Source organism: Salmonella sp. 32020114201800008SM (assembly GCF_017572025.1).
Lineage (GTDB): Bacteria > Pseudomonadota > Gammaproteobacteria > Enterobacterales > Enterobacteriaceae > Salmonella > Salmonella enterica.
The window spans coordinates 57,672-415,680 of sequence record NZ_JAGEQM010000004.1 but is presented as its reverse complement, the minus strand read 5'-3'; the positions used below and the strand labels follow the sequence as shown (position 1 = coordinate 415,680).

Sequence of the window (358,009 nt, the reverse complement as noted above, 5' to 3'; positions counted from 1 at the left end):
GTAAAAGAGTCCGTGGCAATTTATAACCATGAACGGCCACACCTGGCCCTGAAATACAAAACGCCCGATGATGTTCATCAGGCGTTTTACAGACAAAAAACTGTCAACCTATATCAGGACTAGTCATGTCCCGTTCGTCGGTAACCCGCTTCAGCTCCTTCTGGAGACGGAGGATCTCAGCCTGAGCATCTGACTGTTCTTTATTAGTGGAAGAATCCGGACCGTACTTTTTTATCCAGGCGTAAAGGCTGTGGGTGGTGATATCAAGACGTGTTGCAACGCTGGAAACAGAATAACCACGATCAACAACCTGTTTGACCGCTTCAATTTTAAACTCTTCGGGATAACGCTTACCGCTCATGGGCACCTCTCTTTAAGTCATCTTAAATGACTCTGAGGTGTCTGTTAAACCTGTGGCGATTCACACCGTACGCTTTTGATAGCATGTTGGTTATCTATGCCGGAAATGCGAGTCTGGTTTTTCTTCAGCAGACGATCGAACGGGCTGAGATCTTCAGGTATTTTGAGATTTTGGCCAGTTCATTAGCCAGAGCCTGCAACTCTTTTTCGTCCATAAAGCAACCAGCTTTTGATGTTGAATCGAACATATCAAAATCAGGTAATTACACAATTTTAATTACAGTCTCATTTTGAGTTCGGAAGCATCCGTTTCCCTCTTAATTTTGTTGAAATTTCTCTTTGTTGCGAGCATGGTCTGAACTAATTGCCTGGCAGCTTGCCTTGTTTCGTCAATATTTGGAAAATCGAACACATTTCCAACTTTTACTTTCAAGACAGAACTTGGCTTCCTACCCTCACTGACATTACGATCTGACGAGGCTACTCTTCGCTGGATTACGTAGGTTTTTTTCGTCAAACTGGCTTTTACCCCGAAACCAGCAGGAGCTTGTCTGTGGTCATCGAAAACAATGTAGAGTTTTTGAGCTGGGTTAGCTTCGAAAACGATTTTTCCAGAGCGACTGAGCGCAGGCTTAACATTGATACTTAACTTGTTGATAATGAAAGGCTGGCTGAGAGTTGTTTTCAAAGTATCACCCCTGTTGTAGTCCAGGAATGATGAGAATGTAACCTGTCACATTTTAGGCTACAGGTGAGCTACAAATTTATGAGTTTATGTGAGTTTATAAGGGTTTTACCCGGGGCCACATGAGCACTTGAAAGAATAAAAAAAGAGTAAAATCAATATGAATGAGTCATTTGATAAGGACTTCTCCAACCACACCCCCATGATGCAGCAGTATCTCAAGCTGAAAGCCCAGCATCCGGAGATCCTGCTCTTTTATCGTATGGGAGACTTTTACGAGCTGTTTTATGACGACGCAAAGCGTGCGTCGCAGTTGCTCGATATTTCGCTGACCAAACGCGGCGCATCGGCTGGCGAACCTATCCCTATGGCGGGTATCCCGCACCACGCCGTAGAAAACTACCTCGCGAAACTGGTCAATCAGGGCGAATCCGTCGCTATTTGCGAACAGATTGGCGATCCGGCCACCAGCAAAGGTCCCGTTGAACGTAAGGTCGTGCGTATCGTTACGCCTGGCACCATCAGCGATGAAGCCCTGTTACAGGAGCGTCAGGATAACCTGCTGGCGGCTATCTGGCAGGATGGTAAAGGCTACGGTTACGCCACGCTGGATATCAGCTCCGGGCGCTTTCGTCTGAGCGAACCCGCCGACCGTGAAACGATGGCCGCAGAGCTGCAGCGCACCAATCCCGCCGAACTGTTGTATGCCGAAGATTTTGCTGAAATGGCGTTAATAGAGGGACGCCGGGGTCTGCGCCGTCGCCCGTTGTGGGAGTTTGAGATTGATACCGCCCGCCAGCAGTTAAATCTGCAATTCGGTACGCGGGATCTGGTCGGTTTCGGCGTCGAAAATGCCTCGCGTGGATTATGTGCGGCAGGCTGCCTGTTACAGTACGTAAAAGATACCCAGCGCACCTCCCTGCCGCATATTCGTTCCATTACGATGGAACGCCAGCAGGACAGCATCATTATGGATGCCGCGACCCGCCGCAATCTGGAAATTACCCAGAACCTGGCCGGCGGTGTCGAAAATACCCTCGCCGCGGTGCTTGACTGTACCGTGACGCCAATGGGTAGCCGAATGCTTAAACGCTGGCTGCATATGCCGGTACGAAATACCGACATATTACGTGAACGCCAGCAGACCATCGGCGCCTTGCAGGACACCGTCAGCGAACTGCAACCGGTGCTGCGTCAGGTCGGCGATTTGGAGCGTATCCTTGCGCGTCTGGCGCTGCGCACCGCGCGTCCGCGCGATCTCGCCCGAATGCGTCACGCCTTCCAGCAACTGCCGGAATTGCACGCTCAGCTTGAAACCGTTGACAGCGCGCCGGTACAGGCGTTGCGTAAAAAAATGGGCGATTTCGCCGAGCTGCGCGACCTCCTGGAACGCGCCATTATTGACGCGCCGCCGGTACTGGTCCGCGACGGCGGCGTTATTGCGCCCGGCTACCATGAAGAGCTGGACGAATGGCGCGCGCTGGCGGACGGCGCCACCGATTATCTCGATCGTCTGGAAATTCGCGAGCGCGAGCGTACCGGGCTGGATACGCTGAAAGTCGGCTATAACGCGGTACATGGTTATTACATTCAGATTAGCCGTGGTCAAAGCCATCTGGCGCCCATCAATTATGTGCGTCGCCAGACGCTGAAAAATGCCGAACGCTACATTATTCCTGAGCTTAAAGAGTACGAAGATAAAGTTCTGACCTCGAAAGGCAAAGCGCTGGCGCTGGAAAAACAGCTATATGACGAATTGTTTGATCTGCTGTTGCCGCATCTGGCCGATTTACAGCAGAGCGCCAACGCGCTGGCGGAGCTGGATGTGCTGGTTAACCTGGCCGAACGCGCCTGGACGCTGAATTACACCTGCCCAACATTTACCGATAAACCCGGTATCCGTATTACCGAAGGTCGCCACCCGGTGGTTGAACAGGTACTGAATGAGCCGTTTATCGCTAACCCGCTCAATCTGTCGCCGCAGCGCCGGATGTTGATCATTACCGGCCCCAATATGGGCGGTAAAAGTACCTATATGCGGCAAACGGCATTGATCGCCCTACTGGCCTATATCGGCAGTTACGTTCCGGCGCAAAACGTGGAAATCGGCCCCATCGACCGTATTTTTACCCGCGTCGGCGCAGCGGACGACCTGGCTTCCGGGCGTTCGACCTTTATGGTGGAGATGACCGAAACCGCGAACATTCTGCATAATGCCACGGAAAACAGTCTGGTATTGATGGATGAAATCGGGCGCGGTACCTCCACGTATGACGGGCTGTCGTTGGCCTGGGCCTGCGCGGAGAATCTCGCGAATAAGATTAAAGCGTTAACGCTGTTCGCTACCCACTACTTCGAGCTGACCCAATTACCGGAGAAAATGGAAGGCGTGGCGAACGTCCACCTGGATGCGCTGGAACACGGCGATACTATCGCGTTTATGCACAGCGTGCAGGACGGCGCAGCAAGTAAGAGCTATGGCCTGGCGGTCGCGGCGCTTGCGGGCGTCCCTAAAGAAGTCATCAAACGCGCGCGCCAAAAACTCCGCGAGCTGGAAAGCATCTCGCCCAATGCGGCGGCAACGCAGGTGGACGGCACGCAAATGTCGTTGCTTGCCGCCCCGGAGGAGACATCGCCTGCCGTTGAAGCGCTGGAAAATCTCGATCCGGACTCCCTGACGCCACGCCAGGCGCTGGAGTGGATCTATCGGCTGAAAAGTCTGGTGTAAACGTGTCAGACCCGATAGCGCCGCGCTATCGGGTCTGCGCGCCGGAACAGGCTTTTCAGGCTGTGACTGTCGTTTCGTGTAAATGACGCCAGACTATCCGTCCTCTTTCCCTTTTTAAAATGACCGTCGACCAGCGTACCGTCTCAGCCTGGCCCGGCAGTTGCTGGCGCTCACGATAACGCAGCGCGGCGCCTTCCGGCCACTCCGCCACAAGGTCAATATGCTCAACCACGATAACCAGCCCCGGGCGACCCCCGCGCTGCGCCTGGAAAAAAGCGCCGAGCGCCGGATAATCCAGACAAACACCGCCTGGCGTTATCATCGTAAAATCAGCAGCGAAACGCGCTATCAACGCATCCATGCTACCCATCCCCTTACTAAGCCAGCTCTCAATCGCCGCATGGGCGTGAATAATTTCATCTTTATATGGATTCATGGTCTTTCCTTTTTCAGGCACAGAAGCGCCTGTCTATTGTTCAGACAGACAGCGTAAATAAGGGGCAGCAGGGTGATACCGGCGGCGGCAATAAAGGTCCAGCGATAAGCAACCTCAAGCGACATAACGCGCTGGAGCGCGTTTAACAGCAGCGTCAACAGCGTCGCGCCAAGGAAAAAGCTGAGCTGACGATTAAGATTCCATAGCGCGCTGGCCTCAGGCATGTCCCAGCGAGCAATAGTCAGGAAAGCGCCACTCTGCGCGGTACTGCTGCACAAACTGCCGCCAGCGCCCATTAAGGCGAATATCATCATCAGTACACGGTGCGATGTCGCAGGCGTAACGTTAGTTAAAAGCAGTATCCCTGCGGCCTGAAGTAGACAGCCGACGATAATCAGCGGACGCGGCCCAAGCCGATTGAAGTAACGTCCGGTAAGCATAATGGCGACAAATGAAGCGATCGACCAGGGGAGCATCAGCGACCCCGCCGCCGCAGGCGATAGCTGCGCGACGTTCTGTAGATAGAACATCCCGACCACGCTGATACCAATGAACATACCCGGCACACACAGATAGACGATCATGGCAAAACGCAGCAGCCTGTCCGTCAACAACGGCAGATGGAGCAATCTTGCTGACGCCATTGTCGTCGACGCGACATTCAGCCAACGATAAGCGAGCAATAAGGTGAGAACGGCCACCGGCAGCGTGGCAAAGAATATCCAGCGCCAGCCGCACGTTTCCACCAGCAGCCCGCCAATCGCAGGCGAACATGCCGGCGCCAGTAGCGCCACCATCATGACAACCGATGACACGCCAGCGCGTTCATGCGGTTTAAACTGTTGCCAGGTTAACGCCTGACCAACCGGGATCAATAAGCCACCGCCCGCCCCCTGCACAATACGCCAGAAAACAAGGCTGTGTAATGAATCGGCAAAACCTGCGGCAGCGGCGGCAACGCTAAACAGAATGAGCGAAAATATGATCAGCCGTCGTGCGCCGAGATAACGTGAAAGAAACGCGCTAAACGGAACGATCAGCGTTAATCCTGCGATATAACCATTACTCACCCATGCCAGCGCCGATATGGACGTATGCAGATCCACGGACATCGCAGGAAAAGCCACGCTGGCAATAAACAGATTAATCAGATCAAGAAAGAAGCCGAGCAGGTAAACCACTGCCACTTTACTGCGATATGTCATTATGCATCCTCCGTCAGAGGCGCTAATGTAGCCGTCCGGAGAAAGCCAGATAAGTCCGCGCTTCAACGATATACTGTCAAAATAATTTTGACAGTAAAGGAGCTCGCCATGCTCAATTTGCAGCGTATGTCGCTGTTTATCGCCGTGGTAGATAGCGGCAGCTTCACGGCCGCCGCCGCCGCATCGGGCCAAACAAAAGCGGTAGTGAGTTTTAATATTCGGCAGCTTGAAAAAGAGCTTGGCGTAACGTTACTGCTACGTTCCACCCGACGACTGACGCTCACAGACGCCGGCGTCCTCTTTTACCAAAAAGGCGTGAATTTACTCAATGCAGCGAAAAATTTGCAGGATGAAGTGCGTGCCAGCCATAGTGGGCTGGGCGGCGAGTTACGTATTACCACTACGTCCGAGTTTGGCGAACAGGTGGTCATTCCGGTACTGGCGCAGTTTAGTCAGCGCCATCCCGATCTCCGTATTCGGCATATGTCCTCATCACATCATGCCGATTTAATTGCCGAGCGCTTTGATGTGGCGATTCGGCTTGGCTCGCTGGCGGACTCCCGCTATCGCGCCGCGCTGATATCCCGCTTTACCATTCTGCCGGTCGCCGCGCCGCAGTGGCTCGCCCGCCACCCCGTGTCGTCGCTGGAGTCGTTGGCTCAGGCGGAATGGATTATTCATAAGCGATTACCTACGCCGCTACGGTGGACAGTAACGAATAATCATGGCCAACACTCACGCCTGGAGATAAGCAAAGCCGGCAAAATTTCTGTCGACAGCGCGCGCTCGCTGATGGCCTTCGCTCTCGCGGGAAGCGGCGTCGCATTACTGCCGCAATGGTTAGTCAACACCGCACTGGAGGATGGAACGTTAATTCACCTGTTACCCGACTATCATTTTCCCCGTCAGGGCATTTATGCCGTTTATCCGGACGCCCGCCATGTATCGACAAAAGTACGCACATTTATTGATTTTTTACGTTCGCAATGGGATTGCGGGGAGCACGCCCCATCATTGTAGCCAGTCCGGGAGCATTGCGCTCCCGGACGGATAATACCGTCTTAATCCTTAACTACCAGCTTGTCTTTGATCCCCTGCGCCTGCCAACGCACCCACAGCATAATTGCCGCCAGAACAACAATCGGCAGTAACGGATCGAGCCAACTGCCGCCGGAACCGAACAGCAGGTTAATCAGCGCCACGCCGGTGCCGCCAATCGCCCAGGCAATGGTCGTCGGTACAGACCAAACCACCATCTGCTGTTTGACATCAGAGACGCCCATCATGCGGTTAACCACCCAGAACAGGCTATCGTTGAAGTAGCCGAAAAACAGCGACCCCATCGTTGCGGCCTGAGCGGCAAGCAACATATTGATGCCGGGGATCTGCGCCAGGATCGGCGCGGAAATCGAGGCGGCAGTGATCATCGCCACCGTCCCCGATCCCTGAATCAGGCGTACCAACGTCGCCACGATAAACGGGATCAGGATCGGCGAGATCGGCAGGTTGGCAACCTGCTCCGCCAGCTGTTGCCCCGCGCCGCTGTCGCGCAGGATCGCGCCCAACGCGCCGCCAGCGCCCGTGACCAGTAAGATAATCCCGGCGCTTTGCAAGCCCTCTTCCAGACGCTCTGCGGTGGTATGTTTATCCATGCGCGGCACCAGCGTATACACCGCCAGCAGAACGCTGATGGCCAACGCGATCACTGGGCTTCCCACAAAGTTGATTGCCTGTACCACCGGATGCGTCGCCAGGCCGGACCACCCTTCTATGGTGGCAAGAGTGGAGCAGATAGCCTTCAGGAAGATCAGCACGATCGGCACCACAATAGGCAGCAGAGAGAGCGTCAGGCTCGGCAGATCCTTTTGCTCTTTCTCTTTGTTGTACTGCTCCAGCGCGGCATTGACTTCATCGGCGTTCAGCGTACGCGGCACGAAATCAGGGTAGCGTTTATCCAGCCACTGCGCATAGAACACAATGCCGATCACACAGGGCACCGCCAGCGCCATCCCGGTCAATAACATTGCGCCGATGTCGACGTTAAAAATCCCGGCTACCCCCAGCGGACCGGGCGTGGGAGGTACCGTATGGTGAGTGACCACCAGCCCGCCCGCCAGCGCGACGCCCAGCGTCAGTAGCGAACGTTTACCGCTTTTCGCCAGCGCTTTCGCCACCGGATAAAGAATGACAAAAGCGGAATCGACGAAAATGGGGATGCTGACAATATAACCCGTGATCGCCAGCGCCCACTCTTCACGGCGTTTCCCCAGCCATTTGATAAAGCTCCAGGCGATACGCTCCGCCGCGCCGGAAACCTCCAGCAAGCGCCCCATCATTACGCCGAGACCAATCACCAGGCCAATGCTGCCCAGCGTCGTACCGAATCCGCTGGTGATGACAGAGAGCGTTTTATCAATGCCCATACCCCCCAACAGACCGGCGATGCAGGCCGCCGCCAGCATCGCGATCAGCGCATGAACACGGGTGCGTAACACCAGCCATACCAGCACGAAAACGGCAACGATCAGGCCGATAATTGGGGTCGGTAAACTTGTCATGACCTCCCCTCCATATCATCTTGTCGAAAGCGTTCGATAATGTCATCGAAGCGTTTATCGGCGACAAAACCTAACGCCAGCGCACGCTGGTTATCGATACGTCCCGGCCAGGAGGCGACAATTTTCTCGACGCCTTCGTCGCGCTGATGCGTAACCCGATCGCGCGCCGCCTGGCCGCCCGCCTGACACAACGTTTCCAGCATCTCGCCCACGGTTACGCTGATCCCGGGTAAGTTGATGCTGCTCGCCTCGCCAGGCGCGGGTAACGTTGCGGCCAGCGACAGGTTATGGATCACCGTCGCCGGGCTGGAAATCCACAGCCGCAAACTTTCCGATACCGGGCAGACGGTCGTCTCGCCCTGCAACGGTTCACGAATAATCGCGCTGACAAAAGAAGAGGCGGCGCGGTTTGGTTTACCCGGGCGAACACAGATCGTCGGCAAACGCAGCGCCAGCCCATCCACATAGCCTTTGCGGGTATAGTCGTTGACCAACAGTTCACAGGCGGCCTTCTGCGCGCCATAAGACGAGCGCGGGGTGAGCGCGGTGGTATCGGTGACGCATTCCGGCAGCGTACCGCCATAAACGGCAAGCGAGCTGGAGAAGACAAAACGAATTTTCTGCGGTTGTCGACGACACGCCTCAAGTAACTGGCGTGTAAGATCCAGGTTAACTTTCCATCCCAGATCGAAATCGTCTTCCGCATGACTGCTGACAATCGCAGCGAGATGATAAACAACAGAGGTATTAGCGGTAATCACACTCTCCAACACGCCCGGCTGGGTTAAGTCAGCTTCCAGGCAGCGTAAACGAGGGGAATCTGATAACCGTGCAGGCATTTTTAAATCAACAAGAAGCAGTTCGTTAAACGCCAGCGATGAGTTTAATAAGGCGCTTGCGAGTTTCTGGCCTAAAAAGCCGCCCCCGCCGGTAATGATAATCTGCATCCGGATGTCCTCTTTATTGTTGTGTAGGGTAGTTCAGGGTTAGCGCCAGGCGTTAAACCAGCCAAGCCCGTCCTGAGTGGTATTCCGTGGTTGGTATTCGCAGCCTATCCAGCCGCGATAACCTACGTCATCGAACAGCCGGAACAGCCACGGGTAGTTGATCTCGCCATCATCCGGTTCATGTCTGTCCGGTAGCGAGGCGATTTGTACATGGGCATAGCGGCCCGCGTACTCGCGAATCAGGTGACTCAAATTGCCATCCACTTTTTGCGCGTGGAAAGTGTCGAGCTGGATGAACACATTCGGGCGGTCAACCTCTTCTGCGATGCCCAGCGCCTGATATTGGCTGGAAAAGAGGTAGCCGGGTTTAACGCCGGGACTCAGCGCTTCGATCAAAATACGTTTATCGTGGGCGGCAAACCGGTCGGCGGCATAACGCAAATTATCGATAAACGTGGCGCGATAACGTGCGCCATCAGCGCCATCCGGCACTACGCCCGCCATGATGTGAACCTGCTCGCATTCCAGCGCCAGAGCGTATTCCAGAGCCAGATCGATATCGGCGCGCGCGTCGTGTTCGCGCCCCGGTAGCGCGGCACGTCCCCATTCGCCCGCCGCGGTATCGCCCGCCGAAGTATTAAACAGCGCCAGCGTCAGATTATGACGCGATAGCTGGGCTTTAATCTCGCTGGCGGCAAAGTCATAGGGGAACAGAAACTCAACGGCCTGAAAACCGGCTTCAGCAGCGGCGGCAAAACGCTCGATAAACGGCGCTTCGGTAAACATCATCGACAAATTGGCGGCAAAACGCGGCATCGGGTTATCTCCTTAACTGCGCAATTTCTTCGGTGGTTAAATAACGAATCGGGCGTTCGCCAAGGATAAAAATCAGCTTTGCCGTCTCTTCCAGCTCCTCGGTATTATTAGCGGCTTCCTGCAAATTCTCCCCGCACACGACCGGCCCATGATTAGCCAGTAAAAAGGCCTGATGCCGGGCCGCCAGCGCAGCCAAATCGCGGGCAATTCGGTCATCTCCCGGGCGATAGTAGGGAACCAGCGGAATGTCCCCCATCCGCATCACCACATAGGGGGTAAACGGGCGAATCACATTTTGCGGGTCCAGCCCTTCGAGGCAGGAAAGCGCCGTTGACCAGGTGCTGTGCAGATGCACCACGGCCTTGCAGCAAGGGTTATTGCGATACAACGCCAGATGAAAACGCACCTCTTTAGACGGTTTATCGCCGCTGAGCCATTCGCCCTGCGGGTCCACTTTGGATAGCCGCTGCGGGTCGAGATTACCCAGACACGAACCGGTGGGCGTCGCCAGAATATTGCCGTCCGGCAGTAACAGCGAGAGGTTGCCTGCCGAGCCGGTGGCATAGCCGCGCTGGAAAAACGAGGCGGCTATCCTGACCATCTCTTCTCGCAAAGCGTGCTCTTCTTTTGCCAGTGTCGTCATACCTGAAACTCCCTTTGAGCGCGGATGAAAAAGGATTCATCGCCAAAATTGCCTGACTTTAGCGCCAGCGAGACTGGCGCATGGAGCGCGTTGACCCACGGCACGCCGGGTGAAATGCACGGTCCGATGTGAAAACCGGTAATACCGAGGCTTTGCGTCACCACGCCCGAGGTTTCGCCGCCCGCCACGATAAACCGGGTGATACCGCCTTCCGCTAAGCGAGCGGCCAGCAGGGAAAAGAGCGCCTCTACCGCATGGCTGGCTTCGGTAGCGCCATATTGCTGCTGGATGGCGGCCAGCGCCTGCGTGGAGGCGGTGGCGCTAATCATTGGCGCCAGTTCGCTGTCCTGACTGAGCACCCACTGCGCCAGCGCTTCAGCGTAGGCCTCGCGCGTCTCGGATGACAGGCAGCGCGCCACATCAACGTCGCATGTGGGAGCATGTTGTCGATAGAAAGCCACCTGCTGATTCGTCATTTGCGAACAGGAACCGGAAAGCACCACCGCGCGGCCGCTCAGCGGATAGCCTGCGGAACGGGCCTGAGAAACGCCGTGCTTCGCCCACTGACGCGCCAGCCCCATTGCCAGCCCGGAACCGCCGGTCACCAGTGGAGCATCACGCAAAACCTCGCCCTGGATTTCCAGGTGCCGCTCATTGAGCGCGTCAAGTACCGCGTAGCGATATCCTTCCTGCTGTAAACGCGATAGCGCCGCACGGGTCGCGGCAACGCCTTCATCAAGCGTCTGAGCCGGAATAACGCCGCAGCGCCCTTGCGCCTGCGCTTCCATCAGACGCGGCAGGTAGCTGTCGGTCATCGGATTGATAGGGTGGTGGCGCATACCGGACTCCGCCAGCAAGTGGTTCATGACAAACAGATAGCCCTGATAAACCGTGCGTCCGTTAACCGGCAGCGCGGGAGAAATCACGGTAAATGAGGTATCCAGCGCCACCATCAGCGCGTCGGTGACCGGGCCGATATTGCCTTCGGCGGTACTATCGAAAGTCGAGCAATATTTGAAATAGACTTGCTGGCAGCCCTGTTTTTTTAGCCATACCAGCGCCGCCAGCGATTGTTTTATCGCCTCTTGCGCCGGGCATGAGCGGGTTTTCAGGCTGATAACTACCGCGTCGCATCCTTCCGGTTGCGTCCCGGTTGGGACATCATTGATCTGCACTGTCGGCATCCCGTTTTCGACCAGAAAACTGGCGATGTCGGTCGCGCCGGTAAAATCGTCGGCAATGACGCCAATTTTTAACATGACGGCTCCTCAGGCGTGACGCCAGGCAGAGTAATCCCTGAGAAAATTTTGATCACAGCGCTGTCATCCTCTTTGCCATAACCGGCGTTACTGGCGCTGGTGAACATATTTAACGCCGTAGAGGCCAGCGGTAAGGGGAAGCGCAGCGCTTTCGCCGTGTCGGCAACCAGCCCCAAATCTTTGACAAAAATGTCGACGGCCGAACGCGGGGCATAGTCGCCGTCAACGACATGCTGCATACGGTTTTCGAACATCCAGGAGTTGCCGGCGGCATGGGTCACAACGTCATACATCACGTCCAGAGGAATACCGGCCCGCGCGGCCAGCGCCATCGCTTCGGCCGCCGCCGCAATATGCACGCCAGCCAGCAGTTGATGAATGATTTTGACGGTTGAACCTGCGCCCGGCGTATCGCTGATGCGATAAACGTTGCTGGCAACGGCGTCCAGCACAGGCTTCAGGCGGGTAAACGCCGCCTCGCTCCCGGAGGCCATCACCGTCATTTCGCCCTGCGCCGCTTTTACCGCGCCGCCGGAAACCGGCGCATCCAGCATGTTAAGATTCAATGCCGTCAACGCCGCGGCGATCTCTTGCGCGTCGGCGCTTGAGATCGTAGACGAAACCATCACCGCGCTTCCGGTTTTCATCAGATGGGCGACGCCATCCTCACCGAATAACACCTGTCTGACCTGGGCGGCATTGACGACCAGAATGACTAACGCATCCACGACGCCGGCGAACTCCCTGGCGCTGGCGGCAGCCCCACAAGCCCCTTCAGCGAGCAGATTCGCGCACGCTTGCGGGTTAAGATCGGCCCCCCATGTGGAAAGCCTGGCGCGCAGGCATGAACGCGCAGCGCCCATTCCCATTGAGCCAAGCCCCACAATGCCGACATGAAAATCAGTTCCTGTTGTCATTATCACTCCATGTTAATTTACGTGATATTATGTTTTGTTATGTGAATATAGGCGTTTTTGTAAACAATTGCGGTGAGTTGTTTCACAAAAAATAACAAAATGTGTTATTTTTTGTGAAGGCAATCCTCATAGAACTTCACACGCTGTGACGAGAAATCGCGTAAAATCGCGACAGGACTAAAGAAAGGAGCAGACGTTGATACCTACTGAGCGTCGACAAATCATTCTTGATATGGTGGCGGAGAAAGGCATCGTCAGTATCGCTGAGCTGACCGAGCGCATGCATGTATCCCACATGACTATCCGCCGTGATTTACAAAAACTGGAGCAGCAAGGCGCGGTAATCCAGGTCTCTGGCGGCGTGCAATCATCGACTCGCGTGGCGCACGAACCCTCGCATCAGATCAAAACCGAACTGGCGACGCCGCAGAAAGCGGCGATTGGCAAACTGGCCGCCAGCCTGGTACAGCCAGAAAGCTGTATCTACCTTGATGCAGGTACGACCACGCTGGCAATCGCCAGGCAGCTGGTTACGATGAATAAACTTACGGTGGTGACGAATGATTTCGTTATCGCCGATTACCTGATGGACAATAGCGATTGCACAATTATTCACACTGGCGGGGCGGTATGCCGGGAAAACCGGTCGTGCGTCGGTGAAGCCGCGGCGACGCTTTTGCGCGGGCTGATGATTGACCAGGCCTTTATTTCCGCCTCGTCCTGGAGCGTGCGCGGTATTTCAACGCCGGCAGAAGATAAAGTCACGGTGAAACGGGCCGTCGCCAGCGCCAGCCGCCAAAAAATTCTGGTGTGCGACGCGACCAAATACGGCCAGGTCGCGACGTGGCTGGCGTTACCGCTGGCGGAATTCAACCAAATCGTCACCGATGACGGCCTGCCGGAAAGCGCAATTCGGGCGCTGGCTAAAGTGGATATCTCACTGCTGATGGCCAAACAATAGCGAGGCGGCGCAAGCCGCTTACGTCATCATCTTGCGTACCAGTTGCGTAAACTGTTCGCGTTCTTCAGCGCTCAGTCGCCCCAAAAACTCATCGTCAACGCGATCCCCCAGTGGTATCGCGGCGGCGAGCAACGTTTGGCCCTGAACGGTGAGATAGACAAAACGCCGACGTTTATCCAGCGGATCGTTTTCTCGCTTTACCAGCCCACGATTTTCCATCCGGCTTAACATCTCCGCCAGCGTCGCTTTAGTGCTGACCGCCGCTTCGGTCAGATCGACCTGTTCAATACCCGGATGTTCAGCAATAACGCGCATCACCGCATATTGAGGTTTGGTGAGCTCCGGTAGTTCATGCTGCCAGCGTGCGGTATGTTGCTGAAAAAGTTGGCGTAACAGATGAAACGCGGTGTTTCGTAACTCCATGAGCGCTCCGGATAAATTAACTTTTTCTATCATAACGACTTATGCACGGTTTTTTAATGACGAATGCTTTAGCTAAACGTGCGCAGGCGTCGGGAGCGATCTTGTCGCAAAGGCCGTGTGGGCGTATTTTGATCAAAATGTTCGTATACGAACGATATTTGAGGTAAGAAATGAGATTGATTGTGGGGATGACCGGTGCGACCGGCGCGCCGCTTGGCGTCGAGCTACTCCAGGCATTGCGGGCGATACCTGATGTTGAAACGCATCTGGTAATGTCAAAGTGGGCGAAAACCACTATTGAACTGGAGACGCCCTACACGCCCGCTGAGGTAGCCGCCCTGGCAGATTATTGTCATAGCCCGGCCGATCAGGCGGCGACCATTTCCTCCGGCTCATTTCGTACCGACGGCATGATTATTATCCCCTGCAGTATGAAAACACTGGCGGGGGTTCGCGCCGGCTATGCCGAGGGGCTGGTGGGACGCGCTGCCGATGTCGTGTTGAAAGAGGGTCGCAAGCTGGTGCTTGTGCCGCGGGAAATGCCGCTCAGCACGATTCATCTGGAAAACATGCTTGCGCTTTCTCGTATGGGGGTGGCGATAGTGCCGCCCATGCCCGCGTTCTACAACCTGCCGCAAACCGTTGACGATATTATCCAGCACATCGTAGCGCGCGTTCTCGACCAGTTTGGTCTGGAGCATACGCGCGCGCGCCGCTGGCAAGGACTGCGACAGGCAGCAAATTTTTCACAGGAGAATGGATAATGGCATTTGATGATTTGCGCAGTTTTTTACATGCGCTGGATCAGCAGGGACAACTGCTGAAAATCAGCGAGGAAGTGAATGCGGAGCCGGATCTCGCCGCCGCTGCCAACGCAACGGGACGCATCGGCGATGGCGCGCCCGCGCTGTGGTTTGACAATATTCGTGGTTTTACCGACGCCCGCGTGGCGATGAATACCATCGGTTCCTGGCAGAACCATGCCATCTCACTGGGTTTGCCGCCTAACACGCCGGTTAAAAAACAGATCGATGAATTTATTCGCCGCTGGGACAATTTTCCGGTAGCGCCGGAACGACGGGCGAATCCGGGCTGGGCGGAAAATACCGTCGACGGCGACGCAATCAACCTGTTTGATATCCTGCCGCTGTTTCGTCTGAACGACGGCGACGGCGGATTCTATCTGGATAAAGCCTGTGTGGTATCACGCGATCCGCTCGATCCCGATAACTTCGGCAAGCAGAATGTCGGCATCTACCGTATGGAAGTTAAAGGCAAGCGTAAGCTGGGTCTGCAACCAGTGCCGATGCATGATATCGCATTGCACCTGCACAAAGCTGAAGAGCGCGGGGAAGATCTGCCGATTGCGATCACGTTGGGTAACGATCCGATCATTACCCTGATGGGCGCAACGCCGCTGAAATACGATCAGTCGGAGTATGAAATGGCAGGCGCGCTGCGTGAAAGCCCCTATCCTATCGCCACCGCGCCGCTGACCGGTTTTGATGTGCCGTGGGGATCTGAAGTCATTCTTGAAGGGGTCATCGAAAGCCGTAAACGTGAAATTGAAGGACCGTTCGGCGAATTTACCGGCCACTATTCCGGCGGTCGCAACATGACCGTGGTGCGTATCGATAAGGTCTCTTACCGCAGCAAACCCATTTTTGAATCGCTCTATTTGGGGATGCCGTGGACGGAAATCGACTACCTGATGGGGCCGGCGACCTGCGTGCCACTGTATCAACAGCTGAAAGCCGAATTTCCGGAAGTGCAGGCGGTAAACGCTATGTACACCCACGGCCTGCTGGCCATCATCTCGACCAAAAAACGCTACGGCGGCTTTGCCCGTGCGGTGGGCCTGCGCGCGATGACGACGCCGCACGGTCTGGGATATGTGAAGATGGTGATCATGGTTGATGAAGATGTCGATCCATTCAATCTGCCACAGGTGATGTGGGCGTTGTCGTCGAAAGTGAATCCGGCAGGCGATCTGGTACAGCTACCGAATATGTCCGTCCTGGAACTGGACCCGGGTTCAAGCCCGGCGGGGATTACCGACAAACTGATCATTGACGCTACCACGCCGGTTGCGCCAGATAACCGTGGTCACTATAGCCAGCCGGTTGTGGATTTACCGGAAACTAAAGCCTGGGCTGAAAAGCTGACCGCCATGCTGGCCAACCGTAAATAAGGAGTAACCGATGATTTGTCCACGCTGTGCCGATGCACATATTGAACTCATGGCGACTTCGCCGGTAAAAGGAGTCTGGACGGTATATGAGTGTCAGCATTGTCTGTATACCTGGCGCGATACCGAACCGTTACGCCGTACCAGCCGCGAACACTATCCACAAGCGTTTCGCATGACGCAAAAAGATATTGATGACGCGCCAATGGTGCCGAGTATCCCGCCGCTGCTGGCAGAAGACAAACGGTAAAAAAAAGGCCAGTCTGTCGACTGGCCTTTTTTTGACAAGGGTACTTACTCGCGGAACAGCGCTTCGATATTCAGCCCCTGCGTCTGCAGAATTTCGCGCAGACGGCGCAGGCCTTCAACCTGAATCTGACGAACACGTTCACGCGTAAGACCGATTTCACGGCCTACATCTTCCAGTGTCGCAGCTTCATATCCCAGCAGACCGAAACGGCGCGCCAGCACTTCACGCTGTTTGGCGTTCAGTTCGAACAACCATTTGACGATGCTCTGTTTCATATCGTCATCTTGCGTGGTGTCTTCCGGACCGTTCTCTTTTTCATCGGCCAGGATGTCCAGCAACGCTTTTTCGGAATCACCGCCCAGCGGGGTGTCTACCGAGGTAATGCGCTCGTTGAGACGAAGCATACGGCTGACGTCATCAACCGGTTTATCCAGTTGCTCTGCAATTTCTTCCGCACTCGGTTCGTGGTCCAGTTTATGCGACAACTCACGTGCGGTGCGCAGGTATACGTTCAGCTCTTTAACAATGTGAATCGGCAAGCGAATCGTACGGGTTTGGTTCATAATCGCCCGTTCGATTGTCTGGCGAATCCACCAGGTTGCGTATGTTGAGAAGCGGAACCCACGTTCCGGGTCAAACTTCTCGACTGCACGGATAAGCCCCAGGTTGCCCTCTTCAATCAGGTCCAGCAACGCCAGTCCACGATTGCCATAACGGCGGGCAATTTTTACCACCAGACGCAGGTTACTCTCAATCATGCGACGGCGAGAAGCGACATCTCCACGCAGTGCGCGACGCGCAAAATAGACTTCTTCTTCGGCTGTTAACAGTGGTGAATACCCAATCTCACCAAGGTAAAGCTGAGTCGCGTCCAACACACGCTGTGTGGCCCCTTGCGATAACAGCTCTTCTTCAGCCAGGTCGTTATCACTGGGTTCCTCTTCACTCAAGGCTTTTTCGTCAAAAGCCTCTACTCCGTTCTCATCAAATTCCGCGTCTTCATTTAAATCATGAACTTTCAGCGTATTCTGACTCATAAGGTGGCTCCTACCCGTGATCCCTTGACGGAACTAGCAAGTCAAAGCCTGGTTCCGCCGCTTTATCGCTGCGGTAAATAACGCAGCGGGTTTACGGATTTCCCCTTGTAACGAATTTCAAAATGCAAGCGTGTAGAGCTGGTGCCGGTGCTACCCATAGTAGCGATTTTTTGCCCCGCCTTAACTTCCTGTTGTTCCCGGACCAGCATCGTATCATTATGGGCGTAGGCACTCAGGTAATCATCGTTATGTTTGATGATAATAAGATTACCGTAACCACGCAGTGCGTTACCGGCATATACGACGCGCCCATCAGCGGTTGCGACGATAGTCTGTCCCTTACTGCCTGCAATGTCGATCCCTTTATTGCCCCCTTCGGAAGCGCCAAAGTTTTCGATCACTTTGCCATCCGTCGGCCAGCGCCATGCGGAAATCGGCGCGCTGGTTGACGTACTGCTTGCATTTGGTTCGGTCGTGCTTACCGTTGGTGCCGTTACAGGCGCTGTGACAACCGTCCCAGCAGGCTTGTTGTTTGGCAACATTTTGTTAGCACTTTGTTCACCTGAGCCCTCAGAATACGTAATTGTTGGTTGAGACGCAACTGCAACGGTGGAATTTTGTGCAGACCTGGTCACAACTCCTTGCTGTGCTGCATCCGCCTGGGTGATCGCATTTCCGCCAGTAATTGGCGTGCCGGATGCGTTACCAACTTGCAAAGTTTGCCCTACATTCAGGCTATACGGGGCAGAAATACTGTTTCTCTGGGCCAGATCGCGGAAATCGTTCCCGGTAATCCAGGCGATGTAAAAAAGCGTATCACCCTTTTTCACGGTGTAAGTACTGCCACCCGTATAGCTACCTTTCGGAATATTCCCATACTGGCGATTGTATACAATTCGTCCATTTTCCATTTGCACGGGTTGTTCCGCGACCGGTTGAGTTTGCATGGGCTGCGTTACAGGACGCTGAACGGGTTGAATTTGCGGCGCTTGTTGCGGCGTTTGTTGCGTCGTCGCGCCCATTTTTGGCGGCGGTGTGATCAACATCCCGGAATTGGTATTTGATGACGAACCACTGTCCACAGACGTGACCGGCGCCGGAGGGTTTGACGAACTGGTACAACCTGCCAGCCATAGTGAAACCAGTGATAGTGCCGCAATGCGACTAACGGTGAATTTTGGGCTTCCCGCGCTCATTTATCCCCCAGGAAAAAATTTGGTTAACAACCAGTGACGTAAGAACCGTGCAACGCATTAAGTGAACACGGGAAAATGTGTTCACGATACGCTTAACCCACCGGGAATAACCAGGAAAACTCCAGGTATTCGTTTCGGCTTCATCAGGCGTAAGAGTGGGTGTTTGCAGGGCAAACTAGGCCAGCTCTCCCTTGACTAACGGGACGAAGCGAACGGCCTCCACGGTATCGATAATAAATTCGCCGCCCCGGCGACGCACGCGTTTCAAAAACTGCTGCTCATCGCCCACAGGCAGAACAAGAATGCCGCCTTCATCCAACTGTGCCATGAGCGCGGTAGGAATTTCCGGCGGCGCGGCCGTCACAATGATAGCGTCAAACGGCGCACGCGCCTGCCAGCCTTGCCAGCCATCGCCATGACGGGTAGAAACATTATGTAAATCGAGCTGCTTCAGGCGGCGGCGCGCCTGCCATTGCAGCCCCTTAATCCGCTCAACGGAGCAAACGTGATGTACCAGATGCGCCAGAATCGCCGTCTGATAGCCGGAACCGGTGCCAATTTCCAACACCCTGGATTGCGGCGTCAGTTCGAGCAGTTCCGTCATTCGCGCCACCATGTAGGGCTGCGAAATCGTCTGACCCTGGCCTATCGGCAAAGCGATATTTTCCCAGGCCTTATGTTCAAACGCTTCATCAATAAATTTCTCGCGCGGCACTGCGGCAAGCGCATTAAGCACCTGCTCATCTCTGATGCCCTGCGCGCGCAATTGTTCAAGAAGAGCCTGTACACGTCCACTTACCATTGCGTGCCAACTCCCACGCTGTCTAACCAGTCTGAAACCACATCATGCGCGCTGTGCGCGGTTAAATCCACATGCAACGGCGTGACGGAGACGTAGCCTTCATCCACCGCCGCGAAATCGGTATCCGGCCCGGCATCGTATTTATCGCCTGGCGGGCCAATCCAGTACAATGTATTACCGCGCGGATCTTCCTGCGGGATTACTTTATCCGCTGGATGGCGGCTACCACAGCGAGTCACGCGGATGCCTTTAATCTGCGCTAACGGTAGATCCGGGACATTCACGTTGAGAATACGCCCGGTACGCAACGGCTCCCGGCTTAACCCTCGCAAAAGCGCGCAAGTCACGGCCGCAGCCGTATCATAATGCTGATAGCCGTTAAGGGAGACCGCTAATGCCGGAAAGCCGAGATGACGACCTTCCATCGCCGCGGCGACAGTACCGGAATAGATCACATCATCGCCCAGATTCGGACCCGCGTTAATACCGGAAACGACAATATCCGGACGCGGACGCATTAAGGCATTAACGCCCAGATAGACGCAATCGGTCGGCGTCCCCATCTGTACGGCGATATCGCCATTATCAAAGGTAAAAGTACGAAGCGAAGATTCCAGCGTGAGGGAATTAGACGCGCCGCTGCGGTTACGATCCGGGGCTACGACCTGTACATCAGCAAACTCACGCAGCGCTTTCGCCAGCGTTTGTATACCGGGCGCGTGAACCCCGTCATCGTTACTCAGCAATATGCGCATAATCACCCATTGTGTTGATCAGTTCCCTTACTACGCTGGTGGCAAAACTGCCTGCGGGCAGCCAGAAACGTAACTCGACGGTAACGTCATCCCACCAGTTCCAGCTTAATTGTTGCGGATAAAGCAGCATCGCTCTGCGCGACGCCTCTACTTTTTCGCGCAGCAACAGCGATTGCAACACCGTTTCCTGGGCAATGGCATCTTGCTCAAACGCCAGCGCCGCACGCTGTGTTCCCCACTCTCCGCTGCCCGGCAACGATGCTGTAATCATCAGCTCTTTTTCGTCTACCCGGCGCTGCAATTCAGGCAGTTCTTCAGATGTCGCGACGAACCAGCTTCCACGCCCCGCTAATTGTAGCGCATCGCCGTCAACAACTTGATTAAAGTCTGGTTTCTTCAGCCGCTGGTGAACAATTTGATTAAACAACGCGCTACGTGCCGCCGACAACCAAAAACTGCGTTTATTGCGATCGCGCACCGGCGCGTTACTTTGCGCCCAGCGCAGCGCGCCCTGCAAGTTGCTGCCGCCAATGCCGAATCGCTGTGCGCCGAAATAGTTCGGCACGCCGCCATCGCGAATCGCCTGCAATCGTGTTTCGACATCGCGGCGATCGCTTATTTCACGCAACACCAGAGTAAAGGCATTGCCTTTCAGCGCGCCTAAACGCAGCTTACGCTTGTGACGCGCGTATTCCAGTACTTTACAACCTTCCAGCTGAAAGGCGCTGAAATCGGGCATCTCTTTCCCCGGCACGCGCGCGCACAGCCACTGCTCGGTAACGGCGTGTTTATCTTTTTGCCCGGCAAAGCTCACTTCGCGAGCGTGAATTTTCAGGAATTTCGCCAGCGCGTCAGCGACAAAACGGGTATTGCAACCGTTTTTCAAAATACGCAGCAGAATGTGCTCGCCTTCACCATCCGGCGTAAAGCCTAAATCTTCAACCACCACAAAATCTTCCGGATTCGCTTTCAGCAATCCGCTACCTTGTGGTTTTCCGTGCAGCCAGGTGAGATTGTCAAACTCTGTCATTTCGCCGCCTTCATCAGCAACGCGACCGCTTCGCAGGCAATGCCTTCTCCGCGTCCGGTAAATCCGAGCTTTTCCGTCGTCGTCGCCTTCACGTTAACCTCATCCATATGGCAGCCGAGATCTTCGGCGATAAAGACACGCATTTGCGGAATATGCGGCAGCATTTTCGGCGCCTGCGCAATAATGGTGACATCCACGTTGCCGAGGGTGTACCCCTTGGCCTGAATACGACGCCAGGCTTCACGCAGTAGTTCGCGGCTATCCGCTCCCTTAAATGCCGGATCGGTATCCGGGAAGAGCTTGCCGATATCGCCAAGCGCCGCCGCGCCCAGCAGCGCATCGGTCAGCGCATGTAACGCCACATCGCCATCGGAATGCGCCAATAGCCCTTTTTCATAAGGGATACGCACGCCGCCAATAATAATCGGCCCTTCTCCGCCAAACGCGTGTACGTCAAAACCGTGTCCAATTCGCATTATGCTTTCTCCTGGTGGATGGTTCGGGTCAGATAGAATTCCGCCAGCGCCAGATCTTCCGGACGGGTGACCTTGATGTTATCCGCGCGACCTTCTACCAGCGCCGGATGAAAACCACAATACTCCAGCGCTGACGCCTCGTCGGTGATGGTCGCGCCTTCATTCAGCGCACGCGTCAGACAATCGTGCAAGAGTTCGCGGGGGAAAAACTGCGGGGTGAGCGCGTGCCATAAATCGGCGCGCTCTACGGTATGGGCAATCGCGTTTTTCCCCGGTTCGCCGCGTTTCATGGTGTCGCGCACCGGACTGGCGAGGATACCGCCGACCCGGCTGTTTTCGCTGATAGCCAGCAACCGCGCAAGGTCATCCTGATGCAAACAGGGTCTTGCCGCATCGTGCACCAGCACCCACTGCGCCTTTGCAACGGCCTGTAACCCGGCCAAAACGGAATCAGCGCGTTCGTTGCCGCCATCCACAACGGTGATTTGCGGATGATTCGCCAGCGGAAGTTGGGCAAAGCGATGATCGCCAGGGCTGATAGCAATAACAACGCGTGTCACCCGAGGATGCGCCAGCAGCGCATGAACTGAGTGCTCCAGAATGGTTTTATTACCGATTGAGAGATACTGCTTAGGACATTCTGTTTGCATTCGGCGGCCAAATCCGGCCGCCGGCACCACGGCGCAAACGTCCAATAAAGTGGCTGCCATGTTAAATCCCTGGATGGTTTATCGATGAGTTTGCCCCGCCGTTGCCGCGCGTTTTGAGGCGTCAGGCACCAGACGATAGAAGGTTTCGCCCGGTTTGGTCATGCTAAGTTCGTTGCGCGCGCGCTCCTCAATCGCTTCCTGGCCGCCATTGAGATCGTCAATTTCGGCAAAAAGCTGATCGTTACGCGCTTTAAGTTTGGCGTTTGTCGCCTGCTGCGCGACCACATCATCGTTGACGCGGCTATAGTCATGTATGCCGTTCTTACCGAACCACAGCGAGTACTGTAGCCAGACCAGTAAAGCCAGCAACAGCAGCGTTAGTTTACCCATCCTGCCCCCTGAAAAACGGCATCATCATCCCATAACGTCCTCTGTGACTCCACATTCAGGACGGGATTGCCGCGACAACGCCGGCAAATGTACCACATTTGCCGGATGTTACGTATACCCGAGTAAGGAGAACATAATCTCATTGTTGGTTACGGTTTGAATTATGACCGGAGGCGCAGTGATAACCCGTCTACCCTAATAGCCATATGAATAACGCGCCGAACAGCGCGCCTACGGCCAGTAGAGTAAACATGATGCTAAAAAGTATTTTGCCCTTTACCAACAGATGCAACGCAATGCCGATAATCACCGATACCGGCATTAACGCGAGGAAAAAGGGCCAGGTATAGAGGAAAAAAAACAGCGTGTTAGGGCCATAAAGCAGAAAAGGGATCCCCAACGCCAGCAGCCATGACACAAAGCCGACCACCGCCCCCGGAAATGCACTGGTGGCGTCATCGTCGACCATGAAGGCGTCTGACCTTGTGAAAGTAATGTTATGGCTATTACGCATATTAAATCCTGTAACCTTGACCATACCAGGCATACAAGCCCGGTGGTGTCTCAGGATCTGATAATATCGCGCCGTCTCAGCAGGTCTAATAATTGGGAAACCAAATTTGTTACTAATTGTTCACCATTAAGATGAACCTGGGGCGAGTCAGGCGCTTCGTAAATGGCGTCGATGCCGGTAAAGTTACGCAACTCGCCCGCGCGCGCTTTTTTATACAACCCTTTAGGATCGCGCTGTTCACAGATAGCCAGCGGCGTATTGACATAAATCTCGATAAAACGATCGTGGCCGACGCGCTCTTTTACCAGTTGCCGCTCGGCGCGGTGCGGAGAAATAAATGCCGTCAAAACAATCAGGCCGGCGTCCGCCATCAGACTGGCCACTTCGCCTACCCGCCGAATATTTTCCTGGCGATCGGCATCGCTAAAACCTAAATCACGGCACAAACCGTGGCGCACATTATCGCCATCCAACAGGTAGGTACTGACGCCACGCTGATGTAACGCCTCTTCCAGCGCGCCGGCCACCGTTGACTTTCCCGAACCGGAGAGTCCGGTAAACCACAGCACCACGCCACGGTGGCCGTGGAGCTGTTCACGGGCGGCGACAGTAACGGGATGAGAGTGCCAGACCACGTTCTCATCATGCAGCGCCATGTTTATCTCCCAGCAAATCTCGGGCGTCCCAGTGCGGAAAATGACGGCGTACCAGCGCATTCAGCTCCAGCTCAAACGCACTGTATTCCACGGGCGGCGTCGCTCCGCGTTCATCCAGTTCCCGCACCATGCCAGCGCCCACGGTAACGTTAGAAAGTCGGTCGATAAAAATCAGTCCGCCCGTCACCGGATTTTGCTGATAAATATCCAGCGCGAGCGGCTCATCGAATGTCATCTCCACCAGACCAATACCGTTTAACGGCAGGCTCTCGACGTCTCGTTGGGTCAGATTGTTGATATCAATCTGATAGCGAATAGCCTCGATACGCGCGCGGGTTTTCTTACCCGCAAGTTTAACATCGTAGCTTTGGCCCGGCGCCAGCGGCTGTTCCGCCATCCATACCACGTCGATCGCAGCGTGCCGCGCAGGTGCCAGCGTCTCGTTTGCCGCCAGCAGCAGATCGCCGCGGCTAATATCAATGTCGTCGTTGAGTACCAGGGTAATGGCTTCGCCCGCACAGGCTTCTTCTTTGTCGCCATCAAAAGTGACAATACGCGCCACGCTGGATTCCACGCCGGACGGCAGCACTTTAATGCGCTCTCCGACTTTGACGCTACCAGACGCCAGAGTGCCGGCATACCCCCGAAAATCAAGATTCGGGCGATTGACGTATTGTACCGGAAAGCGCATCGGCTGACGGTCTACCGCACGCTGTATGTCTACCGTTTCCAGGACTTCCAGCAGCGTCGGACCGCTGTGCCAGCGCATATTCGCGCTCTGCGCGGCGACATTATCCCCTTCCAGCGCCGAAAGCGGGACAAAGCGAATATCCAGATCGCCCGGCAACTGTTCAGCAAAGGTCAGGTAATCTTCACGAATACGGGCGAAGGTCTCTTCGCGGTAGTCAACGAGATCCATTTTGTTGATTGCCACCACCAGGTGTTTGATCCCCAACAGAGTGGAGATAAAGCTATGGCGACGCGTCTGATCCAGCACGCCTTTACGCGCGTCGATCAGTAGGATCGCCAGATCGCAGGTGGACGCTCCGGTCGCCATATTCCGGGTATATTGTTCATGGCCCGGCGTGTCGGCGATAATAAATTTTCGTTTTTCCGTGGAGAAATAGCGGTACGCGACGTCAATAGTAATGCCCTGCTCACGCTCGGCCTGTAGCCCATCTACCAGCAGCGCCAGATCGAGTTTTTCTCCCTGCGTGCCATGACGTTTACTGTCATTATGCAGAGAAGAGAGCTGATCTTCATAAATTTGCAGGGTATCGTGCAGCAAACGACCTATCAACGTACTTTTACCGTCATCAACGCTGCCACAGGTTAAAAAACGCAGCAGGCTTTTGTGTTGTTGGGCCATCATCCAGGCTTCGACGCCGCCTTCATTGGCGATTTGTTGTGCAAGTATGGTGTTCATGGCGGCTCCTTAGAAATACCCCTGACGTTTTTTAAGCTCCATCGACCCCGCCTGATCGCGGTCAATCATCCTCCCCTGGCGCTCGCTGGTGGTAGAAACCAGCATCTCTTCGATAATTTCCGGCAGCGTTTGCGCGTGGGATTCCACCGCCCCGGTGAGCGGCCAACAGCCAAGTGTACGGAAGCGCACCATCCTTTTTTTGATGACTTCGCCAGGCTGGAGATCGATACGATCGTCATCCACCATCATCAACATGCCGTCACGTTCCAGAACCGGGCGTTCAGCAGCCAAATACAGCGGCACGATGTCGATGTTTTCCAGCCAGATGTATTGCCAGATATCCTGCTCTGTCCAGTTGGAGAGCGGGAAGACGCGTATACTTTCGCCTTTATTAATCTGACCGTTATAGTTACGCCACAACTCTGGACGCTGATTTTTCGGGTCCCAGCGATGGAAACGGTCACGAAAGGAGTAAATACGTTCTTTCGCACGGGATTTTTCCTCATCGCGCCGTGCGCCGCCGAACGCGGCATCAAAACCGTACTTATTCAGCGCCTGCTTTAACCCTTCGGTTTTCATAATGTCGGTGTGTTTAGCGCTACCGTGAACGAACGGATTGATGCCCATCGCCACGCCTTCCGGATTTTTATGTACCAGCAACTCGCAGCCATATGCGTTGGCGGTACGATCGCGAAAGGCGTACATCTCACGGAATTTCCAACCGGTATCAACGTGCAATAGCGGGAACGGTAACGTACCCGGATAAAACGCCTTACGCGCCAGATGCAGCATGACGCTGGAGTCTTTACCAATGGAGTACAGCATGACCGGATTAGCGAATTCCGCTGCCACTTCACGGATAATGTGGATACTTTCCGCCTCCAGTTGCCGCAGGTGGGTGAGTCGTTTTTGATCCATAACCGTTCCTTTGCAATACCGTTTTTTGCTAAACATTTCGATTACACGACTATAGGGAGCGCAGGAGAGTGAATGAAATGACGAATTGGAATGAGTAGTTCCTCAAAGGAATAACGCGGCCCAAAAACCAATATCAAAAAATGCTTAACGTACCGGATTGCCAGCATTTAGGAGCAAATGAAATTGTATTAACACGATCGCGGTTTCATACTAGCCCCGTAAAATTTTGTTCTGTATTTAAGGACTCATTATGTTTTCCGCAACGCGCCGCTTTGCCGTCATTCTGGCGCTCGGCGTAGGCTTTATCCTTCCTGCACAAGCAGCATCACCAGAGCCTGGTGAAATAGCGAATACTCAGGCACGACATATCGCCACCTTTTTTCCCGGGAGAATGACGGGCTCCCCCGCCGAGATGTTATCTGCCGATTATTTACGCCAACAATTTACCCAGATGGGATACCAAAGCGATATTCGAACGTTTAATAGCCGATTTATTTATACCACGAAGGATAATCGCAAAAACTGGCATAACGTGACGGGCAGTACGGTCATCGCCGCCCATGAAGGGCGCGTGCCGCAGCAGATCATCATTATGGCGCATCTGGATACGTACGCTCCGCAGAGCGACGCTGATGTCGATGCCAATCTGGGCGGTTTAACGTTACAGGGAATGGATGATAATGCCGCGGGATTAGGCGTTATGCTGGAACTGGCGGCGCGCCTGAAAGATATACCGACCCATTATGGGATTCGTTTTATCGCCACCAGCGGGGAAGAAGAGGGAAAGCTAGGCGCGGAAAATTTACTCAAACGAATGAGTGACGCTGAGAAGAAAAATACGCTGCTGGTGATTAATCTCGATAACCTGATTGTTGGCGACAAGCTCTATTTTAATAGCGGGAAAAATACGCCGGAAGCGGTGCGTACACTGACCCGCGATCGGGCATTAGTGATTGCGCGCCGTTATGGTATCGCCGCCAACACCAATCCGGGACGCAATCCATCCTACCCCAAAGGAACGGGTTGCTGTAATGATGCGGAGGTTTTCGATAAAGCGGGAATATCGGTGCTTTCTGTTGAGGCGACGAACTGGAATCTGGGTAAAAAAGACGGATACCAGCAACGCGTGAAAAATGCCTCCTTCCCGAACGGCAATAGCTGGCACGACGTACGGCTTGATAATCAACAGCATATTGACAAGGCGCTGCCAGGGCGAATTGAGCGCCGTAGCCGCGATGTAGTACGGATAATGCTGCCGTTGGTAAAAGAGCTGGCGAAGGCGGAAAAAACGTCCTGATATGCTGGTGAAACGTGTTTATCCCCGCTGACGCGGGGAACATTTTTCAGCCCTTGTCGACTGCGGAACGCCCCTCGGTTTATCCCCGCTGGCGCGGGGAACACGAGCTGGCGAACCTGATGGCGGGCGACGTGGACGGTTTATCCCCGCTGACGCGGGGAACACCCTGAATACTCGCAGCGATTTGCGCGATCTGGCGGTTTATCCCCGCTGGCGCGGGGAACACCATTGCGTTGTGAGCGCATTGAGTTGATTACTCGGTTTATCCCCGCTGGCGCGGGGAACACGCCCACGCCGACAACGAGCAATACTCGATCACCGGTTTATCCCCGCTGGCGCGGGGAACACTGCGATACGGAGACATAACCGTATCACCAGTTGCGGTTTATCCCCGCTGGCGCGGGGAACACGTACAATACAGATTATAAATAGAGAGATTACACGGTTTATCCCCGCTGGCGCGGGGAACACGGCGGCGCAGTCCAGCGCGGTAGCGGCAGGTACGGTTTATCCCCGCTGGCGCGGGGAACACATCAGCGGCACTATCAGCCCAATTTATAAGACCGGTTTATCCCCGCTAGCGCGGGGAACACCCCTGTTACAAAGGAGATTTCCTGCGCCGTGGCGGTTTATCCCCGCTAGCGCGGGGAACACTGGATGCCGCCTAACACTGAAGTAGCTGCCGACGGTTTATCCCCGCTAGCGCGGGGAACACTGGTGCGGGCTGCGCTGATTTAGGGGCGGTGTCGGTTTATCCCCGCTAGCGCGGGGAACACACACTGTCCTACAACAATCGCTCCTACAAATGCGGTTTATCCCCGCTAGCGCGGGGAACACTGCGCCACCACTTCCACGGTATCAGCAGCAGACGGTTTATCCCCGCTAGCGCGGGGAACACTTTCTGCGCTTTATCTATTTCCGGAGCAAATTCGGTTTATCCCCGCTAGCGCGGGGAACACATATATCCAATATTTAAAAATGAAAACAATAACGGTTTATCCCCGCTAGCGCGGGGAACACTTACACACACTGTCCAGCATGTCGCGTGACGACGGTTTATCCCCGCTAGCGCGGGGAACACGGATTTTCACCGGGATCACCCCACTATTTAAACGGTTTATCCCCGCTAGCGCGGGGAACACGTAAATATCCAGATATATGGACGCCAATTATACGGTTTATCCCCGCTAGCGCGGGGAACACGTACACGGCGGAAAAATCCTGGTCAGGCTCCGGCGGTTTATCCCCGCTAGCGCGGGGAACACACCGCTTGCAGCGCGCCCGCAATCATCGCCTGCGGTTTATCCCCGCTAGCGCGGGGAACACGCTCGCAGCCCAGCGAGGTGAGTATGTTGAGGGGGTTTATCCCCGCTAGCGCGGGGAACACAATCCGTTGGCGTAGATTCCTGCAATTTTCGCCGGTTTATCCCCGCTAGCGCGGGGAACACTAGTTTACGGACCGTATATGCAGTGCCGCCTACGGTTTATCCCCGCTAGCGCGGGGAACACTTTCTCACCTGTATTTGAAGGTGTAAACATTTCGGTTTATCCCCGCTAGCGCGGGGAACACCTATTAAACCCCCTTTAAAAACGCACGGGAGCCGGTTTATCCCCGCTAGCGCGGGGAACACAGCGACAAAGCGGAAGATGTAACGCGCCTCCGCGGTTTATCCCCGCTAGCGCGGGGAACACTCGGCACTGGTGATCATCGATTACAGGCAGGCCGGTTTATCCCCGCTAGCGCGGGGAACACGCGTTCGTGCATTTCGCGGCACTCAACGCCCAGCGGTTTATCCCCGCTAGCGCGGGGAACACCTGTGGATAACCCTACAAATTTTAGTGACCTGCGGTTTATCCCCGCTAGCGCGGGGAACACGCCATACTGGTCTATCAACAGGCCCGCGCGGTCGGTTTATCCCCGCTAGCGCGGGGAACACCCCAATCGCCACGCCGCCATTATATGAGGTCGCGGTTTATCCCCGCTAGCGCGGGGAACACGCCACATGCGCCCATGATCGGGATAGACATAGGCGCTGTTACGCATGGCGCTGGATAACCAGTTCTCTCGCGGCGCGTCATCCCACTCCGGAGCAAGAATGCGCAGCACTGGCGTCTCTCGCTCATCCTGCCCACTCTTTTTCACCAGACCGTTACGATCGCGAATATGACGCTGTAGTCGACCGGCCCGCTGAATTAATAAATCCACCGGCGCTAAATCAGAGATCATCTCATCGCAGTCAATATCCAGACTTTGTTCGATTACCTGCGTGGCGATAATGACCTTACCGGCACGTTGCGCGCCGCTCTGTTTGCCAAAGAGATTCAGCGTCTGCGACTCAATCCGCTGACGATCGTGAAAAGCAAAGCGACTATGGAAGAGTAAAAGGTTTTCCGTGGCGACGACCTTACTCAGTTGAAGCTGGCGATAGATACGAATCGCATCATCAACGGAGTTACGTATCCAGGCGATACAGTTTCCTTTTTCCACTGCTTCACCTATACGTTCAAGACACGCCTCTTCACTATGTAGCCAGCCAATATCTACGCAACGCTCAACCTCTTTGCGTGTATCAACCCGCTGAGAAATCAGCTCTGTTTGTGTGACCTGAGTCAGCCAGGGATAATCGTCATGGCCTAGCAACGGCACCTGCACACTACGCCTCACCCCACGGGAAAATGCCGCCACCAGCTTATCTCGCTGCTGCTGCGATAGCGTCGCAGATAACAGAATAGTGGCGTTGCCATTACTGGCCTGCCGTTCGATCAAACCTTCAAGTATTCGGGACATCCAGGCATCACAGGCATGGATCTCATCAGCCAGTAAGATCTTGTTGCTAAGACCCAGTAACCGCAGGTTGTTATGTTTAAATGGCATTACCGCCATCATCGCCTGATCCAACGTGCCTACGCCAACCTCCGCCAACAACGCTTTTTTATTGCTGTCGGCAAACCAGGCGGCGCATCCCTGACTATAAGGCTGCGCTTCATCGGGTTCTTCCGTACCAGAAAGAGTGACCGACCATATTGACTGATTGAAACGATCCATTAAGCGACGCGCGCTATGCGCCAGAATCAGGCTGGGACGGGAGTCCGGCTGATACAGCGCCAGCCAGGTGTTCGCCATACGTTCAAACATCGCGTTGGCTGTCGCCATTGTCGGCAGTCCAAAATAGAGTCCCTGCGCTTTACCTGCCGCCATCAGTCGATGAGCTAATATGAGCGCCGCCTCTGTTTTTCCGGCCCCGGTGACATCTTCAAGAATAAAGAGTTGGGCGCCATCCACGTTGATATCCAGCTCAAGCGCCTTTTGTTGTAACGGTGTGGGATGCTGAATAAAAGGGAAAAGCGTTTCTATGCCCGTAAAGGCAGACACATTCGCCGCTGAGGGAAATAGCGTGATGGCAGTTTGTGCTTTAGCGAGAGCTTGCTGCCAGTAGGTATCAACAGGCATTTTTTCCGCAGTACGCGGAAAATAACGGCTGGCAGAACCAGTCCAGTCAGCCAGTACAACCGCAGCGGAAATAAACCAGGAAAGTTGCTGAAATTGGTCGATACCCTCATCTTCATCCCAGGCTTCAGGCAAAGTAATTAAAGGAAAGAGCGCTTTTATTCTCAGAAGAAAATCTCTTGCCGCGTCTTTATCCTGCTGGCGAAAATGGTCCAGCTCCTGGATTGCCTCTGGAGGGCGTCCATGATGACCTGTAGTGACTGGCATCCAAAGCGCCATAACGCGCTTACTTTTACGAACTGAAAGCGAAGAAGGAGGAAACAATTCAGGGCATTCACTTAGCCAGGAGTTCCACAACATGTATCCCAGCGTGGTATGCGCGATTTTTTCATAATGCCGTGTAGGCTCATTAAAGATATTTAAAGCCTCATGACGGTATAGTTGCTGGAAGGAATGAGCAAACTTTCCAATATCATGCCAACATAAAATCCAGGCAAAAAATTGCGCCGCCTGCTCCTTATCCTGGATGCCTAATTTTTTTAGATAGTGGTCAATAAAATAAATATTATTTATCACCATCCAGTAACCCACAGCCGCAACATCTAAAGAATGCCAGCAAAGCAAATGGTAATCATCACCGCCGTCAGTTTCTCCTCGTCGAGACTTTCCCCAATAGTGATATATCGACACGTAAACTCCAGCATGTGGATAATAAAAGCACTCTACGCCTTTTTAATGGTCTTTTTTGTTGATATACCTCACAAAAATTGCACTTCCTGAGATTATATTTAAATATGCCCGCTCAATTTTATATATTCTTCAGAAATATTTACCCCACGAATAATTATTATAAATTTTTCCGCCTTTTTCTTCTGGAAGAAGCGCTCAAAGAGGCTTCCTCCAATGCCTTCTGCATAAACCAAAATTTAAAAAAAACGACCATTTGCGGCGAATCATCTACCTTTTGTCTGAATTATCGTCACCACAAAGGATTACCAACCATAAATGTGCTGTATTAATAATGTCGTTCAAATTCTCTCCTGTAGTAAACTTTATCTGTTTAATAAAAAAGAGAGAATTGAACGATATATTTTACTCCGGATATTGAATAATATAAATTTGAAGGAAAATATTATGCCAGTCACTTTAAGCTTCGGTAATCATCAAAATTATACGCTTAATGAAAGTCGGCTTGCTCATCTGTTAAGCGCAGATAAAGAAAAAGCAATCCATATGGGGGGTTGGGATAAAGTCCAGGATCATTTTAGAGCGGAAAAAAAGGACCATGCGCTGGAAGTGTTACACTCCATCATTCACGGGCAGGGCCGTGGTGAACCTGGAGAGATGGAAGTTAACGTAGAGGATATAAATAAAATTTACGCCTTTAAACGGCTACAACATCTGGCCTGCCCGGCTCATCAAGATCTGTTTACTATCAAGATGGACGCTTCTCAGACACAATTTTTACTTATGGTCGGCGACACGGTGATCAGCCAAAGCAATATTAAGGACATCCTTAATATATCAGATGATGCAGTGATAGAATCTATGAGTAGAGAGGAGAGACAATTATTTTTACAAATATGTGAGGTGATTGGTTCGAAGATGACCTGGCACCCGGAATTACTTCAGGAGTCGATTTCAACTCTACGAAAAGAAGTGACGGGAAATGCACAAATCAAAACGGCGGTTTATGAGATGATGCGTCCCGCAGAGGCTCCAGACCACCCGCTTGTCGAATGGCAGGACTCACTTACTGCAGATGAAAAATCAATGCTGGCCTGTATTAATGCCGGTAACTTTGAGCCTACGACTCAGTTTTGCAAAATAGGTTATCAGGAGGTACAAGGTGAAGTCGCTTTTAGCATGATGCATCCGTGCATCTCCTATTTACTACATAGCTATTCACCGTTTTCAGAGTTTAAACCAACAAATTCTGGTTTTTTAAAAAAACTTAATCAGGATTATAACGACTATCATGCAAAAAAAATGTTTATTGATGTAATTCTTGAAAAACTATATCTAACCCATGAACGTTCTTTGCACATTGGTAAAGATGGGTGCAGTCGTAATATATTACTGACATAAAGATAGTCAGTAATATAACCAATTTAAAATCCGGCTGCCTGCCGGATTTTTCATAGCAGCAAGTATAATCATACCGCGTAAGGACAATTACCCTTCATGCAGCCCGCACTCGCGCTTCAGCCCGAAGAAGCGTGTCTCTTCTTCCGCCATACCCGGCTCCCATTTGCGGGTGGTGTGCGTATCGCCCACCGACAGATAGCCCTGATCCCACAGCGGATGGTATTTCAGGCCATGCTTTTGCAGGTACTGGTAAACGGTGCGATTATCCCAGTCGATAATCGGTAGCACTTTAAACACGCCGCGCTGGATAGCGAGAACGGGTAAATGCGCGCGGCTGCCGGACTGCTCGCGACGCAGACCCGCAAACCACGTCTGCGCTTTCAGCTCTTTTAGCGCCCGGTTCATCGGCTCGACTTTGTTGATGTCATTGTATTTCTCAATGCCCTCAACGCCCTGCTCCCACAGCTTGCCGTAGCGCGCTTCCTGCCAGGCCGGACTTTCGCCCGCGCGGTAAACTTTCAGGTTGAGTTTGAGTTTGTCCGTTAGCTCATCAATAAACTGGTAGGTTTCCGGGAACAAATAGCCGGTATCGGTGAGGATCACCGGAATATCCGGGCGAATCTGGTTCACCAGGTGCAGGCTCACCGCCGCCTGGATGCCAAAGCTTGAGGAGAGCACGTATTCGCCGGGCAGATTTTCCAGCGCCCAGGCCACGCGTTCTTCGGCAGTCAGCGTTTCCAGTTGAGCGTTGGTTTCCGCCAACGCCAGTACGCGATCGACTTTTGGCAGTTCATTCAATGCGTTGAGATCGAGTTGGGACATAAGTTCCTCACTGTTTGCCTTGCCTGATGGCGCTGTGCTTATCAGGCCTACACAGACGCCATCCGGCAATTCAGGTTATTCCCAGAAATCACGCGCGGGATCGAGCACCGGGCGAATGATGCCCGCACGCACCGTAAAGTCGCCGAAGCCTTCACCCGCTTCACGCTCTTTCGCCCAGCGCCCAATCAGTTCATCCAGCGAGGCCAGAATATCCGGCTCGGTGATATTTTCTTGATACATCCGTGGGATACGTGTCCCAATACGGTTTCCACCAAGATGCAGGTTATAACGACCAGGCGCTTTCCCTACTAAGCCAATTTCCGCCAGCATCGCGCGACCACAGCCGTTCGGGCAGCCGGTCACGCGCATCACGATATGCTCATCAGGAATGCCGTGTTTTTCCAGAATCGCTTCCACTTTGTCCGTGAACGACGGCAGGAAACGCTCGGCTTCCGCCATTGCCAGCGGGCAGGTCGGGAACGATACACAGGCCATTGAGTTTTCACGCTGCGCGCTCACGGCATTCATCAACCCGTGGTCGCGCGCCAGCGTCTCGATCTTCGCTTTCTGGCTTTCCGGCACGCTGGCAATAATCAGGTTCTGGTTAGCGGTGATACGGAACTCGCCCTGATGAATCTTCGCGATCTCCAGCAGGCCGGTTTTCAGCGGACGCCCCGGATAATCCAGGATACGGCCGTTCTCAATAAACAGCGTCAGGTGCCATTTATCATCAATGCCTTTCACCCAGCCAATCCTGTCGCCACGCCCGGTAAACTCATACGGGCGGATCGGCTCAAATTTGATCCCCGCGCGACGCTCGACTTCTTCTTTGAACGTGTCGACACCGACGCGCTCAAGCGTATATTTGGTTTTCGCGTTTTTACGATCGGTACGGTTGCCCCAGTCACGCTGGGTCGTCACCACCGCTTCGGCTACCGCCAGCGTATGCTCCAGCGGTAGATATCCAAACTCGCTCGCGGTACGAGCATAGGTTTTCTTATTACCGTGCTCAATGGACAGACCGCCGCCAACCAGCAGGTTAAAGCCCACCAGCTTGCCGTTCTCGGCAATCGCCACAAAGTTCATGTCGTTGGCGTGCAGATCGATATCATTTTGCGGCGGGATCACCACCGTGGTTTTAAATTTACGCGGCAGATAGGTTGCGCCGAGGATCGGTTCTTCGTCAGTGGTCGCGACCTTCTCCTGATCGAGCCAGATCTCCGCATACGCACGGGTGCGCGGCAGCAGATGTTCGGAGATCTTCTTCGCCCACTCGTAGGCTTCCGCGTGCAACTGCGATTCGTACGGGTTGGAGGTGCACAGCACGTTACGGTTCATGTCGTTAGCGGTTGCCAGCGCATCCAGCCCGACCGAATGCAGCATCTGGTGCACCGGCTTGACGTTCTTCTTCAGAATACCGTGAAACTGGAAGGTCTGGCGGTTGGTCAGACGGATACTGCCATAAATCGTGTTATCCGCCGCGAATTTATCGATCGCCTGCCATTGCGTCGTAGTAATCACCCCGCCCGGCAGACGGCAGCGCAGCAGCATGGCGTGGCGCGGCTCCAGCTTCTGCGCCGCACGCTCGGCGCGAATATCGCGGTCATCCTGCTGATACATGCCGTGAAAGCGTATTAGCAGGAAGTTGTCGCCTTTAAAACCGCCGGTGAGACCGTCGTTCAGATCTTCCGCAATGGTACCGCGCAGGTAGTTGCTTTCCAGCTTCATGCGCTCGGCATCGGACAGTTTACCTTCGACCACCAGTGGGCCTGGATGTTTTTCGCTCATTAGTAGACATCTCGCTGATAACGGCGCTCTACGCGCAGCTCACTTAAATATTCATCTGCCGATTCGAGGTCCATACCGCCGAATTCAGCGATCACTTCCAGCAATGCTTTTTCGACATCTGCGGCCATACGCCTGGCGTCGCCGCAGACATAAATGTGGGCACCGTCATTGATCCAGCGCCACAGCTCCGCGCCCTGTTCGCGCAGTTTGTCTTGTACGTAGATTTTTTCTTTTTGATCGCGGGACCAGGCCAGATCGATCCGGTTCAGCACGCCTTCTTTCACGTAACGCTGCCATTCAACCTGATAAAGGAAGTCTTCGGTGAAGTGCGGGTTACCGAAGAACAGCCAGTTCTTGCCTTCCGCACCGTCGGCGGCGCGTTGCTGCATAAAGGCGCGGAACGGCGCGATACCCGTACCTGGGCCAATCATAATCACCGGAGTCTGCGGATTCGCTGGCAGGCGGAAATTATCGTTGTGTTCAATAAAGACGCGCACTTCGCCCTCTTCTTCCACGCGGTCGGCGAGGAAGCTGGAAGCACCACCCGCGCGGGCGCGGCCTTCAATATCGTAGCGCACGACGCCGACGGTTACGTGTACTTCGCTTTCGACTTCCGCCTGCGCGGAGGCGATGGAGTACAGACGCGGCGTCAGCGGACGCAGCAGGCCGATTAATGCTTCAGCGTCGAGCTGCGCCGGAGAGAAACGCACCATATCAACAATGGGCGTGGTCGCGGCGTAGTGCTGGAGCTGCGCTTTGTCGCCCACTAATGGCAACAGCGACTCACTGCGCGTCAGGGTCGCGTAGTTCTCAACAATGTTGGCGGTATTCACCGTCAGCTCGAAGTGCCACTCCAGCGCTTCGGCGAGCGGCAGGGTTTTACCATCAACCATCACCGGCTCATCGCCTTTCAACCACAGCAACTCAACCAGCTCTTTCACCAGATCCGGATCGTTCTGATACCAGACGCCCAGCGCATCGCCCGGCTGGTAACGCAGACCGGAGTCGCCTAAATCAATCTCAATATGGCGAACGTCTTTTTCCGAGTTGCGACCGGTGATTTTCTGATTCACGGAGAGGGTCGCGGTCAGCGGCGCGTCTTTAGTATAGGGGCTGGTGTGGATGTCGTTTACCGCGCCAGTAGCGACGGATTGCGAAGGTGCCGCGACAGGTGCGCGAGACTTCAGAACATCAACCACGCGGGCGCGCCATTCGCTGGCACCTGCCTGATATTCAACGTCAGCATCGACACGGTCGAGCAGACGTTCACCGCCCAGTTCCGCCAGTTTGCTGTCGAAATCTTTTCCGGACTGGCAGAAAAATTCATAAGAGGTGTCGCCGAGGCTAAACACGGCAAAAGCGGTGTTTTCCAGTTTCGGCGCTTTTTTGGAGAACAGGAATTTATGCAGCGCGACGGCCTCTTCCGGCGGCTCGCCTTCTCCCTGGGTGGACGTCACTATCACCAACAGTTTTTCACTGGCAATCTGTTTGAATTTGTAGTCGCCGGCGTTCACCAGTGTCACATTAAGGTTGGCCGCCAGCAGATCATCACGCAGCGCTTCCGCCACACGACGCGCATTGCCGGTTTGCGAAGCGGAGATAAGCGTAACCCCCGGCATCTTCCGCTCAGGAACAGGCGTGACGGCAACAGCGCCTGAGCGCGGGTTCAGTACGCCCCAAAAATAGCCGGAGACCCAGGCAAGCTGTTCGGGAGTAAGGTCGGTTGTCGCGGCCTGAAGGCGCGCCAGTTGCTCCGGATTAAGCGGAAGCAACCCAGTCAGTGGAGCCGGTGTCGTCATGCGTCGTTATGTTCCAGTAAGCAAAGCGGATCTATACACAAAATCATTCAAGTTCGCTGTAGCCAGACTGTAAGCTGATCGCGCCCCAGGAGCGTACATAAATACGTGACTGGGGCGAGTAAACGCAGTCAACACAGATGCGGCTTGAAGGATGAAGTGTATAAGCGATAAATCCCAAACTAAGGATAAGGGTAACGGTGAGAGGAATAACAATTAAAGAAGGGTTGGAAATAACAAATAACCAAATGAACTAACCTGTTTTAGTTATCGTTATTAACGCCAAAATCGATTTTATAATTGATTGATAATTATTAAATTTTCTGGAAATTCTTAAATTAATTGCCCGTCACAAGGCGGAGAATGGTTTTAGTTAATGATAAAAAATGCGCTTTCCGGTACCCTACGGCGGTTTTTTTATTGCCTGAGAGTTCATCATGTCCACCACGTTGTATAAAGATTTCACCTTTGAAGCCGCTCACCGCCTGCCTCACGTGCCTGAAGGGCATAAGTGCGGCCGCCTGCACGGACACTCGTTTATGGTGCGTCTCGAAATTACCGGTGAAGTCGATCCGCATACCGGTTGGATTATGGATTTCGCGGATCTCAAAGCGGCGTTTAAACCGACTTACGATCGTCTTGATCACTACTATCTGAATGATATTCCAGGGCTGTCCAATCCCACCAGCGAAGTGCTGGCAAAATGGATTTGGGATCAGGTTAAGCCCGTCGTGCCGCTACTGAGCGCCGTGATGGTGAAAGAGACCTGTACAGCCGGCTGCGTCTATCGCGGCGAATAAGGTTTATTAACGCGTGGGCTGGATGCCAAATTGATTCCAGCCCATCCACACGACGTTTTATCAGTGAAAACATTGTCCAGCGCGGTGTTAAAAACGCAGCACATCACCGGTTGCAGGTGCGGTTATTTCCGGTAGCCACAACCGCCCCCAGGCCCCTGTACAGTGACAACCGCATAGTTTTTCAGGTTTGTGTTCTTGCAGAAAGCGCCTGACTCGCCACAGCGTGAACGGTGATGCGCAGCGGAGATGAAATCCGCCGACAAGCGCGTAAATCCGCTTTATACCGGTAATGTTCTGACAGTGCCGGACAATATTTGCGATCCCCCGATGCCCGCATCCCGTAATGATGACTAATCCTTTTGTCGATTGGTAAATCAGTACGCCCTCATCCAAAATAGAGTCCGGCTCCGCATCGTGGCCGCCAAAAATGCCGTAGGCTTCAGGCGCGACCACTGGTATTTCCCCTGACCAGATAAAGTTTTCGCCAATCGGCAGGGGGTCACGCGTGTACATCATTCGGTAGCGTGAATAGTCCACCTCACACGACAATTTTTTTATTTTTCGGATAATACCGAGAAAAGTCATTGCCGCATAACGTTCGCGCGCAATATCGGGATGGCAGATGATTCGACTGTTATCAGGAAGCCACGGCACGCCGCCGCAATGATCGTAATGACCATGCGAAAGCACCACAGCAGACACATCGGACAGGTCGATCCCCATCGCCAACGCGTTTTGCATAAAACTGCCATCAGGGCCGGTATCGAACAAGATAGACGTAGACTCATCCTCGACCAACAGGCTTAATCCTGGCCGGGCCTTCAACGATTTATCCGCTCCAGCTCCCTTATGATTTTCGAGCAATACCCTGATCCTTAACGCCATGGCCTTCTCCTGTAGAAAAGCCTCCCCCGGGAAAACGCGGCCTTTTTACTTTACAGGTTTGTACCAGCCATTACTGGTACACAGATTATGATTATGCAACGGCTATCCCCGCTGGCGCGGGGAACACTAACTCATCACATCCGCGTCAGACCTCGTGACCGGTTTATCCCCGCTGGCGCGGGGAACACCCTGTTGAGCCAACTCCAAAAATGTTAGTGGCCGGTTTATCCCCGCTGGCGCGGGGAACACGAGGGCGACATCATCAACATGAAAAAGGACAACGGTTTATCCCCGCTGGCGCGGGGAACACACTAAACGGATATAATTGTTTATAAACTACTTTTTATCAGCACCACATTCTACCAACATAATCGCAACAATTTAAATTATTAAAGAACAGCTAATTTGCTGATTTTGATGCAAAAAAGTTCATAGAATGATTTTTTCTTTAAATTTACCAAAATAGCGTGATCCGTGCATCGCTATGGAAAAATTTATCAGCGCTTTTATACACTCATCGAAATTCACATAGAGAAAATAAACAATGCAAGGTAATGGATGAGTCACAGACGGCATCGGCAGGCCGTCTGTAGGATTAGTAATGCATCAGGCGATATTTAAATATTTATGCGTTTGCATAGACAGCCGCCAGTTACGTGCAATACACGTTTCAATACACAGACGCGTCGCGTCTTCTTTCTGGCTAATTGGCTGCAAAGCAATCACGCGCGGTTTATCATCGCTCAACGTGGCTAACAGTTCATCCAGCGCCTCAATATCACGAACTCGCCCAACGGGATGCTTGATTTCATTGGCGCGCTCCAGCGCCTGGGAAAGCACGTCATATCCTCCGCGCATATTCACTTTTGGTGAAACCGTGACCCAGGTGTTAGGCGTACAGCGCACTTCGTGCGTCCCGCTGGTCTCAATCTGACAACTAAAACCACTCTTTTCAAGCAGATCGGTGAGCGGCATGAGGTCGTGAATACAGGGTTCGCCACCGGTGATGACAACGTGACGCGCGGTATAGCCCTGACGATTAATCACCGCCAGCAGATCTTCGCTGCTCGCAGCCCCCCATTTGTCGCTCTCTTTGGTTTTTGCAAGAATACTGTACAGGGACACTTCCCGATCGCTAAGTTTATCCCAGGTGTGTTTGGTATCGCACCAGGCACAGCCGACCGGACATCCCTGTAAACGAATAAAAATAGCGGGGACGCCGGTAAAGTAACCCTCGCCTTGTAGGGTCTGGAACATCTCGTTAATCGGGTACTGCATAGCGTTCTCTGTTAAGGGGATAATCGTTAATTATTGCAGATTTCGTCTGCCCGGTCATGCACAGCGGCTGCGCTATTGAACAGATACAAAAAAACCCGCCGAAGCGGGTTTATACGTTAAGAGGTAAAAGCAGGATTACGCCTGGCCTTTGATCTCTTTACGACCGTTGTACGGTGCTTTTTCGCCCAGAGCTTCTTCGATACGAATCAGCTGGTTGTATTTAGCAACGCGGTCAGAACGGCTCATAGAACCGGTTTTGATCTGGCCTGCAGCGGTACCAACAGCCAGGTCAGCGATGGTAGCGTCTTCAGTTTCGCCAGAACGGTGAGAGATGACAGCAGTGTAGCCAGCGTCTTTCGCCATCTTGATTGCAGCCAGAGTTTCGGTCAGAGAACCGATCTGGTTGAATTTGATCAGGATGGAGTTAGCGATGCCTTTCTCGATGCCTTCTTTCAGGATTTTGGTGTTGGTTACGAACAGGTCGTCACCAACCAGCTGGATTTTGTCGCCCAGTACTTTGGTCTGGTATGCAAAACCGTCCCAGTCAGACTCGTCCAGACCATCTTCGATGGAAACGATCGGGTACTGTTTGGTCAGTTCTTCCAGGAAGTGGGTGAATTCTTCGGAGGTGAACGCTTTGTTGCCTTCGCCAGCCAGAACGTATTTACCGTCTTTGTAGAATTCAGATGCTGCGCAGTCCATCGCCAGGGTGATGTCTTTACCCAGCTCGTAACCAGCCGCTTTAACCGCTTCAGCGATAACAGCCAGCGCTTCAGCGTTGGAACCCAGGTTCGGCGCATAGCCGCCTTCGTCACCCACAGCGGTGTTCATGCCTTTGCCTTTCAGCACTTTTGCCAGGTGATGGAAAACTTCAGAACCCATACGGATGGCTTCTTTAACCGTTTTCGCGCCAACCGGCTGGATCATGAATTCCTGGATGTCGACGTTGTTGTCAGCGTGCTCGCCGCCGTTGATGATGTTCATCATCGGAACCGGCATGGAGTATTTGCCCGGCGTGCCATTCAGTTCAGCAATGTGCTCGTACAGCGGCATACCTTTAGCGGCAGCAGCAGCTTTGGCGTTAGCCAGAGAGACAGCCAGAATGGCGTTTGCACCGAAGTTAGATTTGTTTTCAGTACCGTCCAGGTCGATCATGATTTTGTCGATGCCAGCCTGGTCTTTAGCGTCTTTGCCAAGAATAGCCTGAGCGATCGGGCCGTTAACCGCGCCAACAGCTTTGGTTACGCCTTTACCCAGGAAACGGGATTTGTCGCCATCGCGCAGTTCCAGCGCTTCGCGGGAACCAGTAGAAGCACCTGACGGAGCCGCCGCCATACCTACGAAACCACCTTCCAGGTGTACTTCAGCTTCAACAGTCGGGTTACCACGGGAGTCGATGATTTCACGACCGATGACTTTAACGATTTTGGACATTAGGTTTTCCTCAAGTCACTAGTTAAACTAAAACTTCAGACAAACGGTGCACCGCTGAGGGTGCACCGCCGTTCTAACTTTTTTACTTCGCCTGACGTTTCTGATGCTCGTTGGCGGCTTTAACAAAGCCAGCGAACAACGGATGTCCATCACGCGGCGTGGAAGTAAATTCCGGATGGAACTGACAGGCCACGAACCACGGATGATTCGGTACCTCAATGATCTCGACTAACTGATCATCACCGGAACGGCCTGCGACACGCAGACCCGCTGCTTCAATTTGTTTCAACAACATATTGTTGACTTCGTAACGATGGCGATGACGTTCAACAATCGTCGACGCGCCGTACAACTGACGTACCAGACTGTCATCGCTAAGCTGGCACTGCTGCGCGCCCAGGCGCATGGTGCCGCCCAGATCGCTTTTCTCGCTACGGACTTCAACGTTACCGTCTTCATCGCGCCACTCGGTAATTAACGCCACAACCGGGTACTTACAGTCTGGCACAAATTCCGTTGAGTTGGCGTTGTCCATGCCGGCCACGTTACGAGCGAACTCAATCAACGCAACCTGCATCCCCAGGCAAATGCCCAGATAAGGAATATTGTTTTCACGCGCATAGCGCGCAGTGGCGATTTTACCTTCAACGCCACGATAGCCGAAGCCGCCGGGGATCAGGATAGCGTCCAAATCTTTCAGAATTTCGACGCCGCGCGTTTCAACATCTTGCGAATCGATCAATTTGATGTTGACGGTAACGCGGTTTTTCAGACCACCGTGTTTCAGCGCTTCGATCACCGACTTATAGGCATCCGGCAGTTCAATATATTTGCCGACCATGCCGATAGTCACTTCGCCTGCCGGGTTCGCTTCTTCGTAAATGACCTGTTCCCATTCAGACAGGTTAGCTTCCGGACAGTTCAAGCTGAATCGTTTACAAATATAATCATCAAGCCCCTGAGATTTCAACAGGCCTGGAATTTTATAAATGGAATCGACATCTTTCATTGAAATAACGGCTTTTTCCGGCACATTACAGAACAATGCAATTTTTGCACGCTCGTTGGCAGGAACCGCGCGATCGGAACGACAAATCAGAATATCGGGCTGAATACCGATAGACAGCAGCTCTTTCACGGAGTGCTGAGTCGGTTTAGTTTTCACTTCGCCCGCAGCCGCCAGGTAAGGTACCAGCGTCAGGTGCATAAACAGCGCGTGTTCACGACCGATATCTACCGCCAATTGACGAATCGCCTCAAGAAACGGCAGCGATTCGATATCACCGACGGTACCGCCGATTTCCACCAGTACCACATCGTGGCCTTCGCCACCTTCCAGCACGCGCTCTTTAATCGCGTTAGTGATGTGAGGGATTACCTGTACGGTTGCGCCCAGATAGTCGCCACGGCGTTCTTTACGCAGAACGTCGGAGTAGATGCGGCCAGTCGTGAAGTTGTTGCGGCGAGACATCTTGGTGCGGATGAAACGCTCGTAGTGCCCCAGGTCCAGGTCGGTTTCAGCGCCGTCTTCAGTAACGAACACTTCCCCGTGTTGGATTGGGCTCATAGTACCCGGATCGACGTTGATGTACGGATCCAGTTTCATGATGGTCACGTTGAGACCACGGGCTTCCAGAATGGCTGCGAGGGAGGCTGCGGCAATGCCTTTACCCAGAGAGGATACGACCCCGCCGGTCACAAAAATATAGTTCGTTGTCATGCGGAACCTGAGAAGTTAGGTTTAAAAGACGATGGAATAACCAGGACGGGAAAGCAGTATACCCGAACATGACCTACGCCACAAACTTTCATTATTCCTCCTCTTCGTCAGGCTGACATTCACACAGGGAGGGAGAAAATAGCCCCTTTGAGGTAAATGTTTTTGACGTAAATCAAGCGCTTGTTATTTAAAAAATCACACAAATCGCTCTTGACCGCCTAAAACCTTTAGAGATCAATTTCCTGGCGTTTTACTTCCTGCCAAACTTCTTCCATTGTTTCCAGGTCTACCCCGGTCATTTCCAGGCCTCTGGCTGCGACAATACGTTCAACTTCGCGAAAACGACGTTCAAATTTATCGTTCGCTTTTTGCAAAGCGAGCTCCGCTTTCGTACCTAAATGACGCGCCATGTTGACCGTGGCAAAGAGCAAATCGCCCATTTCCTCTTCCAGTTTAGCCTGATCAACAACCGCCTGCCGCGCCTCGAACATCACCTCATCGATCTCTTCATAGACCTTATCGACGACCGGTCCCAGCGTCGTCCAGTCAAAGCCCACGTTTGAGCAACGTTTCTGGATTTTTTGCGCGCGCATCAAGGCCGGTAAGCTGCGCGGAATATCGTCCAGCGCGGAATGCTGCGCTTTTTGCGCGCGCTCTTCCGTTTTGATTTGCTCCCAGCGAACTAATGCTTCTTCGCTATTATCCGCGGAAAGCTCGCCGAAAACATGCGGATGGCGGCGCTCCAGCTTGTCGCTGATGGCAGCGCAGATATCATTAAAATCGAAGCGGCCTTCTTCCTGCGCCATCTGCGCGTAAAACACCACCTGGAACAACAGGTCGCCCAGTTCGCCGCGCAAATCGTCAAAATCCTCACGCGCAATCGCATCCAGTACTTCATAGGTTTCTTCCAGCGTATAAGGCGCGATGCTGGCGAAGGTCTGCTCTTTATCCCACGGGCAGCCGTTTTCCGGGTCGCGCAGGCGCTGCATGAGGGTGAGAAGACGGTCAATTTGATGGTTAGTTGTCATGGTTTTTAATCGGTTGTAAATACTAGCGACAATTGTAACGTATTATTCTTAACCATTCACGCACAGAGACACTACGACAACGCCTATATAATAAAATATATTGTTAACAGGTGTTGAATGCTACCTTTCCCGTATAACTTTAAAATTATTAATCGATACACAACAATATAATAATCATATAACTAATTTATTAAAAAAACAGATATTTGCACCAGACGTTATAAATAACATCAATTAAGTAAAAAAATCATGCAAACACTATAAGCACCCCACCCAAAGAGCCTTCCCTTTCAAAAAAAATAAATTATTTCACTTTTACGGAAAAACGAGTAGCATGCACGCCAGTTTAATATTCAAAAAAGACCGCTTTTTTGTTTTTTCTGGAACATACATGAAATAAATATATTGAAAGTATTACATATAATATTCTATGAGCAGATGCGATCATTCAGCTCATAAGAATATACTCATAAAAATGTAGAAATATAATATTTTTATTATGACCTATTTTTTACTCAAAGCCCGCAGCATGGCTCTATGCCGCATATCCCTTGGTATACGCGTACAAAATGCTGCCATAAAACACGTTAATTAAGGATAACACGATGAAGTCATCTCATTTTTGTAAACTGGCAGTAACTGCATCTTTAGTTATGGGAATTGTCTCCGGCGCTCAAGCCGCGGGTAGTAACACAGCGAAGGTCACTTTCCTTGGTAATATTGTTGATTCCCCCTGCTCTCTCACACTTGTTTTTTAGATAAAAAGGCTATAACCAATTTACATGCTTACCAGCATCCTGATTCTGGCTCAGAATACGTATCACGATAACTTCCGTAACTGATTGTATAAAATAGATAATATGCCTTTCAAACGGTAAGGCATAAATGTATTCACCCAGTTCAGGTCGAGGCGTGCCAATGTTATTGGCACTCATAATGCTGAATATTTCTGATAGATGATTAATATATCGATCGGCCTGTATTTCGCCAAAATGCTGCCAGCCGTAATGCCAGATATTTTCCAGATCTTCACTGGCCTTTGGCGTTAATTTTACCGTTCTCATCGGGTTTGATCATCCCTGTTTTGACCTTCCGTAAAAAGGCATCCTTTTCCCAGGCCTGCGGCTCTCCGCTGTTCAGACCTTCAGCCAGAAGTTCACGTAACGCCTGAAGTCGTGACTCGGCCTGTTTTTCCCTCAGCAGACGAAGAGACTCTCTGATCACTTCACTTTGTGTTCTGTAATCACCTGATTCTATGAGCGATTCAATAAACTCGCGCAGTTCATCGCCAAGATCAACGGTCATTGTTCTGGCCATAACAGCCTCCACTGTAAGTATAAATCTTACATAAGAGTACACCGGAAATGAAATGTACGTCAAAAACATACCCCATATCTCATGCTTATGGGGTTGCTAATGCGGCTTTGCTGAACGAGTAGCAAAGCCGCTACATTATTAGTGTCTGGGGTTTACCCCCCGTGCAGTCGCCGTGCATCAATCACATCCGGCACCTGGTTCAGCTTACCGAGCACGCGGCCCAGCACCTGCAGATTGTAGATCTCGATGGTCATATCAATGGTGGCGATCTGCTGTTTAATGTCGCTGCGGCTGGCGACGCCCAGCACGTTGACTTTTTCGTTAGCCAGAATGGTGGTGATATCACGTAGCAAGCCGCTGCGATCGTTGGCCTGGACGCGCACCACCAGCGAATATCCCGCCGAATAGCTTTCACCCCATACCGCCTCTACGATCCGCTCCGGCGCATGGGAGCGCAGTTCCGCCAGCTGTTCGCAGTCGGCCCGGTGCACGGAAATCCCCCGCCCCTGAGTAATGAAGCCGACAATTTCATCCCCCGGAATCGGCTGGCAGCAGCGGGCGATGTGGTGCATCAAATTACCCACGCCTTCTACCACCACGCGCCCGTCGTCTTTACGACGATTTTGCGGCGCGTATGTTTTTTGCTGAAGCTGTTTCAGCGCCGCTGCATCCTGCTCCTCTGCACTCGGCTTATTGAACTGCGATTGCAGGAAATTCACCATCTGATTAAGACGGATATCGCCGCCGCCTATCGCCGCCAGCAACTCTTCCAGCTCATTAAAGTTGTAGCGCGGCAGCAGATGTTTCTCGGCCTCTTTCAGGCTAATCCCCAAATGCGCCAGCTCATCGTCGAGGATCTGCCGTCCAGCCTGGATATTTTTGTCACGATCCTGCTTGCGGAACCAGGCGTGAATTTTCGAGCGTCCGCGGCTGGTCGTCACATAGCCCAGGTTTGGATTCAGCCAGTCGCGGCTGGGATTCGGCTGCTTCTGAGTGATAATTTCAACCTGATCGCCCATCTGCAACTGATAGGTGAATGGCACAATACGCCCACCAATTTTCGCGCCGATGCAGCGGTGCCCGACATCGCTGTGGATGTGGTAAGCAAAATCGAGCGGCGTAGATCCGGCAGGCAAGTCAACCACGTCGCCTTTTGGCGTAAAAACGTAGACCCGATCGTCAAACACCTGGCTGCGCACTTCATCCAGCATTTCGCCGGAGTCGGCCATCTCTTCCTGCCAGGCGATCAGCTTACGCAGCCACGCAATTCTGTCTTCATGACCGGAACGCACGCCGCCGGACGCGGCGCCTTCTTTATACTTCCAGTGTGCCGCCACGCCCAGTTCGGCGTCTTCATGCATCTGTTTGGTACGGATCTGGATCTCAACGGTTTTACCGCCCGGCCCCAGGACCACGGTGTGGATAGACTGGTAACCGTTCGGTTTCGGGTTAGCGACATAATCATCAAATTCATCCGGCAGGTGGCGATAGTGCGTATGCACTATCCCCAACGCGGCGTAGCAGTCTTGCAGACGTTCAGCGACAATACGCACGGCGCGCACGTCAAAGAGTTCATCAAACGCCAGATGCTTTTTCTGCATTTTTCGCCAGATGCTATAAATATGTTTTGGTCGTCCGTAGACTTCCGCCTGCACGCCTTCGTTTTTCATTTCGGCGCGCAGATGTCCAACAAACTCTTCGATGTAATGTTCGCGATCGAGACGGCGCTCATGCAGCAGTTTGGCGATGCGTTTGTATTCCGCCGGATGCAGGTAGCGGAAACAGTAGTCTTCCAGTTCCCACTTCAGTTGCCCGATGCCCAGACGATTAGCGAGCGGCGCATAGATGTTGGTACATTCTTTCGCCGCCAGCACGCGCTCATCTTCCGGCGCCTCTTTCACTTCGCGCAAATGAGCGATTCGCTCGGCCAGTTTGATCACCACGCAGCGGAAATCATCCACCATCGCCAATAACATTCGACGGACGTTATCAACCTGCTCCGAAGAAACAGAGTCGTTATGAGTGGCGTTTAGCTGACGGATCGCCGCCATATCGCGCACGCCATGAATCAGGGTAACGATAGATTTGCCAACGCTTTCGCGCAGTACATCTTCGCTGACTACGTTGGCATCGGCCAGAGGGAACAGTAGCGCCGCCCGCAGCGTGTCGATATCCATACTCAGCGTGGAAAGAATTTCTACCATCTCCACGCCACGCCACAGCAACAGATCCGCATCCGGATGTCCTTGTGTCTGTTGCAGGCAATACGCCCAGGTTTCGGCTAAGCGCTCACACGACTGCTGGCTGGAAATTCCCAGGCTTGCGATCCACTTCTTCGGATCAAATTCACCAGCTTTATTAATATGTGCACTTCTTACCGCGACCATCGTCCTCTCCTTAAGGGACCAGGCCTACCGAAGTCGGTAAGCCGGTAATCATTACATGCGCTCGAACAGAACCATTGATTCCAGATGTCCTGTGTGCGGGAACATGTCGAGCATCGCTAAACGCGTAACCTCATATCCCGCATTGACCAGCGCTTCACTATCGCGCGCCAGCGTCGCCGGGTTACAGGATACATAAACAATGCGAATAGGTTTTAATTTTATAATATGTCGCATCACTCCTGTAGCCCCCGCACGCGCAGGATCGAGTAAGACTTTGTCAAAGCCGTTTTTCGCCCACGGCTGCTTCGTGACATCTTCCTCCAGGTTCTCATGGAAGAATGTCACATTATGTAAACCATTGCGGATGGCGTTTTCACGGCCTTTTTCTACCAGCGCCGGAACGCCCTCAACCCCAATCACGCTTGCCGCGCGCGTTGCCAGCGGCAGCGTAAAATTCCCCATTCCGCAGAACAGATCCAGGACACGATCCTCGGCGCGCACATCAAGCCACTCCAGCGCGCGGGCGACCATTTGCTGGTTTACCGCCTCATTAACCTGAATAAAGTCTCGCGGACTGAAGGCTAAACGTAAGCCGTGCGAATCATACCAGGGCGCCTCGCCAGATACCGTTTCCAGTATCTCGCTAAACGGCGCCAGAAACAGAGACAATCCCTCAGAATGCGAAAAGCGTTCCAGTTTTTCTTTATCCGCCGCACTTAATGGCGCGGTATGGCGCAGAATCATCAGCGTACCGCTTCCCGCCTGTACCAGCTCAACATGCCCAAGATGTCGGGTGCCGTGTAAACTCGCCAGACACGCCCTGATTCGGGGCAGCAATGCTTCAAGCTGGGGCGCCAAAACGGGGCACTGTTCGACATTGACGATATCGCTGGAACCCGCTTTGCGAAATCCCATTTGCAGCGGTTTATCCGGCGGGCAATTCAGACTTAACCGCGCACGACGCCGATAACCCCAGGGCGCGCCGGCGATGATGTCATTCACCTCGTGTTTCATCAAACGCGCCAGCGCCGCGCTTTTGCTGCGTTGTTGCAGGGCGATGCTGACATGCTGTTGCTGACAACCGCCGCAGACGCCAAAATGCGGGCAGCGCGGCGTTTCTCGTTCCGGGCTATCATTCAAACGGCGCGAAACGCGTGCGCGGGCAAATTGCTTTTTATCTTCTGTAATAATGACTTCTGCGCTTTCCTCAGGCAATAAACCGGGGATAAACAGCGCCTTTCCGTTATGACGGGCTACGCCCTGACCAAATGAATCGAGGTCATTGACTTTAACGGTTATGATCTGACGCGTCGTCACGCGCCGTTTTGCAGAGTAGAATTGCGCCATCGACCAGCTTTTTCTCAATTTAACAGTGTGACCCTAATTGTCCCATAACGGAACTCCATGACCAACTACAGCCTGCGCGCACGCATGATGATTCTGATCCTGGCCCCGACCGTCCTGATAGGTTTGCTGCTCAGTATCTTTTTTGTAGTGCACCGCTATAACGACCTGCAGCGTCAACTGGAAGATGCCGGCGCCAGTATTATTGAACCGCTCGCCGTCTCCAGCGAATATGGTATGAACTTACAAAACCGGGAGTCTATCGGCCAACTTATCAGCGTCCTGCACCGCAGACACTCTGATATTGTGCGGGCGATTTCCGTTTATGACGATCATAACCGCCTGTTTGTAACGTCTAATTTCCATCTGGACCCCTCACAGATGCAGCTTCCCGCCGGAGCGCCGTTTCCACGTCGTCTGAGCGTCGATCGCCACGGCGATATTATGATTCTGCGCACCCCGATTATCTCGGAGAGCTATTCGCCGGACGAGTCAGCGATTGCCGACGCGAAAAATACCAAAAATATGCTGGGATATGTGGCGCTTGAACTGGATCTCAAGTCGGTAAGGCTACAGCAATACAAAGAGATTTTTATCTCCAGCGTAATGATGCTTTTTTGTATTGGCATTGCGCTGATCTTTGGCTGGCGGCTTATGCGCGATGTCACCGGGCCTATCCGTAATATGGTGAATACCGTTGACCGCATTCGCCGCGGACAACTGGATAGCCGGGTGGAAGGATTTATGCTGGGCGAGCTGGACATGCTGAAAAACGGCATTAATTCCATGGCGATGTCGCTCGCCGCCTATCACGAAGAGATGCAGCATAATATCGATCAGGCCACCTCGGACCTGCGTGAAACCCTTGAGCAGATGGAAATCCAAAACGTTGAGCTGGATCTGGCGAAAAAGCGCGCCCAGGAAGCGGCGCGTATTAAGTCGGAGTTCCTGGCGAACATGTCGCACGAACTGCGAACGCCGCTGAACGGCGTCATTGGCTTTACCCGCCTGACATTAAAAACGGAGCTGAATCCCACCCAGCGCGACCATCTGAACACCATTGAGCGTTCTGCGAATAATCTGCTGGCGATCATTAATGACGTGCTCGACTTCTCCAAGCTGGAAGCCGGTAAACTCATTCTGGAAAGTATCCCTTTTCCACTGCGTAATACGCTGGATGAAGTGGTTACGCTGCTGGCCCACTCGTCGCATGATAAAGGGCTGGAGTTGACGTTAAATATTAAAAACGACGTCCCGGATAATGTGATTGGCGACCCGCTGCGCCTGCAACAGGTCATTACTAATCTGGTGGGTAATGCCATTAAGTTCACCGAGAGTGGCAATATCGATATTCTGGTAGAAAAGCGGGCGCTCAGTAACACCAAAGTACAGATTGAAGTGCAGATCCGGGATACGGGGATCGGCATTCCGGAGCGCGACCAGTCGCGACTGTTTCAGGCGTTTCGCCAGGCCGATGCCAGTATTTCTCGCCGTCACGGCGGCACCGGGCTTGGGCTGGTGATTACGCAAAAGCTGGTCAACGAAATGGGCGGGGATATCTCTTTCCACAGCCAGCCTAATCGCGGCTCGACCTTCTGGTTTCATATTAATCTTGATCTTAACCCAAATGTCATTATTGACGGGCCGTCGACCGCGTGTCTGGCCGGGAAACGACTGGCTTATATCGAACCGAATGCTACCGCCGCGCAATGTACCCTGGATCTGCTGAGCGACACGCCGGTGGAAGTGGTTTACAGCCCGACCTTCTCCGCGCTGCCGTTAGCGCACTACGATATTATGATTTTGAGCGTTCCGGTGACCTTCCGCGAGCCGCTCACCATGCAGCATGAACGTCTGGCGAAAGCGGCGTCAATGACGGACTTTCTACTGCTGGCGCTACCTTGCCATGCGCAAATTAACGCCGAAAAGCTGAAACAAGGAGGCGCGGCGGCCTGTCTGTTAAAACCATTGACGTCAACGCGCCTGTTGCCAGCGCTGACAGAATATTGCCAGTTGAATCACCATCCTGAACCGCTGCTAATGGATACCAGTAAAATCACCATGACGGTTATGGCGGTTGATGATAATCCCGCTAATCTGAAGCTTATCGGCGCGTTACTGGAAGATAAAGTCCAGCACGTAGAGCTTTGTGATAGCGGACATCAGGCGGTGGATCGGGCGAAACAAATGCAGTTTGATCTGATTTTGATGGATATTCAGATGCCGGATATGGACGGCATACGCGCCTGCGAATTGATTCACCAGCTTCCTCATCAGCAGCAAACACCGGTTATTGCCGTTACGGCACATGCGATGGCCGGGCAAAAAGAGAAGTTGCTCAGCGCGGGCATGAACGACTATCTGGCTAAACCGATAGAAGAAGAGAAGTTGCATAATCTGTTGCTGCGCTATAAACCTGGCGCCAACGTAGCAGCGCGTCTGATGGCGCCGGAACCAGCTGAATTTATCTTCAATCCGAATGCAACGCTCGACTGGCAGCTTGCGCTCCGCCAGGCTGCCGGTAAGCCCGATCTGGCGCGGGATATGCTGCAAATGCTGATTGATTTTCTGCCGGAAGTGCGCAACAAAATTGAAGAACAACTGGTGGGAGAAAATCCCAACGGCCTGGTCGATCTGGTCCATAAGCTACACGGGAGCTGCGGCTATAGCGGCGTACCGCGGATGAAGAACCTTTGCCAGCTTATTGAGCAACAGCTTCGCAGCGGCGTCCACGAAGAGGAGCTGGAGCCTGAGTTTCTGGAGCTGCTGGATGAGATGGATAATGTCGCGCGTGAAGCGAAGAAGATATTAGGCTGATATTCGCCGGATGGCGGCGTGACCGCCTTATCCGGCCTACAACTCAGCGTAACTGTTGCCCCGCTTTCAGCGTTGCAGCCACGTTGCGCGCGGTCATTCGTACGTTTTCACTCGCATTCTTCAGCGCGTCCTCCAGCGTGCAGATGGTATAAATCACGCTGAAAACGGCATCAAGCCCATGTTCATGAACCACGCCAACGTCCGCCGTCAGGCTACCCGCTATACCAATTACCGGCTTGTTATACCGTTTGGCGATGTTTGCCACGCCAATAGGGACTTTACCGTGAATGGTCTGGCTGTCGATGCGTCCCTCGCCGGTGATGACTAAATCAGCATCCGCAAGACACGCTTCCAGATGAAGCGCATCGGTGACAATCTCAATACCACGCCGTAGCTGCGCGCCGCAAAACGCGTATAACGCCGCCCCCATGCCGCCTGCCGCGCCGCCGCCTGCCAGATCCAACACATCGACATGCAGATCGCGGGCAATCAAATGCGCATAGCGAGTCAATGCCGTATCCAGGCGTTCAATCATTTCCGGCGTCGCCCCTTTTTGCGGACCAAAAACCGCAGACGCGCCCTCTTTGCCGGTAAGGGGATTCGTGACATCGCAGGCGACCTCTATATGGCACGCCGACAAACGCTTATCCAGGCCGCTGATATCAATGCTGGCGAGTGTTTCCAGCCCAATGCCGCCTTGCGCAATATCATTGCCCTGCGCATCCCGTAGCCTGGCCCCCAGCGCCTGTACCATCCCCGCGCCGCCATCGTTGGTGGCGCTACCGCCGATACCAATAATGATATGCTCAACGCCCGCATCCAGCGCATGACGGATCAGCTCGCCGGTTCCCCATGATGTGGTCTTCAACGGATCGCGTTGCGCGGGCGGCACCTGCTCCAGCCCGCTGGCGGCCGCCATTTCAATGAACGCGGAACGCGCATCGCCGGAAAGCCCATAAAACGCATTGACGCGATGCCCCAACGGCCCGGTGACCTCAACATGCACGATTCGACCCGCCGTCGCTTCAACCATCGCTTCGACAGTACCTTCTCCGCCATCAGCCAGCGGCAATTTCAGGTAATCGGCGTCAGGCCAGATCTCGCGAAATCCTTGTTCAATGGCGGTCGCTACCTCAAGAGCACTCAAACTTTCCTTATACGAGTCTGGTGCGATCACTATTTTCATAAGTCGTCCTTACGCATGTTGATCCTGTTAAGCATACACCCAGAGAAGCACCGGTTCCTTACGGAACCGGTTCTGACTTAACGCACCATGCAAGGACGCTTATTATCAAACGTCCAGCCAGGAATTAAGTACTGCATTCCCATCGCGTCGTCACGCGCGCCTAAGCCATGTTTTTGATAGAGCTCATGCGCTTTCATCACCTGATCCATATCGAGCTCAACGCCCAGACCCGGTTTGGTCGGTACTTGCACCATGCCGCCTTTAATTTCAAACGGTTCTTTAGTCAGACGTTGGTTGCCTTCCTGCCAGATCCAGTGGGTATCGATCGCGGTGATCTTGCCCGGCGCCGCCGCGGCAACATGGGTAAACATCGCCAACGAAATATCAAAGTGGTTGTTAGAGTGCGAGCCCCAGGTCAGACCGAACTCATGACACATTTGCGCCACGCGTACAGAGCCTTGCATAGTCCAGAAGTGCGGGTCCGCCAGCGGGATATCGACGGATTGCAGCGACAGCGTATGCCCCATTTGACGCCAGTCGGTCGCTATCATATTGGTGGCCGTCGGTAATCCGGTCGCGCGACGGAATTCCGCCATCACTTCACGTCCGGAAAAACCCTGCTCCGCGCCGCACGGATCTTCTGCATAGGCCAGAGAACCTTTCAGGTATTTACCAATGCTGATCGCTTCGTTCAGCGACCAGGCACCGTTTGGATCGAGCGTGACGCGCGCTTGTGGGAAACGTTTCGCCAGCGCCACGATTGACTCGGCCTCTTCTTCGCCCGCCAGCACGCCGCCTTTCAGTTTGAAGTCGTTGAAGCCGTATTTTTCATAGGCGGCTTCCGCCAGACGCACTACCGTTTCCGGCGTCATCGCCTCTTCATGGCGCAGACGATACCAGTCGCATTGCTCATCCGGCTGGCTCTGATACGGCAGCGGCGTAGCCTTGCGATTACCGACAAAGAACAGATAACCCAGCATTTCGACTTCGCTGCGCTGCTGACCGTCGCCTAACAGCGAAGCGACGTTGACGCCCAGGTGTTGGCCCAAAAGGTCAAGCATTGCCGCTTCAATACCAGTCACCACATGGATAGTGGTACGGAGATCGAATGTTTGTAAACCGCGTCCGCCCGCATCGCGATCGGCAAACTGGTTGCGAACGGCGGTCAGGACATTTTTATATTCACCCAGCGTTTTTCCCACCACCAGTGGGATCGCATCTTCCAGCGTTTTGCGAATTTTTTCGCCGCCCGGAATCTCGCCGACCCCGGTATGGCCGGAGTTATCTTTAATAATGACGATGTTGCGCGTGAAGAACGGGGCGTGCGCGCCGCTCAGGTTCATCAGCATACTGTCATGACCCGCAACCGGGATAACCTGCATTTCAGTCACTACAGGCGTCGTAAATTGAGTACTCATAACTGTGTCCTTATTCAGAATTAGTGACGACCAAAAACAGGGCGTTTGCGGTCAAAAGTCCAGCCGGGGATCAGGTATTGCATCGGGCCTGCATCATTACGCGCGCCGCCTGGCAGCTTTTTATACGCGTCATGCGCTTTTCGCACCTGTTCCCAGTCAAGCTCCACGCCCAGTCCTGGCGCATCCGGAACGGCAATTTTGCCGTTTTTAATTTCCAGCGGATTTTTAGTCAGGCGGCAATCGCCCTCCTGCCAGATCCAGTGCGTATCAATAGCGGTGGGTTTGCCTGGCGCCGCCGCGCCGACATGGGTAAACATCGCCAGTGAAATATCAAAATGGTTATTCGAATGGCAGCCCCAGGTTAGCCCCCAGTCATCGCACAGTTGCGCCACGCGAACGGCGCCGGTGAGAGTCCAGAAATGCGGGTCGGCAAGAGGAATATCTACCGCGTTGAGCATCACTGCATGCCCCATTTCGCGCCAGTTGGTGGCAATCATATTGGTCGCCACCGGCAGTCCTGTCGCGCGGCGGAACTCCGCCATGACTTCACGACCAGAGAATCCTTGCTCCGCGCCGCACGGATCTTCCGCGTAGGTCAGTACATCTTTCAGCCCTTTGCACAACGCAATGGCTTCATCCAGTAGCCAGGCGCCGTTCGGATCCACGGTAATACGCGCGTCCGGGAAGCGTTTTTTTAGCGCGCGAACGGTATCAATCTCTTGTTCGCCCGGCAGCACGCCGCCCTTGAGTTTAAAATCTTTAAAGCCGTAGCGATCCTGAGACGCTTCCGCCAGCCGCACGACCGCGTCGCTGTCCAGCGCTTCCTGATGGCGCAGGCGATACCATTCATGACTGCCCGGCGTGCTTTCCAGATACGGCAGATCGGTTTTAGTGCGATCGCCAATATAGAAGAGATAGCCCAACACGGTGACGGCATCGCGCTGTTTACCGGGTCCTAACAGTTCACAGACCGGCACATTAAGCGCCTGCCCCAGTAGATCAAGCAGCGCCGCTTCCAAAGCTGCCACCGCGTTAACCCGCAGTTCAAACGTCCATGCGCCTTTACCAAAGGTGTCAAAATCAGCAGCCTGGTTGCCTTTATGCACCTGCTGCACCACTTTGTTCAGGCGGGCGACTTCCTGGCCTAATACCATCGGAATAGCATCGACCAGCGTCTGATAAATCACTTCTCCGCCCGGCGCCTCGCCGACGCCAGTATGCCCGGCGTTATCGGTGAGGACGACGATGTTACGGGTGAAGTACGCGTTATGCGCGCCGCCGATGTTGAGTAGCATACTGTCATGTCCGGCAACCGGAATGACCTTCATGTCCGTAATAACGGGACTGGATTGCGTTGTCATGATAATTGTCCTGCGACAGGTTTCAGTTCAATACGCTTAATATCGCCTACCAGCACCAGATAGCTGATGATGGCCACCAGGGCATGTACGCCGACATAGATCAACGCGCCGTTGAAGGAACCGGTGGTGCCAACGATGTAACCAATCGCGATTGGCGTCACAATACCGGAGATATTGCCGAACATATTAAACAAGCCGCCGGAAAGACCGCTGATCTCTTTCGGCGCGGTATCCGCCATTACTGCCCAGCCCAACGCGCCGATACCTTTACCGAAGAAGGCCAACGCCATAAAGCCGATGATCATCCATTCCACGTTCACATAGTTACAGAACACCATAACCATTGACAGCAACATCCCCAGCACAATCGGCGTCTTGCGCGCGATATTCAGGGAGCCAGTACGACGCATCAGCCAGTCGGAAATGATGCCGCCCAACACGCCGCCGATAAAGCCGCAGACCGCAGGAACCGAGGCGACAAAGCCCGCTTTGAGAATCGACATGCCGCGCGCCTGGACCAAATAGACCGGGAACCAGGTAATAAAGAAATAGGTCAATGCGTTAATACAGTACTGACCGATGTAAACGCCAATCATCATACGAGAGCCCAGCAGCTGTTTGATCTGGCCCCATTTGACGCTAAACGGTACTTTCGCTTTGGTGTCTTTCTGATCCATATTGATCAGCGCGCCGCCTTCTGCGATGTACTCCAACTCTTTCTTATTTACGCCCGGATGGTTATTTGGTTCATGGATAACTTTCAACCAGATAAAGCTGATGATGATCCCTAACCCGCCCATAAAGAAGAAGACATGCGACCAGCCCACTTCGTGCGTCAGCCAGCCCATAATCGGCGCGAAAATAACCGTGGCAAAGTATTGCGCGGAGTTAAAGATGGCCACCGCCGTTCCCCTCTCCTGCGCCGGGAACCAGGCCGCAACGATGCGACTGTTGCCCGGGAAAGAAGGCGATTCCGCCAGACCGACCAGGAAACGAAGCGTAAAGAGGGCGACAATAATGCCGAAACCACTAAAGATATCGACAAAACCCTGCAACAGGGTGAAGACTGACCAAATGAAAATAGACCAGAAATAGACGCGTTTGGAACCAAAGCGGTCCAGCAGCCAGCCGCCCGGGATCTGCCCGATAACATAGGCCCATGAAAAAGCAGAAAAAACATAGCCCATACCTACCGGATCAAGGCCGATATCTTTGGCCATTTCTGAGCCGGCAATGGACAATGTGGCGCGGTCGCCGTAGTTGAAGGATGTGACGATAAACAGCATCACCACTATCCAGTAGCGGGCGTTCGTGCGTTTCTCCGCACTGCTCGCCGCGTGACTTAATGAACTCATTGTTGCACTCCTGAAATTTCGCGTTAGCTACGCTCACTCTGAACTGCACAACCGGTAGGGAATCAGAGATAACGTTTCCTTGTTGCAGCTTTTATTAGGTCGTTTGCTTTGCACGCTGCATGCTTTTATTCACTGGCAGGAGAAGTATAAAAAGCGCGCCACACACACTCACCGTGCAACAACACAGTATTTTGGCGATGAATTACGCCTGTTTATGGCAAAAGCCCAGGACAGTGGAAGCCACTTCACGGAAATGAAATCAGAAGGCGTCGGCGTCGACGCAGGAGGAGTAAAAAGAGAAGAATGTGAAACAGGTCGCTTGATTACATGAAAACGCCCGTAAAAAACTGCCGCTTTTGCGGGCATATGCCCAAAGCTAACACGATTCAGTTACTTTACACTGTGTACAGGTCGTGATTTTGCTTACTGGCAACGCAAGCAAACGAAAAGGTACCCTCCCGTAGGGGGGAGGGATTTACCTCAGGAAAGTAAAGTTCCCCAGTTTTCAACCCAGGGATTGGACTGGCTCTCCGGCTCCGGATGTTCGCTGGCGTCAATGAATAACATCTCCCCCACCCGCTGCGCGCTTTGCTCTTGCAACAGGGCATCAAACTGTTTGCCGCCATTACAGAAATTGGGGTAGCTGCTATCACCTAGCGCAATCACCCCGTAACGCAGGTTTGGCTGAAAACCCAACGTATCTTTAATGCCGTGAAAGAGCGGCGCAATGCTATCCGGTAGATCGCCCTGCCCGGTCGTCGAGGTAACGACCAGCGCAACCTTATCCTGATATTGCTGCCAGTCGGACAGTTCAGGATCTTCAAACACGGTCGCGCTGTGGCCCTGTCTGGCGAGGATCGCTTCCGCTTCTTCCGCCACCAGCAGTGAGTTGCCATACATGGTCCCGACAAAAATACCAATTTCTGCCATTATGCGTATCTCCCTGAATTATGCCTGATGAGTCTCATCCTGCCGGGACGCCGCCGTAAACTCAACCCTTTCATTGTCAGGGAGAAGTCCACGCCAGCCAAACTGTGTCAGCGCCTGCATCCAGGTTTCATCCAACCCGGCCTGAATTATCAACGGCTGTCCGGTGAAGGGGTGCGTCAGTTCAAGCCGACTGGCATGAAGCATCAGGCGACGACAGGCAAAATGCTCTGCGGCGCTGCGGTTTTGTCGCAAATCGCCATGCTTGCTGTCGCCGATGATAGGATGACGCAGATGCGCCAGATGACGACGAAGCTGGTGCTTGCGTCCCGTTTTTGGTTCCAGCTCAACCAGGCCATAACGCGTGGTGGGATAACGCCCGGTCGGCACAGCCATTTCGACCGTCGCCAGCCCGCGATACTGCGTTACAGCCGGCTGGGGCGCTTTATCTTCGCGGGCGAATTTATCGGCAATTTTATCGCGCTCTTCCACCAGCGGATAATCCAGTACCGCGTCATCCATCAGCCAGCCGCGCACAATGGCATGGTAGCGTTTACGGATGTGGTGCTGCTCGAACTGCTGCGCCAGACGGCGTCCCGCTTCGCTGGACAGCCCCATTAACAGTACGCCCGACGTGGGCCTGTCGAGACGGTGGGCGGTAAAAACATGCTGGCCGATTTGGTCGCGCACCGTTTGCATGACCACGACTTTTTCGTCGCGATCCAGCCAGCTCCGGTGAACAAGCCAGCCTGCGGGTTTATTCACGGCAACCAGCCACGGGTCTTGATAGAGGATCTCCAGCATCAGGATTTATCGCGGACGAATAGCGCATCCAGATCCTGCAAAACCGCCAGGATCGCCTCCCGCTGCGGATGATCCGCCGCCAGCGCCATTTCATAATAAGGGGCGACGGCAAACGCCTCGGGCAGCGGCTGCGCATTATCAAGTAGGGTATGCATACGTGGGATCAATACCCATTGCAGCCATTCCAGCGGTTCCATGGTATCCATAAAAAATGGTTGGGTGCTGGTAAACAGGTGCGCCTGCGGCGCATCCTGCCGCCAGTGGCGATGCTCGCGCAGCAGCGTTTCAAGCGCATGTAACTGCTGACGCACACGGTCATGAGTCGTCATGTTAAAAACCTCAATGATGAAAATCTGGCGCGCAGAATAACAAAAAAAAGGGAGCACTGTATAAACAGTGCTCCCGGTTCGTTTCGCAGCATTCCAGCTACTTTTCGTGCTCCCTGCTCATCCGTGACAACTTTTCCTGTGACCTTACGGCCTGTTCATCCTGAACGTTTGCATCCTGCGCACATCGCCCGATGTGATAGCTTCTTCCTGAAGCGTCCCTGGTCATCCAGACCCGCCGAACATCCTGATCGGCTCTCGTTCTCCGTCCTGGAGGTGTCCTTTAACGCATCCTGCGCTTTCCACTTTGCTTCATCCTGAAGCCTTTCCTTGTAACACCATCCTGGCGTGTCCTGCCGAAGCGTCATCATCCTGACGTTCGCTTCGTTGTACGACTCCCTGTCGACGAAGATAGAATCGCCTGTTTCACCTTGTCTTACAAGACGCTTACAGACAATACCTTAAGTAAATTTTCATATGAAAGTGCGCAAAACATTTTAATTAGTTGTTTTATATAGACTTACATAAGAAAACGGGACTCAGTATCCGCTGATATCCTGGCGATCTCCTACAGACTTTGTAAGAGATCTCTCACACCCGTTAGGGCAAACGATTACAGAAGAGGATTAAGTTGCGTAAGGAATTCCGCAAGCGTTGCGGCAAGAACGGTACGATTGCGGGTGCCCAGCGTTTCTTTAATCACCTCGCCGGACAGATTACAGACCGAAATGACCTCAAGCTCATTTTCCTGCGTCGCAATAAAAAGCGTGGGAGGAAGCTTGAGCCGCTTTTGCGTGACCAGGTGGCCTATCAGATTTTCCTGCACGCGCCGAAAGTCATCCTGACTCCAGGTTTGCAGTAGCGTAAGCTTTTCATCCGCAAACTGCGCGGGCATGTCGCCAGCAAACTGCGTGGTGTAAAACGCGTGGAGCGCAGGTTGTACCATAATATCAAAGGCGCGTTCAACCGCGTTTACATTTTCTTCGCCTTCAAAAGGCTGCGGCTGCCAGTAAACGGCATCGCGGGTTGAAGAAATAATGCACGGAGAAGGTACGCCATACAGTTCTTCGCTCAACGGCCAGCTACCGTGTTTTTCTTGCCACGCGTCGCAGTAACGCGTCGTAAAGGCTTTCAATGCCTGCGCTGTCAGTTCGTCCACCAGTTTCTCTCTTCATAAAAGCCAGGATACACTTGGCGCATAGTGTATCTGGTTTATGACGGTGAAACATGTCTTCTTATGAAAACCATCAGGCTCTTGATGGCCTGACTCTCGGAAAATCAACGGATTACCGGGACAATTATGACGTCAGCCTGCTGCAGGGCGTACCGCGCAGTTTGAATCGTGACCCGCTCGGATTAACAGCCGATAATTTGCCGTTCCACGGCGCGGATATCTGGACGTTGTATGAACTTTCCTGGCTTAACAGCCAGGGTCTTCCGCAGGTCGCCGTCGGGCATGTCGAACTGGATTACACCAGCGTTAATTTAATCGAATCCAAAAGCTTTAAACTGTATCTGAACAGCTTTAACCAGACGCGCTTTGACACCTGGGAGACGGTTCGCCAGACGCTGGAGCGCGATCTGCGCGCCTGCGCGCAGGGCAACGTTAGCGTGAGGCTTCATCGTCTTGATGAGCTGGAAGGACAGCCTGTCGCCCATTTCCACGGCACCTGTATTGACGATCAGGATATCAGTATCGACAATTACCAGTTTACTACCGACTATCTGCAACATGCGGTCAGCGGCGAGAAGCAAGTAGAAGAAACGCTGGTCAGTCATCTGTTGAAATCCAACTGCCTGATCACCCACCAGCCGGACTGGGGCTCGATACAAATTCAGTATCGCGGACGCAAAATCGACAGGGAAAAACTGCTGCGTTATCTGGTCTCCTTCCGTCACCATAATGAATTTCACGAGCAGTGCGTAGAGCGTATTTTCAATGACATTCTGCGCTTCTGCCAGCCGGAAACGTTAAGCGTTTATGCACGCTATACCCGCCGCGGCGGGCTGGACATTAATCCCTGGCGCAGCAATACCGATTTCGTGCCCGCCACGGGCAGGCTGGCGCGACAGTAATTTTTTTGTCAATTTTGCGTGCCGGATTGCGCATGTAAGGTTGTGAAAGGTCATCAGCCAGGGCTATTGTAATCAACAGGGAATGGCGTGTTGCGTCCCATAAGGAGTTTACTTGATTACACATATTAGCCCGCTTGGCTCAATGGATATGTTGTCGCAACTGGAAGTGGACATGCTGAAACGCACGGCCAGTAGCGACCTGTATCAACTGTTTCGTAACTGTTCACTTGCCGTTCTTAACTCCGGCAGCCTGACCGACAACAGCAAAGAGCTGCTGTCCCGCTTTGAAAATTTCGATATTAACGTACTGCGCCGCGAGCGCGGCGTGAAGCTGGAATTGATTAACCCGCCTGAAGACGCTTTTGTTGACGGGCGGATTATTCGTGCGCTACAGGCTAACCTGTTCGCGGTGCTGCGCGACATTCTCTTTGTGAATGGGCAGATCCACAATGCCGGCCGTTTCCAGCATCTGGATCTTGAAAGCTCAACACATATCACCAATCTGGTGTTCTCCATTTTGCGCAACGCCCGGGCGCTGCACGTCGGCGAAGCGCCAAACATGGTGGTATGCTGGGGCGGCCACTCAATTAACGAAAACGAGTACCTGTATGCCCGTCGCGTCGGCACGCAGTTGGGATTACGCGAGCTGAACATCTGCACCGGCTGCGGCCCTGGGGCGATGGAAGCCCCCATGAAGGGCGCGGCGGTCGGTCACGCGCAACAGCGTTATAAAGACAGCCGCTTTATCGGCATGACTGAACCTTCCATTATTGCGGCTGAACCGCCTAATCCGCTGGTGAACGAACTGATCATCATGCCGGATATTGAAAAACGCCTGGAAGCGTTCGTCCGTATCGCACACGGTATCATCATCTTCCCGGGCGGCGTGGGTACGGCGGAAGAGCTGCTTTATTTGCTGGGGATTCTGATGAATCCAGCCAATAAAAATCAGGTGCTGCCGCTGATCCTGACCGGACCAAAAGAGAGCGCCGATTACTTCCGCGTGCTGGATGAGTTTATTACCCATACGCTGGGCGAAGCGGCCCGCCGTCATTACCGCATCATCATTGATGATGCGGCGGAGGTAGCGCGGCTGATGAAGAAAGCGATGCCGCAAGTGAAAGAGAATCGCCGCGATACCGGCGACGCCTATAGTTTTAACTGGTCGATGCGTATTGCACCGGATCTGCAGGTGCCGTTTGAGCCGTCGCATGAGAATATGGCCAACCTGAAACTGTACCCGGATCAGCCGGTTGAGATTCTGGCGGCGGATCTGCGACGCGCCTTCTCCGGTATTGTCGCGGGGAACGTGAAGGAGGTCGGGATACGCGCCATTGAAGCTAATGGTCCGTATAAAATCCACGGCGATCGAGAGATGATGCGTCGCATGGACGATCTGCTGCAGGGATTCGTCGCGCAGCATCGTATGAAATTGCCAGGTTCCGCCTACATCCCCTGTTACGAGATCTGCGCTTAACGCTTATGCCCGGTTGCCGCCAGCAGCCGGGCGCTTCTCCCATTCCTTTCATTGCGGTACGGCAATTAACGCATGCCTTCATTTTTTATGATGATCATCAGAGGCATAGCCCGCATTGTTTTATAAACACCATTTATAATTCATCATAAATAGATTGCCAGGCAAACGTTTACTTCACTCCTCTTACCGTGATTTATCGGTTCAAACTCTTATTCTTCGCCAGAATTCACTAAAAACCTTGATTTTTATAGTCAAACCTCCGTATCTTGCGCCCCAATCTTTCCGGCCTTATATCGTTAATGGTAGCCTTCGCGCCCGGAAATTCGTTATGACGTTTTTTTAATAGATTAATGGTCCAAATTTATCCATGTAAGAAGCGGATTATTGCATTTGAGATCGGGATCACTGATAGATTCATCACTTAAATGTATCTTTCCGCCCGAAAATTATTACGGCGAAAAATTATATAAAAAGCGTCCCTAAGCAGATTTCATTTTACGATCAGGTCTTTTTTCATTGGATTAGACCAGCAACCTGATTTTTAGCATCCTCCAGGAGAAATAGATGGAAACCACTCAGACCAGCACTATTGCTTCGATTGACTCTCGAAGCGCATGGCGCAAAACGGATACCATGTGGATGCTGGGCCTTTACGGCACGGCTATCGGCGCGGGCGTTCTGTTCCTGCCGATCAACGCAGGCGTCGGCGGCATGATTCCGCTCATCATCATGGCGATTCTCGCTTTCCCGATGACCTTTTTCGCACACCGTGGTTTAACCCGCTTCGTGCTGTCCGGTAAAAATCCGGGTGAAGACATCACTGAAGTCGTTGAGGAACACTTCGGTATCGGCGCAGGTAAACTGATTACCCTGCTTTACTTCTTCGCGATTTACCCCATCCTGCTGGTTTACAGCGTGGCGATTACTAATACCGTGGAAAGCTTCCTGACCCACCAGTTAGCGATTAATCCGCCGCCGCGGGCGATTCTTTCCCTGATCCTGATTGTTGGCATGATGACCATCGTGCGCTTCGGCGAGCAAATGATCGTTAAGGCGATGAGTATCCTGGTATTCCCGTTCGTCGCTGCGCTGATGCTGCTGGCCTTGTACCTGATCCCGCAGTGGAACGGCGCGGCGCTGGAAACGCTGTCCTTTGATTCCGCCGCGTCCACCGGCAACGGCCTGTGGATGACGCTGTGGCTGGCGATTCCGGTGATGGTTTTCTCTTTCAACCACTCCCCGATCATCTCCTCCTTCGCGGTTGCGAAGCGTGAAGAGTACGGTGAAGGCGCAGAGAAGAAATGTTCTAAAATTCTGGCCTTCGCCCACATCATGATGGTGCTGACCGTGATGTTCTTCGTCTTCAGCTGCGTGCTGAGCCTGACGCCGGCAGATCTGGCAGCGGCAAAAGAGCAGAACATCTCTATTCTGTCTTACCTGGCGAACCACTTTAACGCGCCGATCATCGCCTGGATGGCGCCGATCATTGCGATGATTGCTATCACCAAATCTTTCCTCGGCCACTACCTGGGCGCGCGTGAAGGCTTTAACGGGATGGTGATTAAATCGCTGCGTGGTAAAGGTAAATCCATCGAAATCAACAAACTGAATAAAATTACCGCGCTGTTCATGCTGGTCACCACCTGGATTGTGGCGACGCTGAACCCCAGCATCCTGGGCATGATTGAAACCCTGGGCGGCCCGATCATCGCGATGATTCTGTTCCTGATGCCGATGTATGCCATCCAGAAAGTACCGGCAATGCGTAAGTACAGCGGTCATATCAGCAACGTATTCGTTGTGATTATGGGCCTGATTGCCATCTCCGCTATTTTCTACTCACTGTTCAGCTAAGTCCTTTAGCGCCGCTTACCGCGGCGCTTCTCTATGATACAACCGCAATGGATGCCCTATGATTAGCGTATTCGATATTTTTAAAATCGGCATTGGCCCTTCCAGTTCTCACACCGTCGGACCAATGAAAGCAGGCAAGCAGTTCACGGACGATCTGATTGCCCGCCATATCCTTACAGATGTCACCCGCGTCGTGGTGGATGTCTACGGCTCTCTGTCATTGACGGGCAAAGGCCACCACACTGATATCGCCATTATTATGGGCCTGGCGGGGAATCTGCCGGACACCGTCGATATCGACGCCATTCCGTCCTTTATCCAGGATGTGAACACCCATGGGCGTTTACTACTGGCCAATGGGCAGCATGAAGTCGAATTTCCGGTCGATAAGTGCATGAATTTCCACGCCGACAACCTGTCTCTGCATGAAAACGGGATGCGTATTACCGCGCTGGCGGGCGATAAGGTGCTCTACAGCCAAACCTACTACTCCATTGGCGGCGGCTTTATCGTCGATGAAGAGCACTTTGGTTTGACGAATAGCGAACCCGTTAACGTACCGTACCCTTACAAAACCGCCGCGGATTTACAGCGCCATTGCCAGGAGACGGGTCTGTCGCTCTCCGGTCTGATGATGCAAAACGAACTGGCTCTGCACAGTAAAGAAGCGCTGGAGCAGCACTTCGCCAGGGTCTGGGAGGTGATGCGCAGCGGTATTGAGCGCGGTATCACCACCGAGGGCGTATTGCCGGGCAAACTGCGCGTTCCGCGTCGCGCGGCGGCGCTGCGTCGGGTGCTGGTCAGTCAGGATAAGACCACCACCGATCCGATGGCGGTCGTCGACTGGATCAATATGTTCGCGCTGGCAGTGAACGAAGAGAATGCCGCAGGCGGACGAGTAGTCACTGCGCCGACTAACGGCGCATGTGGTATTGTGCCGGCGGTGCTGGCGTACTATGACAAGTTTATCCGCGAAGTAAATGCTAACTCACTTGCTCGCTATATGCTGGTCGCCAGCGCGATTGGCTCGCTGTATAAGATGAACGCCTCTATTTCCGGCGCCGAAGTGGGTTGTCAGGGAGAGGTCGGCGTGGCCTGTTCCATGGCGGCAGCGGGTCTGGCCGAGCTGCTGGGCGGTAGTCCGGCGCAGGTGTGTATCGCTGCAGAAATCGCCATGGAGCATAATCTGGGGTTAACTTGCGATCCGGTTGCCGGTCAGGTACAGGTTCCCTGCATTGAGCGTAACGCAATTGCTTCAGTCAAAGCGGTCAACGCCGCGCGTATGGCGCTGCGCCGTACCAGCGAACCGCGCGTATGCCTCGATAAAGTGATTGAGACCATGTACGAAACCGGTAAAGACATGAACGCTAAGTACCGCGAAACTTCGCGCGGCGGCCTGGCGATGAAGATCGTTACCTGCGATTAATTCTCAGCACATTTTAGGATCTGTAAGCCGGATAAGGCGCTCGCCGCCATCCGGCTTTTGTTGCCTGATGGCGCTTCGCTTATCAGGCCTACGGATAGCGCTATTTCGCAATGCTCGCCTCCCCCCGCCGTGAATGTTACCCTACGCGCAGGTTTGTAAGGGAGAACACCGTGGCTGCTCATCTGCTTATCGTCGACGCGCTCAATTTGATTCGCCGTATTCACGCCGTTCAGGGATCGCCCTGTGTGGAAACCTGCCAACACGCGCTCGATCAATTGATTATTCACAGCCAGCCAACCCATGCCGTAGCGGTATTTGATGACGACGCGCGCAGCAGCGGCTGGCGTCATCAGCGTTTGCCGGACTACAAAGCAGGACGTCCGCCGATGCCTAACGATTTACATAATGAAATGCCCGCCCTACGCGCCGCGTTTGAACAGCGCGGCGTACGCTGTTGGGCATCAGACGGTAACGAAGCGGACGATCTGGCGGCGACGCTGGCGCTAAAAGTTACCGAAGCCGGACACCAGGCAACCATTGTGTCAACCGATAAAGGCTATTGCCAGTTGCTCTCTCCGGGATTGCGCATTCGCGACTACTTCCAGAAACGCTGGCTGGACGCGCCGTTTATTGAAAAAGAGTTTGGCGTACTTCCCCGGCAGTTGCCGGATTACTGGGGTCTGGCAGGAATCAGTAGTTCGAAAGTCCCCGGCGTTGCCGGTATCGGCCCCAAAAGCGCGACCCAGCTGTTGATTCAGTTTCAAAATCTGGAGAGAATTTACGCCCATCTGGACGAGGTGCCGGAAAAGTGGCGCAAAAAGCTTGAGACGCATAGAGAAATGGCATTTCTCTGCCGCGATATTGCACGTCTGCAAACCGATTTACATATCGACGGAAACTTACAGCAGCTACGGCTGGCGCGGTAGTTTTGTTGCCGGATGGCGGCGTGAACGCCTTATCCTGCCTACAGGACTGCACGAAATGTAGAGCGGATAAGCGCAGCGCCATCCGGCAAAATTACCAGGCGATATGATACAGTTCGACAATGTCCGCCAGACTCGCTTCACGCGGATTGCCGCCCGTACAGACATCATCGAACGCCGCCTGCGCCAGCGCCGGGATATCCTCTTTTCGAACGCCGACATCACGCAAATGCAGCGGAATTCCCACATCGCGATTTAGCGTAAATACGGCTTCCACTGCGGCATTACGCGCCTCTTCAAGGCTCAATCCTTCTACCTTCACCCCCATCGCCCGGGCGATATCACGGAATTTCTCGTTGGTATACCCGGCATTAAAACGCATCACATGCGGAAGCAAAATAGCATTCGCGACGCCGTGCGGCGTGTTGTAAAACGCGCCCAGCGGATGCGCCATCCCATGCACCAGCCCCAGCCCCACATTGGAAAACCCCATCCCGGCAACGTATTGCCCCAGCGCCATCGCCTCACCGGCCTCTTTTTCTCCGGCTACGGCGCCGCGCAGCGCGCCAGCAATAATCTCAATGGCTTTGATATGTAATGCATCCGTCAGCGCCCATGCGGCCCGGGTAATATAGCCTTCAATAGCATGGGTTAGCGCATCCACGCCCGTTGCCGCTTTCAGCGCGGGCGGCATACCGTCCATCATATCGGCATCGATAAATGCCGCCTGCGGAATATCATGCGGATCGACACAAACGAATTTGCGCCGTTTCTCTTCATCGGTAATCACATAATTGATAGTGACTTCCGCCGCGGTTCCCGCCGTTGTCGGGATCGCCATAATCGGCACGCTGGGTTTACGGGTCGGCGATAGCCCTTCCAGACTGCGCACATCGGCAAATTCCGGATTGTTACTGATAATACCGATCGCTTTGCAGGTATCCTGCGGAGAACCGCCGCCAATGGCGATGAGATAGTCCGCGCCGCTTTGGGTAAAGACCTTAAGCCCTTCCTGGACAACGGAAATCGTAGGATTAGGGATCACGCCCGCATAGATCTCCCACGCCAGCCCTGCGGCATCCATTCTGCTTGTCACTTTATCGACCACACCGCATTGCACCAGCGTTTTATCGGTAACAATCAGCGCTTTATGATAACCGCGGCGCGTCACCTCATCGGTTAATGCGTCCACCGCTCCCCGGCCAAACCATGCCGTTTCATTCAGAATCATTCTGTTCGCCATCGCCTGTCTCCTGACATCACTCTTCAATACGTAATCCGTAAGTTTTAAATTTCTCCAGTACGATAGCGATCGCCTCGTCATCCAGTACCGGTACCGGATCGACAATGGCCAGCGTACTTAAATAGAGCTGCGCCAGCACTTCCACTTCATGCGCCAGCCACAACGCTTTGTCTAAATCTTCTTCACAAGCGATAAGCCCGTGATGCTGTAACAGCGTCGCTTTACGATTTTTAAGCGCCACGGCAACATGGTCAGAAAGTTCGCGGGTGCCAAAAGTGGCGTAGGGCGCGCAGGGAATAGAGTTTCCTCCTGCGGCGGCAATCATGTAGTGAATCGCCGGAATCGGGCGATTCAGGATCGAGACTGCCGTACAATGGACAGCGTGGTTATGTACCACGGCATTGGCGTCAGGGCGCGTCTGGTATGCCGCCATATGAAAACGCCACTCGCTGGAAGGCAGCTTGCCCTGCTCATGCTGACCGTCAGCATCAATAAAGACAATGTGCGACTCTGTCAGCTTCTCGTAGGGGATCCCCGTCGGCGTAATCAGCAATCCGCCCTGATAACGTACGCTCACGTTACCTGCCGTCCCCTGATTTAACCCTAACCGCGTCATTTCCAGACAGGTATCAATAATCTGCCGCGCCAGTCTATTTCGTTCCATTATTTACCTCTCTCTGTGATTCAAAATGAGACAACAAAACCGCCTTTCGCATCGCGCTGCTGTCCTGTTGAAATAATCGAATAGTTAGCAACTATCATCATACTGAATAAAGAGAAGGGAATTTAAATAACGATATTTTGTGATTCACATCAATTAATTCGCCACGATAAACCAGACGACTACCGTTTCTCTCGCCGATAAATGCCCGCTCTTAATAATATTTTTTAAAACGGGCAAAAATGAAGAATAAGCTACTACTGCCCGTTTTCGTGGCAATAATTTAATTCGGGCATTCAGTCTGTGGTTTTTTAAATTAAACATCTCAAACGGTCATTTTTTTATGAAAATTAAAGTGATGATAATCACAGAACGCTCTGCTCTCAGGTATAAATGTGACCGCCATCATATTAAAAGGCCTTTTTTATTTGAAAATGAATCCATGAGTTCATTCCGGACGCCAATTTATTACCGGTAAGAAAAGCGAACTCACCTAATTTTACGGTCTGGTGACCAGAACCGACCGCACGCAAAAGCTTCTGAACCGATGAGGATGCTATGGGAAACACAACAATACAAACACAGAGTTTTCGTGCTGTGGATGCAGAGCAAAGCAAAAGCAAGCGCTACATTATTCCATTCGCCTTACTTTGCTCGCTATTTTTTCTGTGGGCCGTCGCCAATAATCTGAATGACATTTTATTACCGCAGTTTCAACAAGCTTTTACGCTAACTAACTTCCAGGCCGGACTTATTCAGTCAGCCTTTTATTTCGGTTATTTCGTCATTCCAATTCCTGCTGGGATTTTGATGAAAAAACTCAGTTATAAAGCAGGGATTATCACTGGACTTTTTTTGTATGCTTTTGGCGCCGCATTATTCTGGCCTGCCGCCGAGATAATGAATTACACATTATTTTTAATTGGCCTGTTTATCATCGCCGCCGGTTTAGGCTGCCTTGAAACTGCGGCCAATCCTTTTGTGACGGTATTAGGTCCAGAAAGCGGCGGACATTTCCGGCTTAATCTGGCGCAAACTTTTAACTCCTTTGGCGCTATTATCGCCGTTGTGTTTGGGCAAAGCCTTATTTTGTCTAACGTGCCGCATCAATCACAAGAAGCGCTTGATAAAATGACGCCGGATCAGCTTAGCGCCTATAAACACAGCCTGGTGTTATCGGTACAAACGCCATACATGATTATCGTCGCCATCGTATTAGTAGTTGCGCTGCTGATTATGCTGACCAAATTTCCGGCCCTGCAAAGTGACGATCATAGCGATGCTAAACAAAGCTCTTTCTTATCTTCTCTCTCCCGACTCATCCGTATCCGCCACTGGCGCTGGGCGGTGCTGGCGCAGTTCTGCTACGTGGGGGCGCAAACCGCCTGCTGGAGCTATCTGATCCGCTACGCCATTGAGGAGATCCCTGGAATGACGCCCGGTTTCGCCGCCAACTACCTGACCGGCACGATGGTGTGCTTCTTTATCGGCCGTTTCACCGGGACCTGGCTTATCAGCCGCTTCGCGCCGCATAAAGTGCTGGCCGCCTATGCCCTGCTTGCCATGCTCCTGTGTCTGATTTCCGCCTTTAGCGGCGGACATATCGGCCTGCTGGCGCTGACGTTGTGTAGCGCATTTATGTCAATCCAGTACCCGACCATCTTCTCGTTGGGTATCAAAAATCTGGGACAGGACACTAAGTACGGCTCGTCTTTTATCGTCATGACCATCATTGGCGGCGGTATTGTCACGCCAGTAATGGGCTTCGTTAGCGACGCCGCAGGCAAAATCCCGACCGCCGAACTGGTTCCGGCATTGTGCTTTGCCGTCATCTTCATTTTTGCCCGTTTCCGTTCACAAGCGGCGACAAACTGAACATTTATCCGAATAACGTGAGGAATCTGTCATGAAAAAAATCAGCTTACCGAAAATCGGTATCCGCCCGGTGATTGATGGACGTCGTATGGGCGTACGCGAGTCGCTCGAAGAGCAAACCATGAACATGGCGAAAGCGACGGCGGCGCTCATCACCGAGAAAATCCGCCACGCCTGTGGGGCACAGGTGGAGTGCGTCATTGCGGATACCTGTATTGCCGGAATGGCGGAATCCGCCGCCTGTGAAGAAAAATTCAGTAGCCAGAACGTGGGCGTGACCATTACCGTTACGCCGTGCTGGTGCTATGGCAGCGAAACCATTGATATGGACCCGATGCGTCCAAAAGCCATCTGGGGCTTTAACGGCACAGAGCGTCCCGGGGCGGTTTACCTTGCCGCGGCGCTGGCGGCGCACAGCCAGAAAGGCATTCCAGCGTTCTCCATTTATGGCCATGACGTGCAGGATGCCGACGATACCTCCATTCCTGCCGACGTCGAAGAAAAACTGCTGCGTTTTGCGCGGGCAGGGTTAGCGGTAGCCAGCATGAAAGGCAAAAGCTACCTCTCCGTCGGCGGCGTGTCGATGGGGATCGCGGGTTCCATTGTCGATCATAACTTCTTTGAATCCTGGCTGGGCATGAAGGTGCAAGCGGTAGATATGACCGAACTGCGCCGCCGTATCGATCAAAAAATTTATGATGAGGCCGAACTGGAGATGGCGCTGGCGTGGGCGGATAAAAACTTCCGCTACGGCGAAGATCAGAACGCCTCACAGTATAAGCGCAATGAAGCCCAGAACCGCGCGGTGCTAAAAGAGAGCCTGCTGATGGCGATGTGTATTCGCGACATGATGCAGGGCAACAAGACGCTGGCGGACAAAGGGTTAGTTGAAGAATCGCTGGGCTACAACGCTATTGCCGCCGGCTTCCAGGGCCAGCGCCACTGGACCGATCAATACCCGAACGGCGATACCGCCGAAGCGCTGCTCAATAGCTCTTTTGACTGGAACGGCGTACGCGAACCGTTTGTCGTCGCCACCGAAAATGACAGTCTGAACGGAGTAGCGATGCTGTTTGGCCATCAACTCACCGGTACCGCGCAGATATTCGCCGACGTGCGAACTTACTGGTCGCCGGAAGCCGTAGAACGCGTCACCGGCCAGGCGCTCAGCGGCCTGGCGGAACACGGCATTATTCACCTGATTAACTCCGGTTCTGCCGCGCTGGACGGTGCCTGTAAACAGCGCGACAGCGAAGGCAAGCCGACCATGAAACCGCACTGGGAAATCAGCCAACAAGAGGCGGATGCGTGTCTGGCGGCCACTGAATGGTGCCCGGCAATTCACGAATACTTCCGCGGCGGCGGCTACTCATCCCGTTTTCTGACCGAAGGCGGCGTGCCATTCACCATGACCCGCGTGAATATCATCAAAGGCCTGGGACCAGTACTGCAAATCGCCGAGGGGTGGAGCGTCGAACTGCCGAAAGCGATGCACGATCAGCTTGATGCCCGCACCAACTCTACCTGGCCTACTACCTGGTTTGCGCCGCGTCTTACCGGCAAAGGCCCGTTTACCGATGTCTATTCGGTGATGGCGAACTGGGGCGCTAACCACGGCGTACTCACCATCGGCCATGTAGGGGCGGATTTTATTACTCTCGCCGCAATGCTGCGTATCCCGGTATGTATGCACAACGTGGAGGAGGCGAAGATCTACCGTCCTTCCGCCTGGGCGGCTCACGGTATGGATATCGAAGGCCAGGATTATCGCGCCTGCCAGAATTATGGCCCGCTGTATAAACGTTAATGCGGCTTAGCCCGGTGGCGCAGGCTTACCGGGCCTACGGGCGCGTGAACCGTAGGCCGGATAAGCGTAGCGCCATCGGGCGGCGTTTATGGAGTTATCTATGAAACAAGACGTTATTCTGGTTCTCGACTGCGGTGCGACTAACGTTCGGGCGATCGCCGTTGATCGCCAGGGGAAAATTGTCGCCCGCGCCTCAACCGCTAACGCCAGCGACATTGCCGCAGAAAATAGCGCCTGGCATCAGTGGTCGCTGGACGCCATCCTGCAACGTTTCGCCGACTGCTGCAGGTCACTCTCCAGCGCCCTGTCGGAGTGTGTTGTTCGCGGTATTACGGTGACTACGTTCGGCGTCGATGGCGCGCTGGTCGATGCGCAGGGTAAGCTGCTCTACCCGGTCATCAGTTGGAAATGCCCGCGAACCGCCGCCGTGATGGAAACGATTGGGCGCTTTATCTCGCCCCGGCAATTGCAGACGCTCTCCGGCGTCGGCGCGTTCAGCTTTAACACGCTGTATAAACTGGTCTGGCTTAAAGAGAATCATCCGCGCCTGCTGGAACAAGCTCACTGCTGGCTGTTTATCTCGTCGCTGATTAACCACCGTCTGACCGGCGAGTTTACGACCGATATCACTATGGCAGGCACCAGCCAGCTACTGGATATCCATCAGCGCGACTTTAGTCCGGAAATCCTGCAGGCGACGGGCCTGGCGCGCCGCCTGTTCCCGCGTATCGTGGAAGCGGGCGCCCCGATAGGCACGCTACAGACAGACGCGGCCAGGCTACTCGGTCTCCCGGCGGGTGTGCCGGTGATCTCTGCCGGACACGATACTCAGTTCGCGTTATTCGGCGCTGGCGCGCAGCAAGGTGAACCGGTGCTCTCCTCCGGAACATGGGAGATTCTGATGGTGCGCAGCGGTCAGGTGGATACCTCGCTGCTCAGTCAGTATCCGGGCTCGACCTGTGAACTGGACAGTCAGTCGGGGCTTTATAACCCCGGAATGCAGTGGCTGGCCTCCGGTGTACTCGAATGGGTACGAAAACTGCTGTGGACGCCGGAAACGCCATGGCAAACGCTGATCGACGAAGCGCGCGCTATTCCCGCTGGCGCGGAAGGCGTACGGATGCAGTGCGATCTGCTCGCCTGCCAAAATGCAGGCTGGCAGGGCGTGACGCTCAATACCACCCGCGGCCATTTCTATCGCGCCGCGCTGGAAGGCCTGACGGCGCAACTTCAGCGTAATCTGCGCACGCTGGAGAAAATCGGTCATTTTAACGCCACAGAACTGTTACTGGTTGGCGGCGGCAGTCGCAACGCTTTGTGGAATCAAATTAAAGCGAATCAGCTTGCTCTCCCTATCAAGGTGCTGGACGACGCGGAAACCACCGTGGCCGGCGCTGCCATGTTTGGCTGGTACGGCGTAGGCGAATTTAGTAGCCCGGAGCAGGCGCGTGCGCAGGTCAATTATCAGTATCGCTATTTCTGGCCGCAAACCGAACCTGAAATTATTGAGGGAGTATGAAATGCTAAAAACCATTTCACCGTTAATTTCCCCGACACTGCTCAAAGTGCTGGCCGAGATGGGCCACGGGGACGAAATCATTTTTTCCGACGCTCACTTTCCCGCGCATAGCCTGGGCCCGCAGGTGATTCGCGCCGATGGTCTTAGCGTCAGCGATCTACTGCGGGCAATTATTCCGCTCTTTGAGCTGGATAGCTACGCCCCGCCGCTGGTGATGATGGCCGCCGTGGAAGGCGACACGCTCGATCCCAGCGTTGAAGCGCGCTATCGCGATGCCTTGTCATTAGAAGCGCCGTGCCCGGATATCGTTCGTATCGACCGCTATGCGTTTTATGAGCGGGCGCAAAAAGCGTTTGCGATCGTTATCACAGGAGAGTGCGCGAAGTACGGAAATATTCTTTTAAAAAAAGGGGTAACGCCGTAATCTCTTGCCGGTGCGCCCGCATGACGCGGGCGTTCATCGAATGATGGGGTGAGAAAAATGAAAGCGGCACGCCAACAAGCGATAGTCGATCTGCTGATCAATCATAAAAGTCTGACCACCGAAGCGCTGGCCACCCGGCTTAACGTCAGTAAAGAGACCATCCGCCGCGATCTCAGTGAACTACAGACGCAGGGAAAAGTGCTGCGTAATCACGGACGAGCTAAATATATTCATCGTGAAAATCAGGACAGCGGCGATCCATTCCATATCCGCCTGAAAAGCCATTATGCGCACAAAGCCGATATTGCCCGTGAAGCGTTAGCGTGGATAGAAGAAGGAATGACGATTGCGCTGGATGCCAGTTCAACCTGCTGGTATCTGGCCCGCCAGTTGCCGGATATTCCCATTCAGGTTTTTACCAATAGCCATCCTATCTGTCAGGAGCTGGGAAAACGCGAACGCATTGCGCTGATAAGTTCCGGCGGCCAGCTTGAACGTAAATATGGCTGTTATGTTAATCCGTCGCTTATCTCACAGCTAAAATCGCTTGATATCGATCTGTTCATCTTTTCCTGTGAGGGAATCGACGGCGGCGGCGATCTGTGGGACTCCAATGCGATCAACGCCGATTTTAAATCTATCCTGCTCAGGCGCGCCTCGCAGTCTTTATTATTGATTGATAAAAGTAAATTTAATCGTTCAGGAGAGGCGCGCATCGGGCATCTGGATGATGTGACGCATATTGTTTCAGATGCGCCGCAGTCATAGGCCGGACAAGCGTGCGCCATCCGGCGCTGATGACGCGCCGGATGACGGCAGCGCGTTTTTATCGCTCGTCGCGACGCCCGCCAACAGCCGCCCACAACCGACGCACGTGTACCGTCACTTCTTCGCGATCGTGATAAAGCTGACGCGCCTGGATCTGCGCATTAACGCCATGCTCATCCAACTGCGCCTGAAGATACGCCAGGTTATGCGACACCTCTTCATAGCGTTTTTTCATCGGCAGTTTAAGGTTAAAAATCGTCTCCCGACACCAGCCGTTCACCAGCCACTGCGCCATTAACGCGGTGACTTTGGCCGGCTTCTCCACCATATCGCAGACCATCCATGAAATATTATTCCGGTTCGGACGGTACCTGAAGCCATCCTCACGCAACCAGGTCACCTGCCCGGTGTCCATCAGGCTTTGCGCCATCGGGCCGTTATCTACGGAGTAAACCCACATATTGCGCTTCACTAACTGGTACGTCCATCCGCCGGGACAGGCGCCCAAATCCACCGCATACATGCCGTTCGCCAGACGTTCATCCCACTCATCTTCCGGGATGAAAACGTGGAGCGCCTCTTCCAGTTTCAGCGTTGAGCGGCTCGGCGCATCAGACGGAAACTTCAAACGCGGGATGCCCATATAAAACGGTGAATTGTTATGCGCGAACGAATAACCGGTATAGCAGCATCCTGGCGCGATAAAAAAGACATGAACGACCGGACGCTTCGGCGTTTCATAATTCGTCAATACGCCCGCATCACGCAAAGCCGCGCGCAGCGGCACCGTAAATTTGCGGCAGAACTTCATCAGTTCTTTACTTTCATTGGTGTCGGCGACTTCAACCCGCAGCTCGCCGCCCTTTTCCACTACGCCCTGCAACATGCCGACAATCGGCGTGATTCTGTCTTCCGGCGGTAAATGTTGCAGCAGTTCACCCACCACAAACCACTGGCGGGCGAAAATCAACGAACTGAACGGCAGTTCTGAAATCAGCTTTTCGCCATCTTCCGGCTGATAGCATTCATAAATGACATAGCCTGCGTTCTCTTTTACGCGTGCAAAACCAAATATTTCCCGTTTTCCCGCTTTATCGGTAATTTCTGCAGCGCACTCTTTTTCAAACCCCGGACGGCAGAGCAAGACAACTTTATTCATGGCTCGCGCCCTTACGTTTCATACGAATGGCGCCAATCAGCAATAGCGCCCAGCCCACCAGGAAACTGACGCCGCCGACAGGCGTGATATACGCCCACAGGCGCAGATGCGAAAGCGCAAGGCAGTACAGACTGCCGCTAAACAGCACCGTGCCCAGCGCCAGAAAAACGCTGCTCCAGTAAAACCAGATGCTGATACGGCGCTGCATCGCCACCGCCAGGCCAAAGATCGCCAGCGTATGGAACGCCTGATATTGCAGGCCGGTCTGAATCCAGCCCATTTCAACCACGCCCAGGGTTTTACTCAAAACATGCGCCCCGAACGCGCCCAGAGCAACGTAAATAAAACCGCTGATAGCGGCGACAATCAGCATAAAACGGCTGGTCATGGTCATACCCTAAGTTAATTATTGTTCGTAACGAAAACGGAATTTTTCTTGCTCCGTCGCCGCCTTCGCCAAAATCCACTGACGGAAGGCGGCTATTTTACCCAGTTCTGCCTGGCTGTCATGACAAACCAGATAAAAAGCATTCTTACTCACCAGAACATCGTTAAATGGACACACCAGTCGCCCGGCTTCAATTTCCGACTGCGCCATAACATTATTCGCCAGCGCGATCCCCTGTCCGTGAATAGCGGCCTGTAGCACCATCGCGCTGTGGCTAAATATCGGCCCTTGCTGAACGTTAATATGGTTGAGCCCTAACTGACGAGTATAGGCCTGCCAGTCACGCCGGGAGGCATCGTGCAATAACGTGTGTTTCGCCAGATCTTCCGGCGTTTTTAACGGTTTTTCGCCTGTGAGTAATAAAGGAGAACAGACGGGCAGTAAATATTCTGCGTATAATTTTTCGACGCGCAAGCCCGGCCAGTTTCCCCGGCCATAAAAAATCGCGACATCGACATCGTCTGCCAGTTTATCTTCCTGACGGTCAACGGCTTGTATCCGAACGTCAATTCCCGGATAAGCTGAGTTAAAGCTGGAGAGCCTGGGCACCAGCCATTGGATGGCAAAACTGGGCGGTAAACTCACCGTCAGCGCCCCTTTGGCACTGCGCGCCTGGAGCTTACGCGTTGCTTCCGTGAGCTGGGAAAATATCTCTTTAATGTCGAGAAAATAGCTTTGGCCTTCTTCCGTCAGCAACAGCGAACGATTGCGGCGGCGGAACAGTTTTAGCCCCAAAAAATCCTCAAGTGACTTAATTTGGTGGCTTACTGCGGCCTGCGTCACAAAAAGTTCTTCCGCTGCTCGCGTAAAGCTCAAATGGCGCGCGGCAGCATCAAAAACGCGTAACGCATTTAAAGGAGGTAATCGTTTTGACATGGCCTCTGGACTTAATGTCGAATGAATTTAACAAATAGGTAACAACATGTAACCTATTAGTTTTTTTAATCTGAGACATTATAAATTGTCCGTTGAGGTTCTACCAGCAAATACCTATAGTGGCGGCACTTCCTGAGCCGGAACGAAAAGTTTTATCGGAATGCGTGTTCTGATGGGCTTTTGGCTTACGGTTGTGATGTTGTGTTGTTGTGTTTGCAATTGGTCTGCGATTCAGACCACGGTAGCGAGACTACCCTTTTTCACTTCCTGTACATTTACCCTGTCTGTCCATAGTGATTAATGTAGCACCGCCATATTGCGGTGCTTTTTTTTGTATAACAAACGGTTAGTTTTCCAGAGCCACCATCTCTTTCACGTCAGTACGATTGATCTGCTGTTTGTTGCCATTAGCGTCTTTATACGAAATCATACCGGTATCGTTATCGGTCTGGGGTTTACCGTCGGTCACAATGCTACGTCCATCATTGGTGTGCATAACGTAATTAGGACCGGAACAGGCGCTCAGGGCAAAAGTCAGCATACATGCAGAGATAATTGCGGCAGTCTTTTTCATCTTCTTCTCCTTAAAGCTGTTTGTGCTATTTAAAGCGGACTCCGTAACAGGCTTAAACATTCGCCTAACATTATTCAGCATAACCTCCTTTACATAATTCGCCAGGATATACAGACGATTCCGATGGTTAGGACAAACCTTGTATCAGCCGCGCTTTTACGCCACGATCGGTAAACTGAACCGAGGAATATCATGAACGCTTTTAATCCCACGCAGTTTCGCGCGCAGTTTCCCGCGCTAGCCGATGCGGGTGTTTATCTCGATAGCGCCGCCACGGCATTAAAGCCACAGGCAGTCATTGACGCCACGCACCAGTTTTATTGTTTGAGCGCCGGTAACGTTCATCGTAGCCAGTTTGCGCAGGCGCAGAGCCTGACGGCGCAATATGAAGCGGCCAGAGCAAAAGCAGCGCGGCTGTTAAACGCGCCCGATGAAAAAAGTATCGTCTGGACACGCGGCACCACCGAAGCGATCAACATGGTGGCGCAGTGTTACGCCCGTCCTCGTCTGCGCCCCGGCGATGAAATTATCGTTAGCGTCGCCGAGCATCACGCCAACCTTGTGCCCTGGCTGATGGTGGCGCAACAAACCGGCGCGCAGGTCATAAAACTGCCGCTTAATGACCGGCGTCTTCCTGATGTTGAGCGTCTGCCGGAACTGATCACGTCGCGCAGCCGCATTCTGGCGCTGGGGCAAATGTCGAACGTAACGGGCGGCTGCCCGGATCTCGCAAGCGCTATCAGCACCGCTCACGCAGCGGGAATGGTCGTGATGGTAGATGGCGCGCAAGGCGCGGTACACTTCCCGGCGGATGTTCAGCAGCTTGATATCGATTTTTATGCTTTTTCCGCTCACAAACTGTATGGCCCGACCGGTATCGGCGTGCTGTACGGTAAGCCGGAGCTTCTTGAGGCGATGTCGCCCTGGCTCGGCGGCGGCAAGATGATCCGTGACGTTAGCTTTGAAGGCTTCACCACTCAAAGCGCTCCCTGGAAGCTGGAAGCGGGGACGCCGAACGTCGCCGGGGTCATCGGCCTGAGCGCTGCGCTGGAATGGCTGTCCGATATCGATATTGAACAGGCCGAAAACTGGAGCCGGGGGCTGGCAACGCTGGCGGAAGACGCACTGGCGAAACGCCCGGGCTTTCGTTCGTTCCGCTGCCAGGACTCCAGCCTTCTGGCCTTTGATTTTGTCGGCGTGCACCACGGCGATATGGTGACACTGCTGGCGGAATACGGTATTGCGCTCCGGGCCGGGCAACATTGCGCCCAGCCATTGCTGGCGGAACTTGGCGTCACAGGGACTCTGCGCGCCTCTTTTGCGCCGTATAATACCCAACATGATGTGGATGCGTTGGTTAACGCCGTTGACCGCGCGCTGGAACTGCTGGTGGATTAATGACAAACCCTCTTTATACCGGACACCCGTTCGGCACAACGGTAACGGAAGAGACGTTACGCGCTATCTTTCTCCCGCTGACCCAGTGGGAGGATAAATATCGTCAGTTGATTCTGTTAGGAAAACAGCTCCCCGCTCTGCCGGATGAATGCAAAGCGCAGGCGATGGAGATAGCCGGCTGCGAGAACCGCGTCTGGCTGGGCTTTACCCGATCAGATAACGGAACGATGCACTTTTTCGGCGACAGTGAGGGGCGGATTGTCCGCGGCCTGCTGGCGGTATTGCTCACCGCGGTGGAAGGAAAAAACGCCGCCGAGTTGCAGGCTCGTTCACCGCTGGCGCTGTTTGACGAGCTGGGTTTACGCGCCCAGCTTAGCGCCTCACGTAGTCAGGGGCTGAACGCGCTGAGCGAAGCGATTGTTGCCGCAACGCATAAGGGTTGAAATAGCGTAAATATTCTGTCGCCTGACAGCGCCGCCCGCGGCGGTCAGGCGATGCAGATAAAATAATCCAGTCACTTTATTAGTTTCGGCGTCAGATTTCCCTGATAAGCATTCTTTTGATTTTTATCAGCTATCACAATGAAATTACAATGTTAGAATCCATGTTAAAACGGCGTGAAGATTTTAGAGTAAATAAAGCCACTCGATGTAGCGTAGCAGGTGAACTGGAAAATTCATACGCATCGGGTGAAGTTATAACAGGATATGGATAAGTGGAAAAATATCTGCGTAGCGGTACCATGTTTGTGGTACTGGCATTTATATTATGGGGGTTAACACCTTTATATTATCAATATTTATCAGGGGGAAATCTCGCACAAATATTGATATACCGGGTATTCTGGTCAATTCCATTATTACTGGCAGTAAGGTTCTTATTTCGGCAGCGAACGCGATTTCATGATGTCTGGAAAGATAAAAAATCCTTTTTCTTCTGCATGATCGCCGGACTTTTGATGATTGTATCATGGTCATCTTTTATTTATGCGCTAACCCATCATCTGGTGCTTGATGCCAGCCTCGGCTATTTTATCAACCCGCTATTTGTTATTGCGCTGGGATGCATTTTTCTTAAAGAAAAACTGTCGTTGTTTCAGGCCATCGCCGTTTTTTCTGGTGTCTGTGGCCTGACTTTTCAAATTATCATGTTACGGCATTTCCCGGCGCTGGCGCTAACCATGGGATTATCATTTGCGCTATATGGCCTGGCGCGAAAGTTTATACATTATGATGTGATGACATCGATAACGATTGAAACATTATGGGCATTGCCTGTCTCACTATTAATTTTTCTCTTTAGCGATACCGGACCACTTATATCCGCTAATACTCCTTTCTTTTTGTATGTCATGACGGCGCCAGTGACGATCATTCCACTGGTATTATTTGCCATCGCGTTAAATCACACCTCGTTGATTGTCACCGGACTGGCGCAATATATAGAGCCGTCTTTACAGTTCTTACTTGCCATTATGATATTTGGCGAGCACATTAATTACGCGGAATTGCTCTGCTTTTGTGCGGTATGGTTCGGGTTGTTTTTATGCATATCTGAAAATTTATATTCCCATTATCTCCGCGCCCGTCTGAAACCGGTGTTCGGCAGGGTACAGCGCTTCTTTCGCTAACGAAGGGCGCAGGGCCGGATACGCGTCTGCGTGACACTCCGCCCCGTCCTTTTATTCTTGTCGCGCCGCTTTAGCCATGATCTTCTTCAGCGCATGGGAAACGGCGACAAAACCGAACGTTGCCGTCACCATCGTCGCCGCGCCGAAGCCAGAGGCGCAATCCATCCGTTTTGGCCCTTCTGCGGTAGCTTTCATCGCGCATACGGAACCGTCCGCCTGTGGGTAAACCAGCGCTTCGGTGGAAAAAACACAGTCCACGCCCAGCTTACCTTTACTGTTCTTCACTACGCCAAAATTATGTTTCAATCTCTCACGCAGTTTTGCCGCCAGCGGATCCTGGATAGTTTTCGCCAAATCAGCGACCTGGATTTGCGTCGGATCGATCTGCCCGCCCGCGCCGCCTGTGGTCACTAAAGGAACCTTATATCGGCGACAGTACGCAATCAGCGCGGCTTTTGGACGAACGCTGTCAATGGCGTCAATGACATAGGTAAAACCCGCGTTCATATAACCCGCCACATTATCCGGCGTGATGAAATCATCGATAACCGTTACCCGGCACTCCGGGTTAATTTGCCGAATCCGTTCGGCCATCACTTCCGCTTTCGCCAACCCGACGTTATCACGCAACGCATGGATCTGACGGTTCGTATTGGTCACGCAGACATCGTCCATATCAATCAGCGTAATCGCGCCGATGCCCGTACGCGCCAGCGCCTCTGCCGCCCATGATCCCACCCCGCCGATTCCCACGACGCAGATATGCGCCTCAGCAAACCGCTGCAGCGCTTTTTCACCGTACAGACGCGCGGTGCCGCCAAAGCGTTGGCGCCAGGCATCACTTATCACCACTGACATATGACCTCAGAATAAAAAAAGGTGAGGTTATTCCTCACCCCTGCTCACTATTTTCAGGCCCGATAGCGATCGCGTTATCGGGCAATCCGGTTGTCGCAGAATACCACAATCAGCCGCTAAACACGTTACCGGCGCCCGGCGCGCTTTTTAACACCCAGACGCGACCATAGTGATTATACCATCCGGCACGATGCCCGGCATCCGGGCCGATCCCCTGGTAAATATCAAAGTGCTGGCCTTTAATCGCTCCGCCGACATCCAGCGCGACCATCAAACGTAGCTCATACTGACCGCTAAATTTACCGTTGTTATCCAGCAACGGTACTTCCGCCAACAAGGTCGTGCCAGGCGGAATGATGCTGCGGTCGGAGGCGACGGATGCTCGCCCAATCAGCGGTACGGCGCTGGCGCCTTTGACCGGCGCAAAAGATTGCGGCTTAAAGAAGACGAACGATGGGTTCTGCTCCAGTAATTCACGCACTTCCGCTTCGCTGTGCTTCTCTCCCCATTCGCGTATAGCCTGCATCGACATATCTTCTTTTTTCACTTCACCGCGATCGATAAGCACTTTACCAATACTGCGATAAGGCCAGCCGTTTTTACCGGCATAACTAAAGAAGTTCAGCGGACTACCGTCACCGAAATCAATATAACCGCTGCCCTGGACATCCATAATAAAGTTATCCATCAGCGAATTACTCCAGGCCAGGATGTACTTATCGCTCAGCGCGCCTGCGTAGATCTGAGCGCGGGACGGTAAGCGTCCGCGTTTTGGCGGCATACTATAGATAGGATACTGGAACGCGCCCTGGCGCGTATGGCGAGCCTGAACGACGGGCGTATAGTAGCCCGTGAACTGGACGTTACCGTAGTTGTCGGTGCCTTCCATCTGCCAAGCATCGATACCAAACTGACGCATAGTGCGCGTATCGCCTCCGGAACGTAACCAGTTCTGGACAGCGTTATAGACGTTGCTTTGATTGGTGTATAAACGCGGCGACGCGGAACGGATCTGGTTGACCTGCTCGGCAAAGTCTCCAGCATTAATCGGCGCGCCCACTGCGTCCGGCTGGTTTACCAGGGAGAAGGGCTGGGTAAATTTCCCGTCCTTATATTGCTGACCGCGATCGGTCGGTTTTGATGAACAGGCAGCCAGCATTGCCAGCATTACGCCTGTCGCCACATATTTTGCCCAACGTCCTTTCATGGTGTCTCGTCTTCTGCGTAATCGAAAGTGCCCGGTGAAGATAACAAACCGTCCGAAGTAATGAAATGCGATCGCGATCTCATTATGTAAATTCGTTTAAAAATCGTGCTATCTGCGGTGTATTTGCGCAATTCATGAGAAATTAGCGATTTATATGAAAAAAGGGTTGCAACAAAAGCTCAGCGGAGTATAGTGCGCATCCACGGACGCGGGGTGGAGCAGCCTGGTAGCTCGTCGGGCTCATAACCCGAAGGTCGTCGGTTCAAATCCGGCCCCCGCAACCAATTACAATGAGAATGCAAGTTTAGACGGACGCGGGGTGGAGCAGCCTGGTAGCTCGTCGGGCTCATAACCCGAAGGTCGTCGGTTCAAATCCGGCCCCCGCAACCAACTTAATGAACACCCTTACGGGTGTTTTTTTGTATCTGTCGTCTGGTCCGCAACGACAGTGCGGGCAGCATCCTACTTACCCGCGCAATAAACTCGCCGTCATCTCAGGTTAACTTCTTCTCGCCAGCGTCGCCCCATCGGCAAAATACGCTTTAATGCCCGCCAGAATCGACTCTGCGACCTGTTGCTGGAACGTCGCGGTCTTGAGCTTGCGTTCTTCTTCAATGTTACTGATAAACGCCGTCTCGACCAGAATAGACGGAATATCGGGCGCCTTTAACACCGCAAACCCCGCCTGCTCGACCTTGTTTTTATGCAGGTCATTAATTTTACCAAGCTGCTTCAACACCGCTTTACCGAATTTCAAACTATCGGCAATGGTCAGCGATTGCACCATATCGAACATCGTATGGTCGACATAACGGTCACCGCTTTTGCTCACGCCGCCAATTAAGTCCGAGGCGTTCTGCGTTTGCGCCAGATATTTCGCCGCGGTACTGGTGGCGCCTTTGGTCGATAGCGCGAATACGGATGAACCGCTAGGCTGCCGGCTGGTGAAGGCATCCGCATGAATAGAGACAAACAGGTCGGCGCGCTGTTTCTGCGCTTTCGCCACCCGGACTTTTAACGGAATGAAGATGTCTTCATTGCGCGTCATATAGACCTTCATGTTGCCTTCTTTTTCGATCAACGCGCGCAGGCGGCGGGCTATCTGGAGCACCACGTCTTTTTCACGCGTTTTGTATTTGCCTATCGCGCCGGGGTCTTCGCCGCCGTGTCCCGGATCAAGCATAATAACAATGGGGCGGTCGCGCCCCGCTTTACCGGGCTGCGGCCCGCTTTGCGAAGGCGGCACCTGCTTATCCAGATCGCCTTTATTGTAGTCTTCCAGCAGCGCCAGCAGCGGATCCTGCATATCCTGCGCATTGGCAGGATAAAGATCCATCACCAGACGTTCTTTAAAGCCTGCCACAGGCGCCAGCGCAAATAGCTGCGGCTTCACGTTTTGTTTTAGCTCAAAGACCATACGCACAGTCTTAGGATCAAACTGCCCTACCCTTGCGGATTTGATATACGGATCGTCGCTGCGAATCTGCGCGCCAATGCCTTTAAGCACCGAGTTCAGATTCACATCCTCAATATCTACTACCACGCGGTCCGGGTTACTTAAGGCAAATTGTTTATATTTCAGCAGACGATTCGACTCTACCGTGACGCGGGTATAGCTGGACGCAGGCCAGATACGCACCGCAACGACCTGGCTTACGGCAGCCAGCCCGACCTGGCTCACGCTTAATAGCCACATGGCGCCCGCGCCTTGTAGTAAACGGCGACGGCTGATTGCTGAATTGGCTCCCGACATGCTTCTCCCGAGCAAAAACTAAATAGAGATCATACAAAGTTCATCCAAATTGACCGGAAACTTTAGCGAATGACGCATAATCTGTCATCTATAAAAGGGTAAACATTCTTTTTATATTCACGGCATTACTAAGAAAAGCGATCGGACCGCATAAAATTTACGCTTGCACAGAGGGCAAAAACAGAATAAAAATACACTAATTTCGAATAATAATTCACTAGTGGGGCGCGCAATGATAAAGGAACGTAAAACCGAACTGGTAGAAGGGTTTCGCCATTCAGTTCCCTATATCAACACCCATCGCGGAAAAACCTTTGTCATTATGCTCGGCGGCGAAGCCATTGAGCATGACAATTTTTCCAGCATCGTTAGCGATATCGGGCTACTGCATAGCCTCGGTATTCGCCTTGTCGTGGTGTATGGCGCGCGACCGCAAATCGACGCCAATCTGGCCGCGCATCATCATGAACCGATTTACCACAAAAACACGCGGGTGACGGACGCCAAAGCACTGGAGCTGGTGAAACAGGCCGCCGGTTTACTCCAGCTTGATATTACCGCCCGTCTGTCGATGAGTCTGAACAATACGCCGTTGCAGGGCGCGCACATTAATGTCGTCAGCGGCAATTTCACCATTGCGCAGCCGCTGGGCGTTGATGATGGCGTGGACTACTGTCATAGCGGCCGTATCCGGCGCATTGATGAAGATGCGATCAACCGCCAGCTGGATAACGGCGCGATCGTTCTGATGGGGCCGGTCGCCGTCTCAGTGACCGGCGAAAGTTTTAATCTGACCTCAGAAGAGATTGCCACTCAACTCGCCGTTAAACTGAAAGCGGAAAAAATGATCGGTTTCTGTTCTTCTCAGGGCGTTACCAATAGCGAGGGCGGCATCATTTCTGAACTCTTCCCGAATGAAGCACAGGCGCGGGTGGAAGAGTTGGAAGCGCAGGGCGACTACAACTCCGGAACCGTACGTTTTTTGCGCGGCGCGGTAAAAGCCTGTCGTAGCGGCGTTCGTCGTTGCCATCTGATCAGCTATCAGGAAGATGGCTCGCTATTACAGGAACTGTTCTCGCGTGACGGTATCGGTACGCAGATCGTCATGGAGAGCGCCGAGCAGATCCGCCGCGCCACCATCAACGATATTGGCGGTATTCTGGAGCTTATCCGCCCACTGGAACAGCAGGGCATTCTGGTACGCCGTTCCCGTGAACAACTGGAGATGGAGATCGATAAATTTACCATTATTCAGCGCGATAATATGACTATCGCCTGCGCGGCGCTGTATCCTTTTGTGGAAGAGAAAATAGGCGAAATGGCCTGCGTAGCGGTACATCCGGATTATCGCAGCTCATCGCGTGGAGAAGTGCTTCTGGAGCGGGTTGCCGCCCAGGCGCGGCAAATGGGGCTGCGTAAATTGTTTGTGCTGACGACGCGCAGTATTCACTGGTTCCAGGAGCGCGGTTTCACGCCTGTCGATATTGAGTTACTGCCTGAGAGCAAGAAAAAAATGTATAACTATCAGCGACGTTCAAAGGTGCTGATGGCGGATTTAGGATAACGAGGGGGGCCTGATAGCGCTGCGCTTATCAGGCCTACGCTCGAAAGCGTCATTTGGAGGCCGGATAAGACGCTACGCGTCGCCATCCGGCGAGAACTCGTCTTATCCGGTACGACTGACTTCATCAAATAAGGTGGCTAACCCGCTGCGCCGTTCCGTTCGCGTCACAATCGCGCCTGCCAGGATCCGTTCATCGGCATACAGCGATAACCGCCGCCGCGCCCGCGTAACAGCGGTATACACCAGCTCCCGCGTCACGACCGGCGAACGTTGGCTGGGTAAAATCAGCGCGGCGTGATCAAATTCAGACCCCTGTGATTTATGTACCGTCATCGCCCAGGTTGTATCATGTTCCGGCAGACGGCTGGGCTGAACGGACTTGATCGTGCCGTCCGGTATCACAAACCAGACGCGTAACCCCTGCCCGCGATCGAGCGCAATACCAATATCGCCGTTAAATAGCCCCAACGCGCTATCGTTGCGCGCAATCATTACCGGACGCCCTTCATACCAGCGAGAATGCGGATGCCGCTGAATTTTTCGTTGCTGCACCATCGCCTGCTCAATGCGGTCATTCAGTCCCCTCACGCCAAATGGGCCTTCGCGCAGCGCACAAAGCAGTTGATACTCATTGAAAGCCTGAAGGATTGCCTCCGGCGTCGCTTTTTCATGCAGCAACCGCAGGTAGCGACCATAGCCCGCCAGCGCTTCATCCAGCATCCCGGCATAATCGTCGCTGCTTTGCAATGTACGCTTCTCTATATCGCTAAACCCCTGCTGAAAAACAGCCTGGATTGCCGACCTGTCGCCGCAGTTAATTGCCGCCGCCAGCTTGCCGATGCCAGAATCGCTGCCGAAACGATAGCTCTTTTGCAACAAACAGAGGCTATCGCGTAAAGATGCGGCTTGCGTTCCGGCCCCCGCCGGAATGGCGCTACCAGTGAGTCGACTTAGCTGTCGGGCGCGTTCCGCCGTAAACCCTGCGTTGACATAGGCGCAAATATCGCCCAACACAGCGCCCGCCTCAACGGATGCCAACTGATCGCGATCGCCAAGAAAAATGACCCGCCCGTGCGGCGGCAGAGCGTCAATCAAACGTGACATCATCGGCAAATCAATCATTGATGCTTCATCGACCACCAGCACGTCCAGATGTAGCGGGTTGCCCGCATGATGGCGTAATCGCTGGCTGCCGGGCTGTGCGCCTAGCAGTCGGTGCAGCGTACTGGCGTCCTCCGGTATACGCTTTTTCTGCGCATCGGTAAGTGGAAGCTGACGCAACGCCGCGCCGAGCGACTCCGTCAGGCGTGCGGCCGCTTTCCCGGTCGGCGCTGCCAGCCGGATACGGCAACGTTCGCCATCCGCCATTTGAATTAATGCCGCCAGCAGCTTCGCGACGGTGGTGGTTTTACCGGTGCCGGGACCGCCTGAAATCACGGAGATACGGCGAGTTAGCGCTACGGCGGCGGCCACCTTTTGCCAGTTCACCTCGTCTGTCGGAGGGAATAGCGCGTCCAGAATACGGGATAACTGATCTTCATCTACGGCGATGGCCTGGTTAACCTCGTTAAAAAAGCGCGCAACCGTACGCTCGTTGCACCACATGCGATTCAGGTAGAGACGATCGCCGCACAGAATTAACGGCGCGGGGCTATCGCCGCAGCTAACCGCCGCAGACGCCAGTAACCGCTTTTTCCAGTCGATTGGCGTAGCCGTTTCGCTTATCCAGGCGACCAGTAAGGGATGCGCCTCCTCCGTTAACGTTAAACGCGACAACGGCAGACACACGTGACCTTCACCTGCGTCATGACTAAGCAGCGCTGCCGCCAGCGTCACGGCGGGATCGTCGTTACCGGCGACGGTTAAAGCAAACTGGGCATCAATGGGCCGTAAGAGTTTTTGTTCAACGGCCTCCAGCAACCGCTCCTGGATTGTCATTGCGCCTCCTCACTCATTTCACCTGCAAACATATCATCCAGTTGGTTAATTAACGCCGCCGCAGGACGAGTGGTAAAAATACCCTGCTGCGGACGTTCGCTATCCACCCCGCGTAAAAAGAGATAGATGACGCCGCCGAAATGGCGTTCATAGTCGTAATTCGCCATTCGATGACGAAGGTAACGGTGCAATGCCAGCGTATAAAGCTGGTACTGCAAATCATAGCGATGCGCCTGCATCGCCGCAGCCATCGCCGTCTGGGTATAAGCGGCGCTATCCTCGCCCAGCCAGTTAGATTTATAGTCGAGCAAGTAATAGCGCCCCTCATAACGGAACACCAGGTCGATAAAGCCCTTTAACATGCCGCGAACCTGCATGAAATCCAGCGCAGGGCAACCTGCTGAAAGCGGGTCGTACCGACGAATCAACGCATCCAGCTCTCCGGCGGTAAGCGGCTGGGCAATCGGCAGATAAAACTCCATTTCGACCTGTTTTTCACGCTCGGTCAGCACGCTCAGACTAACGCCCGTCTCGTTAAGGGGAACGTGTAACACGGTGTCCAGCCAGCGGGTAAGTACGGGCTCCCATCGCGTTTCAAAACCACTCAGCTCCAGTTTTTCCTGTACCCATTGGGGGTCTATCGGTTGAGTAAAATCAAGCTCTTCAAACAGGCTGTGCAAAAATGTTCCCGGCGATGCCCCGCGAGGAAAGTGATGCGGCGTCATTGCCGGCGCTTCCGCCGCTTCGCCAACGCCTGCGGCGTCAATGTCGAGACGAGGAATAAGATCTTGCGCCACGCTATGTCCCCGCTGCTGCAAACCGGAATAACTGGTGACGCGCCAGCTATCATAAAGCAGGCGTTGCAGCGTTCTGGCGCTGAGTTCCGCATGCGATGCAGCGGCAATTTGCCAGCGGTCGTTATCCGTGTTGCCTGGCGTTCGACACACGATATCCTCGTCGCATAGCGCCTCAATACAGGCGCGAAGGCCTGCGGCATCCATCGGTTCGCCTTTTTGCAGGAGTCGCCCAAGCGCGCTTTGGTGCACATCCGTCTCGCCTTTCTTATCGCTGCGACGCCGTACCAGCGGCGCGACGCCGAGGCTGCAATGCCACACTGCACGGGTCAGCGCGACATAAAGTAGGCGCAGGTCTTCCGCCAGGCGTTCGGCTTCCGCCAGTGCTATGCTCTCTTCGGCATGACTAAGGTCCAGAACCGCCTCGTAGGAGTGCCTGTCGTGATAAAAAGCCTGGTCCTGCACGCGGAAATGGGTGATAAAAGGTAACCAGACCAGCGGGTATTCCAGACCTTTCGATTTATGAATGGTGACGATTTGCACCAGATGCTTATCGCTTTCCAGACGTAGTTGCTGGCTGGAAGCATTGCTATCGGGTTCAAGGATATGTTGCGCCAGCCAACGCACCAGCGCATGTTCGCTTTCCAGCTGCGAACCGGCTTCCTGTAACAGTTCGCTAATATGCAGAATATCCGTCAGCCGACGTTCGCCTCCCGCTGTCGCCAGCAGGTTTTCAGCAATATTGCGCGCCGACATTAGCGCGCGCAGCATAGGCATCACGCCGCGTTTATGCCAAATCTGTCGGTAGCCATCAAACTCTTCAACAACCGCATCCCACGCATTTTCATCATTGTTAAGCGTTTCGATATCCAGCGCGGTAAGGCCCATCATTGATGTCGCCAGAGCGCTACGCAGCGTATTCTCACGTTCGGGCGCCATCACCGCCTGCAACACCCACAGCATTTCCTGCGCTTCGAGCGTTTCGAATACGCTGTCGCGGTTTGAAAGATAGACGGAAGGGATCGCCAGTAAGGTCAGCGCATCCCGTATCAGCGCGGCTTCCCGCCTGCTGCGCACCAGCACGCTGATATCCGAGGCACGAACGGGCCGCGACGAATCGCCGTTCGTCAGCAGCGCGTCGCCCGTTTGCCCGGCACGCAGCCAGTCGCGAATTTGTGTGGCGCACACCTGCGCCATATAACTTTGATAATCGCCCGAACCGCAGCTTTCTCCCTCCATTAGCCACAGGGTCATCGCCGGTTGAGGCGCGTCATTCACTTTAAATTGCAGCGACTGGTTTCTGGGCGCAAACTTTACCGGACTGAAGGGAATATCGCGGAACATAAAGGCGTCGTTCATCTGACTGAACAGCTTGTTAACGCTATTCACCATCCCCGGCGCGGAGCGCCAGTTAGTGTCAAGCGTATAGTGCGCGCTCACTTCGCTGCGAGCCTTCATGTAGGTAAAGATATCCGCGCCACGAAACGCATAAATCGCCTGTTTAGGATCGCCAATCAGCAATAGCGCCGTATCGGGTTGATGTCGCCAGATACGGCGAAAAATACGGTACTGTTGTGGGTCGGTATCCTGAAATTCATCGATCATCGCCACCGGAAAACGGGTACGAATCGCCGCAGCCAGCGCCTCGCCGCTTTCACTACGCAGCGCGGTATCTAAACGGCTGAGCATATCGTCAAACCCCAGCTCGCCGCGCCGGCGTTTTTCCTGAGCCACCGTTTCACGGATCTCTGAGAGCGCTCGGGTAAGAACCAGATCTTTAATCGATAGCGGTTCGCCTAACAGGTTATCGATGGCGACAAACAATGGGTGCTGGGGCGTCACGCCGCCAGCTTTGGTGCGCTCAGCTAAAAAACGCTGTGAAAATTTTCCCAACGCCTCAGGTAATTGATAATTTTTAGTCTCTTCTTGCGCCCACGCGGTGATCTTTTCGATCCATTTCGCCTGATTGCCGCGGTTGAATTTTCTGCGATCGATGCCGGATGATTCGATTAGCGCGTCCAGCTCGCTAACCGCCTCACACCACTGCTGCTTCACCTGGTTGATACGCGCCAGGATCTGTTCATGACGCGATGCCAGCGTCTCCTCCTGCGATGGCGGCGCTTTAATGACCGGCGCTTCGCCCTGCAGATAACGATCGATATCCTTTAAGAGCGCCTTCGGTCCCTTCCACACGTCAAACACCACCTGCGCGATGTCGCGCGGCAGCGGATAGCAATGACGCCGCCAGAAATCGGCGCAGGCCTGATAACGCAACAAAGATTCGTCTTCAATAAGCTGTTGCTCAAACAACATACCGGATTCGAAAGCGTTCAGGCTGAGCATACGCTGGCAAAAACCGTGGATGGTAAAGACCGCGGCCTCGTCCATTTGTCGTTCCGCCAGTAATAACCACTGCGCGGCCTGCTTTTTATCGCTAATTTCTTCCAGCAAGCGGGCATACAGCGGATTATCCGTGCTTTCCCGCAGACAGGCGATGCGCAACTCATGGATATTACTGCGGATTCGCCCACGCAGCTCTTCAGTGGCGGCCTCCGTAAAGGTTACCACCAGCAGTTCTTCAACGGTCAACGGACGGGGAAATGCGGCACTGCCGCCTAAACCGAGCAATAACCGCAGATACAGCGCCGCGATAGTAAACGTTTTGCCTGTGCCCGCTGATGCTTCAATCAGACGCTCGCCTGTCAGGGGCAAGCGTAGAGGATCAAGAGTCTCGGCGACATCATTCATTCTTTTCGCTCATTAGAGGTAACGTTTGCTGCAATGCGCTGACGTTATCCCACACTTTCCAGCCTGTCGGATGCACGTATTCTGCTTTTCCATTCTGGCTACCAGCAATCTGTGACAATATTGCCATACCTTGTGGTTCCACCACCGCCTGGTGGAAGAAGTCGGCAAGCTTTTGTGGCGTCAGCAATTTTATCTGAGCGATGATTTTATCACGCGAGTCAAAGCGCATATTACCCCGATCGAAATCCTTGCTTAAACGGGATGCTTCTTCGCCCAACGTTTGCGGCGCCTGGCGCATTTGCGTAATGATCGCCTGCTGAATTTGGGCGAACTCTTCCGGCTTCATCGCCCTCAGCTTCGCCTCGGCGTCAGGGAAAAATGCCTGATAGCGTTGCCACAGGTAAGAGGGCTGTTTATCGTTGCTCTGTAGCAGGAATCCCATTCCCCACTGACGGCCAACGCTCATCGGAAAGGCAAAAACGGCGTATCCCAGTTGCTCTTCGGTTCGTAGCTGATTGTAAAACCACGGTTGAACAATCTGACCTAACATCGCGCTGTAGGCGGCGCTGACATACTCGTCGTAGCCGACCGGGACAAAGACCGCGGCTAACGCGGAGTCGGTGCTACTGCCCGCTTTTTCAAATATTACGGACTGCTTTTTCTCAACCACCACGTCTTTGTTACGACACCACGCCGATCCGTTCGCCGCGAGCTGTTTTTGGACATCTTGCGCCAGAGAGGTCGCCTGGGCTTCGCTCATATTCCCTATAACCAGAAATTCCGGACGAGCGCCCGTTTTTAACGCATTACGATAGGCCATCACCTCTTTTAACGTAATGGACGGCAGCAAAGCGCGACGTTCATCACGGGAAAAATAAGGCACCTGCGAAATCATCTGCACCGGCATAATCGCCTGTTCGTAGGCTTTTCCCTTCTCCGCAGAATCCATCATCTGCGTATACCAGGATTTCGCCTGCGCCAGCTGTTCCTCCGTGGCGTCGTAGCTAAAATATCCTTCCAGCAGCGCCAGGAAAAGCTGCGGCAAACGCTGGGTATAACCGTTCGCAGTGACCATCAGACCATTGTTGGCGTTAGTGGAAAAGCTAATGCCGCCCACTGCCGCCTGGTTGCTGAGCTGATCGAGCGCCATTCCCGCCAGATAATCATTAAGGGCGAACAGTACCTGATTGCGGGCGCTGTCCATCGCCTGCGGGTTACGCAATACCACGCTCACGTCAGCTTTTGGCTCGCTGGCGAAATAACGACTCGGCGCATAAACCACGCGCAAATCCGCTTTATCGACAATCAGTTCTGGCCGCACGTAGTTTTTGTCATTCTTAACAAGCGAAAAATCATCAGGAATATAGGGGTTTAACTCCGGCAGCGACAACGCAATGCCCTGTGCTTTTTGCTGCCAGTTTTTAAACGTCTGTTCGCTAATCTTATCGACCTGATAAGGCGCATCCACAAAATACGCAATCTTATTATGGGGTTCCTGGGGACTGATGTACCAGATGCGCGCATTCTGCGGCGTCATCATCGCCAGGCGATTTTTGATAGCGGCAGGATCGTAACGATCGGCGATATTCGCCGCATCCAGCGTATGCGCTACCGGGACGCGGATCATAGTGTCCGCCAGCCACTCGACATAGTCCATATCGCGGGTAATCGACGGATAGCGGAAGTCGAGATCCAGCACATGCGCCAGCTCGTCAAAGTAACGTTTATCTATCCCTTTTTCACGTAACGTATTGAGATAGCTAAAGATAGCTGCGACGACTTCATCACGATTGGCCAAACCTTTATCAGTCAGCGTTGCCGAAATGGCAAATACGCCGCTGTTACCATTAACAATCGGATCGGAATCCGCGCTAATACCTTCGACCAGTCCTTGTTTTTGCAGCCAGTCAGAGAGCGTCCCCGGGCTACGATTGCCAATCAGATAAGAGACCAGTTCATCGGTCTTGCTACGGAACTGCGCGCTATTGTTATCAATACGAAACTCCACGCGCAGCACTTTACGCGGTAGCGCCGGCACGTAATGAATAATGATGCCCTTCTGCGCCTCGGTGATGACAGGTACGGTAATTTCCGGTTTTTTAATCTGTTTATTCGGCACGCGACCATAGGTTGCGGCGGCAATACTCGCCAGTTCCGGCAAGGGTTTATTACTGTAAATCACCGCCTTCATCAGATTAGATGAATAGTATTTTTCATGAAAAGCGATCAACGCCTGTTGCACCGGATTTCCCGGCTTATCGCTTAGCGTTTCCAGATTGCCGCCAGAAAAGTGCGAGCCTGGATGCGCCGGGTTAATGGTTTCGGCGCTTACCTGCGCCATACGCATACCGTCGCGGGTGCGCGCCATCGTCAGCTCGGCATTCACCGCGTTTCGTTCGCGTTCGGCATACTTTTTATTGAGCAATGGCGCGGCAATGGCGTCGGCCAGTCGATCTACGGCACCTGGAAGCGCGTCGTTTTCAACCTCCAGGTAGAAGGCTGTTCGATAAGGCGCGGTGCTGGCGTTGTGGCTACCGCCATGTCTTTTAAGGTATTCGGCAAGGCTATCCGCCTGCGGATATTTTTTTGACCCCATCAGGCACATATGCTCAAGATAATGAGCAAGCCCCTGATGAGCCTCAGGATCTTCAAGCGATCCAACGGGCACCACTAACGCTGAAAGCGACTTTACAGCCTGCGGATCGGATACGAGCAACACCACCATGTCATTATCAAGACGTATCGCCTGATACTGCCGGGTATCTTTATCGCTTTTACGGATAGTTTCTTGCAGCGGTTGCCAACCGATATCCGCCTGAACTGCAGGCCCCCAGAGGGCGACCAATAACAATAACGCTTTGAACCAGGTGCTGCGGGGCATTCACGGACCTCATCATTAACTTTCATTCCCACTCATCTGTATGGTCACGTAAACCATCGACCTGAGCGGAACGGGATATTATTGTGCTGAACCAGGCAGCATTTTTTTATCAGTAATCAGTCCGTGACGAAGAGCGCATCATAGTCGAAGCCTTTTAATGGCGCGATTTTCATACAATCAACGAGACTGATTAAAACGAAACAGCGGTAACAGGTAATGCCGTGACTGCGCAATGATAGCCTGCAACGTTTCAGATTCCAGCTGACGCCAAAGACGTTGATACCAGATATCTTCGCCTTCGCCGCTCACCATCATGTTGCCTTCATAAGCCTGTAGAAACTTTGTTCTGGCCTTCTGTAAGGTGTCATCGTCGTCTAACATGACATCATTTTCAGCGTCATAACAGGCTTTTATCCATGCGCCGCCGCTTTCCGGCAGTACCAATAGCGGAGAAGACATGCCTTCCCGGTAGCCTTCAATCAGTTGCGCCAGGTAAGCCATTGCCTGCGTTTTATCAAGAGGCGGAAATCGCCACTCTCCCTCTTTGCGCAAAAACAGGCGACTTTCGCCACTCCCGCCGCTGGCACAATAGACAAGGTGTTCCAGCCAAAGTTGCACACCTTGCGCCACGCTGATTAAAGCGGGACGCCAGCGCAATAATCCATCCTCCTGTACCTGCGGTAGCCAGCCGGTTAGCTGAACGCCATTGCAAAGCAGATCCACTTCCAGGCTTTGGCTCGGCTTACGGCAGGCGATGACCCGGCTTGCCAGTTGCTGCATCTCCTGACATTGCGCATCCCAGAATATTTCGCCAAACGCGCCGTAAGGCAACTCTCCCGCAGCCCGGAAACGGCGGAACAAGCGTTCGGCGTCGTCCTCTTCAACCAGCGTATTGAGCAACTGTTGGTTAAGTTGATATCGCGTCAATCCCTCTAATTCAAACGGTTCCGCATCAGGAATCTCACTCTCTTCCGAGCGGAAATTAACCTGAAGCCGCATCTGAAAAAATGCGCGTACCGGATGGGCCCAAAAACGCTGCAGACTTTCCAGAGTCAATGTTTCCGGCATCGTAAAAGGAAGCGGCTGCACAAAGTCAGAATGCGCTTTTCCCGATTGACTCGCCGCGGGCAACCACTCTCTGGCATAACTTTGCTGTTCGCCGGGTTGGTAATTTTGCGCATCAAAAGGCATACGGGTATGCAGACGCGTAATATGCGCTTTGACTCGTGCTTCGCTCTCATCACAGGTCAGCGTTTCGTCGCCCGGCAAATAGTGGCTTTGTCCGATGTAATCCACCAATTCTTGCACCAGTACAGAGGGAAAGCGTTCGCTATTATCCTGGATGGAGCGACCGATGTAGCTGATATACAGCGTCTGCTGCGCCGAGATTAACGCTTCCAGAAACAGGTAGCGGTCATCGTCGCGACGGCTACGATCCCCGCGCATGGGTTTTTGGCTCATCAGGTCAAAGCCCAACGGCGCAAGCTGGCGCGGGTATACGCCGTCGTTCATTCCCAGCAGGCAAACGACTCTAAACGGAATGGAACGCATCGGCATCAGCGTACAAATATTGATGGGGCCCGCCAGGAAGCGCTGGCTAATACGTTCCTGATCCAGACGCTGCGCCAGTTCATCCCGCAGTAGCGAAATCGGTACCGCGTCGCCATATTCCGCCGCGACGCCTTCGGCGATAATGGCCTGCCACTGCTGTTCAATCAATGTCATTGCCGCTTCCGTGTCCGCATCGGGCAGGAAGAAATCATTGAGCATATCGCGACAAACGGGCAACCACTCTTCCAGCGGTCGCTCCTGCGCCAGACCGCGCCGCCAGATATTAAGCTGCATCAGCAGCGAAGCCAGATGCCCGACCAGCTCAGCAATCAGACCGCTGGATTCGTCATAAGGCAGAACCGACTGCCACTCGCCCTGAGAGCTTTCCATCGCATACCCCAGCAGCATACGCGTCAGGCCAAATTGCCATGTATGCTGCCCCGTGGCAGGAAGTTCCAGCTCGCGCACGTTGTCATCGTCAATCCCCCAGCGAATGCCTGACTCATTGACCCACAAGCGCAAATAACGCAGCCCTTCTTCGTTGATCGTAAAGCGGGCAGCCAATACCGGTACGTCTAACAACGCCAGAACATCCTCGGAGACGAAGCGGCTGTCCGGTAACGAAAGCAGACTGATAAATGCCTGTAACACCGGATGTGACTGACGCGCCCGCCGATCGGAAATGGCATAAGGCAGATAGCGCTCCGTTGGCGCGCTGCCAAATACCGCCTGGATAAACGGGCTATAGCTGTCAATATCAGCCACCATAACGATAATGTCGCGCGGCGTTAGCGTCGGATCGGCTTCCAGCATCGCCAGCAGGCGATCGTGCAGTATTTCCACCTCGCGCTGCGGGCTGTGACAAACGTGAAAAGAGAGGCTGTTATCCTCGGGATCGAGCAGACGCTTATTGTCGCTGCGCGAATACTCCTCAAGATTTACGCCCACCACCGCATGGCTTTCCAGTTCAAGGATATCCGCCTGAATCCGATGCAAAAGATTATCTGGCGTAATATCAACAAACGCATCCAGCTCCTGGCTGTTTTCCAGTTCAGATAGCAGGTAGATATAATCCCGTCCCAGTTTTCCCCATGAGGCCAGTAGCGGATTACCGATATCCTGTTCGCCGTCGCTGTTAAACAAGGCTTCCGGATTCTGGTTTTCACGGAACAACGGTAAATGACGGTCTTCAAAACTGTGACGACGCTGGCGAGCCATGAGTTTTGCCAGCCAGGCTGGGTCTTTTATATCCCCCCAGTAATACCGACACGGATTAGTAAAAAGGAGATGGATTTCAATATGTTTACCCAGCGCCTGCAATGCTCTGAGATACACTGGCGGTAACGCGGAAATGCCGCAAATAAAAACGCGGGACGGCAACCCTGGCGGGCAGGCGGTCGCGCTTTCCAGCGTTTGAATAAAGCGTTGGTAGAGATTGGCGCGATGCCAGCGCGGCTGCCCCAGCGCGGCGGTATATTCCACCAATGCTTTCCACAGCGGCGCCTGCCAGTTTTGCGCCTCTCCCAGACCTTCCACGGTTTTTCCCGCTTCCCACTGCGTAAGCCAGTCAGGCCGATAAACCAGATACTGATCGAACAGGTCGGCGGCGCGCGCGGAAAGCTGAAAGAGTTTGCGTTTATCGGTGTCGTCGGTCAGATAATGGCGCAGCAGTACAAACTCATCCTTATCCAGCAACTGCGGCAGCAAGGTCATCAGTTTCCAGCTCATGCTTTGTTTGCTGAAAGCGCTTTCTTTGGGAATATCCGGCAACACGCGGACAAACATCTCCCAGATAAAACTCGCCGGTAACGGAAAAGCGATATTCGCCGCAATACCAAACTTTTGTGAAAGGGTCATCTGCAGCCACTGCGCCATACCCGTGCTTTGTACCAGAATCATTTCTGGTTCAAAGGGATCATCCAGCCGCTCGCGTTCGACGATGAATTCCATCAACGCTTCCAGCACATCCAGACGATTGGAGTGGTAGACCCTTAACATAATTACTCCTGACGATTAACGATTTGGACAATGCAAGCGCGTCATTTGCCCCTGCCTGCCAGAGGGTGAAACCATCGTGACGCTGATGCTGACACATCCCGATTGCGTTGTCTGCATCCGGTTGGCCTTCCAGCTGTCAGCAGGCGAAAATGGATACAGCGCCGTTTGCTGCCACGCCTGCCGCCAGATCTGGAGATACTGATGTCGTAATGCAAAACTGTGCATTAATACCCGCTGATAGCCTGACAGCGCGGTGACGATCATTACCATTAGAACCATCGCCACTAAAACTTCCGGGAGGCTAAACCCGCGTTGTAAATTCAGGGGATGCGACATAACGCCACCTCTTTTAACGGACAAAAATCGCTCCAGCCGTGGGGAGAAAAGACAATGCTTCCCTGAATGACGTTGCCCAAACGCCATAACGTCATGCCGTCATCTTGCGCCGCCATCACCACCTCATCCCCCGATAATCTCCGCAAACAGACTCTCGCTCCTGAAGAGGAATAGCGCCGACATTCCATTTCGGTTACGCCTGACCATAGCTGCCCCCGTCCCCATTCCAGCGCCGACTGCACAAGCGCCTGGCGTTGTATCGCCAGGCTCTGCGTCGTCACGCGGGCGGCATAGCTGGCCTGCTGCTGATTTACGCCTTGCAGTAGCAGACTGCCCAGAATCAGTATTAAAAGCGCCAGTATTAGCGAAGAAGCGCCACGTTCCCGATTCACAGATTAAATCCCGTTACGCTGTATTGCGCGTCAATAACCGTCTGAGGCTCGGCTTTGCTGGCGCCGCGCAGATGCAGCATGAGCACTGGCGAGAATCCCGTTATATCCCGGCGCTCAACGGTAAACGCCGTGATGAGTACCGTATTGGGATCGGTCATTTTTTCCCATCCCTTACCCTGGCAAGATGTTGCTCCGCGTAATGTCTCCAGAACGTTATCCTTCACACGAAACCCGGTCTGGTCGGCCTCTTTCGCCGGTATGGTATCCCAGACACCGTTATTATTCCCGTCCCACTGAACGATGACGCATTGCCCCTGTTCGGCAAGATGTAACCCTTCGCCAATACAGTGGCCATGACAGTAACCCGCACGTTGAAGATGCTTCGCTACGGTATAGGTTCGCTGCCAGATTTCATCTTCCAGCGATAACTGTCGCGTGTTGTGCCAGATTTCACGCTGTAGCGCCGGTAAAAATCGTGCGGACCCAAGCAGTAAAATGGAACCTATCGCCATCGCCAGCACAACTTCCAGTAGCGAGAACCCCCGCGTGGTTATTGACACGTGGCGGCCTCATTACGCTCGCATAGCCTGATTCGCCCCCAGGAGGAGACGACCAGACGCCACTCTCCGGCAGCGTTTTTCAGTACGATGTGCCCTGCCCATGCCGTATTGCGCAAGCCAAAGAAGGCTAACGACGGCGTGATATCGGCAAGGACGACATCACGCCAGTCGGGCGTAAACACAAAGGGGGAAGATGGCGTACACGATGTTTGCGTAGCAACAGAGCTGACAAAGCACCATGAACCGCCTTCGCTGACCACGCGAAGAATGTGATCGCGGTTATGCCAGTGAGCGTCCTCACGAAGTTGCAGCAGGTAATCCCGCACCTGACATGCGGTTTGCCACAGGCGCTGTTGCTGCTGCCAGCGTTGCCAGCCATAAAGTCCTGTGGCGCTGAGAATGATAATGAGCGACATCGCGACCACCGTTTCAATGAGCGTATAGCCCTGTTGTTTTTTCATGTCGGCAGTATGGCGGGCGGAAGAAAAATAACGAGCGCCAAATACAGATTGTTCGGCGCGTTACGAGAAAAAGTTCATGTCTTGCAGCGCGTTGCAAAATTTCAGGAATCCGCGCCGAAGATTGAGACGAAGGGTAAAAAAAACCGACGCGCAATGACGTCGGTTATGGCAGGATCGTCAGCGCTTAGATAGCGACCGGCGCTTTAATACCGGGGTGCGGATCATAACCTTCAATTTCGAAATCATCGAACCGGTAGTCAAAAAGCGAATCGGGTTTACGCTTAATGACCAATTTCGGCAGCGCGCGCGGTTCACGGCTTAATTGCAGGTGCGTCTGCTCCATATGGTTGCTGTACAGGTGCGTGTCGCCGCCGGTCCAGACAAAATCGCCGACGTCCAGGTCGCACTGTTGCGCCATCATATGCACCAGTAACGCGTAGCTGGCAATGTTGAACGGCAGACCGAGGAACACATCGCAGGAGCGCTGATAAAGCTGACAGGAGAGTTTTCCATCTGCGACATAAAACTGGAAAAAGGCGTGACACGGCGCCAGCGCCATCTTATCCAGCTCGCCGACGTTCCACGCAGAAACGATAATACGACGAGAGTCCGGGTCGTTTTTAAGCTGGCTTAAGACCGTGGCGATCTGATCGATATGGCGGCCATCCGGTGTTGGCCATGCACGCCACTGCTTACCATAAACCGGGCCTAAATCGCCGTTCTCATCGGCCCATTCGTCCCAGATGGTGACATTATTTTCGTGCAGGTAAGCGATGTTGGTATCGCCCTGCAAAAACCATAGCAGTTCGTGAATAATTGAACGTAAATGGCAGCGTTTCGTCGTCACCAGAGGAAAGCCTTCCTGCAGGTTAAAACGCATCTGATGGCCAAAAATGGAAAGCGTGCCGGTGCCGGTACGGTCGTTTTTCTGTGTGCCTTCATCCAGCACTTTTTGCATCAGTTCTAAATACTGTTTCATGGTTCCTCAGGAAACGTGTTGCTGCGGGCGGCGGCGATATGCCCAAACCATCATGATCGCGCCAGCGATAATCATCGGGATAGAGAGAATCTGCCCCATGCTGATGTACTGTACCCACGCGCCGGTAAATTGCGCGTCCGGCTGGCGGAAGAATTCAACAATGATACGAAACGCGCCATAGCCAATCAGGAATAATCCGGAGACTGCGCCCATCGGACGCGGTTTGCGAATAAAGAGATTAAGGATGATAAACAGCACCACGCCTTCTAATGCCAGTTCATACAACTGGGAAGGGTGGCGCGGCAATACGCCGTAGGTATCAAAAATAGGCTGCCATTGCGGATGTGACGGCAGCAGCGCAATATCTTCCGCGCGTGAGCCAGGAAAGAGCATGGCAAACCGGAAGTCAGGATCGACGCGCCCCCACAATTCACCGTTGATAAAGTTGCCCAGACGCCCGGCGCCCAGGCCGAACGGAATTAACGGCGCAATAAAATCAGACACCTGAAAGAACGAGCGCTTCGTGCGCCTGGCGAAGATAATCATCACCAGTATCACGCCGATAAGCCCGCCGTGAAAGGACATGCCGCCGTCCCAGACGCGGAATAAATAGAGCGGGTTATCCAGAAACAGAGGGAAGTTATAAAACAGGACATAGCCAATACGTCCCCCCAGGAAGACCCCCAGGAAACCTGCATAGAGTAAATTTTCAACTTCGTTTTTGGTCCAACCGCTTCCCGGACGGTTAGCGCGACGCACCGCCAACCACATCGCGAAAACGAACCCCACCAGATACATCAAGCCATACCAGTGAAGCGCGACGGGCCCAATTGAGAAAATGACCGGATCAAAGTCCGGAAAATGCAGATAGCTACTGGTCATCTGTCACCACAATTTCTTGTTATTTCGCTGAAGAGATAGCGATTGATAAGCGCGCCTGCGCGTTGCAGACGCTCCAAAGGTGCGAATAATAGCACAAGGGTTAAAAGCGAGATGCCGATTACCGTTAAAAGATATGTATACGCATTGTCTTTCATCTTGCAGGCGTGTTGTCTGCGCCGTGAATCCACAGTCACTTTTTCCCGCTCCAGTCGTTACAACCCTCCGCGAATCAATCCCCCCATCCCGCGGCGCTCCATAAACGCCGCCACCTGATGACGCACTTCGGTCGCCATCTGCGCCTCAAGGCTGCGTCTGGCAAGAGTTTGCGCGTCTTCAAAATCGATATGCCGCAGCAGATATTTCACACGCGCTACCGAACGGCCATTCATTGAAAGATGGCGATATCCCAGACCGATAAGAATCGCCACGCACATCGGATCGCCCGCCATCTCGCCGCACAAGCGAAGATCGAGGCCATTTTTTTCGGCTTCCTGCGCAATCATGGACAGCGCGCGCAGCATAGCCGGATGCAGACTGTCGTAAATACTGGCCACGCGGGTATTGTTGCGATCTACCGCCAGGATATATTGCGTTAAATCGTTGGTGCCGACCGAGATAAAGTCGATCCGGTTAGCCAGATGCGGCAGCATAAATACCATTGATGGTACTTCCAGCATAATGCCGATACGCGGTTTCGGGATCGCATAGCCGATCATCTCCTCGACCTCGCGCCCGGCGCGTTCGATCAGACGTCGCGCTTCATCGACTTCATCAATACTGGTGACCATCGGCAGCAAAATGCTGAGGTTGCCAGTCGCCGCATTGGCGCGCAGCATCGCGCGGACCTGGATCAAAAAGATCTCCGGCTGATCCAGCGTAATGCGGATCCCGCGCCAGCCCAGACACGGGTTCTCCTCGCTGATCGGCATATAGGGCAGTTGCTTATCCGCTCCCACATCCAGGGTCCGCAGCGTCACCGGTTTATCGTTAAACATTTGCAGCATCCCTTGATACTGCGCCACCTGCTCTTCTTCCGAGGGAAACCCGCTTTGCAGCATGAAGGGTATTTCAGTACGGTACAGGCCGATACCGTCGATCCGACTGCCTAACTTTTCCTCATGCTCGGGACTGAGCCCGGCATTCAGCATCACTTTGACTCGCTCGCCGCTTTTCAGTTGGGCGGGAAGATTGACGTCGTCCTCCGCCAGACGACTGAGTTCTATCTCTTCACTAATGAGCCGCTGATATTCCTGAATAAGCACGGGTTCAGGATCGACCAGTAATTCACCGCGATAGCCATCCACCACCAACGTACGACGATGTAGCACCGAAGGCTGGATATCAGCGCCCATGACGGTCGGGATACCGAGCGCGCGCACCATAATCGCCGCATGCGAGTTTGCCGCGCCGTCGCGCACCACAACGCCCGCCAGCCTGTCCTGCGGCAGCTCCGCCAGGGTGGTCGCCGACAGCTCATCCGCGACCAGAATAAAACGTTCCGGCCAGGCGTTTGGCCCCTGAACTGAATCATCAAGGTGGAATAACAGCCGCTGCCCCAGCGTGCGTAAGTCTCCCGCACGTTCTTTGAGGTAGTTATCGGTTAGCGCCGCAAATTGCTCGGCAAATTTTTCGATGATTTTTTTAACGGCCCACTCCGCAACAGCGCCTTTGTCGACCTCGGCGAAGAGTTCGCGACGCAGTCTGGCGTCTGAAAGCAGGTGTGAGTACAGATCGAAAATGGCCGCCGTCTCTTTTTGCGCGCCGGCGGCAAAGCGTTTGCTGTATCGTCGGAACTCGTTCGCCGCCTCTTCCAGCGCGCCGGTCAGTCGTTCGCGTTCAAGAGAGGTATCCAGCGTAGACGCTTCGTAAACCTGTTCCATCAGCGGCATGGTCGCGTCTTGCCAGCCCGTTGCGATAGCCACGCCCGGCGCCGCAGGAAGCGCGCGGATTCGCGTCTGCCGGTATTGCCCGAACAGCGCTGTGACCTGCGACTGTGACAGGATAGCCGCCATCTGCGTAGCGAGCGTGACGAGGAAAGACTCTTCGCTTTCATCGTACTGGCGCAATTCGCGCTGCTGTACGACCAGCACGCCGAGAAGTTGGCGACGCTGAATGATCGGCACGCCGAGAAACGCGCGAAAACGCTCCTCTTTTACCGAAGGAATGTATTTAAAGCTGGGATGTTTTTGCGCATCGGCAAGGTTAATGGGTTCCGCCAGTCTGCCCACCAGACCGACGATCCCCTCATCAAACGCAAGCGCAACGGTTCGACCACGCGGTTTTTTCAACCCCCGCGTCGCCATCAGGTAATAACAGCGTCGGTCATGATCGGCCAGGTAAACCGAGCAAACCTCTGTATCCATCGCAAGACAGATATCCGTGACCAGAATATTCAGCGCCTCGTTCAGACGCGGCGCACTGGCCACTTTTTCGACTATTTCGCGCAGGCGAGTGAGCATAATTTGCGTGGCTTAACCTCTTTTACGTCGATAAGCAGGCGCGCTTTGTAGCTTAGGGGGATTATCCTGAAGCGCCATGACAACACTTGCAAACTCTTTCATTACCCTGCGGTAGACATCGCGTTTAAATGACACCACTTGTCGAACCGGATACCAGTAACTTACCCAGCGCCAGCCGTCAAACTCCGGCGTACTGCTGGTTTGCATATTGATTTCGGCGTCGGCGCTCATTAACTGCAAAAGAAACCACTTTTGTTTCTGGCCGATACATACCGGCTTTGTGTCCCAACGCACCAAACGTTTTGGTAACTTGTAACGCAACCAGTTGCGAGTAGAAGCAAGGATCCGCACATCTTTACGGCTTAACCCAACTTCTTCAAACAGTTCCCGGTACATCGCCTGTTCTGCCGACTCCCCTGGATTTATCCCGCCCTGCGGGAACTGCCAGGAGTGCTGACCAAATCGCCGGGCCCACATCACCTGCCCCTGACGATTACAAATTACGATACCTACATTTGGGCGGTAGCCATCGTCATCAATCACCGGACTACCTCAACATAAACCTTATATATGAACGATTGTTTCATACTCCAGTGAGGCGGTAAACCACTCTGTAATAGTGACACAGCCTAATAACAATTGAATAACTCACAGTAAATAGCCGAGTTATAAACAGATGATGACGCCCTTGCGCCATTTTATTCACCTTTTCTGTGGATATAGTTGTGAAGAAGTATGGAATTACCACGGGAAAACCCAGAACAGTCTGAATTCCTCATGCTGGAGACAGTAAAAATAGTGCCTTATATTCATTGCGTTATAGACAAATCTTACATGCTACCTTCATAAAGCGTGACCAGCATCACATCTAAGATCCTTATGCTGATGAAAGATCAACCAGCGTCGGTTTTATCCACAGATTGTGCCAATAACTTACGCACTATTTGTCTGAATTTTCGATTTTCGTCGCACGTCAAGGCTGTAAATGGAAACAGTAGTGGCGGTTTTACACAGTTATCCCAACTTTCTGTGGATAACATAGTGTAAGATCCTGTTTATTGTCAGTGACCAGAATTGGAAAACCCGCTTCAGCGTTGCGCAACACGAAGAAACAACACAAAAAAGGCAATAAAAATCAGTCTATTGAATATAAGACACAGAAAAAGATAAACTCTGCCCATACGGTATAAAATCACTGCTCATTTTTTGACCTAAGGTAATTGTCATGTCCGCTCTTTGTCCGCTACTGACTCCGCCTGCTTCGGAAGCATTGCTGTTAGCCCAGGCGCGGCAGCTTTCCGGCTATACGTTAGGCGAGCTGGCGGCGATGGCCGGCATTACCACGCCTAAAGATTTGAAGCGAGACAAAGGCTGGATCGGTGTCTTGCTGGAGATCTGGCTCGGCGCCAGCGCCGGGAGCAAGCCGGAGCAGGATTTCGCCGCGTTAGGCGTAGAACTGAAAACCATCCCGGTGGATAGTCTGGGTCGTCCTCTGGAAACAACCTTTGTTTGCGTGGCGCCGTTAACCGGTAACAGCGGCGTGACCTGGGAGACAAGTCACGTACGGCATAAATTGAAGCGCGTGTTATGGGTGCCGGTCGAAGGCGATCGCAGCATACCGTTAGCCGAACGCCGCGTAGGTTCGCCGCTACTCTGGAGTCCGAGTGAAGAAGAGGACAGGCAGCTACGCCTCGACTGGGAAGAGCTGATGGACATGATAGTGCTGGGCCAGGTGGAACGCATTACCGCCCGTCATGGCGAAGTCTTGCAACTGCGACCCAAAGCCGCCAATGCCAGGGCGCTCACCGAGGCTATCGGCGCGCGCGGGGAACCTATTTTGACGCTACCGCGTGGATTTTATCTGAAAAAAAATTTTACGCAGGCGCTGCTGGCTCGCCATTTTTTATTGCAGAATCCGTAACGTCCATTACACGCAAATGCGCCTCCGCTATGGCTACGCATCGGGCCGGCGCCGGATAAACGTAAACGTATTGTCGCCGCTATTTTACACCGTTCCTGGTTGCGCAAATTCAGCCTGGGCTTTCGCCCGTCACTCGACGGGCCTATAATTACCGCTTCTTTTTTTGGCAGGACTTTGTTCGATGTTATTTGCATGGATAACCGATCCTAATGCCTGGCTGGCGCTCGGTACGCTGACGCTGCTGGAGATTGTACTTGGGATCGACAACATTATTTTTCTTTCTCTGGTGGTAGCAAAACTTCCTACGGCGCAACGAAACCACGCACGGCGGCTTGGGTTGGCGGCGGCGATGGTTATGCGCCTGGCGCTGCTGGCGTCAATCGCCTGGGTCACTCGTCTGACTAATCCGCTGTTTGAGCTTTTCGGCGAAGCGATTTCCGCCCGCGATCTCATTCTGTTACTGGGCGGGTTATTTTTAATCTGGAAAGCCAGCAAGGAGATCCATGAGTCCATCGAAGGCGAAGAAGAAGGGTTAAAAACCCGGGTTTCTTCTTTCCTGGGCGCAATAGTACAGATTATGCTGCTGGATATTATTTTCAGCCTTGATTCAGTTATCACAGCGGTTGGCCTCTCCGATCATCTGTTTATTATGATGGCGGCAGTCGTTATTGCCGTGGGTGTCATGATGTTTGCGGCACGGCCCATCGGCGAGTTTGTTGATCGCCATCCGTCGGTAAAAATGCTGGCGCTCTCCTTTCTGATCCTGGTTGGCTTTACCCTGATTCTGGAAAGTTTCGACGTTCACGTTCCGAAAGGGTATATCTATTTCGCCATGTTCTTCTCTATCGCAGTAGAGAGCCTGAACCTGTTGCGTAATAAAAAGAATCCGCTGTGATCCTGTCTCGCTCCCCCACCGGGGAGCGAATACTCACTTTATTTCCTTTCTTCTCACAGATTAAGATTTTGCTGCTTCCGACATGCAGAGCTGCGCGTTATTACTAGACTATTATCAGACATATGATTAACAGACTATTATCAGATGCAGGCTACGTGAGGACAAACGGATGAAAAAGTGGGCAGTTGTAATTTCCGCAGTAGGGTTGGCTTTTGCGGTATCCGGATGCAGCAGCGATTATGTAATGGCGACGAAAGATGGTCGTATGATCCTGACCGATGGAAAACCGCAAGTTGACGATGATACCGGTCTGGTCAGCTATACCGATGCACAGGGAAACGAGATGCAAATCAACCGTGACGAAGTGTCTCAAATCATCGAACGTTAAGCGGTGGCCTGTGATCGAGGTCAGCGTTCTGCAAGCCTTCAGGCTGCGTCCCGTAACGGTGCGTGGCGACCACGCCCGGTAACAATTACGCCGCGCAGCCTGCAATTTTACTTTCCCTTTTGCCTTCCCTCTGCCATTTTTATTGTCCTTTGTCGGGAATTTCTGACTTCATAATAAAAAGGAAACGGCTATGCACTATCACCGTATACCCCACAGCTCGCTCGAAGTAAGTACGCTAGGGCTGGGCACAATGACATTTGGTGAACAAAACAGCGAAGCCGACGCTCACGCACAGCTCGACTATGCCATCGCAAATGGCATTAACCTTATCGACGCCGCCGAGATGTATCCGGTACCGCCGCGCCCGGAAACACAAGGGCTGACGGAGTCCTATATCGGTAACTGGCTCGCTAAACGCGGCAACCGTGAAAAACTGATCATCGCCAGCAAAGTCAGCGGACCGGCACGTAATAATGATCAAGGCATCCGGCCTCATCAGGCGCTGGATCGTAAAAATATTCGCGAAGCGCTACACGACAGTTTGACCCGATTGCAGACCGACTATCTGGATTTGTATCAGGTGCACTGGCCGCAGCGCCCCACTAACTGCTTCGGTAAACTCGGCTATAACTGGACGGACTCCACGCCAGTAGTAAGTCTACTGGAGACGCTAGACGCGCTAAGTGAGTTTCAGCGAGCGGGTAAGATTCGTTATATTGGCGTTTCAAATGAGACAGCGTTTGGCGTTATGCGCTATCTGCATCTGGCGGAAAAACATGACCTGCCGCGTATTGTCACGATCCAGAACCCCTATAGCCTGTTAAACCGCAGCTACGAGGTCGGGCTGGCGGAAGTCAGCCAGTATGAAGGTGTTGAATTGCTCGCCTACTCCTGTCTGGCGTTTGGCACATTAACCGGTAAATACCTGAACGGGGCCAAACCCGCAGGCGCGCGGAATACCTTGTTCAGCCGCTTCACACGTTACAGCGGCGAACAGGCGCAAAAAGCCGTTGCCGCCTACGTCGATATCGCGAAGCGTCACAATCTTGATCCGGCGCAGATGGCGCTGGCCTTTGTTCGCCGCCAGCCGTTTGTCGCCAGTACGTTACTGGGCGCAACCACGATGGCGCAGCTCAAGACGAATGTGGAAAGTCTGCATCTGACGTTAAGCGAAGAAGTTCTGGCGGAGATTGAGGCGGCGCATCAGGTTTATACCTATCCGGCGCCGTGATGGTCAGTGCCCGGTGGCGCTACGCTTCCGGGCTTACAGAGACAATGTAAGCCCGATAACACGCACTCGCCGCCCGGCATATTCACTCAGTATGATGCCTGCCGGCGCTGCCAGATCCACAGCGCCGCGATCGCCAGCGCGAACAGCACGCCAAAGCCGATACCTATCGCCACTGCCGGAACGCCAACCAGCACCGCCAGCGAGTACAGTCCCAGCATTAATAGCATGGCGCTATTCTCGCCCAGATTTTGTACGGCAATGGCATTCCCGGCGCCAACGCTCTTCTTACCGCGCTCCTGGAGCAAAGCGTTGAGCGGCACCACAAAAAAGCCGCCCAGCATACCTATCAACAGCAACAAGGCATAAGCAGGCAGCAATGCGTGCTGTAATGAGAAGATCGCAACCACAACGCCAATCAAAATCCCGGCGGGCATACAGCGCGATACGGTCTCCAGCGTCACCAGTTTTGCCGCCGCGCCCGCGCCGACCACAATGCCTACCGCCACCATGGCGTTCAGGTAAGTCGGCGTGGCGTTATCCGTAATCCCCAGCGCCACCGGCACCCACAGCACCAGCAGAAAACGCAGCGTCACGCCTGCGCCCCAGAATAGCCCGGTCCCCACCAGCGAAAAACGCGTTTCACCGTTACGCCAAAGGACAACGCAAGCGCTGAAGAAACTACGCGTCATCGCCGACAACCGCCAGGATTGTCCTGGACGCGCCGCCACAAGCTTCGGGATAAACAGGTTCGCCGCCACTGCGCCAGCGTAGGCCAACGCGCAGGCAACCAGCGCAGCGATGACATGCCAGTCGGCCAATACGCCGCCCGCGACGGAACCGAGCAAAATCGCCGCAATCGTAGAGGCTTCCATAAGGCCATTGGCTTTCACCAGCTTATCGCCCGTCGTCAGTTCGCCCAGAATACCGTATTTCGCCGGAGAATAAGCCGCCGCGCCAATCCCGACCAACGTATAACCGACAAAAGGATTTATGCCGAGGCAGATACCTGCCGCTCCCGCCAGTTTAAGACCATTGGCGACCATCATCACCCGGCCTTTGGCAAAGCTGTCCGCTATCTGGCCGACAAACGGCGCAAAAAGAATGTAAGCGCCCACAAACACCATTTGCAAAACAGGCTGGCTCCAGTCCGGGTAAAACTGAGCTTTCAGCAGTGCCAGCGTCGCGAACAGCAGCGCATTATCGCCAAAAGCCGAGAGAAACTGCGCGACAATCACCGACAGCATCCCTTTCGACCAGATGGAGGTGTTAGTACGTACTGACTCACTCATGATGTTGTTCCGGCGCATCCACCCAACTTTTCAGCGTCACAAAATCGGGTTTCCCGCTGCCAAGCAAGGGAAGCTGCTTCAGATAACGGATATCACGCGGGACGGCAAGTTCCGGAATACCGTGTTCACGAGCATAGTGCTGTAACTTTTCTCGGGTGAGTTCGCTGTCAGTCGTAAACAGTACCAGCGCTTCACCTTTGCTGGCATCGCTTTTAATGGCGGTAGCGTGCATTTTGTCCGCCGAAACGCCAAGCGCCAGTTGCTCGACCATCTCCAGCGAGACCATTTCGCCAGCAATTTTCGCAAAGCGTTTCGCGCGCCCCTGAATCTGCACAAAACCATTTTCATCGAAGCGTACAATATCGCCCGTGTCGTACCAGCCGCGCTCAGTTTCGCCTCTGGAGTTTTCCGCCGACGGCACCTCCAGCACGCCCGGTTTTTCCACGCGCAGATAGCCATTCATGATATTCGGCCCTTTCAGCTGTAGCCGACCGCCGTTTTCAATACCGGGCACCGCCAGCAGACGCGCGTCCATGCCAGGCAGAATGCGGCCAACAGTGCCAGGCTTAGCCGCCATCGGCACGTTAATCGAGACTACTGGCGCGCATTCCGTTACCCCGTAGCCCTCAAGAATGCGCAGACCGAATTTATCCTGCCACAGTTGTTTGGTACTCTCCTGAAGTTTTTCCGCACCGGCCACCACATAGCGCAGGCGATAAAAATCATACGGATTGGCAAAGCGCGCATAGTTGCCGAGGAAGGTTGACGTACCAAACAGCACGGTACAGTTACGGTCATAGACCAGTTCCGGCACAATGCGGTAGTGCAGCGGACTTGGATAAAGAAACACTTCCGCGCCGGTCAACAACGGCGTAAACAGGCCCACCGTCAAACCGAACGAGTGAAAGAGCGGCAGCGCCGACATAAAACGGTCATTGGCGGTGAAATCCGCAATCGTTTTTATCTGCTCGACGTTCGCCAGAATGCTTTTATGGCTGTGCACCACCCCTTTCGGGTGCCCTTCCGAGCCGGAGGTAAAAAGAATGATCGCCGCGTCTTCCGGCTGCTGTTTTACCTGCGCCAGTCGCGGCGCCAGGAGGTGGGCAAAAATCCACAGCTTGTCGGCGGGTGTGACGTCCGCTTTTAAATCTTCCAGGTAAACCCAGCGAACCTGCGTTAGCTGCTCCGGCAGGTGCCACAATTTACCTTTATCGAGGAACTGGCGGGAGGTAAAAATCGTTTTAATTTCCGCCGCGGTAATCGCGCTGGTCAGCCCTTTTACCCCCGCCGTGTAGTTCATCATGGCCGGAATGCGGCGACGAGAAACCGCGCCGAAAATCACCGCCGCGCTGATGGCGGCATTCGGCAGCATTAAACCGATTTTCTCGCCCTCAACGCTGTACTTTTCCAGAATCCGGCCAACAAAAAGCGTCTTGGTCAGTAACTTACGATACGTATCCGGCGTAAAGTTAATGTCCTCAATACAGTTTTTACCCGCGCCGTAACGATATTGCGCCGCCAGCAACGATTCGTATAACGTCTCGCGCGGGCGCACCGCCATACGCGCTTCCATCATGATCTGGTGCAGCATCTCACCCGCTATCTTACGTCTGTCGCGCGCGCGCGGCGCTTCCGGCATCGGTATTTGCGTCGACGGTAAAATATGAAGCTGAATGCGGGGGAATAAGCGCCGTTTAACCAGACCTTTCAGGCGACTGAAAGGGGTAAGCTCCGCGCCGTCAATGCGGAGCGGAATGACGGTTGCGCCCGATTTTGCCGCCACAAAGCCTGCGCCGTCATAAATTTTCATCAGCGAGCCGGTCACGGAAATCCGCCCTTCCGGGAAAATCACCACTGGACGCCCCTGTTCCACCAGACGCACCAGGTGTTTAATGGACATGGGTTTAGTGGGGTCGAGCGGCACAAAATCGATCAGCGGCGTTAACCAGCGCATATACCATTGCTGGCTGATGGAGGTATATACCGCAAAGACAGGCCGTACCGGCAAAAACAGCGCCAGTAACATACCATCGATAAATGAAACGTGATTGGGGGTAATTAAGACCCGGTTCCCCTGTAGCGCCCGGACATCGCCAGTGACGCGCACACGATAAAGCACGCGAAACAGGTTACGGAAAAATCCAAACAGCATTTCAACTCCCTTTGGCCGACAATTCGCTAAAACATGAATTGTGGCAGATTACACGAGTTGCGTAACAGGAGCGATAGCAAAATAGGTTCGAAAAAAAACCTGCGCATCCGCGCAGGTTGGTGCAAGAGACAGGTACGAAGAGCGTACCGAATAATCTCACCAATCAATACCTCTGGGATCTTGATTGTGGGCTTCGCGCGTCTGCATCGCCAGTCCGAAAACGCAAAGGAATAAACGGAAATGCAACGAGTTGTGTAAATTATCCGTTACTGTTACAGGTTCAGGCGAAACAAAAAAAAACCTGCGCATCTCTACGCAGGTTGGTGTAATTCGTGTGATCAACAATGACGTTGATTCCACCTATCAATACCTCTGGGATCACCACTCTATCAACCTGACTCGCTGGCCTGCCAGCAGACAATCGCAACAGCGCTTCGCAAACTGTAACGAAAGATTTGTATTGTCACTTTACAGACGCATTTCTCCCGTGCAGGTCACATTTGCCCGATACGGCGGGGCAAGAGGCTTGAACAGACGTTCATTTTCCGTAAAACTGGCGTAATGTAAGCGTTTACCCACTATAGGTATTATCATGGCGACCATAAAAGATGTAGCCCGACTGGCCGGTGTTTCAGTCGCCACCGTTTCTCGCGTTATTAACGATTCGCCAAAAGCCAGCGAAGCGTCCCGGCTGGCGGTGACCAGCGCAATGGAGTCCCTGAGCTATCACCCTAACGCCAACGCGCGCGCGCTGGCACAGCAGGCAACGGAAACCCTCGGTCTGGTGGTCGGCGACGTTTCCGATCCTTTTTTCGGCGCGATGGTGAAAGCCGTTGAACAGGTGGCGTATCACACCGGCAATTTTTTACTGATTGGCAACGGGTATCATAACGAACAAAAAGAGCGTCAGGCTATTGAACAGTTGATTCGTCATCGTTGCGCAGCGTTAGTGGTACACGCCAAAATGATTCCGGATGCGGACCTGGCCTCATTAATGAAGCAAATCCCCGGCATGGTGCTGATTAACCGCATTTTACCGGGGTTAGAACACCGCTGTGTCGCGCTGGATGACCGTTACGGGGCATGGCTGGCGACCCGGCATCTGATCCAGCAAGGTCATACGCGTATTGGGTATATCTGTTCCAATCACACTATCTCTGATGCCGAAGATCGCCTGAGGGGCTATTACGATGCGCTGGCGGAAAGCCATATCCCGGCTAACGATCGGCTGGTGACGTTCGGCGAACCGGATGAAAGCGGCGGCGAGCAGGCGATGACTGAGTTATTAGGTCGCGGCAGAAATTTTACCGCGGTGGCCTGCTATAACGACTCGATGGCGGCCGGCGCGATGGGAGTATTAAATGATAATGGCGTGGGGGTGCCGGGCGAAGTATCGCTCATCGGTTTTGATGATGTACTGGTCTCACGCTATGTGCGTCCCCGACTGACCACCATTCGGTATCCGATCGTCACCATGGCGACACAGGCGGCGGAGCTGGCCTTAGCGCTGGCAGGGAAATGCCCTACGCCGGAAGTAACTCATGTATTTAGTCCGACACTGGTACGCCGACATTCGGTGTCCACGCCGACGGATACCGGGCACCTGTCGACAACCGATTAATCAGGGTAGCATGATGGCGACAATGCTGGATGTTTCCCGCCATGCGGGCGTATCAAAGGCCACCGTCTCACGAGTGCTGAATGGGACGGGGCAGGTAAAAGAAAGCACGCGCCAGAAAGTGTTTACGGCGATGCAGGCTCTGGACTATCGCCCCAACCTGCTGGCACGCTCGCTGGCAAATCGCACCAGCAACAGCATCGGTCTGGTCGTCTCTACGTTTGACGGCTTCTATTTTGGCAGTTTGTTGCGCCGGGCGTCGCGCCAGGCGGAGTTTCATAACAAGCAGTTGATCGTCACCGATGGTCACGATACGCCGGAACGAGAGCAGAAAGCCGTACAAATGTTGGCCGACAGACAGTGCGACGCTATTATTCTTTACACTCGCTATATGGATGAGCCGGCGATTTTGTCGTTGATTGACGCCACGGAAATGCCGCTGGTGATTATTAATCGCAACGTCACTCAGGCCCGCGATCGCGCTATTTTCTTCGAGCAGGAGACGGCGGCATTCCAGGCGGTGGAATACCTGATTACGCAGGGCCATCGCGATATCGCCTGTATTACGCTGCCTGTTCATACTCCCACCGGCACATCACGCGTAGCGGGTTATCGAAAGGCGCTGGAAAAATATGGCATTCCCTGGCAACCGGCAAAAGTGAAATACGGCGATTACACGCTGACGCGCGGCTATGACGCCTGCCGGGAATTACTGGAGGAAGGCGTCACGTTTAGCGCGCTATTCGCCTGTAATGATGACACGGCGCTGGGCGCGGCAAAAGCGCTGCGCCAGGCCGGATTACGCATCCCGCAGGATGTGTCGCTGTTTGGTTTTGACGATGCGCCGGGCGCAACCTGGCTTGAACCGGGGCTTTCAACAGTCTATTTACCCATCGAGGATATGATAGCCACCGCGATCGATCAGGCCGTTCGCCTGGCGAACAGCGAGCCGGTCGCCCCGATCCCGCCCTTTACCGGCACGCTGATTCTGCGCGAGTCCGTCGCCGCGGGCCCGTTTTTTCAACGTCCGGCCTAATGAGGCGCTTCAGAGCATCTCCAGCGCTAACAGCTCTTCAATGGTCTGACGACGGCGGATCAGCCGCGCCTGTCCATTGTCAAACAGTACTTCCGGCAGGAGCGGGCGGCTGTTGTAATTCGATGACATAGACGCGCCGTACGCGCCGGTATCGTGCAATACGAGGTAATCGCCGGGGATGACCGCAGGTAAGGCGCGTGTTTCAACCATTCCCCCTTCCTGCTGCGTAAAAACATCGCCTGATTCGCATAGCGGCCCGGCTACCACCGTCTCGACCCACGGGCCATTTTCAAGCGCGCGACCATCCGCCGCCAGCGCCGAAATACGGTGATAGCTACCGTACATCGCCGGGCGCATCAGATCGTTAAAACCCGCATCTACCAGCACGAAATGGCGGCTTCCCATCTGTTTTACGCTACGTACCTGCGTTACCAGCACGCCCGATTGCGCCACCAGAAAACGTCCGGGTTCGATCTCAAGTTTGACCGCATGTCCCAGATGGCGGGCGATTTGCTCGCGCGCCGCGTTCCACAGACCATAGTAATGGCGCGTATCAACGGGCTCTTCTCCCTCATGATAAGGTATCGAGAGTCCGCCGCCTGCCGAAATCGCGTCCAAATCCTGACCACATTCCAGCACCTGGCGAACCATCGCGCCGCAAACCTGCTCCAGATGACCATAATCGACGCCGGAACCAATGTGCATATGGATACCGACAAGTTTCAGTCGGTATTTCTGCATTACCGCCAGCGCCGCCGGAAGATCGCTATGCCAGATGCCGTGTTTGCTGTTTTCGCCCCCGGTGTTGGTTTTCTGGCTGTGGCCGTGACCAAAGCCAGGATTCACGCGCAACCAGATGCGATGCCCAGGCGAAACCTGACCAAGCTGCGTCAGCATATCTACCGAACCGGCATTGACCGGAATATGCAGTTCGCTGACGCGCGCCAGCGTGGCGGCGTCAATCACATCGGCGGTAAAAACGATATCATCAGGGCACGTTTGCGGATCGTAGCCCGCCGCCAGCGCACGTTCGATCTCCCCCAATGAAACAGAATCCACCTTGACACCCTGCGCGCGCATTAAGCGCAGGATATGAATGTTCGAACAGGCTTTTTGCGCAAAACGCACAACGTCAAACTGCTGCAGGGCGGCTATCTGACGGCGAATAATGTGCGCGTCATAGACCCAGACCGGACAGCCGAATTCAGCAGGCAATCTGAGCAAATTTTCAGCGTTAAGGTCAGTTTCAGCGTGATAATGCGGCAATGACATAACAAACTCCGGAACAGGCTTTTTAACGATTACGCCATACCTTAGAAAGAATAAAAAATATCGTTTTATTGTCAGTCTATGCAAAAATGATATGGGATAAATGATTCAGGGAAACGTATGGCTGCCGTTAATTTACGTCACATTGAAATTTTTCATGCCGTAATGACCGCCGGAAATCTCACCGAAGCGGCGCGGCTGCTGCATACCTCGCAGCCTACCGTCAGTCGCGAGCTGGCGCGTTTTGAGAAAGTGCTGGGATTAACGCTGTTTGAGCGCACACGCGGGCGCTTACATCCGACGGTGCAAGGGCTACGCCTGTTCGAAGAGGTACAACGCTCCTGGTATGGGTTGGATCGCATCGTCAGCGCGGCGGAAAGTCTGCGCGAGTTCCGTCAGGGCGAACTCTCTATCGCCTGCCTGCCGGTCTTTTCACAATCCTTTTTGCCGCCGTTACTACTGCCTTTTCTGGCGCGTTATCCGGATGTCAGCCTGAATATTGTGCCGCAGGAGTCGCCGTTGCTGGAAGAGTGGCTCTCCGCCCAGCGCCACGACTTAGGGCTGACGGAGACACTTCATGCCCCGGCAGGAACAACCCGCACCGAGTTACTAACGCTAAATGAAGTGTGCGTACTGCCCTGCGACCATCCGCTTGTCGCCAAAACGGTACTGACGCCAGACGATTTTCAGGGGGAAAACTTTATCAGCCTCTCCCGCCTGGACAGCTATCGACAGTTATTGGATACGTTATTTGCCGAACATCAGGTGAAGCGCAGAATGGTGGTGGAAACGCATAGCGCGGCCTCCGTCTGCGCGATGGTGCGCGCCGGGGCGGGCGTTTCGATCGTTAACCCGCTGACCGCGCTGGACTATGCCGCCAGCGGCGTCACCGTTCGCCGCTTCAGCATTGACGTGCCCTTTACCGTCAGCCTGATTCGCCCGCTACACCGCCCCGCCTCCGCGCTGGTTGACGCCTTCAGTAAGCATTTACAAACGCATCTTTCGCGCCTGGTCGAACCGCTGGAGGTTATTCTGGGGCCGATGACGAAAGCATAAAGCTCACGGCATCTGCGGCATGAATTGCCGTGGTATCGAAAACCGGTAGCGCGCTTTGCGTCTGGGGAACAAGCAAACCTATTTCAGTGCAGCCAAAAATAACGCCCTGCGCGCCTTGCGCAGCCAGTTGTTCGATAACCTGTAAATAATAGTGGCGCGACGCGTCAGTGAATGTCCCTTGGCAGAGCTCGTCAAAAATGACCTGATTGATACGCGCCCGATCGTCCGCCTCCGGCACGATGGTCTCAATCGCAAATTGCTGTTCCAGCCGCCCGCGATAAAAATCCTGCTCCATCGTATAGCGGGTCCCTAATAGCGCCACGCGATGCAACCCCTGACGGGCGATGGCTCGCCCGGTAGCATCCGCGATGTGTAGGAAAGGCAGAGAACAACGAGATTCAATAATGTGCGCGATTTTATGCATGGTGTTGGTACACAGCACAATGCCTTCTGCGCCCGCCTGCTGTAACCCCTGCGCGGCCTGCGCCAGGATATCGCCCGCTTTATCCCATTCGCCGCGGCGTTGACATACTTCAATATCGTGGAAATCTACGCTATGCAGCAGTAAGCTCGCCGAGTGCAGGCCTCCCAGCTGCTGTTTAATGCCTTCATTGATTAAACGGTAATAAGGGATAGTCGATTCCCAGCTCATCCCCCCCAACAGTCCGATCGTTTTCACTGCGCTCTCCTTTTTGTAAAGCATTATGGCAGTGAAGCAAACTTACACATCCGTTTCCAGTCTATTTTTCATCATGCCGGATAACAGGCGTCATCCGGCATGGGAGGGGTGATTACACGCCAATATTTCTTAGCTTCTCGCCCGCCATCAGCTTGCGTTCGATGTGCTCCAGGGTGACATTTTTGGTTTCCGGAATCAGCCAGAAAGTGATGCCGATAAAAGCGATATTCAGCGCGGTGTAGAGCCAGAATGTACCTGCCGCGCCAATGCTGTCCAACAGTGTCAGGAATGTCGCGCCGATGATCATGTTCGATACCCAGTTTGTCGTGGTTGAACAGGTAATGCCAAAATCACGACATTTCAGCGGCTGGATTTCCGAACACAGTATCCACACCACCGGAGCGGCGCTCATCGCGTAACCGGCGATACACATCATCGTCATCCCAACGGAAAGCCAGGAGAGACCGCTTGATGCCGTACCGTTATCAAACTGCATCAGGCAGTAGCCCAACACCAATGTCCCTAACGCCATTACGCTGAAACCGATTTTTAACGCCGGTTTACGCCCGGCCTTATCGACCGTAAAGACGGCGATAAAAGTCGCGAACATAAAGGTCAGTCCGACCACCAGCGTAGCGATCATTTGCTGTTCCGTGGTGGTAAAGCCGGCCATTTTAAAAATGCGCGGCGCATAGTACATAATGATGTTCATGCCGGTGAACTGCTGCATTGCCTGTAGCAACATACCGAGGAACACGGCGCGGCGAACATTACGGTTAGCTTTAAATAATGCCCATCCGCCCTGCTTGAGTTTGAGGCTTTCCCGAATCTCATTCAGTTCATCACGGGCTTTTTCCGAGGTATCGCGCAGCATACGCAGCACCTCTTCCGCTTCAATATGGCGACCTTTTTGCGCCAGCCAACGCGGACTATTCGGCAGGAATACCACCAGAATAATGAGCAACACCGCAGGCAGCGCCAGCACGCCCAACATCGCGCGCCAGTTGCCGCTGTAGCTGAATGCCGTATCGGATAAAAAAGCCAGCACAATGCCTAACGTCACCATCAGTTGATACATACTGATCATTTTGCCGCGAACATTTTCGCTAGCCATTTCAGAGAGATAAAGCGGCGCGGTATAGGACGCAATCCCTACTGCTACGCCCAGTATCACGCGGGCGCCAATCAATACTTCCACGCTGGAAGCAAACGCCGACCCCAGCGAGCCGAGCACGAACAAAATCGCGCCGGCCATCAGGCTATACTTACGCCCCAGCCGGAATGAAAGCCAACCGTTAAATAATGCGCCAATTGCCGCGCCAAGCATCATACTGCTGACGACCCATTCCTGCAGCCGACTGGTCAGCACGAAATGGTCGGTAATAAAAGGCAGCGCCCCGGCGATAACGCCGATATCCAGACCAAATAACAGTCCCGCAACCGCTGCAGAAACCGAAACAAACATATTCATACGTCGTGTGTCGCGAAGCGAACGCGGCGTTAAAGCAGAGTCATGATTAATAGAGACCATATTTTCCTGCCACCACAGAGTAAGACATAGCCTGAAAGTACGGGATACTCTTCCTCAAGTGTCAGGCTGGAAACGGCATAAATATGGATTAAATGGCTACGCTATAGCGATATGTGATGGATATTACACTTTTTAAATTTAACGCCGTTGCCGGGTATTTTTTCAAACCACCAATATTTCAATAAGTTAAAGCATTGATCATAGCTATTATTTAACAATATATGGATTAAGTTAAACCCACAATATGGACTATGTTAATGAAATCATAAAAAAACCCTGTACGAGGACAGGGCTTTATCAGTTTTTTCGGCCAAAGAGTCGATTTTCCCAGAAACGCATTTGTCAGTAGCGGATTAACGCGCCAGCCAACCGCCATCTACCGCTATGGTATAGCCGTTAATATAATCAGCGGCGCTGGATGCCAGGAAGACTACCGGCCCCATTAAATCGTCCGGTAGCCCCCAACGTCCAGCCGGAATACGGTCGAGAATTTCGGCGCTACGTTGTGCATCAGCGCGCAATTGCTGGGTATTATTCGTGGACATATAGCCCGGCGCGATGGCGTTTACATTGATATTGTGTTTCGCCCACTCGTTCGCCATCAGACGCGTTATTCCCATTACGCCGCTTTTCGACGCGGTATAAGACGGAACGCGAATGCCGCCCTGGAAGGAAAGCATAGACGCGATATTAATAATTTTGCCGCCGTTGCCCTGGGCAATAAAATGTTTTGCCGCCGCCTGAGACATAAAGAACACGCTCTTGATGTTCAGGTTCATAACGTCATCCCAGTCTTTTTCCGTGAAATCAATCGCATCTTCACGACGGATTAAACCCGCGTTATTCACCAGAATATCAATATGACCGTATTCCGCCACCGCCCGTTCCAGTAATGCCGGAATGCCATCGATTTGACGCAGATCGGCTGTCAGGCTTAAAAAACGACGTCCCAGAGCGGTGACGCGCGCAATAGTTTCCGTCGGTTCAACAATGTTAATACCAACAATGTCACAGCCCGCTTCCGCCAGCCCTAACGCCATCCCCTGCCCCAATCCGGTATCGCACCCCGTCACAACCGCGACTTTACCTTCAAGAGAAAATGCATTCAAAATCATTGTTAATCCTTATTTTTGTCATGCCTGTCACGCACAGGCGTTATCACCGGTCGCGACTAGCGCAGATCTTGTACCGCAACGTGATCCATGTCATCGAAGACCTGATTTTCTCCCACCATGCCCCAAATAAACGTATAGGCTTTGGTGCCAACGCCGGAATGTATTGACCAGCTTGGGGAAATAACCGCCTGTTCATTACGCATTACAATATGACGGGTTTCCTGAGGCTGCCCCATCATATGGAAAACGCAACTGTCCTCTTCCATATTGAAATAGAGGTACACCTCCATACGGCGCTCATGGGTATGGCATGGCATGGTGTTCCATAGATTGCCGGGCGCCAGTTCGGTGAGTCCCATACTGAGCTGACAGGTTTCCAGTACATCCGGTACGAAATATTTATTGATAGTGCGACGGTTACTGGTGAGGTTATCGCCTAAGGTGACGGGCGCAACGTCGGCAGGCGACACTTTTTTCGTCGGATAAGCGGTATGCGCTGGCGCGCAGTTGTAATAAAACTTCGCCGGTCTGCTCGCCTCATTGCTGACGAAGACCAGCTCTTTCGCCCCTTTACCAATATACAGAGCATCACGATGACCAATGTCATGGCGCTGCCCGTCAACGATAATGGCGCCCGCGCCGCCAATATTAATGACGCCCAGCTCGCGGCGGTCCAGTAACCGGGAAACGCCAAGCTGTTTACCCACCTCTCCGCCGATTTCAACAGAATGGCTGACGGGCATAATGCCGCCGACAATAATACGGTCGATATGGCTGTAGACCATCGTATATTCATCAGCGACAAAAATATTTTCTATTAAAAACTCGCGTCGCAGCGCCTGGGTGTCCAGCGTTTTAGCGTGCTCGCTATGGATGCTTTGCCTTACGTCCACTTTTCCCTCCAATGATAAATCGATCGCAATGGCATAAAATCAAAACACTGTTTTGTTTTATTTAACGGCATCATAATCGCCTGGATAAAGGTTTTCAACAATAAATAAAACAACGTTTCATTTATATGGTTGGTTATTTTTAAAACTGCTGTAGCGATCACGATCGGCGCTAAAACTTACGCACTTGTCTGATTTTCAGACATGTGCGCCAGATGCTGTATGCGGTTACTCAGATAAAAATTGGAGCTTGTTTTAGAACGAGGTCTGATGTGCGAATTGAATTAAAAGCGGTATGCGTCTGCAATGCCCGACGCGGCAAGAAGTTCTGCGCTATAACGAAAAAGGGGGGGTCTGTCACTGGCTTTGCCCTCGTGATAGAGGGCTTTTTATAACGGAATACTGAAGCAGGAAAAGGGTGGCTGGCGTAGGATCAGTCGCGTTCAATGGTTAAAGCAACACCCTGGCCGCCACCGATACACAGCGTCGCCAGACCTTTTCGCGCGTCGCGTTTAACCATTTCGTGCACCAGTGAAACCAGAATTCGACAACCGGAAGCGCCAATGGGATGCCCCAGCGCAATCGCGCCGCCATTAACGTTTACCCGTCGCTCATCCCATTCCAGCATTTTTCCTACCGACAACGCCTGGGCGGCAAACGCTTCGTTGGCTTCGATAAGGTCGACCTCCGTCAGTTGCCAGCCGGCACGCTCCAGACAGCGCCGGGTAGCATATACCGGCGCAATCCCCATTAGCGCAGGATCGACGCCGACGCTGGCAAACGCGCGGATGCGCGCCAGCACCGGCAGCCCCAGCGCCTGGGCTTTCGCCTCGCTCATCATCATCACCGCGGCGGCGCCATCGTTGATTGAGGAGGCATTACCCGCCGTCACCGAACCTAAACTATCAAACGCCGGATGCAGCAGGGCTAACCCCTCCGCACTGGCGTCGGCCCGCGGTTGTTCATCCGTATCGACAATTGCGGTCTGCCCATTACGTTGCGTGACGATGGGGACAATCTCATCTTTAAAACGTCCGGTATCAATCGCGGCCCTGGCTTTTTGCTGCGAACTGAGCGCATAAGCATCCTGTAACTCGCGGCTGATGCCATATTCCCGCGCCAGGTTTTCTGCCGTCACGCCAATGTGATAATCGTTGAAGGCATCCCATAAGCCATCATGTACCAGACTATCCACCAGATTGTCGGCATCAGGCAACGCGCCGGTACGGCTGTCATTGAGGACATGCGGCGCACGGCTCATATTCTCCTGCCCGCCCGCAATAACAATGTCCGCTTCGCCGCACTGAATAGCCTGCGTCGCCAGGTGCAACGCTTTTAAACCGGAACCACAAACGTCATTAATGGTAATAGCGGAAACGGTAGTCGGCAGCCCTCCTTTGATGGCTGACTGGCGCGCCGGATTCTGCCCGGCGCCAGCCGTCAGCACCTGACCGAGGATGACCTCATCGATAGCGTTAGCGTCCACGCCGGTGCGCTCAATTAACGCTTTTACGACCATACTCCCCAGCTCGACGGCGGAATGACGGGCCAGCGTTCCCTGAAAACAGCCGATGGGTGTCCGTAAAGCCCCCACTATCACAACCTCTTTCATTACCACCTCAGCGCAAAATGACACCGCCATAGTAGAGCATTGTTAAAATTAGTTATCTTGATTGTTTAAAAAAAGTGAGTTTTATCACAAAGGAAATGACGCTGATTTGACGGTGGCGCAGCTTATTTCTGCTGCAAATGGTAGCGAAGCCAGTTCCCCGCCGTTCCGGGCGGCGTCTTCTTGTTCCACAACAAATCAATAGCAATCGCCCTCGGCCAGCCAGGAACATCCAGCTGCGCCAGCGGTTTTTCCGCCGCAAACTCTTCCACCAGCGCGCAGGGCAATACGCACCAGCCAAATCCCTGAACCGCCATGCTCAACAGTAATAAATAGTTTGGCGCTGACCAGGCCGGGCCGCGCGTAATGTTGGCATTAGATTCAAGGTAGGTATTCAGACGCAGCTCGCGCCAGGTATGCAGTTGCTCCCATTGCAGGTTCGTCTGCGACGCCAACGGATGCGTGGTCGCCACATAAACTCCCATCCAGCTTTGAACAGGCAGACGCGTCGCGCCAATGTCTGTGGGATAGTCATCACGCGCTTCAATCAGACCTATCTGGGCGCGCCCTTTTTGCAACAGGTCGATGACATCATCATTTTCTCCGATCAAGCATTCAAACTCGGTATGCGGAAATTGACGATCAAACTGCGCCATTAACTCTTCCAGACTGTCAGGGTGCAGGGTATCAGAGAGGACGAACGTGAGTCTTGCCTCCGTCTCGCCGGATAACGTCAGCGCCACCTCATCCAAACGATCGCTCGCCGATAAAATAGCCTGAACATAGCTAAGCACCCGTTTTCCTTCTTCGGTCAGAACGGGCTGGCGCGATGATCGATCAAATAATGAAAATCCCAGATCCGCCTCCAGATGCGCAATGGCGGTACTAATGGTGGACTGGCTTTTACGCAGGCGGCGCGCCGCAGCAGAAAACGAACCGCAAGAGACGGTCTCAACAAATGCCATTAACGCTTCAGGTGAGTAACGCATAACCTATCTACTTTATCGATGGATGTTATCTTTTAGGTATCACATTAAACGATAAAATAGCGGAAATTTCTTTAGTTTGATTAAGAGTAAGGTTTTTTCGTTTATGCAACATGACGCCATACAACGTCGCTCGCTGCCGGAGCGTATTTTCCATGCTGTCTGTTTTGAAGGTATTGCGACTGCGATACTGGCGCCAACGACCGCCTGGCTAATGCAGCGCTCGGTGCTGGAGATGGGCGGCCTAACGATATTGCTGGCAACGACGGCCATGATCTGGAATATCATTTATAACGCTCTGTTTGATCGACTGTGGCCTGCGCATCAGGTGAGACGAACCGCCAAAGTGCGTGCACTCCATGCGTTAGGATTTGAAAGTGGGTTTATTGTCATTGGCGTGAGTATTGTCGCCTGGGTACTGAATGTCAGCCTGCTACAAGCATTCACCCTGGAAATTGGTTTCTTCCTGTTCTTTTTGCCGTACACGATGCTGTACAACTGGGCATACGATGTTTTACGCCAACGAATAGTGACCCGCCGCCAACAGCGCGTTAGTGCATGATATTGCTCTTTTTTGCCGGGATCGCAACGCTCCCGGCCCTCCGCCTCCACGACATCCATCTGCTTAAAACGCCCCCAACTGACGCTATTTATGGTAAATTGCGCTTCTTTTTATGTGTTTTATAGTTGATAAATTCAAATAATGTCTAAAATTTGGTCAAAAGATGAGACTCTCTGGAGTTTTGCATTATACGGAACGGCTGTAGGCGCAGGCACTCTTTTCCTTCCCATCCAGTTGGGATCGGCAGGCGCAATCGTGCTATTTATTACCGCGCTGGTCGCCTGGCCTCTGACATACTGGCCGCATAAGGCGCTGTGTCAGTTTATTCTTTCCTCAAAGACTTCTGCCGGTGAGGGAATTACTGGCGCCGTTACTCATTATTACGGCAAGAAAATCGGCAGTATTATTACCACGCTTTATTTCATTGCGTTTTTTGTCGTGGTATTAATTTATGCTGTGGCGATTACCAATTCCCTGACAGAACAATTAGCGAAGCATATTCAGATAAATATTCGCATCCGGATGGCAGTTAGCTTCGGCGTAGTACTTATCCTGAATATGATTTTCTTAATGGGAAGACATGCCACTCTTCGCGTAATGGGCTTTTTAGTCTTTCCACTTATCGCTTACTTCTTGTTCCTTTCGCTCTACTTAACCGGAAGCTGGCAACCCTCGTTACTGACCGGGCAGATGTCTTTGGATAGTCACACGTTGCACCAGGTATGGATTTCTATTCCGGTGATGGTTTTTGCTTTTAGCCATACGCCCATTATTTCGACGTTTGCCATCGACAGACGGGAAAATTTTGGCGATCAGGCCATGGATAAATGCAAAAAGATCATGAAGGTCGCCTATCTGATTATCTGCCTGAGCGTGCTGTTCTTTGTCTTTAGCTGCCTGCTCTCCATTCCGCCGTCATACATTGAAGACGCGCGCAACGAAGGCGTTACCATCCTTTCCGCGCTCTCGATGATGCCCAATGCGCCGGCCTGGCTCTCTATTTCCGGTATTATCGTTGCCGTCGTGGCCATGTCGAAATCTTTCCTCGGCACCTATTTCGGCGTCATCGAGGGCGCAACCGAAATGGTAAGAACCACCCTACAGCAGGTTGGCGTGAAAAAAAGCCGGGCGTTCAATCGCGCGCTGTCTATCATGCTGGTTTCCGGGATTACGTTTATTATTTGCTGTATTAACCCGAATGCCATCTCTATGATTTATGCCATTAGCGGCCCGCTCATTGCGATGATTCTGTTTATTATGCCCACGTTGTCAACGTACCTGATACCGGCATTGAAACCCTACCGTTCAGTAGGTAATTTCATTACGTTGGTCGTCGGTTTACTTTGCGTATCGGTGATGTTTTTCGGCTAAAGTAAAAGATAGCCGGGATATAACTCCCGGCTATTTTATATAAGAATCCAGCACCTTTAATATTACGTCCAGATCTTCTTCACGTCTGGCTTCATCACTCTGATGAACGATATGCTCGGTCAGATGCCCTTTAATCACCTCGCGCATTAAGCCATTTACCGCGCCGCGAATCGCCGCGATCTGTTGTAACACGGCCGCGCATTCATGCGGTTCATCCAGCATTTTTTTTAGCGCTATCACCTGCCCCTGAATCTTGCTGGTTCTGGCTTTAAGCTTTTGTTTGTCCCGGATGGTATGTGACATTACAACACCTCACTAACATTAACGAATACAAATTATAGCATTACGATGCTACTGGGGGGTAGTATTCCATACTGGGGGGGGAGTAGAATGACGCCCACATAAAACAACTAAGAATCATTCTCATGGGTGAATTTTCGACACTTCTTCAGCAAGGAAACGGCTGGTTCTTCATTCCCAGCGCCATTTTATTAGGTATTTTGCACGGGCTTGAACCAGGGCACTCCAAAACTATGATGGCGGCTTTTATCATTGCCATTAAAGGTACGGTTAAACAGGCTGTCATGCTCGGTCTGGCAGCAACGCTTTCTCATACCGCGATCGTCTGGTTAATCGCTCTGGGTGGGATGTATCTTAGCCGGGCATTCACCGCACAATCAGTGGAACCATGGCTGCAGTTAATTTCTGCGATCATTATTCTGAGCACCGCGTGCTGGATGTTCTGGCGGACATGGCGAGGCGAGCAGCAGTGGCTGGCGGGAAACCATCATCACGACCACGACCACGACCACGACCACGACCACGACCACGACCACGACCACGACCACGACCATCATGGTCACATACATCCGGAAGGTGCAACGTCAAAAGCGTATCAGGATGCCCATGAACGCGCCCATGCTGCCGATATTCAACGCCGTTTTGATGGTCAAACAGTGACTAATGGACAGATCCTGCTATTCGGCCTGACCGGAGGGCTTATCCCCTGTCCGGCTGCGATCACCGTTTTACTGATTTGTATCCAGCTTAAAGCGTTTACACTGGGCGCCACGATGGTGCTGAGCTTTAGTCTTGGCCTGGCATTAACGCTGGTGACGGTAGGCGTTGGCGCGGCGATAAGCGTTCAACAGGCAGCAAAGCGCTGGAGTGGTTTTTCGACGCTTGCCCGGCGGGCGCCCTATTTTTCGAGCATTCTGATTGGTCTGGTCGGCGTGTATATGGGAATTCATGGCTATACCGGGATCATGCAGTAAATATGTAACGCTTCTGCTCAGGCCGTATCATTCACGTCGGGTTTCATTCCAGAAGCGTTTTTACTTATCAAACGGTATGAAAGGCCATACATTCAGCGTCCCGCCTGAATTCTGTATTTTACTCCACTACAGGCAAAACATACCCCACCGCCACCGGGTGTAGCCGGCGTGTCAGTGTTTCTGGATAGGGTCGCCGGAGGCGGGTTATTGCGGCGCGATAAACGGAGTTCGCTGCAGTGATTTACAAAACCGGGTACCAAACAGCAGTTCCCGTAATCGGTTCCGCATTCCCAGCTTCACCAGTAACCGGTATTTGTCCTGCCAGATTTGCTTCTCCTGTGTATTCAGCCTTCCACACAACGCTGACAACCTTCCTCGTCCACGGTAAACTTCCTGAAGCAAGCGTAACTGGGCCAGGCTCACTCCACATGCCAGTATCTCCCGGTGCATCAACTGATCCATATAGTTCATCAACCGCTTCGGATTGTTAAATATCGGTGGCACTTCCAGAAAGCCCGTCACCGGATCCGGAGATAACAAAAAGGCGTCCAGCCCTCCTGTCCTGCGCAGGCGTGCGCCCCCGGCCCACTGTTCATCCCGCCGCCACCGAATAAGTATCTCCGCCAGTTCCTGCTCCAGCAGCGCCGGGATGCCGCCGTATACCTTCAGTACCACCCGGTCGCTGAAAAACAGCTCATCGCTGATAATCATAACCGGGTAGTCCGGCAGTATCTGTCTCAGGGAATAGAACAAAAAGAGATGTTCACGGGGACGCAGACACAGTATCAGTATGGCCTCCGGTTTCCGACGTAATTGCTGCAACAGAACAGGCAGCCTGTATGCGGTTTCACAGTTGCAGCCCGGCAGAAATCTTCGGACCAGGTGTGCCACGGCGATCGTCACCGGCCAGCAGTCACCGTAAACGATAATCTGCCGGGCCGGCATCCGGTTATGTTCCGTCATCCTCATCCTCCTTCTTTTTCAGGATCTTTCCCGCATTTCTGTTACTGCACAGCCGGTTCCACAGTTCATTTGCCATCGACCTGTCACCATTACCGACCCGGCGTTTTGATACCAGCGGCGGTCCGGCTTTTTCACGGCGCGTGGACGGGGTGGGACTGTCAAGAACCCGGATAACATAAATCTCATAGCGTCGTGCTTTATTAGGCAGGGTCTGGTGACGGCAGATGCTGACCACCCGCGATGTTTTGCTTCGCAGATAGGCAATCAGGTAGCTGGCCCGTCTGGCCGTGATGTGAAACGCCTCTGCTATCTGGTTACGCTGAACCCAGTTCTGCTGCAACAGGCACCAGTGTGCCACAATGATATACAGGGGCTCGTCGGCATACTGGCGGACGCTTTCCGGAATAAAACAGGCATCATGGTTGGTCTGTCCGGGATAATGAATATCGTTACCTGAAAAAACTATCTTCTCTTTTGATTTATCAGAAGACATGCAGACTCTCCGTTTTTTAGTGAAAAAGACCGAGAAGAAAAAATAATCATAAAGATAAATTTATATCTATTTTTAATTAACTATCAGGAAATGGTATTTAATTCTGCTAATTGTAAGTAACAATCACTGTCATTGCGGCTGAAAAAGCACCTGTTTTAATTACCGCACCGGGTATAGCTTCGACCTTTGCTTTATACTGTTTTATAATTTTGCCACCAGCACCGTTATCAAGATGGATAGATCCCATATCTGTTTTCATATTAAATTTAACTGGTGTGTTATTATCCACATCAATTACCGACAGTCTGAATCCATTGTTTTCTTGTTTATTATTCTTAAGAATTACGGTGCTGTCAGCATCTGCCAGTGTCAGATCGTTGGTCCTGAACTCTATAGCCAGTGGGGCAACGAACGGGGTCTGCGTTCCGACATTCTGTTGTGCTGTAACGGTGAAAGGTACTTCCCTGGGCACCATGGTTTCCTTATATTCCGTATAAAAATGCCCCATTTTGATGGTAGCAGAAGGAGAAATAATAACCTTGCCTGAGTTGTCAGGAATCATCCTGATATTAAAGGCAGAAACCGACAAAGGTGTATACGGTTTAGTTGGTGACGGTACGGTTGATGGTTTATAGGGAAGAATATCAAATGTACTTGCCGGAACGTTTATGTTCAAAAAACCATATTTAAAACTTTGTTCAACATAAATACGTACAGTAAGTTTTCCACTCAGATTATATGTTTTATTCTGTTCCAACTCTTGACCAAATATCTTTGAGCTGGACCAGCCGGCAAAACCTGCCTGTATCTCCCGCCATGAAAATTTAACAGGATCTCGACTACCCTCCTGAATAAACAACTCCATACCAAGACCGCTCTTTTTCAGGGCTTCCACCATTGGTTGCACATTCTTAAGACTGATAGTGGCATTATAAGGTTCTGAATAAGTATTAATTGCAGTTATGCAGGTATAACTGAAGGGAATGTCTTTAATTGTCTGTAGTTCATCACCTGTGCCATATTGCCCTGCTTTAATATTAATATTCTGGATGTTAACACTCCCAGTGGCATTACAATATGACCATTCGATAGCTGCCTGCGCAGAATCACAGACAGCAAAGAAAAAAAATACACCTGACAGTATCAGTGATTTCATATTGAATAATCTTCCTGTCATGATGTCGCCCCTGCGTCCTTAAACGCACAGTTCAGGGCATCGCAGGTGTAGCGATTCATCTGCAGTCCCCCGTAATCATCAATATACCCCACCCACAGCGTCCGGGTTTCTGCCGGCAGAACAGCCTTTAAAGGCAGGTTCCCCAGGGGCGGCACCATCACGCCCTCGCGGAAACCGCTGAGCCTGTGGCTACGGTCTGCTCCCAGCCACGCCACAGTGATGTAGTACGGCGTCGGGTTTCTGAGGGTCAGATGTCCCGCATTCCGCTCAGCAGTCAGCTTTCTTTCCGGCTGGTCACTGCTGCTTCTGATAATGGCTTTCGGACGGTAAAACAGTTTCAGCTGGCTCTGCATGGCCAGTTGCAGAACGTTGTCGTCTTCTGGCTTCGGGGGAACGCCCCGCACGTTAAACCAGAACAGTGTTTCCCTGTCCTGAGGGAGCTTATCTGTCAGCCCGCGAACCTGGGTGATACGGACCTGGGATTTCTGTCCGGCATCAATACGCTGCAGCGGCGGCAGCGCCATCAGCGCATCGGTTCTCACCCCGTCAGCGTCCGTCACCCAGGACTGCGCCAGGAACGGCGTGGTTTTGTCATCGTTATTCAGCGTGATGGCCACCGTTTTCTGCGGCGCATCCATGATAATACGGGTCCGGTCAACATTGACGGCCGCCGGGCTGTACTGGCTCCATGCTGCCGCCAGTGCGAGTAAAATCACACGGCTTCTTCTGCTGTTTTTCACCTGTTTTCTCCTTTAGACCTGCTCTGTGACAGGGATATTTTTATCTGCAGGGCAGTAACAGCGGCCCCCGGCTGAGTGTCACCGTTTCCGGCAGGGTGAGTCTGCACTGCACCCGGCCATCCCAGGACACATTCAGGGTCCGGCGGTCTTCCCCGCTGAGACCTGTCAGGTAGGCCAGACCGCCATCTCCGACCATCCCCGCGGTTCTGCCGGTTTTCCCGGACACCACCAGGGCGCCAAACGGCGGACTTGCGCCATCAGCCAGCCGGATATGACCGAGCACCTGCTCCCCCTGGCTGGCGTCAATCTTCCGGTAGCCCACCGCGCCCTCCGTCAGTACCTGACTGATGACGGAGCTGCTGACGTCCACGTCCTCCGGCAGGGCGGCCACATCAACCGAAATATCGCTGCGGCGATAGCTGCTGCCGGCGCTCACCACGCCCACCCCGAAGCGGTTGGTCACCCCGCTGTTGCCGTTCACCGGCACACCGGCCACGTCTCCGGTATCTATCATCATGCGGGGCTCATTCCCGGCCATCGACTGGCTGAAAGCGGCACCGTGGGCGGTGGCAGTCACCGAGCCGTACCAGCTCAGGCCCAGGCTGCGGTACTGTCCGGGCTGCAGGGTGGCGTCCGCTGCCGCCTGGCCCCACGGCAGACGGCTCTGCACGCTGCCGCTGAAGCTGCTGTTGCTGCCGGTGTCATAACGGTTATGACCGGCGCTGATGTTCCATGTAGTGTCCGGGTTATGGAAATCGCTGTAATTCACGGTCTGCTGCAGGCCGCCCCGGTTATCTTTCTGTACGCTGTAACTCACCTGGCGACTGTCTCCCCACGGGATACTGATGGTGGCGTAGACCTGGTTCTGGCTACCCCCGCCGGTGTACTGGTTACGGGCAAACGACACCGAGGCCGAGAGTCCCTGAAGGTCGCCGAGACTGAACACCTTGTTGAGGCTGAGCATGTAGTTATTGTTGGACTGTGCGTTCCAGTAATTGAGCCGGCTTACCGAGAGGGCCGCGCTCATGTTGAGTACCGGAACGGACTGGCTATAAGTCACGGTGTAGCTCTGTTTTTCATGCCATGCATCGCCGCCGTCAGTGGTCCGACGCTGCAGGTACTCCGGCATGGACAGAAAATGGCGGTCCGAGAAGCGGTATCCGACGAACGCCAGGGTACTGCCGGTTTTATCAAACGTTTTGGCATAGTTGATACGGTAGCTGTAACCGGACTGCTTCTGCCCATGCGGCAACCGCGCATCTGAGCGGGTGACGTCCGCAGACAGAGCGCCCAACAGCCCCATATTCTGGCCGATCCCGAGCGCCGCGGACTGGTAGTCGCCGGTGGAGGCAATGAGGCCGCCATACAGCGACGTGTTGTTAAATGCTCCCCAGGTGGCCTCCCCGAGCAGAAAGTCAGGGCTGACCGTGCTGTTGTTATGCGTCCCGCCGTACAGCGGACGTCCGGCGGCCACCTTATAGCGAACCTGTCCCTGGCGTGCCATAAAGGGGACGCTGGCCGTGTTGACCTGCCAGGTCCGGACGCTACCGTCGCTTTCCCGGACGCTGACATCCAGGTTGCCGCTGATATTCTGGCTCAGGTCGGGAAGCTCAAAAGGCCCCGGCGACACCCGGGTCTGGTACAGAATGCGACCATTCTGGCTGACGGTGACCTGTGCATTACTGTTCGCAATGCCGCTAATTTTCGGGGCATACCCCTGAAGAGAGGGCGGCAGCATGCGCTCATCGCTGGCCAAAGTGAGCCCGGCAAAGCGGAAGGAGTCAAAAATAGCGGAGCTGAGGTACGTCTGTCCGAGCGTCAGTTTTGAGCGCAGTGCTGGCAAGGCACGGAACAGATACGTCTGCGGCAGATAAAAATCGGACTGTGATGCACCCTGCCCACTGTCAAAACGGCTGTACTGGTAATCGCTCCGCAATCGCCAGGCGCCGAGATTAAACCCGGCGGTGCCGTAGAGGCTGTAGCTGGTAGAGGTTTCCCCCTGCTGCGGCATATAGCGGTTGACCATCAGGCTGTAATCAAGCAGGCCGGCGGTGACGCCGTCGCTCCAGCGTGAAGGGGGCACCCAGTCCGGGTCCTGATAACGCATCCAGGCCTGGGGAATAATGAAGGTCAGACGCTGATTTTCAGCGCTGTACCGTACCTGACTGTCAGCGGAGCGCAGCTCAAGGCATTGCCCGTCCGGGATACCGGTAACGGGTTTCAGGCCATGAATAATCTTATCCTTAAGACCCAGCATGGCCACCATGTCTGTTGTCACACAGATGACGGCCGCGTCGAGTCCGGCAACCGGTACAACCCTGACCGGATACTGTTCCCGTACCGGCTGGTCATTGAGCCAGATATCGAGAATATAGTTACCGGGCGCCACATACCCCTCGCGGCTGAAGGCCGTGAGGTCCACGTTAGACAGGTTCCCGCTGTCCAGCAGGCTGGCATTGAACTCCGTGGCCTGCGACTTCAGGACGGAAAATGTCAGGGTAATCAGAATGGCAAGCCGGGTAATTTTCATGGCATGGCGCTTTCGTGTTGTCGTCCGTGTAACAGACAGCCCGCAGGCACAGTCAGATATAAAAGCCGTCCGATCCCCTCCGTGGACGGCTTCTCCCTGTCGTTATTTACCGCGTGAAATCACAGGTATTTCAGGGTGTAGGTGACGGATGCGTTGAAGTCACCGGGAGTGACGCCATTATCCAGTGCTATTAGTCGGGCAAAGAAGTTGAGTTCGTTGTTTCCGGCCTGCAGTTGCTGAGCGTCGCCATCCGGCATCGGGGTGTTGGGCTCGATAATTGTGGCGTTGTCACTCTTCAGTAGCTGGACACCAACATGCTGTGCGATACCGCTGGTGGTGTAAGCCTTTTTGCTGGTATTCGCTGCGCCAGAGAAAGATACGGTTACTTTGGACATTTTCCCTGCGGAGCCAGCTGTGTCCGGGGTATTCGGATCGAAAGCACAGTTCTGTAGATGAATGGTGAACGGTTTTGATTCCGTAGTTGCGTCGGCGGTATTCAGTTTACGGTAAGAAATCTGTCCAAACGGAACGGTGATCGCATCGTCACCCGGCGCGATATCACAGGGGGAGTTGGTGATGGTGCCAGTGAAGGTAATTTTACCTGAGCCGAACGGGCCTGCTGTGGGTGGATCGACTGCATATACAGAAGCGCCATACATCATACCGGCAGCCGCCATGGCAAGTATTATTTTATTACGCATAGATAATATGTCCTTTGGGTGAATGAGAATTATTTTGCAAAGGCTGAAAACAACTCTGAGGGTATTAATGAAAGCGTTCAGAAAAGATTCGTATGAATAATAAACGCCTGGTGTTAAACGAAGCACCTGAACTTTCCATCGAAAAATATTGATTTCAGCTAATGCCTAATCAGTTGTAAGAAAATTCTTATTCAAATTAAAACAATAAAAATAGATCGATACGATCGATGAATATGATCGTAATTTAAGAATAATCATCAAAGAAATACTTTTTAATGTAATTATAAGCGGGTGAATACCTAACAGACAGATATTCGCAGCGGACATGAAATATTTTGTAATATGTTATCGGGAATGTATGTTTTGCTTTTCCATTACACTGGATATTTACAAAACATAATACTAATCATATATAACAATGAAATTACTGGCAGCATAAAAAACTGGATATAACGCAAGTAAAAGGCATTTAATTCCAAAACATTAACTTAATAAATCATTATGAACCATCATAAGTGGAAGGAATAAAAAATAATAAATGAAATGATATTCTTCTGTATTTGTGATGGGCATCACAATAGATATAAATGCAGGTACCCTGACATTTCTGAACTTCGCGGATGAAATTTAAAAACAATGCCGACAGCAAAGAACAAACTGGTAATAGCTGTCAGACATAATGCTGCCTGCTGTAATGTATACAGCAGGCTGGGGGATATTAATGCGCGGCGTCGTGCTGCACGGAGTGCGTGGGTGATTCCTGAACTGACTGAGAGTCTACAACTATGCCATCCTGAGCTGATTTCAGTAACAGACCTGCCTGATAGTATTTTCCTTCGTTCATCAAGGAAAGCGCTGTGGTCACATCCTTACGGGTTTGCTGAAGAGGAATGAGTTCCTGATTTTCAATAACACTGACGCCTGCTAGTTTCAGGGCCTCTATAGTTCCTTTTTTATCTCCTTCTTTCATTTTCTGGTTTGCTTTATTAATAGCATCATTTTTCTGGCCCGCAGGGAGATAATCTTCTGCTACCGTAATCGATGAATTTATCCGAATATAGTGGTCTCCTTCAACTGGGGCTTTTTTATCTGATTTGACATACAGATTCCAGTCAGTGCTGTCATCGTTCAGGAGTTTTTCTGCTTGCGCAGCCAGTTGTTCCGCCTTTTGGGTGCGACCATTAAACAACTCGAATCGCGACATTCCGATATCACGCATGGCCTGCCAGGCCTGTCCGGATATCTTGTCATTATTCAGAGTAACGTTATCAGTCATGTTTGTTGCGGCCATAATATTTCCTGAAAACAGGATAACCATCAGCGCAACGCCTGGCATAATATGGCTTTTCATAATCCATCATCTCCACAAAGTAACATTTTTTATCGGATTATCCTATTCAGAACCGGTAACCCACGCCAAGATTAAAACCATTGCTATTAAGGCTTCCGCTGTTATGGGTAGCATCAAAATCCGCTCCCTCATAACCCAGAGTTATAGCGACACTACTGACCGGGGTATAAGCCACGCCAGCAGAATAACCATATCCGACCTTACTGTCAGACTCATTTATCCCGTGATCACGCTGATGCAATAATACGGGGCCCACTTGACTATACAGACTTAACTGGTTATTTATTTTCCATGAGGGGCCTGCAAGCAGGGAGTAATAACGGGTTGTTACACGACCATTACTGCTTTCATCGGAATAGCGCTGGCTTCCATTTAGCCATGCAAATGAGGTTGTCAGCCCCCAGTCCGGTGACATTTCATAGTTGTTTGCCAGCCGTACCCCACGCAACGTCCCGGCGTGATTAGTATGGGACTGGGCGTATCCAAGTGAAAATGTACTGGCATTATCGTCTGCCCATACCGGACTGGCTGCAGCAGACAGCAGAACAATACCGGCACTTCCGGCTAATAGCATTTTGTTCATCTTCTTCTCTCCGGTTATTTTTACCTGATGCCTTACTGGCATGTATTAAGTTAAAATCTTTCCGTGATAACAAACTATAAATAAATCTTTTAATTTATGAGCGCTGTTACGCCAGCAAATACCTTTATCTCCGGCTGTCGGGAGGCTATTCACGAAAATATATCCAGGCCAGAAACAGTATTTAATAATAAATAAACTGGAAAATAAAAACTGACAAAAATAGAAGTTCACTGATATATACCAAAAATAATTTGAGTTGCTGAAAGGCGGCAAGGGAGTGAGTCCCCGGGAGCATAGATAACGCTGTGACCGGGGAGAGCAACAAATCTGCTGGGAGCAGATTTGAACGTCGCGTGCGACGGCCCGTCAGGGCGAGGCCCATGGATGGACCGAGTAATCCGTTGCCAACACATAAGCACCTTGAAGTATGAAGGGTATATAACGGGAAAGAAGGCATATCGGCCTGGTAAATCAACGTCTGTGATTTAAGTTGCAGGAAACGGCTATGGAGAGGGGGGGGCGGCAGTTATCGGGCAGTAACGGCATTGTTCAGTGAGTATCCAGGAAACAAAAAAAGAAGGGAGCGGTACTCCCTTCGTAAACATGTCAGAATACGACATTTTGGTACTCTTTTATTTATTATCTGGCCGTAAAAGTTATGCTGTTGGCAGATATCTCCAGTCAACATAAAAAAATACCACCAGCTAAAAATGTGATGCAAACCACCATTAAGCAGGTAACCAAATTGACTGTGCCACTAAATCCGGAAAAGAGTTTGAATCCGGGGATAACATCTGATGCAGAAATTAGCACCAGTCTTCGATTCGGATACCCGGAATGCGTTCAAACTCGCGGAGATTGTTTGTGACGACGACCAGTCCGCGGCTACGGGCATGGCCAGCAATCATCTGGTCATAAGGCCCGACAGGTGTTCCCTTGCGGGCCAGTTCGGCACGGATTTGACCGGTATGTATCGCTGCCTGTGTATCGTAATCCAGAACCTCAAGGCGGGAGATAAATCCCTCCACGACGGCAAGATTACGCTCCGGCGCCAGGCTTTTTTCAGCACCGTAAATCAGCTCCATTAAGGTGATGGAGCTGATACACATTCGGGATGTATTGAGGTTGAAGCGTTCTCTGATGTGTTCGGGCTTATTTTTGATGGTGAAAATACAGGTATTGGTATCAAGCATGAATTTCAGCATCAGAATCCTTCCCGTTCCTGTACTGCGGGTTGTTCTCTGGTACTCATAAAATCAGTACTGGCGCCTTCGCCATCGAACCAGCTGTCCCAGGATTCTCCGACTGGAGTAATGATTCTGCTTCTGCCAACCGCAATGATTTCGACATGTTTCACATCATCCGGAAAGGATATCGATTTAGGCAATCTGACTGCCTGGGTCCGGTTACTAAAAAAAAGTGTTGTGTGCATAACTGCCTCCTTTCTGGATATACAACGAGTATATCCATTATGAGTAGAGGCGATGTATATGTCAAAGAGATATACAGGAAAAAATAATCCAGTCACATGACGCGCACTCCGCAGGGCATCCTTGTCCGACTCCGGCATTTCTGAATACATCCAATGAAGGAAATACCATGCAAACAATGCATAAAAAACATATGTGCCCATGGCTTCTGCCCGGTTTGCTCGGTCTGGCTCGGTGTGCGCCAGTACCGCATACTTACGCAGCCATCATTGAGGCAGGATTTTATCCGGAAGGTACAGATCTCCAGCTTGTTCTTAAGATAATTGAGACCGCGCGACAGGAAATCCGTCTGATGGACTATTCCTTCACCTCTTGGGAGGTGGTCCGGTTCGAACATTCAGTGAGTACAAAATTCTCCATGTCAAAGTGATCGTCAGCGACGACCGCCACACCGAGGTGGACGCGTCAGAATCGCTGATCGGACACGTCGCAATCTACACTCTGACTTATAAGCCAGCCTGAAGGGGCATGTTGGCTTTGACGATCAGGCAAAAAACAACGGCGAATAAAGTCGTATGATGATCTTCACATTTATCATCATCAGCGTTCATATTACTCAACCTGTAATCAACCTCTGGCGTTTTTCTGTATCCATCACAACCATTTCCGGTAAAGGTAAAAAAGGGATTTGAACCTTTCCGGAGATGATAATGAAGGTAAATGCATGGACAATTTTGCTTATGTCGGCGCATCTGACGGCCTGTGCCGTCCCTGGCACAGAAAAATATCAGACCAGCATGGACAGCGTTACGGCAGAAAAAATAAGCCGGATTATCCAGTCGGATGTCATTCCTTATAAAGGCGAAAACCATGGAGAAGTTATCAGCCGCGTATCGTCTGCTTTTCTCGGAACACCTTATCAGGCGGATACGCTCATCGGTGGGCCCGGCATCCCCGAAGTCCTTGTAGCGAATTTCAACGGCGTGGACTGCTTTACCCTGGCTGATTACGTTGAAGCCCTGGCCCGCAGCGATAATCAGAAATCGTTTCTGCATAATCTTGCCAGGACTCGCTACGCCGCGGGCAAAGTTGCTTATCTCAGCCGCCGGCACTTCTTCTCTGACTGGTTCGCCGCAGCACCGCGTAATGCACGGGATGTAACGCCGGATATCAGCCCTGATTATGTCGTTGTTGACAAGCAGCTTAACCATAAACCTGATGGCGGCGAGTACATTCCTGGTCTGGGCATCCATCCTCGTAAAATAAATTACATTCCCGGAAGAGCCATCAACCAGCAGGTCATGAACCACCTAAAAAACGGGGATTATATCGGTGTCTACTCCCCGCTTGACGGGCTGGACGTTTCACATGTGGGTATCGTAGTTCGCCATGATGAACAGGTGTGGTTCAGGAACGCCTCCTCATTGGCCGCAAACAGAAAAGTGGTGGACACACCGTTTATGGAATACATGCATTCCAGACCGGGCATCGTTGTGCTGCGGGCTGAATGATAAAGTCATTACCGGAGTCGCCAGCTGATAATAGCCGTCCGACATAGGTATTGAAACCCTGTGTACTGTGGGGCCGACACGGAAAATTGCTGTAAATTCGTGGATTTAGTAAATACTAGAAGATATTTGTCTGGAGCGGGCGAAGGGAATCGAACCCTCGTATAGAGCTTGGGAAGCTCTCGTTCTACCATTGAACTACGCCCGCTTTGAGATGCGTAAGGCATTATAAACCTTACGCTCTGGTTGGCAAGAGACTTACTGGCTGACTGGCGATTAATTCGCCGTCAGCACTTCGGTTTACTCCCCTGCGGCGGCAGATAACGCAGCGGATCGATGGCCGTCGCCCGGTAGCGAATCTGGAAGTGTAGTCTTACGGATGCGGCATCCGTGCTGCCCATCGTAGCGATTTTTTGCCCCGCTTTAACGCTTTGTCCATTATTAACCAGCATGGTGTCATTATGAGCGTAAGCCGTAATGTAATCTTCATTGTGCTTAATCATGATGAGATTGCCGTAACCGCGCAGCTGGTTCCCGACATAGACAACTTTACCCGCTCCCGCCGCATAAACAGGCGTTCCGCGCGCGCCCGCAATATCGATCCCCTTATTTCCGCCCTCCGCGGTGGAATAAGGTAAAATCACTTTACCGTTAGCAGGCCATACCCAACAACGCTGCCCCACCGGCGGCCAGGAGGATTTTGGCACCGAAGATGACGGTCTGACCGCAGCAGTTTTTGTTGCTGTTTTATTGCTGGTTTTGCGTGTTGAACTGCTACTCTTTGCGCTGCCGCGCACTTTAATTCGCTGCCCCACCTCAATAGTATAAGGCGGAGAAATGCCATTCAGTCGGGCCAGTTCTTTCACGCTGGTTCCCGTAGCGCGCGATATACGATACAACGTATCGCCGCGCTTAACGGTATAGACGGAGCCGGAATACGTTCCTGAGCCGGAATTACTGGAACACCCCGCCAGCAGCAGCCCTGTGCATAACAGCACCGCAATACCCAGGCTATTTTTGTTCAGGCGTCCTGCGCTCAAAACCATTCCTCACTCTATTGACAGACGCCTTATGATAGCAGCCAAATGCCGTATGCCCAATCCATTGACGCCGGAAAGGGTCCGCGCGGATGATGATGCCGCGAATATCCGATATGCCAGCATAATATCGACTCACGGCACAATGGTGCTCGTCTGCGTTCTGTCAGGGCCTGTTTTGGTAATGCCTTTCTTTCTGTTATGCGCTACGCTGATCGTCTGAGTATATGGCCTGGCCATGCTGCCGGGTCATTTTAATTTTCAGGAGCTTTCATGACTGAGGAACATGTCGTTTTATTGGATGAGCAGGATAAGCCTTCCGGCACACTGGAAAAGTATGCGGCTCATACGCTTAATACGCCTTTGCATCTGGCTTTCTCCTGCTGGCTATTTAACGAAGATGGTCAGTTGCTGGTAACACGACGGTCGCTGAGCAAGAAAGCCTGGCCAGGCGTGTGGACGAATTCGGTTTGCGGTCATCCGCAACAAGACGAAACCACCGAAGAGGCGATCATCCGCCGTTGTCGGTTCGAACTCGGCGTGGAAATTACCGATCTCACCCCCGTCTATCCGCACTTCAGCTATCGGGCGACAGATCCAAACGGTATTGTGGAAAATGAAGTCTGTCCGGTATTTGCCGCGCGGGCAACCAGTGTGTTACAGGTTAACAGCGAAGAGGTGATGGACTATCAGTGGAGCGAATTTAAAAGCGTATGGAAAAGCCTTCTCGCTACGCCGTGGGCATTTAGCCCGTGGATGGTCATGCAAGCGTCAGACGAACAAGCGCGTGAACGACTGCTCAATTACTGCCAGCGTTAAAAATTGCCTGATGGCGCTACGTCTGAACGAAGAGATGCCGGATGGCGGCTAATGCCCCATCCGGCAATTTACATCTTATTTCACCGGACGCATCGCCGGGAACAGAATAACGTCGCGAATCGTGTGGCTGTTAGTAAACAGCATCACCATACGGTCGATACCAATTCCCAGACCCGCTGTCGGCGGTAAACCGTGTTCCAGCGCCGTCACGTAGTCTTCGTCGTAGAACATGGCTTCGTCGTCGCCCGCCGCTTTTGCATTAACCTGATCCAGGAAACGCTGCGCCTGGTCTTCCGCATCGTTCAACTCGCTAAAGCCATTGCCGATTTCACGACCGCCGATAAAGAACTCGAAGCGGTCAGTGATTTCCGGGTTCACATCATTACGACGCGCCAGCGGAGACACTTCAGCCGGATATTCGGTGATGAAGGTCGGCTGAATCAGATGCGCTTCAGCGACTTCGTCAAAGATCTCGGTGACGATACGGCCCAGACCCCAGCTCTTCTCGACGTGAATGCCGATGCTTTCAGCAATCGCCTTCGCGGAATCGAAGTTGTCCAGATCAGCCATATCTGTTTCCGGACGATATTTCTTGATCGCTTCACGCATGGTCAGTTTTTCGAACGGCTTACCGAAGTCAAACACTTCATCACCGTACGGAACCTGGGTGGTGCCCAGAACATCCTGCGCCAGCGTACGGAACAGAGACTCCGTCAGCTCGATCAGGTCTTTGTAGTCCGCATACGCCATATAGAGTTCCATCATGGTGAACTCAGGATTATGGCGCACGGAGATGCCTTCGTTACGGAAGTTACGGTTAATTTCGAATACGCGTTCGAAGCCGCCAACCACCAGACGCTTGAGGTACAGTTCCGGCGCGATACGCAGGTACATGTCCAGATCCAGCGCGTTGTGATGGGTGATAAACGGACGGGCAGACGCGCCGCCTGGGATCACCTGCATCATCGGCGTTTCGACTTCCATAAAGCCGCGAGCAACCATAAACTGGCGAATACCGGCCAGGATCTTCGAACGGGTTTTGAAGGTGTTACGGGATTCATCGTTAGAGATGAGATCCAGATAACGCTGGCGATAGCGCGCTTCCTGGTCCTGCAGGCCGTGGAATTTATCCGGCAACGGACGCAGCGCTTTCGTCAGCAGGCGCAGTTCAGTGCAGTGGATAGACAGCTCGCCGGTTTTGGTTTTGAACAGCTTACCTTTCGCGCCGAGGATATCGCCAAGATCCCACTTCTTGAACTGCTCGTTGTAAACGCCTTCCGGCAGATCATCGCGCGCCACATACAGCTGAATGCGGCCGCCTACGTCTTGCAGGGTAACAAAAGAGGCTTTACCCATAATACGGCGAGTCATCATACGGCCCGCGACGGACACTTCAATATTCAGCGCTTCCAGTTCTTCAGCTTCTTTCGCGTCAAACTCTGCGTGCAGTTGGTCTGAGGTACGGTCACGACGGAAATCGTTCGGGAACGGGATACCCTGCTCACGCAGTGCAGCCAGCTTCTCGCGACGTGCCTTCATTTCATTGTTAAGATCGACTACCTCGTCAGCGCCCTGTGCGTTTTGTTCAGACATGTTGATTCCTCATAGCCCTGCTTTCAAACTTGCTTCGATAAATTGATCCAGACTACCGTCCAGTACCGCCTGTGTATTGCGGGTTTCCACCCCAGTACGCAGGTCTTTAATGCGGGAATCGTCCAGGACATAGGAACGAATCTGGCTTCCCCAGCCGATATCGGACTTAGTGTCTTCCATCGCCTGTTTTTCAGCGTTCTTTTTCTGCATCTCCAGTTCATAAAGCTTCGCTTTCATCTGCTTCATGGCCTGGTCTTTGTTTTTGTGCTGCGAACGGTCGTTCTGGCACTGCGTCACGATTCCGGTTGGAATATGGGTGATACGCACGGCGGATTCCGTACGGTTAACGTGCTGACCGCCTGCGCCAGACGCGCGATAGACGTCGATACGCAGATCCGCCGGGTTAATGTCGATATCGATATCGTCGTCCACTTCCGGGTACACAAACGCGGAGCTAAACGAGGTATGACGGCGACCGCCGGAGTCAAACGGGCTTTTACGCACCAGACGATGTACGCCGGTTTCAGTGCGCAGCCAGCCATAGGCATATTCGCCGGAGATTTTGATAGTCGCGGACTTAATACCGGCGACTTCCCCTTCCGATTCTTCAATGACTTCCGTCTTGAAGCCGCGCGCTTCCGCCCAACGCAGATACATACGCAGCAACATGCTGGCCCAGTCCTGCGCTTCAGTACCACCGGAACCGGCCTGAATATCGAGATAGCAATCGGCGCTATCGTACTCGCCGGAGAACATCCGGCGGAATTCCAACTGCGCCAGCTTCTCTTCCAGCGTATTCAGTTCCGCGACGGCTTCGTTAAACGTCTCTTCGTCGTCAGCTTCTACCGCCAGTTCCAGCAGCCCGGAAACGTCGTCCAGCCCCTGAGTCATTTGATCAAGCGTATCGACGATCGCTTCGAGCGATGAACGCTCTTTTCCCAGCGCCTGCGCGCGCTCAGGTTCGTTCCAGACATCCGGCTGTTCCAGCTCGGCGTTTACTTCTTCCAGACGCTCTTTCTTAGCATCGTAGTCAAAGATACCCCCTAAGAACGTTGGTGCGTTCCGTGAGGTCCTGAATGCGGTTATTCACCGGGTTAATTTCAAACATGGTCTGATTTCTTTTATTTGACTTGTCAAAATGCGGTTATAAGGGCGAAATATTAGCGGATTTCGCCCCTTAATTACAGCGAAAGTGTTGTTAAATCGCCCCGATCATAGCGGCCAAATATCATCGATAATAATCTGTAAACTACGGTTGCCGCGAAACTCGTTAATGTCCAGTTTATAAGCCAGTTCTACCTCCCGCACGCCGTTATCCGGCCAACAGGTCGTATCAATATTAAATGCGATGCCATCCAACAGCGGGCCGCCGCCGACAGGCTCCACCATCACCTTGAGGTGACGCTCGCCCACCAGACGCTGCTGTAGCAGACGGAAACGACCATCGAATAACGGTTCCGGGAACATTTGCCCCCACGGTCCGGCATCCCGCAACAGTTGCGCCACTTCCATAGACATCTCCGCCGCGCTTAATGGACCATCGGAGATCACCTCGCCTTGCAACAGGGCAGGATCGAGCCATTCCGTCACCAGCTCGCCAAACCGTTGCTGAAACTGCTCGAATTTATGCTCTTCCAGCGACAATCCCGCCGCCATCGCATGGCCGCCGAACTTGATCATCAGATCAGGGTAAAGGGTATCCAGCCGTTCCAGCGCATCGCGCATATGCAGCCCCTGAATCGATCGGCCTGAGCCTTTTAGCGTGCCGTCGCCCGCAGGCGCAAAGGCGATCACCGGGCGGTGAAAACGCTCTTTAATGCGCGACGCCAGAATTCCGACCACGCCCTGGTGCCATTCAGGATGATACATCGCCAGACCGCCCGGAAGCGTTTCACTACTGCGCTCAAGCTTTTCGCACAGGATAAGCGCTTCCGCCTGCATCCCCTGCTCTATTTCTTTGCGCGTCTGGTTAAGCGCATCCAGCTCGCTGGCCAGAACACGCGCTTCGCCGAGGTTATCGCACAACAGTAACGCCACACCAACGGACATATCATCCAGCCTGCCGGCAGCATTCAGGCGAGGCCCCAACGCGAAGCCTAAATCACTGGCGGCAAGCTGCTGCGGATCGCGATTCGATATCTCCAGCAACGCTTTAATTCCCGGACGGCATTTCCCGGCACGAATACGACTTAGCCCTTGCCAGGTCAGAATACGGTTGTTAGCGTCCAGCGGCACAACGTCTGCTACCGTTCCCAACGCCACTAAATCCAGCAGCTCCGCCAAATTCGGCGGCGCAATGTTGCGCTCGTCGAACCATCCTTTGTCGCGCAAAAATGTTCGCAACGCCAGCATCAGGTAAAACGCCACGCCGACGCCCGCCAGCGACTTAGACGGGAATTCGCAGTCGCGCAGATTGGGATTAATAATCGCTTCGGCATCCGGCAACGTGTCGCCAGGCAGGTGGTGATCGGTCACGATCACCGGAATCCCCAACGTCTTTGCATGCGCTACGCCGGCGTGGGATGAGATGCCGTTGTCTACGGTGACGATAAGCTGCGCGCCGCGCGCCTTCGCCTGATCGACCACTTCCGGGCTTAAACCGTAGCCGTCTTCAAAGCGATTAGGCACCAGATAACTGATGTTGTCACATCCCAACGCACGCATTCCCAATACGCTTAGCGCAGTACTGGTCGCGCCGTCGGCGTCAAAATCGCCAACAACAATAATGCGGGTACCTTCGCGAAAGGCGTTGTAGAGAATCTCCACCGCGTTATCTATGCCGCTAAGCTGTTGCCAGGGCAGCATTCCTTTCACGCTGCGCTCCAGTTCGCGGGCGCTACGAACGCCCCGGCTGGCATATAAACGTCGTAGTAATGGAGGAAGATCGGCGGGGAGTTCCGCCGTCTCATCAGCCTCGCGCCGACGAAGTTGTCTCTGTTGTTTCACGCGTATTATTTACCACTGGTCTGTTTTTGATGCTCATCAAGAAACGCTTGCATCTCTTTCGGTCCCTGATAGCCAGGCACCACATAGCCGTTACTCAATACAATGGCTGGCGTACCGCTAACGCCCAACTGCACGCCCAACGCATAATGATCAGCAATGTTCACGTCACAGCTTGCCGGTTTCACGCCCTTACCTGCCATGGCGTCATCAAACGCTTTGTTTTTGTCTTTGGCGCACCAGATAGATTTCATATCCTGCTCCGCCTGGCTTTCCAGCCCCTGGCGCGGAAAAGCCAGATAACGTACCGTGATCCCCAGCGCGTTATAATCTTTCATCTCTTCATGTAGCTTATGACAATAGCCGCAGGTGATATCGGTAAAAACAGTAATGACATGTTTCTCATCCGGCGCTTTATAGACGATCATCTCTTTTTCCAGCGCATTTAGCTGGCTCATCAGCAGTTTGTTCGTCACGTTTACCGGATGCGCGCCGCTCACGTCATACATCGGCCCTTGAATAATATGTTTGCCGTCATCAGTGACGTACAGTACGCCGCTGTGAGTGAGGACGGTTTTCATCCCTGCCACTGGCGAGGACTGAATTTCCGTACTCTGAACGCCCAGCTTAGCCAGCGACTGACGGATAGCCGCATCATCCGCATGGGCCACGCCTGAAAACGCCGCCGCCAGTAAAGTGAACATCATAAAACGCTTTTTCATAAACTATCCTTTCCTGTCAGCACTCATGCCCGCGGATGGTGCTGTTGATGAAGTTGACGCAAACGCTCCGTTGCGACATGCGTATAAATTTGTGTCGTCGAAAGATCGCTATGCCCAAGTAGCATTTGTACAACGCGCAAGTCGGCGCCGTGATTCAGCAAATGCGTGGCGAAAGCGTGACGTAAAACATGCGGCGATAGTTTTTCGCTATCGATTCCAGCCAGTACCGCATAATGTTTAATACGGTGCCAGAAGGTCTGTCGCGTCATCTGCTGCGCACGCTGGCTGGGGAATAATACGTCAATCGATACGCCATTGAGTAACCAGGGACGCCCATGCTCCAGATACGTTTCCAGCCAATATACCGCCTCTTCACCTAACGGCACCAACCGCTCTTTATTGCCTTTACCGATAACCCGCACCACGCCCTGCCGCAGACTGATATCGCTCATTGTCAGCCCCACCAGTTCCGACACGCGCAAACCGGTGGCATACAGCACTTCCAACATAGCTTTATCGCGCAGCTCCAAAGGTTGATCAATAAGCGGCGCCTGCAAGAGCCGCTCAACCTGCGCCTCGCTAAGGTCTTTCGGTAAACGCTGCGGAAGCTTAGGCGAGGCCAACTGCGCGCTCGGATCATCCTCACGATACTTTTCACGGTACAGATGCTGGAAGAAGCGCCGCATAGCGCTTAACAGGCGTGCGGAACTGGTCGCTTTGTATCCGCCCTCCACCCGTTCAGCCAGCAGCGTTTGTAAATCATCAGCCTGCGCCGTCGCAAGCGTTTTTCCGCGATGATGCAACCACGCAACGACCATCGATAAATCGCGACGATACGCGCTTAATGTATTTTCCGCCAGATTTCGTTCCAGCCACAGGGCATCCAGAAACTGCTCAATACGCGCTAAATCCTGTTCCATTCGCGCTCCCCACTTCACGCTGACTTTGGGTGCATTATGCCTCATTGTGCCGTGAATGCAGCGATTCTGTTACACTACCCGCAACGCTATAGCAGAATCGAGATGTAACGTAATGAACATGGGTCTTTTTTACGGTTCCAGCACGTGCTACACCGAGATGGCCGCAGAGAAAATTCGCGATATCCTCGGCCCGGAGCTGGTGACATTACATAACCTTAAGGATGACGCCCCCGCCTTAATGGAGCAGTACGACGTGCTCATTTTAGGCATCCCCACCTGGGATTTTGGCGAAATTCAGGAGGACTGGGAAGCCGTCTGGGAGCAACTGGACGATCTCAATCTGGAAGGCAAAATCGTTGCGCTTTACGGTATGGGCGACCAGCTCGGCTACGGTGAGTGGTTCCTGGATGCGCTGGGTATGTTGCATGACAAACTTGCCCTCAAAGGCGTTAAATTTGTCGGCTACTGGCCCACAGAAGGCTACGAATTTACCAGCAATAAACCGGTCATTGCGGATGGGCAACTGTTTGTCGGCCTGGCGCTGGATGAAACGAACCAGTACGATCTCAGCGATGAGCGTATACAGACCTGGTGTGAACAAATTCTCGGCGAAATGGCCGAACACTACGCCTGAAACCTTACTCGCTGTATTTCCCTCTCGACGGAACCGCGTTTACGCCGTTCCGTCAGTGTTGGCCTGATATCGGCTGCTGTAACAGTATCCGACGCAACTCACGCCATTCCGCTTCTTCCATGCTATCCGCCGCCAGCCATAAATGCTGATGACGTCCAGACTCTGCGCGTAAACGCAACACCATCCCGCTCTTCAGTAACCAGGGCGGACGCAAGAGCGTCCAGTCCTGCCCCTGCCAGCGTAAGCGCCCGTCCATGAGTAGCTTGATCTCTCCCTGGCAGGTATTAATCCTGCGCTGGCTACGTACACAGTCAAACACGACCAGCGACAGTAGTATCATCCATAACGGGGTATAACTCAGCGGCCAGGGCATCAATAAAATCACCGCGGCAACCAGCCCATGAATGAGCAATGAGATCCACTGAGCGCGCCATGAGACGCGTAAATCAGATTGCCACAGGACCACGTTCCCGATTCCGTGTCTGAATGAGTCGGACCATCTGTTCCAGTTCAGCGTCAGCCGGTTTACCGTGATTCATTAACCAATTAAATAAATCCGGGTCGTCACTCTGCAACAAACGGACAAAAATACGCTTTTCTTCATCACTTAAACTATCGTACTCATGTTCAAAAAACGGCATGATGGAAATATCAAGTTCGCGCATACCGCGACGACATGCCCAGTGAATACGTGCTTTATTGTGAATATCCATGTTCTTCCTGCCTCGCGAAAATGAAGTACCGGGCTATTGTAACGTGTTTTTGGCGTTGTTTTACGGGAATCTCAGTAATCTGGAACGCGATCGCGAAATAAAAGGCTGGGAATCAATATGTTCATCCATTTGGGATACCGCCTCGCAAAACGATCAATCCGCTCTCAATGGGCTATTTAAAGCACTTGCAATGACCGATGGCTCTTTTACCATTAACCATTATTGTTGCAGCTAACCAGGACATTATTTATGGCTTTTATCTCCTTTCCACCGCGTCATCCTTCATCGTCAGCCCGCCTGCCGCTGACGCTGATCGCGCTTGACGACTGGGCGCTGTCGACCATTACCGGCGTAGACAGTGAAAAGTATATTCAGGGCCAGGTCACCGCTGACGTAAGCCAGATGACTGAACAGCAACACCTTCTCGCCGCCCACTGCGATGCTAAAGGTAAGATGTGGAGCACTCTGCGCCTGTTCCGTGAGCGCGACGGTTTCGCCTGGATTGAACGCCGTAGCGTGCGTGAAGCACAATTAACGGAGCTGAAAAAGTACGCCGTATTTTCCAAAGTGGTCATCGCGCCAGATGACGAACGCGTATTGCTTGGCGTGGCCGGTTTTCAGGCCCGCGCGGCGCTGGCTAATGTCTTTAGCGAACTGCCCAATAGCGAAAATCAGGTGGTCAGAGACGGCGCCTCCACGCTGCTATGGTTTGAACATCCTGCGGAACGATTCCTGCTTGTCACCGATGTCGCGACGGCCAACATGTTAACGGAGAAGTTGCATGGCGAAGCCGAACTGAATAACAGCCAACAGTGGCTGGCGTTGGATATTGAAGCAGGCATTCCGGTGATTGACGCGGCGAACAGCGGTCAGTTTATCCCCCAGGCGACTAACCTACAGGCGCTGGGCGGCATCAGCTTCAAGAAAGGCTGCTACACCGGGCAGGAGATGGTCGCACGGGCAAAATTCCGCGGCGCCAATAAACGCGCGCTTTGGTTGCTGGCGGGCAAAGCCAGCCGGGTACCGGAAGCAGGAGAAGATCTGGAGCTACAGATGGGCGAGAACTGGCGTCGTACCGGCGCTATTCTGGCGGCGACGCAGTTGGACGATGGTCAGTTACTGGTTCAGGCCGTCATGAATAACGATTTAGAAGCCGAAAGCGTCTTCCGCGTTCGCGACGATGCCAACACCCTGCATATCGTCCCGCTGCCTTACTCGCTGGAAGAGTGATATCACGTTAAAAGCTGGATAGCCTGATAGCGCAACGCCATCAGGCTCGCACGTGCTGCTCTCGTAGGCCGGATAAGGTACGACAGCGCCGCCATCCGGCACGGGCATCCGGGAATTACGCCTGTCCCACATACAAATAGATAGCCAGGAAGTGGCACACGCTGCCGCCCAGCACAAAGCCATGCCAGATGGCGTGGTTATAAGGTATGCGTTTGCAAACATAGAAAATTACGCCCAGCGAGTAAACGACGCCACCTACCGCCAGCAGCGTCACGCCGCCTATCGCCAGCTTAATCGCCAACTGATAAACCACTATCAGCGACAGCCAGCCCATTGCCAGATACGTAACCAGTGAAAGCACTTTAAATCGGTGCGCAATCGTCAACTTGAAGAGGATACCGAATAGCGCCAGGCTCCAGATCACAATCATTAGTCCGCGCGCCAGCGGCGAATCCAGACCTACCAGCAGAAATGGCGTATAGGTTCCGGCAATGAGCAGATAGATAGCGCAGTGATCAAATTTCTTTAACCAGATTTTTGCCCGCTGATGAGGAATGGCATGATAAAGCGTTGAGGCAAGAAAAAGCAGGATCATGCTCCCGCCATATAAACTGTAGCTGGCGATAGCCGTCATACCCGCATTCGCCTCTACCGCCTGAACCAACAACAGCACCAGGCCGACAATACCAAATACCAATCCAATGCCGTGGCTAATACTGTTGGCGATTTCCTCAGCCAGCGAATATCCCTGCGTCATTAATGGTTTTTGCACCATAACTTACTCCGGAGAAACGTTCATAACGATGAACTGCGCCTCTAGCGTAACTGAGAATGGTTCCAGTGAACACATGTTAGCTAAAATAAATTCGCAAAATTAAATTTTCTTTCTTATTCAATAATTTAATCACAGAAACTCAACTAACACGCGTTCATATTTATCGAAGGCATTTAAAATCAATCACATAAAATTGCGTCTGGTTGGGATAGATTTCAGCAATGACCCGTTTCAGCTCATCAAGCGACATATTTTCCTGTTGCGCATGTTTTTCGTTCAGCGTATCCAGCGTCACAGTTGACGTTCCTGTCACTTCGATTGTGCAAAAATAGCCATCATCTTCGAACCGCCCCACGCGTAGCACATCGCCTGCTTTAAAGTGGGACTCGGAGACATCACGAATAGTGATGGTTTTACGCCCTGCCAGAATGTCATTCTGGAAACGTTGAAAGAAAGTAATGTCGTTTGGCTGCATGTGGTTATCCCCCTGAATATGGCCCCTTGAAGTGGATGTTACGATCTGAATGTGTTCTTGTCCCGACACGCGAGCATCCTGGAGTTTTGCGTACGCTTTACATGCCATTTGGTGCAGAATGATAACAGACTAAATAAATTGAGATTATGCAACAATGAGAAAACTCACCTTGCCAAAAGATTTTTTATGGGGCGGCGCGGTTGCTGCACACCAGGTTGAAGGCGGCTGGAATAAAGACGGTAAAGGCCCCAGCATCTGCGACGTGCTAACCGGCGGCGCACACGGCGTGCCACGCGAAATCACCCAGAATGTCGTTGCTGGCAAATACTATCCGAACCACGAGGCGGTGGATTTTTACGGACATTACAAAGAAGACATCCGTCTTTTCGCCGAAATGGGGTTCAAATGCTTCCGTACCTCTATTGCCTGGACGCGTATCTTCCCGAATGGCGACGAATCCCAGCCAAACGAGGCCGGTCTGAAATTCTACGACGACATGTTTGATGAGTTACTCAAATACAACATCGAACCGGTCATTACCCTTTCTCACTTTGAAATGCCATTACATCTGGTACAGCACTACGGCGGCTGGACCAATCGTAAGGTCGTTGATTTCTTTGTCCGTTTTGCTGAAGTCGTGTTTGAACGCTACAAACATAAGGTCAAATACTGGATGACCTTCAATGAAATCAACAATCAGCGAAACTGGCGCGCGCCGCTGTTTGGCTACTGCTGTTCCGGCGTAGTGTATACCGAGCATGAGAATCCAGAAGAAACCATGTATCAGGTCTTACATCATCAGTTTGTCGCCAGCGCGCTGGCGGTAAAAGCGGCACGTCGTATTAATCCACAGATGAAAGTTGGCTGTATGCTGGCGATGGTCGCGCTGTATCCTTTCTCCTGTAAACCAGAAGATGTGATGTTTGCTCAGGAGTCGATGCGTGAACGCTACGTCTTTACCGATGTGCAGCTGCGCGGCTATTACCCGTCCTATGTGTTGAACGAGTGGGAGCGCCGCGGATTTAACATCAAAATGGAAGATGGCGATCTTGAAGTGCTGCGCGAAGGCACCTGCGATTATCTTGGTTTCAGTTATTACATGACCAACGCGGTCAAAGCCGAAGGCGGTAGCGGCGATGCGATTTCCGGTTTTGAAGGCAGCGTACCGAACCCCTATGTTAAAGCATCTGACTGGGGCTGGCAGATTGACCCGGTGGGCCTGCGTTATTCATTGTGTGAACTGTACGAACGCTATCAAAAGCCGCTGTTTATTGTCGAAAACGGTTTTGGTGCTTACGACAAAGTAGAAGAAGATGGCAGCATCAACGACGACTACCGAATTGACTACCTGCGCGCCCATATTGAAGAGATGAAAAAAGCGGTGACTTACGATGGTGTCGACCTGATGGGCTACACGCCGTGGGGCTGCATCGACTGCGTGTCGTTCACCACCGGTCAGTACAGCAAGCGCTACGGCTTCATCTACGTGAACAAGCACGATGACGGTACGGGCGATATGTCGCGTTCGCGTAAGAAGAGCTTCAACTGGTACAAAGAGGTGATTGCCAGCAACGGCGAGAAGCTTTAACTCCTGCACGTTACCCGCCAGTCGGCGGGTAACACTTTGAACGAGTCTTACCAGGTCTTACCTATTTTAAATTCCCAGCGTACATCTTCCATTTTGGTTGGCGACTTCGCTTCCTGCATTACCGGGAAGAAGGCTCCGGCACCAAACCATAATTTCAGTGAATCGACGGCAATATTAAATGACGGACCAACAACCCATTCGGTAGTTCCAGAATGGTTATTAATTACGCTGCCATTAGACAGTTTTTTCGTTCCAGAGGCATTATTGCTGTAGGCACTTTCCAGACCAAGATCCAGCGGTAAATCGCTAAACATATACCGCACCTGGGTATTCCACTGGAATTCGTTACCTCGTTTCACGTCCTGGTTACCGCGCTCAAATGGTCCCTGATAGACAAAACCCATATCCCCTTTAATGTTAGGAGTAAATAATTTTGTTAAAGTGAGTGTTACTCTTCCTCCCCAGGCGCTATTCCCAGGCAAATGATTATCTCCATCTTGCCCGGTGGGTAGTAATACTGCCCCACCTACCGTAACCCAAAACGGATCACCTCTTCGCTGGCTCATTAAAGCATAATTGACCCCCACCGATTGGTCGCCCATTCCCTCTATGTGCTCAGGAGACAGATTGTCTCGTTTGTTATTGATATAGGAACCCACTGTTGATAATTCCAGTCTGTCGGTCAAACCGTAACGAATCTTCAATAACCATATCTGGGAGTAAACATCCGGACTTCCGTGCCCCTCGATTTGATGATCTTTATCGCGAAATGAGCTATTCACGGCGGTTAATAACTTTCCTTCCGGCAATACTGAACCACCAGAAATAGCGGTATTAACTGGTGCACCTAATAGATTACTGGGATTATTTTCTCCGTTAGCTGCCATTGCATTCATTAATAGAAAATATGTCATTAATGGCAGAAATATAAATCGTTTCATTATTCCCTCCAGGTATAAAAAACAAAGCGCTAAGTTAATAAATATTTACGTTATTTATGCTTATTTTTAATTTATAATTTAAATTAATAACTTGATGAATTTAATATACGGAAATTTTTGTAACTATATTGAGAGGTAAATAACGATTCCGGAGAGAAACTATTTGTAACTACATGTAAATATACTGTGTTGTTTTGATTAAATAACAGCAAGGTAAAAATGATGCACAATGAATCATTAGGCTCTAAAAAAGCGGTAATTTAATTCTGGCTAATACACTGATACAAACGCCAGGTTGCCTGACAGGAGCCAACGATTTACTGTAATATATTGAATTAGAAACAATTTGTAGCCTGAATAAGGCACTCACACTGCATCCGACATAAACAAAGCGCATTTTATTAACAAGCTGAAAAGGCGCCGAAGCGCCTTTAGAAAACAGTCGAATCAGTAAATTACTGGTAGTCGCTAATCGGTACGCAGGAGCAGAACAGGTTGCGGTCGCCATAAACATCATCCAGACGTTTCACCGTCGGCCAGTATTTGTCTGCCACGCCTGCCGGGAATACGGCAACTTCACGGCTGTACGGATGCGCCCACTCGGCGACCAGTTCGCTCTGAATGTGCGGCGCGTTCACCAGCGGGTTATCTTCCTGCGGCCAGACACCCGCTTTCACCTGGTCAATCTCTGCGCGAATAGCCAGCATCGCATCGATAAAGCGATCCAGCTCAGCCTTACCTTCAGATTCCGTCGGCTCTACCATCAGCGTGCCCGCCACCGGGAACGACATGGTTGGCGCATGGAAACCGTAGTCGATCAGACGCTTGGCAATATCCAGCTCGCTGATGCCGGTTTCTTCTTTCAATGGGCGAATATCAAGAATACATTCGTGCGCCACACGGCCATCGCGACCAGTATACAGTACCGGATAGGCATCTTTCAGACGGCTGGCAATGTAGTTAGCGTTAAGAATCGCGACCTGACTTGCCTGCTTCAGGCCTTCTGCGCCCATCATGCGGATGTACATCCAGCTGATTGGCAGGATAGAGGCACTACCGAACGGCGCCGCAGACACCGCGCCCTGACGGGTGAGCATCCCTTCAATTTGCACCACGCTATGGCCCGGTACGAACGGTGCCAGATGCGCTTTCACGCCGATCGGTCCCATGCCTGGGCCACCGCCGCCGTGCGGAATGCAGAAAGTTTTATGCAGGTTAAGATGCGAAACGTCCGCGCCAATAAAGCCCGGTGAGGTAATGCCGACCTGAGCGTTCATGTTCGCGCCGTCAAGGTAAACCTGACCGCCGAACTGGTGCACAACTTCACACACCTCACGGATCGTTTCTTCATACACGCCGTGGGTGGACGGATAGGTCACCATGATGCAAGAGAGGTTCGCAGCATGTTGTTCTGCTTTTGCCCGCAGATCGTCCAGGTCGATGTTGCCGTTCTTATCACACGCCACAACCACCACCTGCATTCCTGCCATATGTGCAGAAGCAGGGTTAGTGCCGTGAGCAGAGGCCGGAATCAGGCAGATATCGCGATGCCCTTCGTTGCGGCTTTCGTGATAGTGACGAATCGCCAGCAGCCCCGCGTATTCCCCCTGTGCGCCGGAGTTAGGCTGCATACAGACGGCGTCGTACCCGGTGAGTTTCACCAGCCAGTCAGAAAGCTGGCTAATCATCTGATGATATCCTTCGGCCTGTTCCGGCGGGCAGAACGGATGCAGTTCAGCGAATTCCGGCCAGGTGATAGGAATCATCTCGGCGGCGGCGTTCAGCTTCATGGTGCAGGAACCCAGCGGGATCATCGCCTGGTTCAGCGCCAGATCTTTACGCTCCAGCGAGTGCATATAGCGCATCATCTCGGTTTCGCTGTGGTAACGGTTAAATACCGGATGCGTCAGAATCGCATCGTCACGCAGCATACTTTGCTGAATAGAACGGCTATCAAGCGCCACGTCTTTATCCAGTGTTTCAATGTTCAGACCGTGGCTGTCGCCCAGCAAAACATTGAACAACTGCGCCACATTCTCACGGGTGGTGGTTTCATCGAGGGTAATACCCACCGCGTTATGAATATCGCTGCGCAGGTTGATCTCTGCCGCTTCCGCACGCGCCAGTACCGCAGCTTTATCAGCCACTTCCACACACAGGGTGTCGAAGTAGTGCGCATGACGCAGCTTTAAGCCTTTCTGTTGCAGACCTGCCGCCAGAATATCGGTCAGGCGGTGGATACGATTCGCAATGCGCTTCAGACCGACCGGACCATGATAAACGGCATACAGACTGGCGATGTTAGCCAGCAGTACCTGCGAGGTACAAATGTTGGAGTTCGCTTTCTCACGGCGGATATGCTGCTCGCGAGTCTGCATCGCCATGCGCAGTGCGGTATTGCCCGCCGCATCTTTTGAGACGCCGATAATACGGCCTGGCATGGAGCGTTTAAATTCGTCTTTGGCGGCAAAGAACGCCGCATGCGGGCCACCGTACCCCATCGGTACGCCGAAGCGTTGCGCAGAGCCGAAAACAATGTCCGCGCCCTGTTTACCCGGCGCGGTAAGCAGCACCAGCGCCATAAAATCGGCGGCGACGCTGACCACAACTTTACGGGCTTTGAGTTCGCTAATCAGCGCGCTGTAATCGTGAATTTCGCCCGTGGAGCCAACCTGCTGCAACAGCACGCCAAACACATCCTGGTGATCCAGTGCTTTCGCCGCGTCATCCACAATGACGTCAAAGCCAAAGGTTTCGGCGCGAGTACGCACGACGTCCAGAGTTTGCGGATGGACATCAGAGGCGACAAAGAACCGGTTGGCATTTTTCAGTTTGCTGACGCGCTTTGCCATCGCCATCGCTTCAGCGGCGGCGGTCGCTTCATCCAGCAGCGAGGCGGAAGCCATGTCCAGCCCCGTCAGGTCCAGCGTCACCTGTTGGAAGTTGAGCAGCGCTTCCAGACGCCCCTGAGAGACTTCCGGTTGATACGGGGTATAAGCGGTGTACCAGCCTGGATTTTCCAGCATGTTGCGCAGGATAACTGGCGGTAGCTGCACGGCGGTGTAGCCCATGCCAATGTACGACGTGAAGCGCTTGTTACGCCCGGCGATGGCTTTTAATTCCGCCAGTGCGGCATATTCGGTTGCCGCCTCGCCAACCTGCGGCGGAGTCGCGAGCTGAATGTCTTTCGGCACAATCTGACCTGTCAGCGCGTTTAACGACTCGGCGCCAACCGCATTCAGCATCTCTTGTTGCTGTACGGCGTCCGGTCCGATGTGGCGTTCAATGAAAGCGCCGCGGTTTTCAAGCTGGCTTAACGTCTGTGTCATGGGCGATGGTTCCTGAAACGTGCAGTGAATCGTGATTGTCTCTAACTCAATTGCCCGGTGGCGCTGACGCTTACCGGGCCTACGCGTGCGAAAACGAATACGCAAAATCATTCGCGTTGCAGTGAGTAGGCCGGATAAGCATTAGCGCCATCCGGCACAACATTATTCGTCTTCTAACAATGCCTCATACGCGGTGGCATCCAGCAGCGATTCAAGTTCGCTTTCATCGCTGGCTTTGATTTTAAAGATCCAGCCACCGGCATACGGTTCGCTGTTCACCAGCTCCGGGGAGTCGCTCAGCGCATCGTTTACCGCCACGATCTCACCGCTTACCGGCGCATAAATGTCGGACGCCGCTTTTACGGACTCCGCCACGGCGCAGTCGTCGCCCGCGCTTACGGTCGCGCCGACTTCCGGCAGATCAACAAAAACCATATCGCCCAACAGCTCCTGAGCGTGTTCAGTAATGCCAACGGTGTAAGTGCCATCCGCTTCTTTACGCAGCCATTCGTGTTCTTTGCTGTATTTCAGTTCTGCGGGTACGTTGCTCATCAATTAATCTCCAAAAAAGGATGAATCACGCGACGGCTTTGCCGTTACGCACAAAAACAGGTTTAGTCACTTTTACCGGCATTTCACGGTTACGAATTTGTACAATCGCCGTCTCGCCGATGCCCGCCGGAACACGCGCCAGCGCAATGCTGTAGCCCAACGTTGGGGAAAACGTCCCGCTGGTGATAATGCCTTCTTGCTGATTGCCCTGCGCATCGGTAAAACGCACCGGCAGTTCATTACGCAATACGCCTTTCTCGGTCATCACCAGACCGACAAGCTGCTCATGGCCTTTTTCACGCTGCATCTCCAGCGCCTCACGGCCAATAAAGTCGCGGTCAGCAGGTTCCCAGGCGATAGTCCATCCCATATTAGCCGCCAGCGGAGAGATACCTTCATCCATCTCCTGACCGTACAGGTTCATGCCAGCTTCCAGACGCAGCGTGTCGCGCGCGCCAAGACCGCACGGCTTCACGCCCGCCTCCACCAGCGCACGCCAGAAATCCGCCGCTTTTTCATTCGGCATGGCGATTTCATAGCCCGCTTCGCCGGTATAACCGGTGGTGGCGATAAACAAATCGCCCGCCTGAACGCCGAAGAACGGCTTCATACCTTCTACTGCATGGCGCTGTTCGTCAGTAAACAGAGTCGCCGCTTTTTCCTGCGCATTCGGCCCCTGTACCGCAATCAGCGACAGGTCGTCACGAACGGTAATGTCGATGGCATAAGGTTCAGCGTGTTGGGTAATCCAGGAGAGGTCTTTTTCGCGGGTGGCGGAGTTAACAACGAGACGGAAGAAATCTTCAGTGAAGTAGTAGACGATAAGGTCATCAATCACGCCGCCCGATGCGTTAAGCATACCGGAGTAGAGGGCTTTACCCGTCTTCGTTAGCTTCGCGACGTCGTTGGCCAGCAGATAACGTAGAAACTCTCGTGTGCGGCTGCCATGAAGATCGACAATGGTCATATGCGATACATCAAACATCCCGGCATCGGTGCGCACAGCGTGGTGTTCATCAAGCTGAGAGCCGTAATGCAGGGGCATCATCCAGCCATGAAAATCGACCATGCGGGCGCCGCATAGCGTGTGTTGTTCGTACAAAGGCGTCTGTTGGGCCATCTTTTCCTCGTTGAATTAGCGGGGGCTAACAACCATTTTCATGGGAAATCTTCGCCACGAAACCTGGCATCGACGCCCTTTTTCCTGCGCCGACGCAAACGTTCTCTTGCTCCTGAACTTACCACCGAACCAGGCGCTAAACCATAAGGCTGAATTTACCATCACATTAGCTTATGACTAAAAAACGCCAAAACCCCATCAGCACAAAAAACCACTATTACGCTAAATAACCTCCATAAAAATGAAGCTGATACGATTTATCACAACATAAATTAATATTAAATGTGGAAAAAATGTCGAAAATCTCGTTCGCAAAAAATAGTGGCATTAGAAAATATAATGCGAAATAAGCGGTGAAATTAGATTATTTCAAACGAGGAAAGCCCCCCGGCGCGATAGCCGGGAAAGCAAAGTGTGACGGGTTTCAAACTCTTGCTGGCGTGCAGTCAGACGCTTAACGAAGCCATTGCGGAAGGTCGTTTAGCCCCATTGCCTGGCGAAGCAGTTGGGGTTTGACGCCGGGGAGCGTATCCGCCAGTTTCAGTCCGATGTCGCGCAGCAATTTTTTTGCCGGATTTTCGCCGGCAAACAGGTCACGAAAACCTTGCATCCCGGCAAGCATCATCGCCGCACTATGTTTACGGCTACGCTCATAACGACGGAGATAAAGATGTTGGCCAATGTCTTTGCCCTGGCGCTGAAGCCGACGCAGATCGTCCACCAGTTCGGCCGCGTCCATAAAGCCGAGGTTGACGCCTTGCCCTGCCAGCGGATGGATGGTGTGCGCGGCATCGCCGACTAACGCCAGACGATGCGCGGCAAACTGGCGAGCATAGCGGCCCGTCAGCGGAAAAACCTGCCGTTCGCTTTCCAGGCGGCATAAGCCCAGCCGATTATCGAAGGCGATAGTCAACGCCTGGTTAAACGCCTCGTCGCCGCTCTGTTGCATACGCTCCGCATCCTGCGGAGAAAGCGACCAGACAATGGAACACAGATGCGGATCGCTTAACGGCAAAAACGCCAGAATACCTTCACCATGAAACACCTGGCGAGCAACCGCGCCGTGCGGCTCTTCGGTGCGGATAGTCGCTACCAGCGCATGGTGACGGTAGTCCCAGAAAGTTAAGGGAATATCCGCTTTGTTACGCAGCCAGGAGTTGGCGCCATCCGCGGCAATCACCAGACGCGCGGTTAACATCGCGCCGTCTTTTAAAGTCAGGAAGGCGTCGTTCTCTCCCCAGGCAACCTGCTGTAACTCCGCTGGCGCCATTAAGGTGATATCCGCCGCTTGCTGCGCTTTTTGCCACAATGCGTAGTGAATGACGCTGTTTTCAACAATATGCCCCAGATGGCTATATCCCATGCTTGCGTCATCAAACGTAATACGGCCAAAGCTGTCTTTATCCCAGACTTCCATACCGTGGTAGCAACTTGCCCGTCGCGCCACAATGTTTGACCATACGCCAAGACGGGTAAGCAGTTTTTCGCTGGCGGCATTAATCGCCGACACCCGAAGCTGAGGCGGCGCATCGTTCGCCAACGGCTGGGGGACAACGTGATCCAGTACCGCAACGCGCAAACCGCTCCCCTGCAAGCCGCAGGCGACAGCCAGTCCCACCATGCCTCCGCCAACTATTGCTACATCAACACTTTGCACTATTTACTCCTGGAAACCGGAACAATCAAAACCGTAGGCCGGATAAGGCGAAGCCGCCATCCGGTATTTTTACGAACACGATGCCGGATGGCGGCGTGAACGCCTTATCCGGCCTACAGATCGGCTTAACGCGCAACCCAACCTAAGGTCCGCTGTGCCAGCGCATCGCGCGCAGGTGGTAATAATTCCATCGCCATTAAACCGATATTGCGCCCAATAACCAGCGGCGCCCAACGATTTGCAAACAGATGGACCAGACCGTTCGTTACGCCAATCGTCGTATCCCGGTCAACCTGACGACGCTGCTGATAGCGCGATAACACGTGCCAGGCGCCAATATCCTCGCCCGCGTCCTGTGCCGCGACCAGCGTTTCCGCCAGGCTCATGACATCGCGCAGACCGAGATTAAACCCTTGTCCGGCGATAGGATGCAACGTCTGCGCCGCATTGCCGACCACGACAGTCCGGTGAGTAAACACTTTCGCCGCCGTAGTCAGGGCAAGCGGATACGCGCTGCGCTTACCGGCCTGAGTAATTCGCCCCAGCCGCCAGCCGAACGCGGCCTGCAATGCATGGCAGAACTGCGCGTCGGACCAGCTCAGCACCTCATCGCGCTGGTCGAGCGGGTGACACCAAACCAGCGAACATCGGCCATGCGACATCGGCAACATCGCCAGCGGGCCATTGGGGGTAAAACGTTCAAAGGCGCGTCCCTGGTGCGGGATAGCGGTTGCGACATTCGCTATCACCGCTAACTGTTCGTAAGGCTCCTGATGCCAGTCAACGCCGCAGGCTGACGCGAGCGCGGAGTGGGTACCGTTAGCCGCCACCAGCACGCTGCCAGCTATCACATTGCCGTTTTCCAGAGTGACGTTAACCTGCTGTTGGGTACGCGACACGCTGGCTACGCGCTCCGGGCAGTGCAGCGTAACGCCTGGCGCTTTACGCAAGAGCGCAAACAGACGCAGCCCGATATCATGCAGCTCCGCAACGTGCCCCAACGCTGCCAGACTGTAGTCCTGCGCGTCGAGAGTCACAAATCCGGCATGGCCGCGATCGCTGACGTGTACGGTGTTGATTGCCGTTGCGCAATCGGAAATCGCCTGCCAGACGCCAATTCGCGCCAGTTGCTGACAAGTGCCCGCCGCCAGCGCAATCGCTCTGGCGTCAAAGCCGGGATGACCGTCGGCTTCAGGCGCTTTCGCTTCAATCAGGTGTACCGGCAACGTCCCATGACTGAACTGAGAGATGGCCAGCGCCAGCGTCGCGCCTGCCATGCCGCCGCCAACGATAATGACGCTCATTGCTGCCGCGCCGCCGCCATTAATGCCTCAATGTCATCCGCCTTCTTCACAACGCCAGCGGTCAGGTTTTCATTACCGGTTTCGGTAATGACAATGTCATCTTCAATTCGAACGCCAATGCCGCGATACGCTTCCGGCACGTCGGCATCCGGCGCGATATAGAGGCCTGGCTCTACGGTCAGCACCATGCCCGGCTCCAGGATGCGGGAGCGATCCGGCCCATAAACGCCGACATCATGAACATCCAGCCCCAGCCAGTGGCTCAAGCCATGCATAAAGAAAGGACGATGCGCATTTTCGGCAATCAGTTGATCAACCTCCCCTTGCAAAATCCCCAGCTTCACCAGCCCGGTTATCATGATGCGCACGACTTCGCCGGTCACCTCCTGAATAGAGGTACCAGGACGGAACAGTCGCAGGCTGGTCTCCAGCGATTCCAGAACGATGTCATAAATTTCACGCTGGGCTGGCGTAAATTTCCCGTTCACCGGGAAAGTACGCGTGATGTCGCCCGCGTAACCTTTATATTCACAACCCGCGTCGATAAGCACTAAATCGCCGTCGCGCATTTCACTTTCGTTTTCAGTGTAATGCAGGATACAGCCATTTTCGCCGCTGCCGACAATGGTGTTATAGGAGGGATAGCGCGCGCCGTGGCGATTAAATTCGTGGTGAATTTCCCCCTCCAGTTGATACTCAAACATCCCCGGACGGCATTTTTCCATCGCGCGGATATGCGCCAGCGCGCTAATTTCCCCGGCGCGGCGCAGGACAGCAATCTCTTCCGGCGATTTGAACAGGCGCATCTCATGGACGATCGGTCGCCAGTCAGTCATAGTGGCCGGCGCGGTCAGATTCTGGCGGGAGCCTTTACGCAGCTTCTCCAGCGCAGCCAGAACAATCTCGTCGGCATACGCATATTCGCCCTGCGCGTGGTACACCACATCCAGACCATTAAGCAACTGAAAGAGTTGCTGGTTGATTTCGCTAAACGCCAGCGCCCGGTCAACGCCCAGTTTTTCCGGCGCGGCATCCTGTCCTAAACGGCGACCAAACCAGATTTCCGCCGTCAGGTCGCGAACGCGGTTGAACAAAACGCTGTGGTTGTGGGTGTCATCACTCTTAATCAGTACCAGCACGGCTTCCGGTTCGTTAAAACCGGTGAAATACCAGAAGTCGCTACTCTGGCGATACGGATATTCACTGTCTGCGCTGCGCGTCGCCTCCGGCGCGGCAAAGATCAGCGCGGCGCTGCCGGGCTGCATTTGCGCCAGTAATGCCTGGCGACGGCGTTGGTATTCCTGCTGAGTCATGACATGGCCTCCATTTCGTTTTTTCTTAGTGTAGCGTCGGTTTACGCACTTCCGGCGCGGTCGGCTGTTGGCGCGTGAAAGTGTCATGACATAACAGCGCCGCAACACGGACATATTCGATGATCTCTTCGAGCGACATCTCCAGCTCTTCCTGATCTTCGCTCTCATCATAACCAAGCTGCGCAATATTACGCAGGTCGTCAATCGCTTCACCCGTTTCGCCGGTGACTTTATCAAGTTTAGGCTGCGTTACGCCGAGGCCAAGCAAAAAGTGGTTAACCCACCCGGCTAAGGCATCTGCGCGATCGAATACGCTGACATCGTCGCCTTCAGGCAGATAAAGCTGAAAAAGAAAGCCGTCGTCTTCCAGCGCGTCGCTGGTCGCCGCGTGCATTTTGCGCAGCGCCTGAGCAAGCTCATGCCCGAAGGCCAGACCTTCGTTCGTCAGATCGTGCAACAGCGGCTGCCATGAGCTGTCGTTGTTGCCGCCGCAAATCATCCCGCTGATTAAACCATGCATTTCAGCCGGGGTCAGACCGGCCCCTTGTTGATTCAAAAACCGGTTCATTTCGTTGTAACCAGGCATTTCGTTCTGTATAGACATAAGCATTCGTCATCAAAGGGAGGATATTCATGATATGCTACCACTTTGGACCCTGGTGAACCAGAAAAGGGCTTGTATCTTCACACCAGGGTAGCTATAGTGTCGCCCCTTCGCGGACCCTGGGTCTGGAGACGAAGGCAGCGCAGTCAATCAGCAGGAAGGTGGCATGTCTGCACAACCCGTCGATATCCAAATATTTGGCCGTTCACTGCGAGTGAATTGCCCGCCTGACCAAAGGGATGCGTTGAATCAGGCTGCGGACGATCTGAATCAGCGGTTGCAAGATCTGAAAGTTCGCACTAGAGTCACAAATACTGAGCAGTTGGTTTTCATTGCCGCATTGAATATCAGCTATGAGTTAACTCAGGAAAAAGCGAAGACCCGCGATTACGCGGCGAGCATGGAACAACGTATTCGGATGCTACAACAGACCATCGAACAGGCGTTGCTTGATCAAGGTCGCATAACCGAAAAAACGGGCCAAAACTTTGAATAACACTTTTCGCTTTACTATGGTAAAGTGATTGTGAAAACAGAATTTCTCTGAGATGTTTGCAAGCGGGCCAGTCCCCTGAGCCGATATTTCATACCACAAGAATGTGGCGCTCCGCGGTTGGTGAGCATGCTCGGTCCGTCCGAGAAGCCTTAAAACTGTGACGACACATTCACCTTGAACCAAGGGTTCAAGGGTTACAGCCTGCGGCGGCATCTCGGAGATTCCCCTTCTGACTGGCGACAGCTATGACGCAACTTCCCGAACTCTCTTTATCACGACAAGAAATCCGCCGAATGATTCGGCAACGTCGCCGTGCGCTGACGCCAGAGCAGCAACGCCGCTTTGGTCAACAGGCCGCCGCCCGAATGCTCAGCTTTCCTCCCGTCGTGATGGCGCACACTGTCGCCGTGTTTCTCTCCTTTGATGGCGAACTCGACACCCAGCCGCTGATAGAACAGCTATGGCAAGCGGGCAAGCGCGTCTACCTTCCGGTTCTTCATCCCTTTAGCCCTGGCAACCTCCTGTTCCTGCACTATCATCCGCAGAGTGCGCTGGTGACCAACCGCTTAAAGATCCAGGAGCCACGGCTTGATGTCCGCGACGTATTGCCGCTGCCAAAGCTGGATGTGCTGGTAACGCCGTTAGTCGCGTTTGACGAAGACGGGCAGCGCCTGGGGATGGGCGGCGGATTTTATGACCGTACGTTGCAAAACTGGCAGCAGCATAAGATCCTACCCGTGGGCTACGCGCATGATTGCCAGTTAGTAGAAAAACTGCCAGTTGAAGAGTGGGATATCCCGCTGCCTGCGGTGGTGACGCCGTCCAAAATTTGGGAGTGGCAGCCGTGTTTTGTCGATTGACAGCGTCGCTTTTTTGACCTAAATTTCTCGGTGAAGGGTGAGGGAGGCGAACCTCCCTCCTGCGTACTCACTGTTAATATGCTGGGCAAGCGATGATTAACAGGATCAGCAGCATGATGACGTATCTCATCATCGTCCCTTTCCTTTTTAGAGCCCCTGCCTCGGTAGGGGCTTTCCCGTTTCAGCGCTATGCTGAGCCCTTATCGTAAATTCCTTTTATTGCTGTACAACACGCAACGCTGCCTTTAATTACCAATTGCGGCAAGGCTCGAAAACAGAATGTATGCGTTACACGAAGAGATGTTGAGGCAGGGAAACCAGAGAAAGGATGGGCAGGTCATCTCCTGCCCATTTAGCGGAAATTAGTACAGCAGACGGGCGCGAATGGTGCCCGGAATCGCCTTCATCGCCAGCAGCGCTTTCTCCGCCACATCGCCATCGGCTTCTATATCAATTACCACATACCCCATTCGGGCGGAGGTTTGCAGATACTGTGCGGCAATGTTAACGCCCTGCTCGGCAAAGATCTGGTTAAGCGCGGTCAATACGCCCGGGCGGTTTTCGTGGATGTGCATCAGGCGACGACCACCGTGCAGCGGCAGCGACACTTCCGGGAAGTTCACGGCGGACAGCGTCGAGCCGTTATCCGAGTACTTAATCAGTTTTCCTGCGACTTCCAGACCGATGTTTTCTTGCGCCTCCTGCGTCGAGCCGCCGATATGCGGCGTCAGGATCACGTTATCGAATTCGCACAGCGGAGAGGTAAACGGATCGCTATTAGTGGCCGGTTCCGTCGGGAAGACGTCGATAGCCGCCCCCGCCAGATGTTTCGTCGCCAGCGCGTCGCACAAAGCCGGGATATCCACTACCGTACCGCGCGCGGCGTTAATCAGCAGCGAACCCGGCTTCATCAGGGCAATCTCTTTTGCGCCCATCATGTTTTTGGTGGAGGCGTTTTCAGGTACGTGCAGACTGACCACATCGCTCATATTCAGCAATTCAGACAGGTGCTGCACCTGAGTTGCGTTACCAAGCGGCAGTTTATTTTCAATATCATAGAAATAGACATGCATCCCCAGCGATTCCGCCAGAATGCCCAACTGCGTTCCTATATGGCCGTAACCGATAATGCCAAGCTTTTTACCGCGCGCTTCGAACGATCCCGCCGCCAGTTTATTCCATACGCCGCGGTGCGCTTTGGCGTTCGCTTCCGGCACGCCGCGCAGCAGCAGCAATAGCTCGCCAATCACTAGCTCCGCCACGGAACGGGTATTCGAGAATGGCGCGTTAAAGACCGGAATACCGCGTTTTGCCGCCGCATTTAAATCCACCTGGTTGGTGCCGATGCAAAAACAGCCAATCGCCACCAGCTTCTCTGCGGCGTTAATCACTTCTTCTGTCAGATGAGTACGGGATCGCAGACCGATGAAGTGGGCATCGCGGATGGACGCTTTCAACTGTTCAGCGTCCAGCGCGCCCTTGTGATATTCAATGTTGGTGTAACCTGCCGCACGAAGGCTTTCCAGCGCCTTTTGATGCACCCCTTCAACCAGCAGAAATTTAATTTTATCTTTCTCCAGCGATACCTTTGCCATTTCCCCGATCCTGTCTTTTTTTGCCATCTGATGTTGTGTGTGGATTTGCATCCGTCCTTCAACATATCAAAAAAAATTATCACGGCAATATGAACGTTTGCGCCAGCGTCGTGAAGGAATCGCATACAGCGGGAAATAGCAGATGAAAATACCGGGAATAACTTTTTCTTTGGAGGGATCGGCAGGGCAAACGATTAAACGTGATACATGTCACCAAATTTGCCCTGACCGAATTTTTTACGCGGCAGGAAATACGCCTGGTGGGATCATTTTACGATGGTTTTCACCCCGTCCGGCGTGCCGATCAGTGCGACATCGGCGCCACGGTTGGCGAACAACCCTACGGTCACGACGCCCGGAATCGCGTTAATGGCGTTTTCCAGCGCGATGGGATCAAGGATTTCCATACCATAAACATCCAGAATCACGTTGCCGTTATCCGTGACCACGTTCTGACGGTACTCCGGACGCCCGCCCAGCTTCACCAGTTGACGAGCGACCGCGCTGCGCGCCATCGGAATCACTTCGACCGGCAACGGGAATTTGCCAAGAATATCCACCTGTTTAGAGGCATCCGCAATACAAATAAATTTCTCTGCCACGGAAGCAATAATTTTCTCACGGGTTAATGCCGCGCCGCCGCCTTTGATCATCTGCATATGACCGTTGATTTCGTCCGCGCCATCGACATAGATACCCAGGCTATCCACTTCGTTGAGATCAAACACATGAATACCGAGGCCTTTGAGTTTTTCAGTCGAGGCGTCCGAGCTGGAGACCGCGCCTTCAATCTGGCCTTTCATTGTGCCCAGCGCATCAATAAAGTGTGCGGCCGTTGAGCCTGTACCAACGCCCACAATGGTGCCGGGCTGTACATACTGAAGTGCCGCCCATCCTACCGCTTTTTTCAGTTCATCCTGCGTCATAGATCGTTTCGCCTGTGGTGTGAAAATACAGCCGCATTATAGAACATTGTCGGGAAAAATCTCCGTGTCCGTACACAGGCTACGGATTTCATCTGTACCGACGGCAAATTTATGTCATAGTGCGGAAAAAAATAACAGGAGCATGACACAACAATGAAACGTCCGGACTACAGAACACTACAGGCGCTGGATGCCGTTATACGTGAACGAGGATTCGAGCGCGCCGCCCAGAAGCTGTGCATCACGCAATCCGCCGTCTCACAGCGCATAAAACAGCTTGAGAATATGTTCGGACAACCTTTATTGGTGCGTACCGTTCCTCCTCGCCCTACGGAGCAAGGGCAAAAATTACTGGCTCTGCTGCGTCAGGTTGAACTGCTGGAAGAAGAGTGGCTGGGCGATGAACAAACCGGCTCTACGCCGCTGCTGCTGTCGCTGGCGGTTAACGCCGACAGTCTGGCGACCTGGCTGCTTCCGGCGCTGGCGCCGGTACTGGCGGACTCCCCTATCCGTCTCAATTTACAGGTGGAAGATGAAACGCGCACGCAAGAACGTCTGCGGCGCGGCGAGGTGGTGGGCGCGGTGAGTATACAGCATCAGGCGCTACCCAGTTGCCTGGTGGACAAACTGGGCGCACTCGACTATCTGTTTGTCGCGTCAAAGCCGTTTGCCGAGCGCTATTTCCCCAATGGCGTTACCCGGTCGTCGCTGCTAAAAGCGCCCGCCGTCGCGTTCGACCATCTGGATGATATGCATCAGGCCTTTTTGCAACAGAATTTCGATCTACCGCCCGGCAGCGTGCCGTGCCATATCGTTAATTCATCCGAAGCATTTGTACAGCTTGCGCGTCAGGGCACGACCTGCTGCATGATCCCTCACCTGCAGATTGAGAAAGAGCTGGAAAGCGGCGAGTTGATCAACTTAACGCCTGGTTTGCTGCAGCGCCGGATGCTTTACTGGCACCGCTTTGCCCCGGAAAGCCGGATGATGCGCAAAGTGACCGACGCGCTGCTGGAGTACGGGCACAAGGTGCTGCGTCAGGATTAGCCTCTCTATGAATGCCGGATGGCGGCGTGAACGTCTTATCCGGCCTGCATGACCCATTATTCCCTCGTCACTTCTTTGAAGTTCATCACAAAATCATTGCGTTCAGGCGGCAAAAAACGACGCGCCATTGGCTATTTTTTGCTGGCGACAAGGCGATTCAAAACGCTCACCGTATTAGCAAATCTTCATTTCAATGCGTAATACGGAGCAAAAAATGAGAACACCGGGAGAAAACGCGGCCTGGAAGCGCCCAGGCCGGGCGAGATTACTGCGTGCTGGCGGCCGTGGTCGACGTCTGCCCTGTTCCAGGTTCAAGCTGGAATACCACATCGACCTGATCGTCGAACTGAATGGTCGGCTGCTCGTAAGTTTCCTGCGCGGATACCGGCGCAGCATCTGCGGCTTTCATCATTCGCACCACCGGACTCGGCTGATAATTAGAGACATGGTAACGAACGCTGTAAACCGGCCCCAATTTGCTGTTAAAACCGGCTGCCAGCGCTTGCGCCTGATGAATCGCGTCATCAATGGCGGCTTTGCGGGCCTTGTCTTTATAGGCGTCCGGTTGCGCCACGCCCAGCGATACCGAACGAATCTCGTTCAGACCCGCCTTCAGCGCGCCGTCCAGCAGCGAATTGAGTTTATCTAACTGACGCAGCGTCACCTCAACGGTTCGCACCGCGCGATACCCTTTCAGAATGCTTTTACCGTTTTGGTAATCATAATCCGGCTGCGTGCGCAGATTCGCCGCGCTAATGTCTTTTTTCGCAATCTGATTTTGCTCAAGGAAGGAAAGATATTGCGCCACGCGCTCATCGGCCTGCTTCTTCGCCGTCGCCGCATCCTTCGCCGCGACGTTCACTTCAATCGCTAAGGTGGCGATATCAGGCACAGCATCGACGCTTGCCGTACCGGAAGTCACGATGTGCGGGCCTTCCGGCAGTTCGCTTGCCTGCGCCGACATTGCACTTAAACCCACTAATGCCGCCAGGGCCATCACTTTGAACTTCACAGTCTCTCCTCCATATTGCAGTCATTGCCCTGATATACAGGGCGCATGCAGGCAAGCTTAGCGGATATCGGCCTGTTGTCCATCAGACAACGCTTAGTTGAAAAGCGCGTGCATATGCGCGACGCCTTCCCGCGCCAGTTGGAAGGCGATAAGCCACATCACCACCCCAACCAGAATGTTGATAATGCGTTGAGCTTTCGCCGTACGCAGTCGAGGCGCAAGCCAGGCCGCCAGTAGCGCTAACCCAAAAAACCATAAGAACGACGCGCTAATCGTGCCGAGGGCGAACCAGCGCTTTGGCTCCATAGCCAGTTGTCCGCCGAGACTGCCCAACACGACAAACGTATCCAGATAAACGTGCGGATTCAGCCACGTTACCGCCAGCATCGTAGCAATAATTTTCCAGCGCCCCTGCTTCATAACCTCGGCGCTGGCCAGCTCCAGATTACTGCTCATTGCCGTTTTCAGCGCGCCAAAACCGTACCATAACAAGAACGCGACCCCGCCCCATGTGACCAGCGCCAGCAGCCACGGCGACTGCATCAGCAACGCGCTGCCGCCAAAAATACCGGCGCTAATCAGGACTAAATCACTTAACGCGCAAAGCAGCGCTATCATGAGGTGGTACTGGCGACGAATTCCCTGATTCATCACAAACGCATTTTGCGGGCCAAGCGGAAGGATCATGGCGGCGCCAAGGGCAAACCCTTGAAAATAATAAGATATCACGTTAACTACCCTGAGCTGTTTTTCTTAAAGGCAGACTATAGCGCGGGAATATTATTAGCGAAAATTGATAATTTTAATCACTAATAAGAAAAGCTAATGAAGAGACTGAATAACGGATGGCGGCTACGCTTATCCGCTCAATAACCAGAGAATACTGGAGGCGGATAAACGCAGCACCGGCAGGCAGCACGGGAGGAAAATTACTCCGCGGCGTTATCTTTCACGCGTTTAAAATTGACGTCCATCTGCGGGTACGGGAAGCTAATACCAGCGGCGTCGAATTCACGTTTAATACGTTCCAGCACGTCCCAGTAGACATTTTGCAGGTCGCTGCTTTTACTCCAGACACGCACCACAAAATTAATCGATGAGGCGCCCAGCTCATTCAAACGCACCGTCATTTCGCGATCTTTTAAAATACGATCGTCGGACTCGATAATCGTCGTGAGCAACTGTTTCACCTGATCGATATCCGAATCGTAGGCCACCCCAATAATGAATTCGTTACGGCGAACCGGCTCACGAGAATAGTTGATGATATTTCCCGCGATAATTTTGCCATTCGGAATCACAATAATTTTGCCGTCTACCGCGCGCATTGTCGTGGAAAAGATTTGCACGTTAAGTACCGTACCGGCAACGCCGCCCAAATCGACATACTCACCGGCGCGGAACGGACGGAACATAACCAGCAATACCCCAGCCGCAAGGTTAGAAAGCGATCCCTGTAATGCCAGGCCAACGGCTAAACCAGCGGCGCCCAGTACGGCAATAACCGAGGCGGTTTGAATCCCCACGCGACCCAGAGCCGCAATCAGCGTAAAAGCGATAACCCCATAGCGCACCAGCGCAGAAAGAAAGTCGGCCACTGTCGCATCAATATGACGCGCACGCATCAGACGATTTACCGTATTGGAAATCACGCGCGCTACAATCAAGCCGATGATGATAATAGCGATAGCCGCAACAATATTCACAGCATAGCTGAGCAATAACGCCTGGTTGCGTACCAGCCAGGTGCCCGCACCATTTATGCTGTCGACAACATTCAAATCTTCCATTCAATATTCCTTGGTCATAGCAAAACAAGCAAATGAGATCATTCTCACGAAAAGAACTTTTTAAAGGTAAACAAAAACAGAGGAATATGCCATTTTTCGGCATCATCCCAAAAAAGGCAGGTACATTGTGAGTTGGCCGGATGAAAGCGCTAACTAACGCCGCTCTCCGGAAATAACGATAAAAAAATGGCTTCCCGAGGGAAGCCATTTCAATCAGCAGACTATATTACAGAACGTCAATCGCGTTCAGTTCTTTAAATGCTTTTTCCAGACGAGCGATCATCGAAGTCTGGCCAGCACGCAGCCATACGCGCGGGTCATAGTATTTCTTGTTCGGCTGATCTTCGCCTTTCGGGTTGCCCAGCTGACCTTGCAGATACGCTTCGTTTTCTTTGTAGTAGTTCAGAACACCTTCCCAGGTTGCCCATTGGGTATCGGTATCGATGTTCATTTTCACTACGCCGTAGCTTACGGAGTCTTTGATTTCCTGAGCAGTAGAACCGGAACCACCGTGGAAAACGAAGTTCAGGCTGTTGTGCGGCAGGTTATGTTTCTTAGAAACATAGTCCTGAGAATCACGCAGAATGGTCGGGGTCAGAACCACGTTACCCGGCTTGTAAACGCCGTGTACGTTACCGAAGGAAGCGGCAATGGTGAAACGCGGGCTGATTTTGCTCAGCTCAGTGTACGCGTAATCAACGTCTTCCGGCTGGGTGTACAGGGCAGAAGCGTCCATGTGGCTGTTGTCCACGCCGTCTTCTTCGCCACCGGTGCAACCCAGTTCGATTTCCAGAGTCATGCCAATTTTGGACATGCGCGCCAGGTATTTGGAGCAGATTTCGATGTTTTCGTGCAGAGACTCTTCAGACAGGTCAATCATGTGAGAAGAGAACAGCGGTTTACCGGTAGCCGCAAAGTGTTTTTCACCCGCATCCAGCAGACCGTCGATCCACGGCAGCAGTTTCTTCGCGCAGTGGTCAGTGTGCAGGATAACCGGCACGCCGTAGTGTTCAGCCATCTGGTGAACGTGATGCGCGCCAGAGATAGCGCCCAGGATTGCCGCGCCCTGAGGTACGTCAGTTTTCACGCCTTTACCCGCGATGAAGGACGCGCCGCCGTTGGAGAACTGAACGATGACTGGTGCTTTAACTTTTGCAGCGGTTTCCAGAACAGCGTTGATGGAATCAGTGCCCACGCAGTTAACTGCCGGCAGAGCAAAATTGTTTTCTTTTGCTACCTGGAACACTTTCTGTACGTCATCACCAGTGATCACGCCTGGTTTTACGAAATCAAAAATTTTAGACATGTTTCGTTGTCCTGTATCGTCGGGCTTTGGGAAAAAACACGGGCCGCCCTGAATGTCAGATCGGCGATAAATCAACGGGCAGGAATCCCCTGCCCGTAACGATTACTTCTTAGCGCGCTCTTCGAGCATCGCTACGGCTGGCAGAACTTTACCTTCCACGAATTCGAGGAATGCGCCGCCGCCAGTAGAAATGTAGGAAATTTTGTCAGCAATGCCGAACAGGTCGATTGCCGCCAGGGTGTCGCCGCCGCCAGCGATGGAAAACGCTTCGCTATCAGCGATGGCATTCGCCACGATTTCAGTCCCTTTACGGAAGTTCGGGAACTCAAACACGCCAACCGGGCCGTTCCACAGAATGGTTTTGGCATTCTTGAGGATTTCAGCCAGCTGCTGAGCGGAAGCATCGCCGATATCCAGGATCTGCTCGTCTTCTTTCACGTCGTTAACGGATTTCAGAGTCGCCGGTGCGGTTTCGGAGAACTCGGTGGCAACGCGAACATCGGTCGGAACCGGGATATCGCAAGTGGTCAGCAGACGTTTTGCTTCGTCAACCAGGTCAGCTTCGTACAGGGATTTACCGACACTGTGGCCCTGAGCGGCAACGAAGGTGTTGGCGATACCGCCGCCGACAATCAGCTGGTCAGCGATTTTAGACAGGGAATCCAGAACGGTCAGTTTGGTAGATACTTTAGAACCACCAACGATAGCCACCATCGGACGAGCCGGTTCTTTCAGCGCTTTACCCAGCGCATCCAGTTCAGCGGCCAGCAGCGGGCCTGCGCACGCAACATCAGCAAATTTGCCGATACCGTGGGTAGAAGCCTGCGCGCGGTGCGCGGTACCAAAGGCGTCCATCACGAATACGTCACACAGGGCGGCATATTTTTTAGACAGCGCTTCGTCGTCTTTCTTTTCGCCTTTGTTAAAGCGAACGTTTTCCAGAACCACCAGCTCACCTTCGGCCACGTCAACGCCGTCCAGGTAATCTTTGACCAGGCGAACCGGGTTAGACAGTTTGTCTTTCAGGTAGTTAACAACCGGCAGCAGAGAGAATTCTTCGTTGTACTCGCCTTCGGTAGGACGACCCAGGTGGGAAGTTACCATCACTTTCGCGCCCTGTTTCAGAGCCAGTTCGATGGTCGGCAGAGAAGCGCGGATACGCGCGTCGCTGGTCACTTTCCCTTCTTTAACAGGTACGTTCAGATCCGCACGGATAAAAACGCGTTTCCCGGCCAGATCCAGATCGGTCATCTTAATTACAGACATGGTGAATCCTCTCAATGATGCTTAAAGTTTTGTCGACGCTGACGCGTCGAGCCTGAAACCAACTGCGGCCATCGCTAACGTGGTGTCGAGCATCCTGTTAGCAAAGCCCCATTCATTATCGCACCAGACCAGCGTCTTGATCAGGTGGGCGCCACTGACCCGGGTTTGCGTGCCATCAACAATGGCGCTGTGCGGGTCGTGGTTAAAATCTATCGAGACCAACGGTGATTCCGTATAGTCAACTATACCATGAAATGCACCTTGTGCTGCTTTTTGCAGCAACTGGTTGACTTCACTGGCTTTTACTGGTTTTTTCACCGTTACGCTTAAATCGATCGCCGTCACATTAATGGTTGGAACGCGCACTGCAATCGCCTCAAAACGGTCGTTAAACTGCGGGAATATACGCGTAATGCCTGCCGCCAGTTTTGTATCTACCGGGATAATCGACTGGCTGGCCGCGCGCGTGCGCCGTAGATCGGAGTGATACGCGTCGATCACCTGCTGATCGTTCATCGCGGAGTGGATCGTCGTGACGGTACCAGACTCGATGCCGTAAGCATCATCCAACAATTTAATGACGGGAATTATGCAATTCGTGGTACAGGACGCGTTTGAGACAATACGATGTTCCGCACGCAGTTGGTTCTGGTTCACGCCAAAAACGACGGTGGCGTCAAGATCGTTGCTGCCCGGATGAGAAAAGAGCACTTTCTTCGCGCCAGCGGCAATATGCGCCTCGCCATGCTCCCGGTTGCCATATACGCCCGTACAATCCAACACGACATCCACGCCCAGTTCGCGCCACGGCAGATCCGCCAGCGTTCGTTCATGCAGAATACGAATGACATCGTCGCCGACAAAAAGCTGCTCGCGCTCGTGGCGAACCTCCCATGCAAAACGCCCGTGGCTGGTATCGTATTTCAACAAATGCGCCATGCCTGCGGCATCCGCCAGCTCGTTGATGGCCACCACGGTAATTTCCGCCCGACGTCCGGATTCATACAAAGCACGAACCACGTTACGTCCGATGCGACCAAAGCCATTAATCGCTATGCGTACGGTCATAGGTCTCCTGCAAGGCTATCCCGATTCAGATGAGGCTGACAGAGTAATGCAGCTCATCGTCGAGTAAAACCTCACCTGTCGCAAACTGCGACTGATTGGTTAATTGTCGAACATTTAATTAACTGAAACGCTTCAGCTAGAATAAGCGAAACGGGGAATAAAAGGAATGTTTGTCCAGTCGAAGAAGACAGTTATCTGACCTGCATCACATTTCATGGCCGCTTACGCTGCAATTTATTCCATATTTAAGAATCACCAGTACATCCGTCAGATCTTTTCATCGTCGCGTCACAAATACTGATTTATATCAGAAAGCGCTGTCGCCAGCGTCTATATTATCAGCGCCACGTCCGAGTCTCGGAGTCCTGTAACGATGACTGTATCTCACCACAATGCCTCTACAGCGCGCTTTTACGCGCTTCGTCTGCTTCCCGGCCAGGAAGTGTTTTCCCAATTACACGCCTTTGTGCAACAGAACCAATTACATGCCGCCTGGATTGCAGGGTGTACCGGCAGTCTGACCGACGTTGCGCTGCGTTATGCCGGGCAAGAGGCGACCACATCGCTCACCGGCACGTTTGAAGTTATCTCGCTAAACGGCACGCTTGAATTGACCGGCGAGCATCTGCATCTCGCGGTATCGGATCCCTACGGGGCCATGCTCGGCGGCCATATGATGCCAGGGTGTACCGTGCGTACCACGCTGGAACTGGTTATCGGCGAGCTGCCAGCGCTGACGTTCAGCCGTCAACCGTGCGCCATTTCCGGTTATGACGAACTGCATATTTCTTCCCGTTAATTGACGACTCTTTAAGAGGTACTTTATGGCGCGTCGCCCGTTTTCCAGCCAGTCTCTGGTGCTGATTGTCATCGCCATTGCCATCAATATGATTGGCGGACAGCTTATTAGCATGTTGAAGCTGCCTATTTTTCTCGACTCGATCGGCACCTTAATTAGCGCGGTACTGTTAGGGCCGTTCATCGGCATGTTGACTGGGCTTCTGACCAACTTGCTGTGGGGGCTGCTTACCGACCCTATCGCTGCCGCGTTTGCCCCGGTAGCGATGGTTATCGGTCTGGTCGCCGGGTGGCTGGCGCGCGCAGGCTGGTTTCGTACCCTGCCCAAAGTGATCGTCAGCGGCGTCGTCATTACATTAGCGGTGACGCTGGTCGCCGTACCGCTTCGTACCGCGCTTTTTGGCGGCGTTACCGGTAGCGGCGCTGATTTATTCGTCGCCTGGATGCATTCAATGGGCCAAAACCTGGTGGAGTCGGTCGCGATTACCGTCATAGGCGCTAATCTGGTCGATAAAATTCTGACGGCGATCATCGTTTGGGTGCTGCTGCGTCAGCTACCGTTACGTACGACACGGCATTTTCCTGCGATGTCAGCCGTACGCTAAATGCATCCGTTTACCTCGTTAACCTTATGGGCGCTGGCGGCCTGCACCACGCTGCTACTCCCTGCGCAGACCGTGCTCCCGGTTTATAGCGCGGCGGCCTTCCTCTGTCTGCTGGCGCTGAAATCAACGCGGCGGCGGGCGAAGTATGTCGCCTGGCTGATGCTGTCTTTAGGGTTTGGGCTATGGCTGGTACATGGCGGTTGGCTAACGGAATGGATAAGCGGGCAGCCTCGCGATCCGCAGCGCTGGATATATGCCGTTACGCTATGGCTACGCCTGCTGGCGATCGTGTCGACGTCGCAGCTATGGATGCAGTATGTGCCGGTTCAGCGGTTTATTCGCGCCCTGTTCGCTTCACGTTTGCCGCCCGGCATCGCTTACCTGTTCGCTGGCCCGCTGCTGGTCGTCGAACAGCTCAAACGACAACTGACGATCGTTCATGAAGCCCAGCGCGCGCGTGGCGTACCGCTGGATGAAGGCTGGTATCAGCGGCTACGGGCAATGCCTGCGCTGATCGTGCCGCTTACGCAAAATGCGCTTAACGATCTGACAATACGCGGCGCGGCGTTGGATATGCGGGGGTTTCGGCTGCATCGAGCCCGAACCACGCTGTGGGCGCCGAAAGATAGCATGTTACAACGGGTTGCGCGGTATGGCATGGTACTGCTAATACTGGCGGAAGCGGGAGCGTGGATATGGTTACGTTAGAGCAGTTTCGTTATCTTCCGTCCGATGCGACACGCCCACCGGCATGTTTTGATTTCCACTATTCAACACCCGGAATAGTGGCGATAGTCGGCGATAACGGCAGCGGAAAAAATACGCTGGCGCAACTGATGGCTGGCTGGTATCCGGATTATCTTCCCGGTGATATTGACGGCACAGGCTTACTGCTTGGCGTCCCTATCGGGCAGCTCCCGCTGGTAGAACAGTCGCCCACCATCCAGTTGGTGCAGCAATCGCCTTATTTACAGCTTTCCGGCTGTACCTTTAGCGTAGAGGAAGAGGTGGCGTTTGGCCCGGAGAATCTCGGCCTCCATGAAGCGGAAATTCTACGGCGCATTGACGAGGCGCTGACCCTGACAAACTGCCAGTCGTTACGCCATCGCCATCCCGGCACGCTCTCCGGCGGCGAAACGCAGCGGGTAGTAATTGCCAGCGCGCTTGCCATGCAGCCCAGACTGTTAATTCTTGATGAAGCCTTCAGTCGGCTGACGTCAGCGGCCACCGGGATGCTGCTGGAACGGCTACAACAGTGGGCGCTGGAACGTCATTCTCTCATTGTGCTTTTTGAGCGTAACCATTTTCCTTTTCTGACGCGATGCCAGCGGGTATGGCAATTGCGCGACGGAGCGCTAACCCCATTATGTTGACGTTAAATCAGGTCGCTTATCGCTGGCCGGATGCCGCAGCCGACTGTCTGCACGCTATCTCGCTTGAACTTCGTGACGGCGAATGGCTGGCGTTGACCGGCGATAACGGCGCGGGAAAATCAACACTGTTACGGATTATGGCCGGCCTGCTTTCCCCCACTTCCGGCTCGGTAACGCTTAATGGAGGGCCGATTGCGCAGCTTAAAAATCGTCAACGCGCCGCCGCTATCGGCGTACTCTTTCAGGAAGCGGAAAACCAGATTTTCCACAGCAATGTCGCGCAAGAGGTCGCTTTTGGGCTGAAACTACAACGCTTATCGGCAGAGGAAATTTCACGGCGCACGCAGGCCGCGCTGCGGTTATGCCAGCTAACGGACGTCGCCGAGGCGCACCCGCTTGATCTGCACGCCGCACAGCGCCGGATGGTGGCGGTCGCCAGTCTGGAGGCGATGGCGCCGCCTGTGTTATTGCTGGATGAACCCAGCCGGGATTTTGACGCCCACTGGCTAACCGTATTTGAACACTGGCTGGCGACATGCCGGGCACGGGGAACCAGCGTCGTGGCGATTAGCCATGACGCTGCGTTTACCCGGCGTCATTTTTCACGGGTGGTACGGCTGCATAATGGCGCGATAACACCGCGTAACATCATTAAGGACACGCCATCCGATATTCGCCCGTAGAGGTCATTTCCAGCATGAGATCGGCTGGCAGGCTACTTTCCAGCACCCGGCGCACATTTGGGCCGTCGGTGCGTTCATAAAAGGTTTCCGCCTCCGCCTGTGATAATCCTCCCGCCAGTTTACGTCCAATCAACCGGGCGCGTAAGGTTTCCGCCGGGGCGCGAATAAATAATGAGAAATCGCAAAACTCCGCTAACGCGCGCCATCTCTCGTCATCCCGCAGGAGCCAGTTTCCTTCCACAATCACGATCGGCGCCGTGACCACAACAGCGTGTTCCACCGGGTCGTGCCGCTGTCGGTCGTACTGCGGCCAGGTCGCTTCGCCAGCCCGCACCAGACGCAGATTTTCCGCCAGCTTATCAACGTCAAAGGTTTCCGGCGCGCCTTTACAGGCACGTAAATGATGCGCCTCCAGCCAGCGGTTATAGTAATGAAAGCCATCCATGGGAAGCGTTTGAATTTCCGGCAGGCCAGCATCCTGACGAGAGAGATATTCCCAGAAGGTGGTCAGCGTGGATTTGCCTGTGCCGGGCGGCGCGCTAAGAAAAACGATGGTACGGCGCTCAGGTTTAGCGGCATGTATTTTAGCCAGTTGTTGCAGTAAGGGCTTGTGAACCTTCTCTATTTCATCATCATGATAATGTGCTTCAACGTGCAGCCCATTAACCGTTAATGCGATTTTCACGGCGTTAATTCCTTTAAAATTGTCGTTACCGCCAGCGCCATCGCCGTTTTGACCATACCGGTAAAGCGCACCTCAGACCACGCGGCGAAGTCGGCAAACTTCATCGACTCCAGCGCGCCATATAAGGGCGCATTACGGGTAATACAGTTAACGTTACTGATGAAGTCCCAGGTAATGTCGTCGGCAAAACCGGGAATCGCGTCCTGTTCATGCAGGTACTGATAAAACTGAGAAAAATGGGTGATGTCAGCGTAGAGCCATTTATCCATTTTCCCCAGCGCATAAATCAGACGTAATGCAACGTCGATATCGTCAAGCGGCCCGCTTTGGGCGAGTAACGGCTTCACTGCATATTCCACAATTTCTTCATCATTATCGACAAATAGCGACGGCAGAAAGCGCTTAATGCCCTGGAGCAAAATGTTATGTGCCGTCGTCATAAACGAAAGTAAATTATTTTGAGCATCCAGTTGCTCAAGCACATCGTCTTCTGTCAGCGTCGTCATTTGTGTCCCGATATACTCATCGTCTTTCAAGCTACAGGTGGGCGTGGACTTGCCACCGTCCTTCATCCTGAAAAGCCCAGAGTATATACCCTAAATAATTCGAGTTGCAGACAAGCGGCAAGAGAGAGAACCACCAGGAGCTTACATGAGTAAGTGACTGGTGTGAACGCGCGTCGCCAACGTACTTGCAACGTGAAGAATGACGGGGATAAGTCACCATGAATGCAGAGAGTCTATAATATTACACGTTCGATCTGCGCTACCGATCAGTAAAGTTTGCGTGCGCACACCGTTCGCAACCCGTTGGATCCCGTTAACCAGATCGCCGCCCGTAACGCCCGTCGCGCTAAAGAGAATGTCATTACCGGCAGCCAGCTCGTCAAGGGAGTAGACGCGGTTAACCGCAACGCCCATTTCTTCGCAGCGTTGACGCTCCTGTTGCGCCACCAGGCGGTTGTCAGCGTTGTCCCCTTTCGCTTCACAAAAGTCGAGCAGCTCCGCCTGCATATCACCGCCCAGCGCTTTTACCGCACAGGCGGAAATTACGCCTTCAGGCGCGCCGCCAATGGTATACATCAGATCATAAGGGTTATCCTGCAAACAGGTCAGGACACTGGCCGCCACATCACCATCGGGGAGAGCGAATACCTTAACCCCAAGTTGCGTCGCCTGTGTAATGGCCGGTTTCAGCCGCGGTTTATCTAACGTGACCATACGCAGATCCTCCAGCGGCTTATTTAGCGCCCTGGCGACATTTCGCAGGTTATCGGTTAACGATAACGCCAGATTGATCACGCCTTTCGCCTGCCGATTTACAACCAGCTTTTTCATATACATATCGGGCGCATGTAACAAGCTGCCCCGGGACGCAAACGCCATGACGGCCAGCGCATTACTTTGTCCCATGGCGACCATTCGGGTGCCTTCTATAGGATCGACGGCGATATCCACCTCCGGCCCCTCGCCGTTACCCACCTCCTCGCCAATCCACAGCATGGGCGCATGATCGATTTCCCCCTCGCCGATGACGATCCGCCCACGGATAGCGATATCATTCAATGCCTGTCGCATCGCGGTAACAGCCAGCCCATCAATTCTGTTCTTATCGCCGCATCCGGTTTGCGGCCAGGCAGCCAGTGCTGCCTGCTCCGTAATGCGAAATAGCGGCCATGCCAGAGACATCATGCCGCCTCCCCGATATCCACGCCAAATTGCGCCAGCAGGTATCTTTCCGCTTTTTCGTTCCAGATGCCGTGCGTCTCTTCAACCAGACGCGCCAGCTCCCTGAACAACGGATCCGTTTTTCCTTTTTCGGCGAAATCAGTAATCGCCGTCAGCGGCATGGTGACGCCGTTATAGATAAGCTTTTTACCGCCGGGAATATCCGGCAGGTTGAGTACGGTGTCCGGTACTGCATCCAGCCCACCAATATGCGTCACCATGAATGAAGGTTGAAGCTGTCCTGTTGCGCTTAACGTAATAGCCTCTTTCATATCATCCGTGGAGCCGCCGGATGTCCCTACGACATGGGTACTGTTGTAATGCACATTGTAAAAATTAAACGGTACCTTGAACTGGCTATCTGTCGGCCCGGCAAAGAAATTCAGGCAACCGTCTTCGGCGAGAAGATCGTCAGCCATTTCAACGACGGACGGAACGGCGGCATAAACAAAGACATCATCAAATCCTGCGCCATCGGTTAATGTCCGAAGTTGCGCAGCAGGATCAGCCATGCCCGCGGTATTCACATAGATAAGCTCAATGCCTTTCTCGGCGGCCTGTTTGACCGGCAGCAGTTTTTTCGCCTGCGCCAGGCGGGCTTCATCGATATCTACCACCACAACTCGCGCCGGCTGGATCCCGCCGTTAATGGCATAATCAATCGCGCCAATGCCCATCGGTCCGGCACAGGCCAAAAGCGCGATATTACCGCCGGGTTTGACTCCCATCCGATGTTCATAAACATAAGGTGTTGTATGGTAATTGGCGTTATAAGCGCCAATAATGCAGCACATCGGTTCCGCCAGCGATGCCGCGGCAAAATATGAGCCGTGATACGGTAAAACACAGCCCAGATTAATCGCTACTTCCGGGATTATCATGTACGTGGCGTTACCGCCAAAATATTCGTAACTGTAGCCAGCAGAATAACCGCTCGGCAGGCCCATCGCCGGTTGTAAAACAAAACGCTGTCCTTTTTTATATTTATCAGTCAGATTTTTTCCTACTTCGACGATAATTCCAGCACATTCATGACCCGTAATGACTGGATGATTTTCCAGGTCATCTGGCACTCGTTTATGTTCACTGCCTAATAAAGCGGCTTTCCAGGTAGAGAGACATACGCTGTCGGAAATTACGCTTACGAGCAGTTCATTCTCCGTAATGTCGGGTAATTCAAACTCACGGATACGGACATCCCGCTTGCCATATATAGCAGCTACTTTCGTTTTCATATTTACTCCAGAAACCTGAAATATTAATTCGATGTCAAATGGTTAAATAAATCATCAAGGCACGGATCGCCAATATAGTTTTTAATAAGTATTAAGGGTTTATCGCTGACTCGCTTAACCCGTCCTTCAAGGCTGGCGTGGGTAACGATAATATCGGCATCATCCGGTACATTTTCGATAGCATAATGTTTAACGTCGATAGTCAGGCCCGCCTTTTCCAGACGTCGGCGGAACGTTGTGGCGCCCATTGCGCTGGAGCCCATCCCCGCATCGCAGACAAAGGCGATGCGTTTCACGTCGCGATATGAAAATTTGCCTTCTTGCTTCATGGCTTTCACCGCTTTAGCGGAATCGCTAAAAGTATCTTCGCTGTCGGCTTCGCTACTTTTTTCCATTTTCAAAATGAAAGCGGTAATAATAAAGGTCACTGCCGTTCCCGCCGTTACGCCAGCAATCGTAGCAAGGAAAGAACCTTTCGGCGTCAGCGCTAGGTAAGCGAAAATTGAACCCGGACTTGGCCCTGCAACCAGGCCGCCATCCAGCAGGTTAAACACCCATGTTCCGCTCATCCCGCCGGCAATCATGGCGATGAGTGTTAATGGCTTCATCAGCACATAGGGGAAATAGAGCTCATGAATCCCGCCGAGGAAATGGATAATCATGGCGCCAGGCGCAGATTTTTTTGCCATTCCTTTGCCAAATAGCGTAAAGGCAAGCAGCAAACCTAAGCCAGGCCCCGGGTTAGAGGCCACCATAAAGAAAATGGACTTTCCGGTTTCCGACGCCTGTTGCATTCCCAACGGATAATAAACGCCCTGATCGATGGCATTGTTCAAAAAGAGGATTTTTGCCGGTTCATTGATTAAAGACAGCAGCGGCAGATAGCCCGCATGTACCAATGATTCAATACACTCCTTCACAAAGTTATTGGCAATAAGTACCGCCGGACCAATCACTTCAAAACCCAGCAGGCACAAAATCATCCCGGCGATACCCAGCGAGAAGTTATTAATCACCATCTCAAAACCGGCGGGAATCCGCTTTTCCAGCAACCGATCAATATATTTAATGACCAGACCGCCGAGAGGCCCCATAATCATTGAGCCAAGAAACATGGGGATATCAGCGCCGATGATAACGCCAATGGTGCCAATTCCCCCCATCACGGCGCCACGCTTTCCACCGACCAGATGTCCACCGGTAGAACCAATCATCACCGGCAGTAAATAAGTAATCATCGGGCCGACAATTTTGGCGAAATGCTCATTTGGCATCCACCCGGTTGGAATAAATAATGCAGTGATAAAACCCCAGGCAATAAAAGCGCCGATATTGGGAATGACCATCGCGGTCAAAAAGCCCCCAAAAGCCTGGACCTTTGCACGAGCAGACTTGTGTTCCATATTAATATCCTGTAAAGGAGAGAATAATTATGCGTGAGCTATAATATCCGCCAGCTCTTTTTCTGATTTCGCAGCTAATAACGCCGCTAAAACATCCTCTTCACATAATAGTTCGCTTAACGCCTGGATAGCGCCAATATGTGAATCTGAATCTGCTGCTGACAGGCCGATTAATAATTTTATGCCGTCATCCTCGTCGGTAAACTGCACATCCTGCCTGAGCAATGTTAATGACATCCCGGTTTTTAACGCGCCGCATTCGGGGCGAGCATGAGGCATCGCGACACCAGGTGCCAGAATATAGTAAGGACCATTACTGATTGTTGAATCTTTGATAGCCTGAATATAATTTTCATTTATATAACGATTAGCCAAAAGGGATGACATGGAAAAATCAACAGCTTCCTGCCAATTTTGTGCCAATGGTCTTATTGTAATAGATGCTTCAGGAAAATAATCTATTAACCGCATAAACTATCCTTATTTTATTTTTAGGGTACAACCTGTCGTTAAAAATAAAATACGCGGGCGGCAAAATGAAATCAATCCAGGCGAAAAAGCGAGCGCTTAAAATGACATGATTATAATTTATCTATAAAACAACCTGTTATAGTTATAAAAATAAAAAGCAAGTTTCATTTTGTGATATACATTGCAAATTCAATAAATAAAAAAATATCAAAATTGTGATAAAAATCCCAAATAAAACCTTGTTAGCTAAAAATAAATGTATCTAAAAATAAAAACGGGTCGCCGAAGCGACCCGTTTTATGCCGTATTAAGGATTACAGCAGTGCTTTCGCTTTGGCGATCACGTTGTCCACCGTGAAGCCAAACTCTTCAAACAACAGCTCTGCCGGGGCGGATTCACCGAAGGTGGTCATCCCGACAATAGCGCCGTTCAGGCCGACGTATTTGAACCAGTAGTCAGCGATACCCGCTTCAATCGCCACACGCGCAGAGACCGCTTTCGGCAGGACAGCTTCACGGTAGGCCGCATCCTGCTTGTCGAACGCGTCGGTGGACGGCATGGAAACCACGCGCGCCTTCACGCCTTCGGCAGTCAGTTTTTCGTAAGCGGCAACCGCCAGCTCAACCTCAGAACCGGTCGCAATGAAGATAATCTGCGGCTGGCCTGCACAATCTTTCAGTACGTAACCACCGCGGGCGATATTCGCCAGTTGCTCTTCAGTACGTTCCTGCTGCGCCAGGTTCTGACGGGAGAGGATCAGCGCGGTTGGGCCATCCTGACGCTCTACGCCATATTTCCACGCCACCGCGGATTCCACCTGGTCGCACGGACGCCATGTGGACATGTTCGGCGTTACGCGCAGGCTTGCCACCTGCTCGACCGGCTGGTGCGTCGGGCCATCTTCGCCCAGACCGATGGAGTCGTGGGTGTACACCATCACCTGACGTTGTTTCATCAACGCTGCCATACGCACTGCGTTACGGGCATATTCGACGAACATCAGGAAGGTGGAGGTGTACGGCAGGAAACCGCCGTGCAGGGCGATACCGTTGGCGATAGCGGTCATACCGAATTCGCGCACACCGTAGTGAATATAGTTACCCGCCGCGTCTTCGTTGATAGCCTTAGAACCGGACCATAGGGTCAGGTTAGACGGTGCCAGGTCTGCAGAGCCGCCAAGGAATTCCGGCAACAGCGGACCGAAGGCTTCGATGGCATTCTGGGACGCTTTGCGGCTGGCGATTTTCGCCGGGTTAGCCTGCAGTTTAGCGATGAATTCATTCGCTTTCGCATCGAAGTCAGCCGGCATGTCGCCTTTCATACGACGAGTGAATTCAGCAGCTTCCTGCGGGAAGGCTTTCTCATAAGCCGCGAATTTCTCATTCCATGCAGACTCTTTCGCCTGGCCGGCTTCTTTCGCATCCCACTGGGCGTAGATTTCAGACGGGATTTCGAACGGCGCGTATTTCCAGCCCAACTGTTCGCGGGTCAGCGCGATTTCCGCGTCGCCCAGCGGCGCGCCGTGGGAATCGTGGGTACCCTGTTTGTTCGGCGAACCGAAACCGATGATGGTTTTGCACATCAGCAGGGACGGTTTGTCAGTCACGGCGCGAGCTTCTTCCGTGGCGCGTTTAATGGCGTCGGCATCGTGACCGTCAATGCCACGGATAACGTGCCAGCCGTAGGCTTCAAAACGTTTCGCGGTGTCATCGGTGAACCAGCCTTCAACATGACCATCGATAGAGATACCGTTATCATCATAGAACGCGATCAGTTTGCCCAGTTTCAGAGTACCAGCCAGAGAGCACACTTCGTGAGAAATGCCTTCCATCATGCAGCCGTCGCCCATAAAGACGTAGGTGAAGTGGTCAACGATGTCGTGGCCAGGACGGTTAAACTGCGCCGCCAGAGTTTTCTCGGCAATCGCCATCCCGACGGCGTTGGCAATACCCTGACCCAGCGGGCCAGTAGTGGTTTCAACGCCAGCGGTGTAGCCCACTTCCGGGTGACCAGGGGTTTTTGAATGTAGCTGACGGAAATTCTGCAGTTCGGACATCGGCAGGTCATAACCGGTGAGGTGCAGCAGGCTGTAAATCAGCATTGAGCCGTGGCCATTGGACAGCACGAAGCGGTCGCGGTCGGCCCAGGACGGGTTGGTCGGGTTGTGGTTCAGGAAATCACGCCACAGGACTTCGGCAATGTCAGCCATACCCATCGGGGCACCCGGGTGACCGGATTTGGCTTTCTGTACTGCGTCCATGCTCAGCGCACGAATAGCATTGGCAAGCTCTTTACGTGAGGACATTTTGACTCCAGATCGGATGTTGAAAGGCCATGCCCGTAACGACTTGACGACAGCGCGTTTTGGGCTACGCCGGAAAATTTGCCAACAATTTACCCCAAGCCGCGCGTCATGTACATGGAACATCCTTTTACCGCTTCAGAAATCTCCGGATCGTGCTCGCATGTTGTGCAATTAGCTAACTTGCCTGCCACGCTTTTCTTTATACTTAACCCAGGCGCTAATTCATCTGCAACGGGCGCATTTCAAAATAATATTAATTCGTATGGAAGAGAAAAATGAAAATTCGCGCTTTACTGCTTGCTTTGGGCATGGCGACGGTGCTGACCGGTTGCCAGAATATGGACTCTAATGGACTGCTTTCTTCGGGCGCTGAAGCTTTTCAGGCCTATACGTTAAGCGATGCGCAGGTAAAAGCGTTGAGCGATCAATCCTGTCAAGAGCTCGACAGTAAAGCGAAAATCGCGCCGGCGAGCAGCGAATACACTAAACGACTGGCAAAAATTGCCGCCGCGCTGGGGGATAACATTAACGGCCAGCCGGTGAACTATAAGGTTTACGAGACGAAAGACGTCAACGCGTTTGCCATGGCGAACGGTTGTATCCGCGTCTACAGCGGACTGATGGATATGATGACCGACAACGAAGTTGAAGCCGTGATCGGCCATGAAATGGGCCATGTCGCGCTGGGTCATGTAAAGAAAGGGATGCAGGTCGCGCTGGGCACTAACGCCGTTCGTGTTGCGGCGGCATCGGCAGGAGGCGTAGTCGGCAGCCTGTCGCAATCACAGCTTGGCGATCTTGGCGAAAAACTGGTGAACTCGCAGTTCTCCCAGCGTCAGGAGTCCGAAGCGGATGATTATTCTTACGATCTGTTGCGCAAACGCGGTATCAGTCCGGCAGGACTTGCCACCAGCTTTGAGAAACTGGCAAAACTGGAAGCGGGTCGTCAAAGCTCGATGTTCGACGATCACCCGGCGTCTGCAGCACGCGCACAGCATGTGCGCGATCGTATGAGCGCGGACGGGATCAAATAATCCCCGAACAGTGCCGGATGGCGGCGTGAACGCCTTATCCGGCCTACAAGCATCAATCAGCCGTAGGCCGGATAAGCACAGCGCCATCCGGCAAAACAACTTACTCGCCCTTCTTCGCCGCCTGGATATAGAGCATTTCTAATGCCAGCGTCGCGGCCGCCAGAGCGGTGATCTCCGACTGATCGTAAGCCGGCGCGACTTCCACTACATCCATACCGACAATGTTCAGATCTTTCAGACCGCGTACCAGTTTAATGGCGCGATCGGAGGTCAAACCGCCGATCACCGGCGTACCGGTGCCAGGCGCAAACGCCGGATCCAGACAGTCGATATCAAAGGTCAGATAGACCGGCATATCGCCGACGATCTGTTTCACCTGAGCGAGAATATCATCCACGCCGCGATCGTTGACCTGGCAGGCATCCAGCACGGTAAAGCCATTGTCTTTGTCAAACTCAGTGCGAATACCGATCTGTACCGAATGATGCGGATCGATCAGGCCTTCTTTCGGCGCGGTGTAGAACATCGTGCCGTGATCGAATTCGCAGCCGTTAGCGTAGGTATCGGTATGCGCGTCAAAATGTACCAGCGCCATTTTGCCAAAATGTTTCGCGTGGGCGCGCAGCAGCGGCAGCGTGACGAAGTGGTCGCCGCCGAAAGAGAGCATACGCTTGCCTGCAGACAGCAGTTTTTCAGCGTGCGCCTGTAATTTTTCACTCATCTCACGGGCATCGCCAAACGCATACACCAAATCGCCGCAGTCCACGACGTTCAGGCGCTCGCGCATGTCAAAATTCCACGGGAAACGGTGATGTTCCCAGGCGAGGTTGGTCGACACCTGACGGATCGCCGCCGGGCCATGACGACCGCCAGCGCGACCGGACGTTGCCATATCAAACGGTACGCCAGTGATCACCCAGTCGGCATCGCTGTCATACGGCTGGAAGTTCATTGGCAGACGTAAAAAACCAAACGCATTAGAAACCAGTGAGTTATCGTACTGATGACCTAAGGTGCTCATGGCAAAAACCTCTTCTTAGTCAATATAAAAAAACCCTCCCGCGTCGTTAGGCCCGACGAGGAAGGGTTTGAATTTGTTTACGGCTCAAAGTTTACTCTGACAGACCGCATTATTGAAGTCAGTTTAGCCAGGTACAGTAGACAACGCCCGAAAAAAATATATATCCAGCGCAAATCAGTAGGCTCATACGTCCATCGCGGTCAGTTAAGAGGCCTTAGGGAGTTGCCGCTGTAAAAACTCAAGCACTAATGCGTAAAACAGCGGTGTTTTTCCTGGCGTCTGGAAAATGGCGTGACCGCTACCGGGAATGAGGGTCATCTCCGCCTGAGGCAGCAGCCGGTACAGCTGCGTTACCTCTTCAACGGTGAAAAATTCATCCCGGTCGCCGTCCAGTAATAGCACCGGAATGTGGATTTTTTTCACCTCTTCTTCCGTCAGCGATGTGGGCGTTGTCCACATTGGCCAGACACCTTCGAGAAACGTGCGCCAGTAGTCTTTTTGCTCTGGATGATGCATGTTCTGATAAAATTTAACCATCCCGGGCGCATCCGAAGCCATTTTATCCAGATCTCGATCCGTCAATTGCCCCTGAGGCATTCCTTTACCATAAAAAATTTCCATCCCCTGCATGTAATGGGTCGTAGCAAAGCGATGCGTTGCGCCGCCGACGATAGCAGCGCGCGCTAGATCCGGGTATCGGCTGGTTAACTTCAGAACGACCATGCCGCCATCGCTGTAACCCATCACCAGCGGTTTTTCCAGCTTCAGCGCTTTAACAAAAGCCGCCATATCTTCCGTCATCAGATCATAGCTAAACGTTCCTTGCGGGTTATTGGTTAATCCATGTCCACGACTGTCCGGCATGATGACGCGAAAATATCGAGATGCCTCTTTCGCTAATCCCTGCCAACTTTTCGCCGTCAGACCACCACCATGAATCAACAGCAGCGGAGGCCCCTCGCCCTCTTCAACGTAATGAATTTTGATACCATTCGCTTCCACAAATTTAACTTTGTCCATCGTTGTTGCTGAAGCATTTATTAAAAATATAATATTGACAATAAAAATAAATGCTAATTTAAAAATATGATTCATAACACCTCGCCAATCACTTTCCGTGTAAAAGACCATATTATTCAGATTGAACAAAAATAACATCAAAATCGATTTGTATCATTTTCACTTATTTACCGGGGAGACCCCGCATCCTCTTTTTACAGAACGTAAAAAGCCTTTCCGCGATTAGCCTCAACGCGAAAAGGCTCTGAAGTCAGAAAAGTGCCACCTTATTCATTCTGGCTGTAATTCAGGATGACTTGAAGGTCTCTTCCTGAATTGTATTTGGCGCTTTCTTTATTCCTTCGTCTGACAGGGCAAGCTTGACTCGCTAAATGCCGTGGCCGGAATTTTCACAATCGCTTTTTTAACCGGCGCAGGTTTACCACGCGTACAAAGCGGACGGTGGATCTGGTTGGGATAAAAAAGCGCGAAATCGCCAGGATTTAATGTAACGAACTGCTCATTAGCGACACATTCAGGAAAGATGATGTCATCAGGAAGATGCTCAAGCTCCTTTATCCTGGTATCAATTTTGTTGGAATAGCCAATCTCCTCATAACCGCTTAGTAAAATCTGAACATCGATATATTTTTTATGAAGTTCAGCTTTGCGGTTTAACGAAGAGTGTGTTTCTCCTTCGCTTATCATAAGAAATGATTCCGGGAAAGAAAGTTCATATCTACCAGCAGGCTGATCTTCAGCTATCTTCACCGCTTCGATGATAAGTTTTTTAATAATGTTGTTAACGTAAGGTAATAAAGTAAGCTGCTCTATATTTCCATATAGCATACTATAGTTATCCTAAATAATGGTCGTGATTATAATTATCAGCCAATCAGGTACTGGTAAATACCCTCAGCCACAGGAATACCTTCTTTTAAACATTTTTCTTTATAGGCGATTTGCGGATCGTTTGGCGCCAGCACTTTATCAACACCGGGCATCGGTTTTACAGCCCTTAGCTCATTGACCATTGTGCTCATTATTGAGGAAAACAGCGGATTGCCCAACATCTGCGGATCAATAACGATAACCAGACTCGCTAACTTGCGCATCTTGTCATAGTCGCCATACATCCGAACAATATGGTTGCTAAAGTTTGCCCCCATCAGGACGCCCGTGAGCGCATCAATCGCCAGGGCAATACCAGAACCTTTGTGTCCGCCAAAGGGCAGCAGATTTTCAATTTTATGCGGATCGGTAGTGATATGTCCCTCTTTATCCAGCGCCAGGCCATGACCTATTGGTTTCCCGGTTTCTTTGGCGTGCAGAATTTTACCAAACGCAATGGCGCTGGTCGCCATATCGACGATCATCGGATGGCTGTCTTTAACGGGGAAGCCGAAGGCGATTGGGTTAGTCCCCAGAAAGCGCTCCGCGCCGCCATACGGCGCAACGCAGGTATCCGTTTGCGTCATGGCGATAGCCACCATTCCCTGGCTTGTCGCCTGCTCAATAAACCACGAGAGCGCGCCGCAGTGGGACGTATTTTTGACGCTGACGAAGCCCAGCCCCGTCTCTCTTGCCAGACTAATAGCGTGGTCTGTCGCCTTTATCAGCGCGCAGTGCCCCATTCCATCATCAGAGTCCAGAATAGCGACAGAAGGCGAAATCTGTTCGATGCTGAATGTTGCTTTTGGATTGAGCCCGCCTGCGTTCAGGCGGGTACAATAGTGCTCTACGCGAATAACGCCGTGGGAGTGAACGCCGGTAATATCGGCATGAACCAAAACGTCGGCTACCTGCTGCGCCGTTTGCGCGTCAAGACCCGCCTGGGTGAGTTTATTAAACGCCAGCGCTTTCAATTCATTTTCTTTGACTAATATTGTTGACATAACTATCCCGCTATTAAAATTTGATAACGCCTTTAACCAATTTTTTGTTTTCTACCACGTTCTTCTGGTACTGGTTGCCGAACGTATAGAAATCGAATTCCTGGTTTTTCATCATTGTTTCGCTAATAGCGCCCTGAGCCATTAGCTCAATGACACATTCGAAGTCTTCCCGCGTCGCGTTACGGCTGCTCAATAGCGTGGTCTCTTTTTTATGGAAGGTCGGATCGTCAATGACGAGCTCGCCGATATACAGCCCGATGAAGACGATTTTTCCGCCGTGACGAATCAGATCGACAGCGCGGCTCATGGAGGATTTATTGCCGGTGGCATCAAGCACAGTGCCGGCTAATTCACCGGAGAAACAGGCTTTCAGCGCATCAATATAGTCGTCTGACGACGGATCGAGCGTTGCAACGCCTACCTTTTCGGCGACCAGACGACGGCGTTCGGCGTCAATATCAGCTACCGCGACGCGAGCGCCTTTGGCTTTTGCTATCGCGGCGGCGGCCAGCCCAATCGGCCCGGCGCCGACCACCACAATGTTTTGCTGCGGCTTCACGTCAGCGCGGCGTACTGCATGGGCGCTGATGGCGAAACACTCAACCAGCGCGCCCGCGCTGTCGGTGAGGTTATCCGACAGTTCAACCAGATTTTGTTCACGAACGGCCAGATATTCGCTAAAGCCGCCGTCCTGGTGAACGCCATACAGCGAGACGTTCTCACAGCAGTTGGTTTTTCCTTCCCGGCAGGCTGCGCAAGCGCCGCAAGGAATACAGGGAATAACGCTATAGCGTTGGCCGACCTTCGCCGTGCTGCACGATTTACCCAACATTTCTGCCACGCCGCAAATTTCATGACCCAGCACGCGCGGATAGGCAAAAAAGGGCTGGCGACCGGCAAACGCATGGATATCGGTGCCGCAAATACCAACCGCTTTAATTTTTAACAGTACTTCATCGTCTTTTAAATGAGGAATATCTCTTTCAATGTATTCGATATTTCCCGGATTATTACAGATAAGCGTTTTCATACTTAACCCTTTGAAGATAAACGGTGAATGGTGGCCGTGACGCCATGTAACTCAATATGGTTAAAGGCCTGCTGAATGTCGTTTAAAAAGTCTGCGTTGTCGCCGGCCAGCGTTCCAAAGATGCTATTTATCTGCAGCAAAGACAGCGCTTGTTCCCATCGCGTGTTTTTATTTTTAATAGCCGCATTGAAGGTATCATTGAGCGGGTCGGCCACACTCTGCCCCTGAGAGAGGGTATTAATGACGTAATGGAGCCAGCCCGCAATCAGCGTCGCCAACGCCCTGCCCTTAACGCCGCGCGCCTGGAGCGTCAGATAAGGATCGACGGCCCGCTGAGGCAGCTTCTGAGAACCGTCCATCGCAATCTGTCCGGTCTTATGTTTAATATTCGGGTTGCTGAATCGATCAATGAGCAACTGCGCATATTGATGTACATCTACCGCCAAATTCGGGCGCAGCGATTTTGCCTGCTCTTCCGTCATTAAATGATGTACGGCGGTTTTAAAAGCGTCGTCTTCCATGCACTGATAGATAAACTCATATCCAGCCAGGCTGCCGTTATAGGCGAGAAACGAATGGCTGCCATTCAGCATACGAAGTTTCATTTCTTCATAGGGAAGCACGTCCGAGACGAACATCGCCCCTGCTTTATCCCAGTCAGGACGACCGGCAACGAAATTATCTTCGATAACCCACTGACGGAAATCCTCGCATACGATGCCGCAGGGATCGGCAAAACCGATCTGGTCTTTAATCATGTCAAATTGCTCTGGCGTCATTGCCGGCACGATGCGATCGACCATGGTGCCAGGAAAGGTGACATGCTTCGCTATCCAGGCCGCCAGTTGCGGATCGAGATTATCGGCAAACGTAACGATCGCCGTTTTGGTCAAATGACCGTTTTCCGGAATGTTATCGCACGACAGTACACTAAACGGGGGAAGCCCTTGCTGGCGGCGTATCCGTAGCGCTTCGACGATCAGTCCGAGTGCTGACCGGGGATGTTCAGGATCGGCAAGATCGTGTTTGATGAGCGGATGGCTGAGATCGAGCGTTCTGGACCGTGGATCGGTGCAGTAACCTTTTTCCGTTATCGTCAACGAAACAATTTTTACCTGCGGCTCAGTCAGCTTCTCGATCGCCGCCTGAATACCTGACTTCGGCGTATGCAACGCGCCGGTGATGGTACGAACCAGGCGACTATTGATGGCGCTGGCTGACGTTTCCACCACTGAAAACAGCCCCTGTTGCGCATTTAGCGCATCCACCAGCTCCGCATCGCCGAACAGATTCAGTTCAAAAATCCCCCAGCGGTTGCCGGTTATCTCATTCGTGAGATCGTTATAAACAGCCTGATGACCACGGTGAAAGGCGCCAAATCCAATATGTACGATGTTGGCTTCCATTCCCTGACGTGAATAAGTCGTTTTGAATTGGTGCCTTGCGGCGTCTAACTGGCGAGCTATGGTGTCCATGAATTTTTCCCACTCCTGTTTTGTTTACCAATTCTGCTTAAACACCATACCAAAATCCGTGAATATGATCACACTCATGGCACCAGATTCTTTACCATGGTATGCTGACTAATAGCCAATGAATAAAAATAATTTATTTATCAATTAGTTACAAAAATCACTTCTCAGGATAAATTTTACGATTCACAAAAGCGTGATTTTGATTAGAAAAATCGGCCACGAATTGGCATACCACCCATACAACCCGTAATCATTAAACCCCATGAAAAACAATATCTTATTGAATAATACGCCCGCTGCAAGCGTATATGTCACGCATGATTGGTTCAATAATTACCCGAAATACAGCAAACCAAACCTGATAATTTGTCTAGTGAATTAATGAACTCAATTTATTATCAGCATCAACATTAACCTAAGAACATCAGTTACGGTTTTGATCATCCGGGTCGCTGCTAAAGCGATGAGGAGTGAGCCGCCTTTAGACGTAATTGGCAAATTAATCCATTGATTTAAAACAGGAAAAAATTGATGAAGACGCGGATTAGGCACGTTGAAACAAAGCTTTCAAAGCCCCTCTGGCCGAGGTCTTAGTTGACGCGAAACATGGCATAATAGCCATTTCGAACTGGTAACCACGACGATTACGCTGGAAGACGGTTCAACTGGCACCGGATATACCTATACCGGCGGAAAGGGAGGGTATGCAATTAAAGCGATGATCGACCACGATCTTGCCCCGGTACTGTCAGGGAAAGAGGCGCTGCGATTGACGATATCTATGACTTTATGGAATAGCATATTCACTATATGGGTTGCGGAGGCATCGCGTCGTTTGCGATGTCTGCAGTGGATATCGCCCTTTGGGATTTGAAAGGCAAACGTGAAAAACTGCCGCTGTGGAAAATGGCTGGTTGAAGGCGGCGCGTCTGTCGACGAATAGCGGTCGTTTGGTATGCTCGCTCGGTATGCAGGAATTACACGTCAGACTGGTTTCCGCATTCGAGACTGGCTGACTGGAGGTTCACAGTTTCCCGATCGATCAATATACCAAACATCCGCTGGTGGTCGACAATTATCGCGCCGTGGCACCGGACACCTACGGCATTGGCGTAGAGTTTGACTGGGATAAGCTGAGCGTTTACGAAGCCTGATTCCCTCTCTCCGGGTTTGTTTTTGGCGGCAGGCCCGGTTAATCGCTGACAAAAATGTCATCCGCCTGAAAATAGCCGTCAGGTGGCGAAGAAAAAATCATCAAAATCTTCCAGCGAATCATCCTGTTGGAAGATTTTTACCAGCTCATTTTTACTGTTTTCAAGATGGGTCCACGAGGCCTGTCTGGCCTGCTCAGCATCGCGTTTTTGCAATGCAAGGAAGATACTACGGTGATCTTCCACCCATTTCATTCTTAACTCTTTCTTATGTAAATACTTATAGTTTAACTGCTTCCAGCGCGGATTTTCGGTCCTGACAGCCCGCCACAGCTCGGCAGATTGTTTCATTAATACACGATTTTGCGTGGATTCCGCGATGATATTGTGGAACTGACGATCCAGTTCTTCAAATTTGTCGCTGTCGCCGCCAATCTGCTTTTCCTGCTGCTCAATAATACGTTTAAGCTGCTTAAGCTCATTAAATCTTATTTGCGTAGCGGCAAAACCGGTGATGTTACTTTCGATAACCTGCCGGGCCTGTAGCAATTCAAAGGGGCCAATGTCTGAGTAAGGCAAGAGCGCTTTTTGATTGATTTTTTCCAGACTATCAATAAAGTAAGTGCCTGCGCCTTGCTTAACCTCTACCACTCCCTTCAGCTCAAGCATAATAATCGCCTCACGAATCGTCGTGCGGCTGGTTTGAAAACGCTCGCTGAGTTCTCTCTCCGCCGGAAGTCGCTCGCCAGCTTTAAATACCCCTGAATAGAGTAGTTCTTCTATTTGCAGCCCTATATCAAAATAGCGCCGCTTGGTTAAAATTTGTTCCATGCACATACCTATGTAGACAGCAATTGCTCCACTTGAGGGTAGTGTAAACAAATCCTAATGTTTATGGTAAACAATTTCCCTGTCAGAGAGTGGTCGTTTCTTTCCCACAACCTACGGCTATGCGCGTCACACAGTCCTTCCCCACCAGACTCGGCAGGAAAGGCGCTGATTCCCATAACGCATATTTGACGTTTGATGCCGGGTTTATTTGCGGCAGGGCGGCGGCGCATACCCGTTATTGTCCGCCGGGAAAGCCTGCGAGGAACAAGGCGGTAGCGTATTTGTTGCTTTACCCTGCAATGCAAAGGCGGCAAAGCCGATGACGCCGATGTTGCGTACATCGCCCTGCGCGGAGTGGGCCGCATAAGCGTCAGCTACGTCGGCGAACTGGAATGCCGCCTCAGTGTGTTTATCTTTGCGAAACCCTTTAATCGCCAGTGAGTCGCCGGCGTTAACAATATAGCCATGATGATTCAGCGAGCCTGCTTTTCCGTTCAACACGTCCAGGCCATCAACCGTTGCGACGATTTCGTAATTGGTATCATGACTGTAATTACGAATATATAACTGATAGTTCATCCCTGATCTTGCAGGAATACTATATTCCCATTGTCCCATTGATTCGTTGTAGCGACGAGTAATTGGAATCGAATTAAAATTAGCGTCGCGCACAGCATATTCAAGATCGCTGATACGTATACTATAAACTTTATCGTAACCTGACGGATATTGAGTGGAGTAATTTATTATCACCATTTCGGCAGGTTCTCGATCGGCACGTTCTACCGAAACGCTTTGTACCGATGAATGCACGTCGCCGCCCCAGGCGGTGCCGACGTCGGATGAAGAGCCATTATTAGATTGCATTCCGCTGGAACAACCGCCTAACAGCAAAAACAAGCCAACAATGACGGCATTAAATTTAAATTTGCTCATACTCATACCCCTTTTTAATTATTAGGGGGATTGTAGGCCCATAAAATCACATAGAGAAGCGGCACCGCTGATAATTAAGAATTTATAAAATATAAAAGGGTCGACTTAAATAATTAAATCGACCCACAAGCGGAATACTCTTAATTACTCATCTTCAAGATAAGTATAACCGTACAGTCCCGCTTCAAATTCCTCAAGGAACTGCTGCTGCAACGCATCGTCCAGATCCGTCTGTTTTACCTGGTCGCGGAAATGCGTTAACAGCGTTTTTGGATCCAGTTGCACATATTGCAGCATATCCGCAACGGTATCGCCTTCGTCCGACAGCTCAACCTCGACGCTACCATCCGGGAAGACAAACACGTCAACCGCTTCAGTATCGCCAAACAGGTTGTGCATGTTACCGAGGATCTCCTGATAGGCGCCGACCATAAAGAAGCCGAGCATCGGCGGATTCTCTGGATCGTATTCTGGCATCGGCATCGTCGTGGCGATACCGTCGCCATCGATATAGTGGTCGATAGCGCCATCGGAATCACAGGTTATATCCAGCAGCACGGCACGACGTTCCGGTACCTGATCTAACCCTTCCAGCGGCAGTACCGGGAAGAGCTGATCGATTCCCCACGCGTCCGGCATTGACTGGAACAGCGAGAAGTTGACGTACATTTTGTCCGCCATCCGCTCTTGCAGTTCGTCGATAATCGGGCGATGCGCACGGTTTTGCGGGTCCAGTTGCTTCTGCACTTCATGGCACATGCTGAGATAAAGTTGCTCCGCCCAGGCGCGCTCCTGCAAACTAAACGCGCCGGAAGAGTAGCCGATATGAATATCGTGCAGATCCATTTGGCTATCATGCAGCCACTCACGCAACGAGCGGCGAGTGCCAGGCTTATGCATCTCCTGCCAGGTTTCCCACAGATTTTGTAGCGCGCGCGGCGCATCTTCAGCAGGGGCTGTCGGATCCGTGTATTCGTTACGCTCCACGCCGATAATGTTAGAGACCAGTACCGTATGGTGCGCAGTGACGGCGCGGCCAGACTCGGTAATCACCGTCGGATGCGGTAAACCATGCTCTTCGCAGGCATCGCCAATCGCCCAGATGATGTTATTGGCATATTCGTTCAGGCCATAGTTCACCGAACAGTCGGACTGCGAGCGGGTACCTTCATAATCCACGCCCAGACCGCCGCCCACGTCGAAGCACTGGATATTAACGCCCAGCTTATGCAGCTCAACATAGAAACGCGCGGACTCGCGCACGCCGGTCGCGATATCGCGAATGTTCGCCATCTGCGATCCCAGGTGGAAGTGCAACAGTTGCAGACTGTCCAGACGCCCGGCGTCACGCAGGGTCTCCACCAGTTGCAGCACCTGGGTCGCCGCCAGGCCGAATTTTGATTTTTCGCCGCCGGAGGATTGCCACTTACCGGACCCCTGAGAGGCCAGACGCGCACGCACGCCCAGGCGAGGAACCACATTCAGGCGCTCGGCCTCCTCCAGCACAATCGCGATTTCAGACATCTTTTCGATGACCAGATAAACCTTATGGCCCATCTTCTCGCCAATCAGCGCCAGCCGAATGTATTCACGGTCTTTATAACCATTACAGACGATCACGCTACGGGTCATGCCGGCATGCGCCAGCACCGCCATCAATTCCGCTTTTGACCCCGCTTCCAGCCCCAACGGTTCACCGGAATGGATAAGGGACTCGATCACGCGGCGATGCTGATTGACCTTAATCGGATAAACGAGGAAGTAGTCGCCGTTATAACCGTAAGATTCACGCGCACGCTTAAACGCCGCGTTAATTGAACGCAAACGGTGTTGCAGGATCTGCGGGAAGCAGAACAGCGCCGGCAGACGCTGACCTTGCGCTTCGCGCGCTTTCACCAGTTTGGCAAGATCGACACGCGCTTCCGGTACGTCGGGATCGGGGCATACGCTAATATGGCCCAGCTCGTTGACGTCGTAGTAGTTATTGCCCCACCAGGCAATATTGTAAGTGCGCAGCATCTTGCTGGCTTCCTGGGAGCTCATTGCAACCTCCTGCATGGAGCGTAGTACACCCTGTTCGCCTGCTGACGAAGGCGAACCCATAGACATGTCGTCAGACATAGCGAACCTCAATTTTTATTAGCAAGTGTAAAACAGTTGACTACTATCGCAATCCGAAGACGCGATAACAACCCATAGACAAGCGGATTTTCCAGCAGATAGCGCTGATGCTCCGCCTGCGCGACCGGTTTCTTTTTCATATCATTGTAAACACGTAACCGAACTCACAGATAACGGTTCGGCGAAACCACGAGAAAACTCTTGCGTTAACAAGAGCGCCCTTGTTCAGTCTTCAGCGCCATTGCCGGCTCTGGAATCCTGAGAAGCGCCGAGATGGGTATAACATCGGCAGGTATGCAAAGCAGAGATGCAGATTGCGGGGGACATGCGCGCACCAGAACGATGCGACAGATTCAGCAGAATACAACGGTTCATTATCTCGTATCACCTCCACGGCCGCCTCGTAAGACGAACCCACAAGCCAAAGCAACGTTTTAACCCGGCTGGAAGTGGCGACACGAAGAAAACGTCGTGTGCTTTTGTATGAGCCGCGCGTCGCGTTTTATACCCAGAACGCAGAAAAAAAGCAAAGCATAAATGCGCATAATGTCAGCATTATCAGAAACGTTTACCGCCTGATTTTGACCGACATTGCGACGGCCTTCAAAAAAAGCTGGAAATTGGGCGAAGAAGTGACCTAAAATAGCCGTCCAGATGTTAATCCATCCATACTGATTAACACTCAGACTGCCAGTGTCAGTAACCTTCAGACTCATGGTAGAATCTTCTGTCATGACTATTCCGCACAACAGTTTGAGCTAACTAAATTCTCCTTAGGTGAAATTAAATATGGCAAAACACCTTTTTACGTCTGAGTCCGTATCAGAAGGGCATCCTGACAAAATCGCAGACCAAATCTCTGATGCCGTGTTGGACGCTATCCTGCAACAGGATCCGAAAGCACGCGTCGCCTGTGAAACCTACGTTAAAACCGGCATGGTTTTAGTTGGCGGTGAGATCACCACCAGCGCCTGGGTCGATATCGAAGAGATTACCCGTAATACGGTGCGCGAAATTGGCTATGTGCATTCCGACATGGGCTTTGACGCCAACTCTTGCGCGGTACTGAGCGCAATTGGCAAACAGTCTCCGGATATCAACCAGGGCGTTGACCGCGCAGACCCGCTGGAACAAGGCGCGGGCGACCAGGGCCTGATGTTTGGCTACGCGACAAATGAAACCGACGTACTGATGCCTGCGCCAATCACCTACGCGCACCGTCTGGTACAGCGTCAGGCTGAAGTGCGTAAAAATGGCACCCTGCCATGGTTGCGTCCGGATGCAAAAAGCCAGGTCACTTTCCAGTATGACGACGGCAAAATCGTCGGTATCGACGCCGTGGTTCTCTCTACGCAGCACGCAGAAGATATCGACCAAAAATCGCTGCAAGAAGCGGTGATGGAAGAGATCATCAAACCCATTCTGCCGTCTGAATGGTTAAATACGTCCACTAAGTTTTTTATCAACCCAACCGGGCGTTTTGTTATCGGCGGCCCGATGGGCGATTGCGGTCTGACCGGTCGTAAGATCATCGTTGATACCTACGGCGGTATGGCGCGTCACGGCGGCGGCGCCTTCTCCGGTAAAGATCCGTCTAAAGTTGACCGTTCTGCAGCTTACGCTGCGCGTTATGTCGCGAAAAACATCGTGGCGGCAGGTCTGGCGGATCGCTGTGAAATCCAGGTCTCCTACGCTATCGGCGTAGCGGAGCCGACGTCCATCATGGTGGAAACGTTCGGTACTGAAAAAGTGCCTGCTGAACAGTTGATTCTGCTGGTGCGCGAATTCTTCGACCTGCGCCCGTACGGCTTGATTCAGATGCTGGATCTGCTGCACCCGATCTACAAAGAAACTGCGGCTTACGGCCACTTCGGTCGCGAAAACTTCCCATGGGAAAAAACCGACAAAGCGCAACTGCTGCGCGATGCTGCCGGTCTGAAATAATCGCCCGCGCCTGACGCTGTTTTTCAGTCAGGGAAACCATACCGTACTTATCAAGGCCAGCGCTCTGCTGGCCTTTATCATTGCTGATACACGCAACGTTATCAGATATTCCAGCGTGAATTTATACTGACCTTTTTGTGATGCGCAGCACAATCCACTCTCCCCTTTCGTTTCTTCGACTACACTTTTTATCATTCAGTTTCAGTCATCATGAAAGCGGTTACATTCATTTTCATTAAGAACTGACTACATCACTATCGGTATGCTAATTCTGCGATGAAAATATTACATAATTTTTCAACTTTGTCTGAATACCAGGCGATTGATATGGTTATAAGATTATTAAAACTATTATTTTTCAGATAATTAAATAATCACCGAGATAAATAGTAGTGTAAACGATTACACCATTGTGATTAGCCTCACATCTTTTTACGGCGTACTCACCTACTCTTAACATCGATAAAATTGCTAACCCAACCGGAGGGCATAATGCCTGACAATAAAAAACAAGGGCGTTCCAACAAGGCCATGACATTTTTTGTCTGCTTTCTTGCAGCCCTGGCAGGATTACTTTTTGGCCTGGATATCGGCGTTATCGCCGGTGCTTTACCCTTCATTACCGACGAGTTTCAGATTACCGCACACACTCAGGAATGGGTGGTCAGCTCCATGATGTTTGGCGCGGCCGTCGGCGCTGTCGGCAGCGGCTGGCTCTCCTTTAAGCTGGGTCGTAAAAAAAGCCTGATGATCGGCGCTATCCTGTTCGTCGCCGGTTCGCTGTTCTCCGCTGCGGCGCCTAACGTTGAAGTCCTGATTATTTCTCGCGTGCTGCTGGGTCTGGCCGTCGGCGTCGCTTCCTACACTGCACCGTTGTACCTGTCCGAGATCGCGCCGGAAAAAATTCGCGGCAGTATGATCTCAATGTACCAGCTCATGATCACCATCGGGATTCTGGGCGCTTATCTGTCCGATACCGCGTTCAGCTACAGCGGCGCATGGCGCTGGATGCTCGGCGTGATCATCATCCCGGCCATTCTGCTGCTGATCGGCGTCTTCTTCCTGCCGGACAGCCCGCGCTGGTTTGCGGCGAAACGCCGTTTCCATGATGCTGAACGCGTCCTGTTGCGCCTGCGTGACACCAGTGCGGAAGCAAAACGTGAGCTCGATGAAATTCGCGAAAGTTTGCAGGTTAAACAGAGCGGTTGGGCGCTGTTCAAAGAGAACAGCAACTTCCGCCGCGCCGTGTTTCTTGGCATTTTGTTGCAGGTCATGCAGCAATTTACCGGGATGAACGTCATCATGTATTACGCGCCGAAAATCTTCGAACTGGCGGGGTACACGAATACCACGGAGCAGATGTGGGGCACCGTTATTGTTGGTCTGACTAACGTGCTGGCAACCTTCATCGCTATCGGCCTGGTTGACCGCTGGGGCCGCAAGCCGACCCTGACGCTGGGCTTCCTGGTCATGGCGATTGGTATGGGGATTCTGGGTACGATGATGCACATCGGCATCCATTCGCCGTCTGCGCAATACTTCGCTATCGCTATGCTGCTGATGTTCATCATTGGATTTGCGATGAGCGCTGGTCCGCTGATTTGGGTACTGTGCTCCGAAATCCAGCCGCTGAAAGGCCGCGATTTCGGCATCACCTGCTCCACCGCGACCAACTGGATTGCCAATATGATCGTCGGCGCAACGTTCCTGACCATGCTGAACAATCTGGGTAACGCCAACACCTTCTGGGTCTACGCGGGCCTGAACGTACTGTTTATCCTGCTGACCCTGTGGCTGGTGCCGGAAACCAAACACGTTTCGCTGGAACACATTGAACGTAACCTGATGAAAGGTCGTAAACTGCGCGAAATCGGCGCCCACGACTAATCCCTCCACGCTTCCTCCTGCCACAGGAGGAAGCGTTTTTCTTGCAGTCCCTCTTCCGTCGCACTATTCTCTGCCGCTATGAAAACCCCTCGTCTCCCTATCGCTATCCAGCAGGCCGTGATGCGCCGTCTGCGGGAAAATCTCGCCCAGGCGAACCTCAAGCTCGATAGACATTATCCGGAGCCGAAACTGGTGTATACGCAACGCGGCACCTCGGCGGGCACCGCCTGGCTGGAGAGCTACGAAATCCGCCTCAACCCGGTGTTACTGCTGGAAAACATCGACACCTTTATAGCAGAGGTCGTGCCGCATGAACTGGCGCATCTGTTGGTGTGGAAGCACTTCGGACGCAAGGCTCCGCATGGCAAGGAATGGAAGTGGATGATGGAAAGCGTGCTGGGCGTTCCGGCCAGACGTACTCATCAATTTGCGCTGCAATCCGTACGGCGCAACACCTTTCCCTACCATTGCCAATGCCAGCAACATCAACTCACCGTCCGCCGTCATAACCGCGTAGTACGCGGCGAAGCGGTTTATCGTTGCGTTCACTGCGGTGAACCACTGGTCGCCGGGTAGTTCCCGAAACGTCCGGGAACTTTCCTGAGCGGACTGATTGCATACAGACACAACTTTCGTTACGTTGCGGGCTCGTTTTGCTATGGAGTGTGCAATGTACCGTAATTTTTCTTTTGCCGCTGCGTTGCTGGCCGCAGCGTTTTCAGGCCAGGCCCTGGCCGATGGCATTAACAATTTTTCTCAGGCCAAAGCGGCGAGCGTCAAAGTCAATGCTGACGCGCCCGGCAGCTTTTACTGCGGGTGCCAAATCCGCTGGCAGGGTAAAAAAGGCGTCGTAGACCTGGAGTCCTGCGGCTATAAGGTGCGTAAAAACGAGAATCGCGCCAGACGCATTGAGTGGGAGCACGTTGTCCCCGCCTGGCAATTCGGTCATCAGCGCCAGTGCTGGCAGGACGGCGGACGAAAAAGCTGCGCTAAAGACCCGGTCTACCGCAAAATGGAAAGCGATATGCATAACCTGCAACCCGCGATTGGCGAAGTGAATGGCGATCGCGGCAACTTTATGTATAGCCAGTGGAACGGCGGCGAAGGTCAGTACGGGCAGTGCGCCATGAAAGTGGATTTCAAAGCGAAGCTCGCCGAGCCGCCCGCCCGCGCCCGTGGCGCAATCGCCCGCACTTATTTTTATATGCGCGACCAATACCAACTGAAACTTTCCCGCCAACAAACGCAGCTTTTTAACGTCTGGGATAAGCAGTACCCCGTTACCGCCTGGGAGTGCGAGCGCGATGCGCGTATCGCGAAGGTCCAGGGTAATCATAATCCCTATGTGCAACGCGCTTGCCAGGCGCGAAAGAGCTAACCTACACTAGCGGGATTCTTGTTAACCCATGCCCTGGATAGCCAAACGCCGGGGCCATGACGCGGATTTTTTTATTATGCGTATTCCCCGCATTTATCACCCTGAATTGTTGACGTCCGGTACGCAGATTTCGTTATGCGAAGATGCGGCCAACCATATTGGTCGTGTACTGCGCATGGGACCGGGACAAGCGTTACAGCTGTTTGACGGCAGTAATCAGGTATTCGATGCTGAAATCATTAGCGCCAGTAAGAAAAGCGTTGAAGTGCAAGTGATGAAAGGCGAAATCGACGATCGTGAATCGCCGCTGCATATCCATCTGGGCCAGGTGATGTCGCGCGGTGAAAAAATGGAATTTACTATCCAGAAATCGATCGAACTGGGTGTAAGCCTCATTACGCCACTGTTCTCTGAGCGCTGCGGCGTTAAACTGGATAATGAACGTCTGAACAAAAAGCGCCAGCAGTGGCAGAAGATCGCCATCGCCGCCTGCGAACAATGCGGGCGTAACCGGGTGCCGGAAATTCGCCCGCCGATGGCGCTGGAAGCCTGGTGCGCCGAGCAAGATTCCGGGCTGAAGCTCAATCTTCATCCGCGCGCCCATGCCAGCATCAACACTCTGCCGCTGCCGGTTGAACGCGTCCGACTGCTGATCGGCCCGGAAGGCGGGCTGTCGGCGGACGAAATCGCGATGACCGCGCGCTATCAGTTTACTGATATTCTGTTAGGACCTCGCGTTCTGCGTACTGAGACAACCGCGCTCACCGCCATTACCGCGCTACAGGTGCGTTTTGGCGACTTAGGATGAAGCGTTAACGGAGAAAATAATGATCAAGCTCGGCATCGTGATGGACCCCATCGCACACATCAACATCAAGAAAGACACCAGTTTCGCTATGCTGCTGGAAGCCCAACGTCGTGGTTATGAACTTCATTATATGGAGATGGCCGACCTTTATCTGATTAACGGCGAAGCCCGCGCCCGCACGCGAACGTTGAGCGTGGAGCAAAATTACGATAAATGGTACGAGTTCGGCAGCGAGCAGGAGATTAAACTCGCCGATCTGGACGTCATTTTGATGCGCAAAGATCCGCCGTTTGATACCGAGTTTATTTATGCGACCTATATTCTGGAACGCGCTGAAGAAGAAGGGACGCTGATCGTCAACAAACCGCAAAGCCTGCGCGACTGTAATGAAAAACTGTATACTGCCTGGTTTGCCGACCTGACCCCGGAAACGCTGGTAACGCGCAATAAAGCGCAGCTCAAAGCGTTTTGGGAAAAACACGGCGATATCATTATGAAACCGCTGGACGGTATGGGCGGCGCGTCCATTTTCCGCGTTAAGGAAGGCGATCCTAACATAGGCGTTATTGCCGAAACGCTGACCGAGCTGGGCAACCGCTACTGCATGGCGCAGAACTATCTGCCCGCGATCAAAGATGGCGATAAGCGCGTACTGGTCGTCGACGGCGAGCCGGTGCCTTACTGCCTGGCGCGTATTCCGCAGGGCGGCGAAACCCGCGGCAACCTGGCGGCTGGTGGTCGCGGCGAACCCCGTCCGTTGAGCGAAAGCGACTGGGAAATCGCCCGCCGCGTTGGACCAACGCTTAAAGCCAAAGGGCTTATTTTCGTCGGTCTGGATATTATCGGCGACCGCTTAACGGAAATTAACGTGACCAGCCCAACCTGCGTGCGTGAAATTGAAGCGGAATACCCGATCTCTATCACCGGGATGTTGATGGACGCCATCGAAGCGCGTCTGGCGAAGTAAAGGTTTATTGCCCGGTGGCGTGCGCTTACCGGGCCTGAGCAATCACGCCGCCCCGGTCGGATAAGGCGGCGCGTCAGCATCGCCATCCGGCAGTCTATTGCCCGATAAGGCCGCCGTCCTTTGGCAAAAGACGGCTTATATGAGTGACAACCGTCCGCTTTCCCCACATACTGAACGCTGTCGTTTTTTTGAACCAGGAAACAGAACCTCTGACAATGAATTTACAGCATCACTTTCTTATTGCCATGCCTGCGCTCCAGGACCCGATTTTCCGCCGTTCCGTAGTGTATATTTGCGAGCACAACCAGGACGGCGCTATGGGGATTATTATTAATAAGCCTTTGGAAAATCTGCAAATTGAAGGGATTCTGGAAAAACTAAAAATTACGCCGGAACCGCGCGATTCGGCAATTCGTCTTGATAAAGCCGTGATGCTCGGCGGCCCGCTGGCGGAAGATCGCGGATTTATTCTCCATACTCCGCCGTCACGTTTCGCCTCCAGCATTCGTATCTCAGACAATACCGTGATTACCACCTCCCGCGATGTGCTGGAAACGTTAGGTACCCAACAACAGCCTTCCGATGTGCTGGTCGCGCTGGGCTACGCCTCCTGGGATAAAGGCCAGCTTGAACAAGAGCTGCTTGATAACGCCTGGCTTACCGCGCCCGCCGATCTCAATATTTTGTTCAAAACGCCCATTGCCGAGCGCTGGCGCGAAGCGGCAAAACTTATTGGCATTGATATTCTGACCATGCCTGGCGTTGCGGGGCACGCCTGATGAGCGGCACCTTACTGGCCTTTGACTTCGGCACAAAAAGCATCGGCGTTGCAATAGGACAACGCATTACCGGCACCGCCCGTCCGCTTCCGGCAATCAAAGCACAGGACGGCACGCCCGACTGGACGCTCATTGAACGTTTGCTGAAAGAGTGGCAGCCGGACGAAATTATTGTCGGGCTACCGCTCAATATGGATGGCACTGAACAGCCGCTGACGGCGCGCGCACGTAAATTCGCCAACCGTATTCATGGGCGTTTCGGGGTAACTGTCACGCTGCACGATGAACGACTCAGCACCGTTGAAGCACGCTCCGGTCTGTTTGAACGAGGTGGGTATCGCGCGCTGAACAAAGGCAAAGTGGACTCGGCCTCCGCCGTGATTATCCTCGAAAGCTATTTTGAACAGGGGTATTAAAGCCGTTTTTGTCAGCAGGCGGGTAACGCGGTCACGGTTGCCAGGCTTACTGGGCAATAAGCTGGTTTAGTGCCTTCAGCGCCTGTAAACGCGCAGCCGCCTCCGCCTCATCAATCCGCCACATTCCCGCAAAGGCCAGCGCTGCGGCGTGCTTGTCTAGCGGTTGCGCCATAGAAACTTCACCATCAGCGTGATGCCACAGCACGTATCCCCGCTGGCGCTGCTGCGCCACATGCGGCGCCAGATTACACCACTGCTCCGGAGTAAAACGCTGCATTAGCGCCTCATCGCTTTCTGCCGCCAGTAACGCCACTCCTGTTACCGACTGCCAGGCCGGGCACATGCGAAACCCCGCCAGCGCCTGACTTCCCTGCGAACCCGGCGTAGAGTGATAAATATAGATAATCTGGTCTTCCCATAGCACGCCTAATGCCACCACGATGTCTTTGGGCGCATGGCGTTCAAGGATAGGCAACGCATGGGAGAACAGCGCTGAACCACGAATCGCCTGCGCCGCCAAAGCATGAATGCCTGGCCCGGGTAAATAGCGTCGGTGCTCATCCTGCATCGTGAGTCCAATAGAGGCCATCGTCATTAACAGGCGATTAACGCGCGTGGTATTAATATCCATCAGCCGGGCAAGCTCGCGACATCCGATAGCACGGTCGCTGGAAACCAGATATTGCAGACAGCGAATGCCATCTATCAGGCTTTGATTCGGTTGTGATGACATCGTTAAATGGCTTCGCTGTGGTTTTAACAAAGCTGCGATTTTAACGCCGGTTCGCCAGGATACAAGCCTGCATGCCGTTCAATCCACCGCGCCAGTCAACACTTTCCTCCCCCCCTATGCCGCCATCTTCGCTACAGCCGTCCCTGCACCTGACGCCATTGCGCGCTCTGGGCGAATGTCATCATCCCCTGCTGCTGCCCGGTTTGTATCACGTGGGCCAACTGATGGAGTTTGCCTTCACGGATCAAATTCCCTGTGGCTGGCGTATTAATCAGTAATTCAAACAACGCCACGCGCCCATCCTGTCTGTCGACCTCCAGTTTTTGTGATAGTACGGCGCGCAGACTACCCGCCAGTTGGCTGCGTACCGGTTCTTTTTCCTGCGCCGGAAAACTATCCACTAATCTTTCCACCGCCTGCGCCGCACCGCGAGTATGCAGGGTTGCCAGTACCAGATGCCCCGTTTCCGCCGCCGTCAGCGCCAGGCGAATGGTCTCGCTGTCACGCAGCTCTCCCAGCAAAATGACATCGGGATCTTCACGTAACGCTGCGCGCAGCCCGGCGGCAAAAGTGGCGCAATGCTGGCCGATTTCCCGCTGCTGTATCAGGCAACGCTTGCTGGTGTAACGGTACTCAATAGGATCTTCCAGCGTCAGGATATGTTTATCGGCATGTTGATTAAGATATCCCACCATCGCCGCCAGCGTGGTGGATTTCCCGCAGCCAGTAGCGCCAGTGACCAGAATCAGTCCGTTCTCGCTGGCAAGCAGTGCGGGTACTATCGGCGGCGTCTGGATTTCCGCCAGATCAGGACAACGCTCGGGCAATAGCCGTAGCGCCAGCGACGTTCCCTGTTGATGTGTGAACGCACTGGCGCGCAGGCGCCGCGTGCCAGACAGCGAGACGGCGAAATCAAGCTGGCCGTGCGTTCGCCACTGATATTGTTGCGCATCATTAAGCCAATCAAGCAGAAGCCTGTCGACATCAGGCGCGGTAAAAGGCGCGTTCTCCATGCGTCCTTGTTTGCGCCATCGCGCAGGCCAGGCGTTACACAGGTGTAGATCCGAGACGTTATGCTTTACACTAAGCGTCACAATTTCTTCCATATTCATATAAACATCCTCGGAAAATGAACGATATCGCGCATAACCTGGCACACATCCGGGACAAAATCTCCGCTGCGGCGACGCGTTGCGGCCGCTCTTCAGAAGAAGTTACGTTGCTTGCAGTGAGTAAAACCAAACCTGCGAGCGACATCGCAGAAGCCATTGCCGCCGGACAACGGGCATTTGGTGAAAATTATGTACAAGAGGGGGTGGAAAAAATCCGCCACTTTCAGGAAGCGAAAGTGGAAGGCCTGCACTGGCACTTTATTGGCCCTTTACAGTCCAACAAAAGTCGGCTGGTGGCCGAGCATTTTGACTGGTGTCATACCATCGATCGCCTGCGTATCGCCTCGCGTCTGAGCGAACAGCGCCCGGATAATCTGCCGGCGCTAAATGTTCTGATCCAAATTAATATCAGCGATGAAAACAGCAAATCAGGCATTCCGCTGGCGGAACTGGATGAGCTGGCCGCTGCGGTGGCTACACTGCCGCGTCTGCGGCTTCGCGGACTGATGGCGATCCCGGCGCCAGAGTCAGATTATGTAAGGCAGTTTGAAGTCGCACGTCAAATGGCTGTAGCATTTGCCGGGCTGAAAGCGCGCTACCCTGACGTTGATACCTTATCTCTGGGTATGAGCGACGATATGGAAGCCGCGATTGCGGCAGGTAGCACAATGGTGCGCATCGGCACCGCTATCTTTGGTGCTCGTGATTACACAAAAAATTAAGGAAAACTGAGGAACGCCATGAATACGTTGACCTTCCTGCTCTCAACGGTAATTGAGCTGTATACCATGGTGCTATTATTGCGCGTGTGGATGCAGTGGGCCCGCTGTGACTTTTACAACCCTTTCTCCCAGTTCGTGGTGAAAATTACGCAGCCCATCATCGGACCGCTGCGTCGTATTATCCCGCCAATGGGGCCGATTGACAGCGCTTCCCTGCTGGTGGCGTTTATTCTTAGCGTTATTAAGGCGATAGTGCTGTTTAAGGTCATTACGTTTCAGGCGATTATCTGGATTGCCGCAGTGCTTATCTTGCTTAAAACAATCGGCCTGCTGATCTTCTGGGTGCTGCTGGTCATGGCTATCATGAGCTGGGTGAGCCAGGGTCGTAGCCCGATTGAATATGTATTGATTCAGCTTGCCGAGCCGCTGCTCAGCCCGATTCGCCGTATACTGCCTGCGATGGGCGGCATCGACTTCTCGCCGATGGTTCTGGTGCTGCTGCTGTATGTCGTTAATATGGGGATCGCTGAAGTCTTACAAGCGACAGGCAACATGTTGCTGCCGGGGCTGTGGATGGCGCTATGAGTGCTGTGACTCGCTGCGAAGACGGTCTGGTGTTACGGCTTTATATTCAGCCGAAAGCCAGCCGCGACAGTATTGTGGGCTTACATGGCGACGAGGTGAAAGTCGCCATTACTGCCCCGCCGGTTGACGGTCAGGCAAACAGCCATCTGACCAAGTTTCTTGGTAAACAGTTTCGCGTGGCGAAAAGTCAGATCGTCATCGAAAAAGGCGAGCTGGGCCGTCACAAACAGGTAAAAATTATTCACCCGCAACAGATCCCGCCGGAAATTGCGGCGTTAACTGAGTAGGTATTCCATGCAAAAAGTTGTTCTCGCAACCGGCAACGCCGGTAAAGTGCGCGAGCTCGCGTCGCTGTTAAGCGATTTTGGGCTTGATGTGGTAGCGCAAACGGAACTGGGCGTTGACTCCGCGGAAGAAACCGGCCTGACGTTTATTGAAAACGCGATTATCAAAGCGCGCCATGCCGCTAAAATGACCGGTCTGCCCGCCATTGCCGATGACTCCGGTCTGGCCGTTGACGTTTTAGGCGGCGCGCCGGGTATCTATTCCGCGCGCTATTCTGGTGAAAACGCGACAGATCAGCAAAATCTGGAAAAACTGCTGCATACTCTACGGGATGTTCCGGACGACAAACGCCAGGCGCGATTCCATTGTGTACTGGTTTATTTGCGTCATGCCGAAGATCCCACACCGATAGTCTGTCACGGTAGCTGGCCTGGCGTCATTACTCGCCAGGCGGCCGGAAATGGCGGATTTGGCTATGATCCTATTTTCTTCGTACCGTCTGAAGGCAAAACCGCCGCAGAACTGACCCGTGAAGAAAAAAGCGCGATTTCCCACCGTGGACAAGCGCTCAAGCTGCTGCTGGATGCGTTACGCAATGGCTAAACTACCGCCGCTCAGTCTTTATATTCATATTCCCTGGTGTGTACAAAAATGTCCATATTGCGACTTCAATTCCCATGCGTTGAAGGGCGAGGTGCCGCATGACGACTACGTCCAGCATCTGTTAAACGATCTGGATGCCGACGTCGCCTGGGCGCAAGGGCGTGAAGTAAAGACCATTTTTATTGGCGGCGGTACGCCAAGCCTGCTTTCCGGGCCGGCGATGCAAACGCTGCTGGACGGCGTGCGCACGCGCCTGAACCTGGCGGCGGATGCGGAAATTACTATGGAAGCGAACCCCGGCACGGTCGAAGCCGACCGCTTCATCGACTATCAGCGCGCCGGCGTAAACCGGATCTCCATTGGCGTGCAGAGCTTTAGTGAGCCTAAGCTGAAACGTCTTGGCCGTATTCACGGTCCACAAGAGGCGATGCGGGCAGCAAGACTGGCAAATGGGCTTGGACTACGCAGCTTTAACCTCGACTTGATGCATGGATTGCCGGATCAAACGCTGGAAGAGGCGCTGAATGATTTGCGACAGGCGATTGCGCTTAATCCGCCGCATCTCTCATGGTATCAATTGACGATTGAACCCAACACTCTGTTCGGTTCGCGTCCGCCGGTTTTACCGGACGATGACGCACTGTGGGATATCTTTGAGCAGGGCCACCAGTTATTAACCGCCGCGGGCTATCAGCAATACGAAACTTCGGCCTATGCCAAACCCGGTTATCAGTGCCAGCATAATCTGAACTACTGGCGCTTTGGCGACTATCTGGGGATTGGCTGCGGCGCCCACGGTAAAGTCACCTTCCCGGGCGGCAGGATCCTGCGCACCACCAAAACCCGTCACCCACGCGGTTATATGCAGGGACGTTACCTGGAAAGCCAGCGTGACGTGAGTGATGACGATAAACCCTTTGAGTTCTTTATGAACCGTTTTCGGTTGCTGGAGCGCGCGCCTCGCGCCGAATTTGTCGCCTATACCGGGCTTACGGAAGCGGTTATTCGTCAGCCAATCGACGAGGCTATTGCCCAGGGCTACCTGACCGAATGCGAGCAATACTGGCAGATTACCCGGCACGGTAAACTGTTTTTAAACTCTCTTCTTGAGTTATTTCTCGCGGAATAACAAGGAATAAGCCTGTCGCGCCAGCGGGTAAAATACCTGATGGCGCGACGCTTACCGACCTGTGGCGGTTAATGCGCCGCCGGCAAGCGCATTATTTAATAACCCCTTTACGACGCAAATCGTCGGTATCTTTTTTCCAGCGCTCGTAACCGTCATTAATATCCATAATTTTCACACGGATATCACTCTGTTGCATCTGAAGTTTCTGTACCGCTATATTCAGCGGATATTGTCCTTTCTCTAACGTTATCCAGTCATTCTGCGCTTTTCGACGCAGCTCTTCTGATTTCAAAAATACCTGCCGCCGTTGCTCGTGTATGTCTAAATCTCTTTTCTGCTGAATAGCCGCTTCATTGCACGGCTCACTCTGCTTACGACACGCGTCTAATGCCGGTTGATAGACCTCTTTTTCGTATTTCTCGGCATATACGCTGCTATCGTTGGCTTTTACATAATCATCGCGCTCTTTTAACGTCTTTTTAAACGCCTCGGCGCGGGTCAACGGTTTCCCATCAGCGCCTTTTCCCCAATACGCGTCCGCTTCTTTTTTAGCTACCGCTATTTTCTTATCCAGGGCAGAGAGTTGTTCTTCAAGACCGGGGATCGACGCTTTCTGCGCACGCCAGGAGGCTTCAATGTTGCCAAACCGATAGTTAAAGTCATCACTGTTGACGATCAGGTATTTATCATTCGTTTTAATGTCGTCAATAGCCCGGCCCTGATCGCTGGCTGCCATTTGTAATGAGTAATAGCTCACCGTCCAGCCAGAGGCTGGCGTCCCTTTGCTGGTTAACATGGCAGAAAATTTAACGGGACGATCTTTGGTCCAGGTTTTTTCAACAAAATAATAATCCGCCGCCATACCAACGCCGGTATACATATCTTCACGGGAAGAAATATCCCCTTCGGCAGACCAGGTGGCCTGATTGCCCGTCGAATCAAGATTTTTTAAGGTAATGGAATCCAGTTTAAGTATGCCGTGGTACTGCTTACTAAACTGTTCTTTTAAGATGTTATCGGAGGGTTGAGCAACCTCTGCCCAGCTATAGCCTGAAATCAGGGCAAACAGCGCTGCGCCAGCAATCCATTGTCGAACCACTTGTGGACCTCCCGTCCAGAGACATGACGCCCACGATTATCATAACCAGGATGATAATTAGCAAGATAATAGTGTTGGTTGTGCGAGAGGTCTTCCAAAGATGGCCCCGGCCTTCCGACCGGGGCATTATCTTTAATACTGATTGAACATCGTCTGGATCTGTTTTGGATCTTTAGTCTGGGTTAACGCCAGTTGCAGTAAGACACGCGCTTTTTGCGGGTTCAGCGTGCCGGAAGCGACAAAGCCGTATTTTGCATCGTCAACTTCCGCATCCTGCGTGGTTGCGCCAGTCGGCACACGTGAAGAACGCACCACTACCGTACCGTTGTGCGCGGCGGTCGCCAGGGTATCAAAGACCGTTTTATACAGGTTGCCGTTACCCACGCCTGCGCTCACGATCCCGTCATAACCCGCGTCTACCAGCGCTTTTGCCGGCAGATCGGACGCATTCGCATAGTTATAAACGATACCGACTTTCGGCAACGCGGTCAGCTTCGACACGTCGAACGGGGTGGAGGTGGTATGTTTACGCTCTGGCGTACGCTGGTAGTCAATTTTACCGTTGTGGATATAACCCAGCGGGCCGTAGTTAACCGCTTTAAACGTCGCCACGTCAGTCGTATTGGTCTTAGTGACGTCGCGTCCGTCCATGACGGTATCATTCATTACCACCAGCACGCCGCGGTTGGCAGACTGTTTATCAGCCGCTGTTACTACCGCATTATAGAGGTTGAACGGGCCATCTGCGCTCATTGACGTGGAAGGACGCATCGCGCCGACCAGTACCACCGGTTTATTGCATTTCACGGTCAGATCGAGGAAATAAGCGGTCTCTTCCATCGTATCAGTACCGTGGGTGATCACGAAACCGTCGGTGCTGTCGCACTCGGTATTGATTTTTTTCGCCAGCGTGAGCCAGACTTCATCGTTCATATCCTGCGAGCCAATGTTAACGACCTGCTCGCCTTTCACTACCGCAATGTCCTTCAATTGAGGAACGGCATCCACCAGATTTTCGACGCCAACTTTACCTGCCGTATAATTTGATTTTGTTGCTGAATCACCGCCACCAGCGATCGTTCCGCCGGTCGCTAAGATGGTGATATTCGGTAAAGCGAACGCTGCGCCGCTGAAACCCATTACCAGAGCAGCTAATGCCGTTTTCCTGAAAAACTCCATGTTATATCTCCAGTTATGTCAACTGGTCGCATTATCCCTATATTGCAGACGAATAATGTGATGTCATACGATTAACCAGCGATATATATCCAACAGAGAGTATTTTTTAGAGATGGATAACAAAATGCAGGAAAAAACAGAATAAAAAGGCGCAGATACGATCTACGCCATTGTTTAAAAAGGAAAGATTACTTCAGGCTGCCAACCAGCGCTTTGCGGCTATCTTCTAAGGTCACTACGCGGCTACAGACATCTTTGCCAAACTGCTGGAAATCTTTCTCCTGATTTTTCCATTCGTTCTGGATAGCGGTTTGCAAACCACCGAGGCTGCCCATCACGCCCTGTAAAGGATTGCCGCCGCCTTTAAGCACCGCTTTGGCGCCCATTTCGTTAATGCTGTCCTGCAAAATACCGCCCATCGCCTGATTCACCAACTGCTGACCGTCGGCACGCACCTGGTCGATAGCCTTATAGTGGAACGTCAGGCCGTCCGTACGATGTTCGATAATACGGTTCATTTGCGCTTTTAATTGCGCATCAAGCTTCGTCAGGCGGCTACGCATGTTGCTGCTTTCGCCCACCTCTTTAGCGATGATTTTATCCAGCGCCACGCGGCCTTTTTCGACGCGCGATCGGGCGCCCTCATCAATCCACGGCAGCGCGCTTCGCAGTTCCGCCTGGTAATCTTTCGCCTGCTCGCGCTGCGCGGCGCTAAGGGTGTACTGCTTACCGTTGTACATCACATTGCCGTCCGGCGTGATCACCAGGTTGCCGTTTTCACCTTTCACCTGCACCGTTTGTGGACTCAGGATCACATCGTCACGCGGCGTGACGCTGCATTTGTAATCTGCATGAGCGGCCATCGCCGTAAACGTTAGCACTGTCGCCAGCAGCGTTTTGCGCATCATAACTTTCCCTCAAGACAAAGCGGGCCGGCATTTGCCGACCCTGTACTTATTAGTCCCACCAAACGTCGAAAAGTTCGCTGGTTCGGACTTCTTCAAGGTTGCGCGCTTCCAGCCACTTACGCACAATCGCCTGATGTTCTTCGGTACATTTACCGATTTCCTGCATACAAATCAGCCCTTCCCAGGCCAGGTAGCCGCTGCCGTCAAACGCCAGTTTATTAGGCTCAATAACGTCATTAATAAAGTCATCGACAGTCTTATCGACCTGCTCTTCAGATGTACCTTCCGGAAAACGCCATGCCACCGAAAATCCTAATTCCTGGAATTCGTCAATGTGCATTTTTTTACGCAGACGACGACTACGGTTCTTTGCCATTATTTCACCCTCTCGAACATTAAGTCCCATACGCCATGACCAAGACGATGGCCACGTTGTTCAAATTTCGTTACCGGGCGCGATTCCGGGCGCGGTACATAATCATTGCTCTCTGACAGATTTTTGTACCCGTCGATAGAAGACATGACTTCAAGCATGTGTTCCGCATACGCTTCCCAGTCGGTCGCCATATGGAAAACGCCGCCCAATTTCAGCTTGCTCAATACCAGTTCAGCAAACGGCACCTGAACGATACGGCGTTTATTATGACGCGCTTTATGCCACGGGTCAGGGAAAAAGAGCTGAACCATCGATAAAGAATTGTCAGGAATCATTTTATGCAACACTTCTACCGCGTCGTGGCACATGACGCGCAGGTTTTCAACGCCCTCTTCATGAGCGGATGCCAGACACGCGCCGACACCGGGTGAATGCACTTCAATGCCGAGGAAATTCTGCTCCGGGCGCGCTTTCGCCATCGCCACGAGAGACGCCCCCATGCCAAAACCAATCTCCAGCGTCACCGGCGCTTCGCGACCAAACAACGTGGCGAAATCTACCGGCGCTTCGCTGAACTCGACGCCCATCACCGGCCAGTAGTTTTCCAGCGCGTGTTCTTGCCCCTTTGTCAGTCGCCCCTGGCGACGAACAAAACTACGAATACGGCGCAGCGGGCGTCCGTTTTCATCAAATTCCGGTGAAATGACGTCGTTTTTCATAAAAGTGTAGTCTGCTGTGTTTGAGTTCTGAAAACGGGCATTATCCAAAGTTAGTTGCCGGATGCAAGCATGAAGCGCACTGCGGAAAGTTCCGGTTTACACCCTGCGGCCTCTGTGCTGCAATCTTGCCCCCGGCAATAATGAATGAGTTTCCATGCAAGCGTCTCAATTTTCAGCCCAGGTTCTGGACTGGTACGACAAATACGGGCGGAAAACGCTGCCCTGGCAAATTAACAAGACGCCTTACAAAGTATGGCTCTCGGAAGTCATGTTGCAACAAACGCAGGTGACGACGGTGATTCCTTACTTTGAGCGATTTATGGCGCGCTTTCCCACAGTGACGGATTTAGCGAATGCGCCGCTGGATGAAGTACTCCATTTATGGACCGGGCTCGGCTATTACGCCCGCGCACGTAATTTGCATAAAGCGGCGCAACAGGTGGCGACGCTTCACGGTGGAGAATTCCCGCAAACTTTTGCCGAAATCGCCGCGCTACCCGGCGTCGGGCGTTCAACCGCCGGCGCAATTCTCTCCCTCGCGTTAGGTAAACATTATCCGATTCTTGATGGAAACGTTAAACGTGTGCTGGCTCGCTGTTATGCTGTTAGCGGCTGGCCTGGAAAAAAAGAGGTGGAGAATACGCTGTGGACGCTGAGCGAGCAAGTGACGCCCGCACACGGCGTGGAGCGTTTTAATCAGGCGATGATGGATCTGGGCGCGATGGTTTGTACGCGCTCAAAGCCAAAGTGCACCCTGTGTCCGCTGCAAAACGGTTGTATCGCCGCTGCGCATGAAAGCTGGTCACACTATCCGGGCAAGAAACCGAAACAGACGTTGCCGGAGCGGACGGGTTACTTTTTATTGTTACAGCATAATCAGGAGATTTTCCTGGCGCAGCGCCCTCCCAGCGGTTTATGGGGCGGACTCTACTGCTTCCCGCAGTTCGCCAGCGAAGATGAATTACGTGAATGGCTGGCGCAACGGCATGTTAACGCTGATAATTTGACCCAGCTTAACGCGTTTCGCCACACATTTAGCCATTTCCACCTGGATATTGTGCCTATGTGGCTTCCCGTGTCGTCACTGGGCGTCTGCATGGATGAAGGCAGCGCGCTCTGGTATAACTTAGCGCAACCGCCGTCAGTCGGACTGGCGGCCCCCGTGGAGCGCTTGTTACAGCAGTTACGTACCGGAGCGCCAGTTTAACGCTCCGGTCGATGAAGAGGATGACTTATGAGCAGAACGATTTTTTGTACTTACCTGCAACGCGACGCTGAAGGGCAAGATTTTCAGCTCTACCCTGGCGAACTAGGAAAACGTATCTATAACGAGATCTCTAAGGACGCGTGGGCGCAGTGGCAGCATAAGCAGACCATGTTGATTAACGAGAAAAAGCTCAACATGATGAACGCCGAGCACCGTAAACTGCTGGAACAGGAGATGGTGAGCTTCCTGTTCGAAGGCAAAGACGTTCATATCGAAGGTTATACGCCGGAAGATAAAAAATAGGCCCGTTGCTGAATGACGCTGCGCTTATTCGGCCTGTGAGTTATGCCGGATAAGCCCTTAGCGCCGCTGCCCGGCAACATGGCATAACGACAACACAACATGCACTCCCGGAATGATGAAAAAATTACTCGCGCTTGCTGTTATTGCGCCGTTGCTCATCTCCTGCTCCAGTTCGACCAAAAAAGGCGAGACGTATAATGAAGCCTGGGTCAAGGATACCAACGGCTTTGATATTTTGATGGGGCAATTTGCCAACAATATTGAAAATCTGTGGGGATATAAGGAAGTCCTGATTGCCGGGCCGAAAGACTACGTCAAATATACCGATCAGTTCCAGACCCGTAGCCACATCAACTTTGATGATGGGACCATTACCGTTGAAACCATCGCCGGGACGGAACCTACCGCACATCTGCGCCGGGCTATTATTAAAACGTTGCTCATGGGTGACGACCCAACCTCCGTCGATCTTTACTCCGATGTCGATGACATAAAAATTTCTAAAGAACCCTTCCTGTATGGTCAGGTCCTCGACAATACCGGCCAGCCTATTCGCTGGGAAGGCCGTGCCACGACATTCGCGGATTACTTGCTGAAAACGCGGCTCAAAAGCCGCAGTAACGGCCTGCGTATTATTTACAGCGTCACCATTAATCTGGTGCCGAACCACCTTGATAAACGCGCGCATAAATACATTGGCATGGTACGCCAGGCCTCCCGTAAATACGGCGTTGACGAGTCGCTGATTCTGGCGATTATGCAAACGGAGTCCTCGTTTAACCCGTATGCGGTCAGCCATGCGGATGCGCTGGGCCTGATGCAGGTGGTGCAACACAGCGCCGGGAAAGATGTTTTCCGTTCTCAGGGTAAGTCCGGCACGCCAAGCCGTAACTTCCTGTTCGACCCCGCCAGCAATATCGATACCGGCACAGCGTATCTGGCGATGTTGAATAATGTCTATCTGAGCGGTATTGAGAATCCGACGTCGCGGCGCTATGCGGTCATTACCGCCTACAATGGCGGCGCAGGCAGCGTATTACGCGTATTCTCGAACGATAAAATTCAGGCCGCGAATATGATTAACCGCATGTCACCGGGGGATGTGTACCAGATATTAACCACCCGACATCCATCTGCGGAGTCGCGCCGCTATCTGTATAAGGTGAATTCCGCCCAGCGATCGTATCGCCGCCGATAAACCATCGCATCCCGCCTCTGGCCAGCAAATGACAGAGGCGGGAAAGGCAAAAGTGTTAACTCCGTCACCCTTTTGCTTTGCAATCAGAAATTGTTTGCAAATATTTGTCACAGGTAACAAAAAAAGCCCGCCTCTCATTGATAGAATCACACCAAATCACAACGGCAAATGTGCCTTTTAAAACATTCATCCGCTCTCAGGTGTGAGGAAATTAACATGAATCTTAAGCTGCAGCTTAAAATACTCTCTTTTCTGCAGTTCTGTCTGTGGGGAAGCTGGCTCACTACCCTGGGCTCGTATATGTTCGTCACCTTAAAATTTGACGGCGCATCTATTGGCGCAGTTTATAGTTCACTGGGGATTGCTGCCGTCTTTATGCCGACTTTGCTAGGCATTGTGGCTGACAAATGGCTGAGCGCGAAATGGGTCTATGCCCTGTGTCATGTCGTCGGCGCCATCACGCTATTCATGGCCGCGGAAGTCACTACGCCTGGGGCGATGTTCTTTGTGATCCTGCTTAACTCGTTGGCTTATATGCCGACGTTGGGCTTGATCAATACTATATCGTATTACCGCCTGCAGTCTGCCGGCATGGATATTGTGACTGACTTTCCGCCTATCCGTATCTGGGGCACCATCGGCTTTATTCTGGCGATGTGGGGCGTGAGTTTCTCCGGTTTCGAGCTGAGCCATATGCAGCTTTATATCGGCGCGACGCTTTCCGTTCTGCTGGTACTGTTTACCTTTACCCTGCCGCACATTCCGGTGGCGAACCAACAGAAAAACCAGAGCTGGACATCAATGCTGGGCCTTGACGCTTTTGCGCTGTTTAAAAATAAGCGGATGGCGATTTTCTTCATCTTCTCCATGATGCTGGGCGCGGAACTGCAGATCACCAACATGTTTGGCAACACCTTCCTGCATAGCTTTGATAAAGATCCGCTATTCGCCAGTAGCTTTATCGTGCAGCACGCCTCGGTGATGATGTCGATTTCGCAGATTTCTGAAACGTTATTCATCCTGACCATTCCGTTCTTCCTGAGCCGTTATGGTATTAAGAACGTTATGCTTATCAGTATTGTGGCGTGGATGCTGCGTTTCGGCCTGTTCGCTTATGGCGACCCGACGCCGTTCGGTACCGTTCTGCTGGTACTGTCGATGATTGTGTACGGCTGCGCCTTCGACTTCTTCAACATTTCTGGCTCGGTGTTTGTCGAAAAAGAAGTACGCCCGGAAATCCGCGCCAGCGCGCAGGGGATGTTCCTGATGATGACCAATGGCTTCGGCTGTATCCTTGGCGGCATTGTGAGCGGTAAAGTGGTGGAGTATTACACTCAAAACGGCATTACCGACTGGCAGACCGTGTGGCTCATCTTCGCAGGCTACTCGCTGGTGCTGGCCTTTGCGTTCGTAGCCTTGTTCAAATACAAACACGTTCGCGTTCCGGCAAGTTCGCAACCCGTTGCACATTAATTCTTGCCCTGTTTCGCAGGCCGGATAAGGCGTAAATGCCTTATCCGGCCTGCAGGCAACGTTACTTTAAAACATATCCGTACAAGCGTTGAATTCCATCGGCATCGGTCTCGCTATATACCCCCTGCAATTCCGGCGAAAAACCAGGCAACAGATTGATGCCCTCTTCCAGCGCCAAAAAATAACGCTGCGCCGCGCCGCCCCAAATCTCCCCCGGCACCACGCACAGTACGCCCGGCGGGTATGGCAATGCCCCCTCGGCAGCAATACGCCCGCCCGCCTCGCTGATACGCACCAGCTCTACATCGCCGCGAATAAAGGCGCTGTTGGCATCCTGTGGGTTCATCGCCACATGCGGCAGGCTTTCTTTGCGAAACATCGCTTTTTGCAGATCCTTAACGTCAAAGCTAACGTACAGGTTGTGCATCTCCTGACATAGCTCACGCAGGGTGTAATCGCGGTAGCGCACCGGGTATTTCTGAAAAACCGTCGGCAATACATCCGCAAGCGGCGTATCGTCTTCAATGTGCCGTTCAAATTGCGCCAGCATCGCGACCAGTCGCGCCAGTTTCTCTTCGCTCTCGGCGGGTGTCAGCAAAAACAGAATTGAGTTGAGATCGCACTTCTCAGGCACAATACCGTTCTCACGCAGATAGTGGGCGAGAATGGTCGCCGGGATGCCGAATTCGGTGTACCGCCCACTATCGGCATCAATACCTGGCGTGGTCAGTAACAGTTTACAGGGGTCGACAAAATACTGGACATCCGCATAGCCCTCAAAGCCATGCCATTTCGCCCCGGGCTCAAAACTGAAGAAACGACGATTGCTGGCAATGGTCTCCGTCGGATATGCCTGCCACGGCTTGCCGTCAACCACCAGTGGGATAAAGGGCTGAAGCAGTTTGCAACGGGCGAGAATGGCTTTACGCGCGTCAATACCCAGCGCAACGCACTCCGCCCACAGGCGGCGACCGCTCTCCCCTTCGTGGATTTTGGCATTGATATCCAGCGCCGCAAACAGCGGGTAGAACGGGCTGGTCGAGGCGTGCAACATGAAGGCGTTGTTCAGGCGTTTGTGCGGGCAAAAACGCGCCTGGCCGCGAATATGGTTATCTTTTTTGTGGATCTGCGAGGTTTGTGAGAACCCCGCCTGTTGCTTATGTACCGATTGGGTCACAAAGATCCCAGGGTCGTTTTCATTAAGCTCCAGCCGCAACGGCGAGGTATCCGCCATCATATTGATAAACTGCTCATAGCCTACCCACGCGGAGTCAAACAGAATGTAATCGCAGAGATGTCCGATTTTATCCACCACCTGACGGGCGTTGTAAATAGTGCCGTCATAGGTACCCAGCTGAATGATCGCCAGGCGGAACGGACGCGACGCATCGGCGCTTTCCGGCATCACGTCACGAATCTGGTCGCGCAGGTACGTTTCATCAAAACAGTGCGCATCAATACCACCGATAAAACCAAACGGGTTACGCGCCGCTTCAAGATAGACCGGCGTCGCCCCGGCCTGAATCAGGGCGCCGTGGTGGTTGGATTTGTGATTATTACGATCAAACAGCACCAGATCGCCGCGCGTCAGCAGGGCATTGGCGACCACTTTATTCGCCGCCGAAGTTCCATTCAGCACAAAGTAGGTTTTATCCGCATTAAACACTTTTGCCGCAAATTTCTGCGCGTGTTTGGCAGAACCTTCATGTATTAGCAGATCGCCAAGTTTCACATCGGCGTTACACATATCCGCACGAAACAGGTTTTCACCAAAAAAGTCATAAAAATGACGGCCTGCGGGATGTTTTCTAAAAAACTCGCCATGCTGGTGCCCCGGGCAAGCAAAGGTACTATTCCCCATGTCGACATACTGGGTCAGGGTGCCATAAAAGGGCGGCAGAAGTTCCGCTTCGTAGCGACAGGCAGCGTTTTCCAGCTCCAGCCATTCCTGCGCGTTCCCGCCTATTACCGCCGTAACGCCGACAGGCGCGCTAACGGGTTCATCCGCAAGCATAAACACCGGCAGGTGAAAACCGGTGCGTTTAAGCAACGCCAGAATACCGCTACGGCTGTCGGCAGTGGTAATGACGACTGCGGCCACATCGGTAAAGTCGGTACTGTCCAGCGCCACTACGTTTCGGTGGGTGGAGAGACGGGGGATGAGTTCACTGCTGGCGGCAATATTCATTGATTTCATAAGCGCAAATACCCGTTTCGGGAGTAGAGTAACCCCAGACAAGGCCCGATGCCTTGCCCAACGAGATGCCGGGTCAAACTGGATACCAGCTCCGACCGCCAGACATCAGTAAAAACAGACTGTTTCTGATTTTACTGTTGTCCTGCAGTGAGCGTGCGCTGCCCTCACCGCATAGCGGGGATGACAAAAAAAAGGAAAGAAAGGGGCAAACCTCGCGCAGTCAGGCGACAGTGAAGACAATATAAAGGCGCTATGTTCATCCCGGCGAGCCCCATGCTGGCAGGAGAAATTTCGCGCAATCATGGCACCTTTCACCAGACGGCGCAAGGTAAAATCAGCGCTCTATACGTCACAGATAATCAAGCTATTAACAGCTTAATCGCGTGATAATAAGGCAATTTGAAAGACAAATAACAGGAGTCATTGTGGTAATTGGACCTTTTATTAACGCTGGCGCAATTTTATTCGGCGGCGTTATTGGCGCGCTGTTAAGTCAGCGTCTGCCAGAACGGATTCGCGTCTCAATGACGTCTATTTTTGGTCTGTGCTCTCTGGGAATTGGCATTCTGCTGGTGATGAAGTGCGCTAATCTTCCGGTGATGGTGCTGGCGACGCTGGTCGGCGCGCTTATCGGCGAGTTTTGTTTGCTGGAAAAAGGCATTAATGGCGCAGTCGCGAAAATCCAACAATTATTTATAGCATCGGGTAAGAAGCCGACACACGACTCATTTATTCAAAGTTACGTCGCTATCATTGTACTTTTTTGCGCCAGCGGCACCGGTATTTTCGGCGCGATGCATGAAGGGATGACCGGCGATCCAAACATTTTGATCGCTAAATCTTTTCTGGATTTTTTCACTGCCATTATTTTCGCCTGTTCGCTTGGCATCGCCGTTTCGGCGATTTGCGCGCCGATGTTGATTATCCAGTTAACGCTTGCCGCCTGCGCCACCCTTATTCTTCCGCTGACCACGCCGGCAATGATGGGCGACTTTAGCGCTGTAGGCGGACTGCTGCTGGTGGCGACCGGCTTGCGTGTATGTGGAATCAAAATGTTTCCGGTAGTGAATATGCTCCCGGCGCTGTTGCTGGCGATGCCGATCTCCGCCGCATGGGCGATGTTTTTTGCCTGACTCTGCATGCAATAACAACAAAGTGGTGATAGATTGTGCAGTCTACGTTGATTTGAAGAAATTTCGTTGACGAAGCGAGGCGATTACGGTTTAATGCGCCTCGTTGCCCGGATAGCTCAGTCGGTAGAGCAGGGGATTGAAAATCCCCGTGTCCTTGGTTCGATTCCGAGTCCGGGCACCACCTTCCCTTTTTTATGCTTTCTTATGAATTCCTCGATGTCTTCAAGTCAATAAGTTTGAACATAGACTCTTTCCAGAAATTATTGCCATATGATCTCCATTAGACCAATATAAACGGATGCGTGATCATAATAAAGGCAGTAATAGTAAGTTTTAACATTAAACATACTGCGAAATTTCAATTAAGTTTCCATCAGGGTCCCTGATGTAGATAGACATTATCTCGCCTGTGGCTCCAGTTCTCTCAACCGGGCCTTCAACAATGGGAATGCCTGCCTGTAAGATCTCAGACACAACATCATTTATCGGTGTCGATGTAATAAAACATAAATCGGCAGATCCCGGCGTTGGTCTACTCGCTTTTGGTTCGAACTCCATTTCTTGCTGATGGAGGTTAATTTTTTGCGCTCCAAATATTAACGCTTTTCTGTTTTGTTTAAATGTTACCGCAGAAAAACCAAGTACCTCTTCGTAGAATCTTATTGTGGTTGATATATCAGATACCGTTAATACAAGGTGATCAATTCTGTCAATTATCATTTGAATAGACTCATGATGTTTATATTTTAGGGATGCTACATTAAAAAATAGCATTAACCTACTTTTAAATCAGATGCATTTTTTTTGCATCTACTCTAAGTTGCTGCCGAAAATTGGGATGTGCCAATTCAATGATGCTGAGCGCACGCTCGGTTGAAGAGAGCCCCTTCAGGTTTACGGAGCCAAATTCAGTGACTATCCAGTGCGTATCCGTTCGTGGGGTTGTTACAGGCCCCTCAAGGCGGGGAACAATACGAGAAATCGTATCATTCGCGGCCGTTGAGCGGGTCGTAATAATGGAACGACCTCCTTTAGATGCATATGCGCCTCTGACAAAATCCAATTGCCCTCCTGAAGCGCTGTACTGGTGTCCAAGCAAATATTCAGAGTTACAGGCACCAGTGAGATCGATTTGTAAGGTAGCGTTAATGGAGACAACATTCTCATTTTGCGCAATGATCCCCGGATCGTTAACATAATCGACAGGCCGACTAAAAAAAGAGGGGTTGTCGTTGAGATAGTCATACATATCCTTTTGTCCCATAGCAAAAGTAAATACAGACATTCCCCGGTCGATATTTTTACGCTGATTGGTAACGACGCCTTGTTGAATCAAACTTACCAACCCCGGATTCAGCGCCTCTGTATGGACCCCCAGATCATTATGTTCCTTGAGCGCATTACAGATGAGCTCCGGTAATGCGCCGACCCCCATCTGGAGACAAGCGCCATCTGGCACAAGAGAAGCGATAATCTGACTGATAGCAATATCTTCGGCTACGGCAGTACGTATTGGTAGTTCAATTAAAGGGACATGGTTTTCAACAATGGCGTCAATTTCTGAAATATGGATTGCAGCACCTTCTCCATGAACGCGTGGCATATATTTGTTAACTTCGACAATAAGCTTTTTAGCTGTCCTCGCAATCCGGGTGGAATAATCGTTTCCAGTTCCAAAATTAAAATAGCCATACTTATCCATAGGGGACACGGTGTGAATAAAGGTATCAATACCAATATCATCAGCCAGTAATCGCGTCGCCTGATGAAAATTTGAAGGTACATAGTTAACTATTTTTCGCCCGGAACTCTCAATCCCCTGACGTATTAAAGCCCGTTCAATACCGGTAATAAACATACTGTAGAGATGAATATAGTCACTTAGCTCATAACGGAAAATAGTGTTCCCGGCAATGCTGGCTGTTTCATAACAGTAAACCCGCAGATCGTTGATTTCTCCCCTTTTCGCTCGCTTTGCCAGCGCATTCAGCAAAGCTGGAGGCTCTGCTGCAAACATTCCCATAGAGAGGTGACTGCCGGAGGTAATTAAAGTAACCGCCTCGTCAGGCGTCACGCATTTTTCGGCATACACTGCATTAACATTCATCATGACTCTAAACCTCAGGGCGATTTCTCAATAAGCGGCGTCTTCTTCAGGCGAACATCCACAGCAATAAACTAACATTGTTCGTTCGAAGCGCATGACCTCTACACCATTCTGGTTAATACCACATGTCCGAACGGTAACGATGCCTTGTCCCGGGCGACTATTTGACAGGCGTTTGCTGAGTACAGTGCTTTCAGCATAAAGTGTATCCCCTGCGAAAACCGGATGGACGGCTTGTACCTTATCCCAGCCAAGATTGGCCACGACCTTGGCGCTGACAGTACGCACGCTCATACCGGTTAAAAGCGCCAGAGTGAACGTTGAATCAACCAGTAACTTTTTCCATTCCGTTTTGCTGGCGTAAGCCGCATCGAAATGGACCGGCTGCACATTGAGAGTGAGCAGGGTAAACCACACATTATCGGCGTCCAGAACCGTCCGGCCGGGACGATGTTCAAAAACATCACCGGGATGAAAATCCTCCCAGTAAAGACCCGAAATTTCTCGGTAGCGCCCCTCGCTAATGGTTTTATAAGCGGGTAATAACGTGTTCATAATCAATTCCTCTGTTAATAAAATCAGGAAAAGATCCCTGCCCGGGCGAGTAATCTCCGGGCCTGACGGGCAACGGCTGCATCTATCATCATGCCGCTAACGATCCCGACGCCTTTGGCATTCTCTGTCAGTACTGCACGAGCATGATTAATTTCTGCCGTTGTAGGAGTAAATGCGGCGTTGATTACACTAATCTGAGCGGGGTGAATAGCCGATTTTGCAGAAAAACCAAAACTGAGCGCCTGCAGCGTTTCCTCTTTCAGACCTGAAAAATCGCCTATATCAAAGAAGGGAGCATCTATTGCAAGAAGCCCTTTCATAGCGCAGGCAGCCACTATTCTGGCCCGCGCCAGCGCAAGAGGCTCCCAGGCGGGTGTGGCGCCAATGTCAGCCGCCATATCTGCGGCGCCAAACATCAACCCGCAGAGTCTGGGGGTGGCGTCCGCAATAGATTCTACGGCATTAAGCCCAACAACTGACTCAATAATGCCAATAAGGCGAGTATCAGAACCAGCCATCATGATAAGACTATCCACGATTTGCAGGTGCGCGGCTGACTCTGTTTTTGGAAGAATAATGTAATCAGGAAAAAAACGGCATTCCAGTAACATATGCAGGTCTTCAATGCCAGCATGAGTATTCATTCCATTAATTCTTAATGCTATTTTCAGCGATGAGTTTGGTCGGGATGAAAGGAACTGCATCGCAATTTTCCGGGCCTGCGCCTTGTCATTCGGGGTGACGGAATCTTCAAGATCGATAATAGAAATGTCCGCCGCACTTTCAACTGCTTTTATGAAACGTTCTGGTCGAATTGCTGGGGTAAAAAGCCAGCTACGTGTCGGTGTATGAGAAATATCGGGCATATTGCACCTCCTGTTAACCTCACTATGCGCTCGCTGGTTTCATTCTTCCAATATATGATGGTGCCATTCTTAATTGCTTTTGGAGATGAGGATGGAACTGCGCCATATTCGCTATTTTCTCGCCGTCGCTGAAGAGCGGCATTTCACGCGGGCTGCGACAAAATTAGGCATAGGTCAGCCGCCGCTAAGCCAACAGATTAAGGATCTGGAAAGAGAGCTGGGAGCGCAGCTATTCCGGAGAGTGCCTCATGGCGCGGAATTAACCGAGGCTGGAAAAGCATTTTATGATGTTGTTAAAGGGATGCCTGCTACCGCGACAAGAGCCGTGCTGGCGGCGCAGCGTGTCGCCAGGGGGGAATCGGGCGTGTTAAGGGTGGGTTTTACTGCCTCTGCGGCATTTAACAGTGTGGTGCCCGGCGCAATCCGTACTTTCAAGCGGGCTTATCCTGACGTTCGTTTGCAGCTTGAGGAAGGAAATACAACCCAACTGGCTGATGAATTGAATGAAGGATCGCTGGATGTTGCCTTTCTGAGACCCGGTTTTACAGGCAATGAACGGTTCCAGCTCAGGTTACTGTCTGAAGAGCCAATGGTTATTGTGCTGGCAGAAACGCATCCTGCTGCGGCGTGTAAACAGATTGCACTCTCGATTCTCAAAGATGAGTTTTTTTTACTCTTCCCACGTGAAATCGGCCTGTCGCTTTATGACGCAGTGATCAAGGCCTGCGGTAAAGCGGGCTTTGAACCGAAAATTGGTCAACTCGTGCCGCAAATTTCGTCAGTCATTAACCTTGTGTCGGCAGAGATGGGCGTGTCGATGGTTCCAGATTCAATGAGACAGGTTAATGTCAAGGGAGTAGTATACCGCCCCGTTGCAGACCAGATGCCCGTCGCAAAGCTGGCTCTGGCATACCGGCGCGGCGATACATCGCCAACGCTGAGAAACTTCATCCTGAAAGTCACTGGCTGAATGCGGTTATGTGAGCGTTGAATAATCATTTGAAACGTAACCAATAATTATTGGTCCGATTTTGTGTCTAAAGGAATCGCTAACGGAGCAGGAACTGGCTGCAATGTCTGTGGATCGACAGCCAGATAACGCCCGGTTTTACTGTCGATACCCACATAATCGATAAGCTTGCCTTTGGCATAAAGCACCATTGTCTGTTTTGCAAATGCCTCATATGCACTGCTCAGTATTTTCACTTTATCCACATAATCTGCTGCGAGATTATGCGTTTCCAGGGGGTCACGTTGCAGGTTGAATAATTCCCATGGAGCATTACCCGCCTGTGGGAATACTGTGACAAGACGACGCAATTTCCATTCCCCATCTATCCAGGCCGCCTGATTATGGAGTTCAACACCATATTGTGTGCGAGGCGCGTGCAGACTTTCACCGGTCAGATAGCGTTTAAAACTCACGCCGATCATTGGCAGTGTCGGTCTTTCAGATAATGATTTACTGGCATCAATACCTGCAAATTCATAGAGCGTGGGCGCGACATCATACGCCGCCATCGTGGCGTTATCTATGGCGCCATGATGGATGATACCAGGACCGGAAATCATAAAACTGGTATTAATTCCCCCCTGACCGCTGGTCGTTTTGTGATAGCGACCATAAGGCGCATTGCTGACATCAGCCCAGTGGGGACCATAAGAGATAAATGAATTTTTACGACCAATATTTTCGTAACTATTATCGAATTGCTTCCAAAAATCTGGTTCAGATTCATAGTGAAAGCCCTCTGCCGGATTCACCCCATTATCACTTAAGAAGACCAGAATCGTGTTTTTATCGCGCCCGGTCTTTTTTAAGGTCTCAATAACGGTACCAATCTGTGCATCCATATTGGCGATCATAGCAGCGTAAACCTGCATCACCTTCGCCGTATATTTCTGCTGTTCCGGGGTCATCGCCTGCCATTCTTTATCAAGTTCCAGTCCTGGCAGAGGTATGTCATCACGCAGGAAACCCAGTTTCTTCAAACGAGCAATACGCTGACGATAGACGTCTGCATAGCCCTGTTCATACTGACTTTTAAAACGACTAATCCATTCATCCGGCGCCTGCAGAGGATCATGTGGCGCAGTAAAGGCCAACCACGCGAAGATAGGTTGTTCCCGTGGCGTCTCGCTGATCCAGCGATTAATCTGGCTGGCATAGGCTTCGCTGGAGTAAAAACTGGAGGGCAGTGAAATGCGCTGATTGTCACGGGTATAATAGGTATGAAATATCTCCACGGTTCCCAGCGGCACGGCATCATCAAAGTGACTGGCGCCTCCCCCCATCAAGGCGAAAGAATGACGAAAGCCCCGATCTTTTGGCGTCGAGCCTGGCGTAAAACCAAGATGCCATTTACCCGCCATCAGCGTATTGTAACCAGCATCTTTAAAGCGTTCAGCCATGGTCGTCACCCGATCAGTCAGGCGCAATTCATAGCCTTCCTTACCTATGGTATTTTCATACCACCACATACCGCCTATACCCGCTTGCTGACTGGTGTTCCCGGTTAATAGCATCGCACGGGCGGGAGCAGACATGGGAGACGTGTAATATTGACTCATCCGCACGCCGTTCTCAGCCATCGCCTGCAAATTAGGCGTTGGGATTTCCCCACCGAAGGGAGTGATATCAGAATATCCCATATCATCAGCGATAATCACGATAATATCAGGACGTTCGTTTTGCGTACTGTGCGCCGTACCGGAGAAGATAATGCTGAGTGTGGCAAGTGTTACTTCTTTTTTCACGGCTTATTCTCCATTTCAGACTACGGATGTTGTACAAGAGCGGCGGGCAAATGCGGCAAGAGGAACCATCAGCCCGAAAATCTACCCATAACGTCAGCACGCCAGGCTTTCAGTCCATTCAGATCCCGGGGCCAGGCGCGTAGCGGAGCCAGAATCTCCGTGAAAAAAGAGTAATAGCCGCTACAAAGTCGGTTGTAGCCGGCACTGTTGATATGTGCGGGGCAGCCTCCCTGGCAGACTATTTTCACAGAACACCGTTGACACTCCCGGCGCTGGCTTTTCTTAATACCAAAGGGAAGCCGGGTTGCGGAATCTACGGCTGGCGCTAACGTATTATTAGCAAGCTGTCCCAGGTAATGCTGGCTATTAATCAGATGATCGCAGGCATAGAGTTTGCCGTCCGGCTCCATGACCAGATTCGTTCCGCAGCGGGCGGAATGGACACAGGTGGCGCTGATATGCGTAAAATATTGTGCCCATGCCTGTTCAATGTTGATCACAAAAACCCGTCCCATATCGCCGCGTTTGCGCCATTGACGCCAGATATCAATCATGAAACGTCCCCAGTTATCCGCACTCAATTGGTAACGTTGCTGTAGGGCGTTGCCTTCGTTCATCAGTGGCTGAAATTGCAGATAACGAACGCCAAGGCTAACAACATGATCGTAGATGGCTGCCGCATGGCGAGCCATGTCATCATGCACGACAATCAGTACATTAAAATCGACTCGATAGTGTTGTAACAATGTGATTCCCCGCAACACCGCCGGATAGCTGGCCTCGCCGCGTTTGCCCGGACGATGATGATTTTGCAAGTCTTCACTGCCCTCAAGACTGATGCCAATAGTAAAATTATTGTCGCGAAACAGACGGCACCAGGCATCGTTTAACAACGTCGCATTCGTTTGCAGACTATTACTGATCGTCACGCCGTCAGGCGCATATCGTTGTTGAAGCGCTATTACCTTTTTATAAAAACCGATTCCGGCTAAAAGCGGTTCACCGCCTTGCCAGACAAAATTAATTTCACGCGCACTGGCAGGTTGCGCCGCAATATAGCGACAAATAAAAATCTCCAGCGTTGATTCATTCATTTTTTCTACGGGCGTTTCGCCCTGTGGATAATAACAATAGCGGCAGGCCAGATTACATGCAGGGCCTATGGGCTTTGCCAGAATATGAAAGGGTATCTGCGCGCGATATTCCGTCATTACGGGGATTTGTTGTTGCCGTAATGTGTTGAGATTCAACATTATTCTGTCCTGTAGTTATCATTTCTGATGCGGAGACATGACTCACATTTCGCAATAGCGTTCGTCTGGCGCTGCGGGCAGAATGCCGAGAGCAGGCTGTATCTATTGATACGCCGGTTTTCTGCATAGCGCATGACGCTATTGAAATGTTATTTAGCAAATCCTGTCTGAGCCAGAAATTAAGTCTCTGTTAACGTGCGCTATTACAGAAAATCATAGAACAGGCGTCTCAAAAGAATATCGTCCTGAAGGACGAGAACTCACGGCATTTTCAGGAGATGAGTCAACCGCGACAGAAAAAATTATATTAATAATTTTAAATTATTTTTTAGAATAACCAGACAGGATTTAAATTAAAATCATTTATTTTCAATATGTTATAAAAAATACCGCAACATACGTCACATTATTAACATGTGAATGATTGTGTTAACCGAATGTAAATTGTATGTTTCAACATACCACTATTTTACTGCGCCCCGACGCGCTCATCCGGATGGAAGGAGATAACATGTCAGCCTTATCAACTACTGGTCATAATGACGGGATCACTCTCCATTGCTTACAGAGCATTGCGCAACTCATTCCTCTGTCGTCGGCGGTTTTTTATCGTGTTAATGCTTATTTAAAGCCGGAAGCCTATGTTTTACATAATATTTCTAATAGCACACACCAACAATATCTGGAGCATTTTCAACCATTAGACCCGCTATCGCCTTCCCGATTCGGCCAACAGGTTATTACAGTAGCGACGATGACGCCCGGCATCTGTGCTCGTCATCGCCATTATTATCATGAATTTATGCTACCTAATCATGTGTGCGACATGATTGAGATCTTTATTCGTCGGGGCCATCGTATTATCGCGGGCATATCATTAATGCGCGATATACCTTTTTCCAGCGAAGAGCGTTTGCGAGCCCAGGCAGTACAACCATTACTGGGACTGGCAATTCATGATTCTCTTCAGGAAGACAACGATCTGGCGTCAATATTGACCGCCAAAGAGCGTGAAATTGTGGGAATGGTCTGCGAAGGGGCCAGCAACAAATTGATTGCCCGTCAGTTGAATATTTCTCTCTCAACAGTGAAAACGCATTTACGTAATATTTTTGCTAAAACAGAAGTGATAAATCGCACGGAACTGGTTTCCCGAACCAGAATGTCCTCGGTACAACATTCACTGAATATGTGAAAGCGTTCTTTTTAACCCGCGTCAATTGCGGGTCTTTTCCCCATATGTCATATATGCCTGAATTAATACCACCCTCTGAGCTGATGCCGCAATAAAATGTCATATTATCTGGCGTCGGTATCCTGTTGCAGCCATTGATTCATGGCCTGATTGATCATATTTATCACACTAAGCAGAAGAACACGCTGGTGCCGCTCAAGCCGCAGATAACGGCGCAGCGGCGGCATTTTACAAACCACTTCGCTAGCAGCCCATAGCTCAATGCTGCAATACCATTCCTTATGATGTAAAACCAGCGTAAACCGACGATAATCCAGTTCACTCAGTGCCTGTTGTAAATTGGGGAAACAATTAAGATAGTTAATCAGCCCGGCGGTACTTTTGCTGCCAGTAAAAATGACGGGATAACGTTTCAGCCATCCGGGCTGATGAACGCGAATTTTGCCCTGCAAAGGATAATTGATTGTGCCTTTCACCCTGAATTCACAACTGTGAATACTGGCCATGAATAACCGTTTTTGCTGAACATGGCAGATAACCTGGGTAAATGCATTCAGATGCAGCACGGCGCTATGTTCGGTCAATTTTTCACAACGCCAGCCGCTCAAATCACGTAACACCATATTAATTAATGCGTTCTTAAACCAGGGGACGGAGGACATCTGGCGTCATCTCTTCATTGTTTCGCTTTTCATAATTGCCCATAGCCCGTTCCACGACCTCTTCTACCGGAAGCGGGAGGAAAGGATTAACCCGTTGCACACATAATGTCCAGAATAAGGCATAGGCGGCAGTCAATCCAAGCATAATACCGAATGGTATAAGTACATCCCGACTGTTCATTCCTGGAGGCGCGATATTAATAATGGCGATAATAATACCCACGCTCGAAATAATCTGAGGTAAGGGAAACCAGGGGGCCCGGTAAGCGCGTGGTAAATCGGGGCGCCGAATACGTAAGATAACGACCGATAACGTTACCAGCAGATAAGCTACTCCCCAGGCGCAGACCGCAGCGAGGATCAGCGGAACAATGTGGTCGATATCACCGTTCAGATACCAGGCATGTAAACAGGGAATCGCAACACCGAATGCGATGGCGATGACCGGTGTTTTAAAGCGGGGGTGCAACCAGGTCAGAAACCGCGGCAAAGCGCCGTCCAGCGCCATGCCGTATATAATACGCGGTACTGCCGCCATTAGCGTATTAATCGTCGCACATCCCGCTAACAACAACCCCACGCCCAGCCAGTATTGCCCGACATGTCCCATGACACGATTGGCAAAGGCGGGAATAGCCATCGGCGTATCCAGTAAAAAGATATGGTTTGCCGCATCGACCACCACATTATTTACCTGCCGGTTAATCGCAGCGCCATAGAGGAACATACAACCTGCCACCGCTAAAAGGCCAAGCGCCATTGCTCTGGGAATCGTACGATGCGCTTTTTTAATTTCCGGCGCCATTGGCGTGACCAGTTCACAACCGACGAACATAAACATCGCCATGCCTATATAACCAAACAGACCAGAAAGATTACTGACATCAAGCGGTGCGCCAAACCACCCGGAATGATGAGTGACCGGGGATAACAGGATCCCGCATAAACCGAAGATGGTCAGGGTAGTCCACATACCGAATGTAAGAAACACTTCCACCTTGCCAAATACTTCAACACCAATGGCATTCAGTAACCCGAAAACCACTACCATGCCGACGCCAACCATCCAGGTATTGTGCTGCATGGCCACGTGTTCGCTAACAGACTCAAAGTTCACCAGCGCCATGACGCCAGCGAGAATCGTTTCTGCCGTGCCGGCAAAAATGTGTACGATCAGGTAAGCGCAAAGCGCACCGGTGATAGCGAAAAAACGCCCCATCCCACAGGAAATATAGTCGTAGACGGAGCCAGTCGTGGGAATAAGCGTTGCCGCTTCGGCAAAGGTGGTAATCTGCGCTTGCATCATAATAAATGCCAGTAATACCGCAAGAGCAAAGGTATCTCCCCCTGAGCCAAAACCACTGGTCACGGTCAGGATCACCGGGCTTGCCATAATCAGCCCGACGGAGCTGGCAAGCGTCGTGGGGAAACCAATAACGCCACGTTCAAGATGGCTGGCAAGTCTGTTTTTAAACATGGTCAACCTCTTCACTATTATTACAACAATAAATTACCGCTCCGGAATAACGCTTATTTATGGCAGGCACCGTATCTAACAGGTATCGTCCTGAAGAGGGATAACGGTAAATAACGTTGTGACGCCGTCCCCGCATGCGCTAATAGCAAGTGGGGAGCGCGTTATTCTCCCCAGTGATGCCAACGCTACTGACGAACAATTAAAGGATTCAACCCTGCTTATGGCTTTCAACTTTTGCCAGATAATGTTTTACAAAACGGGGCGTTAAAACTTTCCATGCCACTTCGGTTCCCTGTTCAACAAACCAACTATCGCCTGGTGAAAAACGTATCGGTTCCTGACCCGCAACAGTGAGTTCCACTTCCCCTTCCAGCACGGTTGCGTGCTCGGTAAAGGGATAAATCATAGTGAAACCGCCGCGGGTCGATGAAAACAGTCCACAGGTAAATACGTCCTCAGGTTTACCGTAAATCATCGCAACGGCGACCTGGGGATCGCCTTCTGTTGGCAACGCCCCCAACAGGCTGACACTCCCGATTGGCTGTAATTCAGGAACAGGTTGATTGAGTTTAAAAGCGTGCATTAATGTTCTCCTGGTTAATTCCGGCCTTTCCAGAAACCGGCTGTTTGATGTATCAGTTTTCCCGCACTGACCAGCAATAGACGTAGACTGTCGCGACCATAAATTGTCGCGTGGGGAATGCTACTCATCAGACGATACCGCTCGGAACCGCCATTTATTCCTTCGGCCAGGATTTTGCATACAATATGGGAAGGCGTGACGCCAAATCCGGAATAACCCTGAACATAAAAAACATTATTGTGCTCACGAAGCGTGCCAATCTGCGGAAACAGATTCGCGCTACAGGCCATCGGTCCGCCCCAGGCAAAATCGATTTTAACGTCTTTCAAATAAGGAAAGACCTCCGTCAACAGAGTGCGGTTCCAGGCAGCAAAATCGTGCGGGGTATATTCAAGAAACCTTGTGGCGCTGCCAAACAGCAGACGGTTTTCTTTTGTGAGACGGTAGTAATTTATCACCGGGCGGATATCACTAAAAGCCCCGCGCAAGGGACTGATCCGCTCAACAAGCTCGCTGGAGAGAGGTTCTGTAGAGACCTGATAAGAATAAGTAACCAGCGTTTTCTTATAAATTTCTGGTTCCAGATTATTGAGAAAACTATCACAGGCCCACAGCAATTTGGCCGCTTTTACGCTGCCCATCGCAGTACGTACCCGCACAGTTTTACCGTAACTGACCTCAACCACAGGTGAATATTCGAATATCTTCACCCCCAGCGAATTCGCAGCCTGAGCGGAGCCCAGCAATAAATTCAGCGAGTGGACATGCCCTCCCCCCATATGCTTGAGAACACCGCAGTAGACGTCGGAACCAATAACCTGCTGCACGTCTTTACCGGTATAGAGTTCAATATCATCTTCCGGCGTAGCAGCTTTGAATTCTTTTTCCCATTGTTGCAGCGTTTTTAACTGCCGCTGGTTGTAGGCCAGATAACCATATCCGGGGACAAAATCAGCATCAATATGGTATTTACGAATTCGCTCCCGAATAATACCTGCGCCGAGGTTCGAGATTTTAAACAGCGTCTCCATTCCCGCTGCGCCTACATATTTTTTAACGGCTTCGATGTCGTGACCTATACCGGCCATCACCTGACCGCCGTTTCGCCCGGTGCCGCCATACCCAAGATGGCGGGCTTCCAGAACGACAACATTAGTGATCCCCTGCTCCGCCAGTTCCAGCGCAGTATTGATGCCTGAAAAGCCACCGCCAATGATCACCACATCGGCATCAATATCGTCTTGCAGAGCAGGAAAATGCAACGGGTATTTTTTCGTCGCGCCGTAGTAATTCAACGCATCGATTTTTGTATTCATCGCGTTACCTTGTCATCACGCTTGACTAAGACCGCTATCACAGCACGGTAACGTTTTACAAAATATCGTCCGGAAGAATGACGTTCTTTGGAACGATATTCAGTTCCAGGCAAGTATGTTGAGATGGAAAAACGTACATTCCTGACCTACAGGCACTTCTGATGAGCGACGTGACATTACTTGCCGAAGTAACGACTTTTTTACGCCAACGACACGGACAATTTATTGCAGGTGAACGTCAGGCCGGAAACGGCACGAACTTCTCGGTCACTAACCCAGCCACCGGCAAAATCATCGCCGACGTTGTGTCGGCAACCCCTGCGCAGGCAGAAGAGGCCATGCAGAGCGCCAGACGGGCGTTTGATGTCTGGCGTAAAATGCCAACGTTACAACGCGGCGCATTACTGCTGAAACTGGCTGATATTCTTGCCGCTCATCGTGAAGAGTTAGCTCAACTGGAAAGCGTCTGTTCAGGTAAAACGATTACGCTGTCGCGCGGTCTTGAACTCGATCAGTCAGTGGCCTTCCTGCGTTACTTTGCCGGTTGGGCAGGAAAAATAACCGGTGAAACGCTGAATGTCTCCCTGCCATCAATGGGAGAAGAGAGATACACCGCGTTTACCCAACGCCAACCCATTGGTGTGGTCGTCGGTATTGTGCCGTGGAATTTCTCCATTATGATTGCTATCTGGAAGCTGGCCGCAGCGCTGGTATGTGGCTGCACCATCGTCATTAAACCAAGTGAATATACCCCGCTGACACTGCTGCGAGTCGCTGAACTGGCGAAAGAGGCAGGTTTCCCTGATGGCGTAATTAACGTGGTAAACGGTGCTGGCGGTGAGATAGCGCAACAGCTGATCGCGCATCCAGATTGCGCCAAAGTGAGTTTCACCGGGTCAGTCGCGACAGGTGAGAAAGTCCGGCGTTCGGCAACATCGTCAGGAAAACGCGTTACCCTCGAACTGGGAGGGAAAAATGCGGCGCTGTTTCTCAATGATCTCACGGCACAAGCCATGGTCAACGGTATTCTTGAAGCCGGTTATCTGAATCAAGGACAGATTTGTGCTGCCGCAGAGCGTTTTTATCTGCCCCAGGAAAAACTGGATACGGTCATGACGCTCCTCAGACAACGGTTATCGGAGATCGTGCCCGGGTCGCCTTTAGATGAAAAAACTGTGATGGGCCCGCTGGCGAATCAGGTTCAGCTTGAAAAAGTGCTGCGTCTGATTCAACGCGCACGGGAAGAAGGGGATACCATTGTTTACGGCGGTGAAACTTTACCCGGCGAAGGGTACTTTTTACAGCCGACGGCGGTAAAAGTGCGTAGTAAAAACAGTACGCTGATGCACGAGGAGACCTTTGGCCCTGTCTGTAGCTTTATCGGTTATCAGAATGAAAAAGAGGCGCTTTCGCATATCAACGCTTCGCCATTCGGCCTTGCTGCAAGTGTGTGGTCGGAAAATATGTCTAAGGCATTACGCTACGCTGAAGATATTGATGCTGGCATGGTGTGGGTCAATATGCATACCTTCCTCGATCCCGCGGTACCCTTTGGAGGGATGAAAGGATCGGGTAGTGGTCGTGAATTTGGCAGCGCGTTTATTGATGACTATACCGAACTTAAATCTGTCATGGTCCGTTATTAACCATCCTGAAAATGATGCAGGCAGATCAACCATACCGAAAGGTGGACTGTCTGCCTGATTATCAGGTTCGCTCGCTGCGTTTTTTTGCTTTTGGGATAATGTTAAACGCCCGGCCCGGCGTTCCTTCCTGCATTACTAGCGCCATCTACCGTTAGAGTAGGCTATCTCCAGCCTTAACGGTTCAGACTCATCCTGTAACATCGCTTCCAAAGACAACGCCAGCGTCTGATGATGGGCATCTTTTACACTGACTTTCAGCATGTTGATGCTCGGTTCATAACGTAAAATAGCAGCGCGAAGCTCACGGCAAAACCAGTTGAGAACCCGTTTGTCACCCACATTCACCTCGTGCCATTCCGGCATACCCCGAGTGAGCAGCGGCGGTAATGTCTCGCCACCTGCCACGGCGCAAGAGTTGAATAAACACATTAACTTGCGTCGTACCAATTCATGTGGGCTTATCCCCTCAACCAAGAGCCTGTCGAATAGCGCGACCGGAATGGTTGGCGTCATCATCATTTCCCTATCTGGTCCATCGCCAGATCCCATACTGACGTTCTGGACTCCTGTTGAGCGCCGTCTGATTTCTCGGCAGTGATTTGCCATTTGATTTTCGTGAAGTTCAGCGACATCGTTTCCACCGGCTTACCGCCGGCGCCGCCGCTAACACTGAGTTGTGATATCAGCACGTTTGTCAGGGTATAAACGATAAGCGACCGCATTTTGCCGTCGTCATTGCGGCACAACGTCAGCACCGCGGTTCTAATTAGCCTCCCGCTACAGCAGTACTCATTGAGCACAGGCGTGGCGAGGTCGACAAATTTGGTGAGCGACATTTCACCAACATGCGCACGCCCGGAAGTCCGCTCGGTGAGGCTAATATCGTTATTTACCTGCATTGCCACATTGTGGCTATAAGACATGATCTCTATCTGATCTTCAAAGCCTTCAACCTGGCTTTCGCCTTTGATATTGTCGAGCTTTAAAAAAATCGCATCCATGATTTATCTCCTTGTTGATCAAGTGGCAGTTCAGCAGCCAGACGAATACCAGCGGCCAACGCTTGTGACTCTTATTAAAAGCGCAACTACCAAAAAACACAGCGTGAAAAACGCCAGGTTTGCAGGGATTTTGCCGACGTTTACCCACGTCTGATGAACGTTATTCCGCTGGTTGCAAAGCAATAGAGGGTTTTGGCCCGCTGTGGCCAAATACAATTGAGGTTATACTGAACGCTCTCTGCCATATTCAATCCCTTTTATCGCAAAGTATCCCTGGTGCCGGTATCACAGCGTCGTTATTCAAAAATTGACATTTCAGAATAATAATCAGCTATATATAAAAAACACATCAAAAAGCAAATATCAACTTAATTTTTACTTATTTAATAAAAAAATCCAAATTGATTTACATCAATTAACACATACAAAAACATTAAAAATCAAAGCGTTAAATAAAAATTAATCACTATGGAAATTTTATTTTTCTTAATACTCACATTACAAATGTTATTTGATTATTATCCTGTGAACACTAAAAAATGATTTAAATCAAAAAAAAACTATTCTCGTTGATTAACGTTTTGACCGAAATAAAAAAGATTTTATACGTCCCGGGATAGTCTCCCTTTCTGATGGACAATATGCATTAACGAGCGGGCAAACAGGTAACTTCTGCCCGGGTAATCCGTTACCCGACTGATATTAACATTGTCATGAGGTGATATCATTTGCCTGGCCAGCCATAATCATCCGGAACCGGCGCTACGCCACGAACATCAGGACGGAGCATTTTTTGTCGATCCTCTTCGTCATCCACCCAGACACTGGCTATCTCTTCACAGGTTGCAAACCATACGCCATCATGCCCTTTAATATGTTCAATCAAACGTGACAACATCATCATATGATGCCCATGACCGATTATCTGCGGATGAAGGGCCATCGCATATAAACCGTTTTCCTGATGGTGATAAGCATAGGTAAAAATATCCTTCCAGCGTCGCAGAACACCGTCAGTATCGCTCATCCCCTCCTGGTTGCCGGTATACGCCAGTGCGGGAAAATCATCCAGATACCAGCTAACAGGAATTTCCAGAATCGCGCTGGCCGGGCCTGCGATATTTCCCGTCTCCCAATTCACCTGCCAACGTTGAGGATGGTAAGGCACAAGATCTCTCGCCATCAGGCTACTGTCATAGAGAAAACCGGCTTCCTCCAGAAGATCCAGCGTATTCTCGCTATAATCCCAATAGGGAGAACGGTATCCCACAGGGCGTATGCCGAAATGTCTTTTATAACAGGCGAACGCCAGATCCATAAGTCGGCGTTCTGTATCACGATTCACCAGCGTCGGATTTTCATGATAGTAGCCATGGTGAGCGATTTCATGCCCGGCATCAAAAATTGCTTTAATGATTTCCGGGAAGGTGTCTACAGTGTGTCCGGGAATAAAAAAGGTGGTTTTGATATTATTTTCTTTGAACAATTTCAGAAGCCTTGGTACGCCAACTTGAGCACCAAACTCTCCTCGTGACATAAAGGATGGCGACGGTCGATTAAATCCGCCCAGCCATAAAGACTGAGCATCTACATCAACACCAAGATTGACCGCAATCCTTTTACCCTCAGGTAATTTTAAATATCCCATAACGACCTCCAGCTAATACATAGAAGGGACACATTCTGTTATTTAATGTGTGATGGCCAGATATTATATATGCCTGCTTTTCTGCGTCTGTCCTTGAACGTTGTTGCTGCCCCCCCAAGTCTATTTTCATATAGAACATCGAGGTTAATTTCTCCTGAAATGACATCCTCTTGATTGACGTGCGCCTCTGCGATAATACCTTGTGGATTTTTCCACACGACATCACAGGGGCTTAAAATTGAACTTCGGGCCCAGCAGCCTGGCAGTGGCCCGCCCGGGTTTCCGCCCAGGCAACAGTGAACAAGATAAATTTGATTTTCAATACAACGTGCGTGGCAACAATGCCTGACTCGCCAAAATCCCTGTTCAGTAAACGTAGCGGAAGGCGTTAAAATTAACTCCGCACCCTGTTCCGCCAGCGTCGCGGCACACTCCGGTATTTCTGCTTCATAACAAATATTAAAACCCACCTTTGCAAATGGCAGTTGAAAAACAGCCATTTTATCGCCTTCCTGAGTATACCAACCCCGTTCAGCCGGGAAGATATGCGTCTTACTGTGAGCATAATGTTCGCCATCGGGTCCCCATATATGCGCAACATTCTCATAGCGATCTGCTCCAGTCTGCTCCAGATGAGAGCCAGCAATAATGAACTGTCCTCTTTCTTTCGCTTCCTGTTGAAAAAGCTGCTTATAGGCATCCGTGAACTGATCAATTAAAGTAAGGTGTGAAATGGGTCTTTCTTGCCATTTTTTCAATAATGTAAATAACTCAATGGTAAATAGCTCCGGGAAGATAACGACATCAGCACCCTGACTTTTATTAAGAAGTATCCTTACCTTTGTTATGAAATCTTCAAAAGTGTTTATTTCGGTAACAATATACTGACAGGCTGAAACAGTAAAATTACGTGACATCGTGATATCCCCGGCATGAAATTTAAACTTAAATTAACGTATAGCGCATGGAGAATATTAGGGAGCGGACATTACGACATCAGGTTATTTTTTGTGAAGCTGCGCAAAATATATGGGGAAAAGAGTAGAAGCATTGAACCTTTATTTACATAAAGGGGACTTTATCGATGATCGCAGCGAGACAGAGAGTCGATAAAAATCCAGGCGAAAAACAATAACCCTTACCACAATATTATTTTCAGCATCTGAAAATAATCAGGCAAACTAAATGATAACGCGCTGGTATAAAACCAACGCGTATTTTTACCGATAAGGGTAATGAAGACGGCCACCCGAAGGTGGCCGTTAGAACCCGGTAGCGCTTCGCTTATCAGGCCAGTGAAACCGAGACAGCTTTAGCGGTGAGACGCCAGCGGCTGTTCCGTCATTGGCGGGTGGTGCTTTTCTGGATCTTTAATCAGTACCCACAGGATGATGGCGCCGATAATATCGAACAGACTGAGTGCAATGAAGAACGGGCCGTAACCGATAATAGCGACCAATGCCCCCATAAACAGGTTGAAGCTTAACTGTCCCATCCATGCCGCAGATCCTGCCAGACCGGCAACCGTCGCGACCTCATTTTTCTTGAACAGGTCAGCGCTCATGGTAATCACGACGGTAGACAGCGTCTGGTGCGCAAAACCGCCAATACTCATCAATGCAATGGCGACATACGGGTTAGTCGTAATGCTGACAAAACCGATCGAAATCATCAAAACAGCGCCGATGGTAAAGCTACAACGACGCGCATTGATCGTGGTCATGTGCATCTTTTCCATGAAGAACTTCGCCAGGAAACCGCCTGCAACGCAGCCAAAGTCCGCCGCCAGGAATGGCAGCCAGGCAAACATGGCGATCTCTTTTAACGGCAGATGCATCACGTTAATCAGATACAGCGGCATCCAGAAACTCAGCGTTCCCCATGCCGGGTCAGCCAGAAAACGGGTAATCGCCAACGCCCAGAAGTTACGCTTTTTAACGATCTCTTTAACGGCCGGTTTTTTATTATCGTCCTGGAGATAGCTTTCCTGGCCGTCTTCGATATAACGCAGCTCTTTGTGGGTGATCCACGGGTGTTTATTTGGCGAGTTATAAATCAGGAACCAGGTGATGGCGAACAGCACGCCGATCCCACCGGTAATCACAAACGCCATTTCAGTACCGATGCCGCTATCAGCAAAGGTCAGCATCGCCCAGACCACCAGCGGCGGCGCCAGCATCGCGCCAATCGAAGTACCGATATTAAACAGTCCCCCCGCAATACCGCGTTCTTTCGTCGGGAACCATTCGGCGCTGGCTTTAATCCCGGCCGGAATCGCTGACGCTTCGGTTAGCCCCATCAGACCACGCAGAAATGCCAGACTTATCCAGCCGCCGGCCAGCGCGTGCGCCATGTTGATCAGCGACCACAACAAGGCAAAGATAAAGAAGCCGATTTTCAGTCCGATGACATCCATCAAATAGCCGGTGATCGGCTGCGCAATGGTGTAACAAAGCTGGAAGGCGCTCACCACCCAGGAATATTGTTGCTCATCAAAATGGAGTTCTTTCATCATCGCTGGCGCCGCAACGCTAAGCGAGCTACGGGACAGGTAGTTTACGATGGTCCCTACGCAGACCAGGCCGATAATCCACCATCTTAATTTTGTCATCTTCATGATAAAGCCTCGTTAAAAAACATTAGCTCCGCGCCGTCTGACCTGTAGCGGGAAAACTGAAATCACAAAAATTGGTTGACCAATCAATATTTTCTCATCCGGACCGGTCAAAATCTGGCGGCAACTCCCGCCCTTAATATTCTTGAAATAAATACATCAACTCATTTCAAGTTGAATGGTGAATGCTTTTCACCCAGCAAAAATTGACACAGATCAAATAAATAAAATTGGCAGACCGTGAATGATGATATTTGTGATTTGGTTAGCCAATTTAGACAATAAGGTTGACATGAGAAAAATTTTGGTTGAATTTAGGGGTCAGAACGGGTTTACAAAGCACGTTTCGATGTTGGCTGGCAATGGGTCAACCACGAAGACGTTATCGCAAGAAGAGGAAACGAGATATGAAACAAACCTGGCGCTGGTACGGACCTAACGACCCGGTAACGCTGTCAGATGTACGCCAGGCTGGCGCAACCGGCGTGGTAACGGCGTTACACCATATCCCGAATGGAGAAATTTGGTCGGTAGACGAGATCCAGAAACGTAAAGCTATCGTTGAAGAGGCGGGTCTGGAGTGGTCTGTGGTAGAGAGCGTACCTATCCACGAAGATATCAAAACCCACACCGGTCAGTACGATTTATGGATCAAAAACTACCAGCAAACGCTGCGTAACCTGGCGCAATGCGGTATCTATACGGTTTGCTATAACTTTATGCCGGTACTGGACTGGACACGTACGGATCTGGAATACGTATTACCGGATGGTTCCAAAGCGTTGCGTTTTGACCAGATTGAATTCGCCGCGTTCGAACTGCATATCCTGAAGCGTCCGGGAGCAGAAGCCGACTATACGGCAGAAGAGATTGCTCAGGCAGAGCGGCGTTTCGCCACCATGAGCGAGGAAGACAAAGCACGTCTGACCCGCAACATTATTGCCGGTTTACCTGGCGCGGAAGAAGGCTATACGCTGGATCAGTTCCGTCAACACCTGGCGACGTATAAAGATATCGATAAAGCAAAACTGCGTGAACATTTTGCCTATTTCCTGAAAGCCATTATTCCGGTTGCCGACGAGGTTGGCGTGCGTATGGCCGTTCACCCTGACGATCCGCCGCGCCCTATTCTCGGCCTGCCGCGCATTGTCTCTACCATTGAAGACATGCAATGGATGGTGGAAACCGTTAATAGCATGGCGAACGGCTTCACCATGTGTACCGGATCTTACGGCGTGCGCGCCGACAACGATCTGGTTGATATGATCAAACAGTTTGGTCCGCGCATCTACTTTACGCATCTGCGCTCTACGCTGCGCGAAGAGAATCCGAAGACCTTCCACGAGGCCGCCCATTTGCACGGCGATGTGGATATGTATGAAGTCGTTAAAGCGATTGTGGAAGAAGAGCACCGTCGTAAAGCCGAAGGTAGCGACGATCTGATCCCAATGCGCCCGGACCACGGTCATCAGATGCTGGACGATCTGAAGAAGAAAACGAATCCGGGTTATTCCGCCATTGGCCGCCTGAAAGGGCTTGCGGAAGTCCGCGGCGTCGAACTGGCTATCCAGCGCGCTTTCTTTAGCAAATAACCTTCTTTCGCATGGCGCGACGCGTCATGCGATTTCCCCTACTCAATGCAATAGCAACATGCCTCGCCCCGGAGATCGCGGGCGAAGACGTCGAATGACAGGAGTTTGCAATGGAACAGAATATCGCCACCGCCCAGGTTTCCGTCGCCCGCCCAAACTGGGACAAATCACGTCTGGTATCCCGTATTGTGCATCTGGGCTGCGGGGCGTTTCACCGCGCGCACCAGGCGCTCTTTACCCATCATTTACTGGAAAAGAGCGACAGCGACTGGGGCATTTGTGAAGTGAACCTGATGCCGGGTAACGACGCGCGGCTGATCGCGAACCTGAAAGCGCAAAATCTGCTGTACACCGTTGCAGAACGCGGCGCAGAAAGCACCGAACTGAAAATTATCGGTTCAATGAAAGAAGCGCTGCACCCTGAATTCGACGGCCATGCAGGGATTCTGGCGGCAATGGCGCGCCCGGAAACCGCCATCGTCTCCTTAACCGTGACCGAAAAAGGCTACTGCACCGACCCCGCCAGCGGCGAGCTTGATGTCAATAACCCGCTGATCCAAAACGATCTTGCCCATCCACAGCAGCCTAAATCCGCCATTGGCTATATTGTCGAAGCGCTAAACATGCGCCGGGAGCAAGGACTGAAAGCTTTTACCGTGTTGTCATGCGATAACGTACGCGAGAATGGTCACGTCGCGAAGGCTGCCGTCCTCGGCCTGGCAAAAGCTCGCGATGCCGCCCTCGCCGCATGGATTGCCGACAATGTGACCTTCCCCTGCACCATGGTTGACCGCATTGTTCCGGCGGCGACCGAAGAGACGCTACAACTGGTTGCCGACCAGTTAGGGGTTTATGATCCTTGCGCTATCGCCTGCGAACCCTTCCGCCAGTGGGTCATCGAAGATAACTTTGTGAATGGTCGCCCGGACTGGGACACCGTCGGCGCGCAATTCGTTGCAGATGTCGTACCGTTTGAAATGATGAAGCTGCGTATGCTTAACGGCAGTCACTCTTTCCTCGCCTATCTGGGTTATCTCGGCGGGTATGACACTATCGCCGATACCATGACCAACCCGGCTTACCGTCGCGCGGCGCTGGCGCTGATGCTTGATGAACAAGCGCCGACGTTATCAATGCCGGAAGGCACCGATCTGGAAGGGTATGCGAATTTGTTGATCGCGCGTTTCACTAACCCCTCGTTGAAACACCGCACCTGGCAGATCGCGATGGATGGCAGTCAGAAACTGCCGCAGCGTTTGTTGGACCCGGTACGTCTGCACTTGCAACAGGGCGATGACTATCGCCGCCTGACGCTGGGCGTCGCCGGATGGATGCGTTACGTCGGCGGTATCGATGAACAAGGTAAAACCATTGATGTCGTCGATCCGCTGCTAGCGCAGTATCAGGCGATTCATCAGCAATATCAGACGCCGGAAGAACGCGTTCGCGGGCTACTGGCCATCGAGTCTATCTTTGGCAGCGACCTGCCGAAGAACCACGAATTTGTGCAAGCCGTTACCGACGCTTACCAACAGCTATTGCAGAATGGCGCGAAAGCCACGGTAGAAGCGCTGGCTAAGTAAGGAGATAAATCATGGCTACGTTTATGACTGAAGATTTTCTACTTAAAAACGACATTGCCCGCACGCTGTACCATAAATACGCCGCGCCCATGCCGATTTATGACTTCCACTGCCATTTAAGTCCGCAGGAAATCGCCGACGATCGCCGTTTCGATAACCTCGGTCAGATCTGGCTGGAAGGCGACCACTATAAATGGCGAGCGCTACGAAGCGCAGGCGTGGATGAGTCGCTGATCACCGGCAAAGAGACCAGCGATTATGAAAAATATATGGCCTGGGCCAATACCGTACCAAAAACGCTGGGCAATCCGCTGTATCACTGGACGCACCTTGAACTACGCCGTCCATTTGGTATTACAGGTACGCTGTTCGGACCGGATACCGCGGAAAGTATCTGGACGCAGTGTAATGAGAAACTGGCGACGCCGGCCTTTTCCGCGCGCGGTATTATGCAGCAGATGAATGTGCGGATGGTCGGAACCACCGACGACCCGATAGATTCTCTGGAATATCACCGCCAGATAGCCGCCGACGACAGCATTGATATTGAAGTCGCGCCAAGCTGGCGCCCCGACAAAGTTTTCAAAATCGAACTGGACGGCTTTGTCGATTATCTGGGGAAACTGGAAGCGGCGGCAGATGTCAGCATTACCCGTTTCGACGATTTACGTCAGGCGCTCACTCGCCGTCTCGACCATTTCGCCGCCTGCGGCTGCCGCGCGTCCGATCATGGCATTGAAACGCTGCGATTTGCGCCGGTGCCCGACGACGCGCAGCTTGACGCCATTCTGGGCAAACGTCTGGCTGGCGAAACGCTGAGCGAACTTGAGATCGCCCAGTTTACCACGGCGGTGCTGGTCTGGCTGGGCCGTCAGTACGCCGCGCGCGGCTGGGTGATGCAGCTACATATTGGTGCGATCCGTAATAATAATACCCGGATGTTCCGCCTGCTGGGGCCGGATACCGGCTTTGACTCCATTGGCGATAATAACATTAGCTGGGCGCTCTCCCGTTTGCTCGACAGTATGGATGTGACCAATGAACTGCCCAAGACTATCCTCTATTGCCTGAACCCACGTGATAACGAAGTCCTGGCGACCATGATCGGTAACTTCCAGGGGCCGGGAATTGCCGGAAAAGTGCAGTTTGGTTCCGGCTGGTGGTTTAACGATCAGAAAGACGGGATGCTGCGCCAACTGGAGCAACTGTCGCAAATGGGACTGTTAAGTCAGTTTGTCGGGATGCTGACCGACTCCCGCAGTTTCCTTTCTTATACGCGACATGAATATTTCCGTCGTATTCTCTGTAACCTGCTGGGACAGTGGGCGCAGGACGGAGAGATTCCTGATGATGAAGCGATGCTAAGCCGTATGGTTCAGGATATCTGCTTCAATAATGCCCAGCGTTATTTCACGATTAAATAATCGCTATTAATCTGTGAACACAGGTCTCAGGTATTTCGAGGGGCAGGAAGGCGGTAAGAGAGTGAGAAATTTAGCAGTAACGCACTTTTCCAGCCAAAGTCTGGCCGCCGATAAAAAGCAAAGATGTTGCTGATTAATCCCGAATCACTTACTAAGGTAAGTGATTCGGGTAAACAAACACAGCCATCTTCTGCGTCATGCTTTTTTTCTCTGTCCGGAATAACTCCAGTGCAGAAAGTGTGATACATCAGTCCTGTTGATGATGGCTCCAGTTGGTTATACGGTAATAACTTATGACTTCACAGTGTGGTTTCTTTTAACAAATCGACAGCCAGCATTTCCAGCTGGTTAACCACCTCATTACTGGATCGCTCCATTCTGTCAAGTTCTTGCGACATCGCATTCATATCGCCTGCGGCAAAATAGTTCAGCGCAGAGTGACCAGCGGTATGCACCTCTTTATGCGGCGCTTCCAGACTACGGAAACTGTAGTAATTGCTAAACTGCTGCCCTTCAAAACCGTAGTACCATTTCCCCAGCCGACACTGATCGTGCATCGTTATTTTACTGTTTATGTCTTTATTTAAGAGTAATTTGTAGACTTCCATTTTCCAGATAACATGGTCAACTTTGACAATATTCAAAAACTGCACCGTAGAGATGTACTGCATGACCGATTTCATGCTCAGCGATTTATCGATGACGATGCCAATAGACTCCACAATTTGATTTATGTTAGTCGTAATATTATCAATAACCGGCTGTTGGTTATCCAGCACCTCACTCACTCTGGCCGTATTATCTTTGATTACAGAGGTTAACGTACTGACGCTTTTCGAACTGTGTTTAACATCTTCGGACAGGTTTTTCACTTCTTTCGAAATAACGCTAAAACCACGCCCGGCATCCCCTACGCGCGCGGCCTCGATCGCGGAGTTAATCGCTATCAAATTGGTCTGGTTAGCGATCTTCTGTATCTCTTTAATACACGCATTAATTTGCGTTAAGGAGGTATTTAAGTCGCCCATACGACAGCCAATATCCGATGAAGTCGTGCCAATTTCGGTGATAAATTCCACGAGCGATTTTAATGAACTTCTGGCTTTATCATTCTGTTCGTTAAGTTCATTAATGCGTTCTTTTTCAATGTTGAGCTGCTCACAGGACTTAATGATGGCATTACGAATGATATCGATCGTCGAGATCCCCATCAGAATTTTTTGACACAGTATCCGCTCATAAGGCTCAGGAGTATCCACCACCACGTCAGACGCATTAGCGCCAGATTCTGCTGGCGGCGGTATTTTTACAACATTATTATTCCAGTGGCGCAAGCCTAATACTTTTTTAAACATATACCATTCTCCTTATTATATGTGGACATCCTGATCTATGCCTGGATAAAGTATTATCAACTCATGCTAACATAATGAAAAATCGGCTGTCATCTGCCATAACCATACGTTCACCAGAATAAGACAAAACGTCCACTAAACTTAAATAATTACAGAGTAAACTATTCAATAATACCATTAATAGTCATAATGGAAGTCGCTTCACTTTATACGAAAATATCATTCACAAGGCTGACAATAATAGTTGAATAATAATTAACTGCATTTACTTAGGTGTATCTATATCTCAGCCCGAAGATTGCAGACAGGGTTTAAACGCAAACTTTTGCAATAGAAAAATAACCTAACGTAAACTTTTTATATGACCAATAATATCATTTGGACTCATCAATATATTATGCTGTCCGTTTACCAGCCAAACAGGCATGACCTAAATCCAAAGGAATGGGGGCAGCGTAACCAGCCGCAAAAAGTATCGATTAGTCGAAAATCAGGAAACGGATGCGCCAACGCGGCGAGCGTCACCGCCTGCGTCAGAAAAGTTAAGAATAATTTGTGATATTATTTCTCATATGTTACCAGTAAATGGCAGGCTGATAGCCGTTCGCTGGTAAACACAACAGGCGGGATATCGGCACCCACGCCGATATCCCGACGAGAATGACCCCGTTACGCTTTGATGACGATTAACGGTTCAATATCGCTCTCTTTTTTAATGACTAATGAATCATCGCCGCGCAGGCACGTACCGCCGTAGTTACCGCCCACGGTAAACGTACAGACCTGAATATACTTCCCGGCGACCTTTGGCAGGCACCACAACTGCTGATAGATATTTTTCTGCGTGGCGAACTTGCCGCTGGTTTTATCCAGGAGCTCTTCCTGATGGCTCACCAAATCAATATTACTACCGCAACGTCCGGCAATCGGTTTTACCGCATAGCCGGTCTGCACCAGCTCATCGTTAACGGTAAAATCCGTGTCGAGCAAATAGCGATGATGCGGGAAGAGCGACCACAGGATGGGCAGGATCGCTTTGTTACCCGGGATCACCGTCCACAGCGGTTCAAACACCAACACTTCCGGGCGCAGTAATACATCAATCAGCCGGACTTCATTTTCCGGGTGCCCGGTACGAATAGGCACTGCGGCATACTCCGTCTCGCTGACTTCGCGTATCTGCTCCATCGCCGTTTCCCACGCCCAGGTTTTCCAGACACAATTCACCAGCCGTCCGTCGCCATCGATCAACTGCCCGGCGTCATCCCAGCGCAACTCGCCCAGCCCGCGGAGGATTTTGCTCGCGAAGCCGGCCTGATGCAGCGCCTGCTGCATAAACTGCGCGTGATAGTCCTCCTCGATATCATCATCCTGCATGATATGGACGAAAGGACGCGCTTTACTGTGTTTCCAGGCGCCTGCCAGCTCGTTAATTAAGCCCTCTGCCGGGTTATGCCCTTTACCGGTATAGCCCTGCTCAGCCCATTTTTCGAGAATTAATCCCGCTTCGGTATGGCATGATGCGGAATCGGCATTGTATTCATAGACTTTCAGCCCGCGTTCATCCATGCAGAAATCCATACGACCAGTGATCATATGGTGACGACGGCGCTGCCAGGAGAGGCGCAGGCGCGGCCAAAGAATTTTGGGGATATCGAATAGCGCCAGCAGATTATCGTCTTTTAAAACTTTGTCCGTGGCGTGCAGGTACATCAAATGCAACTCATTGGTCGCTTTGATAAGCTCCTGTTCAGCGCTCTCGGTGATGGTAAAATACTGGTACGGGTCCTGATTGATAACGTGTCCGTTCGCCTGTACATAGGCTTTTTGTAACGGATCGCGCTCATCCAGCCACTGACCGTCAAACTGACCTTTCTCTGGCAGCCTTGCGCCGCGAATCGCCAGCGACTGATTCGCGATGTCAGGCTGTGACAAACTGTATTGCGTGTCGTCGGTCTGGATCATCCAGCCTAAAATCGTCGTGTCATCAAAGGTGTCGCGCAGGGTGTAACACCCGTTTTCTACGACCATTTCCAGTTCGCGAGTCCACTGCTGCCCTGGCGGCAATGGCGTGTGGATAACGTTTTGCTCAGCAATACGAATTTTGTTATCCAGGAGTTGGGTGATAATCGCAACGTGCCCGGTTTCGTTAAACTCGCCGCCCTTTTGCCAGATGAGCAACGCCCCGGCCTCCGGCGCGCGCGGCGAACCGTTCGGGAAGGCCTGCAAAGGCAAAATATTGTCATTCACGACCTCGCGCAGAAAACGCAGCGAGAAAATTTCCCAGGCCATGCCGACGTCAGTAAAAACAACGCCATAATTCAGAAAGAGAAAACGGCGGGCAAATTCCACGCACTGCCATTTATGCCCCATGTATTCATCGTCGATGTAGCTACGAAAAGCTGCGTCGTCGTCGTCCCACGGATCGAGGGAATTGTAATCTGAAGAGTAGATCGCTACGCCGCCGGGGGCGTAACCCAATAATGTCCCGAAGGGGGCATCCTGACTGGTGGTTCCTTTGCTCATGCACTTACCTCAAAACAAGACCGCCTGAGCAGCCTGGCGTGATTTCGCTCTGATTGTCTGCTCTGTGACACTAACCGGACAGAGGTCGACATAATCATACACCTCAATAAGGCACACTGAGGCCAGAAGGTTAAAATTTCACTCGCCGGAATGTCCCAATCGGTTAAATGTCCGGTTAGCAAGCTGCTACACTGCTTCAACACCACCACTGTGAAGGCAGGTCAATATGGCAGATAATACTTATCAACCCGCAAAAGTCTGGACGTGGGATAAATCCGGCGGCGGCGCGTTCGCTAACATTAATCGCCCGGTTTCCGGCCCGACGCACGACAAAACGCTGCCCGTCGGCAAACATCCGTTACAGCTTTATTCGCTGGGGACGCCTAACGGCCAGAAAGTGACCATTATGCTGGAAGAACTCCTGGCGCTGGGCGTGACCGGCGCCGAATATGACGCCTGGTTGATTCGCATCGGCGAAGGCGATCAGTTCTCCAGCGGCTTTGTTGACATCAATCCGAACTCAAAAATTCCGGCGCTGCGCGATAACTCACACAACCCGCCGATTCGAGTTTTTGAGTCGGGCGCAATTCTTGTTTATCTGGCGGATAAGTTTGGCCATTTCCTGCCGCAGGATCTGGCTAAGCGCACAGAAACCCTTAACTGGTTGTTCTGGCTACAGGGCGCGGCGCCGTTCCTCGGTGGCGGTTTCGGTCATTTCTATCATTATGCGCCGGTAAAAATTGAGTACGCCATTAATCGCTTCACCATGGAAGCCAAGCGTCTGCTGGACGTGCTGGATAAGCAGTTAGCTCACCACCCGTATGTCGCGGGAGAAGAGTACACTATTGCCGATATGGCCATCTGGCCGTGGTTCGGCAACGTGGTGCTGGGGAATGTCTATGATGCAGCGGAGTTTCTGGATGCCGGAAGTTATCAAAACGTACAACGCTGGGCGAAACAGGTAGCCGAACGTCCGGCGGTAAAGCGGGGGCGCATTGTCAACCGGACCAACGGCCCATTGAACGAACAGCTTCACGAACGCCATGACGCCAGCGACTTCGAAAACCATACCGAAGATAAACGTCAAAGTTAAACCATAATGCCGGATGGGGTAGTAATGTCGTCATCCGGCATGGTATTCCCTGCTGACGCTTCGCTTATCAGTTCTGCGAGTGCGTCATATTCGGCGCTTCACTAAACCCATGTTGCATGAGAATCAACCTCGCCCGTGCTGACAGTAAAAAGTCGGCAAGCGTTTTTCCCTGCTCGCTCAGGCAGGCAAAGCCATATTCAGCCACGGGATTATAAGGTTCCGGGATATCAACCACTCGCAGCGAATTAACCTGCCGTAGCCTGGGAGCATAGCTGGCATAGCCGATAAAGATATCGGTGTAATCATGATTGATGAGCCATTCCGCTGCCAGCCGGCCCGCCGGTAACGGCAAAGTCTGCCTGCCGCCAACCAGCGCTACCGCGCGTTTTCGGACCGCTTCGCCCTCCTTGCCCATCCGCGAAAAAAGCTGCTGCGTATAATCGCCGGAAGGATCGCAACCTGCTGTTGAGGTGCCGATCCGCAGATCCCGCCGGGTTAATAGCGACAGCCAGTCCTCGCCTTCACGCATCGCCTGTGCCCGCACGCTCAGACACAAACGGTTCGTCGTAAAAGGCGCAACCCGCAGCGCCCGCCCGCTTTCCAGCAGCGCCTGCGGATGCGCCAGGTTCGCCGAAGCAAAAAAGTCGCACGCTTCTCCCGCTTCGATGCGTTCACGTAACAGCCCCGCCGGACCGAAATCACATACCGCATCCGCCTGAAACGCCGCCATTAGCTGCGGCCAGACGACGCGCAAGCTCCCCGCAGCCAGTATTCGCATTACTGTACGCCCTGATAGTCAGTACGGTAAAAACGTTGATACCAGTCGTTAGCGGCCTTTTGCATGTCAATATCGTGGAATTTTTGCGGATAGAGTTTTTTCGCCATCCACAGTTCGCCGATTCCCACCGCCTCCGGCATCGGATATCCCCAGGCTTTGGCATAATCTGGCATCAGGTAAACCCGATGATGCTTCACCGCGTCAATGACCTGCCACTGGGGATTGTGCAGGATCTCATTGACGACCTTTGGATAGCGATTCTGGACAAAGATCACCTGTGGATCCCAGGCGATCACCTGCTCCATTGTCACCTGCTTAAAGCCTTTCACCGAGGATGCCGCTACATTCAGCGCCCCCGCATGGGCCATCATCAGACCGGTATATTTACCGGAACCGTAGGTGGTCAGCTCCGGATTCGCCATATAGGCGCGAACCCGCTCATTTTCAGGAACCGACTGCAAACGGTCGCTGACCATCTTGCGACCTTTATCCATCGCCTCAATCAGCGCTTTCGCCTCTTGCGGTTTATTGACGATATCGCCAATCAGCGTTATTCCTTCACGCAGCCCGCGATTATAAGCCTGCTCTTCATCGGCCAGGGTCGGGTTCATTTTAGCCTGCTCGCCAGCAATATCATGGCGCAGCGAAATCGCCACTACCGGAATGCCAAGACGGCTGATCTTGTCGATCATCTCCTGCGGAGCGTAATTCGTGACAAACACCACCTGCGGGCGCAGCGCCACCAGTTTTTCAGGATCAACGTGCGTTAGATCGCCCAGCGAGGCTTTTTGCGCCAGCTCCGGCGCCAGACGCGCATAGCCGTCGCCTAATTGCTGTTTCCAGTTCGCCATGACCCCAACGATTTTGTCAGTGGCATTCATCTGTACAAGGAGATTGAGCGTTTGATGCTGGAGCACCACCACTCTGTCGACGGTGTCGGGAACCGTGACCTGGCGGCCAAGTTGATCGGTAAAAGTACGCGCCGCCTGTGACATTAACGGCCAGCAAAAAAGCAACGCCAGCAGAGAGAGCTGGCGCAAAAATTTATTCATAGGTTTCGCCCCACAATCGATATATAAATAATTATACAACGATTATAGAGCGATATAATAGAGGTGATTAAGGGATCACGCGCTGGTGATGTCGTACTCCATGCGGCGCAGCGCATCTAACGTGGCTTTCGCTTCGTCTTCGTCAATGATGCTCATCGCAAAACCAACGTGTACCAATACCCATTGCCCTATCAGCTCGGCTGGCTTACCTTCACAAATCAGAGCAATATTGACATCACGTTTGATGCCACACACTTCCACCTGCGCAAGCTGGTGAATATCATCTCCGACGGCCAGCACCTGACCGGGGACGCCAATACACATAATTAACCACCTGAAATAAAATGCGGGTTATTCGACCTCAATACTCTTTACTTTCAACGAATCGCCGGTATCCACCCGCAGGCGATCGCCATGACAACGCGGACATTGCGCGTCATGCCTGAGAATTTCCACCACCTGACTGCAATCCCAGCACCAGGCCTGGGCCGGTCTGTAGTCGATGTGCAATTCGCACCCTTGCGCTAAAGTCCCCTGGCAGGCGATGTCAAAGCTGAAACGAACCGCGCGCTCTTCAACGCACGAAAGCGCGCCTATCTCCAGCCATACGCCGGTGACGCGCGCCACGCCGTGCTGTTCTGCCTGCTGCTGAATAATTTCAACGGCGCTTTGGCAAAGAGACAGCTCATGCATTCTCACAGCTCCGACGGCCAAACAGCAACGCACGCCGGCTTGTCTGCGGCGCATCAGGATTGCTTACCGGCAGGGATAACAGCATCCGCGCGCAGTCATCCGCCAGCCGGACGCCCTCTTCCGGCGACAGGCTACGGGAAAGCGGCGACATCAACGAGCAGGCAAGATATTGTGAAACGCCTTCCAGTTCGCCAACGGTAAAGGTCATCGTGCCATAAGGCAGTTGCAGACCGAGTTTTTCACCGATGGTACGCCCGGGCCAGATCTGGTCCGGGCCAGGGAAGATTAATGCGCTTAACATCCACGGCGTAATTACCGTGCCCGTCCATTGTCCTTCAAACAACGTAAAATCAGAGACATGCACCGGCATAGTCGGATGCAGAAACGAAAGATCGTGCATCGAACGATGGGCTATCTCTTCAAATGCCGCCTGAACCCGGGCGACGGGCGCCGTGTCGAATCCGGAAAACGTTTCAGACATGCGCCGTCTCCTTAGGAATTGCTTCGACGCCGGATTCACGCAGCGCAGCAAGAACCTGCTCAAGCGCAGGTTCAATCATCGCTTCTACGGTTGGCGTTAAGCCGATGTGCGGTTCCAGCGACTGTGGAATAACGCCGACCAGGGTCAGTTTCTTCGGAAACTCGCCGGTAAAGCGGAGGGCCGACAATACGTCGGCCAGTCCAAGCTGATGGGGGGAGATTTTGTTGGTGAACAGCGCTGGAACTTCATCGTCGCGCAGTACCATAATGGTTCCCGGCGCGTTCTTTTTCGACACGATGGCGTCGGCAATGATCAAATGATCCCGACTCGCCATATCGCCAAGAAGTTCCATTCCCGCCGTACCGCCATCCAGAATCTCAACGAAATCCGGCAGGGTGTATCGTTGCTCTAACGCTTCAACAATACGCACCCCGATGGCTTCATCGGTCAGCAAAATATTGCCGACCCCTAAGACTAATATCCGCATTACAAAACCTTCACCGAGACCACTTCATTGCCATCGGCGTCCACCACGTGTACCGCGCACGCCATGCAAGGGTCGAAGGAGTGGATGGTACGTACCACTTCCAGCGGCTTCGCCGGATCGGCGATCGGCGTACCGACCAGCGACTGTTCGTACGGCCCCACGTCATCGTTGAAGTTACGCGGACCTGAGTTCCAGGTCGATGGCACCACCGCCTGATAGTTACTGATAATACCGTCTTTAATCACCATCCAGTGAGACAGCATACCGCGCGGCGCCTCCAGGAAGCCCACGCCTTTGAACTCGCCCGTCGCCGGAATGTTCGGCTTCACAAACGTGGTGTAATCGCCTTTGCCGATATTTACAATCAGCGCGTTGTATTGATCCTGCAATATGTTTTGCAGTTCACAACAGTGAACGGTACGCCCGATGATACGACCCAGCGTAGAGTGAAGTTGCGCCATTTCCAACGTTTTGCCGGTCAGCTTCTGATAAAGCGCAATGATTTCATTGAGCTTGGTCTGCGTGGATTCACGACCTGCAGCCAGTTTACACAGCATGTTCGCCAGCGGCCCGACTTCGACGGTTTTGCCGTAGAATGTCGGCGACTTGACCCATGAGTATTTACCGTCATCCGACCAACCGTCGTAAGCCGGGATCGTAGTGCCTTCCCACGGCGCCTGCGGCGCTTCATCTTTGTACCAGGCGTGCTTCGCGCTCTCCTGAATACCTTTAATCAGGAATTCGTCGGAGTGAGAGGTGATCGGACGGTATGTCGACAGATCGGCATTGGTAATGTAACCGCCCGGGAACAGGAAACTGCCGTTTTTACCGTCGGTCGGGAATTCCGGCGCGCTCAGGTAGTTCACCGCGCCTTTGCCACGCTCCAGCCATTCCGGATAGTAGGCCGCGATGACTGCGGTATCCACTTTATACACCTGCTCGACAAAATCGCTCAGCTTATCGATAAACGATTTGATGTACATCAGGCGTTCAAGGTTCAACGTACCGATGCTGTCGAGATTGATCGGGTTCGCCACCCCACCGACCGCCAGGTTCTGGATATGCGGCGATTTACCGCCCAGCAACGCCACCACGCGGTTAGCGTCACGCTGACATTCCAGCGCCTGCAGATAGTGAGCGACCGCAATCAGGTTGACCTCCGGCGGTAACTGCATTGCCGGGTGCCCCCAGTAGCCGTTGGCGAAAATACCTAACTGACCGCTGGCGACAAGATCCTTGATCTTGTTCTGAACTTTCGTGAACTCTTGCGCGCTGTTCAGGTGCCAGCTCGACACGCCATCCAGCATCGCAGAAGCTTTTTCCGGATCGGCTTTCAGCGCAGAGGTAATGTCCACCCAGTCCAGCGCAGAGAGCTGGTAGAAATGGACAATGTGGTCATGGGTGGTATGCGCCGCCAGAATAATATTACGGATATACTGCGCGTTGACGGGAACATCAATATTCAGCGCGCTTTCCGCCGCACGAACGGAGGAGATCGCGTGAGTTGTCGTACAAACGCCGCAAATACGCTGCACAATCATCCACGCATCGCGCGGATCGCGGTTCTTCACGATCTCTTCCATACCGCGCCACATGGTGCCGGACGCCCATGCTTTGGATACGACGCCGTTCTCAATTTCGCAGTCAATGCGTAAATGACCCTCAATACGGGTTACCGGATCAATAGTAATTCTCTGGCTCATGCTTTGCTCGCCTCATGACGATTATGATCGTTTTGTTTTAAAGGAGGAAGTATCGGCAGTAGACGAATGAGTACGATGTATGCACAAATCTCAATGGCCACAAAACCAATAGAAATCAACAATTCTTCCCAGGTTGGGAAGTAGTGGTAGCCGCCACCCGGGTTGAATGCCACCAGCGAATAGGTCAGACGCCACGTCGCGCAGCCCAACAGCGCGCTCAGCGCCGACAGGTACAGCATACGAGAGTCATTACGCAGTTTCGCCACACGCAGCACCACTAACGGGAAGACCATCAGGACGACTTCAATCCAGAACATAGCGGAGTAAAAATCGCCGGCAAACGCATAGGACAGCTTGTCGCGATAAATCAGTTCGCCAAAGCGCAGGACGACGAAAATCGCCAGCAGCACGCTGATGGTATTCGTCAGCTTAACAAACAAATTTTTCTCATCCGGACCGTTTCCTTTCAGGCCTGCCTGAACCAGCGAACCCTCAAATATGACAATGGAGAAGCCCATGATAAACGCGGTCAGAACCGAGAACAGCGGCAGCATTTCATAGCTTTGCCATAGCGGATGCACTTTATAGCCCGCCGAGATCATCAATGACCCCATTGAGGACTGGTGCATCGTCGGCAGCAGCGCGCCCAGCGCGATAATAAAGAACATCACCTTATTCAGACGCTTGAGCGACACTTTCCAGCCCAGACGTTCAAACAGGGCAGGCGCAAACTCCAGCGCCATCACGCCGATGTAGATGGTCATACAGACCGCCGTCTCAAACAGTACCGAGTTCACGTTGAAGTGACCTGGAATGTAGAAGTACGGCAGGTTCCAGTAACGACCGACGTCGATAGTGATCGACAGGCCGCCCAGCGAGTAACCAAACAAGCTTGCCAGCAACGCCGGGCGCACCAACGGATGGTATTGCCCACGGTTAAAGACATACACCGCCCATGCCAACGCCCAACCGCCGCAGGCAAAGCCGGTGCCGATCAACAGGTCAAAGGCAATCCAGACGCCCCACGGGAAACCGCCGTTCAGGTCGGAAACGGAGCCCAACCCGAAGACCAGACGCTTCACGATAAGGAGCATACACAGGACGATTAACGGTCCAAAAATAATGACCGGTTTACTGATGATTTTTCCGCCCAGCGGTTTTGGATCATGACTCATGATCGTCTCCTCCATCGTGATGGTCGTTTTTGCTATTACGACGAACCAGCACGGTTAAGCCCGCCAGCGCAGCCAGGGGTAGTATCATGCCTTTATAAAGCGTGTGTTGAACATGCTCGGAGCGCGCTCCGGTTGAAAGGTCATCCAGCTTCGGCAGATCCAAATCTTCATAAGGAACGCCTGTCAGCACCAGCACCTGAGTACCACCGCCCTCTTTTTCACCGTAGAGGTGTGGGTAGTATTTAGGCACCGTATGCAGATAGGTGTCGTCCGTTTTCAACGTCTGGCGCGGATAGTGATATTCACTGCCTGGTTTGAGGGCCAGACGTTTTTTCGCTTCCGCCATCAGCTCTTCACGAGTACCAAAAATAACGGCCCCTGCCGGACAAACTTCCACACACCCAGGCAAACCGCCTTTATCCAGACGCTCAACGCCTTTCTGGTTACACAACTCACACTTGTGAAGCGCGCCAAACGGGTTGTTGTAGTCGTACTTAGGTACGTTGTACGGGCAGGCAACCATACAGTAACGGCAGCCGGTGCAGACATCTTTGTCATAGTGGACGATGCCGGTTTTCGGATCTTTTTTCAGCGCCGACACCGGGCAAACGGAAACGCAGTTAGGATCGACGCAGTGCATACACTGTTTCTTGATGTAGGCATAGCCGTTCTCTTCCTGATCTTTGTTCACGCCCGTACCGCTACGCCATACCTGAATAATGTTATTGGTATACGGCGACAGCTTGTCGTTGTTCGACCAGGTCTGCTCCCCTTCCGGGTTACGCGCCGGGAAGTTGATATCCTGACACTTTGTGACGCAGGCCTGACAGCCCACGCACAGAGTGGAGTCATACAGCATACCCAGCGAACCTGGAATCGGCGGACGGTTTTCTGCAGCCGCATGGCTGACAGACGGCGCGGCGCCCAACAGCAATGCTCCACCGGAGGCTGCTTTAATAAAGTCACGTCTGTTCACGGTTATTCTCCCCGTGAGTCAGCGTTATCTTTCTTTTGCTGACGCCCCAGTTCACGTACCGCCATCACGCTGACGCCGGCAACCAGACCGACTACGCCGCCAAGCAGACCGACAGCGCCCGCAGAGATATTGCCGCCTTCTTTCATATTGACGTCAGGTTTCTCTGAACGCGGAGTTTGGTTTTCGACATGAGCAAGCTGGTGAATGCCCTTATGGAAGCCGATACCTTCTTCGTTACAGCCATAGCAAGGATGACCGATCGCCACTGGCCAGACGCCGCCAACGTCACAGAACTGTAACGTAGAACAGTTGCCCCAGGTTTCCGGCCCTTTACAGCCAAGATGGTAGAGACACCAGCCCTGACGGTGGCCTTCGTCGCCAAATTCTTTGGCAAAACGGCCTGCGTCGAAGTGTGGACGACGTTCGCAATGCTCATGAATCAGACGGCCATAGGCAAAGGTTGGACGATTTTTCGCATCCAGCTTCGGCGGCGTGCCGTAAGTGATGATATGCGCGACGGTCGCCAGGAAGTTATGCGGGTTTGGCGGACAACCTGGAATATTGATAACCGTTTTGCCCGGTAAGACTTCCTGCAGACTGACAGCGCCGGTTGGGTTTACGCCAGCCGCAGCAACGCCGCCCCATGCCGAGCAGGAACCGATAGCGATAATCGCGGCTGCGCCATCAGCGGCTTTGCGGATGTGATCCACGATCGGCTCGCCGGCAACCATGCAGTAGATACCGTTATCTTTTAGTGGGATAGAACCATCCACCACCAGAACATATTGCCCTTTATACTTCTCCAGAGCGTTATGTTTGTTTTCTTCGACCTGGTGACCGAATGCGGCGGAAAGTACCTCGTGGTATTCCAGAGAGATAGTCTCCAGAACGAGGTTTTCAACGGTTGGGTGTGTAGCACGAAGCAGTGATTCGGTACAACCGGTACACTCCTGAGCGCCAATCCAGATAACGGGCGGACGCTGTGGATTGGATACCGATTCTGCCATTTCTGCGGCGGCTTTGCTACTGAGCCCCATAGTAGCGGCCAGTGCTGCACAAAGCTTCATGAAATCACGACGGTTAATGCCGTGAGAAGTGATGAGAGTATTATCTCCAGTCATTTTATAGTTATTCCGTTACGAAGACCTGGCTTTTATTTTGCACTGTTCGCGAAGAAGTTATTGCGATCGGTACGCCATTTACCACACTTTTTTTATGGTTATGTGCGCCATAATACTTCGACGGAACAGTAAAACGAAGGGAAGAGGCGATAGTGTAATTAATTAAAGCAAGATAATACCCCTGTTGGATCAACCTTCGAGTCGATAACCGGCCATAAAGAAGCGAACCGCCATCCCGGAATGATTCTCTTTAAAGAAATCCATCACCATTTCTTTATCCAGACCATAGCGACGCGTCAGAATTCCGGCCTCCCACGCGCTAAGTTGACGATCGCCGGTCTTTTCGAACATACGGTGTGTAAAACCCAATACAAAGCCACGTTTATACTCAGAACAGAAATTCACCGCATGATGCGCGCTATATGCATATGGCGCGTGCAACCCAGCCATTAACCCTTTCCCAAAATGATTATTCATCTGACCTCCTTAGTCGCTATATAATAAATTATATAGCGACTAATTAAATGAAGGCCAGCGCATTACGCGCTTTTTTGCTTCACATCAGAAGGAAACCCATTCATCAGTAGACTGTGCGGGAGCCGACGCCATTCTCTGAACGCCAGGCGCCGCTTTCGCCGTTACGCGTTGTTGCGGCTCACTAGCGGAAAGCCGGAACTGCTGTACGGAGCGTTGCAAATCCTCCGTCTGCCGTTCCAGCGCCGCTGCCGCCGCGGAAACCTGCTCAACCAGCGCGGCGTTTTGTTGCGTAACGCTATCCATTTGCGTGATCGCCACGCCAACCTGAGAGATACCTTTACTCTGTTCTTCGGAGGCGGACGCGATCTGTTTCATAATCGTCGTCACTTCCGTGACGCCGCGCAGGATGGCGTCCATCGTCGCGCCGGTCTCCTGGACCAACTGCGCGCCCTGCGCTACGCGACGTACCGATTCGCCAATTAAGGCTTCAATTTCTTTCGCCGCCCCCGCGCTGCGGCTGGCCAGGTTACGTACCTCACCGGCGACCACCGCGAAGCCGCGTCCCTGCTCGCCCGCTCTGGCCGCTTCTACCGCTGCGTTCAAGGCCAGAATATTGGTCTGGAAAGCAATACTATTAATCACGGTAGTAATTTCGGCGATCTGCTGCGAACTGGCGGAAATACCGTTCATTGTTTCTACCACATCGGAAACCAGTTCACCGCCTTTTCCTGCCGTTAGCGAGGCGGCATCCGCAAGCTGACTCGCCTGGCGAGCGTGTTCGGCGTTCATTTTCACCGTTGCGGTAAGCTGTTCCATGCTGGCGGCCGTCTCTTCCAGCGCAGCGGCCTGTTCTTCCGTTCGGGAAGAGAGATCGTTATTACCGGTAGAAATTTCCGTCGCGCCGCGCCAGATATTGTCGCTTCCGGCGCGGATCGTACTCACGGCTTCGCGTAAACTGTCCTGCATCGCGCGCAGTAGCGGCACCAACCGGCCTACGCAGTTACGCCCCAACGCTTCAATCGGCTGGCTAAGATCGCCTTGCGCGATGCGCTGAAATTGCTGACGGATGCGCTCCAGCGGTTTCACCATCATTGCAACCAGATAGCGATCGGTAAAAATCAGGATAGCAATGCCCAGAATCACCGCCGTAATAAGCAGGATGCGGATGGTATAGGTTTTACCATCGACCATCACACGTGTGTTATCCAGCATGGCGCCAGCTTCATGACTAAACCGTTCCGCGCTGGCGCCGAACGCGCGACTGAGTGCGGGCGTGACCGTACTGGCATGTTCGCTCCAGGCGGTTAGCGATCCTTGCTGCGCCAGTTGCATTTGAGGAACGACGCCTTTCTCCAGCAAGGCCTGCCAGTTGGACAAGACCTCCCTTGAGATATCAGGGTTCATCGGCCCTGGCGATAGCGCTTTCATCTCCTCCAGCTTCTGACGCATATTCTCGAGCGACTGCCGGGCGGGCGCAAAATCGGGCGTGCCGCCGCCGATTTTTACATCCATCGCGCGGCTAAGGCGGGTAACAAAGCGGAAATATTGATCGTTACCCTGGCTTAGCACCGTCATTTGCCGCACAAGATGCCGGTCAATATCATTTCCTTCCGAAACTTCGGATAAAGCATGGACGCTGTATAACCCCACCCCCGACCAGAGTAGACAAAAAAGTCCCAGTATCGTCAGCATGACCATACGAATAGTAAAGTTTTGCAGCAAACGCATATGAATTTCCTTGCTGAATATAAGAGATTAGTCATCAGACGATGACGCACTCTCGTTATCGGCAAGGCGCGGAGAATATATAATGCATTCTCCATTTTTTTACAGTTATCGCCGTTCACGTACCCGCAGATGTTATATATCTGTGAACGCAGAGAAAATCTTTTAGTCTTATTACTGAGTAAATGAATAGATGTAGTAAAAATATTGCGTAAGGCTGCAGGGAGACGGTTATCCGCCGTTAAAGAAGCGCTGTTTTACAGCCGGGCTCAGCGTCCTTTGCCCGACTGCCCCGCCGTTGACGGCGGCTCAATGGTTATGCCGCGTCAATCTGTCCAGATAGCCCATCACAAATGCCGACAGGACAAAGGTCAGATGGATGATGACATACCACATTAATTTGTTATCCGGGACGTTTTTCGCATCCATAAACACGCGTAACAGGTGAATGGAAGAGATAGCGACTATCGATGCCGCCACCTTATTTTTTAGCGACGTCGCATCCATTTTCCCCAGCCAGTTCAGCTTCTCCTTGCCCGCAGAGATATCCAGCTGAGAGACAAAGTTTTCATACCCGGAGAACATGACCATTACCAGCAATCCGCCAACCAGCGTCATATCAACCAGCGATAACAGCACCAGAATCAGATCGGCCTCCGCCAGGGCAAAAACGTTCGGCAGAACGTGTAGAATTTCCTGGAAAAATTTTAGCGCTAAAGCGATCAGCGCCAAAGAGAGGCCAAAATACACCGGCGCGAGCAGCCAGCGAGACGCATACATTACATTTTCAAGAAAGCGTTCCATAGGGACCTGTCAGGTAACTAAAACCAGCAACAGTATATCTCAACCATGCAACATCAGATCAACATGCAGTTAAGAGCCTATCCCACCAGGCGTTATTGGCGCAGCCAGTTTGGACACGGACAGCGCGCAAAAACCGGAGCGTACACGTAGTACGTGAGGTTTGACTCGCTACGCTCGCCCTTCGGGCCGCCGCTAGCGGCGTTCAAAACGCTAACGCGTTTTGGCGAGCACTGCCCAGGTCCAAAATGGCAAGTAAAATAGCCCTAATGGGATAGGCTCTAAATCTCATCCGGTTTAACCTGTGGGCGCTGATATTCCGGCCATACCAGCGCGACCAACGCCGGGTAGGCTTCAAGACTGAACTCACGAAAACACTGGCGTAAATTAAGGACGTCCAAATCCGAATACGGCACCTTTTCTCCGTTCAGACAACGCTTCTTAATATTGTCGTAATACTTATAAACGGCAGAGTTAAGGTCGCTGCAACGACGCTGTGCGTCAAATAATCCAGGCGTTTCATTCAACTCAGTCATTGTCATTCGTTTTATCGTTGCATGAAGGAAATCGATATATTCATGGTTAACGCGCCAGTACCATACCGGCGTTATCGAATTCATTAATACTGAGAAATGATCTTCGCCCTCTTCCTTTGTCATGGGTTCAGTTTGATTTAAATTTACGACTTTTCCACCAGGACGTTTTTTATTAACCTCCCACATCAGGAAGAGTATCGCGCCGGTCAGTAATAGCAATATAATAACAGAATAAAAAATACTGTTCATAGCAGGCTCCATTTTTTTTGATTTTAAAATTACACCATGTTATTGTCAACGAAACCTACACTATTAAAAATAGTATACCACTGATCGTAAAGGATATTTAGTCATGCTTCCTGAGCATCTGGTTTCCTCTCATTTTCGCCTGTCATCGCCGCCCCCTGAAGCCACAGAAAACAGTAAAAATTTGCCTAAGGGAAAGACAAAACTCAGCGATTTCGAGCCCGATGTTTTAATTAGCGCTAACGCTGCCGGGCAACACAGAAACGTATTATTTGAAGAACGCGACCGTCATATTAAAGAACGTCTGTATTGTGTGGCTAAAATTGAAACGTTTGCCCGCCTGATAAACGCACTACAGGCAGAAGGCGATATTGATGCCCAAACGCTAAGTAAAATACTGGCGGATAAAACCGCAATGATAAATGAAAAAGGCAATGCCATTTGGCTTAATTTAATCACTCGCGAAACCGATATGCCGCTATTTTATTCACTGGAAGATAAAGATGAAAGAAGTTGAAGACAATAACGTTTATTTGGCTTTAGACAACCATAAAAGTGATGAATTTATCTTAAAGCAAAATCTTGCAGCGCTAATCGCCAGCAAAAATGCCACCCTGGAAAAGGTAACGCAGGAGGTGGTATCCATACCGGCGGCGTTAGTACGCCTGAAGTGGCAAAACCGACGGGAGATGTATGCGTTACAGGTCAAAGAGGAGATTTATGGCGCGACCATCAATGCCATTATCGAGCAGCATCCTGAATTACGAGACAAAATTATGTCTCGTCTTGAAAGTGACTGGCAGCATCTGCTGGCTCGCGAGACGGCAACCCTACGTCTGACGCGTAAGCTTTCCGATGGCGACTACCGGACGCGCAACGTCACCACCGTCGCACGGCGAGAAAAATAACCTTCATGGCTAGTTAACTCTGTTGTGAATACGGGCGAAGCATAAGGATCGTTCTGATTCTCCCTCTTACGGTAGTAAAAGTGTCTACGCTTAAAGGGTGTTCAACCTGAAGGGAGAAGCTCAATGTCTCATCTATACGACCCTACCACGCAGTATTACACCGGCGAGTATCCTAAGCAAAAACAGCCGGCGCCCGGCGTCCAGGCGAAAATGACGCCTGTTCCTGACTGTGGTGAAAAAAGTTATGTCGGCAGTGGTCGCCTTAAAGATCGTAAGGCGCTGGTGACAGGGGGCGACTCCGGGATTGGGCGCGCTGCCGCTATCGCTTACGCGCGTGAAGGCGCAGATGTCGCGATCAACTACCTGCCAGCGGAAGAAGAGGACGCTCAGCAGGTTAAAGCGCTGATTGAGGAGTGCGGCCGTAAAGCGGTGTTATTGCCAGGCGATCTTAGCGACGAATCTTTCGCCCGTTCGCTGGTCCATAAGGCGCGTGAAGCGCTGGGCGGGCTGGACATTCTGGCGCTGGTAGCCGGTAAACAGACGGCAATCCCGGAGATAAAAGATCTGACCAGCGAGCAATTTCAGCAAACCTTCGCCGTTAACGTTTTTGCCCTGTTCTGGATAACCCAGGAAGCGATTCCGCTGCTGCCAAAAGGCGCCAGTATTATCACAACGTCGTCTATCCAGGCGTATCAGCCCAGTCCGCACCTGCTGGATTATGCGGCAACCAAGGCGGCAATCCTTAATTACAGCCGCGGCCTGGCGAAACAGGTGGCGGAAAAAGGAATTCGCGTGAATATTGTCGCGCCTGGCCCTATCTGGACAGCGCTGCAAATTTCCGGCGGCCAAACACAGGATAAAATTCCGCAGTTTGGCCAGCAGACGCCAATGAAGCGGGCCGGTCAACCGGCAGAGCTGGCGCCGGTGTATGTCTATCTGGCAAGCCAGGAATCCAGTTACGTTACCGCAGAAGTGCACGGCGTGTGCGGCGGGGAGCATTTAGGCTAACGCATGAAGTCGATTAAGGTGGCGCAATTCTGTTAAGCAAGGCGCCACTTTAGGCAATAAAAAAGCCGGGTGGCGACTTCGCCTTACCCGGCCTACAGCGTCAGCAGAATACTTATTTCGCTTTCGCGGTCTCTTCGCCGACCAGACCAATTTTGAGATAGCCCGCCTGATGCAGCATATCCATCACTTTCATCAGGGTTTCATACTCTACGGTTTTATCCGCGCGGAAGAAAATCGTAGTATCCTTTTTCCCTTCCGTCAGGGCCGTTAGCTCGGCAATCATCGTATCATCCGTCACCGGATCGTTACCGATAAACATGGTGTTATCCGCTTTCACCGACAGATAAACCGGTTTTTCCGGACGCGGCTGTGGCGTACTGGTAGAAGCGGGCAGATTCACCTTGACGTCCACCGTCGCCAGCGGCGCAGCCACCATAAAGATAATCAGCAGAACCAACATGACATCGATAAACGGCGTCACGTTGATTTCATGCATTTCGCCGTTGTCATCCAGGCTCTCGTTAAGACGCATTGCCATGACGCATTACCCTACCCGTAATTTCTGCGCGGAGCGTACCGGCTGCGCACTGGCGCTCGCATTCAGATCAAGATCGCGGCTTTGCAGCAGCAATACCTGCGCCGCCACGTCGCCCAGCGTCGCTTTGTAACTGCCTATCTGACGTGCGAAGATGTTGTAAATGACGACCGCCGGGATCGCGGCTACCAGCCCAATCGCCGTCGCCAGCAGCGCTTCCGCAATACCAGGAGCAACCACCGCCAGGTTGGTGGTCTGCGTTTGCGCAATACCGATGAAGCTATTCATAATGCCCCATACGGTGCCAAACAACCCGACGAAGGGGGAAATGGCGCCGATCGTCGCCAGATAACCGTTGCCTCGTCCCATGTAGCGGCCAACTGCCGCGACGCGACGTTCCAGACGGAAGCCGGTACGTTCTTTAATCCCTTCGTTATCTTCGCTGCCCTGAGAGAGTTCCAGTTCATTCTGCGCTTCATTGATGAGTTGTGCGCTGAGGCTTTTTGCGCTGAAACCTGCCGCAATGTCGGAAGCCTGATCTAAGGAGCGCGCATCGGCTAATTGCAATTGTTCGCGCTTTAAGCGGCGCTTTTGCGTGAAAAATTCAACGCTTTTACTGAAGAAGATAGCCCAGGTGACGACTGACGCCAGAATCAAACCAATCATCACGCACTTCACGACAATATCGGCGTGCTGATACATGCCCCAGACGGAAAGATCCGTCTGCATCAAATTATTACCCACTCTGTATCTCCAGGACGCAAATCACAAAATCTGAGCATAATAATATCAAAACAACGTCGAATTGATAGTCGTTCTCATTACTATTTACATACTGCCGCACCTTTACTGCTTTTTCTTTGCGCTTACGCATTAAAAAAGCCACCTGTTTTTATTTTGGCAAAATTTTCATCTGTATCACACGTCGCCAGGGTGCAGATGGTTATATTCATGCTAGTTTAGACATCCAGACGGTTAAAATTAGGAAACGCAACATGACGGATAAACAGTTGGATACCAAACTGGTAAACGCAGGACGCAGCAAAAAATACACGCTTGGCTCAGTGAATAGTGTGATTCAACGCGCTTCTTCACTGGTGTTTGACACCGTCGAGGCCAAAAAACACGCTACCCGCAATCTCGCCAACGGCGAATTATTTTACGGACGCCGGGGAACGCTGACCCACTTTTCGCTCCAGGAAGCCATGTGTGAACTGGAAGGCGGCGCCGGATGCGCGCTCTTCCCGTGCGGCGCGGCGGCGGTCGCCAACACCATTCTGGCATTCGTTGAGCAGGGCGACCACATCCTGATGACCAACACAGCCTATGAACCCAGCCAGGATTTCTGCAGCAAAATTCTCGGCAAACTGGGCGTGACGACAAGCTGGTTCGACCCGCTCATCGGCGCTGATATCACGCAACATATTCAACCGAACACGAAAGTCGTATTTCTGGAATCCCCCGGTTCTATTACCATGGAAGTACATGATATTCCGAGCATTGTTAGTGCGGTCAGACGCGTCGCGCCAGAAGCCGTCATCATGATTGATAATACCTGGGCGGCTGGCGTTCTGTTCAAAGCGCTGGAGTTCGATATTGATATCTCTATCCAGGCGGGCACTAAGTATCTGATTGGTCATTCTGATGCGATGGTCGGTACTGCCGTTGCAAATGCGCGCTGCTGGGAACAATTGCGGGAAAACGCCTATCTGATGGGGCAAATGCTCGACGCCGACACGGCTTATATGACCAGCCGCGGTCTGCGCACGCTCGGCGTCCGACTGCGCCAGCATCAAGAAAGCAGCCTCAAAATCGCCGCGTGGCTGGCGAACCATCCTCAGGTCGCGCGCGTTAATCATCCTGCCCTGCCGGGTAGCAAAGGTCATGCGTTCTGGAAACGAGACTTTACAGGCAGCAGCGGTCTGTTCTCCTTTGTGCTCAATAAAAAGCTGACCGAGGCAGAATTATCAGCCTATCTGGATAACTTTTCGCTGTTCAGTATGGCCTACTCCTGGGGAGGCTACGAATCGCTGATTATTGCTAATCAGCCGGAACAGATCGCCGCGATTCGTCCCGCAGGCGGCGTAGATTTTACCGGTACGCTGGTTCGGGTGCATATTGGTTTAGAGAGTGTTGATGATTTGATCGCTGATTTAGCCGCCGGCTTCGCCAGAATTGTGTAAAGTTGCCGGGGATGGACATATATGCAGACAATTTCCGTGGAAAAGTCTGCGTTTGTTGCGTCCGGGATCAAGGCATCCCGGACGATTCAGGAGTACAATAGGCGAATAAAAGCGTAAATGCTGTTCCACAGGAAAGTTCATGGCTGTCATTCAAGATATTATCGCTGCGCTCTGGCAACATGATTTTGCCGCGCTGGCGAATCCACACGTTGTTAGCGTCGTCTACTTTGTCATGTTCGCCACGCTATTTTTAGAAAACGGTCTGCTGCCAGCGTCATTCTTACCTGGCGATAGTCTGCTGCTACTGGCAGGCGCGTTGATCGCCCAGGATGTGATGCATTTTTTGCCGACGATTGGCATTCTCACCACCGCGGCCAGTCTCGGCTGCTGGCTAAGTTATATCCAGGGACGCTGGCTCGGTAATACGCGTACCGTCAAAGGCTGGCTGGCGCAGCTTCCGGCAAAATATCATCAGCGCGCCACCTGCATGTTTGACCGTCACGGTTTGTTAGCGTTGCTTGCCGGGCGCTTTCTGGCGTTTGTCCGCACGCTGCTGCCAACAATGGCGGGTATTTCCGGCCTGTCCAACCGCCGGTTTCAGTTTTTTAACTGGTTAAGCGGCCTGCTGTGGGTGACTGTCGTGACCAGCTTCGGCTACGCGCTCAGTATGATCCCGTTTGTTAAGCGCCATGAAGACCAGGTAATGACATTTTTAATGATCCTTCCCGTCGCGCTACTGGTCGCCGGGCTGTTAGGTACGCTGGTCGTGGTGATTAAAAAGAAATACTGTAACGCCTGACGTATCCATAATCGGCCAGGATGGCCCGGTTACGCTTCGTTGACCCGTGGCGGGATGCCCCACTTAGCTCCCTTGCATTGTCCGCATTCTTGCCGCATCTTCGCCCGGCGTAACGCCAAAATAACGTTTAAACTCCCGGCTAAACTGCGATGCGCTCTCATATCCGACCCGCATCGCCGCGGCGCTGGCCTTCATACCATCGTGAATCATCATCATCCGCGCTTTATGCAGTCGGTAGCTTTTTAAATACTGCAACGGCGAGGTGCTGGTGACCGCCTTAAAATTATGGTGAAACGCCGACACGCTCATGTTCGCTTCTGCCGCCAGTTGCTCAACATTCAGGTTCTCGGTGTATTTCATTTCGATCTGTTTAAGTACGCGACTGATCAGGCTAAAGTGCGTCTGGCGACTAACCAGTGCAAGCAGCGCCCCGCCGCGCGGTCCCATCAGCACATGATAAAGAATTTCGCGAATAATCTGTTTTCCCAGAATCCGCGCATCCAGCGGGCGCTCCATCACATCCAGCAATCTTTCCACCGCACATAAAATCTCGTCCGACAGCGTGGCGGAGTTAATCCCACTGGCCGCCATCGGCAACTGGAAACGCTCATCTTCGCCAATGTCCATGAGCAACTCTTGCAGTTGCAGCACATCAATGTCGAGCCGAATACCGGCCAGCGGTACCTCCGGCGTCGCCCAGGTCTCGCATTCAAAAGGGAGCGGCACGGTCAGTAAAAGATATTCATTAGCGTCATAACGAAACTTGCGCTTGTTAATATAGCCAATTTTATGGCCGGAAAAGAGAAATATGATGCCAGGCTGATACATGACCGGCGTGCGCGGCCCCGGTTCAACACCATACAACAGACGAATGCCCGCCAGCCGCTCGCTGATTATTTTATCATTATTTTTTAAATGATTAATTTTATCCGCCAACTGTAAGCAAATTGCTTCACGATTCATAACGCGCCATTTTTTCATCAAATCCACTCCGCTGGATTGTGCGCATTTTTAGCGATTTTCTCCAGCATTCTGGAGAAATAGGCAAAACATTGGCAGAAATGTGCATTGAGAGACATCCCTCACAAGACCACAATGATGACCATCAGGCAGACAGCCGCCTGCCCTCTTTTTACCCACATAAGGGAATGAGCAATGAACAATTTCAAATTACATACCCCTACCCGCATTCTGTTTGGTAAAGGCGCTATCGTCGATCTTCGCGATCAAATCCCGCAGGACGCCCGCGTGCTGATTACCTATGGCGGCGGTAGCGTGAAAAAGACCGGCGTACTGGCGCAAGTTCAGGAAGCGTTAAAAGGACTGGATGTTCGGGAGTTTGGCGGTATTGAACCGAACCCGTCCTATGAAACGCTGATGAAGGCCGTGCAGCTTGTGCGCGACGAAAATATTACCTTCCTGCTGGCCGTTGGCGGCGGTTCCGTACTGGACGGCACCAAATTTATCGCCGCAGCGGCGCAGTATACGGACGGCGTCGATCCGTGGCACATTCTGGAAACCGGCGGTACTGAGATTCGTAGCGCAATCCCGATGGGGTCTGTGCTGACCCTACCGGCAACCGGCTCAGAATCGAACGCCGGCGCAGTCATTTCCCGTAAAACCACTGGCGACAAACAGGCCTTCCACTCCTCGTTCGTGCAACCGGTGTTTGCCGTACTGGACCCGGTCTACACCTATACATTGCCGCCGCGCCAGGTTGCGAACGGCGTCGTGGATGCTTTCGTCCATACCGTTGAGCAGTACGTCACTTACCCGGTTAACGGCAAAATTCAGGATCGTTTCGCCGAAGGTATTTTACTCACACTGATCGAAGAAGGTCCCAAAGCGCTGCAAGAGCCTGAAAATTATGACGTCCGCGCCAACGTGATGTGGGCCGCTACTCAGGCGTTGAATGGCCTGATTGGCGCTGGTGTTCCGCAGGACTGGGCGACGCATATGCTGGGCCATGAGCTTACCGCGATGCACGGTCTCGATCATGCCCAGACGCTGGCTATCATTCTGCCTGCGCTATGGAACGAAAAACGAGACGTTAAACGTGCAAAACTCCTGCAATATGCTGAACGTGTATGGAATATCACCGACGGTTCCGACGACGAGCGTATTGATGCCGCCATTGCCGCCACCCGCCGTTTCTTTGAACAGATGGGCGTGCCTACCCGTCTGTCCGATTACGGTCTGGATGGCAGCACTATTCCGGCGCTACTGGCTAAACTTGAGGCGCATGGATGCACAAATTTAGGTGAAAATCAGGATATTACGCTGGATGTCAGCCGTCGGATTTATGAAGCGGCGCGCTAAGGTTTTTTCGCCTCTGACTTTCGTTTTTGGCCATTTCGTCCAGACTTAAGTCACTTAGTCTCGCCGGACCCGACTCCGGCGAGCCAATTAAAAGAGGAACACATCATGGCTAATCCAACCATTATCAGGCTACAGGATGGCAACGTAATGCCACAACTTGGGCTGGGAGTCTGGAAAGCAAGCAATGAAGAGGTGATCGCGGCGATTCATAAAGCGCTGGAGGTGGGCTATCGATCGATTGATACCGCCACAGCATATCAGAATGAAGAAGGCGTCGGCAAAGCGCTAAAAGCAGCGAGCGTAGCGCGGGAAGAGCTGTTTATCACCACCAAGTTGTGGAATGACGATCAAAAACGTCCCCGCGAAGCCCTGCAGGAGAGCCTGAAAAAACTGCAGCTTGATTATCTCGATCTCTATCTGATGCACTGGCCCGTACCGGCTATCGATCACTATGTCGACGCCTGGAAAGGCATGATCGCGCTGCAAAAAGAGGGGCTGGTAAAGAGTATCGGGGTCTGTAACTTTCAGATCCATCACCTCCAGCGTCTGATCGATGAAACCGGCGTTACCCCTGTGATCAACCAGATCGAGCTTCACCCCTTGATGCAACAGCGCCAGCTACATGCGTGGAATGCGACGCATAAAATCCAGACCGAGTCCTGGAGCCCGCTGGCGCAGGGCGGCGAAGGCGTATTCGATCAGAAAGTGATTCGCGAACTGGCGGATAAATACGGCAAAACGCCCGCCCAGATTGTTATTCGCTGGCATCTGGACTGCGGGCTGGTCGTCATTCCGAAATCCGTCACCCCTTCCCGTATCGCGGAAAACTTTGCTGTCTGGGATTTCCGTCTCGATAAAGATGAATTAGGCGAGATCGCAAAACTGGATCAAGGCAAACGCCTCGGCCCCGATCCGGATCAGTTCGGCGGTTAAGCCAGATTTATCGCACGCCATGCCCGACGATGTCGTCGGGCTTTTTTGCATTCCGAAACATTAAGAAACAATTACGCGCATTTAACAGTATATTTCCCCCACACACAAGCGCAGAATTATTCTGATTTTGTGAATATTTATTCATATTTATTATGAATTTACTTAATACATATAAAATATTTATGGATGTGTGATTGTGGCGGAAAAAAAATCTCAGGGCGTCAAATGGCTCCCATTAATTCTTATTCTGGTTATCGCCGCCGGACTGTGGCAGCTAACGCCCCCTTCCGGGTTAAGCGCGCCGGCCTGGCATTCCGCGATTATTTTTGTCGCGACGATCGCCTCTATCGTGGCGAAAGTGCTGCCTATTGGCGCGGTCGGTATTATCGGCATCACCGTCTTTGCGCTCGCCTATGCTGCCGGCGACAAAACGGCCAGCGGCGCGATTACCACGGCCTTGAGCGAGCTGAACAGTTCGCTGATCTGGCTTATCGTCGTCGCCTTTATGATTGCCCGTGGGTTTATCAAAACCGGGCTGGGTCGGCGTATCGCCCTACAAATGATCCGTCTGTTAGGTAAACGAACGCTGGGCCTGGCTTATGGCCTGGCGTTTGCCGATCTGATCCTCTCCCCCGCGATGCCCAGTAACACCGCGCGCTGCGGCGGCGTGATTTACCCGATCGCCGACTCGCTGGCGCGCAGCTTTGATTCACATCCGGAAGATGAGTCTCGCAGCAAAATCGGCACCTTTCTGATCACCTGTATTGGCAATGTTAACGACGTCACCGCCGCACTGTTTATGACCGGTTATACGGGTAACCTGCTGGCGGTAAAACTGGCGGCGAACGCCGGCGTTACGTTGAGCTGGGGAAGCTGGTTTATCGCCGCGCTCCTGCCTTGCCTGGTCTCTTTTCTTATCGTCCCGCTGCTGGTCTACTGGCTGACCCGTCCGGAAATTAAACATACGCCGGATGCGCCGGATTTGGCGCGCAAAGAGCTGGCGCAAATGGGCAGTATGACGCGCGGCGAGTGGCTCATGCTGGCGACCGTCGGCGTGTTGCTGGTGCTATGGATTTTTGGCAGCTCGCTCGGCGTGGATGCCACGACGGCCTCTTTTGTCGGTCTCTCTATTTTATTACTGAGCGGCGTGCTCACCTGGGAAGACGTTAAAAGCGAAAAAGGCGCCTGGGATACGTTGATTTGGTTTGCCGCGCTGCTGATGATGGCTAACCAGTTGAAGAAACTAGGATTCACCAGCTGGTTTGGCAACCTGATTGGCGACAGCATCGGCAGCACGATGCATGGAACCAGTTGGATAATCATCCTGCTGCTGCTTAACGCAGCCTATTTTTATACCCACTATTTTTTCGCCAGCGGCAACGCGCAAATCGCCGCGCTGTATGCGGTATTTCTGGGCGTCGGTCTGCATCTGAATATTCCGGCGGCGCCGATGGCGCTCATGCTGGCGTTTACCAGCAGCCTGTACTGCTCTCTTACGCAGTATACCCACGCACGCGGCCCCATTCTTTTTGGCGCCGGCTATGTACCGACGGGCGTCTGGTGGCGAACGGGATTTATTATCAGTCTCTTTAATCAGGCGGTCTTTTTGACAGTCGGCCTCGCATGGTGGAAAGTGCTGGGGTTGTATTAAACGCTTAACGCATCGATAAACCCCTCGGTTAACGGAGAAATGGAATGACCTGCATTTTCTGTCAAATAGTTGAAGGTAAAGCACCTTGTCATAAAGTTTGGGAAGATGAGCATCACCTGGCTTTTTTGTCGATTTTTCCGAATACCGATGGGTTTACCGTAGTGATCCCGAAAAAACATTACCCCAGCTACGCGTTCGATCTACCGCCGCAGGCGTTAGCGGACCTGATGCTGGCGACCCAAAAAGTGGCGAAGAAACTGGATAAGGCTTTCCCGGATGTCAGTCGTACGGGAATGTTCTTCGAAGGTTTCGGCGTAGACCATGTGCACAGTAAATTAAGCCCCATGCACGGTACTGGCGATTTAACCCACTGGAAACCGATTGAATCGCGGCAGAATAAATTTTTCGAACAGTATGAAGGATATCTGTCGTCACACGATCATGAACGGGCTGATGATGAAAAACTGGCCGCGCTGGCGGCCAGAATTCGTGAGGCATAAATACGGAGCACTTCTGCCGGATGGCGGTGTAAGCACCTTATCCGGCCTACAAAACTGTGCTATTCATAGACCTGATAAGCGCAGCGCCGTCAGGCATTATACCTTAGATTATATACTTCTTATCTATTTTAATATATCAACCCTGGTAGGTTAAATATTACGGCGCGTGGCTAAATATTTCGTACAAAAACCATCCAGGAATAGCGGCAATAACACCCATTAAAATTATCCCTGCAAGAGTCATTTGCCTGTCTTCACGTTTTTCCATACTACATGCTTTAATAGCCATTATGAATATAACAACAGCTATTATAGCAATTACGATAAAACAGGGAATAATAATCATACCCATGATATCCCCTCCTCTGGGGCTGTATACAAGCATCATGCCTTAATCATTAAGGTAATATATAATTAATTTATACAATCAATAATATTTAAATAAAATATAAAGCTCCCGTAATTTAGCAATTACTAAAGACCGACACAATATATTTAGATGTCTGTTACTTCCAAAAACATTAGCTTCCAGAAGCAACAGATTCAAAGGTAATTAACGCCCTGCGCCTTTCCCGCGCTTCTTATTAGCGGCAAGCCCCTGCCGCTGATGTTCCACTGGCGTATGCTTGGTCAGCGCCGGGCGGGTATTGCGATTCTGGCGACGCGCTTCGCGCATCTCTTCAATGGTCGGCGCAGGCACCAGACACTCACGGCGACCGCCAATCAAATGCTTTTTCCCCATTGCTTCCAGCGCCTGGCGAATCAGCGGCCAGTTCGCCGGATCGTGATAACGCAGCAGCGCCTTATGCAGGCGACGTTGCCTGTCTCCCTTCGGCACCACCACATCTTCACTCTTATAACCAATTTTACCCAGCGGGTTTTTGCCGGTGTAATACATGGTGGTCGAATTCGCCAACGGCGACGGGTAGAAGTTCTGCACCTGATCCAAACGGAAGCGGTGGCGCTTGAGCCACAGCGCCAGATTCACCATATCCTCGTCCCGCGTGCCCGGATGCGCGGAGATAAAATATGGGATCAGATACTGCTCTTTTCCGGCCTGTTTAGAGTAAAGGTCAAATAACTCTTTAAAGCGATCGTAGCTGCCCATACCCGGCTTCATCATTTTCGACAGCGGACCTTCTTCAGTATGCTCCGGCGCAATCTTCAGATAGCCGCCCACATGATGGCTTGCCAGCTCTTTAATATAGCGAGGATCTTCTACGGCGATGTCGTAGCGCACGCCGGAGGCAATTAAGATTTTCTTAATGCCTTTCAGCTCACGGGCACGGCGATAAAGATTGATCGTCGGCGTATGGTCAGTATCCATATGCGGACAGATATCCGGATAGACGCATGACAGGCGACGACAGGTCTGCTCCGCACGCGGCGACTTACAGCGCAGCATATACATGTTCGCGGTAGGACCGCCCAGATCGGAGATCACGCCGGTAAACCCCGGCACCGTGTCGCGGATCGCTTCGATCTCGTTGATAATAGAGTCTTCCGAGCGGCTCTGAATGATGCGCCCTTCATGTTCAGTGATCGAGCAGAAAGAGCAGCCGCCAAAGCAGCCGCGCATGATATTGATCGAAAAGCGGATCATCTCATAGGCCGGAATACGGGCATTGCCGTAAGCCGGGTGCGGCACACGCTGATACGGCAGCGCAAACACGCTATCCATCTCTTCAGTGGAGAGCGGTATGGCGGGCGGGTTGATCCAGACATAGCGGTCGCCGTGTTTTTGCATCAGCGCCCGCGCGCAGCCAGGGTTAGTTTCGTGATGCAGAATACGCGACGCATGGGCGTACAGCACCTTGTCGCCTTTCACCTTTTCAAAGGATGGCAGCAGGATATAGGTTTTTTCCCACGGCTTCGGACGCGGCGGCTGCACGGTAATCGCTTTAGCTTCCTGCTTTTTCGGCGCGACCGGCTTGTTATCCGCGCACGGCAGATCCTCACCATAGGGATGGGGAATTGGATCGATTTTACCCGGCGTGTCCAGACGAGTGGAGTCGACGCCGCTCCAGCCAGGCAGCGCTTCTTTAACCATAATCGCAGTGTTACGCACGTCACGAATCTGATCGATGGTTTCGCCCATTGCCAGACGATGCGCCACTTCCACCAGCGGACGCTCGCCGTTGCCAAACATCAGCATGTCGGCTTTGGAATCGACTAGCACTGAACGACGCACAGTATCAGACCAGTAGTCGTAATGCGCGGTACGGCGCAGACTGGCCTCAATGCCGCCGAGGATCACCGGGACATCTTTCCACGCTTCTTTGCAACGCTGGGTATAGACCAGCGTGGCGCGGTCCGGGCGTTTGCCCGCGACGTTATCTGGGGTGTAGGCGTCATCGTGGCGCAGCTTACGGTCAGCGGTGTAACGGTTGATCATCGAGTCCATGTTGCCGGCGGTGACGCCGAAGAACAGGTTCGGTTTTCCCAGACGCATAAAGTCGTCTTTGCTGTTCCAGTCCGGCTGGGCGATGATCCCCACGCGGAAGCCCTGCGCTTCCAGCATACGACCGCAAATCGCCATGCCGAAGCTCGGATGGTCGACGTAGGCGTCGCCGGTTACCAGAATAATGTCGCAGCTATCCCAGCCAAGTTGATCCATCTCGTCACGTGACATCGGCAAAAACGGCGCCGGCCCAAAGCAGGCGGCCCAGTACTGCGGCCAGGAGAAAAGGTCGCGATCCGGTTGGATCAGGGAGATAGCGCTCATAATGCTTCCAAAACGATTGGCAAAAAAATAATCAAAGGTCGGGGATTATAAGCCGTATCTATAGCGAAAATGAAGGAGATTATCGCCTTATATGCAGGACTGGCGCGAAATAGAAACAACTTTCAACGGCCTGGCCTGAGGTGTTTGAAATTGGTCTTATGAATATCTTCAAATTGGTATGCAATTAATTATACCCACGTCTAAAAACGCAGTATCGTCATAACAACAAAAAGTAAAAAAACATCACATTATCAGTAATATATAAAAAAACTTCGCTGAATTGCTCACGACACTGTTTTTACCATGACTTTCTTCTGTGAACCAGATCTCTTTCTTTGGTCTATTGATTAAATTAAATTGGCTGACAGAATTCAGGGGATAAAGAACACCATCACCACGCCTTTCCCCAACGCAACACCTTACGTATCAGCAGGTTATTAATTAATCAACGATAACCACAGGAATCCCAACCTATAAGGAAGCAGATATGAAAAACACACGTTCATTCACAACATCAGCGGTATTACTGGCCGGCTGTTTGCTACTGGCATTTCCAGCGCTCGCCAAAACCACGCTGAAACTGAGCCACAATCAGGATAAAAGCCACGCCGTTCACAAAGCGATGAGCTATCTGGCCGATAAAGCGAAAGCCTATTCGGACGGCGAATTAAATATTCGTATTTACCCCAACGCCACGCTGGGCAACGAACGTGAATCGCTGGAATTGATGAACTCCGGCGCTCTGCAAATGGTGAAAGTCAATGCGGCATCGCTGGAGTCTTTTGCGCCGGAATATAGCGTGTTTAGCCTGCCGTTTTTATTCCGCGACCGCGATCACTACTACAACGTACTGAAAAGCGACTTAGGGAAACGCATTCTCGCGTCCTCCGAAAGTAAAGGCTTCGTCGGCTTAACCTGGTACGACGGCGGCGCCCGCAGTTTTTACGCCAGTAAGCCCATCACTCAACCCGACGATTTAGCCGGTATGAAAATCAGAGTGCAGCAAAGCCCCAGCGCTATCGCGATGGTGAAAGCGCTCGGCGGCGTGCCGACGCCGATGGCGCAAGGCGAACTCTATACCGCGCTCCAGCAAGGCGTGGTCGATGGCGGCGAAAACAACCCCGTGGTTTATGCCGATATGCGTCATGCGGAGGTGGCGAAATTCTATTCCCGCGACGAGCACACGATGGTGCCGGATGTCCTGGTCATCAGTACCAAAGTACTTAACAAATTGAGCGATAAAGAGCGGAAAGCGTTATATAAAGCCGCAGATGAATCCATGCAGCAAATGAAAGATGTCATCTGGCCCGCCGCGGAAAAAGAGGCTTATGAGAGCATGAAGGCCATGAACGCGACCGTTGTTGATATTGATAAATCCGCGTTCAAACAGCGTGTTAAGCCCTTGTTTGATGAGTTCCGCGCGAAAGATGCTCAGTCAGCGAAGGATCTGGAATACATCGAGAATATGTAAATCTGCCGGGCAGGGTTCTCCTGCCCTTTACAGGATGTAATATGCGAATACTCACCAATGCACTGAACAAAATACTGGCCGGGTGCTGCTGTATTATTCTGGCGGTCATGGTTGCCTGCGTATCCTGGCAGGTGGCGGCGCGCTTTATATTCAACGCGCCAAGCAGCACGCTCGACGAATTCACCCAGATTCTTTTTATGTGGATGATTCTGTTAGGCGGCGTCTATACCGCCGGATTAAAAAAACATTTAGCTATCGATTTGTTAGCGCAAAAACTCTCCCGAACGCCCGCCCTCGTACTCGACAGTATCATTCAGGTGATTATTACCGTGTTCGCGCTGATTTTTATGGTGTACGGCGGTGATATTATTGTTGAAAAAGCGGCGCACGTCAGCCAAATGTCCCCGGTATTAAAATGGCCTATGGATAAAGTCTATTGGGTCATGCCGATTAGCGGCGTCATCCTGGTGTACTACACCATTGTGAACGTTATTGATAATTATCATCAGCGCCATCTTCGCTAACGAGGGATATATGGACTTTGAATATATTTACCCAATAATTGTTTTATTTGGCAGTTTTGCCATTATGCTGGCGGTCGGCGTTCCTATTACATTCGCTATCGGGCTGTCGTCCTTATTCTCAATCCTGATAGCCCTTCCCCCGGATGCGGCAATCTCGGTTATTTCACAAAAAATGACCGTCGGTCTCGATGGCTTTACGCTGCTGGCGATCCCCTTTTTTGTGTTAGCCGGCAATATCATGAATACCGGGGGAATCGCCCGGCGCCTGGTGAATCTGGCTCAGGCGTTAGTTGGCCGCCTTCCCGGTTCGCTGGCGCACTGCAATATTCTGGCGAACACCCTGTTTGGCGCGATATCCGGCTCGGCGGTCGCTTCTGCGGCCGCGGTGGGCGGCATCATGTCGCCATTACAGGAAAAAGAGGGCTACTCTCCGGCGTTCTCTACGGCGATCAACGTCGCTTCGGCGCCGATTGGCCTGATGATCCCGCCCAGCAATGTGCTAATTGTCTATTCGCTGGCTAGCGGCGGCACCTCTGTCGCCGCCCTGTTTTTGGCGGGCTACCTGCCCGGCATCTTAACCGCGCTGGCTTTAATGACGGTAGCGGCGCTGTATGCCCATCGCCACCATTACCCGGTTGCCGAACGCATCAACCTGCGGCAGTTTCTGTCGGTATTCCGCGATTCGTTGCCCAGCCTGTTGCTGATATTTATTATTATCGGCGGCATTATCGGCGGCGTATTTACGCCAACAGAGGCCTCTGCGATCGCGGTAATCTATAGCCTGGCGCTGGCGGCCATTTATCGAGAAATTAATGTGAGTAAGTTGCGCGATATTCTGCTGGATTCGGTAGTAACCAGCTCTATTGTTCTCTTACTGGTCGGCTGCTCAATGGGAATGTCATGGGCGATGACCAATGCTGATGTTCCTGAACTGATTAATGAAATGATTACCAGCGTGTCCGAAAATAAATGGGTCATCTTGCTGATTATCAATCTCATTTTGTTATTCGTTGGGACATTTATGGATATTACCCCGGCTATTCTAATCTTTACGCCTATTTTCCTTCCCATTGCTCAACATCTGGGAATCGACCCTGTCCATTTTGGCATTATTATGGTTTTCAATTTAACCATCGGACTGTGTACGCCCCCGGTAGGCACTATTTTGTTCGTCGGTTGCAGTATCGGCAAAATCAGTATTGATAAAGTCGTCAAACCGCTATTACCGATGTTTCTGGCACTCTTTGTGGTCATGGCGATGATTTGCTACTTCCCGCAGTTGAGTCTGCTGCTTCCCACGTTGTTTGCTCCTTCCTGAAAACCCTGACGGGTCTGCGCTATTCAGACCCGTACTCGGACGCTTTACGACGCCGGATTCACCAGCATTTGCCCAATCGAGCCGCGGTCAGCCATTTCCAGCGTCTGGCTGTTGAAATAGAACGGGAAGTGCGGCCAGGACGGCTGACCGTAATAGACCAGCAATTCGACTTGCCCATCCACCCAGACGGTATCTTTCCAGCCTCTATCTTCCGGGAACGGCATAGCGCCGTTGACGTTACGAATCAGGAAAGAGACGCCCTCAATATGGAACGACTGCGGCATATCGGCGCGTACCGTCCAGCGCTCCCAGGTGCCTTGTTGGGCGGTAATATCAATGCGATTCACATCCCACAGTTGGCCGTTAATCCCCGGATCGTCGCCAAGACTGATGTCCCGACTGCGGACAGGCGCGCCGCTCATGATCTCCGTCGGCAACAGACGCATCGGAAGATTATCGGTCACCAGCGGCAGCAATCCGGTTGGCCGTAACGTCAGCACCAGGGTCGAAACCAGAATACTGGAAGGCTCAAAGAAACCGCGAATCCGATCGACTATGCTGGCCGCTTCCCCGCAGGTGATCGAGACTTCGTCGCCGTTGGTCATATCAACCAGGATTTCACGTCGCTCGCCGGGCGCCAGTGACAACTGTTTGACGGAAACCGGCGCAGGTAAAAAGCCCTGATCGCCTGAAATCACATGCAGCGCCCGGCCATCGCTCATCTGAAGCTGATAGCGCCGCGAGTTCGAGGCGTTCAACAACCGTAATCGCACCCAGCCGCGGGACACTTCGACATAGGGGCTTTGCGCGCCGTTCACCAGCAGCGTATCGCCGACAAAACCACCGCTTCCCGGTTCGCTGTACTCCGGCGTCCCAAAGTTATCCAGCCGTTTATCCTGGATAATGACGGGAAAATCATCCACGCCGTAATGGTTCGGAATGGGCAGCGTTTTACTGATGTCGTCTTCGACCAGCCACATTCCGGCCAGGCCGTTATACACCTGCTGCGCAGTGCGGTTAGGCGTGTTAGCGTGATACCACAGCGTCGCGGCGCTCTGACGAATCGGCAACACCGGCGCCCAGTCCGCGTTCGGCGACATCATACGCGCCGGGCCACCCATCAGCGGCCCCGGCACCAGTAAACCAGCAACCGTCATGGAGACATTTTCCGCCAGGCGGTTGCTATAGATGAGTTTAACGTCATCGCCTTTCCAGACGCGGATTGTCGGCCCCAGATAACGACCGTTCACTCCCCAGACCGGCGCGCGCGTGCCTTGCGTAAAGGACCAGTGCGCTCGCTGTAGCGTCATAAACAACGGCTGCCCGCGACGGGACTCCAGCAACGGCGGAACAGGCAACGGCTGTTGCTGACCGGCAGCATTCGCCCTGAGGGGAATCGCGCCTGCACATAGTGCGATTCCCGATGCCTGAAGAAACTGACGCCGACTGAATGACATATAAGCTCCATGTAAAACAGGCTAAAGAGTTGTGCCTGAAAAAATGATTTCTACAATAACAGAGTAAGACTGCTTAAACCTTACCGGTCGCTTCACGTTCCGCAACCTCTTTATCAAGTTCCGCGATTTTTTGCTCCATTAACGCACGGCAGTGGGCCGCCAGCTCGCGAACCTGATCTTTACCATATTCGCTGACATCGACTGGCGGCAGCATTTCCACAATAACCAGTCCGTTGTTCAGGCGGTTTAGATTGACTTTGTTAGAGGTGTTGGAAACGCAGACAGGAATGATCGGCACACCAGCCGCGATAGCCGCATGAAACGCGCCGGTTTTAAACGGCAGCAGACCGCGTCCCCGGCTACGCGTACCTTCAGGGAACATCCAGATAGAAATACGGCGCTTTTTAAAATGGTTAACCACTGCCGCAATGGTGCTATGCGCTTTGGCGCGGTTATTACGGTCAATCAACAGATTACCGGTCAGCCAGTACAGTTGCCCAAAAAACGGGATCCAAAGCAGGCTTTTTTTCCCCACCGTCACCGTTGGCGGCTGCACAATATTCGCCGCCGTGACCATATCATAATTATTCTGGTGGTTAGCAATATAGATAGCATTGCCATAGTTTTCCGCGTCGGCGGGTTTGCGGCACTCCACTTTCAGGCCAAACAGCGGGGCCAGACGGCCGAACATATGTCCAAACGTCGCCACGTGTTTTGGGTTACGTGGGCTGAAAAGGCAGTAAATAGAACCGAAAACACAGACCAGAATGGAGTAAATAACGGTAACAATAAGACGAAAAATATATAGCATAACAACCTCTGAAGGCCTAAGAGCCCGGCATTCTACGTCACCTGAAATTCAGGTTAGGATTTTGGTAAGTGTGGCTCTCTGGAAAAACGTATTGTTAATCGCAATGCACGAATAAACAACGGTTTTACGGGAAATTTTAATGTTAATCCGATCTGAAACCGTAGGCCGGATAAGACGCTACTGCGTCGTCATCCGGCAACGGCAGAGCGCCGGATGGCGGCTTAGATGCCTTGTCCGGCTTACGGGTGCCCCTGTCTTACTCTTCGCTGTCGCCATGACTTACGCGATGCGGTGAATCAATCTCAATGCGATCGATACGCTGCAGGCCGCGCATTAATGTGCCACGGCGTCCGCGTTCGCCGACCACCTTCTGTAACTCTTCAGGGCGCAGTTTGATTTTGCGCTTCCCGACATGGATAGTCAGAGTGCTTTGTGGCGGCAGCACGTACAGGTGCGCCAGTCCATCATCGCCTTTCGCCGCTTCTGCAGAGGGGATATTAATGATCTTATTCCCTTTGCCTTTCGACAGCTGCGGCAGAGAGTCTACCGGGAACATCAACATCCGTCCGGCCTGGGTAATCGCCAGCAGCATATCGTGCTCGTCTTCAATCACCAGCGGCGGCATGACGTGCGCATTTTCCGGCAGTGTAATCAACGCCTTACCGGCACGGTTACGGGCAACCAGATCGTTAAACGTACAAACGAAGCCGTAGCCCGCATCCGACGCCATCAGCAGTTTCTGGTCATCGCCTTCCATCAGCATATGCTCTACGGTCGCCCCCGGCGGCAGCGTGAGTTTGCCGGTCAGCGGCTCGCCCTGCCCACGCGCCGACGGAAGCGTAATGGGATCAATAGCATAGCTGCGCCCGGTGGTATCAATAAACACCACCGGTTGATTACTCTTACCTTTCACCGCGGCTTTAAAGCTGTCGCCCGCTTTATAGTTAAGCCCCGGCGCATCAATATCATGACCTTTGGCGCTGCGCACCCAGCCCATCTGCGACAGCACGATAGTCACCGGTTCAGACGGCAACATGTCGTGTTCGCTCATCGCTTTAGCTTCTTCGCGCTCACGCAGCGGAGAACGGCGATCGTCGCCATAGGCATCGGAATCTGCCTGTAGCTCTTTTTTCAGCAAGGTATTCATTTTGCGTTCGGACGCGAGAATGCCCTGCAACTGGTCACGCTCTTTTTCCAGCTCGTCCTGCTCGCCGCGAATTTTCATCTCTTCCAGTTTGGCGAGATGACGCAGTTTCAGTTCGAGAATCGCTTCCGCCTGGGTTTCGCTGATGCCGAAACGCGACATCAGCGCGGGTTTCGGCTCATCCTCGTTACGGATAATCTCGATCACTTCATCGATGTTGAGAAACGCCACCAGCAAACCTTCGAGGATATGCAGGCGCTTAAGCACTTTCTCCAGACGATAGTTCAGACGACGGCGCACCGTGTCGCGGCGGAACGCCAGCCACTCGGTGAGGATCTCCAGCAGGTTTTTCACCGCCGGACGACCATCCAGACCGATCATGTTCAGGTTAATACGGTAGCTTTTTTCCAGATCGGTGGTGGCGAACAGATGGTTCATCACCTGCTCCATATCCACACGGTTGGAGCGCGGGACAATCACTAAACGCGTCGGGTTTTCGTGATCCGATTCATCGCGCAGGTCGTCCACCATCGGCAGTTTTTTATTGCGCATCTGCGCAGCAATCTGCTCCAGCACTTTTGCGCCAGATACCTGATGCGGCAACGCGGTGATCACCACGGCGCCGTCTTCTTTGGTCCATACCGCGCGCATACGCACGGAGCCACGCCCATTTTCGTAAATTTTACGAATTTCCGCACGAGGGGTAATGATCTCCGCTTCGGTCGGGTAATCCGGCCCCTGGACGATATCCAGCAACTGATCCAGCGTCGTTTTCGGCTGCTCAATCAGCGTAATCGCCGCTTTCGCCACTTCGCGCAGGTTATGCGGCGGAATATCTGTTGCCATGCCCACCGCAATACCGGTGGTGCCGTTCAGCAGGATGTTCGGCAGACGCGCCGGTAACATTTTCGGTTCCTGCATGGTGCCGTCGAAGTTTGGCACCCAGTCCGCCGTCCCCTGACCGAGTTCGCTTAACAGCAGCTCGGCGTATTTGGACAGGCGGGATTCGGTATAACGCATCGCCGCGAATGACTTCGGATCATCCGGCGCGCCCCAGTTCCCCTGGCCATCGACCAGCGGGTAACGGTAAGAGAACGGCTGCGCCATCAGCACCATGGCTTCATAGCAGGCGCTGTCGCCATGCGGGTGATACTTACCCAGTACGTCACCAACGGTACGGGCGGATTTTTTAAATTTAGCGGTGGCGTTCAGCCCCAGCTCTGACATCGCATAGACGATGCGGCGCTGTACCGGCTTCAGGCCGTCGCCAATAAACGGCAACGCACGATCCATGATCACGTACATGGAGTAGTTTAAGTAGGCGTTTTCCGTAAATTCATGTAGCGCAAGGCGCTCTGCCATATCGCTCATTAACAGGGGATCCTCAATCTGCATGCTGACCGTTCGGACGGCAATATTGCCGCAGATAATACCCTATCTCACGGTCTGAGTCACAAACCGTGAGACAGGTGGCGAGGAAGTTAACGAAGCGGCAGATAGATATCCGTCAGCAGCTCATGTTCCGCGACCTCATGGACGAAATTCAGGTACTGGAAGAAGACAGGAAAATCGCGCGGCGTCTCACCGCTGGCGGGTAGCCATTCGCGGAATAAATACCACACGCTCTCCGGGAGGCTGTCGAGCGATCCCTGATGGCGCACCACCGCGCAGCGCCCGCCAGGAATCTCGCTATTCACCACGCCAACGTCATTTTCGGCTATCGGCTGGCGGACGCTGCCGCAGATATCAAAGCGGAATTGAGCCGGCGGCGTCGTCTGCGGGTCGTGCCAGGCAATACCAAAAGTTTGACTGCTGGCAATCGGCGACTGGCCCGTTTCGCGTCGCCATGCAATAAATTTCGCCGCGCTGGCGTTGACCTTATCCGGATGCCCCAGATGCGTCAGCATCGCGACGCGGGTAGGTGGAAATTCAACGATTTTTACGTCCATGACATGCTGCTCCTGTAACGCAAGTTTAGGAACGCGTTGGTGCCAGGCCAGCCAGTCCGGCGATTGCCGAAACCGGCGCGGGCTTTGACCAAACGCGGTTTTGAAAGCACGTGTGAACGACTCCGGATTCTGAAACCCGGCATCCAGCGCGATATCGATAACTTTATCTTGCGGATTAAACGCCAGCCGCCATGACGCCCGGCGCAAACGCAGCCACTGGATATAGCGATAGAGCGGAAGCCCGCTCCAGGCGGTAAACTGCCGGTGAAAATGAAACGGCGAGCTGTGCGCCATCCGGCTTAACACCTCAAGCGACAGAGGCTCATCCAGATGACGCTCAATGTGGTCGCAAACGCGCCGCAGACGTTCGGAATAAGCCGCGCTGATCAGGTCATTCATCACTGCCTCCTTGTGGCCTATTCTGCCCACCGGGCGGCTGTGAATCCTGACCGATCTTGCGCAATGTGGGATTACGGATTCACTTTACGAATCTGTTTTACGTCGATTTCGACAGAGTTCCAGTCTTTATCCACTTCGCCCTGAACTTCAACGGTATCCTGCGGGGTTACGGTCAGGCCGTTCCAGCGCTTGTGGTCAATATCCACATTGATAGTACCGGTCGCATCTTTAAACACATACAGGTCGTCGGAAATGCGCTCGACGATATTCCCGCGCAGCGTTACCCACGCATCGTCACGCAGCGATTTAGCGCTCTCTACCGTCGTGCTGCTGCCGTTCGGGCCGACAAATCCGCCGCCTTGCGTTTGCGTCGCCGACGGGCCGGAGAAACCGCCCTGCTGAGCCGCCAGAACCGGGGTAGAACACAGTGCCATAACGGCAACGATTGCAGCTAATTTTTTCATGATTACTTTTCCCTTTCATGTCGTTTCAGATCCATTTAATAAGGTAATCCTTAACAACTTCTTAAGGCAAAAAAAGAATCTTTTTTTCTGTACATCGCCTGCGGCGACAAGGTTAACTGACGGCAACGCGAGTTACCGCAAGGAAGAACAGATGCGAATTTTACTGGTAGAAGATGACACACTTATTGGCGATGGCATAAAAGCGGGCCTGAGTAAAATGGGTTTCAGCGTCGACTGGTTTACCGAGGGACGTCCGGGCAAAGAGGCACTTTACAGCGCGCCTTATGATGCGGTTATTTTAGATTTGACGCTGCCAGGCATGGACGGACGGGATATTTTGCGCGAATGGCGCGAAAAGGGTAAACAGGAACCGGTGCTGATCCTGACGGCGCGCGACGCGTTAGCAGAGCGTGTCGAGGGGCTACGTCTGGGCGCCGATGACTATTTATGTAAACCTTTCGCGCTCATTGAGGTCGCCGCCCGTCTGGAGGCGCTGGTACGCCGCGCCAGCGGTCAGGCCAGTAGCGAATTGCGCCACGGCCAGGTGACGCTCAATCCAGGCAATCTCGTCGCGACGCTTGCCGGCGAACCGCTGGCCTTAAAACCAAAAGAGTTCGCGTTGCTGGAACTCTTACTGCGCAACAAAGGTCGCGTGCTGCCGCGCAAGCTTATTGAAGAGAAGCTGTATAACTGGGATGACGACGTGTCCAGCAATGCAGTGGAAGTCCATGTTCATCATTTACGCCGCAAGCTCGGCAGCGAATTTATTCGCACCGTACACGGCATCGGCTACACCCTGGGTGACGCATGAAATTGACGCAACGTCTCAGCCTGCGCGTCAGGCTGACGCTTATTTTCCTGATTCTGGTCTCCATCACCTGGGCAATTTCCAGTTTTGTGGCCTGGAGAAAGACGACGGATAATGTCGACGAGCTGTTTGACACACAGTTGATGTTGTTCGCCAGACGGCTTAGCACCCTCGATCTTAACGAGATCAACGCCCCGCAGCGCATGGCGCATACGCCAAAGAAATTAAAACATGGGCATATCGATGACGATGCGCTGGCGTTCGCCATCTTTTCCGCTGATGGCAAAATGTTGCTGCATGATGGCGACAACGGCCAGGATATTCCGTATCGCTATCGCCGGGAAGGTTTCGACAATGGCTATCTGAAGGATGACAACGACCTCTGGCGTTTTTTGTGGTTGAACTCGGCGGACGGCAAGTATCATATCGTCGTCGGTCAGGAGTGGGATTACCGCGAAGATATGGCGCTGGCGATCGTGGCGGCGCAATTAACGCCGTGGCTGATCGCCCTTCCCTTCATGCTGCTAATTTTATTACTCCTGCTTCACCGCGAGCTCAGACCATTGAAAAAACTGGCGCAGGCGCTACGCTTCCGGTCGCCGGAATCGGAAACGCCGCTCGACGCCAAAGGCGTACCGAGCGAGGTTCGCCCACTGGTCGAAGCGCTTAATCAGCTTTTTAGCCGCATCCACTCCATGATGGTGCGCGAACGGCGATTTACCTCCGACGCTGCCCATGAATTGCGCAGCCCACTGGCCGCGCTGAAAGTACAAACCGAGGTGGCGCAGCTCTCGGGCGACGATCCGCTATCGCGTGATAAAGCGCTGACCCAGCTCCATGCGGGGATCGATCGCGCCACGCGGCTGGTCGATCAGCTACTGACATTATCGCGCCTCGACTCGCTCAATAATTTGCAGGATGTAGCGGAGATTTCGCTGGAAGAGCTGCTGCAGTCCGCGGTAATGGATATTTATCATCCGGCGCAGCAGGCGAATATCGACGTGCGTTTACAGCTTAACGCCCATGACGTCATACGTACCGGTCAGCCGCTACTTTTAAGCCTGTTAGTGCGTAACCTGCTGGATAATGCGATTCGCTACAGTCCGCAGGGCAGCGTCGTCGACGTTACCTTACATGCCCGCAGCTTCACCGTCAGAGATAATGGCCCCGGCGTAGCGCCAGAGATTCTGACGCATATCGGCGAGCGTTTTTACCGCCCGCCTGGCCAAAGTGTGACCGGCAGCGGTCTGGGATTATCAATCGTCCGCCGCATCGCTACGCTGCACGGCATGACGGTGTCGTTTGGCAACGCCGCGGAAGGTGGATTTGAGGCCGTAGTAAGTTGGTAACAGAGACTTTTGCCAAAAACGCAAAAGACTTTGCACATTTTGCTAATTTCACCGCACCGCCCGTCAGCGTAGAATCAGCAGCAAACGCATTTCTTGAGGACACAAAATGAGTAACATCCTGATTATCAACGGGGCGAAAAAATTCGCGCACTCCAACGGCCAGTTGAATGACACCCTGACCGAAGTTGCCGATGGGCTGCTGCGCGATCTGGGTCATCAGGTTAAGATCGTCCGCGCCGACAGCGACTATGACATTAAAGAAGAGGTGCAGAATTTCGTCTGGGCTGACGTGGTGATTTGGCAGATGCCAGGCTGGTGGATGGGCGCGCCATGGACAGTAAAAAAATATATGGATGATGTCTTTACCGAAGGTCACGGTACGCTCTATGCCAGCGATGGCCGCACGCGTTCCGATGCCGCTAAAAAGTACGGTTCCGGCGGTCTGGTGCAGGGGAAAAAATATATGCTGTCACTGACGTGGAACGCGCCGATGGAAGCATTTACCGAAAAAGATCAGTTTTTCCACGGCGTAGGCGTAGATGGCGTCTATCTGCCATTCCATAAAGCCAACCAGTTCCTGGGCATGGACGCGCTGCCAACGTTTATTGCCAACGACGTGATTAAAATGCCGGATGTTCCGCGCTATACCGCAGAATATCGCAAGCATCTGAGCGAAATTTTTGCTTAACTGGTCATCCTGGAATTAGAAGGAGTTAACCATGCTTACCGTCATTGCCGAAATTCGCACGCGTCCGGGCCAACATCACCGTCAGGCCGTCCTCGACCAGTTTGCGAAAATTATTCCAACCGTTCTTAAAGAAGAGGGGTGCCACGGTTACGCGCCGATGGTGGATCATGCCGCGGGCGTGAGTTTTCAGACTCTGGCGCCTGACTCGATCGTGATGATTGAACAGTGGGAAAGCGTTGCGCACCTTGAGGCACATCTGCAAACCCCGCATATGAAAGCCTACAGCGACGCGGTAAAAGACGATGTGCTGGAAATGAATATTCGTATTCTGGAATCCGGCGTTTAAGTTATTACCCTCGTCTGACGTCTCCCTGATGCGATGCGCAAGTGTCGCCATCAGGCTGCGGCGTCATGTCGAATTCGCTTATCCGGCCTGCGCCACGCAGACCGGATAAAGCGTGCAACAACCGTTACACGTCGAGATCCGCGAGATCGCCTTTTTCCTGTAGCCAGTTGCGTCGATCTTCAGAACGTTTCTTCGCCAGCAGCATATCCATCATCGCGTTAGTACGCTGATCGTCTTCATCGCTAATGGTGAGCTGCACCAGGCGGCGAGTATTTGGATCAAGCGTGGTTTCGCGTAACTGCATCGGGTTCATTTCACCCAGGCCTTTGAAACGCTGTACGTTCGGCTTGCCTTTCTTACGCTTCAGTTGTTCCAGTACGCCCGCCTTCTCTTCTTCCGTCAGCGCGTAATAGACCTCTTTACCCAAATCGATACGGTATAGTGGCGGTAGCGCGACATAGACATGACCATTCTTCACCAGCGCGCGGAAATGTCTGACAAACAGCGCGCAAAGCAGAGTAGCGATATGCAAACCATCGGAGTCCGCATCCGCCAGGATACAGATCTTGCCGTAGCGCAGCTGACTCAGATCGTCGCTGTCCGGATCGATACCGATCGCCACGGAAATATCATGCACCTCTTGCGAGGCCAGCACTTCATCGGAAGAGACCTCCCAGGTGTTAAGGATCTTACCTTTGAGCGGCATGATCGCCTGATATTCGCGATCGCGCGCCTGCTTGGCGGAACCGCCCGCCGAATCCCCTTCCACAAGGAACAGCTCGGTCCGATTAAGATCCTGCGCGGTACAGTCCGCCAGTTTCCCCGGCAACGCCGGACCGCTGGTGAGCTTTTTGCGTACCACTTTTTTTGCGGCGCGCAGTCGCCGCTGCGCGCTGGCAATCGCCATCTCTGCCAGTTGTTCCGCCGCCTGCACGTTCTGGTTCAGCCACAGGCTGAAGGCATCTTTCACCACGCCGGAAACAAATGCCGCACATTGACGCGACGACAGACGCTCTTTAGTCTGCCCGGCAAATTGCGGGTCCTGCATTTTCACGGAGAGCACATAAGCGCAGCGATCCCAGATATCTTCCGCCGACAGTTTGACGCCGCGCGGCAGAATATTGCGGTATTCGCAAAATTCGCGCATCGCGTCGAGCAGGCCCTGGCGCAGACCGTTGACGTGCGTCCCCCCCTGCATGGTCGGGATCAGGTTGACGTAGCTTTCCGTCAGTAATTCGCCGCCTTCCGGCAGCCACAATAGCGCCCAGTCAACCGCTTCCGTTTCACCGTTAAAATTACCGATAAACGGCTTTTCCGGCAGCGTCGGCAGGCCGTTTACCGCTTCGCCCAGATAGTCGTTCAGACCATCCTGGTAGCACCAGCGCTGCTCGCTGTTATTCACTTCATCTTTAAAAGTGATTTCCACGCCGGGACACAGCACCGCTTTTGCTTTCAGAACGTGCATTAAGCGAGAGACAGAAAAACGCGGGCTGTCGAAGAAACTTTCGTCCGGCCAGAAATGGACGCTGGTTCCAGTATTACGTTTACCGCAGGTGCCGACAACCTGCAAATCCTGCACTTTTTCGCCGTTTTCAAACGCGATGTTATAGACCTGACCGTCGCGGCGCACGGTCACTTCCACGCGCTTTGACAGGGCATTTACTACCGAAATCCCCACCCCATGCAGACCACCAGAGAACTGATAGTTCTTATTGGAGAATTTACCGCCGGCATGAAGCCGACAGAGGATCAGTTCTACCGCCGGAACCCCCTCTTCCGGATGGATATCCACCGGCATCCCGCGTCCGTCGTCAATCACTTCCAGCGATTGATCGGCATGTAAAATGACATCCACGCGTTTGGCGTGACCTGCCAGTGCTTCATCCACACTATTATCAATTACTTCCTGACCCAAATGGTTGGGGCGGGTCGTATCGGTGTACATCCCCGGGCGGCGGCGTACCGGCTCAAGCCCAGTGAGTACCTCAATGGCATCAGCGTTATAAGTTTGCGTCATGGTTTAATTAGCAATTCGAATTGATTGTCAGCAACTGTGCAGTCCAAGAAAATCGACAATCTGGTTGAAATAATCTTCGAAGCCCGTGAATGCGTGATTACCCCCCTCGGTCACTGTCTGACGGCAGGAGGCGTAATATGCCACCGCCTGGCGGTAATCCAGCACTTCATCGCCCGTCTGTTGCAGTAGCCAGATCAGGTCCGGCGCTTCCAGCGGGTCAATCTGCATGACTTTAAGATCATAAATATGGCGAGACTCTAGCACATATTGCTGCCCGGTGTAGGGGTTCTCGTTCTGACCGAGATAGTCGGTCAGTAATTCAAAGGGCCGCACGGCGGGATTCACCACCACAGCCGGCAGCATAAAACATTGCGACAGCCAGGTGGCGTAATAACCACCCAGCGACGATCCTACCAGCCCTAATGGCGCACCGCCATGCTCAAGTACGAGAGATTCCAGCAACTCCGCCGCATCGGCAGGATACGGCGGTAGTTGAGGGACGATCATCTCAACATGCGGATGACGCTCCGCCAGCCAGTTTTTTAGCTGGCACGCTTTTGCCGAGCGAGGGGAACTGTTGAATCCGTGCAAATAGAGAAGCGTAGACATCAGTATCCTTCCGAAGCGGTATCGGGTCGGAACCGGGTATCCTGCAGGCGATGCACTTCCGTCTCCAGGACGCCGTTCGCCCGGAGCTCCAGCGTACGCCAGCCCGGCGCGATAGTATCCAGCGTAAAGTTCGCGCAGTGCGGTTTGAACTGTACACAGGTTGACGGCGACGCCAGCAGACGCCGTCCGTTCCAGTCGAGATCCAGCTCCTGGTGAATATGTCCGCATAGCAGATACTTTACACGCGGGAAATTCGCCAGCACGCTATCCAGCTCACCAGCATTACGCAAGCTGTGCTGATCCAGCCAACTGCACCCTGCCGGCAACGGATGGTGGTGCAACAGGAGCAATGTCTGTCTCTCTGGCGCATCGGCGAGCTTACGCTCAAGCCATTCCAGTTGGAACTCGCTCAGTTCGCCATGCGGGACGCCAAACACCTGGCTATCCAGCAACAAAATCTGCCATTGTTCACCGATTAACACGCGTTTAGCCGGGGAAATCCCCGCCTCTTGCAGCGCGCTGTACATTGCCGGCTGAAAATCATGATTGCCCGGTAGCCAAACGCAAGGCGCGCGAAAGCTTGCGATACCCTCAGCAAAATGCTGATAAGCCGCAGCGGATTGATCCTGCGCCAGATCGCCGGTCGCCACGATCAGATCATATTCATACTGTTGCGCCCGAATAGCCTCCAGCACGGCCTGGTAACTTTCCCAGGTATTGACGCCTAACAGCGTTTCATGCTTTTCGGCAAACAGGTGAGTATCTGTAATTTGTAAAATCCTGACTCGGGCCTCACCAGCCAGAGGTAGGGTTAACAGGCTTTCCAAATGGTGTCCTTAGGTTTCACGACGCTAATAAACCGGAATCGCCATCGCTCCATGTGCTAAACAGAATCGTAGCCAGTCGGCCAGAAACTGATTAATTTGATGCTTTTCGTCGCGTTGATGCAACTTTTTATTTGGATAATCATACCGCGCTTTGAAGCGAAAGATCTGCTGGCTTGAACACACTTCAGCCACCATCGCATCATGGTAGAGGCGCACCGTCAGCGACGGCAGGCTCCAGTAGGTGATGGCTGGCGCCGTTTGCTCGATCGTTACAAGCGTAGTGTATCGGGTCGATTCCACAATCGTTAACCGATATTGTACGTTGCCCACCTGATAGCTCACCGTTTCACCGGGGGCGTCATTGCGCGGCAGCAGGCGGCGCAATTGCGAAAAATTGGTTTCGCACAAACGCATCATTTCTGGGAAGTCAGGTGTATAACGCTTCATTTTTTCCACTCGTTTTTTAACTCTTGATGATGCAACTGAAGCCATTGCAAAGCGATGACTGCGGCTGCGTTGTCGATTTTCCCCTCTTCTACCCACTGGTATGCCTGCTCCCGGCTTACCACATGAACCCGAATATCTTCGTTTTCATCCGCCAGACCATGAATACCTGCCGCGGTCGTGGCGTCCACTTCACCCACCAGAATAGATGAGCGCTCGCTGGTTCCTCCAGGACTCGCCAGGTAACTGATGACCGGTCGGGTACGGCCCACGGTCAGCCCTGCTTCTTCCATCGCCTCCCGCCGGGCGACCGCCTCAATGGTTTCGCCTTCTTCTATCATGCCGGCGACCATCTCCAGCAGCCACGGCGTAACGCTTGTGTCATACGCGGCAATACGAATCTGTTCGACCAGCACCACCTCGTCGCGTTCAGGGTCAAAGGGTAGCAAGACGGCGGCGTGCCCGCGCTCAAAAATTTCGCGCTTTACCTCGCCACTCATTTCTCCGTTGAATAAACGATGGCGGAATCGATACACATCCAATGAAAAAAAACCGCGATAGCGCGTTTCCCGTGCAATAATTTCTACATCGCTTTTGGTGAAAGTAACTGGCAAGTTGTCTGATTTACGCATTGTGCTGCCCTGCTAGCAATAATGATTAAATGATGAATTTCAAGGGTGGTTGACTGCTGTTTTATCACCCTTGTGGTAAATTGGTGCCAATTAAGGCTCGTATGGCACGTAACGCCAACTTTTTGCAGTGGCGGATTCTGCTAGAATCAGCAATTATTTTTACAAATTGATCAGCGCTAAATACTGCTTCACAACAAGGAATGCAAATGAAGAAATTGCTCCCCATCCTTATCGGCCTGAGCCTGTCGGGGTTCAGCACACTAAGCCAGGCAGAGAACCTGATGCAAGTTTATCAGCAAGCACGCCTGAGCAACCCGGAATTGCGTAAATCCGCTGCCGATCGCGATGCTGCATTCGAAAAAATTAACGAAGCGCGTAGTCCTTTACTGCCGCAACTGGGTTTAGGTGCCGACTACACCTACAGCAACGGTTATCGCGATGCGAACGGTATCAACTCCAATGAAACCAGCGCTTCCCTGCAATTAACGCAGACGCTATTTGATATGTCGAAATGGCGTGGGCTCACCCTGCAAGAAAAAGCAGCAGGCATTCAGGATGTCACCTATCAGACCGATCAGCAGACGCTGATCCTCAATACCGCGAACGCGTATTTTAAGGTATTGAACGCTATTGATGTGCTTTCCTATACCCAGGCGCAAAAAGAGGCTATCTACCGTCAGTTAGATCAAACGACGCAACGTTTTAACGTGGGTCTGGTCGCCATTACCGACGTGCAAAACGCCCGTGCGCAATATGATACCGTACTGGCGAATGAAGTGACCGCCCGCAACAACCTAGATAACGCGGTAGAAGAGCTGCGCCAAGTGACCGGCAATTATTACCCGGAGCTGGCGTCGCTTAACGTCGAGCATTTTAAAACCGACAAACCTAAAGCTGTTAATGCGCTGCTGAAGGAAGCGGAAAACCGTAACCTGTCGCTGTTGCAGGCGCGTTTAAGTCAGGATCTGGCGCGCGAGCAAATCCGTCAGGCGCAGGATGGTCACCTGCCGACGCTGAATTTAACGGCCTCAACCGGCATTTCTGATACCTCTTATAGCGGTTCTAAAACCAACTCCGCCCAGTACGACGATAGCAACATGGGGCAGAATAAAATCGGCCTGAACTTCTCCCTGCCGCTGTATCAAGGCGGGATGGTTAACTCGCAGGTAAAACAGGCGCAGTATAACTTCGTCGGCGCAAGCGAACAGCTGGAAAGCGCGCACCGTAGCGTGGTGCAGACCGTACGTTCTTCCTTTAACAATATTAACGCCTCCATCAGCAGCATCAACGCGTATAAACAGGCGGTCGTTTCCGCACAAAGTTCTTTGGATGCAATGGAAGCTGGTTACTCGGTCGGTACACGTACCATTGTTGACGTACTGGATGCCACCACCACTCTGTATGATGCCAAGCAGCAACTGGCCAACGCGCGTTATACCTATTTGATTAATCAGTTAAATATCAAATATGCGCTCGGTACGCTGAACGAGCAGGATCTGCTCGCGCTTAACAGTACGTTGGGTAAACCTATCCCGACGTCGCCGGAAAGCGTAGCGCCGGAAACGCCAGAGCAGGATGCTGCCGCAGACGGTTATAATGCTCATAGCGCCGCGCCGGCAGTACAGCCGACCGCCGCTCGCGCCAACAGCAATAACGGCAATCCATTCCGGCATTGATAAGTTATTCGCTGGCGCTGCGTTTATCAGACCTATGCCCTTGTAGGTCTGGTAAGCGCGGCGCTACCTGTCATAAAGCCGCGCCTGAACGTAAGACAACGTAAAGATCCTGCTATTCCGCCGCATTCTCGCCTTTTCTCGCTTCAATTTCGACCAGTCATCCTCTATTCTGAACGCATGTTGTATTTACCACTGGGTCCTGGAAGACAAATATGAAACGGACAAAATCCATCCATCACGCATCATTTCGCAAAAGCTGGAGCGCGCGGCATTTAACGCCGGTCGCCCTGGCGGTTACGGCTGTTTTTATGCTGGCTGGCTGTGAAAAAAGCGATGAAACCGTATCGCTGTATCAAAACGCTGATGACTGTTCAGCGGCGAATCCGGGCAAAAGCGCGGAGTGTACAACCGCGTATAACAATGCGCTGAAAGAGGCCGAACGTACTGCGCCTAAGTACGCTACACGCGAAGATTGCGTCGCTGAGTTTGGCGAAGGCCAGTGCCAGCAAGCGCCCGCACAGGCTGGCATGGCGCCGGAAAATCAGGCGCAGGCCCAACAATCCAGCGGCAGTTTCTGGATGCCGCTTATGGCAGGTTACATGATGGGGCGTCTGATGGGCGGCGGCGCAGGCTTTGCGCAACAGCCGCTGTTTAGCTCGAAAAACCCGGCCAGCCCTGCATACGGCAAATATACCGATGCGGCAGGTAAAAACTACGGCGCGGCGCAACCGGGCCGGACAATGACCGTACCAAAAACCGCGATGGCGCCGAAACCTGCCACCACAACAACCGTTACCCGCGGCGGTTTTGGCGAATCCGTCGCCAAACAGAGCACCATGCAGCGTAGCGCTGCCGGTACTTCAACACGTTCGATGGGCGGCTGATACGCATGGAAAGAGTCAGTATTACCGAGCGCCCGGACTGGCGCGATAAAGCGACTGAATACGGGTTTAATTTTCACACTATGTATGGTGAACCGTACTGGTGTGAAGACGCTTATTACAAGTTAACGCTCGCCCAGGTGGAAAAACTGGAAGACGTTACCGCCGAGCTGCACCAGATGTGCCTCAAGGTAGTAGAACGCGTCATCGCCAGCGATGAGCTGATGACGAAGTTTCGTATTCCAAAACATACCTGGGGTTTTGTTCGCCAGTCCTGGCAAACGCAACAACCGTCGCTCTATTCCCGCCTCGATCTGGCCTGGGACGGCATCGGCGAACCTAAGCTGCTCGAAAATAATGCCGACACGCCAACATCGCTGTATGAAGCGGCGTTTTTTCAGTGGATTTGGCTGGAAGATCAGATCAACGCGGGCAATCTGCCGGAAGGCAGCGATCAGTTTAATAGCCTGCAGGAAAAGCTGATTGAACGCTTTGCTGAACTTCGCGAGCAGTACGGTTTTCAGTTGCTGCATCTCACCTGCTGTCGCGATACGGTTGAGGATCGCGGCACTATTCAGTATTTACAGGACTGCGCGGCCGAAGCGGAAATCGCCACCGAATTTCTCTATATCGACGATATTGGTCTGGGGGAAAAAGGCCAATTTACGGATCTGCAGGATCAGGTCATTGCGAACCTGTTCAAGCTCTATCCGTGGGAATTTATGCTGCGCGAGATGTTTTCCACCAAGCTGGAAGATGCCGGCGTGCGCTGGCTGGAACCGGCCTGGAAAAGCATTATCTCCAATAAAGCGTTATTGCCGCTGTTGTGGGAGATGTTCCCGGACCATCCGAATCTGTTGCCTGCGTATTTCGCCGAAGACGAACATCCGCCAATGGATAAATATGTCGTGAAACCGATCTTCTCCCGCGAAGGGGCGAACGTATCGATTATTGAAAACGGTAAAACGATCGAATCCGTGGAAGGCCCGTATGGCGAAGAGGGTATGATCGTGCAACAGTTCTATCCGCTGCCAAAATTCGGCGACAGTTACACCCTGATTGGTAGCTGGCTGATTAACGATCAGCCCGCCGGAATTGGTATCCGTGAAGATCGGGCGCTGATCACCCAGGATCTCTCCCGCTTCTATCCGCATATTTTTGTCGAAGGATAGATTCTCCTGTAAGCCCGATGGGCGTAGCGCCATCGGGCAATCATTCCGCGCCTTATCCGGCTACCCCACCTGCACCGACAACATACTTATACTGCCCATCTCAATACCGTCGACCGGGATGGTGATAGGTTCCTTGCCGTCCCAGGCGCCAAGTACATACAGCAAAGGCAAAAAGTGCTCCGGCGTCGGGTTCGATAAGGCCCCCCCTTCATGTTGCAGATAATTCACCAGCGGGTGCTGTTCTACCGGCCCCTGCCACGTCAGGTTGGCTTTCACAAAGTCATTAAATGACGCCGCCCAGGGATACGGTATATTGTCACCGTGCCAACGCACAGTCCGCAGGTTATGAACCACATTCCCGCTAGCCACCAGCATCACGCCTTCGTCACGCAGCGTCGCCAGTTTACGACCCATCTCAAAATGCCATGCCGCCGGTTTGGTACTATCAACACTAAGCTGCACCATCGGGATATCCGCATTCGGGTACATCTTGATCAATACGCCCCAGGAGCCGTGATCAAATCCCCACGCCTCTTTATCGAGCGCGACGGGAACGGGAGCCAACAGTTCAACCAGACGCTGCGCCAGCGCAGGCGATCCAGGAGCCGGATAATGCATGTCATACAGCGCCTGCGGAAAACCGCCAAAATCATGGAGAGTTTGCGGCCTTTCCATCGCTGTGACGCCAGTCCCACGGGTATACCAGTGCGCCGACACCACCACTATCGCCTGTGGTCGCGGTAGGGCTTCCCCCAATCGCCGCCAGGCGCGGGTATAATCGTTATCGTCCAGCACGTTCATCGGGCTGCCATGCCCCAAAAACAATGCTGGCATACACGTTAAAGACATGATGTTATCCTTACAAGAAAGACATTTTGTTAACATCACCATACGCTTTCTTCACAGAGGAAGAACTCAGATAACTATGATGAAGATCATCAGTTATTTTGAAGGTCAGGTTCGGACGGCAAATTGATAAGGAGTAATGGATGTCAGTACCACTTATTCTGACCTTACTGGCGGGCGCCGCCACCTTTATTGGCGCGTTTCTTGGCGTTCTCGGCCAAAAACCGTCTAACCGCGTGCTGGCTTTTTCGCTGGGCTTCGCCGCAGGGATCATGCTGCTTATCTCGCTGATGGAGATGCTGCCCGCCGCGCTTGATACCGAGGGGATGTCGCCTGTACTGGGCTACGGAATGTTTATTATCGGCCTGTTGGGCTACTTCGGGCTGGACCGCCTGCTTCCTCACGCTCATCCGCAGGATCTGGTGCAAAAAAGGCAGCAGCCGCTTCCCGGCTCGATAAAACGCACTGCGATTTTATTGACGCTCGGCATTAGCCTGCACAACTTTCCGGAAGGGATCGCCACCTTTGTCACTGCCAGCAGCAATCTTGAACTGGGTTTCGGCATCGCACTGGCGGTGGCGTTGCACAATATTCCTGAAGGTCTGGCGGTTGCCGGCCCGGTTTATGCCGCGACGGGCTCAAAACGTACCGCGATTTTTTGGGCCGGTATCTCCGGCATGGCGGAAATTCTTGGCGGCGTACTGGCGTGGCTGATTTTGGGCAGCCTGGTTTCACCGATCGTTATGGCGGCTATCATGGCGGCAGTCGCCGGCATTATGGTGGCGCTCTCCGTCGATGAACTGATGCCGCTGGCAAAAGAGATCGATCCTAACAATAACCCCAGCTATGGCGTGCTTTGCGGTATGTCCATCATGGGGCTCAGTCTCGTCATTTTGCAGACGATAGGTATCGGTTAAGAGAAACGTCGCGCCGGATGCAGGCCTTTAGCCAGGCAACATCCGGCTGCCCGTCAAGGATATGCGCTATTTCTGCTCATTCATCACGCTGTCGCCTTCGCTCGTCTGGCGAAAACGTTTCGTTCGCGCTTCAAGTAATGCATCTCTGTCTTGCCGAAACGCTCTGCAATAACGCTTCATATGGCAAATATACCCTACTACCACCAGAACGATTAATATTATCCAATACCAGGCAATAAACATCCTTTTTACCCTTAAAATTTAACATCACTAAACATTTAACGTTAAAATTTTACATACCCTTATTTTGACGTATTCATATACTGGCATATTTGTGGAACAAATAAATGATTTTGATCATATAAATCAGTGGTGAAACACAATAATGAAAGAGGTATTAAGCAGAAAACAATGTCGATAAGATCACACTTCGTACTAATTTATATTGTTCTTAAAATATCACACTCCTACTATCGACTCACTCAGGCAATTAAAAAATATTGATACAGAATATACTTTAAAATAAGTAACAGCATCATGACTTATATTTAAAGACCAATCATTTACCTCATTTATTATTCATAAAAACATAGTATATTCAGAAGTATTATATTTAGAAGTTGTATATAAGGAGATATATCCATGTTTGACCAATACCGGAAAACAATACTTGCCGGTGCCGTCGCACTGACATGCGGACTCACCGCAGCCAGTACGTTTGCCGCAGGTTTTCAACCGGCACAGCCCGCAGGAAAATTAGGCGCAGTCGTTGTCGATCCTTACGGAAATGCCCCTCTCACCGCGCTGGTGGAATTAGATAGCCATATTATTTCAGACGTTAAAGTTACTGTACATGGCAAAGGGGAAAAAGGCGTTCCTGTTACTTATACTGTTGGGAAAGAGTCTTTAGAAACCTATGACGGTATTCCTATTTTTGGCCTTTATCAGAAATTTGCCAACAACGTCACGGTAGAATATAAAGAAAACGGCAAAGCCATGAAGGATGACTATGTGGTGCAGACGTCCGCCATCGTCAACCATTATATGGATAACCGTTCTATTTCAGATCTCCAGCAAACGAAAGTTATTAAAGTTGCGCCAGGATTTGAAGATCGCCTTTATCTGGTAAATACCCATACCTTTACGCCGCAGGGCGCTGAATTTCACTGGCACGGCGAAAAAGATAAAAATGCGGGCATTCTTGATGCCGGCCCGGCGGGCGGGGCTTTGCCTTTCGATATCGCCCCTTATACGTTTGTGGTCGACACCCAGGGTGAATATCGCTGGTGGCTGGATCAAGATACCTTCTACGACGGCCACGATATGAATATCAACAAACGCGGCTACCTGATGGGTATTCGTGAAACGCCTCGCGGCACCTTTACCGCGGTGCAGGGCCAACACTGGTACGAGTTTGACATGATGGGGCAAATTCTTGCCGATCATAAACTGCCGCGCGGGTTCCTGGATGCGTCTCATGAATCCATCGAAACCGTGAACGGCACCGTACTGCTGCGCGTCGGCAAACGCGATTACCGCAAAGAAGACGGCATACATGTTCATACTATTCGTGACCAAATCATTGAGGTCGATAAGTCTGGCCGCGTAGTAGACGTTTGGGATTTAACCAAAATCCTCGACCCTATGCGTGATGCGCTGCTCGGCGCGCTGGATGCGGGCGCAGTATGCGTGAACGTCGATCTGGCCCATGCCGGACAGCAGGCGAAACTTGAACCGGATACGCCGTATGGTGATGCGCTTGGCGTTGGTGCCGGTCGTAACTGGGCGCACGTCAACTCTATCGCTTATGACGCGAAAGACGACTCCATCATCCTTTCTTCCCGCCATCAGGGTATTGTAAAAATTGGTCGCGATAAGCAGGTGAAATGGATACTGGCACCGTCTAAAGGCTGGAATAAGCAGCTAGCCAGTAAATTGCTGAAACCGGTAGACGATCATGGTAAGCCGTTGACCTGTGACGAAAACGGCAAGTGTAAGGACACCGATTTCGATTTCACCTATACCCAACATACGGCATGGCTTTCCAGCAAAGGCACGTTAACGGTCTTTGATAACGGCGATGGTCGCGGCCTGGAGCAACCGGCTCTACCGACCATGAAATATTCCCGTTTTGTCGAATATAAGATCGATGAGAAGAAAGGCACCGTACAACAAGTTTGGGAATACGGTAAAGAACGTGGATATGATTTCTATAGTCCTATTACCTCGGTTGTTGAATATCAAAAAGACCGCGACACCATGTTCGGCTTTGGCGGTTCTATTAACCTGTTCGACGTTGGTAAACCCACAGTCGGCAAACTGAATGAGATTGACTATAAAACGAAAGAAGTGAAAGTTGAAATTGATGTGCTGTCGGATAAACCCAACCAGACTCACTATCGTGCATTACTGGTTCATCCAACGCAAATGTTTAAATAAATAACGGGAAGGAATTAATATGTCATCTAAATGGATTACCTCTTTATTTAAAAGCGTAGTATTAACCGCGGCATTGGTCACTCCTTTTGCGGCATCGGCTTTTACCGAGGGCACAGATTATATGGTTCTGGAGAAACCGATTCCTAATGCGGATAAAACGCTGATTAAGGTATTTAGCTACGCCTGCCCTTTCTGCTACAAATATGACAAAGCCGTAACAGGTCCGGTTTCTGACAAAGTCGCCGATCTCGTTACGTTCACTCCGTTCCACCTGGAAACAAAAGGCGAATATGGCAAACAGGCCAGCGAAGTATTTGCAGTCCTGATCGCCAAAGATAAAGCTGCCGGGATTTCGTTATTTGATGCTAAATCACAATTCAAAAAAGCGAAGTTCGCCTGGTATGCGGCTTACCATGATAAGAAAGAGCGCTGGTCAGATGGGAAAGATCCGGCGGCATTTATTAAAACCGGGCTGGACGCCGCAGGCATGAGCCAGGCTGATTTTGAAGCAGCGCTGAAAGATCCTGCCGTTCAGGAGACTCTGGAAAAATGGAAAGCCGCCTATGACGTTGCCAAAATTCAGGGTGTTCCGGCTTACGTCGTCAACGGCAAGTACCTTATCTATACCAAAAACATCAAATCCATCGATTCTATGGCTGAACTCGTTCGGGAACTGGCCACTAAAAAATAAGCAGGGAAACGATTATGGATTTTATTAAGGGATTATGGCGAGACCTACGCGCAAGACCAGTGGATACGCTGGTGAGATGGCAGGAACAGCGCTTTCTGTGGCTGTTAATGGCCATCGCGATGGGAGGATTAATTATCCTGGCGCACTCGTTCTTCCAAATCTACCTCTACATGGCACCGTGCGAGCAGTGTGTTTACATCCGTTACGCGATGTTTGTGATGGTAATTGGCGGGGTGATTGCGGCAATAAATCCCAAAAATATCGTGCTGAAGCTGATTGGCTGCATCGCGGCGTTTTATGGCAGCATTATGGGCATTAAGTTTTCTATTAAGCTTAATGGTATCCATCATGCGGTACATAATGCGGACCCCGATTCACTTTTTGGCGTGCAAGGATGTTCGACTGACCCGACCTTTCCTTTCAACTTACCGTTGGCGGAATGGGCACCGGAGTGGTTTAAACCTACCGGAGACTGCGGTTATGACGCGCCTATCGTCCCTGATGGCGTAACGCTCAGTAGCGTACAGCAGTGGTTTGTCGATCTCTACCAGCAGTCCGAAGGCTGGTATCTGCTTCCGCCCTGGCACTTTATGAACATGGCGCAGGCATGTATGTTGGCCTTTGGGTTGTGCCTGATTCTGCTGCTGGTGATGAGCGGCGCCTGGGCATTGAAACTGGCCAGAGGAAAATAACCTGAATAGATAAACCAAAGCAGAGGTCTGCATTCAGGCCTCTGCTTTTCTCACAATAATTTTACCATTCAGCTTATTCGTCGTTCTTTGAAACTGAACGATATGGCACCGAAGGAATACAAAAAAGCCGATGACATCTCATCGGCTTTTTTCAACCATGATCCGTTCGATCAGCTGGCTTTGCGCTCATGCGCCTGGCGGTAAGCCACCAGATCTTCAATCGTGACCACCGCCATATTATGCTGGCCTGCAAACGCGATACACTCCGGCGCGCGCGCCATCGTCCCATCGTCGTTAGTCAACTCGCACAGTACACCTGCAGGTTTAAAACCGGCCAGCGTCATCAGATCGATGGTCGCCTCCGTATGACCGCCGCGCGTCAGCACGCCGCCCGCCTGAGCGCGCAGTGGGAAAACGTGCCCCGGACGGTTAAGATCGGACGGTTTTGCGCCATCCTTAATTGCCGCGCGCACCGTAGTGACACGGTCAGCGGCGGAAACGCCGGTGGTCACGCCTTCTGCGGCTTCAATGGTCACGGTAAAACCGGTACCGTAGGCGCTGGTGTTGTTTTCCACCATCATTGGCAAGTCGAGCTGCTTACGACGATCTTCAGTAATACACAGGCAAACAATACCGCTACCGTGACGAATGGTTAACGCCATCTGTTCTACGGTCATCGTCTCTGCGGGGAAAATCATATCGCCTTCGTTTTCACGATCTTCATCATCAAGCACCATCACACCGCGTCCTTCACGCAGCGCATCCAGTGCAAGTTCAACACGTTCAAAAGGCGTACCAAAAGAGGAAAGTAGCGTCTGATTCATGGTAAAAAAACCTCATTAACATTATGGTTACCAGAATCAGGGCAGTCTTAGGAGTGCCGACAAGCGGCAAAAAAATAACGTGAGCGGGTCCATGCCCGACTGGATCGTTACCCTCTCCCATCCGGACTTTAACCGTCGGCCCCGGAATTACACCGGATCTGCTGACCTTTTCGCTATGGCAAAAAGCGCTCGCGGGCTTTCAACCTGCTCTCCGCATTCCGTCACGGCGCGCCGTGATGAGAAATGCGTTAAACATCGCTGATTTACCGCCGGTGGGGAATTTCGCCCCGCCCTGAGAATAAGCGGGTTAACTATAACGCTATTGATTACCTTCATCAACGCCTTTACTCCGTATGACGTCACACAATTCTGGTTTATGGCGTCCACATATCGCACTACAATAAGAGCTAACACTTACCAGTTCAGGGAAACCACAATGATTGACCCGAAAAAAATTGAGCAAATCGCACGCCAGGTTCATGAGTCAATGCCGAAAGGTATTCGCGAGTTCGGGGAAGATATCGAGAAAAAAATCCGTCAAACGCTGCAATCTCAGCTGACGCGTCTCGATCTGGTGAGCCGCGAAGAGTTTGATGTCCAGACTCAGGTCTTGCTGCGCACCCGGGAAAAACTGGCGCTGCTGGAGCAACGCCTCAGCGAACTGGAAGCTCGCGACAAGCCTGAAGAAGTAAAACCTGCGCCCGCCATCCCGCCAGTCGATCCACAACAAGAGTAAAAACGTGAACGGGCCTGACGGCCCGCTCATATAAGATCTGAATAATGCCCTGCACCTGTAAAGGGAGCCTGCATTAGTGTTCTAATTCTAACCTTTTCGCCTGAGTCGCCTGCTGGCAGTAAAGCGCGTAACGCTTGCAAAACCAGTCGCGATGCTCCTCGTCCATATTGCCGGTTACCGCCTGGATATCAACAGGACGCCCCTCCGCCTGCATTCTGGCAAAACTGCGCGCCAGAAAATCGAAATTATTTAATGAATAGACGTTATTGTTGTTCATCAGCATACCCTCCAGTTATTGAATTCTGTTAAGGCTATATGCTTTTTCTGATTTCAGTATTTCCCTATATGTACGGCGGTTTTATACATAACGTGCGCAAATTTAATGCGCAAAATCACAATATTCACCAAAGATAACGACGGATAAATCGCTTTTCGGACTTAAGGAGATATGGGTCACATGATATTGTAACGCAATGAAATAACAAGCATGAAAATTATCACGCGAACATCCTTCTGAAGGCGGCGACAAGGATAGAAAATATGACCTTATTTGCGGAGTATAACAGCCCCTATCTGTTTGCCATCGCGTTCGTTTTCTTTATCGGCGTGCTGGAGATGATTTCGCTGATTTTTGGCCACTTTCTTTCAGGCGCGCTCGACGCCCATCTCGATCATTATGACGCCCTGTCATCCGGCCCTGCGGGCCAGGCGCTTCATTATCTGAATATTGGACGCGTTCCCGCCCTGGTCGTCCTCTGTCTATTGGCCGGTTATTTCGGCCTCTTCGGTATCCTCATCCAGCATGGCGGGATCATGCTCTGGCAAGCGCCGCTCAGCAATCTGCTGCTGGTCCCGTTGAGCATTGTCCTGTCGGTCTTTGCCGTGCATTACAGCGGAAAAATCCTCGCGCCCTGGCTACCCAGAGATGAAAGCTCCGCCCTCCGGGAAGAGGAATTTATCGGCGGCATGGCGATTATTACCGGCCACGCCGCCGTCGCCGGTACACCTTGCGAAGGAAAATTTACCGATAAGTTCGGCCAGATTCACTATTTACTGCTGGAACCCGAAAAGGGAAAAGAATTTAAAAAAGGAGACAAGGTGCTGATTGTCTGCCGACTTTCCGCAACGCGTTATTTGGCTGAGCGTACCTTCTATGTTTAATTGAGAGGAACTTACATAATGGATGATGTTTTTGGCATATTGCCATCATGGATGTTTACCGCCATCGTTGCGGTTATCGTCTTACTAATTATCGGGATCATTTTTGCTCGCCTCTATCGCCGCGCATCTGCGGAACAGGCATTTGTCCGTACCGGGCTTGGCGGGCAAAAAGTGGTGATGAGCGGCGGCGCTATTGTGATGCCAATCTTTCACGAAATTATTCCGATCAATATGAATACCCTAAAACTTGAAGTCAGCCGTGCTACCGTCGACAGCCTGATCACCAAAGATCGTATGCGCGTTGACGTGGTCGTCGCTTTCTTCGTACGTGTAAAACCCTCTGTTGAAGGTATTGCCACCGCCGCACAAACGCTTGGCCAGCGAACGCTGTCGCCGGAAGATCTGCGTATGCTGGTTGAGGATAAATTCGTTGACGCCTTACGCGCTACCGCGGCCCAGATGACGATGCATGAGCTACAGGATACGCGTGAAAACTTCGTTCAGGGCGTACAAAACACCGTTGCGGAAGATTTGTCGAAAAACGGCCTGGAACTGGAAAGCGTCTCATTAACCAACTTTAACCAAACGTCCAAAGAGCATTTCAACCCAAACAACGCCTTTGATGCCGAAGGTCTGACGAAACTGACGCAGGAAACCGAACGCCGCCGTCGTGAACGTAATGAAGTGGAACAGGATGTGGAAGTGGCGGTGCGCGAAAAGAACCGCGACGCGCTTGAACGCAAGCTGGAAATCGAGCAGCAAGAAGCCTTTATGACTCTGGAGCAGGAGCAACAGGTTAAAACCCGCACCGCCGAACAAAACGCCAAAATTGCCGCTTTTGAGGCCGAGCGCCATCGTGAAGCAGAACAGACGCGCATTCTTGCTGAGCGGCAGATCCAGGAGACGGAGATCGAACGTGAGCAAGCAGTACGGTCCAGGAAAGTTGAGGCCGAGCGTGAAGTACGTATTAAAGAGATAGAACAGCAACAGGTGACAGAAATCGCCAACCAGACGAAATCTATCGCCATTGCCGCCAAATCCGAGCAGCAATCGCAAGCGGAAGCGCGCGCCAACGACGCGCTGGCCGATGCGGTTCGCGCCCAGCAAAACGTAGAAACCACCCGCCAGACCGCCGAAGCGGATCGCGCCAAGCAGGTCGCTCTGATCGCCGCGGCGCAGGATGCGGAAACCAAAGCGGTCGAACTGACCGTTCGGGCAAAAGCAGAGAAAGAAGCGGCAGAATTGCAAGCCGCCGCCATCATCGAACTGGCGGAAGCAACGCGTAAAAAAGGTCTGGCGGAAGCCGAAGCGCAACGGGCGCTGAATGACGCTATCAACGTACTATCTGACGAACAAACCAGCCTCAAATTTAAACTAGCGCTCTTACAATCGTTGCCTGCTGTTATTGAGAAGTCTGTTGAACCGATGAAATCCATCGACGGCATTAAGATTATTCAGGTCGATGGCCTCAATCGCGGCGCGACGGCGGGCGACGTCGCCGCTGGCGGCGCTAACGGGGGAAACCTGGCGGAACAAGCGTTATCTGCCGCGCTCACCTATCGTACCCAGGCACCGCTGATCGATTCGCTGTTAAACGAGATTGGCATCGCTGGCGGCTCGCTAAAGGCGCTGACCACGCCGTTGGTTTCATCGGCAACGGATGAGATTAATCGCGAAGCAACGATAAAAGAGCAATAACCCCCCGCCATATCTCCTGTCCCTGGTCATAAGACCGGGGATTTTTTTATCTTTTTTCCACCTTGTCTGTACAAAGCGTTATGACCAGCAGGCCATTTTGCGTGGGCGATCCAGTAACGCAAAATCGGCGGGAGAAAGCCCTTGCGCCAGACAGGCCACTCACCAACAATCGCGATGTCAGCAAGGGGCTGAAACGGGAAAGCCCCTCCCGAGGAAGGGGCTTTAATAAGGAAAGGGTTATGATGCACCAGGTCATCATACTGATTGTTCTGTTACTGATAAGTTTCGCAGCTTACTAACAGACAATCAGAGGGGGGAGAGATCCCCTCTCACCCTTATTCCTTTACTTTAGGTCGAAAAAAAAGCAGCGTCAACCGCGAGATACGCGTCGAAACAAAATGTCCGACGCGCCTTCAAAATCAGCGCCCGCCGCGTCTGTAACGCCTGATGACGCGGTTTTACTTCTCGCTCTCGGTCTGGATCTTTTTGATGATATTGGTCGTGGAACAACCATCTTCGAAGTTCAGCACCATGACTTCACCGCCGTTGGCCCAGACCTCTTCGCTGCCCGCGATCTCTTCCGGCTTATAGTCGCCGCCTTTTACCAGCAGATCCGGCAGAATACCGGCAATCAGTCGTTGCGGCGTATCCTCTTCAAAAGAGACAACCCAGTCGACCGACTCCAGCGCGCCTAGCACGATCATACGCTGTTCGAGCGGATTAACCGGACGGCTTTCGCCCTTCAGGCGTTTAGTCGAGGCGTCACTATTGACCGCAACAATCAGGCGGTCGCCCAGTTTGCGCGCGTTCGCCAGATAAGAGACATGGCCCGCGTGCAGAATATCGAAAACGCCGTTGGTCATGACCACTTTCTCGCCACGCTTACGCGCGCTGGCGACGGCCTGTCTCAACTCCTCTTCGGTCATAACGCCGAAGCCGGTATCCGCGCGTCCGCGCACTGCGTTTTCCAGCTCAATAGGGGAAACCGTTGACGTCCCGAGTTTACCTACCACTACGCCCGCCGCCGCATTGGCGAAATAACACGCCTCTTCCAGGGTATTTCCCGCCGCCAGCGTCGCCGCCAGCACGCCGATCACCGTATCGCCCGCACCGGTAACATCATAAACTTCCTGCGCCTGCGTCGGCATATGTAGCGGCGCTTTATTCGGTTGCAGCAGCGTCATTCCCTGTTCGGAACGCGTGACCAACAGCGCGGAAAGGTCGTAATCAGCAATGAGTTTCATGCCGCGTTCAACCAGTTCGTCTTCGCTTTTACATTTCCCCGCGACCGCCTCAAATTCAGAAAGGTTTGGCGTCAGCAGCGTGGCGCCGCGGTAACGTTCAAAATCCGTTCCTTTCGGATCGATGAGCACCGGCACGCCCGCCTGGCGCGCCAGGGAAATCATAGTCTGCACGCTGGTCAGAGCGCCTTTGGCATAATCGGACAATACCAGCGCGCCGATCGATCCCAGCGCCTGGTTGATACGCTCATGCAACGGCTGCGGGTCCACGCCCTCAAAGCCTTCTTCAAAATCAAGACGAATGAGCTGCTGATTACGTGATAGTACGCGCAGTTTGGTAATCGTCGGATGCGTCGGCACAGAAACGAAGTCGCACTTCACATTGACCTCCGCCAGCGTTTTGCTCAGCGCGCGCGCGGCGTCATCAATACCCGTCAGGCCGACCAGACGGGCGTTCGCTCCCAGAGACGCAATGTTCATCGCCACGTTCGCCGCGCCGCCCGGGCGTTCCTCAACGGTATTTACCTTAACCACGGGCACCGGCGCTTCCGGTGAAATACGGCAAGTGGGGCCATACCAATAGCGATCCAGCATTACATCACCCACAACCATGACGCCTGCACGTTCAAACGCTGGCAGATTTACTTTCATTCCTGTCTCCTGAGAGATTCAAAATTTGCGCGCGATAATAGCATAATTCAAACGGCTACCAGCCACTTCCGCCAGCTTGCCTGCACCAGCGCGCGCTCTTTGCTAAAACACGTCTGCGCCACATGACCGGGAAGCTCCTGCAACGCCAGGTGGTGCAGTTCATCACGCAGTGTGGTGTAGGCTACCGTCAGCGCCTGCGCCTCGTGTTCATCCATAATGCCGTTTTGCGCCAGAAGCTCCAGGATGCGCACGTTATCAGACCAGCGCGTTAATTTAGGTTTTTCATGAGCGTAGCGCAGTACCAGATATTGCGCGATAAACTCAATATCCGTAATACCGCCTTCATCAGCTTTAATATCAAAACGATCACGATGCTTATTGCCGAGATGCGCCCGCATTTTCTCGCGCATTTCACGCACTTCAGTCTGCAATGTCTTGCCGTCGCGCGCCGTCGTCATGATAGTGCGGCGCACCGCATCAAACTGTGAGGTAAGCTGCGGGTCGCCATATACCACGCGAGCGCGTACCAACGCCTGATGTTCCCAGGTCCAGGCTTCATGCTGCTGATAATCGGCAAACGCGTCCGCTGAAGTCACCAGCATTCCCGCCGCGCCAGAGGGGCGTAGACGCGCATCCACCTCATACAAAATGCCGGAGGAGGTGCGCGTACTGAACAGATGCATAATGCGCTGCGCCAGGCGCAGATAAAACTGCCGCCCGTCGATTTCGCGTTCACCGTTGGTCATGACGTCCATCGGGCAGTCATGCAGGAAGATGAGATCCAGATCGGAACTGTAGCCCAGCTCCCATCCGCCCAACTTGCCATAACCGACGACCGCAAACCCCCGCCCCTGGCGTTCGTCCAGATGCGCTGGCTGACCATAACGCGCAACCATTTGCGTCCACGCCTGCTGCACCACAGCATCAATCATCGCCTCCGCCAGCCATGTGAGGTGATCGCTCACTTTCATCACCGGCAGCGTACCGGCAATATCCGCCGCCGCAATCCGCAAAAGCTGTGCCTGTTTAAACTGGCGTAATGCCTCCAGTTGTTGTTCTTCGTCTTCTTCCGGCACGCGCAGTAAATATTGACGTAATTCGTCGCGGTAAGCGTCGGTAGCCGTCGGCTGATAAAGCGTGCCGGGGTCGAGCAGTTCATCAAGCAACAACGGATAACGCGCCAATTGGCTCGCTATCATTGGCGAAGCGGCGCAGAGCATAATCAGGTGTTTCAGCGCGCCGGGAAATTCGCTCAGCAGCTCCAGATAGGTGGTGCGAGTGACAATCCCCGCCAGCAACGGCGTTATCCGCGATAGCGTAACAGCGGCGTCTTCGCGGGAACAAACGTCAGCAAGCAGGTGCGGCATCAGTTGGTCCAGCACCTGCCGCCCGCGCGGGCCGATAGGGCGTTTATCCAGTTCCTTACGGAAGTCAGCGATGAGGGTCAGAACCTGTCGCCGATCCTCATCGGCTAAATGCGCCAGCACTGGCGTCGAATCATCCTCCTGTAGCGCATCCTGCCATACTTCACGCCACGGCTCTGAACGTTCTTCCTCCTGCGGGGTATCGGCTTCATCATCGCCAATTAATTCGTTGAATACGCGGCGTACATTAGCCATATGATCCGTCAGTTCGCCAACAAGCTGCGGCCAGTTCTCCGCCTTCATTCCCCAGGCCAGCCGCGCCCGATTCAGATCGTCGGCAGGCAACGTTTGCGTCTGTTCGTCATTGATGCTTTGCAGCAGATTCTCCAGACGACGTAGAAAAAGATAGGCCACGCGCAGTTGCGCCACGTCATTCTCAGGCAGCAAATGCAGCGCAGCGATAGTATCCAGCGTTGGCAGTAACGAACGCGACTGTAGCGACGGCTCGCGTCCGCCGCGGATGAGCTGGAATACCTGCACGATAAACTCAATTTCACGAATACCGCCCGCGCCAAGTTTAATGTTGTCTTTCAAACCGCGGCGTCGCACTTCGCGGGCGATCATCCCTTTCATATTACGTAGCGACTGGATGACGCTGAAATCGATATAGCGGCGGAAAACGAAAGGCCGCAGCATGGCGCGTAATTCACGAGACCAGGCGTCGTCGTTATCGCCCATTAGCCGCGCTTTCACCATGGCGTAGCGTTCCCAGTCGCGTCCTTGCTCCTGATAGTAATCCTCCAGCGCGGCAAAACTCAGTACCAGCGGGCCGCTGTCGCCAAACGGTCGCAGGCGCATGTCCACCCGATAGACAAAACCATCCATTGTGGGCTGATCCAGCGCTTTGATCAGCCGCTGCCCGAGACGCGTAAAAAACTGGGCGTTATCGAGTTCACGACGCCCGCCCCGGGTCTCGCCATGTTCCGGCCAGGCGAAAATCAGATCGATATCAGACGAAAAATTCAGTTCGCCGCCGCCCAGCTTGCCCATGCCTAAAATCAACAGCGGCTGCGGAACGCCCTGCGGGTTACAGGGGGTTCCCCATTCGCGGCAACAGGCGGCATACAGCCAGTCGCGCGCCCCCACAATGAGCGTCTCCGCCAGATGGCTCAACTGTTGTAAAATAGTCTCATCGTCCACCAGCGACAGCGTCTGCGCCCAGGCGATGCGTACCATGATGCGACGACGAAAAAACCTCAGTTCACGCATCAGCGAGGCGTCGTCACAGACACCTGCCAACGCCTCCTGTAACCAGCCAGCATAATGTCGCCATTCATCAGCCTGCGGCGATGCGGATTCCAGTTCGGCAAGCCACTCCGGATGCGCTATCACGCTATCCAGCGCAAAATCGCTAAATGTAAGTACTGACTTCGCCTGCGCGCTAAGCGATGTCTCAGTAAATCCTTCTGGTAGGCGCTCAACAACGGTCTGCCAGTACTGCGATAAGGGTGAAGAGAGCGGCGTCATTTAGGGGATATCCTTTAAATAATGCCGGATGGCGGCGTTTCGCCTGATCCGGCCTACAAGTCCGCATACCGTAAGCCTGATAAGCGCAGCGTCATCAGGCGCTTTCTACGGTTCTGATTATCGTTTTCCGCTGTGCAACCAGAACGGCTGCTGGTTAATGGCCTCATTACGGAAATGTTCAATTTCAATACGTTGTCCGGTAAGAATGGCGTGACGCAATCCCTGCCAGTTTTCCAGCCATGCCTGCGCGACCATCGCATCATAATACCCGGCCAGCAGTAAAACGCTGTCGATATCGCGAGTCAAACGCGGCAACTGGTCGCGATACTTATCACCCAGCGGTTGTCCAAAAACTTTTTTTAATTCAGCAGCATGACGAGAAAGATGAATGTCGGCGAAACGCTTAAAAGAATCGGCCATTTTGGCCTGCGCCTTCGCGTCCAGAAATGGCTGCCAGGCTTTCGTCACCAGCCATTCCGTCAATGCCAGTTTCGCCATCGCCGTTTGCGTACTATAAACGGCTGTGACGGCGGACACCGCGGATGTCATCGTCGCTTCCGCCTGGGTAAGTAGATCACGTAAGTGAGCGCTCGCTTTACGTGGAACAATGCCACCAAAAAGCATTAAGGCATGGCGCACTAATCCCATAGCATCCAGCACGTGTTCTTTCGCCGACTCGTCGCCGCGCAGCCAGAGCTCTTCATGGTACTGCCACTGTGACAACGCCAGATCCAGCGAGGCCTCCAGCCCTTGCTCTACCGTGGCTTTCGCGGCAGTCCGCAGAATTGCCGTTGGTGTATTCTCTCGCGGCGCATTCCCCTGCGCCAGGTGATAACCTCGCGCCGCCTTACTCAGACTGCCCTGACGCAAACCGGTTTGCGACAGCAGTTGCTTCGCCAGTTTTAACACGGCGCGCGTATCGCCGCGAAGCAACTCAAGCTCCAGCTCACAAATCGGTTCGGCAAACTCGCCCGCTTTTACGTCGCCAAGATCGAGCGCAATTTCAATCCTGCTGCCGTCAACGTCCAGACACCATTTTTCCCGGTAAAAATCGGTACTGAACAGCGGCTGTACGTTTGATGCCAGGCCAGCGGGCAGGTTGCCATCAGGCCAGACCTCCGCCGGAAGTTGCGTCAGATCCAGCACGGGTTCGCTTAGCGCGACATTGTATTCGGGTCGCTGGTGCAGCCCGCCCGTTACCCGGCCGGCAATTTTCATGGTCATTTCATAGCACCCATTTTCACCACGAATACGCAGCCCCATATCATGGCGGCGTAGCCAGTTATCAGGCGTTTCGAAGTAGATATTCAGCAACTGGCTGGGCGCATGATGCTCGCCGCCGAGCGTATGAAGATGATTTCGCAGCGCATCTACGGCGTCGTGATTGACGATAAACTTTAATTCGATTTCCTGAGCCATGGCCTTGTACTTATGGGTTATGTCACATCTGGGAAGATTCTTGGCGAACTTACCCGCATTATTTTTGTCAGTAGATAGTATTTTGCGCCAAATTGCCATGCAACGAGCAATTTGACGGGCGTAAAAGTTTGACGTAGCGGCAAAGGCGACACAGATGATTCCGATTGATGTCGACTACTTTGCGTAGCGACACTGATGCCGTTACTATCGTTCCACTTTCTCTGACAATAACGACAGCCTGATGCCAAAATTACGCCTGATTGGACTAACTTTACTTGCGCTTAGCGCCACCGCCGTCTCTCATGCTGAAGAGACGCGTTACGTTTCTGATGAACTGAATACCTGGGTCCGCAGCGGTCCGGGAGATAATTATCGCCTTGTGGGTACCGTCAACGCCGGCGAGGAAGTCACGCTCTTACAGAGCGATGCCAACTATGGTCAAATTAAAGACAGTTCTGGTCGTACTGCCTGGATACCGTTAAAAGAACTGAATACCACGCCAAGCCTGCGTACCCGCGTGCCGGATCTGGAAAATCAGGTCAAAACGTTGACCGATAAACTCAACAATATTGATACCACGTGGAATCAGCGCACCGCCGATATGCAGCAGAAAGTGGCGCAAAGCGACAGCGTCATCAACGGGCTAAAAGAAGAGAACCAGAAGCTGAAAAACGAGCTGATTGTCGCGCAGAAAAAAGTTAGCGCCGCGAATCTGCAACTGGATGACAAACAGCGCACCATTATTATGCAGTGGTTTATGTATGGCGGCGGCGTATTGGGTATTGGCTTGCTGTTAGGGCTGGTGCTGCCGCATATGATCCCAAGCCGTAAACGCAAAGACCGCTGGATGAACTAAATCGCCTTCTCTGCGGCACTGTCTTATCATTAGAGGATGATCGTTTTTAAAAGGAAAGTGGCGTGAAGATTTATCTGGTCGGTGGTGCGGTTCGGGATGCGTTGTTAGGGCTACCGGTTAAAGATAAAGATTGGGTCGTTGTCGGCGCCACGCCGCAGGAGATGCTTGATGCGGGCTACCAGCAGGTAGGCCGTGATTTTCCTGTGTTTCTCCACCCGCAAACTCACGAAGAATACGCGCTGGCGCGTACTGAGCGTAAATCCGGTTCCGGCTACACGGGCTTCACCTGTTATGCCGCGCCGGACGTTACCCTGGAAGCCGATCTCCAGCGTCGCGATCTGACCATTAATGCTCTGGCGCGCGACGATGACGGCCAGATTATCGACCCTTACCACGGGCGCCGGGATCTGGAGGCGCGTCTACTGCGACATGTCTCTCCCGCGTTTGGCGAAGATCCCTTGCGCGTATTGCGCGTGGCGCGTTTTGCCGCCCGTTACGCTCATCTTAGTTTCCGTATCGCCGATGAAACACTGGCGCTAATGCGCGAAATGACCGCGGCAGGCGAGCTGGAACATCTGACGCCGGAACGGGTATGGAAAGAGACGGAAAATGCGCTTACCACCCGCAATCCGCAGGTTTACTTCCAGGTATTGCGCGACTGCGGCGCCCTGCGCGTCCTGTTTCCGGAAATCGACGCCCTGTTTGGCGTACCCGCGCCGGCAAAGTGGCATCCGGAAATTGATACCGGAGTTCATACGTTGATGACGCTGTCGATGGCCGCCATGCTCAGTCCGCAGCTTGATGTTCGTTTCGCCACGCTTTGTCATGATGTGGGCAAAGGCTTAACGCCGAAAAACCTCTGGCCGCGCCATCATGGCCACGGCCCGGCGGGCGTGAAACTGGTCGAACAGCTATGCCAGCGTTTGCGCGTCCCCAATGACCTGCGTGATTTAGCTAAACTGGTCGCCGAGTACCATGATCTGATCCACACCTTTCCGATACTCCAGCCGAAAACGATCGTTAAGCTGTTTGACGCCATTGATGCATGGCGTAAACCGCAGCGCGTCGAGCAGATTGCGCTGACCAGCGAAGCCGATGTCCGTGGACGTACCGGATTTGAAGCGTCGGATTACCCGCAGGGGCGCTGGCTGCGCGAAGCCTGGCAGGTGGCGCAGGCGGTACCGACGAAAGAGGTGGTGGAGGCCGGATTTAAGGGCATTGAGATTCGCGAGGAGCTGACGAAGCGACGAATTGCAGCGGTCGCCAACTGGAAAGAGAAGCGCTGCCCGAACCCCGCCAGCTAAACGCCATCCGGCACGATAAATTGCCTGATGGCGCTGCGCTTATCAGACCGACAAAACAGTTAGGCCGGACAAGGCGGTACGCCGCCATCCGGCACGGTCAATCATCAGAAGAAGACGACGTAAACGGCAGCCGCCACCACAAAGCGGTAAATCGCAAACGGAATAAACGAGATACGCTTAATCAGTTGCAGGAAGGTCTTGATGGCGATCAGCGCCACCACAAACGCCGTCACAAAGCCCACTGCGAACATCGGAATATCCGCTGCGGTCAGGAATGACCAACTTTTGTAGAGATCCAGAACCGTTGCGCCCATCATCATCGGCACAGCCAGTAAGAACGAGAACTCAGAGGCGGCGTAACGGCTGACGCCCATCAGCATCCCACCGGAAATGGTCGCTCCGGAACGCGAGAAGCCCGGCCACAGCGCCAGACACTGGAAACAGCCAATCATAAACGCCTGACGATACGTCATATCATCCAGCCCCGGCGCGCGCGGTTCTTTCGGCTTCAGGCACTCGGCGGCAATCAGCAACAGACCGCCTACCACCAGCGCGTACATCACGTTAATTGGGTTAAATAGCGACTTGATCGTGTCATGAAAGACTAACCCCAGCACCACCGCCGGAATCATGCCCAGCAGGATGTGAATCAACGTTAATCGACCTTTACTTTCACCTTCACGCTGTAGCGGGCGGCCAAAGTGAATACCGATGAGGCCAAACAACCGCCGCCAGAACATCACCACGACCGCCAGAATAGATCCAAGTTGAATCACCACTTCGAATGTCTTGGCCGTATCGCCTTCAAACCCCAGCAGATGACCCACAATAATCATATGGCCCGTGCTGGATACCGGCAAAAACTCCGTCAATCCTTCGACCACACCCAAAATTGCCGCTATCAGCAGCGAGTGCATATCGCTCATCAATAAACCCCTAAAATGAAAAACACTGCAAAAATGGATCTCGCGTTAAGACCCCATATATAACCGTTTGGTTTAAAAAATATAAAATTATTTATTTTTATTTCAGATTATTGCCACGCTCAATAATTACCCCTACGTTCGCCGCGCGCGCGACGGCGCCAGGCTTGCTCAGTTTGATGCGAACCCACGGAGAATTGAATCGGCTAAGCAGTAGATCCGCCACCTCTTCCGCCACACGCTCGACCAGAGCAAAACGCCCGCCTTCAACATGATTTATCACCGTGTCGGCGATATCCGCGTAACTTAGACAATCTGCGACATCATCGCTTTTCGCCGACTTGCGGTTATCCCATGCCATTTCGATATCGAACACCAGTTTTTGCTCGATAGTCTGTTCCCAGTCGTAAACACCGATAGTGGTGATTACCGAAAGTTGCTCTATAAATACAATATCCATCACGACCTGCCTGCTTTTTGGCTAACCCGGATACCACTTCCGGCGAAATGTGCGTATTATCCACAGAAATAGTAAATAAAACGACACTTTCAATACGGAACAGCTTATGAGTGCAATCGCGCCTGGAATGATCCTCTTCGCGTACCTCTGCGGCTCAATTTCCAGTGCCATTCTGGTTTGCCGCATCGCCGGGCTGCCCGATCCGCGAGAAAGCGGCTCCGGCAACCCGGGCGCGACGAACGTATTACGAATCGGTGGCAAGGGAGCGGCTGTCGCGGTACTTATTTTTGACATCCTTAAAGGCATGTTGCCCGTCTGGGGCGCGTATGCGTTAGGCGTTACCCCTTTCTGGCTTGGGCTTATCGCTATCGCCGCCTGTCTGGGGCATATCTGGCCGGTCTTTTTTGGCTTTAAAGGCGGGAAAGGCGTAGCAACCGCGTTTGGCGCCATTGCGCCCATCGGCTGGGATTTAACCGGCGTCATGGCTGGCACCTGGCTGCTGACGGTCCTGTTAAGCGGTTATTCATCGTTAGGGGCGATTGTCAGCGCCTTGATTGCGCCGTTTTACGTCTGGTGGTTTAAACCGCAGTTCACCTTCCCGGTGTCGATGCTGTCATGTCTCATTTTGCTGCGCCATCATGACAACATCCAGCGTCTGTGGCGTCGCCAGGAGACGAAAATCTGGACGAAGCTAAAAAAGAAACGCCAGAAAGATTGAGCTGGAGCTGCGTCTGGAAGAGGGCCTCAACCGTCTGGGGCTCGGCCCACAAGGATTGACCGGCAATAGCTCGGTGATAGGCGTACATATCGAATCCGCCGCGCGTCACCCTTCCACCATTGGCGTGGTTAGGCGCGATTTTCGGCCTGATCTTCCTGGTGCTGCTGATCGTCACCGGGCTGTTGTGGATGCCCATCGTTTTGCTGTAAATCCGTTGGGGCGGCATGATGTCGCCCCCTTTTTCCGCTTTTACGCCGCTGGCAGCTCGGCCAGCGGCCAGCGCGGACGTACCGTTACGCCAAGATCCGCCGTAACGCCCGCCTTAAACCGCACCATTCCGGCATAGGCGATCATCGCCCCGTTGTCAGTACAAAACTCCGGGCGCGCATAGAACACTTCGCCGCGGCGTTTTTGCATCATTTCGGCAAGCTTCGCGCGCAGCGTGCGGTTAGCGCTGACGCCGCCCGCCATGACCAGACGCTTAAAACCGGTGCTTTCCAGCGCGCGCTTGCACTTGATCATCAGCGTATCCACGACCGCATCTTCAAAAGCGCGCGCGATATCAGCGCGAGTTTGTTCGTCGCCGCCATTACTACGAATGGTGTTAGCGGCAAAGGTTTTCAGACCGGAAAAACTAAAATCCAGCCCCGGGCGATCGGTCATCGGGCGCGGAAAGACAAAACGTCCCGCCGTCCCCTGCGACGCCATTTTCGACAGCATCGGGCCGCCAGGATAATCCAGCCCCAACAATTTGGCGGTTTTATCAAACGCTTCACCGGCGGCATCGTCAATCGACTCTCCCAGCAGTTCGTACTGACCGATTCCGGTCACGCTAATGAGCTGCGTATGTCCGCCGGAGACCAGTAGCGCCACAAACGGGAACTCCGGAGGGTTATCTTCCAGCATCGGCGCCAGCAGATGACCTTCCATATGGTGTACAGGAATGGCCGGCACATTCCAGGCAAATGCCAGCGAACGCCCGACGGTTGCGCCGACCAGCAGCGCGCCGACCAGGCCCGGGCCTGCGGTATAGGCCACCGCGTCGATATCGCTCGCCGTCAGACCGGCTTCTTTTAATGCCGCCTGAATCAGCGGCACGGTTTTACGCACATGATCGCGGGAAGCCAGTTCAGGCACTACGCCGCCGTAGTCAGCATGTAATTTCACCTGACTATACAATTGGTTGGCTAACAGACCTTTTTTGTCGTCGTAAATAGCGATGCCGGTTTCATCGCAGGATGTTTCAATACCCAGTACACGCATGACTTGTTTTACCTCGCTCTAATACCGCGCAGTGTAGGTCGAATGCGGGTGGATGTATACCCTCAGTCCCGACTTCGTGTATACTCCCTCACCTTATAAAAGTCCCTTTCAAAAAAGGCCGCGGTGCTTTACAAAGCAGCAGCAATTGCAGTAAAATTCCGCACCATTTTGAAATAAGCTGGCGTTGATGCCAGCGGCAAACCGAATTAATCAAAGGTGAGAGGCACATGCCGGTAATTAAAGTACGTGAAAACGAGCCGTTCGACGTAGCTCTGCGTCGCTTCAAGCGTTCCTGCGAAAAAGCAGGTGTTCTGGCGGAAGTTCGTCGTCGTGAGTTCTATGAAAAACCGACGACCGAACGTAAGCGCGCTAAAGCTTCTGCAGTGAAACGTCACGCGAAGAAACTGGCTCGCGAAAACGCACGCCGTACTCGTCTGTACTAATCTTTTGAGAGCGGGCTGCTCTCAATTCAGATCGAGTTGTAGTTGTAAGGCCGTGCTTCCGAAAGGAATGCGCGGCTTGTTTTCGTTTATGCATTAGCATATACACAAAATCATTCATGCTGCGTCCAGGCGGCAAGAGAGCAAGTCCCCGGCGCTTACGCAAGTCAGCGACAGGGGTGAGCAAACGTAGCCAACACTACGGCAGCCTGAAGAATGACGTGTATAAAAGGGGCATATGGCTGGACGAATCCCACGCGTATTCATTAATGACCTGCTGGCGAGAACCGATATCGTCGATCTGATCGACGTGCGCGTAAAACTCAAGAAACAGGGCAAGAACTATCACGCGTGTTGTCCATTCCATAATGAGAAAACCCCTTCTTTCACCGTAAACGGTGAAAAACAGTTTTATCACTGCTTTGGATGCGGCGCGCATGGCAATGCGATCGACTTTTTGATGAATTACGACAAGCTCGAATTTGTCGAAACCGTCGAAGAATTAGCGGCCATGCATAACCTGGAAATTCCCTATGAAGCAGGCACCGGGCTTAGCCAGATAGAGCGCCATCAACGGCAAAACCTCTATCAGTTGATGAATGGTCTGAATGACTTTTATCAGCAGTCGCTTACCCATCCTGCGGCAAAACCTGCGCGTGACTATCTGCAAAAGCGCGGTCTGAGCGCTGAAATTATTCAGCGTTTCGCCATTGGCTTCGCGCCGCCAGGTTGGGATAACGCGTTAAAGCGCTTCGGTAATAACAGCGATAACAAGGCATTGTTGCTGGATGCCGGGATGCTGGTCAATAACGAGCAGGGCAGCACTTACGATCGTTTCCGTAATCGGGTCATGTTCCCTATTCGGGACAAACGCGGCAGGGTGATTGGTTTTGGCGGTCGAGTTCTGGGGAACGACACGCCGAAATACCTTAACTCTCCGGAAACGGACATTTTCCATAAAGGCCGCCAGCTATATGGTCTTTATGAGGCTCAGCAATATAGTGCTGAACCGCAACGCTTGCTTGTGGTCGAAGGTTATATGGATGTCGTCGCACTAGCGCAATACGACATTAACTATGCGGTCGCCTCGCTAGGTACCTCAACCACGGCAGACCATATGCATATGTTATTCCGGGCGACGAACAACGTGATTTGCTGTTACGACGGCGACCGGGCTGGCCGTGATGCCGCCTGGAGAGCGCTGGAAACAGCAATGCCTTATATGACCGATGGTCGGCAGGTACGCTTTATGTTTTTACCTGACGGCGAAGACCCGGATACGCTGGTGCGTAAAGAAGGCAAGGCTGCTTTCGAAGCGCGGATGGAGCAGGCGCAGCCGCTCTCTACGTTTCTGTTTAATAGCCTCCTGCCGCAGGTGGATTTAAGCTCGCCGGATGGCAGCACGCAGTTAGCCGCGCTGGCGCTGCCGCTCATTAATCAGGTGCCTGGCGACGCGCACCGTATTCAGTTGCGCCAGACGTTGGGGCTGAAGTTAGGCATTTTCGATGATAGTCAGCTTGATCGTTTAGTGCCAAAACAGGCGGAAAGCGGCGTTTCCCGCCCGGCTCCGCAGCTAAAACGCACGACCATGCGTATACTGATAGGATTACTGGTGCAAAATCCGGATTTCGCGCCGTTAGTGCCGCCCTTAGACGCGCTGGATCAGAATAAGCTGCCTGGACTTGGCTTATTTAAAGAATTGGTCAAAACTTGTTTGGCTCAGCCAGGTCTTACTACCGGACAACTTCTGGAACTCTACCGTGGCACAAATGATGCTGCGACCCTTGAAAAATTATCGATGTGGGACGATATAGCAGATAAGGCGATTGCCGAAAAGACCTTTACCGACTCACTCAACCATATGTTTGATTCGCTGCTGCAACTGCGACAAGAAGAGCTGATCGCTCGCGATCGCACTCACGGTTTAAGCAGCGAAGAACGCCGAGAGCTCTGGACGTTAAATCAGGAGCTGGCCAGAAAATGAATTTAACGGCTTAAATGCCGCATATCGATCGGGAAGCCCCCGACAGCCGCAGTGAGAGGCAGCGGCCAAAATATAAGTATGCCCTCGCTTTAAATGTCGACAGCTATACCGTCGACACCAATCAAACGAATAAGTGTGGATACCGTCTTATGGAGCAAAACCCGCAGTCACAGCTGAAACTTCTTGTCACCCGTGGTAAGGAGCAAGGCTATCTGACCTATGCTGAGGTCAATGACCATCTGCCGGAAGATATCGTCGATTCAGATCAAATTGAAGATATCATCCAAATGATCAACGACATGGGTATTCAGGTAATGGAAGAAGCGCCTGATGCCGATGATCTGCTGCTGGCTGAAAATACCACCAGCACCGATGAAGATGCGGAAGAAGCTGCTGCACAAGTTCTGTCCAGTGTTGAGTCTGAAATCGGTCGTACGACTGACCCGGTACGCATGTATATGCGTGAAATGGGCACTGTTGAACTGTTGACCCGGGAAGGCGAAATCGACATCGCTAAACGTATCGAAGACGGGATCAACCAGGTTCAATGCTCCGTTGCCGAATACCCGGAAGCCATTACCTATCTGCTGGAACAGTACGATCGCGTTGAGGCTGAAGAGGCTCGTTTGTCCGATCTTATCACCGGCTTTGTCGATCCGAACGCGGAAGAAGAGATGGCGCCGACCGCAACTCACGTCGGTTCTGAACTCTCCCAGGAAGACCTGGATGATGACGAAGACGAAGATGAAGAAGACGGCGACGATGACGCCGCCGATGACGACAACAGCATTGACCCTGAACTGGCACGCGAAAAATTCGCTGAGCTGCGCGCGCAATACGTCGTTACGCGCGACACCATCAAAGCGAAAGGCCGCAGCCATGCTGCCGCGCAGGAAGAGATTCTGAAGCTGTCTGAAGTGTTCAAACAGTTCCGTCTGGTACCGAAGCAATTCGACTATCTGGTCAACAGCATGCGCGTGATGATGGATCGCGTGCGTACCCAGGAACGCCTGATCATGAAGCTCTGCGTCGAGCAGTGCAAAATGCCGAAGAAGAACTTTATCACGCTGTTTACCGGTAACGAAACCAGCGAAACCTGGTTCAACGCCGCTATCGCGATGAACAAACCGTGGTCGGAAAAACTGCACGATGTCGCGGAAGAAGTGCAACGCTGTCTGCAAAAACTGCGGCAGATTGAAGAAGAGACCGGTCTGACCATCGAACAGGTGAAAGACATCAACCGTCGAATGTCCATCGGGGAAGCGAAAGCCCGCCGTGCGAAGAAAGAGATGGTTGAAGCGAACTTACGTCTGGTTATTTCTATCGCTAAGAAATACACCAACCGTGGCTTGCAGTTCCTTGATCTGATTCAGGAAGGCAACATCGGTCTGATGAAAGCGGTAGATAAGTTTGAATACCGTCGCGGCTACAAGTTCTCCACCTATGCAACCTGGTGGATCCGTCAGGCGATCACCCGTTCTATCGCCGATCAGGCGCGCACCATCCGTATTCCGGTGCATATGATTGAGACCATCAACAAGCTCAACCGTATTTCTCGCCAGATGCTGCAAGAGATGGGCCGCGAGCCAACGCCGGAAGAGCTGGCTGAACGGATGCTGATGCCGGAAGATAAAATTCGTAAGGTGCTGAAGATTGCCAAAGAGCCAATCTCCATGGAAACGCCGATCGGCGACGATGAAGATTCGCATCTGGGTGATTTCATCGAGGATACCACCCTCGAGCTGCCGCTGGACTCTGCCACTACCGAGAGCCTGCGTGCCGCCACTCACGACGTTTTGGCTGGCCTGACCGCTCGTGAAGCGAAAGTGCTGCGTATGCGTTTCGGTATCGATATGAACACCGACCACACGCTGGAAGAAGTGGGTAAACAGTTCGATGTTACCCGCGAACGTATCCGTCAGATCGAAGCGAAGGCGCTGCGTAAACTGCGCCACCCGAGCCGTTCTGAAGTGCTGCGCAGCTTCCTCGACGATTAATTCGCCGCACACGTATAAACGCCGCCGCAAGGCGGCGTTTTTTTATCAGGCCATGCGCAAGCGCCCTATTTGGCCTGCAGAATTTCTACACAGCGCGAGTATTCGCGCCCTCATTCCCCATTGCTATAGCCCACGCATAATGAGCGCTTGATCCAGTTCGCGATAGGCCTCGACCAGTTTTTCCGTTTTAATTCGGTTTAAGCCACTGGGATTCGGCAACACCCACACCATCGTCGCGCCAATGGCGATCTTTTGTTTACCCCAGGCGATACCGCGCTGGCTGAATCCCTGTTCAAAAGCCTGTTTACCAAGCACCGCCAGCGCCGCGGGCTGGTAGTCCTCTATCTTTTCAATCAGGTTTCGTCCGCCGCTACGTAATTCATGCAACTTCACCTCAGTCGCTTGTACCGTCGGTCGATCGACGAGTTTCGTTACCCCGCAGCGAAAATCCAGTAATTTTTCCGCCTCTTCCGGTTTCAACTGTCGATCGGTGAAACCGGCCAAATGAATAACTTTCCAAAAACGATTCGCGGGATGCGCAAACGGAAAGCCGGTATTCGCCGAGGAGAGTCCCGGATTGATGCCGCAAAAAACCACCCGTAGCCCTGGCGCCAGTATGTCCTTAACCATTATTACTCCTGAGCAATACAACGTTCTTTAAGTATAACGGGTTGAAAACACATTGTTTATAAAAACAGCACCCGCACGGTTACGGCTGGATTACAGCGTAAAGTTACATTATAATCCACCGCCGCGGCCCCTTAGCTCAGTGGTTAGAGCAGGCGACTCATAATCGCTTGGTCGCTGGTTCAAGTCCAGCAGGGGCCACCAAATTTTAGCTTTAAAATCATATAATTAAGCCACTCTAAAGAGTGGCCTTTTTGTTTCTGACAGGGCTCACCCCATACCGCTATTTACGATGCCAATAGGCTGCCGCACGTACCAGGTGTGGATCAAACCCCTTTTCAAAGCACTGACTTAAACGTTTTACCGTTTTGCCTTCGCCAGTAATCCAGATGAAATAGTCTGATTCTGGTATTGTCAGCTGCGACAGGCGCGTTTGCATTGCCTGTTCATCGCCGCCAACAACATATTCCACAGTAATATCCGTCAAATGGGCGAGATAATCGCGATATGCCGCATCCTGAATGCTCACCAGCGCGGTTACCGCAGGGCGCGCAGGCAGACGGCTAAGCGATTCCAGACGACGACGTAGCGCAGGCATACCGGACTCATCGCAGACATAAACCTGACAGGCATAATCTTCCGGCACCACCAGCGAACCGCGCGGCCCGCCGATCGTCAGTGTATCGCCTTCACGGGCTTCCATTGCCCAACGGCTGGCTACGCCGCCATCGTGGATAAAGAAATCCAGCGCCAGCTCGCGACGCGCCTCGTCATACAGCGGCGTGTAATCCCTGGAGACCGGACGAACGCCCTCCCCCCAGATAATGCCTTCCTCAGTGACTGTCGGAGGCGTAAAGCGACAGCCTGGCTCAGGGAAAAAAACTTTCGTGTGATCGTCAAAGCCCAGGGAGGTGAAACCGTCCAGCGCCTCGCCGCCAAGTACGATCCGCTGAAATCCTGCGCTAATACGTTCTACCCGCAGAACGGTCAGCTCGCGAAAACGCAGTTCATTACGAACACGCTGTGGATAGCGTGCGGATGATGTCGTCATTTTTTGCCTTCGTGAAGTAATACGATATATCTAAATTAAAGTTTTAAATGATAATGATTGTTAATCAATAAAAATGCAACTGTTTTTTGATAGTGTTCTGGCAACGCGTCGCTAACTATAACCTTAGAATAAAATGTTATAAATTAATAGATTATCGCAACAATGGCTTTTACCCTTGCTAAAACCCATTATTTAGATATAAATTAGATATATCTAAATAAGCAGGAGGCAATGATGCAAAATCAACATGAAGGGTGTTGCAAAAACCGGGATCATAAGCACGATGGTTGCTGCAAAGATCGAGAACATCAGCATGAAGGCTGCCATAGCGCGCATCAGCATGAGAACGCCAGTTGCGGCGGCGAACACCGTCACGGACACGGCTGTGGTCGTCATGGACAGGGCGGTGGTCGACGCCAGCGATTTTTTGGCCACGGGGAACTTCGGCTGGTCATTCTTGATATCCTGACCCGGGACGCCAGCCACGGCTATGAACTGATTAAAGCGATAGAAAACCTGACGGGGGGCGGCTATACGCCAAGCGCTGGCGTGATCTACCCTACGCTGGATTTTTTACAGGATCAGCAATTTATCACGATTAGCGACGAAGAAGGCGGGCGGAAAAAAATCGCGATTACCGCGAACGGCGCGCAATGGCTTGATGAAAATCGCGAACACCTGACGCATATTCAGGCGCGGCTAAAAGCCCGTTGTGTGGGCATGGAGTTACGTAAAAATCCGCAGATGAAGCGGGCGCTGGATAACTTCAAGGCCGTGCTGGATCTGCGGATAAACCACAGCGATATCAACGACGCGCAAATCAAACGCATTATCGGCGTGATTGATCGCGCGGCGCTGGAAATCGCCGAACTGGATTAAGCGGGCTGCGTGTCCTCTTCGCGGACGCGGAACACGTTAACCAGCTCTTTTAAATGTAACGCCTGTTCGTTCAGCGACGCCGCGGCGGCAACAGACTCTTCCACAAGGCAGGAGTTTTGTTGCGTGGCGGCGTCAATCAGGCCAATCGCGCTGTTAATCTGCGAAATACCGTCAGTTTGCTCGCGGCTGGCCTGCCCAATCTCACGTAATATCACATCCATCTCTTCGACGTTATCCACCATGCCATTAATCAGGGCGCTGGCTTTCTCCACCAGGTGCATCCCTTCCTGAGTCTGACTGGTTGAATCTTCAATCAAATTACGGATTTCACTGGCTGACGAGGCGCTCTTTTGCGCCAACTGGCGAACCTCTCCGGCGACAACGGCAAAACCACGCCCATGTTCGCCCGCGCGCGCCGCTTCAACCGCCGCGTTCAGCGCCAGAATATTGGTCTGAAAGGCAATGGAATCAATGATATTGATGATATCCGACATACGATTTGCCGTGTCGTTAATGACGCGCATTTTCTGCGTCACTTGATTCATCATCTCCCCATTGTTTTTCACTACGCTGGCGGCGCTGGCAGAGAGTTTGGTCGCTTCACTGGTATGGTCAGCCGTATTTTTAACCGTGGCGGTAATCTGTTCCATCGACGCCGCCGTTTCTTCAACCGAGCTGGCCTGCTCTTCCGTACGCGCCGCCAAATCCTGGTTACCGGCGACAATTTGCGCCGCCGCTGTGGAGATACTTTCCGAACCGTTTTGCACTTCCTGTACGATATCCAGCAGACGCGTTTTCATCGCCATTAACGCTTGCAGTAGTACGCCTGTTTCATCTTTATAGTCGGTGGTGATATGACGAGTCAGATCGCCATCGGCAATCGCCTCGGCAAAGCGTACTGCGTCATCAAGCGGCCGGGTAATAGAACGCACAATATACCATCCCATTACGCCTCCGGCGGCGATGCTTATCAGCGCCAAAGTGATTAACAGCGTCCGATTATTTTTAAAATCCTCTTTGACCTGCACGCTCGCTTCATGCATCTGCGCGTCCTGAACGGCGATAAGTTCCTGGACTTTGTCCTTATAGACTTTTTGCACCTGCACCGTTCTGGTCATCATCTCCTGAATGGCCGCCTGACGATTATTGCTTTGAATATCTTTCAAAATACGGAATCTGGACTCCAGGTATTGCTGGCGCGCTTCACGGATCTCATTAATGATTTTCTGTGAATCCGCATCGTGACTATTTTCCCTGGAAAGCTCATCCAGTAGCGCCGAAATGCGCTGGCTTATCTCACTGAGTTCTTTCTGCGAGCTCTGGCTCCAGCGCCCCTCTTCATCCAGTAACATGAGCTGCTGCGCGATGATGAAATCATTAAAATTATCGATTAACAGATTGGCTTTTACCGTGGTGGGATAATCATTGGTAATAATGTCCTGCATACCCGTATTAGCCCGATCAAGGCTAAACAAAGACAGAGCGGAACTCACCACCATGAGAACAATGAATAAGCCAAAGGCCATAAATAATTTTGAACGTATTTTAATGTTATGCAAAAACATATTTTCTCCCTGGGATTGCATATCCTCATACAGGAAGATTTATCGGCAATAATGTTACTAACTTTATGATATTGATCGCTTTTTATTTCGGAACATTATTAGTAAGTAATATTTATTGTTCACAGAAAGATGAACCAAAAGTGACATAAACTGGCACTAATAATGAAAGAAATACGCTAAAAGGTTAACCATTTCTTATTTATTAACTGAGTTTATACCTATTAATAGGTAGACAAGGGAGAAGGAATAAATATCACATTATTTTTAACATCACAGGCCACTGGTACTCTCTATGATGGCAGGCACCGCCTTCTATCAGAGCACATCCGCCCGGTAAGCTTGTTGCTACCGGGCGGATGTCATTACCGTTGCTACCTACAAATAAACTTAATGCAGTACCGTGACCGCATCCTCCAGCCGGCTGGCACGGTGTTTTACCATTGCGGAGACTTGTGCGCTCTCTTCCACCAGCGCCGCATTTTTCTGGGTTATGCGGTTCAACTCGTCCACGGCGCGAGTCAGGCTGGAAAGCCCATCTGTCTGTTCCTGCGTCGACTGACTGATCCGTGCGATAAGCAGGGTGACATTTTGCACCTGGGCTACAATGTCATCCATGGTACGGCCTGCGGCGTGAACCTGCTCGGAGCCTGACTGCACCTTTGTTGCGCTGGCATCAATTAATTTACGAATATCGTTCGCCGCGTTAGCGCTGCGGCTGGCAAGATGGCGTACCTCGCCAGCAACCACGGCAAACCCTTTCCCCTGCTCGCCCGCTCTCGCCGCTTCTACCGCCGCATTCAGCGCCAGGATATTCGTCTGAAAAGCGATATCGTTAATTAGCGTGGTGATCGTCCCGATACGTTGCGTACTGTGAGCGATATCATCCATCGTTTTAATCACCGTATCCATCGCCTCACCTCCCTGAGTCGCCGCACTACTGGCCGCCATGGAAAGCTTATCCGCAGCGGAAGCCGTCTCGGAATTGAGCTTCACGGACTCCGCCATCTGGTTCATGGTCGTTACCGTTTCCTGAACATTCTCCACGGTCTGACGGGTGTGTTCGTTCAGATCATTGTTACCCTTCGCCAGCCTTTCACTGCCGTTTCTGACGCTGGAAACCTGACTTGATACGTCATTGATCAGCCAGCGGCACATCAAGCCAAGCTGCCCTACGGCCCTCAGCGTCAGCCCCAACTCATCGCTACGATTAAGATGTTGTACGCTGTTGCGTTCGCCGGTCGCCACTTTCAGCGCCTGCGTCGCCACATTTTCAATGGGACGCACAATTTGCCATTCCAATAGCGCCGTACCTGCCAGCATCGCCAACGCGCCCAACAGCAACGCCTGCCATGACGCATCCGTACCGAACAGAGCCAACGCCAGCATTACGGCCATTAGCCCCATAATGCTACGCACTCGCCAGCGAACAGGCATCGCGGGCAGTTTGCCCAGCAAGCCCTGACGAACCACCAGGCCTTTATGAATACGTTTACTACACCGCCCTTCATTTAGCGCCTGATATAAAGGCTCGACGGCGGCAATCTCATCATCCGTGGCGCGGGTACGGATCGACATATATCCCGTCACACGCCCTTCACGTATCATCGGTACCGCGTTGGCCCGCACCCAATAATGGTCGCCGTTTTTACGCCGGTTTTTCACAATGCCGCTCCACGGTTCGCCCTGTTTTAGGGTGTACCACATATCTGCGAAGGCAGCTTTCGGCATATCCGGATGACGCACCAGATTATGTGGCTGCGCCAGTAACTCGTTTAACTGATAGCCGCTCACCTGGACAAAAGTGTCATTGGCGTGAGTGATATAGCTTTCCAGGTCGGTCGTAGACATCAGAGTGGTATCATCATCCAGCGGGGTATTTAGCTGGCTGACGTAGGGATGAGAAGACATGATAGCGTCCTGTGCAGGTTATCTGGATGTTAATTTTTCGCTCAGATGTTATTTCGGCGCTAATCTATTTATCTTTAGTTGTTAAAATTGCTCTGGATCGCAATTTGCGATTAATCCTTAATATTTGTACGATTTTCACCTCATCCTGCGCCTTATTTTCATTATGAAATTGTTTAGCGTGGACAACCTTTTTCTTTAAAATCTGCCCTGGCTCACCTTTTTCTCACGCCGCCGCTAACGCAACACACCGTAAACCGTAAAACAAGATCTGCTCAAAATGCATCCAATTGTTAACAAATGATATTAAATGTTGTGTAAATGTGATTATTCCTGGTGTTTATCCCGATTTTCACTATGGGCTTAGACCCCAGCTAATCCCTGCAATACTTAATTCAGTATCATGTGATACACGGCCCTCTGGAGCTCATTTTGAACAGGTTACCTTCCAGCGCATCGGCTTTGGCCTGTAGCGCGCACGCACTGAATCTCATCGAGAAGCGAACGCTAAACCATGAGGAAATGAAAGCACTAAACCGAGAGGTCATTGACTACTTTAAAGAGCATGTAAATCCAGGATTTCTGGAATACCGGAAATCTGTTACCGCCGGCGGGGATTACGGAGCCGTAGAGTGGCAAGCGGGCAGTTTGAATACGCTTGTCGACACCCAGGGGCAGGAGTTTATCGACTGTCTTGGGGGGTTTGGCATCTTTAACGTGGGGCACCGTAATCCTGTTGTGGTATCCGCCGTCCAGAATCAACTCGCAAAACAACCTCTCCACAGCCAGGAGTTACTTGATCCCTTGCGGGCGATGCTGGCAAAAACGCTGGCGGCGCTGACACCGGGGAAACTCAAGTACAGCTTTTTCTGTAACAGCGGCACCGAATCCGTCGAAGCGGCGCTAAAACTGGCAAAAGCGTATCAGTCGCCGCGCGGCAAGTTTACCTTTATCGCCACCAGCGGCGCATTTCACGGCAAATCATTGGGCGCGCTCTCCGCCACGGCCAAATCCACCTTCCGCAGACCCTTTATGCCTTTACTGCCGGGCTTCCGCCATGTGCCGTTTGGCAATATCGACGCGATGAGCATGGCATTTAGCGAAGGCAAAAAAACGGGCGACGAGATAGCAGCCGTGATTCTGGAGCCTATTCAGGGTGAAGGCGGGGTGATCCTACCGCCGCAGGGATACCTGACAGAGGTACGTAAGCTCTGTGACGAATTCGGCGCGCTGATGATTCTGGATGAAGTACAAACCGGCATGGGGCGTACCGGCAAGATGTTTGCCTGTGAGCACGAAAATGTGCAGCCTGATATTCTGTGTCTGGCGAAAGCCCTGGGCGGCGGCGTGATGCCGATTGGCGCCACCATCGCGACTGAAGAGGTGTTTTCGGTTCTGTTCGACAACCCCTTCCTGCATACCACCACTTTTGGCGGTAATCCGCTGGCTTGTGCTGCCGCGCTGGCGACCATTAACGTCCTGCTGGAACAAAATCTCCCGGCCCAGGCGGAACAAAAAGGCGATACGCTCCTGGATGGTTTTCGACAACTTGCGCGTGAGTATCCCAATCTGGTACACGATGCGCGCGGCAAAGGTATGTTGATGGCCATTGAATTTGTCGACAACGAAACGGGCTACCGTTTTGCCAGTGAGATGTTCCGTCAACGCGTGCTGGTCGCTGGTACGCTGAATAATGCGAAAACAATTCGTATTGAGCCACCGCTCACGCTAACCATTGAACTGTGCGAACAGGTATTGAAATCAGCGCGTAATGCGCTGGCGGCGATGCAGGTGAGCGTTGAAGAGGTTTAAAAACGATGCCGGATGGCGCTGTGCTTATCCGGCCTGTTTTCCCCGGGTCGCGGCCTCTTTTTTGAATCCCATCACAATCACCACATTCCCCTTTTCCCTTTTACCTCGCGACGGCTACAGTAGTAACTCATCCGACCACATAACAATAATTTTACATACTGGATACGCTTATGAGCTACCCATCGCTGTTCGCCCCGCTCGATCTGGGCTTTACTACTCTCAGAAACCGCGTGCTGATGGGATCGATGCACACGGGTCTGGAAGAACATCCTGATGGCGCTGAGCGCCTGGCGGCATTTTATGCCGAGCGCGCGCGACACGGCGTAGCGTTAATCGTCACTGGCGGTATTGCGCCCGTTCCCTCCGGAGTCGTGATGACCGGCGGCGCGATGCTGAACGATGCCAGCCAGTTAACGCCTCACCGCGTGGTGACCGATGCCGTACATGCGCAAGGCGGTAAAATCGCGCTGCAAATTCTGCACACCGGGCGTTACAGCTATCAGCCGCACCTGGTCGCGCCGTCGGCAATTCAGGCGCCAATCAACCGCTTTATGCCGCATGAACTGACGCATGATGAAATCTTGCAGTTAATCGACGACTTCGCGCATTGCGCGCAACTGGCGCGGGAAGCAGGCTACGACGGCGTAGAGGTGATGGGATCAGAGGGCTATCTGATTAATGAATTTCTCACGCGGCGAACTAACCATCGCGATGACGAATGGGGCGGCGACTATGCCAGCCGTATGCGCTTCGCGGTTGAGGTAGTACGCGCGGTACGCCAGCGGGTAGGGAACGACTTTATTATTATCTATCGCCTGTCGATGCTCGATCTGGTGGAAAATGGCGGCACGTTCGACGAAACGGTACAACTGGCGCAAGCCATTGAAGCCGCAGGCGCAAGCCTAATTAATACCGGCATTGGCTGGCATGAGGCGCGAATCCCGACCATCGCCACGCCAGTACCGCGTGGCGCCTTTAGCTGGGTGACGCGGAAACTCAAAGGTCATGTGTCAGTTCCGCTGATCGCGACCAATCGCATTAACGATCCGCAGGTCGCCGAGACGATCCTGACGCGCGGCGATGCCGATATGGTGTCGATGGCGCGTCCCTTCCTTGCCGATGCCGAATTCCTGACTAAAGCGCAATCCGGACGCGCAGATGAGATCAATACCTGTATCGGCTGTAATCAGGCCTGTCTGGATCGGATCTTCATCGGCAAAGTGACCTCCTGTCTGGTGAACCCGCGCGCCTGTCACGAAACCCACATGCCGATAACGCCGGCCATACGCAAAAAGAACCTGGCCGTTGTCGGCGCAGGCCCGGCGGGGCTGGCTTTCGCGATTAACGCCGCGTCGCGCGGCCATCATGTCACGCTGTTTGACGCTCAGAGTGAAATTGGCGGTCAGTTTACTATCGCCAGGCAGATCCCGGGTAAAGAGGAGTTTTACGAAACGCTGCGCTACTACCGTCGAATGATCGATGTTACTGGCGTTACGCTGAAACTGAACCAACGGGTGAACGCAGAGGATCTTCAGCCGTTTGACGAAGCGATCCTCGCCTGCGGAATAGTACCGCGCCGCCCGCCGATAGACGGTATCGATCATCCAAAAGTATTGACCTACCTGGAGGTATTGCGCGATAAAGCGCCGGTTGGTAAGCGAGTGGCGATCATCGGCTGCGGCGGGATCGGTTTTGACACGGCCATGTATCTGAGCCAGCACGGCGAATCCACCAGCCAAAATATTGCTGAGTTTTGTACGGAATGGGGAATTGATACCAGCCTGCAGCAGGCAGGCGGTCTGCGTCCGGAAGGCCCGCGCCTGGCACGTAGTCCACGGCAAATCGTCATGCTGCAACGCAAAGCCAGCAAGCCGGGCGAAGGATTAGGAAAAACCACCGGCTGGATCCATCGCGCGACGTTACTGGCGCGCGGCGTGAAGATGATCCCGGCGGTCAGTTACCAGAAGATCGACGACGACGGATTACATCTCTTGATCGGCGGCGAACCGCAGTTGCTGGAAGTGGATCATGTGGTGATCTGCGCCGGACAGGAACCTCGCCGCGAGCTGGCGGACCCGTTACGCGCCGCAGGTAAAACGGTACATCTTATCGGCGGATGCGATGTCGCGATGGAGCTGGATGCCCGACGGGCGATTGCCCAGGGCACCCGACTGGCGCTGGAGATTTAACGACTTTGCCTGATGGCGCTGCGCTTATCGGGCTTACGTCGTCATACCGGTTTTACAGGCCGGTATGACGCTTGAGCGCCTTATCGACGGCGTCCCTGCTTCACCGCTTTCAAAATAACAAATTTATTGTTGGTTGCTATCGTCGCGCAATTACCGAAAATCTTCTTCAGCTTGTGGAAATAGTCCAGATGGCGGTTCGCCACAATATACAGTTCGCCGTTGATTTTCAGGCAGCGGCGGGCATGATGGAACATCTCCCAGGCGATATTATCCGTCAGCGCATGTTTCTGGTGGAACGGCGGGTTGCAGAACACAGCGTTAAAACGGAACGGCTCCACGCCGGAGAGCGCATTGTTGATCATAAATTCGCAGCGTTCGAACGCTTCCGGCAGGTTCGTTTCTACATTCAAACGGCTGGAATCTACCGCCATCGGCGATTCATCGACAAATACCACTTTCGCCTGCGGATTTTTCGCCAGTAAGCTCAGGCCAATCACCCCATTGCCGCAGCCGAGATCGACAATCTCCCCGTCGAGGTTTTCCGGCAAATGCTGCATAAAGAAGCGCGCGCCGATATCCAATCCGGTACGAGAAAACACATTCGCGTGGTTGTGAATCGTCCAGCCTGTATCTTCCAGTTTCCAGCTTAGCGTTTGCGGCGCGTCGGCCAGTTGCGGATGACTGAAGGTACAGTTAATCAGGCGCGCTTTCTTCCACGCCAGCGTCGTCGTGGTTGGGCCCAGCACTTTTTCAAACAGTTCCAGCGTAGAGGTATGAATATCACGCGCTTTCGCGCCGGCGATAATACGCGTTTGCGCCGTAACGACCTTACGCAAAGCGCGTAACTGCTGTTCCAGCAATGCCAGTGTTTTCGGTACCTTAATCAATACCACGCCCGGCGCCTGCGGGTAGTCAGCGGTACTGTCGAGAAACGTTACGCTGGACTCCGCGATGCCGTTATGGCGTAAATTCTCTCGCGTACCCAGTTCGCTTAAATACGAATCGCCAATACTGTATGGCGAATGCTCCGCCAGCGCACAGCTTAGCGCGCCAAACGTATCATTCAGGATCAGCACCGGGCCGCGAATTTCCGTCTCATCCAACTGTTGCAGCAGATACTCATCGGCCGCCTCCCACGCCAGAAGCGGGTTAACATCATCCGTTTGCGGAAAACGTTTCAGCGTCAGTGAACGGAAACCGTCGTCTACGTGGCTCATTAGGCCTCCTGAATGGTAAAATTGCGGCGTTATCCCTGAAAAGGGTGCGTGAGTATACACTTTTTATCAGCAACATGGAGCTTTGATGACCTCACTAACTTACCTTCAGGGGTATCCGGAACATCTCCTTGCCCAGGTGCGCGCCTTAATCGCCGAGCAGCGCCTGGGAGCAGTGCTGGAAAAACGTTATCCCGGCGCGCATGATTACGCCACTGACAAAGCGCTATATCACTATACTCAGGAACTGAAAAGTCAGTTTCTGCGCAATGCGCCGCCCATTAATAAAGTGATGTATGACAGCAAGATCCATGTGCTGAAAAATGCGCTGGGACTGCATACCGCTGTCTCGCGCGTTCAGGGCGGCAAGCTCAAGGCAAAGGCGGAGATCCGCGTCGCCACCGTGTTTCGTAACGCCCCGGAGCCATTCTTACGGATGATTGTGGTTCACGAGCTGGCGCACCTGAAAGAGAAAGATCATAACAAAGCGTTTTATCAGCTCTGCTGCCATATGGAGCCGCAGTACCATCAACTGGAGTTTGATACGCGACTGTGGCTGACGCATCAGGCGCTGTCGGCACAATAAATTCTGAAAATGCCCCTTCCCCCGTATCTTTTTAACGGCGTGGGCATAAAATCGGCGCGTTCACATTTCGCTCATTGCCTGCCGCCACGTCAAGGATGACGATCTGTAGAGGGTATTTTTTATCCACCGCCAACGGAACCGCGCAACGACCATGCTCCCACAATGTGCCCGTTTTATCCGCCGCCTCTGTTTTACACGTCGGGCGTTAACAGTGGCGTGCTTTCTGCTTGTCGCAGCAGGCGTCGCGCTTTTCTATTCTAACTGGCTTATCGTCAACGCCTCGCAGCATCTGACATGGAATGATATTCAGACCGTTCCCGCCCGCAACGTCGGGCTGGTGTTAGGCGCGAAACCCGGCAATCGGTATTTTACCCGGCGGATTAATACTGCCGCCGCGTTGTATCACGCCGGTAAAGTGAAGTGGCTGTTAGTCAGCGGCGATAACGGCAAAAAAGAGTACGATGAACCTTCGGCGATGCAGCAGGCGCTGATAGCGAAAGGTGTGCCGGAAGCGGCCATTTTTTGTGATTATGCCGGATTCTCCACGCTGGACTCCGTGGTTCGCGCCCGGAAAGTGTTTGGCGAAAGCCGCATTACGATTATCTCGCAAGCATTTCATAATCAACGGGCGATCTGGCTGGCGCAACAATATGGCATTGACGCTATCGGCGTTAACGCGCCGGATCTGAATAAAAGGCACGGAACCTACACACGACTTCGGGAAAAGCTGGCGCGGGTTAGCGCAGTGCTGGATGCCAAAATTTTGCATCGTCAGCCTAAATATCTGGGCGCTGGCGTCACTATTGGGGCTGATAGCGCACACGGGTGCCCTTCTCGCCAGTAAAATGCCAGAGTGCGTCGCAGCGCACTGGCAAGGGCGGAAAGGCGTGCTACATTGACGAAAAATCCCTTTCTGGAGTCCGCTGACGTTTATGATACGTTTCGCTGTAATTGGGACTAACTGGATCACGCGCCAGTTTGTCGACGCCGCCCATGAAACCGGCAAATTCAGGCTCGCCGCCGTTTACTCCCGTAGTCTTGAACAGGCGCAGTCTTTCGCAAATGATTATCCCGTCGAGCATCTGTTTACCTCGCTGGAAGCGATGGCGCAAAGCGACGCGATTGAGGCGGTTTATATCGCCAGCCCGAATTCCCTGCATTTCTCCCAGACGCAGCGCTTTTTGCAGCATAAAAAGCATGTCATGTGCGAAAAGCCGCTGGCTTCTAACCTGGCGGAGGTTGATGCCGCTATCGCCTGCGCGCGCGATAATCAGCGGGTACTGTTTGAAGCCTTTAAAACCGCCTGCCTGCCCAATTTCCTGCTGCTGCGGGAATCGTTGCCGAAAATCGGCAGAATGCATAAAGCATTCCTAAATTACTGCCAGTACTCTTCACGTTATCAGCGCTATCTGAACGGTGAAAATCCGAATACGTTTAATCCGGCCTTCTCCAATGGTTCGATTATGGATATCGGGTATTACTGTCTGGCGTCGGCGATCGCGCTATGGGGCGAGCCGCGCAGTGTTCAGGCGTCGGCGAATTTATTGGAAAGCGGAGTAGATGCGCACGGCGTCGTGGTTATGGATTACGGCGATTTTAGCGTCACGCTACAGCATTCCAAAGTCAGCGACTCGGTACTGGCCAGTGAAATTCAGGGCGAGAGGGGATCGCTGGTCATTGAAAAGCTGTCGGAATGCCAGAAAGTGTGTTTTGCGCCGCGCGGCGCGCTGATGCAGGATCTGACCCAGCCTCAGCATATTAATACCATGCTGTATGAAGCCGGGGCGTTTGCCCAGCTTATTGAAAACCATGCCGTGGAACATCCGGGGTTGTCGCTAAGTCGCGCCACGGCAAAATGGCTGACAGAAATACGCCGTCAAACCGGGGTCATCTTCCCGGCGGACGATCTGACTCATCCCCTTACTGCGTAAAATTATGTAAATCATATGTTACAGGCCATTGACTCTACGCGTGGCCTGTCATACTTTGTTACGCGCAAAGGGGAGTAACTTCATTGCCGGTCGATCGTCATTACGATGTGTGCAAAACCACATCCGGTCACCGGGCAGCCATAAAGGAATGCGTCAGCGTATTCCTTTATTGTTGTAAGTGAGACCTTGCCGAATGGCAAGGTCTATGCATAAAAGCAACGGCTAATGCCATTCGGCGTTAGCCGTTTTTTTTTTGCATAGGGAGAAATAATGAATACTGTTGGTACGCCATTATTATGGGGTGGATTCGCGGTTGTTGTGGTGATAATGCTATCCATCGACCTGTTGTTGCAGGGACGCCGTGGCGCACATGCGATGTCGATGAAACAAGCGGCAGGATGGTCAATCCTGTGGGTAACGCTCTCGCTACTGTTTAACGCCGCTTTCTGGTGGTATCTGGCTGAAACGCAAGGGCGCGAAGTTGCTGACCCGCAGGCATTGGCGTTCCTTACCGGCTATCTGATTGAGAAGTCGCTGGCCGTAGATAACGTCTTTGTCTGGCTGATGCTGTTTAGCTATTTCTCCGTCCCTCCGGCTCTGCAACGCCGGGTGCTGGTGTATGGGGTTCTTGGCGCGATCGTGTTGCGTACTATCATGATTTTCGCCGGTACCTGGCTTATCACTCAGTTCGAATGGCTGCTGTATGTGTTCGGCGCCTTCCTGCTGTTTACCGGCGTAAAAATGGCGCTGGCGAAGGAAGACGAATCCGGCATTGGCGAAAAACCGATGGTGCGTTGGCTGCGCGGGCATCTGCGTATGACCGATACGATCGAGAACGAGCACTTTTTCGTACGTAAAAATGGCCTGTTGTATGCCACGCCGCTGCTGCTGGTGCTGATTATGGTTGAGTTCAGCGATGTGATCTTCGCCGTTGACAGTATTCCGGCGATCTTTGCGGTCACCACCGACCCGTTCATCGTACTGACCTCTAACCTGTTTGCCATCTTAGGACTGCGCGCGATGTACTTCCTGCTGTCCGGCGTGGCGGAACGCTTCTCGATGCTGAAATATGGTCTGGCGGTCATTCTGGTCTTTATCGGCATTAAGATGCTGATCGTCGACTTCTACCATATTCCTATCGCGATTTCGCTGGGCGTAGTGTTTGGTATTCTGACCATTACGCTGGTGATTAACGCCTGGGTTAACCATCAGCGCGATAAGAAACTACGAGCGCAATAATCTTTTATCGGGGTAAACCTGCCCCGTCAAAAACGCCCGACAGCGCACACCTGTCGGGCGTTTTTGTTTAACATGTCACAATACTGTTAATATAAAGTTATAAAACATGATCACAGCAAAAAATCCAGGATATTTCGCTTCCCGAACCTTCAACTTTCCTTATACTCAACCAGGCAAACACTTCGTTACATCCTGAAAGATGCGCCGTAAGAGCGTGCAGGGGATGACCAGCAACACAATACAAGGAATATGAAATGGCTACGCAACGAGCATCAGGGCTACTGCAGCGTTTAGCGCAAGGCAGTCTGGTTAAACAAATTTTAGTGGGTCTGGTACTGGGGATTTTACTGGCATGGATTTCTAAGCCTGCGGCGGAAGCGGTTGGCTTGCTTGGCACCCTGTTCGTCGGCGCCTTGAAAGCGGTCGCCCCCGTTCTGGTGCTGATGCTGGTAATGGCCTCGATCGCCAACCACCAGCACGGTCAAAAAACCAATATTCGCCCTATTCTCTTTCTTTACCTGCTAGGCACCTTTTCAGCCGCGCTGGCGGCCGTTGTGTTCAGCTTCGCCTTCCCTTCAACGCTGCATCTGTCCAGTAGCGCCCAGGATATCGTGCCGCCGTCCGGCATTGTAGAAGTCTTGCGCGGTCTGCTGATGAGTATGGTGTCGAACCCCATCGACGCGCTGCTGAACGCTAACTATATCGGGATTCTGGTGTGGGCCGTCGGTCTGGGATTTGCCCTGCGTCATGGCAATGAAACCACCAAAAACCTCGTGAACGATATGTCTAACGCCGTGACCTTTATGGTGAAACTGGTGATCCGTTTCGCGCCAGTCGGTATTTTTGGTCTGGTTTCATCAACGCTTGCAACCACCGGCTTCTCCACCCTGTGGGGCTATGCGCACCTGCTGGTCGTCTTGATTGGCTGTATGCTGCTGGTCGCGCTGGTGGTCAACCCGCTGTTGGTATTCTGGAAAATTCGTCGCAACCCTTATCCGCTGGTGTTCGCCTGCCTGCGTGAAAGCGGCGTTTATGCCTTCTTTACCCGCAGCTCTGCCGCCAATATTCCAGTGAATATGGCGCTGTGCGAAAAACTGAATCTGGACAGGGATACTTACTCCGTTTCCATTCCGCTGGGCGCCACCATCAATATGGCCGGCGCGGCAATTACCATTACGGTTCTGACGTTGGCGGCAGTTCATACGTTAGGCGTCCCGGTGGATCTGCCTACAGCGCTGCTGCTGAGCGTGGTGGCCTCGCTGTGTGCTTGCGGCGCCTCCGGCGTGGCAGGCGGTTCATTGCTGCTGATCCCGCTGGCGTGCAACATGTTTGGCATCCCGAACGATATCGCGATGCAGGTAGTAGCGGTCGGCTTTATTATCGGCGTATTGCAGGATTCGTGTGAAACGGCGCTGAACTCATCTACCGATGTTCTGTTCACTGCGGCAGCCTGCCAGGCAGAGGACGAACGTCTGGCGAATAACGCCTTGCGTAGCTAAGTGATTATCGATGCTGGATGGCGTATGCCATCCGGCGTAACGATAGATCTGAATCTCCCAATCCGTAGGCTGTGACGTAAAGCGAATTTATATCCACACGCAACATCCTCGCGTAACGTTATATGTAGATGGCGTCTGCCGCGGCGCTCGGTCAGCGTAAAGTATAAAGTGTCAGCCTGTGTAAATCCTCTCGCCACCCTCCCTTGTGATAAGCAAAATCAAAGCTCAACGACGCGTAATTTCTATAACGGACTTCGTTGACCTTTGTTACAATTAGATGCATTTTGAATTTTTGTGTGTTAGTGCTTGCTTACTTCACAACTTAACAAGGAATAGTTCAGGCCGCGAATTTGCCGTTTCCGCAACGCTGATAAAAACTCCAACTCTGTTGCGGCAGTGCAAACCTCAGATCACCGGCGTGACGTTAACCGATTCTCCAGGAATACTGAATGGAACTACTGACTCAATTGCTGAATGCCCTGTGGGCTCAGGACTTTGAAACACTGGCCAATCCTTCCATGATTGGCATGTTATATTTTGTGTTATTTATGATTTTGTTTCTGGAAAATGGGCTGCTCCCTGCCGCCTTTTTGCCTGGCGACAGCCTGTTGATCCTGGTCGGCGTGCTGATCGCCAAAGGCGCGATGGGTTATCCACAAACCATTTTGCTGCTTACCGTCGCGGCCAGCCTGGGTTGCTGGGTGAGCTATATTCAGGGCCGCTGGCTGGGGAATACCCGCACCGTGCAAAACTGGCTCTCTCATCTCCCCGCACATTATCATCAACGCGCCCATCACCTTTTCCATAAACACGGCCTGTCGGCACTATTGATAGGCCGTTTTATCGCGTTTGTCAGAACGCTGCTGCCCACCATTGCCGGCATATCCGGTCTGAATAACGCGCGCTTTCAGTTCTTCAACTGGATGAGCGGCTTGTTGTGGGTGCTTATCCTGACGTCGCTGGGCTATCTGCTGGGCAAAACGCCCGTCTTTATGAAGTATGAAGATCAGTTAATGTCATGCCTGATGCTGCTGCCCGTGGTGCTGCTCTTTTTTGGCCTGGCGGGTTCACTGGTCATGCTGTGGAAAAAGAAGTATGGGAGCCGGGGATAACTTATGCTTAAACCACGCATAACTGCCCGACAACTCATTTGGATCAGCGCTTTTCTACTGATGCTGACCATACTCATGATGACGTGGTCAACGCTGCGTCAGCAAGAGTCGACGCTGGCCATTCGCGCGGTTAACCAGGGCGCCAGTATGCCAGACGGCTTCTCAGTTCTGCATCATCTGGATGCGAACGGCATTCATTTTAAAAGCATTACGCCTAAAAATGACATGTTGCTCATTACCTTCGATTCCCCTGCGCAAAGCGCCGCAGCAAAAACAGTGCTTGATCAAACGTTACCACACGGTTATGTCGTCGCTCAGCAGGACGATGACAACGAAACGGTACAGTGGCTGTCCCGCTTACGGGAAAGCTCACACCGCTTTGGCTAATCTCCAGGAATCCGAATCATATCACTCACTTTGGTGATTTCATTGTTTAATGACTATGATTAATAAAGCGGTGTTTAACCCACCGCGTTATTATCGGGATCACCGCCCCGGACAACGGGTCCGAACATAAGGGAAAGTTCAGGAATGAAATACCGCATCGCTTTGGCTATCACGCTTTTTACACTTAGCGCCGGTAGCTACGCTAATTCGCTTTGTCAGGAAAAAGAGCAGGATATACAAAAGGAAATTAGCTACGCTGAAAAGCACAACAATCAGCGCCGTATTGAGGGTCTGAACAAGGCGCTCAGCGAAGTACGCGCCAATTGTACTGACAGCAAGCTGCGCGCCGAGCATCAGAAAAAGATCGCTGAGCAAAAAGAAGAGGTAGCCGAACGCCAACGTGATTTAGCCGAGGCAAAAGCAAAAGGCGATGCGGATAAAATAGACAAACGTGAACGTAAGCTGGCCGAGGCTCAGGATGAGCTAAAAAAACTTGAGGCCAGAGACTACTAAATTAACGCCGAATGTAAATACTCACTCACCTGGAGAAAACTATGTCGAAAGATAACACTACGGAACATCTGCGCGCTGAGTTGAAATCCCTGACCGATACGCTTGAAGAAGTGCTGAGCTCTTCGGGCGAAAAGTCGAAAGAAGAGTTGAGTAAGATTCGTAGCAAAGCCGAGCGCGCGCTGAAAGAGAGCCGTTACCGCCTGGGCGAAACGGGTGATGTGATTGCCAAACAGACTCGCGTCGCCGCCGCCCGCGCCGATGATTATGTGCGCGAAAATCCCTGGACAGGCGTAGGCATTGGCGCCGCTGTCGGTCTGGTGTTGGGCGTACTGCTGACGCGTCGTTAATTATGGCGGACTCTCGACAGGCACAAGGACCAGGCAAAAGCGTACTGGGTATCGGGCAGCGGATTGTCACCATTATCGTTGAGATGGTGGAAACCCGGCTGCGACTGGCGGTAGTAGAACTGGAAGAAGAGAAAGCGAACCTCTTTCAGCTTTTGCTGATGGTAGGTCTTACCATGCTCTTCGCGGCGTTTGGCTTAATGAGCCTGATGGTTCTGGTCATCTGGGCTATCGATCCTCAGTACCGTTTGAACGCGATGATCGCTACCACAGTTGTGCTGTTAGTGCTTGCGCTAATCGGCGGCATCTGGACTTTGCGCAAAGCGCGTCAGTCCACGCTATTGCGCCATACGCGGCACGAACTGGCTAACGATCGGCAAATTCTGGAGGACGATCAGTCGTGAGCAGCAAAGGCGAACGCGAAAAACGTAAAGCGCTGCTTCTCAGTCAGATCCAGCAGCAACGGCTGGATCTGTCCGGCAGCCGTCGCGACTGGCTGGAGACCACCGGCGCGTACGATCGCGGCTGGAATACGGTGTTAAGCCTGCGCTCCTGGGCGCTGGTCGGTAGCAGCGTAATGGCCATCTGGACCATCCGTCATCCTAATATGTTGGTACGCTGGGCGAAACGCGGCCTGGGTATCTGGAGCGCCTGGCGCCTGGTAAAAACCACCCTCCGTCAACAACAGCTCCGCGGTTAATATCTTTTCTTTTATAGCATCGCGCCATCAGGTTATCACCTGGTGGCGCGATACTTTTATGCATATCGTCTCTTTATCAATCACTCAAATTTTTTGAAAAAATTTGGCAATTTTCCTTGCTAACAATTCCTGTACGCCACGTTTATGATTCTCTCCAGCGATAACAATGACGCGCTAAACCGCGCCATTGCTCATGAAAATAGCAGCAGCAGCCGAATCGGCCTCCTGGAGAATAAAATGAAAAAATTAGAAGATGTTGGTGTACTGATAGCACGTATTTTAATGCCAGTCCTGTTTATTACCGCAGGATGGGGAAAAATTAGCGGTTATGCGGGCACACAACAGTATATGGAAGCGATGGGCGTACCAGGATTCCTGCTGCCGCTCACCATACTGCTTGAGTTCGGCGGCGGTCTGGCGATTCTGCTGGGGTTCCTCACCCGCACCACTGCGCTTTTCACCGCTGGTTTTACGTTGCTGACGGCATTGATCTTCCATAGCAATTTTGCAGAAGGTGTAAACTCGCTGATGTTTATGAAAAACCTGACCATTGCCGGCGGATTCTTATTACTGGCGTTAACCGGGCCTGGCGCGTTCAGCCTTGACCGTCTGCTGAATAAAAAGTGGTAAGCAATCTATACTCAATTAAAAAAGCGAGGGAATAGCGCCTCGCTTTTGTCATCTGAAGGAGAGAGACATGGGACAACTGATCGATGGCGTCTGGCACGACACCTGGTATGACACCAAATCTTCCGGGGGGAAATTTCAGCGTTCAGCGTCGGCTTTCCGCAACTGGCTTACCGCTGACGGCGCGCCCGGACCTTCCGGCGAAGGCGGATTCGCCGCAGAAAAAGATCGTTACCATCTGTACGTTTCCCTTGCCTGCCCCTGGGCGCATCGCACGCTCATTTTCCGTAAACTGAAAGGTCTGGAGCCGTTTATTCCGGTTTCCGTCGTGAATCCATTGATGCTGGAAAACGGCTGGACGTTTGATGATACTTTTCCGGCGGCCACCGGCGATACCCTCTATCAGCATGAATTTCTCTACCAGTTGTATCTGCACGCCGATCCACACTACAGCGGCCGCGTCACCGTACCGGTCTTATGGGATAAAAAAAATCATACTATCGTCAGCAACGAGTCCGCCGAAATCATTCGTATGTTTAACTCCGCCTTCGATGGGCTGGGCGCTAAAGCCGGGGATTACTATCCCCCCGCGCTGCAAAGCAAAATTGACGAGTTAAACGGCTGGATTTATGACAACGTTAATAACGGCGTTTATAAAGCAGGCTTCGCCACCAGCCAGCAAGCGTATGATGAAGCGGTAGACAAGGTATTTACTGCGCTGGCGCGCCTGGAACAGATTCTCGGACAGCACCGCTATCTGACGGGCGACCAGTTGACCGAGGCGGATATCCGCTTATGGACGACCCTGGTACGCTTTGATCCGGTTTACGTGACTCATTTCAAATGCGACAAATACCGAATCAGCGACTACCTGAATCTGTACGGTTTCCTGCGCGATATCTATCAAATACCGGGCATTGCTGAAACCGTTAATATGGACCATATTCGTCACCACTATTTCCGTAGCCATAAAACGATTAACCCCACAGGTATCATTTCTATCGGACCGTGGCAGGATCTGCTCGAACCTCACGGGCGCGACGTGCGCTTTGGCTAATTTCAGGCGTCCTCCGGGACGCCTTATTAATAAATACCACAAATATTTACCAGCATTTCATTCGCGGCTATTCTTAGTTTGATTACTTTAAAAACAAGTGATTGAACCATTATTGAGGCGAAAATGGATTGGTATTTAAAGGTTTTAAAAAATTATCTGGGATTTGGCGGCCGCGCGCGACGCAAAGAGTACTGGATGTTTATTCTGGTCAATATCATCTTTACCTTTGTGTTGGGCCTGCTGGACGCCATGCTTGGCTGGCAACGCGCCGGGGGTGAAGGCGTTCTGACCACCATTTACGGCGTTCTGATCTTTTTACCGTGGTGGGCCGTGCAGTTCCGTCGTCTGCATGACACTGACCGCTCCGCATGGTGGCTACTGTTGCTACTTATCCCCATTATCGGCTGGCTTATCATCATCGCGTTCAACTGCCAGAATGGTACGCCGGGCGACAACCGCTTCGGCCCCGATCCGAAACGTTTTTCCTGATGGCGGCGCGGCGCCGCTTTTAAAGCGCCGCGCGCTATTTATTTTCCGGCGAATAGCTTAGGTATTTCCCGCAGGCACCAGGCTTTTGCCTCCCCCATACTGTCGCGCCGCCAGGCCATAATAATATCAATTTCGCTGGTCGATTCCGGGCTGACCACGCGTAGCCGCCCTTCGGCAATATCCTGTTCCACCATCGAATATGGCATGGTCGCGACGCCAAGCCCGGCCAGCAGCGCCTGACGTTTATCTTCAATCGTGCTTACCGTCAGACGTGGCTGCTTATCCAGCAGTTGCACCGTTAATACCGGCCGCTCGCGCGCGGTATCCGCTACCGCTACGCCGCGGTATTTAACCCGCGTCACTTCCGAAAGCGGCTCCGGCTCCTGATGAATAGGGTGGTCAGGCGCGGCGACATACACATTCATTAACGTATACAACTTACGGGAGTTAATTTCCGACGACGATCGAAAATGCATATCCGGGGCGATAACGATATCCGCCCGTCCCTGCTCAAGCCGCTCCCATGCGCCAGCCAGTACTTCGGTAATCAATGAAAGCTGCGTATTGGCTTTAGCGGCCAGCCGGTCGATCAGCGGAAAAAAAGCAGGCGTCGGTACCAGAGCTTCAGTGACCAGCGTCAGATGCGTTTCCCAACCGCGGGCCAACGCTTCAGCATCCGTCGTTAACTTGTCTGCCGCTTCCAGCAATACCCGCCCGCGTTCCAGCAGCATACGTCCGACGTTGGTGAATTTTGTACGATGGCCGGAGCGATCGAACAGTACAACGTCCAACTCTTCTTCCAGCTTCTGCATGGTGTAACTCAGCGCGGAGGGCACCCGCCCCAACTCATCAGCCGCTGCGGCAAAACTGCCCCGGCGGTCAATGGCGTCCATCACACGCAATGCTTCAAGCGTCAGCGCTCTCTCTTTAGCCATAACGTTCTCATTCAGGAAATTTGAACATACCGGGCAGAATATCTGGCTAACAATGCAGCGTCCAGCCCCTTAACATAAAAGGAAGTAAAGAGAGGTTAATAACGATGATTACGACCCGAACCGCCAAACAATGTGGACAGGCAGACTACGGATGGCTACAGGCCCGCTATACCTTCTCCTTTGGACACTATTTCGACCCTACACTGCTGGGCTACGCATCGTTGCGCGTACTGAACCAGGAAGTGCTGGCGCCGGGCGCCTCTTTTCAGCCTCGAACTTATCCAAAGGTGGATATTTTAAACCTGATTCTGGACGGCGAAGCGGAATACCGCGACAGCGACGGCAACCATGTACAGGCTAAAGCGGGCGAAGCGTTGCTGCTCGCCGCGCAGCCGGGCATTAGCTACAGCGAACATAATCTCAGCAAAGTTAAGCCGTTAACCCGAATGCAACTGTGGCTTGACGCCTGTCCTGAACGGGAAAACGCGCTGGTACAAAAAATCCCACTCTCGACGGCGCAACAACAGCTTCTTGCCTCGCCCGACGGTGAGCAAAACAGCTTACAACTGCGCCAACAGGTCTGGGTACATCATATTACGCTGGAGAAAGGCGAATCGCTTAACTTCCAGCTTCACGGGCCGCGCGCCTATTTGCAGTCGATTCACGGTACGTTCCACGCGATGACGCACAACGAAGAACGCGAGGCGTTAACCTGCGGAGATGGCGCATTTATTCGTGATGAACCTAACATTACGCTGGTTGCCGATACGCCGCTGCGCGCATTACTGGTAGATTTACCGGTGTAGCCAGCCAGAAAAGGAGTCGCAAGATGAGCAAAAAATCGGCGAAGAAACGTCAGCCCGTGGTAAAACCTGCCGTACAGGAGACGATGAGCGCCACTGTGCCGCTGGGCTATGAAGAGATGCTAACCGAACTGGAAGCCATCGTGGCGGACGCCGAAGCCCGGCTGGCAGAAGAAGAGGCCGCAGCCTGAAATCATGCCGGATGGCGGCGCAAGCGCCCGCTCCGGCTGATAACAGGTAGACCCGATAAGCGCAGCGCCATCGGGCAACACGCTGCCCCGACGTCATGCCGGGGCGTTATTATTAATGCGCTTTACTGGCCATAATCTCGATGATCTGCTTGTCTGTCTGCTGCATTGAGCGACACGCCAGCGAACACAAATTCGCAATAGATTGTTCGACATTGTGCGCCACAATCCCTTCGTTTCCGGTCACCGCCGTATCATCCAACGCCATCAGTACGGCTTTCCACGCCGCCGACGCGCTGGTAGAGACTTTCATCGCGCAGCTATTCGACGCGCCATCGCAAATCATCCCGCTGACATCACCAATCATACTGCTGATAGCCATTGCGATAGTGTCGTAACGACCATCTATCAGCCACGCCATACCCGCCGCCGCGCCCATCGCCGCCGTAGTTGCCGCGCACAGCGCCGACAAACGCGGAAGCTGATGGTGAATATAGATAGCGCTCAAATGCGATAACATTAGCGCGCGCGCCAGACGCTCGTCATCGGCGCCGACATGTTCAGCAACCACCATGACTGGCACCGTGGCGGTAATCCCCTGGTTGCCGGAGCCGGAGTTGCTCATCGCGGGCAACGTGGCGCCGCCCATTCTGGCGTCTGACGCCGCGCTGGTACGGATCAAAATCGCCGTGGAGAGATCTTTCGCCAGCAGACCGCGATCGCACTGTTTGGCCAGCGTCGAACCAATATGCAGCCCCCAGGAACCACGCAGTCCCTCCTGCGACAACGCGCCGTTTAGCCTGGCCGCATCGAGAATAAAGCGGATAGCGTCAAAGGGCACCGCATTCACAAACGCCAGGATCTCTTCCAGCGAGGTATGAGACAGCACTCCCAGTGGCGAGTTTTTTTCTTCTTCCTGCGCATTATCGGCCTGGGTAAATACCACACCCTTGTTGGTTTCTATCCGCACAATGTTTGTATGATCGCCGACGATCGTGACACATGCCCAGCTATCGCCGCTATACACTTTCGCCCGTGAAAACAGGATATCGTTACATGGCTCCTGCAACATCACCGCGACATGTCCAGCGGCCAGCATCGCTTTTGCATCGGCAACGGCTTTAGCGGAAGCGTCTTTTAACACCTCCAACCCGGCTTTCGCATCACCGCCCAACGCGCCCAACGCCGCGGCGATCGGTAGCCCTACCATTCCCGTTCCTGGAACGGTAACGCCCATACCATTTTTCATCAGATTAGGCGAAACCCACGCGTCAATGCGTTCAACTGTGCCGTCAAGTTCAGCCGCCGCCGCCGCTGCCGCCAGCGCCAGTGAAATTGGCTCAGTACACCCCAGCGCCGGTTTTACTTCTTCCTGTACGGCCAGGATAAAACTTTGCCACAATGGATTTATTTTAGATTCAAACATAACAACAACCTTAATCTCAGGTATATCAAGAGAATGCCAGGAACGGAGAAACGCATAGCAGCAGACCGGTAATAATAATCAGGTACAACGAAGCGCCTTTATATTTGTGCAATGCGGGAACCTTGTAGACCAACCATGCCGGAATTAAACAGCCCACCATACCGAAGATAGGGCTACAAATAGAGGTGAAGCTCAGTACCGGCGCATTGAGCACAATGGCGCTCCAGGCCAGCAAAATAGCGAAAATCATAATGCCGCGCTGTACCAGATTTTCCTTAATCTTCTCGGCGGGCATTTTGCGGCGCAGGATATTCATCACAATGCCTTGCGTCGCTTCGCGGAATCCTAAGTAAACGCCAAAGAAGGCGGTCATGACGGCAAAGATGTTCAGAATTACGCTAACCACTTTGACCCAGCCTGCGCCATCGCCGCTAATAAACTGCGCGGCGATCGCCAGGGCGGAAATATTCTGCTCATAGGCTTTCACCGCTTCGTCATGCCCCATCGCCAGGGTAAAGGAAACCGCATAGAAAAAGACGGTAACGAACAGGACGCCAAACGCGATATTCATGGCGCGCAGCGCTTTATGACGTGCGACCTCAATAGATTTTTCGCGTGAACGGTAAGAGATCACCATTGGGCTTAACGTCTGGATAAATAAAATCGAGGTCAGCGTAAATGGCAGGGTAATAATGGCGTTTTTAATCAGCAGGGCCATCGGCGGCAGCGCGCCAATGTTATACAGATGCCACATACCCACCATAGAGACGCCCAGCGCCGCCACTACCAGTAGCTTGGTCAGCACCATGCCGGTGGAAATTTTGAACAGTAATTTTTCACCGCGTGAGGAAATCGCCACCAGGATGCAGATCAGCACCAGACCATAAAATGGACTATCGGAAAGTAATCCTTCCGTTACGCCGAAAGTATGCAGATAAGAGGCGCTGTCGTTAGTAATCGCCGTAGAATAGACGAACATCCAGATGACGAGCATCACAAAGTACAGCGCGCCTAATAAAATACCCCAGTTTTTGCCCAGATAGCCGCTGATCACGCTGGGGTAGTCTTTACATTCCGGGGATTCCGCCAGCGTATTAATAAACAGCCGCTGGAACAGGTACATGGCCGGATAGCCAATAATAGAAGAGAGTAAAAAGACCCAAAGTCCCATCAGGCCGACCTGGACAGGAAGAAAAACGATCCCTGCGCCGATCGCCATCCCGATACTCATAATGACCCAACCGGTGTCGGTACTATCAAATTTGATGGCTTCACGCCATTCGCTTTCTGTCATCCCTGCCCGACGCGCCGGGGCTGATGCGTCGAGGATTACGCTGGTATTACTAGCCGATTCCATAGAATTCTCGCTCAATGTGTAGGTAGAGGTTTTTTTTATTTTTCGTGCCGCAGCAAGGCGATATGCAGAACGTGAGGTGCAGGTACTTTCTTGTAATAAGAAAATCATACGCGCACGATAAGAGAAAAACTTACCAATAAAACACCTGCATTTCTTGTGGGTTAAGAATTCTTTTCTATTTACTATTGGTTTAATGTTGTTATTTTCTCTATTTGACGCATATCACAACAAAAAAGGGCGCACGTTGGTGCGCCCTTTTCTCAACTTCTGTCTTCTACGTTATCCCATAGCCTGCTCACTCTGCGCCTGTCGGGCCTATCCACAAACGACTTTAATCGCCAGACCGCCGCGCGACGTCTCGCGATATTTGTCGTTCATGTCTTTACCCGTTTCGTACATGGTTTCGATTACTTTATCGAGCGAAACCCGCGGTTCAGAGGTACGGCGTAGCGCCATTCGCGCCGCATTTACCGCTTTAACGGCGTTAATCGCATTACGTTCAATACAAGGGATTTGTACCTGACCCGCCACCGGGTCACAGGTGAGGCCAAGGTTATGCTCCATCGCAATTTCCGCCGCAATACAGACCTGCGCCGGGCTACCGCCCAGCAGTTCTGTCAGCCCTGCCGCCGCCATCGAACACGCGACGCCAACCTCGCCCTGACACCCCACTTCCGCGCCGGATATCGAGGCGTTCATCTTGTACAGCATGCCAATTGCCCCCGCCGACAACAGATAACGGGCGATAGAGTTGGCATTGACCGGACGACGGAATTTGTCGTAATAGGCCAGCACCGCGGGAATAATGCCGCACGCGCCGTTGGTCGGCGCGGTGACCACTCGCCCGCCCGCCGCGTTCTCTTCACTCACGGCCAGGGCGAACATGTTAATCCAGTCGATGACGTTCATCGGATCGCGGGAGAGATTATCGCTGGAGACCAGCAGACGCCGTAACGCTACCGCGCGGCGTGGAACGTTCAGCGGCCCCGGCAGCACGCCCTCAGTATTCATGCCACGTTCAATTCCGGTCGCCATCACCTGCCAGATGCGGGCAAAGCCAGCGTCAATCTGCTCTTTGCTCCGCAACGCCAGTTCATTTTGCATCATCAGGCCGGAAACCGAGAGCCCCTGTCTTTCACACAGCGTCAACAGTTCGCTGGCGGAATGAAAATCATACGGCACCGATTTTTCTACGTCGTGCGACTGACCAAAACGCTCCTCTTCGACAATAAAGCCGCCGCCAATAGAGTAATACGTTTTGTGTAAAAGCGGCGTTTGCCCGTGCCAGGCGGTAATTCGCATACCGTTTTCATGGCGCGCCAGGGTTTCAGCGTGAAAGAGAATACTATCGGCGACGGGAAAATCCACCACATGCGCGCCACCCGCCACCGATAAACGGCTGCTGCGGGCAACCTCCTGGATAAACGCCGGAATGCTATCAATATTGACATCCTGCGGCGTATTGCCCGCCAGGCCCATAATGACGGCGGTATCGGTCGCGTGGCCTTTGCCCGTCAGCGATAGCGATCCGTAAAGATCAACCGTGATGCGCGTCGTTCGCGGCAGGTCGCCGCTGTCGATCAGCCGATCGATAAAACATTTTCCTGCATTCATTGGCCCTACGGTATGGGAGCTTGAAGGTCCAATGCCAATCTTAAAAATATCAAATGCGCTAATCATATCTCCCCCTAAGATTACCGTTCAGTGAAGATCCGTCGCGGGGCGATCCACACGATCGCCCCGTTCACGTTACATCGCCTGAGTAAAGGTGCGCGAAATAACGTCCTGTTGCTGCTCACGAGTCAGCGCATTGAAGCGCACGGCATAGCCGGAAACGCGGATCGTCAGGTTCGGGTAGTTTTCCGGATGTTCAATCGCATCCAGCAACATTTCACGGTTCATGACATTGACGTTCAGATGCTGCCCGCCTTCTACCTGTGCTTCATGATGGAAATAACCGTCCAGCAGGCCGACAAGATTGGTTTTCCGCACCGCATCTTCTTTCCCGAGCGCCGCAGGCACAATCGAGAAGGTGTACGAAATACCGTCTTTGGCGTAGGTAAACGGCAGTTTCGCCACCGACGTCAGCGAGGCCACCGCCCCTTTGCGGTCACGACCGTGCATCGGGTTCGCCCCCGGCGCGAACGGCGTTCCGGCGCGGCGTCCATCCGGCGTATTGCCGGTCTTCTGCCCGTACACGACGTTCGAGGTGATGGTCAAAATGGACTGCGTCGGCACCGCATTGCGATACGTTGGCAACACGCTAATTTTTTGCATAAAGCGTTTCACCAGGTCGCAGGCGATGCTGTCCACGCGCTCATCGTTGTTGCCGTACTGCGGATACTCGCCTTCAATAGCAAAGTCGATGGCAAGGCCGTTTTCGTCGCGGATCGGCTTCACCTGAGCGTACCTGATGGCGGACAGGGAATCCGCCGCCACCGACAGTCCGGCGATGCCGCACGCCATCGTCCGATACACATCACGGTCGTGCAGTGCCATCAGCGAAGCTTCATAGCTGTACTTATCGTGCATGTAGTGAATGATGTTCAGCGCGCTAATGTACTGCACCGCCAGCCAGTCCATAAAGTGGTCGAGGCTCTCCATTACCGCGTCGTAATCCAGCACCTCATCCATTAATGGCGCGGTTTTCGGCCCAACCTGGATTTTCAGTTTCTCATCAACGCCGCCATTGATAGCGTACAGCAACGTTTTGGCAAGGTTGGCGCGCGCGCCGAAGAACTGCATCTGCTTACCGATGACCATCGGGCTGACGCAACAAGCGATGGCGTAATCGTCGCTGTTAAAGTCGGTACGCATTAAATCGTCGTTTTCATACTGCAAAGATGAGGTCACGATGGAGACCTGCGCAGCATATTTCTTGAATGCCACCGGCAACGCTTCTGACCACAGTATGGTCAGGTTCGGCTCCGGCGCTGGCCCCATCGTGTGCAGGGTATGCAGATAACGGAAAGAGTTCTTCGTCACCAGCGTGCGGCCATCGAGCCCCATCCCGCCAATAACTTCGGTGGCCCAGATCGGATCGCCGGAAAAGAGTGAATCAAATTCCGGCGTGCGCAGGAAGCGCACCATGCGGATCTTCATGATGAAATGGTCGATCAGTTCCTGCGCCTGCTGCTCTGTCAGAAGGCCCGCGTTGAAATCGCGCTCAATGTAGATATCAAGGAACGAGGCGGTTCTTCCCAGCGACATTGCACCGCCATTTTGCGATTTTACCGCCGCCAGATAAGCGAAGTAGAGCCACTGTACCGCTTCCTGCGCGTTCCGCGCCGGGCGGGAGATATCATAGCCGTATTTCGCCGCCATCTCCTGCATTTGCAGCAGCGCGCGACGGTGCTCCGCCAACTCCTCACGCAGGCGAATCGTCGCCTCAAGATTCTGTCCCTGCTCCAGATTCGACTGCAGGTCGGCGAATTGCAGCTCGCGTTCGCGTACCAGATAACGGATGCCATACAGCGCGACGCGACGATAATCGCCAATAATGCGCCCGCGACCATAACCATCCGGCAAACCGGTTAATACGCCGGATTTACGGCAGCGCAGCATATCCGGCGAGTAAACATCGAATACGCCCTGATTATGGGTTTTCCGCAGGTCGGTAAAGGTATATTCAAAATCGGCGTCCATTTCGCGACCATAGGCGTGGAATGAACTTTTGATCATGTTAACGCCGCCAAACGGATGCAAAGCGCGTTTAAGCGGCTTATCCGTTTGTAAACCGACGATTTTTTCCAGCTCTTTTTCAATATATCCCGCATCGTGCGCGGTAATCGTCGTCGCGATATTGGTATCGAAATCCACCGGCGCATGGGTCGCATTCTCGATACGTATTCCCGCCATCACCTTTTCCCACAACGCCGTGGTCGCTGGCGTCGCGTCGGCGAGAAAAGATTCATCCCCCTCATAGGGCGTATAGTTATGCTGAATAAAATCACGGACATTAATTTCTTCTTTCCAGTCCGTACCTTTAAAATCACGCCATGCTTCGGCATACAGCATATCGCTGGTATCGATATTTACCTTCATGAAAAATAATCTCTCTACAGAACAGCCGTTAAGTTATGCAAATTCTACTGGTGCTTTCACGTTGCCTAAATGAATGGCATCAAGGGCAATCATTTTCTCTTCATTCGTGGGAATAACAGCGCAAATAACCTGAGAAGGGTTAGCGGAAATAATGCGCTCGCCGTGAGAATTCGGCTGCTTATTCATTTCAACGTCTAACGTAAGCCCCAGTACGCCCAAATGTTCAATGACCAACTGGCGAATTAATACTGAATTTTCACCAATACCGCCGGTAAAAATAATGCCATCCAGCCGATGTAACGATGCCGCGTGTCCGGCAATATGACGGGCGATACGGTGGACAAATGTTTTTATCGCTAACCGGGCGCGCTCATGTCCTTCGTGCCAGGCTTTTTCCAGGACTCTAAGGTCGGATGACAACCCGGAGATGCCGAGCAAACCGGACTCTTTATTCACCACTCGCTCCAGATCGCTCAACGTCTGCCCGGTTTCTTTGGCTATCCACGCCATCGCGCCGAAATCAACGTCGCCACTGCGAGTGCCCATCATCAGCCCCTCAAGCGGCGTCATCCCCATTGAGGTATCCACGCTCTGACCATTGCGTACCGCGCAGATAGACGCCCCATTGCCCAGATGCGCGACAATCAGACCCGAGTTTTTTTCATCGAGGTCAAGCAGTTCATACGCGCGCCGCGAAACATAGCGATGCGACGTACCGTGAAAGCCGTAGCGACGCACACCCAGGCTGGAAAAATATTCCCACGGCAATCCGTACAAATAGGCTTCCGGCGCCAGCGTCTGGTGGAAACTGGTATCAAATACCGCCACCTGACGCACGGCCGGGAAAAGGTGCCGCGCCGCGTCAATGCCGCTTAAATTAGCGTAATTATGCAGCGGCGCTAAAGGTGATACCCGACGAATATTATCGATAATCTCATCGGTAATAATGACGGACTGCGTAAATAGCTCTCCACCGTGCGCGATACGGTGACCAATTAATGCCACGCTATCCGTTAAATCACGTTTTTCCAGCTCAAAGGCAATGGCTTTTAACGCGTCCTCATAATTAGAGTGC

Annotated in this window: 329 protein-coding genes, 5 tRNA genes, 1 other RNA gene, 7 pseudogenes, 2 CRISPR repeat arrays and 1 riboswitch (1 of these 345 running past the window's edge); of the genes and pseudogenes, 136 read left to right on the top strand and 206 right to left on the bottom strand. The window is 52.5% G+C overall.

Going from position 1 to position 358,009, the window contains the following annotated elements; translation table 11 throughout:
• Nucleotides 1-124: 124 nt before the first annotated feature.
• Both J4613_RS14215 and J4613_RS14210 read right to left on the bottom strand, forming a co-directional pair.
• A pseudogene (locus J4613_RS14215) lies at nucleotides 125-361 on the bottom strand (transposase); the annotation flags it as partial.
• A gap of 288 nt (nucleotides 362-649) precedes the next feature.
• A pseudogene (locus J4613_RS14210) lies at nucleotides 650-1,048 on the bottom strand (cytoplasmic protein); the annotation flags it as partial.
• Nucleotides 1,049-1,205: 157 nt separating this feature from the next.
• On the opposite strand from J4613_RS14210, the gene mutS reads away from it, so the two are divergent.
• Complete coding sequence (gene mutS / locus J4613_RS14205) at nucleotides 1,206-3,773, top strand: DNA mismatch repair protein MutS (protein ID WP_001005807.1); 2,568 nt, start codon at nucleotides 1,206-1,208, stop codon at nucleotides 3,771-3,773.
• A 55-nt stretch (nucleotides 3,774-3,828) separates the two neighbouring features.
• On the opposite strand, the gene J4613_RS14200 is transcribed toward mutS, so the two are convergent.
• Together J4613_RS14200 and J4613_RS14195 are read right to left on the bottom strand one after the other, a co-directional pair.
• Nucleotides 3,829-4,209: a DUF4440 domain-containing protein gene (locus tag J4613_RS14200; protein WP_023993675.1), complete on the bottom strand. Its 381-nt coding sequence runs from the start codon at nucleotides 4,207-4,209 to the stop codon at nucleotides 3,829-3,831.
• Nucleotides 4,206-5,414: an MFS transporter gene (locus J4613_RS14195; RefSeq protein WP_017465870.1), complete on the bottom strand. Its 1,209-nt coding sequence runs from the start codon at nucleotides 5,412-5,414 to the stop codon at nucleotides 4,206-4,208. The genes J4613_RS14200 and J4613_RS14195 overlap by 4 nt, the downstream gene beginning before the upstream one ends.
• A gap of 87 nt (nucleotides 5,415-5,501) precedes the next feature.
• On the opposite strand from J4613_RS14195, the gene J4613_RS14190 reads away from it, so the two are divergent.
• Entirely contained in the window at nucleotides 5,502-6,434 is a 933-nt protein-coding gene (locus J4613_RS14190) for a LysR family transcriptional regulator (protein ID WP_111742252.1), read from the top strand.
• 41 nt (nucleotides 6,435-6,475) lie between these two features.
• Here the strand turns inward: J4613_RS14190 and J4613_RS14185 are convergent, their stop codons facing one another.
• The 6 genes from J4613_RS14185 to ltnD are packed head-to-tail and all read right to left on the bottom strand — an operon-like array spanning nucleotide 6,476 to nucleotide 12,554.
• Nucleotides 6,476-7,972, bottom strand: a complete 1,497-nt coding sequence (locus tag J4613_RS14185) for a gluconate:H+ symporter (protein WP_000202719.1) — start codon at nucleotides 7,970-7,972, stop codon at nucleotides 6,476-6,478.
• Nucleotides 7,969-8,919, bottom strand: coding sequence for a D-erythronate dehydrogenase (gene denD / locus J4613_RS14180; RefSeq protein ID WP_001165740.1), 951 nt, complete (start codon nucleotides 8,917-8,919; stop codon nucleotides 7,969-7,971). The genes J4613_RS14185 and denD overlap by 4 nt, the downstream gene beginning before the upstream one ends.
• Before the next feature lie 39 nt (nucleotides 8,920-8,958).
• On the bottom strand, nucleotides 8,959-9,735 hold the full coding sequence (locus J4613_RS14175) for an HPr family phosphocarrier protein (protein WP_001136888.1): 777 nt from the start codon (nucleotides 9,733-9,735) through the stop codon (nucleotides 8,959-8,961).
• Between the two features lie 4 nt (nucleotides 9,736-9,739).
• Nucleotides 9,740-10,378, bottom strand: coding sequence for an aldolase (locus J4613_RS14170; protein WP_000209068.1), 639 nt, complete (start codon nucleotides 10,376-10,378; stop codon nucleotides 9,740-9,742).
• Complete coding sequence (gene otnK, locus J4613_RS14165; protein ID WP_000912484.1) at nucleotides 10,375-11,637, bottom strand: 3-oxo-tetronate kinase; 1,263 nt, start codon at nucleotides 11,635-11,637, stop codon at nucleotides 10,375-10,377. Before otnK ends, J4613_RS14170 begins: the two co-directional genes overlap by 4 nt.
• The gene (gene ltnD, locus J4613_RS14160) at nucleotides 11,631-12,554 is read right to left on the bottom strand and encodes an L-threonate dehydrogenase (protein WP_111742251.1); all 924 of its coding nucleotides are present in this window, start codon (nucleotides 12,552-12,554) and stop codon (nucleotides 11,631-11,633) included. Before ltnD ends, otnK begins: the two co-directional genes overlap by 7 nt.
• Before the next feature lie 196 nt (nucleotides 12,555-12,750).
• On the opposite strand from ltnD, the gene ygbI reads away from it, so the two are divergent.
• Nucleotides 12,751-13,515: a DNA-binding transcriptional repressor YgbI gene (gene ygbI, locus J4613_RS14155; RefSeq protein WP_000613179.1), complete on the top strand. Its 765-nt coding sequence runs from the start codon at nucleotides 12,751-12,753 to the stop codon at nucleotides 13,513-13,515.
• A gap of 18 nt (nucleotides 13,516-13,533) precedes the next feature.
• On the opposite strand, the gene J4613_RS14150 is transcribed toward ygbI, so the two are convergent.
• Nucleotides 13,534-13,938, bottom strand: a complete 405-nt coding sequence (locus J4613_RS14150; protein ID WP_000423338.1) for a MarR family winged helix-turn-helix transcriptional regulator — start codon at nucleotides 13,936-13,938, stop codon at nucleotides 13,534-13,536.
• A 170-nt stretch (nucleotides 13,939-14,108) separates the two neighbouring features.
• Here J4613_RS14150 and J4613_RS14145 point away from each other — a divergent pair, with 170 nt between their 5' ends.
• The 3 genes from J4613_RS14145 to J4613_RS14135 are packed head-to-tail and all read left to right on the top strand — an operon-like array spanning nucleotide 14,109 to nucleotide 16,376.
• Nucleotides 14,109-14,702 carry a non-oxidative hydroxyarylic acid decarboxylases subunit B gene (locus J4613_RS14145; protein WP_001237180.1) on the top strand — a complete coding sequence of 198 codons (594 nt, stop codon included), beginning with the start codon at nucleotides 14,109-14,111 and terminating at the stop codon, nucleotides 14,700-14,702.
• A complete protein-coding gene (locus J4613_RS14140; RefSeq protein WP_000863168.1) occupies nucleotides 14,702-16,129 on the top strand; it encodes a non-oxidative hydroxyarylic acid decarboxylases subunit C in 1,428 nt (475 codons plus the stop codon). The genes J4613_RS14145 and J4613_RS14140 overlap by 1 nt, the downstream gene beginning before the upstream one ends.
• 10 nt (nucleotides 16,130-16,139) lie before the next feature.
• On the top strand, nucleotides 16,140-16,376 hold the full coding sequence (locus J4613_RS14135; protein ID WP_208293657.1) for a non-oxidative hydroxyarylic acid decarboxylases subunit D: 237 nt from the start codon (nucleotides 16,140-16,142) through the stop codon (nucleotides 16,374-16,376).
• Between the two features lie 44 nt (nucleotides 16,377-16,420).
• Here J4613_RS14135 and rpoS read toward each other — a convergent pair whose 3' ends face one another.
• Nucleotides 16,421-17,413 (bottom strand): RNA polymerase sigma factor RpoS, encoded by a 993-nt coding sequence (gene rpoS / locus J4613_RS14130; protein ID WP_000081498.1) that lies wholly within the window; start codon nucleotides 17,411-17,413, stop codon nucleotides 16,421-16,423.
• A gap of 62 nt (nucleotides 17,414-17,475) precedes the next feature.
• The gene (gene nlpD / locus J4613_RS14125) at nucleotides 17,476-18,558 is read right to left on the bottom strand and encodes a murein hydrolase activator NlpD (protein ID WP_243770933.1); all 1,083 of its coding nucleotides are present in this window, start codon (nucleotides 18,556-18,558) and stop codon (nucleotides 17,476-17,478) included.
• Here nlpD and J4613_RS22715 point away from each other — a divergent pair.
• A complete protein-coding gene (locus tag J4613_RS22715; protein WP_223148970.1) occupies nucleotides 18,488-18,646 on the top strand; it encodes a peptidase in 159 nt (52 codons plus the stop codon). The genes nlpD and J4613_RS22715 overlap by 71 nt on opposite strands.
• Before the next feature lie 138 nt (nucleotides 18,647-18,784).
• Here the strand turns inward: J4613_RS22715 and J4613_RS14120 are convergent, their stop codons facing one another.
• The 10 genes from J4613_RS14120 to cysD form a co-directional block, all read right to left on the bottom strand.
• Nucleotides 18,785-19,411, bottom strand: a complete 627-nt coding sequence (locus J4613_RS14120; RefSeq protein ID WP_000253545.1) for a protein-L-isoaspartate(D-aspartate) O-methyltransferase — start codon at nucleotides 19,409-19,411, stop codon at nucleotides 18,785-18,787.
• Nucleotides 19,405-20,166, bottom strand: a complete 762-nt coding sequence (gene surE, locus J4613_RS14115) for a 5'/3'-nucleotidase SurE (protein ID WP_001221537.1) — start codon at nucleotides 20,164-20,166, stop codon at nucleotides 19,405-19,407. The genes J4613_RS14120 and surE overlap by 7 nt, the downstream gene beginning before the upstream one ends.
• Nucleotides 20,147-21,196, bottom strand: a complete 1,050-nt coding sequence (gene truD / locus J4613_RS14110; RefSeq protein ID WP_000134246.1) for a tRNA pseudouridine(13) synthase TruD — start codon at nucleotides 21,194-21,196, stop codon at nucleotides 20,147-20,149. The genes surE and truD overlap by 20 nt, the downstream gene beginning before the upstream one ends.
• The gene (gene ispF, locus J4613_RS14105; protein ID WP_001219245.1) at nucleotides 21,193-21,672 is read right to left on the bottom strand and encodes a 2-C-methyl-D-erythritol 2,4-cyclodiphosphate synthase; all 480 of its coding nucleotides are present in this window, start codon (nucleotides 21,670-21,672) and stop codon (nucleotides 21,193-21,195) included. Before ispF ends, truD begins: the two co-directional genes overlap by 4 nt.
• Nucleotides 21,672-22,382 (bottom strand): 2-C-methyl-D-erythritol 4-phosphate cytidylyltransferase, encoded by a 711-nt coding sequence (ispD, locus tag J4613_RS14100; protein WP_000741649.1) that lies wholly within the window; start codon nucleotides 22,380-22,382, stop codon nucleotides 21,672-21,674. Before ispD ends, ispF begins: the two co-directional genes overlap by 1 nt.
• An 18-nt stretch (nucleotides 22,383-22,400) precedes the next feature.
• Nucleotides 22,401-22,712 (bottom strand): cell division protein FtsB, encoded by a 312-nt coding sequence (ftsB, locus tag J4613_RS14095; protein WP_000517480.1) that lies wholly within the window; start codon nucleotides 22,710-22,712, stop codon nucleotides 22,401-22,403.
• Between the two features lie 190 nt (nucleotides 22,713-22,902).
• A complete protein-coding gene (locus J4613_RS14090; protein WP_001537530.1) occupies nucleotides 22,903-23,226 on the bottom strand; it encodes a DUF3561 family protein in 324 nt (107 codons plus the stop codon).
• 50 nt (nucleotides 23,227-23,276) lie between these two features.
• Nucleotides 23,277-23,882, bottom strand: a complete 606-nt coding sequence (gene cysC / locus J4613_RS14085) for an adenylyl-sulfate kinase (RefSeq protein ID WP_001173663.1) — start codon at nucleotides 23,880-23,882, stop codon at nucleotides 23,277-23,279.
• Complete coding sequence (gene cysN / locus J4613_RS14080; protein WP_001092268.1) at nucleotides 23,869-25,308, bottom strand: sulfate adenylyltransferase subunit CysN; 1,440 nt, start codon at nucleotides 25,306-25,308, stop codon at nucleotides 23,869-23,871. Before cysN ends, cysC begins: the two co-directional genes overlap by 14 nt.
• Before the next feature lie 9 nt (nucleotides 25,309-25,317).
• Complete coding sequence (cysD, locus tag J4613_RS14075; RefSeq protein ID WP_000372384.1) at nucleotides 25,318-26,226, bottom strand: sulfate adenylyltransferase subunit CysD; 909 nt, start codon at nucleotides 26,224-26,226, stop codon at nucleotides 25,318-25,320.
• A gap of 250 nt (nucleotides 26,227-26,476) precedes the next feature.
• On the opposite strand from cysD, the gene J4613_RS14070 reads away from it, so the two are divergent.
• Complete coding sequence (locus tag J4613_RS14070) at nucleotides 26,477-27,523, top strand: aminopeptidase (protein WP_001748706.1); 1,047 nt, start codon at nucleotides 26,477-26,479, stop codon at nucleotides 27,521-27,523.
• Between the two features lie 14 nt (nucleotides 27,524-27,537).
• Nucleotides 27,538-29,521: direct repeats of the CRISPR family, unit length 29 nt; unit sequence CGGTTTATCCCCGCTAGCGCGGGGAACAC.
• A gap of 1 nt (nucleotide 29,522) precedes the next feature.
• On the opposite strand, the pseudogene cas3 reads toward J4613_RS14070, so the two are convergent.
• Nucleotides 29,523-31,661, bottom strand: a pseudogene (gene cas3 / locus J4613_RS14065) (CRISPR-associated helicase Cas3'); the annotation flags it as partial.
• 444 nt (nucleotides 31,662-32,105) lie between these two features.
• Between cas3 and sopD the strand changes: the two are divergent.
• Nucleotides 32,106-33,059 carry an SPI-1 type III secretion system effector SopD gene (gene sopD / locus J4613_RS14060; protein ID WP_001145543.1) on the top strand — a complete coding sequence of 318 codons (954 nt, stop codon included), beginning with the start codon at nucleotides 32,106-32,108 and terminating at the stop codon, nucleotides 33,057-33,059.
• 87 nt (nucleotides 33,060-33,146) lie between these two features.
• On the opposite strand, the gene cysH is transcribed toward sopD, so the two are convergent.
• The 3 genes from cysH to cysJ form a co-directional block, all read right to left on the bottom strand.
• Nucleotides 33,147-33,881 carry a phosphoadenosine phosphosulfate reductase gene (cysH, locus tag J4613_RS14055; protein ID WP_001645986.1) on the bottom strand — a complete coding sequence of 245 codons (735 nt, stop codon included), beginning with the start codon at nucleotides 33,879-33,881 and terminating at the stop codon, nucleotides 33,147-33,149.
• A gap of 75 nt (nucleotides 33,882-33,956) precedes the next feature.
• A complete protein-coding gene (gene cysI / locus J4613_RS14050; RefSeq protein WP_001290655.1) occupies nucleotides 33,957-35,669 on the bottom strand; it encodes an assimilatory sulfite reductase (NADPH) hemoprotein subunit in 1,713 nt (570 codons plus the stop codon).
• Nucleotides 35,669-37,468 carry an NADPH-dependent assimilatory sulfite reductase flavoprotein subunit gene (cysJ, locus tag J4613_RS14045; protein ID WP_111742249.1) on the bottom strand — a complete coding sequence of 600 codons (1,800 nt, stop codon included), beginning with the start codon at nucleotides 37,466-37,468 and terminating at the stop codon, nucleotides 35,669-35,671. The genes cysI and cysJ overlap by 1 nt, the downstream gene beginning before the upstream one ends.
• A 434-nt stretch (nucleotides 37,469-37,902) precedes the next feature.
• Here cysJ and queD point away from each other — a divergent pair, with 434 nt between their 5' ends.
• Entirely contained in the window at nucleotides 37,903-38,265 is a 363-nt protein-coding gene (gene queD, locus J4613_RS14040) for a 6-carboxytetrahydropterin synthase QueD (RefSeq protein WP_000108313.1), read from the top strand.
• Nucleotides 38,266-38,352: 87 nt separating this feature from the next.
• Here the strand turns inward: queD and J4613_RS14035 are convergent, their stop codons facing one another.
• From J4613_RS14035 to mazG, 5 genes are all read right to left on the bottom strand, one after another.
• Nucleotides 38,353-39,150: an MBL fold metallo-hydrolase gene (locus J4613_RS14035; RefSeq protein ID WP_111742248.1), complete on the bottom strand. Its 798-nt coding sequence runs from the start codon at nucleotides 39,148-39,150 to the stop codon at nucleotides 38,353-38,355.
• Between the two features lie 98 nt (nucleotides 39,151-39,248).
• Nucleotides 39,249-39,460: a CRISPR direct-repeat array (repeat unit 29 nt; unit sequence CGGTTTATCCCCGCTGGCGCGGGGAACAC).
• Nucleotides 39,461-39,756: 296 nt separating this feature from the next.
• Nucleotides 39,757-40,428 carry a 7-carboxy-7-deazaguanine synthase QueE gene (gene queE, locus J4613_RS14030; protein WP_001199963.1) on the bottom strand — a complete coding sequence of 224 codons (672 nt, stop codon included), beginning with the start codon at nucleotides 40,426-40,428 and terminating at the stop codon, nucleotides 39,757-39,759.
• 135 nt (nucleotides 40,429-40,563) lie between these two features.
• A complete protein-coding gene (eno, locus tag J4613_RS14025) occupies nucleotides 40,564-41,862 on the bottom strand; it encodes a phosphopyruvate hydratase (RefSeq protein WP_000036734.1) in 1,299 nt (432 codons plus the stop codon).
• A gap of 82 nt (nucleotides 41,863-41,944) precedes the next feature.
• Entirely contained in the window at nucleotides 41,945-43,582 is a 1,638-nt protein-coding gene (pyrG, locus tag J4613_RS14020) for a CTP synthase (glutamine hydrolyzing) (RefSeq protein WP_000210863.1), read from the bottom strand.
• A gap of 227 nt (nucleotides 43,583-43,809) precedes the next feature.
• On the bottom strand, nucleotides 43,810-44,610 hold the full coding sequence (gene mazG / locus J4613_RS14015; protein ID WP_000210451.1) for a nucleoside triphosphate pyrophosphohydrolase: 801 nt from the start codon (nucleotides 44,608-44,610) through the stop codon (nucleotides 43,810-43,812).
• A 605-nt stretch (nucleotides 44,611-45,215) separates the two neighbouring features.
• Between mazG and J4613_RS22710 the strand changes: the two are divergent.
• Nucleotides 45,216-45,359 (top strand): annotated as a pseudogene (locus J4613_RS22710) (fimbrial protein SteA); the annotation flags it as partial.
• Between the two features lie 18 nt (nucleotides 45,360-45,377).
• Here J4613_RS22710 and J4613_RS14010 read toward each other — a convergent pair.
• The 4 genes from J4613_RS14010 to rlmD form a co-directional block, all read right to left on the bottom strand.
• Complete coding sequence (locus J4613_RS14010) at nucleotides 45,378-45,674, bottom strand: type II toxin-antitoxin system RelE/ParE family toxin (RefSeq protein ID WP_001261201.1); 297 nt, start codon at nucleotides 45,672-45,674, stop codon at nucleotides 45,378-45,380.
• On the bottom strand, nucleotides 45,640-45,996 hold the full coding sequence (locus J4613_RS14005) for a type II toxin-antitoxin system ParD family antitoxin (RefSeq protein WP_000480218.1): 357 nt from the start codon (nucleotides 45,994-45,996) through the stop codon (nucleotides 45,640-45,642). The genes J4613_RS14010 and J4613_RS14005 overlap by 35 nt, the downstream gene beginning before the upstream one ends.
• A gap of 83 nt (nucleotides 45,997-46,079) precedes the next feature.
• Entirely contained in the window at nucleotides 46,080-48,314 is a 2,235-nt protein-coding gene (gene relA / locus J4613_RS14000) for a GTP diphosphokinase (RefSeq protein WP_000226842.1), read from the bottom strand.
• Nucleotides 48,315-48,365: 51 nt separating this feature from the next.
• The gene (rlmD, locus tag J4613_RS13995) at nucleotides 48,366-49,661 is read right to left on the bottom strand and encodes a 23S rRNA (uracil(1939)-C(5))-methyltransferase RlmD (protein ID WP_000046855.1); all 1,296 of its coding nucleotides are present in this window, start codon (nucleotides 49,659-49,661) and stop codon (nucleotides 48,366-48,368) included.
• Nucleotides 49,662-49,718: 57 nt separating this feature from the next.
• On the opposite strand from rlmD, the gene barA reads away from it, so the two are divergent.
• Entirely contained in the window at nucleotides 49,719-52,475 is a 2,757-nt protein-coding gene (gene barA / locus J4613_RS13990; protein ID WP_000186397.1) for a two-component sensor histidine kinase BarA, read from the top strand.
• 43 nt (nucleotides 52,476-52,518) lie between these two features.
• Here the strand turns inward: barA and J4613_RS13985 are convergent, their stop codons facing one another.
• The 4 genes from J4613_RS13985 to gudP all read right to left on the bottom strand — a co-directional run bounded on the left by J4613_RS13985 (nucleotide 52,519) and on the right by gudP (nucleotide 57,795).
• The gene (locus tag J4613_RS13985; protein WP_000706477.1) at nucleotides 52,519-53,661 is read right to left on the bottom strand and encodes a glycerate kinase; all 1,143 of its coding nucleotides are present in this window, start codon (nucleotides 53,659-53,661) and stop codon (nucleotides 52,519-52,521) included.
• 77 nt (nucleotides 53,662-53,738) lie between these two features.
• Nucleotides 53,739-55,079, bottom strand: a complete 1,341-nt coding sequence (gene gudD, locus J4613_RS13980) for a glucarate dehydratase (RefSeq protein WP_000107113.1) — start codon at nucleotides 55,077-55,079, stop codon at nucleotides 53,739-53,741.
• Nucleotides 55,080-55,099: 20 nt separating this feature from the next.
• Nucleotides 55,100-56,440 carry an enolase C-terminal domain-like protein gene (locus tag J4613_RS13975; protein ID WP_000211796.1) on the bottom strand — a complete coding sequence of 447 codons (1,341 nt, stop codon included), beginning with the start codon at nucleotides 56,438-56,440 and terminating at the stop codon, nucleotides 55,100-55,102.
• Complete coding sequence (gene gudP / locus J4613_RS13970) at nucleotides 56,437-57,795, bottom strand: galactarate/glucarate/glycerate transporter GudP (RefSeq protein ID WP_000097015.1); 1,359 nt, start codon at nucleotides 57,793-57,795, stop codon at nucleotides 56,437-56,439. The genes J4613_RS13975 and gudP overlap by 4 nt, the downstream gene beginning before the upstream one ends.
• A 79-nt stretch (nucleotides 57,796-57,874) precedes the next feature.
• On the opposite strand from gudP, the gene J4613_RS13965 reads away from it, so the two are divergent.
• Nucleotides 57,875-58,126, top strand: coding sequence for a hypothetical protein (locus J4613_RS13965; protein WP_001626563.1), 252 nt, complete (start codon nucleotides 57,875-57,877; stop codon nucleotides 58,124-58,126).
• 149 nt (nucleotides 58,127-58,275) lie between these two features.
• Here the strand turns inward: J4613_RS13965 and J4613_RS13960 are convergent, their stop codons facing one another.
• The 4 genes from J4613_RS13960 to syd all read right to left on the bottom strand — a co-directional run bounded on the left by J4613_RS13960 (nucleotide 58,276) and on the right by syd (nucleotide 61,011).
• The gene (locus tag J4613_RS13960; RefSeq protein WP_000807736.1) at nucleotides 58,276-58,725 is read right to left on the bottom strand and encodes a flavodoxin; all 450 of its coding nucleotides are present in this window, start codon (nucleotides 58,723-58,725) and stop codon (nucleotides 58,276-58,278) included.
• A gap of 18 nt (nucleotides 58,726-58,743) precedes the next feature.
• Nucleotides 58,744-59,526, bottom strand: coding sequence for a tRNA pseudouridine(65) synthase TruC (gene truC / locus J4613_RS13955; protein WP_000890028.1), 783 nt, complete (start codon nucleotides 59,524-59,526; stop codon nucleotides 58,744-58,746).
• The gene (locus tag J4613_RS13950) at nucleotides 59,526-59,855 is read right to left on the bottom strand and encodes a YqcC family protein (protein WP_000207015.1); all 330 of its coding nucleotides are present in this window, start codon (nucleotides 59,853-59,855) and stop codon (nucleotides 59,526-59,528) included. The genes truC and J4613_RS13950 overlap by 1 nt, the downstream gene beginning before the upstream one ends.
• A 610-nt stretch (nucleotides 59,856-60,465) precedes the next feature.
• Nucleotides 60,466-61,011, bottom strand: a complete 546-nt coding sequence (gene syd, locus J4613_RS13945) for a SecY-interacting protein (protein WP_000343990.1) — start codon at nucleotides 61,009-61,011, stop codon at nucleotides 60,466-60,468.
• Nucleotides 61,012-61,079: 68 nt separating this feature from the next.
• Here syd and queF point away from each other — a divergent pair, with 68 nt between their 5' ends.
• The 5 genes from queF (at nucleotide 61,080) to xni (ending at nucleotide 67,611) form a co-directional block, all read left to right on the top strand.
• Nucleotides 61,080-61,928 (top strand): NADPH-dependent 7-cyano-7-deazaguanine reductase QueF, encoded by an 849-nt coding sequence (queF, locus tag J4613_RS13940; RefSeq protein ID WP_000100474.1) that lies wholly within the window; start codon nucleotides 61,080-61,082, stop codon nucleotides 61,926-61,928.
• A 112-nt stretch (nucleotides 61,929-62,040) separates the two neighbouring features.
• Nucleotides 62,041-63,405: a nucleotide 5'-monophosphate nucleosidase PpnN gene (gene ppnN / locus J4613_RS13935; RefSeq protein WP_000627973.1), complete on the top strand. Its 1,365-nt coding sequence runs from the start codon at nucleotides 62,041-62,043 to the stop codon at nucleotides 63,403-63,405.
• A gap of 564 nt (nucleotides 63,406-63,969) precedes the next feature.
• Nucleotides 63,970-65,259 (top strand): HAAAP family serine/threonine permease SdaC, encoded by a 1,290-nt coding sequence (sdaC, locus tag J4613_RS13930; protein ID WP_000450462.1) that lies wholly within the window; start codon nucleotides 63,970-63,972, stop codon nucleotides 65,257-65,259.
• 58 nt (nucleotides 65,260-65,317) lie between these two features.
• Nucleotides 65,318-66,685 (top strand): L-serine ammonia-lyase II, encoded by a 1,368-nt coding sequence (gene sdaB / locus J4613_RS13925; RefSeq protein WP_000626384.1) that lies wholly within the window; start codon nucleotides 65,318-65,320, stop codon nucleotides 66,683-66,685.
• A 170-nt stretch (nucleotides 66,686-66,855) separates the two neighbouring features.
• Nucleotides 66,856-67,611, top strand: coding sequence for a flap endonuclease Xni (xni, locus tag J4613_RS13920; RefSeq protein WP_198871402.1), 756 nt, complete (start codon nucleotides 66,856-66,858; stop codon nucleotides 67,609-67,611).
• A gap of 91 nt (nucleotides 67,612-67,702) precedes the next feature.
• On the opposite strand, the gene fucO is transcribed toward xni, so the two are convergent.
• Together fucO and fucA are read right to left on the bottom strand one after the other, a co-directional pair.
• Nucleotides 67,703-68,851: a lactaldehyde reductase gene (gene fucO, locus J4613_RS13915; protein WP_050067874.1), complete on the bottom strand. Its 1,149-nt coding sequence runs from the start codon at nucleotides 68,849-68,851 to the stop codon at nucleotides 67,703-67,705.
• Nucleotides 68,852-68,867: 16 nt separating this feature from the next.
• A complete protein-coding gene (fucA, locus tag J4613_RS13910) occupies nucleotides 68,868-69,515 on the bottom strand; it encodes an L-fuculose-phosphate aldolase (protein WP_111742246.1) in 648 nt (215 codons plus the stop codon).
• A 555-nt stretch (nucleotides 69,516-70,070) separates the two neighbouring features.
• Between fucA and fucP the strand changes: the two genes are divergently transcribed.
• The 5 genes from fucP (at nucleotide 70,071) to fucR (ending at nucleotide 75,905) form a co-directional block, all read left to right on the top strand.
• Nucleotides 70,071-71,387: an L-fucose:H+ symporter permease gene (fucP, locus tag J4613_RS13905; RefSeq protein ID WP_000528621.1), complete on the top strand. Its 1,317-nt coding sequence runs from the start codon at nucleotides 70,071-70,073 to the stop codon at nucleotides 71,385-71,387.
• A gap of 31 nt (nucleotides 71,388-71,418) precedes the next feature.
• Nucleotides 71,419-73,194, top strand: a complete 1,776-nt coding sequence (gene fucI / locus J4613_RS13900; protein WP_000724126.1) for an L-fucose isomerase — start codon at nucleotides 71,419-71,421, stop codon at nucleotides 73,192-73,194.
• A 100-nt stretch (nucleotides 73,195-73,294) separates the two neighbouring features.
• Nucleotides 73,295-74,713 (top strand): L-fuculokinase, encoded by a 1,419-nt coding sequence (gene fucK, locus J4613_RS13895; RefSeq protein ID WP_023205413.1) that lies wholly within the window; start codon nucleotides 73,295-73,297, stop codon nucleotides 74,711-74,713.
• Between the two features lies 1 nt (nucleotide 74,714).
• Nucleotides 74,715-75,137, top strand: a complete 423-nt coding sequence (gene fucU / locus J4613_RS13890; protein WP_000920848.1) for an L-fucose mutarotase — start codon at nucleotides 74,715-74,717, stop codon at nucleotides 75,135-75,137.
• Nucleotides 75,138-75,194: 57 nt separating this feature from the next.
• Nucleotides 75,195-75,905 carry an L-fucose operon activator gene (fucR, locus tag J4613_RS13885; protein ID WP_000642330.1) on the top strand — a complete coding sequence of 237 codons (711 nt, stop codon included), beginning with the start codon at nucleotides 75,195-75,197 and terminating at the stop codon, nucleotides 75,903-75,905.
• 58 nt (nucleotides 75,906-75,963) lie between these two features.
• Here the strand turns inward: fucR and rlmM are convergent, their stop codons facing one another.
• The 4 genes from rlmM to J4613_RS13865 all read right to left on the bottom strand — a co-directional run bounded on the left by rlmM (nucleotide 75,964) and on the right by J4613_RS13865 (nucleotide 78,962).
• Nucleotides 75,964-77,064 (bottom strand): 23S rRNA (cytidine(2498)-2'-O)-methyltransferase RlmM, encoded by a 1,101-nt coding sequence (gene rlmM / locus J4613_RS13880; protein ID WP_001045494.1) that lies wholly within the window; start codon nucleotides 77,062-77,064, stop codon nucleotides 75,964-75,966.
• Nucleotides 77,057-77,452 carry a DUF423 domain-containing protein gene (locus J4613_RS13875; RefSeq protein ID WP_000203913.1) on the bottom strand — a complete coding sequence of 132 codons (396 nt, stop codon included), beginning with the start codon at nucleotides 77,450-77,452 and terminating at the stop codon, nucleotides 77,057-77,059. Before J4613_RS13875 ends, rlmM begins: the two co-directional genes overlap by 8 nt.
• 18 nt (nucleotides 77,453-77,470) lie before the next feature.
• A complete protein-coding gene (gene gcvA, locus J4613_RS13870; RefSeq protein ID WP_000044409.1) occupies nucleotides 77,471-78,388 on the bottom strand; it encodes a glycine cleavage system transcriptional regulator GcvA in 918 nt (305 codons plus the stop codon).
• A gap of 346 nt (nucleotides 78,389-78,734) precedes the next feature.
• Nucleotides 78,735-78,962 (bottom strand): YgdI/YgdR family lipoprotein, encoded by a 228-nt coding sequence (locus tag J4613_RS13865; RefSeq protein WP_000750393.1) that lies wholly within the window; start codon nucleotides 78,960-78,962, stop codon nucleotides 78,735-78,737.
• A gap of 192 nt (nucleotides 78,963-79,154) precedes the next feature.
• Here J4613_RS13865 and csdA point away from each other — a divergent pair, with 192 nt between their 5' ends.
• The 3 genes from csdA to rarD all read left to right on the top strand — a co-directional run bounded on the left by csdA (nucleotide 79,155) and on the right by rarD (nucleotide 81,990).
• Complete coding sequence (gene csdA / locus J4613_RS13860) at nucleotides 79,155-80,360, top strand: cysteine desulfurase CsdA (protein WP_111742245.1); 1,206 nt, start codon at nucleotides 79,155-79,157, stop codon at nucleotides 80,358-80,360.
• Nucleotides 80,360-80,803: a cysteine desulfurase sulfur acceptor subunit CsdE gene (csdE, locus tag J4613_RS13855; protein WP_058107518.1), complete on the top strand. Its 444-nt coding sequence runs from the start codon at nucleotides 80,360-80,362 to the stop codon at nucleotides 80,801-80,803. Before csdA ends, csdE begins: the two co-directional genes overlap by 1 nt.
• A 299-nt stretch (nucleotides 80,804-81,102) precedes the next feature.
• A complete protein-coding gene (rarD, locus tag J4613_RS13850) occupies nucleotides 81,103-81,990 on the top strand; it encodes an EamA family transporter RarD (RefSeq protein ID WP_111742538.1) in 888 nt (295 codons plus the stop codon).
• A 51-nt stretch (nucleotides 81,991-82,041) separates the two neighbouring features.
• On the opposite strand, the gene tcdA is transcribed toward rarD, so the two are convergent.
• Together tcdA and mltA are read right to left on the bottom strand one after the other, a co-directional pair.
• Nucleotides 82,042-82,848, bottom strand: a complete 807-nt coding sequence (gene tcdA, locus J4613_RS13845; protein ID WP_000117748.1) for a tRNA cyclic N6-threonylcarbamoyladenosine(37) synthase TcdA — start codon at nucleotides 82,846-82,848, stop codon at nucleotides 82,042-82,044.
• Between the two features lie 109 nt (nucleotides 82,849-82,957).
• Complete coding sequence (gene mltA / locus J4613_RS13840) at nucleotides 82,958-84,055, bottom strand: murein transglycosylase A (protein WP_000678626.1); 1,098 nt, start codon at nucleotides 84,053-84,055, stop codon at nucleotides 82,958-82,960.
• A 207-nt stretch (nucleotides 84,056-84,262) separates the two neighbouring features.
• On the opposite strand from mltA, the gene J4613_RS13835 reads away from it, so the two are divergent.
• Both J4613_RS13835 and J4613_RS13830 read left to right on the top strand, forming a co-directional pair.
• Nucleotides 84,263-84,339, top strand: a tRNA-Met gene (locus J4613_RS13835).
• 29 nt (nucleotides 84,340-84,368) lie between these two features.
• Nucleotides 84,369-84,445, top strand: a tRNA-Met gene (locus J4613_RS13830).
• 109 nt (nucleotides 84,446-84,554) lie between these two features.
• On the opposite strand, the gene amiC is transcribed toward J4613_RS13830, so the two are convergent.
• Nucleotides 84,555-85,808 (bottom strand): N-acetylmuramoyl-L-alanine amidase AmiC, encoded by a 1,254-nt coding sequence (gene amiC / locus J4613_RS13825; RefSeq protein ID WP_000011919.1) that lies wholly within the window; start codon nucleotides 85,806-85,808, stop codon nucleotides 84,555-84,557.
• A 232-nt stretch (nucleotides 85,809-86,040) separates the two neighbouring features.
• On the opposite strand from amiC, the gene argA reads away from it, so the two are divergent.
• Nucleotides 86,041-87,372: an amino-acid N-acetyltransferase gene (argA, locus tag J4613_RS13820; protein WP_000588964.1), complete on the top strand. Its 1,332-nt coding sequence runs from the start codon at nucleotides 86,041-86,043 to the stop codon at nucleotides 87,370-87,372.
• Between the two features lie 102 nt (nucleotides 87,373-87,474).
• Here argA and recD read toward each other — a convergent pair whose 3' ends face one another.
• The 12 genes from recD to rppH form a co-directional block, all read right to left on the bottom strand.
• On the bottom strand, nucleotides 87,475-89,310 hold the full coding sequence (recD, locus tag J4613_RS13815; RefSeq protein ID WP_111742244.1) for an exodeoxyribonuclease V subunit alpha: 1,836 nt from the start codon (nucleotides 89,308-89,310) through the stop codon (nucleotides 87,475-87,477).
• Entirely contained in the window at nucleotides 89,307-92,852 is a 3,546-nt protein-coding gene (gene recB / locus J4613_RS13810; RefSeq protein ID WP_001000533.1) for an exodeoxyribonuclease V subunit beta, read from the bottom strand. The genes recD and recB overlap by 4 nt, the downstream gene beginning before the upstream one ends.
• Nucleotides 92,845-95,733, bottom strand: a complete 2,889-nt coding sequence (ptrA, locus tag J4613_RS13805; protein ID WP_001138256.1) for a pitrilysin — start codon at nucleotides 95,731-95,733, stop codon at nucleotides 92,845-92,847. Before ptrA ends, recB begins: the two co-directional genes overlap by 8 nt.
• 177 nt (nucleotides 95,734-95,910) lie before the next feature.
• On the bottom strand, nucleotides 95,911-99,282 hold the full coding sequence (gene recC / locus J4613_RS13800) for an exodeoxyribonuclease V subunit gamma (RefSeq protein WP_080204105.1): 3,372 nt from the start codon (nucleotides 99,280-99,282) through the stop codon (nucleotides 95,911-95,913).
• 15 nt (nucleotides 99,283-99,297) lie between these two features.
• Nucleotides 99,298-99,618 (bottom strand): prepilin-type N-terminal cleavage/methylation domain-containing protein, encoded by a 321-nt coding sequence (locus J4613_RS13795; RefSeq protein WP_000019290.1) that lies wholly within the window; start codon nucleotides 99,616-99,618, stop codon nucleotides 99,298-99,300.
• Nucleotides 99,603-100,010: a DUF2509 family protein gene (locus J4613_RS13790; RefSeq protein WP_001078532.1), complete on the bottom strand. Its 408-nt coding sequence runs from the start codon at nucleotides 100,008-100,010 to the stop codon at nucleotides 99,603-99,605. Before J4613_RS13790 ends, J4613_RS13795 begins: the two co-directional genes overlap by 16 nt.
• The gene (locus tag J4613_RS13785; protein ID WP_000029153.1) at nucleotides 100,007-100,570 is read right to left on the bottom strand and encodes a prepilin peptidase-dependent protein; all 564 of its coding nucleotides are present in this window, start codon (nucleotides 100,568-100,570) and stop codon (nucleotides 100,007-100,009) included. The genes J4613_RS13790 and J4613_RS13785 overlap by 4 nt, the downstream gene beginning before the upstream one ends.
• The gene (locus J4613_RS13780) at nucleotides 100,561-101,031 is read right to left on the bottom strand and encodes a prepilin peptidase-dependent protein (RefSeq protein WP_000744668.1); all 471 of its coding nucleotides are present in this window, start codon (nucleotides 101,029-101,031) and stop codon (nucleotides 100,561-100,563) included. Before J4613_RS13780 ends, J4613_RS13785 begins: the two co-directional genes overlap by 10 nt.
• 184 nt (nucleotides 101,032-101,215) lie before the next feature.
• Entirely contained in the window at nucleotides 101,216-102,010 is a 795-nt protein-coding gene (gene thyA / locus J4613_RS13775) for a thymidylate synthase (protein ID WP_000816247.1), read from the bottom strand.
• A gap of 6 nt (nucleotides 102,011-102,016) precedes the next feature.
• Nucleotides 102,017-102,892, bottom strand: coding sequence for a prolipoprotein diacylglyceryl transferase (gene lgt, locus J4613_RS13770; RefSeq protein ID WP_000204645.1), 876 nt, complete (start codon nucleotides 102,890-102,892; stop codon nucleotides 102,017-102,019).
• Nucleotides 102,893-103,104: 212 nt separating this feature from the next.
• Nucleotides 103,105-105,351: a phosphoenolpyruvate--protein phosphotransferase gene (ptsP, locus tag J4613_RS13765; RefSeq protein WP_000957888.1), complete on the bottom strand. Its 2,247-nt coding sequence runs from the start codon at nucleotides 105,349-105,351 to the stop codon at nucleotides 103,105-103,107.
• A gap of 12 nt (nucleotides 105,352-105,363) precedes the next feature.
• Nucleotides 105,364-105,894 (bottom strand): RNA pyrophosphohydrolase, encoded by a 531-nt coding sequence (gene rppH / locus J4613_RS13760; protein WP_000564481.1) that lies wholly within the window; start codon nucleotides 105,892-105,894, stop codon nucleotides 105,364-105,366.
• A 682-nt stretch (nucleotides 105,895-106,576) separates the two neighbouring features.
• Here rppH and mutH point away from each other — a divergent pair.
• From mutH to J4613_RS13740, 4 genes are all read left to right on the top strand, one after another.
• A complete protein-coding gene (mutH, locus tag J4613_RS13755) occupies nucleotides 106,577-107,272 on the top strand; it encodes a DNA mismatch repair endonuclease MutH (RefSeq protein ID WP_001274930.1) in 696 nt (231 codons plus the stop codon).
• Nucleotides 107,273-107,453: 181 nt separating this feature from the next.
• Complete coding sequence (locus J4613_RS13750; protein WP_000895635.1) at nucleotides 107,454-108,167, top strand: TerC family protein; 714 nt, start codon at nucleotides 107,454-107,456, stop codon at nucleotides 108,165-108,167.
• 169 nt (nucleotides 108,168-108,336) lie between these two features.
• Nucleotides 108,337-108,555, top strand: a complete 219-nt coding sequence (locus tag J4613_RS13745) for a YgdI/YgdR family lipoprotein (RefSeq protein ID WP_000758662.1) — start codon at nucleotides 108,337-108,339, stop codon at nucleotides 108,553-108,555.
• 190 nt (nucleotides 108,556-108,745) lie between these two features.
• Nucleotides 108,746-109,786: an NADP(H)-dependent aldo-keto reductase gene (locus J4613_RS13740; protein WP_000558960.1), complete on the top strand. Its 1,041-nt coding sequence runs from the start codon at nucleotides 108,746-108,748 to the stop codon at nucleotides 109,784-109,786.
• Nucleotides 109,787-109,872: 86 nt separating this feature from the next.
• On the opposite strand, the gene lplT is transcribed toward J4613_RS13740, so the two are convergent.
• Both lplT and aas read right to left on the bottom strand, forming a co-directional pair.
• The gene (gene lplT / locus J4613_RS13735) at nucleotides 109,873-111,075 is read right to left on the bottom strand and encodes a lysophospholipid transporter LplT (RefSeq protein ID WP_000004679.1); all 1,203 of its coding nucleotides are present in this window, start codon (nucleotides 111,073-111,075) and stop codon (nucleotides 109,873-109,875) included.
• A complete protein-coding gene (gene aas / locus J4613_RS13730; protein ID WP_000896109.1) occupies nucleotides 111,068-113,227 on the bottom strand; it encodes a bifunctional acyl-ACP--phospholipid O-acyltransferase/long-chain-fatty-acid--ACP ligase in 2,160 nt (719 codons plus the stop codon). Before aas ends, lplT begins: the two co-directional genes overlap by 8 nt.
• Before the next feature lie 592 nt (nucleotides 113,228-113,819).
• Between aas and galR the strand changes: the two genes are divergently transcribed.
• On the top strand, nucleotides 113,820-114,848 hold the full coding sequence (galR, locus tag J4613_RS13725; RefSeq protein WP_000201030.1) for an HTH-type transcriptional regulator GalR: 1,029 nt from the start codon (nucleotides 113,820-113,822) through the stop codon (nucleotides 114,846-114,848).
• A gap of 10 nt (nucleotides 114,849-114,858) precedes the next feature.
• Nucleotides 114,859-115,881, top strand: coding sequence for a LacI family DNA-binding transcriptional regulator (locus tag J4613_RS13720; protein WP_000968338.1), 1,023 nt, complete (start codon nucleotides 114,859-114,861; stop codon nucleotides 115,879-115,881).
• 9 nt (nucleotides 115,882-115,890) lie between these two features.
• On the opposite strand, the gene lysA is transcribed toward J4613_RS13720, so the two are convergent.
• A complete protein-coding gene (gene lysA, locus J4613_RS13715) occupies nucleotides 115,891-117,153 on the bottom strand; it encodes a diaminopimelate decarboxylase (RefSeq protein ID WP_064047165.1) in 1,263 nt (420 codons plus the stop codon).
• Between the two features lie 117 nt (nucleotides 117,154-117,270).
• Between lysA and J4613_RS13710 the strand changes: the two genes are divergently transcribed.
• Nucleotides 117,271-118,206, top strand: coding sequence for a LysR family transcriptional regulator (locus tag J4613_RS13710; protein ID WP_111742243.1), 936 nt, complete (start codon nucleotides 117,271-117,273; stop codon nucleotides 118,204-118,206).
• Here J4613_RS13710 and J4613_RS13705 read toward each other — a convergent pair.
• The 6 genes from J4613_RS13705 to J4613_RS13680 form a co-directional block, all read right to left on the bottom strand.
• Entirely contained in the window at nucleotides 118,178-118,885 is a 708-nt protein-coding gene (locus J4613_RS13705; protein WP_000848629.1) for an aspartate/glutamate racemase, read from the bottom strand. The two genes, J4613_RS13710 and J4613_RS13705, sit on opposite strands and share 29 nt — an antisense overlap.
• Nucleotides 118,886-118,997: 112 nt before the next feature.
• Nucleotides 118,998-120,416 carry an arabinose-proton symporter AraE gene (araE, locus tag J4613_RS13700; RefSeq protein ID WP_000253650.1) on the bottom strand — a complete coding sequence of 473 codons (1,419 nt, stop codon included), beginning with the start codon at nucleotides 120,414-120,416 and terminating at the stop codon, nucleotides 118,998-119,000.
• A 353-nt stretch (nucleotides 120,417-120,769) separates the two neighbouring features.
• Nucleotides 120,770-121,531, bottom strand: coding sequence for a 2-dehydro-3-deoxy-D-gluconate 5-dehydrogenase KduD (gene kduD, locus J4613_RS13695; RefSeq protein ID WP_023258746.1), 762 nt, complete (start codon nucleotides 121,529-121,531; stop codon nucleotides 120,770-120,772).
• A gap of 56 nt (nucleotides 121,532-121,587) precedes the next feature.
• The gene (kduI, locus tag J4613_RS13690; RefSeq protein WP_000383274.1) at nucleotides 121,588-122,424 is read right to left on the bottom strand and encodes a 5-dehydro-4-deoxy-D-glucuronate isomerase; all 837 of its coding nucleotides are present in this window, start codon (nucleotides 122,422-122,424) and stop codon (nucleotides 121,588-121,590) included.
• A 430-nt stretch (nucleotides 122,425-122,854) separates the two neighbouring features.
• Nucleotides 122,855-124,033, bottom strand: a complete 1,179-nt coding sequence (locus tag J4613_RS13685; RefSeq protein ID WP_000665980.1) for an acetyl-CoA C-acetyltransferase — start codon at nucleotides 124,031-124,033, stop codon at nucleotides 122,855-122,857.
• Nucleotides 124,034-124,155: 122 nt separating this feature from the next.
• Entirely contained in the window at nucleotides 124,156-125,019 is an 864-nt protein-coding gene (locus J4613_RS13680; RefSeq protein WP_001270773.1) for a LysR family transcriptional regulator, read from the bottom strand.
• 103 nt (nucleotides 125,020-125,122) lie between these two features.
• Between J4613_RS13680 and J4613_RS13675 the strand changes: the two genes are divergently transcribed.
• Nucleotides 125,123-125,578, top strand: a complete 456-nt coding sequence (locus J4613_RS13675; RefSeq protein WP_001519547.1) for a multidrug/biocide efflux PACE transporter — start codon at nucleotides 125,123-125,125, stop codon at nucleotides 125,576-125,578.
• A 141-nt stretch (nucleotides 125,579-125,719) separates the two neighbouring features.
• Entirely contained in the window at nucleotides 125,720-126,949 is a 1,230-nt protein-coding gene (locus J4613_RS13670; protein ID WP_017465479.1) for an amino acid permease, read from the top strand.
• A 30-nt stretch (nucleotides 126,950-126,979) separates the two neighbouring features.
• Here J4613_RS13670 and rcnR read toward each other — a convergent pair whose 3' ends face one another.
• Nucleotides 126,980-127,252 carry a Ni(II)/Co(II)-binding transcriptional repressor RcnR gene (rcnR, locus tag J4613_RS13665; RefSeq protein WP_000019953.1) on the bottom strand — a complete coding sequence of 91 codons (273 nt, stop codon included), beginning with the start codon at nucleotides 127,250-127,252 and terminating at the stop codon, nucleotides 126,980-126,982.
• 122 nt (nucleotides 127,253-127,374) lie between these two features.
• Here rcnR and J4613_RS13660 point away from each other — a divergent pair, with 122 nt between their 5' ends.
• Nucleotides 127,375-128,223, top strand: coding sequence for a nickel/cobalt efflux protein RcnA (locus J4613_RS13660; RefSeq protein WP_000503687.1), 849 nt, complete (start codon nucleotides 127,375-127,377; stop codon nucleotides 128,221-128,223).
• Nucleotides 128,224-128,427: 204 nt separating this feature from the next.
• Here the strand turns inward: J4613_RS13660 and J4613_RS13655 are convergent, their stop codons facing one another.
• The 10 genes from J4613_RS13655 to vapB form a co-directional block, all read right to left on the bottom strand.
• On the bottom strand, nucleotides 128,428-129,186 hold the full coding sequence (locus tag J4613_RS13655) for a transcriptional regulator (RefSeq protein WP_000134795.1): 759 nt from the start codon (nucleotides 129,184-129,186) through the stop codon (nucleotides 128,428-128,430).
• Nucleotides 129,173-129,679, bottom strand: coding sequence for a CaiF/GrlA family transcriptional regulator (locus J4613_RS13650; RefSeq protein ID WP_000093329.1), 507 nt, complete (start codon nucleotides 129,677-129,679; stop codon nucleotides 129,173-129,175). Before J4613_RS13650 ends, J4613_RS13655 begins: the two co-directional genes overlap by 14 nt.
• Nucleotides 129,680-129,785: 106 nt before the next feature.
• Entirely contained in the window at nucleotides 129,786-130,856 is a 1,071-nt protein-coding gene (locus J4613_RS13645; RefSeq protein WP_000147758.1) for a hypothetical protein, read from the bottom strand.
• Complete coding sequence (gene stdC / locus J4613_RS13640) at nucleotides 130,853-131,596, bottom strand: fimbrial biogenesis chaperone StdC (protein ID WP_000798504.1); 744 nt, start codon at nucleotides 131,594-131,596, stop codon at nucleotides 130,853-130,855. The genes J4613_RS13645 and stdC overlap by 4 nt, the downstream gene beginning before the upstream one ends.
• A gap of 40 nt (nucleotides 131,597-131,636) precedes the next feature.
• Entirely contained in the window at nucleotides 131,637-134,126 is a 2,490-nt protein-coding gene (gene stdB, locus J4613_RS13635; protein WP_000705485.1) for a fimbrial outer membrane usher protein StdB, read from the bottom strand.
• Nucleotides 134,127-134,245: 119 nt separating this feature from the next.
• Nucleotides 134,246-134,827, bottom strand: a complete 582-nt coding sequence (locus J4613_RS13630) for a fimbrial protein (RefSeq protein WP_001244652.1) — start codon at nucleotides 134,825-134,827, stop codon at nucleotides 134,246-134,248.
• Between the two features lie 718 nt (nucleotides 134,828-135,545).
• Entirely contained in the window at nucleotides 135,546-136,178 is a 633-nt protein-coding gene (locus J4613_RS13625) for a YfdX family protein (protein WP_000835265.1), read from the bottom strand.
• 46 nt (nucleotides 136,179-136,224) lie between these two features.
• Nucleotides 136,225-136,761, bottom strand: coding sequence for an STM3031 family outer membrane protein (locus J4613_RS13620; protein WP_001038502.1), 537 nt, complete (start codon nucleotides 136,759-136,761; stop codon nucleotides 136,225-136,227).
• 806 nt (nucleotides 136,762-137,567) lie between these two features.
• Nucleotides 137,568-137,966, bottom strand: a complete 399-nt coding sequence (vapC, locus tag J4613_RS13615) for a tRNA(fMet)-specific endonuclease VapC (RefSeq protein ID WP_000911337.1) — start codon at nucleotides 137,964-137,966, stop codon at nucleotides 137,568-137,570.
• On the bottom strand, nucleotides 137,966-138,193 hold the full coding sequence (gene vapB, locus J4613_RS13610) for a toxin-antitoxin system antitoxin VapB (protein ID WP_000557545.1): 228 nt from the start codon (nucleotides 138,191-138,193) through the stop codon (nucleotides 137,966-137,968). The genes vapC and vapB overlap by 1 nt, the downstream gene beginning before the upstream one ends.
• Before the next feature lie 176 nt (nucleotides 138,194-138,369).
• Here vapB and J4613_RS13605 point away from each other — a divergent pair, with 176 nt between their 5' ends.
• Complete coding sequence (locus J4613_RS13605) at nucleotides 138,370-138,621, top strand: hypothetical protein (protein WP_001540858.1); 252 nt, start codon at nucleotides 138,370-138,372, stop codon at nucleotides 138,619-138,621.
• A 274-nt stretch (nucleotides 138,622-138,895) separates the two neighbouring features.
• The gene (locus J4613_RS13600; RefSeq protein WP_010989071.1) at nucleotides 138,896-139,702 is read left to right on the top strand and encodes a DUF1460 domain-containing protein; all 807 of its coding nucleotides are present in this window, start codon (nucleotides 138,896-138,898) and stop codon (nucleotides 139,700-139,702) included.
• Between the two features lie 131 nt (nucleotides 139,703-139,833).
• On the opposite strand, the gene J4613_RS13595 is transcribed toward J4613_RS13600, so the two are convergent.
• Both J4613_RS13595 and actS read right to left on the bottom strand, forming a co-directional pair.
• A tRNA-Gly gene (locus J4613_RS13595) sits at nucleotides 139,834-139,907 on the bottom strand.
• A 79-nt stretch (nucleotides 139,908-139,986) separates the two neighbouring features.
• On the bottom strand, nucleotides 139,987-140,745 hold the full coding sequence (gene actS, locus J4613_RS13590; RefSeq protein ID WP_000244328.1) for an amidase activator ActS: 759 nt from the start codon (nucleotides 140,743-140,745) through the stop codon (nucleotides 139,987-139,989).
• A 264-nt stretch (nucleotides 140,746-141,009) separates the two neighbouring features.
• Here actS and idi point away from each other — a divergent pair, with 264 nt between their 5' ends.
• Nucleotides 141,010-141,555, top strand: a complete 546-nt coding sequence (gene idi / locus J4613_RS13585; protein WP_000133986.1) for an isopentenyl-diphosphate Delta-isomerase — start codon at nucleotides 141,010-141,012, stop codon at nucleotides 141,553-141,555.
• Nucleotides 141,556-141,630: 75 nt separating this feature from the next.
• Here idi and lysS read toward each other — a convergent pair whose 3' ends face one another.
• From lysS to xerD, 5 genes are all read right to left on the bottom strand, one after another.
• Nucleotides 141,631-143,148 carry a lysine--tRNA ligase gene (lysS, locus tag J4613_RS13580; protein WP_000003339.1) on the bottom strand — a complete coding sequence of 506 codons (1,518 nt, stop codon included), beginning with the start codon at nucleotides 143,146-143,148 and terminating at the stop codon, nucleotides 141,631-141,633.
• A gap of 9 nt (nucleotides 143,149-143,157) precedes the next feature.
• Nucleotides 143,158-144,256, bottom strand: a protein-coding gene (gene prfB / locus J4613_RS13575; protein WP_010989230.1) for a peptide chain release factor 2 whose coding sequence is annotated in 2 segments (ribosomal slippage) — nucleotides 143,158-144,180 and nucleotides 144,182-144,256 — 1,098 coding nt in all. Because the reading frame shifts where the segments join, the coding sequence is not laid out codon by codon here.
• Between the two features lie 104 nt (nucleotides 144,257-144,360).
• Nucleotides 144,361-146,094: a single-stranded-DNA-specific exonuclease RecJ gene (gene recJ, locus J4613_RS13570; RefSeq protein ID WP_000813394.1), complete on the bottom strand. Its 1,734-nt coding sequence runs from the start codon at nucleotides 146,092-146,094 to the stop codon at nucleotides 144,361-144,363.
• Nucleotides 146,095-146,099: 5 nt separating this feature from the next.
• Nucleotides 146,100-146,813 carry a bifunctional protein-disulfide isomerase/oxidoreductase DsbC gene (gene dsbC, locus J4613_RS13565; RefSeq protein WP_000745621.1) on the bottom strand — a complete coding sequence of 238 codons (714 nt, stop codon included), beginning with the start codon at nucleotides 146,811-146,813 and terminating at the stop codon, nucleotides 146,100-146,102.
• Between the two features lie 23 nt (nucleotides 146,814-146,836).
• On the bottom strand, nucleotides 146,837-147,733 hold the full coding sequence (xerD, locus tag J4613_RS13560; RefSeq protein WP_000434302.1) for a site-specific tyrosine recombinase XerD: 897 nt from the start codon (nucleotides 147,731-147,733) through the stop codon (nucleotides 146,837-146,839).
• Between the two features lie 112 nt (nucleotides 147,734-147,845).
• On the opposite strand from xerD, the gene fldB reads away from it, so the two are divergent.
• Complete coding sequence (gene fldB, locus J4613_RS13555) at nucleotides 147,846-148,367, top strand: flavodoxin FldB (RefSeq protein ID WP_001055885.1); 522 nt, start codon at nucleotides 147,846-147,848, stop codon at nucleotides 148,365-148,367.
• Nucleotides 148,368-148,419: 52 nt separating this feature from the next.
• On the opposite strand, the gene J4613_RS13550 is transcribed toward fldB, so the two are convergent.
• Together J4613_RS13550 and sdhE are read right to left on the bottom strand one after the other, a co-directional pair.
• On the bottom strand, nucleotides 148,420-148,833 hold the full coding sequence (locus J4613_RS13550) for a protein YgfX (RefSeq protein ID WP_000244756.1): 414 nt from the start codon (nucleotides 148,831-148,833) through the stop codon (nucleotides 148,420-148,422).
• Nucleotides 148,814-149,080, bottom strand: a complete 267-nt coding sequence (gene sdhE / locus J4613_RS13545; protein ID WP_000351186.1) for an FAD assembly factor SdhE — start codon at nucleotides 149,078-149,080, stop codon at nucleotides 148,814-148,816. Before sdhE ends, J4613_RS13550 begins: the two co-directional genes overlap by 20 nt.
• Nucleotides 149,081-149,329: 249 nt before the next feature.
• Between sdhE and ygfZ the strand changes: the two genes are divergently transcribed.
• The gene (ygfZ, locus tag J4613_RS13540; RefSeq protein WP_000874176.1) at nucleotides 149,330-150,310 is read left to right on the top strand and encodes a tRNA-modifying protein YgfZ; all 981 of its coding nucleotides are present in this window, start codon (nucleotides 149,330-149,332) and stop codon (nucleotides 150,308-150,310) included.
• Nucleotides 150,311-150,425: 115 nt separating this feature from the next.
• Here ygfZ and J4613_RS13535 read toward each other — a convergent pair whose 3' ends face one another.
• Together J4613_RS13535 and yqfB are read right to left on the bottom strand one after the other, a co-directional pair.
• Nucleotides 150,426-151,085, bottom strand: coding sequence for a hemolysin III family protein (locus tag J4613_RS13535; RefSeq protein WP_000250289.1), 660 nt, complete (start codon nucleotides 151,083-151,085; stop codon nucleotides 150,426-150,428).
• A 160-nt stretch (nucleotides 151,086-151,245) separates the two neighbouring features.
• Nucleotides 151,246-151,560: a N(4)-acetylcytidine aminohydrolase gene (gene yqfB / locus J4613_RS13530; protein WP_001182980.1), complete on the bottom strand. Its 315-nt coding sequence runs from the start codon at nucleotides 151,558-151,560 to the stop codon at nucleotides 151,246-151,248.
• Nucleotides 151,561-151,714: 154 nt separating this feature from the next.
• Here yqfB and bglA point away from each other — a divergent pair, with 154 nt between their 5' ends.
• Nucleotides 151,715-153,148: a 6-phospho-beta-glucosidase BglA gene (gene bglA / locus J4613_RS13525; RefSeq protein ID WP_001230141.1), complete on the top strand. Its 1,434-nt coding sequence runs from the start codon at nucleotides 151,715-151,717 to the stop codon at nucleotides 153,146-153,148.
• A 47-nt stretch (nucleotides 153,149-153,195) separates the two neighbouring features.
• Here the strand turns inward: bglA and J4613_RS13520 are convergent, their stop codons facing one another.
• The 8 genes from J4613_RS13520 to J4613_RS13485 form a co-directional block, all read right to left on the bottom strand.
• On the bottom strand, nucleotides 153,196-154,089 hold the full coding sequence (locus J4613_RS13520; RefSeq protein WP_000819375.1) for a transporter: 894 nt from the start codon (nucleotides 154,087-154,089) through the stop codon (nucleotides 153,196-153,198).
• Between the two features lie 455 nt (nucleotides 154,090-154,544).
• Nucleotides 154,545-157,418 (bottom strand): aminomethyl-transferring glycine dehydrogenase, encoded by a 2,874-nt coding sequence (gene gcvP, locus J4613_RS13515; protein ID WP_000194985.1) that lies wholly within the window; start codon nucleotides 157,416-157,418, stop codon nucleotides 154,545-154,547.
• A gap of 162 nt (nucleotides 157,419-157,580) precedes the next feature.
• The gene (gene gcvH, locus J4613_RS13510; protein ID WP_001295377.1) at nucleotides 157,581-157,970 is read right to left on the bottom strand and encodes a glycine cleavage system protein GcvH; all 390 of its coding nucleotides are present in this window, start codon (nucleotides 157,968-157,970) and stop codon (nucleotides 157,581-157,583) included.
• 25 nt (nucleotides 157,971-157,995) lie between these two features.
• Nucleotides 157,996-159,090, bottom strand: a complete 1,095-nt coding sequence (gene gcvT, locus J4613_RS13505) for a glycine cleavage system aminomethyltransferase GcvT (protein WP_000068733.1) — start codon at nucleotides 159,088-159,090, stop codon at nucleotides 157,996-157,998.
• Between the two features lie 454 nt (nucleotides 159,091-159,544).
• Nucleotides 159,545-160,747, bottom strand: coding sequence for an FAD-dependent 2-octaprenylphenol hydroxylase (ubiI, locus tag J4613_RS13500; protein ID WP_001192144.1), 1,203 nt, complete (start codon nucleotides 160,745-160,747; stop codon nucleotides 159,545-159,547).
• Between the two features lie 125 nt (nucleotides 160,748-160,872).
• A complete protein-coding gene (gene ubiH, locus J4613_RS13495; RefSeq protein ID WP_000111142.1) occupies nucleotides 160,873-162,051 on the bottom strand; it encodes a 2-octaprenyl-6-methoxyphenyl hydroxylase in 1,179 nt (392 codons plus the stop codon).
• On the bottom strand, nucleotides 162,048-163,364 hold the full coding sequence (pepP, locus tag J4613_RS13490) for a Xaa-Pro aminopeptidase (protein WP_000193681.1): 1,317 nt from the start codon (nucleotides 163,362-163,364) through the stop codon (nucleotides 162,048-162,050). Before pepP ends, ubiH begins: the two co-directional genes overlap by 4 nt.
• Nucleotides 163,365-163,389: 25 nt before the next feature.
• Complete coding sequence (locus J4613_RS13485) at nucleotides 163,390-163,968, bottom strand: YecA family protein (protein WP_000027236.1); 579 nt, start codon at nucleotides 163,966-163,968, stop codon at nucleotides 163,390-163,392.
• 166 nt (nucleotides 163,969-164,134) lie between these two features.
• On the opposite strand from J4613_RS13485, the gene zapA reads away from it, so the two are divergent.
• The 3 genes from zapA (at nucleotide 164,135) to J4613_RS13470 (ending at nucleotide 165,324) form a co-directional block, all read left to right on the top strand.
• Nucleotides 164,135-164,464, top strand: coding sequence for a cell division protein ZapA (gene zapA, locus J4613_RS13480; RefSeq protein ID WP_001276011.1), 330 nt, complete (start codon nucleotides 164,135-164,137; stop codon nucleotides 164,462-164,464).
• A 41-nt stretch (nucleotides 164,465-164,505) separates the two neighbouring features.
• Nucleotides 164,506-164,689, top strand: a non-coding RNA gene (ssrS, locus tag J4613_RS13475) — 6S RNA.
• 20 nt (nucleotides 164,690-164,709) lie between these two features.
• Complete coding sequence (locus J4613_RS13470; protein ID WP_012512869.1) at nucleotides 164,710-165,324, top strand: 5-formyltetrahydrofolate cyclo-ligase; 615 nt, start codon at nucleotides 164,710-164,712, stop codon at nucleotides 165,322-165,324.
• Nucleotides 165,325-165,686: 362 nt separating this feature from the next.
• Here the strand turns inward: J4613_RS13470 and serA are convergent, their stop codons facing one another.
• Nucleotides 165,687-166,919 carry a phosphoglycerate dehydrogenase gene (gene serA / locus J4613_RS13465; RefSeq protein WP_001151627.1) on the bottom strand — a complete coding sequence of 411 codons (1,233 nt, stop codon included), beginning with the start codon at nucleotides 166,917-166,919 and terminating at the stop codon, nucleotides 165,687-165,689.
• A 266-nt stretch (nucleotides 166,920-167,185) separates the two neighbouring features.
• The gene (gene rpiA, locus J4613_RS13460; RefSeq protein WP_000189741.1) at nucleotides 167,186-167,845 is read right to left on the bottom strand and encodes a ribose-5-phosphate isomerase RpiA; all 660 of its coding nucleotides are present in this window, start codon (nucleotides 167,843-167,845) and stop codon (nucleotides 167,186-167,188) included.
• Between the two features lie 153 nt (nucleotides 167,846-167,998).
• On the opposite strand from rpiA, the gene argP reads away from it, so the two are divergent.
• Nucleotides 167,999-168,892, top strand: a complete 894-nt coding sequence (argP, locus tag J4613_RS13455; protein WP_000828345.1) for a DNA-binding transcriptional regulator ArgP — start codon at nucleotides 167,999-168,001, stop codon at nucleotides 168,890-168,892.
• Between the two features lie 265 nt (nucleotides 168,893-169,157).
• Here argP and J4613_RS13450 read toward each other — a convergent pair whose 3' ends face one another.
• The 6 genes from J4613_RS13450 to epd form a co-directional block, all read right to left on the bottom strand.
• Nucleotides 169,158-169,904, bottom strand: a complete 747-nt coding sequence (locus J4613_RS13450) for an oxidative stress defense protein (RefSeq protein ID WP_000669854.1) — start codon at nucleotides 169,902-169,904, stop codon at nucleotides 169,158-169,160.
• A gap of 93 nt (nucleotides 169,905-169,997) precedes the next feature.
• Nucleotides 169,998-170,633, bottom strand: coding sequence for an arginine exporter ArgO (argO, locus tag J4613_RS13445; protein ID WP_000626863.1), 636 nt, complete (start codon nucleotides 170,631-170,633; stop codon nucleotides 169,998-170,000).
• 200 nt (nucleotides 170,634-170,833) lie between these two features.
• Entirely contained in the window at nucleotides 170,834-171,694 is an 861-nt protein-coding gene (locus J4613_RS13440; protein WP_111742242.1) for a small-conductance mechanosensitive channel MscS, read from the bottom strand.
• 226 nt (nucleotides 171,695-171,920) lie between these two features.
• Nucleotides 171,921-173,000, bottom strand: coding sequence for a class II fructose-bisphosphate aldolase (gene fbaA / locus J4613_RS13435; RefSeq protein ID WP_000034386.1), 1,080 nt, complete (start codon nucleotides 172,998-173,000; stop codon nucleotides 171,921-171,923).
• Nucleotides 173,001-173,102: 102 nt separating this feature from the next.
• Nucleotides 173,103-174,266: a phosphoglycerate kinase gene (pgk, locus tag J4613_RS13430; protein WP_000111274.1), complete on the bottom strand. Its 1,164-nt coding sequence runs from the start codon at nucleotides 174,264-174,266 to the stop codon at nucleotides 173,103-173,105.
• Nucleotides 174,267-174,287: 21 nt separating this feature from the next.
• Nucleotides 174,288-175,334: an erythrose-4-phosphate dehydrogenase gene (gene epd / locus J4613_RS13425; RefSeq protein ID WP_000218338.1), complete on the bottom strand. Its 1,047-nt coding sequence runs from the start codon at nucleotides 175,332-175,334 to the stop codon at nucleotides 174,288-174,290.
• A gap of 373 nt (nucleotides 175,335-175,707) precedes the next feature.
• Between epd and J4613_RS13420 the strand changes: the two genes are divergently transcribed.
• The 5 genes from J4613_RS13420 to J4613_RS13400 are packed head-to-tail and all read left to right on the top strand — an operon-like array spanning nucleotide 175,708 to nucleotide 178,793.
• Nucleotides 175,708-176,133, top strand: a complete 426-nt coding sequence (locus tag J4613_RS13420) for a PPC domain-containing DNA-binding protein (protein WP_000218564.1) — start codon at nucleotides 175,708-175,710, stop codon at nucleotides 176,131-176,133.
• 25 nt (nucleotides 176,134-176,158) lie between these two features.
• Nucleotides 176,159-176,737 (top strand): ECF transporter S component, encoded by a 579-nt coding sequence (locus J4613_RS13415; RefSeq protein ID WP_000124001.1) that lies wholly within the window; start codon nucleotides 176,159-176,161, stop codon nucleotides 176,735-176,737.
• The gene (locus J4613_RS13410) at nucleotides 176,738-177,445 is read left to right on the top strand and encodes an energy-coupling factor transporter transmembrane component T (RefSeq protein ID WP_000553262.1); all 708 of its coding nucleotides are present in this window, start codon (nucleotides 176,738-176,740) and stop codon (nucleotides 177,443-177,445) included.
• Complete coding sequence (locus J4613_RS13405; RefSeq protein ID WP_111742241.1) at nucleotides 177,433-178,110, top strand: energy-coupling factor ABC transporter ATP-binding protein; 678 nt, start codon at nucleotides 177,433-177,435, stop codon at nucleotides 178,108-178,110. The genes J4613_RS13410 and J4613_RS13405 overlap by 13 nt, the downstream gene beginning before the upstream one ends.
• Nucleotides 178,104-178,793: an ATP-binding cassette domain-containing protein gene (locus J4613_RS13400; protein ID WP_000956929.1), complete on the top strand. Its 690-nt coding sequence runs from the start codon at nucleotides 178,104-178,106 to the stop codon at nucleotides 178,791-178,793. Before J4613_RS13405 ends, J4613_RS13400 begins: the two co-directional genes overlap by 7 nt.
• Here J4613_RS13400 and J4613_RS13395 read toward each other — a convergent pair.
• The 7 genes from J4613_RS13395 to tkt all read right to left on the bottom strand — a co-directional run bounded on the left by J4613_RS13395 (nucleotide 178,762) and on the right by tkt (nucleotide 186,620).
• On the bottom strand, nucleotides 178,762-179,478 hold the full coding sequence (locus J4613_RS13395) for a nucleoside/nucleotide kinase family protein (RefSeq protein ID WP_000684839.1): 717 nt from the start codon (nucleotides 179,476-179,478) through the stop codon (nucleotides 178,762-178,764). The genes J4613_RS13400 and J4613_RS13395 overlap by 32 nt on opposite strands.
• On the bottom strand, nucleotides 179,475-179,984 hold the full coding sequence (locus tag J4613_RS13390; protein ID WP_000209974.1) for an MltR family transcriptional regulator: 510 nt from the start codon (nucleotides 179,982-179,984) through the stop codon (nucleotides 179,475-179,477). The genes J4613_RS13395 and J4613_RS13390 overlap by 4 nt, the downstream gene beginning before the upstream one ends.
• Before the next feature lie 213 nt (nucleotides 179,985-180,197).
• Nucleotides 180,198-181,169 carry a class II fructose-bisphosphatase gene (glpX, locus tag J4613_RS13385; protein WP_001534136.1) on the bottom strand — a complete coding sequence of 324 codons (972 nt, stop codon included), beginning with the start codon at nucleotides 181,167-181,169 and terminating at the stop codon, nucleotides 180,198-180,200.
• A complete protein-coding gene (locus J4613_RS13380; RefSeq protein WP_000853169.1) occupies nucleotides 181,166-182,440 on the bottom strand; it encodes a zinc-binding dehydrogenase in 1,275 nt (424 codons plus the stop codon). Before J4613_RS13380 ends, glpX begins: the two co-directional genes overlap by 4 nt.
• 23 nt (nucleotides 182,441-182,463) lie before the next feature.
• Nucleotides 182,464-183,843, bottom strand: coding sequence for a PTS mannitol transporter subunit IICB (locus tag J4613_RS13375; RefSeq protein WP_000400411.1), 1,380 nt, complete (start codon nucleotides 183,841-183,843; stop codon nucleotides 182,464-182,466).
• 27 nt (nucleotides 183,844-183,870) lie between these two features.
• Nucleotides 183,871-184,314 carry a PTS mannitol transporter subunit IIA gene (gene cmtB, locus J4613_RS13370; RefSeq protein ID WP_079902676.1) on the bottom strand — a complete coding sequence of 148 codons (444 nt, stop codon included), beginning with the start codon at nucleotides 184,312-184,314 and terminating at the stop codon, nucleotides 183,871-183,873.
• A 314-nt stretch (nucleotides 184,315-184,628) separates the two neighbouring features.
• A complete protein-coding gene (tkt, locus tag J4613_RS13365; protein WP_000098647.1) occupies nucleotides 184,629-186,620 on the bottom strand; it encodes a transketolase in 1,992 nt (663 codons plus the stop codon).
• Nucleotides 186,621-186,895: 275 nt separating this feature from the next.
• Between tkt and J4613_RS13360 the strand changes: the two genes are divergently transcribed.
• Nucleotides 186,896-187,654 carry a M48 family metallopeptidase gene (locus tag J4613_RS13360; protein WP_000701830.1) on the top strand — a complete coding sequence of 253 codons (759 nt, stop codon included), beginning with the start codon at nucleotides 186,896-186,898 and terminating at the stop codon, nucleotides 187,652-187,654.
• Nucleotides 187,655-187,754: 100 nt separating this feature from the next.
• Here J4613_RS13360 and speB read toward each other — a convergent pair whose 3' ends face one another.
• The 6 genes from speB to J4613_RS13330 all read right to left on the bottom strand — a co-directional run bounded on the left by speB (nucleotide 187,755) and on the right by J4613_RS13330 (nucleotide 194,074).
• Nucleotides 187,755-188,675 carry an agmatinase gene (gene speB, locus J4613_RS13355; RefSeq protein ID WP_000105550.1) on the bottom strand — a complete coding sequence of 307 codons (921 nt, stop codon included), beginning with the start codon at nucleotides 188,673-188,675 and terminating at the stop codon, nucleotides 187,755-187,757.
• 204 nt (nucleotides 188,676-188,879) lie between these two features.
• Nucleotides 188,880-189,836 (bottom strand): alpha/beta hydrolase, encoded by a 957-nt coding sequence (locus J4613_RS13350; RefSeq protein ID WP_077906089.1) that lies wholly within the window; start codon nucleotides 189,834-189,836, stop codon nucleotides 188,880-188,882.
• 192 nt (nucleotides 189,837-190,028) lie between these two features.
• Entirely contained in the window at nucleotides 190,029-190,523 is a 495-nt protein-coding gene (locus J4613_RS13345; RefSeq protein WP_000965540.1) for a YhcH/YjgK/YiaL family protein, read from the bottom strand.
• A gap of 38 nt (nucleotides 190,524-190,561) precedes the next feature.
• Nucleotides 190,562-191,569 carry an Ldh family oxidoreductase gene (locus J4613_RS13340; protein ID WP_000104231.1) on the bottom strand — a complete coding sequence of 336 codons (1,008 nt, stop codon included), beginning with the start codon at nucleotides 191,567-191,569 and terminating at the stop codon, nucleotides 190,562-190,564.
• Nucleotides 191,570-191,582: 13 nt separating this feature from the next.
• Nucleotides 191,583-192,599, bottom strand: coding sequence for a zinc-binding alcohol dehydrogenase family protein (locus tag J4613_RS13335; RefSeq protein WP_000853913.1), 1,017 nt, complete (start codon nucleotides 192,597-192,599; stop codon nucleotides 191,583-191,585).
• Nucleotides 192,600-192,601: 2 nt separating this feature from the next.
• Entirely contained in the window at nucleotides 192,602-194,074 is a 1,473-nt protein-coding gene (locus tag J4613_RS13330) for a mannitol dehydrogenase family protein (RefSeq protein ID WP_000379523.1), read from the bottom strand.
• A gap of 819 nt (nucleotides 194,075-194,893) precedes the next feature.
• Between J4613_RS13330 and J4613_RS22875 the strand changes: the two are divergent.
• Nucleotides 194,894-194,989: pseudogene (locus J4613_RS22875) on the top strand (hypothetical protein); the annotation flags it as partial.
• 317 nt (nucleotides 194,990-195,306) lie between these two features.
• On the opposite strand, the gene J4613_RS13320 reads toward J4613_RS22875, so the two are convergent.
• The 6 genes from J4613_RS13320 to J4613_RS13295 all read right to left on the bottom strand — a co-directional run bounded on the left by J4613_RS13320 (nucleotide 195,307) and on the right by J4613_RS13295 (nucleotide 199,847).
• A complete protein-coding gene (locus J4613_RS13320) occupies nucleotides 195,307-196,107 on the bottom strand; it encodes a FadR/GntR family transcriptional regulator (RefSeq protein ID WP_001576357.1) in 801 nt (266 codons plus the stop codon).
• Between the two features lie 153 nt (nucleotides 196,108-196,260).
• Nucleotides 196,261-196,992, bottom strand: coding sequence for a hypothetical protein (locus tag J4613_RS13315; protein WP_020437848.1), 732 nt, complete (start codon nucleotides 196,990-196,992; stop codon nucleotides 196,261-196,263).
• Between the two features lie 144 nt (nucleotides 196,993-197,136).
• Entirely contained in the window at nucleotides 197,137-199,113 is a 1,977-nt protein-coding gene (gene speA, locus J4613_RS13310; protein WP_001278580.1) for a biosynthetic arginine decarboxylase, read from the bottom strand.
• Nucleotides 199,114-199,121: 8 nt separating this feature from the next.
• Complete coding sequence (gene yqgB / locus J4613_RS13305; protein WP_000729109.1) at nucleotides 199,122-199,253, bottom strand: acid stress response protein YqgB; 132 nt, start codon at nucleotides 199,251-199,253, stop codon at nucleotides 199,122-199,124.
• Between the two features lie 85 nt (nucleotides 199,254-199,338).
• Nucleotides 199,339-199,488 carry a hypothetical protein gene (locus J4613_RS22825; RefSeq protein WP_001751809.1) on the bottom strand — a complete coding sequence of 50 codons (150 nt, stop codon included), beginning with the start codon at nucleotides 199,486-199,488 and terminating at the stop codon, nucleotides 199,339-199,341.
• Between the two features lie 59 nt (nucleotides 199,489-199,547).
• On the bottom strand, nucleotides 199,548-199,847 hold the full coding sequence (locus J4613_RS13295; RefSeq protein WP_001543499.1) for a hypothetical protein: 300 nt from the start codon (nucleotides 199,845-199,847) through the stop codon (nucleotides 199,548-199,550).
• 55 nt (nucleotides 199,848-199,902) lie between these two features.
• On the opposite strand from J4613_RS13295, the gene metK reads away from it, so the two are divergent.
• The 8 genes from metK to ruvX all read left to right on the top strand — a co-directional run bounded on the left by metK (nucleotide 199,903) and on the right by ruvX (nucleotide 207,292).
• Nucleotides 199,903-201,057, top strand: coding sequence for a methionine adenosyltransferase (gene metK / locus J4613_RS13290; protein ID WP_001062140.1), 1,155 nt, complete (start codon nucleotides 199,903-199,905; stop codon nucleotides 201,055-201,057).
• Between the two features lie 492 nt (nucleotides 201,058-201,549).
• Nucleotides 201,550-202,944: a galactose/proton symporter gene (galP, locus tag J4613_RS13285; protein WP_001113171.1), complete on the top strand. Its 1,395-nt coding sequence runs from the start codon at nucleotides 201,550-201,552 to the stop codon at nucleotides 202,942-202,944.
• Nucleotides 202,945-203,022: 78 nt separating this feature from the next.
• Nucleotides 203,023-203,520, top strand: coding sequence for a SprT family zinc-dependent metalloprotease (locus J4613_RS13280; RefSeq protein WP_000856775.1), 498 nt, complete (start codon nucleotides 203,023-203,025; stop codon nucleotides 203,518-203,520).
• A gap of 94 nt (nucleotides 203,521-203,614) precedes the next feature.
• Nucleotides 203,615-204,322 (top strand): deoxyribonuclease I, encoded by a 708-nt coding sequence (endA, locus tag J4613_RS13275; protein ID WP_111742240.1) that lies wholly within the window; start codon nucleotides 203,615-203,617, stop codon nucleotides 204,320-204,322.
• A gap of 76 nt (nucleotides 204,323-204,398) precedes the next feature.
• Nucleotides 204,399-205,130, top strand: a complete 732-nt coding sequence (rsmE, locus tag J4613_RS13270; RefSeq protein WP_001222488.1) for a 16S rRNA (uracil(1498)-N(3))-methyltransferase — start codon at nucleotides 204,399-204,401, stop codon at nucleotides 205,128-205,130.
• A 19-nt stretch (nucleotides 205,131-205,149) separates the two neighbouring features.
• Nucleotides 205,150-206,097: a glutathione synthase gene (gene gshB, locus J4613_RS13265; protein WP_000593248.1), complete on the top strand. Its 948-nt coding sequence runs from the start codon at nucleotides 205,150-205,152 to the stop codon at nucleotides 206,095-206,097.
• Between the two features lie 215 nt (nucleotides 206,098-206,312).
• On the top strand, nucleotides 206,313-206,876 hold the full coding sequence (locus J4613_RS13260) for a YqgE/AlgH family protein (protein WP_001053167.1): 564 nt from the start codon (nucleotides 206,313-206,315) through the stop codon (nucleotides 206,874-206,876).
• Entirely contained in the window at nucleotides 206,876-207,292 is a 417-nt protein-coding gene (gene ruvX / locus J4613_RS13255; RefSeq protein ID WP_000017096.1) for a Holliday junction resolvase RuvX, read from the top strand. The genes J4613_RS13260 and ruvX overlap by 1 nt, the downstream gene beginning before the upstream one ends.
• Nucleotides 207,293-207,338: 46 nt before the next feature.
• Here ruvX and J4613_RS13250 read toward each other — a convergent pair whose 3' ends face one another.
• Together J4613_RS13250 and J4613_RS13245 are read right to left on the bottom strand one after the other, a co-directional pair.
• Entirely contained in the window at nucleotides 207,339-208,025 is a 687-nt protein-coding gene (locus tag J4613_RS13250; protein ID WP_023201388.1) for an IclR family transcriptional regulator, read from the bottom strand.
• Between the two features lie 131 nt (nucleotides 208,026-208,156).
• Nucleotides 208,157-209,137, bottom strand: coding sequence for a type IV pilus twitching motility protein PilT (locus J4613_RS13245; protein ID WP_001653704.1), 981 nt, complete (start codon nucleotides 209,135-209,137; stop codon nucleotides 208,157-208,159).
• A 17-nt stretch (nucleotides 209,138-209,154) separates the two neighbouring features.
• Here J4613_RS13245 and J4613_RS13240 point away from each other — a divergent pair, with 17 nt between their 5' ends.
• Genes J4613_RS13240 through hemW form a run of 5 tightly spaced genes read left to right on the top strand, consistent with a single transcriptional unit; the run spans nucleotide 209,155 to nucleotide 212,461 of the window.
• Nucleotides 209,155-209,859 (top strand): YggS family pyridoxal phosphate-dependent enzyme, encoded by a 705-nt coding sequence (locus tag J4613_RS13240; RefSeq protein ID WP_000997790.1) that lies wholly within the window; start codon nucleotides 209,155-209,157, stop codon nucleotides 209,857-209,859.
• Between the two features lie 18 nt (nucleotides 209,860-209,877).
• The gene (locus tag J4613_RS13235) at nucleotides 209,878-210,444 is read left to right on the top strand and encodes a YggT family protein (protein WP_001094848.1); all 567 of its coding nucleotides are present in this window, start codon (nucleotides 209,878-209,880) and stop codon (nucleotides 210,442-210,444) included.
• Nucleotides 210,441-210,731 carry a DUF167 family protein YggU gene (gene yggU, locus J4613_RS13230; protein WP_001277205.1) on the top strand — a complete coding sequence of 97 codons (291 nt, stop codon included), beginning with the start codon at nucleotides 210,441-210,443 and terminating at the stop codon, nucleotides 210,729-210,731. Before J4613_RS13235 ends, yggU begins: the two co-directional genes overlap by 4 nt.
• A 7-nt stretch (nucleotides 210,732-210,738) precedes the next feature.
• The gene (locus J4613_RS13225; RefSeq protein WP_001174764.1) at nucleotides 210,739-211,332 is read left to right on the top strand and encodes an XTP/dITP diphosphatase; all 594 of its coding nucleotides are present in this window, start codon (nucleotides 210,739-210,741) and stop codon (nucleotides 211,330-211,332) included.
• A complete protein-coding gene (gene hemW, locus J4613_RS13220; protein ID WP_079798516.1) occupies nucleotides 211,325-212,461 on the top strand; it encodes a radical SAM family heme chaperone HemW in 1,137 nt (378 codons plus the stop codon). Before J4613_RS13225 ends, hemW begins: the two co-directional genes overlap by 8 nt.
• A 91-nt stretch (nucleotides 212,462-212,552) precedes the next feature.
• On the opposite strand, the gene J4613_RS13215 is transcribed toward hemW, so the two are convergent.
• From J4613_RS13215 to trmB, 5 genes are all read right to left on the bottom strand, one after another.
• Nucleotides 212,553-213,560: a DUF1202 domain-containing protein gene (locus J4613_RS13215; RefSeq protein ID WP_000252200.1), complete on the bottom strand. Its 1,008-nt coding sequence runs from the start codon at nucleotides 213,558-213,560 to the stop codon at nucleotides 212,553-212,555.
• A gap of 132 nt (nucleotides 213,561-213,692) precedes the next feature.
• Entirely contained in the window at nucleotides 213,693-214,739 is a 1,047-nt protein-coding gene (ansB, locus tag J4613_RS13210; RefSeq protein WP_000394189.1) for an L-asparaginase 2, read from the bottom strand.
• Nucleotides 214,740-214,927: 188 nt separating this feature from the next.
• A complete protein-coding gene (locus J4613_RS13205) occupies nucleotides 214,928-215,647 on the bottom strand; it encodes a DUF2884 domain-containing protein (RefSeq protein WP_000984838.1) in 720 nt (239 codons plus the stop codon).
• Nucleotides 215,648-215,696: 49 nt separating this feature from the next.
• On the bottom strand, nucleotides 215,697-216,023 hold the full coding sequence (locus J4613_RS13200; RefSeq protein ID WP_001107574.1) for a YggL family protein: 327 nt from the start codon (nucleotides 216,021-216,023) through the stop codon (nucleotides 215,697-215,699).
• A complete protein-coding gene (gene trmB, locus J4613_RS13195; RefSeq protein ID WP_000786890.1) occupies nucleotides 216,023-216,742 on the bottom strand; it encodes a tRNA (guanosine(46)-N7)-methyltransferase TrmB in 720 nt (239 codons plus the stop codon). Before trmB ends, J4613_RS13200 begins: the two co-directional genes overlap by 1 nt.
• A 154-nt stretch (nucleotides 216,743-216,896) precedes the next feature.
• On the opposite strand from trmB, the gene mutY reads away from it, so the two are divergent.
• The 4 genes from mutY to J4613_RS13175 all read left to right on the top strand — a co-directional run bounded on the left by mutY (nucleotide 216,897) and on the right by J4613_RS13175 (nucleotide 220,923).
• The gene (mutY, locus tag J4613_RS13190; protein WP_001148947.1) at nucleotides 216,897-217,949 is read left to right on the top strand and encodes an A/G-specific adenine glycosylase; all 1,053 of its coding nucleotides are present in this window, start codon (nucleotides 216,897-216,899) and stop codon (nucleotides 217,947-217,949) included.
• Between the two features lie 27 nt (nucleotides 217,950-217,976).
• The gene (locus J4613_RS13185; protein ID WP_000091706.1) at nucleotides 217,977-218,252 is read left to right on the top strand and encodes an oxidative damage protection protein; all 276 of its coding nucleotides are present in this window, start codon (nucleotides 217,977-217,979) and stop codon (nucleotides 218,250-218,252) included.
• 112 nt (nucleotides 218,253-218,364) lie between these two features.
• Nucleotides 218,365-219,450 (top strand): membrane-bound lytic murein transglycosylase MltC, encoded by a 1,086-nt coding sequence (gene mltC / locus J4613_RS13180; protein WP_000976289.1) that lies wholly within the window; start codon nucleotides 218,365-218,367, stop codon nucleotides 219,448-219,450.
• A 216-nt stretch (nucleotides 219,451-219,666) separates the two neighbouring features.
• Nucleotides 219,667-220,923: a nucleoside permease gene (locus J4613_RS13175; protein WP_001049804.1), complete on the top strand. Its 1,257-nt coding sequence runs from the start codon at nucleotides 219,667-219,669 to the stop codon at nucleotides 220,921-220,923.
• A gap of 61 nt (nucleotides 220,924-220,984) precedes the next feature.
• Here the strand turns inward: J4613_RS13175 and J4613_RS13170 are convergent, their stop codons facing one another.
• The gene (locus tag J4613_RS13170) at nucleotides 220,985-223,120 is read right to left on the bottom strand and encodes an ornithine decarboxylase (protein WP_111742239.1); all 2,136 of its coding nucleotides are present in this window, start codon (nucleotides 223,118-223,120) and stop codon (nucleotides 220,985-220,987) included.
• Between the two features lie 425 nt (nucleotides 223,121-223,545).
• On the opposite strand from J4613_RS13170, the gene J4613_RS13165 reads away from it, so the two are divergent.
• Nucleotides 223,546-224,253: a DUF554 domain-containing protein gene (locus J4613_RS13165; RefSeq protein ID WP_000234462.1), complete on the top strand. Its 708-nt coding sequence runs from the start codon at nucleotides 223,546-223,548 to the stop codon at nucleotides 224,251-224,253.
• Nucleotides 224,254-224,358: 105 nt separating this feature from the next.
• A tRNA-Phe gene (locus J4613_RS13160) sits at nucleotides 224,359-224,434 on the top strand.
• Between the two features lie 158 nt (nucleotides 224,435-224,592).
• On the opposite strand, the gene J4613_RS13155 is transcribed toward J4613_RS13160, so the two are convergent.
• The 4 genes from J4613_RS13155 to ripC all read right to left on the bottom strand — a co-directional run bounded on the left by J4613_RS13155 (nucleotide 224,593) and on the right by ripC (nucleotide 227,781).
• Complete coding sequence (locus J4613_RS13155; protein ID WP_000582672.1) at nucleotides 224,593-224,973, bottom strand: VOC family protein; 381 nt, start codon at nucleotides 224,971-224,973, stop codon at nucleotides 224,593-224,595.
• A 64-nt stretch (nucleotides 224,974-225,037) separates the two neighbouring features.
• Nucleotides 225,038-226,363 (bottom strand): itaconate CoA-transferase RipA/Ict, encoded by a 1,326-nt coding sequence (gene ripA, locus J4613_RS13150; protein WP_000982337.1) that lies wholly within the window; start codon nucleotides 226,361-226,363, stop codon nucleotides 225,038-225,040.
• Between the two features lie 24 nt (nucleotides 226,364-226,387).
• Nucleotides 226,388-226,915, bottom strand: a complete 528-nt coding sequence (ripB, locus tag J4613_RS13145; RefSeq protein ID WP_001094307.1) for a (R)-specific enoyl-CoA hydratase RipB/Ich — start codon at nucleotides 226,913-226,915, stop codon at nucleotides 226,388-226,390.
• A gap of 23 nt (nucleotides 226,916-226,938) precedes the next feature.
• Entirely contained in the window at nucleotides 226,939-227,781 is an 843-nt protein-coding gene (gene ripC, locus J4613_RS13140; RefSeq protein ID WP_001112897.1) for an itaconate degradation C-C-lyase RipC, read from the bottom strand.
• Nucleotides 227,782-227,872: 91 nt separating this feature from the next.
• Between ripC and ripR the strand changes: the two genes are divergently transcribed.
• Entirely contained in the window at nucleotides 227,873-228,751 is an 879-nt protein-coding gene (gene ripR, locus J4613_RS13135; RefSeq protein ID WP_000423170.1) for an itaconate degradation transcriptional regulator RipR, read from the top strand.
• A 47-nt stretch (nucleotides 228,752-228,798) separates the two neighbouring features.
• Here ripR and J4613_RS13130 read toward each other — a convergent pair whose 3' ends face one another.
• Nucleotides 228,799-230,538: an arylsulfatase gene (locus tag J4613_RS13130; RefSeq protein ID WP_111742238.1), complete on the bottom strand. Its 1,740-nt coding sequence runs from the start codon at nucleotides 230,536-230,538 to the stop codon at nucleotides 228,799-228,801.
• 68 nt (nucleotides 230,539-230,606) lie between these two features.
• Complete coding sequence (locus tag J4613_RS13125; protein ID WP_000933432.1) at nucleotides 230,607-231,791, bottom strand: anaerobic sulfatase maturase; 1,185 nt, start codon at nucleotides 231,789-231,791, stop codon at nucleotides 230,607-230,609.
• 511 nt (nucleotides 231,792-232,302) lie between these two features.
• Between J4613_RS13125 and J4613_RS13120 the strand changes: the two genes are divergently transcribed.
• Entirely contained in the window at nucleotides 232,303-232,986 is a 684-nt protein-coding gene (locus J4613_RS13120; RefSeq protein ID WP_001275354.1) for a LuxR family transcriptional regulator, read from the top strand.
• Nucleotides 232,987-233,090: 104 nt separating this feature from the next.
• On the opposite strand, the gene J4613_RS13115 is transcribed toward J4613_RS13120, so the two are convergent.
• The 4 genes from J4613_RS13115 to J4613_RS13100 all read right to left on the bottom strand — a co-directional run bounded on the left by J4613_RS13115 (nucleotide 233,091) and on the right by J4613_RS13100 (nucleotide 237,024).
• Nucleotides 233,091-233,648, bottom strand: coding sequence for a DUF3156 family protein (locus tag J4613_RS13115; protein WP_000100095.1), 558 nt, complete (start codon nucleotides 233,646-233,648; stop codon nucleotides 233,091-233,093).
• On the bottom strand, nucleotides 233,626-235,125 hold the full coding sequence (locus J4613_RS13110; protein ID WP_000475960.1) for an APC family permease: 1,500 nt from the start codon (nucleotides 235,123-235,125) through the stop codon (nucleotides 233,626-233,628). Before J4613_RS13110 ends, J4613_RS13115 begins: the two co-directional genes overlap by 23 nt.
• A 208-nt stretch (nucleotides 235,126-235,333) precedes the next feature.
• Entirely contained in the window at nucleotides 235,334-235,708 is a 375-nt protein-coding gene (locus J4613_RS13105; protein WP_000542979.1) for a cupin domain-containing protein, read from the bottom strand.
• Between the two features lie 14 nt (nucleotides 235,709-235,722).
• The gene (locus J4613_RS13100) at nucleotides 235,723-237,024 is read right to left on the bottom strand and encodes an FAD-binding oxidoreductase (RefSeq protein ID WP_001092814.1); all 1,302 of its coding nucleotides are present in this window, start codon (nucleotides 237,022-237,024) and stop codon (nucleotides 235,723-235,725) included.
• Between the two features lie 161 nt (nucleotides 237,025-237,185).
• Between J4613_RS13100 and J4613_RS13095 the strand changes: the two genes are divergently transcribed.
• Complete coding sequence (locus J4613_RS13095) at nucleotides 237,186-238,670, top strand: NAD-dependent phenylacetaldehyde dehydrogenase (protein WP_052934869.1); 1,485 nt, start codon at nucleotides 237,186-237,188, stop codon at nucleotides 238,668-238,670.
• Between the two features lie 135 nt (nucleotides 238,671-238,805).
• Here the strand turns inward: J4613_RS13095 and iraD are convergent, their stop codons facing one another.
• The 5 genes from iraD to J4613_RS13070 form a co-directional block, all read right to left on the bottom strand.
• A complete protein-coding gene (gene iraD / locus J4613_RS13090) occupies nucleotides 238,806-239,186 on the bottom strand; it encodes an anti-adapter protein IraD (RefSeq protein ID WP_001543513.1) in 381 nt (126 codons plus the stop codon).
• Nucleotides 239,186-239,671 (bottom strand): Hcp family type VI secretion system effector, encoded by a 486-nt coding sequence (locus J4613_RS13085; RefSeq protein ID WP_000338745.1) that lies wholly within the window; start codon nucleotides 239,669-239,671, stop codon nucleotides 239,186-239,188. Before J4613_RS13085 ends, iraD begins: the two co-directional genes overlap by 1 nt.
• Before the next feature lie 724 nt (nucleotides 239,672-240,395).
• Nucleotides 240,396-241,319: a polysaccharide deacetylase gene (locus tag J4613_RS13080; protein WP_000540888.1), complete on the bottom strand. Its 924-nt coding sequence runs from the start codon at nucleotides 241,317-241,319 to the stop codon at nucleotides 240,396-240,398.
• Between the two features lie 38 nt (nucleotides 241,320-241,357).
• Nucleotides 241,358-242,236: a carbon-nitrogen hydrolase family protein gene (locus J4613_RS13075; RefSeq protein WP_000089254.1), complete on the bottom strand. Its 879-nt coding sequence runs from the start codon at nucleotides 242,234-242,236 to the stop codon at nucleotides 241,358-241,360.
• Between the two features lie 395 nt (nucleotides 242,237-242,631).
• The gene (locus tag J4613_RS13070) at nucleotides 242,632-243,936 is read right to left on the bottom strand and encodes an MFS transporter (protein ID WP_000784371.1); all 1,305 of its coding nucleotides are present in this window, start codon (nucleotides 243,934-243,936) and stop codon (nucleotides 242,632-242,634) included.
• A gap of 404 nt (nucleotides 243,937-244,340) precedes the next feature.
• Between J4613_RS13070 and uxuA the strand changes: the two genes are divergently transcribed.
• From uxuA to uxaC, 3 genes are all read left to right on the top strand, one after another.
• Nucleotides 244,341-245,525 carry a mannonate dehydratase gene (uxuA, locus tag J4613_RS13065; RefSeq protein ID WP_000815487.1) on the top strand — a complete coding sequence of 395 codons (1,185 nt, stop codon included), beginning with the start codon at nucleotides 244,341-244,343 and terminating at the stop codon, nucleotides 245,523-245,525.
• Between the two features lie 110 nt (nucleotides 245,526-245,635).
• Nucleotides 245,636-247,108: a fructuronate reductase gene (locus J4613_RS13060; protein ID WP_000437127.1), complete on the top strand. Its 1,473-nt coding sequence runs from the start codon at nucleotides 245,636-245,638 to the stop codon at nucleotides 247,106-247,108.
• An 11-nt stretch (nucleotides 247,109-247,119) separates the two neighbouring features.
• On the top strand, nucleotides 247,120-248,532 hold the full coding sequence (gene uxaC, locus J4613_RS13055; protein WP_000190180.1) for a glucuronate isomerase: 1,413 nt from the start codon (nucleotides 247,120-247,122) through the stop codon (nucleotides 248,530-248,532).
• Between the two features lie 299 nt (nucleotides 248,533-248,831).
• On the opposite strand, the gene J4613_RS13050 is transcribed toward uxaC, so the two are convergent.
• Together J4613_RS13050 and gss are read right to left on the bottom strand one after the other, a co-directional pair.
• Nucleotides 248,832-249,887, bottom strand: a complete 1,056-nt coding sequence (locus J4613_RS13050) for a methyl-accepting chemotaxis protein (protein WP_000475253.1) — start codon at nucleotides 249,885-249,887, stop codon at nucleotides 248,832-248,834.
• Nucleotides 249,888-250,556: 669 nt separating this feature from the next.
• The gene (gss, locus tag J4613_RS13045; RefSeq protein WP_000033690.1) at nucleotides 250,557-252,413 is read right to left on the bottom strand and encodes a bifunctional glutathionylspermidine amidase/synthase; all 1,857 of its coding nucleotides are present in this window, start codon (nucleotides 252,411-252,413) and stop codon (nucleotides 250,557-250,559) included.
• Between the two features lie 226 nt (nucleotides 252,414-252,639).
• Here gss and yghU point away from each other — a divergent pair, with 226 nt between their 5' ends.
• Nucleotides 252,640-253,506: a glutathione-dependent disulfide-bond oxidoreductase gene (yghU, locus tag J4613_RS13040; protein WP_000774852.1), complete on the top strand. Its 867-nt coding sequence runs from the start codon at nucleotides 252,640-252,642 to the stop codon at nucleotides 253,504-253,506.
• Nucleotides 253,507-253,573: 67 nt separating this feature from the next.
• Here yghU and J4613_RS13035 read toward each other — a convergent pair whose 3' ends face one another.
• From J4613_RS13035 to J4613_RS12970, 14 genes are all read right to left on the bottom strand, one after another.
• Nucleotides 253,574-254,284 carry a molybdate ABC transporter substrate-binding protein gene (locus tag J4613_RS13035; protein ID WP_001220943.1) on the bottom strand — a complete coding sequence of 237 codons (711 nt, stop codon included), beginning with the start codon at nucleotides 254,282-254,284 and terminating at the stop codon, nucleotides 253,574-253,576.
• Nucleotides 254,284-255,336: an ABC transporter substrate-binding protein gene (locus J4613_RS13030; RefSeq protein WP_020437858.1), complete on the bottom strand. Its 1,053-nt coding sequence runs from the start codon at nucleotides 255,334-255,336 to the stop codon at nucleotides 254,284-254,286. Before J4613_RS13030 ends, J4613_RS13035 begins: the two co-directional genes overlap by 1 nt.
• A 75-nt stretch (nucleotides 255,337-255,411) precedes the next feature.
• A complete protein-coding gene (hybG, locus tag J4613_RS13025; protein ID WP_000334890.1) occupies nucleotides 255,412-255,660 on the bottom strand; it encodes a hydrogenase maturation factor HybG in 249 nt (82 codons plus the stop codon).
• A gap of 27 nt (nucleotides 255,661-255,687) precedes the next feature.
• Nucleotides 255,688-256,029 (bottom strand): hydrogenase maturation nickel metallochaperone HypA, encoded by a 342-nt coding sequence (gene hypA, locus J4613_RS13020; RefSeq protein ID WP_000544946.1) that lies wholly within the window; start codon nucleotides 256,027-256,029, stop codon nucleotides 255,688-255,690.
• Complete coding sequence (gene hybE, locus J4613_RS13015) at nucleotides 256,022-256,510, bottom strand: hydrogenase-2 assembly chaperone (protein WP_000004950.1); 489 nt, start codon at nucleotides 256,508-256,510, stop codon at nucleotides 256,022-256,024. The genes hypA and hybE overlap by 8 nt, the downstream gene beginning before the upstream one ends.
• Nucleotides 256,503-256,997, bottom strand: a complete 495-nt coding sequence (locus J4613_RS13010; RefSeq protein WP_001221962.1) for a HyaD/HybD family hydrogenase maturation endopeptidase — start codon at nucleotides 256,995-256,997, stop codon at nucleotides 256,503-256,505. Before J4613_RS13010 ends, hybE begins: the two co-directional genes overlap by 8 nt.
• The gene (gene hybC, locus J4613_RS13005) at nucleotides 256,997-258,700 is read right to left on the bottom strand and encodes a hydrogenase 2 large subunit (RefSeq protein ID WP_000083044.1); all 1,704 of its coding nucleotides are present in this window, start codon (nucleotides 258,698-258,700) and stop codon (nucleotides 256,997-256,999) included. The genes J4613_RS13010 and hybC overlap by 1 nt, the downstream gene beginning before the upstream one ends.
• Nucleotides 258,697-259,875: a Ni/Fe-hydrogenase cytochrome b subunit gene (hybB, locus tag J4613_RS13000; RefSeq protein ID WP_000017678.1), complete on the bottom strand. Its 1,179-nt coding sequence runs from the start codon at nucleotides 259,873-259,875 to the stop codon at nucleotides 258,697-258,699. Before hybB ends, hybC begins: the two co-directional genes overlap by 4 nt.
• Complete coding sequence (hybA, locus tag J4613_RS12995; RefSeq protein ID WP_001081721.1) at nucleotides 259,865-260,851, bottom strand: hydrogenase 2 operon protein HybA; 987 nt, start codon at nucleotides 260,849-260,851, stop codon at nucleotides 259,865-259,867. The genes hybB and hybA overlap by 11 nt, the downstream gene beginning before the upstream one ends.
• Before the next feature lie 2 nt (nucleotides 260,852-260,853).
• Nucleotides 260,854-261,972 (bottom strand): hydrogenase 2 small subunit, encoded by a 1,119-nt coding sequence (hybO, locus tag J4613_RS12990; RefSeq protein WP_000145429.1) that lies wholly within the window; start codon nucleotides 261,970-261,972, stop codon nucleotides 260,854-260,856.
• Between the two features lie 189 nt (nucleotides 261,973-262,161).
• Nucleotides 262,162-262,449 (bottom strand): DUF2623 family protein, encoded by a 288-nt coding sequence (locus J4613_RS12985; RefSeq protein ID WP_001059119.1) that lies wholly within the window; start codon nucleotides 262,447-262,449, stop codon nucleotides 262,162-262,164.
• 84 nt (nucleotides 262,450-262,533) lie between these two features.
• Complete coding sequence (locus J4613_RS12980; protein ID WP_001238434.1) at nucleotides 262,534-264,177, bottom strand: methyl-accepting chemotaxis protein; 1,644 nt, start codon at nucleotides 264,175-264,177, stop codon at nucleotides 262,534-262,536.
• A 306-nt stretch (nucleotides 264,178-264,483) separates the two neighbouring features.
• Nucleotides 264,484-264,978 (bottom strand): TIGR00645 family protein, encoded by a 495-nt coding sequence (locus J4613_RS12975; protein WP_000439335.1) that lies wholly within the window; start codon nucleotides 264,976-264,978, stop codon nucleotides 264,484-264,486.
• Between the two features lie 278 nt (nucleotides 264,979-265,256).
• A complete protein-coding gene (locus J4613_RS12970) occupies nucleotides 265,257-265,760 on the bottom strand; it encodes a hypothetical protein (protein ID WP_001534190.1) in 504 nt (167 codons plus the stop codon).
• Between the two features lie 103 nt (nucleotides 265,761-265,863).
• Between J4613_RS12970 and J4613_RS12965 the strand changes: the two genes are divergently transcribed.
• The 3 genes from J4613_RS12965 to J4613_RS12955 all read left to right on the top strand — a co-directional run bounded on the left by J4613_RS12965 (nucleotide 265,864) and on the right by J4613_RS12955 (nucleotide 267,673).
• Entirely contained in the window at nucleotides 265,864-266,274 is a 411-nt protein-coding gene (locus tag J4613_RS12965; protein ID WP_000936442.1) for a hypothetical protein, read from the top strand.
• Nucleotides 266,261-266,665, top strand: a complete 405-nt coding sequence (locus J4613_RS12960; RefSeq protein WP_000665658.1) for a hypothetical protein — start codon at nucleotides 266,261-266,263, stop codon at nucleotides 266,663-266,665. Before J4613_RS12965 ends, J4613_RS12960 begins: the two co-directional genes overlap by 14 nt.
• 123 nt (nucleotides 266,666-266,788) lie before the next feature.
• A complete protein-coding gene (locus tag J4613_RS12955; protein ID WP_000019032.1) occupies nucleotides 266,789-267,673 on the top strand; it encodes an SDR family oxidoreductase in 885 nt (294 codons plus the stop codon).
• A 112-nt stretch (nucleotides 267,674-267,785) separates the two neighbouring features.
• Here the strand turns inward: J4613_RS12955 and exbD are convergent, their stop codons facing one another.
• On the bottom strand, nucleotides 267,786-268,211 hold the full coding sequence (gene exbD / locus J4613_RS12950; protein WP_001251481.1) for a TonB system transport protein ExbD: 426 nt from the start codon (nucleotides 268,209-268,211) through the stop codon (nucleotides 267,786-267,788).
• Nucleotides 268,212-268,217: 6 nt separating this feature from the next.
• Nucleotides 268,218-268,952, bottom strand: a complete 735-nt coding sequence (exbB, locus tag J4613_RS12945; protein WP_000527861.1) for a tol-pal system-associated acyl-CoA thioesterase — start codon at nucleotides 268,950-268,952, stop codon at nucleotides 268,218-268,220.
• Nucleotides 268,953-269,203: 251 nt separating this feature from the next.
• On the opposite strand from exbB, the gene metC reads away from it, so the two are divergent.
• Both metC and yghB read left to right on the top strand, forming a co-directional pair.
• On the top strand, nucleotides 269,204-270,391 hold the full coding sequence (gene metC, locus J4613_RS12940; protein WP_000130262.1) for a cystathionine beta-lyase: 1,188 nt from the start codon (nucleotides 269,204-269,206) through the stop codon (nucleotides 270,389-270,391).
• Nucleotides 270,392-270,530: 139 nt separating this feature from the next.
• Nucleotides 270,531-271,190 (top strand): DedA family general envelope maintenance protein YghB, encoded by a 660-nt coding sequence (gene yghB, locus J4613_RS12935; RefSeq protein ID WP_000268444.1) that lies wholly within the window; start codon nucleotides 270,531-270,533, stop codon nucleotides 271,188-271,190.
• 63 nt (nucleotides 271,191-271,253) lie between these two features.
• Here the strand turns inward: yghB and J4613_RS12930 are convergent, their stop codons facing one another.
• The gene (locus J4613_RS12930; protein WP_001078198.1) at nucleotides 271,254-272,153 is read right to left on the bottom strand and encodes an AraC family transcriptional regulator; all 900 of its coding nucleotides are present in this window, start codon (nucleotides 272,151-272,153) and stop codon (nucleotides 271,254-271,256) included.
• 192 nt (nucleotides 272,154-272,345) lie between these two features.
• Here J4613_RS12930 and yqhD point away from each other — a divergent pair, with 192 nt between their 5' ends.
• The 4 genes and pseudogenes from yqhD to J4613_RS12910 all read left to right on the top strand — a co-directional run bounded on the left by yqhD (nucleotide 272,346) and on the right by J4613_RS12910 (nucleotide 276,593).
• Nucleotides 272,346-273,509 carry an alcohol dehydrogenase gene (yqhD, locus tag J4613_RS12925; RefSeq protein ID WP_001058722.1) on the top strand — a complete coding sequence of 388 codons (1,164 nt, stop codon included), beginning with the start codon at nucleotides 272,346-272,348 and terminating at the stop codon, nucleotides 273,507-273,509.
• A 105-nt stretch (nucleotides 273,510-273,614) separates the two neighbouring features.
• On the top strand, nucleotides 273,615-274,442 hold the full coding sequence (gene dkgA, locus J4613_RS12920) for a 2,5-didehydrogluconate reductase DkgA (protein ID WP_000013100.1): 828 nt from the start codon (nucleotides 273,615-273,617) through the stop codon (nucleotides 274,440-274,442).
• 165 nt (nucleotides 274,443-274,607) lie between these two features.
• A pseudogene (locus J4613_RS12915) lies at nucleotides 274,608-276,093 on the top strand (DASS family sodium-coupled anion symporter).
• Nucleotides 276,094-276,137: 44 nt separating this feature from the next.
• Complete coding sequence (locus tag J4613_RS12910; RefSeq protein WP_000128242.1) at nucleotides 276,138-276,593, top strand: HIT family protein; 456 nt, start codon at nucleotides 276,138-276,140, stop codon at nucleotides 276,591-276,593.
• A gap of 157 nt (nucleotides 276,594-276,750) precedes the next feature.
• Here J4613_RS12910 and J4613_RS12905 read toward each other — a convergent pair whose 3' ends face one another.
• Both J4613_RS12905 and J4613_RS12900 read right to left on the bottom strand, forming a co-directional pair.
• Entirely contained in the window at nucleotides 276,751-276,945 is a 195-nt protein-coding gene (locus tag J4613_RS12905) for a hypothetical protein (protein WP_000525384.1), read from the bottom strand.
• 201 nt (nucleotides 276,946-277,146) lie between these two features.
• A complete protein-coding gene (locus J4613_RS12900; protein WP_001274458.1) occupies nucleotides 277,147-279,318 on the bottom strand; it encodes a YgiQ family radical SAM protein in 2,172 nt (723 codons plus the stop codon).
• A 487-nt stretch (nucleotides 279,319-279,805) separates the two neighbouring features.
• Between J4613_RS12900 and J4613_RS12895 the strand changes: the two genes are divergently transcribed.
• The 3 genes from J4613_RS12895 to J4613_RS12885 are packed head-to-tail and all read left to right on the top strand — an operon-like array spanning nucleotide 279,806 to nucleotide 282,631.
• The gene (locus J4613_RS12895; protein ID WP_000799370.1) at nucleotides 279,806-280,789 is read left to right on the top strand and encodes a TRAP transporter substrate-binding protein; all 984 of its coding nucleotides are present in this window, start codon (nucleotides 279,806-279,808) and stop codon (nucleotides 280,787-280,789) included.
• Between the two features lie 41 nt (nucleotides 280,790-280,830).
• Nucleotides 280,831-281,313, top strand: a complete 483-nt coding sequence (locus J4613_RS12890) for a TRAP transporter small permease (protein WP_001221828.1) — start codon at nucleotides 280,831-280,833, stop codon at nucleotides 281,311-281,313.
• A 10-nt stretch (nucleotides 281,314-281,323) separates the two neighbouring features.
• Nucleotides 281,324-282,631 carry a TRAP transporter large permease subunit gene (locus J4613_RS12885; RefSeq protein ID WP_000345259.1) on the top strand — a complete coding sequence of 436 codons (1,308 nt, stop codon included), beginning with the start codon at nucleotides 281,324-281,326 and terminating at the stop codon, nucleotides 282,629-282,631.
• 44 nt (nucleotides 282,632-282,675) lie between these two features.
• Here J4613_RS12885 and ftsP read toward each other — a convergent pair whose 3' ends face one another.
• From ftsP to J4613_RS12860, 5 genes are all read right to left on the bottom strand, one after another.
• Nucleotides 282,676-284,088 carry a cell division protein FtsP gene (ftsP, locus tag J4613_RS12880; protein ID WP_000010658.1) on the bottom strand — a complete coding sequence of 471 codons (1,413 nt, stop codon included), beginning with the start codon at nucleotides 284,086-284,088 and terminating at the stop codon, nucleotides 282,676-282,678.
• 73 nt (nucleotides 284,089-284,161) lie between these two features.
• Complete coding sequence (gene plsC, locus J4613_RS12875) at nucleotides 284,162-284,899, bottom strand: 1-acylglycerol-3-phosphate O-acyltransferase (RefSeq protein WP_000965730.1); 738 nt, start codon at nucleotides 284,897-284,899, stop codon at nucleotides 284,162-284,164.
• Between the two features lie 256 nt (nucleotides 284,900-285,155).
• On the bottom strand, nucleotides 285,156-287,414 hold the full coding sequence (gene parC / locus J4613_RS12870) for a DNA topoisomerase IV subunit A (RefSeq protein WP_001281910.1): 2,259 nt from the start codon (nucleotides 287,412-287,414) through the stop codon (nucleotides 285,156-285,158).
• Between the two features lie 110 nt (nucleotides 287,415-287,524).
• Nucleotides 287,525-288,391, bottom strand: coding sequence for an AraC family transcriptional regulator (locus J4613_RS12865; protein WP_000998807.1), 867 nt, complete (start codon nucleotides 288,389-288,391; stop codon nucleotides 287,525-287,527).
• 71 nt (nucleotides 288,392-288,462) lie between these two features.
• Nucleotides 288,463-288,855, bottom strand: a complete 393-nt coding sequence (locus J4613_RS12860) for a YgiW/YdeI family stress tolerance OB fold protein (protein WP_111742237.1) — start codon at nucleotides 288,853-288,855, stop codon at nucleotides 288,463-288,465.
• Between the two features lie 151 nt (nucleotides 288,856-289,006).
• Here J4613_RS12860 and qseB point away from each other — a divergent pair, with 151 nt between their 5' ends.
• From qseB to J4613_RS12840, 4 genes are all read left to right on the top strand, one after another.
• The gene (qseB, locus tag J4613_RS12855) at nucleotides 289,007-289,666 is read left to right on the top strand and encodes a quorum sensing response regulator transcription factor QseB (RefSeq protein ID WP_001221574.1); all 660 of its coding nucleotides are present in this window, start codon (nucleotides 289,007-289,009) and stop codon (nucleotides 289,664-289,666) included.
• A complete protein-coding gene (gene qseC, locus J4613_RS12850) occupies nucleotides 289,663-291,012 on the top strand; it encodes a quorum sensing histidine kinase QseC (RefSeq protein WP_000779325.1) in 1,350 nt (449 codons plus the stop codon). Before qseB ends, qseC begins: the two co-directional genes overlap by 4 nt.
• A gap of 106 nt (nucleotides 291,013-291,118) precedes the next feature.
• Nucleotides 291,119-291,700, top strand: a complete 582-nt coding sequence (locus J4613_RS12845) for an NAD(P)H-dependent oxidoreductase (RefSeq protein WP_000065416.1) — start codon at nucleotides 291,119-291,121, stop codon at nucleotides 291,698-291,700.
• A 31-nt stretch (nucleotides 291,701-291,731) separates the two neighbouring features.
• The gene (locus J4613_RS12840) at nucleotides 291,732-292,046 is read left to right on the top strand and encodes a putative quinol monooxygenase (protein ID WP_000958587.1); all 315 of its coding nucleotides are present in this window, start codon (nucleotides 291,732-291,734) and stop codon (nucleotides 292,044-292,046) included.
• A gap of 124 nt (nucleotides 292,047-292,170) precedes the next feature.
• Here J4613_RS12840 and parE read toward each other — a convergent pair whose 3' ends face one another.
• The 5 genes from parE to nudF are packed head-to-tail and all read right to left on the bottom strand — an operon-like array spanning nucleotide 292,171 to nucleotide 296,575.
• Complete coding sequence (gene parE / locus J4613_RS12835; RefSeq protein ID WP_000195318.1) at nucleotides 292,171-294,063, bottom strand: DNA topoisomerase IV subunit B; 1,893 nt, start codon at nucleotides 294,061-294,063, stop codon at nucleotides 292,171-292,173.
• A 27-nt stretch (nucleotides 294,064-294,090) separates the two neighbouring features.
• Nucleotides 294,091-294,672 carry an esterase YqiA gene (gene yqiA / locus J4613_RS12830; RefSeq protein ID WP_000105725.1) on the bottom strand — a complete coding sequence of 194 codons (582 nt, stop codon included), beginning with the start codon at nucleotides 294,670-294,672 and terminating at the stop codon, nucleotides 294,091-294,093.
• On the bottom strand, nucleotides 294,672-295,499 hold the full coding sequence (gene cpdA, locus J4613_RS12825; protein WP_000444735.1) for a 3',5'-cyclic-AMP phosphodiesterase: 828 nt from the start codon (nucleotides 295,497-295,499) through the stop codon (nucleotides 294,672-294,674). Before cpdA ends, yqiA begins: the two co-directional genes overlap by 1 nt.
• 24 nt (nucleotides 295,500-295,523) lie before the next feature.
• A complete protein-coding gene (locus J4613_RS12820; RefSeq protein ID WP_000833404.1) occupies nucleotides 295,524-295,946 on the bottom strand; it encodes a DUF1249 family protein in 423 nt (140 codons plus the stop codon).
• Entirely contained in the window at nucleotides 295,943-296,575 is a 633-nt protein-coding gene (nudF, locus tag J4613_RS12815; RefSeq protein ID WP_001231950.1) for an ADP-ribose diphosphatase, read from the bottom strand. The genes J4613_RS12820 and nudF overlap by 4 nt, the downstream gene beginning before the upstream one ends.
• Before the next feature lie 200 nt (nucleotides 296,576-296,775).
• Here nudF and tolC point away from each other — a divergent pair, with 200 nt between their 5' ends.
• The 3 genes from tolC (at nucleotide 296,776) to J4613_RS12800 (ending at nucleotide 300,304) form a co-directional block, all read left to right on the top strand.
• Nucleotides 296,776-298,251, top strand: a complete 1,476-nt coding sequence (tolC, locus tag J4613_RS12810) for an outer membrane channel protein TolC (RefSeq protein WP_001663008.1) — start codon at nucleotides 296,776-296,778, stop codon at nucleotides 298,249-298,251.
• 212 nt (nucleotides 298,252-298,463) lie between these two features.
• Nucleotides 298,464-299,135, top strand: coding sequence for a DUF1190 family protein (locus J4613_RS12805; protein WP_000831528.1), 672 nt, complete (start codon nucleotides 298,464-298,466; stop codon nucleotides 299,133-299,135).
• A 5-nt stretch (nucleotides 299,136-299,140) separates the two neighbouring features.
• The gene (locus J4613_RS12800) at nucleotides 299,141-300,304 is read left to right on the top strand and encodes a glutathionylspermidine synthase family protein (RefSeq protein WP_000442833.1); all 1,164 of its coding nucleotides are present in this window, start codon (nucleotides 299,141-299,143) and stop codon (nucleotides 300,302-300,304) included.
• 60 nt (nucleotides 300,305-300,364) lie between these two features.
• On the opposite strand, the gene ygiD is transcribed toward J4613_RS12800, so the two are convergent.
• Complete coding sequence (ygiD, locus tag J4613_RS12795; protein WP_000059619.1) at nucleotides 300,365-301,153, bottom strand: 4,5-DOPA dioxygenase extradiol; 789 nt, start codon at nucleotides 301,151-301,153, stop codon at nucleotides 300,365-300,367.
• A 140-nt stretch (nucleotides 301,154-301,293) separates the two neighbouring features.
• Between ygiD and zupT the strand changes: the two genes are divergently transcribed.
• On the top strand, nucleotides 301,294-302,067 hold the full coding sequence (zupT, locus tag J4613_RS12790) for a zinc transporter ZupT (protein ID WP_000115874.1): 774 nt from the start codon (nucleotides 301,294-301,296) through the stop codon (nucleotides 302,065-302,067).
• Nucleotides 302,068-302,133: 66 nt separating this feature from the next.
• Here zupT and J4613_RS22820 read toward each other — a convergent pair whose 3' ends face one another.
• Entirely contained in the window at nucleotides 302,134-302,310 is a 177-nt protein-coding gene (locus J4613_RS22820; RefSeq protein WP_000469259.1) for a hypothetical protein, read from the bottom strand.
• Between the two features lie 399 nt (nucleotides 302,311-302,709).
• Here J4613_RS22820 and J4613_RS12785 point away from each other — a divergent pair, with 399 nt between their 5' ends.
• Genes J4613_RS12785 through dsbI form a run of 3 tightly spaced genes read left to right on the top strand, consistent with a single transcriptional unit; the run spans nucleotide 302,710 to nucleotide 305,889 of the window.
• Nucleotides 302,710-304,506, top strand: a complete 1,797-nt coding sequence (locus J4613_RS12785) for an aryl-sulfate sulfotransferase (protein ID WP_000460259.1) — start codon at nucleotides 302,710-302,712, stop codon at nucleotides 304,504-304,506.
• 19 nt (nucleotides 304,507-304,525) lie between these two features.
• Nucleotides 304,526-305,197, top strand: a complete 672-nt coding sequence (locus tag J4613_RS12780; RefSeq protein ID WP_000096230.1) for a thiol:disulfide interchange protein DsbA/DsbL — start codon at nucleotides 304,526-304,528, stop codon at nucleotides 305,195-305,197.
• A 14-nt stretch (nucleotides 305,198-305,211) separates the two neighbouring features.
• Nucleotides 305,212-305,889 (top strand): protein-disulfide oxidoreductase DsbI, encoded by a 678-nt coding sequence (gene dsbI / locus J4613_RS12775; RefSeq protein WP_000345576.1) that lies wholly within the window; start codon nucleotides 305,212-305,214, stop codon nucleotides 305,887-305,889.
• A gap of 170 nt (nucleotides 305,890-306,059) precedes the next feature.
• Here dsbI and ribB read toward each other — a convergent pair whose 3' ends face one another.
• Nucleotides 306,060-306,713, bottom strand: coding sequence for a 3,4-dihydroxy-2-butanone-4-phosphate synthase (gene ribB, locus J4613_RS12770; RefSeq protein ID WP_001076978.1), 654 nt, complete (start codon nucleotides 306,711-306,713; stop codon nucleotides 306,060-306,062).
• A 105-nt stretch (nucleotides 306,714-306,818) separates the two neighbouring features.
• Nucleotides 306,819-307,017: riboswitch (FMN riboswitch) on the bottom strand.
• A 132-nt stretch (nucleotides 307,018-307,149) separates the two neighbouring features.
• On the opposite strand from ribB, the gene ubiK reads away from it, so the two are divergent.
• Entirely contained in the window at nucleotides 307,150-307,449 is a 300-nt protein-coding gene (gene ubiK, locus J4613_RS12765; RefSeq protein ID WP_000566825.1) for a ubiquinone biosynthesis accessory factor UbiK, read from the top strand.
• A gap of 73 nt (nucleotides 307,450-307,522) precedes the next feature.
• Here the strand turns inward: ubiK and glgS are convergent, their stop codons facing one another.
• The gene (gene glgS / locus J4613_RS12760; protein WP_000928927.1) at nucleotides 307,523-307,732 is read right to left on the bottom strand and encodes a cell surface composition regulator GlgS; all 210 of its coding nucleotides are present in this window, start codon (nucleotides 307,730-307,732) and stop codon (nucleotides 307,523-307,525) included.
• 257 nt (nucleotides 307,733-307,989) lie between these two features.
• Between glgS and J4613_RS12755 the strand changes: the two genes are divergently transcribed.
• From J4613_RS12755 to J4613_RS12745, 3 genes are all read left to right on the top strand, one after another.
• Nucleotides 307,990-308,610 carry an OB-fold-containig protein gene (locus J4613_RS12755; protein ID WP_000171739.1) on the top strand — a complete coding sequence of 207 codons (621 nt, stop codon included), beginning with the start codon at nucleotides 307,990-307,992 and terminating at the stop codon, nucleotides 308,608-308,610.
• An 18-nt stretch (nucleotides 308,611-308,628) separates the two neighbouring features.
• Entirely contained in the window at nucleotides 308,629-310,308 is a 1,680-nt protein-coding gene (locus J4613_RS12750; protein WP_000342878.1) for a flotillin family protein, read from the top strand.
• Nucleotides 310,309-310,547: 239 nt separating this feature from the next.
• Nucleotides 310,548-310,607, top strand: a complete 60-nt coding sequence (locus tag J4613_RS12745; protein ID WP_001804776.1) for a type I toxin-antitoxin system Ibs family toxin — start codon at nucleotides 310,548-310,550, stop codon at nucleotides 310,605-310,607.
• A 159-nt stretch (nucleotides 310,608-310,766) separates the two neighbouring features.
• On the opposite strand, the gene hldE is transcribed toward J4613_RS12745, so the two are convergent.
• The 3 genes from hldE to J4613_RS12730 form a co-directional block, all read right to left on the bottom strand.
• Nucleotides 310,767-312,200, bottom strand: coding sequence for a bifunctional D-glycero-beta-D-manno-heptose-7-phosphate kinase/D-glycero-beta-D-manno-heptose 1-phosphate adenylyltransferase HldE (gene hldE, locus J4613_RS12740; RefSeq protein WP_000867682.1), 1,434 nt, complete (start codon nucleotides 312,198-312,200; stop codon nucleotides 310,767-310,769).
• A 47-nt stretch (nucleotides 312,201-312,247) separates the two neighbouring features.
• A complete protein-coding gene (gene glnE / locus J4613_RS12735; protein ID WP_058107372.1) occupies nucleotides 312,248-315,091 on the bottom strand; it encodes a bifunctional [glutamate--ammonia ligase]-adenylyl-L-tyrosine phosphorylase/[glutamate--ammonia-ligase] adenylyltransferase in 2,844 nt (947 codons plus the stop codon).
• A gap of 117 nt (nucleotides 315,092-315,208) precedes the next feature.
• Nucleotides 315,209-316,510, bottom strand: coding sequence for an inorganic triphosphatase (locus J4613_RS12730; RefSeq protein WP_000046204.1), 1,302 nt, complete (start codon nucleotides 316,508-316,510; stop codon nucleotides 315,209-315,211).
• Between the two features lie 241 nt (nucleotides 316,511-316,751).
• Here J4613_RS12730 and J4613_RS12725 point away from each other — a divergent pair, with 241 nt between their 5' ends.
• Nucleotides 316,752-317,366 (top strand): TIGR04211 family SH3 domain-containing protein, encoded by a 615-nt coding sequence (locus tag J4613_RS12725; RefSeq protein WP_001125344.1) that lies wholly within the window; start codon nucleotides 316,752-316,754, stop codon nucleotides 317,364-317,366.
• Between the two features lie 62 nt (nucleotides 317,367-317,428).
• Nucleotides 317,429-318,670, top strand: coding sequence for a multifunctional CCA addition/repair protein (locus J4613_RS12720; protein WP_000708450.1), 1,242 nt, complete (start codon nucleotides 317,429-317,431; stop codon nucleotides 318,668-318,670).
• 104 nt (nucleotides 318,671-318,774) lie between these two features.
• On the opposite strand, the gene bacA is transcribed toward J4613_RS12720, so the two are convergent.
• Together bacA and folB are read right to left on the bottom strand one after the other, a co-directional pair.
• Nucleotides 318,775-319,596 carry an undecaprenyl-diphosphate phosphatase gene (bacA, locus tag J4613_RS12715; RefSeq protein WP_001281933.1) on the bottom strand — a complete coding sequence of 274 codons (822 nt, stop codon included), beginning with the start codon at nucleotides 319,594-319,596 and terminating at the stop codon, nucleotides 318,775-318,777.
• Nucleotides 319,597-319,693: 97 nt separating this feature from the next.
• Nucleotides 319,694-320,053 carry a bifunctional dihydroneopterin aldolase/7,8-dihydroneopterin epimerase gene (folB, locus tag J4613_RS12710; RefSeq protein WP_000355776.1) on the bottom strand — a complete coding sequence of 120 codons (360 nt, stop codon included), beginning with the start codon at nucleotides 320,051-320,053 and terminating at the stop codon, nucleotides 319,694-319,696.
• Nucleotides 320,054-320,159: 106 nt separating this feature from the next.
• Between folB and plsY the strand changes: the two genes are divergently transcribed.
• Together plsY and J4613_RS12700 are read left to right on the top strand one after the other, a co-directional pair.
• On the top strand, nucleotides 320,160-320,771 hold the full coding sequence (gene plsY / locus J4613_RS12705) for a glycerol-3-phosphate 1-O-acyltransferase PlsY (RefSeq protein WP_001272784.1): 612 nt from the start codon (nucleotides 320,160-320,162) through the stop codon (nucleotides 320,769-320,771).
• A pseudogene (locus tag J4613_RS12700) lies at nucleotides 320,770-320,898 on the top strand (fumarate hydratase); the annotation flags it as partial. The gene plsY and the pseudogene J4613_RS12700, both read left to right, overlap by 2 nt.
• A 122-nt stretch (nucleotides 320,899-321,020) precedes the next feature.
• On the opposite strand, the gene tsaD reads toward J4613_RS12700, so the two are convergent.
• Entirely contained in the window at nucleotides 321,021-322,034 is a 1,014-nt protein-coding gene (tsaD, locus tag J4613_RS12690) for a tRNA (adenosine(37)-N6)-threonylcarbamoyltransferase complex transferase subunit TsaD (protein WP_001264394.1), read from the bottom strand.
• A 227-nt stretch (nucleotides 322,035-322,261) separates the two neighbouring features.
• Between tsaD and rpsU the strand changes: the two genes are divergently transcribed.
• From rpsU to rpoD, 3 genes are all read left to right on the top strand, one after another.
• Entirely contained in the window at nucleotides 322,262-322,477 is a 216-nt protein-coding gene (rpsU, locus tag J4613_RS12685) for a 30S ribosomal protein S21 (RefSeq protein ID WP_001144069.1), read from the top strand.
• A gap of 235 nt (nucleotides 322,478-322,712) precedes the next feature.
• Nucleotides 322,713-324,458, top strand: coding sequence for a DNA primase (dnaG, locus tag J4613_RS12680; protein ID WP_111742236.1), 1,746 nt, complete (start codon nucleotides 322,713-322,715; stop codon nucleotides 324,456-324,458).
• A 14-nt stretch (nucleotides 324,459-324,472) separates the two neighbouring features.
• Nucleotides 324,473-326,455: an RNA polymerase sigma factor RpoD gene (gene rpoD / locus J4613_RS12675; RefSeq protein WP_001120159.1), complete on the top strand. Its 1,983-nt coding sequence runs from the start codon at nucleotides 324,473-324,475 to the stop codon at nucleotides 326,453-326,455.
• 123 nt (nucleotides 326,456-326,578) lie between these two features.
• On the opposite strand, the gene mug is transcribed toward rpoD, so the two are convergent.
• A complete protein-coding gene (gene mug, locus J4613_RS12670; RefSeq protein ID WP_000237776.1) occupies nucleotides 326,579-327,085 on the bottom strand; it encodes a G/U mismatch-specific DNA glycosylase in 507 nt (168 codons plus the stop codon).
• A gap of 125 nt (nucleotides 327,086-327,210) precedes the next feature.
• Here mug and J4613_RS12665 point away from each other — a divergent pair.
• Nucleotides 327,211-327,286, top strand: a tRNA-Ile gene (locus tag J4613_RS12665).
• A gap of 79 nt (nucleotides 327,287-327,365) precedes the next feature.
• On the opposite strand, the gene J4613_RS12660 is transcribed toward J4613_RS12665, so the two are convergent.
• Nucleotides 327,366-328,133 carry a siderophore-interacting protein gene (locus J4613_RS12660; RefSeq protein WP_000213686.1) on the bottom strand — a complete coding sequence of 256 codons (768 nt, stop codon included), beginning with the start codon at nucleotides 328,131-328,133 and terminating at the stop codon, nucleotides 327,366-327,368.
• A gap of 231 nt (nucleotides 328,134-328,364) precedes the next feature.
• On the opposite strand from J4613_RS12660, the gene J4613_RS12655 reads away from it, so the two are divergent.
• Nucleotides 328,365-329,012, top strand: coding sequence for a PadR family transcriptional regulator (locus J4613_RS12655; protein ID WP_000983434.1), 648 nt, complete (start codon nucleotides 328,365-328,367; stop codon nucleotides 329,010-329,012).
• On the opposite strand, the gene J4613_RS12650 is transcribed toward J4613_RS12655, so the two are convergent.
• Both J4613_RS12650 and J4613_RS12645 read right to left on the bottom strand, forming a co-directional pair.
• Entirely contained in the window at nucleotides 329,009-330,577 is a 1,569-nt protein-coding gene (locus J4613_RS12650) for a methyl-accepting chemotaxis protein (protein ID WP_023993922.1), read from the bottom strand. The two genes, J4613_RS12655 and J4613_RS12650, sit on opposite strands and share 4 nt — an antisense overlap.
• 387 nt (nucleotides 330,578-330,964) lie before the next feature.
• Nucleotides 330,965-332,485: a PAS domain-containing methyl-accepting chemotaxis protein gene (locus J4613_RS12645; protein WP_001582503.1), complete on the bottom strand. Its 1,521-nt coding sequence runs from the start codon at nucleotides 332,483-332,485 to the stop codon at nucleotides 330,965-330,967.
• A 429-nt stretch (nucleotides 332,486-332,914) separates the two neighbouring features.
• Here J4613_RS12645 and ygjG point away from each other — a divergent pair, with 429 nt between their 5' ends.
• Nucleotides 332,915-334,294 carry a putrescine aminotransferase gene (ygjG, locus tag J4613_RS12640; RefSeq protein ID WP_001520281.1) on the top strand — a complete coding sequence of 460 codons (1,380 nt, stop codon included), beginning with the start codon at nucleotides 332,915-332,917 and terminating at the stop codon, nucleotides 334,292-334,294.
• A gap of 170 nt (nucleotides 334,295-334,464) precedes the next feature.
• Nucleotides 334,465-336,483 carry an NADPH-dependent 2,4-dienoyl-CoA reductase gene (locus J4613_RS12635; protein ID WP_079947264.1) on the top strand — a complete coding sequence of 673 codons (2,019 nt, stop codon included), beginning with the start codon at nucleotides 334,465-334,467 and terminating at the stop codon, nucleotides 336,481-336,483.
• A gap of 80 nt (nucleotides 336,484-336,563) precedes the next feature.
• On the opposite strand, the gene rlmG is transcribed toward J4613_RS12635, so the two are convergent.
• Nucleotides 336,564-337,700 (bottom strand): 23S rRNA (guanine(1835)-N(2))-methyltransferase RlmG, encoded by a 1,137-nt coding sequence (gene rlmG, locus J4613_RS12630; RefSeq protein ID WP_000019985.1) that lies wholly within the window; start codon nucleotides 337,698-337,700, stop codon nucleotides 336,564-336,566.
• An 85-nt stretch (nucleotides 337,701-337,785) separates the two neighbouring features.
• Here rlmG and J4613_RS12625 point away from each other — a divergent pair, with 85 nt between their 5' ends.
• The 14 genes from J4613_RS12625 to J4613_RS12560 all read left to right on the top strand — a co-directional run bounded on the left by J4613_RS12625 (nucleotide 337,786) and on the right by J4613_RS12560 (nucleotide 348,181).
• A complete protein-coding gene (locus tag J4613_RS12625) occupies nucleotides 337,786-338,283 on the top strand; it encodes a M48 family metallopeptidase (protein ID WP_000202966.1) in 498 nt (165 codons plus the stop codon).
• A 151-nt stretch (nucleotides 338,284-338,434) separates the two neighbouring features.
• Complete coding sequence (locus J4613_RS12620; RefSeq protein ID WP_000937454.1) at nucleotides 338,435-339,127, top strand: vancomycin high temperature exclusion protein; 693 nt, start codon at nucleotides 338,435-338,437, stop codon at nucleotides 339,125-339,127.
• Nucleotides 339,128-339,215: 88 nt separating this feature from the next.
• Nucleotides 339,216-340,214: a Gfo/Idh/MocA family oxidoreductase gene (locus J4613_RS12615; RefSeq protein ID WP_000617682.1), complete on the top strand. Its 999-nt coding sequence runs from the start codon at nucleotides 339,216-339,218 to the stop codon at nucleotides 340,212-340,214.
• Between the two features lie 270 nt (nucleotides 340,215-340,484).
• Nucleotides 340,485-341,453 (top strand): TerC family protein, encoded by a 969-nt coding sequence (locus J4613_RS12610; protein WP_001098833.1) that lies wholly within the window; start codon nucleotides 340,485-340,487, stop codon nucleotides 341,451-341,453.
• A 254-nt stretch (nucleotides 341,454-341,707) separates the two neighbouring features.
• A complete protein-coding gene (gene sstT / locus J4613_RS12605) occupies nucleotides 341,708-342,952 on the top strand; it encodes a serine/threonine transporter SstT (RefSeq protein ID WP_000235363.1) in 1,245 nt (414 codons plus the stop codon).
• A gap of 449 nt (nucleotides 342,953-343,401) precedes the next feature.
• The gene (gene yqjA, locus J4613_RS12600; RefSeq protein ID WP_000422143.1) at nucleotides 343,402-344,064 is read left to right on the top strand and encodes a DedA family general envelope maintenance protein YqjA; all 663 of its coding nucleotides are present in this window, start codon (nucleotides 343,402-343,404) and stop codon (nucleotides 344,062-344,064) included.
• Nucleotides 344,065-344,067: 3 nt separating this feature from the next.
• Entirely contained in the window at nucleotides 344,068-344,451 is a 384-nt protein-coding gene (gene mzrA / locus J4613_RS12595; RefSeq protein ID WP_000917516.1) for an EnvZ/OmpR regulon moderator MzrA, read from the top strand.
• Nucleotides 344,452-344,595: 144 nt separating this feature from the next.
• Nucleotides 344,596-344,964, top strand: a complete 369-nt coding sequence (locus tag J4613_RS12590) for a DUF1090 domain-containing protein (protein ID WP_000877297.1) — start codon at nucleotides 344,596-344,598, stop codon at nucleotides 344,962-344,964.
• Between the two features lie 41 nt (nucleotides 344,965-345,005).
• Nucleotides 345,006-345,311, top strand: a complete 306-nt coding sequence (locus J4613_RS12585) for a YqjD family protein (protein ID WP_000031219.1) — start codon at nucleotides 345,006-345,008, stop codon at nucleotides 345,309-345,311.
• Nucleotides 345,312-345,313: 2 nt separating this feature from the next.
• Nucleotides 345,314-345,712, top strand: coding sequence for a phage holin family protein (locus tag J4613_RS12580; protein WP_000785626.1), 399 nt, complete (start codon nucleotides 345,314-345,316; stop codon nucleotides 345,710-345,712).
• Nucleotides 345,709-346,008 (top strand): YqjK-like family protein, encoded by a 300-nt coding sequence (locus tag J4613_RS12575; protein WP_111742235.1) that lies wholly within the window; start codon nucleotides 345,709-345,711, stop codon nucleotides 346,006-346,008. Before J4613_RS12580 ends, J4613_RS12575 begins: the two co-directional genes overlap by 4 nt.
• A 237-nt stretch (nucleotides 346,009-346,245) precedes the next feature.
• Nucleotides 346,246-346,638, top strand: coding sequence for a DoxX family protein (locus tag J4613_RS12570; protein ID WP_001592732.1), 393 nt, complete (start codon nucleotides 346,246-346,248; stop codon nucleotides 346,636-346,638).
• Between the two features lie 67 nt (nucleotides 346,639-346,705).
• Nucleotides 346,706-347,692: a glutathione S-transferase family protein gene (locus J4613_RS12565; protein ID WP_000531160.1), complete on the top strand. Its 987-nt coding sequence runs from the start codon at nucleotides 346,706-346,708 to the stop codon at nucleotides 347,690-347,692.
• Nucleotides 347,693-347,815: 123 nt separating this feature from the next.
• Nucleotides 347,816-348,181: a DUF805 domain-containing protein gene (locus tag J4613_RS12560; protein ID WP_000384139.1), complete on the top strand. Its 366-nt coding sequence runs from the start codon at nucleotides 347,816-347,818 to the stop codon at nucleotides 348,179-348,181.
• A 38-nt stretch (nucleotides 348,182-348,219) separates the two neighbouring features.
• On the opposite strand, the gene yhaJ is transcribed toward J4613_RS12560, so the two are convergent.
• Nucleotides 348,220-349,116 carry a DNA-binding transcriptional regulator YhaJ gene (gene yhaJ / locus J4613_RS12555; RefSeq protein WP_001041026.1) on the bottom strand — a complete coding sequence of 299 codons (897 nt, stop codon included), beginning with the start codon at nucleotides 349,114-349,116 and terminating at the stop codon, nucleotides 348,220-348,222.
• A 104-nt stretch (nucleotides 349,117-349,220) separates the two neighbouring features.
• On the opposite strand from yhaJ, the gene J4613_RS12550 reads away from it, so the two are divergent.
• Nucleotides 349,221-349,922 carry a pirin family protein gene (locus tag J4613_RS12550; protein WP_000633552.1) on the top strand — a complete coding sequence of 234 codons (702 nt, stop codon included), beginning with the start codon at nucleotides 349,221-349,223 and terminating at the stop codon, nucleotides 349,920-349,922.
• Between the two features lie 23 nt (nucleotides 349,923-349,945).
• The gene (locus tag J4613_RS12545) at nucleotides 349,946-350,110 is read left to right on the top strand and encodes a hypothetical protein (protein ID WP_000039327.1); all 165 of its coding nucleotides are present in this window, start codon (nucleotides 349,946-349,948) and stop codon (nucleotides 350,108-350,110) included.
• Between the two features lie 112 nt (nucleotides 350,111-350,222).
• Here the strand turns inward: J4613_RS12545 and J4613_RS12540 are convergent, their stop codons facing one another.
• The 5 genes from J4613_RS12540 to tdcD form a co-directional block, all read right to left on the bottom strand.
• Nucleotides 350,223-351,533: a serine dehydratase subunit alpha family protein gene (locus J4613_RS12540; RefSeq protein WP_000463074.1), complete on the bottom strand. Its 1,311-nt coding sequence runs from the start codon at nucleotides 351,531-351,533 to the stop codon at nucleotides 350,223-350,225.
• 25 nt (nucleotides 351,534-351,558) lie between these two features.
• On the bottom strand, nucleotides 351,559-352,890 hold the full coding sequence (locus J4613_RS12535) for an amino acid permease (protein WP_000443189.1): 1,332 nt from the start codon (nucleotides 352,888-352,890) through the stop codon (nucleotides 351,559-351,561).
• Between the two features lie 315 nt (nucleotides 352,891-353,205).
• On the bottom strand, nucleotides 353,206-354,570 hold the full coding sequence (gene tdcG / locus J4613_RS12530) for an L-serine ammonia-lyase (RefSeq protein ID WP_000622083.1): 1,365 nt from the start codon (nucleotides 354,568-354,570) through the stop codon (nucleotides 353,206-353,208).
• Nucleotides 354,571-354,639: 69 nt separating this feature from the next.
• Nucleotides 354,640-356,934: a formate C-acetyltransferase gene (gene pflB / locus J4613_RS12525; protein WP_000867321.1), complete on the bottom strand. Its 2,295-nt coding sequence runs from the start codon at nucleotides 356,932-356,934 to the stop codon at nucleotides 354,640-354,642.
• Nucleotides 356,935-356,967: 33 nt separating this feature from the next.
• Nucleotides 356,968-358,009, bottom strand: the 3' portion of a protein-coding gene (gene tdcD, locus J4613_RS12520) for a propionate kinase (protein ID WP_001001855.1). The gene runs 167 nt beyond the window's last position; only the last 1,042 of its 1,209 coding nucleotides appear in the window; its start codon lies beyond the right edge, outside the window; its stop codon occupies nucleotides 356,968-356,970.

What these genes read in the sequence shown, in the direction of transcription:
- qseC (WP_000779325.1), top strand. Translation starts at nt 289,663, where the DNA reads ATGAAATTGACGCAACGTCTCAGCCTGCGCGTCAGGCTGACGCTTATT.
- fucR (WP_000642330.1), top strand. Translation starts at nt 75,195, where the DNA reads ATGAAAGCGGCACGCCAACAAGCGATAGTCGATCTGCTGATCAATCAT.
- dsbI (WP_000345576.1), top strand. Translation starts at nt 305,212, where the DNA reads ATGGATTTTATTAAGGGATTATGGCGAGACCTACGCGCAAGACCAGTG.
- J4613_RS13655 (WP_000134795.1), bottom strand. Translation starts at nt 129,186, where the DNA reads ATGACGGAACATAACCGGATGCCGGCCCGGCAGATTATCGTTTACGGT.
- sstT (WP_000235363.1), top strand. Translation starts at nt 341,708, where the DNA reads ATGGCTACGCAACGAGCATCAGGGCTACTGCAGCGTTTAGCGCAAGGC.
- J4613_RS12820 (WP_000833404.1), bottom strand. Translation starts at nt 295,946, where the DNA reads ATGAAGCGTTATACACCTGACTTCCCAGAAATGATGCGTTTGTGCGAA.
- rlmD (WP_000046855.1), bottom strand. Translation starts at nt 49,661, where the DNA reads ATGGCGCAATTCTACTCTGCAAAACGGCGCGTGACGACGCGTCAGATC.
- J4613_RS14070 (WP_001748706.1), top strand. Translation starts at nt 26,477, where the DNA reads ATGTTTTCCGCAACGCGCCGCTTTGCCGTCATTCTGGCGCTCGGCGTA.
- csdE (WP_058107518.1), top strand. Translation starts at nt 80,360, where the DNA reads ATGACAAACCCTCTTTATACCGGACACCCGTTCGGCACAACGGTAACG.
- queD (WP_000108313.1), top strand. Translation starts at nt 37,903, where the DNA reads ATGTCCACCACGTTGTATAAAGATTTCACCTTTGAAGCCGCTCACCGC.
- J4613_RS14005 (WP_000480218.1), bottom strand. Translation starts at nt 45,996, where the DNA reads ATGTTTTTGACGTACATTTCATTTCCGGTGTACTCTTATGTAAGATTT.
- mutH (WP_001274930.1), top strand. Translation starts at nt 106,577, where the DNA reads ATGTCCGCTCTTTGTCCGCTACTGACTCCGCCTGCTTCGGAAGCATTG.
- gshB (WP_000593248.1), top strand. Translation starts at nt 205,150, where the DNA reads ATGATCAAGCTCGGCATCGTGATGGACCCCATCGCACACATCAACATC.
- hldE (WP_000867682.1), bottom strand. Translation starts at nt 312,200, where the DNA reads ATGAAAGTAAATCTGCCAGCGTTTGAACGTGCAGGCGTCATGGTTGTG.
- J4613_RS13185 (WP_000091706.1), top strand. Translation starts at nt 217,977, where the DNA reads ATGAGCAGAACGATTTTTTGTACTTACCTGCAACGCGACGCTGAAGGG.
- J4613_RS22825 (WP_001751809.1), bottom strand. Translation starts at nt 199,488, where the DNA reads ATGAACCGTTGTATTCTGCTGAATCTGTCGCATCGTTCTGGTGCGCGC.
- pgk (WP_000111274.1), bottom strand. Translation starts at nt 174,266, where the DNA reads ATGTCTGTAATTAAGATGACCGATCTGGATCTGGCCGGGAAACGCGTT.
- tolC (WP_001663008.1), top strand. Translation starts at nt 296,776, where the DNA reads ATGCAAATGAAGAAATTGCTCCCCATCCTTATCGGCCTGAGCCTGTCG.
- denD (WP_001165740.1), bottom strand. Translation starts at nt 8,919, where the DNA reads ATGCAGATTATCATTACCGGCGGGGGCGGCTTTTTAGGCCAGAAACTC.
- cysI (WP_001290655.1), bottom strand. Translation starts at nt 35,669, where the DNA reads ATGAGCGAAAAACATCCAGGCCCACTGGTGGTCGAAGGTAAACTGTCC.
- cysJ (WP_111742249.1), bottom strand. Translation starts at nt 37,468, where the DNA reads ATGACGACACCGGCTCCACTGACTGGGTTGCTTCCGCTTAATCCGGAG.
- J4613_RS13280 (WP_000856775.1), top strand. Translation starts at nt 203,023, where the DNA reads ATGAAAACCCCTCGTCTCCCTATCGCTATCCAGCAGGCCGTGATGCGC.
- J4613_RS12975 (WP_000439335.1), bottom strand. Translation starts at nt 264,978, where the DNA reads ATGGAACGCTTTCTTGAAAATGTAATGTATGCGTCTCGCTGGCTGCTC.
- J4613_RS12585 (WP_000031219.1), top strand. Translation starts at nt 345,006, where the DNA reads ATGTCGAAAGATAACACTACGGAACATCTGCGCGCTGAGTTGAAATCC.
- plsY (WP_001272784.1), top strand. Translation starts at nt 320,160, where the DNA reads ATGAGTGCAATCGCGCCTGGAATGATCCTCTTCGCGTACCTCTGCGGC.
- glnE (WP_058107372.1), bottom strand. Translation starts at nt 315,091, where the DNA reads ATGACGCCGCTCTCTTCACCCTTATCGCAGTACTGGCAGACCGTTGTT.
- J4613_RS13780 (WP_000744668.1), bottom strand. Translation starts at nt 101,031, where the DNA reads ATGAAAAAACAACAGGGCTATACGCTCATTGAAACGGTGGTCGCGATG.
- folB (WP_000355776.1), bottom strand. Translation starts at nt 320,053, where the DNA reads ATGGATATTGTATTTATAGAGCAACTTTCGGTAATCACCACTATCGGT.
- J4613_RS13250 (WP_023201388.1), bottom strand. Translation starts at nt 208,025, where the DNA reads ATGTCATCACAACCGAATCAAAGCCTGATAGATGGCATTCGCTGTCTG.
- eno (WP_000036734.1), bottom strand. Translation starts at nt 41,862, where the DNA reads ATGTCCAAAATCGTTAAAGTCATCGGTCGTGAAATCATCGACTCCCGT.
- gcvP (WP_000194985.1), bottom strand. Translation starts at nt 157,418, where the DNA reads ATGACACAGACGTTAAGCCAGCTTGAAAACCGCGGCGCTTTCATTGAA.
- barA (WP_000186397.1), top strand. Translation starts at nt 49,719, where the DNA reads ATGACCAACTACAGCCTGCGCGCACGCATGATGATTCTGATCCTGGCC.
- J4613_RS12970 (WP_001534190.1), bottom strand. Translation starts at nt 265,760, where the DNA reads ATGAACAGTATTTTTTATTCTGTTATTATATTGCTATTACTGACCGGC.
- uxaC (WP_000190180.1), top strand. Translation starts at nt 247,120, where the DNA reads ATGGCTACGTTTATGACTGAAGATTTTCTACTTAAAAACGACATTGCC.
- J4613_RS13170 (WP_111742239.1), bottom strand. Translation starts at nt 223,120, where the DNA reads ATGAAATCAATGAATATTGCCGCCAGCAGTGAACTCATCCCCCGTCTC.
- J4613_RS14140 (WP_000863168.1), top strand. Translation starts at nt 14,702, where the DNA reads ATGGCATTTGATGATTTGCGCAGTTTTTTACATGCGCTGGATCAGCAG.
- rlmM (WP_001045494.1), bottom strand. Translation starts at nt 77,064, where the DNA reads ATGAATAAAGTTGTCTTGCTCTGCCGTCCGGGGTTTGAAAAAGAGTGC.
- J4613_RS12565 (WP_000531160.1), top strand. Translation starts at nt 346,706, where the DNA reads ATGGGACAACTGATCGATGGCGTCTGGCACGACACCTGGTATGACACC.
- J4613_RS13470 (WP_012512869.1), top strand. Translation starts at nt 164,710, where the DNA reads ATGACGCAACTTCCCGAACTCTCTTTATCACGACAAGAAATCCGCCGA.
- glgS (WP_000928927.1), bottom strand. Translation starts at nt 307,732, where the DNA reads ATGCTGATGAACAACAATAACGTCTATTCATTAAATAATTTCGATTTT.
- J4613_RS12725 (WP_001125344.1), top strand. Translation starts at nt 316,752, where the DNA reads ATGCCAAAATTACGCCTGATTGGACTAACTTTACTTGCGCTTAGCGCC.
- yghU (WP_000774852.1), top strand. Translation starts at nt 252,640, where the DNA reads ATGGCAGATAATACTTATCAACCCGCAAAAGTCTGGACGTGGGATAAA.
- argA (WP_000588964.1), top strand. Translation starts at nt 86,041, where the DNA reads ATGATAAAGGAACGTAAAACCGAACTGGTAGAAGGGTTTCGCCATTCA.
- J4613_RS13125 (WP_000933432.1), bottom strand. Translation starts at nt 231,791, where the DNA reads ATGTTGAATCTCAACACATTACGGCAACAACAAATCCCCGTAATGACG.
- J4613_RS12930 (WP_001078198.1), bottom strand. Translation starts at nt 272,153, where the DNA reads ATGAATCGTGAAGCAATTTGCTTACAGTTGGCGGATAAAATTAATCAT.
- pflB (WP_000867321.1), bottom strand. Translation starts at nt 356,934, where the DNA reads ATGAAGGTAAATATCGATACCAGCGATATGCTGTATGCCGAAGCATGG.
- yqiA (WP_000105725.1), bottom strand. Translation starts at nt 294,672, where the DNA reads ATGTCTACGCTTCTCTATTTGCACGGATTCAACAGTTCCCCTCGCTCG.
- J4613_RS13080 (WP_000540888.1), bottom strand. Translation starts at nt 241,319, where the DNA reads ATGGGATATTTAAAATTACCTGAGGGTAAAAGGATTGCGGTCAATCTT.
- serA (WP_001151627.1), bottom strand. Translation starts at nt 166,919, where the DNA reads ATGGCAAAGGTATCGCTGGAGAAAGATAAAATTAAATTTCTGCTGGTT.
- mltA (WP_000678626.1), bottom strand. Translation starts at nt 84,055, where the DNA reads ATGAAAGGACGTTGGGCAAAATATGTGGCGACAGGCGTAATGCTGGCA.
- cmtB (WP_079902676.1), bottom strand. Translation starts at nt 184,314, where the DNA reads ATGCGGTTAATAGATTATTTTCCTGAAGCATCTATTACAATAAGACCA.
- J4613_RS12620 (WP_000937454.1), top strand. Translation starts at nt 338,435, where the DNA reads ATGCTCCCACAATGTGCCCGTTTTATCCGCCGCCTCTGTTTTACACGT.
- vapC (WP_000911337.1), bottom strand. Translation starts at nt 137,966, where the DNA reads ATGCTGAAATTCATGCTTGATACCAATACCTGTATTTTCACCATCAAA.
- J4613_RS13360 (WP_000701830.1), top strand. Translation starts at nt 186,896, where the DNA reads ATGAAAATTCGCGCTTTACTGCTTGCTTTGGGCATGGCGACGGTGCTG.
- J4613_RS12885 (WP_000345259.1), top strand. Translation starts at nt 281,324, where the DNA reads ATGGACTTTGAATATATTTACCCAATAATTGTTTTATTTGGCAGTTTT.
- J4613_RS13670 (WP_017465479.1), top strand. Translation starts at nt 125,720, where the DNA reads ATGTCTAAAATTTGGTCAAAAGATGAGACTCTCTGGAGTTTTGCATTA.
- fucP (WP_000528621.1), top strand. Translation starts at nt 70,071, where the DNA reads ATGGGAAACACAACAATACAAACACAGAGTTTTCGTGCTGTGGATGCA.
- J4613_RS12895 (WP_000799370.1), top strand. Translation starts at nt 279,806, where the DNA reads ATGAAAAACACACGTTCATTCACAACATCAGCGGTATTACTGGCCGGC.
- J4613_RS13235 (WP_001094848.1), top strand. Translation starts at nt 209,878, where the DNA reads ATGAATACGTTGACCTTCCTGCTCTCAACGGTAATTGAGCTGTATACC.
- uxuA (WP_000815487.1), top strand. Translation starts at nt 244,341, where the DNA reads ATGAAACAAACCTGGCGCTGGTACGGACCTAACGACCCGGTAACGCTG.
- ygfZ (WP_000874176.1), top strand. Translation starts at nt 149,330, where the DNA reads ATGGCTTTTATCTCCTTTCCACCGCGTCATCCTTCATCGTCAGCCCGC.
- J4613_RS13740 (WP_000558960.1), top strand. Translation starts at nt 108,746, where the DNA reads ATGCACTATCACCGTATACCCCACAGCTCGCTCGAAGTAAGTACGCTA.
- J4613_RS13225 (WP_001174764.1), top strand. Translation starts at nt 210,739, where the DNA reads ATGCAAAAAGTTGTTCTCGCAACCGGCAACGCCGGTAAAGTGCGCGAG.
- speA (WP_001278580.1), bottom strand. Translation starts at nt 199,113, where the DNA reads ATGTCTGACGACATGTCTATGGGTTCGCCTTCGTCAGCAGGCGAACAG.
- glpX (WP_001534136.1), bottom strand. Translation starts at nt 181,169, where the DNA reads ATGATGTCTCTGGCATGGCCGCTATTTCGCATTACGGAGCAGGCAGCA.
- rpoS (WP_000081498.1), bottom strand. Translation starts at nt 17,413, where the DNA reads ATGAGTCAGAATACGCTGAAAGTTCATGATTTAAATGAAGACGCGGAA.
- recC (WP_080204105.1), bottom strand. Translation starts at nt 99,282, where the DNA reads ATGTTAAGGGTCTACCACTCCAATCGTCTGGATGTGCTGGAAGCGTTG.
- ripB (WP_001094307.1), bottom strand. Translation starts at nt 226,915, where the DNA reads ATGAACACGTTATTACCCGCTTATAAAACCATTAGCGAGGGGCGCTAC.
- J4613_RS13750 (WP_000895635.1), top strand. Translation starts at nt 107,454, where the DNA reads ATGTTATTTGCATGGATAACCGATCCTAATGCCTGGCTGGCGCTCGGT.
- J4613_RS13200 (WP_001107574.1), bottom strand. Translation starts at nt 216,023, where the DNA reads ATGGCAAAGAACCGTAGTCGTCGTCTGCGTAAAAAAATGCACATTGAC.
- ygiD (WP_000059619.1), bottom strand. Translation starts at nt 301,153, where the DNA reads ATGTCTTTAACGTGTATGCCAGCATTGTTTTTGGGGCATGGCAGCCCG.
- ripA (WP_000982337.1), bottom strand. Translation starts at nt 226,363, where the DNA reads ATGATGAATGTTAATGCAGTGTATGCCGAAAAATGCGTGACGCCTGAC.
- J4613_RS13625 (WP_000835265.1), bottom strand. Translation starts at nt 136,178, where the DNA reads ATGAAAAGCCATATTATGCCAGGCGTTGCGCTGATGGTTATCCTGTTT.
- J4613_RS14195 (WP_017465870.1), bottom strand. Translation starts at nt 5,414, where the DNA reads ATGACATATCGCAGTAAAGTGGCAGTGGTTTACCTGCTCGGCTTCTTT.
- ribB (WP_001076978.1), bottom strand. Translation starts at nt 306,713, where the DNA reads ATGAATCAGACGCTACTTTCCTCTTTTGGTACGCCTTTTGAACGTGTT.
- J4613_RS12910 (WP_000128242.1), top strand. Translation starts at nt 276,138, where the DNA reads ATGACCTGCATTTTCTGTCAAATAGTTGAAGGTAAAGCACCTTGTCAT.
- J4613_RS13340 (WP_000104231.1), bottom strand. Translation starts at nt 191,569, where the DNA reads ATGTCAACAATATTAGTCAAAGAAAATGAATTGAAAGCGCTGGCGTTT.
- gudP (WP_000097015.1), bottom strand. Translation starts at nt 57,795, where the DNA reads ATGAGTTCATTAAGTCACGCGGCGAGCAGTGCGGAGAAACGCACGAAC.
- J4613_RS13240 (WP_000997790.1), top strand. Translation starts at nt 209,155, where the DNA reads ATGAACGATATCGCGCATAACCTGGCACACATCCGGGACAAAATCTCC.
- csdA (WP_111742245.1), top strand. Translation starts at nt 79,155, where the DNA reads ATGAACGCTTTTAATCCCACGCAGTTTCGCGCGCAGTTTCCCGCGCTA.
- J4613_RS12780 (WP_000096230.1), top strand. Translation starts at nt 304,526, where the DNA reads ATGTCATCTAAATGGATTACCTCTTTATTTAAAAGCGTAGTATTAACC.
- fucI (WP_000724126.1), top strand. Translation starts at nt 71,419, where the DNA reads ATGAAAAAAATCAGCTTACCGAAAATCGGTATCCGCCCGGTGATTGAT.
- plsC (WP_000965730.1), bottom strand. Translation starts at nt 284,899, where the DNA reads ATGCTATATATTTTTCGTCTTATTGTTACCGTTATTTACTCCATTCTG.
- yqgB (WP_000729109.1), bottom strand. Translation starts at nt 199,253, where the DNA reads ATGAAAAAGAAACCGGTCGCGCAGGCGGAGCATCAGCGCTATCTGCTG.
- J4613_RS12805 (WP_000831528.1), top strand. Translation starts at nt 298,464, where the DNA reads ATGAAACGGACAAAATCCATCCATCACGCATCATTTCGCAAAAGCTGG.
- tsaD (WP_001264394.1), bottom strand. Translation starts at nt 322,034, where the DNA reads ATGCGTGTACTGGGTATTGAAACATCCTGCGATGAAACCGGCATCGCT.
- ftsP (WP_000010658.1), bottom strand. Translation starts at nt 284,088, where the DNA reads ATGTCATTCAGTCGGCGTCAGTTTCTTCAGGCATCGGGAATCGCACTA.
- idi (WP_000133986.1), top strand. Translation starts at nt 141,010, where the DNA reads ATGACTGAGGAACATGTCGTTTTATTGGATGAGCAGGATAAGCCTTCC.
- J4613_RS12840 (WP_000958587.1), top strand. Translation starts at nt 291,732, where the DNA reads ATGCTTACCGTCATTGCCGAAATTCGCACGCGTCCGGGCCAACATCAC.
- J4613_RS13120 (WP_001275354.1), top strand. Translation starts at nt 232,303, where the DNA reads ATGTCAGCCTTATCAACTACTGGTCATAATGACGGGATCACTCTCCAT.
- J4613_RS12985 (WP_001059119.1), bottom strand. Translation starts at nt 262,449, where the DNA reads ATGAATAATCATTTTGGGAAAGGGTTAATGGCTGGGTTGCACGCGCCA.
- J4613_RS14010 (WP_001261201.1), bottom strand. Translation starts at nt 45,674, where the DNA reads ATGAGAACGGTAAAATTAACGCCAAAGGCCAGTGAAGATCTGGAAAAT.
- hybE (WP_000004950.1), bottom strand. Translation starts at nt 256,510, where the DNA reads ATGTCTGAAACGTTTTCCGGATTCGACACGGCGCCCGTCGCCCGGGTT.
- J4613_RS12580 (WP_000785626.1), top strand. Translation starts at nt 345,314, where the DNA reads ATGGCGGACTCTCGACAGGCACAAGGACCAGGCAAAAGCGTACTGGGT.
- queF (WP_000100474.1), top strand. Translation starts at nt 61,080, where the DNA reads ATGTCTTCTTATGAAAACCATCAGGCTCTTGATGGCCTGACTCTCGGA.
- J4613_RS12785 (WP_000460259.1), top strand. Translation starts at nt 302,710, where the DNA reads ATGTTTGACCAATACCGGAAAACAATACTTGCCGGTGCCGTCGCACTG.
- J4613_RS13960 (WP_000807736.1), bottom strand. Translation starts at nt 58,725, where the DNA reads ATGGCAGAAATTGGTATTTTTGTCGGGACCATGTATGGCAACTCACTG.
- J4613_RS12960 (WP_000665658.1), top strand. Translation starts at nt 266,261, where the DNA reads ATGAAAGAAGTTGAAGACAATAACGTTTATTTGGCTTTAGACAACCAT.
- ptrA (WP_001138256.1), bottom strand. Translation starts at nt 95,733, where the DNA reads ATGCCCCGCAGCACCTGGTTCAAAGCGTTATTGTTATTGGTCGCCCTC.
- J4613_RS13105 (WP_000542979.1), bottom strand. Translation starts at nt 235,708, where the DNA reads ATGCACGCTTTTAAACTCAATCAACCTGTTCCTGAATTACAGCCAATC.
- J4613_RS13420 (WP_000218564.1), top strand. Translation starts at nt 175,708, where the DNA reads ATGACTGTATCTCACCACAATGCCTCTACAGCGCGCTTTTACGCGCTT.
- zupT (WP_000115874.1), top strand. Translation starts at nt 301,294, where the DNA reads ATGTCAGTACCACTTATTCTGACCTTACTGGCGGGCGCCGCCACCTTT.
- epd (WP_000218338.1), bottom strand. Translation starts at nt 175,334, where the DNA reads ATGACCGTACGCATAGCGATTAATGGCTTTGGTCGCATCGGACGTAAC.
- hybC (WP_000083044.1), bottom strand. Translation starts at nt 258,700, where the DNA reads ATGAGCCAGAGAATTACTATTGATCCGGTAACCCGTATTGAGGGTCAT.
- J4613_RS13405 (WP_111742241.1), top strand. Translation starts at nt 177,433, where the DNA reads ATGGTTACGTTAGAGCAGTTTCGTTATCTTCCGTCCGATGCGACACGC.
- J4613_RS12800 (WP_000442833.1), top strand. Translation starts at nt 299,141, where the DNA reads ATGGAAAGAGTCAGTATTACCGAGCGCCCGGACTGGCGCGATAAAGCG.
- J4613_RS14185 (WP_000202719.1), bottom strand. Translation starts at nt 7,972, where the DNA reads ATGACAAGTTTACCGACCCCAATTATCGGCCTGATCGTTGCCGTTTTC.
- mzrA (WP_000917516.1), top strand. Translation starts at nt 344,068, where the DNA reads ATGCTTAAACCACGCATAACTGCCCGACAACTCATTTGGATCAGCGCT.
- J4613_RS13975 (WP_000211796.1), bottom strand. Translation starts at nt 56,440, where the DNA reads ATGACAACGCAATCCAGTCCCGTTATTACGGACATGAAGGTCATTCCG.
- xerD (WP_000434302.1), bottom strand. Translation starts at nt 147,733, where the DNA reads ATGGAACAGGATTTAGCGCGTATTGAGCAGTTTCTGGATGCCCTGTGG.
- qseB (WP_001221574.1), top strand. Translation starts at nt 289,007, where the DNA reads ATGCGAATTTTACTGGTAGAAGATGACACACTTATTGGCGATGGCATA.
- J4613_RS13155 (WP_000582672.1), bottom strand. Translation starts at nt 224,973, where the DNA reads ATGATAATTGACAGAATTGATCACCTTGTATTAACGGTATCTGATATA.
- lgt (WP_000204645.1), bottom strand. Translation starts at nt 102,892, where the DNA reads ATGACCAGTAGCTATCTGCATTTTCCGGACTTTGATCCGGTCATTTTC.
- J4613_RS12545 (WP_000039327.1), top strand. Translation starts at nt 349,946, where the DNA reads ATGAGCAAAAAATCGGCGAAGAAACGTCAGCCCGTGGTAAAACCTGCC.
- rpsU (WP_001144069.1), top strand. Translation starts at nt 322,262, where the DNA reads ATGCCGGTAATTAAAGTACGTGAAAACGAGCCGTTCGACGTAGCTCTG.
- J4613_RS12560 (WP_000384139.1), top strand. Translation starts at nt 347,816, where the DNA reads ATGGATTGGTATTTAAAGGTTTTAAAAAATTATCTGGGATTTGGCGGC.
- J4613_RS13865 (WP_000750393.1), bottom strand. Translation starts at nt 78,962, where the DNA reads ATGAAAAAGACTGCCGCAATTATCTCTGCATGTATGCTGACTTTTGCC.
- J4613_RS13030 (WP_020437858.1), bottom strand. Translation starts at nt 255,336, where the DNA reads ATGAATAAATTTTTGCGCCAGCTCTCTCTGCTGGCGTTGCTTTTTTGC.
- pyrG (WP_000210863.1), bottom strand. Translation starts at nt 43,582, where the DNA reads ATGACAACGAACTATATTTTTGTGACCGGCGGGGTCGTATCCTCTCTG.
- rcnR (WP_000019953.1), bottom strand. Translation starts at nt 127,252, where the DNA reads ATGTCACATACCATCCGGGACAAACAAAAGCTTAAAGCCAGAACCAGC.
- J4613_RS13620 (WP_001038502.1), bottom strand. Translation starts at nt 136,761, where the DNA reads ATGAACAAAATGCTATTAGCCGGAAGTGCCGGTATTGTTCTGCTGTCT.
- rarD (WP_111742538.1), top strand. Translation starts at nt 81,103, where the DNA reads ATGTTTGTGGTACTGGCATTTATATTATGGGGGTTAACACCTTTATAT.
- sopD (WP_001145543.1), top strand. Translation starts at nt 32,106, where the DNA reads ATGCCAGTCACTTTAAGCTTCGGTAATCATCAAAATTATACGCTTAAT.
- J4613_RS13415 (WP_000124001.1), top strand. Translation starts at nt 176,159, where the DNA reads ATGGCGCGTCGCCCGTTTTCCAGCCAGTCTCTGGTGCTGATTGTCATC.
- J4613_RS13600 (WP_010989071.1), top strand. Translation starts at nt 138,896, where the DNA reads ATGATAATGAAGGTAAATGCATGGACAATTTTGCTTATGTCGGCGCAT.
- kduD (WP_023258746.1), bottom strand. Translation starts at nt 121,531, where the DNA reads ATGATTTTGAATGCATTTTCTCTTGAAGGTAAAGTCGCGGTTGTGACG.
- parC (WP_001281910.1), bottom strand. Translation starts at nt 287,414, where the DNA reads ATGAGCGATATGGCAGAGCGCCTTGCGCTACATGAATTTACGGAAAAC.
- J4613_RS13295 (WP_001543499.1), bottom strand. Translation starts at nt 199,847, where the DNA reads ATGACAGAAGATTCTACCATGAGTCTGAAGGTTACTGACACTGGCAGT.
- J4613_RS14150 (WP_000423338.1), bottom strand. Translation starts at nt 13,938, where the DNA reads ATGGAGTTACGAAACACCGCGTTTCATCTGTTACGCCAACTTTTTCAG.
- J4613_RS13035 (WP_001220943.1), bottom strand. Translation starts at nt 254,284, where the DNA reads ATGCGAATACTGGCTGCGGGGAGCTTGCGCGTCGTCTGGCCGCAGCTA.
- ripC (WP_001112897.1), bottom strand. Translation starts at nt 227,781, where the DNA reads ATGCCCGATATTTCTCATACACCGACACGTAGCTGGCTTTTTACCCCA.
- J4613_RS13205 (WP_000984838.1), bottom strand. Translation starts at nt 215,647, where the DNA reads ATGATGCGCAAAACGCTGCTGGCGACAGTGCTAACGTTTACGGCGATG.
- truD (WP_000134246.1), bottom strand. Translation starts at nt 21,196, where the DNA reads ATGACAGAGTTTGACAATCTCACCTGGCTGCACGGAAAACCACAAGGT.
- J4613_RS13660 (WP_000503687.1), top strand. Translation starts at nt 127,375, where the DNA reads ATGGGTGAATTTTCGACACTTCTTCAGCAAGGAAACGGCTGGTTCTTC.
- sdaB (WP_000626384.1), top strand. Translation starts at nt 65,318, where the DNA reads ATGATTAGCGTATTCGATATTTTTAAAATCGGCATTGGCCCTTCCAGT.
- J4613_RS12905 (WP_000525384.1), bottom strand. Translation starts at nt 276,945, where the DNA reads ATGGGTATGATTATTATTCCCTGTTTTATCGTAATTGCTATAATAGCT.
- ptsP (WP_000957888.1), bottom strand. Translation starts at nt 105,351, where the DNA reads ATGCTCACTCGCCTGCGCGAAATAGTCGAAAAAGTGGCCAGTGCGCCG.
- J4613_RS12980 (WP_001238434.1), bottom strand. Translation starts at nt 264,177, where the DNA reads ATGCGTTTGCTGCAAAACTTTACTATTCGTATGGTCATGCTGACGATA.
- J4613_RS12730 (WP_000046204.1), bottom strand. Translation starts at nt 316,510, where the DNA reads ATGGCTCAGGAAATCGAATTAAAGTTTATCGTCAATCACGACGCCGTA.
- lysS (WP_000003339.1), bottom strand. Translation starts at nt 143,148, where the DNA reads ATGTCTGAACAAAACGCACAGGGCGCTGACGAGGTAGTCGATCTTAAC.
- J4613_RS12635 (WP_079947264.1), top strand. Translation starts at nt 334,465, where the DNA reads ATGAGCTACCCATCGCTGTTCGCCCCGCTCGATCTGGGCTTTACTACT.
- J4613_RS13010 (WP_001221962.1), bottom strand. Translation starts at nt 256,997, where the DNA reads ATGCGGATATTAGTCTTAGGGGTCGGCAATATTTTGCTGACCGATGAA.
- fucO (WP_050067874.1), bottom strand. Translation starts at nt 68,851, where the DNA reads ATGGCGAACAGAATGATTCTGAATGAAACGGCATGGTTTGGCCGGGGA.
- J4613_RS12865 (WP_000998807.1), bottom strand. Translation starts at nt 288,391, where the DNA reads ATGAATGACCTGATCAGCGCGGCTTATTCCGAACGTCTGCGGCGCGTT.
- truC (WP_000890028.1), bottom strand. Translation starts at nt 59,526, where the DNA reads ATGCTGGAGATCCTCTATCAAGACCCGTGGCTGGTTGCCGTGAATAAA.
- J4613_RS13400 (WP_000956929.1), top strand. Translation starts at nt 178,104, where the DNA reads ATGTTGACGTTAAATCAGGTCGCTTATCGCTGGCCGGATGCCGCAGCC.
- J4613_RS13535 (WP_000250289.1), bottom strand. Translation starts at nt 151,085, where the DNA reads ATGGTGCAAAAACCATTAATGACGCAGGGATATTCGCTGGCTGAGGAA.
- J4613_RS12650 (WP_023993922.1), bottom strand. Translation starts at nt 330,577, where the DNA reads ATGTTTTTGCATAACATTAAAATACGTTCAAAATTATTTATGGCCTTT.
- dnaG (WP_111742236.1), top strand. Translation starts at nt 322,713, where the DNA reads ATGGCTGGACGAATCCCACGCGTATTCATTAATGACCTGCTGGCGAGA.
- J4613_RS14145 (WP_001237180.1), top strand. Translation starts at nt 14,109, where the DNA reads ATGAGATTGATTGTGGGGATGACCGGTGCGACCGGCGCGCCGCTTGGC.
- argP (WP_000828345.1), top strand. Translation starts at nt 167,999, where the DNA reads ATGAAACGTCCGGACTACAGAACACTACAGGCGCTGGATGCCGTTATA.
- mutY (WP_001148947.1), top strand. Translation starts at nt 216,897, where the DNA reads ATGCAAGCGTCTCAATTTTCAGCCCAGGTTCTGGACTGGTACGACAAA.
- J4613_RS12755 (WP_000171739.1), top strand. Translation starts at nt 307,990, where the DNA reads ATGACCTTATTTGCGGAGTATAACAGCCCCTATCTGTTTGCCATCGCG.
- cysH (WP_001645986.1), bottom strand. Translation starts at nt 33,881, where the DNA reads ATGTCCCAACTCGATCTCAACGCATTGAATGAACTGCCAAAAGTCGAT.
- fucA (WP_111742246.1), bottom strand. Translation starts at nt 69,515, where the DNA reads ATGGAACGAAATAGACTGGCGCGGCAGATTATTGATACCTGTCTGGAA.
- yqhD (WP_001058722.1), top strand. Translation starts at nt 272,346, where the DNA reads ATGAACAATTTCAAATTACATACCCCTACCCGCATTCTGTTTGGTAAA.
- J4613_RS14035 (WP_111742248.1), bottom strand. Translation starts at nt 39,150, where the DNA reads ATGGCGTTAAGGATCAGGGTATTGCTCGAAAATCATAAGGGAGCTGGA.
- J4613_RS12570 (WP_001592732.1), top strand. Translation starts at nt 346,246, where the DNA reads ATGAAAAAATTAGAAGATGTTGGTGTACTGATAGCACGTATTTTAATG.
- J4613_RS13680 (WP_001270773.1), bottom strand. Translation starts at nt 125,019, where the DNA reads ATGCGTTACTCACCTGAAGCGTTAATGGCATTTGTTGAGACCGTCTCT.
- hemW (WP_079798516.1), top strand. Translation starts at nt 211,325, where the DNA reads ATGGCTAAACTACCGCCGCTCAGTCTTTATATTCATATTCCCTGGTGT.
- rpoD (WP_001120159.1), top strand. Translation starts at nt 324,473, where the DNA reads ATGCCGCATATCGATCGGGAAGCCCCCGACAGCCGCAGTGAGAGGCAG.
- fbaA (WP_000034386.1), bottom strand. Translation starts at nt 173,000, where the DNA reads ATGTCTAAAATTTTTGATTTCGTAAAACCAGGCGTGATCACTGGTGAT.
- sdaC (WP_000450462.1), top strand. Translation starts at nt 63,970, where the DNA reads ATGGAAACCACTCAGACCAGCACTATTGCTTCGATTGACTCTCGAAGC.
- J4613_RS13100 (WP_001092814.1), bottom strand. Translation starts at nt 237,024, where the DNA reads ATGAATACAAAAATCGATGCGTTGAATTACTACGGCGCGACGAAAAAA.
- ispD (WP_000741649.1), bottom strand. Translation starts at nt 22,382, where the DNA reads ATGGCAGCCACTTTATTGGACGTTTGCGCCGTGGTGCCGGCGGCCGGA.
- J4613_RS13390 (WP_000209974.1), bottom strand. Translation starts at nt 179,984, where the DNA reads ATGACGACGCTGACAGAAGACGATGTGCTTGAGCAACTGGATGCTCAA.
- araE (WP_000253650.1), bottom strand. Translation starts at nt 120,416, where the DNA reads ATGGTCTCTATTAATCATGACTCTGCTTTAACGCCGCGTTCGCTTCGC.
- J4613_RS13645 (WP_000147758.1), bottom strand. Translation starts at nt 130,856, where the DNA reads ATGACAGGAAGATTATTCAATATGAAATCACTGATACTGTCAGGTGTA.
- otnK (WP_000912484.1), bottom strand. Translation starts at nt 11,637, where the DNA reads ATGTTAAAAATTGGCGTCATTGCCGACGATTTTACCGGCGCGACCGAC.
- J4613_RS13070 (WP_000784371.1), bottom strand. Translation starts at nt 243,936, where the DNA reads ATGAAGATGACAAAATTAAGATGGTGGATTATCGGCCTGGTCTGCGTA.
- trmB (WP_000786890.1), bottom strand. Translation starts at nt 216,742, where the DNA reads ATGAAAAACGACGTCATTTCACCGGAATTTGATGAAAACGGACGCCCG.
- J4613_RS22820 (WP_000469259.1), bottom strand. Translation starts at nt 302,310, where the DNA reads ATGTTTATTGCCTGGTATTGGATAATATTAATCGTTCTGGTGGTAGTA.
- tdcG (WP_000622083.1), bottom strand. Translation starts at nt 354,570, where the DNA reads ATGATTAGCGCATTTGATATTTTTAAGATTGGCATTGGACCTTCAAGC.
- amiC (WP_000011919.1), bottom strand. Translation starts at nt 85,808, where the DNA reads ATGTCGGGAGCCAATTCAGCAATCAGCCGTCGCCGTTTACTACAAGGC.
- mug (WP_000237776.1), bottom strand. Translation starts at nt 327,085, where the DNA reads ATGGTTAAGGACATACTGGCGCCAGGGCTACGGGTGGTTTTTTGCGGC.
- parE (WP_000195318.1), bottom strand. Translation starts at nt 294,063, where the DNA reads ATGACGCAAACTTATAACGCTGATGCCATTGAGGTACTCACTGGGCTT.
- J4613_RS13605 (WP_001540858.1), top strand. Translation starts at nt 138,370, where the DNA reads ATGCATAAAAAACATATGTGCCCATGGCTTCTGCCCGGTTTGCTCGGT.
- J4613_RS13060 (WP_000437127.1), top strand. Translation starts at nt 245,636, where the DNA reads ATGGAACAGAATATCGCCACCGCCCAGGTTTCCGTCGCCCGCCCAAAC.
- metC (WP_000130262.1), top strand. Translation starts at nt 269,204, where the DNA reads ATGACGGATAAACAGTTGGATACCAAACTGGTAAACGCAGGACGCAGC.
- actS (WP_000244328.1), bottom strand. Translation starts at nt 140,745, where the DNA reads ATGGTTTTGAGCGCAGGACGCCTGAACAAAAATAGCCTGGGTATTGCG.
- J4613_RS13485 (WP_000027236.1), bottom strand. Translation starts at nt 163,968, where the DNA reads ATGTCTATACAGAACGAAATGCCTGGTTACAACGAAATGAACCGGTTT.
- hybG (WP_000334890.1), bottom strand. Translation starts at nt 255,660, where the DNA reads ATGTGTATTGGCGTCCCCGGTCAGGTGCTGGCCGTCGGAGATGATATT.
- J4613_RS12540 (WP_000463074.1), bottom strand. Translation starts at nt 351,533, where the DNA reads ATGTTTGAATCTAAAATAAATCCATTGTGGCAAAGTTTTATCCTGGCC.
- ubiH (WP_000111142.1), bottom strand. Translation starts at nt 162,051, where the DNA reads ATGAGCGTCATTATCGTTGGCGGCGGCATGGCAGGCGCGACGCTGGCG.
- J4613_RS14175 (WP_001136888.1), bottom strand. Translation starts at nt 9,735, where the DNA reads ATGCCGCGTTTTGCCGCCAATTTGTCGATGATGTTTACCGAAGCGCCG.
- exbD (WP_001251481.1), bottom strand. Translation starts at nt 268,211, where the DNA reads ATGGCAATGCGTCTTAACGAGAGCCTGGATGACAACGGCGAAATGCAT.
- J4613_RS13075 (WP_000089254.1), bottom strand. Translation starts at nt 242,236, where the DNA reads ATGTCACGTAATTTTACTGTTTCAGCCTGTCAGTATATTGTTACCGAA.
- hypA (WP_000544946.1), bottom strand. Translation starts at nt 256,029, where the DNA reads ATGCATGAGCTGTCTCTTTGCCAAAGCGCCGTTGAAATTATTCAGCAG.
- ansB (WP_000394189.1), bottom strand. Translation starts at nt 214,739, where the DNA reads ATGGAGTTTTTCAGGAAAACGGCATTAGCTGCTCTGGTAATGGGTTTC.
- J4613_RS13440 (WP_111742242.1), bottom strand. Translation starts at nt 171,694, where the DNA reads ATGGAAGATTTGAATGTTGTCGACAGCATAAATGGTGCGGGCACCTGG.
- gudD (WP_000107113.1), bottom strand. Translation starts at nt 55,079, where the DNA reads ATGAGTACTCAATTTACGACGCCTGTAGTGACTGAAATGCAGGTTATC.
- queE (WP_001199963.1), bottom strand. Translation starts at nt 40,428, where the DNA reads ATGCAGTACCCGATTAACGAGATGTTCCAGACCCTACAAGGCGAGGGT.
- J4613_RS13630 (WP_001244652.1), bottom strand. Translation starts at nt 134,827, where the DNA reads ATGCGTAATAAAATAATACTTGCCATGGCGGCTGCCGGTATGATGTAT.
- J4613_RS14200 (WP_023993675.1), bottom strand. Translation starts at nt 4,209, where the DNA reads ATGAATCCATATAAAGATGAAATTATTCACGCCCATGCGGCGATTGAG.
- J4613_RS13245 (WP_001653704.1), bottom strand. Translation starts at nt 209,137, where the DNA reads ATGAATATGGAAGAAATTGTGACGCTTAGTGTAAAGCATAACGTCTCG.
- fucU (WP_000920848.1), top strand. Translation starts at nt 74,715, where the DNA reads ATGCTAAAAACCATTTCACCGTTAATTTCCCCGACACTGCTCAAAGTG.
- J4613_RS12625 (WP_000202966.1), top strand. Translation starts at nt 337,786, where the DNA reads ATGACCTCACTAACTTACCTTCAGGGGTATCCGGAACATCTCCTTGCC.
- recB (WP_001000533.1), bottom strand. Translation starts at nt 92,852, where the DNA reads ATGAATGATGTCGCCGAGACTCTTGATCCTCTACGCTTGCCCCTGACA.
- speB (WP_000105550.1), bottom strand. Translation starts at nt 188,675, where the DNA reads ATGAGCACCTTAGGTCATCAGTACGATAACTCACTGGTTTCTAATGCG.
- metK (WP_001062140.1), top strand. Translation starts at nt 199,903, where the DNA reads ATGGCAAAACACCTTTTTACGTCTGAGTCCGTATCAGAAGGGCATCCT.
- J4613_RS14120 (WP_000253545.1), bottom strand. Translation starts at nt 19,411, where the DNA reads ATGGTAAGTGGACGTGTACAGGCTCTTCTTGAACAATTGCGCGCGCAG.
- J4613_RS13675 (WP_001519547.1), top strand. Translation starts at nt 125,123, where the DNA reads ATGCAACATGACGCCATACAACGTCGCTCGCTGCCGGAGCGTATTTTC.
- zapA (WP_001276011.1), top strand. Translation starts at nt 164,135, where the DNA reads ATGTCTGCACAACCCGTCGATATCCAAATATTTGGCCGTTCACTGCGA.
- ripR (WP_000423170.1), top strand. Translation starts at nt 227,873, where the DNA reads ATGGAACTGCGCCATATTCGCTATTTTCTCGCCGTCGCTGAAGAGCGG.
- yghB (WP_000268444.1), top strand. Translation starts at nt 270,531, where the DNA reads ATGGCTGTCATTCAAGATATTATCGCTGCGCTCTGGCAACATGATTTT.
- yggU (WP_001277205.1), top strand. Translation starts at nt 210,441, where the DNA reads ATGAGTGCTGTGACTCGCTGCGAAGACGGTCTGGTGTTACGGCTTTAT.
- J4613_RS13345 (WP_000965540.1), bottom strand. Translation starts at nt 190,523, where the DNA reads ATGCTATATGGAAATATAGAGCAGCTTACTTTATTACCTTACGTTAAC.
- J4613_RS13315 (WP_020437848.1), bottom strand. Translation starts at nt 196,992, where the DNA reads ATGAGCAAATTTAAATTTAATGCCGTCATTGTTGGCTTGTTTTTGCTG.
- cysN (WP_001092268.1), bottom strand. Translation starts at nt 25,308, where the DNA reads ATGAACACCATACTTGCACAACAAATCGCCAATGAAGGCGGCGTCGAA.
- J4613_RS12615 (WP_000617682.1), top strand. Translation starts at nt 339,216, where the DNA reads ATGATACGTTTCGCTGTAATTGGGACTAACTGGATCACGCGCCAGTTT.
- J4613_RS13110 (WP_000475960.1), bottom strand. Translation starts at nt 235,125, where the DNA reads ATGTTTAAAAACAGACTTGCCAGCCATCTTGAACGTGGCGTTATTGGT.
- J4613_RS13330 (WP_000379523.1), bottom strand. Translation starts at nt 194,074, where the DNA reads ATGGACACCATAGCTCGCCAGTTAGACGCCGCAAGGCACCAATTCAAA.
- mazG (WP_000210451.1), bottom strand. Translation starts at nt 44,610, where the DNA reads ATGACAACTAACCATCAAATTGACCGTCTTCTCACCCTCATGCAGCGC.
- dsbC (WP_000745621.1), bottom strand. Translation starts at nt 146,813, where the DNA reads ATGAAAAAGCGTTTTATGATGTTCACTTTACTGGCGGCGGCGTTTTCA.
- J4613_RS13375 (WP_000400411.1), bottom strand. Translation starts at nt 183,843, where the DNA reads ATGGAACACAAGTCTGCTCGTGCAAAGGTCCAGGCTTTTGGGGGCTTT.
- J4613_RS13950 (WP_000207015.1), bottom strand. Translation starts at nt 59,855, where the DNA reads ATGACGACTCATGACCGTGTGCGTCAGCAGTTACATGCGCTTGAAACG.
- lplT (WP_000004679.1), bottom strand. Translation starts at nt 111,075, where the DNA reads ATGAGTGAGTCAGTACGTACTAACACCTCCATCTGGTCGAAAGGGATG.
- tkt (WP_000098647.1), bottom strand. Translation starts at nt 186,620, where the DNA reads ATGTCCTCACGTAAAGAGCTTGCCAATGCTATTCGTGCGCTGAGCATG.
- J4613_RS13985 (WP_000706477.1), bottom strand. Translation starts at nt 53,661, where the DNA reads ATGAAAATAGTGATCGCACCAGACTCGTATAAGGAAAGTTTGAGTGCT.
- recD (WP_111742244.1), bottom strand. Translation starts at nt 89,310, where the DNA reads ATGACAATCCAGGAGCGGTTGCTGGAGGCCGTTGAACAAAAACTCTTA.
- J4613_RS13720 (WP_000968338.1), top strand. Translation starts at nt 114,859, where the DNA reads ATGATGGCGACAATGCTGGATGTTTCCCGCCATGCGGGCGTATCAAAG.
- ispF (WP_001219245.1), bottom strand. Translation starts at nt 21,672, where the DNA reads ATGCGAATTGGACACGGTTTTGACGTACACGCGTTTGGCGGAGAAGGG.
- J4613_RS12550 (WP_000633552.1), top strand. Translation starts at nt 349,221, where the DNA reads ATGATTACGACCCGAACCGCCAAACAATGTGGACAGGCAGACTACGGA.
- nudF (WP_001231950.1), bottom strand. Translation starts at nt 296,575, where the DNA reads ATGCGTAAATCAGACAACTTGCCAGTTACTTTCACCAAAAGCGATGTA.
- J4613_RS12890 (WP_001221828.1), top strand. Translation starts at nt 280,831, where the DNA reads ATGCGAATACTCACCAATGCACTGAACAAAATACTGGCCGGGTGCTGC.
- bacA (WP_001281933.1), bottom strand. Translation starts at nt 319,596, where the DNA reads ATGAGCGATATGCACTCGCTGCTGATAGCGGCAATTTTGGGTGTGGTC.
- J4613_RS12610 (WP_001098833.1), top strand. Translation starts at nt 340,485, where the DNA reads ATGAATACTGTTGGTACGCCATTATTATGGGGTGGATTCGCGGTTGTT.
- gcvT (WP_000068733.1), bottom strand. Translation starts at nt 159,090, where the DNA reads ATGGCCCAACAGACGCCTTTGTACGAACAACACACGCTATGCGGCGCC.
- galR (WP_000201030.1), top strand. Translation starts at nt 113,820, where the DNA reads ATGGCGACCATAAAAGATGTAGCCCGACTGGCCGGTGTTTCAGTCGCC.
- J4613_RS13745 (WP_000758662.1), top strand. Translation starts at nt 108,337, where the DNA reads ATGAAAAAGTGGGCAGTTGTAATTTCCGCAGTAGGGTTGGCTTTTGCG.
- iraD (WP_001543513.1), bottom strand. Translation starts at nt 239,186, where the DNA reads ATGATGACGCCAACCATTCCGGTCGCGCTATTCGACAGGCTCTTGGTT.
- J4613_RS13380 (WP_000853169.1), bottom strand. Translation starts at nt 182,440, where the DNA reads ATGAAAACGAAAGTAGCTGCTATATATGGCAAGCGGGATGTCCGTATC.
- gcvA (WP_000044409.1), bottom strand. Translation starts at nt 78,388, where the DNA reads ATGTCAAAACGATTACCTCCTTTAAATGCGTTACGCGTTTTTGATGCT.
- ftsB (WP_000517480.1), bottom strand. Translation starts at nt 22,712, where the DNA reads ATGGGTAAACTAACGCTGCTGTTGCTGGCTTTACTGGTCTGGCTACAG.
- yqfB (WP_001182980.1), bottom strand. Translation starts at nt 151,560, where the DNA reads ATGCAGCCAAACGACATTACTTTCTTTCAACGTTTCCAGAATGACATT.
- J4613_RS13795 (WP_000019290.1), bottom strand. Translation starts at nt 99,618, where the DNA reads ATGTCGCATCCCCTGAATTTACAACGCGGGTTTAGCCTCCCGGAAGTT.
- rlmG (WP_000019985.1), bottom strand. Translation starts at nt 337,700, where the DNA reads ATGAGCCACGTAGACGACGGTTTCCGTTCACTGACGCTGAAACGTTTT.
- J4613_RS13875 (WP_000203913.1), bottom strand. Translation starts at nt 77,452, where the DNA reads ATGACCAGCCGTTTTATGCTGATTGTCGCCGCTATCAGCGGTTTTATT.
- mutS (WP_001005807.1), top strand. Translation starts at nt 1,206, where the DNA reads ATGAATGAGTCATTTGATAAGGACTTCTCCAACCACACCCCCATGATG.
- yhaJ (WP_001041026.1), bottom strand. Translation starts at nt 349,116, where the DNA reads ATGGCTAAAGAGAGAGCGCTGACGCTTGAAGCATTGCGTGTGATGGAC.
- yqjA (WP_000422143.1), top strand. Translation starts at nt 343,402, where the DNA reads ATGGAACTACTGACTCAATTGCTGAATGCCCTGTGGGCTCAGGACTTT.
- thyA (WP_000816247.1), bottom strand. Translation starts at nt 102,010, where the DNA reads ATGAAACAGTATTTAGAACTGATGCAAAAAGTGCTGGATGAAGGCACA.
- J4613_RS13710 (WP_111742243.1), top strand. Translation starts at nt 117,271, where the DNA reads ATGGCTGCCGTTAATTTACGTCACATTGAAATTTTTCATGCCGTAATG.
- fldB (WP_001055885.1), top strand. Translation starts at nt 147,846, where the DNA reads ATGAACATGGGTCTTTTTTACGGTTCCAGCACGTGCTACACCGAGATG.
- J4613_RS13115 (WP_000100095.1), bottom strand. Translation starts at nt 233,648, where the DNA reads ATGTCCTCCGTCCCCTGGTTTAAGAACGCATTAATTAATATGGTGTTA.
- gcvH (WP_001295377.1), bottom strand. Translation starts at nt 157,970, where the DNA reads ATGAGCAACGTACCCGCAGAACTGAAATACAGCAAAGAACACGAATGG.
- fucK (WP_023205413.1), top strand. Translation starts at nt 73,295, where the DNA reads ATGAAACAAGACGTTATTCTGGTTCTCGACTGCGGTGCGACTAACGTT.
- galP (WP_001113171.1), top strand. Translation starts at nt 201,550, where the DNA reads ATGCCTGACAATAAAAAACAAGGGCGTTCCAACAAGGCCATGACATTT.
- dkgA (WP_000013100.1), top strand. Translation starts at nt 273,615, where the DNA reads ATGGCTAATCCAACCATTATCAGGCTACAGGATGGCAACGTAATGCCA.
- J4613_RS14135 (WP_208293657.1), top strand. Translation starts at nt 16,140, where the DNA reads ATGATTTGTCCACGCTGTGCCGATGCACATATTGAACTCATGGCGACT.
- rpiA (WP_000189741.1), bottom strand. Translation starts at nt 167,845, where the DNA reads ATGACGCAGGATGAACTGAAAAAAGCGGTAGGATGGGCGGCACTTCAG.
- J4613_RS13175 (WP_001049804.1), top strand. Translation starts at nt 219,667, where the DNA reads ATGAATCTTAAGCTGCAGCTTAAAATACTCTCTTTTCTGCAGTTCTGT.
- J4613_RS12845 (WP_000065416.1), top strand. Translation starts at nt 291,119, where the DNA reads ATGAGTAACATCCTGATTATCAACGGGGCGAAAAAATTCGCGCACTCC.
- J4613_RS12655 (WP_000983434.1), top strand. Translation starts at nt 328,365, where the DNA reads ATGATGCAAAATCAACATGAAGGGTGTTGCAAAAACCGGGATCATAAG.
- rsmE (WP_001222488.1), top strand. Translation starts at nt 204,399, where the DNA reads ATGCGTATTCCCCGCATTTATCACCCTGAATTGTTGACGTCCGGTACG.
- J4613_RS13650 (WP_000093329.1), bottom strand. Translation starts at nt 129,679, where the DNA reads ATGTCTTCTGATAAATCAAAAGAGAAGATAGTTTTTTCAGGTAACGAT.
- J4613_RS13095 (WP_052934869.1), top strand. Translation starts at nt 237,186, where the DNA reads ATGAGCGACGTGACATTACTTGCCGAAGTAACGACTTTTTTACGCCAA.
- pepP (WP_000193681.1), bottom strand. Translation starts at nt 163,364, where the DNA reads ATGACTCAGCAGGAATACCAACGCCGTCGCCAGGCATTACTGGCGCAA.
- vapB (WP_000557545.1), bottom strand. Translation starts at nt 138,193, where the DNA reads ATGCACACAACACTTTTTTTTAGTAACCGGACCCAGGCAGTCAGATTG.
- bglA (WP_001230141.1), top strand. Translation starts at nt 151,715, where the DNA reads ATGAGAAAACTCACCTTGCCAAAAGATTTTTTATGGGGCGGCGCGGTT.
- ruvX (WP_000017096.1), top strand. Translation starts at nt 206,876, where the DNA reads ATGAGCGGCACCTTACTGGCCTTTGACTTCGGCACAAAAAGCATCGGC.
- aas (WP_000896109.1), bottom strand. Translation starts at nt 113,227, where the DNA reads ATGCTGTTTGGATTTTTCCGTAACCTGTTTCGCGTGCTTTATCGTGTG.
- tcdA (WP_000117748.1), bottom strand. Translation starts at nt 82,848, where the DNA reads ATGTCAGTGGTGATAAGTGATGCCTGGCGCCAACGCTTTGGCGGCACC.
- relA (WP_000226842.1), bottom strand. Translation starts at nt 48,314, where the DNA reads ATGGTCGCGGTAAGAAGTGCACATATTAATAAAGCTGGTGAATTTGAT.
- J4613_RS12660 (WP_000213686.1), bottom strand. Translation starts at nt 328,133, where the DNA reads ATGACGACATCATCCGCACGCTATCCACAGCGTGTTCGTAATGAACTG.
- J4613_RS13335 (WP_000853913.1), bottom strand. Translation starts at nt 192,599, where the DNA reads ATGAAAACGCTTATCTGTAATAATCCGGGAAATATCGAATACATTGAA.
- hybB (WP_000017678.1), bottom strand. Translation starts at nt 259,875, where the DNA reads ATGAGTCATGATCCAAAACCGCTGGGCGGAAAAATCATCAGTAAACCG.
- cysC (WP_001173663.1), bottom strand. Translation starts at nt 23,882, where the DNA reads ATGGCGCTGCATGATGAGAACGTGGTCTGGCACTCTCATCCCGTTACT.
- J4613_RS12955 (WP_000019032.1), top strand. Translation starts at nt 266,789, where the DNA reads ATGTCTCATCTATACGACCCTACCACGCAGTATTACACCGGCGAGTAT.
- J4613_RS13520 (WP_000819375.1), bottom strand. Translation starts at nt 154,089, where the DNA reads ATGAAACGATTTATATTTCTGCCATTAATGACATATTTTCTATTAATG.
- J4613_RS13685 (WP_000665980.1), bottom strand. Translation starts at nt 124,033, where the DNA reads ATGAAAGAGGTTGTGATAGTGGGGGCTTTACGGACACCCATCGGCTGT.
- J4613_RS14090 (WP_001537530.1), bottom strand. Translation starts at nt 23,226, where the DNA reads ATGCGTAATAGCCATAACATTACTTTCACAAGGTCAGACGCCTTCATG.
- J4613_RS12900 (WP_001274458.1), bottom strand. Translation starts at nt 279,318, where the DNA reads ATGAGCGCTATCTCCCTGATCCAACCGGATCGCGACCTTTTCTCCTGG.
- endA (WP_111742240.1), top strand. Translation starts at nt 203,615, where the DNA reads ATGTACCGTAATTTTTCTTTTGCCGCTGCGTTGCTGGCCGCAGCGTTT.
- J4613_RS12860 (WP_111742237.1), bottom strand. Translation starts at nt 288,855, where the DNA reads ATGAAAAAATTAGCTGCAATCGTTGCCGTTATGGCACTGTGTTCTACC.
- J4613_RS13410 (WP_000553262.1), top strand. Translation starts at nt 176,738, where the DNA reads ATGCATCCGTTTACCTCGTTAACCTTATGGGCGCTGGCGGCCTGCACC.
- J4613_RS12535 (WP_000443189.1), bottom strand. Translation starts at nt 352,890, where the DNA reads ATGGAATCGGCTAGTAATACCAGCGTAATCCTCGACGCATCAGCCCCG.
- ubiK (WP_000566825.1), top strand. Translation starts at nt 307,150, where the DNA reads ATGATTGACCCGAAAAAAATTGAGCAAATCGCACGCCAGGTTCATGAG.
- ltnD (WP_111742251.1), bottom strand. Translation starts at nt 12,554, where the DNA reads ATGACAACAGGAACTGATTTTCATGTCGGCATTGTGGGGCTTGGCTCA.
- J4613_RS13260 (WP_001053167.1), top strand. Translation starts at nt 206,313, where the DNA reads ATGAATTTACAGCATCACTTTCTTATTGCCATGCCTGCGCTCCAGGAC.
- surE (WP_001221537.1), bottom strand. Translation starts at nt 20,166, where the DNA reads ATGCGCATATTGCTGAGTAACGATGACGGGGTTCACGCGCCCGGTATA.
- sdhE (WP_000351186.1), bottom strand. Translation starts at nt 149,080, where the DNA reads ATGGATATTCACAATAAAGCACGTATTCACTGGGCATGTCGTCGCGGT.
- stdB (WP_000705485.1), bottom strand. Translation starts at nt 134,126, where the DNA reads ATGAAAATTACCCGGCTTGCCATTCTGATTACCCTGACATTTTCCGTC.
- J4613_RS12590 (WP_000877297.1), top strand. Translation starts at nt 344,596, where the DNA reads ATGAAATACCGCATCGCTTTGGCTATCACGCTTTTTACACTTAGCGCC.
- J4613_RS12965 (WP_000936442.1), top strand. Translation starts at nt 265,864, where the DNA reads ATGCTTCCTGAGCATCTGGTTTCCTCTCATTTTCGCCTGTCATCGCCG.
- mltC (WP_000976289.1), top strand. Translation starts at nt 218,365, where the DNA reads ATGATGAAAAAATTACTCGCGCTTGCTGTTATTGCGCCGTTGCTCATC.
- J4613_RS14170 (WP_000209068.1), bottom strand. Translation starts at nt 10,378, where the DNA reads ATGACGACACTGGCAAAAGAAGAGCACGCTTTGCGAGAAGAGATGGTC.
- hybO (WP_000145429.1), bottom strand. Translation starts at nt 261,972, where the DNA reads ATGACTGGAGATAATACTCTCATCACTTCTCACGGCATTAACCGTCGT.
- J4613_RS12645 (WP_001582503.1), bottom strand. Translation starts at nt 332,485, where the DNA reads ATGTCTTCTCATCCCTACGTCAGCCAGCTAAATACCCCGCTGGATGAT.
- J4613_RS13050 (WP_000475253.1), bottom strand. Translation starts at nt 249,887, where the DNA reads ATGTTTAAAAAAGTATTAGGCTTGCGCCACTGGAATAATAATGTTGTA.
- J4613_RS13085 (WP_000338745.1), bottom strand. Translation starts at nt 239,671, where the DNA reads ATGGATGCGATTTTTTTAAAGCTCGACAATATCAAAGGCGAAAGCCAG.
- J4613_RS12750 (WP_000342878.1), top strand. Translation starts at nt 308,629, where the DNA reads ATGGATGATGTTTTTGGCATATTGCCATCATGGATGTTTACCGCCATC.
- lysA (WP_064047165.1), bottom strand. Translation starts at nt 117,153, where the DNA reads ATGTCATTGCCGCATTATCACGCTGAAACTGACCTTAACGCTGAAAAT.
- gss (WP_000033690.1), bottom strand. Translation starts at nt 252,413, where the DNA reads ATGAGCAAAGGAACCACCAGTCAGGATGCCCCCTTCGGGACATTATTG.
- cysD (WP_000372384.1), bottom strand. Translation starts at nt 26,226, where the DNA reads ATGGATCAAAAACGACTCACCCACCTGCGGCAACTGGAGGCGGAAAGT.